The organism is Anoxybacillus sp. P3H1B, from assembly GCF_001560855.1.
Taxonomy (GTDB): Bacteria; Bacillota; Bacilli; order Bacillales; family Anoxybacillaceae; genus Anoxybacteroides; species Anoxybacteroides rupiense.
The window spans coordinates 173,015-632,238 of the sequence record NZ_LPUG01000011.1 but is presented as its reverse complement, the minus strand read 5'-3'; the positions used below and the strand labels follow the sequence as shown (position 1 = coordinate 632,238).

The window sequence follows — 459,224 nt, the reverse complement described above, 5'->3', positions numbered from 1 at the left end:
CATTTGCTTTTATAATCATGATAGATATCAAAAACGATTAAATGGCCTTAGCCCTATGGAATATAGAGCTAAAGCCGCTTAGATCATTTTTATTATTTCCACTGTCTACTTGACAGGGGGCAGTTCACCTGAGGAAAGGCTGTCTTTTTATCGCGATTATTTTGTTGACAAGGAAACAAAAAATGATATATTGTTGACAAGGAAACAAAATGACAACTTTAAAACTTTTAAGGAGAGAATCTCAATGTTGAAATTTAGAGCGCACAATGGACAGAACAGAGAACAAACCATAGATACAAAGGCTTTACTATTCGGTCTTATGTCCGTGTTTCTTTGCGGTGTAGGCTTCAGCATCATAGCGCCTGTCGTCCCATTCTTAGTGCAGCCTTATATAAATAATCCGGGAGAACAGGCTATCGTTGTGACGCTGTTGACCTCTGTTTATGCGGTCTGCGTGTTTTTGGCGGCCCCCGCACTTGGGGCTTTGAGCGACAAATACGGTCGTCGCCCATTGCTCTTAGTATGCCTTTTGGGTTCGGCCATAGGGTACTTCGTTTTTGGTATAGGAGGAGCTCTATGGGTGCTATTTGTCGGGCGCATCATAGAGGGAATCACAGGCGGGAGCATAGGCACGATCTTCGCATATTTCGCAGACATCATTCCTCCGGAACAGAGAACTAAATATTTTGGATGGATGAGTGCAGTTGTAGGCGCAGGCACTGTCATTGGCCCGACTCTGGGCGGATTGCTTGCCAAGTTGGGGTATTCTGCACCCATGTATTTTGGAGCGATCATCACTTTATTGAATGTTGTTTATGGATTCTTTTTTATGCCTGAGAGCCTTGACAAGAATAAAAGACTGAAAGAGATTACCATAGTAAGACTGAACCCATTTACGCAGCTTACAAACATACTTTCCATAAAAAACTTAAATAGGCTGCTTGTCTCCGCGTTCTTGCTTTGGATACCGAACGGATCTTTGCAAGCGGTGTTTTCACAATTTACAATGGATACTTTTAGTTGGAAACCTGCGCTAATCGGACTTATGTTTTCCATTATTGGCATCCAAGACATCCTTTCACAAGGTTTCATCATGCCAAAGCTTTTGAAAAAACGCAGCGATAAACAGATAGCCATTCTTGGAATGGTTTCAGAGATGATAGGCTACATTCTTATCGCGTTATCTGCTTTATTTTCATTCTCTCCTCTATGTATCGCCGGAATGTTTATATTCGGTTTTGGCGATTCGATCTTCGGTCCTTCCTTCAATGGGATGCTCTCGAAGTCTGTCGATTTTAGTCAACAAGGAAGGATCCAAGGTGGCAGCCAATCTATTCAGGCTTTAGCAAAAATAATTGGACCTATTATTGGAGGGCAAATCTATGTATCACTTGGGCATGCCGCACCCGCTTTTATGGGCATGATCCTTATAGCAGCGGCAATACCCGTTTTGTATAAGGGTACGCATATAAATATGTAAACGACCACCTGCTTTATGGAGGCAATGCCCTACCTTCATTTTTGATGATAGAAAGGAACGCAAATGCGTCATATACATCTTCACGTCGAGACAAAGTCGTCTGAAACGCGAAGCTTTTGGTATCAAATGGTTTTCGAACCATTATACTCTTTTTTCATTGCACACGATAAAGGGAAAATTGTGTTGATGGAACTATACTCAATCTAACTCTTCCACGTTAATACTCCTTGAGTAAGTTCCTTTTATTTTTTCCATAACTGACAACATACTGTTTACTCCAACTAGAATTAGTGAAATTTCCCGTATAATTAAACGTAATATTGCTCCCATTCGACCAACTTCTCCAGAAGTTTTATATATTGATTAAGCGATAATTTCCCATGGTTAAAAAAGTTTTTCAAAATCTTTAATTCATAATAGAAAGGCTCCATTAGCTCACCATTCCTATCTTGAGGGAAAAGTTGTATGTTTTAAAATAGCGTTCAGAGCGTTTATTGCAAACTCACGAAAACGATCTTCATAACCCCATTTGTCATTGCTAATGTTATAAGCTTCTTCACCTTCATCCATTTCTTCGCGACAATTTTCACAATAACGAATAATAACTTCGTCGTCACAAGGGTTATCGAGTTTCCAACTTTAGTCAGATTCGATTAATTTGGTGTTCAAACATTTCCCAAGCACAGTTCTAATATTTGACCTAATGGTTTCATCAATAGTACCATAATGTTAGTTAGTGATAACTAACATATTTGGGAGAGGAATGAGGAATGTGCAAAAAGAGATGAAACAATATATAATTTTAATTATTGGATTGCTAGTAATGGGCATAGGGATTGCAATGGTTACGCAAGCTGAACTCGGTACGACACCAATTGCTAGTATACGGTATGTATTAAGTCTTATTTTTCCTTTAACGATAGGACAATTTACGATCTTCCTAACTGTTTTATTTGTATTAATCCAAGTAATTATTTTAAGGGAAGATTTTCCTAAATTTCAATATCTTCAGTTGTTGATTGGTTTTATATTGGGTTACTTTATCGATTTGGGTATGTTGATTTTTTCTTATTATCACCCTTCCTTATATATTGAAAAGCTAATTTTATTAGTTGTAGGGTGTGTCATGATCGCATTAGGAGTGATCCTTCAATTAGCAGCAAATACGATTCTTAACCCTGCAGATGGGATCATAAAAGTTATTTCCATGAAGTACGAACGGAACTTTGGGAGATTGAAAATAGCGTTTGACTCATTACAAGTAATCATTGCTGCGCTTATTTCGTTTTGGACATTTGGGGAAATACAAGGGATTAGAGAAGGAACGATTATGTCAGCTTTTCTTGTCGGTTTTTTTATTAATAGAATTAGAAGGATACAACAGTTATATCTAAAAAAAAGACAACATTTAAAATAGCATTATACCAACTTTCTTTTATATTTTTTGGGTTTATAACGATTGCGAAACGGGTGATGATATGGAAACAAACGAAAAAATTTTAGATTCAGCTATTTCATTAATGGCTTCAAAGGGATATAAAGCTGTAACGATTAAAGAAATAGCAAGACATGCTTCTGTCAGTGAAATGACAGTATACCGCCAATTTGGGAACAAACAAAATATTTTAGACGCCATTATCGCTAAATTTCAATATGCTTCTTTCATAAAAGAACAATTGGAAAAAGAGCTAACATACGAATTAGAACATGATTTATTACTATACTCGACGATTTATCAAAATTATATGATGAAAAACAAACAAATTTACATGATATCTGTTCTCGAGCGAAACACCATGCCTGATCTTCACCTGACTCTTCACAAAAACGTTGAAGAAATTCAGCAGTTTTTATTAGATTACTTTAAGGAAATGCAAAATCGGGGCAAATTGATTAAAGGCAACATCGATTCATTTGTAGCCTTATTTATGCGGTTCAATTATGGTCACTTTGTTTCAGAAACGTTGCTAGGATTTTCAAATATTCCTATTTCAAACGAAGAATTTCTTAAGGATGCTGTCTCTGTTATAGTAACAGGATTAACTCCTAAAGCTTCTAAATAAAATCAAGACGTGGGGCATAGAAGCCCCCAGCCCCCATATACCTCCAAAGGAATTTTTCGTGAGCTTTAATTCGAAAAATTTTCTCGCCGACAAAAGAAAGCAGCAAATAAAAAGTTTTTTCTTTCTACGGAGGATGGGAAAGAAACCAGATGCAGGCGATGCTTGTTTATGCGGCCATGAATTTGATAACTGCCTATGGAGAAAGGGCCCCTCCCTTCTTTTGCATTCGAGTATGCATTTATGTTTGTCGTTTCACCAAGAAAAACAACTACGAAAAATGAAACAAAATAGGTGTAAGACAAAAGTCTTACACCTATTTTGTCAACAGTCTGAAAGAGGGGGTTCCAAGCTGCTTTTGGGACACCCTCTTGCTTATTTTCGAAACTTCTTTAACTGTTCATTGATTTCTTTTGTCTGTGCATAAATTTGCCGATACACATGGAATAGCTCTTGATAGCGCTGAGCTGCGTCCTCTTGAGGCTCAACCAGCTGTTCGACTTGCTTAAACGTAGCTGCACACTCTTCCAGAGACTCAAACCAGCCGCAGCCGCATGCCGCAATCATTGCTGCCCCTAAACCTGGGCCTTGTTCATTTTTCAGTTTTTCAATCGGTGTATGAAAAATATTAGCTTGAATTTGTAGCCACTCATGACTTTTGGCTCCCCCGCCGATGGAAACGATCGACTTCATTTTTTTGCCGCTCCGCTTTATGATCTCCACCGACTCATTTAAAGAAAAAATAATGCCTTCCATCACGGCACGCGCAAAATCCCACTTTGTATGCGATGCATCAATTCCGATAAAAGAGGCGCGAATATGCGCATCGGCATGCGGTGTTCGTTCCCCGACTAAATATGGCGTAAATAACAGTCCATTGGCTCCGATTGGCGATTCTGCTGCTTGGTGAATCACTTCTGAAAACGAGATTTCCGGCATAAATGTTCGTTTTAACCAATCAAAACTATATCCGGCAGCCAAGGTAACGCCCATAATATAATACGAGTTTGGCTTCGCATGGTTAAAATAGTGCACCTTTCCAGCAAAATCTTTGGTCGCCGTTTGCTCATATGCTAAAACAACACCCGATGTGCCGATGCTGCACATCGTTGTTCCTTCTGATAAAATGCCAGCTCCGATCGCTCCACACGCATTATCCGCTCCACCGGCAAACACCTTGACATTCGCGGAAAGCCCGATCTGTTCGGCAATATCGGAAAGCAGTGTGCCTACATAGCTAGTCGATTCCACAAGAGGTGGACACAATCGCTCATCAATGTCCAGAAGCTCGCAAATTTCTCGGCTCCATGCTTTCTTTCGTATATCCAGTAATAACGTGCCAGCAGCATCGGAATACTCCATTGCCATCTGCCCGGTCAGCCGAAAACGAACATAATCCTTTGGCAACAAAAATGTGTAGGCTTGTTGGTATAACTGAGGCTCATGCTTTTTCACCCACAATATTTTCGGTAAGGTAAATCCTTCTAACGCGCGATTTTGCGTAATAGATAGCAATCGATCCACTCCGACCCGTTCTTCAATTTCACGGCATTCATTTGCCGTTCTTGTATCATTCCAAAGAACGGCCTTTCGCAGCGCCTCGCCTTTCTCATTTAAGAGCACCAATCCGTGCATCTGTCCGGAAAAGCTTAATCCGCATACGGAGCGCGGATCGATATTGGCTGTTTGTACTACTTGTCTTAACGCAACCATCGTTTTTTCAACCCAATCCTCCGGGTTTTGCTCACTATATCCAGATTGCGGCTGATAGAGAGGGTAAGGCTCCGTCCACTCCCCTCTCACCTGCCCGTTTCGGTCAACAAGCAACACTTTTACCGCACTTGTCCCTAAATCAATTCCGATAACGTATTCCATATGGACCTCTCTCTTTCATTAACGGGATACGCTCAACACGCTGACTTCAAGCAAATATTGGTTGAGCAACGTCTTAAGACGCTCGAGACGGCCGGATGTATTGCGAATCTCACCAAGTTGCAGCGCATATTTTTCTAATTTTTTAAAATCAGCAGTTTCTTCGACAATCTCGCGACCAATGCCTTCCGTATAGCTCTTGTACCGCTCTTCGATCAATTGTTCAAATACGCGGTCTTCAAGCAAACGATGGGCCACTTTCAAGCCGATCGCAAAGCTGTCCATGCCGGCGATATGGGCATAGAACAAATCTTCCGGTTCAAATGATCCTCTTCTCACCTTAGCGTCAAAGTTCAAACCGCCTTTGCCAAGACCATTGTTTTTCAAAATTTCGTACATGGCTAGAGTAGTAGAATACAAATCCGTCGGAAACTCGTCCGTATCCCAGCCTAATAGCGTATCTCCTTGATTCGCATCGACCGAACCAAGCATGCCGTGAATGCGGGCGACTTGTAATTCGTGCTCAAACGTATGGCCAGCCAACGTTGCATGATTGGCTTCAATGTTGAATTTAAAGTAGTCTTTCAGTCCATATGTTTGCAAAAATGCAAGAGCAGTTGCCACATCGAAGTCGTATTGGTGCTTCGTCGGCTCTTTTGGCTTCGGCTCAATCAAAAATTGTCCATCGAAACCAATTTCTTTCGCATAGTCCACCGCCATACGCAAGAAACGGGCCAAGTTGTCAAGTTCCAGCTTCATATCGGTGTTCAGCAGCGTCTCATAGCCTTCCCGTCCTCCCCAGAAGACGTAGTTTTCCGCTCCGAGCCGTTTGGCAATCTCGAGTCCTTTTTTCACCTTCGCTGCTGCATAAGCGAACACATCGGCGTTGCACGACGTCGCCGCTCCGTGGACAAAGCGCGGATGGCTGAACAAATTCGCCGTATTCCAAAGCAGCCTCGTTTTGCTCGTTTTCATGTACTCTTCGATCATGTCGACAATCTCATCGAGGTTTTTGTACGTTTCAGCAAGCGTATCTCCTTCTGGAGCGATATCGACATCATGGAAGCAGAAAAACGGAACGTTCAACTTTTCAAATAGCTCAAACGCCGCCTCGACGCGTGCTTTCGCCAAATCCATGCCGCTATAATGGTCCCACGGGCGAATCATATTGCCAGCGCCAAACGGATCCGACCCATTTCCGGTAAACGTATGCCAATATGCAACTGAAAACCGCAAATGCTCCGCCATCGTCTTGTCGCCGACCTTTTCTTCCGGATTGTAAAACTTAAACGCTAATGGATTGCGTGACTGTGGACCTTCATACGCAATCGAGCCAATATTCGGAAAATAAACCATATTCAAATCCCCCTTAACGGTTAATTAATATCAACACGCAAGAATCATATTGCTTCAGCTCCATTATAGCGCTTTCATATTTGTTTGTCTATCGGATAAACAAAGTATTCTATCACTCTTTCTTAAAAAGTATGAGTCGACTTCCGCACAGAAAAAGACGGATCGGGATGAAGGCCGCTTCAAATGATGTTTTGATGTTGAGTATTTTTGTTTTACTAAATGGCTCATCGCGGGGACGCCTAATTCTGCAGTAGCTTTTCCTCCCCGCTGTTCATTTGCGTCAATCACAGCGGTATCCATGCCTCAAAAGTTATTTTTACGGTCTTTATTACCCTAAAACTTTTAACTAAGGCATTTGCACACCATTATGCAACGTCATCGTGCTTTGCGGATTTTCCAACATGAATTTCCTCAATTCTACCCATGATTTTGTCAGCAACACAACCATACTCTTTTAATTGGGAGGTTTATAAATGGGAAACGGATGGATTCGTGTACTTCGTTAATATCTTCAATAGGCCGTGGTTAATTTGGCAATTTTTAAATGCGAACGACTGCATAATATCATCTATTTTTTCCTCCGATAATCCTTTAAACAGTTTTGCATACGTCGGCTGAATTAATGCTCCTGCATAGACGGTTAAAATGGTTTGGGAAAGGCAAGCAATATTATGACTATGAATAATATCAGGATCCCCAATGACTTCTTCCAAATGATCCGCCAATTGTTCCACCATCTTTCTTGCCTTAAAGCCTGGAAGCCAAATCATCCAATCATCCGTATTTAATGTATGCTTTAGCTTAATAATCGAAGCGATCCGCTGCATATACTCCGATTCAGGATCCAGCGTGACAAGTCCCATTACCCCGACATCTTTATAGGTCCATGTCGTCCAATGTGCTCCAAACTCTTCGAAAATACTAATTTGGTCGTCCATGGCCCGCAAACGATCGGGAATTTCATTAGCCGGTCCGTTATACACGGAACCAAATTCCCCTATCCAGAGCGGAACATGATATCTTTCGGCAAACTGGGTGCCTTGATGGTTTTTAAATTCCTGTCTTTGTACGTCTTTATCCCAATATTTCCCCCCCGCAACACGGGCATTTTTAGCATCCGCCACCCCTGGATATGATCCTGGTCCAAATCCTGCCGCCGTATAGTTATGACTGCTGTAAACAAGATTGTCTGCAAACGGTGCTTCTAAGCCATCAAACAAAACAGAATAACGATCACCTTCAAGAAAAATGATATGATCCGGATCGATATGGCGCACAGCCTCGACCGCTCGCCGGTAAATGCGATTGATCCTTTCCCAATCCGGCTTGTAGTTGTTGAAAAACGTATGTGGATAATCTCCGTGCGGTGTATTTACGCAAGGTTCATTCATCAAATTATAACCGGCGATAACGGCTCTTCCCCGATAACGCCGTGCGAACTCTTCCCACAATGCGACAAATCGATCTTGATATGTCCGGTCATGCCAAAACAAGCTGTGTCTAATATCATTGTCCGAATGCCAGTGGGTATTTTGGTACCCTTGAACAGCGTGGAGATCTAAAATAACATATAACTCATGCTTCTCACACAAATGGATGATTTTGTCCAATCGTTCAAAACCGCTTTCCTTGTAAGTAAACGGCTGCTCGTCATCCTCAAAATGCCGATAATTCAAAGGCAGACGTATTACATTGGCCCCCCAGCTTTTAATAAATCGAATGTCGTCTTCTCCAAAGAAATAATGTTGCATTCTCTCAAACAAGAACTCTGCCTTCCCTTTCCCAATGACTTCAGCAACCGTATGGCGCAATGCATGCTCCGAACCGGTATAGCCGTTAATAAAATCTTCCATGTTCATCCAACCACCGATACAAGTGCCTCTTAACTGTACAGGATTTCCGTTTTGATCGGTAATCTTGTTTTTAGTAACCTTAAGCATTTCCATATTTGCCCTCATCCTTTCTTTAATTTTGATTTACTTTTTCATCAGGCTGGTTTTCCTCCAGCCCTCATTTCATCAATTATTCGATTTGTCCCAAGCAAAACCAACGGCTTTTAAGAACCTCTTGCCAAAATCATATGGCCTGCGGTGAATGGATGAACGCGATTCTAAGCTAAAGCGGCAGGATAAAGGGCCGTTAATACATCATTAAAGGCTGACTGGGTATCGACGAATACACCGTTCGCTTCTTTCGCTATTTTTTTTTGACAACCAGGCCGTATTGATCCATTGTCCGGCGCATCGCATCCTGTTCATTTCCTTCTATATAAAATGGCGTCATAAGGATCATTCCTTTTACGAAAGGCCTTGTCTCGATCACAAGGCTACGGAGCGTTTCCTCGTATTCATCTAAGTACACATGTTTTTCTTTTATGAATGGCAAATCGTATTGCCGCCAAACATCGTTAATTCCAATCATAATCGATATCCAGTCCGGTTTTTGAGCAATGACATCCTCCTGCCACCTTTCCTTTAAATCGCGCACCGTATGGCCGCTTATCCCTTTGTTGACAACCCGGATGCCAAATTCCGGATAAACCGCTTGCAGGAGGCCATTGATATAAGATACATATCCTGTGCCTAACGCTCCGAATCATCCTTCTCCCTTTGGCTTGGAGCGGTCACAATCTGTTATAGAATCGCCAATAAATAACAACTTTTCTCCCTTTCTGATCTTCATTTGCTTCTCCCCTTTGAAAATTAAACAAACTTGCTCGACTTAAGCTTCAACTAAACCACCTGAAATATCGGTTTTTCAGAAATAAAGCAAATGGGTATATTTGAAAATATTACTTTCAACCATTCAGCCAGATACTTCATGCCTGGCTCTTCACTTTCTGCGTGCCCAAGTACAATCAAAGCCTTTTGTCTCCCTAGGTGCACAGCATCCCGAACGTATTCTGGAGTTTCCCATTCTGGACCTTCTCCATAAATAATTAAGTCAAGACCCTCTTTTTCAAACAGCGGGATAGATAAAGCCCCTCCACCTCGATACCCGGCCAATAGCCCGATGCGGGTGCATGGGGCTGATAAATCCCCAGAGACACGTACAAATGGAATACCTAGCCTTCTTTTCACGTACTCGGCAATTTCTTTTACAGTCATTTTCGGAATGATCAAAATGGTGGCGGCTGGTTGATGCTCAGAAACATACGCTTCCCATTCCAAAGCGCGGACTAACCCAACCATAATACCATCCGGCTGATATCGGTGCCAGTAATCATGAAATCGATAGATCGCAACACGAGATTCATGGATCAGGAGACGTTTTTCATCATATACAGGGTCATTTTTCAATATTTCTGTATTGTGTGTGTGGCTATAAAATAGCCCTTCATGAGTAATGAGAAGATTTGCCCCCATTTTAACCACCTGTTGAATGACATGACAAGTAGGCATAAAACTCGTCGCGATCCCCTTGATTTTCATGTTTGGATCGCCATGCACAAGGGTATCCACCGCATTTGGAATTTCCCCTATCGGTTCCATCAGTTTATCCAACACATTCTGGACAGTTAGCGTCATGGCTCTATTCCTTTCCTAGCAGTCTATTTACAATCATTTATTGATTCAAACCTACAATTTCTGTAAATTTTTTCCTAACCCTCAAACATAAGCATCTCACCGACAACTACTAACACAAGTATAGATTGAAGAAAATCTTAGTTCGTTTATCATCTAAACTAACATCGTGCTGAATCTAGGTCCCAAGTGTCATGATCTAAATCCGCCCCTTGAACCGTTATCGACCATACTCAACAGCTTAAAGGCTGCAAAGCAATCTTTTGCGACAGCCTTCTTTGCTGATCTATTTATTTTTCCTGTTGCCACGCCGCTTGTTTTTCCTCCATTTTGCGGAATGTCCACAAAGCGCTGCCCATCACAATAAGTGAAAATAGACTAATGCTGAAAAACGGAATAAGCCCTGGGATCGACATAAAAACGATGAGCAATAGCCCTAGGCTGATCAGCATGACAAGAGTCATAAACGGATTAGTCATTCCAATCAGAAAGGAGTACTTAATATACTGCCAAAAGCGCAGCTCATAATGCACATAAATCGGGAACACATATAACAATGTCACGACGTAAAAGATAGAAACAATCAACAAAGCGACGGAAAAAGGCAACTGCCACGCTGCTGAAACCTGGGCGATATATAACATGTCGATATAGATCATATACGCTACAACCATAAGTAAAAGCCCCATTCGATTCGCCCGCAAAAACTCCTTTTTGTATGTTTGAATAAACGTTTTAAACACAGGAACAGAATCATCATGAAATAAAAGCCACTTCCGCACAATCGTAAACAATGCCACCGTCGCCGGGGCGATACCGAACACGATGGCTCCGAGTGCCGTAAAAAGCAGCCACAAAATATTGATATACGCAAGTCTTGTAATCCACTCGCAAATACGGTACAGCTTCCCATCTAAAAGACCGGAACGCATGACGACTCCTCCACCTTTGTTCTTGCTTTCTGTTGAAACTAGTATACCACACTCCAAAAAGAGAAAGGAGGAGCTTCCTGACTCTCCCTTTCTATTATCCTATTTACCAATCAAATTTCGCTCCTAGTGCAGGATAGGCAAAAGCAGATTCATACTCCTGAATAGGCCAAAAAGCCGCCATCGACCGGGACGGTAATTCCAGTGACAAAACCGCTCGTGCGTTCATCGACCAACCAAAGCAGCGTTCCCAACAAATCTTCCGGGTTTCCTAGCCGTCGCATCGGGGTATGGGATAAAATTTTCTCCGTGCGTTCGGTATAGGACCCGTCCGGATGTTTCAAAAGACGCTCGTTTTGCTTCGTCAAAAAGAATCCGGGGGCAATGGCATTGACGCGAATTCCAGCTTCAGCAACATGCACTGCCAGCCATTTCGTAAAATTTTCAATTCCGGCTTTCGCCGCGCTGTATGCCGGCACCTTCGTCATCGGCCGCGGTGCGCTCATAGAAGAGATATTAATAATTGTGCCTCCTTTTCCGACCATTTGCTTCAGAAATATTTGCGTCGGAATCACCGTGCCAAGAATATTTAAATCGAACACATACTTAAATCCATCGGCCGTTAAATCAAAAAATGTTAGGATGTTCTGGTTCTCGATGTCTTGCCGTTCCAACATCTCTTTTGTTGTGATGCCTTGTGGATGATTGCCGCCCGCTCCATTAATGAGAACATCGCACGGTCCATAGACAGACAATATCGTTTCCGCCGCCTGTTTGACACTATCAATATCCAATACATTGCATGAAACAGCCAGCGCCTCTCCACCTTGCTCGGCAATGTCCTGCTGCACCTTTTCCGCCTTTTCCATCGTCCGATTTAAAATTGCGACTTTCATTCCTTGACGGGCCAGCTCTTTTGCCATGCAGCTGCACAGCACTCCGCCGCCTCCTGTTACAACTGCCACTTTTCCTTTTAAATTTGGATGGATGGGGAGCATACGCTTTCTCCTTCCTGTTTTCTCTTTTCATTCTCCAGACTGTCCCAAACGCCCCAAAGATACATAATGCCAAGTGCCCGATCATACATTCCATAGCCGGGCCGCGCTTTTTCATTCCAAATCATCCGTCCGTGATCCGGCCGGATATACCCTTGGAAATTCGCCTCGTGCAGCGCCTTGACAATTTCACAGATATTCAGTGAACCGTCGCAGCTGCGATGAGATGTTTCTTCAAAATTACCATTCTCGTAAACTTGAACATTGCGGACATGGGCAAATGGAACCCTCCCCATGGCCAGAAAATGCCGGAAGATTTGCGGAATGTCATTGTTTGGGTTGGCCCCCAGCGAACCGGAACATAACGTCAGTCCATTGGCTGGACTTTCAACCATGTTGACGATTTTCTCTAAATTTTCTTGATTCGTTACAATCCGCGGCAGCCCGAATACCGACCAAGGCGGGTCATCAGGGTGCAACGCCATTTGAATGCCGCATTCCTCAGCGACTGGAATAATTTGTTCTAAAAAATAGTGCAAATGGTCAAACAAATCGTCTTCTGTCACCCCTTTGTACAACTCAAAAAGACGTTTGATCGTCTTCAACCGTTCCGGTTCCCAGCCGGGCAGCAAAAAGCCGTTTGCTTCGTTTTCAACGCTCCGTACCATTTCTTCCGGGTCAATTTGTTCAATTTTTTCTTTTTCATAGGCAAGGACGGTAGAGCCATCTGGCCTCCTTTTAGCCAGATCAGAACGCGTCCAGTCGAAAATCGGCATGAAGTTGTAACAAATCACTTTTACGTTTGCCTTGGCTAAATGACGAATCGTTTGTTTGTAATTTTCAATGTACCGCTCTCGTGTCGGCAAGCCTAGCTTAATATCTTCATGGACGTTGACACTCTCAATGACTTCAAGATGAAATCCTTTTTCATGGACGTGCCGCTTTAATTCCAATATATCATCAAGAGGCCAAACCTCTCCCACCGGAATGTGGTAGAGCGCCCCAACGATTCCTTCAACCCCTGGGATTTGTCTAATATCATCCAACGAAACCGTATCATGGTCTTTTCCAAACCAGCGAAAGACCATCTTCATTCTCATCTGTCCTCCTTTCATGGTAAAGGAAAGTATTGCTTAGCATTGAAATAGCATATATCTTGAATGATTTTCCCTAATAATGCGTAATCTTGGGGAATCTCCCCTCTTTCGACCCATGAACCGATCAAGTTGCAGACAATTCTTCGAAAATATTCGTGGCGCACATAAGATAAAAAGCTTCTAGAATCGGTCAACATGCCAACAAATGTGCTTAACACCCCCACATTGGCGAGATCCTTTAAATGCGTCACAATGCCATCTTGATGATCGTTAAACCACCAAGCCGCCCCAAATTGCACTTTTCCTTTTATCCCTTCTTGCTGAAAGTTGCCGATCGTTGAAGCAACGACATAGTTATAAATTGGGTTTAACGTATACACAATCGTTCTCGGCAATTGCCCTTCTTTGTCTAATGCATTTAAAAAGGCGTTCAACGGCTTCGCAAAGAGAAAATCGTTAATCGAGTCATAGCCGGTGTTGGGCCCGAGTTGTCGAAACATTTTCTCGTTTGTATTTCTAATCGAGCCGATGTGAAGCTGCATCACCCAGCCGAGTGATTGGTAGAGGCGAGCCAGAAAACATAAAGTGAATGTTTTATATTTTTCTTCTTCCTCCCCGCTGACGGCAAATCCTTCTTTTCGTTTTTGAAAAATGGCACTTGCTTCATTCCAATCGCACCAAGCATACGGCAGATACTCCAATCCGTGATCAGCCATCCGGCATCCAGCCTCGTGGAAATAGCGAACGCGGTTTTCGATAGCTTGCAACAGCTGCTCATAATGCGTGATCGAAACGCCTGCCGTTTTTCCTAATTCATCAACATAATCTAAAAAAGAGGACCGATTCAGTTCCAAAAGAGCGTCTGGCCGAAACGAAGGCACTACTTTAACAGGAAACGATAGATCTTCGGCGATTTGTTTATGGTATGATAAATCATCAAGCGGATCATCGGTTGTGCCGATCCATTCAACATTGGACTTCAGAATAAAGCCACGGGCTGAAAATCCCTCTTGTTGCAGCAACGTATTGCAATGATTCCATATTTCCCACCATGTCTGTTCGTTCAAAAGGGCATCGACCTGAAAATACCGTTTCAATTCCAAGTGTGTCCAATGATAGAGCGGATTCCCGATACAATAAGGGACCGTTCGGGCCCAAGCGCGAAATTTTTCCTCAGCCGAAGCTTTTCCAGTAATATACGGTTCCTCAACTCCTAACATCCGCATCGCTCGCCATTTGTAATGGTCCCCTTCAAGCCAAAGCTCGGTCATATCGTGAAACCGTCGGTCTTCGGCAATCTCCCTTGCGCTTAAATGGCAGTGATAATCGATGATGGGCAACGTTTTCGCATATTCATGATACAGCGCTTGTGCATGTTTGTTTTGCAGCAAAAAATGATCATGAATGAACGGCTGCACGGTTTCTCCCCTCTCTTTTCTTTGCCAGTTAAACAAAGTAGTGCGGATATTGTTTTTTCAACTGATCCTTTTCAATATCCACAAGCCGCAAATGTTCCTCCATTACTTTCCGGACTTTCTCTGCTTCTTTATCCGCAATCAATTGATAAATTTGCTTGTGATGAGAAATGATAATATCCCAGTCTAAGTCGGAAGACAATCGCAGTACGCGTAAACGATTGAAATGACTGTTTAAGCTTTGCACCATCTTCCATGAGCGCGACATGCGGCAACCATCAAAAATAAGTTGATGAAACATCTCATCAAGCTCAAAAAGTTCCAAAAAATTCCCTTTTTCCACGCACAGTTCCTGCATCATAATGTTCTTCTCAAGTTGAAACAAATGATCTTGGCGAAATCTCGTGCAAGCTAACGCCGCGACTTCTTTTTCAACCACCTCACGAATGAAACGCCCTTCTTCAACATGTTCCAGATTAATACGCGAAACGATCGTCCCACTCTGTGGAATGATATCGAGCAGTTCTTCCTGCGCCAATTTTAAAAACGCTTCGCGTACCGGGGTGCGGCTAATATGAAGCTGCTCAGCAATTTCTTTTTCTGAAATTTTCGTTCCTGGTTCAAGCTTCAGACGCAAAATTTTTTCTTTCAGCATGTCATACAACTGATCTCGCGCTGAGCCTCTAATGGAACTTTTGATTTGCTGGCTTTGCTGGGAAGTAAACATCGTCATTGAGTTCTCCCTTTCTTCTATACTAGTATGGTAGAAACCAAACAAATGGTTTTCCTTCATTTTACTCCAATCTGTTCCACCTATCCACCTTTACCCTCCGAATGATCTGTTCTTTTTTCACTCTCCCCTCACGATCAAGACAAGTTCGTCTATTGATTCTAATCCCCGCTGAGTCGTCTCGTACATGTAACAGCTTGCCTCGTTCATCCTCCGCTTGCCGGTGTAAAGGATGCAATCGATTCTCCAATGGCGACAATGTCCATACCATCCCTCCTTTTGTTAACTGTTTTTCCCCAAAACCTCATAATCTTTACGTGCATTTAAAGATCATACGCTACGATTTTTAAACCCATAAACTTACGAATACGATGTCATTTGATTGTCATCGAGACCGGAATACGTATACGTGGCATCTTTAATTGGTTCGATTTCGATGAGCGTCACTTCATTTTTCGTCAACAGAAGAGACAAACGAGCCGCACCGTTTTCCGCCCTCAGCCGTTCAGTCGTTACTTTCGGCCGTGCCACTTGACGCAACGTCTCAATTGCTTTCCGGCTCGGAAAGCGGGGCCGGCCCATCTGCTTCCATACTCTCCACGGGTTTCCGTACTCTTCATTAACGGTTTGCCGTTTCATAAATCCATCAGTAAATGGAATGGGAATATCCAGCCGTATTTCTTTGGTCCATCCCTCGCCTTTTTCCATAACTAAATTCCAGAGCACTACCGCGACCGATCCATCTTTCCGCCTAGTCACCATCATCTCTGAGTCACGATACAGCAGTTCCTCGCCCAATGTATTAAAAAACGTAAATACATGAAACGTCGGTTTCGGAATCGCATGGAGTGCCACCAAACCGAATCCGCCGTGAAACACCGCTTTTGGTACGTCCATTTCCTCAAACACATCGCTAAACGTCCAATACGAAAACGAATCGACATAATCGCCGCCTTCACTCAAAATACGGGCGATATAGGCAGCATTGAGAGCCGTATCATGAATCGGGTTGACCGGGCTATACGACGTGTTATATTCCGTAATATGAAACGGTAAATTTGGGAACGGGGATTGGTTAATCAATTCGCGCACCGTTTTGAACTGCTCAAGCATATCTTCGGGCGGCTCAAGCTCCTGGTAGTAATATTCAAACGTTTTCTTATGCGGCGCCTTCGACGTATAGGCATGCCGACTTACAAAATCAACAGGTATATGTTTTTCGGCACAAAAATTCAAGAAATCGACAATCCATTCGTCGCTTCCCCCGCAAATAGCGGGACCTCCGACTTGCAATTGAGGATGCACACTTTTTACCGCTTGTGCCGTCACTTCATATAGCTTAAAATATTCTTGTTTGTCTGCATCCTTCCAAAAATTCACTAAATTCGGCTCATTCCATACTTCAAACGGCCATGTTCGCACTTCCTCCATCCCGTAGCGTTCAACAAAATGGGAAACGACTGCCACAATTAAATCGCGCCATTTGCCATAATCTTTCGGCGGGGTAACGTTTCCTTTCCAATAAAAAACGGTTTGCTCTCCTGAAGCGAGCGCGCTCGGCATGAACCCGAGTTCAATAAACGGGCGAATGTTCAAATCCAAATATGAATCAAGAATCCGGTCGATGTACGTAAAGTTGTAGAACGGCCTCATTTCTCCGTCTATTTCTACTTCTCGATAAATTCCGACATCATCGGAAAGCAAGCCATGGCCGCGAATATATTGAAATCCAATTTTCTCTTGGACGAGCTTCAGATGATCTAAATATTCCTTTTGTAAAGCAAGGCCGAGCCGGCCGGTGCCAACACAAAATTTCCAATTCTTCCTGAAGTTCATTCGCCGACCATCGGGCACTTTAACGACTTTCATCCTCTACGCCTCCCCTATTCATTATCGATAAATTTTCCGTCCATATTGGTCATCGATGCCTGATTTGCGATAAAAATACGTATTGATGACATCACGCCATTCCTTTGCATGTTCAATCTGAATCGCAAGCCGTTCCAATACATCCATATACCGTTTTTCGTCCATTTTCCCTTTCAGTTGCTCCCACCGTTTTTTGAGCTGTTGGGTCTGCTCTACTCCAGCAAAATGAGTGTTGTAAATATGCTGCATCACTGTTTCACCCGATTTTAAACGATAGGTATACGGAACATGGTGAAAAAACAGTAACAGCTCATCAGGACAAGTATCCAATAATTCATACATCGTCGCATTTTCCGGAAAATACTGTGCGGTATAGCCGGTTCCGGTTGCGACCGTCCGATCGACTCCGATTCCTTTGCAGTCAGCATAGTGGTACGTTCCCCAATGGGAATATTCATATCCATCCACGTTCGGTCCATAGTGGTGGCCTGGGTTCACCATCCAGCCGACGCCAAGCGGAGCGGTATAGTTTTCGTAAATGCGCCATGATTCCAAAAGCATTCCGCTAATTTGCTCAACGAGTTGCGGATCATTCCCAAATGTTTGCACAATCCATTCTTTCGCTATTTCCTCCGCAGACAAATCCGGATTCCAAGCAAGACGCCCAAATCCATATAAATTGGCTTGTGCGAGCGTATGCCCAGTCCAGTTGGGGTCATCGCCAATATTGGATACACCGACCATGCCACTATACCGATAACCGAATAAAGAGCCATCGATCACTTTTTTCACTTCTGATCCTTTCCCTTTGGCATATGTATCAAATTCAAGCACCTCTTTCCATTGAGGAACAAGAAAACATAAATGCTTTTGCTGTCCTGTATACTCTTGGGTGATTTGAACTTCTAGCATTTGGTTCGTTTTCGGCATGGCGCCGAATAAAGGGGAAACGGGTTCCCGCACTTGAAAATCCATCGGGCCGTTTTTAATTTGTAAAATAACGTTCGAATGAAACTGCCCATCCAATGGCTTAAAATGCTCATAAGCGGCTTTTGCTCGATCTGTTGTTCTGTCTCGCCAGTCCTGCTGACAGTTATAGACAAAACATCTCCAAATCACGACACCTCCGAACGGTTCCAGCGCTTCGGCCAACATATTTGCTCCATCCACATGATTGCGTCCATAGGTGAACGGACCGGGTCGGAACTCGGAGTCCGCCTTGACGACAAAACCGCCAAAATCAGGGATATAGCGATAAATTTGTTCAACAGTTTCCTTCCACCATTGCTTTACACTTGGATGAAGCGGATCGGCGGTCGAAAGCCCACCGATTTCAATCGGACTCGCATAGTTAATGCTTAAGAACGTTTGAATGCCGTATATCCGGAAGATATCCGCCACTTCCGCCACTTCAGGTAAAAACTCTTCCGTGATCAAATTCGTTTCTGTTTGATGAACGTTTACATTATTGATCGAAAGCGCATTAATGCCTATGGAAGCAAGCAGCCGCGCATAATCTTTAATCCGCTGCTTTTGTTTGACAAACTGGCCGTCAGCAAAGAAAATCGATCGTCCCGCATACCCGCGCTCAATACTTCCATCCATATTATCCCAGTGATTGATCATGCGCAATTGATTTCTCGGCTGTTCTACGATTGACAAATGGTAAACATCTTCCTTCATCTCAAGCAAGCGAAGGAAGTGAAACACACCGTATAGCGTTCCTTTCTCTGTCTTCCCGGCAATGTAGATGTACGGTTGCCCATCGTGAACATAAGAATAAATAACATAGCCGTCCGGATCATAAACTGCCGTAGCGTCACGATCCGGCCATTGCTCCTTTATCTCATCATCATCAAGCGTTCCGAGCCAAATAAAACTCGTTTGTCCAGCTTCCGCCGTTACTTGCGGCTCGATGCCAAACATCGATGCCATTCCGACCTTTAGCTCTTCCACTGCCGCGCGGAAAACCGAGGACTCCCCTTTGGCTACAATCGTTTTAACCAATAATGGACTGTCTTGATATTTATCATTTTTCTCATATCGCAGCCAGCAAGATTCATATTCTTTCGTCATGTCCGCCTATCTCCTCTCATTCTTTTTCTGCCCCTAATACAATCCCCTTAACGAAAAACCTTTGCACAAATGGATAGACGACCAGCATCGGCAACGCCGCAATAAAAATTTGCGCTGCTTTCACCGTCCGTTCAGACAAATTTTTCATTGTTTCGGCATCGACACTCATTTTCGTAAAGTCTTGTTGAACAATGATTGTTTGCAAGAAAGTGGATAACGGATAATGTTTAACATCAGACATGTAAATCATCCCATCAAACCATGAATTCCAATGAAACACCATTGTAAAAAGCGAAATCGTCGCAATAGCTGGAATAGAGATCGGCAAATAAATTTTCCAAAAAATCGTAAAATGATTAGCCCCATCCATCAAAGCGGCTTCTTCAAGCGATTTCGGCACCGATGTCCGGAAAAAGTTAACAAGCAAAATTAAGTTGAATGAACTGACCGCCGATGGCAAAATCAACGCCCAAATGGTATCCATCAATCCAAGTTTCGTCACGACCATATAAGTTGGCACAAGGCCGCCGTGAAACAGCATAGTAAAAACGAAAAACCACATATAAATTTTCCGACCATGAAATGCTTTGTCACTTTTGGATAATGGATAAGCCGCACACAACATGACTGCCATAGAAATGACAGTTCCTAATATAACCCGCAAAAACGAATTCCAGAGCGAGCGCAAAAAGTTTTCATTTCCAATCGTTTTTTCGTACGCATCAATTGTAAAATCGACCGGCCACAGCCCGACAAGATTGGCGGTCGCCGCCGCGCTTCCGCTAAAAGAAACGGCTAAAATATGAATCAACGGCAAAATACAAAGCAACGCAATGACGGTTAAAAGAACATAGTTAAAAATGGCAAATATTTTATAGGACAAACTTTTTTGATAATGATGATGCATATCCTCCCCTCCCTTAAAAGATTTTATAATTGGCATATTTATAAGCGAGTCGATATCCCGTTACCACTAACATAAAGCTGATAATAGATTTAAATAACCCAACAGCGGTCGCATAACTGAAGTCTCCATTTAAAAGACCAACGCGATAAACGTACGTATCAATAATATCGCCCGTTTTATAAACAAGCGGATTGTACAAGTTTAAAATTTGGTCAAACCCGGCATTTAAAATATTTCCTAACGATAATGTTCCGACAACGATGATAATCGGCAGCATGGAAGGCAGCGTAATGTAAATGGTTTGCTGCCAGCGATTCGCACCATCAACGATCGCGGCTTCATACAACGATGGATTGATTGAAGTAAGGGCGGCTAAAAACACGATCGTGTTAAATCCGCATTCTTTCCATACATCCGTCACAACAACGACCGTACGAAACCAATCGTTGTCACCGAGAAAAAAAATAGAATCCATTCCAAATAAAGATAACACGCGATTGACCATTCCTCCTTCAGGAGAAAGCATGTCAATCAAAATCCCGCCTAAAATTACCCAGGATAAAAAGTGCGGCAAATACACGATCGTCTGGACAGTCCGTTTAAACTTCACCACGTATATTTCGTTAAGGAGCAAAGCAAACGCAAGCGGCACTCCGAGATTAAAAATGATTTTCAATGTGGAAATAACAAATGTATTCCATATAACTTGACGCGCATCTTCATATTCAAACATCGTTTTAAAATGTTCAAGACCGACCCATGGCGAGTGCAAAAAGCCAAGCCACGGCTCATAATCCTGAAACGCCATAACGAGTCCGACCATTGGAATGTATTGAAAAATAAACACAATGACAATGGCGGGAAGCAGCATCGCATGCAGCTGCCATGTCCCCCTCCATTTTCGTTGTTTCCTTACTTCAACTGCCGCTGTTTGTCCTTTTAAATCCACTGCCGGTTGCATGGTTTCCTCCTCCTTTCATCTGATCAAAAACATTTTTGCAGAATCGGTTCATACTAAAAAACAGGTGCAGACATTGATTGTGATTTCAAACATTCCAACCATGTCCGCACCGTCACATCCATTCCGCTTTACTTTTCCCCTTTCACCGATTGATACCACTCATTTACTTCTTTTGTCATTTCTTTACCGCCAGACTCTTCCCACTTTTTCACAAACTCGTCAAATGCACTGAGCGGCGCTCGACCATAAATGATGTTGGCGAACGTTTCCCGCTCCATTTTCGTCAAGAATTCCGAACGTTTTTGCATCGTTTTTGTTGGCGGTCCAGTAAACTCATTTTCAATACGGTATTGGTTTTGCTCATTGACGATGGTAGCCGCTTTCATAAAGGAATCGCCTAGGGAGACAATCCGTGTATACTCATAAGCGTTTTTCGGCTGGCGTTTGGTTGTATACATTTCTTCGACTAAATCGTAAAGCATATATGGGACGGTCGGAATGGCTTCAGTAATAAAATAGGTTCCTGGATCCAATCTTCCACCTGGAATTTCTTTGTCATCATAAACAGTCTTGCCGTCTTTCATGACATAGTCATAGCCTTCAGCCAATCCATATTTAAAATACTTCGAATCGTTATATACATAAGCGAAGGCTTCATCTAAGTACTCAAAAAACTTATCCATATGTTTAAAATCTTTGCTAAATAAGAACATCCCTGTAACGAGCCCTTCACCGCGGCGTCCAATTTTTCCGTCTGGCCCACTCGGCAGCGGATATGGCTCAACCACCGCCCCTGGGTTGTTTTTTAACGCGTCTGTAATCGGCCATCCAGATGCCCATGGAGGCGCAGAGATGATACCGGATTTTCCAGCTACAAAACTTTTAATCGCTGTCTGTTCGTCTAAAATCCCAACTTCTTGATCTAAGTATCCTTTTTCATACCATTCATGTAATTTCTCTAATCCCTTTTTGATCGACGGCTGGACAGAACCATAGACTAAAGAGCCATCTTCATCTTTTGACCATGAACCAGGTTCATAATTGCCGTACGCACCAAAAATAAAACTTCCGTCAGCAAGCCATGTCGCCAAACCATTTTTACTGGCCAACGTCAAACCAATGGTATCCTTTTTGCCATTTCCGTCAGGGTCTTTATTCACAAAGGCGTCCATAATTTTTTCAAGATCTTCAATCGTTTTTGGCGGCTGCAATTCTAATTTGTCGAGCCAATCTTTGCGGATCCAAAGCAATGAATCTGAGCCGTTACCGCCAGAAAAACGCGGAATGCCGTAACGTTTTCCATCAACCGTAGCCGGGTAAAACGCTTCTGGGAACTGATTAAAAATTTCCTTCAACCTCGGAGATGCGTATTTTTCAATGGCCTCATCAATAGGCATTACTTTTCCAGAACGAATCAAATCGTTGATTAATTGTCCGTCCGACACTTTGAATACGTCGGGCAACTTCTGGCCGGACGATAGAGCGAGGCGAATCTTATTATGATATTGCTCATCGTTCGGAGCCGTCCATAGAGTTTTCCATTTAATCCCCAATTCCTTCTCTGACCATCGTGTGATCGGATTGTTATTCAAATCTTCCCCATTTCGAAATTTTGTGTCATCTTTTAGGGTACGCACAGTTGTAATGGTGACTTTTCCATCTTTCGATTCACTGGAGCCGCCTGATGAAGCTGATTCATTGTCCGTGCACCCCGCAAGCATTCCAACAGCCAATGCTGTTGCTGCTAAAGTGGCCAAAAACTTTTTTAGCATTTTTCTCCCTCCAATCCTACTTTTCTAGATCCCCCTTAACCGGAAACTACTATAAAGAAAAACGGTACCCCTCTAATTCAATCCCCCCCTTCACGACTAAAAGTAAGCGATTTCAAAATAAACTTTAACAAGCGATATTCTCTCCCTGCAGAATGTAATCATTAAAAAATTAACATTCTAGTATGTTAGTTTGGCAACAATCTTCCTTAATTACTTCCAAAAGATATAACAGCCAAACGCATAATTTCGCACTGAATGATTATTAGTAATACTAGTATACTAGTTTAATTCCGATTATAAAAGAAAGTCAATCTATATTCAATACCTACATGTCAAAATTTTTTGATTATTTTTCGTAAGAACTTTTCCTATTTTTGGTTAAATGACTGAGCACATCAAACAAAAGTCCGAAATTCCGACATTTACGACCCACCAAAAAGCCGGCTTCGGCTCGTGTCGTTCATCGAACAAAAACGGCCCATTTTTTCTTCCTTTTATCGGGAAGTTATCAAGCCATGTATCGTCGTCGGCTATTCCCCAAAACGTTACACTTTGAACCACCTCACGACATTCTTTAAATAGGGAGAAAATTTGTCCGTATCGTTCTGCCTGTTGCGCTATCGTTTCCTTGGTCGGTCTTGTCAAATCGTTCCGATGATCATGAAACTCAAACATGGAAATATCGAGTTCAATAATGTGAAAGACAACACCGAGGGACGCATATCGCAATGGCCGCGCGAATCTCATCCAGCGATGGGCGAGCCAAGCTCCAATGAGCCTGCATACCGATGCCATGAACTGGAATTCCTCTGGCGCGCAATGACTTGACAAGCGCAAAAATTTTCTCTCGTTTTTCCAGAAAACATTCATTGTAGTCATTGTAAAAAAGCCGGGCATCTGGATCGGCCTTATGTACATAAAGAAACGTTTGTTCCATAAAATCGGCCTCGATGATTTGTCGCCATTTGGATGAGCGCAACAACTCATCCCCTTCGTCGGTGACTGCTTCATTGACGACATCCCAGCCATATACTTTTCCTTTGCAACGCTGGACAACGGTTAAAATATGGGATTTCATCCGCTCAAGCAGCACATCCCGACTAACAAAACGGCCTTGGCTGTCCTGACGCACCCAATCTGGAGTTTGATCGTGCCATATAAGTGTATGCCCCCGATCCATCATCTGATAGGAATACGCAAAATCAACAATTTGATCGGCTTGTTCAAACCTTCCTTTGGCTGAAGGCGTTCACACTTCATATGATTTTCCGCTGTCATGCTGTTTACATGGGCAACCAACAGCTGTTTTTGCATTTGAATAGTCACTGGGGTTAACTGCGGCGCCGATGCGAAAATCATTCGCAAACACCTTGTGGAGGGGGGAGCAAGCAGTTCATGTTCGCTCCCCCTCCTCAAGCCATAAAATACTCGTCACGCCGCGCGGGTAATATTTGCTGCCGCTAATTTCACCGGCAATTATTTGGTCGCTCCAGCTCCAAATCGATAGCTCGGGATGTGTGAGCCATGCTACATGCGCCGCATCGGCTTTCTTTCCTAATTCATCCCATTTCCATCCTAAAAGATGCCGCGCAATAAATTGGCACAAATAGATTTTGCTGAGCCATGAATTGTTACTTGTTGATGAAATTTTCCATCCGCCATCCGGGAAGAGGCAAATTCCTTCTCGTAACACATAACGCAAATGTTTGCGCAGCGCTTGAATATATCCCCCAAAGCGGCCGTCGTCTTTTAAAGCCTCATGGCAATTCGTGAAATAAGGGAATACAAGCCCCTCAATGGCCGGAATGATTTTCGAATCATTTCCTTCTCCCATTACGGCCGGAATATACCCGTCATCGGTCACATAGCTGACGATCGTCGCCGCGCATTTTTCCGCCTGCTCCCCAGCCAGTGCGGCTCCTTCTTCCTTGCCGACATCACGGAACAATTTCTCAAGCGCTACATAGGCCGCCCAACATTTGCCCGCCAAATATAAGTTGTTGCGTGCTTGGCCAAGAGAAACGTCTAAACTATCATATGTCGTGATTTCCGCTCCCCCCATCGTACGGCTGCTATCAAGTCCCATTATTCCATTCCGCTTTTGCGGCTGGGGATGATCGCGGCGAATCATGCTTTCCAAGCATTGTTCTAAGATGGGGAGCCGCTGTTGGCGCCATGCCCAATCTTTTGTTTGCTCGATGTATACCGCGGCGCAAAGCACCCAGTTGACGAGTTGTTCGTGCGTCATATGCGAAAAGCAGCCGCTGATTCCATATAGCTCATAAGAAGAATACTGGGGACGGGAAAACGTATTGGCCACTCCCATATCATGAGTGAAGCTGATGCCTCCCGGATATTCTGTTTCCTCTCCCGGAAAGCGGACACGATCCTCATAGCTATACCGTTCAACATATAAATCAAGCACATTTTTAACTGTCCACGGATTCATTTTCAACTCAAAAAACAGCTGATCAACGGTTAAATCAAAGGTATTCATCATGCGATATTCGCCTTCATTGACAACCCAAATCGGCTTCCCTTCATGCTCAAGCAGCTGGGTGTTGCCGTAATAACTTCGAATGGCATGAGCCATCATAAATTTTTGATCGTCGGAGAGCCATGCTTTTTCAATGAGCTCGTTCGAACGGAACGACTGTTCTTTCAACACCTCCACCTGCTCTAACGCATAAAGGCCCACTTCTTCGATATTGTTGAAAAAACGGGTATAGAAATAAGAAGCATCCATTCCCGCCGTTGCATAACCGCCACGGTAGAAACAAACGGCAAATTGATATGTTTTCTTCTCCCCAGCTGGCACATCCGCAATTAATGCGCCGATTTTCCCAAGTCCGAACGTCCAGTTTTCTTCGAGCGGAGTCGTCAAAATATCCTCCATACTAAAATGCAAAGCAGAGCGGACGCCTTCATCTTTTGATACAATCCCAACAATCCGGCCTTGGCCAATCCCGCACAGCTCTTGGCGCGTTTCATCGATTCGTCTCATCGACGTATACGGATCGGTGCCTTCAAATCCGAAAAATGCCCGTCGCGCTTTTGTTCCGTTTGTATTGTCAATCGTCATCTCGACGATAACGGCTGGGACTAACGCCAGCTTCAGCTCTTCAGCGGTCGCCGTTTTTGGATCCGGCACCGCTTTCACCGGAGAATAAATCGTAAACGTTAAATCTTCCGCTTTCCATGTATCGGTCGCAACACGAAATTCCCGTTCGATGGCCTCTTTGGCAAACGGAAGGAGAATGTTCGGCTTTTGCGGATTCGGATCCGGATTTTCAATATCATATCGTTTGCTTTCATCTTCTCCTGACATTTCTAAAAAGGGAAGGACATGATACAAGCCCGGTTTACTTAACGATTCTATCCCAATCCATACGTTTTGCCGCGGCGGTCGGCCGAGTTCAAGATCCAAGCCCCCGTTCTTTCCTGGAAATCCCAACGTAAAGCTGGCAAACGCTCCAACGGGCGAATGATGGGCGTTAAAAAATATATTTTTAGGCATTGAGCATTATCTCCTTTCTCCCCTAAATGACCTTAAAGCTCGAATGTGAATCATCGACAATCGAGAGCAAATCTATAAAACTGGTTTTGTCGAACAACCAAGATTCAGAAAACAGTGATCCATAGCTCCATCAACGAATATGTGAAGCGCTTCGTTGGCCAATCACTTCTCGATCGCCGAAAAACCACACACTCCCTTTTAAGCGGAAAAGGCTAAAAAGCTTCGTTTGCTTGCTCAATCGTTTTCAATCTATTCGTTCTCTTATGCCATCAAACTCTCTTTATCCCTTAATGGCACCGGCCGTAATCCCTTCCACAATTTTGTCACTGAGAAAAAAGAAAGCGATTAAAATCGGCAAAACACTAATCATCAGCGTGGCACCAATGGCCCCCCAATCGGTCGTATATTGCCCAATAAAGTTTTGAATTCCTACAGTCAAGGTTTTATATTGCTCAGAGCTAATAAATGTATTAACAAACACAAACTCATTCCAGTTGTAAATCATATTAATAATGGTAGTCGTGACAATGACAGGGGATGTCATCGGCAAAATCACTTGGAAAAACATCCGATGGACAGAGCATCCGTCAATAATAGCCGATTCCTCCAATTCGCGCGGCAAGGAATGGTAAAATCCAAGTAAAATCATGATCGTAATCGGCAAATTAAACCCGATATTCGTTAAAATGATCGACATTGGATGATCAATTAATTGAAGTTTAGTAAAAAAGCCGAATAATGGAATTAGTGTGGAATGCACGGGTATCATCAACCCAACGATAAACATCCCTAGCACCACGTGTTTCAGTCTCCAATTCATGCGCGTCAGCGCGAATGTAGCAAAACTCGCCAACAAGACCGTAAAAATGACTGATACGGCAGTAATCCAAACACTGTTGAAAAAATAACGGCCAATGTCTCCCTCCACCCATACTTTCACATAATTTTCCCAGCGAGGTGGAGACGGAAGCGCCAATAACGGCGTATTAAAAACCTCTTGATTATTTTTAAGCGAAAAGAATAACAGCCAAACAAGAGGAAGGATTTGAAAAATAGCTAAAATGATTAAGATGGCATAAAAAATGGCCATCCCTATTCTTTTCCCTAGGGCTCGAAAGGATGATAACGAAGCTTCCGTTTTTCCTGACACTAGTGCTTCCCCCTTTTGTGCTAATACTGGATTTCTTCATTTGAACGGGTAAGTTTTCTAATCAACCATGTCACTAAAACGCAAATCAGCAGCAATGAAAAAGCGACGGTGCTTCCATATCCGAAATTAAAACTGCGGAATGCCTTTTGGTACATATAAGAAGCGATGACTTCACTCGCGCCGTTTGGCCCCCCGCCCGTCATCACATAGATTAAATCAAAGTATTTTAACGAACCGACAACAGCTAGCACAATCGTGACTTTAACGACTCCCGCAATTAACGGAAGCTTGATTTTATAGGCGAGCTGCCACGGATTAGCACCGTCGATTATTGCCGCCTCCATAATCGATGCGGGAATGCTTTTTAAAGCAGCATAATAAATCAAAATATAAAATCCGGCATATTGCCATATAATCGGAACAAAAATGGAATATAGGGCAATCGAAGGATCAGCCAGCCAGTTTGGCGGATCATCTATTCCTAGAAACAGGAGAAAATGATTTAACATCCCGTTCGATGGGTGATAAATCCGTAACCATAGCTGAGCAATGGCAACTGAAGACAACAGCATCGGAATTAAATAAATTTTTCTTAATAAATGGGCTCCCTTGATTTTTCCTGACAGTACGAGAGAAACCGCCAAATAACCGGCGAGGCTGATCACGGAAAACACCGCCAGCAAAAAGGAGTGGTATACGCTTTTCCAAAACATCTTATCTTTTAGCAGCTCTTTATAATTATCGAGCGCGATAAACTCCATACGGCCGATGCCGTCCCATTTCATGAAACTGTAATAGCCCGTCATCACGATCGGAATGTACACCAATGTCAAAAGCAGCAGCAAAGACGGCAAAATATAGAGCGCAATGACTTTTTTATCGGACATCATTTTATTCATGCTGTCTCCTCCTTTCTCATTGGACAAAAAGGACATATATGGCATATGTCCTTTTTGTCGTCCTTCTTTTCTCTCATCATTGCGTCTTAGACAGCACTTCTTGATGCTGTTTAGCGAAGTCTTTCGGTGTCACTTCTTCACCAAATAACGATTGGATTAAATTTAAATGTGTTTGCGCTGCTTCCGGGTTCATTTGCACATCGGCAAATAATGTAATATTGCTAGCTTTATTTAATTCATTGAGCACATCGATATACATTTGCGGCAGATCGACATTAGCCGTGTTCACTTTTGTTGCTGGAATGACACCCGCTTTTGTGACTGACTGCTCGCCCCATTTTTCAACGAAAAATCTTACAAACTTTTTCGCTTCCTCCTTCGCTTTCGAATTTTGCGCTACAAACAATCCGACTCCCGGTCCTCCGACCCAGCTATCCACATTTCCTTTTCCGCCTTCAACAACAGGGAATTTAAAGAATCCGACTTTGTCGCGAAACTCCTTTGGAATATCTTCATTTGTTGTAAACTGCGGCAAATCCCATGTTCCCATTAAATACATAGCTGCTTTTTCATTGGTAAACTCCGCTTTTGCTTCATCGTTCGATAAACCGTTAAATCCCTTGATAAACGCTTTCATTTTGACGAGGTTTTGGACTTCTTCCGCCGCTTTGATTAATCCTGGATCTGCAAATGTACCGCTTCCGTTTATCGCGTTTTTTAACGTGTCAGCGCCGCCGATTCGGTCGGCTAAATACATATACCACATCGATCCTGTCCAGCGATCCTTATTGCCTAACGCGATTGGGGCTACGCCATTTTTCACAAGCGTTTGCACCACATGCTTGAACTCTTCATATGTTTTAGGGACTTCTAAATGATATTTCGCAAAAATTTCTTTATTATAGTACACAGGAGTGATGTTAAGCTCCAATGGAAGGGCATACGTTTTGTTGTCAACCGCATATGCTTCTGTTGTCCCGGAAACAAACTGATCTTTAAGACCACCGTCTAAAACATCATCTAAAGGTGCAAATAAATTCCCTTTCACGTATGGCTCTAAAAATCCTGCTGCCCAAGTCATCCCAACATCAGGAAGCTCATTGGAAGCTGCTAATACTTTTAGCTTGTTTTTATATTGTTCGTTTTCGAGAATTTCCGTTTTGACTGTTACATTCGGATTTTCTTTTTCAAACTCTTTAATAATGTCATTAACAATCATATAGTGCTGCTTTGAGCTTCCGGCAGGCCAAAGATGCATAAATGTAAGCGTCACTTTTTTCCCGTCTTCGGGTGAAGCTCCATTTTCATTGCTTGAGCTGGAGCTAGAGCAGCCTGTGACGGCTAGCGCCAATACGAACATCATGCCGATCAGCCATGAATGCGCTTTCTTTTTCAACAAAGCCATTTCCCCCTTTGAATCTTTTTGGTTTGCTAAGATTATATCATTGGCTGATGGGGAAATAAGGCCACACTCATTGCCTAAAATTCTACTTTTTTTAGATGTTGCTTTCTGAAGCGATAGGGAGTCATTCCTTCAAATTCTTTAAATACTTTAATAAAATATTTCGCTGTTTGATAACCGACAGATTCGGCAATTTCTTCAACAGATAAATCGGTTGCCACCAGCAAGCTCTTGGCTTTCTGTATCCTGCATCTTGTCACATATTCACTAAAGGTCATATCTGTTTCTTCTTTAAAAAGGACACTAAAATAGCTTGCATTCAAATGTACATGCCTAGACACATCGCGCAGGCTCAATGGCTGATGCAAATTTTTATGAATGAACTGTATGGCTTCCCTTACGGAAGAAGAGCGGATATGTTCTTGAATTTGAATGACTTGATGATCGATCATCTGTGCCAGCATTTCTGATTTTTTTCGCTCTTCCAATATCGCCAGCGCCTGTTCCACCGCCTCAATGAGTTTATGTTTGCTGACCGGTTTGAGAAGATAATTGACCACTCCTAATTTGATTGCTTTTTGGGCATAGGCAAATTCAGAGTAAGCGGAAATAATAATCACAACTGGCTTATGCTTGTGCTCCGCAAAGGCCTCGATCAGCTGAAGCCCAGACATTTGCGGCATGCGGATATCTGTTAAGATTAAATGAACGGGGCGCTGTCTCAGAAGCTCGATTGCTTCATCCCCGCTGGCCGCACAAAGAATCTCGCATGTTCCCATCGCCCAAGCATCCAGCGTTTTTTTCAGTCCGATTCGCGCTCTCGGTTCATCATCGACGACTAAAATCGTCTTTACATCCATCATCTTTGTTCACCACGCTTAGGGATTTTCATAGAAACGTGCGTTCCTTTTCCTAATTCACTATGAATGAACAGCCTTCTATCTTCTCCATAATAAAGCTGCAAGCGCCGATTGACATTGATGATCGCCATGCCGCTCCCTTTCAAAAGGGAAAACTCTTTATCATAGAGACGCTTACGGATCTCTTGAACGGTTTGTTCCTCCATTCCATGTCCATTGTCCGTAACTTTAATGATTAAATCAGAGGAATCGCTGTCTTCCTCGATGGTGACCCAAACAGAACCCGGCTCCGCCTTATTGCCGATGCCATGCAAAACAGCATTTTCTACTAGAGGTTGAATCAGTAGCTTAGGAATAGGAATCTCTAAATATTGAAAAGGAACAACCATATTCCATAAAAGGCGGTCTCCCCACCTTAATTTCATGATCTCAAGATAGCGGCGAATATGTTCAATTTCCTCGCGAAGCGTTACCCATTCATCGTTCTTTGAATGGCTAATCGTATAGCGAAACAACTCGGACATATTTAGCACAAATTGCGATAATTCCTCTTCTTCTTTATCGACAAGTGACCAATATAGAGCATCGAGCGTGTTAAAAAGGAAATGAGGGTTAATTTGCGCTTGCAGCGCCTTTAGTTCAGTGCGGTTACGTACCAATTCTTTTTCATAAACAACTTGAATCAAATGATTGATGTTGTCTACTAATGAATTGTACGTATTGTTTAATTCATTAATCTCAATAGTAGAAAAAATAGGCGGACTCGGCTTTAATGTCCCGTTTTTTCCTCGCTTCATGATTTTGGTTAGCCTTAAGATCGGCTTGGTGACTATGGTCGAGAGAATAAAGGAGAAGATGAGAAAAATGAGAAAGCCGATAGCTCCTGAAAGTAGGATCGCATTTTTTAAGATCGAGAGGCCACTTGTCAGCACCTCTACTGGTGTCATCATAACAAGCAACCACCCGGTCAGGGGGGATCGCTGTTTGACCACAATATACTCCTTTCCATCCTGCTTGATCATCCGCTGTTGGGTATGCAAAATAGGAGCAGGATCTCCTTGAAAATTAGAAAAAATAGATTGGAAATCATGATCGACAAGCAGCATATAGCCTTTTTCCTCTGTTTCATTGCTATAAACGTCCGTTAGTTGAAAATAGTCGCGATTCACACGTACTAATAAATACCCTCCTGGAGAAAACCAGCGGTCCATTAAGCGAATTTGCCGAATCGCTAAAAAATCTGAAGAGGCTGGATCTCGTCCAATCCAAACAATCCTCCCCTTCGCATCATTCGCTCTTTGAATCGATAAAGCTCCTATGCGATTGACCAAATCCATTTCATTCAGCGGGAACACTCGTTTGTAATGATTCGTATAAAGTTCAAAGGAATGAATACCTTGGGAATACGTTTGGTACGAATTGACGATTTGCATTAAATATTGCCGTTCGCTAAACCCAAGCAAATGGCCTCCAGCCTCTTTTAAAAGCAATTTTTGTACATACGCGTCTGTCGCCACTTGATTGGTCAATGCATCCAGTTGTCCATAAAGCGCTTCCAATCTGCCGTTTGCCTGAATGGCTGTTTGGCGAATTTGCTCCTCGGCATTTTGTTTTAATAACACCGATACGAAATGAAATGTCATCATTCCTACGAAGAGCAAGACAAATGTCATGACGAATATAAAAACGATTAGAATTTGGTTGCGAAGAGTATTAAAGCGATTCAATTTTTCTCTTATCTTCATATTCAGCAAGACACCTACCATTTATGACGCACATATTACATAGATGAAAGATCGCTCGCAGGATCAGAGCAAATTATAGATGTTTGCGACGGTAGGAGACAAATCACAGACTTGTCTCCTACCGTCATACCTGCATATTGGCGTAGGAAATCGTAACACGGGATGATGCCGCTAACAGAAAGATTCACTCCGTTCTATATCGATGCAGCCCATGGATTCACTCCCCCCGTCGACAGCTTCGTTTTTACAAGCTCACCTATTCTTTCATCCAGCATTTTGAGCAAAAAAATCGTTATTGCTGAACAAGTCTAAATGTTGCAAAATTTAATTTTATTATACCTTTTGTTTGTTTATGTGACAAACAAAGTTTGCCAACCATCTAGAATTGCCGTATAAATTATGATACAGTGGTACATAGGGTGATTCATTTGACAAAAGTAACGGGAAATCCACATCTAATTAAAAAAATTAATAAGTCGCTAGTGCTTGAGATGATAAGAACACAGGGTCCTTTGTCGCGAGCTGATATAGCACAGCGTTCCGGACTGAATAAAGGGACGGTTTCTTCCTTAGTCAAAGAATTAATCGAGGAAGAGCTCGTATATGAAATAGGCCAAGGAGAATCAAGCGGCGGACGGCGGCCTGTTCTGCTGCTGTTTAATGAAAAAGCCGGCTTCTCGATCGGCATCGATTTAGGGGTTCACTACATTTTGGGAGTGTTAACAGACCTCCAAGGAAACGTCATAGCCCAAAAGCGAGTGTCTTTTCAAAATAAAGGGTATCAAGCGGTATTGGTTCTTATCAAAGAAACCGTTCTCTCTCTGCTTGAACATATGCCAAAGAGCCGCTACGGATTGGTCGGTATCGGAATGGGCGTACCAGGAATTGTTGATAAAACAGGGACGGTGCTGTTTGCTCCGAATTTATCGTGGAAGGATATCCCTTTAAAACAGGAAATGGAGGCTGTCTTTCATGTTCCTGTCGTCATTGATAATGAAGCCAATGCGGGAGCATATGGAGAAAAACGCCTCGGCGCCGGACAAGAATTCGACCACATTCTTTATGTGAGCGCTGGCATTGGCATCGGTGTCGGTTTGGTGCTTAACGGTGAGCTTTATCGAGGAACGAACGGCTTCGCAGGCGAAAGCGGCCATATGACGATTGACATCGACGGACCCGTTTGCCGCTGCGGAAATAAAGGATGCTGGGAGCTGTACGCCTCAGAACAAGCCATTTTGGAAAAAGCCAAACAGCAGAATGTTGTTTCTGAAACAAAAGAAGTTTCTTTGGAGACTTTATTAAGCTTGGCCAAGCAAAATGATCAAAAAGCCATTCAGTTATTTGCTGAAATTGGCCGCTATTTAGCGATTGGAATCAATAACCTTCTCAACACCTTTAATCCACAGCAAATCATCATCGGCAACCGCCTTTCGATGGCAAAACAGTGGATTAAGCCGGCGATTCAGCAAGCGCTCTCTTCTCGCACTTTGCCGTTTCAGCCAACCCATTTAAGCCTTCATTTTTCTAAGCTATCCATTGATTCAACGGCACTAGGAATGGCTTTGTTTGTCATTGAAGATTTTTTGAAAAAAGGAGAAAAAATACAAGTGTTTCTATAACCAGCTCTCATCGACCGTTGAGAAGCAAGTGACGAGCTGATAACAAACAAGGGGATCCCAGCATGTTTTATGGGATCCCCTTTCTTTTAGTTAATACGCCCCTCGAATAAACGGATGCACTTCGTTTTGATAAAACTCGGCTAATTTTTCCTTTTCCTCCGGGCTAAAGGAAGGAACCATGGCAGCTTGCAAATTGTCCTCCACCTGTTTAATCGTCTTAAATCCTGGAATGATGCATGTAATTGAGTCATGATCTAAAATCCAGCGAAGGGCTGCTCTTGTCATATTTCCTCGGCCATTGGCAATCCACTCTAGCTGTTCGCTGAGCTCTACCCCTTTATGGAACTCAAGGCCGGCAAATGTTTCTCCGACATTGAAATGCTCGCCATTTCGATTAAAGTGGCGATGGTCACCTTCTGCAAACGTTGTCGTTTTTGTAAATTTTCCTGTCAGCAATCCGCTGGCCAGCGGCAGCCGCGCCAATATGCCTACTCCCTGCTCTTTCGCCTGTGGAAGCAGCTTTTCTAAAGGCTTTTGCCGGAAAATATTAAAAATGACTTGCAGCGCTTTGACGTTCGGATTGGCCAAACAAACGAGCCCTTCCTCCACCGTCTCAACACTGACGCCGTAATAACGGATCTTCCCTTCTTGCTGCAATTGATCAAGCACTTCAAACACACGCCCATCCTTCAACACTTCCAGCGGCGGGCAATGAATTTGATAGAGATCAATCCGCTCACGCTGCAGGCGCTTTAAGCTTCCTTCACAATACTTGCGCACCTGTTCCGCAGAATATGTGCGGAAATCATGAATATCGCCCGCCCGGCAAAATTTTGTGGCGATGTAGATGTCGTCTGCTTTTCCTTTTGTCGCTTTCGCTAGAAGTTCTTCACTGCGTCCATCTCCATATACATCGGCTGTATCGAAGAAATTTACACCAGCTGCAATCGCCCGCTGCAACCCTTTTAGTGCTTCTTCTTCATCCGTCTGTCCCCATGATCCGCCAATCGCCCATGTCCCAAAGCTAATTTCACTTACCTCAAGCTCGGTATTTCCTAAACGGCGATACTTCATGACTTTCTCCCTCCATATGTAAGCATCTATTTTTTAATCAGCTACGCCAATCTTATACTTCGTTACAGAAGAATAGGTGTCACCTGCACGCAAGATCGGGCTAGGAAAATGCGGATGATGAACAGCGTCCGGCAGTCCTTGTGTTTCTAGGCAAATGCCAAGATATTTCCTTGACGGCACGCCGCCCAAATCCACCCCTTCCGGCAACTGGTTCGACGTGTACACAACGACGCCGACTTCATCCGTCTCAACCGTCAATATCCGGCCGCTCTCTCTGTCATAAAGCACAATCTCGTTGTCATGATGCCGATCCAACCAAAACGGGTGGTCATACCCCCCACCAACCAACTCGATTTGCGGATGTCCGGATGCGACAGCCTCTCGTATGCTCTTTCCTTGCCGCAAGTCAAACGGCGTGCCAGTGACATCTAAGACGCGGCCCGTGGGAATCAGCTCCTCATTCAACTCCAGTACGCGCGAGCTTTGGATCATCAACATGTGATCCAAAATATCACGTTTGCCGTTGCCGCTTAAGTTAAAATACGTATGATTGGTCAAACTCAACGGGGTATCCTGATCGGCGACAGCCCGATACGCAATGCTCCATTCGTTCGCATGATTCAGCGTATAAATGACTTGGACATGCACTTGGCCCGGATATCCTTCTTCACCATCAGGACTCGTATAAGAAAATTGCACTCCAGCCTCATGATCAGCTTCAATGACTTTCGCATCCCAAATCACGCGATGAAACCCATTGATCCCCCCATGTAAATGGTTCCCATTCTCATTTTTATGAAGCGCATAGGTTGTTCCATTCAACTCAAAAGACGCTTGATGGACTCTGCCTGCTACCCGCCCGATGACAGCGCCGAAATACGGTTCATTTTTTATATAAGGAGTAAAGTCATCAAAGCTAAGTACGATATTTTCATAGTTTCCATGACGATCCGGAGCGATTATTTTCGTAATAATACATCCATAATTAAGGCACGTCACCTCTACGCCGTTGTCATTGATTATCGTAAAAGCGACAATAGGGCGCTCTGACAGCTCTGCCCATTTTTTCTCAATGATTTTCATCGCCGCAGCCCTCCTCCTTTATTAATAAAAAACGCTCGACACTCATCATGCTAGCGGTACTTTTCGTCCCGTCTCTGCCGATATCCGGCATGCCTCCAGCACTCTAGCCTGCTGAAGCATCGCCTGATGGGAGTAGCTTGGCTGCTTTCCTGTCAAAATACATTCAGAAATGTGTTCAACCTCAAGCACATATTGATCGCCCGCCACTATTTCCTCGCGCACTTCGCCAGAAGCGGTTTGCACGACAATCAATCCCTTGCCATCGTGCAAATCGGGCCGATATGCCCGCGGCACGGTCAGCTTTCCCTTTGTTCCAATGATTTCATATTCATTGCGCCAAACGGCTTCAAAACTACAGTCAAATAAAGCATGAACACCATTGTCCATTTTCATCCATCCGCTTGTCGTTACATCAACCGAATACTGGTTGTCATAGCTGGAATGAACGGCTAATTCAACCGGCTCCGCATTTAATAGATAACGAATGGAATGGACGCAGTAGCAGCCAATATCGAACAGGCTTCCGCCGCCTAATTGTGCATTCATCCGGATATTATTTTTGCGTTCCTGAAGATCAAACGAGAAGCCCACTCGAATGGTCTTTATCTCTCCTATTTCACCTGAAGCAAGAATATCTTTCACTCTTTGATGCTGCGGATGAAACTGATACATAAATGCTTCCATCAAAATGATTTGATTCTTTTCACAAGCCGCTACCATATTGCTGACATCTTTCTCACATAAAGCGGCCGGTTTTTCGCACAGCACATGTTTTTTATGTTCTGCTGCTTGAATGGTCCATTCGGCATGCAGACTATTAGGAAGTGGAATATACACAGCATCAATATCAGGATCGTGAAGCAAAGCTTCATAGCGATCATAAGCCTTTGCAATTCCCAGCTGACGCGCCACTTCATGCGCTTTTCCGCTCTCGCTTGCAATCGCTACCACTTCAGCATTTTGCGAACGCTGAATCGCAGGAATCAACGTTTCTCTTGCAATCGCAGCGGTGCTTAAAATCCCCCAGCGGACTTTGGAACTCATCTTCCTTCACCCCTTTTACTAATCAAGACCTATGGTTAGCAGTCGCCTAGCCAACAATATCGCGTTGTTTGAAATTTCTAAAAACGAATCGTAATACTTCCATCATAGCAAGGTTTAGTTAGTTTGTACAGGAAACAAACTAATATATTTATCGACAGGTTCTTTCAACAAACAAAACTAAAAGATCTGCAAATAAACGACCCTTCCCCTTGCTTTATCTGTCTTATTTTTCTAATTCCGTTCAAAATATCAATCTTTATTAATCTCCACCTATTCTCTTCTAATCATCAATTCCCCAATCAATGAGCCCTGGACTGATGAATAAAAAAGACATGAGAAGCAATTTCCTCCCCCATGTCTTTTGATTGCGTTCACTTCAACATCTTAGCGATACCGCCATACTCCTTCATTCCACATGAGCTCATTTTTGATCGTTTGCGGTGAAGTGCGCTCATCGATAACTACACATTCAATGCCGCCCATTTCCGCAAAATCTTGCAATTGCTCCGTTGTGACGGCAAACGAGAAGCATGTATGGTGAGCGCCTCCGGCTAAAATCCATGCTTCTGCGGAATCGCGAAGTGACGGGCGTGGTTTCCATAAAACTCTTGCAACTGGGAGATTAGGTATTTCCTTTTCTATTTTAACCGCATCCACCTCGTTCACAATCAATCGGAAACGATGTCCAAGATCAATTAGGCAAGCATTCACCGCTGATCCCGCATCACCATCAAAAACAAGACGGGCCGGATCCTCTTTTCCTCCGATCGACAGAGGATGAACTTCAATTCTCGGTTTTGTTGCGGCAATCGTCGGGCACACTTCAAGCATATGGGCGCCGAGAATCATTTCGTTGCCCGGCTCAAAGTGGTACGTGTAATCTTCCATAAATGACGTTCCTTTGCCATTGGCCATCACTTTCATAAGCCGAACAAGCGCAGCCGTTTTCCAGTCTCCCTCGCCGCCGAAGCCGTATCCTTCCGCCATAAGCCGCTGAACTGCGAGCCCTGGAAGCTGCTTCATGCCATGCAAATCCTCGAACGTCGTCGTAAAGGCAGTAAAGTTCCCATCTTGTAAAAAGGCTTTTAGTCCAAGTTCAATCCGCGCCTGTTCACGGATCGACTCGCGAACAGGCCCTTCTTGGCGGCCGGCTGGTACAATGTTATACAGCTCCTCGTATTCATCAAGCAGCTCGTTCACTTTTTGTTCGGAAATATCGCGGATGTATTGGACTAAATCCCCAACGCCATAGCCGTTGACCGACCAACCGAATTGGATTTGCGCTCCAACTTTGTTCCCTTCAGTAACTGCTACTTCGCGCATGTTGTCGCCAAAACGGGCCACTTTTAGATTTCGGCTTTCCGCAAAAGCGACAGCCGTCCACATCCATCCTGCCATTTGCTTACGAACATCCTTCTCCTCCCAATGACCAACGATCACTTTCCGGGCGATCCCCATTCTCGCGCCGATAAATCCGTATTCCCGATCACCGTGGGCTGATTGATTTAAGTTCATAAAGTCCATATCAATGCGATCCCATGGAATGTCACGGTTAAATTGAGTGTGGAGATGCAATAGCGGTTTTCTTAGCTGCGACAGACCGCCAATCCACATTTTCGCTGGAGAAAATGTATGCATCCATGTGATCATCCCCGCACAAGCGTCATCGGCATTCGCTTCTATACAAAGCCTACGAATGCCATCTGCCGTTGTAGCAATTGGTTTCAACACTATTTTAAATGGAAGAGCGCTATCCTGATTGAGCCCTTCCGTTATTCTGTTGGCATGAACCTCCACTTGGGATAATGCCTCTTCCCCGTATAAATGTTGGCTTCCTATGACAAACCAAAATTCATATGGACGTAACTGTAGCATCCAATCTCTCCCCTCATTGATTAAACATTGGATTCTTCTAATCTTGCGTTTTCTTTCAATGCTTTTAATCGCTTCATCACATGATTTCCGCCGCGCCCAAAATAGTCATGAAGCTTTACATACTCTTGATAAAGCTGCTCATAAATAGCCACATTTTCCCGTATCGGCTGAAATACTTCATCGCGGACCCTTCCCATTTTTTGCGCCGCCTCTACAATCGATTCATATCCGCTGTTTTCTTTGCCGGCAGCGACGGCTGCAAACATCGCTGCTCCAACAGCCGGGGTATGCTTAGAAGCTGCCACTTTAATAGGACGATTCGTTACATCGGCATAAATTTGCATAAGCAATTTATTTTTTTGCGGCAGTCCACCGCACGCATAAAGCTCCTCCACTTTGACACCGCTTTCAACAAAAGCATCGATGATTCTCCGTGTGCCAAATGCCGTCGCTTCAAGCAAAGCTCGATAAATTTCTTCAGGTTTTGTCAGCAATGTATAGCCAACGATGAGCCCCGTTAAATCGGCATCGACCAGCACCGAACGGTTGCCGTTCCACCAGTCCAAGGCAAGCAGCCCGGTTTCTCCCGGCCGATAGGCAGCAGCCCGCTTTTCGAGCCATTCGTGGACGTTGCCCCCTTCTTTTTCCGCCGCTTCTTTGACATATGCCGGAACGCCTTGTTCGACATACCAAGCAAAAATATCACCGACCGCTGATTGTCCTGCTTCATAACCGAGATAGCCAGGGATGATTCCGTCTTCAACGACACCGCACATTCCTTCCACATGTTTCTCTTCTGTTCCGAGCAGCATATGGCAAATAGAGGTTCCCATCGCCATGACAAGCTTTCCGGGTTCTACCACACCAACTCCAGGTACAGCGGCATGGGCATCGACATTTCCTACGGCGACCGCTGTTCCTGGAAGCAATCCCATCATTGCCGCCATTTCATTGCTCAGTCCGCCCGCTTTAGTTCCGAGAGGAATGATTTCGCCGCGCAACTTCGTTTCTGTTAAGTGTTCCAGCCGCGGATCAAGCGCTTGGAAAAACTCCTTGCTTGGATAGCCGTCTTGTTTATGCCAAATCGATTTGTAGCCTGCCGTGCAACTGTTCCGCACGATTTGTCCCGTCATCTTGAAAACAACCCAGTCAGTCGCCTCTAAAAAGAGGTCGGTTTGCTCGTAGATGTCCGGCGCCTCATTTAAAATCTGCCAGATTTTCGCAATCATCCATTCGGATGAAATTTTCCCACCGTATCTCGGCAAAAATGCTTCTCCTCTTTTGGCAGCGATCTCATTTAACTTGTTCGCTTCACCTTGAGCCGCATGATGCTTCCATAATTTGACCCAACTGTGCGGCCGATGCTTAAAGTTCGGTTGGAAACAAAGCGGCTCGCCGAAAGCATCAACCGGTAACATTGTACATGATGTAAAATCAATGCCAACACCAATCACATCCTCAGGACGAACACCCGACTTTTGCAAAACGGCAGGAACCGCCGTAGCTAATACTTCGATATAGTCTCCGGGATGCTGGAGCGCCCAGTCTGGCTCCAGCTTTATATTCGATTCTGGCAGTGCTTCATCGATCACTCCATGAGCATATAAAGTAACATGATCGGCGATTTCGTTTCCCTCTAAATCGACAAGAACCGCTCGCCCAGACTCCGTTCCATAATCAATGCCAATCACATATTTCATCATGATATCCCCTCCGTCATTGCCCATAGTAAGCGTTTACTCCATGCTTCCGAAGATAATGCTGATCTAATAAAGATTGATCTATTGTCTGGACATTTGGATTCAGCTGATATGTTCTCGCTGCCATTTTTGCTACTTCTTCAAGAACGACGGCATGATAAACGGCCTGATTAGGATCTTTCCCCCAAGTAAAGGGACCATGGCCATGAACGAGCACTCCAGGTACTTGCATCGGATCAAGAGAATGGAACGTCTCCACAATGAGGTTTCCCGTCTCTAGTTCATACGCTCCTTTAATTTCCGCTTGCGTCATTTTTCTCGTGCAAGGAATTTCTCCGTAAAAATAGTCGGCATGTGTCGTTCCTAACGCCGGAATCCCTTTTCCAGCCTGTGCCCAGATCGTCGCCCAAGGAGAGTGCGTATGGACAATGCCGCCAACCTGAGGAAACGCTTTGTATAAGACTAAATGCGTAGGAGTATCAGATGAAGGCTTTAAGTTCCCTTCGACAACCTTTCCTTCTAAATCAACAACAACCATATCCTCTTTTGTCATTTTTTCATAAGCGATACCGCTTGGCTTAATGACCACAAGACCTTGCTCACGGTCAATGCCGCTGACATTTCCCCATGTAAACGTGACCAATTTCTGTTTGGGAAGCTGTAAATTCGCTTCCCAAACAAGCTGTTTTAACTCGTCAATCATCTCCCCCACTCCCTAATAAAAATGATGTCACCTCCATTATAATTTTGTACGTACAATTTTTCTATAGTTTTTTGAAAATTTTATTCAAATATTTTAAACTCTTTTCGTCGAATCACGAATAATCAGTTCAGGCTGGTATACAATATCCTCTACTTCTTCATGTTGCTTTTCAATCATTTTCACGAGCATTTCAGCTGCCCTCACCCCCATGTCCACTTTTGGATGGCGAATGGTGGTCAACTTCACTTCTGTTGCTGTAGCAAATATCGAATCATCAAAACCAACGATGGAAATGTCGTTAGGGACACTGAGCCCTTGCTGCCGAATGACATCTAATAGTTTGACCGCCAGTTCATCATTGTAGCACACAAACGCAGTTGGCCTTGCTTCTTTAGGCTGCTGCAAAAAAAGGCGTGCTGCTTCTAATGGCTTCGTGTCTCTTTCCTCTGTCATATAAGAGATAAGATGGCCTGTCGTCAGCGGCATGCCATGCTCTTGATGTGCTTGAATAAAGCCTTTGAGTCGATTGACACCTTGCAAATCATCCGTTTTGAAAAACCCCGCAATCCGTCGATGCCCAAGCTGGATTAAGTGATCGGTAAGCAAATAACCACCACGCGCATCATCCATTTTTATGTACGGACAATTCATTTCCAAATATCGCTCGTTAATCATCACGTAAGGAATGTGCAGATTGTTAAGCACTAAATAATAGTTTAAATTAGGGTTCCCTTGGGCGCTTTTTGTCGGTTCGATGATGAGGCCACTTAGCGGCTGCTGAATCATCGCCTCTAAATGTTCCCGTTCCTTATCCTTATTATTGCCTGTGCTGGCTAAAAGCAGCCGATAGCCTTTTTCATAAAGGGCTTCCTCCGCTCCTCGAACAATGTGGGGGAAAATATAATCAGAAATATACGTCGTTAAGATCGCTACCGTTTTGGTGGTTTCTTGTTTTCCTATTGATTTGGGCTTAGAAACAAACGTTCCGCTTCCTTGGATTTTATATAGCCATCCTTCATGCTCAAGTTCCCCCAACGCCTGGCGAACGGTATGGCGGCTTAACTGAAATTGGGTTACAATTTCATATTCTGTCGGTATTTTTTCATCCGGTTTTAATTTCCCTGACTTTATCCAAGATAAAATTTCATTTTTTAACTGCAAATACTTTGGTATATTTTTATCCTTCATATGTTCACCGCCTTATGACCAAATATCGATTTGCAAATGGGCTCATTCACTATCCAGATTGTCTTGCTTAGTTTCAGCATTCCGTTTCATTTTGCAACGGTCGAAGCATCGACACCATCTATCATTCATTATAACAGTTTTTATTTGTACGTATATATAACATGGCATTTTTTTCATAATAAAAGAGGGGGCTCCCCCTCTCTTTCACACACTTGTCCCTAAGCTGATTTGTTTTTATTATAAATATCGAAAGCGACAGCCGCGAGCAGCACAAGTCCTTTAATCGCTTGCTGCCAATCAATTCCTAAGCCAAGCAGCGACATCCCATTGTTCATGACGCCCATTACCAAACCACCGATAATCGCTCCGCTTACACTTCCGATTCCCCCGTATGCCGATGCTCCGCCAATAAAACAAGCAGCAATGGCATCTAGTTCAAATAAATTCCCAGCTTTCGGAGTGGCTGCGTTTAAACGGGCAGCAAAAATTAATCCGGATAATGCGGCTAAAACTCCCATATTGACAAATACCCAAAAAGTGACTCTTTTCGTCTTTACACCTGACAGCTGTGCCGCCTTCTCATTGCCGCCGATGGCATATATATGACGGCCAGCAATGGTCTTGTTCGCACCGAAGGAATAGACAGTAATCAAAACGGCTAAAATTAGCAAAATATTAGGAATTCCCTCATAGGTGGCTAGCACGTAAGCAAAAAGATTAATAACCGCCAGCACCCCAATTAACTTCGCGATAAACACAGCTTGATGTCCTACTTCAAATCCGTATTTCTTCTGCTCGTTTCTTTTTCTTATTTCAAGCCATAAAAATAGCAGGGACAATAGAGCGGCCAGCACCATTGTGAAAATATGAAGGCTGTCTCCATGAAATACGTCTGGAATAAAGCCAGAGCTTATATTCTGAAACGATTTTGGAAACGGGGCAATGGACTGTCCTTCTAAAATAACCATCGTCAATCCCCTAAATAATAGCATGCCCGCAAGCGTAACAATAAAAGCAGGAATTCTCACATAGGCGATCCAAAAGCCTTGCCACGCTCCAATCAATGCTCCCAGCAGCAAACAAACCAGCACCGTCGCCGTCATGGAAACATGATGTTCAACCATTAAAATGCCAGCTAAAGCCCCTACAAAAGCTGCTACCGAGCCAACGGATAAATCAATGTGTCCGGTAATAATGACAAGCATCATGCCGATGGCTAAGATGAGAATATAGCTATTTTGGAGAATTAAGTTGGTTACGTTTAAAGGACGCAATAAAATACCGTCTGTTAAAATTTGAAATAAACCGATAATAAGTACAAGTGCTACGACCATGCTGTAGCTGCGAATATGATTTTTGATTGTTTGTGCAAACAGCCTTGTTTTGCTTTCATTTGCGGCTGAATGATGTGAAGACATTTTTTGTGTTGGTACTTGCATGCTGTCTACCCCCTCACCCTTGTTTTGGTCATGAGTTTCATCAAGCCTTCCTGTGTCGCCTCATATCGATCTACTTCCCCGGTTATTCTTCCTTCACTCATCGCATAGATTCGATCACACATGCCAAGAAGCTCTGGCAGCTCCGATGAGATCATTAAGATCCCCTTTCCTTCTTGAGCCAGCTGGTTCATGATCGTATAAATCTCATATTTCGCTCCAATATCAATCCCGCGTGTCGGCTCATCTAAAATCAAAATGTCCGGTTCCGCAAACATCCATTTTCCTAATACAATCTTTTGTTGATTTCCGCCGCTTAGCTTTTCCGCTTTTTGAAAAACACTCGGTGTTTTAATTTTCAATCTGTTTCGGAACTTTTCAGATTCGATGATTTCCAGATTCTCATTGACAATAAACCACTTCGCGATTTTATTTAGACGAGACAAGGTCATATTTTTACGAATATCCTCCATTAAAATCAGACCGTTTCCTTTCCGATCCTCTGTTACATAAGCAATGCCCTGCTCAATGGCCTTGCTAACATTCCGAACATCAATTTCCACGCCATTTTTAAAAATTTGTCCGCTAATTTTTTTTCCATAAGATCGCCCAAAAAGGCTCATTGCGAGTTCGGTTCTCCCTGATCCCATCAAACCAGCAATGCCGACAATTTCTCCTTTACGGATATATAAATGAACATCATCAATTACTTTTCGTTCATGCTGAAAAGGATGATAAACGTTCCAATTTTTCACTTCAAATATGACTTCGCCAATTTTTGATTCCCGTTTGGGATAACGGGCTGTTAAGTCCCTTCCAACCATTCCTTTAATAATCCGATCTTCTGTCACATGATCTTTCTTCATATCTAGCGTTTCGATCGTTTTTCCATCCCGCAAAATCGTAATGGAGTCAGCAACACGTGCGACTTCGTTTAGCTTATGAGAAATAATAATCGCGGATACTCCTTGCTTTTTCAATTCTAATAAGAGATTTAACAAGTTCTCGCTATCAGCCTCATTTAAGGCAGCAGTTGGTTCGTCTAAAATGAGCAATTTCACTTTCTTTGCTAACGCCTTAGCAATTTCCACAAGCTGCTGCTTCCCCACTCCGAGAGTCCCCACTAACGTATGAGGCGATTCATCTAATCCGACTTTACTGAGCAATTCTTTCGTTTTAGCAACCGTTTCATTCCAGTTGATGATCCCTCTTTTTGCCTGCTCATTTCCTAAAAAAATATTCTCTGCAATTGATAAGTACGGAATTAAGGCCAATTCCTGATGAATAATCACAATTCCTAGCTGCTCACTCTGCTTAATATCTTTAAACTTGCATACCTCTCCCTTAAATAAAATCTCTCCATCATACGTTCCGTACGAGTAGACGCCGCTTAACACTTTCATCAACGTTGATTTTCCTGCCCCATTCTCCCCGCAAAGCGCGTGAATTTCACCTTCCCGTACTTTTAAATTCACATTATCAAGCGCTTTCACCCCAGGGAATTCCTTTATAATCCCCCTCATTTCTAAAATAAACTCGGACATATGTCTTCCTCCTTGCGAGAGAGTACGGATATAAGGGGGATCAATGCCCTTGTATCCGCCTTTCTCTTCGATCTATTTCTCTAAGTCTTCTTTTTTGTAATAGCCGCTGTCCACCAATACTTTTTCGTAGTTAGATTGATCCACCGAAACAGGCTCAAGCAAATAGGATGGTACTATCTTTACCCCATTGTTATATGTTTTTGTATCGTTAACCTCTGGTTTTTTTCCTTTTAATACAGCATCCGCCATTTCAACAGCTTTTTTCGCTAGTTCACGTGTATCTTTAAATACTGTTTGCGTTTGCTCACCAGCGATGATCGATTTCACCGACGCTAATTCGGCATCTTGTCCAGTTATAACAGGCATCGGCTTGCTGGTTGTGCCATAGCCAACTCCTTTCAGCGATGAAATGATACCGATGCTAATGCCATCATAAGGTGACAAAACAGCATCCACTTTTTCATTCGTATAATGGGCACTTAGCAAATTGTCCATTCTTGCTTGCGCAGTTGCTCCATCCCATCGTAACGTGGCTGCTTGATCAAATTTTGTTTGACCGCTGCGAACCACCAATTTTCCGGAATCAATATAAGGCTTTAATACAGACATCGCCCCATCAAAAAAGAAATAGGCATTATTATCGTCAGGCGAGCCCGCAAACAGTTCAATGTTAAATGGACCTTTCCCTTCCTTCAATCCTAGTTTTTGTTCGATGTATGTCCCTTGCAATACTCCAACTTTAAAGTTGTCAAATGTCGCATAGTAATCGACATATTTGCTGTTTTTAATCAGACGATCGTAAGAGATGACTTTAATTCCTTGTTTATGCGCCTTTTCAAGAACATCCGTCAATGCCTCGCCGTCAATCGGAGCAATAACTAAAACATTGACTCCTTTTGTAATCATGTTTTCAATTTGCGATACTTGATTTTCAACGACATCTTCGGCGTATTGCAAATCGGTTTTATAACCAAGCTTTCGAAATTCCTTTTCCATATTTTTTCCGTCACTAATCCATCTTTCCGATGATTTCGTCGGCATTGAGATGCCTACAAATCCCGCTTTGCCATCGCCTGCTCCATTTCCACTACATGCAGTCAACGCAAAGGCAAACATAAATAAAATCATGAATGACAACCATTTTTTCATAGCTTTTTTCTCCCCCTTTTATAAAGTGATTGAATAATTACCTAAAATATAGCACCAAGATAATTTTCAGTCTTTTCAATAAAATAACTATTTTTATAAAAATTTGACTTACTTAAAGCGCTTTCAAAAAAAGAAGAGCTATTAATAGCTCTCACTTAACCAATGGAAACTTACGCGGATCCCTTTATAGTAAATTTTCATGAATTTCTTTAAAAAGGAAGGCCCCCTTACGATATTGATTTGGAGGGATTCCAACTGTTTTCTTGAAAGCTGTGCTAAAATAATGCTGTGTTTCATATCCTACTTGTTCGGAAATTTCATAAATAGGGAGTTCGGTAGAAGTCAATAACTGAATAGCCTTTTTCATTCGGGCTTCTGTTACTAAATTAACAAATGATACTCCAAGCTCTTGTTTCATCATGCGGCTTAAATAAACAGGAGACACGTTTAAAAATTGAGCAACAGATTCCAATGTTAGCTTTGGATTCGAAAAATGCTCTTGAATATATTGTTTGGCGCGGCGCACAATCGGAGAAATATTCGTTTCTTTATAAATTAGTTCTTTACAATGCTGATAAGCCTCAGCTACCTTTCTCATCCCTCCCTCGATGCTTTGTATGTAAACGTTAGTCTGTACATTCAAATATTGTTTCAGTGTTTTTTCAATGGTTCGGATCATCCCTTCATCAATTTGCCCCCAAATACAAGCGACGATAAATCCAGCAGTATCTCGAAACATTACATGACAATCAGTAGACAGCAATTCAGACGCAATGTTTTCGATTGCAAAAAAGAGCAGCTGCTTATCCCGGTCATTGAGCAATGGCTGATGATTAAAAAAATCTTGCCAATAAATCATTGCTAATTGATTCGGGGCAGATGAAGGAAGCTGGAAAAAGGAAAGTTGCGCCATAATTTCTTTCTCTGTCAGCTCGCCATGGATCCATTTTAAACAAAATTGTTGCCGGATGAGCGAAAAGTTTTTTTGAACCTGCTCCGACAGCATCCTGATGTATTCGTTTTGCTTGAACCCTTGTTCCAGCGCTTGTTTTATTTTCATTACGACCTCTCGCAAATGCTGAGGATGAGTCGGCTTCAATATATAATCGTCAACCTGCAAACGAATCGCTTCTTGTGCATAAGTAAATTCATCGTATCCGGTAATAACCACCATTCTGCATGCAGGCAGTTTTTCACGAATCTGCCTCATTAATGTAATGCCATCCATCATTGGCATATTCAAATCAACAAAAAGAACGTGAATCTCATGATATACAGCCAGTTCTAACGCTTCTTCTCCATCCTCAGCTTCCGCGATTATCTCCATGTCAAATTCTCTCCAATTGATTGCCTCTCGTATTCCTTCGCGAATAATCGGTTCATCATCAGCAATTAACACCTTCCACATCTCTCTTTCCTCCTACATCGCTTGTCTAACAATTGGATGGATCATCGTCACGGTCGTTCCTTTTCCTTCTTCACTGTCGATCCATAAACCGTAAGTACTCCCAAAGGTTAATTGCATTCGCGCTTGCACATTCAACATTCCATATCCCTGCACCTTTCCTATCTCCTTTTCTTTGTCACGAGCCGTAAAATCAACCGTTAAGTCTTCACGCAAAGATGACAATAATTCTTTTGACATTCCGACACCATCATCATGAATGCGAATGATCAGCTTTCCATCCTGTTCCTCAGCTTGAATCAAAATATGGCCAGGTCCTCTCCGCTGCTTGATACCGTGATAAATCGCATTTTCTACTATCGGCTGCAAGACAAGCTTTAAAATATATAAATCTTGAACGTTAGAAGCGATGTCAAATGTATAGTTCAACTTGTCTCGATATCTCGTTTTTTGAATGCTTAAATAGCTTTGAATATGTTCCATTTCTTCCGCAAATGAAATGATATCCCTTCCTTTGCTTAATCCGATGCGAAATAGCTTTGACAACGCTTCCACTACTTGGGCTACATCCTCCGCTCCTCTTTTTCTAGCCAGCCAATGAATCGTATCTAACGTATTGTAAAGAAAATGAGGTTTAATATGCGCCTGCAAGCTCCGAAGCTCCGCTTCCCATCTTTGTCGTTCCTGCCACTCTACAAGAGAAATGAATTTTTGGATTTGATCGAGCATCCGGTTAAAGCTTCTTCCTAACATACCGATTTCATCTGCGCGAACACTGTGATAGCGGCTCGTTAAATCACCTGCCTCTACTTTTTTCATAAATGAGATCAATTGTCTGATCGGTCGCGATAGCGAATGAGCCAAGTAGTAAGAGGCACCGATACCAATAAGACAGACCAAAAATACAAAACAAGTGACATAAAAACGGATTTCCATGATTTCTAACGCTGATTCTTGATTGGAGAACACCCCAATCGTTGTCCAGCTTGTAAACGGTGAACGCTGATAAATAAATTGCAAATATTGTCCATCTACCTTCTTAGCAAACGTTCCAGAATCTCGATTGCCAAGCCATTGAGCCGGGATATTCGCGATAAGCGGATGAGCAGGTGAATAAATATTTTCACCGCGATGATCGATAACCATTAAGTATCCTGATTTTCCTAAACGAACACTTTTCACGGCTTCCGCAATGACACGCAGCTTTAGGTCGATTAAAACCACTCCTTCTACCTGCTGAGTTTCTGGATTTAAAACGGCTCTAACAACCGACACCACTTCCTCTCGTTTATAATTCGTGTGTGTTGTTACATTACGTTTCTCCGGGTGGCCAATAATTTTAAAAATGCCCTTATTTTGTACGGCTTCTTGATACCATCCTTCCTCTGTGAGCTGCTTAGCTGAACGTGTATACATTTCGTTGCTGATATACTCTCCTTTATGATTAGCAACAAGAATACCCGCAACTTCAGGATACAATGTTGTTAATCCGCGCAGAAATTGACGAATTCGATATTCATCGCTCGTTTCACCAATTCCTTGCATCCTCTCGTTTCCTTCTAAAAACTTTTTTATTTCTGGATTAAATGCTGTTAAATAGGTAATATTTTGCATATTATTCAAGTAAAACTCGAGCGTTCGATTTACTTGGTTAATCACTTGAAGTGTATTTTGATTAATTTGCCGATCAATAATCCGATCAACTGTCCAACCTGTTACGCTCCCAAGTCCGATGGAGGGAAAAATGATAATGAATAAAAAAAGGAAAATCAGCTTATAGCGAATAGGTACATTATTAATCTGAAAATATTTCATTTGCTTCAATCCTGATCCCTCATTTCTAGCATCCGCATTCTTTCCCTTATTTCGCATAAAAGCTATCCACGTTTTCTTTCGTTACAACTGTAATTCCAGTGTCCATATACGCAGGCAATAAAGGATAGCCAGATGGCAAAGAAGGAGTTAAGCGATGGTGAAGGTGAAATAAAAATTGCAATGACCAATATCCCATATTCCATGTTCCTTGAGCCAATGTGGCTTCTATCATTCCTTGTTTCACCATATCCAATGTTCGTTTATCGGTATCAAAGCTAATAATTTTTACTTTCTTCGCTGTTGCAAACGATGCAACGGCTTCACCCACTCCGACTCCTCCATTGGCCTCGGTAACAAAAATACCTGATAGCTCTGGATATTGTTTTAACAGCTCTAGAGCGGCTTGCTTCGAGGCAAGGGCATCTCCTTTCCCATCCTTTACTATTACGACTTCCATTTCCGGATATTCTTTATCAATCGTTTCAATAAACCCTTTTGTCCTTTGTTGGTGATTTAACTGATTGGGAAGCGTAATAACCGCTACTTTCCCTTTTTTTCCTAACAGCTCTGCCATTTTATGCGCCGCTGTCACTCCGGCATTATAATTATTCGTTCCTAGGAATGAAAACGCTTTACTAGAAAGAGCATCGGAATCGAATAATACAACTGGAATTCCCTGTTCCACAGCTTTATTAATCGTTCCAGTCAGTTTATTTGGATCTATTGCAGAAATCGCAATGCCAGCTGGTTTTTTAGCAATTACTTGCTCAAGCACCGTCACCTGTTCATTTACGTCATATTGTGTCGCCCCCCGATACTCTACTGAAACATTGAGTGCTTGAGCCGCATCCTCAAATCCCTTTAAACAATTTTTCCAATAGTCAATTCCAGATAAAAAAGTGACCATTACATATGTCTCCTCGATTTTCCCTTGTAAAGTTTGCTCTTCTTGATTAACAGCACGAATACGGGAAGCTTGCAAATGATAGTTATATACATAAATAAGAAAGACACCGATTAAAAAAACATAAACCAATAACAATTTTTTCATGGCAATCCCCCTGTCTATTGTCACTATAAGATGTTAAAACATGATACAACTTGATTCGTTCCCACCCTTTTTCTAAAATTGAATCAGGGTCTAAAAATCCGCTTTGAAAATCCAACAGTCGAAAAAAAGATTCTGCCGATTCGAATCGGCTAGAAGTCTAATCTTCTCATTACCCGTGGTGCTAGTTGAGCATCAAATGCAACTATACAGATCTAGATTGATGCATGAACACTTGTCCCTCGCCGTGAGCAAGCTCCCCCTCCTTTCATCGTGAGCTTTTAATCTGATCTCCGGAATTCCTCCTCATATCGTTCAGATTGAAAAATCCAGATAAGTAAGGCGTTTCAATAAGGCAAAAGAGCCGTTGAAACGCTTTATAGTTGAAATTCCAAAAATATATGTATAGATAGGAAACTTTCGGTATATTTATATGGTCACAGGCTTTTATAAATGTAGCGATCAGGCGCTAAATAAACCCAAAGCAAAAATATGGTTTCGCATTCGCTTTAATTTGTACGTATCAATAAACAAAATAGAAAATTCGTCCCTTTCCGTCTCCTTATAAAACATAAAATCCACATATTTTTTGTTCGTACAATTTTATTGTACCATGAATAGAGAATAGTTAACTATTGAATTTCAAATCGTTTACGATGTAGCTTTAGGAAGAAACGTGAAGAATCCTTTTGATTTGGAGTGGCCATCTCTCAAGCAAACATATTCCGAATCAAAAAAATGAGCTGTTTAGGACAGCTCATTTTTTACATACAACTTACCGATAGGCCCAGGCGACGAAATGAAGAGAAGTTTGCGGGTTTTCCTTCATCATGCGAGTGGTAAAGGTTCGAATGCGCTGCTTTTCCACCGTATTGATGAGGCCGTTGTTTCGGCAGACGCCTGATTAAACTCCCAACGTTAACCTCAAAGCTCTGGAAATACTTTCGCTCATCAATAAAGAAAGCTGACACATTCAACGGTGATAAATTTTTCCTCATGAAAGTTTATATCGCTTATTCCCCCACTTCAATTATATGGATTTTTTTGAGATGGGAATCCATATTTCGCTCTTGAAAGTGGGCGAGTGGATATTTTTATTCTCATTCCACAAAATTTCCGGACCCTCAGCCGCTTCATAATGGGTTGAAGGAAACCATTCAGAATAAATACGTCCCCATCCTTCTTGCAATGCTTGGGGAAAAGGTCCCACTACTTCAAATACAGCCCATGTCGAGGCAGAAACCTCAAGCTTCGTTAGATGATCTGGGCATTCTTTCGTTGTCGCCACGCCAATATAATGGTCCAATTCTCCCTTCTCTTCCATTCTTCCCTCAGAAAAGTTCACAGAGGCGCTAAGCAGCCCTAAAGGTTCCACATTTGAAAGCCGCTTCAACTCATTGATTGTGTCATCATCTAAGCTTTTCCACATGGAGGCAATCTCCGGATTGACTCCATGAAAAATCAGCGGAACTCGTCTCATGATGCCAACGATGCGAAACGGTCCTTTTTCTTCAATGCGATAGTTCATTTCATTTCCTCCTCTTACAGATAACTGGAAGGTCATGGACGGATAAGCTTTCAATGAACAGCCGCCATTCCTAGCTTCCGATGGTGTGATCCCATGCAGCCCTTGAAATGCTCGGGCAAATGAATCCGGGGAGCTGTATCCATATTTCAGGGCTATATCAATAATCTTTGCCTTGCTCTCCTTGAGCTCCAAAGCGGCAAGCGTCAGACGTCGGCGCCGGATATATTCGGATAACGGAATCCCCGAAAGAAAAGAAAACATCCTTTTGAAATGGTATTCTGAGCAAAGTGCCAGCTTTGCTGCTTCTTTAAAATCAATTTCTGCCGTCAAATTGGCTTCAATGTACTTCATCGCTTCGTTCATATTCTTAAGCAAATCCATCTTGATGACCTCCTTGCCCATAGAATAACAGGAAGGAAGGAACGCCGCCCGACATTTCGTGCCCAATCATGCAGGGAGCTTCCCGGATGGATCCATTGTCCCCTTTTCGCCGCAGACACGGCTGATCATGTTCAGAGCCGCCAAAATCGATCGAGCTTCGCTGCTTTTTTCCCATGTTTATAATATGGGAGCCAATACAAGCATTCATTCAAACCTGCTATCAAGCAAGCTGTCCTACCGCTTTTTAAGCAAAAAAACTGTGCCGTCTAAAAGAAACGGCACGGTTGCTCCTTACTGATTGCGATTGAAAATCACAAGTTTTAACTCTGTCATTTCTTCGATTGCATAGCGGATGCCTTCACGGCCAAATCCGCTTTCCTTGACGCCTCCATATGGCATATGATCCACCCGGAACGTCGGAATATCATTGACAAGCACTCCGCCGACATGCAGCTTTTCTGCTGCTTTCCACGCGACATGGACATTATCTGTATAGATGCCGGCTTGCAAACCGTAACGTGAATCATTGACCAATTCAATCGCTTCATCAATAGATGAAACTTTATTAATCAAAACAATCGGCGCAAACACTTCATAGCACGATACTTTCAACGTAGGCGCTGCATTTAAAATGACCGTCGGCAGCAAAATATTTCCTTGCCGCTCGCCGCCGATTGCTACTGTCGCACCGCTTTGTTTCGCTTCTTCAATCCACTGCAATGACCGCTCGACATCTTGAGGTGTAATCAATGCTGAGACATCTGTACTAGCATCAAGCGGATCGCCGATTTTTAACTGCTGAGCAGCTGCAATAAATTTTTCTACAAATTCGTCATATCGTTTTTCATGAACATAGATGCGCTGAAGGGAAATACACACTTGTCCTTGGAAAGAGAAAGCCCCAAAGACACAGCGCGGGATCATCCGGTCGATGTCTGTTTGTTCATCGACAATGACGGCCGAATTCGATCCAAGCTCCAGCGTCACACGCTTAAGCCCGGCTTTATTACGAATGCCAATCCCTACCTCTGGGCTTCCCGTAAATGTCACCATACTGACGCGCGGATCCGTGACGATCTGATCGCCTACAGTTCGGCCGCTTCCCGTTACTACATTGAGCGCTCCTTTTGGCAGTCCCGCAGCTTCAAACAGCTCAGCAATCAAATAGGACGAAAGCGGAGTTTGGCTTGCCGGCTTTAATACGACCGTATTTCCGGAGGCAAAGGCCGGTCCGAGCTTGTGCGCAACAAGATTCATTGGGAAGTTAAAAGGAGTGATCGCCCCGATGACTCCAATCGGCTCTCTCGTCGTAAATGCGATTCGGTTTTCCCCACCCGGCGCCGCATCTAACGGAATGGTTTCACCATGAATACGCTTCGCTTCCTCCGCAGCAAATTTATAGGTTTGAATGGTGCGAGCCACTTCCGCTTTTGCTGTTGTCAGCGGCTTCGCAGCTTCTGTTGCGATGATTCGCGCTGCCACCTCTGAACGCTCCTGCAAAAGTGACGCCACCTTTTCTAAAATAGCCGCTCGTTGGTAGGCTGGCATTTGCTTCATCTTTCCCCGCGCTTCATATGCAGCCGCAATCGCTAAACGAACCTCTTCCTCCGTCGCAGCTGGAATTTCGGCAAGCGCCTCGCCAGAATAAGGAGACCGCAATGTCGTATACGCTCTTGCTTCCACCCACTCCCCATCAATATATAGCTTCTTTTTTTCAAAAGTCGTTTTCATCGTACTCCCACCCTTTCCTTTTGATTGCACAAACGACAGGTTGCCTCTAACACCCTTTCCGTTCTCCTCAATAGCCATAACATGCTAACACAACCACCATTATCTTTATTCGTCTTTTTGACGGAAAAGTCCTGCTGTTGATGATTCTCCACTTCTAAGGATATAGGCAATTTTTAACCTCACATTTTCTCTTTCATCTTTTTATTCACTATTTTCAATAGGTGTTGTACAATTACAATCGAAATAAGTAAACGTTTACTTCTCAAACATCCATTCACCAATCATTGAATTCACCGTCAGGAAGCCCCGTTTGCTTATTCCTTTTGGATCATGTTTTATAGCATATTTATACTATTTTTACATTTATTATAGTTGCAAAGGGAGCGAGCACACATGAGTTTTTCAATTTTTATGAGAAAAAAGGCGCAGCCCGCCAGCACAAGCCATATCGATCCAAACGTTCCAACTAGGCTGGTCCGTCTTCAGAATCCTTCCATTAACAAGCAAATCGAAATGATTGAGCTAACCGAACGGGATCTGGCCATACTTCAAACGTTAAAGCCGTTTATTGAAGAAAAAATCGATACCATTGTCACCCGCTTCTATGATGTGCTTCAAACAGAGCCTTCACTGCTCGCTATTATTCAACAGCACAGCTCTGTTGAACAATTAAAACAAACGTTAAAGGTCCATGTCATTGAAATGTTCAGCGGAAGAATTGATGATGAGTTCATCGCGAAACGCACGCGCATTGCGATCGCCCATTTGCGCATCCAACTTCTCCCAAAATGGTATATGTGCGCCTTTCAGCAATTGCTGTTGGCTCTATTAGACGTCATTTCTCCTCATATTTCTGAGCCGCATGCGCTAATGGAGGCCACTAAATCGATGACCAAAGTACTAAGCCTTGAACAGCAAATTGTGTTAGAGGAATATGAAAAAGCAAACGAAAGAAACCGCATGCAAATGGAGCAAATAAAAAATGAAATGAAAGAACAGCTTAAAGCGATGGTTCAAGAGCTTTCCACTGTATCAAGCGAAGTCAGCTCCTCGGCTGATGGATTAACAACTCAAGCCAAGGATATTTTGCAATTTGCTAAAGAAGCCGTTCAAATTGCGGATACGAGCGAACAACAATCGGTCAAAGGCCAAGAAAAACTACAGCGCCAGCAATCAACGATTCATAATTTTCAACAGATGATGAAAAAAATTCAGACGGAAGTACATAGCCTCCAACAATCAGCTGCGAAGATCGAAAATATCAACAGCCTTGTCACGGCCATCGCCGATCAAACCAATATGCTCTCGCTTAACGCTTCGATCGAGGCTGCCCGGGCTGGAGAGCACGGAAAAGGGTTTGCGGTCGTTGCCAACGAAGTTCGCAACCTCGCCTCGCAAACAAAACAGTCGGTTTCGAGTGTAGCGGACATTTTAAACGAGCTCAACTCAAAGGTTCATACGATCTCGCAATCATTGGATGCAATGGCTTCATTAATTGCGGAAGGTACAGATGATATGGAGAAAATCAATCAATTTTTCAATGAGTTCGGCTTGTCCTTAAAGCAAATTCGCGAACAAAATCAACGTATTGATCACGAAATGAAGCAATACGTTCATGTTGTGTCAGAAATGAGCCAAGCCATCGCCGATGTCGCTGCATCTGCTGAACAGGTGGAGAAAGTGGCCTATGATCTGTAGGGAAGCCAAATCGGTGCTACCGAAAGATATCGGTGCGCTCCGCCATCCGGCAGCCAAAGCCCCGATTACCCGAACCCTCGCTTCGAATAACGGGGCTTTTTCCTATATGACCGACACTGATAAATCCACACCTACTACACCGACAATTTGCTGCTGATGCAAAATAGGCGCAGAAATCGTCAGGCACGGCTTCTTCGTTAACGCTGAAATATAAACGTCTGAAATAAACGTGTTTCCTTTGCTTGCCTCGATAAACCAAGGACGTGCCTTCGCGTTGACAAGTCCCGCGGGAGGATTGGAATAAACGAAGGTCCCGTCTAAACGATTCGACCAGACCGCTTCAATATTAGAATGAGAGCGCAAAAATTCGTTCAAATATTTTTGGTGCTGCCGCTCGTCCAGTTTATATAATGGGCACGTCTGCAAAAACGTAAACAGCCGTTTTTTCGCTTCTTCGATCATTTGTTCATCAAGAGAAGCAATCGTTATCGCATGATCTTTTTTCATCATGCCTTGTAATTCATTGGAGGTTTGCTCTAAAGCTTCATTGATTCGCATGATTTGCTGGACATTTTGGTGCTGATGATCCATATCCTTTGCTACTGTCTGAGCATATTCTTTATTTTCTACCGACATGCTGGAAATTTCATCGAGCAATAACGCGATTTCTTGAATGTTTTCCGTTTGTGCCTCTACCGCTTGTGCCGAATCCGATACCATGCCTGCAATTCCGCTTAGTTTCCCCTTAAATGTATCAAGAATGTAAAGCACATCCGTCATTTCTTTTGTGCCATGTTCAATTTGTTCCGTCTCCTTCTTCACCATGTCTGTCGACAAGGCAATTTCTTTTTGGACCAATGATAAAATTTCCCGCGTTTGTTCAACCGCTTTTGATGTTTGTCCAGCTAAAATTCCGACTTCATTGGCTACTACCGAAAACCCTTTCCCATGCTCTCCTGCTCGCGCCGACTCAATGTTGGCGTTTAATGCCAAAATGCTCGTTCTTTGTGAAATAGCACCAATCGTCGCAAGAATTTGATTGATTTCCTGCGATCGAGTGACAAGGCTATCCATTTGCCGCAGCAGCATTTGGTGACTGCTCCGAAGTTCCGCCATTTCTTCCTGTAATTTTTTGAGCGACTCCCATGAATGAGCCAGCTCTTCATAAAACAATTGGCTGCTGGAATGAATTTCTTGGAAAACAGCAGAAATTTGCACAGCCGCCGTTTCGATTTTTTTTATTTTTCCCGCCACACTTAACACATCATTCACTGTTTTTTCAAGGTGCGCCGTTAATCCAACCGTGCTTTCCTTGCTTGACGAAGATGTTTCATCGAGAGAATGGGCAGCCAGCTTCATTTGTTCAATAATTCCTTTTAACTGATCAGCTGCTACTTGGATCTGTCCCATGACATGTCGATCATCCATTTCACTGGAATTATGTAACAAATCGTTTTCTTTCAAACGCCGCTTTAGCAAAAACATACAATCTCCCCTTCAATGTTATATTTTATAACAAAATTATAACATTGATTTTAAAAATAACCGAATATTTTTTTGAATATTCTTTACTTTTTGTTTGGTATCCATTTTCCATCACTCGATGAGCCTTTCTGTCTCACTGATGATCCACTATTCTTTTCCATACATGATTTCTCTTGATTCGTACACATTAATAACTGTTTAAACCGATTCATTGAACCGTTTGTATATATTGACGAAAGAGGAGTGTAAACAAAATGAACCTGTTACGTCTATTTAATTTCGGACGTAATCGCATGATGTGGAAGCAAGCATTACGTCTAATGGGGCGGCGAAACAATAACCGCACAGCGACTTGGAGCATTCTGAGCTTCGGTTTAGGAATGGCGTTAACGGCTGTTTTGAATAGGAGAAAAGCTCGAATCTCTGCATTTTCCCTCAAACAGCCACTTCAACAAGCCATGAATAAAATGAACAGCTTAATGAACCGAAATCGAGGAATGAAACAGCCGAGTTTAGCAACGGTGGAGCTTTCACAGGAGCTTACGCAAAACCAAACGAGCACGACGCCGACAAATAACCAACCGTCTTAGCAATCCCTCTTATTCCGCGCAAAATCTCTCCTGCCTTTTATGAAAGAGGCGGGAGATTTTTCTATACGTTATTTGATTAACCATTTGCTTCTTAACCGTTGTGATACATGTCAAAATAACCGCTTGATGACGGGAATATACTAAAAACAAATCCCCCGTCTTTGCATGGTCTAAACTCCTTCTACCCCCAGGTTTGCTGACGTTTTTCTAACTGAATTCACATGATTTTATTAAATAAACCGTTCACAGGAATCCTTTTCGTTAATGGGTTCGCAAAATCCAATAAAAAGGCTTTTCCTCCCCACGGAACTCGTTAGCCACGACACGCAAGGTGCTGATAGATAAAACTTGTAATTCATCGATATTTGAAGCAAGGGCATGCCCCATTTTCTCCGGTCGAAAGGCACATGTACAGACTTGTGTTATGACCATGAGTTTTTATACCTTTCTCCTATCGATTATCGCCTAAGGATAATCGATGGATCGATTGCATCGCCCACCAAGTCCAATCATAAAAAAAGAACCAATACATTGGTCCTGGTTTCCATCAGCGATTCATCCTCGATACAACGCCATATAAATATGACGCTTTTTCCATCCTTTCTCTCTACCCTTTTTATCGCGCCACTGCCGTCAGCTTTTAAATGAAATAGCCAATCGATCATTGCGCGGATTTTGCACGAATTTTCCGCCAATCTTGAATCAGGCGCTGCTGAACTTCGCCGTACAATTCATCCACCGTGCTGCATCTTACCATTTCTTTATCAATTAATGCAAACGGACAGCGTTTGCATGTCTTGCATTTTCCTAAACAGTCTTTGCGCTTAATTTTAATGTTTTTATAGGTATCTTTTAAAAACACATAAAGCTGTTTTGATTCAAACTTATTTTTCTTACAAAAACAGATCTTCTTCATTTCTGCCTTCCAAACCTCCACAATGATAAAAATTATCATTTTCATCTACTCTAATAATACCAAAAAATTTTCATCGCGAAACAACAAAATTATTTTTTCTCGTTGTTTTTTGTAGATTTCAGTAGATTGTTCTTTATAGTTTATTCAGAAAAAAATAAATTTTTCAAAATCGTTTTAAAGGGGGGAAATCATTGATTCATTTTCGTCAAGTGAACAAACATTACGGCAGCTTCCACGTTCTAAAAGATATCAATCTTTCCATTGAACAAGGAGAAGTTGTCGTCATTATCGGTCCATCTGGCTCAGGAAAAAGCACCTTAGTCCGCTGCATTAATCGTCTTGAAACGATCACAAGCGGCGAATTAATCGTCGACGGTGTGAAGGTGAATGACAAGAATGTCGACATTAATAAGCTTCGCCGCAATATCGGCATGGTCTTCCAACATTTTAACTTATACCCGCATAAAACTGTATTGCAAAATATTACGCTCGCACCTATTAAAGTTTTAGGCGTTTCAGAAAAAGAAGCAAAAGAAACAGCTATGTATTATCTCGAAAAAGTGGGGATTCCAGATAAAGCAAACGCTTATCCCGCTGAATTATCCGGCGGTCAGCAGCAGCGGGTCGCCATTGCCAGGGGCCTCGCCATGAAGCCGAAAATTATGCTGTTTGACGAACCGACATCAGCGCTGGATCCCGAAACCATTGGCGAAGTGCTAGATGTAATGAAAACATTGGCTACAGAAGGAATGACCATGGTCGTTGTTACGCACGAGATGGGGTTTGCTCGTGAAGTGGCAGACCGAATTGTCTTTATGGACAAAGGACAAATTCTCGAAGAGGCCTCGCCGGGAGAATTCTTTGCCCACCCGCGCGAGGAGCGAGCCCGCTTGTTTCTGAGCCGTATTCTTAGTCATTAGATAACAAATAGGGGGAATTTTTATGAAAGCCAAAAGAATGTGGAAAAAAGGAATCGGACTTGTATTGGCAGCCATACTCTGTTTATTCGCTTTAGCCGGCTGCAACAGCAGTGAAACAGCATCCACAGACAGCAAAGGAGACGGATCGAAGCAAACAGAATCAGCTCAAAGCACCCTAGACAAGATTAAAGAAAGAGGAAAGCTCGTCGTCGGAGTAAAATATGATTTGAATCTTTTTGGGTTAAAAAATCCAGAAACTGGTGAAGTAGAAGGTTTTGATATTGATATCGCCAAGGGTCTCGCCAAAAAAATTCTCGGTGATGAAAATAAAATTGAATTAAAAGAAGTAACATCGAAAACGCGAATTCCGATGTTAAATAATGGAGAAATTGATGCCATCATCGCTACGATGACGATTACAGAAGACCGGAAAAAGGAAGTCGATTTTTCTGATGTTTATTTTATGGCTGGACAATCCTTGCTTGTCAAAAAGAACAGTAAGATTAATGGAATAAAAGATATCAAAAAAGGAGTTACCGTTTTAACCGCAAAAGGGTCCACTTCTGCGCAAAATATTCGCGCCAAGGCTCCAGAAGCAACCGTCTTGGAGTTTGAAAATTATGCGGAAGCCTTTACAGCATTAAAAGCTGGACAAGGCGATGCCCTCACAACCGATAATGCATTGCTTTTTGGCATGGCGAAACAGGATCCGAATTTCCGGGTTGTGGATGAGACATTTTCTGAAGAGCCTTACGGAATTGCTGTGCGCAAAGGAGACAAAGAGTTTGTCGATCTCATTAACGAATATTTGCGCGAAATTAAGGAGAATGGCGAATACGATAAAATCTATGAAAAATGGATTGGAGAAAAGCCAAAGCAATAATAGCCATTTGAACGGATGAGCGGGCATATTCCGCTCATCTGCTATTCTATAGAAAGACCATTGGGAAACGGAGCGAATGAAGACAACAACCAGAGGTAAGCCACAAACTCTCCTTCTGCCACGCGAATTGTGCGACAAAAGCCTAGCTTGCCATCTATTCGCATATCAAAAACAACCTTGTATCAAGCATAACGAGGAGGTGCAATCATGCCTGATTATTCAATTTTAATCGAACATTGGGATCTGTATATGCAAGGGTTTCTTCATACGATAAAATCCAGTGTTCTTGCCCTAATCGGCAGTTTACTTATTGGAACGGTGATGGCCATCTTTCGCATTGCGCCGGTGCGTCCATTGAATTGGATTGGAGCGGCATATGTTGAATTTATTCGCAATATCCCGCTCATTTTAATTGTATTTGTATTTTTCGTCGGGTTGCCGGCTCTTGGCATTCGTTTGGACTCCTTCACCGCCGGAACATTGGGATTAACCGTTTACACAGCTGCCTTTATCGCCGAAGTCATCCGTGCCGGGATTCTTTCTGTGCCAAAAGGACAGATGGAAGCCGCACGATCATCGGGATTAACTTATTTGCAAGCCATGTGGCATGTGATTTTGCCTCAAGCTATTAAAATTGTCATACCGCCTATGGGCAACCAATTTATCAATCTCGTTAAAAACTCTTCTGTTCTAGGCGTTATTGCAGGGTTAGATCTGATGTATTTTGGTGATTTAATTTCCTCCGAAACGTTTGTCACTTTTGACGTCTATATTTTTGTTGCCATGTTTTATCTAGTGTTAACCATTCCGCTTAGCTTAGGCGTTGGCGCGCTCGAACGCCGCTTAGCAAGAAGTCGATAAGATGATAGAAAAAGGTGGGGTGAGAAATGGACTTTATCGGCGCCTATTCTCCAGTTCATTTTAAATTTTTACTTGAAGGATTTGCCGTCACGCTTGAAGTAGCTTTTATTTCTATTGCGCTTAGCTTTGCGATCGGCATTATCGTTGGGATATTGCGTTATGGGCAGATTCCTGTCGTTTCCCACATTCTCGCAATCCTAGTTGAGGTCATCCGCAACTTGCCGTTATTATTGATTATTTTCTTTACTTATTTCGCTCTTCCTGAGATCGGCTTTAAGCTCGATAAGCTTTATGCCGCGATTTTGGCGCTTGTTATCTTCGAATCAGCTATGCTATCAGAAATTGTGAGAAGCGGATTAAATTCCATTGAAAAAGGGCAAATTGAGGCAGCGAGATCATCAGGGCTGACGTATTTGCAAACGCTATGGCATATTGTCCTTCCCCAAGCGTTAAGACGCATGGTGCCGCCCATTGTCGGACAATTTATTTCTTTATTGAAGGATACATCGCTAGCTGTTGTGATTGCCCTTCCTGAATTAATGAATCATGCTCAAATCATTAACGGAAGAAATGTCAATTATGTCATTCCGATCTTCTTGCTCGTCGCCATCATGTATTTTGTCGTGAATTATTCATTATCACTGCTTTCGCGAAAGCTTGAATATAAGCACCGATAAATAAAAGAAAGGATGAAGAATCAGGAGTGCTGATCATCCAGTAAAACTCAATGAACAGTACTGGATTCCTTGCTTTTTTGCTGAAGTAAACAAGCGGGTTTGCTTGCCTACCGGGCATGCTATAGGCATGCCCTTCAACCATAGATTCACAGACATCGTTCGTTCAATCTTTAAATTTATACGGCCGACTTCTCCACTCTTCTCCCATCGGAAACGTTTTCTATCACTCGAAATGCTGAGCATAAAAAAGACGATTCTTCATCCTATGAAACAGATTGGAAAATCCATTTAGTTTTATATAAAATATAATGATAAGAAATCCATACATTTTCTTAATACCCTTTTATTGTATAATAATATGATAGAATGGGAGAAGATTTCCTGATAGACAGAGGGGAACACGATGCGTGAACGAATTTTAACCTTATTGCTTCTCATCTCTGCTACAGCTTTTCTTGGAGAGATGAAAGTAAATCCATTTTCCAGTTCTTTCCGATTTTCTTTAGGAAGTGTCGCTTTTTTCTTTGGACTTGTTTGGCTTCGTACGATTCCTCTATGTCTGACTGGCTTTTGTGTTGGGGTGTTTGTCACCGCCTTTCGCGTAATGATTGATTGGTTAACCAAACAGCAGCCATTGGCTGATAGTTTATTGATTCATTTGCCTGCAGGCATTTATTACATTTTCTTTGCTTGGCTTGTATATATGACAAAATTCCGCCAGCATCTGGACCACCCTATCCACGTCGGAGTGCTTGGGGCAGCGATTGATTTTACAGCTAATATCGTAGAACTGTTCATTCGTCAGCTGCTTGGTGAATCTTTCACCATCGCACACGAAACCGTTTTTATGCTGCTTTTGTTTGCAATTTTGCGAAGCTTCTGCGTAATAGGACTATATAACATTTTAACCATTCAGCATATGCGGGCTTTAGGGGAAGCGCGAAGACAAGAGCTGGAACGCCTTGTCATGATTAATACAAGCCTTTATGAAGAAGCATTCTATTTGCGAAAATCGATGAGCCATTTAGAGGAGATTACGCACAAAAGTTATGAGCTGTATACACAGTTGATGGAGTCTAAACAGGCCGAGCCAGGCACCGCCCTGTATATCGCTGAACATATTCACGAAGTTAAAAAGGACTCGCAGCGAATTTTGGCCGGATTGTCTGATCTGATTAGCCAAGAACAAGCAGAATTGAATTTGCCGATCAAGGAGCTTTGCCGCATGGTCATTCGCACTAACCAAAAATACGCAGAACTTCTCGGCAAATCGATTCATTTTCATGAAGCATGTGACATCGATTTACCGACCTATCATGTATACGCCCTTCTTTCTGTCCTAAACAATTTAGTCGCCAATGCCGTCGAGGCGGTGCCAGATTCCGGATGGGTCTCTCTTCATGTGCAATTTGAGCACAATGAACTGGTGTTTCGCGTAACTGACTCAGGTCCTGGAATTCCCGATGAGGATCGGGATTGGATTTTTCAGCCGGGATTTACGACAAAATATGATGAAAATGGCAACCCTTCCAACGGGATTGGATTGACCCACGCGCAAGAAATTGTTCATAGCTTTAAGGGGCACATACAACTGACATTTGACGAGCACAACCGAACACAATTTCAAGTCAGAATTCCAGGCAGTCAGCTGCTGCGAAAGGAGGAAGCCGTGTGATGTCCCTTCGTTTTTTTCTTATTGAAGATGATGCTGTTGTCCGAAAAATGCTAGAAAAAATAATTGTAGAAAGCGGACTTGGCGAAGTGGTAGGTCAAGCGGAGGATGGCTTGCATGTATCAATCGATCAGCTCTATGCCGTCGATGTTATTTTGATTGATCTTTTGATGCCGGGCTTAGATGGGATACAAACCATCAAAAAATTAAAAGCGCAAGGATTTACCGGTCCTTTTATTATGATTTCACAAGTAGAACATAAAGAAATGATCGGACAGGCTTATCTTTGCGGAATTGATACGTACATCCACAAGCCGATTAATCGATATGAGGTCATTTCGGTTCTCAGACGCGTAGCCGACTATATGGCGGCTGTTTCTTCCCTGAATTCGATCCGCCGTTTATTGCACACTTTGGATCAAAGCAAAAAACATGACATGTATCCTTCTCCGCCGCAGCATACGGCTCATTATGAAAAAGTGAGCTTGGAGCAAAAAATTGAACAACTCCTTTTAACATTAGGAATTGCTGGCGAATCGGGCGCAGCCGATTTGCTGCACATTATGCAATGGTTTGCTGAAGCGGAACATAAAGGAGCGACTATGCATGATTTGCCACCGTTAAAAGAGCTATATCGGCAAATTATCAAGCGGCTGCACGGCTCAGAAGAGGAGCCATCCCTTCAAAAAGAAATTAAAGCGATGGAGCAACGGGTTCGCCGAATGATTTTTCAAGCTTTTACCCATTTATCCTCACTCGGATTAACCGACTATACAAACCCTACCTTCGAGCATTTTGCGCCGCGTTTATTTGATTTCAAGCAAATTCGCCTTCGCATGAAGGAGCTGGAAGCCGGTAAAAAAACAACGAAATGCCGGATTAACGTAAAGAAATTTTTATCCGCTTTTTATATCGAAGTAAAAGGAGCATAGGCGTCTATGCTCCTAAGCAGATAGCCAAAACCCATTTTGACTTTAGCTATCATCCGAAGTTTCAAAAACGCTTGGCGGATAAGAAACGCAACTGAATGCAGGCACAAATGAAATGAAACCAAGACGTTCATAAACGATCGAGCGAGTTCAGTGACACAGGAAAAAGCAGTGATCCCCCCTTCCTCTAAAACTCTAAAGCAAATACCATTTTAATAGTTAACATAATATTAATTATGTTTGCTAAATGCGATTTGTATTCCAATAGCCCCCAATAATACCGCCTTGACCCGATTGATTCGCTTGGCGATCGATGAATGGGCAAGCAACACATGCCGCAGTTTTTCAGCCGCCGCACTGACAGCGACAAAAATAACAAGAGCTTGGATCAGAAAGATCAGCCCCAAGATGAACATTTGCAGCGCTGCATGCCCTATCGATTTATTGACGAACTGTGGCAACAGCGCTAAAAAGAATAGCGAGACCTTCGGGTTTAATAAATTCATCAAAATGCCCTTTTTGTATAGAGCTTTGTATTCTAAAGATTGCTGGTTATCTAAATGAAAGCCTTCTTGCTTTTCGCGCCACGCCTGCCACGCCAAATAGAGCAAATAAGCAGCACCGGCATATTTTACAACAGCGAATGCTAGAGCCGATTGATAAATCAATGCCGAAACGCCAAGCGTAGCGGCTGTTATATGGACAATGAGTCCCGAGCATAGACCAAACGCTGTGGCTATTCCCGCTTTCTTATTTTGTGAAAGGCTTTGAGCGATCACAAATAAAATATCCGGTCCCGGCATAAGCGTCAATAAAACGGCGAATCCTAAAAAAGATAGGATCAACGTCAAATCCACATTCCCCACTCCTTTTCTAATCGCTCCCCCTGCTTATAATTTTGTGCGAATATTCCATAATTCAGGGAAGAAGCGATGATCAAGCACTTTCTTTAAATACGTGACACCCGATGAACCTCCTGTCCCTATTTTGTGCCCGATAATGCGTTCCACTGTTTTCATATGCCGGAACCGCCATTGCTGAAGCCAATCTTCAATATCAACGAGCTTTTCAGCCAGCTGATATAATTCCCAATATTGGTCCACCTTTTTATATACATCTAACCAAGCGGCTTCCACCGTCGAATCTTCTTGATACGGCTCTGAATAATCCCGGTCCAAAAGGGATGGATTAATCGCAAATCCAGCGCGGGCCAGCGCCTTTAAGGCGACATCGTAGATGCTTGGAGCATATAGCGCTTCTTTTAGCTCCTCATACAAAACTGGATCCTTCTCGTAAATTTTTAAAATATAGTCCGTTTTGTAACCAAGAGCGAACTCAATCATGCGATATTGGTAAGACTGAAAGCCGGACGCCTGTCCTAATTGATCGCGAAACTCCATATATTCGGATGGAGTCAATGTCGCCAGTACGTCCCAGGCATGAATGATTTGCGACTGAATTTTCGACACTCTCGCCAGCATTTTAAAGGCTGGATCCATTTCATTCCGTTCAATGGCTTGAATCGCTGCTTTTAGTTCGTGAAGAATCAGTTTCATCCATAATTCACTCACTTGGTGAATGATAATAAATAACATTTCATCATGGTGATCGGACAGACGCTTTTGGCTTGATAGAAGCGCATTCAACTGCAAATAATCACCATAGGTCATTTTATTTAAAAAATCCGTATGAATGCCTTTTTCCGCCGCTAGCTTTTGATTTCTTTCTGATGAACTGTGCATGATAGAACCCCCTTCTTATCTATGTTGCCATCGGCTTAATAACTGCGCGCACCGGGCTTCCGTCAGCATCCTTTAACGGAAGCGGCAGTGCGATAAGCTCATAGTCGCCGCATTCGACATGGTCAAGCATTACATTTTCTAAAATATGCACACCTTTTTTGGCAAATGAATGGTGCGTCTTAAGATCTTTGCTGTCAAGCGGATCGACTGACGGAACATCCACTCCAAGCAACACAATCCCTTTCTCTTTGAAAAACGGGCCTAAATCTGGATCAAGCAGCGGAATCGACTCAGGAAACCGCTCTGGCTGGTTCGGAACATTCGTTTTTAATAATAGACGCTGAACGCCGGAAAGATCGAAGGATTGCAGCACAGCGCTATTAATAATGGAGAATGGTGATACATCAATCACACGCGCCGGTCCAATAAAAACATCGATCGCCAAATCGATTATTTTTTGACCATAATCGTCAAAATGAAACGGTGCATCGACATGTGTGCCAATATGGACGCTTGTTGTCATTTTTCCGATATTGACTGAACCCGTTTGTTCTTTTGTAAAAGATACCTCATACGCAAATGGTGTGTCCCCCGGCCAATGAGCAATCGAATGAGAAAGCGGCTGTGAAATATCGATCCATGAAGAGGAGGTTTTTTTTGTCATGCCACCACTCCCCGTTCGTTCGGAAATTTTTTATGCTTTTCTTTCTCCATAATCTCCTTTAAAATATGAACTGCTTGCCAAACATCTTCATACGTGTTGTATAATGCGACCGGAGCCAAACGAATCCCATTCGGCTTACGAAAATCAGGAATGACCCCTTCTGCCTTCAACGCTTGGCAAATTCTCGCCGCTTCTGGATGCTCTAAATAAACATGTCCTCCTCTGCGCTTATCTTCTCTTGGATTCCCTATCATAAATTCGTAGTTTGCCAATTCACGCTCGATCAGCGCCATCATATACTCGGTGAGACGCAATGATTTTTGGCGAATATTCTCCATCCCGACCTCGCAAAATAGAGAAAGAGAGCCAATCAGAGGAGCAGTGCTTAAAATATGCGGTGTGCCGATTTGAAAAGCGCCAGCATGCTCTTCAGGAGTCAGATCCGGCTCCATATCAAACTGCTTGTTTTTCTTTGAGCTAAACCAGCCGCTTAATCCAGGCTCTCTCCCAAAATGCCTTTCGTGAACATACAGAGCCGCCACACATCCTGGGCCGCCGTTCAAATATTTGTAATTGCACCAAAAAGCAAAGTCAACTCCCCAGTCATGGAGCTGATGCGGAATGGCGCCGACGGAATGACATAAATCAAATCCGATCATAATTCCACGTTTATGCGCTTCTTCTGTGAGCGTTTTCATGTCAAAAAGCTGGCCGCTGCGATAAAGAACACTTGGCAGCACAATGAGAGCAATCTCCTCTGTCATCGCTTCAATCAAATCGGCCTCCTCGATGGTTTTTCCATCCCTGCTTTTGACGAGCACGAGATGCTCCTTCGGGTCGTATCCTTTTAGCTTAAGTTGGCTCTTTAATGCATAAATATCCGATGGAAACGTCAGTTCATCGGCTAAAATTTTCGTTCTTGCAGCTGTCGGTTGATAAAATGTAGCCACAAGCTGATGAAGGTTAACCGTCGTGGAACCTGTAACCACCACTTCCTCCGGTTTGCAGCCAACAAGATAAGCCATGCGCTCTCCCAATGCTTCTGATAAATAAAACCATGGATGGTGTCCGTTTGTCCACCCGTCAATGCCGTATGATTTCCATGAATCTAGAATTTCCAGCAATGACCGTTCCGCGCGTTGTGAAAGCAAGCCAAGTGAATTGCCATCCAAATAGATCGTGCCTTCCTGAAGATAAAATTCCTTTCGATACGATGCCAACTTATCTAGTCGATCAAGCTGGCGTGCTTCCTCTCGTGAATACATTTTCCCACCGCCTTGTTTGTTGTGTTTGAATTTTCTATATTTTTAGTTAAAATATATAGGTAAGTTGACACAATGTCAATGACAGATTATCACCAACATACAGAAAGGAAGATAAGCGATGAAAAAGCTTTCTTCAAGACAGCTTCAAGCAATGGAAACAAGACAAAAAATTATCGCTGCATCCTACGACGTATTTTTAGAAAACGGATTTCAGAAAACCACCATTTCGCAAATTATCCAAAAAGCAAATGTGGGCTATGGAACAGCGTATGTGTATTTTAAAAACAAGGATGACATTTTTGTTGAAATGATGGAAAAAACGATGAGAAAATTTTACGAAGTAGCGGAAATCCCGTTTGCTCCCCGAACAAAAGAAGAAGCCCGCCATCTCATTGAGCATCAAGTCCGCCTTTTTTTACAATTGGCCATCCAGGAGCAGCGGCTGCTTCAGCTAATGAAAGAAGCGATCGGCATTTCCGATTTAGTCGCGAAAAAATGGAAAGCAATCCGCGAACAATTTATCACCCGCATCGCACAGGATGTTGCCTATTCGCAGGCAAACGGACTAGCAAAATCACATTTGCAGCCAAGTTTGGTCGCACGAGGTTGGTTTTACGCTAACGAAATGTATATGTGGGAATTAACCGAACAAGAGGTTCCTTTTTCATTGGAAGATGCCGTTTATCATTTAACAGAAATGTACACAAACGGCATATACGAATAATACGTTTTCACAAGAAGGTGAAATAGATGCTTTTAGCAAAGCTAATGCTTGATTCAAAGCATACAGTCATATTGACCGGGGCAGGAATGTCAACAGAAAGCGGATTGCCCGATTTCCGCTCCGTACAGACAGGATTATGGCAACAAAAGGATCCACAGCGCTTAGCAAGTACGCATGCGCTTCAATATCACCGAGAGGACTTTATCTCCTTTTATCAATACCGCATTCGCACACTCCGGCAATGTCAACCCCATGCTGGTCATCGTATTCTCGCTGACTGGGAAGCACGTGGGCTTATTCAAACTGTCATCACCCAAAATGTCGACGGATTTCATCAGCAGGCCGGCAGCCGAAAGGTCATCGAACTTCACGGTTCACTTCGGACGGTCCGTTGTGCGCGCTGTAATCAGTCTGATGAAAGCGAGGCTTATCTTGATGATACCTTTTCCTGCACATGCGGCGGCTTTTTGCGCCCCTCCGTCGTTCTGTTTGGCGAAGCGCTGCCGGCGGAAGCGGTAGAACAAGCATGGCGCGCCGCCGAGCAAGCCAAACTGTTCATCGTGCTCGGTTCTTCCTTGCAAGTATCGCCCGCTAATCAGTTGCCGCTCATCGCCAAACGAAACGGCGCCCAACTCGTCATCGTCAACCTAGAGCCGACCGAACTGGACGAATGGGCCGATCTTGTCATCCAAAATCGAAAAATCGGCGATGTATTGGCAGAGACGGATCGGGAGTTGGAACGAAGAATATAAACAACAGAGCGCGGCCTCTATTCTATAAAGAGGACACGTTCATCCTTTTCCTTTTGGCGATCGATGCCTAACTCCACTTTTCTCGTTCGAACTGCTAAGCAATCGTTTTGCCATTTCAATATATCAAAGCGATTAGTCATCGCGATCACTATTTTTCCTTCATGATAACACTCCATAATATTCATAGCATGAACCTATCCAAACCAATAACGGTATCGTCACCTTATAGCAATGTCTTTCAATCCATAGTTTTCTATACCAGTCTAAATCATCTGTCTCTTTGCAATATCACATGTTAATTAATCGAGTATCATCATGATCCACATTCATCCACTACCCGGCTCACGGTAACCATATCGGTGATCAACCAAAAACACAGGGCCCGTTCATATGAATGAGCCCTGTGTGGATACACAATGAATCATATAGATAGACTACTTTATTTCTTCAAGCGCTCCCGTCAATGTTTGCACTAAAAAGGCAGCATCCTCGCTTTCAATCGTCAAAGGAGGCGACAATGTTAACACATTATTAAAGCCAGCTACCGTCACACCGTTTTTGCCAATCAACAAGCCGTTGTTTTTGCAAATATTGATGGCTTGATTGACAAGCGACACATCCAGCGGCTCTTTTGTAGCTTTATCTTTCACCAGTTCGATCCCAATCAGCAAGCCCCTGCCGCGAACGTCGCCGACATAAGGATGGTTTTGCAGTTTATGCTTCAACTCATTCAACAGCTGTTCGCCAACTTCGCGGGACCGGTCAAACAAACGCTCTTTTTCCATAATTTCTAAATTTTTTAAGGCAAGGGCGCATGCGGCCGGATTTCCGCCAAACGTATTTATATGACGGAAATAATCATATTCCTCTTCCCCTTTGAATGCCTCATAAATTTCTTTGCGGACTGCAGTGGCCGATAGCGGCAAGTAAGCGCTTGTAATTCCTTTCGCCATGGTGATGATATCCGGTTTCACTCCATCATGCATAAAGCCAAACGGTTTGCCTGTTCGGCCGAACCCGCATATCACTTCATCGACAATCAGCAAAGCTCCGTGCTTTTCACACACTTCCTTCACCGCTTTCATATAGCCATCCGGCGGAATGAGCACTCCCCCGCCTGTGATCATCGGTTCCATGATGACCGCGGCGATGGTTTCACTTAATTCCCATGTCATCACTTGATCAATCGCTTGAACGGATTTTAAATTGCGCGGATTTTCCGCTGTCTCGTTATCGCGGTAGCAATCGGGAGGAGCGACATGAATAAAGCCCGGTGCCAAAGGTTCGTATTTATATTTGCGCTGCGCCTGTCCAGTAGCCGCGAGTGCTCCCATCGAGTTTCCATGATACGCCCGATAACGGGAAATAATTTTATAGCGGCTATGCTCTCCTTTTTGCTGATGATATTGCCGGGCCATTTTAAAGGCGGTTTCATTAGCCTCGGAGCCGCTGTTAGAGAAGAAAATGACATATTCGTCTCCTAGCAGCTCGTTCAATTTCTCTCCCAGTTCAACTGCCGGTGCATGGCTTTGCGTCAGCGGAAAATAAGCAAGCTTCTTTAGCTGCTCATAAGCGGCCTCTGCTAACTCCTCGCGACCGTAACCGACATTGACGCACCAAAGCCCAGCCATGGCATCTAAATATTTTTTTCCGGTATGATCGGTTACCCAGCATCCCTTTGCTTCCTCGACAATCAATGTTGATTTAGGATTGTACGGCTTCATGGCATGCCATATATATCGACCATCTTTTTCCAATAAATGTTGACTTTGATCTGTTTGAACCATTCTGTTCCCTTCCTTCTGTGAAAATTAAAAATCAAATCGGGAGGTTATCATTTTTTTTCGTGTATAGAAATTTACACCATCTTTTCCGTTGACATGAAGATCGCCATAAAATGAATCCTTCCATCCTGAAAATGGGAAAAAGGCCATCGTCGCTGGCACACCGACATTAATTCCTAACATTCCGGCATCTGCTTCTTCGCGAAATTGACGGACGGCTTTTGCATCCTTTGTATAAATGGTCGCTCCATTTCCATAGCGGGATTGGCGGATATATTCAAGCGCTTTATCTAAATCAGCCGCGCGCAGCAAGCTAAGGACAGGGGCAAAAATTTCTTCTTTGGCAATTGTCATTGTTGGCGTTACATGATCAAAAATCGTTGGCCCGAGGAAATTCCCTTCCGAAAGCTCCGCCATTTCTTTTCGTCCGTCGCGAATCAGCACAGCACCTTCTTCCACTCCTTTTTCGATGTAACCAAGCACTTTCTCCCGATGTGATTGGCGAATGACCGGGGTCAGCAACACGTCCTCATCCATTCCATTGCCGATCACCAGTTCATCCGCTTGCTTTTTTAACGTTTGGACAAACCGTTCATTCTCTCCTACCACCACGACGGCACTGCACGCCATGCAGCGCTGGCCTGCACTTCCGAAAGCGGAGTTGATGATGTGCTGCGCAGCAAGCTCAACATTGGCATCGGGCATCACAATATGGTGGTTTTTCGCCCCGGAAAGAGCCTGTACGCGTTTGCCTCTTGCAGCCGCTTGCTCATACACATATTTGGCTACAGGCTGGGAACCGACAAAGGAAATAGCCCGAATATCTTCATGGGCAATCAGCGCGTTGACCACATCGTGGGCGCCGTGCACAATATTTAAAACCCCTTCCGGCGCACCGGCTTGCGTAAATAACTCGGCTAATTTATTCGCTAAAATGGGAGTGCGCTCGGAAGGCTTTAGCACAAATGTATTTCCGCAGGCAATCGCCAATGGAAACATCCAAAGCGGTACCATCATCGGAAAATTGAACGGTGTAATTCCCCCGACAACTCCTAACGGATAGCGAAGCATTTCCGAATCAATGTCTTCCGCAATTTCTGCAAGCGTCTCGCCCATCATTAAAGTCGGAGCCCCTGCGGCAAACTCGACGCATTCAATTCCGCGTTGAACCTCGCCATACGCTTCTTTATATGCCTTTCCGTTCTCTTGTACGATCAGCCTTGCCAATTCTTCATGATGCTCCGTCAACAAATGGTGGAACTTAAACATGATGCGCGCCCGTTTCGGAACAGGGGTGTTCTTCCATGAAACAAACGCCTTTTTCGCCGCTTGTACGGCACGCTCCACATCTTCTTTTGTAGAAATCGGAACTCTAGCCAGCACTTCCCCTGTCGCCGGATTCGGTACTTCCAGCGTTTCCGCTCCGCTCGAATCTACCCACTTTCCATTAATGAAATTTTTTAAAACAGTGGTTTCGTTTCTAACCAAAGCCATGGCGTTCCCTCCTATTGATTGATGGTGCGAAATATTCATTGATCGCCGCGTTGATGAACCAAAAGATTCGTTGCGGTCGCTTAGCGGCTGGACTTCCTGCTTCCTTAAATAAAAGAGCGGATCATCAACACTCGTCATTCATTTCCATTATCGCTTAGTTCGTTGACGCATTCATTAGACATAATGTAAAAAGTGCGTTCGTTCCCATTCCACAATATGACAACTACTTAGACTTTATGACGCAAAATGAAAAACTCTCCTGCTGTTTCAGGAGAGTTTTTCATTCATTGCCGGCTGCCAAATATTCATAGGCCTGAATCATAAACTCGATAGCAAGCCGCTTCTCAGGATTCATAAAATCAGCTCCTAGTAGCGATTCTAGCTTTTGAATGCGATGATAAAGCGTTTGTCTGACGACATATAAACGTTTGGCCGTTTCTTTTTTCGAACCATTGCAGGCCAAATAAACTTTTAATGTTTCCATCAGCTTGCCATTATACTTTTTGTCATATTGAATCACCGGCTCCAGATATTCCATCATCATTTCATGCAGATCACCGTCCTTGTGGATAAGAGAAATAATTCTAGCTAAATGTAAATCTTCATAAAAACAGCTTTTTGTTTTTTGAGAAAGCTGCTGCTGGATTTTGCTTGTTTCAAGAGCGGTTTGATAGCTTTTATGAATAAGCGCAAGACTTTCCGTGAATTTTCCGACACTAAAAAAAAAGCACGGCATGTTTTTCATATTGGCAAATTCGGAGTCCATCAAGCGCTGAATTCCCGTTTGCATCCGCTGCTTCCATGTTTTCACGCTTCGTTTATCCACTAAAATAAACACGATGCTGCCGCGCATCTCAATCGGGAAGGATTGGAACCCCTGCTGTTCCAGCATCGTGCGAAAGAGCAGCTTGAAATAAGTCATATCAAAAGCGGAAGGCTGCTTTAATGATTTAAATTTGCAAATACAGACACAGCCGCCTTTTGGCTTTAGCTCAACATCATGGTCAGCTAAATAATCCAAAATCGTTTGTACGCTATGTTCGCCCTCCAGCCACCCTTTTAGCCATTCTTGCTCCCTTGCTCTTTTCTTCTCTTCAACATATAAATCGCGCAACAAATACTGGGCGAGCGCCGTCGCCGTTCGATCTAAAATCAGCAAGTCAAACTCGCTAATATCCCGGTCTGTAGAAATCATCGACAGCTCCGCATATTCATGGCTAAAAAGCTGGATCGACTGGGAAGCCGCTTTTTTCGTTGGTTGAGCCACTTGTTTGAGCCATAGCTGTTGTTTTTCTTCACAGCACTCCGGAACAAATTCAACTTCCTTGCCATGCATGCGAAAAAGAATTTGATGACCTAAATACCGATGCAAATATTTTAAAATTTCATTGTAATGCTCAATCGACAAGAGCTTTTGATTTAACTGCTGGGAATAAGCTTCTAAATTGGAGATCATTTGATAGTGCTGATTAATCAAATAGGCGTGGATATCTTGAGTAATTTCAACGAATGGAACTTCTTTTAGAAAAAGGATGATTGGAAAGTGGTGCTCGTTCGCTAGCTGAATCACTTCTGGCGGGATGGATGACGTGTAGGTTCCGATTTCGATGCATAACCCGGAGGCGTCGCTTTCAATCAATTGCTCCACAAAGGAAAGGAATAACTCTCCATTTTCTTTCCATCCTACACCCGTAGATAAAATGAGTTCTTTTCCATTTAATAGTTTATGAATCTTCGTCACTTCCACCACATGTACCCATTTGACCGTCCGGTGCAATCCTTGATGTCCTGCAATGACTTGAGTATGCTCAAAGTGCTTTCTGTTTAATACGTCCAAAACAGTAAATTGAAAATGCTCGTGCACTCCTTCCCCTCCTCTATCAACGGAGATTGTCCCATCACACTAAATAATTATTCACCGCAAATAAATCGATTCCTCCTTTTTATTCATGCAAATCTCAGATATGTACATCGTGTAATGGCTGTCTTTGAACTACTCCCACTTTTGCTTTGATTCCTGCGCTGTCACTTCTTACGAAAGGAGAATTAGCAGGCGATCCCCATAGTTCCTACGGTTTCATTGTCCAAACAAGACAACAATCGAAATCCTTCTTTTAGAATGTTTTTGCTTGCGTTTAAATCTCTATCCTGATGTGTTCCGTAAGATGGGCCTATCTATTCACGAAGGTTGAGATTCTTAACATCTTTGCTTTGGTATCCACAGCACGAACATAGAATAGTGGATCTCGACATCTTTTCCCTCTCCTTAAAAATCCATTTTTTTATCATTCGCCTTTCCATCGGACGATTTGAGTAAGAAGAAACAGCACAAGAAAACATGATATCCCTTCCAGTAAGAAAAACTAAATAACTAGATGCAAAAATAAAGGTAGACAAAGCCAAGATGGCGTTATCTACCTTTCTCCTTTTCGCTGATTGTCATAAAGATTCGAAAAGATGGCTCCTCTCCTTGGCTGTCAAAAGTCATTAGGACGATCGCTTCATTTGCTGAATCAGCAAAGAAGCAACATATTTTCTGGCATCAGCTGTTTGAATGTGCAATGTTTGCAAAGGCTGTTTTAGCTCAGAAGCAACCGGAGTTGGCAGCGCAAATTCTATAAACGCGCCGCTTAAATTTTCATGAACACGCTTGATCACATACCCTCGACGAAGCAATGCATCCATTCGCTCGCGTTCCACCAGAAACTCTTGATAAGACACCGTATCTCCTCCTTTATATCTACCATCTAGCCAAATAGCAAGACCGTAAGTCCTCTCTCTTTGTAGTCCATTCTATTAAATAGTTAATTTCTCATTTTCGTTTAGAACGGCATATTTTCCATATTTCTCCCGTTTTAAATATTGGCCATAGCCCGGCTTCCCGACAAAGACTTTGTCACGTACGACAAACTCACCTCTCGAAAGCACCGATATTGGTTCTCCCGCCACTTTCATTCCTTCAAACGGGTTATAGTCAACGGCCATATGATGGGTTTCAGCGGAAATCACCCGTTCCACATTCGGATCAAAAATGACCAAGTCGGCGTCAGAACCAACAGCGATCGTTCCTTTTTTCGGAAATAATCCAAACAGCTTCGCGATTCTCGTCGATGTAATGTCGACAAACTGGTTGAGGGTGATTCGTCCTTTCTTTACACCTTCACTAAATAAAATGCTGAGTCGATCTTCAATGATGGGGCCCCCGTTTGGTATTTTCGTAAAGTCGGCTCTTCCCAGCTCTTTCTGTCCTTTAAAATCAAATGAGCATTGATCGGATCCCAATGTTTGCAGTTGTCCATTTTTTAAGGCATTCCATAACACTTCTTGGTGCCATTTTTCACGAAGCGGCGGTGACCATACATATTTAGCCCCCTCAAAGTTCGGTTTTTCTAAGTATGACTGATCTAGCACCAAATATTGCGGACATGTTTCCCCCCACACATTTAATCCTTTATTGCGCGCTTCGGCGATTTTTTCGACCGCTTGTGCACAAGACACATGGACGACATAAAGCTGGGAGTCGGCCAGCTGCGTCAGCTGACAAGCGCGGCCTGTCGCTTCTCCTTCCAATTCCGGGGGCCGAGTAAGCGCATGATAAATAGGCTCTGTGTGACCTTCAGCGAGCGCTTGCTTTGTTAAATAATCAATCACATCTCCATTTTCGGCATGAACCATGACGAGGGCGCCAAGCTGTTTGGCGGCAGAAAGCGTTCTGTACAAAGTGCCGTCGTCTGCTTGGAACACATTTTTGTAGGCCATAAATACTTTAAAGGATGTAATCCCTTCTTCTTCGATCACCTTTGGCAATTCGCTTAATACATCATCATTGATTTCGCTAATCATCAAATGGAAGCCATAATCAATAACGGCTTTGCCTTTCGCTTTGTTGTGCCAGGTTTCAATGGCCTTTGCCAGCGGCTCCCCTTTATTCGTTAAACAAAAGTCAATCACCGTCGTTGTTCCGCCAAATGCCGCGGCGATCGTTCCCGATTGAAAATCATCCTTTGTCACGGTACCGCCAAACGGCATGTCTAAATGGGTATGCGGATCAATCCCTCCTGGAAAAACATAGCATCCTTTTGCATCAATGATTTCAGCATCATGCGGACTGACATGTTCGCCAATCGCCGCAATTTTTCCATCTTCAATTAGCACATCTGCATGATAAACATCCGCTGCCGTTACAATCGTTCCATTTTTTATCAGTCTTTTCATAAAAATAGCTCCTCCTTGTTCTTTACTTAGCTTCCGCATTAGAAACTGTCAGCGCACCAATCGCCGCTTGGCGTTCGTTCCATGTCATCGGCGGGCACTCGCTCGGAAGTTCAACCATATCAATCGCGCCGTCCACAGGACAGACAAGCGAACATAAATTGCATCCTACACAATCTTCCTCCCGCACTTTTAAATACTCACGGCCAGTTGCGTCAGCAAGGCGATCGATGCATTGGTGAGATGCATCTTCACAAGCGATATAGCATTTATTACAATTAATGCACACATCTGTGTTAATACGGGCAGCTACTTTATAGTTCAAATCAAGATTGCCCCAATCCGAATATCGATGGACAGCTTTGCCGACAAGATCCATCACCGAAGCAATCCCTTTGCTGTCAAGATAATGCTGGAGCCCTTCCACCATGTCCTCGATAATGCGGAAGCCATGATGCATCACCGCCGTGCACACTTGCACTCCCGTTGCTCCCATCAGCATAAATTCTACGGCTTCCTTCCAGCTTGATACCCCGCCCATGCCGGAAATTGGCACATTAATTCGCGGGTGGCGAGCGCACTCAGCTACCATATTTAGGGCGATCGGCTTCACCGCTGGACCGCAATAACCGCCATGCGCGCCTTTTCCTGCGACATGCGGAATGGTATGCCACGTATCCAAATCGACCCCCATTAAGCTGTTGATTGTATTGATCATGCTGATGGCATCAGCTCCTCCTTGAACAGCGGCCTCCGCTGTTGCTGTAATATCCGTAATATTAGGGGTTAATTTGACAATAACCGGTTTTTCCGCGACTTCTTTGACCCAATATGTCTGCTTTTCTACTAACTCTGGTACCTGCCCCGATGCCGATCCCATTCCACGTTCCGCCATTCCGTGCGGACAGCCGAAGTTTAATTCAAATCCATCCACTCCCACATCCTGTACTCTTTTTACAATTTCATGCCATTTTTCCCTTTTTGGCTCGACCATAAGAGAAGCGATAATGGCATGATTAGGAAATCGTTTTTTTGTTTCATAAATTTCCTTTAAGTTCACCTCAAGCGGACGATCCGTAATCAATTCAATGTTATTAAATCCCGCGATCCGTTGACCGTTGAAGCTGATGGCCGCAAACCGCGACGATACATTTAAAATCGGTTCGCCAAGTGTTTTCCAAACGGCTCCGCCCCATCCGGCTTCAAATGCTCGTTGCACCTGGTATCCCGAGTTCGTCGGCGGCGCAGACGCCAACCAGAACGGATTAGGAGACTTGATTCCCGCTAAATTCACGCTTAAGTCGGCCATTGTTGTATTCCCCCTTCATTTAAGCCGTCTCGCTTATGTGTTTTTCTAAATATTGATGAATCGCATAAGCAGCCTCTTTTCCTTGCTGCGCAGCTGTGACTACCATCGCTTCACCTTGTCCTTTGCCGAAAACGATATCGCCGCAAGCAAATATTTTTGGATGAGAGGTTTGATAGCTTCCCTGACGAATCCGAACAACTCCAGCATCGTGCTCTAATCCAAACTCCGTGATTAAATCCAAGTGCCGCATCTGGCCAATCGCCTTAATCACGGCATCTACCTGCATGACAAATTCCGATCCTTCAATCGGAACCGGACGCCGTCGCCCATCTTGATCCGGCTCCCCTAATTGCATGCGGACGCATTCGATATGAGTGACTCTTCCTTTCTCATCGCCGATGATTCGTTTAGGAGCCGTCAACCAACGAAACTCGACTCCTTCCTGTTTGGCAAATTCGTATTCAAAATCATAAGCTGTCATCTCTTCCTTTGTACGGCGATATAAAATCTTTACGTTTTCCGCCCCTAGCCGTACCGAACATGTCGCCCCGTCAATCGCTGTATTTCCGGCACCAATGACAACAACCTTTTTCCCTACCAACCGATCCGTTAACGGCTTGGTTTTCGTTTCTTTAATGAGTTCAATCGCGTCATACACCCCTTCTAAATCCTCTCCTTCAATCCCCAGCATCGGAACTGTCCCCATCCCCGCAGCCAAAACAACCGCATCATAGCTTTCTAAAATCTCGTTTGCAGTTATATCTCTTCCTACCTTTGTGTTCGTCCGAATCTCCACACCTAAACGCTTGACTTGGTGAATTTCCCACAATGGCACGCTCCGCGGAAGACGGAATGAAACAATCCCATACGCATTTAACCCACCGGCTTCCTTTTCTGCTTCAAAGATTGTCACGCTGTACCCCATAAGCGCCAGTTCCCTAGCTGCTGACAATCCTGCCGGTCCGCCGCCAACGACCGCTACCGCCCTATCGTTTGTTCTTTCTGCTTGAAATAGTGATTCATCATTTTTTATGGCCCAATCTGTCGCATACCGCTGCAAGTTTCCGATCATAATCGGTTTTGTCGAATGGTTCAGAACACAGGCTCCTTCGCATAGCTCCTCTGTCGGACATACTCTCGCGCAGCTTGCCCCTACAGGATTTGACAGCATAATAGTTTTTGCTGCCCCTTTCAGATTCCCTGATGCAATCTTTTTGATGAAGGTGGGAATATCAATTCCTGTCGGACAAGCCTGAATACAGGGGGCATCATAGCAATATAAGCAGCGATTCGCTTCCTCAATCGCCTCTCGATTGGTCAATCCAGATGCGGCTTCTTGAAAGTTTTTCGATAAATCGAATGAGGATTGATTCATGGCACACAGCCTCCTTCTCATTTTTTATTTTAAAAAAGGGAATAGAGCTAAAACCCTAATCCCTTCAAAAAACAATGTCTGCCTATCTAGGAGCGCTGCTAGATCTCCACTGTTTATTATTTGCCTTTGCTAAGGCTACATACAAGATTCCTAGATATAGAAATCTATTGAGCGACTTCGCCCTTCTTTCAGTAAAACAACTGGATTTGTGTTCACTCCTTTGCTACGGCAAACGAGGCTATGGCTGTCTTCATGCTCAAGTTTCCAAATTAGCCTAGCGAAAAAAGAAACGCTTTTCTAACCATGGCGTCAATCGTACATGTCCATCTGTACTTTTTAGCATGAGAAAAGCGGTGGATGAGCTCTGCCTTATAATCTATGAGACATACCTATATTTCATTCCTTATGATTGGGTTAAACCCAGAATCTTTTTGTTATTAACAGAAAAATTAAAATATTTAAACATATTTTACTTGGTAGCGTTAAGCTTTTCATTATACATTTTGTTAAATAAAGAAGTTTGTTCATTATTCAACATGTCCATTTGATTCCTTTTACGATGCTGCATTGCCGCGATAAATAAAAAAGAGAGCGGCTAGCATAAACAATAGCCCAAAAAGCCGATTCATATTCATCGGAATTTTAGGTACGCCAAATAAACCAAAATGATCAATGACCATACTAATAACAAGTTGTCCAACGATAGCAGCCAAAATAGCAGCTGCTGCCCCTACTTTTGGAACTGAAATAATCGTAATCGTCACAAAAACGGCCCCTAATAAACCTCCTAATAAATTCCATTTGGGAACTTGAAGCAACTGCACCAACTGTCCTTTGCCAAAAAATAAAGCGACAAACGTTAAAAATAAGGTACCGACAAAAAAGGAAGTAAAGGCTCCTTCCAGACTCCCTATTTTCTTTCCAAGGCTTCCGTTGATCGGCGCTTGAAGCCCTGCTAGCATTCCACCTACTAAAGATAATAAAATATACAACCATTTCATACTTCTTTCTCCCTTTCATTCACGTTTGTACAAACGATATCAAATGTTGTATGGCTATAACGGTTTTAAGCATTATTTCACAGCAAGCTGACATCAACCTCTCCCACCTACACTTCGCTTAGAGGTGGGAGACTTCTCGGTGAATGTGTTAAAAATGCTTGCCAGACAAGGAGCACAAATCAAATAAAAAAGTGCATGCGCAGACGAGCTAGACTAGTGCCTATGATTGAAAGCATTTGTCGGCAATCTGAATTCGATCGTTTAACATTTGTTTGGATATGAAGTTGAGAACGTTTTTCCGCGGTCGGGCGAACCAAACAATACGGCTCACAGACGCCCTTATTGGTCTGCTGTCCGGCACTCTGTCACGCTTTGGTATAACGAAAACCAGCATGTTTTCCTCCCGATTGCAGCTCTCCAAAATGATGTGTTCCATCCTTCCGATGTCGTTAAATCCGCATAGAGGGTACGATAAACTCTTTCCTCCTTTCTCCTCATTACATCGTCAAATAAGTGGTAAGAAAAAAACATTCGGGGTTTCCCGAACGCTTTTAACGGTCACTAACACTCTCTAGCAAAGCATCGCCCGCTTGACTTACTCGGACATAGGCGTAACGAGCTCGCTGCTGCAGTTCTATTCCTGTTTTTTCTGGAACAAAAAAGGATTCAATTCCATAAATGATCGTATCTCCTTGCCACTTCCCATTGATGATGACTTCGCCCTTTTTCCGGATATACGACAAATCCTTTTTCCCGTTCATAACATATACGCGTGCAAAGCGGTAAACTCCTGCCTCATCTTTTTGCAAAATGAGTTGAACCTTTCCGTTCCCGCTCATTCCTTGAATCTGCGAAATTTCATAGCGCAGGCGAACATAATCACCCTGGAGTAAAGAGCGCGGATCCATCGGCATGAGCTCCAGCTTTACCACTTCTCCATTTCGCAAAAGCCTTTCTTTATCAAATACGGTATAGCCGATAAAAACGATTTGCAGCGCGATGATCATAAGCAAAGGAATCCATTTGCTGCGAACCCAACTTACTTGTTCGTTTGGCAGAAGATGTTTCTTTTTTTCTAAAAATATTGTACCTGCCAGCACGAGAATTCCAAAAATCAACAGACTTATGGCTTTGTCGAGAAGGCTCCATGCAAATTCGTAATATTTTAAAACAAGAAATAGCCACAAATAAAACCAAGCAATCCCTAATCCAATGGGCTCCTGTTGCTTCGATTGAAAAGCGATCCATCCTGCTGTGATGAATATCAATAAAAGATTCGCCAATACCACCCAAAGATCAAGAGCAAAAAAATCCATACTTGTTAATAATAAAAGAGACCCCATGCCTATAAAGAGAGACAAACGCTGAGTATGCTTCCGCTGGTGGGATGCCATATATAAAAACGCATTCAACAGGACAACGAATAAAAGAGCAAGGCGCAGCTTGTCGCTCCATTCTTCGACAATGAGCATTCCGAAAGCAGATAATGCTACATGAGTAAGGAGCTTAATCCCCGTTTTTTCTGATTTAAAGTATCCAACAAGCAGGACCAGAAAATAGGTTGTGACAATCCAAATGGAAATATCCATGGATGCAATCACACCAACTCCATAACCGATCGCAAGCAGCGTGCAGCGAACTACATCATTCCAGCTTTGCATAAGCATCCCTGGCAAAACAAACGCTCCGACGGATAAAGCAAATAATAGATTTGACGAGAAATGATGGGTCCAAAGCGAAAAAAGGCCCATAATACTTGAAATGGCAATAATGGAAGCAACGGCTGTGACAATAGCCTGAAACACAGCTAAAAAAGTGGTTCCAGCGTTTTCTTCCATTGCCCAATTTCTTAACCTCTTCAGCAAAAACAGACTTCCATAAACAATCCCCGCCGCCAACAGCAGACCTGCAAGCAAAACACCTTCTTGAAAATGCCGGGCCACAAATCGGAAATATTGGACAATCAAAAATCCTCCTGCAAATAAACTTGTGATAAGGACATAGGAGCGATGCTTAACAATCGCGAAAAAATAATAAAGAAACACGAGCAAAAGCAATGAATACACATAAGGCCACCACGTAAAGCTGCCTTCAGTCAAACCGGATCCGACAATCAAGAACAACCATCCTTGCATGGCCACATACAAAAGATAGGAAACAAAAGAAGAACGGTGGAGAAAAAAAACAGCTCCATTCACAGCTGCAAACACAAGCAGAAATAAAAAGGATACCCACTGATCTCTTTCAGTCTGATAAGAGGACGGAAAATAATAAAACCAAAAGGTTAGTTGCAGCAGCACAGCACTTAAGACGCGAAAGGGCTCATAACGAGTGATGAGCGCAAATACAGCACTTGGTATAAACCAAATGAAGAAAAGCCAAAAGCTATCCGCATGTGAATTATAAATTTGTCCTATCAGCGCAACAGAAACCCCAAATCCAATGGCTCCTGCCACAAACAGCCATTGGCTCAAAAAATCGTGGCGATTCATGACATAAGCCAACAAAATACTGATGCCATACAATAAACACATAACCCCTATACTTACTACTATCTTTTCCAATCGATCAAATCCTTGCCAATTAGCAGCAAAAAAATAAATAACAGAAGCCATCATCAGCCCGATTCCCATAAAATACCCGGCCTTTACAAGACGAAGGTTCATTGTCTCGCCTCTCTTTCTTCATTTATCATGGCTACATACCTTTCTTGACTCAGGTGTGTTGATGCTCCAATAAAAACCAATTGACATTGTTTGAGGGAAGAGGCAGAAATCTTGTATCTAGCTAGATCATTTCATATTTTCAGTAAAATAATGGAGCATCAACACTTGTGTTCTTGATTTTATTATACCATAATGACACATATAAACCTTGTCCATTTATTGGGGTGCGACCTTCTTTTCCGCATAACCATACATTCGTTCCAATCATTTACAAGCAATCCTCAATACGTTATAATAAATTAACAGCATTTTAATTTTTTTCCTATCATAAACAATTATTAGAACAATGATTCTTCTCTAATCAGTCAAGGGAGTGAAACAATGAAAACGGCCGTTGTGTTTGGCGCTACTGGGGGAATGGGAAGCGCATTAGTCGAAGCCCTTATCAAACGTAAAATATATGTGATAGCGGTAGCCCGTTCAAAACCAACATTATTAGATAAACAGCAAAACTGGGGAAACCTCACAAGCATCCTGCACGGCGATGCTATGAATCTCGAGGATGTCGAAGCCGCCGTAGCAAAAGGAGACATGGTCTTTCATGCTATCAATCTTCCCTATCAACATTGGGATCCTAATCTAGCGATTATTCTTTCAAACATTTTAGAAGCGTGCCGAATCTACAATAAACCGTTTGTTTACGTAGATAATATTTATTCATATGGTTTGCAATCTCAAAAAACAACCGAAGCGTCTCCTAAAAAACCGCATACAAAAAAAGGCAAACTGCGGTTAAAGCTGTTGGAGCAAATTGAACAATCTAGCATTCCATACCTAATCGCCCATTTTCCTGATTTTTACGGCCCCAACGCAGGAAACACCCTTCTTCATTTTACATTTCAGCAAATGCTAAAAAGGAAAATGGCTTTTTATGTTGGCGATCCTTCCATTCAAAGAGAATTTATTTACATTAAAGATGGAGCAGAAGCATTAGTAGAATTATCGCTGCGTCATGATTGTTTTTATCAATCATGGAATATACCAGGAGCCGGAACGATTTCCGGAAAAGAAATCGCTGAAATTGCCGGAGGCTATTTAAACGCTAACATCCGCATCAAACCCATCTACAAATGGATGATTCAACTTGTCGGGATGTTTAATCCCTTTATGAGAGAATATGCAGAAATGATGTATTTAAACGAAAAGCCGGTCATATTAGACGGCGGCAAATATGAAAAAACCGTCGGTCCGATTCCGCAAACTCCTTATGCAGTCGGCATTAAAGAAACGTTAAAGCATATGCAATCGTAGTTTTCTTCTATAACCAAACTCTTTATGAACCTCTCCCGCCTCCCCTTCGTTTCAAAACGGGAGATTTCTCGATAGATAAGTTCAAGGGAAGATGGGGCGGATGAACTAGAAACGAACACCGCCATCTGCTTGTTCGTTCGAACATTATCGTTTTTAGATTGGATTTATAGACTTGTGATTTAGGCACTCGACTATAAAAAACGGAAGGGACCTTGAAGATCTCTTCCGCTTTTTTAACATCATCTATACAATTACGGTAAATAGGTCACTCCCATTAAGAAACGGTCCACTTCTCTTGCTGCTTCCCGACCTTCATGAATGGCCCATACGACTAAGCTTTGACCGCGTCTCGCATCACCTGCAGCAAACACTCCCTCTACATTGGTTGTATATTGACCATAAGGAGCCTTCACTTTTTGATTGACGGTTTCGACGCCAAATTGCTGTAAAAGAGGCTGTTCAGTGCCTTCAAAGCCAATAGCAATAAACACTAAATCACACGGCCACACTTGTTCAGTCCCAGGAATTTCTTTAAATACCGCTCTTCCGCTTTCATCTGTGATTTTTTCCATTTGAATCGTATGCAGCTCTTTGACTTTGCCCTGTTCATCCCCAACAATTTTTTTCGTTTGAATGCAGTACTGCCGAGGATCTGCACCAAATTTCACTTTTGCTTCTTCATAGGCGTAGTCTAATGTAAACACAAGAGGAAACTGCGGCCAAGGATTATTTTCAGCGCGCTGTTGCGGTAAGGCCGGATGCTTGCCAAACTGAACGACGCTTTTACATTTCTGTCTTAGCGCCGTAGCCACACAGTCCGCCCCCGTATCTCCGCCGCCAATGACAATCACATGCTTATCGCGCGCATCAATCAAACCGTCATCGGTAAAGTTGGAATCAAGCAGGCTTTTGGTCGTTAATGTTAGATAGTCCATAGCAAAATGGATGCCTTCAAGCTCTCGGCCTTCAATGACCAGATCGCGTTGCTTTTGAGCGCCTGTACATAAAACGACCGCATCGTATTGTGAACGCAGTTCATCAGCTGTGATGTCTCTTCCTATCTCCGTATTCGTGATAAATGAAATTCCCTCTTCTTCTAAAAGGTGGACTCTTCGTTCCACGACTTCTTTTTCAAGCTTCATGTTTGGAATGCCATACATCAATAAACCACCGATGCGATCTGCTCGCTCATAAACCGTAACGGAATGCCCGGCTTGGTTTAACTGATCGGCGCAGGCTAGACCCGCCGGCCCCGATCCGACAATCGCCACCTTTTTCCCTGTCCGTTTTTTCGGAATCCTTGGCTGAATCCATCCTTCGGCAAACCCTTTATCAATAATAGCGCGTTCAATGCCTTTAATTGCCACAGCTGGATCTGAAATCGCCACCGTACAGGACCCTTCACACGGCGCAGGACATACCCTTCCTGTAAACTCTGGGAAATTATTTGTTTTTAAAAGGCGGTCTAATGCCTCCTTCCATCGGCCGCGGTAAACAAGATCATTCCATTCCGGAATCAAGTTATGAATCGGACATCCAGAGGTTAATCCGTTCCATTCCATGCCCATATGGCAGAAAGGGGTCCCGCAATCCATACAGCGGGCACCTTGTCTTGCCAACGTTTCATCAGAAAACGGAAATGTATATTCCTTCCAATCATCTAAGCGGGAAAGTGGCTGACGCTTCACTTCTTCTTCGCGCGCATACTCCATAAAGCCTGTTGCTTTGCCCATTGTCATTCCCCCTCCTTTTCCGCTGTGCAGAGCCTATCGCCTATTTTGCGATCGCCTCTAAATTTGCATGCTGAATGTCAATCGACTTTTTTTGCTTTGCCACCACTTCGAATGCCGTCAAAAGTGCTTTTTCCTTCGAGAGACCTGAACGTTCCATTTCTTCAATTGTTTCTATCATTAATTTGTAGTTTTTCGGGATGACTTTGATAAATTTCGCGACAAATTCCTCCCAATGAGCCAATACATGAGCGGCTCTTGGACTGCCGGTATATTGATAATGCTTCGTCATCATTTCTCGTACCCGCTTGATTTCTTCTTCATTTTCCAGCTTCTCAAACAATACCATTTCCTTGTTCGCTGTACGCATAAATTGTTCCGCGTAATCGGCCAATACATAGGCGATACCGCCAGACATTCCCGCCGCAAAATTTTTACCGACGGCCCCCAGTATGACAACACGCCCTCCTGTCATATATTCACAGCCATGATCGCCGATTCCTTCGACAACCGCATTCACGCCGCTATTTCTTACGCAGAATCGCTCTCCTGCCCGTCCGCGAATATAGGCTTCGCCGCTAGTGGCCCCATAAAACGCGACATTCCCGACTATAACGTTATCACCCGAAGAGAAAGCGGCTTCCTCTGGCGGAAGAACAATCACTTTTCCTCCAGAAAGCCCTTTTCCAATATAGTCATTGGCGTCACCGGTCAAGGTCATTGTCATTCCTGTTGGCACAAATGCCGCAAAGCTTTGACCAGCAGATCCATAAAAATGGAAGCGTATAGTATCTTCAGGAAGCCCTTCTTCGCCATAGCGCTTCGATATTTCGCTGCCGACAATCGCTCCAACTGTGCGATGGATATTTCGGATAGAAAGATGCTTCTCTGCTGGCTCCCCATTCTCTAGCGCTGAAGCAGCAACCGGCAACAGCTCATGACAATCAAGCGACTCTTCGATTTTATGGTATTGCGGTCGTGCAAAAGTACGCGGTCCATCCACTTGATAGAGCAATCGAGATAGATCAAGATGCTTGGCTTTCCAATGCTGCTTCATACGATCGCTCACTTTTAATACATCGACGCGTCCAACCATTTCATCGATGGTCCGAAAACCGAGCTCTGCCATCATTTCTCTTACTTCTTGAGCGATGAAATACATAAAATTCACAACATGCTCTGGTTTTCCCATAAATTTTTCGCGCAGTTCCGGATTTTGCGTAGCCACCCCAACCGGACATGTATCTAAATGACAGACTCTCATCATGATACAGCCGAGAACCACCAGCGGCGCTGTAGCAAATCCAAATTCTTCAGCACCGAAAAGAGCAGCCATCACCACATCGCGACCTGTCATCAGCTTGCCGTCTGTTTCCAAAACAACGCGGTCGCGCAGACCATTTAACATGAGCGTTTGATGCGTTTCAGCAAGCCCCAGCTCCCACGGAAGGCCTGCATGCTTAATACTTGTTTTCGGCGACGCTCCTGTACCGCCATCATAGCCGCTAATAACAATGACATCGGCCGCCCCTTTAGCCACACCTGCCGCAATCGTTCCCACTCCAGCCTTCGAAACAAGTTTGACGCTAATACGCGCTTTTCGATTCGCGTTTTTTAAGTCATAAATAAGCTGAGCTAAGTCTTCGATTGAATAAATATCATGATGTGGAGGTGGAGAGATTAGCTCAACTCCCGGCGTAGAACCGCGAACCTTGCCGATCCAAGGATACACTTTGTTTCCTGGCAGTTGTCCTCCTTCGCCAGGCTTTGCTCCTTGTGCCATTTTGATTTGCAGCTCATCCGCATGAACCAAATAATGGCTTTTCACCCCAAAACGGCCTGAAGCGATTTGTTTAATGGCGCTTTTACGAAGATCGCCATTTTCATCAGGAACGTATCGGCTTGGGTCCTCTCCGCCTTCGCCGCTATTGCTTTTCCCGCCAATGCGGTTCATCGCGATCGCCAGCGCTTCATGAGCTTCCTGGCTCAATGAGCCATAGGACATCGCTCCTGTTTTAAAGCGGCGCACGATCGACTCTACCGGCTCTACTTCTTCGATTGGAACCGGTTTTCTCGTTTTATCAAATTCGAACAAATTTCGCAAAAATGTCATGCGTTCTTCATTTGCCATTTTGCTATATTCCTTAAAGAGCTGATAGTCGTTTTTTCGGCAAGCCCATTGAAGCGTATGAATCGTCTTTGGATTAAACGCATGATGCTCACCGTTTCTTCGCCACTGGAACTCGCTGCCCGAATCCAGTGTCGCTTCCCGTTCCGTTGACTGGAATGCTCGCTCATGGCGCAATTTCGTTTCTAATGCAATCTCATTTAGCCCGATTCCACCGATTTGTGAGGCGGTTCCAGTAAAATACTGATTTATCACTTCTTCGCCGATGCCGACCGCTTCAAAAATTTGTGCTCCCCGATAACTTTGCACAGTCGAAATCCCCATTTTCGACATAACCTTGACCACACCATCTGTCGCTGCTTTTTTATATTTGCTCACCGCATCCTTGTAAGAATAAGCAAGCACTTCTTTTTGGATCGCGTCGCGAATCGTTTCTAAAGCCAAATAAGGATTCACTGCATCAGCCCCATATCCGATCAAGGCCGCAAAATGATGAACCTCTCGCGCTTCCCCGCATTCGATGATAATGCTTGCATTCGTGCGCGTTCCTTTGCGAATTAAATGCTGATGAAGTGCACTCACCGCCAAAAGCGGCGGAATAGCGATATGCTGCTCATCCATGCCGCGATCAGAGAGAATAAGAAGCGTTTTTCCTTCTCTTATGGCAGCATCCGCTGCTTCACAAAGCTGATCGAGTGCCTGTTTTAAATGATCTGTGAATAATGACGGCAGCACAGCACAGCGAAACTCTGGGTACGGATTCGCTTTAAGCGCAGCAAGCTCTTCATTCAAAAGAATCGGAGAGTCTAAGCGGATGCGGCGGGCCGCTGATGCATCCGGATGAAGAATATTTCCTTCTTTTCCGAGGAGTGTCATCGTGGAGGTGACGATGTATTCACGAAGCGAATCGATCGGCGGATTCGTCACTTGCGCAAACAACTGCTTAAAGTAGTTAAACAAGCTTTGCGGCTGATCTGATAACACCGCAAGCGGCGTGTCATTCCCCATAGCTCCGACAGGATCCTTCCCATCTTTGATCATTGTGAAAATCGTCTTTTCCACATCTTCGTGTGTATAGCCAAACGCCTTCTGCTTGACAACCAGCTCCTCCACCTGCTCCATTTGCTCTGGAATTGGCAAGTCTTCCAACGATATCAACTGTTCTTGAAGCCATTGCCGATACGGCTGCTCTTTGGCAATTTCTGCTTTGACCTCCTCATCGGAAATAATTCTTCCCTCTTCCAAATCGATTAACAGCATTTTTCCTGGGCTCAGACGATCTTTATACAAAATGTTTTCCGGTTCTAATTCAATCACTCCTACTTCTGACGAAAGAACGATGTAATCATCTTTTGTGACATAATAACGGGCTGGTCTCAACCCATTGCGATCTAAAATCGCCCCGATCTGTTTCCCGTCTGTAAACACAATGGCGGTAGGTCCATCCCACGGCTCCATTAAACAGCTATAATATTCATAAAATGCTTTTTTCTCGTCATCCATCTCATGATCCCAAAACCACGGCTCTGGAATCAGCATCATCGCCGCATGTGCCGGCTTTTTGCCCGCTAGAACAAAAAATTCAAATGCGTTATCTAAAATGGATGAGTCGCTGCCATTCATATCTAAAATCGGAGTGATTTTCGCTAAATCATCGCCAAAAAGCTCGGAGACAAATTGTTTTTCTCGCGCTGCCATCCAATTGATATTCCCGCGCAACGTGTTAATCTCACCATTATGAATCAAATAACGGTTTGGATGGGCTCTTTCCCAGCTTGGGAACGTATTGGTGCTGAAGCGAGAATGCACAAGGGCAAAGGCCGATTGAAACCGTTCGTCTTGAAGATCAACATAGAACTCATCAAGCTGATCCGGAGTTAACAAGCCTTTATAAACAATGGTGCGGCTCGATAAGCTAGCAAAATAAAATTCGCTGTCAGAAATCAGCTTTTCCGCTTGCTTGCGTATGATATACAGCTTTCTTTCAAAAGCAAGCTGATCGACAAGATCACGGCTCGCTTCAATAAATACTTGGCGGATGTACGGCTTTGTCTGCTCAGCCTGTTTTCCGAGTTTTCTGATATCCACAGGTACCGTCCGCCATCCTAATAATGTTTGTCCTTCATTTTGAATGATCTCATTAATTTTATGTTCATAATCGATCCGCTCCTGCTCGTTTTCCGGCAAAAATACCATCCCAACACCATATCTCCCTTTTTCAGGAAGGTGCATTTTCCCACAAACCTGTCGAAAATAATCGTGCGGAATTTGTACCATAATGCCGGCGCCGTCTCCTGTTTCTGGATCGCTTCCTTGCCCGCCGCGATGCTCAAGCTGGCGCAGCATATGAAGTCCTTTTTTTACAATATCATGGGATGGCTTTCCTTTAAGATGGGCATATAAGCCGATGCCACATGCGTCATGTTCAAATTCAGGACGGTAGAGACCTTGTGCTTGCGGTAATCCGTAATGTTTCATTTGTCTTCTCCCCCATTCCTTTTACCGATAAAGTCTGTTATTGTAATTTTAGTTTCCAAAAATGATATAAACAATATATAATTCAGATTAAATCAATCTCATTTTGAGATAAATGAGAAGGAGAGAACAAAAATGGAGCTAAGGCAGCTAAAATACTTTGTTGAAGTCGCCAAGCGCGAACACGTATCAGAAACCGCTGAAGTGCTTCATGTCGCCCAATCCGCCATCAGCCGCCAAATCGCTAATTTAGAGGCTGAGCTCGGCGTCCAACTGTTTGAACGGGACGGGAGAAATGTGAGGCTTACTCCGGTTGGCCGTTACTTTCTTCCGCATGCCGAAACGGTGCTGCGAGCAGTCGACCATGCCAAGCAGCAAATCGATGAATATTTAGATCCAGAGCAAGGAACAATTAAAATTGGCTTCCCTTCTAGCTTGGCAAGTCACACCATGCCAATGGTGATCTCCGCCTTCAAAGAGCGGCATCCAAACGTAAAATTTCATTTGCGTCAAGGATCTTATCGATTTTTAATTGAAGCCGTGAAAAAAAGAGAGATCGATCTTGCCTTCCTCGGACCTGTCCCGACCGAGGAAAAAGGAATCAAAAAAGAGATTCTATTTATTGAATCTTTTGCCGTGCTGCTGCCGCAAAATCACCGGTTTGCCAAAAAAGAAAGCCTGCTGCTGAATGAACTGCGCCACGAGCCGTTTGTTACTTTTCCAGCCGGTTACATTTTGCATAAAATTGTGCTTGATGCTTGTAAGCAGGCTGGATTTTCGCCAATCATCTCATCTGAGGGAGAAGATTTAGATGCCATTAAAGGGCTTGTGTCTGCCGGCATTGGCGTCACCCTGCTTCCTGAGAATACATTTTATGATACAATGCCGCGCTTTACCGTGAAAATTCCGATTTCCATGCCTGACGTCAAACGAAATGTCGGCATTATTCTTTCTGATTATCACGAGCCGGCGCCATCTGTGAAAGTATTTTATGAGTTTGTGAAGCAATTTTTCTCCGTTTTAGAGCGATATAAATAATGATAGAAAATTACAAAAAATGCTATAATAAACATAAGGAGGTGTTGAGAATGGAACTTTTTGTCGGAGCAGTTCTTTTGTTGTCTGGAGCGGTTGTCATCATGAACTTTTTAGGAAGCTCTCCTAGCCTAAAAAAACGTGATGAACACAATCAAAGCAAACCAATGGATGATTCGATCTATCCATCCCATCCATCAGGCCTGTAAACGAACCTAACCACACCTATAAGAAGACCCATTCCAAAGCAGAATCCCCATTTTTTCAACGGTCGGAAGAAAGCCTCCGACCGTTGAAAAGGCGCAAACTTCATATCAAATGTTTCATCTATACCATGTTTCTCACTATTTTCATGACGGTGCCCGCCATACACTTGGAAAGGGAGCGAACGGACTCTAAAAAAATCGATACAACCTCCAAGCTCCTGACCTGAAAAGTTCTATTTCTCCACAAAGATAAAAGATTCTTTCCATCCCCCCGTAATCATGACATTTTTTCAACATGTAAGATCTAAGCATAAATATAATATAGAAGCTAACTATATAAAGATTGAACGAATCCCATCTGTAAAAAACGCGATTGTAAGGCCAGTCAGCCACTTGCCTTTTCGTTGCACCTGCACATGACGAAAACAACCGTCGCACTCCATATCCATGCCACCGCTACTATATATAAAACCAATCACCTTCCCGTTTTTTAAATGCTTGCTTTTATCGTATTTTATTTTTATATAGATGTCCGTTCATTCTCAGGATCCACACACGATTTTCTGTGATGCTTTTGGTTCATTGTCGCTTTTCATTTATGTCCATTTTTTAATGCCGATTTATATGGTTGCATGTGACGCTCAACTAGCACCATTGGTATCTCTATCCTTCTATTGACAAAGCAAAGCAAACTATTATATTCTAGTAACATATTTTTTACTTAAACGCATAAAAGCATAAAAGCGTTTAAGTATTAAAGTTATAGAAAAATTTCTTGAAACTATCGCTTATTTTTTCAGCAAAAGAGAAGAAAGGAAGGAACAGCATGGAAAATCGTCAGCAAGACTTAAAGCGGGGACTGCTGCCTAGGCATGTCCAATTTATTGCTTTAGCTGGAATGATTGGCACCGGCATCTTTAAAGGCAGTTCAGACACGCTATCAATCGCGGGACCTGGGGTTGTTTTTGCTTATTTATTAGGGGGCTTGCTTTTATTTATCGTCATGTCGGCATTAGCGGAAATGGCCATCGCCCATCCAAACTCAAATGTTCAGCACCTGATAGATAAGGCGTTTGGCTTTCATGTCTCTTTTATTGCGGGCTGGCTCTACTGGATCAACTGGACGATTGTTATCATCGTTGAAATTTTAGCAGCAGGTAGCTTTCTGCAATATTGGTTTCCAGCCATTCCGCTATGGCTTTTAAGCTTGCTTTGCGCCAGCTTCATTTTCGCCATTAACTTTGTTCAAGTGAAATATTATGGAGAAATTGAGTTTTGGTTTGCCGCCATTAAAATTTTGGCGTTAACCGCCTTTATTGTTTTGGGCTGTTTGCTGTTAACAAACATCATCCCAGGACAAACAATCGATGCGCTCTCTCATTACACGGATCACGGCGGCTTTTTCCCTCACGGAATAACAGGGGTGCTAAGTGCCCTCTTAGTGGTGATGTTCTCATATGGCGGTGCGGAGTTAATCGGCGTCGCCGTGACAGAAACAAAAAATGCGGAACAAGTGCTGCCAAAAGTAGTGAAAGGAACGATGTGGCGAGTGATTTTGTTTTATATGCTCCCTATGCTTATTATTTGCGGTTTAATGCCGTGGGATAAAGTGACAGGCGAAAACAGTCCATTTGTCCAAGTATTAGATATGACCGGGTTGCCAGGAGCGGCCCATATTATGAACTTTGTTTTAGTGACAGCTGTTCTATCAGCGGCGAACTCGGGAGTATATGCCACTTCGAGAATGTTATATTCAATGGCACAAAACGGCGAAGCGCCAAAAGCTTTATTAAAAGTAAATAAGCAAGGGGTACCCATTATTGGGCTCACGATTGCAGCCATCTGTATTATCATCGGTTTATTTTTGGCTTATATCGCTCCCGGACAAATTATCAGTTATTTAATGAGCATTCCTGGATTTACTGTTCTTTTATTGTGGATCGGTATTTGCTTGGCCCAGTTAAAGCTGCGGTTTCGTTATCAACAAATCCCGGCATTTCATGTCAAGGGATTCCCGTACTTAACTAGTTTTGCCGCATTGTCTTTATCTTCCATTTTCATTTCTTTTCTGTTTAATCAAAACAATTGGATCGGTTCAGCGGTTTGCCTTGTAACGCTTTGTCTGCTTATTTTATTCTCTTTTATAGTCAAAGCAAAGACGAAACAGCCCAACAAACCAAACAACCGCTCGGCCGCCAATCTTTAAAAAATGAACCACTTGAACAGCAAGAGGCCAGTCAATGACTGGCCTCTTCATTATGCCATTCCCTTTAGAGTCCGGCTTGTTTCTTGTTTATAGGTAAGTTAAACAATCAGATTTAATAATGCGAGCAATCCTAATGCTACCACCGAAATGATGGTCTCAAGAGCGGTCCACGTCATCAGCGTCTCTTTGACGGTCATGCCAAAATATTCCTTAATCATCCAGAATCCCGAGTCATTAACATGTGACAAAATGAGGGAGCCAGCGCCTGTCGCCAGCACAAGAAGCTCCATATTAGTTCCTGGAATACTGGAAGCAATCGGCGCCACAATGCCGGCAGCAGTCATCATGGAAACTGTAGCCGATCCTGTGGCAATGCGAATAAGCGCCGCAATCCCCCAGCCTAGCAATAGCGGCGAAATATGCGAATGCTGAGCCGCTTCCGCAATTTGTGTGCCGATTCCCGAATCAAGCAACACCTTGTTAAATGCTCCGCCAGCGCCAATGACAAGCAAAATATTGGCCACGGGACCAAGGCAGTCGTTCGCTAGCTTTAACACTTTATCACGCTTCCATCCGCGTGCATATCCAAGGCTAAAGAAAGAGTAAACGGTTGCAATCAATAAAGCAACGATCGGGTCGCCAATAAAGCGGATCACCTTCGCGGCTTCTGTCTCCTGGTCGAAGGCAACATTGGCGATCGAGGCCATCAACATTAAAAGAACTGGCAGCAAAATCGTAAACAGTGTGTTTGCGAAGCTTGGAAGTTCCTTCGCTTCATGATGCAGCACCAACTGCTCAGCCATTTCATCCGGCACTTTCTTATGCAGGCGCGCACCGATCCATTTTCCAAACAACGGCCCTGCAATAATGGCTGTTGGTAATCCAACAATGAATGAATACAAAATGGTTAAGCCAACATCTGCTTGAAAGATGCCAACCGCAGCCATCGCAGCCGGGTGCGGCGGAACGAGCCCATGTACAACCGATAATCCCGCAACAAGCGGAACACCAACGGTAATAAGCGAGATGCCCGTTTCCATGGCAATCGTAAATACAAGCGGAACTAATAGCACAAATCCCACTTGGAAAAATACCGGAATCCCCACTAAAAAAGCGACAACCATCATAGCCCAATGCACTCTTTTTTGTCCAAAGCGCTGAATGAGCGTCTTGGCAATTCGTTCTGCCCCTCCTGACTCTGCCATCATTTTTCCGAGCATCGTTCCAAGCGCTAACACAATCGCCAAAAATCCAAGAGTGTTGCCAAGCCCTGCTTTAATCGAATCGATAATACCAGGCACTTCATCGGAAGGAGCAATGAGGGGCATCCCCATCGCTAGACCAACACCAACTGCGGTCAATATTAACGCAACAAACGGATGAAGCTTTGCAACAGTAATTAAAAGAAGCAAAATGACAATCGCCGCAATCACAATAACTATTCCCATCCCCTTATCCTCCTGTTCAACTAAATCGGTTTAGTTTTCATGAATCATAAAGAATGCACCTATTCGGCTTGGGTTTGATCATCCGATCGTTGTCAAATCCTATTTTTATGAATATTTTGCTTGAAATGCGCTAAGAGCGTCAAATTCATCTTTCAATCGCTGGTACAACCGCTCATATAAATCAAATAGTTCCAAATAAACCGCTGTGTTTTTCTCGTTCGGCACATGGGTCGCTTGAATATGAATCCACTTCTTAACCTCTTCCAATGACGAAAGGTCGCCAAGCGCATAAAGCGCCATAACCGCCGCTCCCAGCGCTGACGCTTCGTGCGTTTCCGGAACAAGCAGCTCTTTCCCCAGCATATCGGAGAGCATTTGCCGCCAAAATGCCGATTTTGCAAACCCGCCTGATACGCGTATCTCCGACAGCGAACCGGTCACATCGCGGATGGCTAGAACGACAGAAAGAATGCTCAGACACACGCCCTCCATCACCGCACGAATAAAATGCTCACGCTTATGATGAAGACCAATTCCAAAGAAGGTTCCTCGCGCCTTCGCATTCCAATATGGCGCCCGTTCTCCCGAGAGAAACGGAAGAAATATTAACCCTTCTGAGCCTGCCGGGACGGTTTCGGCATGCTGTGTCAAAAGATCATATGGATCCATTCCCAGCTTTTTAGCCACCTCTCGTTCCTGATCGCCAAACTCATCGCGCAGCCATCTTAACAAAATTCCTCCATTATTAGTTGGCCCGCCGACGATCCAATGATGATCGGTCAGCGCATAACAAAATGTCCGCCCTCTTAAATCTGTTTTTGGCGCAGAGGAAATCGTACGTACAGCACCGCTTGTCCCGATCGTAATCGCGGCTTCTCCAGGAGAAACGGCCCCTACTCCAACGTTGGCAAGTACCCCGTCACTCGCCCCGATCACGGTAGGGATTCCTTGATCTACTCCCATTTGTTCTGCCCATTCTTTTTTCATTCCTTGCAAAATATAAGTTACTGGAACAGGGCGGGATAAATGCTGTTTCGTCACTCCGAGCAAATGTAGAACACCGTCGTCCCAGTCCAATGTGTCAAGACGAAAAAGCCCGGTTGCGGAGGCAATCGAATAATCTACAACGTATTGTTCATATAGCCGATAAATAACATATTCCTTAATCGATACAAATTTATGGGCCTGCCGAAATAATGGCGGCTGCTCTTCTTTCATCCAAAGCAATTTGGGCAAAGGAGACATCGGATGGACAGGCGTTCCTGTCCGTTGGTAAATCTCTAATCCTTTCATTTCATCCAACAGCCGCTCCGACTGTGCAGTGCTTCGATTATCTGCCCAGATTAAACAGCGCGTCAAAGGGATCCCTTGTTCATCTAGGGCAATCAGCGAATGCATCGCCGCGCTAAATCCTAAAGCTTTAACTTGAGCAGGCCGAATACCCGCTTTTTTTATGGCAGCGTTTACACCTCGGACAACGGCAGAAAAAATGAGGTCAGGATCCTGCTCTGCCCAGCCAGGATGCGGTTGTATAATAGGATAATCAAATGAAGCGGATGAAACGACTTGGCCAAATTCGCCAAACACCACCGCTTTTGTACTTGTTGTGCCAATATCGACTCCGATGACGACATTTCTGCTGTTGTTCACGGTCACCCGCTCCTTTTTCTTGTCTGTTCTCTATCTCTATAAGATGGATTGATTTAAAAGTATCTATACGCAGCCGTATAAGGAAAACAACCGCAAAAAACGGTTGAAGCTCCGTGATGCAAATGTTCACATGTGAAGTTACATCCACATAGCAATGATAGAATGACAGATTTTTTTTCACTGCTTCGTAGGATCGCAAGTTGATAATCATACACTAAGATCAAAATGCCTGATCAGCCCCACACATACTCGATTGCTTCCATTTTTCCGAAGGTTGTCATGGGTTTAAACGCCTTGACACAGACTGGCGTTTTTTTAGCACGGGCTCCAACCGTAAAATTTGCGGCTCTTTTTCTTCATTGTTGCGCTCTATCTTTTGAAACAACCGTTCCGCTGCTTTCCTTCCCATTTCAAACGCTGGTTGGGCAATTGTCGTTAAAGTTGGGGTATAAATGGAAGCAAACGGTACATCGTCAATGCTAATAAGAGCGATGTCATGCGGAATACGGAGCTGATTTTCTTGGACAAAATGAAGTACCTCCATCAATGTTAAATCATTAATCGCAAACAACGCTTGTGGCGGACAGCCAGACCGAAAAAGCTTCGTCAGCCCTTCCTTGATGCAAGGGATCTCCAGATTCACGATGTACTCATCCATCACCTGTAGTCCTCTCGCCTTTACAGCTAGCTTAAAGCCTTCCACCCTCTCCGTTCTTGGAATGTTATACGATACAAGCGGAGGGGTTACGATTCCAATCCGTTCGTATCCTACATCAGCCAAATGATCCACCGCAAGTTTAGCTGCTTTATAGTTATCCAAGAGAACCGCATCCACAGGCAGATCTGGAACCATGCGATCGACAAATACAAGCGGAAACGATTCATTGACCATCTTTTCATACCATTCATAGTTTCTTCCTGTCGGAAAAATAATTAATCCATCAACCTGCTTGGCTCTTAGCATTTCAATATACTTTTTTTCTTTCTCCGGATCATCATCGGTGTTGCATACAATGACATGAAAATCCCGTTCTTGGCATACATCTTCAATCGCCCGAAGCACCTGTGTTGTTAGCATATGTAAAATATTAAAAACAATGACACCGATCGTAGAAGTGGATTTTTGCTTTAGGCTCCGTGCGACAAAGTTCGGTTGATAGCCAAGTTCTTCAATCGCTCGCGCAATACGTTTTTTCGTCTCTTCACTCATATATTCATAACGCTTATTTAAATACTGGGAAACTGTACTTTTGGAAACATTCGCTGCTTTGGCCACGTCGGCCATTGTAATTTTTTGCAAGGATATCCCTACTTTCCTACTACTAAATCGATTTAGTAAACAAGCAAAATAAACAAATTATTTTATAAACCGGTTTAGTTAAATTATATATCATTTGAAAGCGCTTTTACAACTACTTTTTTCGCAAACTTAAGATACAGAGTATAGAAACTCATACAGACAAAGCGCATTAGACAAACCTTTGTCAGGCGAATACGTGATTTTGCTTTTTTTCAATCAATCGAATGATCCCCTATTACCGAAAAAACGATTTTTTATAGAACACCATCCGGCGATGAACCGAAACAATCACACGTCTCCTAAGTCGAATACGATAAAAAACCATTTAAGTCTAATCTATTTTATTTGATGAACCTATCTCACTAAATGATTGGATAGATCAGGCTTTTGCCTCAAACAGAACATAGACTGGCCGTTTTTTAGATATATAATTGACTAAAGCAATATAATCAAATAAAATATTTGACAAAATCAAATAAATTAGGAGGCACTCGTATGATTTTTGAGGAACGAATCAATGCTGTCCGTCATTTTAATCGGTTTATCACAAGACAAATTGGTGCATTACAAGAAGGATTATTACATAGCCCCTATTCCCTTACAGAATCTAGAATATTATTTGAAATTGCTAATCATAGCCAAATCACCGCCTCAGATTTGACTAGGCAGTTAGGATTAGATCCAGGCTATTTAAGCCGGATTTTAACACGATTAGAAGAACAGGGAGTTATTTATAAAGAGCGATCAGAAACCGATGGAAGGCAACGAATTTTAAAGCTTACTTCAGAAGGAAAAGCGGTTTTTTCCTTGCTCAACCAACGTTCATATGATGAAGTATCTGAATTCCTAAGTGAATTATCAGATATTGAACAGCAACAGCTCATTCACGCTATGCAAACGATTGAAGGAATACTTACTAAAAATCGCAGGTTTAAATTCTCTGGACCGTACTTTTTACGACAACACGAGCCAGGCGATATGGGGTGGATCGTTCATAAGCACGGGGCACTCTACGCGAAGGAGTATGGATGGAATGAGCAGTTTGAAGCGCTGGTTGCTCAAATTGTTGCCGATTTTATTAACCATTATAATCCTGATAAAGAACGGTGCTGGATCGCCGAGATGAACGGCGACATTGTCGGTTCTGTAATGGTGGTACACGAAAGTGACGCCATTGCCAAATTGCGTTTGCTCTTAGTTGATCCGCAGGCGCGCGGATTGGGGCTTGGTACACATCTTGTTCAAGAATGCATTCGCTTTGCTAAACGAAAAGAGTACCAAAAGCTTGTCCTTTGGACCAACAGCGTTCTTATAGCCGCAAGACATATTTATCAAAAACTTGGATTTACGCTTGTAGCCGAAGAAAAGCATCACAGCTTTGGCCATGAGCTGATCGGGGAGACTTGGGAATTAGAGCTTTAACACATGGACGAAGAGATCTCCTACGTCTCAGCAACATAGCGATGAAAGAGGGATTTTTCATCAAACAGACGTTCTATGTTGTTTCTCCTCCTGCTTCCGTTTTCTTTTTTATCATCTAAATCAGAAACAAAGCGTTCCCTGAAAGAAGATAGGGAACGCTTTGTTTAGCGGAAAAACGCATGAAAAGGATCTTCCTCTTCTTGTTTGGGTGCTTCTCGTAAGGCTAAGTGCGCGCCGGCTAGCTCTACAGCACATAAAACGATATAAAACAAAAATCCTAGCAACATGATTTCCTCCTTTATGCTATGGTTAAAATGACAATAATTTATGAAATGCGTTTCAATGCAATAGTTTTTTTGAGGGAAGGGAAGACAATGGCAAACATTCGAGAAATCGCTAAACTAGCAGGAGTTTCTGTCGCTACGGTATCGCGTGTATTAAATCATTATCCTTATGTAAAGGAAGAAAAACGGCAAGCGGTCTGGAAAGCGGTCGAGAAGTTAAACTATACAAAAAATATCAATGCTGTTCATTTAGCCAAAGGAAAAACATCGATTATCGGCGTGATTCTGCCGTATGTCAACCACCCATACTTCAGTTCAATTGTGGACGGTATTTCACAAGAGGCGCTCCGCCACGGTTATCATCTTCTTCTATTTCAGACGAATTATGACGTGCAAAAGGAACTGGAAGCACTTGAGATGCTGCGAGTGAAACAAGTCGATGGACTGATTATTTGTTCCCGCACAATTAGTTGGGAGATGCTTAAGCTGTATCAAGAAGACGGTCCGATCATCTTATGCGAAGATACCACGGGCTGCGAAATGTCGTCCGTGTCCATCGATCATTATGAGGCATTTATGTTGGGGATGAACTATTTGATTGCAAAGGGGCATCGAAAAATTGGCTATTGTATCGGCCGGACGTCAGGCACAAATAGTGAACGGCGAGACGCTGCTTATCGGGATGCCTTACAAAATATCGATACAGTTCCAAGAGAAGAATGGATTTTTGATCGTTGTCTCGAAATCGCGGACGGGGCGCGCGTTGTCAAGGCACTTCTTTCGATGGAAGACAAGCCGACTGCGCTGCTTGTCGCAAGCGATCAAGTGGCAGCTGGAATCGTGTTATGGGGGCAAAAAAATGGTTTGCAGGTACCAGAAAACTTGGCGATTGTCAGTTTTGACAATCATCCGATCGCTGAAGCGCTCGGCATCACCACAGTGGACTTGCCGTTGTTATCGATGGGGCAAAAAGCGTTCCAACTCATACATGACTGTTTCATCGGCAAAACAACGACCAACCAAAATGAGCAATTGCCTGTCCGCCTTATCGAACGGTTCTCGGTGTAGAATAGCGTTCAGCAGCGCCTCCTTATAAACGTAACCATCTGGAATCCGCTTTGGGTGGTCTTGGGCTTGCTTATTCTCTCTTGATTCTTTTACGTTATGGTTCAACGAGCATAGCGGATTATGGATGATATGAAAGGGAGTATCACAATGAGCTCTTTGCTTCAACTTACACTTTCGGCTTTAAAAAAACGGCTTGCCGATCGGCCGTCTATCCAAATCCAGCAGGAATCAGGGTATGTTACAGAAGTCCGCTTTTTATTTAATGCCCCTGCGCTAGAATGGGAACTTGTAAAATTTGAAGAAACCAACCAATTGTTTTTGCCGAAGGACTATAAGGAATTTTTATTAATGCATAATGGAGCAAAATTATTTATAGATGAAAAAAGCGGTGCTTCTTTTGAAGTACTAAGTATAAGTGAGATACAAGAGGACCATCAATCTTTAGATTATCCAGAAGGTTGGTATCCTATAGCGTATGGTTTGGAGAGTAGTGTCCTAGTGATGAATCTTAACGAAATCAACCCTCATAAAAGAAGTAATGAATATTTGTTTTGGCTAGAACCGGGAGAAAGCATTGAACATGCGACTCCTCTTTCTATGAATTTTGAGATCTTTTTAGAGAGATTCATTATCTCACAAGGAGTGGAGTATTGGAATTGGCCCGCTTATAAAGCAAGACATTTCTATAAGGCGAATGATTTAGAAGATTAGAATTTGTTTAGCCCCCATACTATGAAGCCACCCACCTTTAAGGAGACAGTAAGCAGGAGGTTTATTTCTTTACATATGGGAAGAACTAAAAATGGTTTATAGGTGATTTTTCATTCTCTTTTCCATCCGTTCGGCGATTTGTTTCGAATTTGGATCTTTTTCATTTTTTTAAGTGATTGATGATGTTCCTATAATCTGTTTCGTTCCGGTTTTGGCTTAATTTATAGGCAGCTTGGATTTCTTCCACTTTAATTTTAAATCCAACGATACCTTTTAGTTCGCCTTCTAAGAGCTCAGGAGAAAGCTTGGCCCACAAAATTGTATAATAAACAAGAGGTTTAGTATACCAAATTTATAGGAGTGTATAAAATGAGATTTAAATTCATTGTTTTATTGATACTTTCGTTAAGCTTTTTATCAGCCTGTAAAGATGATTATGAAACAAAACAAGCCATTCTAAAGGAAAAATACAATTCTGTTATTAACCAAGTCATTAAATTAGAAAATGAGAGGTTGAAACGAGAGAATAAACCTGAAATAACCAGAGAAGAAACAGGTATTGTAGTTTATAATAAGGGAACATTAATTTGGCTTCTATATTATGTGGATTCAAAAGAAGTAACAGCGACCTATCAAAAAGAAAATAATAAGTATGTCTTACTTCCTGTCAATGAAGCTTCTAATAAGATTGAGAAATCAAATAAAGATTATGTAGAAAACCTAGGTGCAAAATAAAGAGATATAGATTATCAACAAAGAGTCGATTCTTTGAGGAACCGACTCTTTGTTTTTTTATGCATATTTATCTCGATTAGCTTTGATGTCAAAAATTCCTCCCTCTGCAAATGTTGATATATCAAGATTTCTCGGTCTCTCAGCGGTATACCCCAAACATTCCATGGTACGCTTCGCGGATCGAAACATTGATATCGCCCGCTTCATCGATTGGCAAATCGCATACGGGGTGAACGGCTTATGGCAGTAGCACAATTCGTGATCACCATCCACCCGAGTTTCACCCCTTCTTTTCACTGTTTATTCTGCTCTGGCCGTCAGCTTATATCCTTCTGGAATGCGGTGAAGCGCTGTCACCAGCTATAGAAGTAAAATCGGAACCGCCAAAGCAAAACCGCACAAAAATAAACAAGCCGATCATCCCTCCTAGCACGCCGAGCGGCATGAGCCCGTGGGGAATAAAGCGGTTGCTCGAATTGACCCGCCCTAATAAATGGTTCAGCGTAATCGATTGCCGCAAACTCACTTGCGCAATGAAATACACAATGCGGCCGACGCTCGATAAAAATGAGCCGGCAAATATAAACGGAAAAGACCAACGCCTCGAGAACGGCTGTCGTCTCGCTCTGTCCATCCAAACGCGAAAAATAAGTTGAACAAGAAAAATGGCAATGTGCCTAACGCTTGCAATATTCCCATCTCCATTGAATTAGCTTGCAAAAAAGAAACGGGGCCGTAATTGGAATAGCCAGCAGCGAAATTTGCAAGCCAAAAAGCCCAACGGCTTGGCTGAACCAACATTAATGAATTTTCCTATTCATCGAAGGTGTTTCTTCCCTGATTATTATTGAAATATGAATAACAAACGTGGCACCACACATTCTCCTTCAATGGAAATTTTGTTGCCAAAAAAATAAATTTAAGCATGAGAATTTCAACAATTCCCCCGTATAGATGCGGCAGTTCCGAGCATACTAACCGATAACAATATAAATGAATAAGGTGAATGGGATGCTAGAGAATTGGAAACATTGGATTAAGCAAGCGGCCAACGCTATTGAAGATTGGTTCGAACAAGAAGAGCGGTCGTTTGCGGATATTGCGCATTTTATACGCTGTCATCCTGACACGTCTGTCACGGAACAAACATGGCTCGGTCTGACGTACCGCTTTTATTCGCTTCATCTCAAGCACGTCTCGTTCTCGATGGAAGCGAGAAAAAAGGGGACAAACGAAGAACACATTTTATTTCTTTCCGTGTGCCGCCCCTTAAAGGCGCCGATCGTGTATCGTTCTTATGACGAACAAGGCGACCTGTACCGAGTCATCCACGTTCCGCCGCTCACGCAACAAGCCGCATCCCGGCCATAACGTGATGCGGCTTGTTTCAACCTTTAATGCCTTGCAGCCATTCTTGATAACATTCGGCACACAACGCTTTTTCTTGTTCTTCATCCGCTGTATAGAAGGATACATAATGAACTTGGTCAGCGCATTCGCTTTGGCAGTAAAAACACGTTTCGTCCATCTCCAAATCCCCCTTTGCCCATTATTAGCGTGAGCACACGGGAATTTTTTTGCGTGTAAACTGCTCCCCATTCTCTTGGTGAAAGCGCCTTTTATTTTTGAAAAAATTACGCTAATATACATGTTCACCATGCACACAATAGGTTTCGGAAGGTGGTGAAAGAGATGAGAGCAACAGGTGTTCATGAAATTTTGGAGCTTCATGAGCTTCTTATGTTGAAAAACGTCTGTCTTGCAAAAAGTAAGGTGATGCAGACGATGGCCACAGATCCTGAGCTTCAATCATTAATTCGCCAAGATATTGAAACAACCCAACAACAAATCGTTGATTTACAATCTCTTCTATCCTAACGCCAAAAGAGGTGATGTAGATGATGCAACAACCAACTGGTGGCTCTCAGCCTTTAAATGATCAATTAATCGCCATCGATCTTCTTATTAGCATAAAGAATGGAATTAAAAGCTACGCAGTAGCCATTACAGAATCCGATACTCCTGAGGTGCGCAACATCCTTAAACAACATTTAAATGATGCCATTCAATTTCACGAAAAAGTGAGTCAATATACGATTAATAAAGGCTATTACCATCCAATAAATGTTCAAGAACAGTTGCGTGTTGACATGCAAGTGACCCAGCAAATCACACAAGCGAATCAACTGCAATAAACTCATCAGGATTCAGCGTTTAACTGAATCCTGATGAGTTTAGTTGTTCTATCTTGTCATTCCCATGCCTCTCTGTTCATAAATCCCCAGACAAATCCATTCGTCGCCAACGGAAGAATGGAAAAATACTGCTTTAATGAACCTCCCCCACCTAAACTCGATTAAAAGGTGAGAGACTTTTTGATAGATGATGTTAAAATTCCATTCATTCATCTTCATTGATGGATGCCTGTTTTTTATGGATCTATTTTCATGCCTGCTAAAAACCATCATCCCAACCACTCAAACGAACTTCTCAAATCTCCTTGCCCCGGAAAGAATCGAAAAAATAATACGATCCTCTTCTCCCTTATCATCTGTCACAGACTATCCTCTGCTTCTTTACTGAATATATTTACCATAATCAGGGACCGCTATATGATCGAAATCTCTGACTAACTGGATCAATCCTGCACGGAGCTGCTCTCCAGTTACTGGTTTTCCGTGTCCTGTAACAGCTACTTCTGGATGCAGAGTTGCCAATTTACGAACAGACTCTTTTGCCTTCTCCCAATCATTTGTAAAATAACGCGGCGGTCCACTAAACTCTAGCTTCTGCGTCAGCACTTTAAACAGTTGATCCTGACGAACAGTAACAAATGCATCTCCAGCAATGAGCGCGCGGTCTTTTTCACGAAACAATGATATATGTCCAGGGGTATGACCAGGGGTATGAATCCAGCGAAATTCAGGCATATGAGGAACCATTCCTCCACTTGGAAGTGGTTGAACACTGCTTCCTAAATCGATAGGTTCATTCGGAAAAAGGGCGGATACCTTTGCGATCATCCCTCCCTCTACTGACGAATCAGGCGCAGGATAGCTTTTTTTCCCTGTTAAATAAGGCAGTTCAGCTGGATGAGCATAAACAGGGATGCGCCAATATCGGATCAGTTCAATCACAGCTCCGACGTGATCAAAATGTCCATGAGTCAAAATGATCGCCTTAGGGCGGCTATTCGAACCAAAACGCTTTTCGGCTGCAGCGATAATCTCATCAGCTGAACGAGGCATTCCCGCATCTACAAGTATAAAATCAGCGGCATTGGGAAGACCGATCAAGCAAATATTCACAATCTGAACGGTATAGCAATATAAATCTGGCAATATTTCCGTTCCTGTTCCATGAGCAACCGATATAGCCGGAATAAAGGTATAGTCGCTTCCGTAGTGATTTTCTTCTATCTTCATATCCATTCCCTCCTTCAATGATACTATCCCACTTTTTTTGCCGCCTATTCTGATATAAGAAAATATTCCTAAAACACCGATTATCCTTTATAATGTGCAGAAGGGGGATATTCATATTAGGAGGGATGTATATGATGAAAGTCTCATTCCATAAGCTACTCCAAAACGAAGACGGAGCAATCCAGCTGTTTCGCAAAAAAGAGAAAAAGGACGCGAACACGGCTCCCATGCAAACATCTTCGCTTAACTTGCCCGATTCGGCCGTTGCCTATTATCGACAGCTTTCCGCATCCAATTATCATCAACAAGTCGTTCTTATTGGATTGACAGCGGAGGATTTTCAGCGTCTCGCCTCCCTGCGCCCGATTTTTGCCAAACATGTTCAAGCCATTGTTGATGCTTTTTATGAGCACCTTGGCCAAATAGCAGATTTGGTCCATATTATTGAAAGCCACTCGACGATTGAGCGCCTCAAGAAAACACTGCAATCGTATTTAATGGACATGGTATCTGGTGAAATAGGTGAACAGTATATTATTAGAAGAAAAGTAATCGGCAATGTTCATCATCGTATCGGCTTGTTTCCAGAGTGGTATTTAGGCGCTTATTCTCTTATCCAAAATGAGGTGCTGAAAATATTGATGGAAGAGCTTCCGCCGAGTGAAGCCGTTCTGGCCTATTCTTCTTTTTCCAAGCTTTGTTCGTTCGACATGCAAATTGCCATTGCGACGTATATTGAATCCTATACGTCATCCATGATGAAGCTAAACGAAATCGAAGAGCTGCAGCACCGTCTCACGGAATCAGCTGCTATTCTTGCTTCTAGCGCTGAGGAAACGAGCGCCTCCATCACAGAAAACGAAAAAAATGTACAGGACATCCTAAACGAAATCTATACGATTCAGCAGCAATCAGCCGAAATCGCAGAGCGGGTCGAAAACGGAAAGCACGATGTTATGGACACATTAACAAAGCTTGATACGATCGCCGAGTTAATTCATGGAACGAAAGCATTAACAGCGGAGCTGACTAACAGTTCTTCTCAAATTGGCGAAATTGTGAACACGATTCGCAACATTTCTAATCAGACGAACATTCTCTCTCTCAACGCCAATATCGAGGCCGCCCGTGCTGGTGAACATGGAAAAGGATTTGCCGTTGTAGCAAATGAAGTGCGAAAGCTCGCTTATCAAACGGCTCAATCACTCGATTACATTCAAAATCATATTGATATCGTGCAACAAACGATTCAGCAATTTGAATCCTCGTTTCAACGCATTGTCGATGAAACAGGAGCTTTTCGCGCAGTAAACGAGAGCGTGATTCATATTTTTGATCAATCCATTTCCGATGTTAGGTCGAACAGTGATAAAATTAGTGCATTCACAGAGTTTATGAAAGACTTCCAGCACACATTTAATGAAATCTCGAAGGCTGCTTATCAAATTGCCGAAATGGCAGAACAGCTGAACTATCTGAATCATGAACTCACAGATAAATTCAAAAAGTAGCTCCTTACAACTTTAGGGAGGAAATACGATGAACCAACCTCAATTTAAATATGAACAGCGCACATTTAAACATTTATTTGAAATGTCAGAAACGCTTCTCCACGAAGCTAACGAACAACTGATCCGCATTGACATTGGACAATTGCCAAACGACGTAGACGCACGAAATTATGTTAAATTTCGTCTGATGCATTTGCAGCGCTCGTTTGGCGAAAGCGTTCCGATCGAGTTTCGCTCCACCTATAATTCCTTATGGAGCCAATTGTATCGTCTCGAGCATCAAGCCGACTATCGTCATCCGTATATCCAACAACTTCTTACTCACATCATGAGCGATGATCAAGATCACAGGAAAAATTACCGAAAATAACTATAGCAAAAATATTGCGGCAATGCTCGAACGATTAAATCAATACATTGTACTGACAGAGATGGAACAATACGCGCTGCAGCTTGTCTTGTGGGAGCTCATTTCCAACGTCATTCGCCATTCTACAATAAAAAAAGCGGATGTTCTTATTCATTTATCGACAGAGGACATCACGATTGAGCTCATCGATCACGGAAATGGTTTTGACTGGCGCAGTCAAATCACAAAAGCTCCTCCTTCCCTGCTTGCGCCACATGAAGGATGCGGATTATTTCTCATTCAACAGCTTGCAACACACGTAACCTTTGACGATGCTGGCAAAAAAGCGCGTGTCATCATTCAGCGCGCAAAAATTGAGGAGGAATTTCGATGATTCAAATAACAACCAACAACGATGTGATGATTGCCGTATTTCAGCAAGATATTAACTTTGAAACAACGCGCATCATGGAAGAAATACTGCGTCATCATACATACAGCAACATTTCGCGGTTGCAAATCGACCTTTCTGCCGTCCGATTCATTGATAGCTCTGGAGTGCGCCTATTTATTAGCTGGCTATATCCTCTAAAAGACCGTATACACATTGAAATTATAGGAGCGTCTGCTCCGATTAAAAACGTATTGTCCATTTGTCAAATTGATCAGTTTGTCGATGTCAAATAAAAAATAGCGCCTAAAAGTTTTTATGACGAATCATCAGCTTAAGCTGCCTTTCCTTGACACTCGAGAAAAAGCGGACGATAAGCGGCTTTTGTATAGTAAGAGATCACAACATATTAGACAATGATGCTACATCGCGTCAACATCGCTTTATGCTCCATTCTTATTTATGAATCACTGCCTTGGCCATCGGCAGCCAAAAGCTAGCCGATGGCGCCAGAAAAACAAAAAGCCAGCTGGCGGATCAACATGCTGTGATCCGAAACACTGGCTTGTTCTGTAAACCGGTTATATACTTTTCACAAAAACCGCTGGCCAAATAAACGTTTCCTCGATTAAGAGCGGCTGTTTTTATCCTATCCCGCCAGAACGACTCCCACCTTCAGGAATATGAAGGGCGTTGCCCGATAAACAAGGGGGAGAGGAATGTCGGTTGGCACTAGCCAAAGTAGAATGGAATTACTAGGACATATGGGCTTTTTTATACTTGTAAGTGGTTCTTAGAAAAACGAAAAGATAGGTCGTTTGTCATGTACAATCTTCAACGTGCCCTTGTCTCTGCACGGCTCGAAGCAGCGAAAAACAAGCCCAGAACAAACTTACAAGATTCGTTGTCATTTCACCGTTGGAACGGCGGGGAGAGCCTGCTAAAAAACCGAAAGATGCTTCTATGCTTGCAGGAATCTTCCATTTCGAAGCGAATGCGGAAGTAGCCTAAAAAATATGCATGCCCACAAATGTCATATCATCATCGCCAAAGCGCTGATGATTCATTTTACCTTCAAGTTGCTGCACAAATTCTTGAAACGATCGACAGTTTGGCAAAATGCGCTCCACATAGCTCTCCCATTCCCCTCCGGTCGCTTCGATCATTCCATCTGTATAAATCGCCAAATAAACCGGCCCGCTGAACTGAAGCTTCTCTTTTTTATAAGAAAATTGGGGCACGATCCCGATCGGTATTCCTCCTTCTTTCAATCTCTTCATCTCTCTTCCTTCTAAAAGCAGCGCAGGCGGATGTCCGGCATTCACATACTCGAGCGTTTTTCGTTTCGTATTGACAACACCATAAAAGGCGGTCAAATAGGACCGATTCTCAAAAAGACGCAAGGTATGCCTGTTTAATTCGTAAACCACGCGCAGCGGATCAGTTACACGCATCATAAGCCCTGGCAGCAATGAACGAATCGACATCGCCACAAGCGCAGCGGCAACGCCATGCCCCATCACATCAATAACAATAAACGCATATTCGTGAGGACTCACTTGATTCCAATAATATAAATCTCCTGACAGCTGAGAAGAAGGAATATATTTTCCGTATACACAAATTTCTTCATTGTAGATCGAAGATGGGAGCATTCCTTCTTGGATACAACGGGCAAGCTGCAAATCCTTTTCCATTTTTCTTTTCAGTTCCAACAGCTGCCTGTCTTTCTCGATATGGACGATCCTCATTCTTTTTGACTCATCCGTCCTTTGTTTTTGACGATACGCCAAGCGAATGCGGGAGATTAGCTCCGTCGTTGTAAATGGTTTACGAATATAATCAAACGCTTCGGCCTCCAAAACGTATTCAATCTCGTCATCACATTCAATCATCGCCACAACTAGAATATCTTTTTGAAAAAAAATGGACGGCTTTCGCTCTGTTTGCGCCGCTAATAGCGCCTGAACGTTGGCTAACACAGCATCAACCTGCTTTTCTTGCAACATATACGCGTGGGCCTTATCCATTTGATCAAACACCTGTATCGATATTCCCTTGATCTTCTTTAACATTTCTTTCATTTTCATGACGGCTGCTTGATTCTCTTCAATTACGACGATGTTCATCGTTTAACACCCTTTTTTCATCCCCTGTCTCTTTTATCCGGGCATCATTATTTTCGATAAGCCTTCCATATCAATTGAGTACAATCTAACAAATGCATGGCGGATCGTCAATATGACTTTCTCCTAATGAACCAAAGAGGCGGCCGCACGGTGTCAATAATCGTGTTGCCTTATTGAATAAATAGCTTCATCATCAACGGTAGCCCATAAGATGATGGCTTGCAATCGATTCCGTATTTTTGAATCTGCGTGGCTACATATGAATCGAATTTGTTATCATCATATTTCAGTCAAAAGGCACCCCGAAGGATGCCTTTAATCAAATGACTATCACATTGTCGTCTCGATTTTTCCAAACACTCCATAAATATACCCGCATAGCACGCAGTATACGATATGAAACCTTGTATCCCCATCTTTGCTTTTTCTGACACTGTTACCTGACACAATATTTTCGATCCCACTTGTACCACAATTAGGACATTGCAGATTGACCATTCCTATCCTCTCCTCTCCCTTTATAATCATTCGATAAAAAAAGACAGATTCCTACATGATTTGATCATTTGTTGTCGACAAAAAATAGCGAGACTTAGGATGAATGGTCTTTGCCATTAGAAAATGATACGACGCTTTTAACTCCCTTTGACTCAGATGGTCCCCTCCATCAAAGGGCTTTTTATTGAATGAAGGATTATGAGAGGCCGCTTCTTCAGCAATTGGCAATCCCTGTCCGCAAAACCTCTTCACCGTATGGAAAGCAGAGAAATCGGTATCATTCCTCCTATTCCCGAAACATCAAGCGTCTTTTCTCTCGAACAAGAAATGTTACTGCTTTCTTCTGGATTGCTCATCTGTCTGTTTCACTGCTTATTCTTCCTTCTTGAGTTCCGGGTTCTATTTTACGATATTCAATACTGGATGGATTCAGCCCATTTCCTAAAGATCCGTAAACGTTCCCTTGGCGCGGTTCGACCAATTCGTTTTGCTGATAGTAAAGTCTCGGTGTCTTCCAGAGTGCCCATAATGCTTTGAGCATTGGCATTTCATGATATCGATCTGGCCACATCCTTTTAATATGTTCTTTTACTAACGGATAGTATTTGGAACTCATGCTTGGAAACAGATGATGCTCTGTATGATAGGAAAAATTAAAATGGAGGAAATCCACCCATTTTGGAACGGTAACGGAAAGACTGTTAGCAAGCGGGTCGTTGACAGGAACTAAAGGATTGAGGCGATGATTGGTTGAAATGTAGCTCATCACAATAAAATTAGCGATCAACAGCGGTAATAAAAAGCTAAAAAACCAATTCGCGAATCCAACAATAAACAGCAAACCAATCCATGATATCCAAGGCAACATAAACTGCAAAAAGACGATAGCGCGATTTTTGGGCTGAAACTGTTTGCGAAAATAACCAAGCATTCTGATCGAATGAAACGTAAACATAATCGTTAACGAACTAAAGGCGAAAAACGCCCGTATCGTAAATGGAATTTTATAGATCCAGCGCAACAGACGGCTTTGTGCCAATTTGCTCATGCTCGGCCATGCATCAGGATCTTTTTCTTCATTTTGTGTATGGACATGGTGTGTGGCATTATGCCATTTTCTCCATAGCTTCGGGCCGGTGCATAACGGCCAAAAGGCAACAGCTCCAAGAAAATCCCGTAGCCATGGTGTCCGCACAACCGTACCATGCAAAATTTCATGTCCTAAAAACCCAAGCGCCGCAAAACTAAAACCTAATACAACAGAAATCAAGGTATTCCATATCACATGAAGATCGAACAAAGAAATAACGAGGATACCACTAAGTACTGTCAATAGATACACCAATCCAAGGAAAAGACGGGATGGGGTAGGTTGAAATGCTTTTTTCGGCAAATACGGGGAGATTTGCGCCGCATACCAACCGAATGAATGAAACTTTTTCATATCATAACTCCTTTCAACTTTAACCTTTTGCCTGTAATCGAATGTAGCAAAAGGGGCCAACCTAACAAAAATTACAATTTTATAAAAAAAATCACATAACTGTTGATACGTTTGATTTATCTTAACATTCCCCTATTTGTCCTGTCAATGGATTTATGACCTAGTATTATTAACAGTTGCTATTCTTTCTATCAGCACGATCCCTAAAGCTGAATATACCAATCGATGGAATTGGGGATAATTTTCCAAATAAAAAAGACATCCTTAAAGATGTCGCTCCCAATCAACGAAATTCTCTATTCTCTTTATCAATGCTTTTCTGCTCACCTTCATTATTTTCAGGCGAGGAGGCTCCCGCTTTAATGAAGAACAGGCGGACACGGGGAAGAGTTGACATGATGGCGATGCAGCAATCCTCCCTTAAAAGAAATCAGCAAAAAACGTCGGTTTTGGCGAAATCATCGCCTCCAGCTGTTTGACTTCGGCTTCTGTTCCCTTCAGCTTGCCCATCTGATATAATGACCAAGGTCGCACATACCCCAGCAGCAGGGCAGCCGCCGTATTCATATCGAGCAAAAGCCCCCGTTTGGGTGGATGCAGACAAGCGGATTCTTCTTTTGTTGTCTTGCGAAATACCTTCACTCCCTTCTCATCCAGTTGGTAAATAGCTGAATTCCACGGCGCCACTTCATCATGCACATGCCAAAACAGCGGATTCTCTTGTTTCACAAAAGGATACGCTTGCAAAAAGCGTTCTAGATCAACGATTCGCGCCATAAAGTACGGATGAATTTCTTGGACGATTCTCGGCTCTTTCAACAAATAAGGAAGCGGATCGTCAACAGTGGTCACAATCGTCACCTGGTCTGCCATGGAATCATGCTGGCAAATAAAGTTCCATAGTCCTCTTTTTGCTTCTTCATGAAGAGCCACCATTTCTTTCACATGCATTTGCCGGTTTTGCATGTCATACAACAAATACCCTGCTGCTTGATGCTCCTTATCTATGTACAATACCGCATGCTCCGCTTTGGCGAACACAAAATGCTCCCACCAAAAATGATCGCGCTTTAATCCGCCGTTATATGAACGAATATAGCCTTCATACACGCTGTTTAACAGATCCACATTCTGAAGGGAGGCCCTCTCCATTCGTCCTGCTGCTTCTGGTAATGGGACGAGCTGCTTATTCTCAATGATTAATTTCTTATAAGAAGCAAAAAGCTCCCAGCCAAATCTTCTGTAAAAATTCACTTGAAACGGATGGAGGAATGATATACTTTTCCCGCTCTCCCTCATTCGTTCCAACGATTTTGTTAACAGCTTGGCCACCTTTCGCTTCCGGCGATGCTCAGGCCATGTCGCTACGCCGGCTACCCCTCCCATTTCCCATTCTTGTTCGTGAATAAAAACCGTAAATGGCAGCAAATGCACTTTTGCAGCAAGTTGGCCATTCTCAAAATCTCCCAAAATCTCTTGTTTATCCATCCATTGTTTGCGAACCATCTTTTGCTGCTCTGTAAGCTTATATTGAAAGGCATATTCTGATAGACGAAAAACCTCTTCATAATCAGCTTCCGTCAATAAACGGACAGATTCCATAATAGCTTCCTCCCTCTTCTCGATATCCTTTTCCCTTATTTCGCTTTTTTTCCTATAAAATCCTTTGTCCAGCAAAAATAAAAACCTTATAACGATAGATGCATTTTCTGGTTTGCTCGTTTTTTGGTCGACTTTCATCTCCTGTTGATGCCAGCTTTCTCATCAGAAGATTCAACTCACAGCAGATTTCCATTTTTTATAATCGAGGGCCAGTAATCGACTGTCGAAATCGGTTATCACCTGTTCATTTGGAGATCACTAGCAAGAAAGCCCTCTTAATCTCAATTGAATAGAGAGCCCAGCCAAACCTAGTTTTTTAATATCATTCACCGAGAAATCTCCCACCTCTAAGCGAAGTGGAGGTGGAGGAGGTTCATCGCGGAGAGCTTCTTAGGACGAAACTGCCCAGCATATAAAGGGAGTGTTACGAAAATCGTCTGATTTATGCTATTCTAATAGTGCGAAAAAATAAACAGAAAAGGTGTTTTTCATGAAATCATACATCGTTGTAGGAGCCGGCATTTTAGGAGCATCAACCGCCTACCATTTAGCAAGAGAGGGAGCAGCCGTCACCATCATCGATCGCGGCGACAAAGGCCAAGCCACCGCCGCAGCCGCCGGCATTGTCTGTCCATGGGTATCCCAGCGCCGCAACCAAGTTTGGTACCGCTTAGCCAGAGGCGGAGCCAAATTTTATCCTTCGTTAATTCAAGAACTTCAATCGCATGGAGAAACAGAAACAGGCTATGAACGAGTAGGGGCCCTTTGTTTGCATACAGATAAAGAAAAACTTGAAAAGATGATGGATCGTACACTGCAGCGCCGCCAAGAAGCGCCGGAAATCGGAGAAGTGACAAAGCTATCCTTTGCACAAGCAAAACAGCTAGTTCCAGCGCTGGCTGAAGGCTACGAGGCTGTTTACGTCAGCGGAGCAGCGCGCGTCAATGGCAAAGCATTGCGCGATGCGTTAGTGAGAGCCGCCCAAAAGCTGGGGGCCATCTATATAAAAGGAGACGCCAAGATTGTTCAGCAACATTCGCATGTGAACGGTGTGGAAGTCGCTGGCACTTATTATCAGGCTGACGCGGTCGTCATCGCAGCCGGCGCATGGGCAAAAGAATTGCTGCTGCCGCTCGGCATCGAATTTTTAGTCACGCCGCAACGGGCGCAAATCATTCATCTCGAAAAGCCAGAACAAGATACCGATCACTGGCCTGTCGTGATGCCGCCTAACAATCAATACTTGCTTACTTTTCCAATGGGGCGGGTCGTTGTCGGAGCGACCCATGAAGACGGTGTCGGTTTCGACTGCCGAGCAACCGCAGGAGGAGTGTATGAAATATTACATAAAGCGTTAGCAATCGCACCCGGATTATCAGATTGCACACATAGCGAAACAAAAGTTGGTTTTCGCCCTTATACCCCTGGGTTTCTTCCTGTCTTTGGAGCGCTTCCCGGCTTTACCGGCATTTATGTGGCCAACGGCTTAGGGGCATCCGGGCTAACAGCAGGGCCTTACTTGGGCGCTGAGCTTGCCAAGCTCATTGTCGGAAAGCCGACCGAGCTGAATCCACTCGACTACCATATCGCCGGCGCGGTAAAATGAGAGAATACACCTAACAAAAAAGAACCCTCGCCATAGCTGATATTCAGTTGAAAAAGCTCCCCAATTCATTTCGGCTACTGGATGCTTATTTCACACGCCAATCATAAGCCAAACCGCAATTATCCGTATGACGGTTTGGCTTAGATACCTGGGAATAAGCGAAAATGTTGTGCCCTTCCCGTTTTTTTTGGATAGAATAATAATATACTTACCGTTCGCAAGAAGGGAGCGAGAGGATGAAAATTACGCAAACGACAGACTACAAAACTATTGCCGCATTGAATAAACACGTTCACGATCTGCATGTTGCGTTATATCCCCGGCATTTCAAAAAATATGATGCGGAAGCCATGAAGCGGTTTTTTCAAAGTGTGATCCACCAGCCGCATTTCATTTTTCTATTATTGGAAGAAAACGAACAAGCATGTGGATATGCTTGGCTGGAGATACGAACACATCCGGAAAATATATTTTTTCAGTCCTATCAATCTATATACGTCCACCAAATTAGCATTAGCGAATCCGTCCGAAACAAAGGCTATGGCACGCAACTGATGGAGTACATTTACCAGCTGGCACAAGACAAAGGCATCTATTTAGTAGAGCTCGATTATTGGAGCAAAAATGAAGTCGCAAAAAATTTCTACGCAAAGCAAGGATTTCAAGTATACCGAGAGCTTGTTTATAAAGAGCTTGCGCCCCGTCATCTATCAGAGGATCATGCTTAAGATCAGATAACGGAATAGTCAAAAAAGCTAGTTTTTAAGTTACGGCGTGCTTTTTCTCCGGTTCGGAATAGAGCAGAGGGTGAGCAGACGAACGAGGCCCGTAACGCAAGATAAAGGCATTTGTCAACATTCTAAGCGGAAGATTTTTTACGCATCTTCCGCCGTTTCTTTTTATCTTGTGATCATTTCCTGTCCCTCTATATATTGTTCCACTTCACGAATGGAAGGAAGACCTTCCCAGTCTCCTTTAAATTGTGTAGCTAGGGCGCCTAATAAATTCGCTCGCTTTAATGCTTTAGGTAAACAAATGTTTAAAACATCCTCATCGAGCGGCTGATCTTCATCTAACAGCACAGACAGCAAGCCCGCGGCAAACGCATCTCCGGCCCCTACCGGATCAACAACCTTATCCATACGAAAAGCGGGGGATTGGACCGCTTCATTTTGATAAAAGCCAATAGATCCCTCTTGTCCAAGCTTCATAACAACCAGCTTGGGGCCCATTTGCAAAAACTGCTTTCCATACTCTGCGACCGGCTGCTCACCAATTAAAAATTTTGCTTCTTCTAATCCAGGTAAAAAAATATCGCACAACGGCATTAATGACAATAAAACGCGCCTGCTCCTCGCTCCATAGCTTTCGGCGTAAGTTCGGGTCAAATGAGACAGTTAATCCTCTTGCTTTCGCTTGCTCCATCACTTTTTTAATAAAATCTTCCGTCCGTTCGCCTAGTGCGGGCGTAATTCCGGTTACATGCAGATGACGGGCGTTGGCCAACCACTCAGGTTGGATATCTGCTTCGGAAAATTTACTTGCTGCTGAATATTTTCTATATTAATATATCATTGGGTCGCCGTAACCTTTAAATTCTTTAAAATAAATGGCGGTCGGCGCCTTCTTATCACGAATAACGCAGGAGACATCGACTCCCTCCCCGGCAAGCGTGCTCACAATCAAATCGCCGAATGGATCGCAGCCAAGCCGGCTGATCCATCTTACTTTTTTGCCGAGCCGCGTAAGCCCGATGGCCACATTGGATTCAGCGCCTGCTATCGATTTGGTAAATAAAGGAGAGTACCTTAAGGAGCCGTCTGTCATTGGTTGAAAGAGAATCATGCTTTCCCCGACTGTCACCACATCAACATCATTATTTTGCTGCATCGCTGCCAACCCCTTTAGCAAGCTCAACAAACATACGCGCCCGCTTTGTGAGTTCATCGTAGTTTTTTTGTTGCACAAGCTGTTTGTCGACTAAATTTCCTCCTAATCCAACGGCAATGGCCCCATTATTTAATATTGTCATCATATTTTTTGTATTGACTCCTCCTGTTGCAATCATTTCAATAAAAGGAAGAGGAGCTTTTACCTCTTTAATATAGTTCGCTCCTAAAGTTCCGACCGGAAACACTTTCACAGCGCTCGCCCCTAGCTGATAGGCCCTGTACATCTCGGAAGGTGTCATCGTACCAGGCCATACGTCGATCCCTTGTTCGACACAATAAGCAATCACTTGTTCATTTAGATGAGGAGAAATAATATATTGCGCTCCCGCCTGTATGGCTTCTTTAGCCATCTCTAGATTTAACACCGTCCCCGCACCAATATAAAGGCGGTTTTCATATGTTTCTCTTAGCTTCGCAATAGCGGCTAAAGCTCCATCGGTATTCATTGTGATTTCCAAAAATTTCATTCCCCCTGACTGTAAAGCCTCGGCAATTGGTTGTATGGAATCTTGTGAAACTCCTCTAATGATCGCGATGATTTTTTCCTCTTTCAATAATGGGAGCAAACGAGACGTCATCAGTATCATGCCTCCATTCTTATCGTTTTATAGTGTAACCCCTGTTTTCCAAATGGCCATGTCGTGAACATGATGATTTCTTATGATTGACTGCTTTGCCACTTGCTATTTCGATAATATACGATATAAAATCACATAATACCTCTTTCCACGAATTTCCTTCTAGTAAACGTCCAACAATGAACCTCTCCCGCCTCTTAACGGAGTAGAGGTAGGAGAGGTTCATGAATTAGAAAATATTTGCTGCTCATTAAAGTATGCGCCATCCATTATTTTGCAAAAGCCTTCATAAAAGAGGTCCACCCTCCCCCATTACCCCCACCACATATTGGTCGGTTGGTCTTCGATTAAGACTTGTTTTAAGTTGCTGACAGCGCGTTTAAATCCCTCTTCAATCGACATGAGTGGATCTTCGTGTTCGATGCTGACGACGTAATCATATCCGTATGTGCGAAGGGCACTCATCATATCTGACCATTCTTGAAGGCTATGACCGCATCCAACAGACCGGAATGTCCAGGACCTTGTTTGAACATTACCGTATGGCTGCATGTCCGTTAAACCATACATATTGACATTGTCTGGATCAATATAGGTGTCTTTTGCATGAAAATAGTGAATAGCCTTTTCTTTTCCTAAAATTTTAATCGCAGCTACCGGGTCAATCCCTTGCCACCAAAGGTGACTTGGGTCAAGGTTTGCGCCTACAGCTTCACATGTTTCCTCACGAAGCTTTAACATCGTATATGGTGAATGAACTAAAAAGCCACCGTGCAATTCTAGACCAATTTTAACGTTATGATCTTGAGCAAATTTCCCCCACTCTTTCCAATATGGAATAAGCTTTTCTTCCCATTGCCACTTTAAAATATCATTGTATTCATTGGGCCAAGGGGCAACCGGCCAGTTTGGATATTTCGCCTTTTCATGGTCACCACTAACGCCAGAGAAACAGTTCACAACAGGAACCTCCATCATCTCCGCAAGCTGAATGGTTTTAACAAACGTTTCATGGGATTGCTTCGCAAATTTTTGGTCGGGAGAAAGGGGATTTCCATGACAGCTAAATGCACTGATCATGAGCCCACGAGATGCTACTTCCTTAAGGTAGCGCTCGCGCTTTTCTTTGCTTTCTAATAATTCATCAAGGTTGCAGTGAGCAGAACCTGGATAGTTTCCTGTTCCAATTTCGACTGCGTGTAATCCTGCTTCTTTCACGTAATCGAGCATGTCTGTAAACGATTTATTAGAAAAAAGCACTGTAAATACGCCTAGTTTCATGACAAACTTCCTCCCATCTCCGTTCGTAATATGCTTTTACTTTTTTCACTGCTTTCATAAATCACATCGATTATATGTGAAACTTGTATCGCTTCTTCTGGTTTCACTAAAGGTTCTTTTAATCCAAGACACGCCTCCACAAATGCTTTTGCCTGTAAAAACCCTTCCTCTTTTTCCTCGGGAATATAGGCAGCCACACTATTAAACAGCATCCCATGTTTCGCATAGTTTAAGGTAAAAGGAAAAACGTCTAAGCCGCCTTTTTCGCCAGAAATGGAAAGAGTATCTTCATCTTTCGAAATGTTAGCAGACCATGATGTTTCAAAAAGGAGGCTTGTTCCATTTTGAAAACGAAGGTAGGCTGTCGCATGATCTTCAACATTGAATGTTTCATGATTAAAGCTGCCCCATTCATTTACTTGATTTAGTATTTTACTAAGTACGTTATAGGTGGCACCTGTGACTTCTTTCACTTTTGGATTTCCCATCAACCAAAGAGCAAGGTCTAATAGATGACATCCGTAATCGATGAGGCACCCTCCACCCTGCAAGTCCTTATTGGTAAAAACGCCCATTCCGGAACCTTTCTTCGCCGTAATGCTTTGACACGGACAACGAGCGGATGACCAATTTCACCTTCATCGATCACTTTTTTTGCTGCTTGTGCTTCTTTCATAAAGCGATAGTGGTAGGCGATCCATAATATTTTCCCGGACTTTTCTTTCGCTTTTATCATTTCCGCACATTCACTCGCATTCATCGCCATTGGCTTTTCACAAAGAACATGAACGCCGGCTTCCAGTGCCGCAATAGTCATTTCCTTATGAAATTTATTCAGGGTACAAATGACAACAGCATCGACATGTGGCAGCATATCTTTATAATTCTCGTAAACTTGTGGAATATGAAATTGGTTTTGTACTTGTTTTGCTTTATCGATGTTTACATCGCAAACAGCCGTGACGGCTGCTTCATTTAATTGCTGAAATGCTGGAATATGGCAAAATGTAGCGATTCCCCCTGCTCCAATCATACCGACTCTTAATTTTTTCATGGTGACACCTCTTCGCCGTTGGTCTCGTTTCATGAATTTGTTCGGTTAAGCTCGACAACTAAGCAAACAAACCTGTTCTCAAATAAAAAGGACGGCACTCATGTTTTATATGTTGGTGCTTTATTTCTAGGTTCATATCTTTTACGGGCTAGTTTGTATGAGGTTGAAGCGCTGCTATTCGGCTTCGAATTGACATTTTTTGATAATGAAGCTCATTGACTACGGGTCTGGGCTTTCCTTTCAGCTTTGCGGCTTTGATCGCGGTTTAGCACTAGTTTTCGTGTTTTCAGCACCCTTTTTCACGATTTTCGAATAATGCCTATCCGCCACGTTGAATGCTTTATCACTTTTATTCGAGGGTGAGGTTCTTTTTTCCGTAGCTTCATGCCTTGATCCTGCTGCTCTGCGATTTCCCTCCTGAAATAAGCCCAACACATGGATTTTTCCCGCCCTGAGATTTGATCCCCACATCTTTTATTGTTTGACTCTTTCCCATGTTAGCGGTACGACTTTTTTTGCTTGGGCTGCTTCGAACGCAGCAAGAATGACTAGCAAAGATTTCATTCCTTCCTCTCCCGATATCGGAGGTTCTTGGTCGTTTAGAATGCTTTCAACAAATTGGTCAATGACGTGAGAGGTTGTTTGCCCGCCTTCTTCATTGGATTGAATGGCACTAAGCTTGTAATTGACCACTTCTCCATTTTTGTATTGGACTACTAAAGAATAGTCTGGATCGTCTTCTAAACGTAAAATTCCTTTTTCACCATAAATGATGGTTGAGTTGTCTTCTTTTCCGTTGTATGACCAGCTAGCAGCTAGGGTTCCGATAATGCCGCTCTCTGTTTTTAAGAGGCAAACGGCGTTGTCATCGACATCTGTTTGTTCCTTTGCTATTGTTTCGACAAATGCGGCTACTTCGATGATTTCTTCACCAAGTAAAAAGCGAATTAAGTCCGCTTTATGGACACCTAAATCGCCCATTGTTCCCATTGCCGCCTGCTCCTTTTTAAAGAACCAGCTGTCTCTTCCATCAGCGCTCCATCCTTCAGGTCCGGGGTGCCCGAAAGCTGTGCGGAAACTGTAGATTTTTCCGATTTCTCCTTTTTCAATTAACTCTTTGGCTTTCACATGGGAGCTTACAAAGCGTTGATTATGGGCAATCATTAATTTCTTTCCAGTTTGTTTGGAAGCTTCAATCATTTCCTCAGCTTCTTCTTTTGTTGTCGCCATTGGCTTTTCACATAGGACATGTTTCCCTGCTTTTAGGGCAGCAATGGAGATAGGGGCGTGTAAATAATTGGGCGTACAGACACTAACGGCATCAATTTCTTCATTTGACAAAAGGTCCTCATAATTTGTATAAGGTGTTACATGATATTTTTTAGCTATTTCGACTGCGCGTTCTTTATTACTATCACATACAGCGACAATGTTTAGGTGTTAATTTTTTGAAAATTCCGTAAAATAACGGTGTTTAGCAATACTTCCACACCCAATTACTCCGACTTTCAATTTTTTCATCACAAATATTCCTCCTTAAAACATCGGTGTTGTTTAGGACCTCTTCCGTTAAGATTGGATTGTGCTTTATAAGAGTATAATCCAGCTCCCCAAGCAGCTGATGAGAGCAAGTGCCGCCAATAGTAGTCATAATGGCATGAATACGCGGATTGGCAAACATATCATGTAAATCTTCTAGACGCTCTTCCACTGTACCTGCCATATATTCATTTTGTTTTTGAGCATGCTTGCCAACGGCAACGTTAAATCCTAGTCTCTCTAATTCGGCGATCCCTCTTTGCAACCGTCTTGGACATAAAGCCGCAACCCCCGATGAAGGGGGAATAATGCCAATGGTATCTCCAGGACGCAATCGGTTAGGAAGCAACGCCATTTTTTTCTCCCTATTTGTAAAAATACACATACAAACAGATAAACTCCAATCCATTTTATCCAGCCTCATCTTGAGTGCTATGGGCAAAACCACTGGCTCTATCGAGATATTCTCCGTCTATGTTAATAGCACATTACCAAATGGCTTTGATTCTTGTTCTATTTCTATCATTTGTAAAAAATAACTAAATTGATAATAACACATAAAGCAGCGGATCTTTGAAGCTATGCCTTTCACAAAGTAAGTTCGGCAAACAAAAACCGAGTGATGTCAGCAAAAAATGGTCACTGTCTTGGTGCCCATAACATGACAGCTACGCCAGCTAAACAAAGAAGCATGCCCATCCGGTCATAGGAATCAGGCACTTTTCGATCCATTCCCCATCCCCAGAGAACAGCAAGTACAACAAAAATGCCCCCATAAGCCGCATAAACTCTACCGAAATTCGGAAATTGCTGTAAAGTTGGAATAATCCCATAAAGAACAAGAAGTAGGCCTCCCAGCATTCCATATATCATTGGCTTGTCTTCACGAAGCCACAGCCAAACTAAATATCCTCCGCCAATTTCCGCTAATCCCGCCAGAACAAATAGAACGATCGCTACAAACATATGTATTCCTTCCTTTTCCATCCCTAAAATTCAAAAAGCACAGCGATATCTTCTCTCGCAAAGACAGCAAGATGCCCTGTTCTCTATTTTCTTTTTATAGACAATGTCTTCATTTCTCATTTATATCATTATAAACGATCAAACGTTTATTTTATATGATCGCTTGATAAAATACAGAGAATCGACAATCGTCGATTTCCTTAACACTTCCACTTTCTTTTGCCGATGATCAATATGGACAATAAAATAAAAAGATGCTAAATCTCAGCATCTTTTTTCAAACAGAGAGCCGGGCACATAGCTTCCATAAAAGCCGGCTTGTTTTATACGGTTTGCCTTCTCATAGCACTTTTTGCTCGTCTTCCCATTCTTCGATGACCACTTGATGATCGGGCTGAAGATGAGAAGCCGGACGCCAATAGGAAAATAGAATCATCGATACGATGCTGGCTACGATGCCATACATAATCGGTTTCGTCGAGCTGAGGCCTTCCAACGCTAAACCAGCAAATACGACAAGTGAGCTAATAACCATCGAATACAGCCCTGCTTTCGCTGTTGCCTTTTTCCAAAAGAAACCAAGAATAACAGGGACGAAAATGGCACCTGATAAAATCGCATAAGCCACGTCAAGAGCAACGAGCACATCTTGAATCCAAATGGCAAAGATTATGGCGATCACACCGACCACAAGGGTAATGATCCGCGATAATCGTACAACATGCTGGTCGCTCATATTTTTTAGCCAATATTGCTTCAAAATATCGTGTGAGATCAGTGTCGAGGAAGCGAGCAGCGTTCCTGAGGCGGTAGACATGAGCGCAGAACACACGCTTGCTAAAATGAGACCTAATAACCCATGTGGAAGAATAGCGAGCGACATGCTGGCAAATACATTTTGCGGATCACTGATGGTTGGAAAGACAATCACTGCACACATGCCAATGATACTTAAAGCTAACGCATACGCAATGCTGTACACCCCGGCATACACCGCTCCGCCTCGAGCGATTTTCGTGGTTCGTGCTGTAAATACTCGCTGCCAAATATCTTGAGAAACGATCATTCCTAATGTATATAATAGAAAGTATTGAAAAATGCTGGACCATCCGATGGAGGTAAAATCAAAATGAGAAGCCGAAAGCTGTTGAGAGAGCGCCTCCCATCCGCCGACGCGAGATAAGCTCATCGGCAGCATAATGAAAAAGATGCCGATGGTCATCACAAGAAACTGAATAATATCTGTCATCGTTACACTCCACATTCCGCCGAGGATCGTATAAAATAGGACGATGCCACCTCCCACAAGCATGGAGGTCGTCATAGGCCAACCGAGCACCGCGTGTATAATGCTGCCCATTCCGATCACCTGCGTAACAGAAACCATTAAGGTATAAATCGCCGCCACAATCGCGCTGATTAAACGAGCTTCTTGATTGTAGCGCCTTCCTAGCAATTCACTTATCGTCGTAACGTTCGCTCCGTAAATCTGCCTAATAAAAAACAAGCCTAATAGTGTGATGCCCAGACCAATCATAAAGACAAACCACATGCCTGAAAGCCCAAATTGATACCCCAATTTGGCCGTGCCAATCGTTGAAGCGCCGCCAAGAATGACGGCGGATAAACAACCAAGGTAAATAAACAAACCAAGATTTCTGCCTGCAAGCGCGTAATCTTCCGCCGTTTTCGCTTTTTTCGCTCCTAAAATCCCCACGACGATTAAAAGAAGAAAATAAGCCAAAATAACACCTGTATCAAGGACGCTCATCCCGATTCCCCCATTCTTGTTTTCATCAAGAAACCCGCCGCTATCTGCCTGTCATTTTAGCTTCAAATGAACGGAAGCCCATTTCGTTTTCATACTCCGTTAACGCCTCGGCCAGCAAGCGCAAGCCATCATCAATCTGCTCCTTCGTCACAGTCAGCGGTGGAATCATGCGAATAACTTCTCCTTGATTTCCGCATAAATAGAAAAGAACCCCTTTTTGCAGACAGCGATTTAAAATATTCATCACCCCCTCTCCATTTGGTTCCCCTGTCATTGGATCAACGATTTCAATGCCAATCATCAATCCGATCGAGCGCACCTCGCCAATCACAGCGTGTTTTTCTTTGAGCTCATCCAACCGTTCACGAGCATATTGTCCAACAATCCGGCAATTTTCCAGCACGTTTTCTTCCTTGAATACTTCTAATGTCGCCAGCGCTGCCTCGCAGGCAATCGGATTGCCGCCAAATGTTGTTCCGTGACTTCCTAGCGGCCATTGCTGCATCAGCTCTTTAGAAGCCACCGTTGCACTTAGCGGAAGACCTGAAGCGATTCCTTTCGCAATAGCCATAATATCTGGAACAACGTCAAATGTTTGTGCGGCAAACCATTCCCCCGTGCGTCCAAATCCTGTTTGCACTTCGTCAAAAATAAGCAAAATTCCATGTCGGTCACAAATTTCTCTTACTTTATGAAGCCATCCTTTTGGGGGAACAATATATCCTCCCTCTCCCAATACCGGTTCTAAAATCATGCACGCTACTTCTTCCGGGGTCACTTGATGAGCAAATAAAGCTGCAGCTTCTTTCTCTAGTTGACGAGCCAAATAAACATCCGGATCTTCACCGTCTGGACACGTTTTCGGATTCGCGTATGGCAGCTGATACGTCAATCCGTTTGGCTGCAAATATTGGCGATATTTGCTTTTGGAGGTACTGACGCTAAGCGATCCTAAGGAACGCCCGTGGAAACAGCCTGTAAACGATATCACATACGGACGTCTCGTAACATGCTTGGCCAGCTTCATCGCTCCTTCAATCGCTTCCGTTCCGCTATTAGCAAAAAAGAAACAGTTTAATCCTTCAGGCATAATCGGTGTGAGCTCTTCGGCCAAACGAAGAATAGACTCATACATGATGACCCCGCTCGGTCCATGCAGCAGACGGTCTGCCGCATCTTTAATCGCCTGTACTACTTTCGGGTGACGGTGGCCAATGTTTGTTACGGCGATCCCGGAAGTAAAATCAAGATATTTTTTTCCATCCACCCCGTAATAATAGCAGCCTTCCTCCTTTACAACTGGCAAATTCGGATGATCTTTTGCCATCGTTGGCGCAAGCAAATCCGGCATTTGTTGAAATAGATGAATCCAATTGCTTTCTCTCATCTTTTTTCTCCCCTTGTGCGAATGAAATTTGTTTATTCATAACCCGCTATGATGATACCAGTACACAGCGCGGAAGGAATGTTCTCAACCACATTTGCAGGATGCTGATCCATCCTGTTGCTTTCAAGCGAAAGGGCCGATGATCCGCCATCCCTTCAACCGCTCGTTCATGATTGCATCAACTGGGCTTTAGATGCTGGCTGAATACACGCTTTTCCTAGGTTTCAAGTTCATTCTTGCCGACCACTCAAAATCAGGCCCCCCAGCTAAAGGGCCTTTTATCCTTCTGTTCCGCATCCCTTTCATTGTCTAGCAACGCCAGATCGTCTCTCTTGATGCGATCGCCTTTTCTTTAAAGCGATGAGTGTGATCATTTCATAAATAATGGCGGAGGCCAGCACAGCCGTAATTTCACCCTGATCGTATGAAGGCAATACTTCAACTAGATCAAAACCAACGATGTTTAAACCATCAAGTCCTCTCACATATTCGAGCGCTTCATAACTTGTAGGCCCTCCTACTTCCGGTGTACCGGTTCCAGGAGCAAATGCCGGATCAACAAAATCAATGTCATAAGAAACAAAAACAGGCCGATCTCCCACTCGTTGATGAATGCGATCCATCACTTCAGAAAAGCCTGTTTTTCGAACTTCCTTCATCGGAATCACTTCAAAGCCGAGGCGGCGTGCATCCTCGATATCATCTGCGCTATAGAGCGGTCCGCGCATACCGACTTGAATGGAGTGATCCACATCGAGCAATCCCTCTTCTACAGCCCGGCGAAACGGCGTACCATGCATATACTTCTCTCCATAGTAATGGTCCCATGTATCTCCATGCGAATCAAAATGAACAAGCGCGATCGGCCCAAAACGTTCATAAAATGCCCGCAAATGTCCTAATGTGATGGAATGATCTCCGCCCATCATAATGGGAATAATATTTTTTTGCAAAAGAGGACGCAATTCCTTGACAATCCGACCATATGTCCGCAGCGCATTTCCAGGAACAACATCTATATCACCATAATCGATTCCAGAGCAGTATTGAAAAATATCAATCTCCATATCTGGATTATACGGACGAAGCAGTACTGAGAAATTTCGAATGTGTTGCGGACCGTATCGCTGTCCCGTTCGATTAGAAGCAGCCGTATCAAACGGAACACCAAGCACCGCAAAATCAACGTTATCCGTTGTGCGAACATGCTCTAGCCGCATAAATGTGCGAACGCCACAAAAGCGTGGCGATTGCGATGAATCTTTTGGTTGATACACACAAACCCCTCCCTTTATAAAAATATATAAATGCAGCTTGAAAATAGAACGAACGAGCTGTGGAAAATGGACGGTCGCGGCAAGGCTAATGGAAATATTTTGACTAGCTACCCTCATTTTGTTATCGTTATAGACAAACGTTACAAAATCAAGCGGGGGGATAATCGATGCCGCTTGATATGTAAGTATTTGCATCCATATGGAGCTTGGCCTTTTTCAACGTCCTTTGTCACACCCATGCCCAGTCTTTTTGTTGTAGACATGATTCGTTCCGTCTTGCCATGACGTTTAGATACCATGGGCATTCGATCTAGATTTGTGAATAATATAGCGAAAATCAGCCATACTGGATTTGCGCCGCTAAAATGGAAAGAGCGAAAGATGGCATGAAACGAGCAACAAACAGCAAAAGGCGGCTCGCAAGCAGAAGCTTACGAACCGCCTTTATTGTCTAGGATTCTTCCTCACCCTTCAGCTTTTTCACAACTTTCCTGCTCTTAATGCCCCAAAGCTGCCGACCGGCCTTTATCTTTCGGCAGCCAATAAGTCAACACTCCGAGCAGTGGTAAAAAGCTGCACATCCACATCAACGATTTAAGCGTGTATGTATCGGCAATTTTACCAAGTACGACCGCGCCTAACGCTCCCATTCCAAACGCAAGACCAACAATTAATCCAGAGGCCATTCCGACATTTCCCGGAAGCAACTCTTGTGCATACACGACAAAAGTTGAGAAGCTAAGTGATAAAATAAAGCCAGCTAAAAAGAGCGCAGGCAGCGCCCATCCGAGCGGAAGATGCGGAAGCAGCAAGGCGAACGGAGCGGTACCGACTGTAGAAAACAGCATTAAATTCTTCTTTCCAAATCGATCGGCAAGCGGGCCGCCAACAAATGTGCCAATCGCTCCAGCGATCATAAAAATAAATAAGTACAGCTGCGCTTCTCGTATCGAAATATGGTAATATTGAGTCAAATAAAACTGATAATAGTTGGAAATACCGGCCGAATACCAAGAGCGAGTAAACACTAAAAAGATTAATAGAATTAAAGCAAAGAGAACGCGTCGCCGCTCTTGCCCTTCCAATTTTACCACTGTTTTTTGGGCACGGTCTTTCTCTCGCTGTTCTAGTTTATGAGAATACCACCGTGATACGCGAGATAATATCATAATGCCCAGCAGTGCCACCATTGTAAACCATCCGGCCCCTTTTTGGCCAAACGGTACAAAAATAAGAGCCGTAAACAATGGAGCAAGAGCATTTCCTGTATTTCCTCCTACCTGATAAATCGATTGGGCAAACCCTCGTCTCTCTCCTGCTGCAAAATAGACCACCCTTGCTCCCTCCGGATGGAACACGGCAGAACCAAGCCCTACTAATAATACCGATAATAAAACAAAGAGAAAGCTAGGCGACAGCGCCAAACCGACCATTCCCAACAGGCTCGCAGCCATTCCAAGCGGCAGAAAGTATGAGGAATGACGCCGGTCCGTAAATAAGCCAACAACAGGCTGAAGAACCGAAGAGGTCATATTCAAGGTAAACGCAATCCAACCAATTTGCATATACGATAAATTCATCGATGATTCCAAAATCGGAAACAGCGCAGGGACAACGGCCTGCATGGCATCATTAAGCAAATGGCCCATGCTGATGGCAATCAAAATAGGATAGACTGTCATCCGAACAGGAGCAGCCTGCTGAGCACTTGTATACATCTTTTCTCTCCCTTTCTATTAATTTAAGCATTTCCCTAAGAAGTCTCCCTGACCAATGACAGAGAGGCATCAGCTACCATTATACTCCTTTTAACAAATGTTTCAATTATTTAGCATTTCCTTTCCAAATTAACATCTAGGCATGAAGCTTTAGAAACCTTCTATGATGTTCCTCTCGTCATTATCGTGATGATATACATATACAAAAATGCTTATGTATACGAAATGATAGCTGGCACTACTTCTTGAAGAAGCATACCATGCTTAAGTGCCGCCGCTGCACTTAGCTTGTTTGGTGAAGGGATCGCTTTTTTGTCATTCCCTGAGAAATGACAGGCGAAATGGTGTGAACAGCGATCGAACACATGCAACAGCCAGTGTGAGAAAAAGCAAGGATGCTCTAGCTGAGTCTCATGAAGCCCATGTTAACTAAATACATACACAAAAAACGGCTGCTGCACCATGCCTAGTCATGGCGCAGCAGCCGTTTTTTTTTGCGTTCTTTCTGTTCCGAAAAGCAACTATTCACGATTTATTTGCCAAAAAACCCTTTTAACGCAAACGCGACATTTTGTGGTCGTTCCGCTAGGCGGCGCATAAAGTAGCCGAACCAGTCGTTGCCAAACGGAATATATACACGCATTTTATATCCTTCAGCCACAAGCTGTTGCTGCATGTCGGTGCGGAATCCGTACAACATTTGAAATTCAAATTGGTCGCGCGGAATATTGTTCTCTTTAGCAAATTGCTTCACTTTCGCAATAATGTTATGGTCATGTGAAGCAATGGCCGTGTAGCTTCCGCTTAATAAATGCTGTTGAATAATGTTCATGTAATTGGCATCTACTTCCTGTTTATCCTGATAAGCCACCTCAGGTGGTTCTTTGTAAGCACCTTTTACTAAGCGAAGAGAGACTCCTTTTAAATCTTTGACATCTTGCTCCGCGCGATATAAATAGGCCTGAATGACTGTTCCTACATTGTCATACGTTTTGCGCAATTCATGCAAAATATCTAATGTCGCCTGACAATGAGCGGAATCTTCCATGTCAATGCGCACAAAGTTATTGCACCGCTTAGCGGTTTCCATAATTCTTTTCATATTGTCAAGGCAAAAATGCCAATCAATATCAAGCCCCAGTTGTGTCAGTTTAACAGAGAGATTGCTGTTGACCCCCGCTTTATGAATGGCCTCTAGCGTTCTCACATTATATTCTGTCGCCTCAATCGCCTCTTCTCGGCTCGAAACAAACTCGCCTAAATGGTCAAGCGTACAAACAAGCCCTTTTTCATTCAGCTCTTTCACTTTAGCAATAGCGCTTTCAATCGTCTCACCAGCGACAACTTGGGAAGCTCCAAACCGGAGCCCCCATTTTTTAGCTGCTTTATTTAATGCTTTGCTTTGCGAAGCATATAGAAAAATATTTTTTGAGATTTGTGCTAACATCGTCTTTCCTCCTAAAACGCCTCACTTACGGTTTTTGCTTGCATATGAAGAATTAAATAATCAGGGCCCCCTGCTTTTGAATCGGTTCCTGACATATTAAAGCCGCCAAACGGCTGATAACCGACAATCGCACCTGTACAGCCGCGATTAAAGTAAAGATTGCCAACATGGAACTCCTCACGAGCTTTTTCAAGATGGGCACGATTTTTCGAGATGACAGCTCCTGTTAATCCATATTCCGTATGATTTGCTATTTCAAGCGCATGGTCAAAGTCCTTTGCCTTCGTAAAAGCGACAACTGGACCAAAAATTTCTTCCTGCATAATCCGTGCGCTTGGGTGGACATCAGCAAAAATCGTTGGCTGGATAAAAAATCCTGTTGAATCGTCTCCTTCTCCTCCAGCCATCAGTCTGCCTTCTTGCTTGCCAATCTCGATATATCCCATAATTTTGTCAAATGACGCTTGATCGATAACCGGTCCCATAAATATGCTCTGCTCTTCTGGATTCCCCACCTTTAGCTGTTTTGTCAGCTCGACCACGCGGTTTAACACTTGTTCGTACACATCTTCAACGATAATCGCCCGTGAACAGGCTGAACATTTTTGTCCGGAAAAGCCAAAAGCCGATGCAACAATAGACTGTGCCGCTAATTCAAGATCGGCTTCTCGATCCACAATGATCGCATCTTTTCCACCCATCTCGGCAATCACTCGCTTAAGCCATTTCTGTCCAGGCTGAACGATCGCTGCTCGTTCGTAAATGCGGCAACCAACAGCTCGTGAACCAGTAAACGAAATAAAACGCATCTTTGGATGCTCGACTAAATATTCGCCAACCTCCGCTTCGCCGCCTGGCAAATAGTTTAGTACCCCAGCTGGCAGCCCTGCTTCCTCCATCATTTCGACAAATTTCGCAGCCACGACAGGCGCACGGTCCGACGGGCGCAAAATAACCGTATTTCCTGTTACGATAGCCGCTACAGTCGTGCCAGCCATAATCGCCAACGGGAAATTAAATGGAGAGATAATAAGCCCGACCCCTAGCGGAATATAATGAAACGTATTGTGCTCACCAGGACGACTCTCCACAGGGATGCCGCGCTGTAAATTCATCATTTGGCGCGCGTAATACTCCAGAAAATCAATCGCTTCTGCCGTATCAGCATCCGCCTCTTTCCAAGGCTTTCCGACTTCTTTTACTAAAAGCGCGGAAAACTCATGCTTTCTTCTGCGTAAAATAGCCGCTGCTCGAAATAAAATGTGCGCACGTGCTTCAACAGGTTCATTTCGCCATGTTTCAAACGCTTGGAGCGCTGCTTCCATCGCTTTATCCGCCCATTGCTTCGTCGCCTTTGAAACCATGCCGACAATCTCTGCCTTGTTCGCCGGATTGCGCGAAATTATTTTTTCTTCTGTAGTTACGCGTTGCGTCCCAATCACAAGCGGATATTCTTGTCCAAGCTTCGATTGAACATCGGTTAATGCTGCTTGAAATACTTGCCGATTTTGCTCAACAGAAAAATCGGTAAACGGCTCATGCTTATACGGTACAGCCATTCTCATCGTCCCCTTCTTGATCAGCTTATATGATTCATTATAATGGATACATTCAGAAGATTCTTTGTTTCTCCGGTATAATGATCAAGCCTTATATTTGTGTGTCGAACACAATATCATCCTTATATTGGAGAAGGAGGAGATCAATGTATAACATCATTCGTTGTTCAAAATCAGCAAAATCAATGCCAGTAATCGCTTGAATGCGCTTGATTCGATAATGCAATGTGTTAGGATGTATGTATAAGTCCTCTGCTGTTTCTTTAATTTTTCCATCATTTTTAAGATACTGCTTCAATGTTTGGATAAGCGTCGTTTGATTTTCCATATCATATCTTTTCAATTTCTGCAATTGTTCGTTTTGATAGCGCTGCCGCTTATGCTGCGCATATATGGCCGGAAGCAGCCGATAAATCCCTAACTCCTCATAAAAATGGCCAAGCGGTTCATGAAGTCGCGTTTTAATATGTATCACCTCAGTTGCTTCTGTATAGCTTTGTCTCAGATCCTTTAATCTGCGATACTCTTTGCCGATTCCCACAAGGACATCCCGCTGTAAATCACAGTGAAACTCCTTCTCTAATTTTTCAAGCAGCAGCCGAGCTTGGTCCAAAGCTGTATGAGAGGAAACAGAGGGATTTCCAATGATGCAAATCAACTGCTCATGATTTTCGATCAAAAAGGTGGAGCCACTTAACGCATTCATGCTAAAAATAATATAATGGCGAATGATTTCCTTCCTATCGGACCGCAAAACCCGAAACAGAACGACAACAAACTCCTTTGGCAGTTTGATTCCTCTCAGTTCTGCTTCAATCTTTACAGCTTGGTCACTTGGGGCTCCTTCTCGAATGAAGCTCATCAATATCCGTTCCATTTCCTTCTGCCGCTTACGAGTCACACTCATTTGTTGTTCAAACCATTCCGCCGCTTTCTTCGCCGCCTCCACCAAAAAAGACTGATGTTCCTCCGCAAATGCGTCACTGGCTTCCTGAACCCATAAATATCCATAAATTTTTTTCCCGCTTTTGATGCAGGCGACCGTGCGAGGGCCAAGTCCAATTTCTGTCAATGTTGGGATTTTAACGACTCCACTCGCCTCTTCAATGCGCTGAAGCCAACCACTTTCATGCAAATAATGGACAACATGGGCCGCGGCCCGTTTGCTTAAAATGGTATTCATGCGCACCGCATCCGGTTCGTTGTGGTTTCCGCTATAAGCCATCAGTTCCAAATCACGTGATTCAATGGTCACTGGACATTGAACATGGGCGGAGACAAAATCAGCTAATTCATGAAGAGAAGCAAACTCTTTTTCATTCCATTGTGACTCTTGTTTGGATCCATCCATACAGACGATTCTCCCTTCATTAAAACCCCTTTTGATAGTATGTACACTTTCATTGATTTACAATATACGCTTGCATGCTTGCGACATTTGTGTTAGCAGTAAAAAACGCCTGTTCTAGTGAAACAGCAGGCGTTTTTGCATTCGTTGGCATCACGAAGACGGCAAAAATGTCTTTGGCATGACGACCGCAATCACTTCTCCTTGCGCGCAAAGAACATCATTTGCATAAACTTCTGTCTGCACTCTCCATTTTTTCGGATGTATTTCCTCCACCGTACCAATCGCTTTGAGCGGTACCCCCTGTGGAGTGGGCTTCAGAAATTGCACATTTAAAGAAGCGGTTACAAACCGCGGCGGGGCTGTGCCATCTCCGGGCTCATAGCCATTTTTACGATGCAGGGCCAATGCTGCTGAACCGGTTCCGTGGCAATCAATTAAGGACGCGAGCAGCCCGCCATATACAAATCCCGGAATTGCTGTATGCTCTGGACGCGGTGTATAAATAGTCACTGTTTGCTCCCCTTGCCATCCCGTCCGAAAATGATGGCCTTTTTCATTAAGACGACCGCAGCCATAACACCAAGCAAAATCATCCGGATATTCATCTTGAATCACGTTTACAACCTTTTCTTCCATCTTCTCTCCCCCTTTCCATTAAGTATAGCCGAGCGGCTATAGACAGAGCAATCTCCATTCATCTTTAGACGTACATTTTTCGTTTGTCAGCTGCTCCTATGGGAAGTCATCTTCTTTGTTTCCAAAAATGGGCCCCTTCTGCTCACGTTGAATGAAATCTGCTACACACATTTTTTATCAAAGTTCACAAAGTTGTAAGTCTTGCAGAGCAAACGGCTAATAAAAGGGCTGGCTTACGTTGATACACAACGTAAGCCAGCCCTTTAACCGATTGATATTTTTTACGAAAACCATTTAATCAAATAGCTCAATAAAATACCAACAATACCAAAGTCTGAATCACCAAATGTCGTGTTTTCAAACCCTAGCGACCCAAGAACTGGCAAAAGAAGCGCCGGCAAGAACGAAATGAGAAGTCCGTTGACAAAAGCCCCCAAAATAGCTCCGCGTCTGCCTCCTGTAGCATTTCCAAAGACACCTGCTGCTGCTCCTGTGAAAAAGTGGGGAATCAGTCCAGGCACGATTACCTTTAAACCGACAGCCGGCAAAATAAGCATGGAAATCATTCCAGCAACAAAGCTTGATAAAAAGCCAATAATGACGGCATTTGGTGCATAAGGAAATACAGTCGGACAATCGAGAGCAGGCTTGGCATTGTTTACGACTTTATCGGCAATCCCTTTAAAAGCGGGAACAATCTCGGCAATTAACATCCGCACTCCAGCAAGCACCACATATACGCCAGCAGCAAATGTAATTCCTTGCATTAACGAGAAAACAAGAAAATTGACGCCGCCGCTTAACTGTGTTTCAACGAACTCTTTGCCCGCCAATGGTACAACAATCAGAAATAAGATCGTCATCGTCAGCGACATCGCTACGGACGTATCACGCAAAAAGCTCAACGATCTTGGTACGTGCAAATCCTCAGTAGAGCGCGCTTTATTGCCAAAGCGCTTGCCGATCCATGCAGACGCAAAATATCCGACAGATCCAAAATGCCCTAAAGCAACTTGATCTGTCCCGGTCACTTGACGCATATATGGCTGAAGCAGAGCCGGCATGAATACCATCAAGGCGCCGAGAATAATCGAACCGATCACGACAAGAAGAGCTCCAGCAACACCGCTTGTTGCCAACACTGCTGAAATTAAGCAAGCCATAAATAACGTATGATGTCCAGTTAAAAAAATGTATTTAAAACGGGTAAACCGAGCAAGAAGCAGGTTGACAATCATCCCAAACAGCATAATGAGCGCCGTTTCTTTGCCAAATGTTTGCTGGGCAATTGCGACAATCGCTTCATTATTCGGAATGACCCCTTGAATCGCAAAAGCTTTTTCAAATAATTTGCCAAACGCATCAAGTGATTGGATCAGAATCGCGGCACCGCCGTTGAGAAGAATAAATCCCATAATGGTTTTTAACGTTCCTGAAATAATGTCAGAAACACGCTTTTTTTGCAGCACAAGCCCCAAAAACGCGAACAACCCCACTAAAATGGCTGGTGATCCCAAAATATCCTTCATTAATAAATCTAACATCCGCCTCTCCCCCTTGTTGTTTATACATACTGCTGTAAGACGGATTTCAACTCTTGCATGTCGAAAATATTGGCTAGTTTAGCGACTGCCCTTGTTCCGTCGTCAAGGACATCCATTAAATCCTTCGCACCGACGTACAGATCCGCTTTTTCGGTTTTGCTTGCAGCTAAATCTGTATGGGACACATCGGCCTCAATTCCCAGATCCTGTAAAGAGTTTTTCGCATTTAACTCGATCATAAAGCTGCTGCCAAGCCTGTTGCCGCAGACCACCAAAATTTTTTTTCATCCTTTTCACCTCCTTTCGTCTGCTAAAGACGCAACGGGACTTCGCCTTTTCACATTCGAAACTGAAACTCGATGGTTAGGGTTAAGCGTTTCATTGATCGATTGCTAGAAGCGGCGGTTGTTCAGACCTGGCCGCATAAACGGGTCATAAAGCAAGCTGCAAACTGCTGACCTTCCCAAAATTATTCTTGTATTTTATCTACCATACATTTCAAAAGTCACATACCTAGTGCGCGTGATCCACTGCAAATAAACGGATAAGATCGCCTTTATTTCCTAACAGCGCCGCCTATTATGAAAGCGCTTTTAAATAGAGACGGGAGGTTACTGCTGCTCAAATGATGACCTTACGTACGTGATGTTTTCACCTTGTTAGATCCCCCGGCCGATTGCTTTTTTTGATGATGGTTTGTCATGTAACCGTTATGCAATTACATGCAGCCATATCCATCGTCGCTTTTCAATATGCAACACAATCCATAAAATGAATGTGGGTTAAAGAAAGCGAGTCAGTCAGCAGAGAACGCTCTTCTCCTCTTGCCTAAGAAAACAGAAAGAGGGACATGCCATAAAAATCGGCTTGAGCTATTTTCTTATTTTCATATGTATGACATGATGGTGAAAATATTAATCTTAATAGAAATCCCCTTCGTATCCACAGCATTTTATACCCATACAGAAGTCGAAAACTCAAACAGAAAAAGGGCGTTCCCACAAAATTATGGGCCCCCCTTTTCCTTCAGCGGTTCTATTTTATTCAGTTTCTGGTTTTTCCGCTGTTACTCCTACTTCTTTCCATTTCCAGTTGAATGGATCGATATCAGCCGTAAAGTTTTTCACGCGATTATTCACAGCAAATATTTGTGAACGATATAAGGTTGGAATCACCGGCACTTCTTCATTCATTAATTCTTGCCATTGGTTATAAATACCTTTCCGGTATTGTTTATCGAAGGCTTGTTCAGAATGGCCTTTTTCAAGCAATTCATCATTTTTTTCGTTCACCCACCGAGAATAGTTGAACATAACATTGCGGCCGTATAGCCCGTACGGGTCGACATCGGTCCCTGTTCCCCATGCCGCTGCAAAGATATCCACTTTTGGATCGTCTTTTTCAACCATATCGTAAAATGAATTAAACTCTGCTAAACGGCCATCCACAAGCTGCACATTCAAACCGACTTCCTTCCAGCATTGGATATAAAACTTAGCAAGCGGTTCCGCAATATCTCCTCCACTCATTGAAAGGAAATTGATTGTAAATTTCTTTCCATCTGGATCTTCGCGAAGACCATCCCCATCTTTATCTTTATAGCCCGCTTCATCTAACAGTTTTTTCGCTTTCTCAGGATTATATGAATATCCTTTTGCATTTTCGTCATGATAGCCTGGAAATGATGGCGGAATGAGTGTAGTGGCCGGGAAGCGGAGCCCATGATATAGTTTGTCGGCAACCGCCTGATTGTCAATGGCGTACGCCATTGCTTGGCGCAGCTTTTTATTTTGGAATTTCGGATTATCCATGACATTTTCTTGTTTTTCTGCATCCCAATGCCCCAGCTTAAATCCAATATAATTATAGGCTAACTCAATGTTGCCAACGAATTGAATATTTTTTGTTCCTTTTGCGCTGACATATTGATCAGTTGGAAATTGTGCAACATCGATTTCTCCTTTTTTTAATGCCTGCAACACAACTTTTGGATTGACAACTTTAACGATAACGCCTTTTAAGTTCGGCTTTCCGCCGTAATAATCATCATTGCGTACAAGTTCAACCGACTCACCCGGAACGATCTTTTTCACTTTGAATGGCCCGAAACCGATCGGGTTTTTGCGGATTTTATCGGATTGCGCCATTTGTTTGATTGGAATATCTTTTAAATAATGCTTGGGCAATGGATATGCCCAAATGCCTGTTAAGATGGACGGGTTTGCATGCTTATATGTGATGGATAATGTTTTGTTATCGATCACTTTAATTCCAGAAATATTCGCTGCTTTTCCCGCATGATATTCATCCATGCCAACAATGTCCTGAATGAGTGCGTCTCCGTAGCGGACACCTGTATAATCCTTATGGCCAATGACTAAATAGGCATACTCTAAATCTTCTGCTTTAACAGGTTCTCCATCATGCCAGTTGACATTGTCTTTAATTTTAATCGTGATCGTTTTTTTATCATCAGAAAGCTCATACGTTGCGGCACCGTCATTCGTAATTTCATAATCCCCGTTTACATGGAACAGTGACTCATCAAAAAAATGTAAAATTTCCACATCTGGCTGGCCTTGATAAAATGCATAATTCAGCGTTCCTTCAAAAGGCGTATCGTAAACAAGCCCATACGTCAACACCCCGTCAACAATCTTGCCATCGTTTTTGACCGCCATCGGGAAGTTTCCGATCGTTTCTTTTTGCGTTGTCTGCGTGTTTTTGCTATTCTTTCCATCGCTGCTTGTTGTGCTGTTTGTGCAAGCCGCTAGCAAAATCGAAAAACCGACTAACAAGCTTAAAAGCTTCCCATACCTTTTTTTCAATGTCCATTTCCCCCTTTATCCTAGCCGCTGTCTCGCGTCAGCTGCTCTTTTTAATGCTTGACCAATAAAATTTATGCACAGCATGATCACTAAGATTAGCAATGATGCCGGAAGCCATACCCACCATTTATTTTGTAAAACATCCGGATTTGTCGCATAGCTTACTAGTGTGCCAAGGCTCGGTGTGCTTTCGGGCAGCCCAAATCCTAAGTAGCTCAATCCGGATTCGATGCCAATATTCCCAGCGAGATTTAGCGTTAAATTCACAATGATGATCGAACTTAAATTGGGCAAGATTTCGCGTATCATAATTTTCCAATCCGGAGTGCCGAGTGTTTTTGAAGCACTGACATAATCCAGCTCCCTTTCAGCCAATGTTTTAGCTCTAATCAACCGCGCTTTCCCAGTCCACAAAAAAGCGCTCATGATTAAAATAAATGTAAAGACATTATACTTTGGTACAATCGCTACAAAAACGATGACAAGCATTAAAAAAGGCAAAACCAAAATAAAATCAATGATACGCATAATCACATTGTCAATGATCCCGCCATAGTATCCAGCAATTAACCCTATGGCAAGGCCAATGAAGCCGGTCAAAAGTGTAATGAGCAAACCAATTGTAAAGGAATTTCGGGCGCCAATAATCAATTGACCCAAAATATCTCGTCCTCCATAATCGGTGCCTAACCAATGTTCCGCAGAAGGCGGCGCGTAGATAGACAGTAAATCCACTTTCACAATTTTGTCTTGATCTAAAAAAAGCGCAGATCCATAGACGATAAGAAGAATGCACGAAAGAACAACGAGAGAAATAAGCGCTAGCTTATCTTTTATCATTTCACGCCATAATATGAAGAGGCTTGACGGACTTTGACTAACATCCTTCGCTATTTGCTGAGAATCATTCAAATTTGCCCTCATAATCGTTCCTCCATTTGTACTATTCAATTCTAATGCGCGGATCTACAGCACTTAAAATGATGTCGGATAACAAAGTTCCTATTAATGTCGCCAAACCTGAAATCATGACAAGTGCTGTGACTACGCTATAATCGCGCTGCATAATGGATTGAAGGAACAGCTGTCCTAGCCCCGGATAGCTATAAATAGATTCTAAAAATATGGAACCGCCAATAAGCCCCGTAATTTCATACCCTAAAAAAGCGGCAATCGGTAAAAATGAATTGCGTAAAATATGATGAGAGTAAATTTTCGATTCCGGTATCCCCTTGGCTCGCGCTGTTTTCACAAAATCTTTAACCTTCGTATCGATAATCTCACTTCGCAAATATTGAATAATACCAACCGTGCCAATAAGAGCACCAGACAAAGCCGGCAGAAGGAGATGATAAAATTTATTGATATAATAGTCCAATGTCCCCTTCTCTACTTGAATATCGACACTTCCTCCCGTTGGAAACCACCCTAGCTTAAATCCAAATACAAACAGCATAACTAAGGCAAAAATAAATAATGGTGTAGCAAAACTAACATAGCTATAACCAACAATGAGTTTGTCCGCCCAAGAATCTTGCCAACGCCCGGAAACCAATCCTAATGGTATGGCAATAAGATAGGTAAGCAATAGAACGCACGCGGATAATAAAAGAGTATTGGCCAATCTGCCGGATAGAAGATCTGTTACGGGCTGTTGATGAATATACGAAAGACCAAGATCTCCATGCAAAAGATTTTTCACCCATCTTACGTATTGAATATGGACAGGATCATTTAATCCGAGCTTTTCCCGCATTTCCATTAACGTATTGGCGTCCATCTTTGGAGATTGGGCCAACTGTCCAGTAAGCGCGTCACCCGGCATTGCTTTAGCTAATGCAAAAACGAGAATACTCAAAATCAATAATTGAGGAATCATCATCATGATTCGTCGCAATATAAACTTCAGCATGTTTCGACTTCCTCTCTCACAAAATAGCAACAGAATGTGTGTCTGAGATGCGCTTTAACGGATAAGCCTTCCCTTCCGCATTAAAATAACGCTGCCAAGAAAGCTTATATTCTTTTTCAACGTGCTGGCGAAGCTTTATTTGTTCTTGTTTTTTTCGAGGATCGACATTAGGAATCGCCGAAATCAGCCGTTTGGTGTAAATATGCTGCGGATTGTTGAATATCTCCTGGCTTGCGCCTTCTTCAACAAATTGTCCTCTATACATAATCCCGATACGGTCACACATGTGACGGATAATCCCTAAATCATGACTAATAAACAAATATGTTAGCTGAAATTCTGTTTGAATGTCTTTCATAAAATTTAACACTTGAGCTTGTACAGATACATCTAAAGCTGACACAGGTTCATCTGCAATAATCAGTTTGGGATGAAGCGTTAAAGCGCGCGCAATGCCAATGCGTTGCCGCTGTCCTCCAGAAAACTCATGCGGATATTTATAGATAGAATCCGGATGAAGGCCTACTCTCTCGATTAGATACTGGACTTTTCGTTTTTCTTCTTGAGGAGATAGCTTTTCAAAATTGCGTATCGGTTCGGCAATAATATCAAGAACTCGTTTTTTAGGGTTAAGCGATGAATATGGATCCTGAAAAATCATTTGAATGTCTTTGCGATGATATGACCGTTCACGGCGATTCAGTTTTGCAAGATCCTTGCCCTCTAGTAAAATCTCCCCCGCTGTTGCTTTGATTAAGCCAATTAACGTTCGCCCTGTTGTCGTTTTGCCACATCCCGATTCGCCGACCAATCCGTATGTCTCTCCTCGGTTCAATTGAAAGCTTATATCATCGACCGCTTTTACATGGCCGACTACTCTGCGAAAAAAACCACTACGAATCGGATAATATACTTTTAAATGATTGACTTTAAGAAATTCCATATTTCATGTCCCCTATATGGTCATGTGGAAAGTGAAAGTTTTTATAGCAAATGCAACGTACAAAATGCCCCGGTTCCACTTCTCGCAAAATCGGCTGCTCTTCATGTTCTGATTCATCGATCCATCCAATTCTTGAGCGAAATCGGCATCCCGTTCTTGGCAATTTTTGAAGCGGCGGAACGATGCCTTGGATGACATGAAGCCTTTCTTTTGGATGTTGGGCAGATGGGATGGACTGGAGCAATGAACGTGTATACGGGTGCAAAGGGCGATCAAATAGCGTATAAACATCCGCCATTTCAACAATTTCACCTGCATACATCACCGCTACACGATCCGCCATTTCCGCTACCACTCCTAAATCATGCGTAATTAAAACAATGCCTGTATTCATCTGCTGCTGGAGTTCTCTTAATAGATCCATAATCTGTGACTGAATCGTGACATCTAATGCTGTTGTCGGCTCATCCGCAATGATTAATGAAGGGTGACAAGCAATCGCCATCGCAATGACAATTCTCTGTCTCATTCCCCCCGACAGCTCATGCGGGTACCGATGATATACTTGATTTGGATTAGGAATGCCAACACGTTCTAACAACTCTATCGTACGGCCTCTTTTTTCTAGCGAAGAAAGAGACAGATGAAAATCCATTCCTTCTTCAATTTGTCTTCCTACCGTCATGAGCGGATTGAGAGCGGTAAGCGGATCTTGAAAAATCATCCCTATATCCTTTCCGCGAATTTTATTTAGTTCATGGACAGATAATGATAACAAATCGGTTCCATGAAACAGAATCTTTCCTTCTAATTTCGTTTTTGCAGGCGGATGCAACCCCATAATGGATAGAGCCAAGGCACTTTTGCCGCAGCCTGACTCGCCCACAACAGCAAGCACCTCATTTTTGTGAACATTGAGCGATACCCCATCAACTGCAGCATAATAGGCATCATGAACCCGAAAGGAAACTCGTAAGTTTTCGATTTGTAAAACTGGCTGGTTAGACAAATCATCACCTCCATATCAGAGATTAAAAAGTCTTTTTTTTCTGAATATTTTTATTGATATATTATTACATTAATATAAAAAATCAAATATTTTTTAGTAAATATTCCTTAATTTCTCAATATATCTAAATATAATCTATTTCATTGCACCTAAATCCCTGTTTATTTCTCAACATGTTAAAAGATGACGTCCTCCATAAAAGCGAACTTCGATATAGATACAAGCGGCTCTCCAAGCATCTGTAAATGTTTTTCGTCGTTCTTTCCGTTCATAAGCCGGATGACTAAACCACACCTCTTCACAAAACAAAATCAGAAATAGAGCTGAAAGTGGCGTTGCTCCAACCTTGTTCACGCAGCTGCATCCCCAAAAAAGATCAGTCACTAAGATTCTTCTGAACGTGGAATTCGTTTCATTTTTAATGATGTAAATAAAGCAAAAATCCCCCTTTCGTGATCGAAAGGGGGAACAGGTTATAAATGAAACCGCTCAATGGTTTCAAATAAGTCTTGTGCTTTGCTATTCAGCGACTGGACCGATGAGGAGATTTCCTGCATGGAAGCGAGAAGCTGTTCGGCCGCGGCTGCCACCATTTGTGTTTGCTGTCCGGATTCTTTAGAAATATGCTCCGTCTCGTGAATCGTTTCTGAGAGCTGCTGCAGTGATGACTCCATCATGGAAAGCTTGGCAGACACCCCGTTAATTTGTTCAGTCACAGCATCGGTTGAGGATAAAATCTTTTCAAAAATGGTTCCTGTGCGATTGGCTACTTCTACTCCTTTTTCCGCTTCTCGCAGCACATGTTCCATAGCTTTCATCGATTGGGACGTATCATCCTGAATCTCACTCAGCAGTTCATGAATTTGCTTAGCCGATTGCGAGGACTGTTCAGCGAGCTTGCGAACTTCCTCGGCCACGACAGCAAAGCCTCTTCCCTGCTCTCCAGCACGCGCCGCTTCAATCGCTGCATTGAGGGCCAGCAAATTCGTTTGCTCAGCAATAGCTGTGATCATTTGTGTCATCTGTCCAATATTATTTGAACGCTCATAAAGTGTTTGAATGAACCGCGAAGATTGCGAGACTAGTTCGTTGACGCTGGACATTTGCTGCATCATTTGCCGAACGGATTCACTTCCGCTCTTTGCCTCGTTTGTCATTTCAAATGAAGAAGTTGCTACTTGCTTTGCCCGATCCGCGATAAAGTGCGTATCGCGTAAAAGCTCATGAATCGAGTGCGTATTTTGTTCCGCATATTTCAATTGCTGTTCAGCACCCACAGCAACATTTTCAATTGTTGTCGCCACTTGTCCTGCCGCTTGTGCCGTCTCCTCGGTAATGGCTGTCAATTCTTCTGATGCAGCAGATACCTCTTCCGTCATTTGCTGGTTGACAGAAATGATCGAACGAAATGAATCGACTAATTCATTAAACGAATGGGCGATATGAGAAAACTCATCATTTGTTCGAATATTCATTCGTCCTGTCAAATCTCCAGTAGCCGCCTGTTTAATCGCCATCTCTGTTGCTGAAATATGATAACGAACAGAAAAATAAAAAGCGATAAACAGATAAATCATAATAATCGATGCAGCTAACATGACGGAAATAGTCAGCCATTTATTCATATTTACCGATTGAGAGCGTTCATGAATTCGATCTTCCAAGAGTTTGACGCTGAATGTGGATAACTCATATAGCCGCTCGTTCGCCTGGCTTGTCTTTTCATATATTTCCTTCGGTTGAATAGACACTTGTCCAACCATTAAAAAATCCTTATCCATCATTCCTGACATGCTGATGACTTCGGTCATAGCCATGTCTTTATGTTGGTCAAACTGATTCTGCAACGCTTTATGATTAGCAAACATCAGCGAAGCAGATCGGTTCAGCGCATTTAACGAATTATCAATGGCATTTAAAAAATAAGTCATTTTCGATTGATCGATCTCATATATTTGCGTGCTGAGCGACATTTTCACCCCAAGTGCCTGCGCCGAGCTAATGAGCTCCGTTAAAGTAGGAATTTTTTCAACGATGACATCGGCAAGATAGTTATTATCAATATCATCATCCAACGCTAAATTAGAACGGTCTGTCACATTCATCATCATATCTATAAAATTATTAATCATAATGTTATGGCGTGAAACCGTTTCGTCCATTGTATAGGATGTCCACCCTTTTTTCATTTGTTCCCAGGATTCATAAATTTCCTTCCATTGCTTGTCTACTTTGAATACATCCTCATATGTTTTTTGCATAGCCTGTATTCTCTTAAAAACTTGATCCAGCTTGTTTTCATCGGCTTGAATGCTTTGTTCGCTTGATTGATCCCCAGATAGGTAAAGGGTGGTATGCTCGCGGTGGTCTTGGAGCGCTCTTAGCCCGGTTAAAAAGTCTTGGACATACAACAAGCCCATTTTTTCTTTTTCTATAAAATTCGATTTCGTTTCTAGTTCACGAATGTAAAATATTCCAATCGTTGCAAGCGAAAAAATAAAAACAATAAATAAGAGCATAAATTTTTTTCCAAATTTTAATTGGTTTAACAATTGCGCTCCTGGCTGAAATAGTTGCATCTTCGTCCGTCACTCCTTGCTTGAAAAAATATTATTTAGAAAATTATGATTAATTTTTATTTTATCAAAAAAGCAACAAAATGAAAAAGATTATTTGAACGGAATCTAGGGCTTTTTTCTCACTGACCGCATAGCTTTATCACATTTTTTATTTCCAAATTCATAGATGCCATTTCACCGGTCGAGCGACCGAACAACTCCCATACTAACAAATGAATTTGTCTGTAAGCGTCGATTGTCCCATGCTCTCTCTGCCATCTTTCCATATGTATAGAGGAAAATGATCAGGACGTGCTTAAGGGAGTCTATCGTTCCCTTCGCTCTGTTTTCAAACCGTTATATTTAAGAAATTTGCCAAAGAAGGAAAAGAGGAATCTCATACTTATAAGAATGTTAAGTGTGAGAGACTTCTCGGTAGGTAGGTTAAATAAAAATCACAGGGAACCCTCAAAGGGTTTCCCTGTTTTGTTAAATTAAAAACCGTTAATCATCATATGATTCTACGTTATGGTTGTATCGTTTATTTTGCAAAACCTCTTTGTTTTTGGATATTACTTCAATTTCATACGTTTCATCGTTTTTAAGAAGAGAAGGTAGATTTTGAGAAACAATAACGTTATTCGTTAACTCCATCCAATCTTTTATTTCTTTCTCAGCAAAATCGGACTCAGAATAAGAGGATTTTAGAATGTATGTAATGGATTGGGGATTAAAGCCAATGGCAATGCCTATATATTTGTTACTTTCTCTTTTTAATTTCTTATCAATTTTCGATACGACGGACATCCATTTTCTTTCCCTTTCTGCTTGTTCAACATCGATTATTTTCACTTGAATGGATACATTGTGATCTTCCAACTCATTTTGGATGTAATTTTTTATAGCTTCTTTTGTATGGGACAGATTAGGCTCTTTGTTTGATAATTGTACGATTATTTCTTTATTTTTGGGGCTATACGAAATCACTCCAATATGATAGCCTTTCCTATCTAATTCTTGTGAGAGCTTAGCTAGATCAATATCTTCCTGCTCATTTTGATGTAAGCGAGATAAAAGATAGATTATTCCGACAATAAATAATAGGGATAATGCAGTAAAGCCAAATAATTGCTTTTTATTCATCTTATGTCTCTCCGTTTCTCATCACAAGTGTTGATGATCCATTTTTTACTAAAAATACGGAATGATATCGCTAGGCATCAAGCAATATCCATTAGTTTTTATTGGATTATCAACACACCTGTTTTCTCCTAATAAAAATTCTCGTAGCGCTAGAAAAAATAGATTCACTGATGACCCTCGTAATGAATGGTATCTGTCAAAACTCACGGTTAGAAGCGGATCATTGCTCACATGAAGACCAATATTGGGGGATCGAATTTTCGATCATGATGGCAAGCGCCACCGGTTAAAAATTCCCTCGCCCCATTGCCAAAGCCAATCAATCGTTACCTGCACAACTAATGAGAAGAAGGAAAAGCTGCATGGCTTTATTTACATTTCATTTTTGTTTTTTCTTACAACAAAGATCGCTACAGCCTTGCCCCCATCCAAATCCAAGAAAGCACTGCACAGATTCGTACCGCTTCATATAGGTTTTATTTTAACGATATTTCCATGCATCAACATTGTACCCTAACAGAACTATTCTAACAAGAGAGATTTATAAATTTACACATATATGGAATAAAAATCCTTTTCCATTGTTGTATAGCCGAGCAAAACCACTTTACGAACCATGAAGGGGCTCAATTGCGTTTCGACCGTGAGTTTTTACAGACATCGTTCGTTCCATCTTTATAAACATACTATAATCCCCTCGGCTATTGGGCACGAGAACCGCTTTGATCGCCGAGGGGAAGCTAAAAACGTGATATTTATCATTCCATTCTACCAAAAGGTTTGTTTTTCCCAAGTGTTGAAGATTGATGATCTGGCTCATTTTATGAACGAGCCTGTTTTTTTCGGCTAGCAATATCAATCCATACCGCGAGAACAAGAATGCTTCCTTTCACTATATACTGCCAAAATGTTTCCATTCCTAATAACGACATGCCATTATCAAGCGAGGTCATGACCATCGCCCCAATAATTGCTCCAATGATCGTACCTGATCCACCAACAAGCGAGGTTCCACCGATGACACACGCAGCAATGGCGTCAAGCTCATACATTTGCCCTGCTGAAATGGTGGCTGATGAAAGACGAGCAGTGAGTACGATAGCAGCAATGGCTGACAGTAAACCCGTAAAAACAAATAGAATCATCGTATGACGTTGAATATGAATTCCGGATAAACGCGCCGCCTCCGCATTGCCGCCAATCGCGTACACATGGCGGCCAAACGTTGTTTTATTCGCAATAAACGAAAAAATAAGCGCCAAGCCAATAACAAAGATAATCGGAAACGGAATACCTTTATAGCTGTTCATTGTGAATACAAATGCTACAATAAGGGCACTGATCGCCATTACTTTTGCCATTTCAAGAGAGAGGGGAGCTACAGAAAAACCGTAACGCTGCCGCGACCGCCGTTTTTGTATCGTTGAAATCACAAGAGCTGCAATCGCCACCACTGCTAAAACGACTCCAAAGCCATTGGTGAAATAAGCGCTCCCTAACGCAATAAAATTAGCGTCTGAAATAGGAACAGTCGTCGATTTCGTAATTCCCATGAGCACACCACGAAACACCATCATTCCACCCAGTGTTACAATAAAGGCTGGAATCGCTCGGTAGGCAACGAGCCATCCTTGCAGCATTCCAATCAACGCACCGGCTACGAGTGTACCTAAAATGACGACACTTGTGGGCATGCCCATCCAGTTGCTCAAAATAGCGGCAAGTCCTCCTGTTAAACCGACAATGGAACCAACGGAAAGATCAATATGTCCCGCCACAATGACAAATACCATACCAATCGCTAAAATGGCAGTAACAGACATTTGCGTAAATAAGTTAGAAAGATTTCGCGCACTTAAAAACGTATCATTTAAAAAGCCAAAAAAAATCCAAATCACCACTAACGCGCCAATCATCGTATAGGCGCGAATGTCTATTTTCCCCCATATCGGATCCCGTTTCTTTTCCACTGTATGTTCGTTATGGATGACCGTTTTTGCTTCCATACTATTTCCCTCCTGTCGCTGCCATCATAATATTTTCTTGCGTTGCTTCCTCGTGAGTAAACTGCTTAACGATCCGGCCTTCGCGCATAACGAGAATACGATCGCTCATTCCCAGGATTTCCGGGAGCTCTGATGAAATCATGATAATGGCTACACCTTCCTCAGCAAGCTTGTTCATTAAATGATAAATTTCATATTTAGCTCCAACATCAATCCCCCGCGTCGGTTCATCCAAAATCAAGATCTTCGGTTTAGCCATCAGCCATTTCGCCAAAACGACCTTTTGCTGGTTTCCTCCTGACAGCGTTCCGACTGGTGTTTCCAATGAAGCGGTTTTTGTTCTAAGCTCCTGGACATAATTTTGGCTCCACTTTAATTCTTCATTTTGATTAATGACGCCGAATTTACTCATATTTTTTAAGCTTGCAAGAGTTGTATTAGCTTTGACATCCATCCCGAGCACAAGTCCGAGACGTTTTCGATCCTCGGTAACAAGCGCGATCCCTTCACGAATCGCATCCTGCACAGTACGGATGCGCACTTTCTTTCCTTCAATCCATACTTCTCCTTCTACTTTTCCTTCATAAGCGCCAAATAAACTCATTGCCAGTTCTGTACGACCGGCTCCCATCAGCCCTGCAATACCGACAATTTCCCCTTTCCTTACGGATAAATCAATATCGTGATTGACTTTCATTGGCTTGTCTTTATGCCAAACTGAATAATGTTTAACTTCTAATACCACTTCTTGGGGATTCCGTTTCATATATGGATAACGCTCCGTCAATTCACGGCCAACCATTAATGAAACGATTTGATCCTCATTCGTTTTTGTTCTAGATAATGTGGCGATGGATTTGCCATCGCGCAAAACGGTAATCGAATCGGCTAAGCGAAACACTTCCGGCATTTTATGAGAAATATAAATGCAAGCGACCCCTTGACTCCGCAACTGTTCCAAAATGCCTAACAAAATTTCGACTTCGCTTTCTGTAAGCGCCGCTGTCGGCTCATCTAAAATCAAAATTTTCGCTTGCTTGGCCAGCGCTTTGGCAATTTCGACCAACTGTTGCTGGCCAATCCCTAATGACTGCATTTTGGTTTGCGGCGCAATGTCTAAACCTACCTTTTTCAGCCATTTTTCCGCTTCATAATACAGTTCATCCCATTGGACTATGCCAAATTTTTTAGGTTCACGTCCAAGAAACAGATTTTCACCGACGGTCATTTCTTTGACAAGGGCAAGCTCTTGATGGATAATAGCAATTCCTGCGTTCTCAGCATCAACAATATGGCGAAACATAACTTCCTGGCCATCAATGCGGATGGTTCCGGAATATGTTCCAACTGGATAAAGCCCGCTCAATACTTTCATTAAGGTGGATTTACCCGCACCATTTTCACCACAAAGAGCATGAATCTCTCCTTTTTTCACTTTAAAGCTGACACGATCAAGCGCTTTTACGCCGGGAAATTCTTTGGTAATGTCCATCATTTCTAACGCATACATATGCCTCACTCCCGTGCTATCAATCTCCTTTAAAAAGAAGGGGCTGGCCCTATAAGCCAATTCCCCTCCTCTGCGGCTTTATTGCTTCGGCCATTGATCCTTTGGAACATTTTTAAATACATCTTCAAGCTTTTGATATCCATCTTTAATGACCGTCTCCACAATATTATCTTTTGTGACTGCAATTGGATCTAACAGCACAGATGGAACATCAATTTTACCATTAGAAACGGTTTGGTTCGTGTCAATTTTTTCCCCTTTTGCAACCGCTACTGCCATTTCCGCCGCTTTTGTCGCAATTTCTTTAATTGGTTTGTATACCGTCATGGTTTGTGTTCCTTCTACGATACGCTGAAGCGCTGCCAGTTCTGCATCCTGACCGGAAACTGGTACTTTTCCTGCCAGCCCTTGAGCAGCGAGAGCTTGAATCGCACCACCGGCTGTTCCATCGTTCGCCGCAATAACGGCTTGAATATTATTGTTGTTTGCTGTCAACGCATTTTCCATATTTTTGAGAGCTTCTTCAGGCTTCCAATCTTTAGAGAACTGATCGTAGACAATCTTGATATCTCCTTTTTCCGCCAGTGGTTTTAATACATTCATCGCCCCTTCGCGGAATAAATGAGCATTGTTGTCTGTATCTGCACCGCCGATGTATACATAATTTCCTTTTGGCGCTTTTTCCACAATCGCTTTTGCTTGCATTTCGCCAACACGCACATTATCAAAAGAGATATAGTAGTCGACATCCGAATTTTTAATTAACCGGTCATACGAAATCACTTTAATTCCTTCTTTATGCGCTTTTTCTACAATCGCAGCGGATGCTTCTGCGTTATGCGGCACTACCACAAGAACATCGACGCCTTCGGAAATCAGCTGTTCAGCTTGGCTTAGCTGGGCTGCATCGTCGCTGTTGGCCGCAAGCGTTTTTACCTCTGCACCAAGCTCTTTCGCTTTTGCTTCAAACATTTCTTTATCGTGCTGCCACCGTTCTTCTTTCAGTGTATCGAGCGAAAAGCCGATCACAATCTTATCATCTTTTTTCTTTGCATTGTCAGCGGTTTCATTTCCCGATGAAACGACGCCGCATGCCGTGAGCGCGGATGCCAGCACAAACACCGCTGCCCCTTTTGCCGCCTGTTTCCACCATTTCACTCTGTATTCCCCCTTTAAAAGTTTCCCTAATTTTCAAATTAATCATAGCATGATCAAAGAAAGCGTTTTCTTCTAGCATTCTTCATTTCTTTGTCCGATCATCGCACAAATACCATACTTTACTTCCGTGATTTGCGAAATGGATAGCATTTTTTTGTCATGGGACAAAAAAATACAGACAATCTATGATGATCGTCTGTCAATGTGCTCCCGATATTGCTTTGGAGTCATATTCGTTATTTTTTTAAAGACGCGGCTAAAATAGTTTGGATCTTTATAGCCGACATCATAACATATTTCTTTTATATTCAAGCTTGCGTCACGCAAAAGCTGCTTCGCTTTTTCAATCCGCAATCCTGTCACATAGTCGCTAAAGGTTTGGCCGGTTTGTTTTTTAAACAGCTTGCTGAAATAATGCGGAGTCAAATGGACTGATTGTGCCACCTCTTCAAGCGAAAGGTCCCGATCGTAATTTTCCTGCAAAAATTCTTCTACCTGTTCGATTACCGATTGCTGTTTGTCTACTGCCAGCGGCTTCCATTCCTCTGAGCTTGCAGTCAACGGTACATCAGCAATATGCTGAACCCGTCCAAACACCGGCAAATAATAAAGAGCGGCGGCGGCTTCTTGATACGATTGCTTCAAACCTATGATCCCTTTTTGAATGGTGCCAATTCCTATTTTGATTCTTATTTGCAGTATTTTTTCAAGCTGTTTCATGAGTTTTTGCGCAAACGAAACGGTTTTTCCCTCCCAATGATCATCAGATTTGAAAAAAATAGAAAATTGACGGTCTATAAGCGGGCTGCATAAGCAATGCCCCACCCCTTGAACATGGTGTTTCATGGCTTCCAGCGCTTCAGGGCGTTCAGGCATCGATTCTAATTGAACAGCTAAAGCAAAACCAGACTCTATTTCCATTGGAATCATTTGTTTTTCATCAAAATCGGCAATATGCCCCATCAAAAAAAGAGTAAAGGTGGACTCGCTGAGAGCATATAGCTTTGCCAGCTTTTCTTTTGTATCAAGCTCCGCTTCGCGCGCTTTTCTTTCAGCGTCAATTTCCGCTGTCAATTTTTTGAGCACCGAAACAATTTGCTCTTTTTTGACCGGCTTCAGTAAATATTCGCTAACCCCCAGCGAAATTGCTTCTTTTGCGTATGCAAAATAATCATAGGCGGTGACGATCACGATTTTCATCATCGCGTGTGTTTTGCGAATTTCGGCAATGGCCTCCAGTCCATGAATTCCCGGCATTTTAATATCCATAAATACAATATCAGGCTTGTGCTGTTCCACTTGTTGAATGGCACTGCGCCCATGCTCAGCATGAAAAATAACAAATTGATGGGGCAGCAGCCGTTCAATCATTAATTGCAGTCCCTCCCTTTCAAGTGGCTCATCATCAGCGATTAGCAGCTTGTACATCCTTCTCTCCCCCTTCTCGTTTTGGCAACATCAAAATAATGGATGTGCCTTTATTGGGCGCGCTACAAATATCGACAATGTCTTCTGTGCCATAAAATAATCGAAGTCTGCGCAAAACGTTAGCCATTCCAAGCCCCGTCGAATGTCCCTTTTTAGAAAATGAATAAGATGACGATTGCAAAATCGCTTGGCGAACTTCTTCTTCCATCCCGGTTCCATTGTCACTTATGACAACATGGATGCGATCTCGCTTCTGACGAACAGATAAGCGAATCACTGCACCAGCCTCCATTCCTTCAATGCCATGAACAAAGGCATTTTCCAAAAGCGGCTGCAGCGTCAAGCAAGGGATGACTTGTCCAAGACATTCTTCAGCAATGTCGAGCTGAAACATAATTCGGTCGCGAAATCTCGCTTTTTGAATCGCAAAATATTCTTTAGCATGAGCCACCTCGTCTCGCAATGTAACAGGCTCATCAAGCTTGCGCAGATTGTAACGCAATAAATTCGAAGTGGAGATGGTTAGTTCGCTCGTTTGCTCTGCCCCTTCGATATAAGCGAGCTTGGAAATCACATTCAATGTATTGAATAAGAAATGCGGATTAATTTGGCTTTGCAGAGCCTTCAGTTCTAATTCTCGGACCAGCTTTTCTTTTTCTAATATTTCCATATTTTTCGAGATTAACGTACGCAAATTTTCCATCATTTGCTGGAAGGTTTGCCCTAGAAGTCCGATTTCGTCGTTCCCATCCATTTGCGGAATATGCGCATCCAGCTTTCCAGCCGAAATTTGCTTGGCGGCAAAGACGAGCCGATAAATTGGAATCACGATTGTTCGCGATAACCAGATGGCAAAAACGATGCTTAAAAGCGTTGTTAAAACAAATAATATTCTGCCAAGCTCATTCATTTTGCCAATATTGATTAACATCTGCTTATAAACAGGCTGATAGGCGCTTAATTCTAAATCAACAAGCGCCTGGCTATCCTCGCGAATAAACGTTGACACCTTTTCAATTTCATTATAGGGTTCTGCATAATCTGACAGCTGTTTGTTTACCATCATCTGCACAATGGATGCCTCTAACTCGATAAACACTCCTATCATGTGTTTATAGTTTTCTAGAGTTAAAGCATCATTTCCCTGCAGTTTGCGATGGCTAAGCTGCTGATGCAAATCTTCGAGCCGCTGCCGATGCTTCACAAGCAGGCGATAGTTTTTTTCGTCCTGATGAATCATATAACCACTTAAAAAACGCAAATTTTCTTGCATTTCAGACGAAACCTGTTTATATAAAAAAATGCGCTGCATCATAACATCATAGCTTTCCTGCACTTTTTTGCCGCTTTGAAAAATAAAGAAGGCGATCACATTTAAAAGCAGTACAAGCAGAGGGATAAAAATAAACAGTTTCATGCGTATTTTCATTCCGTTCCCTCCTGCTGAACATTTGTTTTGTCCACGATTTTTATCGCTGTAAAATGCTCTTTTTCAATGTGCTGGCCTGATAAATGCTTGACCATTAACTCAACAGCAGAATATCCCATATCATATGGCTGCTGGATAATCGTGGCCACAATTTGTCCTTGGCGGATCGCTTGCAGCGTTTCTGTGACATTATCAAATCCAAAAATCTGAACATCTTTGCGGTTTAAATTTTTCGTCGCCATTAGAATTCCAATAGCATCTAAGGCACTCGTTCCAACCATTACCGAGATATCAGGGTGCGCTCGCAGCATTTTTTCTGTTTGAATCGAGGCTTGGATTCGAGAAATATTGGAGGAAGCGATCGCTGCAATCGACAATAATGGATTTTGGGCAATGACTGAGCGAAAGCCTTCCAGACGAAGGTTCTGATTAGCTGACATATCACTTCCAATAATGACCCCAATTTTCTTTTTACCATTCACTCTAGAAATCACTGCTTGACCAAGCAACTTTCCCGCTTCAAGATTGTTTGTGCCGACATAAGAAAGGCGGCGACTGAGAGGGGCATCTGTATCAATTGTAATAACTGGGATTCCTTGTGCCATCGCTTTGTTAATTAACGGGGTAAACCGCACATCGTTTAAGCTTTGGACAATAATGCCGTCAACGCGGGACGCAATCGCTTTTTCTAACAGTTTCATTTGTTCATCCATGTTGGTCCTCAATGGACCAATATATTCCACATTGACATGATAATGTTTGGCTGCTTCTTTTGCCCCGCGTTCAATCTCTCGCCAATATAAATTATCAAGTTCTTGGGAAATCAAAACGAAATGAGGAAGGGCCGGTGAAGAATGAACCGTTTGCCGCAATTGCTCAACCGTTTTTTCGATTTTTTGCGTCGAAACCACAAATTGAATCAAAACATAGAGAAATAGAAAAAACAAAACGGCTAAGCTAATCGTCCATTTTTTATTTGTCATACTATTCACCCAATTTTACTATAATCCGTTTCGAAAGCGGTTACAAGCAAAAAAATAGGATTTGATTCACTTTTGTTGACATGGATGGAAGTTATAAATTGATTATTTAGAACATAGTTTGATTTGATATTGTTAGTTGTTATATGAGGTTTGTGTTCCTTTCTTTTTCGGAGCTAACTCGTTTCATCTTAAATTTTTATTCATATAACTGAATTTTTTGATTTTAAGCGTTTTCCTTCTTTATTTTTCGACAAAACCGAAAAAAAACATGGTAATATGTAATTAGATGCGATTTGAAATAGGCTAAACGGCATGATGTCTAGCCTTTTTTCCAATCTAGCAAATTGTTTTTTCGGCATTTACGACATGGAATTGGCTCAATTGCTATCGCTCAAAAGCAAAAGGCTCTCCATTCTTCTCGATGAAAACGGTCTGGTCCTCGCTTCTCTGTTCGCTGTTGAAGCATTGACACGTGCAGTATAGCAGAGTCCTTCCTTTCACTTCCGCATACTCATATGCATGGACATATCCTCAAGCCATCATTTGTTCTGCTTGGGGATTGAAGGGATGGAGGCTTATTCATTTTAGTTATCCATTTTCCGAATCGCTGAACGTTTTGCAGACAAAAGAATGAGTCTAAAAGCAGCTTATATGAAGGACTTAATATAAAGGGTATATTGTTTTCCGGCCATTATACAATCGGGGAACGAATCGATTCACAGCCTGTTAATAGGTCTTAAGGCGGTATTGTTCAGCTGCGACCTTTATCTCATTCGCGTACCGAAGGCAAGTCCACACCAACTTGCCCTCAGATCGTCGATTTTCCAGTGACTATTCCATCTTTCAGTTGCATTTCTATCATTTTGTCTTATGTCACGTCATCTCTAGGCTCGCTGAAAAATCGACCTCTCAGGTGTACATAAACTAACGGGGACTGGGGAAACTCTCGTTTTTATCATTCTCTAAATCAACGGCTGCTCAGCTAAGAATCGCTTGCTTTCATCTTTTCGTTATTTACGCAATGACACCATTTCGATTCATTGCTTGGCAGTCTATGAAAACGAAGTGCACAAATACACATACACTTACACAGATTGGGGTTGCTTTGTTTATGGAGATCCACTCATACGATTCGTCCTATATGCGATTCTATTTTTTTATGCCTGCCATGCAATTCATTTTAGATGAAAACGGGGATATCGTAGATGTCAACGAATTTGCTGCGCGCTACTTAGGGTATATGCGCACGGAGTTGATTGGAACATCGCCGTTTGCGCTCGTTCATCCGGAAGACCGGAAAAGGGTAAGGCACCGTTCTAAATGGCTGTTCCTTCATCAGCCAAATAACATTCATTCCCTTGAATTTAGAGCATTAAAAAAGAATGGCGAAATCATATTGATTCAACAAAATATGTCTCAGATGACCAGCGAAGACGGAAAAACGCTTTTTCTTATTTCGTGCCATCACATCCCGTCAGAAAAAAAAGCAAGGCAGCTGCTTACCGGACAAAAGAAGGTGCTGGAATGGATTGCGAAAGAGCTTCCTTTGTCCGATATATTAACTGAAATCTCCCGTACCGTCGAAGAAATCCGTCCCAACATTCTTTGTTCTATCCTATTAATGAATGATGAAACGAAAAAGCTTTATCATGCGGCTGCGCCAAGCCTGCCTGCTGACTATGTTGAAACGATCAATGGAATGGAGGTAAAAATGAACGCCGGTTCTTGCGGCACAGCAGCATACCAGCGCGATCTTGTGATCGTTTCTGATGTTCAAACAAGCCCGCTCTGGCAACGTTATCAAGCGTTAGCTCGATCGCATGGATTGCGAGCTTGCTGGTCCATTCCCATTTTTTCATCAACAAAAAAAGTTCTTGGAACTTTCGCTATGTACCATCGCGAGCCTTGTGAGCCCGATACTGAAGATATGGATCTCATCTATACGTTTTCATCCTTAGCTGGCCTAGCTATTGAACAAGCTCGAATGCGGGAGGAGCTTCAAGAAAGCCGACAGCATTATCAATCATTATTTGAATACAATCAAGATGCTGTATTTTCACTCCATTTAGACGGAACATTTTTTGCGGCTAATGGCGCGGCTGCGCAAATTACCGGATACTCTCGCCATGAATTGCTCAGCATGACATTGCATGATTTAGTCATAGGAGAGGATTGGCCGAAAACCATTGAAGCATTTGCCAACACAGCAGAAGGCTACTCCCGCCATGTCGATTTTCGTATTCAGCATAAAACAGGAACGATTTTATATTTAAACGCCACCTCGATTCCGATTTTTATCAATAAAAAAATTATCGGCGTTTCTGTGATTGCAAAAGATGTGACAGAGCGTGAGGAACGGGAAGAACGCATCCAGCAAATGGCTTATTACGATCCGTTAACTGGTTTGCCCAATCGGCGATTGTTCCCTGAACTCGTTCTCGCTGCCGTTAAGAAAGCCAGGGAAAACGGAAAAATGGCGGCCGTTTTATATATGGATATCGATCGCTTTAAATATGTCAACGACTCTCTTGGCCATAGCTTTGGCGATCAAGTATTGCAAAAAACAGCGGATTTAATTAAAAAATGTGTGGCTAATAGCGGCACAGTAGCAAGAATGGGCGGCGATGAATTTACCGTTATTTTGCCCAACCTCGATCATCAAGAGCAGGCAATCGACATAGCACAGCGTATTTTGCGAATGTTTCAAGATCCTGTCCAAATTGACGATTTAGAATTATTTTTGACGCTTAGCATCGGCATTTCCCTTTATCCGCAACATAGTGAAAACGTAGATGCATTAATTCAATATGCCGATATTGCGATGTATGAAGTAAAACAAAAGGGCAAAAACGATTACTATGTTTTCCAAGATGATCACTTAAAGAAAAAATTGCCGGACCTCATTTTGCTAGGAGATTTGCATAAATCCATTCGAAATCGCGAGTTATTTATTGTGTATCAGCCCATTATTGATGTAAAAACGACAAAAATTCGCGCAATGGAAACACTTGTCCGTTGGTATCATCCCGTTCACGGTACGGTTCCTCCAAGTGAATTTATCCCTTTAGCAGAAGAAACCGGCTTTATTGTCTCCATTGGCGAATGGGTCATTCGCCAGGCGTGTGAACAGCATGAAAAATGGAAAAAGATTGGATTGCCGCCCGTTCGAATTGCCGTCAATATTTCTGTGAAAGAACTGCAAGACCAGCATTTTGCCAAAAGAGTGGAAGCCATTCTCTCACAAAAGCAGATATCGCCAGAATATTTAGAGCTTGAGATTACCGAAAGCCTTATGATTTATAATGAACCGATCATCTTAAATAACTTAATGCGGATGAAAGAGATTGGCGTGCGGCTTTCCATTGATGATTTTGGGACAGGCTACTCATCGCTGGCATACTTAAAGCGGCTGGATGTGGATACGGTTAAAATCGACCAATCTTTTATCGCCGATTGTCCCCGCTCTTACTACGGAAGCGTGATTACAACGACCATTATTTCGCTGGCACACCACCTTGGAATGAACGTGATCGCTGAAGGGGTCGAGCATCTCGATCAATTTCGTTACTTAGAAGAAAAAGGTTGCCAAGAAGCGCAAGGGTACTTGTTCAGCAGACCGCTGCATCCAAAAGAAGCGACTAAGCTATTATTTCAAGGAATTCGCCATCTTTATTAGCAACCGATCAACGGATGATCGCCATTCCTGTATATATTAAACGTTTTCCTGTCTATCTGTCGTTGTTTTCGACGGCTATCTCCCTAAACACCAAACCGATTCTTGGGACTGATGTGTGGATCTTGGAAAAGACAAAGAGTCACCCATTTTATGACCAAGTCAGCCAGAGTCGTTTTGCTCATCATTTTTGACAATGGAGTGTGTGCTGGAGTCAAAAAGACGTTTGCGCACAATGCTGGCTAGATCGTGATTACAAAGGGATGAAGGATGGCAATCCATTTGCCCTATCTCTTACTCTATGCTTCTTTGCATAATTGATAAACCAAAAAACAAAAACCCACACATTCCTCGATCCATTCGAGATGTATGTGTGGGTTTCCGAATTGATATAAGGCAGCAAATCATGTAAGCGTTGTCAACACTTTTATTTTTTCACAATTTGAATGTAATCAAAATCTAATGTATCAATCGCGTCTTCGATGTGCAAACGTGTGATAAAGCGATATGAAACCCCCAGCTGCGAAGGAAGAATATCTTCAGGGATTTGATAGGAAAAAGGCAAAAATTTTTTTTGTTCCTCTTTAATGATAAACTCCCCAGCAATTGGAATGGTCGCAATGACCGTATCTTCTTCCTTTCCATCTCGCAGCATTTTGCAAACAAAATCGACATCAAGCTTCTTAATTTTCTGCTCCACTGTGCCGCCGCGAATATACAGCTGCCCTTCAATCACATCTCCGGGATGAAGTATATTTTTATTTAAAAGCAGATCCACATATGCTGAACCAACACCTAGTTTGGACATCATTTTCCGCAATAGCATCCTCTTGTCACCTCTTACATTATCTTTTATACTCTTTCTTTATTAATGTGAACGATATAACATACGTTTGTCACTCCGATCTTGTTTCATTTTCTTGTCTATATAGCAAAAAAAAGATAAAAGACCCATGCCATTTAAGCAAAGGTCTGAGCGCTTATCGAGAAAATGACAGCGCTTCCATCACTTTCTATTTTCTAATTTATTCCACAAAAACCATTTTGTCAATATAAAATTTATCCGCCAACATGCAATTGGCAGATAGTGAGAATCATCTTCAGAAAATCGACGATCAAAGACAAACCACGGCGTCCCTCTATGAGGTAAATGCATGACAAAACTCCAAACAAATCCCGCTCGTTTCATCCCGTCCATCGGTCTAAGAAACGAGCGGATGGTCGAGCCACGCCGCTTCACAGAACCATTGATGGGGACTGTTCTAGCCTTTATCAAGCCGATTCATAACGAAAAGGCAAGTGGTTGTACTTGCCTTCCGATCGTGTGTTTGATGGATATCGCCCGTTTCATCTTTCCATTACATGATTGATCTAGCGCAAAGGCAACATGGAGCGAGACAAAACCCCGCATCCCCACCCCGTTATGAGCTGAGAGACCTCTCGGTGGATGATGTTAAATAAACATGCTAAACGACAGCCAATATTCACCTTCGTTCACAGCTTTTTCTTCCATTGCTCCCACATATGATGTTCGCCATCCTTTGGCGCGTCCGATTAGAAAGATTGTATACACTTTGGAATTACTCGTAAACATTTTGGTTTTCAATAACATAATCCACCCGAATAACAGGAACATCATGCTGCTCCAGTTCAGCGACGATCATCCCTACATGATCATTGTAAATACAAAACGTCTGCTGTCCTTTTTGAAAAGCTGTTTCGCCATATGAAAGAACGGTATGATAAAGCTTACGCACATCAACATTCTGTGTCTTCACTCGTCTTCCTAAATGGATAATCACTTCTTTTCCAGCGATTTTTCCACGATACATACGCAATATCCCCCTTTGCACTTGTATTCTCAATATATGATAAGTGCTATATATTCATACGCGCTTCTTTTTATGTCTTAATCAAGTAATTCGCCAGTCACACGGCATTCCCCTTTTGGATTAGAATATTACCAAAAAATTTGCAAATTTTTTCTGAATTTCACTCTCTTTTCCTTGACGATGACGTTGCATTAGTGTATAGTAAAAACATCATTTAACAGAATATATTTCAACCCAAGCAGCACGCACGTTCACCTTAGACCGCTGTGGAGTATATTCCGTTATTTGATAAAATTTTTTAATTAGCCATAGGTGCTAAAGGTATTAGGAGGAATTAAGTATTATGCAAAACGGTAAAGTAAAATGGTTCAACAATGAAAAGGGTTATGGGTTCATTGAAGTGGAAGGTGGAGCTGATGTATTCGTTCACTTCACAGCAATCCAAGGTGACGGCTACAAAACATTAGAAGAAGGCCAAGAAGTTTCCTTTGAAATCGTACAAGGAAACCGCGGACCTCAAGCAGCTAACGTTGTAAAATTATAATCAAGCGCTCGTTGACATAGAAGTAAGACGAAAGCGAAAGCCAAGGGCTGACCTAACAGCGGTAGGTTAGCCCTTTTTTGCTGCTACCAACGCAGACAACAGGTGATTCGTTCATATGAACAGATCAAGCTGAAAAAGAATGTCCGATCCTGCGCTGCCCATGATTCAAACAAATGTTCGCTCTGTCATCATCAAGCTGCAGTGCATGATATCTTGTTATCTCGGCCATTTCCTTTTTCATTGCTTTCTTTCCAGCGAATTCACCCTTTAAATACAAGCATCGAACTAAGATAATCTCTAAAAGGGTAACGCCTATCTCTCCTGATAAGAGCTTGAGGAAACCGTGAGCAGCATCTCCCCATATTGCTTAATTTGCTCTCCCACCGTACAACAGGTAATACAAAAAGACTGCGCTGATCTTTTTCCTTCTTCCTTACGCAGTGTGTTTTTTATAAAACAGCCATCACAATATGTAGAATGAAGATCGTTTAGTTTCGCCAGTATCTCTTTTCGTTTCGCTAATTTTTTCTCCCTATTCATCTGCATTAGTTCCTTTCTTTGTAAGTTCAATTGTGCTTTCAATTATTTTTCCTTCAAGCGCCTGACACGCCAGCTGATCCGCTTCCTTATTTTGCTTTCGAGAAATTGGTTCATAAATCGGATGAATACCGAGCTCCTTCAGTTTGGCTTCAATTCGGTCAAGCCACGCACTATAGTCCTTTTCAAAGCAAGGCCATGCACCAGACAGCTGATTCAGCACAACATGAGAATCGCCGCGGAAGACAACCGGCAAATGATGGACTCCCATTTCTTCAAGAGTTTGTACAACCGACCAAAAAGCAGCGTATTCCGCCTCGTTATTTGATTTTAATTCATAAAGACGGCGATTCATGCGAAATCGATATGGCTGATGATTTTGATGGTAATAGATCACCGCTCCGATTCCCGCTTCTGATGTTTCGTTATCAAAGCCCCCATCAAAATAAGCAATAATATCATGAGGTTCGCTTTCCACTTCTTGCAATAGCTTAACGAGCTCTTTTTTCGTCCATGACGTATTTTGCCGATCAATAAACACTAAGTCCTTCACACGTCCCGTTTTCTCAAAATCCTCCGCCATCCATAACGCCTTCTCCGCTTCAAGAAGCTCCGAAGTTAATATAATTTCTTGTTTTTTAGGAGTTATATATGTCCATTGAATGATTACATCCATTTTTGTCATCCTTCCGCCATTGTTCTTCTTTTATTATATATCAAACAAACGTACGAAATAACTGCTTATGGTTAACAAAAAAATATAGAAATTTCCTAAAAATGATGATAAAGTAGCAATAGTTCTTCATATGCGCTTCACTCGTAACCGATATAAGTTCAGGTTAAGAAATCGATATTTTGGTGAATACAGAAGAAAAGGCTGCCTCTATTTAGCTAGATGGCTATTTTTCGGCTTCGGTAAGCTAAAAACCAGCTTGCGGCATATGCGACTTCTCATGGATGATGCCGCGCACCGACCTGTATTTAGCGAGGCTATTCACACGACGGAGGGATGAACACTTGATTGAAGTATATATTGATGGAGCAAGCGCCGGCAATCCTGGGCCTTCAGGTGCCGGAATTTTCATTAAAGGAAATGGAACAGTAGAACAATATTCGATTCCGCTCGGTATCATGTCAAATCACGAGGCAGAGCTCTATTCTTTGATTAAAGCACTTGAAATTTGTGTGGAAAAAGGTTATCGCGTCGTTTCCTTTCGCACAGACTCTCAGCTCATTGATGATGCAGTCGAGAAGGAATATATAAAAAATCGGCAATACGCCCCGCTTTTACAGCAAGCCCTCCTATTAACGAAAAAATTGGATTTATTTTTTTTAAAATGGATTCCGAGCAAGGACAATCATGTCGCTGATGAACTGGCTCGACAAGCAATTCATAAAAATAAATCCTAGTTAAGGGGGAGAAACATTGAAAAAGCAATGGATCGCCGATGCTAGCCTACTGGCTGTTACGTTTATATGGGGAGCGACATTTGTTGTTGTTCAAAATGCGATCTCCTTTCTTGAACCGCTTTCCTTTAACGCTGTACGCTTTTGGATCGCAGGCATTTGTTTGCTCATTTGGCTGCTTCTATTTCAACGATCTTCGTTACAACATTTTAATCGCTCGCTTTTATATGCCGGATTTTGGATGGGGCTGTGGCTGTTTAGCGGTTATGCGTTGCAGACAATAGGGCTCTTATATACAACATCTTCAAAGGCCGGTTTTATTACCGGTCTTAGCGTTGTATTAGTGCCGCTATTCTCTTTCTTTTTTTTAAAACAAAAGCCAACCGCTAATGCCGTATTTGGCTCGATTATCGCTGCATTCGGCTTATATTTTTTAACGATGGAACGAGCCGAATTATCGATTAATCAGGGCGATGTGTTCGTTTTCTTTTGCGCTGTTTCATTCGCCATGCATATTATTATCACGGGAAAATACTCCGCACATTATCCAACGCTTTTGCTGACGATTATGCAAATTTTTACTGTCGCTGTCATGTGCTCCATTGGCGCCTTTTTGTTTGAAGATGCCCCCAATATGTGGAATGGCGCTATTTTAGCGAAGCGGCAAGTATGGACAGCTCTGCTGATTACATCGCTGTTCGCCACAGCTGCTGCTTTCCTTATTCAGACAAACTTTCAAAAATACACAACAGCTGCCCGTGTAGCGCTTATCTTTGCAATGGAGCCCGTATTCGCCGCTGTAACCGCCTATATTGGGGCAGGAGAACGGCTTTCCGTTTCTTCTATCATCGGATGCATTGGCATTTTGTGCGGTATGATCGTGTCAGAAATTCCGATTTTTTCATGGTTCTCCAAACGAACGCTTACACAAGGAAATCCTCGAACCTAACCTTCGAGGATTTTTTTAGTCAATCAATCCTTTTTCTTTCATGAATAACTGTACCTGCTGGCGCGTTTCCAGCCTCTGTTGGCAAAACTCTTCAAGCAGCGAAAGAAAAAAGCTGCCGTCAAACTGCTTTTGAATTTTTAGCGTCCACTCCAGAGCCATAATGGTTAGTTCATCACTTGCTTGCACATATTGCTTTCCGAACTGAACAAAACGAAAAACATCTTCATGGAAACGGAAGCCCTTGCTCTCTAAAAAAAGAAAATATTGTTCGATTGTTTGCTTTCTCATACACGGATCTCCCTATGGTAGATTCGCTTTCATCTTAACTCATTTTGCTCATTATGGCTAGCTTATTTTTTATTTGTTCGTTGATATGAAAAACAGCCTGTGGCTATTCCAAGCAAAGCGCCAGCCATCACTTCGATTGGCTGATGCCCAAGACGCTCGCGGATCCATTCTTTTTTCTGCTCATACCATTTTTGCTTTGGGCTTTGTTCAAGTCGCATGACTTCCTCGGCCAAATCATTCAACCGAATCGCTAGCTCCCCCGCCTGCCGCCGCACGCCCTGAGCATCATACATGACAATAAGACCGAACAACGCAGCCAAAGCAAAATCAATGGTTCGCATTCCTTTTTTTAATCCAATAAATGTAGCAAGCGAAGTAACACCGGCAGAATGAGAGCTGGGCATTCCCCCTGTCTCAAAAAAATACTTCCAATCCCACTGTCCAGTCTCTCTTTTTTTTAACGGGATTTTTAGGAATTGTGCAAAAGCGATTGCTGACAAAGCTGTCTTTAATGCTTGATTCATCTTTTTTTCCCCTTTCATGTGTCCTAAACATATTTTTTTCATAACTAGGCAACACTATCCGCGGAGGTGAACGGAAAATGGCGAAAAACGGAGGAACAAACCGCGGGACAAAGGCCCCTGGCGTAAATCCCCAAGGATACGGGCAAGATGCAACATTTTCTCCAGATCCAAAGAGTGAACTTGAAAGCGCAGCAAAACGAAGCAATACGAAATAGCACAATTAAAAGCTTGAGGTGGAAGGGATGCGTAAAATGGCTGTAGACAAAGTCCAATGGACTTTGTCTACAGCCATTCTCTTATTATTTATGCAATTTTTCACGCAAGACCATTTGCAAGATTCCGCCATGGCGATAGTAGTCGATTTCCACTTCGCTGTCAAAGCGCACAAGCACTTCGAATTCCTTCTTGTTTCCAGCTTCATCTGTCGCGGTTACTTTTACATAATCACGCGGTTTCACATTTTCATCAATGTGAATTTCAAATGTTTCTTTTCCGGTAAGCCCCAATGTTTCAGCATTTTCTCCCTCTTTAAATTGAAGCGGCAATACTCCCATGAGGACGAGGTTGGAGCGGTGAATGCGCTCAAAGCTTTCAGCAATCACCGTTTTAATTCCTAACAAGAATGTACCTTTCGCCGCCCAGTCACGAGAGCTTCCCATTCCGTAATCTTTACCAGCAATAACAACAAGACCCGTGCCGTCTTGTTTATATTTCATGCAGGCATCGTAAATCGACATGACTTCACCAGTTGGCCAATATGTTGTGTAGCCCCCTTCTGTACCAGGAGCAATCTGGTTGCGGATGCGAATATTCGCAAACGTACCGCGCATCATCACCTCATGGTTACCGCGCCGTGAACCGTAAGAGTTGAAATCTTTCGGCTCGACGCCTTTAGAAATCAGATACTGGCCTGCTGGAGTGTTTTTGCCGATCGATCCGGCCGGAGAAATATGGTCAGTTGTGACAGAATCGCCAAACTTGCCTACTACGCGCAAGCCTGCGAGCGGTTGTACTTGGCGAACGTCTGGAGACAACCCTTCAAAGAACGGAGGATTTTGAATATATGTGGAATCCTCGTCCCATTGATAGAGCGGTTCATCCGTTGTCTCGATTTCATTCCAGCGTTGATTATCATCGAACACACGCTCATACTCCTTGCGGAACAATTCTGGTGTTACGGTTTGCTTCACTACTTCTTTTATTTCTTCCGTTGTTGGCCAAATATCGCTAAAGTACACATCGTTTCCGTCTTTATCCTTGCCAATTGGATCGTTAAGAAGATCGATATCAACCGTACCTGCTAGCGCATAAGCTACTACAAGCGGAGGAGATGCTAGGTAATTCCCTTTAACAAGCGGATGAATCCGGCCTTCAAAGTTACGGTTTCCGGAAAGAACGCTTGTCACTAACAAATCATTTTCCGCAATTGCTTTCTCAAGCTCTGGAGCTAGCGGACCGGAGTTACCGATACACGTTGTACAACCGTATCCAACAATATTAAAGCCAATTTGCTCAAGGTATGGAAGCAAACCAGAATCTTTTAAGTATCCAGTAACAACCTTAGAACCAGGAGCTAACGATGTTTTGACATATTTTGGAACATTCATTCCTTTTTCAACTGCTTTTTTCGCTACTAATCCGGCACCTACTAACACATACGGGTTTGACGTATTCGTACAGCTTGTTATCGCAGCGATGGCGATCGCACCTGTTTTCATTTTAACTTCTTCGCCATTTAATGCGACCGTTATTTCTTTCTCAAGATCTGCCTCTGTTAATCCAAAGCCTTGGTTTCCTTGCGGAGCTTTTATTGCTTCACGGAACGAGCTTTGCATTTTAGAAAGCGGAATCAAATCTTGTGGACGCTTTGGTCCGGAAAGATTGGCTTCAATTTCAGATAGGTTGAGTTCAACCACATCTGTGAATGTCGGTTCTTCTGCATCTGGTGTATAGAAGAGACCGTTTGCTTTACAATACGCTTCCACCACTTGAATATGATGCTCATCTCGTCCTGTTAACCGCAAATAATCAAGCGCTTCAGCATCTACAGGGAAAAAGCCGCATGTCGCTCCATATTCTGGCGCCATATTCGCGATGGTCGCACGGTCAGCGAGAGGCAGAGTAGCCACACCAGGGCCGAAAAATTCCACAAATTTGCCGACTACGCCTTTTTTACGAAGCACTTGTGTTACTTTTAAAGCAAGATCCGTAGCTGTTGTCCCATTTGGTAATTTTCCCGTCAAACGAACGCCGATAACCTCAGGAACAGGGAAATAAGAAGGCTGTCCAAGCATTCCCGCTTCCGCTTCAATTCCGCCGACGCCCCATCCAAGGACACCGATACCGTTAATCATCGTTGTATGGGAGTCAGTTCCAACAAGCGTATCAGGAAATGCTTCATATTCGCCGTTTTCTCCTTCTACTGCATGAACGACGTTCGCCAAATATTCTAGGTTCACTTGGTGAACGATTCCTGTTGCTGGTGGCACCGCACGATAGTTATTAAACGCCTTTTGAGCCCATTTTAAAAATTTATAGCGCTCAGCGTTTCGTTCAAATTCTAGATTCATATTGTATTGAAGAGCATCATCACTGCCTGCTCTGTCCACTTGAACAGAGTGGTCGATCACAAGATCCACTGGAATTTCAGGATTGATTTCATATGGATCTCCGCCGATATCCGCCATCGCTTTGCGCATAGATGCCAAATCAACAACAGCAGGAACACCAGTAAAGTCTTGCAAAATAACACGAGACGGCTTAAACGGAACATCGATCTCCTTTAATTCGTCCGTTCCCCATTTTGCTAAATTTTCCACATGCTCTTTTGTAATGACACGCCCGTCTACTTGCCGAAGCACTGATTCTAATAAAACTTTGACGGAATAAGGTAAACGGGAGATGTTACCGATTCCCGCTTCTTCAAGCGCTTGTAAACGATAGTAGTTATATTTTTTACCGTTTACCTCAAATGAAGTGCGGGCTTGAAATACATCTTGTTTTGCCATATGTATTACCCCCTCAATCAATACTATACTATTTTTTCACATAAATGTCGAAAAAATAGTACGAATTCTCCCAAAACCCGTAAAATTGGTACGCTTTTATCTTATTATAAGCACTATGAATTGTAAATAATTATTCCCTCGTTTCTCCTTTTCAGAGAATAAATTTCCCTCTCCTTCGCAAACTATAGTAGGGAGGTGAAAGGAGAATGGGAAAGCGGAAGGCCCATCATGTCATTCCGGGTATGAACGCAGCAAAGGCGCAAGGAATGGGAGCTGGCTACGAAGAGGAATTTGCCAATGAACCATTAACGGAAGCAGAACGCCAAAACAATAAAAAGAGAAAAAAGAATCAATAACCCTTCTTCGCTGCTGCGAAGTGAGCAGCAGAATAAAAGGGAATGCTGCGGTGCACATTCCCTTTTATTGAATCTCGTTTACCTCGTCTACAATCGTTTGCAAATCCGTACGAAATTGTTCAAGACGCAGTCGCTGCGTTTCTGAAGCGACTTCCATTGCGTTATTGATTTGTTCAAAAGCTTCATTGACTTCCTGCTTTAAATGCTTTAACTGGCTTCCGTAATCGGCCTGATCGCGAACTAAATGGTCATACCATTCCTTCGCTTCCATCGTCCCTTGTTCAGCGGCTTGAAACGCTTGTTGCTTATCTTTATGATACGGCATGTTCTTCCTCCTTCCACTGCATTGCACATTTATATCGTGTCAAATATTCAAAAATTTATACGATGAATAAATAAAAAAAACCCTGCTATCCTAATCAATAAAAGGAGGTTATTTTTATGAGCAAAGACACAGCAAAAAACGGCCGCAATAACGAACAGTCGGGACAACCCAAACCGCTGGACGGCTCCAAAAAAGTCAAAAACCGCAATCATACGCGGCAAAAGCATAACGCTGGACATGATATGTAATGCAACAAAATAGACAGAAGAAAGGGGCAACTGCCCAAGGCTTCCCCTCCCAAAAATCTAAAAGCTATCATTTTTAATAGCTTTTAGATTTTTTTATTTATTTGGTTTACAAATAATAATCGCCATTCACTTTGTTAAAATGTGTGTGAACATATAAAAGAAAATATGATTGTTAGTCAGTTCTACTTCTGGGAATCTATCTTTTTGGAACGCATTGCGGATAGATTTAAAAAAGCCCCTAACGTATCGCACAAGTTCATATGTCGAAAGTTGAAATGGGATTTATATAGGTTCATTTATTACTTTAGATCGATAAAGCTGAAAGCATGATTGCATCATGAACAAAAGCCTCTTTTCAGCCTGTTAACAAACTCAACCAGCGGAAAGAGGCCTTCTTCTATCAATATTTTTGGCTTATCTTGCAAATGCGTGATGACCGATCCGGATGGTAACAGGTCTTGAAAGCATCCAGCGGTCTTTTGTAATAGCCGGATTATAAAAATACAACGAATGGCGCCGATCGCTTGGGAATAATGCTACCGCGCGATCAACCGCATCGTAGTCTTGCTTTGTTGGACGGATTTTTGTCAGCTTTCCTGTTTTGACAGGAACAAACGCATAGCCTGTTTTCGTTTTTTGATAAATCACGCCCTTTATCGTGTTAGGAAACGCCGGATCTTTGACCCGGTTCAGAATCACAAGCGCAACCTCTACTTTTCCTGCGAACGGTTCACTAGATCCTGTTTCCGCTTGAACAAGTTGCGCTAAAAGCGTTCTTTCCTCTGCGGTAATTTTCCATTTCGCTGCTGACGAAGCGGTTGTCGTTTTTTTCGCTGTTGCTATGACAGGCACTTTCAATGTTTCTCCGACCAAAATGCGGTCTGTTGTTTTTTTATTTAGCGTTTTTAACGTTGAAACACTCGTTTTGTATTTTTGAGCGATTTTATAAAACGAATCTCCTTTTTGCACTTTATAGTATGTATATGTGGTTGCTGCACTACTTTTATGTGGCGTAAACGCTACAACCATACAGCCAACTACTGCGAGTATTGCTAAAATCCTTTTGATCATGATGGCCTCCTCATAGTCGCTTTTTGGTTTTCCCGTTCGCATTTACTAGATTAGCATGTTTCAAGTGTGCTGACACTGGGCGACGTTTCCATTCCAGCTCATGAAATGTTCTCCATCTGTTGATATATAAAGGACGAGCTTATTTTTTTACAGTTGTATTACAGTTTCGTAACAGCGCTTATAACAGCGTTCTTGCCAAATATTCTTCTTTTAGAGATAATGTTTGATAGATCATGAAGGCTGTATTGAGGTGAAAACATGCTAACAGGCTGGTTTCTTTGGTTTATTTTATTCTGGGTGGTCTTTTTGCTTACGATGATGTCGATTGGCGGCTTTTTTATGTTCCGTAAATTTTTAAAGCGCCTGCCAAAAGCAGACGGAAAATCAGAGCTCGATTGGCAGGAATACTACATTGAGCAGACCCGGCATTTGTGGGGAGAGGAAGAAAAAGCGCTGCTTGAGGACTTAGTGAAGCCCGTTCCCGAGTTATTTCGCGATGTCGCTCGCCAGAAAATCGCAGGTAAAATCGGCGAATTAGCACTTCAAGAGCAAGCTTCACGCATTACAAAAGATCTTGTTATCCGCGGTTACATTATCGCTACACCAAAACGTGATCATAAATTTTTAGTCAAAGCTTTAAACGAAAAGCAAATCGATTTGGCGCCATATGCTCATTTACTTGAGTAAATCCGATATAACAAAAAAGATAGGGAGTTGGTATTATCCCCTACAGGTAGACAGTAAAAAAAGAGGACATTTGATATGATGTTCTTAGGAGTCTACCTGGGAGGGGATTTTTTATGGCTAAAAAAGGACAAACCTTTAACTCATATTCAGAAGATCTGAAACGTGAAGTCGTTCGTTTGAAATGAGAGGAGGGCTGGTCTTATCGACAACTCCGTGAACACTTTAGAATCAAGAGCGATGCGCAAATAGCAGAATGGGTGAAGAAATTTCAAAATGGAGAGTCTTTTGAAGATCAACGAGGAGTGTGGACTCGCCAACATTTTTCGAGTTTAGAAGAGGAAAAGGCTTATTTGAAAGCACAGGTGGAATACCTAAAAAAGCGCCATCCAAATCTACACGGGAAGGAATGATCTTAAAAGCGGAAAGGTTTCTCATGATTGAGGAGCTACTGAAAAAGCCCCCACTGGCATGGTTGCTTCAAATTGGCGAAGTTTCCAGAGCTGGATACTACAAATGGCGCAAAAGTAGATCCAAAAGAGCATTACGTCTGGAAGAAGATCTTCTGTTGAAAGAACATTTACTCGCCATTCATAAGATTCATCCGTACTTCGGATATAAACGAATGACAAGGGCATGATCCAGAGAAGGGATCATGGTCAATCATAAACGTGTACGACGTTTAATGAGGGGGCTAGGTATCAAATCGGTGATTCGGAAGAAACGACCTTTCTACGGCATTAGAGGATCTGTGGTATTTCCAAATGTATTAAACCGTGAATTCTATGCGGAGATTCCGTTCCAAAAACTCGTAACGGATATTACCTATGTGCGTGTTGGAGATACGTTTGTTTACTTGTCAGCGGTTTTAGATTTATAAACCATGAAATCGTCGCATGAGAACGATCTGAATTCATTTGGTATTAAACACCCTGAAACAATGAGAGGGGAAGCCGTTTGGCAAGAATGCTCTCCTTCATTCCGATCAAGAATTTCAGTACACGACCCAATCATATGAGAACCAGCTCAAAGAACTCAAGATTCAAGGAAGCCATTCGCGAAGAGGAAAGTGTCATGATAATGCATGTATCGAAAGTTTCTTCTCACATTTAAAGACAGAGAAGTTGTATTTAGTGCGCCCCCAAACGATCGAACAGGTTGATCAGGCTATTCAAGAATATATTCATTTTTACAACCACAATCGTTTTCAAGAAAAATTTAACGGTCTTTCCCCGATTGAATATCGAGAAAAGACCGCAGCTTAATATACTCTTTTTTTCATTGTCTACTTGACAGGGTTATGTGCAAGTCAAGTCCCCATCTTTTTTATTGTGTCGACCAAAGAGTCGGATTATTGTTTAATTGCTTCTCTAGACGTTTATAAGAAACATACATTGCCGCTCGCCACGGAACGATCATCGCAAATGCCAATAAATAAAACATGCCGCTCAGCTGATGATAATCAATCGTTCTGCCTAAATAGACCTTTAAACCAAGACGAATGATAATAAGACCAACTAAAATCCAAACAAATGACTTGGACCGCTTTAAGTAAATATGGTGATCGCGAATTTCGAACTTGGATGTTTTAATTAAAAAAACCGAGAAACAGGCACCTAAAACAATGGCTTCCATCAGTTCCCCTTTTGTCACGCGAAACAGTGGATCTAAAAACATGAGCGAGCCGGTGCTCATAAAAAGCGGCGGCAGAATAATTTTTTTGGCATTTGTCGGTTTTTTCGATGCCTTCATACGAACAAACAAAATGAGTAGCGCCATTATAATCGCGATAATTGTGCTTAAAATTGCCAAGCAAATCATCCTTTGCTATAAGATTTTACTGCTTTCCTTTATTTCATTATAGACTTCTATAAGCAAGAAGATTCAGCAGCAACAAAAACACGCAAATAGAGCATGCCCAGAAGCCGCTCTAAAATTAGTGTCACCGTCATCACTACTGAACACGCAGCAATATGCTTTAAATCAACACACAGCCTACGTTCCATTATTTAGGTGTCTATTTACACACTTTAAATTTCCAAAATCCACCTATTTTACATTAAAGCACGGGCAATCGCTTCCATCACACGGCTTTCATCAAACGGCTTCACAATAAAATCGATCGCTCCTGCCTCGATTGCTTCAACCACCATTTTTTGCTGTCCCATCGCCGAACACATAATAACTTTCGCTTTCGGGTCTATTTGTTTGATCGTTTTGATCGCTTCAATGCCATTCATTACAGGCATTGTAATATCTAACGTTACGATGTCTGGCTTTAATGCTTGATACAGCTCGATCGCTTCTTTTCCGTTTTCTCCTTCTCCTACTACTTCACAATTCGCTTTTTTTAAAATATTTGACAATGTCATTCTCATAAATTTCGCATCATCGACAATCAACACTTTTGCCATAATAATCCCCCTATTAGCCAGAAAAATAATATGCGCGATCATGGGTCGACAATAATCCTATGCAACAATGTAACGAATTTGCGGAAGAATTTCAACTTAAATATAGTGACAATCTATGATTCCTTTTGACAGAAAACATCCCATCACCTACGCTTTGTTTAGAAATGGGAGACTCCTTTTCGATAGCGCTAAAATCCCGTAAAACCTCCAAAAATACTGGTCGTGTAGATAATGATTTTCGTCATCCAGTCAAAAAACAGCAAAATCCCCATTATAATCATCACATATCCGCCTGCTTTCATAATTTTCATATGATAGCGGCGAATCCATTGCATTTTCCCAATAAAAAACGATAAAAGAAAAAACGGAACGGCAAAGCCTAGAGAATAAGCTGTCATATAAACCATTCCTGATCCTGGATTTGTCGCTGCTAAAGCAATCACTGACATTAAAATCGGGCCTGTGCACGGCGACCACCCTGCTGCGAAAGCCATGCCAATCAATATCGATCCCGCATACCCTGACGGACGATTGCGAAAGGAAATGCGATGATCTCTCATCAAAAAGCCTGGCTTAAATACACCGATGATCACAAATCCAAAGAAAATAATTAAAATGGCGCCGACTTGCCGAATAAAATCTTGATATTGTTTAAACAGTTCGCCAATTAGTGAAGTGCCAAATCCAATGGAAACAAAAATAAGAGAAAAACCAAGCAAAAAAAACAGCGTATGCAACAAGCTCCTCTTTTGCAACATCGCATTCTCCGCTTGCAGTTCCGCGACCGAAATGCCGGTAATATAAGATAAAAATGCCGGATATAACGGCAGACAGCATGGAGAAATGAACGATAAAAATCCTGCTCCAAATGCTAAAAAAAGATTTACGTCTGTCATCAATTTCAACCCCACAAGTTCTATTTTTTCTTTAATTTTACCAAAAAATAAATCTTAATGGTGATGTATGAATTTAAAAAAAACCGACTTTTTTCTTTTGAATTAATTGCCAGAATAGTATACAATACCTATATAACTTTGTACAACAGAAAGGACTTGTTCTCCCGTGTCAAAACAAGAGATGCTTCGGCTCATTGAAAAGAAAAGAAACGAACTGATTGAAATGGTTGCCAAAAGTGGATTAAACGCAGCGATTACCATTCAAATCAGCCAAGAATTGGACTTGCTTTTGAACCAATATAATGAATACGTATACAAGAAACAGAAACGCCTCTCTTCTCAGTAAAAAAAACGATGAGGCGTTTTCTCACTATGAAACATTCCGTTTGTTGCAGAGTAACGGACCACTTGTATAGACAAGCTTTCGTTCGCTGCGCTACTAACGACGTTCAGGCGTCCCCCCTCTTAAAAGCTCATTCGATCTAACTCCTGCTTTGTTAGCTTTTACACCGTTTAGCGCAAATAAAAAGACACTCCGCGGAGTGCCTGTCCCATGTTTATTTAAGCTGGTTGTTCATCGCTTTCATCATTTGGTTGATTTTCTTTTGCGACGGTGTCATTCCCATCTGCATCATCATCATTCGAATCATTTGCTCATTAATTGGCGGGTTTTTCTTTAAATAGTTCATCATCGTTTTACGGGCAATGAAAAATCCTAGCGCTGTTCCAGCGATAAGCGCTAGAATGCCAACGAGAATCGTTGTCCACATACTGCTTTTTCCTCCTTCATGTTGTCTATCTAACAGTGTACTAAACAATGAGCTATTATACAATATTTTCCCTTAAAAATCTTTTATTTACGCACAATTCCGTCGATCAGAAAGAACAATAAATACAGTTTGCTACAGAAGAGCAGATCAAGAAGATGATCTTGATTGAACTGAGTGAATCTTCCAATTTTTTCACGCTGGAGCGTGATCGATATAAGTCGCCAACTTATCTCCTACCGTCGAAAAAATGGGAATCTGCTTTTGACTATATATGTTCCATCTTTTCACTGAATCTCTATCATTGGTAAATGGATCGAAGGCTAAATGAATCACTGCTGGTGCATCAACATTGGTCCACAAGTGGACGACGGTCGATCACGCGAATACGAACGAAAAGCAAGTCCAAAGACTTGCCTTTCTATTGCCAGTCCATGTGATTTTTTCTCCCAAGATCCAACGCCCTTTTTTCACATAGACACGCTATCCCAAATCATTATTTTTATTTCCATCTTTTAGGCAAATTTTCTGTTTTCTAATTCTGCTTTGAGCCATTGATAGTGGCTAAACTCGCTGTCAATCGCTAGAAAAGCGGATGATATCATAGCTAATGACTGGAAAATACGATTGGTTAAATCATAGCAATCGCTAATGAGGAGTAAGCGGCGCTTTTGGACAATGACAAGTGCCTCTTCATTCGTTTGATCATGTTTAAACATTAGCATATTTCGTTCCAAGTTTCTCTCAACTTGTCCAGAAAAATGCTCTTTTATTCCTAACTCTACACGTGAAAACGAAATGCGTTCTGTAATAAATTCAACTTGTTTATGGCAAACACTTTTAAAAGGGGCCTTTTGATATTCCCTAAGCAGCTCGACGATTTTTTCTGGACGATGATAGTAATCTTTCACTACATCGTCTCGAAACAAATAAATCCAATAGCGCGTCACATTTCGTCCTCCATTCTTTTCTTCTTTTTACCTATTATAGAAAAACAGAAGAGAGAAACGTGTCTATTGGCGCAAAAATTCTTCACTATTTTTGTCGAAACAAAAGAAAAAGCTACCTTTCGCTAATAAAAGGCAGCTTTTTCACCTTATTTCATTATGGATGCAAAAGCTTCTTTACACGCTCGATTACATCCTCCACTGTGAACCCATACTCTTTCATAATCTGTTCGCCTGGAGCAGAAGCGCCGAAGCGATCGATTGCTAAAATGTCTCCTTCATCTCCCGTATAGCGCTCCCACCCGAATGAAGCCGCCATTTCAATCGCTAGACGCTTTTTCAAAGCAGACGGCAAAACTTGCTCTTTATATTCTTCCGGCTGCTGTTCAAAACGATCCCAAGATGGCATGCTAATAACCGAAACATAAATGCCCTCAGAAGCCAACGTTTTTTGCGCTTCAACAGCTAAACTCACTTCTGAACCGGAAGCAAGCAACAAGGCCTGCGGTTCTCCATTCGTTGCTTCTGATACGACATATGCACCTTTTTTCACACCTTCATATGCGCGCTCTGCCGTGGTTGCAAGCGTCGGGAGGTTTTGTCTTGTCAACACAAGCGCTGTTGGGCGATCCGTTGATTCCAGTGCTAAGCGCCATGCGGCCGCGGTTTCGTTCGCATCTGCTGGGCGAATTAACGATAAATTCGGCATTGCCCGCAATGAAGGAAGCTGCTCAATCGGCTCATGAGTCGGTCCGTCTTCACCGACCGCAATACTGTCGTGCGTAAACACATAGGTGACTGGTAAGCCCATTAATGCAGCAAGACGGATAGCTGGACGCAAATAATCAGAAAACACAAAGAATGTACCGCCAAATACTTTTACTCCCCCATGAAGCGCCATTCCATTCAATGCCGCTCCCATGGCAAATTCACGAACCCCGAACCAAATGTTTCGCCCTTCATAGCTTTCCGGCATAAAGTTGCCTGTTCCTTTAATCAGCGTTTTATTCGATCCCGCAAGATCCGCGGAACCGCCAATAAACTGTGGAACAGCTTTCGCAATCGCATTTAACACCTCTCCTGAGGATGCGCGTGTAGCTATGTTCTTGCCTTCTGGGTAAACAGGCAGCTGCTCTTCCCATCCTTCAGGGAGCTGCTCATCGATCGCCAGCTTCAATTGGTTCGCTAAATCTGGATAAGCTTTTTGGTAAGCGGCAAGCAATTCATTCCACTCCGCTTCTTTTTGTGCTCCCACTTCTTGAACAACTTGACGGAAATGGCCATATACTTCTTCCGGTACATAAAAATCTTCGGCAAACGTCCATTTATAAGCCTCTTTTGTTAGTTTTAGCTCATCTGCGCCAAGCGGAGCGCCGTGAACATCAGAAGTTCCTGCCTTATTTGGCGATCCATAGCCAATTGTTGTTTTCACTTCAATGAGCGTTGGGCGATTGACATCTGCTCTTGCTGTTTCAAGTGCTTTCGCAACTTCCTCGATATCGTTTCCATCCTCAACGCGCAAATATTGCCATCCATATGCCTCAAAGCGCTGTGCGACATTTTCCGAGAAGGAAAGCTGCAGCTCTCCATCGAGCGAAATGTCATTCGAATCATAAAGAACGATGAGACGGCCAAGTTTCAAATGACCAGCTAATGAAGCTGCTTCAGAGGCAACCCCTTCCATCAAGTCTCCATCGCCGCAAATGGCATATGTGTAATGGTTAATAATCTCAAAATGATCTCGATTGTATGTAGTCGCTAAATGACGTTCTGCCATTGCCATACCGACAGCCATCGCAATCCCTTGACCAAGCGGACCTGTTGTTGCTTCTACTCCAGGTGTATGACCGTACTCCGGATGTCCGGGTGTTTTGCTCCCCCATTGGCGAAACTGTTTGATATCTTCCATTGATACGTCATAGCCACTTAAATGAAGCAAGCTATATAAAAGCATAGAGCCATGACCCGCAGATAGCACAAAACGGTCGCGGTTAAACCATTTTGGATTGCTTGGATTATGATTCATGAATTTGGTCCAAAGCGTATAGGCCATCGGCGCAGCGCCCATCGGCATGCCTGGATGCCCGGAATTCGCTTTTTCAATTGCATCAATCGACAACGTTCGGATTGTCGTGATGGCCAATTGATCAATCGTTTGTGCCATTTTTTGCTCATCCTTTCGTTTCGTAGCGTTTTATCCATTTCTATCATATAGAAAGTAAGAAAAAATGTACAACGTTTCTTCAAAAAATCAAGAATCTTTGACTGATGAGAATGCTTGCTTCTCTTAATGCAACCGATTTTTTTGACTTTCCTTCAATTTTTTGGGCGTCACATCTTTTCCATTTGGATCAATAATTTTTACAGAATGCAGAGTATCCGTTACCGCTTGGCGAAATGCTTGAAGATACTCCTTGCGAAGCTGCTCTTGCTCTTTTTTCTCCGCTTCTGTCAACCGGCTTGTCTTTGCCTTTTTCGCTAATTCATTAATGCGAGCGATTTTTTGTTTTGAGACCATCGTTTCATTCCACCTATTTCGAAAAATATTATGCCCCCATCTTACTAGAGAAATGGATCCTTGACAACTATGTTGACTGACTTTTCCGCTCATATTCCTGATAGCGGCGATGGACAGTCGCTTTCGACACATCATATCCAAATCCGCGCAAAGTCGCCGCAATTTCAGCAAAGGTCAGTCCGTTCCTGCGCAGACGGATAATTTCTTCAATTGGTAGCTCAAGGCGATCTCTTCCGGCATGTTCACCTATATTTTTCAAATTTCGTTCTGGCCGATATCCACGTTCAACGGCTTTTTGCATCCCGCGCTTGATTTTTAAGTTATGTATTTTGCGCTGATACTCCTCTACGATGCTGAGGATACTTAGTACCATGGAATCAGCTTCTGATAGCTGTAGTTCTCCATGATGGCACACCGTATACAGCTTGGCTCCTTCTTTTTGAATACAATGCAATAAGGCAATTCTTGCATTTCCTCGTCCAAGCCTCGTTTCATCTTGGATGAGAACGGCTTCGATTTTATCCTCTTTCAGCGCTTCTAAAAGCTCCAGTATCCCGTCTCGCTCAATCTCATAACCGCTTGCCCGCTCTTCAATGACCTTAACGACTTGAAAACGATATGTTTCGGCGAGCTGCTCAAGCTCCTCCTTCTGCCGTTGCAGTGATGTTTCTTGTTCCTCTTTGTTTGTGCTCACCCGACAATAAATAATCGCTTTCATTCCATCATCTCCATTATTATTTACTGACGACTAGCTTCTTTTCTGCCTTTGATTTTAACACGGGAATCACTAGCTTTTCACCCGCAGCAATTTTTTCATTTGGCAAATGGTTTACATTCATTACCCATTCAATAAATTCTTTCGTTGAAAGCTGATGTGAAGATCTGTATTCATTGGCTATTCCCCAAAGCGTATCTCCGGATTCTACCGTAATTTTTAAATATTTCTCCTTTTGAATCGGATGGCTCGCATACACGAAACCCGATAGTAGCATAAACACCAAGCATGAAAACACGAGATAATGAGTAACTTTCATCTTCTCCCACCTCTTAGAATGTTTGTTCGCTTTTTTACCCATTATATTAAGAACATTCGTTTGCGTCAACCATTTTTTCGAACTTATGTTTGTTTTTTTGTTCTCCTCGTGTTATAATAAAAAAAACGATGGGTAAGAGGTGTGAAACATGACCAAACTGTCGAAACGCCAACAGCAAATTCTCGATTTCATCAAAAAAGAAGTAAAAACTAAAGGGTATCCTCCTTCCGTTCGTGAGATTGGCGAAGCGGTTGGACTTGCCTCTAGCTCAACGGTGCATGGACATTTAGCTCGGCTTGAAAGCAAAGGATACATCCGCCGTGATCCAACTAAACCTCGCGCGATTGAAATATTAGATCCGGATTTTGCCTCATTCATGCGGCCGAGCAATGTGATCAATGTTCCGGTCATCGGAAAGGTAACGGCAGGGCAACCAATAACCGCTATCGAAAATGTGGAGGACTATTTTCCGCTCCCAGAACGCTTCGTTTCTGCAGAGGACCATGTTTTTATGCTTGAAATAATGGGCGATAGTATGATTGAGGCAGGCATTTTAGACGGAGATTTTGTCATTGTTCGTCAGCAGCAGTCAGCTAATAACGGAGATATTGTCGTTGCTATGACGGAAGAAAACGAAGCAACCGTCAAGCGCTTTTTTAAAGAACAAGGCCACATTCGCCTACAGCCAGAAAACCCTCATATGGAGCCTATTATCGTCAACGATGTTACGATTCTCGGGAAAGTGATCGGCGTATATCGCATGATTCAATAACAAACAAGGGTAGATAAAGTGAAATTCACCTTATCTACCCTTGTTTTAAGTAGCGATGATTATTCGATTATTGTTAAAATCCGCTAGGTTCTCTTATTTGTCTATATGGATGGAAGCGGCATCATTTTGTGCAATTCATTTGAGCGGTACATTTTTGCCCATTTTAAGACGGATGCTGCATAAAGACAGGAACGAACAGCAAATCATTTCTCTACATCATAATCCGTATCGTTCTTGACAGATAAAATGATAGTGACTAACGTTGTAACTGTAGAGACTACAGCTGCTATGACCGAGGCAAGTCACGGACTTGTCTCGAACCGGCGAAAAACAAATTCTGCTTTTGAATGGGGCGTCTATTCCATCTTTTCGTTGGATTTCGATCATTCGCAAATGGACCCAATGCCGAAACCATTCAGCACTTATATACAGGATGAATCGTAATTCCTTTAAACCTCATCGAACTTCTTTCCTAGTCTTTCTCTTTAAATGAGACTATTCCCTTAGGGTATATGGCTAATAATCTAAATTCAAGGAAAGCATTTCTTTTTCTTGTTTTTTTGATTCCTCATCACCATAATCATGCGAATCCATATCTCTGCATATCATTTACATAACATCAAAAAAGGAGGGCATCAGGCCATGTTATCTATTGAATTTTTCGCATGGACACTATCTGCTATCTTAGGAATCGGATTTATTATTTCTCTTATAGCTGTATCCAGAAAACCGAAAAACATGACTGAGATGGAGCGACAAAGGCCTGAACCCAAGAACACAGAACCATAAAATAGAGTTTGTTCAGACCTTCATCGCGCGGATACATGACGAGAAGGCAAGCCTGTGGACTTGCCTTCCAACCGTGGTACAGATACTATTGGTTCAATCGTTAAGTTTTATTTATATCGTGCTTTGCCGACAGGATGAAAACTACAGACCAAAATCAAGTCTATGAATCATCATCGCTTTTTTTCGGTAGAATGTCCTATTATTATTCTATTGTTTTGTTTCATTTCTTATTTTACCATCATTGATTTTTAAGTAATTGATCAATGTAGTTTTTTATCTCTTCTATCTTCTGATCGGTAACTTTTTTAATTTCTTCTGTTTTTTGATTTAAAGACTGTTGATAATCTTGATTGAGCTTTTCATTTAAGTATTTTTTAGTTTCATCTTGCAATCGCTGGATTTCAGACTGTGTTACATTGGATAGATCATTTTTTATTTTCATGTCTTTTTCTGACAAGTATTGATTGATTTCTTGCTGGTACTCTTTTTTCGCTGCTTCCGCTGCATCGCTCATATGATAGACTACCGCACCACTAAGTCCACCACTAACAAAAAACAAAACGATTGTTATAAACAAAACTCTAAGAGGTATCTTTTTCATATAAATCAACCTCCTTTTTTTTATTATCTCATATTCCGCGCTCATTTTTTAGTGTTTTATCCGAATATTCATTATTTTTTATGATCGTACTATCTGTGTGATTTTCTTCCTATGATGTTTTGCTGTGCATTAAGAAAAGCACCTTCTTCTCCAAAGCTGAATCTCATGGAGTATCTTTGGAAATGGTGAAAAGCACCGTCAGCCGTTGCCAATCATTTTCACAATGACGTACACAAAGCTATTGATTAGCCAGTCGATAGCTTCATTCTTAAAGTATATTGAATGTCGCAATGACGATGTTTTACAGCTGTATCGCTTGAGAAATCGCATGATAAGTTCATTTGATTTCGTAAACAATCATCAAACTTCATAGTCATCACTCCAATGAATACAATAAAAAGCATCCAATTATTTGGATGCCTAACATCTAAAATTACAACGAAAAAATCTTATTCATTAATGTTAAGATGTATTTCCTCAGATTCCTCCTGGATTTGTCCAATAAGGGATAGAACAGAACCTGTGGCTTGTATCCAACTTCCTGCAACTCCAACTAGGTCTGACTCTGAGTTATTTTCATTCAATGACTGAATGCCACTTATGGCCTGCAAGGAATTCCCGATGCCTTGCAACAGACTTCCAGAGATATTCTCTAATCTCCCGTCTTCTGTACGATCAAAAAACTCATCAGAAAGACCTACGAAACTCCCTAATGCTTGCATCCACAGCCCAGTAATCATAAGCTTTTGTTCGATTTTTTCACCCCAAGCGTCACCCACCAGCATTCCTGTAATAACGGTTGAGTTCCCTGTGGCTTGGATTTCATCCCCTATTTTTTCAAACGAATCCATACCTTGTCCGTCAGCAGATAATGCACTTCCTAAAGCCTGTAACACATTACCTACTAGCCGCAATTGATAACCTAGATTTTTGTTCAAATGAAATTGAGGAGTATTGCCGATGGCTGCTTGCATAGTCCCGATTGCCGAAAGAGAATATCCGACTATTTCCTTCCACTGATTATTCATTTGTTATCCAATCCAACTCCTATTGATACAATTATTGTATTCTGATTCTGCTATTTGGTTCATTTAGTAAAAGAAAAAACGCCCCCCAAACGGGTGACGCAATTCAGACAACCTACTCACTGATTAGGTAGCATTTACACGACAAAAAACAATGAAAAAGCATTTATATGTATCATCAATTTTTGTGGGCGCTCTTTATCAATGATTAAATTGATTGCTTTTATCCACAATATAAAAACCCCTCAACGCGTAGAGGATCGAGGGATTGGAGGGATTAATAAAGGATCATGTATTGATCGCGTTCCCACGGATGGGCCTCTGTCAATAGATTAGACACATAAAATCGAGAGAATTACGCAGTCAAATAAAACATATGTTCGTATTGGTTTGGAGTGAAATACCCTATAGAGGAATGGATTCTTGTTCCATATATAGAAGCATGTGATGTACTCAAAAATCTTCTCCCTGGCTTCTTTCCTCGTTTTGAATTTATTTAAATAGACGAGCTCTTTTTTCAGCACACTATGAAACGACTCCATACAAGCGTTGTCGTAGCAATTCCCCTTACGGCTCATGCTGCCGGTCATGCCATATTGTTTCAAGCGTTGCTGATCGTCTGAAGATGCGTACTGGCTGCCGCGATCAGAATGATGCAGCACCGTTCCCTTTGGGCTTTTAAAGGCGATACACCTGATCCAGGGCCTTCAAACAAAGCTCCTTCGTCATTCGTTCGTCCATATGGAAGCCGACGATTTTGCGTGTGCAGAGGTCCTCCAAGCTGGAGAGATAAAGCCAACCTTCATCTGTTGGAATATACGTGATATCGGCCATCCAGACCTGATTCGGTTTCTCCGCTGCAAACGCCTGATTCAAGACGTTTTCCGAAACCGGCATGTTATGTTTCGAATTTGTCGTGGCCTTGTACTTCTTGATGGTACGGGATTTCAACCCAAGTTCCTTCATGATGCGGGCAACGGTTTTCGGCGACACATGAACACCCTGATGTTTCAAAGCATTCCAAACCTTCGGGCTGCCGTATAACGGCCTGGAATCAAAGAAGATTTTGCGAATCCATTTCTCAAGTTGCTTACGACGGTTGGGTTGCTTTCCTTGCGTTTCGTCCATTCGTAATAACCGCTTTTGGAAACGCCGAACAGGGAGCACATCTTCGCGACACGGAACGGCAAGCGGTGTCTGTCGATGAATGGATAAATCAGCGCCGGTCTTTTGCGAAGTCGTGCATGGCCTTTTTTAGGATCTCGTTCTCCTCTTCCAGATCGCGAATTCGCTTCTGAAGGTCACGTAGCGCTTTATCGTCCGGCTTAAGCTGTCCGCTTCCGGGGAAGGCTTGAGTTCCGCTACTCTTGAATTCGGCGATCCAAAGGTGAGAGGTAGGTAATTACCTACCCCTTTATCAAATTAACCTGCTACAGTTTTTGATTTATCTTTTCGTAAAATTCCCATCAAACCAGAAATTCCAAAAAACAACAAAGGAACGATACCAAACAAGCTAATAGAAATAAGAATTGCGACTCCGCTAATAAGCATGATCCAACCACCAAGCTTTGCTTTGAATTTCACGACAACGGCACCAATCAAACCAGTCGCTGAAAAAAGAAACGCGCTCGCACCTAATCCATTCAACTCGCTAGATCCATTAAACGCTGAATCAACTGATCCGATAAACAAGGCAAAAAATGCTCCAATAAAACCAATCAATGCCCCAATAATTCCAAGAACCATTTCCATCGTTCGTGTCATTTTTTTCACTCCTAATATTTCAGTTTTTTATTTAGAAAACCTTATTTACCTACTCAAAAAGAGTGAGTTTCATTACTTCAGTTTTAATTCAATCTCGTATTCTTTTGTTTCACCTTCAAAATTATCTTCTCCTCCAACATGTGCAGACCATTTTAATTTAATCCATTGAATTTTTTCTGCGTTTCCGCGCTTTAGATACCAAATAACGTCTCCTTCTTTTATAACACCTTTATCAATTTCTCCACCTAGATGATCGGAAACAAACATGTCTGGCGTTTCAATTTGTTCACCTGTGCTTGTGACTAAAACAGCTTGGTCTGGATAAGTAGTAAATTTTCCTTCAGTAGTATTCTCTATTTGAAATTTAACACCAACAGCCGATGTTGTTATTTCATTCCCTTCTTCATCAAGTCCAGGAGCTTTATCACTTGCCACAACTTTTTGTATGGTTGTTTTCAACCCTTTGAAATCATCAGACCAAGTCGCATTTTCGTAATAGGTCCAAATATCCTCTTTTTTCTCTTTTGTACCCTTGTCCGTATCTTCATTCTTTGCACTTTCTTCTACCTTTGCTTTAGCTTTTTCATCCTCACTTTGCTTAATCGTATCCACATCATTGCAGGCAGACAACAAAAATGCAGCCAAAGGAATCATTAGTATTTTTCTCATTGTTTATCCCCCTCTTTTATACCTTTTTTCTTACAAAATATCACATAAAGACCAAAAATATTGTCGAACAATGTCGTAAAAATAAAAAAGTCCCCCGCCCGAAGGCAGGAGGCGCAATCAAATGATAATCGCTTGGTATCCTTTTTTCTTCAATTCTTCTACGAGACGTTCCGCGTTTTCTCTGTCAGTGAAGGCACCCACTTGCACACGGTAGAGCTTTTCTTTGGTATTTGTATCTGTTTTGGTTTGGGAAGCTGCTGCTTTCTTCTTCAAACCAAATGCTTTCACAAGCCCTTCGACATGGCCATGCGCGACTTGCAAAAGAAATTGTTCTGACTTCAACTTGGCCGCATCGTTTACATTGTCAATGAATAGGTTTTCTGTGAGCAATGCCGGCATATTCGTTTCGCGCAGTACCGCGTAGTTGGCTCGTTTTTTGCCTCGGTCAGTCATGTTGCCGATTGCTTTCAAGATCTCTGCATGAATTACATTTTGATATGCGATAGTGGCTGAGCTGACGTTGCCATTGTAAATGTATGACTCAAATCCTGTTCCGCCACCAGCATTAATGTGGACAGATAGGAAGAAATCCGCATCCGCCCTGTTTGCGATAGCCGCACGCTCTGACAATTCGATGAAACGATCATCCGTCCGTGTGTAGATGATATCTACACCTTCATATTCGGCAAGCAAATTCCCGATTTTTTTGATGATGTTCAAAGTCAGATTTTTTTCAAGCAAACCATTTCCTACAGCTCCGCTATCTGTTCCGCCATGTCCCGCATCAAGCACAATTTTCACCATTATTTATCCACTCCTTTTTCAAGTGCATATTTAATCGATGTCATTAGTAATACTGGATTCTCCCATTAATAAATCTGCATTAAAAATTTCCGCTTCAAAAGCAGCATATGCAGCACCTAGGACGAGGGGCACGGCGAGTATATGCCTATTCAATAAACTGATTGCTTGCCGGATGCTATATAAAACAGCATCTAACGTTACATAAAGCGTAAACCCAATTGAAAGAATTGCTTCCATTTCTTTTATCCTATCAAATAGTTTATAACGAAAAAATAAAAATGACCGCCAATGCACTGACGATCATCAAAATAGAAGGATTATCTTGTTAATTTTTCTTGCTTGTCCAATTTTGTTTCAATTTGTCCAAATCTTAAACCTGCTTCGCTACGTGTTAAAAATTTGCACTATGCACATCTAATTTGCTCCTGATATGTTCGAGGCCTTTTGACAATGGAGCCCGTTTGACCTCTAATGCGGCAATTCGTTCATAATCTTTTGTTACAAAGAGGACCCCCTTACAACATAAAAAAGCCCGTTTATTGATTTTCTCTTAATTGTTTTGCTTCTTGGATTAACCAAGGAATTTTCAATACACAACCCATACATTTCAGCATAGGCAATAGAATTCTTATCTTTTATCTTTCTAAATTCCCCGATATTCTCCTCAAGCACTTCATCATTTCCAAATTTTTCTTCATCAGACACTATTGAAATCAAGCTTTCATTAGAACTATACTAACAAAACTCACATATATTCCCTCTTTCGTCTATACAATACAGTAAAAGATTTTTTACATCATTTTTTCGTCATCTCTAATAAAAGCACCCCCCTAAAAGTCTTTACACCTGGAAAATAATGTGTTATTTATATGTTGAATAATCTCTTCTCATCGTCCTTTGGCCTGAACTTCCCCTTCGCCAAAGGGCTTTTTTGTGCAGAAATGAAAAACGCCGTCTAATTTAGTGGCGTCGGCTCCAATCAAATATCTATCATACAATCGTACTATATCTCAGAACAAAATAATCTGTCGTGACCTTTGATATCGGTCTATATAGACTTATACTAAAATTAACATACATTTGTTATCATTTACTTGTCACTATATGACAGATTGCAAGGAGAATATCATCGTCTTCCAAATCGTATCTGGCTTAAAGAATGATGGGCTCTGAAGATAAAAGTAAGCAAACTTGCCTGCAATTGAATTAGTGGAACTGTTATTCAGATTAGCGGTAGGATCAATCCAATAAAAGAGCAGGTTTTCTTTTTTCTAAATAAAAAAGCACCTCGAAAGGTGCCATAAAATTATTATTGTTCTAATTTAACTTCTTCTACATTAATGTATGAAACCCAACCATAATTATTTTTTAATAAATTCTGAGCATTTTCCGCTGCACTTCTCGTTGCAAATACTCCAGTTTTTAGTCTCAAACCATTATCACTAATTTTGTAAACTACCCAGCCAGTATCTTGTACTAATCTATCATATGCTCGTTGTTGATCTGCCTCTGTAGCAAAAATTCCTGTTACTAACCGAAAATACTCTTGTTTAATATACGAAACCCATCCAAATTTATTTTTGATTAAATTTTGACCATTTATAGCTGCCTCTTTAGTTGAGAACGTACCTGTTTTAAGTCTAAGACCGTTTTCATTAACTGTATAAACCACCCAACCTGTTTCTTGTCTTAAACGATCTGCAGCTGCTTTTTGATCAGCTTCTGTGGCAAAGACACCGGTTAAAAGTCGATAAGATCCTTCTTCTACTGTTCCACCATCACTGGTATATAAATATTCTAAAGGATTGACCGCGTTACTTTTGCTGTCGTTCCACAAACCTTTATGTACCTCAAAATGTAAGTGTTGCCCTGTTGAATTCCCCGTATTGCCCATATATCCTATGAACTGGCCTTTTGATACTGTGGCTCCTACTGACACAGCTCTACTGCTTAAATGTGCATAAACAGTTTCCCACGTTTGTCCATTAATATTATGTTGGATAAAAACAACGTTGCCATAACCATTAGATGAATAATAAGAACGAGAAACAACACCATTTGCTGCAGCATTGACTTTAACATTTGCTGCGCTATTTGCAATATCAATTCCAAAATGTTCTCCTGCTTTAAATCCTTGTGTAATAGTTCCAGAGGTAGGCATCAAAAAAATTTTGTTTGTAGCAGCCGAAACTTTTCCTAGAGTTATAGTTGGGAAAATTAAAAAAACTGTGAGTAATAAAATTGTGAGTCTTTTTAGTTTTGACAAATTAATATACCCCCTTAAAATAAATTAGTCTGTTAACATATAAATACATTAATCTGTTAACATATAAAAATATTTCCAAAAATAAGTCTAACCCATTTTTTTAATATTTTCAATAAAAAAACCAATTTTCTCTTATTTTCCAACTAAAGACCTAATCTCCTCACACACTGAGTAAAAAAGCATTCCACGATCTTCTTCTATTGTCATAAGGCCCATATACATTCTTTACACTTGTACTGTTCATATGCTTATCTTATGTTTCTTTTCTTTGTTATTTTGGTATCGTTCCATGCCTTTCACCTAGCTTGTAATCAAAAAAGAGCCACCTGCCAATTGCAGGCGGTCCCACTATTAACCGTAAATCGTTAGCCCTTTTTCCATGCAGCCTGTTAATCCCAGCAATACCCGATGGAAGCACGGCTCATTTTGATATCCCCATTTAGCTGTTTGTCTATTAGAATGAACATACCAATCTTTCAGGATCGTACCATCACCCCGAAAATCGATTTTACCTACGTAAACAGTAGCCGGATCATCAAATGCTCCATGATCATGTGCAGCCATTTCCATAAATCCTTCTCTTTTAAAGCATTGGTCCACTAACCCTTGATAGTTTTTACCTAAGAAAGCCACACCTAAATACCAAGACGGCACTTCTGTATCGCTAGTATGGAAATCCCAACAGTCAGACTGACCCGCTCGATACAATGCGTTTACATCGACAATGTTGTGTGTTCCATAGTTATTCCCATCCGTATATACAGGGAACTTGTTCGTTCTTTGTACTAGCGTCGCATAAAAATTACCGCCTAACTCAGCTGCATCCACAAAGATGGATGATGGTCTTTGATACTGTGGTGTATAAGTGGTGCCGTGACCAGCCCATTCTAATCCAATAATGTCATACATGTTGTAATGGACAGGGGCTAAACATGTCGCTCCGATTACAAATTCTTGTTGATTATTGGCTGTGCTGCAACGCCAGTATGATCCTTCATCCGCTCCACTCAGACTTCCTGTTTTCCAACCGCCATTAGAAAGCTGACAGTTTTTGATATATTGAGCTAAACGCACTAATGATGCACGATAAGGATAATTCGCTGGATCCGGATAGCCATTAATACGTGCGACATGATATGCATGACGTCCTAACGCTCCTGCGTTAGTGGCAATAGCGTTATGACGACGGGCAGGAGATTTGGCATACCCACTTCCATCTGCACAATATCGTCCGCAATCATATACAGCTAATCCCTTCGTATACCATTCTGGACCGTCATAAGGCCCTGTTCCATTGTAGAAATATTGGGTTTCTTGAGTAGCAATGGCCTGTGCTCCTAAATCGGCGATTTCTTTGTATTTGGCTAGACGTGTGGCATCTACAGGCAAGTGGTTATAGGCTTGTGACATAACATTGACCACAAATCCAGTAGAAGGACCACTGAATGGGGCTGTGTACCAACTTCCAGAGTCATTTTGTACACTTTTTAATCCTCCATAGAAAAAATCAAGCCAAACTGTCAAACGATTCAATAGATCGCTTTGACGTGAATCACTGCGCGCTCGAAGTTGCCGATACAACTCGATTAAAAACATAAGATCAATAGACATTCTCATAGGGCTAGCACCCTTGAAATCATGCCCATGTTCAGCCTTACCCGCATGGGTGTTCCAATGGTTTTGTCGAATGAAATACTCTTGATACAAATAATATGACGCTTCTACCGGATCATACTTTCGATTAACGGCCGGATCATGTGGATAATAAGTAAATGCCATATGATCTAACAACTCCTTTTCATTTTTTAGTACAATAAACAATATGTTATTTATTTGATTCTTATGTTTTCCTCATTGATATCACCGCCTCACTTATTAATGGCATTTACACGACAAAAAGCCTCATCAGCATAAGTAGAAGAGACTTTCGTGGATACGTTCTTTATTTTTCTCGCTTCTTTCAATCATGGTCTAAATACCACTCGAAGAAATAAATAATTTCCAATTTTACTATATGTCAGACAACACACACGCGACATTAAATACACTGATTGTTCCCGATCTATCAACACAGATAAAACATCTCCAATTCGTTTCCGGACCCCAACTTGTAATGACATCTTCTTTTTGATGATCGTCCTACTCATATAGTGTTAGGTGACCGTTTAAATAGTTAAGACAAGAAAAGAAACCCACTCAGGAAGAATTAAGCAAAAAATCAATATTAATTTATACCCGTGGTGCTAGTTGAACCTTAACGCTCAACTAGCCCAAGAATGACGAGTGAATAAGCGAGTAAAATGCCATCCAAAGCTGATTCAAATCCATAAACAGAGTTGGCTCGAATCTCTGTGATTCGGTACTGATCAATGAGAACGGAAAACACGGTTTCCATGACTTTGCGCTTTCGTTTCATCCATCGTTTCCATGCTTTCGATTGATGGATTTTCTGGTTTTTCCGAACGGGCGTCCAAAAAGTAATCTTGTATTCATCATACAGCTTCTTTTGCAAGTCTTGGCTCACCTATCCTTTGTCGCCAAGTGTATACGGATGAGGAAGTTGGACCATCACGGTTTTCGCAGCTGTCCGGTCGTGACAGGATGCTATCTAGCACCATGGGTTAATTTATATATTTGGATATAAAACAGTAACCAGACACCTGATACGGAAACGTTTGAAAGGTTGGCTGACTGATAACGATAAAGAATTAGCAAGAATCAATCAGTTCACTAAAGAGTACAGCATCGAACAAATGAACTTTTTTGATATAAGAAAAAAAAGAAATCAAGGAAGTTATTTAACATTTTAAATGGGTTGTGCATAAAGCGGAGGAGAAGAATAAAAAAGAATCCTTATAATCCTTCGCGAATGTCTTTTTTCAGATCGTATCGAAACGATATGAACAAGGCTCTATGATTCTCACATCGAATAAATCCTATCTCGAATGGGGGAAAGTATTCGGTGATGATGTACGAGCGACAGCGATTTTAGATCGCCTATTACATCACGCCATTACCTTTAATATCAAAGGCGATTCTTATCGTCTACGAGAAAAGAAAAAAGCAGGAGTTTATCCTGCCCAATTGCCTAATTAAACATTCATAATGGGGAATTTCATTTCGTTAAAATTGGGGAATTTTAAGGTTCTTACGTTCTTTTGGTGAATGATTACCTATCATCCTGTTGGAGATTTTTATTGTTTTATTAAAATAATGATTACAGCCTATAGAGAACACGTTTTTCTAACAGAGCGAATCCAGCTCGGCCATCCATCATTCGTTTTAATCGTTTTCAATCGGTTGATTGGCCCTTCCAGCACACCATGGCTGTATGGGAGAAGAAAAGCGTGTTTTACGGCCTGCCAATCGCTGCGCAAACGCCGAGCATATGGATAAAACCGCTGTTTTGAATCCAAAAGCTGATGACGCAGCCAAACAAGAAAACGGTCATAATCTCTTTGATCCACGACCTCCCGATATTCTTGCACCACTTCATAGACAGGACGGACAGCTGGATCCTTTAGGCATTGTTCCAGATCGGTTTTCTCTTTTTCTGAAAGTCGATGATACGGCGACCATATCCAATAAGCCAGCTGTTTTCTTGAGATACGCTGTTCCAACGTCGATGGATCATTCCTCTTCCGATTCCGTCGAATCGTTTCTACCGTGGTTCGTACCGACGAAAACGTGCCGGAATATCCTTCTTTGCGAAGAAGAGAATCGATAGATGGAATGGTTTGTCCTTGGGCTTCTAACTCGATGACACGGTTCAAAAAAGGGGAAATCGGTGTTTTTCTTTTTCGTCGATGAATTGGTGGCGGAGTTGTCGTCTGGAGATATTTTTTCACCGTTTTCCGATCCAGCTTCTATTCCTTCGCAAGCCTAGAAATGTTCTTCCCTGATGGATGAGCCGTTTGGATTTCTTGAATGAGTGCCCATTTTTGTTCCTGGCGCTCCTTTTTCCTCTTTTCTGCCTTTGTCCTTTCGATTTCACGAACAAATGTGTTCGATTCACTCCATGTCATCACAGAAGGAACGAGGGATAAAAGAAGAAAATCCAGTCTCTTCTTCGCGTTCCCGATCAAATGCCATTGATCGTAAACATGAAGGATGGAAGGATTGGCATTGGCCATCCCTTGACGGAATGCTGTCAATCCATCCCGGCTCATCACTTGTACATGGGAATCGATTTTCAGCCATTCGGTAAGTGTTTGCGGAAGCCGATTTGGCAAGAGAGCAACAGGATGATGACGGCAAAGATCACAAATGATCGCTCCATACGTATGGCCTTTTCGAAAAGCAACATCATCGACTCCGAGGAAAGGGAGACACCTCTCCAGGAATAGGAGTTTTGTGAATCATCGTTAACAATGAATCATGGCTGATAGGCAGATGAATCGCCTGTGCCATCTTTTCCGCAGCTAAACAACTCGTGGAAAAGGCCATTTGTCGCAAAGGGTGTTCTGCCCAAAGCGTACGGCGGCCATGCGGCGCCAGCCAGTCATAACGCTCTGTAAACACTTGAACGGAACAGGAAGAATCATCACAAAACCATTTTCGAGAAATAAGCAGGAGTCGAACAGGCTGATCAGCGATAGGAAGATCTTGAATCACACGTGTATACCGACGATGCGGGCGGGAGGAAACATGATGACAGGCAGGACAGGGAGAAGACTCTCGGTTGCTTTTTACCGTTAAACGTAAATGATCACCGGCATCAGACACATCTAGTCACTCGATAGTGGAATCAAGAGGAGACCAAGAAAGGGGAATCATCGTTACGAACCCCTTTATTTTGATTATACCCATGTAGTTAATAGAAAGTCATCTCCCCAAATTAGCGTAAGAACCAATTTTAAATCGTTATTGACAGTACTCTATTACTCAGCAACAAATTATCATTTTTATTCCAAAAAAGGAATTCAATAAAGAGGATTTTTATCTAATAATATCTCCTATTTTCTTATTTTCGGTCTATATATTGACTACTAGACATTATAGGCAGAAGAGAGACTCTTTTTATGTAATAGTTCAATGTAAATTACATCGGATATTTGTTCCAATGTTAGCCAAAAGATCGATCAAGATTCAATGAATAAATATGAAGATTATCTCTCCTCAATTATGGAGTAATTTTTTTATCAATTTTTGTGGGTGCCCTTTATCAATGATTAGATTGATTGCTTTTACCCACAATATAAAACCCCCTCAACACCTAGAGGGTCAAGGGGTTTTACGATTAATAAAGGGCCATGTATTGATCGCGTTCCCACGGATGGACTTGTGTGCGGAACATATCCCATTCAATTTCCTTCGCTTCGACGAAATGTTCAAATAAATGCTTTCCTAGCGCATGAATCATCACTTCATCGGATTTTAAATTTTGCAGTGCTTCAGCTAATGTTGACGGCAAATCAACGATTCCTTCTTCAAGGCGCTCCTCTTTTGTCATGACGTAAATATTGCGATCAACTGGATCTGGAGGAGTTAATTTGTTTTTAATTCCGTCTAAGCCAGCCGCAAGCAGCACAGCCATTGCTAAATATGGGTTAGCTGCAGGGTCGACACTGCGAACCTCAATCCGTGTGCTCATGCCGCGGGAAGCAGGGATGCGGATCAGCGGGCTGCGATTGCGCGCAGACCAAGCCACATAGCATGGCGCTTCATATCCAGGCACAAGACGTTTATAAGAATTCACCGTCGGATTTGTCACAGCTGTAAAATTCGGTGCATGCTTTAATACACCAGCGATAAACTGACGGGCAACCTCACTCAATTGTAAATCGCCATTTGGGTCAAAAAACGCATTCTCATTGTGTTTGAACAATGACAAGTTGCAATGCATTCCTGATCCGTTCACGCCAAAGAGCGGTTTTGGCATAAATGTCGCATGCAAGCCATGCTTGCGAGCCACTGTTTTCACCACAAGTTTAAATGTTTGAATATCGTCGCACGCCTTTACCGCGTTAGCATATTTAAAATCAATTTCATGTTGACCAGGTGCTACTTCATGGTGGGAGGCTTCGATTTCAAATCCCATTTCTTCAAGCTCAAGCACAATATCGCGGCGACAATTCTCCCCTAAGTCTGTCGGCGCCAAGTCAAAGTAGCCACCATTATCGTTTAATTCAAGTGTCGGATTTCCTTTGTCATCAAGCTTAAATAGGAAGAATTCTGGCTCGGGACCAAGGTTAAAAGCCGTAAAGCCTAACGCTTCCATTTCCTTTAACATGCGTTTTAAATTATAACGAGGGCATCCTTCAAACGGAGTACCATCTGGATTGTAAATATCACAAATGAAACGAGCCACTTTCCCTTTTTCTGCTGTCCATGGGAAAATCACAAATGTATCCAAGTCCGGATACAAATACATATCAGATTCCTCAATGCGAACAAATCCTTCAATGGACGAACCATCAAACATAATCTTGTTATCTAGCGCTTTTTGTAGCTGGCTAATTGGAATTTCTACGTTTTTGATGGTTCCTAATATATCCGTAAATTGCAAACGGATATACTTGACATTTTCCTCTTGGACAATGCGGATGATATCTTCTTTTGTATATTTCGCCATGCCAAATCCTCCCTATTATTCTTTATATAAAGCATAAAATAAACTAACTTAATGAAAAAAGCGGGCAATGTCGCCTTGGCGAAGCGATGCGCGATTAAAGCGTCCAGCTTGCATAAGCTCTGCTCTCAACATTTTTCGCAGTTCTTCATCTGACAATTGTTGCTTAACAACCTTTTCCACTTTCTCTCCCGCCGGCTCACGGTTCGCTTCAGACTGACGCGCTGCAAAAATCTGCTTGATTCCAGCCAGATTTACCCCTTGGTCAATCAAATCTTTTATTTCAAGAAGTCGGTCGATGTCATTAAAAGAAAAAAGACGCCGATTTCCTTCCGTTCTTGCAGGAGAAACAAGTCCATGTTCCTCATAATAGCGGATTTGACGAGCAGACAACTCTGTTAATTGCATGACAATGCCGATTGGAAACAACGGCATAGAACGTCGAATGTTGCTACTCATGTCAAACGCCTCCTTTAATCATATATTTTTATTTTATTACAATGTCAGGTAATATGTCAATACAATGTTATATTTTCTCACAAAGAAATCAAACCTTTTTCTATCAGGTGATCAAGTGCTGTACAAATCGCAATTTTTACGTGGGAGTACGTTAATCCTCCTTGTACATAGGCTACATATGGAGGACGAAGCGGACCATCTGCTGTCAGTTCAATACTTGCTCCTTGAACAAATGTTCCAGCTGCCATAATCACATCATCCTCATACCCAGGCATATAATTTGGATATGGCATAAAATGAGAATTGATCGGTGAGGCAAATTGAATAGCTTGGCAAAATGCAACCATTTTCTTTGGGTCATCAAACTGCACCGATTGAATAAGATCTGTACGCTTTGCATCCCATGCTGGATATGTATTCATGCCGACACGCTCAAGCATCGCAGCCGTAAATATCGCTCCCTTCAGTGCTTGCCCGACAATATGCGGCGCCAAGAAAAAGCCCTGATACATTTCCTGCAGGCTATAAAGAGAAGCGCCCGCTTCTGCACCAATACCAGGAGAGGTCATTCGGTAAGAGCACATTTCTATATATTCTTTTTTGCCGACAAGATATCCTCCCGTTTTCGCCAGCCCCCCTCCTGGATTTTTTATAAGAGAACCAGCAATAAGATCGGCGCCCACGTGGCAAGGCTCCCTTTCTTCGACGAATTCTCCGTAGCAATTATCAACAAATACAACTACATCTCGTTTTATCGATCTGACAAGACGGATCATTTCTTCAATCTCAGCAATCGTAAAGGAAGGACGAGGATCATACCCTTTTGAGCGCTGTATCCCAATCATCTTCGTACGCTCATGAATAGCGTTTTTCACAGCCTCAACATCTATTTTCCCCTCTGCGGTCAAAGGAACGCTTCGATAACGGATATGGAATTCTTTTAGCGATCCGCTGCCGTCTCCACGAATGCCGACAATTTCCTCAAGCGTATCATATGGCTTTCCCGTAATGTAGAGCAGCTCATCTCCAGGGCGAAGGATCCCAAATAACGCAATCGAGATAGCATGTGTTCCAGAAATAATGTGCGGCCGAACAAGCCCCGCTTCTCCGCCAAACACATCTGCATACACCTTTTCAAGTGTGTCGCGCCCGATATCATCGTATCCATATCCCGTTGTAGGAATAAAATGAGCGTCGCTGACTTGATGGCGCCGAAAGCTTTCGAGAACACGATACTGGTTATAATCGATTCGCTGCTCGATTTCTTTATGCATTGGAGCTATGCGCTCCTCTACTTCTTGAACAAGTACTGCAATTTCTTTGCCGTATTTTAAATGCTGAAACATAAAACAAACCCTTTCTATGCTGAATTTCTCAATGGTCTATGATATTCTTATCGCTTTTCCTATTTTGCGCCAAGGTCTGCGGAAAGCCCTTTGACCCGTGCCATTCGCCCATTGAAAGCCCCATTTGAAGCCAGTCGGCAAAGAGCACGAAAGCCATGCTTTTCCACCTAATTTCCCAATAAGAACGTTCGGAGACATTGCGGAAAAAGCGCACTGGGGCCAACCTGTCCGAAACTAGCCCCATTGCTCAATTCCGTATACATGCTAGAGTTGCGCAGTTTTAAGCTGTGGATACAGCGGGTGTTCTGGCAAAATAAACCCTTGGCATTCGTACATTTCTTTCTCCTCATGGTAATGCAATGTTTGTAAAATGGTTTCTGTCTTTAATTGGGCAAGCAATTTTCCATCACACGCCGACACTGACACATCATAAGGCTCCATTGCTTCAATCATTGCTGTTTCAATAAATTGACGAAGCTGTTGCAGATCGGTTTCATTTAAAGCACTAATAAAAATCGAATCTGTTCTCGAGCTTGGGATAAAATTCTTATCAGCAAGATCTCTCTTATTGTAAATCGTGACAATTGGAATAGCTGACACCTCAAGATCTTGTAGCAAATCGTAAACCGTCTGTTCATGCTGAACATAATCCAAATTTGAAGAATCAACGACATGCAAAATCAAATCAGCCTCTTTCACTTCTTCCAACGTCGATCGAAAAGCAGCCACAAGAGTTGTCGGCAAGTCTTGAATAAAACCGACCGTATCGGTCAATAACGCTGTATAGCCGCTTGGTAAGATGAATTTTCGTGTCAGAGGATCTAACGTAGCAAACAGTAAATTTTCTTCAAATGAATCAGCGTTGGTCAAACGGTTAAATAGCGTTGATTTTCCTGCATTAGTGTAGCCAACAAGCGCGATTTGAAATGTCCTGTTTTTCTTACGGCGTTCACGATAACGCACGCGATGTTCCACTACCCATTTTAGCTGATTTTTAATCTCATCAACGCGGCGACGGATATGACGACGGTCGGTTTCTAGCTTCGTTTCTCCCGGTCCCCTTGTGCCAATTCCGCCGCCTAGACGAGAAAGCTGTACACCCTGCCCGCTTAAACGCGGCAATAAATATTGCAACTGGGCAAGTTCGACTTGCAGCTTTCCTTCCTTCGAGCGAGCTCGCTGCGCGAATATGTCTAAAATCAACTGGGTACGGTCAATTACTCTTGCTTCCAACAGCTTAGAAAGATTCCGGGCTTGGCTTGGCGATAGCTCATCATTGAAAATAATTACATCTGGCTCAAGCTTCTCCACAAGTCGAGCAAGCTCCTCAACTTTTCCTTTTCCGATATATGTCGCTGGATGGACCGCTTCCCGCTTTTGTGAAAGCTGCAAGATCACCTCTCCGTGCGCTGTATGAACAAGCGAAGCAAGCTCCTCCATCGAATATGAAAACCGATCATCATCTTCATCGGCAAGCTGGCAACCAACAATGATGACTCTTTCTCGATCGCTTTTTTGAATCTCCTGCAATATGCTCCCCTCTTTCTGAGCAACGGCTGGTCATTACTTTTTCTTAGATCTTTTATGACGAACCATGCCGTCGCTTTTTTTAACTTATAAACTTGATCATGTTGTCTTTGGCTTTGCTGATTTTTCAGCCTTAAAACACTCTCATTATATTGTTTATATCCGTTCAAGCCAACTTTCACACAGCCCTTAGGCGATTTCGGCTGCTTATATTTCTACTATAATGTTTTGTCCCCCATCTACTCAAGAAATGACATGATGGCACCTTAAAGATGGAACGACGAATCCAGAAAAGAAAAGGCTCCATTGTTTTGGGCAACCAGAGGTACACTTTGACTTCCCCTTTGCTCCTCACGCGTGACAGAATCCTGATCATCCAAAAATGACGGAACTTCATATCCATACAAATATTAACACGTTAGGTTACATTTATATAGTCCTTTATCACTTGTTCATAAAAACGATGGAAACAGACTGGGAAAATCGGGACGTCAAATGGACATAGGGTGATTAGAAGCCGTTTATGGATATTGCTTCATTAGATATGACGAAGGATACAAATTCTCAGCGATAGAAATTTATCTTATGGTAGAATACCATATACAAGCTTTTTTCTTATGTTTTTGTCATGAAATCATATCTCATTCTCAAAATCCCCTTATAGGAAACGGCCAAAAAATGATGATTGATTTTCTTATCTATTCCGCCTAAAATGTTTACCGTAATACGATGAAGAAAGGGATTTGCCGTATGACCTGGGAAATATTGAGTATTATCGGTACGGTTGCTTTTGCCATTAGTGGCGCTATTGTCGCTATGGAAGAGGAGTATGACATTTTGGGCGTCTATATTCTCGGAATTGTGACTGCCTTTGGCGGTGGAGCGATTCGCAATTTGCTGATCGGTGTTCCTGTATCAGCACTATGGGATCAAGGCATGCTGTTTCATATAGCCCTCTTTGCTATGACCGTTATTTATCTGTTCCCGCAAAAAATGCTGCCCCACTGGCAAAGATGGGGGAATTTTTTTGATGCGCTCGGATTATCTGCATTTGCCATTCAAGGAGCTTTATATGCAGCCAAAATGGGGCATCCGCTGAGCGCTGTCATTGTAGCCGCTGTTTTAACAGGCAGTGGAGGCGGGATCATTAGGGATTTGCTAGCCGGGCGAAAACCGCTCGTGCTTCGTGCCGAAATTTATGCTGTTTGGGCTATTTTAGCGGGATTAGCCGTTGGAATTGGGGCAGCTCACTCTCCTATTCGATTATATATTCTCTTTATGATCGTTGCCGCCCTTCGTATTCTATCATATACATATAATTGGAAGCTGCCGAATAAATCATTAAAAGCAAAAGCATCATAAAAAGGGGATGGCCCAAAACACTAACGCGTTTTGGGCCATCCCCTTTATGCATTCCATCGCTCAATAATCGAAGCAGTGGCCATCCCATGTCCAATACAAATCGTCAACAAACCATATCTCTTCTGTCTGCGTTCAAGCTCATGAACAAGAGAGGTCATCAGTTTAACTCCAGTTGCGCCAAGCGGATGACCGAGGGCAATCGCTCCTCCATTGACATTTACCTTCGAAAGCGGGATGCCGATTTCCTTTTGCCATGCTAGCACAACAGGTGCAAACGCTTCATTAATCTCGACCAGATCCATATCATCAATGGTAAGACCCGCTTTTTGCAAGACTTTTTTCGTTGCTGGAATCACCCCATCCAGCATATATGTGGGATCAGAGCCAACAACGGTTTGCGCGATGATTCTTGCCTTCGGCACAATTCCGAGGCGGCAGGCGGTCCCTGCGTCCATTAATAGCGCAGCAGCTGCTCCATCACTCATTTGACTTGCATTTCCGGCTGTAATTTTTCCTTTTTGCTTGAATACCGGTTTCAATAAAGCCAGCGCCTCCAGCGATGTATCTTGCCGCGGCCCTTCATCTTTTATAACAACGATCTCGTTTCCTTCTTGGTCCCGCCCGTGCACAGGTACAATTTCTTGGGCAAATACCCCCTTTTCTTGTGCCTGAAGCGCCCGACGATGGCTCTCATATGCATAGGCATCAAGCTCCTCGCGTGTAAGCCCATATTTTTCAGCGATGAGCTCTGCAGAAATGCCTTGATGCACAAATTCATATTTTCCATGCAAGGATGGTGGAATGGTCTGGTCGTTTCCGTCGCTTAAAATCGGAACTTTTGTCATACTTTCCACTCCTGCAGCAATCGTAATCTCCATATCCCCTGAACGAATTTCTTGAGCAGCGAAATGAATGGCCTGCTGGCCCGATCCGCACATCCGGTTAATTTGTACAGCGGGCACTTCGACAGGAAAGCCTGCTTCCAGTGCAGCCAGCCGCCCGATATTATACCCCTGCTCACCAATAGGAGTCACACATCCCATAACAATATCCTCAACGAGAGGCTTGTCAATTCCCGCACGATCGACTACTTCAGCAAGCACCGCGGCGGCAAGATGAACAGGATGAACCTCACGAAATACTCCATTACGCTTGCCGACAGGCGTGCGCACTGCTTCGACAATTACCACTTCTCGCACAACATTTTCCCTTCTTTCATTCGTGATATGTGTAAAATCCCTTTCCTGTTTTTCTACCTAAATGACCTGCTTCAACAAGCTTTCGAAGTATTTGCGGCGGGCGAAAGCGATCTCCATATGCCTCTGTCATGTTTTCACTGACAAATAGCATGGTATCCAAGCCGACTAAGTCAGCAAGCTCGAGTGGTCCCATCGGATAATTTAGGCCGAGACAAATCGCTTTATCAATATGTTCTGCGGAAGCGACTCCCTCCTCATACATCCGGATGCATTCAATCATATGAGCAGCAATGGCTCGTGTAGTGACAAACCCCTGCCTGTCTTCCACTACTACCGTTTCTTTTCCAATCTCTTGAGACAATTGCTCAATGATTCGAATCGTTTTCTCAGATGTAGGGACTCCTTTCACGATTTCAATCAGCTTCATCACCGGCGCAGGATTGAACCAATGCATGCCGATTACCTGGCTCGGCCGTTGCGTGGCTGAAGCAATCGCCGTCACACTTAACTCAGAGGTATTCGTGGCCAACACGGCTTCCTGCTTCGCATAGCGATCCAGTTGTTTAAACACCTCTTTTTTTAGTGCTAGCTGCTCTGGAACCGCTTCGATCACCACATCCACATCCTTTATAGCCGTTTGTAGATTCGTGCCTGTCTGAATTCGATTCAGCACATCCTCCACCTGCTGCTCACTCCATTTACCAGACTTCACAAATCGCGCTAGACTTTTGCGAATCGAATCTCTTCCTTTCTCAAGAGCGGAGTCGGAAATATCGTATAAATATACAGTTTTCCCACCCATGGCCAGCGACTGAGCAATTCCGCTTCCCATTAAACCGGAGCCGATAACCGCAACGGATTGCAACATGCCCTTCCCTCCTAATTTGTATTGGTAAAATAACTACGCAGCTGCTCGCGCAATTTCGTTTTCAAAAATTTCCCGACACTTGTTTTGGGAATTTCATCGACAAACACGATTTCATCTGGAAGCCACCATTTAGCAAACTGCGGACGCAAAAAATCGTACAGTTCATCTTTTGTGACTGTTTTCCCTTCTTTGACAACCACGCAGGCAACCGGACGTTCCTGCCATTCTGGATGAGGCACGGCGACCACGGCTGCTTCAAATACGGCCTCATGGGCCATTAAGGCATTCTCTAAATCTACCGAAGAAATCCATTCCCCACCGCTTTTGATGACATCTTTCGTACGGTCGACAATCTTAATAAAGCCTTCTTCATCAACCGTTACGACATCTCCTGTATAAAGCCAGCCATCGCGAAACGATTCCTTGCTTCGTTCTTCATGATAATACTCGCTAGCAATCCACGGTCCACGCAAACATAGCTCCCCCATTTCTGTTCCGTTCCATGATACATCACCGTCCTTGCCAATCACCTTCATTTCGACTCCAGGAACGAGAAAGCCTTGCTTAGCCCGAATATCCAGTTTCTCATTTTTAGATAAATGCTGCTGATAGCTTTTGAGACGAGAAAGCACGACAAGCGGGCTTGTTTCTGTCATACCATATGCATGGACAAACGGAATCCCTCTTTCTTCAAAAGCGCGAATCAGACCTTTTGGAGCTGCCGCCCCTCCGCATAAAATACGCTTCACACTACTTAAATCATAGTCTTCTTTCTCCAACTCCTTTAGCAAGCCAAGCCACACCGTCGGCACTCCGGCAGCAAGAGTCACTTTTTCCACTTCCATCAGTTCCGCTAAAATTTTCGGAGTAAAGGCTGCACCAGGCATCACAAGCGTTGTTCCAAACCACACGGCAGCAAATGGAAGTCCCCACGCATTCACATGAAACATCGGCACCACCGGCATGGCTACATCGGTTTCGGATAAACCAGCGCTATCGGCAAGCCCCAGCGCCATACTATGCAGCACTGTCGCGCGATGCGAGTAAACAACCCCCTTCGGCCATCCCGTCGTTGCCGAGGTGTAACATATGCCCGAAGGACTATTTTCATCCATATTTTTAAGAAAGGCAAAATGAGCCTCTCCTTTTTGCAGCAGATTTTCATAATGATAGACAGGGGACAAAGACGTCTCTGGCACGCTGTCCTCTTCTGTCATCACAATAAAGGCTTGAACATTAGGAATCTCGTTTTTTATGTTTTCAATGACCGGAAGAAAATCTTCATCAATCAGCAGCACACGGTCATTTGCATGATTAATAATATAGGCAATATGCTCTGGAGACAGCCGAATGTTAATCGTATGCAGCACAGCTCCAATTCCCGGAATAGCGAAATACGCCTCCAAATGCCGATGATGATTCCAAGCAAGCGTACCGACGCGATCCCCTATTTCCACGCCTAGCTGTTTTAGAGCGCTTGCAAGCCTTCGCGTCCTTTCACCGATTTCTCTATAGGTATGGCGAACAATACCAGATTTCATCCGGGAAATAACCTGCTTTTTTGGAAAAAGTGCTTCCGCTCTCTCCAGCATCGTCGCGATATTTAATGGCACATTCATCATCGTTCATCACTCTCCTATTGAATAAATGAAATCCTGCTTGTGCTCATTGATTTTTGGTGCATGTGACCGCTTTTTGAGCAACTCGCGATCATAGCAAGTCGCCACTTCTATTCGATCCTCCTCTATATGAATCATTTTTCGATACCGTTCGCTCGAAAATAAGATTTTTGCTTCATCTGTTTCGAAAACAGGAGTAAGGCAACAATCAATCTGCATACTAAACTCCGCCCATTGCTCTAGTGTTTTCGATTGGAACAGCTGCTTGATCTCCCGAAAGATGACGTTATCATCATTCGCCGGAGAGATATGGTGCTCGCACCATTCAGGGTGACCTACAGCCGAACAGAAATTTTTCCAAAAGTTCGGTTCAAGGGCGGCTAACGACACGTATCTCCCATCTTTTGTTTCGTACAAATAATACGAAACAATGATACCTGCAAGCAGCTGAATGCCATTTTTGCTTTTCGTTTTGTGTTCCTGCACAAAATGGTTAGTCATCAATGAAAGTAGTCCGTCCACTAGCGAAAGATCGAGATATCTCCCTTTTCCTGTCCGCTCACGTGCATATAAAGCAGCTATCATTTGCTCAACAGCATGAAGGCTGCCAATGAAATCCGCCATCGTAATCGTCGGATGGACAGGGCGTCCTTGAGAATCCTTTAGCTGAGCTAATACACCGGTAAGCGCCATATAGTTCAAATCATGGCTTCCTAATAAAGAAGCAGGGCTATTCTGCCCATAGCCACTAATGGAGCAATAAATAATGGCAGGATTTATTTGGCTGATCTCATCGTAGCCCAAACCGAGTCTTTTCATAACGCCAGGGCGAAAGCTTTCAATGATCACGTCAGCCTCTTTTATTAACGATTTTGCAATCCGCACATCCTCCTCCAGCTTTAAATTGAGAGAAATGCTTTGCTTGCCGGCATTATTGGCTGCAAATATACATTCATCAGCCAGCTCGCGCATCTTATCGCCCGTTGGCGGTTCGATCTTCACTACTTCTGCTCCTAAATCGGCCAAGCGAAGGCTGGCAAATGGACCAGGAAGATAATGGGAAAAATCAATAACTTTTACTCCTTCTAGCAAATGATGTTCCTCCTTTTTCTATGAAAGGGTCAGATTTTTAGCAATGATCCTTTTCATCATTTCATTTGTTCCCGCGTAAATCGCACTGACTGGAATGTCACGATATCGCCGCGCAATCTCGTATTCTTCCATATAGCCATAGCCTCCATGCAGCTGCATTCCTTCTGCCGCTATTCGCTTGGCCATATCAGTAATCCACCATTTCGCCATCGAGACAGATGTGACCACATCCCTTCCGTCGATATGCTGTTCGATGACATGATCAAGAAAGGTCCGACCCAAAGCAATTTCGGTTGCCATCTCAGCCAGTCGAAACTGGATTGTTTGAAATTGACTGATCGCTCGTCCAAATGCCTTTCTGTTTTTAACATATTCTTTGGTCAGCTCAAACATTCTTTCCGCTGCCGTTTGCGCAGCAATCGCCACAATCAAGCGTTCCTGCTGCAGCTTTTCCATTAAGTAATAAAAACCGTGTCCTTCTTTGCCGAGCAAATTGGCTGCTGGAACTTTTGCATCGCTAAAAAAGAGCTCCGCTGTATCCTGTGCATGCAGTCCCACTTTCTCCAGTTTTCTGCCCCGGGTAAATCCAGGCGTACCTCGTTCCACAGCCAATAAGCTTATTCCTTTATAAGGCGGCACGGCTTGCGGATCGGTTTTGCAAACAACGATGACTAAGTCGGCATGAATGCCATTCGTGATAAACGTCTTCTGTCCATTGACAACATAGTAATCGCCATGTTTGATCGCCGTTGTTGAAATATCCGCTAAATCAGATCCTGCCCCCGGTTCGGTCATCGCAATGGCCGTAATCATTTCTCCTGTTAAGCACTTTGGCAACCATTTTTTCTTTTGTTCCTCTGTTCCATAAGATTCAATATATGGAATGACAATGTCATTATGCAGGCCAATCCCAATCAGACTTGATCCTATTTTTTCTAATTCTTCATTAATGACCACAGAATAACCGAAATCAGCGGATAAGCCGCCGTACTTCTCATCAATCCACGGACAAAGAAAACCGTTATCACCCATTTTCTCCCAAAAACCACGCGGAATGAGACCTTGTTTTTCCCAATCTAAGTAATAGGGCGCCGCTTCTTTTTCCAAAAATTTTCTAAAGGAGCTGCGAAAAATGCGATGCTCTTCACGCAAATAGCTTGCTGCCATCTTCTCATCTCCCTATGATTTTGCTGATTGGTTCATTTGTTCGCGAAGTAAAAATTTTTGGATTTTGCCGCTTGCATTTCTCGGCAGCGCATCAACAAAATAGTAGGCGCGCGGTCGTTTGTATGGAGCTAGCTGGTCGCTGTTTTTGCAAAATCGCTCAAGCTCCTCTGCTGTTAAATTGGGATCTTTTTTAACAATAAAAGCCACAACCTTTTCTCCCCACTTTTCATCCGGCTCCCCAAGCACAGCAACATCCAGCACCCCTTTATGCTCATAGAGCACATCCTCGACTTCGCGCGGGTAAACGTTTTCACCGCCGCTGATCACCATATCATCTACGCGATCTGCCACATATAAATATCCATCCTCATCCATATACCCTAAATCCCCCGAATGGTACCAGCCTTTATACATCGCTTTTTCTGTTGCTTCTTCGCGGTTGTAATAGCCCATCATCATGCACGGGCCTTTCACGATGATCTCGCCAACCTGCCTTGGAGACAGCACGTGATCGGGGTCGGACGGACCATCTTCTTTCGGCTGCACAATGCGAATTTCATGGTTTAAGCAAGCACGGCCAGCTGATCCAGCCCTCGTTAGTTGCTCATCCTCTAGCAAAAACGTTACGGCCGGTCCCATTTCTGTCATTCCATACGCTTGAATCAGATCAATTCCCAATCTTTCTTTGCACTCCTTCACAAGCACAGGAGCCATTGGGGCGGCACCATATAAGCCAATGCGAAAAGTGGATAAATGATAGGCGCTTATATTCTCCTGAAGAATCATGTTCCACATGGTCGGTGCAGCAAATAGAGAAGTAATCCGCTCTTTTTCAATGACCTCAAGCACTTGCTTTGGATCAAAATGATGAATAATGACATTCGTGGCTCCCGCATGCACGCGCGGCAAAAAGCAGCAATGTAATTCAGCGCAATGAAACATGGGAGCAGCAACAAGTCCCCGGTCGGTTTCACGAATGCGCATAATCGAGTTACAAATCAAGCTCTGCTCAACCATCTCGCGATGCCGGTGCATAACGCCTTTTGGTCTTCCCGTCGTTCCACTCGTATACATAATGGCGTAAAGATCATTTTCTGATACATCGCTGCGAGGAGGTTGTGATGAAGCAATATTCACTTGTTCCCAGTAATTCATCGCATAGGGTGGTGTATCGTTATCAATATAAAAGAAGGAAATATGAGGAAATTCATGGTGAATATGTGATATTTGCGGTTCTACGGCCTTTTCAAACAAAACAATTTTCGGAGCTGCATCCGCTAAAATGTAAGCGATTTCTTTCGGGCTCAAACGAAAATTGACCGGATTGAAGACGGCCCCAATTTGGGCGCATGCAAAAAATGCCGTTGCTAATTCGCTAGTGTTTAACAATATGGTGGAAACACGATCACCTTTTTTTACTCCCATACCTATGAAGGCATTAGCAAGACGGCTGACTTCGTCTGCCCATTGTTTGTACGTATAGCGAATTCCTCTTCTTATATCGACAAGCGCTTCTTTTTTTGGAAATTTCCTTACCGTTTGTAAAAATACTTCGCCAATCGTAATAGACATTCTTCTCCTCCTCTTTTATTAAAATATTAAGACAATTAATAATCTTATGTATTCTTTTTGTGCAATAAAACTCCTGCCTCTCTGCAAAAAAATAAGGAAGCTGCTGCTTCCGCTTGATTAAGAACCGATGATTAAATCACGATCACGAATCAACGTTAATTCTTTTTTGTCATAACGCCCTTCATATAATAAACGAACAGCTTGTTTGCGAATCGCCTTCTCAATTAAATTACGAATGTAGCGGCCATTGCTGAATTTTCGTTCCTTCTTTGTGTGAAGAAGCTCTTCAATATGATGATACAGCTTTCGTTCTGCTTCGAACGTAAATTCGTATTCTCTCTCTCGCAGCATTTGTTTGGCAATATGGATTAATTCGTCTACCGTGTAATCAGGAAACTCAATCATAAGTGGAAAGCGGGAAGGGAGACCGGGGTTCAAGGATAGAAAATAATCCATCTCCGCCGGATAACCAGCCAAAATGACGACTAAATCTTCACAATAATCCTCCATGCCTTTTACAAGCGTATCAATCGCTTCTTTTCCAAAATCCTTTTCTCCCCCGCGTGCCAACGAATACGCCTCATCAATAAATAAAATACCGCCTCGCGCCTTTTTAATTAAATCACGTGTTTTATTGGCTGTGTGCCCAATATACTCGCCGACTAAATCCGCTCGTTCTGCTTCGATAAAATGCCCTTTTGACAACACGTTCATTTCAAAAAATAATTTTCCTAACAGGCGAGCGACTGTTGTTTTTCCCGTTCCCGGATTGCCTTTAAAAATCATGTGAAGTGCCTGCTTATTCGATTTCAGTCCCTGATCTTTGCGCCTTTTGTTAATATATAGCCACGCATAAATTTCTTTGACAATTTTTTTGACATTTTCCAAGCCGATCAGTTGGTCAAGCTCTGTTTGGATGCTTCTTAATATCGCATGTTGCTCGTAATCAATTCCTTCGATGCGTTCCTCTTTCACTAAATGATTCGTATTTTTAGAGTTTAATACAATGTTAATTTGTCCTTTCGCCTTATTCATCGTTACTTCTGACAACGGTTGTCACCTCGCTTTATCCCTTTCGCTTGATGAATAGTAGTATTGTTTTTTCCAGTATACGTTTAGCGACATTTATTTGTGACAAATGCCTATCATCCGATGCACTTCTCCCTTTACCCCTCTATTTGCTCCATGATGCGGTCCCATTTCATTCGAATTTAACGTTTGCTCTCTTCATCGTTTATGTGGAATTCGTCTCTTTAGACAGCCAGGATGTCTAAACAAACCGTTTTCAGATTTACTCATAAGTCTCGTAAAACCGATCGTTGTTTATCCCCTGTCAAACATTCGCGCAATAAAGGAAAAATTCTGTTTCTCTGGCCGTTCAAAAATGCGTCACCTACCTTTCCAGAAGCTAACTGGTTCAATCTTTCATTTGTATTTATATTGTTTTCGTAAAAAATCAAATAAATGCTCACCAGCAGGCAAGCTTTCACTGCTCTAAAGGTGCAGAAGCATCGCCTTTTATCATGTGTAAACGAGCACTGCATTCCCATAGCTATTATAGTATATTCATCTCCCCGCCTTTTTACGAAACAAAATCGCCCGCATGTGTCGTGCGGGCGATTTTTTGTTGCTTGTTTATTGGATATCAAGCTGAACATTTTTTTCAGGTGCAAATGTAGAAATCGCATGCTTGTAAATGAGTTGCTGCTTCCCCTGCACCTCTAAAAGCACAGTGAAGTTGTCAAAGCCTCTCACCAAGCCGCGAAGTTGAAATCCATTCAATAAAAATACGGTTACCTGTGTGCCATCTTTGCGCAATTGATTTAAAAATTGGTCTTGAATGTTAATCGATGTTTTCATGAACTGGCCTCCTCTTTTTCTCTCTACCTATTTTTATATATTCGTCTTTTGTTGAAGCTTTCCTTCTATGTATCGCAAAATTTCATCGCGTTTCTCGGTAAATCGAGATAAATCTGTCATATCAAACCAGCGTACAGGCATCTTATTACGAAACCATGTGAGCTGACGCTTAGCATAGCGACGTGAATTTTGTTTGAGCTGTTCAACGGCTTCAGCAAATGAAAGCTCGCCATCTAAATATGCATAAATTTCTTTATAGCCAATAGCCTGAATCGATTGGCAGTTGCGCAAGCCGCGCTCATACAAGGCTTTAACCTCATCGAGCAGCCCTTGGGCCACCATTTGATCGACGCGTTCGTTAATGCGACGATATAATTGCTCCCTTTCCATTGTTAAACCAATAATCGCCGCTTGATAAAGAAGCTCATGGGTTTGCGTTTGCTGCCATTCCGCCATTGTTTTTCCGGTGCATCGATAAATTTCAAGCGCACGAATGACACGGCGCAGATTATGAGGGTGAATGCGTTCAGCGCTTTCTGGATCAATCCTCTTTAATTCTTCATATAACGCCTCCGCTCCTTTTTCCTTCGCCATACGCCGCAGATCCTCTCGATATGCTGGATCGGAAGGAGCGTCAGAAAAACGATAATCATAGATAACCGATTGAATATAAAGCCCGGTCCCGCCAACAATCATCGGCAATTTGCCTCTGTCAGTAATTTCTTGAATCAACGGTCGAACGAGCTGTTGAAATTCGGCGACAGAAAATGGCTCGGCTGGGTCTTTAATGTCTATTAAATGGTGCGGGATTCCGTCCATTTCTTGCTTAGTAATTTTAGCTGTGCCAATATCCATTCCTTTATAAATTTGCATCGAGTCACCGCTAATAATTTCTGCATTGAGCCGTTTAGCCAGTTCAATGCTCATTTTTGTTTTCCCCACAGCGGTTGGCCCGATTAACACAACAAGCTTCTCTCCCACGGACATCACTACCTTCTGTGTCATTATGCCACATTGTTTTATTATATCCAAGCGAAGGAAATTTTATCACGTTTTGCAGGAAGAAAAAAGAGTTTCATTGCTTCTTTTCACAAGACAAACGAAAATGAAAGGATGTGAGCTTCCTCTCCCGCCTTCACTCCGTTTAGAGATGGGAGACTTCTCGGTGGATGTGTTAACAATAGGGTCCTTATATAAACACTAAGCGTCGTTATTTCAAGATGAACAAAGGGATCTCGCCGCCATGCAAGATCCCATGCTGTACGCTATGATATTCTAAACTTTCGAATCATTTCCTGTAAATCTTCGGCCATCGTTGATAATGCTGTAGCAGAAGCAGAGATTTCCTGCATAGAAGCAAGCTGCTCCTCAGCGGCTGCAGACACTTCCTGTGTTCCCGAAGCCGATGTTTCGGCTAGCTTATTCATTTGCTGTATCGATTGGACAATTTGCTCCGCACCAGCAGACATTTGCTGAACAGATGCAGACACCTCTTGAATATTGCCCGCTACCTCCTGCACGGCATCTTTGATTTGTTTGAACGATAGCCCAGCGGCCCGAATCACATCGATTCCATTGCCCGTTTCTGCTGTTGCTTTTTCCATTGACTGGACAGCAGCATTTGTTTCTTGTTGAATTCCCGCAATCAATGCTGAAATCTGCTGGGCAGATTGTGCCGATTGTTCTGCAAGCTTTCGAACCTCGTCAGCCACTACAGCAAAACCGCGCCCTTGTTCTCCTGCTCTTGCTGCTTCAATCGCTGCATTGAGCGCTAACAAATTCGTTTGTTCAGCAATTCCGGTAATCACTTCAATAATTTGGCCGATCTGCGTTGAACGTTCCCCTAATCCTTTAATGACATTAGCTAAACTCGTTACCGTTTCATTTATCGAATTCATTTGCTCAACAGCCGTTCGAACTGTGTCACTGCCTTCCAATGCCCGCTGAGAGGCATCTCCGGCAATTTCGGCTACATTTTGCGCGCGCTGTGCTACATGATGAATGCCATTGGACATTTCTTGAACGGTTTCAAGTGTTTCTTCAACACCTTGCACTTGTTTTTCCGCACCTAATGCCACCTCTTGCATCGTTGCCGTAATTTGCTCAGTCGCTTTGCTCGTTTGCTCCGCGCTTGCTGTTAGTTGTTCCGATGATGCGGCTACCTGTTCAGCATTGCTCGCTACTTGCTGAATCACCTCTCGTAGATTTCCCGCCATTTCGTTAAAAGAGGCGGCTAATTCACCAATTTCATCTTTATTTTTCACGAGAATTTTATCCCCTGCAAGATCTCCCGAAGCGATTCGCTTTGCCGCCTGCGATAGCGCAGTAACAGGGCGTGAAATCATCTGGCTAATAGAAAAGGCTACCCCAACACTAACAAGCACAGCAATCGCTCCATAAATCATCATCCACATTTGCGCAGAATCCGATTTTGCAGAAGTGGAACGGCTAGCTTGATCTAATAAGCGCCGCTCGAATTGAACCAATTTTTCCGCCGCTTCATCAAACTGCTGGGAAAGCTCTCTGCCTTTTGTGGCAACTAACTCTGTATACTGCTCGACATCATTTTGTTGCTTGAGCTGTATTAGCTGTTTGCCGAATTGATAGTAGTCTTCCTCCAGTTGATTTAGCTGTGACAGCAGCTCCTTCGCTTCCGCTTGAGTGATCAGTTTAGCTACGTCGCTGCTTAGTTCGCCATACTCTTCATGCGCTTTTTCAAAATTTGTGGAAGATGTGCTATCTCCGGTAATTAAATAGCCGCGTGCGCTCGTTTGCTCTTTCTTTGCCGCGATCTCCATTTGCTGAACGAGCGATAAAGCTTGCACTTTTTCATTCAATAGATTCGTATACGTTTGATCAATGCCTCTCAATTCATAATAGGCAATTCCAACAATGATGGCTAAAATGGCCAACACGGCTGTAAAGCCAGCAAACAATTTTTTTCTAACGGTCATTTTCAATGATAAAAGCCCCCTTTTTCTCCATCCGCTTTACCACTATAACAAATGATGGAAAAACGATGGTTCCTCTGTCATACTCACTTTTTCTATCGGATTCTATGAGCAGAAGTTTTATATGAATCTACACCATTTTTCCTTCTTTTATTTCATTGAACGGCTCATGCTGCACTTCTTCCCGTATGAAAAAGGAGGTAAGAAGGGCAACAATACTACCGGCAAAACCGAATAAAAACAGATCATGAATCCCTGTCATAAAATGAGCAGCTTTCGTTAATAGCGCTCCCATCACCGTTACCCCAATAGCTGTTCCGATATTACGGCAAAACATAAAAAATGAAGTCGCAATTCCTTTTTCATGCGCATCCGCCAGCTGTTGGGAACCAATCACCCCGACTGTTGTCATAAGACCAAAGGACAGTCCTTGAATAAACATAGCGAAAAATACATAAAAAAAGCCATGCTGTTCATTCAACAGCGCAAGTAGTCCTCCGCTTGCCACAAGCAAAATATTGCCAATAATAAGCAGACGACGATAACCATATCGTAAAATCCATTTTCCTGCCGGAACAGCTGCCAGCATCCAGCCAATGGATGTCCCGAGCAATGCTACACCGCTCATAAAAACGGTTTGATGAGCTATTTGCTGCAAAAATAATGGAATATAGCTTGATGTTCCAAATAGAGCGACACAGCTGATAAAGCCATTAATATTCATCCATTTTAATGTTTGATGGCGAACTAATGTTAATGGAACGAGCGGTGAAGTTTGCTTCTTCTCATACCAATAAAAAACAATAAGCAATAATACCCCTCCAGCAGCATACAAAAACTGCCCGCTGTTCACAACTGTCACAAGTAAAAGGGAGCTGATCGCCAGCGCAAATAAAACCGCACCGATATAATCGACAGCCGCTTTCTTCGGTTCATATACTTCTTTATATGGGATCAACGTCAATAATGAAAGCAAAGAAACAGGAATATTGACATAAAAGATCCAACGCCATGACAAATACTCCACAAATAAGGAGCCAAGCAGCGGTGCAAGTACAGCGGAAATTCCCCACATGGCTGTAAAAAACGCTTGAATTTTCCCTCGTTTTTCGACTGGAAACAAATCTCCGGCAATAATGGCTGGAAACGGCATCATAAATCCTGCGCCAATTCCTTGAATAGCACGAAATAGAACAAGCTGAATCATATTCTGCGACATTCCGCACAAAAGTGATCCGGCAAGAAAAAGAACAATTCCAAAGCTAAACACTTTCTTTCTACCAAAAATATCTGACAGCCTTCCTGCTATAGGAGAAAGAACCGTCGTTGTAATCATATAAGAGGCAAATGACCACGCATAAAGTGAAAAGCCGCCAAGTTCTTTAGAAATAATCGGCATCGTTGTATTCATAATCGTCGTGTCCATAGATGCTACTAGCATAGCTAAAACGATGCTAATCATTACAGATGTCCTACTACTCATGTATATCCCCCTTTTTTAAATACTCATGCCATCTATCTATATACAAGAAGATTGAACGTATAGCTGATTAGCAAGAATCAGCGATCTTTTTCGACTGTCGAAATCAAACAGCCCCTTCATTGAAGACACGAAATTGTGGACACGCCAAGTTGCCTCTATATCCTGCCATTCCCTGAATCTAGCATGTCATCGCCCCTCCTCTTTTTGAATGAGAAGCGAATGCGCTCGTATACTGACGCTCCCCCCCCTTTTTCTTCTTAAAAATTCATCATTCCTCTGTTCACTACGCACTTTTTCGCTGCAGCCGCTTCAGCATTTTGTGCACACATAATTTTTGAAGAATACTTTTTATTTTACATGATTCCATTGTTTTTCTAAAAAAAAATGCTTTATTCCTTTGTAAAAAGCAAATTGGTTGCTTTTTATGCAATCCCCTTGTTACGATAGATTTGTCTTTGCTTCCTCTAACAACCGAAAACACTAACACGATCCTCATCGGCATCAATTGATGAAGAAGGAGGAGTCTGATGAACAAAGCAACAAAGGTTTTCTATTGTTCTGTATTGATTTCGTTATTTTTTATCATTTGGGGAATGATTCCCAAAAGTATGCTTCCGCATTATAACTTAAATGCGGTTAGCGTGTCCGTTCATTCATTTCTCATTAATAAATTTGGGTGGTTTTATTTGTTAGCTGCCACCACTTTTCTTGGGTTTTGTTTGTTTTTAATTTTTTCAAAGTACGGAAGTATCCGGCTTGGGCAAGACCACGAAAAGCCCGAATACAGCTATCGCGCATGGTTCGCTATGCTATTTAGTGCTGGAATGGGAATCGGGTTAGTGTTTTGGGGAGTAGCGGAGCCAGTCTCTCATTATTACAATCCGCCTGTTGGAGAAGGCAAGACAACGGAAGCTGCGCGCGTAGCGATGCGCTATTCTTTTTTTCATTGGGGATTGCATCCATGGGCTATTTATGGAGTTGTAGCATTGGCGTTGGCGTATTTCCAATTCCGCAAAAAAGAGCCTGGAGTAATTAGCCGCGTACTGCGTCCTTTGTTTGGAAACAAAGTAGACGGAGCGGTGGGAATTGCAGTGGATACATTGTCTGTCTATGCGACCATATTTGGTGTTGCTACTTCTTTAGGCTTAGGGGCCATTCAAATTAGCGGCGGTTTATCCCATTTATTCCCATACGTAAAAAATAATATAGCCACCCAACTAATTATTATCGGCGCAGTCACGATTTTATTTATGCTATCAGCGCAATCCGGTTTAAATAAAGGAATTAAAATATTAAGTAACATTAATATTGTTTTGGCACTTCTATTGATGCTGTTTTTGCTGTTTGTTGGCCCAACTAATTTTATTATGGATGTATTTACTACAACAATTGGAACGTATGTGCAAAATTTGCCTTCTATGAGCCTGCGGTTGAGCCCTTTTGAACAAAGCGATTGGCCTCGAGCTTGGACGATCTTTTATTGGGCATGGTGGATCGCTTGGGCCCCATTTGTTGGAACATTCATTGCCCGAATTTCAAGAGGAAGAACCATTCGTGAATTTGTCATTGGCGTGCTTGTTGTCCCAACCGTATTTAGCGCTCTATGGTTTTCTGTGTTCGGCGGCTCATCACTATATTTAGAACAATTCAATCATGTTCGAATTATGGAAGTCATGGAGGCAGACGGCATGGAAACAGGACTGTTTTTTGTACTGCAGCACTTCCCGTTCGGGATGATTTTGTCAGGGCTTGCTATTTTACTTATTTGCACTTTTTTTGTTACATCGGCAGATTCAGCAACATTTGTCCTTGGTATGCAAACAACAAATGGAAGCTTATTCCCTCCTAACTCCATTAAGTTTATTTGGGGAATCATTCAATCTGCTTCTACTGCTATACTACTTTGGACTGGAGGATTACAAGCACTGCAAACCGCATCCATTATCGCAGCGTTTTCGTTCACCATCATTATAATTTTAATGGTAAGTTCATTGATTCGTTCTTTTAAGGAAGAAATGCCGTCACTAAAATAAACGCAAGCTCTCATATCTATCACTAGACTTGCCTACCTCTTTTTTCTTAGAATCTTTTGGGATGCATATAGCCGCGGAGCATGATCGTATATCATGCTCCGCGGCTTTTTATTGTTGATATCATCGTTATGCTAAACCTTTTGTGTCGGCTGCGTTTTTTTCGGATAAGCGAGCAGCAACCGTTCCTTTGTCATCAAAAAAACAAACAATAAGGTAAGAGCCGCCGGAATCAAGCTCCACATAAACGTATGAGCAATGGAAGAAGCCAATATTGTTGTCATTTGATCAAGCAGATCTTCTGGAATATGTGCTCGCGCTTCCGGTGAAAGAATCGCACGCGGATCATGAATGTTCGCTGTTGCCGCTCCATATGCAGTGCCTTTAAACAGCGGCGTTAGCTGTTCTTTAAAAACATTTCGTTGAATAATCCCGAATATCGTGATCCCTATTGTCATTCCCAACGAACGTACAAAAGAGTTAGTAGAGCTTGCCGCACCTCGTTCGGCTTCCGAAAAATGGTGAATCGCGGCCATTCCTAGGACTGAAAAAGAAGCCCCAACCCCTAATCCTACAATAATCATATACCATGTCACTGTAAGCCGGGATGTATCAGAGGTAATGGTCGTTAATAAAAGCATGCCGATAACAAATACCGTAGTAAACAAAATCATCACATTGCGGTAGCTTGTTTTGCTTGCCAAAAATCCTCCTAATTGGGCTGACACTGTCGTCGCCAGCATCATCGGCAATAAGATCAACCCTGAATTAGTCGCTGATCCCCCTGTAACACCTTGTATAAAAATCGGAATATAAACGGTGGCAACAATAAAGGTAGCGCCTGAGAAAAGACCGACAAGATTCGCTGTCGCGAACAAACGGCGGCGAAACATGTGATAAGAAACAATCGGGTCCTTCGCTTTTGTTTCGACATATAGAAATAACAAAAATAACACAAAAAATCCGGCAAATAACCCAATAATTTCGACTGAATTCCAGTCATACTGATTGCCGCCTAGCTCTAACGCAAACATTAAGCAGACGATGGCCGGTACAAGCGTCATCACACCAAGCCAATCAATCGTTTGCTTTGCATGCTTCGGAGATTCATGATAAAACAAGACGATGAATAAAAACGCTAAAAGACCTAAAGGAATGTTGATATAGAACACCCAGCGCCAATTTAAATAATCCGTAATATACGCTCCAAAGAGCGGCCCGAATATGCTTGATAAACCGAATACAGCTCCAAAAAGCCCACCCATTTTCCCGCGTTTTTCCGGCGGAAAAATATCAAACATAATCGTAAAAGCAATCGGAACTAAAGCTCCTCCCCCAATTCCTTGAATCGCACGAAAAATACTAAGCTGGACAATATCTTGCGCCACTCCGCATAGCATAGAGCCAAGTAAAAAGACAACGATACCGAAAATAAAAAACCGCTTCCTTCCATACATATCCGAGAGCTTTCCGAAAATCGGCATACCTGCCATTTCTGTCACCATATAAGCAGATGTCACCCATACAAATTGTTCAATTCCGCCTAAATCAGCCACGATTGTTGCCATAGCGGTGGCAACAATCGTGTTATCCATGGATGCAACAAAAATCCCGAGCAGTAATCCTGCTACTACCCAACCGATTCTCGCATCGTTTCTTCCCATACCGATTCTCCTTTTTATATTTTTCTTTTCTCTTTTACAACGGCTCGTTCGCTTTTCTGCAAGCTTGTTTGATATTCGATCAGTTCAATATCGCAGCCCGGGCCGATGATAATACGGTCTCCTCTGACAATTTGGGCACTTGTATGCTCTAAATAAATCTCATCTCCCTCGACGATTTCGGTCATGAGCCTTGCTGACGTGTTCGCCATCCCTTTAAAAAGGTTCATCACGTTCCATTTGCTTCGTTTCACGCGGATCGTTTTTCCACCGATTTCCGAAATGCGGCTATCCGCAAAATAAAGGGAGAGGTCGACTCGCTCTGCATTTAATGTATTAGCAATTTGTACAACCCCTTTAACCGAAAACGATTCCGTTTCACAATCACCGGAAACATTCATCTCTCCATACCCGTGAATCGCTCCGCCTGTAATATTCCCTTGAATATGCGCAGCCCCGCGAAGACGCATGTCATCAACATTGGTATTTCCGCGAATGTCCGCCTGCCCAAATAGCTTGATCGTTTTCACATGGACGTTTCCTCTTATATTCGCCTGTCCAAAAATGTTTAGCCATTCGGCTGTCATATTTCCACTCACATCCGCGTTCCCAAATACTTTCCATTTCGCACATTGTACATCGCCGCTAATTGTCGCATCACCACGAATGGTCACATTACGAAAGGTTCCTCCTGATGTCAAAGCAGAACCATTGACTGTCAAGTTTCTCATGACTTTCCTCCTCATACTTTTTGATATGTTCCTACTTTCGCTCCTTTATCACATTCAAAGCTACTTTGATATTCCACCCGTTCAATCTCACACCCAGGGCCGACGGTTACTTTGTTTCCTCTCACAACTTTGGCATTGGTATGTTCTAAATAAATTTCATCGCCTTCAATCATTTCAGCTGTTAAGCCGACATGAAAAAATAGTTTTTTCAAAAATGGAACTCCTGGTTGCCGAACCTCAATCGTTTCCCCACCAATTTCCTTCACTTGACAATGACCATACAGCTTCACTTGAATGTTTCCCGCGTTCAATAATCCACCAATGGTAAAGCTGCCCCGTGCATCAAATGTTTCGGCAGCGCAATCCCCTGCGACATCTGTTTCTCCATGGATATACACCTCTTCGGCATTCAACGTTCCTTTTACGCTCCCGTTTCCATGAAAGCGAATCACTTTACACTCTATGTTCCCGCCAACACTAGCATTTCCGCTAATTTTTACCTGTTCAGCATGCAGCGCCCCCGTCATATGAACCCTTCCGGATACATGAGCCATTTCCGCTTTCACATTTCCTTCGATGGTGGCATTTCCTTGAATGCTCAAATCGTTGCAATCTACATCACCAAAAAGCTTTCCACTTCCTGAAACCTTGACCATATTGTATATTCCACCCGAAGCATGGCCGACGCCAGCAATCACTAAATCTTTTCGCTCCATTTATCCATCCCCTCCGTCACCTTTATTTTTAACTCCTCTATACAGCTAGGCACATGTAAACGGGCCACCACCTTGGCTCCGTCCTCAAAATATAGCTCGTTTCCATTTGTAGAGAGCAGGCATGTTGAAATGCCCATTTTTCGCACGATGAGCAGTTCACAGCTTTTTCCTTGAATTTTTTTGTAATGGCGCTCAAATACATCAAATACGCTTTTTCCTTCTCCCAAACTCATTTCGCCTGTCTGCAACAGCCGATCAAATACGTACAATTGAAGGAGTTGGTCAAACAAAAATACATGCTGCTCGCCCTTTTGTTCAATATAAAAATGAAGCGCTAATTCCGAAACAATGTTACGTTCTATAATATCATTTTTATGAAGGGCAATTGTAGTCGGATTCGGTGAAAACATACTTGCCAATTCATCAAGTGATAAATCATCTTTCATTTGTTTAATTTTTTCAATTCTCGCCAATATCTTTTCTTTTGGGAAAAATGTTTCCTGTCCCGTAAATGTTGACTTTCGAATAAACCATTCTTCAGGAATTAATTTTTTGCGCTTCCATCTATATAACTGTCCGTATGAAATATTTGTGAGTTCCAGCAATTCCTTTTTCGAAATTAACTCTTGCTCCACACTCAAGCACCTCCTTCGTTATCATATCATTAATGTAACATAACAATGTTACGTTGTAAATAAAAATCATTTTTATGATCATGATTGGAGCAATAGACAGTCCATTAAACCGATGAAACGTCATCTTCCCCCTTCATCTCGGGATATTTTTAACGGTTGAGTGAGCGAACGGCCATTTGCTTCAAAGACTGACAAGTGAAGCCGAAAGCGATGTTTCCCTTTGCCTCACATGAAGACGTAGCCTCTCCCTCAGAAATCCATTTATTTCTCTTGGACTGCCTTGTACACAAAAGAAGCATTCATTTCTTTGATCTCGGCATATACATGAAATGTAGCTTGTATTAATAAGTGCGGACTGATAAAATGTCCAAGAACAAGCCATTTGACTAATTAAATAAAAGAGGATGACAATCAATGGTCAAAAAACGGATGATTACATATGGAATCATTTGTCTCATCTCAATATGCCTTTTATTAGCTGGTCTATATAAGCTAATGAATTCAAGAACATATCAGCTGTTTGGAGATCTCATCAGCCATGTCGATACGACAAAAAAGGTAGTGGCACTTACCTTCGATGATGGACCTACGGAAAATGTGGAAAAGATATTGCCCCTTTTAGAGCAATATCACGCAAAAGCCACTTTTTTCGTCATCGGAAACGAATTAAAGAAACACTTAGAGCTTGGCAAAAAAATGGTGGCGGCGGGACATCAGCTTGGAAATCATACTTATTCTCATCAACGTATGGTTTTTAAGTCTTCTTCTTTTATTCAAAAAGAAATTGAACAAACAAACGATTGGATTCGCAAAACCGGATACAAAGGAGAAATCGATTTTCGTCCTCCAAACGGGAAAAAACTCATCGGGCTGCCCTATTATTTAAAAGAGCAGCATATCCAAACGGTGATGTGGAATCTTGAGCCTGACACATACTACTCTTCGGTTTCCGATAAAGTAAATTATGTCAACCAGCACGTAAAGCCGGGATCCATTATTTTACTGCATCCAATGTACGATGATACAGATCATGAGCTGCAAACCATTAAAGGTATATTAGCCTCTTTATCCAAGCAAGGCTATCAGTTTGTCACGGTAAATGAGCTGCAAAACTTGGAAAATCAATAATGCGCGTTAGTCTCCATTAACGCCTCAGGTATGAAATACGATTGGCAAAGCATTGATTGCGCACGAAAAAAGAGCCGACCATTCCTGATCGGCTCTTTTTAATTAAAATGTTTGAGCTAAATCTTTTGCCCGCGCAATGGCATTTTCTTTAATCTCTTGTGCTTTATCAGGCATCGCAGCGTGTCCTTCGACAAACAACCCTTCAAAGGATGGAATGCCAAAAAATTGCATGATGACGCTTAAATAACGATGCCCCATTTCCAATTGAGCAGCTGGGCCTTCTGAATAAATACCACCGCTCGCCTGAATATGTAGCGCTTTTTTATCTGTTAATAACCCAACCGGGCCTTGCTCTGTGTATTTAAAGGTTTTGCCTGCCATCGCAACAGCATCAATATATGCTTTCATCACCGGAGGGAATGAGAAATTCCAGAACGGTGTGACAAACACATATTTATCAGCGGAAATAAATTGCTCGCATAGCTCTGAAAGACGCCCTACTTTCGTTTTTTCTTCTGCAGAAAGCTCGCTAAAATCTGTTCCTGTTCTTAATTTATCCCAACCGTTCAATACATCTCCATCAATTTGCGGAATGTATTCTTTATAAAGGTCAATATGAACGACTTCATGATCAGGATTAGCTTCCTTGTAAGCCTCAACAAACGCCTTTCCAGCTGCCATGCTGTAAGATTGTGTGTGGTCATAAGGATGGGCTGTAATGTACAAGACTTTTGCCATATTCATTCTTTCCTTTCTTGTTGTAAATTTTGTTTGGTTATAAATTTCGAATCAATACATTTTTGATTCGAAGTAATCTTATTAAATTTTAAATAGGATTTCAAATGATTTGCTCACAATATTTTAGTATAACGAAAAATTCATTTTTCACTCGATGAACGATCATTTTTTTCAGGAGCTCGAGAAAAACCTTGTTGATGACCCTTTCTCGCTTCCCTTCCACGCCAACAAAATAACACCCTATCAATCGCGATAAAAAAGCACCTTGGATAAAGGTGCTTTTTGACTGGATGTTATCCTATTTTCTCTTTTTCAAAAACGCAGCAACGGAAAGAATGAGAGCAAGAATTGAGACAATCAGGGTAGCTGTTTGCACACCGTTTGCTTCCGTTTTTTTGTTCTCTGTCTCTTCTTTGTCACTTTCTTTTTTTGTCTCTGTAACAGCTTGCTGACCATGATGAGAGCTGTGGCTGTCTGAAGCTGCGGCTGATTGACTGATTTCAGTTACAGAATGAGGGGTTTGTGAGCTTTCATCGCCCGTCCATTCGACAACAGAGCCATCTTTATAGTATTGATAAGCATCCCAAGCTAATGTTCCTTCCTGTTCTGGGTTTTTAGCCATAAAATAAAATTGCTGAAACTCTCCTGGCAAAAGGCCCTCTCCTGTTGCTTCCCACGTAACTGTTCTCACTTTTCCAGATGCGTCTTTCTCCGTGATTACCTTCCATCCACTAGCAGGCTGATAGGATACAAACTCTGCTCCTTCTGGAACTTTTAACGTGACTTTTGTTGTCGGTATCTCTTTTTCGACAGGAATTTTTATGGTATACGTTTCCCAAGAGCCCGGTGCAGAAATATTGGGCTTCACTGTCACATGTGCACTTGCTATTCCTGAAAATAATAAAAATGCGGTCATAGCAAAAATAGTCAGTCTTGATACTCTGAGAACGGCTTTTTTCATAAATCCATTTCCTCCTTTTATTGACTACCCACAAAACATTCGAAATCTGCATCAATGCTTTGTAAAGATGTGGTTAATGCATGAATATGAATGTTCCAGCGGCCAGCCATACTGATCATTCCTTGGATTTGATAAGTGCCGGATTGATTTCCGCGAACTTGTAAAACATTTTCTCCCATATCCATTTCCTTAGATGCAAGTGTGACTGTCACTTGCTCAATATCCTGGACCGGCTGCCCTTTTTGATTTTTAATATGGATCGTAAAATGATTGGTTCCTAATATATTGGGAGTCACTTTTAAGACAATCGTATACCCGTGAACCTCTTTTGTTTGCTGAAAAGGGCCCGGAGCCGCTGTCGCGGGAGGGAGATTCGTCAAAACGGCAGCAAGAAGCAGCACGATGATTCCGATCCCCCATTCTCCCCATATTGAAAGCCCTAATTTTCTTCCTTTCTTTCTCGCCCATATATGGATGGAAGCTAGCAGCAGCATCATCATCAATAACATGACTTTACCCATCAAGAACTTCCCGTACATGGTCGAAAGAAGAGCAGAAAAGGTCGGAACTTGTTGAAGGCTCATGTATGCACCCGTCATCATGACCCCACAAGCAAAAATCGCCCCCCAGTAAGAAAATCTTTTAATCGCGGCCCAATACCGATGCCAATCTTTTTCCTTCTTCGCCAATAGCTCTAGCGGCAAAATAATGGCTATCATGCATAAGCTCCCCAGCCAAAGGCTGGCAGCAAGAAGATGCAGAAAATCTATCAATACAGAAATCATGCGATGAGGAGACGCTGCTGTATGTCCAAGTAACGATTTCGTAAACAAAAGCCCCATTCCGATAATGAATGACAAAGACACCCAACGTTTAAGCCGCTTCTCTTGGCGCTGATGGAAATATGTAATGGCAGAGCCCGTTATCAGCAATAATCCAAGGCATGCGATCTGAATGAGCCAGACAGAGCCAAATGAACTATCCGTAATCATTTTTTTTATGAAGGATACGCTCCATGCTTTAGACCATGGTACATCTGCTTCGACTGTAATTTGTAAAGGCAGACTCAGTAAAATTGAAAGACTCATTCCAATGTAAGCGAGCCAATACAAAGCATTATATCTGAATGAAAAAGAAAAAGTCTCCTGCTTCGGCTCTACTATTTGTTTAAAAAAAAGCATTCCGACAAACAAAGATGAGCTTACGTAAAACAGCCAGCGAATCCATACCATATCCAGCTGTGGCAAATAGTTTTTGGTTTTAGGCAAAATCGATGTTTCCGTTTTGCCTCCTTGTCCAATTTGAAACGGAATCGTTCCCTTGACCGGATGGCCATCGCTGGAAACGACCCTCCATTGGATCATATACGTTCCCTGCGACAGAGCGTTTGGCAAATTCGCTTCAAGTATTTTTGGATGATTCTTATCAATCCGTACCTGGTTTAATGTAATCGATTGCCCTGCTTCATTGATTAGCTTCAAAGAGTAAAAATGGTCTTGAATTTCTTCATTAAACTCGATGCGAATCATACTCGGAGCGCGAGCCAATGTTTCATTTTCTGACGGCGTGGAGCGAACAATATAAGCATGGGCAAATGAGTGGCCAGGGAATAGGTTGAGCAGGAATATACCCACCAATCCCCATAGCAGTACTTTGTGCAAACGAAGCAACGATTTCCCTCCTTGTGACTGTACTTTCCGTTTTTCTGATCGATCACGTTTGGCTATGTCTAGCTGTATCCGCTTTAATCAAAGCCCCCATGTCGGACAAACTCTCCTTTTTCGCCCGGAAAAGTTCGATATGTATTTATATTAGATAAACACTGTGAAAAAAGTGTGAAGGATGTATGACACTTTTTTCACATGATATCCGCTATGAGAGCAAAAAAATAAACCCGTGTATACGGGTTAAACTAGCCCTTGATTCGCCTTTCATCCTCTCGCCTAAACGTTGAATAACAAGCATATCCGCTTCAGCAGCCGTCTTTATCAACGGCTGCTGAACTAGCTACAAACAAGTATGGATTAATGAATGTCCCGTTTCTTAAAACGTCCGCCGCGCACTTCAGCAATATCGGCAATCGCCAAGAAAGCATTGGGATCATTTTCTTCTACAATTTCTTTCAGCTTTGCCTCCTCAAGGCGTGTAATCACACAAAACACTACTTTTTTATCATCTCCGGAAAATGCGCCTTCCCCGCTCAAATAGGTAACGCCGCGCCCAAGTCGATTCATGATGGCGCTGCCGATCATTTCCGAATTATCACTAATAATCCAGGCTGATTTCGACTCATCTAATCCTTTAATCACGACATCAATGGTTTTAAAGGCAATAACATAGGCTAAAATCGAGTACATCGCGCGATCCCAAGTATATACGAATCCAGCCGTACCAAGGATAAAAATATTAAAAAACATAATAATTTCGCCAACGGAAAAAGGAATCTTTTTATTGATCAGTATCGCCAATATTTCCGTGCCATCTAACGCACCGCCACAGCGAATAACAAGTCCTACTCCCATGCCTAAAATCATGCCGCCGAAAATCGTGGCCAACAAAATATCTTCTGTAAAAGCAGGAACAGGGTGAAACAAAGAGGTAAAAACAGATAAAACAGCAATTCCAAATAATGTGGAAATAGCAAAGGTTTTACCGATTTGCTTATATCCCATAAAAAAGAATGGAAGGTTTAAAAAGAAAATGAAAATACCGAGGCGATAACCTGTAATGTGGGAAAGCATAATGGAAATGCCTGTTATGCCTCCATCGATGACTTTATTGGGAACTAAAAAGATCTCAAGTCCCACAGCCATTGCAACAGCGCCAATAAAAATGCCGATTGCCCTTTTAAGGATTTTTGTTTTAGATAATTGCTGATGTTGAACTGATACTTTAGCTGATTGTGATAAGATTTCTGACAAAATTACTCCCCCTTATTCTTGATAAACAGCGCTCATGATCCAATGCCTCCTAAATAAAATTGTTTGGTTTTGCTAAATGATAGCATACATATAGATAAAATGGGATTGCTTCATTATATAAGTGAAAATATAGCCTACGCTAAGAGAAGGGGCAAATCGGCAAGCTGGCCATCTCTTTCTCACATTAGATCACTCGCACGTTAGTTCTTCTTCGTTTTTATTATATCAAAAAACGATGAATATGACGCATATCATGCACTGTGATATTCTCTCCCTATGCTGACGTCAAGAGTTGGGGGCTCGGGTTATCCCTTCTGTTAGATACAACTTGATTCATCCACATTTATTCCTTGTATGGCAGGTGATGCCCCTCTTTCGGTGATTAGGTGGTGAAAAACTTTCTCCACAGAACCATAAACGCGCTATGCAGGTATTTGTCCCACGAATACGTGACGAAAGACTTTTTTGAGCATAGAAATTTTTCTACATACTTCTTTCGTTCCATTTTTCAGTTGGATTTATGATAGTTTTTATTCATCAAATTTCAATAAAATCCATGTTTGTCCAAAACATGATACAAACTTTTTCATACACTAATAGTATCCTTCGGATGAAAGGGGGAAATTCCATGTCTCAATACGGCGGATCTTATAATAATGGCTTTGTGTTAATCGTAGTATTGTTTATCTTATTAATTATCGTTGGTGCATCGTTAATTAACTATTAACAGCCCGTTTTCACCCTCTTCTTCATTGCCGCTGGGAGTTCCGTCCAAACGGAACTCCCTTTCTTTTCATATCCCCCTCTTCTCTCCATTAGAATAATGGGAAGAAAATTTTCTTTCACATCATCTTAACAATAAAAGTCCAAAAAATGGATAGCTAATTTTAACATGTTTTTACAGGTGTGTTGATTATCCAATAAAAACTAATGGTCATTGCTTGGTTCCTAGCTAGATCACTCCATGTTTTTAGTAAAATAATGGATCATCAACACTTGTGATGTTTTGATCCTGTCATTTTGCCTGAGCCTCTCCAAAAACAAAAAAGAAGACAAACCACATAAAATAAAACAATCCGAAACATCTCTGTGTTTTTTGCTTTATCAGCGTTATATAGCAAAGCAGGCTTCTCACTTATGAATATGGACAGGTGTTCCGATTGGCACAAGTGCAGCTAACTCCACCACATCTTGATTATGCATACGAATGCAGCCATGGGATACATTTTTTCCTATAGAGGAAGGGTTATTCGTTCCGTGTATTCCATAGTGTGGCTTAGAGAGTCCCATCCACATAGCCCCGAAAGCGCCTCCAGGATGACGCTGTTTATTAATGATCGTATACGTTCCTGAAGGGGTTGGTGTCAACATTTTACCAACAGCAATGGGATACACCTTAATGAGCCGCTGTCCATCGTAAAGCTTTAATTGATGTTTACTTGTCGAGACATCGATCCAACGCGCCATCCAACCATCTCCAGATAAAAATTTGAATTTTGTATCAGTGTATGAGTTTTTTTATTTTTTGACATTCATGAACCTCGCCCATCTCCCCTCCGTTAAGAGAGAGGAGTTTTTTACCACTCAATCCAAGAAGCTTCAGCGCAAAAGAAAGTGGCTTCTCCTGCTTGATAGGAGGATCGGAAAAGCCTTCTGGGCCGATTCGGTAAGCGAAAAGGGGAACGTTTTTTGGTGATCAAGCAATCGAACAATCCGAAATCACTTTTTGAAGACCTAAAAGTTTGTTATGAAGAATAACCTGTGGCGCTTGTCCAATCCATTCACTTATGTATGATCCCCGCGCCGTATACAGACAATGAAAGAAATGGTATCTATCAAAACTCACGGTCAAAAGTGGATTATTACCTAGTCAAAGGCAACGAATATTGAGGAGGCGAGCCATATTCGTCATCCTTGCATACCATGTCCAATGAGCGCTTCGGGTAACGAATCATAAAAAATTTCCTTGTCGTGAAAGCGATCGCAATAGACAAACAGGCTCTTCAACACGTTCATTCATTGCTTTTGAATCTCTCTATCGTTCCATAGTTTTTCTCCTACATCAACACAGAAGTATGCTGACTGAATACTGCACTTGATCCATGAATCCATACTTGTCAGAACCGTCTCATTCGAATAGAATAAAGACAAAGTAATTTTGGAAAGGAGTGAAAAAATGGAACAAAAGCTTGACCTCATTTTAGAAAAAATGACGTCGATTGACAATGAGCTAAAAAATGTCCATGATCGATTAGATGATATCGGAACACAATTAAAACAGATAGATGACCGATTGAACCGAGTTGAAAAGCGGCTGGATCAAGTGGAAACACGGTTAGATCAAGTTGAAGCAAGATTAAGTCATGTTGAAGAGCGATTAGATCAAGTCGAAACAAGATTAAGTCATGTTGAAGAGCGATTAGATCAAGTTGAGACACGCTTAAGCCGTGTTGAAGAGCGATTAGATCGGGTTGAACAGGAACAAAAATTAATGAAGCAAGCTGTAATGGAAACAAACGAAGAAGTGAAAAACCTCCAAGAAAGCTTTAAATCTGTCTACGAAATCATCGGCGAACATGACGTTTCCATCCGTACGTTAAGAAAAAAAATCATGTAATTTACATCTCCTTCAAAAGTAAGGACCTCACCTCTTTTTTCATACTTCAACATGATGTTATATTTTCTGGTATTCCTACATAGTATTTAATTTATTACATGCAATTGGATATGGTAACATTTGTATGATGGAGCTTTTGCCGTTTGTCCATGGTCAGTTAGTTGAAAGCAGCGGCTTCCTAAAGAAAGCAGCGTTGTTCCAATGTTCACCACGCGGATGCATGGCGAAAAGGCAAGCCTGTAGACTTGCCTTCCGACCATATTTTTATTTCACCTTTCAGTTATGTTTCACATACATTTCGATAAATTATAAACCTCCCTCCACCTCCACTTCGCTTAGAGGTGAGGAACTTCTCGGTGGATGGTGTGAAATTAGTAAATAACATGCTCTTTAGTGAATAAAGGCCATTATTTCATCATAGCTGCTGTTCTTTTCTATAGCCATGTAACAAGCCCTAATCTTTTTTATGGAAAGAGATCCTCGACAGTCGATCCAGAGATGTTATCTACACGCTGAAAATCGCGCTCGGAGCAACGAAAACCAGTGGAAAAAGTGTAAGGTTTATCCTGGTTTATAAATTCCATATTTTATAATTTCGAGATATTCATTCAGTTCTTTGATGGAGGAATCCATGATATGAGCGATGTCGATTGGTTTATTTTTATATAGAGTTAAGTATTTCGTAGCTAGCTGTTCACTAATAAGCATCGTTATTTTTACTACGGTATCGACGGAAATATCCTCTCGCAGTTTTTCCGTTTGGATCAAGTCTTTCATATAAACACGCTCCAACATAAAGCCTTCCTGATACGTTTCGTAGTGTTCCTTTATGATCTCTTCCATTTCCTTTTTTACAGCAACAGGCGGATGAGTGAGCGCGTTCATAGCAAAATACGCTTCTTGAAGATACTTCTCTATCACTTTACGTTTCAATAGGACTATTTCTTTCACTCGTTCAAAAAAATCATCAGCCTGAACTTGTTTGAAGGCTTCTGTTACTTCTTTCGTAAGCAGATCCTTTACATAATGGACTAAATAAAGGTATAAGTTTTTCTTGCTTTTAAAATAATGAAACAGAAGTCCTTTGGAAATTCCCGCCCGTCTCGTAATAACATCTGTGGAAGCTTTTTCATAGCCATTCTTCACAAATTCCTCAATAGCCACCTTGATAATCAAAGCTCTTTTTTCCTGTGGCTGCTTTTCAAATGCTGAATACAATTTAAACACCTCAATGTTTTATCAAACTGCCATATCCTTCTTTCTATATACCATAAAGGAAACGAATAAACTAATGAAAATAACAGCGGCCATGATAAACATATAAAGAGGCTCCAGTTGATGATCACGAATAATTTGGGCAGCGTCTACATATTTAAACGGACTGAAATATTTTAAAATCTCTAAGTCCTCCGAAATCCCTGCCATCACATTCATAAAATAAGCCGCTAGGACAATTCCTAGTGAAATGGAAAGAATGCTCCTTGTTTTTTTCAACATGGATGACAACATAAACGCGACAGCAGCAAATGTCAAATGAAGCAAAATGGTGGCAACGATTAGTAGACTAAAGATGCCTGCCGGAACTTCCGGATCATCTGCAAATTGAAACCCGATCATACTTATGATTGTTATGACTCCGTTAAAGATCAAAATATTGACGAAAACAGCCAAAAGTTTTTCGGTCACAATTCGGTTTCTTGTAACCGGCTTTGACAGCAAAAATTCGATCGTCTTTTCATTTTCTTCCTTCGCTAGGATATTAGAGGCAAGAATAGCCACATATATGCTTCCTAAAAGAGTCGTCATCATATAAATTTCGATCCCGTAAAACCCCATCAGATCTCCTAGGCTTAATTCATTCATTCCCAACGCTTTTTTCATAGGCTCCGGATAAGCCTCTAGCAGCTTGTTCATTTCATTTTGCTGTTCAGCAAATTGCGGATAAATGCTTAACGTCAATAAAATGAGGCCACTAAGGACGACGCTCCAAATCATCAACGACTTGAAATTTCGTTTCAGTTCCCTTTTAAAAATCATATCGATCCCTCCCTTACTTCTCATAGTAATGGATAAATACTTCTTCAAGAGACGGCTCTTCAATCAGCAAGTTTTGAATCGGCATCGTATTCAGCTGATGGAGAAGCGCCTTTATATCCCCGCTGTAAAGCAGCTTCATTTCACTGCCGTTGATTTCTTTTTTCGCGATTCCTTCGAGATTGAAGTCCATCGCATTCGCTTGTTCAAATGTAATGGTAATCTTTTTTAAATTGTTTTTCGTAAGATGTTCAATCGTTTCGACTTTCACAAGCTGCCCTTCCTTAATAATAGCGACCCGGTCACACATCTTTTGCACTTCAGAAAGAATATGAGAGGAAAAAATAATGGTTGCTTCCTTTTCTCTTTCCTCTTTAAGAAGTTCAAAAAAGGTGTTTTGCATAAGCGGATCGAGTCCGCCTGTCGGTTCATCCAAGATCAAAAGTTTTGGCTCATGCAAAAGTGCTTGGACAATCCCTACTTTTTTTCGATTACCAAAGGAAAGATCCTCCATTTTTTTATGGAGATCAAGATCGAGTCTTTCTGCCAGTTCTTTCATTCTTTTTGGGTTGAATGTTTTGTAAAAGCCTGCGGAGTATTTTAATAAATCAACCACTTTCATATCATCGTAAAAATGAACTTCGGATGGCAGGTAACCCACCTTTTGTCTAATTTCTTTTGATTGTTTCACAATATCTTTCCCGAAAATTGTCGCACTCCCGCTGGTCGGATAGAGGAAATTTAAAAGCGTTCGAATAGTTGTGCTCTTACCTGCTCCATTCGGTCCAATAAATCCAAAAATTTCCCCTTTTTCAATGGAAAAGGTTAAGTTGGTAATTCCCCTGTTCTTCTTATACATTTTAGTCAAATGTTTGACATCTACAATGTTCATTCTTCCGCCTCCTTTAGGTGGCTTTGCACAGATTGACTGGTTAGTCAATACCATTATATAGAAAATTGACTGGTGAGTCCATTTGTTTTTTAAATTTTAAAAACGAATGGGTTGAAAACCGTTCGATATCAAAAACTGCACATCATTCATCTTTATTAAAAATATCATTGTTTTTATCTCACTCTAATCCAAGTAAATTCCATAAAATTGTCTTCTTCCACATAGAAGATAAACGCCTAATGTTCGTTGCTTCCTATCCAATTTCTCTCAGTAAAAAATACATAATCTACCCTGTTGTCCCTCATTCAGCTCACTGCCACTTTTCTTAGTTTAGAAAATTGCACACACAAAAATACCCAGTGCCTCGAATAGGCACTGGGTGCAATGAATATATGACTTGCCGGCTACGTACGGCAAAGAAATGAAGAATCATACTGCTCTTTATTAAGGACGTATCCACACACCTTATTTTTTGATAAATTGCTGTGTCCAGATATATCCATTTTCTTCAAAGCCGACACCGATATGAGTGTAATTTTTATTTAAAATATTGGCACGATGCCCTTCACTGTTCATCCAAGCTGTTACAACTTCCTGAGGGGTACGCTGACCTTTCGCAATATTTTCCCCAGCTGCTGTATAAGAGATACCGAATTTTTTCATCATATCAAATGGAGAACCATATGTTGGGCTAGTATGTGAAAAATAATTATTGACTGCCATATCTCTTGATTTTTCACGTGCCACTTTGCTTAGTGCTAAATCCACTTGTAAAGGCGGTAGCCCATATTTTGCTCGCTCTTTATTGGTTAAATCGACTACTTGTTGTTCATATGCCTTTAATCCCGTTTCCGTCGTTTTAGTATTTTGATTTTGTGTCGACTTGGTATTTTGATTTTGTGTCGACGGAGTTGCAGAAGTATTTTGCCCAGAAGCGGCTGGTTTTTTAACAGTTGTCTGCTGTGGTGCATTCACTTTTGTCTTCTCTGTTTTATATAAGGTGAATGGAATTTTCCCTTGAAGCCATTTTTCAATTTCTTGAAAGTTGGATACTTGAACAGTATATTTAACTTCTTTCCCGTTAGCTGCTGGACATGGAGTCATCCCAGCCGCCTCCGTCTTCGCCGTAAACGTTACTCCTGCAATCGCTAAAGATGCAGCAAGTGAAAGTACGATTTTTTTATTCATCGTTTCTCCTCCTTCAATCTCATCTCTTGCGTGCATCTTCATGATAACATGGACTTTTTGTAATATTTATGGATAAATAAGGTAACTAAAAATCTCCAGCTTTATTTTCCAAAAAAAACCTATGTTTTCATTAAAAAAATCTTGGATCGTTCATGAAACAACAGAAGTTTCAAAAAAATATCTTTCATTCCTATAAAAACCTTCTATACCTAATTCATAATCACTTTTTATTATTTTCCGTAAAAATAAGTCTTGACAATATTTTTGAAGAAGATGTTCGTTAACATTTTTTACACGCTTATTACAACGATCCCTTTTATTTTACAATTTTCTTACTGGTAAAATATAGGGGTTCATTGAGCATGATAGGCAGCGGCGACCGATATCACTCGATCCTCACATTCGTATGTAATCAGATAAAGCTTCACTTCTACCCGTGAATTTTTACAGATACCATTCATCTGTATATAGCATGGACAATCAGTTAACGGATTGGATCTCGCACACGAGTATCTTACTTGAGATATTCCTTTTCATTTTTCATGATCTAAGAGCGAGCTTCTTGTGTTTATTCCACCAACTTTTCAAAAACGAGCAGCCATCAAAGCACACCAAACAAGCTACGGCTGCATAACATGCCTATACAGTCTGAACACCAAATCAAAGAGGAGAATCACTATTATGACTTCATCAGTTGATTATACGTCTCCATCTGCTCAATACGCCTTTGATGTCAACCAAAGTCCATTGTTTAAATTGGACCAAAACAATTATATTAATGTGCTAGGCATCAAGCAATTAAATACATTAGAAAATATTTCGCTTCTTGATATTTTTCTCAGCACCGATCATGTAGTAGAACCGCACTATCATCAAAACGCAGCCGAATTAGTTTATTGCATTTCTGGCGCTGTCACCATTTCCATGCTGAATCCATTTACAAAAAAAGTTCTTAGCTACTCGATTACTCCCGGACAGGTGGTCAACATTCCTCAAGGATGGTGGCATTATGAAATCGCTACAGTAGACCGCACTCATCTTCTCGCTATTTTTAATGCATCCACTCCAGAAGTGATTCTCGGTTCCGACATTCTAAAACTTACTCCTTCCTATATGATGGCCCATACCTATTGTATGGACGAAAATCAATGGAAACAGACCATTGCACCTGTTCAACCATCCACCTATATCGGCCCATATAAAAATTGCCATCGTGGGACAGCAAACCAATCTCATCCCTATCCTTACCAGCAGCCGTACCAGCATCAGCCAATCTCTTATATTCCCCAATATCCGTCGTACTTAAGAGAAAATGGCTCTTCTCGACAATAGGAGGAATCGTTTATGAGAAAATCCGGATTTGTTCCCAACAACACAAATATCAAAAAAACAAGTGGCACTCCCAATCTTTTTTTCGACTCAAGAGATAACATCTTTTTTCAACGAGATGATGAAAATATTGCCTATGAGGTCACCTCGACACAAATACCAGCAATGGTAGGAGGAGCTTTTGTCGATCTCTATCTCACAAAGGGACATATTCGCGAACCGCATTGGCATCCGAATGCGTGGGAACTGGATGTAGTTGTTTCCGGCGAAGCACTGATTTCGATTGTCGATCCTGATACAAATAAGCTCCATCATTATAAAGCGAAGGCGGGTCAAATTGTCTTTATTCCAATGGCTTGGTGGCATTGGATCAGGCCAGCGTCAGAAAAAGTACATCTTCATCTCTTTTTTAACAATGATCAATTCGAAACAGCAGAAGGCTCCGATACGCTACGTCTCACGCCACCTGAAGTTTTCAAGCTGGCTTACGGGCTTGATGTCAATCAAATCGCCGATGCTCTTTCACCAATTAAAGAATCCGTCGTTATCGGTCCTCCTTCGGAAAGCCATTCGTTAAACAAAGATAGTCTTTCTTCCAGTCGAGACCGCTTCGTTCCAAGGAAGGCGAAACAAAAACAATGGAGCGAGCAAGAAATATCCATCCAGATCAATGACAAGGAAATTCGCTTCTAAAATAACAACGTATCAGAAGTCTTTTCATCCTATTGAATAAATCATCATTTTAAATGGATCATACAGAAACGTATCTTTTTCATATTTGCGTTTTTGATATAGCAAGCGGTCCGAATTCTTGCCGTCCACTCCTAAAAAGCAAGCCGACTCCTGCTCCAATGAGTGAAACATCCTTGACGTTTCTTTCAAAGCCTCATTCGTTTCATTTTTAATAAAAAACTCCCGCCTTTCTATCGGCAGGAGAGAGTAATGATACGATCAGCGTTTTCATTTCAGCTGCGATTGAATCGCGCTGCGCAAATGACCGTTATGACGGCGAAGCACATGAAATACTTCTTCACCCGTCAAACCGGTCATCAGCGCTAAAATCGCCGCTTTGGCAGATTGATACGTTTTGAGTGCTTGCTCTGCCTCTTCTTCGCTTACATCGGCGATTTCGATAATCATATTCTTAGCCCGCATCAACAGCTTTTCATTCGTTGGAACGACATCGACCATGAGGTTGCTGTATACTTTACCGCTGCGAATCATGGCAGCGGTCGTAATCATATTTAAAACAAGCTTTTGTGCGGTACCCGCTTTCAGTCTTGTCGATCCTGCTACTACCTCTGGACCTGTTAAAACGACAATTGGATAATCCGCTATCTTCTCCATTTCCGAATTTTTCGTGCAAGTGATAGCCGCCACCGTAGCTTCGACAGATTTGGCATATTTCATCGCTGCCAATGTATAAGGAGTTCTTCCGCTGGCGGCAATTCCAATGACGACATCCTTTTGATTGACATGAATTTGCTTCATATCTTCTATAGCCTGCTCAATGTTATCTTCTGCTCCTTCCAAAGCAGACTGCAAAGCTTTTTCGCCTCCAGCAATCACACCGATTACCTGCTCCTTTGGAACACCATAAGTCGGTGGACATTCTGATGCATCCAGCACTCCTAAACGCCCGCTTGTACCGGCCCCGACATAGATAAGGCGTCCGCCGCTACCGAATGCTGCGACGACCCGATCGATCACTTCCGCAATGACAGGCAAAACCCGCTCCACAGCTTTTGGAACAGATTGGTCTTCTTTATTCATTTGTCTTATAATCTCTAGACTAGATAACGTATCGATATCCAGCGTATGGACGTTTCTTTTTTCTGTGTCAATTTGCCGAAGGTTCATGATGCCATCTTCCTTTCTGATCCAACCCTTTCATCATGTTAAATAAACACATCCATATTCATGAAACTGATGACTGTACGATTATGCGAAACTTTTGACCTGGACCAATGCATTCTAGAAGCGGAATATCTTCATCTACCACCTTTGCTACTACATTGACTCTCGCATCCTTCGGCAAGCTTCGTTTCGTAATTTGCAGCTCGCCTGCATATCTGTTGTATAAATCATTGTCAATCGTAACAGAGCCTTTTGTGCGACTGATCACAGATGACGGCATAATCTTCATGCCATTCTTTTGTGCATAAAGTCTAGACTCTTGCGATCGAATCACATCCCTGGCCAGATCTAACCGATTCGTATGAGTGCCTTCAACAAGTAAACGCAGGTTTTCATCGTCTTGATTCTTCATCACACATCTAAGTGGAACGATTTTTTCGGCTAACGATGCCAGTAACGATAATGTGCAGTCTTTAGCCGAAATATCACCAATCAATACGTGATCGACATGATATTGAAATAACAGTTCGGCACACGCAAGATGTGGTGCTTGCTTCCGGTGCTTCTCCAATGTCGGCAGTCCTGCATATAGGGGGCCTCTCAGCTTATGATCGCCAGGAATAAATGCTGTTGTCGCAATACCGTATTGCTGAAACATTTGATTGCGCGCAACGAAAAAACGAACATCAAGGCCCGTTTCCGGCCTTGGATAAAAATTGTGCCAAGCCTCAACATTTTGAATGTTTAACCCTAAGCCGATCCATCTCTTCAGCATGTCTTCATTGACCGTGCTAGCATTTAAGCCAATTTTCATTTGCTTTGACCATTCTACGATTTCTTGATCATTGTAACCATCATCTAAGCGAAGCCCTGTCACGCCCCATGCAACAAGCTCTGTTGGCTGATCCATGTTCAAATATGCCAACGATTGAGAAGATACATCAACAAATAATAACATATTATATTGTTTGGCGAGCATCCCTAGTCGCTTTAACCGCTCTCTATACACAGCTGGATCATCTTCAGGAATATGAAGCGAAGTAAAAATGGATTGGAGTTGATAGGATTGGGCCTTCGCCACAAGCGGTTCCATATGACGTGGATCATTGCCTAAATATACAGAAATCCCAAGCATGCTTCCACCTCTTCTAAACGATACAAGCGGTCTCAAAATGGGCGAATTTCCTGATCGCACTGCTTCAGCATTGGAGACCGCTTTGAATCTGCTTCGTTAAAATTTCTATTGGCTAAACGGAATAAAGGAGAGGTTCCTTCATCAGCGGAACTTATGATTAGTTAAGTGTTGCATTCGTCTGTCCGTTTTTTCCAAGATCCCTTGTCATGGCCTCATTAAATCCAAATAAATAAGTAAAAATAAAGCCGAATAAATAAGCAATCAACAAACCGATGAGATAATAGACGATTTGCTGGGCATGAACTAAAAAGGCCAATGGCAAACCAGATACGCCGATAGCAATCGTTGCTACATGAAAATAAGCTTGAAAAGCGCCTCCTACCGCTGCACCTAAACAAGCGGTAACAAACGGTCTTCCTAAAGGTAATGTAACGCCAAAAATAAGCGGTTCGCCAATTCCTAAAATGCCGACAGGAAGTCCCCCTTTAATAATTTTGCGAAGCTGAGCATTCTTTGTTTTAAAATAAATCGCAAATGCAGCTCCTACCTGACCGGCACCCCCCATGGCCAATATCGGCAACAAAGGATCGTCGCCGATGGATTGAATCAGCTCCATATGCACAGGCGTCAGCCCTTGATGAAGACCGGTAACGACTAAAGGAAGGAATGTTCCAGCCAGAATGATTCCTGATAAAATGCCACCAGCGTCAATTAAACTGACTAATCCTTTCGTAATCAAATCGGAAATCCAACCTCCAACAGGCTGAAGAACGATGAGAGTAGCGATCCCCGTGATGAGGACAGAAATAGTCGGTGTTACAATCATATCGATAGAGGTAGGGACAAAGCGACGAATTTTCTTTTCTATCCAAGCCATGAAAACAGCTGCAAGCATCACCCCGATTAATCCTCCGCGTCCAGGCACCAGCTTTTCGCCAAAAAGCGTGAGATCCGCAAGCGCCGGATTAATAATTAAAATGCCGGCAATACCGCCAAGAGCAGGAGTTCCGCCAAACTCTCTCGCCGTATTTATACCGACAAAAATGCCAAGATAGCTAAAGAGCCCCCAGCCGATAAAATTTAAAATCGAGATGATGGCTGAATCTGGATCGGCTCCTACGCGAATAAAAACATTCGTGATTCCAGCGATTAAACCTGAAGCAACAATTGCTGGAATCAGCGGAATGAAAATGCTTGAGATTTTTCGCAAAAACAGCTTAAATGGCGTTGTGTTTTTTAGCTTTAAGTCGGCTTTTGTCTGTTCGGCAAGATGAGCCCATTCATTGGCATTCAATGATTGAATATCTGTTCCACTTTGTTTGGCGATTTCCTCGGCCACCTTTGTCACAATTCCTGGTCCTAAAATGATTTGTAGTGTTTCTTGCTCAACTACACCAAGTACACCATCAATGTTTTTCAATCCATCGATATCCACTTGACTGTGATCCACAAGCGTGATTCTTAATCGTGTCATGCAATGAGATAGACGATCAATGTTTTGATAGCCGCTAAGCTTTTCGACAATTTCCTTTGCCAGCCGTTCATATTTCTCCATTATTTTTCCTCCTTGTTCTTCATGCCTAAACCAAGAACAACCCATCAAAAAGAGAAATTGGCGTTTGTGAATGCGCAGTTATTGATCGCTTCGCTTCCATCGTTTGACCGCTTCCCGCGTTCGGTCTAGCGCGGCAATGCTTTCTTCATAAGCTCGGCTGACAATGCCAACATAGAGAATATCAACCACGTTAAGCTGAGAAATTCTTGAACTCATAGCTCCGCTGCGAATACTTTTTTCTAATGAGCTTATATATAGCGAAATATCAGCCAGCTCAGACACTGGATTCACTCCAAATTTTGTTAAAGAAATAACAGTGGCTCCGTTTGCTTTCGCTAATGCTAATGCTTCAATAATCCCTTCCGTTTGTCCAGAATAAGAAATGCCAAAGGCAACGTCCGCTTCGGTCAAATTAGCGCTCATCATTCCTTGTGTATCATAGTCAAATGCAGCTTCACACCAGCGATTGATCCTTGTTAGCTTTTGCTTTAAATCTTGAACGATCACCGCTGAAGCCCCTATGCCATATACAGCAATTTTACGCGCTCTGCTTAAAGCATGAACGGCTTTTTCTACAGCATCTATCGATAAAACTGACAATGTATCTTGAATGGATTGAATATTGTTGTTCGACACAGAAGCGATGATAGAGGCCATTGAACCATCAATCGGGATTTCTTGGTAAGATGATCCGCTTGGCTCATTTTGTTTGGCCAAATCGACAGCAATTTTTAGCTTTAGTTCACGAAAGCCCTTACAATTCAACGTTCGTGCCAAACGAATAATCGTAGCTTCACTCACATTCGCTTGCTCTGACAGCTTTTGGATTGAAAGATGAACCACCTCCTCAGCATGCGTTAAAATATACTCAGCTGCCTTTCGTTCTGCTGGCTTTAACGAATCAAGCGCCTCCTGAATACTAATGAAGCCTCCTTTCAATTTGTTTTCCTCCCTTCACACTATGTATACTCCGCATCTGAAACTTTATTGCAACATTCCATGGTTTCTCTGAATTTTTATTTCATTCCACCTATCTTCCACAAGGTCGCATGGAACATGCAATCAAAAGCCAAATAAAAAGCGCAGCTCCCATGATAAGGAAGCTGCGCGGATGGGGTTACATAACGCGCTTAAACATTTTTTCAAGTTCATAGGTAGAAAAATGAATCATGATGGGTCTTCCATGCGGACAAGTGAATGGATCCGTTGTTTTGCGCAACGCTTCCAGCAGCGCGAACATTTCGTCATCGCGCAAATGCTGGTTCGCTTTAATCGACTGTTTGCAGCTCATAAGGATGGCCGCTTCCTCGCGCAATTGTTTAAGATCCACTTTTTTCATGGCGAGCACTTGCTGAATCATCTCTTCAATAATTTCTGTTTCTTTTCCTTTCGGAAACCAAGCGGGATGCTCACGCACTATAAAGGTATGGTGGCCAAACGGCTCAAGAAAGATCCCGCAGCTTGCTAATTCTTCTCGATGTGCCTCGATTAACACATATTCATTGGCAGCATATTGCAGCGTGAGTGGCACAAGCAATGTTTGCACCTCATTCGTTACATGCGCCACCTTTTCACGAAAATATTCGTACTTAATTCGTTCTTGAGCAGCGTGCTGATCAATTAAATATAAACCATTCTCGTTTTGCGCTAAAATATAAGTTCCATGCAGCTGGCCGATCGGATAAAGAGGCGGAATTCTTTCAACAGACTGCTCTTTTACACTATCTTCCGCCGGCATGTCCGCTGCTGATTCCATAGGCTTCTCTATATCCCTTTGGTTCTCTTCTATCCATGCAGTCTTTGAATGTTCGATGGACGGCGCTTCCTCGCGAACGGTTGACCATTCACGGCGCGTCTCTTCTTGACCACTCGTTTCGGCAGGTGCTTCCGCCGTTTTGTCAACCGTATGCTGAAATACGAAAGAAGCTTGTTCATTTCTTGGTTTTTCCGGCCGCTTCACGATCACTTCTGGAATCAGCGTTCGCGATTGGAAGGCTTGGCGAATCGCGGATTCCACCAATTGATTTAATTCAGCCTCTTTACTAAAGCGCACCTCCAGTTTGGCAGGATGAACATTCACATCCACTAACATGGGGTCCATCTCAATCGAAAGCAACACAATGGGATAGCGGCCAATCGGCAACAATGTATGGTATCCTGACTCAATGGCTTTCATTAATGGAATATTGCGCACGTATCGTCCATTCACAATCAAAGAGATATAGTTTCGCGAAGCGCGCGTCACTTCCGGTAACGAAATGTAGCCTTTCACAGTAAAATCTAATGATTCCGCCTGAATGGAAATCATTTTTTTCGCTATATCCATCCCATAAATGGCGGCGAGCACATGACGGACATCACCGTTTCCGCTCGTATAAAGCAATTGCTTGTCATGATGGCGCAAGCGAAACGAAACATCAGGATGAGCCAAAGCCAGACGATTCACAATATCCGTGATATGTCCAAGCTCTGTATGAATGGTTTTCATATATTTTAATCGTGCCGGTGTATTGAAAAACAAATGAGATACGGTAATTTCCGTTCCTTTGCGGCTATTTGTGCGCTCATGTTTGACAAGCTGGCCCCCTTTAAGCATAATGAGAGTCCCTGGTCCATTGCCTGTGCTTGTTTTCATCTCCACCTCCGATACGGAAGCGATACTTGGAAGCGCCTCGCCGCGAAAACCGAGTGTGCGAATGCGAAATAAATCATGCTCATCTTTAATTTTGCTTGTCGCATGGCGTTCAAAAGCAAGCAAACAATCTTCCTCTTCCATGCCATCTCCGTTGTCAATGAGACGGATTTTCGCAAGCCCAGCTTCCTCTAAATCAATTTCAATCACTGTGCTGTTGGCATCCAACGCATTTTCAACAAGCTCCTTGACGACAGAAGCGGGGCGTTCTACCACTTCGCCGGCAGCAATTTTATTGGAAAGATGATCATCGAGCTTGCGAATTTTTCCCATGACTTATCCCTCGCTATCTAAGCATTTTTTGTATCTCATATAATTGATTAAGCGCTTGAAGCGGCGTCATATCTAGTAAATTCAACGATTCAAGCAAACGAATTACTTCTTTTTCTTTTTTAGACAACGATACATCCTTTGATTTCGCTGGCGCTTCTTCAGCAAATAAACTTAATTGCTCAAATGGTTTTGTTTTTTCTTGTCCCGGCTGCTCTAGCTCCGCTAAAATTTCTTTTGCACGCTGAATTAATTCGGCTGGAAGTTCTGCTAATTCCGCGACGTGAATGCCATAGCTTTGATCAGCTGGGCCGTCTTCGATTTTGTGAAGAAATACGACTTTTCCATCCTCTTCAATGGCTCTAACATGGACATTTTTTAATCGTGGAAGCGCTTGTTCTAATACCGTCAATTCGTGATAATGTGTACTAAACAGGGTTTTCGCCCCAATTTTATGATGAACATACTCGATAATCGCCTGTGCCAATGCCATGCCATCATAAGTGGAAGTGCCCCGCCCGATTTCGTCAAATAAAATTAAGCTGTTTTGCGTTGCATGGACAATCGCGTTACGTGCTTCTAACATTTCAACCATAAACGTACTTTGCCCAGATACAAGGTCATCAGCCGCTCCGATTCGGGTAAATACTTGATCAAAAATCGGCAACACCGCTTGATCCGCGGGTACAAAACAACCGATTTGCGCCATAATCGCTGTGAGCGCCACTTGACGCATGTAGGTGCTTTTCCCCGACATATTAGGCCCTGTAATAAGCAAAAGCTCACGCTCACGATTCATCATACAATCGTTTGGAACGTACGTTTGTGATCCTAGCACCTTTTCGACGACAGGATGGCGTCCAGCCTGAATCCATAGCTCACGCTCATGAGAAAAGCGCGGCCTTACATAATGACGCGCTTCACTTACTGTAGCAAACGACTGCAGCACATCAAGCTGGCTGATCATTTTGGCCAGCATTTGCAAGCGAGGAATAAACTGTTTAACCTGTTCCCGAATTTGTACAAATAGCTCATATTCTAACTCCATGCTTTTTTCTTCCGCTTCTAAAATGAGCGCTTCTTTCTCCTTTAATTCCTGAGTGACAAACCGCTCTGCATTGGCTAGCGTTTGCTTTCGTTCATAACGTCCTTCCGGCAGTAAATGAAGGTTGGCCTTCGTCACTTCGATATAGTATCCGAACACGCGATTATAGCCGATTTTCAGCGACTTAATGCCCGTGATCTCGCGCTCTTTGCTTTCCAGCTGGGCAATCCATGTCTTGCCATTGCGGCTGGCATCTCGAAAGCGATCCAATGTTTCGTTATAACCGTCTTTAATGATATTCCCTTCCTTAACCGATAGCGGCGGCTGCTCCTGAATCGCTCGCTCCAACAGCTCCACAAGCTCAAAGCAAGGGTCAAGACGTTCAGCCAGCTGCTCCGCCTCTTGATGGTTTAAACGTTGAACCACTTCCTTTAAAGCAGGAATTTGCTGCAATGATTTTTTGAGCTGAACAAAGTCACGAGCGTTGACATTGCCATAGGCGACACGTCCAGCAAGCCGCTCTAAGTCATAAACCTCGCGCAGCAGCGTGCGCAGTTCTTGGCGTTCAAAATATTGCTGAAGCAATGTTTCCACAATGCTAAATCGCCATTCAATCACTTCGCGATCCAACAAAGGACGATCAAGCCACTGCTTTAATAAACGGCCGCCCATGGCTGTCACTGTTTCGTCCAAAAGCCAGAGCAGTGAGCCTTTGCGCCCTTTTGACCGAATCGTTTCCGTCAGCTCTAGATTGCGCTTCGAATACACATCCATTTTCATGTATTGATCGACTTGATAGACTTGAGCCGGCTGCAAATGATCCAAACTCCGTTTTTGTGTCCGCACAATATAATGGACGAGCCGGGCAAACGTCATTTTTAGCTTGTCCTGCTCCAAAGCTGCCGCAACGGTAAAAAATGTTTCTGGGAGTACCGTGTTTTCTTCCTCAGACACGGTCATATCGTAACGCTCTTTCAATAACTGGCGCAACGTTTCTGGAAAATCTGGTGAAATAACGATTTCCTTCGCACCAATCGCATAGAGCTCATTCATCACCTCTTCCCACGAGTAAAGCAGTGTCACTCTGTTTTCTCCTGTCGATAAATCCATATAAGCCAATCCGTATGTTCCATCTTGAAAAGCCGATACAGTTGCCAAATAATTGTTCTCTTTCTCAAGCAGCCGCTTTCCTTCCATCACCGTTCCCGGCGTAATTAACTGAACGACCTCGCGGCGAACGACTCCTTTAGCTGTCTTCGGATCTTCCACTTGTTCGCAAATGGCAACTTTATAACCTTTTTCAATGAGTTGCTCGATATATCCTTGCGCCGAATGATAGGGGACACCGCACATTGGAATCCGTTCTTCTGCTCCACCGTCGCGGCTTGTCAGCGTGATCTCTAATTCTTGAGCCGCCTTCACCGCATCCTCAAAAAACATTTCATAAAAATCCCCTAAACGAAAAAATAAAAAGGCATCTGGATATTGTGCCTTGATCTGTAAGTATTGCTGTATCATCGGTGTGTATGTAGCCATTGCTCTCCTCCAACCGTTACGATTTCACGCTTTTTATTATAACAAGGGATAAAAGAAAAAACTAGGAAAATCGCTTTCCTAGCTTACTCGTCATCCCCAATTAGAACATCTGGGGTTAAGTCTTCTAATTCATCATCTACATCATAATCAAAATCTTCTTCACTGCCATAGCCATCTGGATGAATCGCCACCCATACTTTTGTTTCTCCGATCACCTCTGCCACAAATTCTCTTTCCGCCTGCACTACAATCTTGTTGCCATTGGCAGAAATCGTGCATTCTAAGCAATTCGGCTGCTGGACCACACGAACAATGATGTCGCTATCATCACTGATCACTTCATCGTCATTGCGATATTTTAATTTTACAATATCTGTATAAGAAACTGTTTCATTCACTACCTCTGTTTTTGTGTTGTTATGATACGAATACCACACATTAATGTCATAGCGTCCATGAATTTCAATGGTTCGGCCGTTTTTCTTTGCTTCATAGCGATGGTTAATAATCCAGCATCCTAAAATACTTGACGGATGATTTGGCGCAGCAAGCGTATGTGTCGACTGTGAAAATTTGCGCCCTTTTCCGACGACTGATTTTGTAATAATTTCTCTGTATTCAGACATACGAGCAAACCCTCCTCAAATAAATCTTCAATTCATCCTATGCATCTTTGCGCCTAATGTGCACATAAAGTTATCAATAAATCCGTATAGTTCATTGTATGCGGGGTTGCTCGAATATGTGCCTATTTTTTCAAATTACAATAACTTACTCATTTAATTACAAATATTCCAATATTTATATAAAAATGAACAGAGCGAGGAGCCGATTTCGACACATAGAGTACGATAAGCATGGTGTCTTTCTCTCACTATATAGAAAAAAGAGACTCTTTTTGAACTGAACCCCCCAAAGTTAGACAAAACGATTGGAGTTCGGTTCATTTTAGAGTCTCCTTTTTGCTTAATGGCAGCCGTAGCTACGATTTCTCATTTGCGCTCCTGTCTCTCCGCTGAGCAAATCGCCACCAGTGGAAGTAATAATTTCATCAGCCACTGTTTTAGAAATGGTAGAAGCGACTAGCTGAAGGAGATCATTCACTTCCAGTTGGGATTGCTGAAACTCATCAACAATCGGAATTTGAGAAAGCTGTTCGTAAATGTCATCAATCTCTGCCTCTACTTTTTTTAACGCTTCATGCTTGCCATAATGACGAAGGTTGACAGCCTGCTTTTGCAACGATTTCATTTGCTGAATCATCGTGCGCACTTTTTCGTTTTGGTTAATTTTTTCTTCCGCGCGCTTGAAAAAATCAACTTCTTCTGTCTCGGCGATCATTTTCGCTAACTCTTTCGCCTGAGCTAAAATGTCGTCTCTTGTATATTTCGCCATCCTATTTCACCTCAATCGCTTCTTCTACCATTTCACCATCTAATGTCCATGTTTTGGCCTTGGTAATCCGCACTTTGACAAGCTGGCCAATTGCTGATTTTGGACCTTTAAAGTTGACAAGCTTATTTTTGCGGGTATAACCTGCAAGGACATCAGGGTTATTTTTGCTTTCACCTTCTACTAATACTTCGACAACCTGCCCTTCATATTCCTTCAATTTCTTCGCAGAAATTTCATTGACGAGAGTATTCAAACGCTGCAAGCGCTCTTTTTTCACTTCCATCGGCACATTGTCCTGCATTTTAGCGGCCGGTGTACCTTCGCGAGGTGAATAAATAAACGTATAGGCGGAGTCAAATTCAACTTCACGATATAGAGATAACGTTTCCTCAAACTGTTCATCGGTTTCATTCGGGAAGCCAACGATAATATCTGTTGTCAACGCTACATCCGGAATGGCTGCTTTAATTTTGCGCACAAGCTCTAAATATTGCTCTCTTGTATATTTGCGGGCCATCATTTTTAGCACAGCCGAACTTCCAGATTGCACAGGCAAATGAATATGTTCCACTAAATTGCCGCCTTTCGCGAGCACCTCGATTAGATGGTCATCAAAATCGCGCGGATGGCTCGTCGTAAAGCGAATACGAGCGATATCGATTTTGCGAAGCTCATCCATTAAATCGCCAAGGCCGTACTTCATGTCCGTAAAGTCTTTCCCGTAAGCATTGACGTTTTGGCCAAGCAGTGTGATCTCTTTATACCCTTGCGCTGCCAGATGGCGCACTTCCTGAATAATATCGGCTGGACGGCGGCTGCGCTCTTTTCCGCGCGTATATGGGACGATGCAGTACGTACAAAACTTATCGCAGCCATACATAATATTGACCCATGCCTTAATATTTCCTTTGCGTACTTTCGGCAGGTTTTCAATTACGTCCCCTTCTTTGGACCATACTTCTACAACCATTTCTTTTGACATATACGCTTCATGCAAAATATGAGGCAAACGATGAATATTATGTGTGCCGAAAATCATATCAACATATTGGTATTGCTTTAAAATTTTATTAACGACCGACTCTTCCTGTGACATACAGCCACATACACCGAGAAGCAAATCAGGATTGTTTTGCTTTAACGGCTTTAAATGGCCGATTTCTCCAAACACCTTATTTTCAGCATTTTCGCGAATCGCACATGTATTTAATAAAATGACATTAGCATCTTCTGGACGGTCTGTCGCTTCGTATCCAAGCGCCATAAAAATACCGGCCATCACTTCTGTATCATGCTCATTCATTTGACAGCCGTATGTGCGAATGTAAAACTTACGACCATTCCCCATGCCGCGAAACTCTTCCGGAATCGCAAAATCTTCATGATACTTCACTTCTTCTTTTCCGCGTCTTTTGGCCTCTTTTAAGCTTGGCGGAATAAAAACAGTAGAAAAATATTTTTCATAATCCTTGCTTGTTTTTTTCTTCAATTCATCCAAAGCGGATTTTTTGTCCGTTGGATGATCTGCCGTTTGAATATGATTGGTTTGCTCAAGACGTTGTTTTTCGTTCATAACGATCTCCTTTCTACTCTATCTGTGCCATATTACACACTATCATAGTATATAATTTGTCGCAAAGTTAAACAATAGCGTGATGCAACCTTTCCTATTTTCTTGTCTGGCCACATGCCAGACTATTTATAGTAACAAAAAACTCCTAAACAGGCAACCGCCCGTCTAGGAGCTTATGATTCGTTACATAAACTCAGCCACTAATTCATCGAATTTTTCTCTGCTCAATTGAAGGTTTGCATGGACAAGCGGTGTTTCGCTATAACCATGAATTAAATCTTGATACGATTTTTGTTCTTTATTTTGATAAATAAGACCTGTTACCAAGCCTTTATGTTTCATTAATGTTTGCATAGCCATTGTACGGTCAGATGGGTCATATTCGTCAATTGTGCTTAAATTCGTTAAATGCTCTTTAAACCAGTCATATGTGTTGACTTTATTGTAGGTCACGCACGGGCTGAATACGTTAATTAAGGAGAAGCCTTTATGTTTAATCGCTTCCTCGATTAAGTGAGTCAATTCCTTCAAATCGCTGGAAAAGCTCTGGGCAACAAATGTAGCTCCTGCACTTAGCGCCATTTCCATGATGGATAAAGCAGGCTCAACTGAACCTTGCGGCGTGCTTTTTGTTTTAAAGCCTACATCGCTCCGCGGCGATGTTTGACCTTTCGTTAACCCATAAATTTGGTTATCCATCACAATGTACGTAATATCGATATTGCGCCGGATGGCATGAATCGTATGTCCCATACCGATCGCAAAGCCGTCACCATCTCCTCCAGCTGCAATTACGGTTAAATCGCGATTGGCCATTTTGACGCCTTGAGCGATTGGCAGCGCCCGTCCATGAATGCCATGGAAGCCATAGGAATGAATATAGCCAGAAATCCGTCCCGAACAGCCAATTCCGGAAATAACAGCCAATTGGTGCGGCTCTAGGCCAACGTTGGCTGCAGCACGCTGAATCGCCGCTTGCACAGAGAAATCGCCACATCCTGGACACCAGTTAGGTTTCACATCATTACGAAAGTCCTTAAATGTCGCCATGATTATAACAACTCCTTGCTTTTTGTGTAAACTTCATTTGGCAAGAACGGATTGCCATCATATTTTAAGATGCTTGAGATTTTTTCAGCATGTCCGACATTCATTTTTAACAGATTGGCAAGCTGGCCTGTTGCATTATGCTCAACGACAATCACTTTTTTCGCTTTTTGTACAAGCGGAAGCATTTCATCTGTCGGAAACGGATGAATGAGACGAACATGGGCATGGTTAACCTTCAAACCATCCCGCTCAAGCCGCTCCATCGCTTCTTCAATCGCTCCGCGCGTCGAGTTAAAGCCAACCAGCAAGACATCTGCTTCCTCATGTTTCGCATTTTTGTGAACTGGTGTTTGAAATTTGAGCTGCTTTAATTTCCGTAAGCGCTTGTCCATTTGTGCGTTACGGTTAGAAGCCACTTCAGACGGTTTTCCTGTTTCGGCGTGCTCCACCCCAGTTACGTGATGAATGCCGTTTATCATTCCAGGAAGTACGCGTGGGGAAATGCCATCGTCTGTGATTTCATAGCGTTTAAAATTCTCTTTATTTGCCAAAGGCGGGAGCTCGTCCGCTACAAGTTTACCGCGGCGAATTTGGATTTTTTCATACTCTAGCGGTTCCACCGTCTGTTTTCCTAAAGAAAGCTGCAAATCAGATAAGACAATGACAGGGCATTGATACTCTTCCGCTAAATTAAAGGCCTCAACCATATCATAAAAAGCTTCTTGAACAGTGCTTGGCGCCATAACGATTTTCGGAATTTCTCCGTGCGTTCCATAAATCATCGCCATTAAATCTGACTGCTCTTGTTTTGTCGGCAACCCCGTACTTGGACCTCCGCGCTGCGTATCGACAATGACTAATGGTGTTTCGGTAATGCCGGAAAGCCCAATGGCTTCCATCATTAATGAAAGACCAGGACCAGCTGAAGCTGTTAATGTTCTCACACCAGCATAGTTCGCACCAATGGCCATCGTACATGCTGCGATTTCGTCCTCTGTTTGAATGACTGTGCCGCCTAATGCTGGAAGCTTCTTAATTAAGTATTCCATAATTTCCGATGCCGGAGTAATTGGGTAAGCGGCCATAAAGCGAGCACCACCAGCAAGCGCACCGAGCGCAATAGCATCATTGCCAATCATATACATCCGCTTTTTGCCGTCTGCTTGGTCCAGCTTCATCAATTGGAGGTTTTCTCCAAGCTGTTCTTTCATAAATTGAGCTCCTGCCCGGATTGCCTCCATATTTTTTTCAACTACTTGCTGTCCTTTGCGACCAAAAATTCCCTCTACTACTTCTTGGAATACATTTATATCAAGACCGAGAACCGCGCTGGAAGCGCCGACGGCCACCATGTTTTTCATGAGAGAGGTCCCTAGGTTAGTCGCTATGTCTGTAAATGGCACAGCATACAGCGTGACATGAGATCCTTCTGGAATGACTGGATTAAACTTCGCATCTGCAATCACAACGCCGCCATCGCGAAGTTCGTGGAAATTAAAATCAATACTCTCCTGATCAAAAGCTACCAATATATCAAGATCGTCAGCAACGGAACGAACTTGGGTCGTGCTTACTCTAATCTTATTATTAGTATGTCCCCCTTTAATCCGCGAAGAAAAATGGCGATAACCGTATAAGTAATAACCTAAACGGTTCAATGCAATAGAAAATATTTCGCCTGTACTCTCGATCCCTTCCCCTTGTTGTCCTCCAACTTTCCACGAAAGCTGACTAACCATTTCTTACACCCCTTTAGCTTCCATCGATTATAGCATATACATTGCTATCCATAAGTGTAGCACTTTTCAAATGAAATCACTACCATTTCAGCTTGTGATTTTTTCAAAAAATTTAGCATACATCTTATACTAAACGATTACATTCTAGACCCATCGAAAAAAAAATGCAACCCTTTCTCTGAAAATTTGTCCCCTTCTTCCCATGATGCAATCGATTCACAAAAAAGCTTGATGAGGCAGTCTATTCGGCTTATCAACGAGAACAAGCCTCTTATGTAGAATCTAAGTGTTTTAAGCGATCCAACAGATAGGAATGAATCGACCGCTCCTCTTTATAAACCTCATCCGATATAGAGGTAACTTGATATGTTAACATTTGCGACAACATGGAACATCGTTGCATCTTTCTTTTAACGGTGTAATCTAGCGTAAGGATATCAATCCAATTTAGTGTGTTAGCATTTCACGTTTTATTTTATAGGGCTCTCGGTCATAGAGAGATGCCATCCAATCATTCACGAACGAAGGGCAAGGCGCCGAGGCGAAACGTTTGATTCCCCGCGCCCGCTAAGTGTGAAACAACCGTTTTTTCATTTATTATGACAGCTATTGCGGCAAATGCTCATAAAAATTGCGGAAAAGAAATTGTTCCACATCTGTTTCAGAATAGCGCTTTTGCAGCTCGTTAATTAAATTTTCATAACCTCTTGCATTCTCCAATCCCGCCGCTGTTGTTTCGATGCCGTCGAAATCAGAACCAAAGCCGACATGGCGCGAACCGCCAAGCGAGCAAACGTGCTCAAGATGGCGGAGAACATCCAAAACAGCAGCCTGCTCTGCGTTTTCAGATAAAAAATATGGAACAAAGCTGAGACCGATCATACCATTTTTGCGAATGATCGCTTGAATTTGTTCATCACGCAAGTTTCGCGGATGTGGGCACAAAAGGTAAGCATTCGAATGAGAAGCAATTGGAAATTGGGCGATCTCCATCACATCCCAAAACGCTTTTTCCGATAAATGAGAAACATCTGTCCATCGTTTCATTTCATTTAATTGTTGAATGACTTCTTTTCCAAACTGAGTTAAACCAGCTCCCCGTTTTTCCCATGCCCCATCGGCAACAGCATTAGCCCAGTTCCATGTTAATCCAACTGACATCACACCAAGTCGCAAAAGGGTTTTCAGTTTGATAAGGTTTGTTCCAATCGCCTCGCAGCCTTCAAGCGTAAGCATCGCTCCGATCTCATCATCTGCCAACGCCGAGATGTCCGCCTTGGACTGAACAAATTTCACATTTGGAAAACGGGCAACAATCTTTTCAAAAAACAAGTCCACCATTTCCAGCGCAGCAGTAAAACGAATTTCTTCTGGCACACGCTCAGGAACATAGATCGCAAAGCATTGCACCTTGCTGTTTATATTCATTAACGATTGCAGTGTTACATGGAGTTCTTTGCTATCATAAAATGATAAAGTCCGGTTGAGCCACAGCTTCATCAGAACATCACAATGTGCATCAAAAATCATCTGTAACCCTCCCAGAAGCAAAATAAAAATAACCTGTTTGAGAGCAAACAGGTTATGATATGATTGGACCCATCAGCGAGGTTCGACGATCAATTTAATCGCTGTGCGCTCTTCGCCATCAATGATTATGTCTGTGAATGCAGGAATACAAATAAGGTCTACTCCACTCGGTGCCACAAATCCTCGTGCGATCGCTACGGCCTTAACGGCTTGGTTTAATGCACCTGCGCCAATCGCTTGGATTTCGGCAGCTCCGCGTTCACGCAATACTCCAGCAAGTGCACCAGCTACAGAGTTAGGGTTCGATTTTGCTGAAACTTTTAATATTTCCATTCCTGGTTCCTCCTTAATTTCCACATAAGTTCATTCGTTATAAATTTCGTTCCATTTTTACTATATTCACTGTTTTCTCAAGTATTCCTGCTAGAATCAAAAATATTTTTTTAAAATTCTCAAAACAACCATTATTCAAAATAAGGGTGATCGTCGTTGATCATAACCCGTTCAATCGCTTTGGCTTTTCCCGTTTTCGGTTCGATATGAATCAATACAGCATTCAGCTGACTTCTTCCTTCAGGCACTTCAAATCGGACAGGAAGAGAGGTCAAAAACTTCCGCAACACAGCTTCACGATCTACTCCTAAAATACCGTCGTATAAGCCCGTCATGCCAACATCTGTCATATATGCTGTTCCTCGCGGAAGAATACGGGCATCAGCTGTTTGAACATGTGTGTGCGTACCTACTACTGCTGAAACACGGCCATCTAAATACCAGCCCATCGCTTGTTTTTCGCTTGTAGCCTCAGCATGAAAGTCTACGAAAATCATTGGCGTTCGCTGCAACGCTTCTGCAATTAATTCATCCGCCTTTTTAAAAGGACAATCAATGGCCGGTAAAAACGTTCGTCCTTGCAAGTTAATGATAGCCACCTCTCCATGCTCTGTCTGTACGTATACAAGTCCCTTTCCTGGGGTCCCTTCCGGAAAATTAGCAGGACGAACAAGCGATTTCGCCTCATCTATAAACTCAAAAATATCGCGGTTATCCCATGCATGATTTCCAAGTGTAATCACATGAGCCCCCTGATCAAGAAAACTGCGATATATTTTTCCGGTAATTCCTTTTCCTCCTGCTGCATTTTCTCCGTTGACAATAATGGCACTCGGCTTATGCTTTGCTTTTAATTTCGGAAGATATTGTTCGACCATTTTTCTTCCTGGCGATCCCACGACGTCTCCAATAAACAACAGTTTCATCTTATAACCCTTTCTAATATTAGAAGTCTCACTAGTTCAAGTTTGTCATAAAACCAAAAAAAAATAAAGTGGCAATACCGCCACTTTATTTTGCATATTCCACCGCTCTTGTCTCACGAATAACGGTAATTTTTATATGTCCTGGATAATCAAGCTCTTCTTCAATCTGTTTGCGAATGTCGCGAGCTAAACGATGCGCCTCAAGATCATCAATGGCATCTGGTTTCACCATAATCCGCACTTCGCGTCCTGCCTGAATCGCATAGGATTTTTCAACTCCTTCATGCGATTCAGCAATTTCCTCAAGCTTTTCGAGACGGCGTATATAATTTTCCAACGTCTCACTTCTCGCTCCAGGCCTTGCTGCAGACAATGCATCTGCTGCCGCCACTAAAACGGCGATAATGGAAGTTGGTTCCGTATCGCCATGGTGGGAAGCGATACTATTAATTACCACCGGATGTTCTTTATATTTCGTTGCCAGTTCAACACCAATTTCAACATGGCTTCCTTCCACTTCATGATCGATAGCTTTTCCAATATCATGGAGCAAACCGGCTCTTCTTGCAAGCATCTCATCCTCGCCCAGTTCAGCAGCCATCAGCCCAGCTAAAAAAGCCACCTCCATCGAGTGTTTCAACACGTTTTGTCCGTAGCTTGTCCGGAACTTAAGACGACCTAAAATTTTGATTAAGTCTGGATGCAGCCCATGAACACCCACTTCGAATGTCGTTTGTTCCCCGACTTCACGAATGTGTTCATCCACTTCACGTCTCGCCTTTTCCACCATTTCTTCAATTCGCGCCGGATGAATGCGGCCATCTTGAACAAGCTTATCCAAAGCAAGTCTGGCCGTTTCTCGGCGAATCGGATCAAACCCTGATAAAATGACCGCTTCTGGCGTATCATCAATAATTAAATCAATTCCTGTCAATGTTTCGAGCGTGCGAATATTGCGCCCTTCACGGCCAATAATCCGACCTTTCATCTCGTCGTTTGGCAGGTTTACAACAGATACAGTCGTTTCTGCCACATGGTCAGCTGCACAGCGCTGAATTGCAAGCGATAAAATTTCTTTAGCCTTCTTATCTGCTTCTTCTTTCGCGCGCATCTCGGCCTCTTTAATCATGACAGCAATTTCATGGGATAGCTCTTTCTCAACACGCTCTAAAATAATCTGGCGTGCTTCTTCGCGCGTTAGGCTAGAAATACGCTCCAATTCGGCCTGTTCCTTGTTCACGAGTTCTTCCACTTTGCTTTCCATCTCTTCAATATGCTGTTGTCTTTGGTTAAGAGTGTCTTCTTTTTTCTCTAAAAGCGTCTCGCGTTTGTTCAGCATTTCATCCTTGCGGTCGAGATTCTCTTCCTTTTGCAGCAAGCGGTTTTCCTGTCTTTGTAATTCACTGCGACGATCACGAATCTCGCGCTCAGCCTCTGTTCGAAGTTTATGAATCTCATCCTTCGCCTCAAGAAGCGCTTCTTTTTTCAACGCATCCGCTTCACGTTTTGCTTCTTCAAGAATTTGGTTCGCAGCTACTTGTGCGCCGCCAATTTTCGCCTCAGCAATCGATTTACGAACAAAAAAGCCAACAACTGCACCAACGATTAGACCAAGCAAAGCGGAGATGATTGTACTGACCCCCATCCTTTTCACCTCCTCTTGCTATAAACTGGTTTGCTGTTTCATGAATGTCGGCGTGTACATTGTTACAAATTCAACATACAGCGCAAAGGCTTTTTCAGCTTGTCTGATCAAATGCATTTCCGACAAAAGGCCTTCAGCTATAAATTTTCATGATCCACTCATGCTTTGTCCGCCTTATTCAGCATGTCCCCCTCTTGGAGAGAAAGTGCGGACTTCTACATTTTTCTTGTAAAATATACATGTTAATTTTAAAGGTGGTAACATTTGTTGTCAAGATAATAAGCATCGCAATATGACAGAATGTTTCAAAAACTAATTGGAATACGATGAAATGGAAATAAATTTCCTGTCATCTAGATATTCCATCCGCACAAGATCATTTTTCGTTTGAATATAATGTGTGACATTCGTGCAATAGGGTAACTTGCTCTTACTTCAAACATTTTGCGCATGGACTGTGGGGAAATGTGTAATAATCATCATGTTATGTTGACATGTCAACATTTGTATCGATATCAAGTTTGAACGGTTGTTCAGCAATTGAGTGAAGTGATTGAGCAACACGGCTTCACAGAATCATGGACGGACTATAAAGGCAGCACTGTTCGGCTCTTCGTCATGCAAATGGCGCCATCAACAGGCAAGTTACAGAACTCTTCCGATCGCAGGTGTTTATAAACCCTCATTGGTTCCATCTTTAATAAAGATTCGACTGTTATCAGAGAATAATGCTTAATAGAGGCTGCTTGAATAAGACATTTTGGCTCTCGTATCGTACGTTATGTGCTTGGCATCATTGTACTAAAAAATGAAAAAGCCGTGGCTATCACACCACGGCCCTTTTTGGCTATTCGTCCAAAAAGCCTAGTTCTTCTTGCTGATCCACCGAAGCGCTACCGTTGCCGCCAAGCTCGTCCACACCGTAATGCTGGCGAATTTCTTGAGCGATCTCCTCCATGATGTGCGGATTTTCTTTCAAAAATTGTTTCGCATTTTCTCGACCTTGGCCAAGACGCTCGTCCTTGTAAGAATACCAAGAACCGCTTTTTTGGATAATATCAAGTTCTGAGGCCATGTCGATAATTTCTCCCTCACGCGAAATCCCTTCTCCATACATAATATCCACATCTGCTGTCTTGAATGGAGGAGCCACTTTGTTTTTTACCACTTTAATTTTTGTCTTATTACCGACCATATCATTTCCTTGTTTAATCTGCTCAGCACGGCGCACTTCTAGACGCACAGACGCATAGAATTTCAACGCGCGACCACCAGGGGTTGTTTCTGGCAATACCTATAGATTTACCATTTCTATAGCTTGGACTATCTCTTCATCTCCGCATAGGAGAGCCTTGCGCTTCCAGCAGTAGCCTATCCTCTGCTGTACCCTACTTCGAACCGTTGTTCTTTTCGGTAGTCTCTACACCTTCCTTACGAATGGTAAGGCTTGGCACGGTATTACCCCATTAAAAATTGGAGGGCTCCACCGTTAGCACGAGAAGCTTTCTCGCACACCCCTAGGCAATCGGGTTCACAAGGTTTTTTTCTTGCTATCGCTAGCAAGGGAAACCCAGAATAGCAGCAGCTTAATCTCTAGATGATGCATAAAAAGGCAAAGATTAAGCAGCGATCGTTTGTTGATTTCCGAACATAACCCCTACTTTTTCACGGATTTGGTTAATAAAAATGGCGATCGTTTTAGATTTATTGATCGCTCCCGATAGCTTACGAAGCGCTTGAGACATAAGGCGCGCCTGCAATCCGACATGGGCGTCCCCCATATCTCCTTCAATCTCTGCTTTTGGCACAAGCGCCGCAACCGAGTCAATGACAACAATATCTACTGCACCACTTCTGACAAGAGCTTCCGCAATTTCAAGCGCTTGCTCCCCTGTATCTGGCTGAGAAAGTAACAGTTCATCAATGTTGACTCCTAGCTTCTGTGCATAAACAGGATCAAGAGCGTGCTCCGCGTCGATGAAGGCTGCCTGACCGCCCAGTTTTTGCACTTCCGCGATGGCATGAAGGGCTACTGTTGTTTTACCTGAAGATTCCGGCCCATAAATTTCAATGATCCGGCCGCGCGGATACCCTCCAACACCTAACGCGATGTCCAATGCTAAAGACCCGCTTGAGACGGTGGAAATTTGCCGATCCGTCTGTTCTCCTAGCTTCATAATCGATCCTTTACCAAACTGCTTTTCAATTTGCTTTAGCGCCTGTTCTAAGGCTGCTTGACGATCTTGGTTCACTCGCCATTCCTCCTTATGCATTACCTATCTAATAATATAACGTTTTTTTGCTGCTTTGCCAAGAAAAAAATCGAACGTTCATTCGTTTTCTTTTTATTTTTGCTGGTAAACAGGGAAAGTAAAGGAGAAGAATAAATGAATTTCCGCTGTAAGAAATAAGTGGGGACATTATCAAAAAATTTAAAGGAAAACGGAAGCCACAAAAACTGACAGCTGTGTCATAAGGAAGCTGTCAGTTTTTTTAAAATAGCGAAACAACCATATTTGATGGTACGCGTGCGAATCGTTTCACGGTCTCCGCTTAACAATAATGCATGCACTTCCGTTTCTTGTCCGCTGATCGATATTCCTACGTACACCGTTCCGACCGGCTTTCCTTCTAGAGGATCAGGCCCTGCCACTCCTGTAAAACTAATGCCAATATCCGCTTTGCAAAAGGAACGGACATGCTCCGCTAGCAACTTCGCGCATGGTTCACTCACCGCTCCGTCTGTTGCCAGCACAGAAGCAGGGACAGAAAGAACTTGCTCCTTTATTTCGTTTGTATAGCAAACAACCCCGCCTTTTACTATTTGAGAAGCTCCAGAAATAGCCGTCAGCTCGGCAGTAAACCGACCGCCTGTTAAGCTCTCAGCAGCCGCCACTGTTTTATTTTGCTCCTTTAGCCGCTCGACTAGCTTTGAAAACAACGTATCGTTGTCATATCCATACACATATTGACCGACGCGGCGGGCAATGGCGGCTTCCGTCTCATCAAGCAGTTTTTTTGCTTCCAAAGATGATTCATGTTTGGCTGTCAAACGTAATGTGACCTCTCCATCACCTGCAAGTGGCGCAATCGTCGGATTGGATTGATGGTCAATTAAATCGGCAATTTCTGTTTCCAACTGAGATTCGCCAATGCCAAAAAAACGCAATACTCTTGATTCAATGCGCTCATGACGCTCCAGCTTGCTCATAAGAAAGGGGCGGCCATATTGAATAAACATAGGCCTCATTTCTTTTGGAGGGCCAGGCAAAAGCATGTAGGTAATCGACGCAATCGTCAGAGCCATGCCTGGAGCCATTCCGTAGTCATTTTTCAACACTTCTGCTCCTTGTAATACAAGCGCCTGCTTTTTATTATTTTCCGTCATCGTTCGCTTGGTTCGTTTGAAATACTCCTCAATTGATCGAAGCGCTTCCTGATCCATCACAAGCTCCCGCTGCAAGAGATGAGCGATCGTTTCCTTCGTCAGATCATCTTTTGTCGGTCCAAGCCCACCTGTAAAAATAATCAGATTGGCCCTTTTTTGGGCTGCTTTGACCGCCGCTTCGAGCCTCGTTGCATTGTCGCCGACAACGGTATGAAAATAAACATTAATCCCTAATTCAGCAAGCTGCTGCGATAAAAACTGAGCGTTTGTATTCGCAATTTGCCCCAATAGCAGCTCTGAGCCGACCGCAATAATTTCAGCATTCAATGGCCGCTTCCCCTTTCTTCTTGGTTATTTGGAATGTAAAAAAGCATGCTTGTTTTTCAAAAAATAGTCCCAGCCAGACCAAATCGTAAAGATGACCGCTACCCAAAGAGCTAAATCGGCAAACGGAAAAGAAATAAACGCAAATGGCCAATTATGGAGGAGAAGTGCGGCGATCGCGACAATTTGTGTCCATGTTTTAATTTTTCCAAGCATGTTGGCCGCCACCACTTCTCCTTCTCCTGCCAACACAAGACGAAGTCCTGTAACCGCGAACTCTCGACTAATAATGACGATCACCATCCAAGATGGCGCATAATTCAAATCCACTAACACAATCAAAGCTGCGGAAACAAGTAGTTTATCCGCAAGAGGGTCTAAAAATTTTCCCAAATTCGTTACAAGCTGATATTTACGGGCATAGTAGCCATCAATCCAGTCCGTAGCTGATGCGATAATGAAAATGACCGCACCGACCAAATGGGTTACAGGCAGCGAATAGGCTCCTGCTTCAATGTTCCCCCATCGAAAAGGAACGAGCATCACAATCAAAAAGAGAGGAATGAGCATAATGCGTGCTATCGTAATTTTATTCGGTAAATTCACAATCCATACCTCCGCTGCTGAACATGCAAAAGCCATCTACGACATAGATGACTCAGGCTTTTTCAATATCAGTTTAATTTTTTGGTATACCTCTTCTTTCGGATCAATCGGATAAGTCACCGGTTGTCCGTTCACCTTCATGTCTACATCTAATGTCCGACCGATTTTTACTAAAACCTCCGATTCCGACGTTAGATCAAACGTTTGGGTTTGTCCATTTGTCAAGTTCCCTTGGAAAAAGCTGTGGCCCTTTCCGTTGAATACTCCGATCCAAGAAGCTCCCTTCGATGTGAGCTCAAGCTTTAGCTCGTTGGCGGTCACCTCGATGGTAGACGTATTCCCCGTCTTTTCTATCACATGGAAAATAGGAGCAGAAGTGGATTCGTTCGAATCATCCTTATCTGCTTCTTTCTGTGTCTTTTCTTTTGCAGCTTTGCTGCTTTTCTTTTCTTTTTCCACTGCTTTTTCCAGCGGTGAATTTTTAGGACGTTCGACTTCTGTCGCTTCGCTGGTCATTGGTTGCTGCTGTTCTGCTTTTTGACCGCCGCGCTGCAAGAAAATCCACAGCACGACTGCCAATGCCACAATAACAGCCGCGATAAGCAGTTTTGGAAGCATGGACAGCCACTTGTCATGCTTCATCGAAACCTGCTGCCTGCTTTTTACGCGAGAAAGCTGCTCTGAAAATTCTTCCTGCTGCGACGAAGGGATTTCATGCTCGTATTCATGAAAAAGCTCCTCGGGATCCAGCCCTACTGCCTCAGCATATTGCTTAATAAATGCCCGAACATAAAAATTGCCTGGCATAATCGCATAGTTTCCTTCTTCAATGCCAAGTAAGTAACGTTTTTGGATTTTCGTGATGTCCTGTAATTCGTCTAAACTAATTTTTTTCGCTTCTCTCGCCTCTTTTAATCGTTTACCTAATTCCGTCAACGATAACACCTTCCACCTTTTTCTTAAAAATCAAATTCAGAAAAACCGTCGTGGGAAAACAGCGTCTGCTGATCCACAACATCGTATGTAATCTCCTCGGATGGATCATTCCGCAATTCAATAATATAGTCAAAATCATCCAGCGAATACTCCGTATGGCGAACAAAAATATCTGGATGCTCAACAACCTTTGTCGCTTCCAGCCGCATCAGCTCGCGTATAAGCTGCCAATGCCGCTCATTAGCTCGGCGGGTCGATACGATGCCATCCATGATAAAAATGTTGTTTTCACTGTATTCATCTTCAATAAGCTGGCTGCGAACCGTTTGCTTAATCAATGTTGATGACACGAACAGCCACCGCTTATTGGCGCACACGCTCGCCGCAACAATCGACTCGGTTTTTCCAACGCGCGGCATGCCGCGAATACCAATCAGCTTATGGCCTTTTTCCTTAAAAATTTCAGCCATAAAATCAACAAGCAAGCCAAGCTCATTACGCACAAACCGAAACGTCTTTTTGTCATCTACATCGCGTTGGATATAGCGCCCATGCCTTACCGCTAGACGATCAAGCAGCCTTGGCTGCCGCAGCTTGATAATCGTGATATTGTCCATCGTCCGCAAAATAGAGGAAAGCCGCTCAATTTGCTCGTTATTCCGACAGCGAAGAAGCATGCCGCGCCGTGAATCATCAACACCATTAATTGTAACGATATTAATGGACAGCATTCCTAAAAGAGATGCGATGTCTCCTAGCAGCCCCGGACGATTAATATGAATTTCATATTCTAAATACCATTCTTGTTTTTCCATCGCATTTCCTCCCCTCGCGCTTAAGGAGACACATGTATGAGGTGATAAATTCATACTACTATAATATCAATATGAAACGCAATAGAAAAGGAAAGCAAACACAACCATTTCATTTATTCATGAAAAAAGAGAGGAAAGCCCTCTCTTAGTGTCTCTGTACTAATTTCACCATCATATTAGCAATCGCATGCTGTTCTTGCTCATCAGCTACGCTCCATAAATCGGAAAGAAGGCGCTCTTCAGGATTTTTCGGATCGATTTGCTTCGCTAAATAATCGCCAATCTGATAAGCAACATCCGAAATCACTTCTTGACCAAGTCCTTGATGCTTTGCTTGCTCAAGGCGTTCGCCTAAGAAATCTTTCCATTGTTCGAAGTTATCGAGTACAGACATGTTTGTTTCCTCCTCCTATTCAGTTTCACCAATAGTTTATCTATTTGACGTAAAAATATACTTACGTGTTAGCAATACCATCCTCCATTTACACTAATCACTTGCCCTGTAATATAGGAGGCGTCTTCCGAGAGTAAAAAAGAAACGGTTTTCGCTACTTCACTTGGCATTCCAATTCTTCCAAGCGGAATTTCCTCTTCTAATTCCTTTATCTCTGTTTCACTAAATGGCTCAAGCATGTCTGTACGAATCGCCCCTGGAGCAACAGCATTTACGCGAATGCCGCTTGGCGCCAATTCTTTTGCCAGCGCTTTAACAAACGCGTTCTGTCCCCCTTTAACCATTGAATAAACCACTTCACACGAAGCACCTGTCAATCCCCATATGGATGAAATGATAATAATATTTCCATGTTTTTTCTTAATCATCGGCGAAAGCAATTTTTTCGTTAATAGAACAGGGCTTGTCACATGAAGCTGTACCATTCTTTGTACAAGCTCATCACTCATATCCGTTATTAGCCCGTAGTAGCTGATACCGCAATTATGAATCATAACATCGAGCGGGCGGTCAATTTGAGCAAGTAGCGTCTGCACGCCATCCTGCCGAGAAAGATCTGCTTGCACCGCAGCAGTATAAACGTTAGACAACTGCTGTTGCAGGGCTTGAACGTTTTCATAATGTCGGTGATAATGCAAAAAAAGCCCGTACCCTTTAGCAGCTAATTCTTGAGCAATACTCGCGCCAATGCCACCGCTCGCTCCCGTAATAAGTGCATATTTCATCAAGATCCCCCTAAAAAAGCATCCTTTTGTGCAAAAGGATGCTTTTTTGCTTTATTCTTTCGGAACAACCTGGCAAACCGCCAACTGCTTCTGATGAAAGCATTCGTTAGCGACTTTCATTATATCATGAATCGTCAATGACTCCAGTACCGGCACGACTTCAAATAGACTCATCTCATGAAAGGCATATCGCGTAAATTGGTTGGCGATATATTCTGGAGAGTTCAAAGAGCGTAGAAACGCGCCGATCTTTTTCTTTTTCACCCGTTCTAAATCCTCTTGCGCTAACGGCGAGTCCTGAAATGTTAAAATCACCTGCTTAATTTCCGTAGCTAATTTCTCAGGATCATTTGTATCACCGCCAATAACGGCAAAACCGAACTGTTCTTCCTCCGTATAGTCGTAAGCAAACGTTTCATCAATTAATCCTTGCTGGTATAATCGCTCATAATGCTGTGAGCTTTTTCCGAATAAATAATCAAGCAGGACATTCATCGCTAGCTCATGTTTTAATTTTTCCTTCCCTTTTTGCTTGACGGCTTTTGCCTTAATGCCGACCAAACATTTACTCGTTTGAACATGCATTGGAAGCACATGCTTTTCCTTGGCCACTTTCTCTGGTTCTTGATAGTGAAATCGTTGAATTTCAGATGCTTTTGGAAATGATTTTTTTGCTTGATTGCGGCGAATTTGCTCCATCATCGCTTTCTCATCGACTGGTCCGGCAATAAACAGCAGCATGTTGCTTGGATGGTAAAATGTTTCATAGCACTCATATAACAAGTCTTTTGTGATATCAGCAATTGATTCCACTGTTCCAGCAATATCGATTTTGACCGGATGCTGCTGATACATGCTTTCAATCAATCCAAAATAGACACGCCAATCCGGATTATCGTCATACATGCGAATTTCTTGGCCGATAATTCCTTTTTCTTTTTCGACCGTTTGCTCAGAAAAATAAGGAGTTTGAACGAAATCCATCAGCGTTTCTAAATTTTTCTCAACATTTGCCGTGCTTGAAAATAAATAAGCGGTTCTGGTAAACGATGTAAACGCATTGGCTGAAGCCCCTTGTTTACTGAATTGCTGAAACACATCGCCGTCTTCCTTCTCAAACAGCTTATGCTCAAGAAAGTGGGCGATCCCGTCCGGCACGCGCTTCATCTCTGTTGTGCCAAGCGGGACGAATTGATTATCCACTGATCCATATTTAGTCGTAAATGTTGCGTATGTTTTATTGAAGGATTTTTTTGGTAAAATGTATACATCTAAGCCATTGGGCATTTTTTCATAATAAAGCTGCTCCTGTAGCTGTTCATACACAATCTTTTCCATTACTTTTCCCCCTCCATTCCGGTAAGGAAGTAAATCGTATCAAGCTCAATCTGATTAGCAACACGAACAATATCTTCGCGCTGTACCTTTTCGGTTCCAGAAAGCCACTCGTCAATAGGCCGTTTTCGTTCTGAAACCACGTTATGGTAGAGCACTTCTACCATCCCTCTTGGCGTATCAAGCGTCTCAAGCAGCTGGTTGCGAATGACCGCCTTTGTTTGCTCGATTTCGTTGTCGCTAAATTCCCCTTGCTTCATCGCGTTCATTTGCTCATGAATGATTTGCATCGCTTTTTCGTAATTGGCTGGCTCAATTCCTGACATCACCATCAAAAGCCCTTTATGACTCTCCAACCGAGAAGCAGCATAATAAGCAAGACTCGCTTTTTCGCGAACATTAATAAAGAGCTTGGAGTGCGAAAATCCCCCGAATATGCCGTTGAATACCTGTAAGGCATAATAGTCATCATCGTCATACGTAATCTGGGTCCGATAGCCGATGTTCAGTTTTCCTTGCTTGATATCCTGCTTTTCTACAACTTCATGGACATTTGCCACTTTTTTCGGCTGGACATGCGGTTTCTCAGCTGTTCTCGGAAGCTGTCCAGGAAGCTGAAGATGCTGTTGAACCGCTTCAAGCGCACTGGTTTCCTCAATGTCCCCGATAATGTATAGATCCACCTCATCTTCTTGTAACGCCTTTTTGTAATAAGTAAATAATGTGTCTGGCGTAATGGCCTCCACATCTTCGAGTTGGCCATGAGACGGCAACGCATACGGTTCATTTTTGCACATTTCCTCCACTAGCCGCAAATTGGCATAGCGCATTTTATCATCATATGCAGATTGAATCCGCTGCTTTAACGCCCGTTTCTCTTGTTCAACAATCTGCGAAACAAAGCGCCCGTTTTCTAACGCTGGGTGCAGGATGATTTCACTTAAAAGTTGAATCGCCTTATTCAAGAGAGGAGAGGCGTCTTTTAAAAATTTTTCATTCGCCACATCGAGCCGGATCGTGATAATATGAAATTCTCCTTTTTTTGTCAAATCGACATTGAGCATGGCTCCATATAGCTCATCTAAATAAGTTCTAAGCGTTTTCATGCTTGGATGCGTCTTTGTGCCGCTTTGCAGCACATATGGCAAAAGAGCGCGCAATGTTACCGTTTCTTTAGATAAAGGGGCTTTCATCTTCCAAACGAGCGTGCTTGTTTTATATTTATCCGTTTGAACGAAATGCGTGCGGAAGCCTTGAGTAGTGATCGTATTTTCACGGATCAAAAAAACTCCTCCTCTTCATTTGTATTTTTTGCGAATCATTCTAGCTTATTTTTCCTTATCACCAATATACATTTTTGCCAAAATAAAATGCAAATAACAAACAAAAAAAGAACTCGATCGAATCAATCGAGTTCTTCTAAATAGGATTATCGCTTCCCTTTTACATACGGTGTGCCGAGCGCTTTTGGAGCATCGGCGCGGCCGATAAATCCCGTTAAAGCTAAAATAGTTAATACATATGGGGCAATGAGCAAATAAACCGTTGGCACGTTCTTTAAGAACGGGATGGTTTGTCCCACAATACTTAAGCTTTGGGCCAAGCCGAAAAACAACGCAGCCCCCATCGCACCAAGCGGATGCCACTTACCAAAAATCATCGCGGCAAGCGCCATAAAACCGTGTCCAGAAATAGTGGCATGGCTAAAATCACGGGAAATAATTGTCGCATAGACGGCACCGCCAAGTCCGCCGAGCGCACCGCTGATCATGACGGCAATATAACGCATTTTCGCGACGTTGATTCCCATTGTATCTGCTGCCATTGGGTGTTCGCCGACAGAGCGAAGGCGAAGGCCAAACGGTGTTTTAAATAAAATATACCAGACAACAAAAGCGAGGACGATTGCGATATAGGACGGAATATATCCGTTTGAGAAAAATAACGGGCCAATAATCGGAATATGGCTTAACACGGGAATATCAATTTTATCAAATCCCACTTGAATTTGGTCGGTTTGACCTTTCCCGTATATTTTTTTTACTAAAAACAGAGATAAGCCCACTGCCAAAAAGTTAATCGCCACACCGCTCACGACTTGGTCAGCACGAAACGTAATGGATGCGACAGCGTGAAGCAACGAAAAGATGGCACCCACAATCATCGCTACAATAAGCGCCAGCCAAGGAGTAAGCTCGCCGAACGAATCGGCAAAGGTCAAGTTGAAGACAATCCCCGTAAATGCTCCAATTACCATCAAGCCTTCCAATCCGATATTAACAACACCGGAACGTTCGCTGAATACACCGCCAAGCGCAGTGAAAATAAGTGGAGCGGCAAAGAAAAGCGCCGAAGGAATAATAATTTGTAACATTTCGTAAACGCCCACTTATTTTCCCTCCTTTTTAAAACGAGATAATAATAGACGAATAAGATAGCTAGATGCTACGAAGAAAATAATTAACGCGATGACAATATCGACAAGCTCTGTAGGTACATCCGCACTTGATGGCATTTCGAGCGCTCCTACCTTCAGTGCCCCAAATAAAAGCGCAGATAAAATAATTCCGAACGCGTTATTGCTTCCAATTAACGCAACCGCGATCCCATCGAAACCGATGCCAGTAAAGCCTGCTTTTACAGAGATATTTCCGAACGTGCCGAGCCCTTCCATCGCTCCAGCAACTCCGGCAAACGCACCGGAAATGACCATTGATAAAATAATGTTGCGCGGAACATTCATTCCTGCGTATTGAGAAGCATGCTGGTTAAAGCCGACAGCACGCAATTCATATCCTTTTGCTGTTTTTTCAAGCAAAAACCACATGATAATTGCACCGATTAAGGAAATAATAATTCCATAGTGCAACGTTGAATAATCAGTAATGGATTGAAGAAATTCTGATTGCAATGATGCCGATGGATGAACGGTCTCTGATTTAAATCCTTTATCAGAAAGCACAGAACGAATAATGGCATTCGTTACATGCAAAGCGATATAGTTCATCATAATCGTGATAATGACTTCATGCACTTTAAAACGTGCCTTTAAAAACCCGGGGATGAACGCCCATAGCGCTCCCGCCGCTGCCGCTGCCAAAATTGCCAGCGGTAAATGAATCACTTTTGGCAAATCGAGCGAAACCCCTACCCATACTGAAGCAAGCCAGCCAACAATCAGTTGTCCCTCTACTCCAATATTAAAAAGTCCTGTGCGGAAAGCAAAGGCTACCGCTAAACCTGCAAGGATATAAGGGGTGGTTTGACGAATCGTTTCCCCAATATAATAGCTGTCGCCAAACGATCCATATAAAAGGGCTGAATATCCCGCAATAGGATTATACCCGCTTACAAGCATGACAATGGATCCGGCGATCACTCCAAGCAATACAGCAAATACTGGAATAAGAAATTTCGTTAGACGACTTGAATTCATGAAGAAACACCTGCTTCCTTCTGTTTACTGCCTGCCATTAGCAAACCGAGCTCTTGCTCTGTCGTTTCCTTCGGATCGACAATGGCAACGATTTTTCCTTCGTAAATCACAGCAATGCGATCACTGACATTCATGACTTCATCTAATTCAAAAGAAACAAGCAGCACCGCTTTCCCTTGATCCCGTTGCTCAATCAAGCGTTTATGAATAAACTCAATCGCTCCGACATCCAGTCCGCGTGTTGGTTGTGCAGCAATCAACAGCTCCGGATTGCGATCCACTTCGCGGCCGATGATAGCCTTTTGCTGGTTACCGCCAGATAAAGCGCGAGCTGGCGTATATTCGTCTGGTGTACGCACATCGAACTCGGCAATCAATTGGCGTGCTTTGTCATAAATCGCCTTAAAGTTTAAGACACCATTCTTGGAATACGGCTTTTTGTAATAGGTTTGCAATACCATATTTTCGCCAATCGGAAAATCAAGAACGAGCCCATGCTTATGCCGGTCTTGTGGAATATGTCCTACCCCAGCTTCTGTAATTTTACGCGGGGAAAGATTGAAGATATCTTGTCCATTTAAAAGAATGGATCCGGATTCCGCTTTCAGAAGACCTGTAATGGCTTCGATGAGCTCGGTTTGTCCATTGCCATCCACTCCGGCAATGCCGACAATTTCCCCCGCACGAACAGTTAAATTCAAATGGTCAACGACGGTGACTCCCCGAGCATCTTTTACGACTAGATCCTTGATTTCTAGCACTTCTTTGCTAGGCTGTGCCGGTTTTTTATCGGTTTTAAACTGCACTTCACGGCCTACCATCAGTGCGGCGAGTTCATTTGGATTCGTATCGGCAACATTGAGTGTATCAATGCCTTTTCCGCGGCGAATGACCGTCACGCGATCGCATACTTCCATAATTTCTTTTAATTTGTGCGTGATTAAAATAATCGATTTCCCTTCGCGGACGAGTGCTTTCATAATTTGAATGAGCTCTTGAATTTCCTGCGGTGTTAAAACAGCAGTCGGTTCGTCAAAAATAAGAATTTCCGCACCGCGATATAACGTTTTTAAAATTTCTACGCGCTGCTGCATTCCGACAGAAATATCAGCGATTTTCGCCGTTGGATCAACCGCTAATCCATAGCGCTCCGACAGCTCGCGCACTTGCTGCTCCGCATGCTTGATATCAATTTTTCCACCCTTTGTCGGTTCGCTTCCTAGAATAATATTTTCTGTTACCGTAAATGTATCGACAAGCATAAAATGCTGATGCACCATTCCGATGCCAAGATCGTTAGCGACATTTGGATTCGCGATTTTAACAGATTGCCCCTTTACTCGGATTTCTCCGCCGTCTGGCTGATACAGCCCAAACAGCACGTTCATCAGCGTCGATTTTCCAGCGCCGTTTTCTCCAAGCAAAGCATGGATTTCGCCTTTTTTTAATTGGAGAGTAATATTGTCGTTAGCGACGAAGTTTCCAAATACCTTTCGGATATTTAACATTTCAATTACGTATTCCAAACAAATTCACTCCTCTTAAATGAGCATGTTAAAATCATTAAATAAAAAGCTACAAATTTGTGTTTGTAACTTTTTATTTAATGATTTTGGGCGAATAAAAAGGCTAGTAAGCACTAGCCTTTTTATTCAATTTAACCCCTTATTTTAAGCTTGCTTCAAATTTTTTGTATTCGTCGCGAGTAGACGGCACTTTAACTTCGCCATTAATGATTTTTTGCTTCCATTCATCAACGGCCTTTAACACTTCCGGCTTGATGTTATCTTGAGTTGGCGCGATTCCTACTCCATTTTCAGGCAAACCATACTCAAGCGTTTTGCCGCCTGGGAATTGGCCTTCTTTCGCTTTTTTCGCTACATCGTATACCGCAACATCAACGCGCTTAACCATCGATGTCAATGTCACATTGTACGTTTTTCCGCCTACTGTGACTTCACCTTCTGGAGCCTGGTCTTTGTCAACCCCGATGACCCAAAGCTCACGGTTTGGATCTTTTGTTTTTAAGTCTTTTGCTTCAGAGAAGACACCATTACCTGTTGCGCCTGCTGCGTGGTAAACGACGTCAATGCCAGAAGCATACATGCTAGATGCGATCGCTTTTCCTTTATCCGCTTGGTCAAATGCTCCAGCGTATTGCACTTCTACCTTCGCATTTGGGTTTACAGACTTGACGCCTGCAAGGAATCCGCTTTCAAACTTCTCAATTAATGGGATTTCCATACCACCAACAAAACCGATTTTATTGGTTTTTGTTGTCAATCCAGCGACAACTCCTACAAGGAACGATCCTTCATGCTCTTTGAAGGTAATGCTCGCTACATTTGGCTTGTCCACTGTGCTGTCTACGATCGCAAAATGATTTTTTGGCTTTTGCTCAGCGATTTTCGTAATCGCATCTGTCATTAAATAACCAATTCCATAGATTAAATCGTAGTCACTTCTAACAAGCTTGTTTAAATTTGTGGCATAGTCGGTATCGCTTTGCGATTGCAAATAATCGTAACCATCCTTGCCTTTTTTCATGCCATTTTCTTCACCAAATTTTTGCAATCCTTCCCAAGCAGATTGGTTAAACGATTTGTCGTCAATTCCGCCGACATCCGTTACCATTGCTACTGTAAAGCTGTCTTTCTTTTCTCCTGCGTTCTCATCGTTTCCACAGCCGCTAAGCAGCGTGCCGGCCGCAAGGACAAGAGAAAGAGCAAGACCCATGCGTTTTTTCTTCATCACTTTTACCCCCTAGTAAAAATAGTAACTAAAACCCCTTTATATTATCCAATAGATGCCGATGTTCTATGTATGAAATGTCACCCCCTTAAAAATGAACCCGTTTTCGCAGCACATGAAAGCTGAATTTATCAGATTTGAAATAGTTAATGGAATACAAAATGGGTTCATCGTTTTTATCAAAATGCATTTGCTTTAAAACAAGCAAAGCTGTTTCCGGATCGCATTGCAACGTTGGCGACACCTTTTCATGATAACCGACCGGTTCAATATGCGCTACAGCATAGGCAATATCATGATTCGTTTGACTTTGTAAATTTTCAAACAATGATTCGTGTTCGTAAGAAATTCCCTTCGGCAAGTATTTACAAGGAATTTTGTCAACACAGTACACGACTGGCTCACCGTCAGCTGTCCGTACCCGTTCCACAAGCAAAATTTCTTCAGAAGGCGAACATTGAAACCGACGTACATCTTCCTCTGTCGGACTTTGAACAGAAGAGGAAAGAAAAATCGTGCCCGGTTTTCGGCCGGCTTGTTTAATCATATCCGTTACACTGCTTAGCTGTTCAATGCCGGAGGTGAACATCGGCTTTGCATTCACAAATGTGCCGACTCCGTGTCTGCGGATAATGACGTTTTCTTCCTCTAAAATTCGAAGCGCTTCACGCAATGTAGCTCGGCTAACTCCGAGCTGCTTCGACAGCTCAAACTCTGATGGGAGCTTTTGTTTTTCCTTGTAAACGCCTGTTTCAATATCTTGTTTGATACGATCAATGACTTGCAAATATAGATGGCGATTATCAGATTTAATCGACATTCGAAAAGCCTCCACTCAATAGTTTGCAGATATCAGACCTCTGACGTAAGACAAATTAACCTAATCGACATTACTATAACACTTTTTCGCTCATAAATAAATAGGGAATAAAAATTTTGTCGAAAAAAGCAAATATCATTAACGTAAGCGCTTTCAATATGACATGATAATTCAAGCAAATCATTTAAGATTTGCTTGAATTATCCATTATGCTACGATGTTTTCGCGTTTTCTTTTGCCACGAGAACAGCGCGCGGTTTACTTCCTTCGTAAGGGCCGACAACTCCTCTTGCTTCCATCGCATCAATCAATCTAGCAGCACGGTTGTATCCGATGCGGAAGCGGCGCTGCAGCATGGAAACAGAAGCGCTTTGCATTTCCACAACAAGCTGGACCGCTTCCTCGTAAAGCTCGTCGTCAAAATCGGCTTCTTCCTCTACCGTGTCATCCGGAATCATTTCCTCTTGATATTGCGCTTTTTGCTGTGAAATGACAAACTGCACAATCGCCTCGACTTCTTCATCTGATACAAAAGCGCCTTGTACGCGAATCGGCTTAGCGGCTCCCATTGGCAAAAACAGCATGTCACCTCGGCCTAGCAGCTTCTCCGCTCCTCCCATATCTAAAATCGTGCGCGAATCCGTTTGCGAAGAAACACTAAAGGCAATTCGCGATGGGATGTTCGCCTTAATGACTCCTGTAATGACATCTACAGAAGGACGCTGGGTAGCGATAATTAAATGGATGCCAGCCGCCCGGGCCATTTGCGCAAGCCGTGTAATCGAGTCTTCCACATCGGATGAAGCGACCATCATTAAATCGGCGAGCTCATCAACAATCACCACGATATATGGAAGCAGCGGTTGCTTGGCACTCGATTGTTGATTATACCGCTGAATATACTCGTTATATCCCTCAATATTTCTCATTCCCGTATGCGAAAACAGCTCGTATCGTCGCTCCATTTCGCTCACCACTTTTTTTAATGCTTGTGACGCTTTTTTCGGATCTGTCACAACGGGAGCTAATAAATGCGGGATGCCGTTATATACACTAAGCTCCACCATTTTCGGGTCAATCATCATCATTTTGACTTCATGCGGCTTAGCACGCATCAACAGACTGGTAATCATTCCGTTAATACAGACGCTTTTTCCGCTTCCTGTTGCCCCAGCGACTAACAGATGAGGCATTTTGTTAAGCTCTGCCACGATGGCTTCCCCTGAGATATCTCTTCCCAAGCCAATGACAAGCTTAGCATCAGGCTTGTAATTCTCGGTGGCTTCCAATACTTCCCGCAATGAAACAGTGGCTATTTCTTCATTGGGCACCTCGATGCCGATCGCTGATTTTCCGGGAATCGGCGCTTCAATGCGAATGTCCTTTGCAGCGAGGGCAAGAGCCAAGTCGTCGCTTAAGTTGACAATTTTGCTCACTTTCACACCGACATCAGGATATACTTCATACTTTGTAACAGCAGGACCAAGATGAACCTGCGTGACTTTCGCTTTGACTCCAAAGCTCTGAAAAGTCTTTTCAAGCTTCCGAGCATTTGCATAAATATTGTCATGATCTTTTGCTTGATTTGCCGGCTTCGGAAGCCGAAGAAGCTCAAGCGGCGGCAATTGATAATCGACATTTTCCATTTCCGTAAACGACATAGGAGGATTCTGTCCTTCCTCGTCATCCTCTTCTTGCTCAATCGGATCTGCAGTCTGTTCATTTGCTCTTACTGCACTAAAATCAGAAATAATGGGGGGCAATGATATTTCCTCTTCCTCATCAGCCGCTTGTTCCCTCTCTTCTTCCTTTGTTTGATATGTATCTGAACTGGCCGTATCCGATCTCCGTCTCGTTTTTGTTCTTTTTTTCCAGCTGCCTTTGATATCGATGATAAACTCGTTCCATTGCTCGCGCACAAAGGAAACGATCCAAGCAATGACTTTTCCGACCGTTTCATTCAGCGATTTTCCGCTAATTAAAAGCGCACCAGCCACGAAAAGAATCAGGCATATCCATTTTGTGCCGAGCTCATCAAACAATTGGTAGCTTGCAGCGAACAAAAGCGCACCTACCATCCCGCCCCCTAAATCTGGATAGGAGGATGCCCCCTTCATTTCCTGCCAAAAAAGCTCCCATGTCGTGCGGATAATGCTAGGATCTTGAAACTTTCCTTGCCGAGACAATAAATGAAACATCGTTTGATGGCTTAGCAATAAAAGAGCAGCAGCCATCGTATAAACGCCGAGCAGCCAGCGGTTAACAAGCGGAGGCCACATACGCTTCCAAATGACATAGATAGAAGCTAAAAGCAAGCCGAGCAATAGGAGGATATGCCACTCACCAAGAAAAAAGCGGGCAAACGATACAAGCGTCTGACCTACTAATCCAAGCCGCGCCATTCCAATAACGGATAGAGCAAGCATAAGCAATCCTGTCAGTTCAAAACGAAAAGTTGTTTTCCATGTTTGGTTTTTTGCTTGTTTTTTTGTTTGTTTTTTTTGCTGACGCTTACGTTTTGCCATATTTACTCACTCCGATACAAAACTGGAAATGTCGAAAAAAGCAGCCAAGACTGGCTGCTTTTTTTCGCTTGTATTTATTATATCATGCTTAGATCTAGAATTCATTAAGTTTCGAACGACGAAGGAAATCTCTCACCAGGTGCATATTTTTGCTGCAAAAAATCAGCAGGATTTGTGCTTAAATTGCGGACAATCTGCCATTCCTTTGTTTCTGTTTCCTCCACAAGAAATGGAATGCCGTCATAATAAATCACTTTTTGCTTCGTGTACTCGCTGCTGTCTGTTTGAAAAATGAGATGCTCCGGCATCATCGTATATAAGATCATTGCAGCATCGTCCCCTCTGATTTTTTCGCATCAATCATTTCGCGCAGCTTTTTCATTGCTTGAGCTACGCCGCCTACCTCATCAATTAATCCATATTGTACGGCGTCCGGTCCCACCACATTTGTACCGATGTCACGTGTTAAGTTTCCTTTGGAAAACATAAGCTCTTTAAATTTTTCTTCGGTAATTTTTGAATGCTTTGTCACAAAACGAACCACTCGTTCCTGCATTTTATCTAAGTATTCAAATGTTTGTGGTACACCAATGACAAGCCCTGTTAAGCGAATCGGATGAATCGTCATTGTTGCCGTCTCGGTGATGAATGAATAATGACACGAAACAGCGATCGGCACCCCGATGGAGTGTCCTCCTCCTAAAACAATCGAAACAGTCGGCTTAGACAGTGATGCAAGCATTTCAGCAATGGCTAACCCCGCTTCTACATCGCCACCAACCGTATTCAACACCACAAGCAGGCCTTCGATATTTGGATTTTGCTCAATGGCTACAATTTGTGGTATGACATGCTCATATTTTGTTGCTTTATTTTGCGGAGGAAGCTGGATATGCCCCTCAATCTGCCCAACAATCGTTAAACAATGTATATTGGTATCCTGAGTCATTTGCGGTACATTCGTTTGGCCAAGCTGTTGAATATTTTCCGCAACCTGTTCATTTTTTTCACGATTTGGATCGGATTCTGACTCAAATGCTATGTATCGCTCCTTCTCCATCAGCATGCTCCTTTCTTATCATCATACCATTAGTATGTTCTATCTATTAAATAAAAATGCCGATGGAAGGATTCTCCTCCCATCGGCAGCAACATTCGACTTTGAGCATGATTGCATTAAATTTCCATAATAATGGGTAAAATCATTGGCTTGCGTTTTGTTTTTTCGAATAAATATTGGCTGAGCGCCTCGCGCATGCCCATTTTTAATGAAGACCACTCAATCACATAATCTTGCAGGCATTTATTTACAATATTTGTTACCATTTTCGTCGCTTCATCCAGCAGCGTTTCTGATTCCCTCACATATACGAAGCCGCGAGAGATAATTTCAGGTCCAGCCACAATTTTTTTCGCTTCTTTGCTTAATGTTACGACGACAATTAAAATGCCGTCTTGGGAAAGAAGACGGCGATCGCGCAAGACAATGTTGCCAACATCCCCAATTCCTAAGCCGTCGATTAAGATGTTTCCGCACGGAACTTTGCCGCCAAAGCGCGCTTGACCATTACGGAATTCAACGACCTCACCTTTATCAATTAAGAATGTTCGTTCTTCGGAAATACCGACAGCTTTAGCTAGATTAGCGTGAGCTTTCTGCATGCGATATTCTCCGTGAACAGGAATAAAATAGCTTGGTTTCATTAAATTGAGCATCAGTTTGAGCTCTTCCTGGCACCCATGGCCGGATACATGTACATTTTTATAGACCACATGCGCTCCTGCACGATATAAGGCATCCATTGTCTTTAAGTGCAGCAGCTCATGCCCCGGCATTGGCGAAGCAGCAACAATAACCGTATCTCCTTCCTTGATGCTTACATGCTTATGTGTTTGCTTCGCCATTCGCACAAGAGCTCCCATGTGCTCTCCTCGCCCGCCTGTCGTCAAAATGACAAGCTCACGATCTTCGTATTGTTGGAGATCATGAATAGAAATGATCGTTTTTTCTGGAAGCTGCAGGTAGCCTAAGCGGACTGCCACATCCATCACTTTATGTATGTTCTTTCCAACAATCGCTACCTTTCTTCCGTGTTTTTTAGCCGCGTTCAGCACCTGCTGTATTCTTGTAATGTTGGACACATAGCAGGCAGCAATCACTCTTCCCCTTGCATTATAAACAACATCTGATATCGCTTCAGCAACACTCATATCAGATCCGGTATATCCCGGCTTTTCCGCATTCGTGCTGTCCGATAAAAGACACAAAACTCCTTTCTCGCCTATTTGCGCCATTTTCCCTAAATCAGCGTAGTTGGCCCCATACGGAGTTTGATCAAATTTGAAATCTCCGGTATATACGATCGCTCCTTGCGACGTATGGAAGCTAATTCCAACAGAATCTGGAATGCTATGAATCGTCCGAAAGAATGTGACGGTCGTTTTGTCAAAAGCAATTTCGGAATCAGAACGAATTTCGATTAATGGAGCGCTAGCGCTTATTCCTTGCTCTTTTAGCTTCTCCTCAACTAATCCAAGCGTCAATTTCGTTCCATATACAGGAGCTGTAATTTTTTTCAACACGTAGGCAATAGCGCCAATGTGCTCTTCATGACCATGTGTTAAAAAGATCCCCTTAATCTGTTCTTTTCGCTCAACAAGATAGGAAATATCGGGAATGACCTTGTCAATCCCAAGCATTTCATCCTCTGGAAACATTAAGCCTGCATCAACCATAAAAATATCTTCATCCAATTCGATAATATACATATTTTTCCCGATTTCTCCTACTCCTCCAAGGGAAAATATGCGTATCTTTTCTACTTTTGTCCTCAATGGCACGTCCTCCTAATGTCAAACTAACCCGCTCAAAGTCACTTGACATTATTATAACTGATGGCAGATTTTAAATACAAGCTAATTTGTTCGTCACCATTCATGGGAATAAAAACGGCCAATCCGCCCATACAGCGAATTGGCCACTTTACTCTGAATACATCTTCCCCACCTACACTCTGTTTAAAGACGGGAAGTTTCTTAAGTAGATATAGTGAACTACCCGCCACCTGCGCTTCGCTTAGAGGAGGGGGCTTTAAGCGACTTGTGCATGTTCGCTGAACGGTAAGCCACACACAAGAACCCTTTACGCTTCCCTTCGTTCCGAAGGGGTCCGTTCGAACAATAGAGTATCCTATCCAGTGGCGATTGCCAACCGAAATTCATCTCCCCCCTACTCACTGGGCTGTCGCCTTCACGTTCCTTGAGGATGGGAGACTTCTTTTGGAAAGCTGTTAAATATTCTGGAGCAAGCCCATCAGTTCGTTCCGCTCTTGCTCTGTTAATGGAACAAGCGGCAGGCGGACAGAACCGACATCCAGACCTTTCAGCTGCAGCGCCGTTTTAACTGGAACAGGGCTTGGCGCCGCGAATAGCCCTTTCATAATTGGAAGCAACGTTTGATGCAGCTTGGCTGCCTTGCTATGGTCACCAGCTTCGAATGACGAAATCATTTGCTGCATCTCATGACCAATAACATGAGAGGCAACAGACACGACACCAGCACCTCCAATGGCCATCACCGGAAGCGTCAGTCCATCATCACCGCTATACAGCAAAAACTCTTCCTTTGTACGTGCCATAACCTCAGCCATCGCATCAAGGTTGCCACTTGCATCCTTAAGAGCCACAACATTTGGAATCTCTGCTAACCGAACAAGCGTATCAACCGAAATATTAACAACGGAACGACCTGGAATGTTATATACCATGATAGGTAGGCTCGTGCTTTCCGCGATCGCTTTAAAATGCTGGTAAAGTCCCTCTTGATTCGGCTTATTATAATATGGAGCCACAATCATAATGGCGTCGACACCAACCGCTTCAGCTTTTCTTGTCAGCTCAATGGATGCGCGCGTATTATTGCTTCCCGTTCCTGCAATGACGGGAACACGGCCATTAACCACAGAAACAACATGGCGGAACAGGGCGACTTTCTCCTCAGTTGTCAGCGTCGGAGATTCTCCCGTCGTCCCTGCCACAACAAGAGAATCGGTGCCATTTTCAAGCAAGTATTGAATCAACTGAGTCGTTTTATCAAAGTCAATGTTTCCTTTGCGATCAAATGGTGTCACCATCGCTGTGACAACTTTTCCAAATGAAACCAATATTTTCACTCCTCATCATCATATTTCATCGGTTCGGCTTCCGAAAGATGAAAAGCGTCATGAAGCGCATTAACGGCTTTCTTTAAATCTTCTTCCTTAACCAACACCCAAATCGTTGTATGGCTGTCAGCCGATTGCAAAATTTGAATTCCTTTTTCAGAAAGGGCGGTCACAATCTTCGCTGTAACCCCTGGCACCCCAGCGATTCCTGCACCAACGGTCGACACCTTTGCGCACCCTCTTGTTACAGAAGGTTCATAGCCAATCTTCCGCAATTCTGAAATCGCGCGATCGGTCATGTCACCAGCTACTGTGTATACCACGCCATTCGGTGATATATTAATAAAATCGACGCTAATTCCTTCGTTTGCCATTGCACTAAACACATCAGACTGGAGCTCGTAATGCCCTTCTTTTGCTTGCACCTTGATTTGTGTCACGTTCGCAACATGAGCGATTCCCGTTACAAGACGCTCTCTAACATCGCTTCCTTTATTCGGCTTTACGCTGGATGTAACAAGCGTTCCTAAAGAATCTGAATAGGTTGAGCGCACCCGCAGCGGAACTTTCGCCTGCATGGCAATCTCCACGGCGCGAGGGTGAATGACTTTCGCCCCTTGATAGGCCATATTGCAAATTTCTGTATATGTGACAATATCAAGCGGACGAGCGTTTTCCACGATGCGTGGATCAGCTGTCATCACTCCTTCGACATCGGTAAAAATATCAACCCATTCAGCATTAAGGGCCGCTCCTAAGGCCGCAGCTGATGTATCGCTGCCGCCGCGGCCAAGCGTTGTTATGTCGCCGTCTTTGGTAGCTCCTTGAAAGCCGGCAACAACGGCGACATCATATTCTTCTAAAGCCTTCAACAGGCGGTCGCAACGCATTTCAATAATTTTGGCATTTGTATAATCATGATTTGTACAAAACCCTGCCTGAGCCCCTGTAAAAGCAGTGGCTTTGATGTCGTGCTTGTTAAGCAGGTTGGTAAAGACGACGCTAGAAATGATCTCTCCGCAAGCCATCAGCAAATCCTGCTCTCGCTTATTGACATGTGTATGGCTGCCATCGATTAAGCTTAGCAGCGTATCGGTTGCATATGGCTCTCCTTTTCGCCCCATCGCCGACACGACAACCACTACCTTGTATCCTTCGTCAAGGGCTCTTGCAATATGCTTGCGCGCCCAGTCACGCCCATGTTCATCGCGAACCGATGTGCCACCAAACTTTTGTACAATAATTTTCATGCTAACACCTCGATGCTTCTCCGCTCTTTATTTAACAAGTCCTAGCTTTAAGAGGCTTTCTGCAATTTGGACGGAATTCCACGCCGCCCCCTTTAATAAATTATCAGATACGATCCATAAATGGAAGCCATGATCGCGGTCTAAGTCTTTGCGAATGCGTCCGACAAATACTTCGCTTTTGCCTTCGCAATCCACCGGCATCGGATACAACTGCTCGCTTGGATCATCCTGCAAAACGATACCCGGAGCCTCTTTAAGCACATGCTTGATCTCTTCAGCGCTGACGGCGTCTTTTTCCACTTCGATATAAACAGACTCAGAGTGTCCTGTTATCACTGGAATACGCACGCATGTTGCAGCTACCTCCAGTTCAGGCATATGCATGATTTTTTTCGTTTCATTTATCATTTTTATTTCCTCAAACGTAAAGCCGTTGTCTTGAAATTTATCAATCTGCGGAATCGCGTTAAATGCCATTTGATAATGCTTGCGATCTGATTTTACAGGCAGAATTTCCGGTGTAAATGAGGCCCCCTCAAGAATCGCTTTCGCCTGTGACTTTAATTCCGTGATCGCTTGTGCTCCTGCACCAGAAACAGCTTGATAGGTAGAGACGATGACTTTTTTAAGCCCAAACGCTTGACGGATTGGCTCAAGCGCCACCACCATTTGAATCGTCGAGCAATTTGGATTGGCGATAATGCCATTATGCCATTTTAGATCTTCTTCATTTACTTCCGGCACAACAAGCGGCACATTCTCATCCATGCGGAATGCGCTTGTATTATCGACGACAATAGCACCGCGCTTCACAGCTTCTGGAGCGAGGGCCTTTGACACCGCACCACCAGCGCTGAACAGTGCGATATCAACTGTTTCAAAGCTTTCCGGTTTTGCCGCTTGCACTTCAATTTCCTGACCTTTAAACATGACTTTTTTTCCTGCCGAACGTTCCGATGATAACAGCGTTAATGTACCAATCGGGAAATTTCGTTTTTCTAATGTTTGAATCATTTGTTGGCCCACTGCGCCAGTAGCTCCGACCACTGCTACATGCAAATTTTTTTGTTCCATTCATTCATTCTCCTTCCAACTAGTCAATAAGCTGCATCCATTTCGATAGTTTTTATTTTAACATATTCATCTTTAAAGGAGAGAAACTTTTTATTTATATGCATAAATTTTCTTTTTATTGATTATTTATTAATCTGCATCACGATATTTTTCAATGATCACTGGCTGTAGCTGTTTTCCTTCAAGTGCAGCAACCACTGTATCACGCAACAGCGACATTTTAGCCACCATCGAATTCGGCTTCGTATATGGTGCATCTTGGCCAAATGGAATAAAATAGATGTTTTTGGCTGCCATAAGTCGCATTAAATTGACTCCATTTAATCCTAGGGCATCATTCGTTGAAATCCCCACTACAACCGGACGATGATTCCTCATTGTTGCCTTGGCGGCCATCAACACGGGAGAATCCGTCAATGCATTAGCGAGCTTGCTCATAGAGTTGCCTGTTAACGGGGCAATGACCATACAATCAAGAGGAATTTTGGGGCCGAGTGGCTCCGCTTTAACAATGGTATCAATCACTTTGTTCCCTGTTATCTCTTCTAGCTTTTTTACCCACTCCTCCCCTTCTCCGAATCTTGTATCTGTTGTTTTCACCGTGTAAGTAATAATTGGCAACACTTCTGCCCCTTCTTTTACAAGTTTTTCAATTTCCGGTATGACAGCATCATATGTGCAATGAGAGCCCGTTAAACCAAAGCCGATGCGCTTTCCTTTTACACTCATTTATTTTTTCTCCTTTCGTTTCGTTAAATCATTTAATAATAGCTGTGATAAAACATTTGCCAGAATTTGTCCTGCCGTTTTCGGGGCGACTACACCTGGCAATCCCGGTGCCAATAACGCCTTAATTCCTCGTTTTTCAGCATAACGAAAATCCGTTCCCCCAGGCTTTGAGGCTAAATCGACAATGAGTGTATGGGCGGGCATTTTCGATATGACACTGGCGGTCACAATCATCGTCGGAATCGTGTTAATGCATATATCGATATCCTGCACTGCCTTTTCAATATCTTGCAACTGGAACGGTTCAAACCCCATTTCACTTATTCGTGCAAGATGCTCGCTTCGTCGTGCGCCTACTTTCACTTTCGCTCCTAATGCAGCGAATGTGCGGGCAACGGTCATGCCAACTCTCCCCAATCCTAAAACGGCGACGCGTGAACCGTGAATCGTAAAATCTGTATGCTGAATCACAATCATAATCGTCCCTTCAGCGGTGGGAATGGAATTGTAAATCGCCACATCATCTCGCTCAAACAACTGCACATACTTTCGCTGAGTTGCTTCCATAAGTTCATCTAAGTAGCTATTACTGATCCCGGTATAAACGGTACAATGTTTCGGGGTTTGTAAGAGAAGCTCCTCTGTAATAAAAATCGGTTCATTGGAAAAAATGGTATTGACTTTTCCATCTAAACCTGTGCCATGAACAGGCAAAATGATTGCATCTAAATCAGAAACATCGATTTCATCAATCGACGTTTTCGTAGCACCAGTAAAGCTATGGGCAAGCTGATCAAAGCCAATAAGGGATAATTTTGCATCCAATTCTGTTAATTTGCGAATCACTTCTAGCTGCCTCGCATCTCCGCCAATGACAGCTACGTGCATCCCTGTCAGCATCATGCATTTTCACCTTCTTTATAAAAACTCATATTGATTGACAATGCCTCTTTCACATCTTATGTAAAAGATAAAAATAGGTGAATAGAGCAAATAATAAAGGAGCATGGCGAGAATTCGCCCTGCTCCTTTTCGTCATTTTCCATTTAACAGCGTAATCCAGTGTAGCTTATAATCAATTCCATTGGTTGTGTCAACAATTCCTCGCAAATGAGCAGGTAAAGAGTCCGCGATGACGGCCAGTGCACGATCATGATGTAACATGACTAATACAAGTTACGGACTTGTTTTCAGCCGTCAAAAAGGGCCCTTGCTCTTGAGGCTAGTGGATTTCTATCATTGGCAAATAAATCTTATGCCTAAATCATGAATCATTTATATATAGTGGTGTTTCTTCTCATTGATTGAACTATTTTCGTTTTTTATTGATGCCGATTTTTTATCCGAACCTCTATAAATCGTCATGCACATCATGATTCATCGGGAAAATCAATGATAATCATGTCTGTGCCAATTTTTCTAATATAGTTCCAAGGAACCCGAATCTCATTGCCTTCTTTTCGAAATCCAAACCACTTTCCTGTTGGAATTAATAACGCTTGAATGTGCCCTGTTTGCTCATTAATTTCAAGATCTGTCTGCCCAAGCACCCCTAATCGTTCCGCCCTTCTGACATCAACAATTTCCTTTCCGCTTAGCTCGCTTAGCCTCATTGCCTATGCACTCCTTTTTCATGCCTTTTTATCATTGTAAGTTGTCATTCATAAAAAAATGCCTGCAATTGATTTTTGCAGGCATTTTTATTAGCTTTGCAGCGCCGCTGGCAGTTGTCCACTTGGGCTGATTAACGCCACTGCATAATCTTCGCTGAAAATTTTCTGTGCCATCTCATTAACATCATCTGCGCTGACTTGATTAATCTCCTCAATAATTTCATCAAGCGAGCGATGGCGGCCAAGGAGAAGTTCGTTTTTACCATTGCGGCTCATTCGGCTGTTTGTGCTTTCCAAGCTAAGCATTAAGCTTCCTTTCATTTGCTCTTTGCTATTTTGCAACTCCTTTGCCGTAATTCCATCTTCTTTCAGCTTCCGAACCGTCTCTTGAATCGTTTCAAAAAGAACATCTAATTGGCTGCTTCCCGTTCCGCCATAAATCGCTAAAAGCCCGCCGTCTTCGTAGGAAGAGTGGTAGGAGAAAACAGAATAGGCCAAGCCGCGCTGTTCACGCACTTCTTGGAAGAGGCGGCTGCTCATGCTCCCCCCTAAAATATTATTAAGAATAATTAAGCTATAAATATCAGAATGGCCAATTGGCAAGCCATTAAACCCGATGCATAAGTGAGCCTGCTCCGTCTCCTTTTGGCGAGCTAATTTCTGCGGATGGAACGTCGGCACAAGTGGACGTTCAGTGCGCTGCTTCGCTGTAAACGTACCGAAATATGCTTCGATTTCTTGGATAAAGCTCTCTTTCACATTTCCTGCTACAGAAATAACGATTCTGTCAGGAGTATAGTAATCGGCCATGTACTTGCGCAAGGAATCGCCTGTAAATGTGCGCAAGGCTTGTTCCGTTCCTAAAATCGGATAGCCAAGCGGATGAGAAGCATAGCATGCTTTGCTTAATAAATCATGTACTATATCATCTGGCGTGTCTTCATACATTTTAATTTCCTCAAGCACGACATTCCGCTCTTTTTGCAGCTCTTCGTCGACAAAAGTGGAATGGAAAAACATATCAGCAAGCATATCAAGGGCAAACTGAGCATGCTCATCTAAGACCTTTGCGTAATAGCACGTATACTCTTTTGAAGTAAATGCGTTGACCTGTCCCCCAATGCTGTCAAACGCTTCAGCAATTTCCCGCGCTGTGTGCGTTTTGGTCCCTTTAAAAAACATATGTTCTAAAAAATGGGAAATCCCATTGCTTTGTTCACATTCATTGCGAGAGCCCGTTCCAATCCATATGCCAATCGCAACTGAACGCACTGTTGGAATTTGTTCTAGTACAATACGTACCCCATTTTGGCATGTGTACTTGTTAATCAAATCAGCGTTCCTCCTATTTTTGTACAATTCTTTTTTCATCTAGCAGCATTGATACGTTACCAATTTCATATTTTTGTTTAATGGCTTTAATGAGCGGTTCTAAGGCCTCTGCTGTTGATAATGTTGGATGCATTAAAATGATGGCGCCAGGATGAAGTTTAGATGTTACCCGTTCCACTATAACAGATGGCGATGGTTTTTGCCAATCAATTGTATCAACACTCCACATAATGGTTCCCATCTTTAAATCGTGGGCAATTTTTACGACATCATCTCGATAACTTCCGCTTGGAGGAGCAAACCATTTGCATTTTACCCCTGTCGTTGCTTCTATAACCTCGTTTGTTTTTTTCAGCTCTCGGCGAATCGCCTCATTGCTCATAGTTTTTAAATCAGGATGGCTATACGAATGATTGCCGATCTCCTGACCCGCATCTGCAATCATTTTTGCCATATCCGGATAATTTTTTACCCAACGCCCTTCAAGAAAAAAGGTCGCCTGAACGTTATATTTTTTCAAAACCTCCAGCATTTTAGGGATATATTCATTTCCCCATGCGACATTCACCAAGAAGGTAACCATCGGTTTTTCTGGATAGCCGCGATAAATAGCTTCAGGCGGTAAATCCTTTAAGTGTACCTTCGGAGAAATTTGTTCGTATACAAGCTTGCGTTTGTCGAAAGTACCATCCTTTTTCATGTTCTGATAAGAAGCTTCCACATTCACTTTTAACCCATTATACCCAGGAATCGCCTTCCAGACTCGATCAATTACAGCATCTTGCGGAGGGATTTCATACCGCTTTGCCTTCGTTTGAATTTCCATATAAAGCTTATCCCGCATTTTTGCTACTTCTGTGCTACCTGCTTTTAACGAATTCATATATTGATTGACAGACGGCTGGCTGGCAATGCCCCACGCAAATAAAAAAGCAGCTATCAGCCAAACTACGTAGCGCTTATAAATCGCTCATCCCCCCCCTCTTTTTTTATTACAAATATGTCGAGAGAGGACAAGATAGAACTGATTATAAACAACAAAGAAGCCTGAGGCTGGTCCTGAGGCTCCCTTATTGATTCTGCTTCTCCTTTTGTTCACGTAATACCGCTTTTCTCGACAAGTTGACCCTGCCTTGCTTATCGATTTCTGTAACCTTCACTAAAACTTCATCGCCGATGGAGACGACATCTTCTACTTTGCCAACGCGTTCCTCAGCCAGCTCAGAAATATGGACAAGACCGTCTTTGCCGCTAAATAATTCGACGAATGCACCAAATTTTTCAATGCGTTTCACTTTTCCTAAATAAATTTGTCCCACTTCTACTTCGCGCACGATATCCTCAATAATTTTCTTCGCTTTCTGATTCATTTCTTCGTTCACTGAAGAAATAAAGATGGTTCCGTCTTGTTCAATATCGATCTTAACTCCTGTTTCTTCGATAATTTTATTAATTTGCTTGCCGCTTGGTCCAATGACATCGCGGATTTTATCAGGATTGATCTGCATGGTTAAAATTTTTGGTGCATATTTAGAAAGCTCTTTTCTTGGCTCGCTGATGGTTTGCATCATATGTTTTAAAATGTCCATGCGGCCTTTTTTCGCCTGTTGTAAGGCTTCTTCTAAAATTTCACGCGATAATCCTTTAATTTTAATATCCATTTGCAGAGCGGTTACACCTTTTTCCGTTCCCGCCACTTTGAAGTCCATATCGCCAAGATGGTCTTCCATACCTTGGATATCTGTTAAAATGGTATAATGATCGCCGCTTTTGACAAGTCCCATCGCAATACCTGCCACTGGCGCTTTAATCGGTACCCCTGCATCCATCATTGCCAATGTGCTAGCACAAATACTGGCTTGAGAGGTAGAACCGTTCGATTCCAAGACCTCTGAAACAAGGCGAATCGTATATGGAAACTCTTTTTCAGACGGGATCACTGGCTCTAACGCCCGTTCTCCTAAAGCTCCATGTCCGATTTCACGGCGCCCCGGACTGCGTATCGCTCCCGTTTCCCCGACAGAAAATGGCGGAAAATTATAGTGATGCATAAATCGTTTGGTCTCTTCAATGCCGAGCCCGTCTAAAATTTGCACATCGCCAAGCGCGCCTAAAGTGCAAACACTTAACGCCTGTGTTTGTCCACGCGTAAACAGTCCCGAACCATGCGTGCGAGGCAAGAGCCCTACTGCTGAAGAAAGCGGGCGAATTTCATCAATTTTCCGGCCATCCGGACGAATTTTTTCTTCTGTAATGAGACGGCGTACTTCTTCTTTAACAAGCTTATGTAAAATTTCATTGGCTTGTTTTAATGTTTCTTCATCGGCCTCTTGCTCTTCATATTTGGCAATTACTCCCGCCTTTACTTCATCAATTGCTGCTTCGCGGGCAAGTTTTTCCGGAACCTGAACAGCCCGTTTAATTTCCGCCTCGGCAAGCGCGCGGATATCGGCCTCCAGCTGGGAATCTAGCTCATATAATGCAACTTCCATTTTTTCTTTGCCGATTTGTGCCGTAATCTCTTCTTGAAAAGCAATCAGCCGTTTAATTTCTTCATGGCCGAACATGATCGCTTCCAGCATCACTTCTTCCGGAACCTCGTCAGCTCCCGCTTCAACCATGTTAATCGCATCTTTTGTTCCAGCCACAACAAGGTGAATGTCACTTTTTTCTGTTTGTTCAACAGACGGATTAATTACAAAGTTTCCATCGACACGACCAACCGTGACGCCGGCAATCGGTCCTTCAAACGGAATATCCGAAACCATCAACGCCAGCGAAGATCCAAACATGGCAGCCATTTCTGGAGAGCAGTCTTGATCAACGCTCATCACCATTGAGACAATTTGCACTTCGTTACGAAACCCTTCCGCAAATAACGGACGAATCGGACGATCGATCAGCCTGCTTGCCAAAATCGCTTTTTCGCTTGGGCGACCTTCACGCTTAATAAATCCTCCCGGAATTTTTCCGACTGCGTAGAGGCGTTCTTCATAATTCACGGTTAACGGAAAGAAGTCTACACTTTTTGCTTCTTTCGATGCGGTCGCTGTGCTTAATACGACGGTATCACCGTAACGAACAAGCACAGCACCGTTTGCTTGTTTTGCTAATTGACCTATTTCCACGACAAGCGGCCGCCCCGCCCAATCTATGGAAAATACTTGTTTTTCTTGCTCCATACAGATGAGTACTCCTCTCTATGTACAAATCAAAATAAATGATTCCTCTTTAATAGTATGAACGAATAACTATCCCGTTATCAACAACCTTTATATAACTAGCAAAAAAGCGGGAATGCTCCCGCTTTTTCCTTATCGACGTAATCCAAGTTTGTTAATTAGTTCACGATAACGCGTAACATCTTTATTACGTAAATACGTAAGCAGGTTACGGCGCTTACCGACCATTTTCAACAGTCCGCGACGTGAATGATGGTCTTTTTTATGAACGCGTAAATGTTCATTCAAGTTGTTGATTTGCTCAGTAAGGATAGCAATTTGTACCTCTGGAGAACCAGTGTCTGTTTCATGAATTTTGTACTGGGTAATAATTTCATTTTTGCGCTCTTGCGTTAATGCCATCCTTGTTCACCTCCTCATTATGAAACCCCAATTACCTAGCAAGCGCCGGTGATACGCTCTGCCAAGCAATGGTTATTTTACATACCTTTATTAGAATACATCTTTTCGCGGTAAAATGCAAGTATTTTCCTTGATTTTTCGAAAATAATCTTCCGCTCTTTCCTTATCTCGTTCGATTTGTTCTACTAATTGTTCCACACTTGCAAATTTTTGCTCACTCCGCAGCCGCTTATGCCACTCAATTGTGACTGTTTCTCCATAAATCTCTCTGGAAAAATGAAAAATGTGGACTTCGATGCTAGGCCTTCCTTGGCGGTCACGATGGAATGTTGGTTTGTATCCTACATTGCAAACCCCTGCAAATGTTTCGTTTCCTATCCTCACTTTCACCGCATAAACCCCTAGCGCCGGCAAAAGATAATCATCTTCCGGTTCAATGTTTGCGGTTGGAAAACCAATCGTTCTTCCCCGCTTTTCGCCATCAATCACCGTTCCTTCGATCGTATAAAAACGGCCAAGCAGTTCAGGAAGCTGCTGAACTTCTCCGTCTTTTAAAAGGCGGCGAATATAGGTGGAGCTAATCTTTTCCCCGTTTCGGGTTAGCTTTGGAATCACTGTATGGGCAAATTGCTCCCGAGAATGAAAAGGGATCGTCTCCATCGTCCCTTTTCCCAGCCGTCCATACGTAAAATCGAAGCCTGCTACGACATGTTTCACGTGAAAATCAATAATGTACTCGTCAACAAATTGCTGTGGAAGCAGTTCAGCAAATGAAGGTGTAAATTCTACGATGTATAAATAATCTACACCTAGACGAGCCATTTGCCGTTCTTTTTCCTTCAAGGGAGTAATCAGCTGTACGTGCTGCTCTTTTTTTCCTAGCACGATGGAGGGATGCGGATGGAACGTCATCACAGCACTTTTATATCCGTTTTCCGCCGCTAAATGAACAGCTGTTCGAATGACCTCTTGATGCCCAAGATGAACACCATCAAAATAACCTAAAGCCATCACCGTTGGCGGAAAATCTTCTCTTTTTTGATAATGGGGATATGTGATGAATCGTGTTTCCATGCTTGTTCTTCACCTTCTGCCTTTCGCTCTCTTGCTCAGTGAAACACTTTGAGCGGTTTAATCATTTGCGGTTTAGCCGGATGCTTGCAGTAAAGGGCGAGCGCTTGATTTTGCTCGTCTACCATAAGCACTGGCTCATCTACCGATTGCAGCCTGTCGGGAAGCGGTAAAACCGCACCGTTTTTTACTTTCTCTGCTACTTTATCATTAATTTGATATTTCGGCAAATGAAAAAGCGCTTTTTCGATAGGCAACAGCAGTTTATCGATACGTCCAGCGGCTAGTTGCTTTTCAATTTCCGCAAATGTCACACATTGTTCTAATAAAAATGGTCCGGAAGCAACCCGCACTAAATGGGACATGTGAGCCGGATATCCGAGCCGTTCCCCGATCATTACGGCCAGCGTACGGACATACGTTCCTTTGCTGCATGTGACACGGAAACGAAACGAAACCGCATCTCCGGAAAATGTATCTTTTTCGTCCAATAAGACAAGTTCGTGAATGGTGATAATGCGCGTCGGCCGCTCCACTTCCATTCCCGCCCGCGCATATTCGTACAATTTTTTTCCGTTTACCTTCACAGCGGAATACATGGGCGGCGTTTGCTTAATCGTTCCTGTCAGCTGTTGAAAAACATCTTCAATTTCCGGACGACGAATCAGACGATCCACTTTTTTGACAGCTATGATTTCACCAGAAGCATCCTCTGTTGTCGTCGCTGTCCCTAACGTAACTTCTCCCTCATATGTTTTTTGATCCGCAGTCAAAAATTCGGCAATTCTTGTTGCTTTGCCGATGCAAATAGGCAGCACGCCAGACACATCCGGATCTAGCGTACCTGTATGTCCTACCTTTTTGACCTGCAAAAGTCGGCGAATCCGAAAAACACAATCGTGTGATGTCATTCCCGCTGGTTTATGTAATAAAAGCACCCCGTCCATTTTTGCCACCTCTTTTTTGCACATAATGAAAATGGATAGACCGCGCGTCTATCCATTATTTCTCATCGTTATTTTCTTGAGAAATTTCCCGAATTAACGATTCAATGCGGTTGCCATAATCGATTGATTCGTCAATTTCAAAATAAATTTCCGGTGTTTTCCGCAAACGAATGCGCTGGCCGATTTCCGAGCGAATAAAGCCCTTTGCTTTCGCTAGCCCTTTTAGCGTATTTTGGCGCTGCTCTTCATCGCCAAGCACGCTAATATATACCTTGGCCTGCTGTAAATCGCCCGTCACGCGCACATCTGTTACGGTTACAAAACCGATGCGCGGATCTTTAAGTTTGCGACCGATAATATCGCTCAACTCTTTTTTCATTTGTTCACCAATACGCGTAGCCCGCAAACTCATTTTTATCACCTCGACTAAAGCCAATCAAATGTTGTAACCGTCCGTTCAATTTCTGGAAATGAATCGATCAATTGCAGCGCGAAACGAAGCTCTCTTTCAGTTGCGGATCGGTCAGCTGTAATCGCTACAATCCCAAGCTTCGTTCGCTGCCATAAATCTTGGTAATCGATTTCGGCTACTGATATATTATATTTTTGCTTGAGCCGTGTGATTATTCGTTGCAACACGGCTCTTTTTTCTTTTAGTGATTGGGCATCGTAAATGACGCACTCGCATTGGAGGTAACCAATCATTTCCGTTCGACTTCCTGCATCACATAGGCTTCGATAACATCGCCTTCTTTTATGTCGTTGAAGTTTTTAATCGTAACCCCGCACTCATATCCTTGTGCAACTTCTTTCACATCATCTTTGAAGCGCTTAAGCGTATCAATTTGCCCTTCGTATACGACAACGCCTTGACGAATGAGACGAACGCTGCTATCGCGCGTGATTTTGCCGTCCGTGACATAACATCCTGCAATCGTCCCCACTTTTGATACTTTGAACGTTTGACGAACTTCCGCTTGACCGATGACTTTTTCTTCATATTCCGGATCAAGCATTCCTTTCATCGCTGCTTCAATCTCTTCAATTACTTTGTAAATAATGCGGTGCAAGCGAATATCCACTTTTTCCGATTCCGCTACCCGTTTTGCATTTGCATCAGGACGAACGTTAAAGCCAATCACGATAGCATTGGACGCCGAAGCAAGCATAATATCATATTCCGTAACGGCCCCAACGCCTGAATGAATGATTTTCACGCGAACGCCTTCGATATCAATTTTTTGCAACGCAGCCACTAACGCTTCAACAGATCCTTGAACATCTGCTTTTACAATGATATTGAGCTCTTTCATTTCCCCTTGCTTGATTTTCTCAAACAAATCATCTAAGCTGACGCGGGTTTTAGAGCTTCGCTGTTCAAGTAATTGTTTTTGCGCCCTTGCTTCTCCCACTTGTCGCGCTTTTTTCTCATCTTCAAATACCATAAAGCGATCGCCCGCTTGCGGCACTTCATTTAAGCCTGTAATCTCCACTGGAGTGGAAGGACCTGCCTCCTTTACACGGCGGCCGACATCATTGGTCATCGCCCGTACACGTCCATATGTGTTTCCGACCACAATCGGATCGCCGATATGCAGCGTACCTGTTTGCACGAGCAACGTGGCAACAGGACCTCTTCCTTTATCAAGCTTAGCCTCAACTACTGTTCCGATCGCCCGGCGTTTTGGATTTGCTTTTAGCTCCTCCATTTCGCTAACAAGCAAAATCATTTCCAATAAATTATCGATTCCTTCGCCAGTTAAAGCAGACAGCTTACAATAAATTGTATCGCCGCCCCATTCTTCCGGCACAAGATTGTATTCCACCAGCTCCTGCATGACGCGATCTGGATTAGCCGTCGGCTTGTCGACTTTATTAACCGCTACGATGATTGGCACGTTTGCCGCTTTCGCGTGGTTAATCGCTTCGACCGTTTGCGGCATCACGCCATCGTCTGCAGCCACGACAAGAATAACGATGTCTGTCACTTGCGCTCCCCGTGCGCGCATCGTGGTAAAGGCTTCGTGGCCAGGAGTATCTAGAAACGTAATCTTTTTATTATTGACGAGCACTTGGTATGCTCCGATATGCTGCGTAATGCCGCCCGCTTCCTGCTCTGTTACTTTTGAGTTGCGAATCGAATCAAGAAGCGTCGTTTTTCCGTGGTCAACGTGCCCCATAATCGTCACGACCGGCGGACGCTCTACTAGATCAGCTGGATCGTCGACAATTTCCAATGATTCAAAATCCGTTTCGTCAATCACAATTTTCTCTTCAACTTCTACACCGTAATCGGAACAAATTAATTCGATCGCATCTTTATCTAGGTCTTGGTTAATAGTTGCCATAATTCCAAGCATAAACAGCTTTTTAATGATTTCTGACGGCTCTCTTCCTAACTTTTTCGCTAATTCAGCAACGGTTAAAGAACCTTCAAATGTAATTTTTTGCGGAAGCTCTTTTTCTTTTTTCTTTTGCACCTCTTGTTGAGGAGCTTCATAGCTTTTTTGTTTTTTATTTTTTTTATGTGTAAACACCTTTTTCTCCTGTTGCTGGCTTTGTAAATCATGCTTTTTGCTTTCTTTGTTTTTCACGACTGCCTTTTTAATTGGCACTTTCTTTGCCACGGCTTCTTCGTCATCAAAATCGCGAATGGTCCCTTTTGGCTTCACCGCTACATTTTGCGTTTCTTTTGCCGCGTTTTTTTGTTTTTCTTCATTTTTCTTATACGTATGGTTCAATTTTTCAACCACTTCTGGCTCCAGTGTAGCCATATGATTTGAAACTTCAATATTCATTTCTTTCAATTTATGAATGATGTCTTTGCTAGAAACGTTATTTTGTTTTGCGTACTCATATACACGCATTTTAGACATAGATTCACCCCCACAATGATACGTCGAACATCGTCATTAACTTTTTTGCAAACCCTTCGTCGATGACGGCGACGACTACACGAGCGTCCTTGCCAATCGCCCTTCCAAGCTCATAGCGATCAGTCGCTTGGCATAAAGGAACCTCATATGATGTGCATTTGTCTTGAATTTTTTTTCTTGTATTAGCGGCAGCATCTTCTGATAAAATGACAAGTTTCGCTCTTCCGCTACGAATCTCTTTGACAACCAGCTCTTCGCCAGAAACAATTTTACGAGCTCGGTTTGCTAATCCAAGCAATGATGTCCATTGTTTATTGCCCATTCTTTGCTTCATTCTCCCTTTCTGCTAGTTCAAGCAGCTCATCATACAAAGACTCCGCAATTTCTGCTTTCAAATGATGGGCTAAAACATTTTTCTTTTTCGCAAGTAAAATGCATTCCTTTTCCAACGTGATATAGGCTCCCCGTCCCGCTTTTTTGCCGGTCGGGTCAATGGAAACGTCCCCTTCCTTTGAGCGGACAATGCGGATCATTTGTTTTTTTGGCTTCATTTCTCCAGTCACAATACATTTGCGCATCGGAATTTTTTTTTGAACCGCCATATTTGCTCACCTCTCACTCGATTTCTTCTTTTGGTAAATCGAATGTTTGGTCATGCTCATCTTCATTATTTAACGGTGTGTCAAAAGAATCAAGCGAACGGTTCGGAACGTATGCGATCCCTAACTGCTCTGCTTCTGATTCGCTTTTAATGTCGATTTTCCAATTCGTCAATTTAGCGGCTAAACGAGCGTTTTGCCCACGCTTGCCGATTGCCAAAGACAGCTGATAATCAGGGACAATAACAGTTGTTGCCCGTTCTTCTTCATTGACGATGACACTAAGCACTTTCGCTGGGCTTAACGCATTAGCCACAAATTCTACTGGATCTTCAGACCAGCGGACAATATCAATTTTTTCACCTTTAAGCTCGTCGACCACCGCTTGGACACGCTGTCCTTTTGGTCCCACGCATGCTCCAACAGGATCGACTTCTGGCTGATCAGAATGCACGGAAATTTTAGAACGGTCCCCCGCTTCTCTAGCGATTGATTTGATCTCAACCGTTCCGTCATAAATTTCTGGCACTTCAAGCTCAAACAAGCGCTTAAGAAGGCCTGGATGTGTGCGAGATACAAAAATTTGCGGCCCTTTTGTTGTTTTTTCAACTTTTGTAATATATACCTTTAAACGGTCGTGAGGACGGTAAGTTTCATTTGGCATTTGCTCGCTTGCCGGAAGCAATGCTTCAACCTTCCCTAAGCTCACATAAGCAAAGCGAGGATCCACACGCTGAACAATTCCAGTCATAATATCTTCTTCACGATCCATAAACTCGGAATAGATCACTCCGCGCTCTGCTTCGCGTACCCGCTGGGTTACGACTTGCTTCGCTGTTTGGGCAGCGATGCGGCCAAAATCCTTTGGCGTCACTTCTATTTCGACAATATCCCCGACTTGGTAGTTCGGGTTGATGCTTCGCGCTTCATCGATGGAAATTTCTAAACGAGAATCATATACTTCCTCTACGACCTCTTTGCGTGCAAACACTCGAATAGATCCTGTATCCATATTAAAATCGACGCGCACATTTTGCGCCTGTCCGAAGTTGCGCTTATATGCGGAAATAATCGCCGCTTCAATCGCTTCGACTAACACTTCTTGGCTAATGCCTTTTTCTTTTACAAGAGCCGCCAAAGCATCCAATAGTTGCGTATTCATGAAACGAAAATCCCCCTTTACATTTAGCTGCACATTAGAAAAAGATGACGGCAAGCCTTGCGTTGGCAATTTTTTCATACGGGATATCGATCGTTTTTGTCCGCGTCTTTTGTTTCACCGTTATGGTGGCTGTCTCGCCATCAAAAGCAGTAAGTTCGCCTTCGAATTCCTTTTCTCCTTCAATCGGTTCATATGTTTTTATATAGACATTTTTTCCGACAGCCTTCGCAAAATCAGCGGCTTTTTTTAACGGACGTTCCGCTCCCGGAGATGACACTTCCAGGAAATAATTGTATGGAATCGGGTCAACCTCGTCTAGTTTTTCGCTCAGTTTCTCACTAACGATCCCGCATTGTTCAATATCAATTCCCTGTTCTGAATCAATAAACACACGCAAAAACCAATTTTTCCCCTCTTTTACGTACTCAATATCCACTAATTCGAGGTTCATGTCGTTAAGAATTGGTGTTACTAATTCTCCCACCACTTCTGTAACTTTTTTGCTCATTTTGTCCCTCCTAAACCGAAAAATCCTTCACTTGCCGTCCTAAGAACGCCATTCGCTTTATCGACAGGAAGCTATAATCAATACGAAAGAGTGGGTTTCCCCACTCTTTTCTTACCTCTTATCTTTGCCATTTCCCCTAAAACTATAACATATTGGAAAATGTTTTGCAACCGATGACTAGAATAAGGAAAGTTGGTTATGGTCAGGCAAAGAGTCGAGACAACCGCGGCTCTCTAAATATTCAAGAATCGTTTTCGATACTTTTCCGCGTTGCTGTAAATCTTCTTTTGAGAGAAATTCGCCCTCTTCTCGAGCTCGCACAATACTCAAGGCCACGTTAGTCCCAAGACCTGGGATCGTATTAAATGGCGGGACTAGCGAGTTTCCATCAATGACAAATTCAGCTGCTTGCGAACGATACAGATCAATGTTTTGAAATGAAAAACCGCGCTCACACATTTCCAAAGCAATTTCTAGTACAGTCAGCAAGCTTTTTTCTTTAGCAGATGCATCGAGACCTTTCGCATTAATTTCCTCAATACGCTTGCGAATGGCAGCAGAACCTTTGACCATGACATCAAGATCGAAATCCTCTGCGCGGACTGTAAAATACGATGCATAATAGAGCAGCGGATGATGGACTTTAAAATAGGCAATCCTTACCGCCATTAGCACGTATGCAGCAGCATGCGCCTTCGGAAACATGTATTTGATTTTTTTGCACGATTCGATATACCATTCTGGCACATCGTGTTTACGCATTTCTTCTTCAAATTCTGGCGTTAATCCTTTTCCTTTGCGGACGGATTCCATAATTTTGAACGCTAGCGACGGCTCCAGCCCTCGATAAATCAAATAAACCATAATGTCATCACGGCAGCCAATCACTTCTGATAACGTACAGATGCCATTATGAATCAATTCTTGCGCATTACCAAGCCAAACATCTGTCCCATGAGACAGCCCCGATATTTGAACGAGCTCAGAGAATGTTTTTGGTTTCGTCTCCTCAAGCATTTGCCGCACAAAACGGGTGCCGAATTCCGGAATGCCTAATGTTCCGACATTGCACATAATTTGCTCCGGTGTCACTCCAAGCGATTCTGTTCCGCTAAAAATTTTCATGACTTCCGGATCGTCCGTTGGAATCGTTTTGGGATCAATGCCGCTTAAATCTTGAAGCATCCGAATCACGGTCGGATCATCGTGCCCGAGAATATCGAGTTTTAATAAGTTATCATGGATAGAGTGAAAGTCAAAATGTGTAGTCCGCCACTCCGAGCTTGTATCATCAGCCGGATACTGTATCGGAGTAAAGTCATAAATATCCATATAGTCAGGAACAACGATAATTCCGCCCGGATGCTGTCCTGTTGTACGCTTCACCCCTGTGCATCCCGCAGCAAGCCGATCCACCTCAGCGCCCCTTAGCGTTAAATTACGATCGCTTGCATATCCTTTGACAAATCCGTAGGCTGTTTTATCTGCCACCGTACCAATCGTTCCCGCGCGATATACATTATCCTCTCCAAACAGCACTTTTGTATAGTTGTGGGCGCGCGGCTGATACTCACCGGAAAAATTCAAATCGATGTCCGGAACTTTATCCCCTTTAAATCCAAGGAATGTTTCAAACGGGATGTCATGTCCGTCCTTTTTGTACTTCGCTCCACATTTCGGACAGTCTTTATCCGGCAAATCAAATCCGGATCCAACGGAACCGTCATTAAAAAACTCTGAGTGCTTGCAGCTTGGACAAACATAATGAGGCGGGAGCGGATTCACTTCCGTAATTTCCGTCATCGTCGCTACAAACGATGAGCCGACTGACCCGCGTGAGCCAACAAGGTAGCCGTCATCTAGAGATTTTTTTACAAGCTTATGAGAAATTAAATAAATAACCGCAAAGCCATGGCCAATAATACTTTTTAATTCTTTTTCCAGCCGCTGCTCAACAATCTCCGGCAGTGGATCTCCATATATGTCTTTCGCCCGGCGATAGCTCATTTCACGAATTTCTTCCTCTGCTCCCTCAATCCGCGGCGTATAAAGCTGGTCCTTAATCGGCTTTACTTCTTCAACAGAGTCGGCGATTTTTTGTGTATTGGTTACGACGATTTCTTTGGCTTTCTCTTCTCCTAAAAACGAAAAGCACTCGAGCATTTCGTTCGTCGTTCGAAAATATACGTCCGGCAATTCGTGACGATTAAGCGGATTCGCCCCAGCTTGCGAGTGAATTAATATTTTGCGGTAAATTTTATCTTCCGGATTCAAGTAATGGACATTTCCTGTAGCCACAACCGGTATGTTCAGCTTCTCCCCTAACGCGACCACTTTGCTAATGACCTCTCGAAGCATCGCTTCATCTTTGACATAATCCATTTCGATCAAAGGTTTATAGACCTCTGGCGGGTGAACCTCAAGAAAATCATAGAATTTTGCGATTTCCTCGACTTCCTCTGGAGCTTTTTGGATCATATTGTCAAACACTTCGCCTTTGTCGCAGCCAGATCCTACTAAAATACCTTCGCGATACTTCTGCAAAACCGAACGCGGAATGCGAGGAACACGATAAAAATACTGGATATGCGCCAGCGAAACAAGCTTAAATAAGTTTTTTAACCCCACATCATTTTGCGCCAAGAGCGTAACATGAAATGGGCGCGGCCGCTGATAAGAAGTTTCCTGTTTTGAATGCAAGTTCAGCTCATCATGATAAACAATGCCTTTGTTATGGGCATCCTTCAGCATTTTCATCAGCAAATGACCCGTCGCTTCAGCGTCGTAAATGGCACGGTGATGCTGTGTCAATTCGATATCGAATTTTTTACAAAGTGTGTTTAAACGGTGATTTTTTAGCTCCGGATATAAAAAGCGGGCCAGCTCCAGTGTGTCAATAACCGGATTGGTTACCTTTTGCAATCCAATTTTGTTCAATCCAACATTTAAAAAACCAATATCAAAACTCGCGTTGTGCGCAACAAGGACGCTGTCTCCCATCCATTCATGAAACTGGCGCAGCACCTCTCCCGCATCAGGAGCGCCCTTTACCATATCATCTGTAATGCCGGTCAGTTCAATCGTTGTTACAGATAGTGGATGGTGAGGGTTCGCAAATGAAGTAAAACGGTCAATAATTTCTCCATCTCTCACCTTTACAGCTGCCAGCTCAATAATGGTATTATAAACGGCCGACAGTCCTGTCGTTTCGACGTCAAATACAACAAACGTATCCTCCAATAGCGGCCGATGCGCTTCATTATAGGCAATCGGCACTCCATCATCGACAATGTTGGCCTCCACCCCGTACAGCACTTTCATTCCGTGCTTTTTCGCAGCGCTATAAGCTTCTGGAAACGACTGAACAACCGCATGATCAGTGACGGCAATCGCAGGATGTCCCCACTTTTTCGCTTGCTCAATCAGTTTCGATACAGATGTGACGGCATCCATTTGGCTCATCGGTGTATGAAGATGGAGTTCAACCCGCTTTTCTCCCTCGTTGGCTGTGTCTTTCCGTTCATTTGGCTTTATCTCATTGATATCATTGGCCAATAATACGAGATCGCGTACAAACGTATCGTTTTGTACACTGCCCCTTACTTTGACCCACATTCCTTTTTTCACTTTTCCCATTACACTAGCATCTTCTTTATCTCGCGAAAACATTTTCACAAGAATAGAGTTGGTATAGTCCGTCATTTTAAATGTCAGCAAGGAACGGCCGCTTTTTAGCTCCTTTACTTCAGCATCAAATATATATCCCTGCACCACAACACGACGTTCTTCTTCCGTAATGCTGTCAAGGGTGCGTACCTCTTCCTCCTTGATGGAGTAGCCGAGCACAAGCGGTCCAGAGCTTTCAGGAGCCGTCTCAGCCGGTGCTTCTTTCTTAGCTGTCATTTCTGTTAATGCCGCTAAGGCTCTTGCCTCATCTTCCTGCTGCTTTTGCTCCAAAAATTGCTCATACTCGCTTTCCGATTGCTTGATGTCCGTCTCGAGCTGCAAAAACGGAAAACCAAACGATTGATATACTTCCGCGATTTTAGCAGCAAACCGGCGCTTCAATGCAATCGCTTCTGCATCATTGCGAGCTGTAACATATAATTTGTTTCCAGTCACAGACGGAAGCTGCTCGTGCAGTAAAGCAAGAAGCGGCGAAGAGATTCCTTGCAGCTGCTCTAAGCAAGTGGACCAATATCCTTGAACATCTTCAGGAGCAAACTGAGAGTCTAGCGTTTGAATCGTATGTTTAACATGGGCAATATGTTGAAATGTCTGAACGAGCTTTGTGCTGAACAGCTGATAAACTTGGTGGGGCAAAATTTTCGGCAGCAAGAAATAAAAATGCCAGCACTTGTTTCCTTTTTCTACAACAAGCTTTTGAATCTCTGCCCCCGAAAAATAGGGAACCATCTCGTCAGCCGTCAAGTCAAGTTGCTGCAATAATACTTGAAACCGTTCTTTTTGTTCGTTCGTTAACATGACGCCGATCGTTTCTCCTCTCTTGTTTAATGAAAGTGAATAGCAGAAGGGCTGCCCTACCGACAGGAATCAGCCCCAACATTCTACAATTCTTATTGTAAAAGACGTTTCATTGTTTCAATTAATTCCGTAACAGGCACTTCCATTGATTCTCCTGTTTGGCGGACCTTCACTTCCACGACTCCTTCACCTGCACGCTTACCGACAGTCACACGAACAGGAATGCCGATCAAATCACTATCGGCAAATTTCACGCCTGGTCGCTCTTGGCGATCATCATAAAGCACCTCAAAACCGGCCTGTCCCAATTTTTCGTACCACTCATCTGCAAGCTGACGCTGCTCCTCGTTTTTCAAGTTGACCGGGATTAAATGAATGTGGAACGGAGCAACAGAGGCTGGCCAAACAAGACCGTTTTCATCGCCAAATTGCTCAGCAATAGCTGAAAGCAAGCGGGAAACACCAATGCCATAGCAGCCCATGATCATCGTTTGCGTACGTCCATTCTCATCAAGATAAGTAGCGTTCATTGCTTCACTATAACGAGTCCCTAATTTAAAAACATGGCCAACTTCAATTCCCCGGGCAAATCGGATCGTTCCTTTTCCATCTGGGGAAGGATCTCCTTCTTGAATAAAGCGCAAGTCGGCGTATTGTGAAACAGTAAAATCGCGGCCAGGATTCACTCCTGTATAATGATAGCCGTCTTCATTTGCGCCGCATATACCGTTGACAATCGCCTCAACCGCATAATCGGCAATGACTGTGACTGATGCATCTACAGCAATCGGTCCGAGCGATCCGATTGGACAATTCATTACCGCCTTTGTTTCCTCAGGAGAGGCGAGCTCTACTACAGAGGCTTCCAGCAGATTTTTCACTTTGACATCATTGGCCTCATGGTCGCCTCGAACAAGCACAAGCACATATTTTTCATCGACTTTGAAAAGCAAGGATTTAATGCATTTTTCCGGAGCTACCTGCAAAAATGCTGCTACTTCTTCAATTGTTTTCTGCTCTGGAGTATGCGCTTTTTTCAATTCTTTCAGCGGTTCTGTGCTTTTTTCGTACGTAGCAACAACTGGTGCCATTTCAATATTGGCAGCAAAATCCGAAGCATCTGAATAAGCTATTGTGTCTTCCCCAATATCAGACAACACCATAAACTCATGCGTATCTTTTCCGCCAATCGCTCCTGAATCAGCAATTACCGCGCGGAAATTTAAGCCGCAGCGCCGGAAAATATTCGAATAAGCTTCATACATTTTGTTGTATACTTCATCCAAGCTTTCTTTAGAAGTGTGGAAAGAATAAGCATCCTTCATAATGAACTCGCGACCGCGCAGCAAACCAAATCGTGGGCGCTTCTCATCGCGGAATTTTGTTTGAATTTGATAGAGTGTTAAAGGAAGTTTCTTATATGTTTTTACTTCATCACGCACCAGCGCTGTAATCACTTCCTCATGAGTTGGTCCAAGCGCAAAATCCCGTTCATGTCGATCTTTTAGCCGCATCAGCTCCGGCCCATAAGAATACCAGCGGCCTGACTCCTGCCAAAGCTCAGCCTGTTGAAGAGCAGGCATCAATAATTCAATTGCCCCCGCCCGGTTCATTTCCTCGCGAATAATCGCTTCTACCTTTTGCAGCACGCGCCGGCCAAGCGGCAAAAAGGTATATACTCCGCTTGAGCTTTGGCGTATAAACCCCGCCCGCAGTAAAAGCTGGTGGCTTTTCACTTCTGCATCTGCTGGAACTTCGCGTAGCGTTGGAATAAACGATTGACTTTGTTTCATCTCATTGCACCTCTTCATTTGATATTACAGGAAAAATTTTTGAATATCATTCCATGTGACAACTAGCATTAAAAGCATTAAAAGCGCAAAACCGATAAAGTGTACCATTCCTTCTTTTTGTCGATCAATCGGTTTGCCGCGCAATCCTTCAATTGCAAAAAATAGAAGTCGGCCGCCATCAAGGGCCGGAAGCGGCAATAAATTAACAATCCCAAGGTTAATACTTAAAATGGCGCCCCATTTCATCAAGTAATAAATCCCTGATTGTGCCACTTTATTGGTCGATACAGCAATGCCAACCGGTCCAGATAGCATATCAAGAGAAAATTCTCCTGTTATAAGATGTCCTAAACCAACCACAATTTGCTTTGTCCAATAATAGGTTTCTAATGCTCCTTGCTTGAAAGAGCCGATCATCGATTTTTCCATTGGACTGTAAACACCTATCAACCCAATGGTCTGTCCTTCGACCGTCTGTGCCTTCGGTGTGACAGGCACATCAAGCACTTGATCGCCGCGTTTAATTTTAAATACAAGCTTCTCCTGTGGATGAGCGCGAATCGTTTCCACTACTTGCGTCCAAGTTGTCACAGGCGTGTCGTCGATCGAAAGCACGACATCTCCTTGCTTCAGCCCTGCTTGACGGGCTGCCCCATCTTTTGTCAATTCCCCCATAATCGGTTTATCAATGGGGTATCCTTGCAAAAGACCGATCAGTACAAACACAATAAACGCCAATACAAAGTTCGCCAAAGGTCCCGCCACAATCGCTAAGGCTCGCTGTCCTAGTGTTTTGGAAGCAAATTGGCGATGATATGGGGCAATTTGAATTTCTTGATGGTCCATAACAAAAAAGGCTGGTTCAGCTACAGGAAAACGAACGAGCCGTTCCCCGGTCTCATCCTCATAGCCGGCAATATACATCTCGCGTTCCAGATCCGCTTGCTCGACCTCAATGATTTTAGCGTTTGGATATTCATCTTTATGGTTGACAATAATTTTCTGCACATGTCCTTCATGATTGAATTCAAGACCGACAAGCTGTCCCGGCTTGACCTCTACCATTTCCGGATCTTCCCCGGCCATGCGCACGAATCCTCCAAGCGGAAGTAAACGAATGGTGTATACGGTTTCCTTTCGTTTAAACGAAAATACTTTAGGACCAAATCCAATGGCAAATTCACGGCACAAGATTCCTGCACGCTTCGCAAAAATCAAATGTCCAAGCTCATGGAAAAAAACAAGCGCACCAAAGATGACAACAAATGCAACCACTGTTTGTAATGTATTCAAATTTTCAACCACCCTTTAAGTTAATAGTGACTGGATATAGCGCCGCGTTTCGCGGTCTACCTCGCGGATCTCGTCAAGTGACGGATTCTTAATCACCTCATGTTTCTCAAGCGCCTTTTCCACCATATCTTCTATCATTAAAAAGCGGATGCGCCCGCTCAAAAAAGCAGCAACTGCTTCTTCGTTGGCGGCGTTTAATACGGTCGGCAAGGAGCCTCCTGCTCGTCCTGCCTCGTAAGCAAATTGTAAACAACGATAGCGCTCGAAATCGATCTGTTGAAAATGCAGTGTTCCGATGTCCGCCAAATTTAGCTTCCTAGCGTCTGGCAGCCTGAAGCGATCTGGATACGTAAGCGCATATTGAATCGGTACGCGCATATCCGGTGTGCCAAGCTGCGCGATGACGCTGCTATCATGGAACTGGACGAGGGAATGGACGATGCTTTCTCTATGTAACAAAACATCAATTTGTTCATACGGCAATCCGAATAACCAATGGGCTTCAATCACTTCAAGTCCTTTATTCATCATCGTTGCCGAATCAATCGTAATTTTGGCCCCCATCGACCAATTTGGATGGCGTAGCGCATCCTCCACTGTCACATGGTGGAGCTGTTCGCGCGTACAGTCCCGGAAGCTTCCTCCTGAAGCTGTTAAAATAAGTTTTTCGACATTTTTGTGCTTTTCTCCTTGCAAGCATTGAAAAATCGCAGAATGCTCGCTATCAACCGGAAGCAATGCAACATTGTGGTTTTGCGCAGCTTTGGTTACAATGTGCCCCGCCGTGACCAATGTCTCTTTATTCGCCAAAGCAATGGTTTTACGCGCTTCAATTGCTTTTAATGTCGGAATCAGCCCGATGCTTCCCATCAATGCATTGACGACGATCGTAGCTTTCGAGTAGGTTGCTGCCTCAACGAGTCCTTCATCTCCAAAAATGATTTTAACGGATCCATGAAATTCACGATAAAGGGCATCGTAGACAGCAGAGTCGGCAACCGCCACAAGCTCAGGATGAAACTCTTCAATAATGGCCCGGGCTGCTTCGTGATTTTTCCCTATGGACATCGCCACAAGGCAAAACTGATCCGGATGGGAACGAATCACATCAAGCGTTTGCATACCGATGGATCCGCTTGCTCCTAATAAGCTAATATACTTCAACATCTTCACTCCTAACCTTTTACAACACCATACTCATAAACAAATGCAAAATTGGCAACATAAACAATAAACTATCAAATCGGTCTAAAATACCGCCATGTCCCGGCAAAATATTACCGGAATCCTTCACGTTATAATGCCGCTTAAATGCTGACTCTACTAAATCGCCCAGTTGTCCAACAATCGACAGAACCACCGTCATCACAAGGAGCCATGGGATACTTGCAAAAAAATGAGTGCACAGCTGGTAGACGATGGCCACAACAAGCGCACAAATCGTGCCGCCAATGGAGCCTTCTATCGTTTTATTCGGGCTGATTTCCGGCCAAAGCTTCCGTTTTCCAAACGCCCGGCCAGTAAAATAGGCGCCGGTATCCGTTGCCCAAATGATGAATAAGGCATAAAACATATAATGCAATCCGGCTAAGCGAGTCTCCATAAAATAATAAAAACCAAAGCCGACGTATAATGTAGCAAGCAGCGAAAAAGCTGCATCATCAAACGTGAAACGATTTTTTGTCGTGACTGTGTAGATGAGCACGAAAAGAACCGCAAGCAGCAACAGCTCCATTTTTTCGAGATGAACATTGTCAAGCCATGAGCTGCGCAAAAGCAGTCCCCATAATAAAAGAAAGCTCACAACAGACTCAGGCGAAAGCAGCTGCACACGCTTCATGCGCAAAAGCTCAAACAGCCCAATCGTTGCTAATACATATGTTACTATTATAAACGGAATTCCGCCAAAAATAACGATTGGCAAAAAAAGAGCGGCGGCTATAACTCCTGTAATCACTCTCTGCTTCATCTTGTTTAAATTCCTCCAAACCGGCGACCACGCTTTTGAAATTCCGCAATCGCTTCTAATAAATGCTGTTCTGTAAAATCTGGCCAAAGTACATCAGTAAACCAAAACTCGGTATAAGCAAGCTGCCAAAGCATAAAGTTGCTTAACCGAATTTCTCCGCTTGTACGAATCAGCAAATCAGGATCTTTTAAATTTCTAGTCATTAAATAAGAAGCCACTACTTCTTCATCGATTTGCTCCGCAGATAAATGCCCTTGCTGCACCTGCTTTGCGATTTCTTTTACTGCGTGCGTAATTTCAGCGCGGCTGCCGTAATTTAATGCAAAATTTAAAATAAGACCTGTATTATGCTTCGTGTCTTCCACCGCTTTTTTAACAGCGGTCTGCGTATGCTCCGGAAGCTGATTGCAGTCCCCGATAACACGAACGGTTACGTTCTCTTCAATTAATTCTGGCAAAAAGGTGGTTAGAAACTGCTCGGGAAGCTTCATTAAATAGTCAACCTCGCTTTTGGGTCGCTTCCAGTTTTCAGTGGAGAACGCATAAAGTGTTAATACCTTAATTCCCAGTTCATTGGCAAAGCGAGTAATTTTGCGAACAACCTGCATCCCTTCATAATGTCCCGCCGCCCGCGGTAATGCCCGTTTTTTCGCCCAGCGGCCATTGCCATCCATAATGATAGCAACATGCTCAGGAACAGGCTGCTGCAAAATATTTTCTTTTGTATACTCAATCGAAAAATTCGATTGCTCTTTATGTTTCCAAATCTTATTAAACATCCTAGTCCTCCGCTTTTTCGATATTTTCAACATACTATGAGGCTAGTGTAATCAAGAAACAAAACATTCGTCAAACATGTACCTCATTTCGCTTTTTCATTATAGCAAAAAAACCCTCTTTGCACATAGAGGGTTTTTTGCATCAGCCAGCAAGAAGATTATACTTCCATTACTTCTTTTTCTTTTTCCTTTGTCAGAGCTTCGATTTTAGCGATATGCTCGTCGGTTATTTTTTGAATATCGTCTGTATAGCCACGCAATTCGTCTTCCGTAATGTCGCCGTTTTTCTCTAGCTTTTTCAAGTCATCGTTTGCATCGCGGCGAATATTACGAACGGCTACTTTCGCATCTTCTGAATATTTCTTGACAACCTTGACAAGCTCGCGGCGGCGCTCTTCTGTTAACGGCGGAATCGTAATGCGGATGACCGAGCCGTCATTGGATGGAGTTAATCCTAAATCAGAAGCCAAAATAGATTTTTCAATATCTTTTAAGATCGATTTGTCGTATGGTTGAATAACAAGCAAACGCGCTTCTGGGACCGTGATGCCCGCCAATTGATTGATCGGCGTCGATACCCCGTAGTAATCGACTGTAATTTTTTCAAGCAGCCCTGGATTCGCTCTTCCTGCGCGAATTCCGGCTAATTCGCGGCTAAAAGCCTGGACGGCTTTATCCATTTTTTCTTTTGTTGTTGTTAATACTTGCTTTGCCATGTTTATTTCCCCCTTACAATTGTTCCTATATTTTCGCCAAGAACAACGCGTTTTATATTGCCTTCCTCCATAATCGAAAATACAATTAACGGAATATCGTTATCCATACATAAAGAGGAAGCTGTTGAATCCATGACGCCTAGTCCTTGTTTAATGACATCAAGATATGAAAGCTGGTCATATTTCACTGCATTTTGATCGATTTTGGGATCAGCGTTGTAAACGCCGTCTACATTATTTTTCGCCATTAAAATAACGTCTGCTTCAATTTCTGCGGCACGAAGCGCAGCCGTTGTATCAGTGGAAAAATAAGGATTGCCGGTGCCAGCAGCAAAAATGACGACACGTTTTTTCTCAAGGTGGCGAATCGCTCTTCTTCTTATGTATGGTTCTGCGACTTGACGCATTTCGATGGATGTCTGTACGCGCGTTTCCACCCCGAGATGCTCAAGGCTATCCTGAAGCGCCAGCGAATTCATGACGGTTGCAAGCATGCCCATATAATCAGCAGTAGCCCGGTCCATCCCCATTTCGCTGCCAATTTTTCCGCGCCAAATATTTCCTCCCCCAACTACAACAGCCACTTCCACACCTAGCTCTGCGATTTCTTTCACTTGCTTGGCAATGGATTTAATAATCGCGGGATTGATTCCAAATCCTTGATCCCCCGCTAAAGCTTCGCCGCTTAACTTCAGCACAACACGTTTATACTTTGGATTGCTCATGTTACTCCTCCGTGTAAGCTAATCTTTAAAAATAGGGAACACCCGTTGTGTTCCCTATTCCGCTTCGCTCATTACTTTCTAACTTGGTTCATTACTTCTTCAGCGAAGTTATCCTGGCGTTTTTCGATTCCTTCGCCCACTTCATAACGAACGAAGCTTTTTACTGTCGCACCATTTGTTTCAACAAATTGACGAACTTTCATATCTGGATTTTTTACAAACGATTGCTCTAGCAAGCAAATGTCTTCATAAAATTTATTTAAACGGCCCTCTACCATTTTTTCTACAATATTTTCTGGTTTTCCTTCGTTAAGAGCTTGTTGCTTTAATACTTCGCGCTCACGGTTAATTTCTTCCTGAGACACTTGATCGCGAGATACATATTTTGGATTAAGCGCTGCAATATGCATAGCTACATCTTTTGCAATCGCCTCATCTGTTGTTCCTTCTAGCACCGTCAATACGCCGATGCGTCCACCCATGTGAAGGTAAGCTCCAAACGCTGCATTGTCTCCTTTTTCAACAATTTCAAAGCGGCGAAGCGTTAGTTTTTCACCGATTTTGGCAATAGCGGCATTAATATGCTCTTCTACAGTTGTACCGTTATCCATTGTTTGCTGAAGCGCTGCTTCTACTGTTGCTGGCTTGTGCGTTAATAGATGAGCAGCAAGCTCTTTTACAAGCACTTTGAACCCTTCGTTTTTCGCTACGAAGTCAGTTTCAGAGTTTACTTCCAAAATAACAGCTGTATTGCCTTGCACTTCAATAAGTGTTGTTCCTTCCGCAGCAATTCGGTCCGCTTTTTTAGCTGCTTTCGCAATTCCTTTTTCGCGAAGCCAGTCAATTGCTTTCTCCATATCTCCGTTTGTTTCTGTGAGCGCTTTTTTACAATCCATCATGCCTGCGCCCGTTTTTTCACGTAACTCTTTTACCATTTGAGCTGTAATTGCCATAAGAATCATGTCCTCCTTCTAGTGTATACGCATATATGTAAACAAAATTCGCAGCGCAAATTTTGTTTGCTCCCGCCCTTTTTAGTATAGCCAAACAAGGGAGAATTTCTGTCTCAAAAAAAGGTGATAAAAGGCACTTCCCCTCTTATCACCTTTCCAAACTTTTTTGAAGCCTGTTTATTCAGCGGCTACAACAGCTTCTTCGCCTTGTTTTGCTTCTAAAATAGCATCTGCAATTTTTGCTGTGAGAAGTTTTACGGCACGGATCGCATCGTCGTTTGCCGGAATGACATAGTCAATTTCATCTGGATCGCAGTTTGTATCAACAATACCAACGATCGGGATATTTAATTTGCGCGCTTCTGCAACCGCGATGCGCTCTTTGCGAGGATCGATAACAAATAACGCATCTGGAAGCTGCTTCATTTCTTTAATACCGCCTAAAAATTTCTCTAAACGCTCTAGCTCTTTTTTCAAGCCAATCACTTCTTTTTTAGGCAATACATCAAATGTTCCGTCTTCTGCCATTTTTTCAATCTCTTTCAAGCGTTTAATCCGTTTTTGAATGGTTTCAAAGTTCGTTAATGTACCGCCTAACCAGCGCTGATTTACATAGAACATACCAGAACGTTCTGCTTCTTCTTTAACAGAGTCCTGTGCTTGCTTCTTTGTACCTACAAAAAGAACTTTTCCGCCATTTGCTGCTAATTCTCTAACAAAGTTGTAAGCTTCCTCAACTTTTTTTACTGTTTTTTGCAAATCGATAATATAAATGCCGTTGCGCTCAGTGAAGATATATTTTTTCATTTTAGGGTTCCAACGGCGCGTTTGATGTCCAAAATGAACACCTGCTTCAAGCAATTGTTTCATTGAAATCACTGACATTGATCTTTTCCTCCTGTAAATGGTTTCTTTCCTCCGCCTATTTCATCCTTAAGCAAGACTGAGACATCAGCACCATTGCTTAAATCCATAAGCGTGTGTATTCACACCATGTAAAAATATATCACAATTAAAAACGACAATCAAGCTGTATTTCGCTACATTTGCCGAAATTTGAGCAGCAGTTCAATTTCTGTTTTTCCTTTATTTAACAATTTCGCGATTTCTTCAATCGTTTTTCCTTCTTTTTGCAGCTGTTCTGCCTGTTCTGCAATAGAGGAAGGAGGGGATGGAACTTCCTTTTGCTGCTGGTTCGTTTCGCTGATTTCTATTCTGTCTTTGATAGTGTCAACCTGCTCCATCGGCGGCAGCCACTCATCATCCTTTACTGGAGCAGAATGCTGTTTAGGAACAGGCGATGGCTTCGTTTGCACACTGTCGCGGCTTCTCATCCTTTGCGACAACGCTTGCAAAAAGCGTTCATTTTCCTCTTTCCATTCCAACAAATAAGCTGAAATCGTCTCTTCCATCTCTTGAATAAGCTGTGATTGCTTTTTTTCAACCTCTTTTACCTTTGACAGCTGCAAATACAATAAAATGATGATAAAAAGAGAGAGAGCATGCAAGGCAAAGCTTACAGTCAATAAAAATGCGATCATTGAATTCTTCTACCCCATTAAATCGATATTTTTTCCTTTATATGGATGAACTTGTTTATGCTGTATCCCATGCTTTTCCTTTTCCCAACAGGCGCTTTGGGTGGTCTGTTTGCTTGTCACCTGCCGTTTCGCGCGTTCTTGCCGCTTCTGCATAGCTGCTGCTAATTGCGCTTGAGCAAGCCCAGATTGCTGCTGAAGCTGTTCTTGGATCTTTCCGATTTCGTTCATTCTCGGAAGTGCTACTTGCAATTCTACTAATTTCAAACTCATGCTTTCACTTCCTTTGCACAGACCGATTTTCTGGCATCATTAGCAATGAACCTTGTCTGTTTTTGAAGACGTTTGTCAGTCTGGGGAAACTCAGACGAAAGAAAGAGCGATCATATAAAGAGGAAACCGCTATCGAAAGGCTCGTCTCTGCTATGATCTAACCAAATCGTCCTGTATTCCCTCCACACATCCTTATGGCAAACTGCTTTCATTCCTTATTTTTGTCACCGCCGACAAACAGACAGCTTGTCGGTTTGACCTTATCTATATTGGTTCAAGCACGCTAAATTGCCCGAAAACCCATCTGCATGTTTTAGATGATGAAAACAGCTTTCACCAACGGCGCTCAACTGGCTGATGAGTTCATTATAACACTTGTGTTAATATTTTTCGCAGTTTAAAAATCGCTTTTGAATGTATTTGTGAAATCCGCGATGTCGATAATCCCATAATTTGTCCAATTTCGGTCAAGGTTAACTCCTCTTTATAAAACAAGCTGATCACAAGCTGTTCTTTTTCGTTTAGCTGCTTAATAACAGCAGCAAGCTGCTCATACATTTCTTGTCTTAGAACCGCCTCTTCGGGCGACGACGTTTTTTCATCACGCAGCGTTAGCGGGCTGTTTTCTTCTTCTTCGTTTTCCTTCGACCAATCATCAAGAGATAAAATATTAGCAAAAAACCCCTCATTCATGACTGAACATACTTCTTCTTCAGTCATGCCTAGTTCATCTGCGACTTCTTTGGCAGTCACTGTCCGCATATGCCGCTGCTCCATTTTCGCAATGGCGGCTTCAATTTTTTTCGCCTTTTCTCTTGTGCTGCGAGGGAGCCAGTCTTCCTTCCGCAATCCGTCTAAAATGGCGCCGCGAATTCGAAACGAAGCATACGTATCAAATTTTAAGTCGCGAGAAGGATCAAATCTTTCAAGCGCGTCGTAAAGCCCCATTAATCCAAAGCTGATTAAATCTTGTTTGTTTACAGTTTTGGGCAATGATACAGCAATTCGTTGTACTTGATAATACACAAGCGGCATGTATCTTTGTACAAGCTCATCTCCCGCTTGTGGATCACGCTTATCAATCCAATTGTCCCAATAATTTTGCTCCTTGCGCGCTGAGGCGTTTGTCATGATACTCCTCCCCGTTCATCCTGAAACTGCTTGATGGCATATGTTCATTAACCGTCTTTTTCGTCATGGAGCATATGCCGAATGTAAGCGGCAACCTGCTGTGCTTCTTCTTTTGTAAGTCCTTCCGTTAATGGTTGCAGCTCGTTGGCATCCAGCGAATGTGAAGGCTTTTTCTTTGCTTGGACCGATTCTCTACTAATATAGGCAAACATCCATTGAAACACATAGCCGCTCACAAAGAAGGCGATAAAAGAGACCGCGCTGCGTAAAAGCGTCGTAGCTATTGTATGGGCAGGAAACGATAAGAAAAACACCAACATAAATCCAGCTGTTCCGAATAATACCCGACCCGTCAATGCACGAACCATCTATATTTCTTTTACTCCTTGGTTAACTGTGCGAATAAATAAAAGACCTGTTTGCGGATTAAATTCAATCGTTCTTCCGCTGTTTCCTCCCACATCTTCGGCCACGATCGGAATATGGAAGCGTTGCAGCTGCTGCTTGACCGCTTCAACATTTCTTGGTCCAATCCTCATCATGTCCGTATTGGCTGAATGAAACTGAAACATTTGTGCTCCGCCAGCCATTTTCGCTTTAAGGGCGCTTTTTCTGCCGCCCGCTTTTACAACAAGCGATATAAGCGCTTCTATTGCCGTATCTGCGTATTTGGCTACATTTAGGCTTTCCGACCTTGCCAGCGATGAACTAGGCAGCATCACATGCGCCAATCCAGCAACTCCTTTCATCAAATCAAAAACGACAACACCAACGCAAGACCCTAATCCAGATGTACGAATAAGATAAGGCACCTGAACGACATTCATATCAGCAATCCCTACTTTTATGACGTTCACAATTTCATTCATGACAGTTCGACACCTAGCGAACGAAAAATAGGGGTAAATGAATCAGGATCAGGAAGAAGAAAGAAATGGCCATTCACGCTATCTTGCGGCTGGTGTTCTTCATGAACGGCTGTATCAATCACGATTGCATAATCGCCAACCCGTGACAGCTCCAGCAGCCCGTATTGCAAAATCGCTCCGATCATATCAATGGTCAGTGCCGGCACTGACGGATACAGCTTTAAATGGGTGAAATCAGCTAAAGCAGAAAGATACGACCCTGCTAATATATTTCCTAATTCTTGCAAAGCAGATAGGCCAAGATCGGACTGTGGCGAGGCAAACGAAAATTGGTGATCACCCGTCATTTGCTTTATAAATTGTTCCGCTTGCGGCAACGATAAAACAAAAAACATATTTCCCGGCGCTTCGCCTTCAATTCTTAGAAAAACAGCAGCTACAACCTGTTCCGCTCCCCCGACTAAGTCCATCATTTCATCAAATGAGACAACCTGAACATTCGGCACCTTCATTTCAATTTTTTTATTTAACAGCTTGGAGAGTGCCGTAGCTGCATTTCCAGCGCCAATATTGCCTATTTCTCGCAAAATATCCATATGATCCGCATTCAAGCGATTGACATTTGACATGGTTAAACGTCCCCTCTATCTATTTACGCTAAAACTGATTTTTCGGCATCCAGTACTTTTTCTAAGTTTAATAAAATTAATAATCTCTTGCCAACCTTCGCCACTCCGTTAATATAATCAGCTTCTATGGCTTCAATTACTTCTGGAGGGGGCTCGATGCTCTTGACTGGTATATCCAACACATCGTTTGCAGCATCCACGATCAGACCGACCTCAATTTCGCCAAGCGCAACGATAATCACTCGGGTCTGCTCATTAAACGATTGTGATTCAATACCAAACCGCTCTCGCAAATCAATAATCGGAGTCACAACCCCACGTAAATTAATCACTCCTTTTACAAACTTAGGAGTTCTTGGAACGCGAGTAATATGCTGAACTTTTTCAATCGAACGAACCTGCTGTACAGGAATTGCGTATTCTTCATCCTTCAATTGAAAAACAATCACTTTTAATTCCGTTTCCCGAACTTCCACCATTTTCTCCATTCCTCCTTAGGACCATGCGGCATCTCTATAACAGGTCTATTTGATCAATGCATTGCAATCAATAATTAATGCAACCTGTCCATCTCCCAAGATGGTAGCGCCTGAAATGGCAAACACGGATGTTAAATAATTGCCAAGCGACTTTAAAACGACCTCTTGCTGACCGATAAATGAATCCACCACAAGACCTGCCATTTTTTCTCCTTTGCGCACAATAACGACGGAAAGAAAATCCTCTTCTTCTTTCACAGCAGGCACTTCAAACACATCTTTTAAGAATAAGAGCGGGACAACTTTTCCGCGGAAATCAATCACCTTTTGATGATGCGCATGCAAAACATCTTCTTTTTTAATAATCGCTGTTTCAATAATCGAAGAAAGCGGAATCGCATATTTTTCATGCTGAATTTCTACCAGCATGACAGAAATAATCGATAATGTTAAAGGCAGTTGAATGGAGAAAATCGAGCCGCTGCCTTCTTCGGAATCAATGGTTACAGATCCGCCAAGCGATTCGATTGTGTTTTTAACAACATCAAGACCGACGCCGCGTCCTGAAATATCGGAAATTTTATCCGCCGTGGAAAAGCCAGATGCAAAGATAAGCTCACATATTTGTTTATCTGTTAAATTGGCGACATTTTGCTTAGAAATAACTCCCTTATTGATCGCCTTTTGCAATACTTTTTCGCGATTGATGCCAGCTCCATCATCCTCAATTTCAATAAACACATGATTTCCGCTATGATACGCTTTCAGCTTCACGGTGCCTTCCTCCGGCTTGCCTTTGGCACGGCGCACCTCTGGCATTTCGATGCCATGATCAATCGCATTGCGCAGCAAATGGACAAGCGGATCGCCAATTTCATCAATAACGGTGCGGTCTAATTCTGTTTCCGCTCCGATAATCTCCAAGTTGATTTTTTTACCTAAATCGCGCGCCAATTGCCGAACCATGCGCGGGAAACGATTGAAGACCGTTTCGACCGGAACCATGCGCATATTCAAAATAATATTTTGTAAATCGCTTGAAATGCGCGACATTCTTTCTACTGTTTCGTGGAGCTCTGGGTGGTTCAGTTCACGAGAAATTTGCTCCAATCTCCCTCTGTCAATGACTAGCTCTTCGAATAAATTCATGAGAATATCCAAGCGCTCAATGTTGACTCGGATCGTTTTATTGGCCGCCGCCTGCTTATGCGCTGTTTCCTTTTCTTTTTGCTCCGTTTTTTCAACAGTCACAGCCACCTCTTCTGATTCCTGTGCGGCTACCACTTCTGTCTCTTTAGGAACCGCCTCCTGAGCCGACTTGAATTGATCGACATCAATCGCATGAACAACTACTTCTTCTATCTCAGACACTTTCATAATCCGCTCATAGATTTGCTCTGTCGGTTCCTTCGTAACAACCGTAACGATAAATTCTTGGTCAAACTGCTCTTCCTCTAGCTGCTCGACAGGAGGATTCGATTTGATAACTTCTCCCGCTTGATTGAGCACTTCAAATACCATGAACACGCGCGCCGCCTTTAGCAAACAATCCGCGCGCAACTTGACGCGAATTTCATATGCATAAAATCCTTGTTCTTTCGATTGCTGAAGAATGTTGTATTCAAATTCTCCATAGGTTTGAACGAGAGCTGGAGCGGTATTCACAGCTTCCTGTTTTGTTTCAGAAGCAAAGGATGGCACTTCCCCTTTTTCAATTTGTTTGAGCTGCTGTACAACTTCATGGACATCCCGCTTTCCATCCCCTCCTTCCGCAATGGAATTCACCATTGCCTCTAAATCATCAACAGCTGAAAAAACAACATCAAGCAAATCCGCTGTCACGACAATCTTATGGTTGCGAATTCCATCAAGCACATTTTCCATTTGGTGGGTTAAATTCGCTAAATCTTCAAACCCCATTGTTGCCGACATTCCCTTAAGAGTATGGGCAGAACGGAAAATTTCATTGACAATTGAAAGATCTTCCGGATTTTTTTCCAGCTCTAATAGTTGTTCATTAATCGTTTGCAAATGCTCTTTGCTTTCATCGATAAAAATCTCTAAATATTGACTCATATCCATGGCTCTACACCCCTTGCCTGCCTACATATTTCATAATGGTTTCGGCAATTTCTTCTAACGGAACAACATCGTCGACTAAACGGGTGGAAATAGCAGATTTAGGCATCCCAAACACCACTGCTGTATCCTCTGATTCAGCAATCGCTTTTGTATGTCCAACGGCTTTCAATTGCTTTAATCCTGCCGTTCCGTCAGACCCCATTCCTGTCATGATCACAGCAATTTTTTCATACTCACTTAACATGCTAACGGATTCAAATAACACATCAACCGAAGGACGGTGCCCATTTCTCGGTGGAGAATCATCAATATGAGCGACAAGTCCTTTGCCTGATGACACGACTGAAAAATGCGCGCCACCTGGAGCAATATAGGCCACTCCTTGCTTGAGCACTTCCTGATGCTCCGCTTCTTTGACAGAGATGGCGCAAAGCGAGTTAAGCCGCTGAGCAAGCGATTTTGTAAATCCTTTTGGCATATGCTGAACAATGACAATCGGTGCCTCAATATGAGCTGGAAGTTGTGTCAGCACCTGCTGTAAGGCTCGCGGTCCCCCTGTCGATGTACCGATACAAATGATTTTTTTCCTATGATTTTGCGATGATGTCTTTATATCCATTTTACTATACGAACTTTGTTGGAAACTAGCGATTATTGGAATAATCTCTTGATTTTTCATTCCGTGCAAATTAGCACGGCTGGCGAGGATCACTTTTTCAATTATTTGCTCTTTTACTTTATAAAGATCGAGAGAGATATGGCCAGACGGCTTTGTAACAAAATCAACAGCACCGTAGTGCATAGCAGCAATCGTGCTTTCAGCTCCTTCTTTTGTCGTACTTGACAGCATGACAACAGGAAGTGGGTGATGTTTCATGATTTGCTGTAACGCCTCAAGTCCATTCATGATTGGCATTTCAACATCTAAAGTCACAACATCTGGTTTTAATGATTGAATTTTTTGAAGCGCATCTTGACCATTTCTCGCCACACCAACGACCTCTATTTGTGAATGTTCCGACAAAAAGTCCGCAATGACCTTTCTCATAAAGGCGGAGTCATCGACAACTAGTACCTTGATTTTCTCCATAAACTCTCTACCTTTCTAAAAAAAGTTGTCTAAGCTTGGCAAAAAAGCTTGCTGGGCGAGAAACGCTCGATTCGTCAGCCGTCTGGTCAGATAAATAACGATCTGTAAGCTCCACCATTGCACGGCTTATTTTGGTGGAAGGATCCAATAACAAAAAAGGGGTTTGTCTTGCTACCGCTTTAGAAACGATACGGTCTTCCGGCAACACTCCCAAGCCCGTCACCTCTCTCCTGAGAAAACGCTTCATCGCATTTTTTAGGCGTTGCAGTGTTTCTCGGCCTTCCTGGTCTGTCTGGGCACGATTAACAACTAAGTAAAACGGAATTTCTTTTTCTTGTAAATGAATATATTTCATGGCTGCATAAGCGTCAGTAATGGAAGTCGGCTCAGGTGTTGTAATGACAAAAATCTCATGAACCGCCATCAGCAGCTGTAAGCGATCCTCCGAAATCCCCGCCCCCATGTCAAAAATGAAATAATCGTACTGCTCGGAAACCAGCTGGAGCTGTTCTATAAAATAAGCCGTTTTCTCTTGATCCATTGTAAAAATTTTGGTTAAACCCGTTCCTCCAGCAATAAATGATAGATTGCCTGGTCCTTTTTTAATAAGCTCTTCAATCGAAACATGGCGTTCAAATAAATCAATAATCGTTGTGGAAGTGGATTGTCCAAGTAAAATATCAATATTCCCCATACCGATGTCCATATCGAACAACAGCACATGAAATCCACGCTTCGATAGAGTAAGAGCAAAATTTAATGAAAAGTTTGATTTTCCAACGCCGCCTTTTCCGCTCACTACAGCAATTGCTTTCATCGCTTTTTTTTGATTCATATGATTCAACAATCGGCGTAAGCTTTCTGCCTGATCTCTCATGATGACTCGACCCCAAGCAACATATTGACAATTTTTTCAGGCGATGCTTCAATAATGTCGTCTGGGACGTTTTGACCATTTGTCAAGTAGGCAGCCCCAATTTGATAATCTGTCATTAAATTATACATCGCCCCGTAGTGACTTGTTTCGTCCAGTTTTGTAAAAATAAAACGATGGATTTTAATAAGCGAAAATTGCTCGCAAATTTCTTTCATGTCCGTCCATTTTCCTGTTAGCGAGAGGACAAGATATGTTTCCATTTCTTCATCAAAATCCATCACCTCTTGCAAATCCTGGACGTATTGGCGATTTCTAAAATTACGCCCCGCTGTATCGATCAATACGAGATCATATGAAGCAAATTTATTTTTCGCCTTCCGAAAATCTTCCATGTTATAACAAACCTCAAGCGGCACGTTTAAAATTTTGGCATATGTTTTTAATTGATCGATCGCCGCAATACGATAGGTATCAGTCGTAATAAAGGCTACTTTCTTATGGTGCTTCAACACGCCATTGGCAGCGATCTTCGCTAATGTCGTTGTTTTCCCGACACCAGTCGGCCCCACTACATTTACATATTTCCGCTGAAAAGAGAGACCCCCGAATGATAGATGCTCAAGTTTGTTCTGTAGAATTTCCTTCACCCATATCATCGCTTGCTTTTTTGTAGCTGTTTCACGATGCAAATACCATTTTTCAACGGCTTCAGCCATGATCTCTTGCCGAAGCGCACTGGATAACTCCTGCTGAGCTAGCCTTTCATTTACTTCATTTAACGGCTGCGGATACACCGCGAAATGAGTGGTGACATTTGTTGATAACTGCCTCAGCATTTCCTTCATTTCATTTAGCTCATGCAGCAACGCGCCATCCTGAGTTTTTGTTTCCATCGATTTAAACGCTCCAGAGTTCAGTTGAACGTGCTTGTGCTTTTTTTCATTTCCAGCCAATCGGACTGGTTTCGGATCAACGGCTGCGATCACCTCGATGTTTTTTTTGGTAAACAGCCCGAAAAATCCTCCCTTATGAACTACCTTCGAATTTAAAATGACGGCATCCTTCCCTAACTCTGCCCGAATCATTTTCATCGCTTCCGGCATTGATGGAGCAATAAATTTTTTGACCTTCATTCAATATCCACCACCCCAACACTTTGGACTTCTACATTTGCCTCTAATTCATTATAGGACAACACTGGAATATGGGGAAAATATCGCTCAGTCAATTGACGTACATACATTCGGACAGCAGGGGAACAAAGTAAGATTGGCGTCTGACTCGTAAAAGCATGCTGTTCGAATTGAACCCCTATCGCTTCTATAATGGCTTGTGACAAAGATGGATCAAGCGATAAGTAATTTCCGTGCTCCGTTTGATGCACTCCTTCAGCAATGGCCTTTTCTACTTTTCCTGACACCGTAATGACTTTTAAAGGTTCTCCTTGTACGACATACTGGCTCGTAATTTGTCGTGCCAGCGCTTGACGCACATATTCCGTTAATAAATCGGCATCGCTTGTCATTCTCCCAAAATCAGCCAATGTTTCAAAAATCACAGGCAAATTGCGAATCGACACCTTTTCCCGCAGCAGCTTTGCTAATACTTTTTGTACATCTCCAACGGAAAGAGGAGTCGGTGTTACTTCCTCGACTAAAATAGGATACGATTCCTTTAGATGATCGATAAGCTGTTTCGTTTCCTGTCTTCCAAGCAGCTCATGCGCATGTGCTTTCAACACCTCTGTTATATGAGTGGAAACAACAGACGGCGGATCAACAACCGTATAGCCAAACATCTCCGCTTGTTCTTTCATTTCCTCGGAAATCCATTTTGCTGGCAAACCAAATGCAGGTTCAATTGTATCAATCCCTTGCACAGAATCATCCTCGACCCCAGGGCTCATAGCCAAATAATGATCGAGCAACAGTTCGCCTTTAGCGACTTCATCGCCTTTTATTTTTAGACGATATTCATTCGGCTGCAGCTGGATATTATCACGAATCCGCACAACAGGGATGACAAGGCCTAGCTCTAATGCCAGTTGTCGCCGAATCATGACAATGCGGTCAAGCAAATCCCCGCCCTGGCTCGCATCGGCTAACGGAATGAGCGCATAGCCAAATTCGAATTCAATGGGATCAACACTTAATAAATTGACCACGCTTTCCGGACTCTTCATTTGATCGATTTCCACTTCTTCCGCTTGCTCTCCCATCGCCGCTTCTTGCTCCTTTTCCACTTTTGTGGAGAAGCGATAGCCGCCAAGAGCGAGCAGGCCAGCAATAGGAATGGTTAACACATCGTTAATCGGAGTAAACAAGCCGAGTAAAAAAATCGTTCCAGCAGTCACATACAGCATTTTTGGAAAGGCAAATAGCTGCTTCATAACATCCGCGCCAAGATTGCTATCTGATGCTGCTCTTGTTACAACAATGCCGGTCGCAGTAGAAATAAGAAGGGCGGGAATCTGACTGACAATACCGTCTCCAACTGTTAGTAATGTATAGCGATGTGCTGCTTCTGATACATCTAACCCTTGCTGTACAACACCAACAACCATACCAAATAACATATTAATAATAACAATGATAATACCAGCGATCGCATCGCCCTTGACAAACTTACTCGCTCCATCCATTGCTCCATAAAAATCGGCTTCTTGTGCTACCTTTTCGCGACGTTGACGCGCTTCCTGTTCAGAAATCATTCCGGCATTAAGATCGGCATCAATGCTCATTTGCTTTCCGGGCATGGCATCCAGAGTAAAGCGGGCTGCTACCTCTGAAACACGCTCTGCCCCCTTCGTAATCACGATGAACTGAATAATAATTAAAATTAAAAATACAACAAAGCCAACAACAACGTTTCCGCCAACGACAAACGTTCCGAATGTTTCAACAACACCGCCGGCCTCGCCTTTACTTAGAATCGAACGGGTCGTCGATACGTTTAATCCTAAACGAAATAGCGTAAGCAGCAAGAGCAACGACGGAAAAATAGAAAACTGCAGCGGCTCGCGCATATTCATTGAAGTAAGGAGGACGAGCAAAGCAAGAGAAATATTAATCATAATTAACAGGCTCAGAAGCCACGTTGGCAGCGGAATAATGAGCATAGCTACAATCAGGACAACCATTAATAATACAGACAAGTCTCTTGCTGGCATAATCTTTCGCTCCTTGGATACTTAAATAACAATCTCTTAAATCTTCCGTTTTAAACGATATACATATGCTAATATTTCGGCAACAGCCTTAAAAAACGGTTCAGGAATCACATCGCCAATCTCCGTCTGACTATACAGCGCTCGAGCTAACGGCCGATTCTCTATGGTTACGACATCATGCTCTTTCGCTAGTTGTTTGATTTTCAGCGCAAGATGATCGACGCCCTTGGCAACGACAACGGGAGCATCCATTTTCCCATCCTCATATTTTAAGGCAACAGCATAATGGGTAGGATTGGTAATGACTACGTCCGCTTTTGGCACTTCTTGCATCATTCGCTTCATCGCCATTTCCCGTTGTTTTTGCTTTATTTTAGATTTAATAAGGGGGTCCCCTTCGGTCTTCTTAAACTCATCTTTCACTTCTTGCTTTGACATCCGGATGTTTTTTTCAAAATCAAACCGCTGGTACAAATAATCCAAAAAGGCAAGAAACAAAAGAGCAGCCGATGCGTAAAGCCCCATGCGCACAGCCAAACTAGCTAACGAGCTTAATGTCGTTTCCAGCGATTTAGTAGTCAGCAGCAAAATTTGGTCAAGCTTCAACCATAAAACAAAAAAGGTCACAAAACCGACAATGGCGATTTTTAAAATGGATTTTAACAGCTCTACAATTGAGCGCAATGACAGCATTCGCTTAAAGCCTTGAATGGGGTCTAGCTTGCTCAGCTTCATTTGCAGCGGCTCTGCGGTAAATAAAAAGCCCACCTGCAAAAAATTCCCTAAAAATGCTCCAGCCAACGCTACTAAAAAAATCGGCGCCATAATCCCGGCCAAATTTTTTAATATCGAAAAAAACAGCGCTTGAATGGAGCTTACCGTCACATCTTCCAACATATAGTGCTGAAGCGAATTACGAAAAAGACGCAAAAACGCTTCTTTGTACAGTTCCCCTGAGAATAGCAGAATAACGAACACAAGCAACAGCACAATGGCCGTATTCACATCTGCACTTTTGGCTACTTGGCCTTTTTGCCGAACTTCTTGACGCTTGCGAGGCGTCGCTTTCTCTGTTTTTTCCTCAGCAAAAAACTGCAAATCTAAGCGCAAGCTGCTCATTTACCTGCCCCCTACTAGCTTCATTAAGTCACGCATGGCAACAAACATGGCGTCAAACAAATGCTGGGCAGCGACAAACAAAGCGGTCATCGTGACCATTAACAGAAGAAAGCTCACAATGATCTTCACAGGCAATCCAACGACAAAAATATTAAGCTGAGGTACAGCTCTTGCCACAATTCCTAACGCAATATCCACTAAAAACAAGCAGCCAACGATAGGAGCCGACATTTGAAAAGCAATAATAAACATTTCACTGAATATTTTCAAAATGTACTCCGCGACGTTTCCTTGATCGAATGCAAATGTGTATTGAATCGGAATCCACTGGTAGCTATAAAACACACCATCTAGCAAAACATGATGGCCATTTAATGCTAGCAGCAACAACAGCGCAAAGGTGTACAAATATTGCCCGGTTAATGGGCTTTGCGCTCCTGTTTGCGGGTCAATAACGTTGGCAATGGCAAATCCCATTTGAAAATCGATCAAGCCACCTACAATTTGAATCGCCGACATCATCATATAAGCGGCCAAACCGATAAAAAGGCCAACGGCTACTTCCTTTAAAACAAGCAGTACATACATTTCATCTAGCGCAATCGGCTCTTTTTTCATTCCTAAGAACATTAGCCAGCTGATAAAGAAGGATAAGCCGATTTTATGCACATTAGGAATCGTTCGGTACGAAAATAGCGGCAATGTCGTAAAAAAAGCAGCCACACGGGCAAATATCAGTAAAAATAATGGAAAATAAGACAATACCTGATCCATATTTATCAGCCTATAAATCTTGTTAAATTATTAAAGATGTCATACGCATAGGAAACTAAACGTGACAGCATCCATGGTCCGAAAAAAACAAGACCGAGCAGCACCGCGACAATTTTGGGGACAAATGCAAGAGTCTGCTCTTGAATTTGCGTTGTTGCTTGGAAAATGCTGATGAAAAGTCCAACGGCAAGCGCAAGCAGCAAAAGCGGGCCGCAAACCACTAAAATCATGTATACTCCTCGTTCAGCAAGTTGAATGACGACATTTGCATTCATATTCGCTCACCTACTTTATTTTTAGAAGCTTTCCAATAATGACTTCACCACTAAATACCAGCCATCAACAAGAACAAACAATAAAATTTTAAACGGCAGTGAAATCATCACCGGTGGAAGCATCATCATCCCCATCGACATCAGCACGCTTGCCACGACCATATCAATCACTAAAAATGGAATAAAAATCATAAATCCCATCTGGAAGGCCGTTTTTATTTCACTGATCGCAAACGCAGGCACAAGAGTTGTTAATGGAATATCTTGAACATTTTTCGGTTTGGATGCACCGCTATATGATAAAAATAATGCCAAATCCTTTTGCCGCGTATGCTCGCTCATAAACTCTTTAATCGGCACAGAAGCCCGTTCATATGCTTGCTCTAAATTGATTTTTTGCGCAAACAGCGGCTGAAGCGCTTGATCGTTTACTTGCTTAAACGTCGGCGCCATAATAAAAAAGGTCAAAAAGAGCGCCAATCCAAGCAACACCTGATTGGGCGGCATCTGTTGCGTCCCCAGCGAAGTGCGGACAAACGATAAAACAATGATAATGCGGGTAAAGCATGTCATCATGATTAAAATGCCCGGGGCAATCGACAGCACCGTCAGCAATAACAAAAGTTTGACAGACATTGAGACGTTTTCAGGAGCAACTTGATTAAAAAACTGCATAAATTCATTCATCGGACGTTGTTCCCTTCTGTTCAATCTGCTTTAACAGCTTTTGGCGTTCACGAGCCACTTCTTGCATTTGTTTAGCAAATAACTCACGAAACGATGATTCCCCGGAAGGAGAAGATTCTTTTTTTCTTATCAGACGATTCCACAGCTGAAAAATCTTCGCGTTTGGCTCCAGCAATTGCTGCAATGATTGATTGTGTAGAGATAATAGCTCCTTGATTTCTTTTTCATCCTCAATCTCCTGCAATAGCTGAACAGATTCTCCAACCCCGACCACTAAAATGCGTTTGCCAATTTTTATCACTTGCACTGAACGATTGGTGCCAACGCTTGTTCCGCCAAGATTCTCAATTAAACCGCCACGGCTGGATAGTAAACGCCCGCGCTGATTCATAAATCGCAATAGCCCATAAATAAGCAAAAGAACAAATAGTGTAGCAAAAATGAGCTTAAACACATCCCATACCGTAATAGGGGATGCTGCCGCTGCTTGCGATGATGGTTTGCCTGCGCCGCTCGATTCGGCAGGCTGCTTGTCCTCTTGACATTTTTCCGGATGCTCCAAGCATTGCTTCACAGTCGGAGATTGCTCCGCAAATACAGGCGCTCCTGTTTGCGAAGCAATCATAGCAGTAAACCATACAAACAATAACATGACTCGAACTCGAAACAAATTCGTTCCACCTCTTGCGCTTAGCCCAGCGTTTTATTAATGGCTTCAATGACGCGATCCGCTTGGAACGGCTTGACGATAAAGTCTTTAGCACCAGCTTGAATGGCATCAATGACCATCGCTTGTTGTCCCATAGCCGAGCACATAATCACTTTCGCATTGCCGTCAATTTTTTTAATTTCCTTCAATGCTGTAATTCCGTCCATTTCTGGCATCGTGATATCCATTGTCACAAGATCTGGGCGCGTTTCTTTGTACTTTTCTACCGCTTGAAGTCCGTCTGCCGCTTCCGCTACCACCTCGTGTCCATTTTTCGTTAAAATATCTTTAATCATCATTCTCATAAATGCTGCATCATCTACAATTAATATTTTGGCCATTTCCAACTACCTCCTACATTATCTTAAATTTTTTAAGCGGTCACTTTGACTAATGATATCTGTCACGCGTACGCCAAAATTCTCATCAATAACAACGACCTCACCCTTGGCGATGAGTTTGTTATTGACTAGTATATCTACCGGCTCGCCTGCCAGCTTATCCAGCTCAATAATGGATCCGGAGGAAAGATTTAAAATATCTTGTACCGACCGCTTCGTCCGGCCTAGCTCGACGGTGACTTGCAGCGGGATATCAAGAAGCATGTTTAAATTCCGCGCTTCGGCTTCTGCCAACGGCGCTGGCTCAAAGCTTGCGAAATCAGCAGGCTGAACCTGACGCTGTCCAGCCGATGCATATGTGCCAAAATGGTTGGGCGCATACGCTGCCGGCTGTGCCGCATGCGGATAAGGCTGAGCGATCTCTGGTTGAGCCGATGCAGCCGGCTGATCATATGCAGATCCTGGCAGTTGAGAAGATCCCGCAGCTGATGGTGACACAACGCTGCTGGCCGGAGCTGTTTTCGTCTCGATTTTATCGGATACCGACTCACTGGAGCTAGACATTTGCAATAAATTTTGCACTAACTCCTTAGCAAAATCAATCGGTAATAGCTGCATAATATTTGAATCAATTAACGTTCCTATTTTCAAACGGAACGATACCTTCACTAGAACGCTTTCTGGCGGTAAATACTCAAGCCCCTCTCCCTCTTTAATATCTAGCAAATGAAGGCTTGGTGGAGAAATATCTACTTTTTTCCCAAAAATCGTGGACATAGAGGTGGCCGCTGACCCCATCATTTGATTCATCGCTTCCTGCACAGCACTTAATTGGATTTCTCCTAATAAATCCATCGGGTTTTGCCCGTTTCCGCCTAGCATAAGATCCGCAATAATCGCCGCATCTGATTGCTTAATGACAAGCAAATTCGTTCCTAAAAAACCCTCTGTATAATTGACTTGAATCGCCACGTACGGATGCGGAAATTCATTTTCGACATCCTCGCGATGAATGATGGACACGTTGGGTGTCGTAATTTCCACCTTTTGATTTAATAAAACGGAAAGAGCCGTTGCAGAGCTGCCAAACGAGATATTCCCAATTTCCCCCAAAGCGTCTTGTTCCATTGTTGAGAGTACCTCATCAATCGTTGGAGAGTCATTGGCTCCATCCGCTCCGCGCAACAAGGCATCAATTTCATCTTGGGATAACATATCATCACTCATCATTGTTGTCTTCTCCCCCTTTCAATGTATCTAACACTTGCACTGCCAATCGCTTGTTGACTTTTCCTGGCTGACCGATAAATTTCGGAACATCCCCTATTTTAATGATTAAAGGCTGCTGGATCATTTGATCTAATTGAATCACATCCCCAACATCAAGCTGCAAAAATTCCTGGATTGTAATCATCGCCTTCCCTAGCTCAGCAATGACCGGGATTTTGGCGATTTTAATTCCTTGCTCAAGCGATGTTACCTCTTCAGGCACTCTGTCTTTTTTTTGCGTCTGCATCCAATAATGCACAGACAGGCGAGGAATAATGGGCTCAAGCACAACATGTGGAATACAAATATTGATCATTCCGCTCGTTTCAGCAATTTGCGTATTAAGTGAAATCACCACCACTGTTTCATTCGGCGAAACCATTTGCAAAAATTGAGGATTCACCTCAAACTCCGCTAAAATCGGATCGATCTCGATAATGGATTCCCATGCATCCCGCAAATGACTGAACGCTTTTTCGAACAAATTAGACATAATCCGCATTTCAATCTCTGTCAAATTGTCCACTTTATTAATACTTGTCCCGCGTCCCCCCATGACACGATCAAGCATGGCGTAAGCAACATTTGGATTGACTTCCATGACGATATGCCCGTCTAGCGGCGGCACCTCAAAAACGTTTAAAATCGTCATTTTAGGAATGGAACGAATAAATTCTTCATATGGAATTTGATCGGCTGATGCCACCGAAATTTGTACATATGTCCGCAGCTGAGCGGAAAAAAAGGTGGTTAATAATCTTGCAAAATTTTCATGAATGCGCGTAAGGCTACGTATTTGATCTTTGGAGAAGCGAAGGGCGCGTTTAAAGTCGTATACTTTTACCCGTTTGTCCTCTTCTTCTTTTTTTAGCTCCTCCGCATCCATTTCTCCCGTTGATAGCGCCGCCAAAAGGGCATCGATTTCACTTTGTGATAGTACTTCGCCAGACACTGTTTTCACCTCCTAGCCCAAGTTATTGGAGGATGAAGGAAGTAATATAAACTTGCTCCACTTTTCCATCTTGCATAATTTGATTGATTTTCTCTTTTAATCGAGCCTTCAAATGGGTTTTTCCTTGCTCTCCGTTAAAATCCGCCGGTTTCATTTGCGATAGCTGTTCAATAATGATATCTTTCATTTGGAAATCCCGCTTCTCCGCCTCTGCTTTTGCGTCTTCATTGTTCATTTGAATTTTAAAGGAGATTTTAATAAAGCTTCCATCTGCTAGATTGGTTGTAATTTCCGGTACGTCGACAGAGCTTTCTAAAATTTCATCTGCTGTCGGCGCCGTTTGTTGTTTATCGCCTGTAAATTTAAAGATGATGACTAAAGCCACAGCGGCGACTAACGTAATCGTCACCAATATCATCAATGTCACTTTCCATAGCTTACTCATGGTCCTGCCCCTCCACATTTTTAGAAACCCCTAAAATCGAAATTTGCTGATAAAATTCTTTTACCAGCTCTACTACCTCTTTTTCCGACTCACGGACAACAAATTTTTTACCATTCGTCAGCGTAATCGTTGTATCCGGAAAAGCTTCGATTTGTTCTATGTATATCGCATTTAAGGTAAACGATTTTCCATTCAGCCGCGTTAATGTGATCATATGTATTGGGGCACTAGACAGAGCCTAGTGCCCTCCCCCCTTAATTATTTCTTTAGATTGACAAGCTCTTGCAAAATCTCATCCGATGTTGTAATAATGCGTGTATTCGCTTGAAATCCGCGCTGCGCGACAATCATTTCCGTAAACTCTTCCGATAGATCGACATTGGACATTTCAAGCGCACCAGGAACAATTTTGCCTGCTCCGCCTACTCCCGGAGAAGTTAACGTCTCCGCACCAGAGTTCGTTGTTGAGCGGAAAAGATTGTCTCCAACCTTCTCTAATCCATCGTTATTTGCAAATTTCGCTAATTCAATTCGACCAGCAACCTGCAAAGTTCCTGTGTTATCGACGTAGTTTACTGTGCCATCTGAACCAATACTAAGACTTTGCGCTGTTGTTGGGATTTGAATGCGAGTGTTACCATTGCCGAGCAAGTAACGTCCATCAGCGCTAACAATATAGCCTTGAGAATCAAGATAAAAATTTCCTGCTCTTGTGTATAGTCTGTTATTTCCAGAGTTATCACCTAAAACAAAGAATCCATCTCCTGAAATGGCCAAATCAAGCACACGAGCAGTAGTTTGCAAACTTCCTTGCGTCTGAACAGTATCAATTGCCGCAAGCTGCGCCCCTAATCCGACTTGTTTTGGATTCACCCCGCCGTTGTTCGCTGTTGGAGCACTTGCACCCGCGATTTGTTGACTAACTAAATCTTTAAAAATGGTACGGCCCTTCTTAAACCCATACGTATTCACATTCGCAATATTGTTTCCGATCACATCTAATTTCACTTGGAAGTTTTTCATTCCGCTAATTCCAGAATACATTGAACGAAGCATATAATCCCTCTCCCTTGTTCAGATTTATCCATTATGGAGTTTCTACTTTGATAATTTGCTTGTTGGAAATCTCCTGACCATTATCAAGCTCTAAAAAGATTTCATTGTTTCTTTGGGAAACTGATTTCACCATACCGCTCGCTGGATTTTCCGACGTATCGGCCTCATCGCTGGTATCCATCCAATACACTTTTTTGCCTATCATTTCACTATAAAGCAAAATCGCGTTATCGCTTTGCATTTGCATAAATCCTTGCATGGCAGCTGCCAGATTCGTGATTTGCTCCAGCGTGGAGAAATTGGCCATTTGCGCAATAAACTCTTTATCCTCCATTGGATTTAATGGATCTTGATTTTGCAGCTGAACCAGCAAAATTTTTAAAAAATCGTCTTTGCCAAGAACACTGTCTCCCGTCTGCCGCTCCGGAGGCGTATAATTGCTTAACAATAAGTTGGGATCAATGGTATTTGCCATCTTTGACCGCTCCTATGCTTCAATATTTAACAATTCATGAAGAAAAGACTCCTGAAATGGAAGCTCCTTGTCTTGCTCAAACGGCTGGCGCTGTTCTTGATCAGGTTGTCCCTCTCTGTTTCGCTCGTGCTGACTGAATGATTGTTCATAAGAAGGCAACGGTGAGTGTGCGCGCACATCAAATTGCTCGATTGTAACGTGCTGAGCTGGTATCACATGAGCCATTTGCTGGATGTTTGCTTCCATTAGTTCTTTTGCCGAACGGCTTGAGGCGATGATTTTCGCCATCATCTGTCCGTTTTCCTGAACAAGCTTTACTGTCAACGTTCCTAAATGTTCTGGATGAAGGCGAATCACAAGCTGTGATTGTCCATTTCCTAAATTGGTGAATTTACTCGATTTTATAATACTTGTAAATTGCCGGATTAGTTGCTCGCTGCTACCATTAGCCGAGGTGTTCTCAGACAGTGAAATGACCGGCTCTGTATTTTGCGAAAACAGCGTTGGTTGAGCCTGATTGAAAAACGGCTGAGCCATTGTTTGAACATCCCCCTGCTTGTGATTCGCGGCTTTCGTTAACCGAGCCAGCGAATCCGGGTGATATCCGGCAGTCGAGCTGAAGGCTGAAGAAAAGCTGCTAGGTGGAAAGGTCAGCTGATGTGGATAGCTCCCGTTTCGATAGGTGTTGACAGCTGCGGCTGCTCCTCCATTGAAAAGCGCCGAAAAACGGCCATTCCGAGGATCACTGCTCGCTTGCTGAGCCTTTTTGTTTTGCAAGAAATTTACCAATGTTTCTACATTGATCATTGGTCCCAACTCATCGCGATTTGGCTGCAATGACAGCCATTCCTCCAATAACGATATTGGCTCTGCGCCCTGCGCGCTATTGTTCTGCATCCATGTCATTTGTTCTGAGAGCATTTGTTTTATCCATGCAGCCGTTTGCGGAACGCTGGATGGCTGAAGAGAAGCTGGGTTTGTTTCAAACTGCTCATGCAACGTCTGCTGCATATCAGCCGGCAGCAGCAGCAAGAGCAAATCCACCCATTTGGTCAACAGATCGTCTTGGTGTTCATTTCGTTCTATATGGTCTTTTGTTGCCATCTCATTTGCTTTCATGCTGGAATCTGCAGAATCAAACGTCGCCGATTGAAGCAGCTGCTGAAATAAACTTCCTTCTTGTGTTTGTCCTTTTGCGTTCAACGTTTGTGCCTTATCCCCAGAAACCGAAGAAGACGGAAAAAGCGATTGAGTATAAGTGCCAATTCTCATGATCTCCCCTCCTTTCCTAATTATTAGCCGCTTGGGCTGCTTTCGTTAGTAGCGCCGTATATTTAGCTGCTTCTTCCGGAGACATTTTTTCCAGAATAGCAGCGGCCTTCTCGCTGCCTAATATCGCAAGAATGTTAAGCGCCTCCTGATCCGACATTTTCGGAATGATGGCGGCGGCATTTTTCGGTGACATTTCTCCATACATTTGAGCAACATCTTGAACAGTGAGTTTTTTTGCTTCGGTTGTTGGTGATGTGTCGGTCTGCTGCTGGGATTCCAGTTGGGCATTTAACCGTTCAATTTCTTTCTTTAGTGCTTCAATTTCACTCTGTTTATTTTTGACTTCGGTTTCAAGCTTTTTCACTTGTGCCGTTTTTTCTTCGAGCGTAGCTTGCTTCTCCAACATATTCTCCTTTAAAGCCTGCTCAGATGATGGCTGCTTGCTACCGACTAACTGTGAAATCCCTGGAAGATCAGCACCGTACTTTTTGGCGATGTCAAACACATTCACTCCTGCAATCGTGGTAATAATCAGTGCCAATGTGATTGTAAACAATAATGGGATGATGATGACAAACAAGAACCATTGCAGCTTGCTTACTTTTTCTTCTTTTTCCATTTCTTGCTCCTTCATCGTCTCACCTAATTTCTGCGATTCACAAATTGTTGAATTGAGATTTCATCCATCCAGTGATTTTCCATAGTTTGAATAGCTTGAAGCACAGCTGCTATATGCTTGTCTTTCATTTTTTCATATTTTTTTACTTCAATATTCGCTTCAGCTACCTTTGTTTGCTTGAGAAACATTTGCTCACGCGTTTCGATCACAAGCTGCTGATAATGAGAAATGGTGCGCTCCAAATTCATGACAAATTGCCGAAAATGACGAATGTCTTGAATGGGCAATCCATTTTTTAATTTTTGCTTGTACATTTCCTCGTAATCTTCTTTTTGCTTCAGAAAATGGTACAGCTTTTCCGCTGCTTCTTCAAAGCGCTTCACCGCTTCGTTATATTCTCCTAGCGCTCTCTCTTTTTCTTTTTCTCTAATGGTCAATATTTTTTCAAATTTAAACACATGCTCCATGTTTTATTCACCCCGAATGTACAAGCTGAAGCAGTTCTTGAATGCTCTCTTCTTTTGTCAATTTTTCGTGAGTATCTTGTTTTAAAAATGCAAGCAGCTTTGGATAGTAGCGAATGGCTTCGTCAATGTCTTTAGAAGAACCTCTTTTATACGCACCGATATTAATTAAATCTTCCGCGTTTATATAGGTTGAAAGAAGATGACGGAATCGTTCAGCTGCCGCTTTATGCTCTGGCCCAATAATATAATTCATGACACGGCTGATGCTTTTCAAAACATTAATAGCTGGATACTGGCCTTTATTCGCCAAGCTTCTCTCAAGAACAAAATGCCCATCTAAAATTCCTCGGACCGTATCAGCAATCGGTTCATTCATATCGTCACCATCTACTAAAACCGTATAAAAAGCCGTAATGGTTCCGTGTTCATTTGTTCCTGTCCGTTCCAGCAATTTGGGCAAAATGGCAAAAACAGAAGGAGTATAGCCCTTGGTTGTCGGCGGCTCACCGATCGCTAGTCCCACTTCCCGCTGCGCCATGGCCACACGTGTCACGGAATCCATCATCAGCATGACATTCATTCCCCTATTGCGAAAATATTCGGCAATAGCCGTTGCGGTATAGGCGCCTTTAATTCTCATAAGCGCAGGCTGATCTGATGTCGCAACCACCACAACGGAACGAGCCAAGCCTTCAGGGCCGAGATCTCGTTCGATAAACTCCCGCACTTCACGTCCCCGTTCGCCAATAAGCGCAATCACATTTAGGTCTGCGTTTGTGTTGCGGGCAATCATCCCAAGAAGTGTACTCTTGCCTACTCCTGAACCAGCAAATATGCCCACACGCTGTCCTTTTCCTACTGTCAGCAAGCTATCGATCAATCTGACTCCTACTTCCACCGGTTCATCAATCGGCGGTCTTGACAGCGGATTAGGCGGCTCTTGCTCAATCGAAATGGAGCGCAGCCCTTTAGGGAGAAGGCTACCATCAAGAGGCTGGCCAAGCGAATCAAGAACCTTGCCGATTAGATCCATTCCCGCTTTTATTTGCAGCGGCTGGCCTGTCGCTTCCACTATGCATCCCGGCGAAATATCTTGAACGGTTGAAAAAGGCATTAAAAGCACATGCTGTTCGCGAAATCCTACCACCTCAGCAGCAATCTTCTGCTTCTTTCTTCCTCCGCCCACATGAATAAAGCAAACATCGCCAATGGAGCTTTCAGGACCTTTTGATTCAATCATTAATCCAATCACGCGCGTTACTTTACCAAATCGCTTATACGAATCAATGGTTTCGATCTCTTGAAAAAGAGCTGGCCAATTCAAAAAATTACTCCTCCTCAAGCCACTTAAGCAGCTTTTGTTTGATTTGTTGGAATTGAGTGTCAACACTTGCATCAATGCGGCCAAAAGGCGTTTCAATCATGCAGCCGCCCTCTGCTAACCGTTCGTCAGGATAAATAAAAATGTCTACTGGCTGACTAAAAATCGCCCTTAATTCATCCTTTTGCTGAACAAGTGTTTGATAATGCAATGGATGAACATATAGCTTCACTTCTGATTGTTCCCTAACCTCCTTGATCGCTCTTTGCACAAGATGAAGGAAGGAATCGTGATTTTCCGCCAGCTTTTCCCCCAATATTCGCTCCGCTACCTTTAAGCCGATCAACAGGATGGTTTCTTTTGATGATTCAATTTGTTCATAAAACTGTTGGTTGGTTGTTTGCACGATGTTTCTTGCTTCATTCATTAATTCTTGAAAAGCATGAAGCGCTTCATTTTTTCCTTGACTATATCCGGCTTCATATCCTTCTTGTTGCGCTGCCGCCATAAGCCGCTGTTTTTCGGCCAACCAATTTTCCTTCTCTTGCCATATGTTTTCTTTCAAAGACTGGCAATATTGTTCTGCTTCTTGCTTCATCAGCTTCGCTTCTTCCTTTGCTTGCTCAATGATGAACTGAGCGTGAGCATGTCCATCTATTTCTTGCGAAACGGCTGAGGCTGCTGGCTGCGGAAAATAATGCTTCACTTCAATTACTTTTTTGCTGCCATGGGACGTTGTTGTAAAAGGAGCTTTGATCACATTAGACAATAATATCATCTCCTCCGCCGCGCGCTACAACGATTTCTCCAGCTTCTTCAAGACGGCGAATGACCGCAACAATACGCGATTGTGCTTCCTCCACATCGCGGAGGCGAACCGGTCCCATAAACTCCATCTCCTCTTTGAAGGTTTCCGCCATACGCGTCGACATATTGCGAAAGACGATTTCTTTCACTTCATCACTTGAAACTTTCAGTGCCAGCATTAAATCATTGTTATCAACTTCACGAATGACACGCTGAATCGCACGGTTATCAAGGGTAACAATATCTTCGAAGACAAACATTCGTTTCTTGATTTCTTCTGCAAGCTCTGGATCTTGAATTTCAAGCGCATCTAAAATCGTTCTTTCCGTGCTTCGGTCTACACCGTTTAAAACTTCCACCACCGCTTCGATGCCACCTGTTTGCGTGTAATCTTGGACAACGGTCGTTGAAAGCTTCCGTTCTAAAATTTGCTCAACTTCGTTGATCACCTCAGGCGACGTACTGTCCATCAGCGCAATTCGGCGCGCGATATCCGCCTGCATTTCCTGCGGCAGCGACGACAGAATCTGGCCAGCTTGCGCCGGATCTAAATAGGAAAGCACAAGAGCGATCGTCTGTGGATGTTCATTTTGAATAAAGTTCAACAGCTGAGCCGGATCGGCTTTGCGAGCAAAGTCAAACGGCCGCACCATTAAAGCGGATGTTAAACGGTTAATAATGTTCAGCGCTTTTTCCGAGCCAAGCGCTTTTTCAAGTACTTCTTTCGCGTAAGCAATGCCGCCTTGAGCAATATAATCCTGCGCTAAAGCAATTTGATGAAACTCCTCCAGCACTTCCTCTTTTTCTTGCGTCGCTACTTGGCGAACATTAGAAATCTCAAGTGTGAGCTTTTCAATTTCTTCCTCCGATAAATGCTTATAGACAGATGCTGATACATCTGGTCCAAGAGAAATGAGGAGTATGGCAGCTTTCTGTTTGCCTGTTAATTCTCCTTTTCTCTCTTTTTTGGCCATCTTCATTCCTCCTAGTCCTCAGCCAACCACGTTCTTAGCAATTGAGCAAATTCATCCGGCTTCTCTCGTGCCAATTTTTCAAGCTGCTTGCGTCGAATTGTCACTTCTGTTTCCCGTTCCTCCGTCACATCAGGAAGATCGGATAAAGGAGGCTGTTCAATAAAGTCTTCCTCTTCTTCCTCCACCCTTTTCCGTCTGCGCAGCAAGAAGTAAATCAGTAAGCCGATAATAGCAGCAGCACCAATTCCCCCTGCAATATACGCCCATGTCGGAATGGTTGGCTGCGGCTGTGCAAAATCGGTTTTCCCATTAAATTTTTGCACAGATACGACGATGCGGTTTTGGATATCTTGATCGCTTAACGTTTGACCATCCTGCTTATCAATCGAAGTTCGAACGATCGTACCTAAAATCTTCTGAATATCATCAATGGTTTGCTGCGATAAAGAGTTAGGATTTTGGGGATTTGGTGGTTCAACCATCACTTGGATCCCTAAATCTCTTACTTTGTATGGACTTTCAACAATATTCTTTTTAATTCTGTTTACTTCATTATTGATCGTTTCTTCTGTTTTTTCATAATCGCCATTTGAGCCGTCAGTTGCTGCTTGATAGCCTGGAATGTCATTTTCACCGGTCCCGGCCACTCCTCCTGGTTGGGCACCTTGTCCAGAATAAGTTTCTCTAATCCGCTGCACACTGACAGCAATTCCTTCATTGTTTTGCTCATCAACCGGAGTCACTAAATTTTCCTCACGGTTCTCCTGCGTAAAATCAACATCCGCTGTAACCGATACAACCACTTTGTCTTGTCCCATCATCGTGCCTAACATTTGTTGGACTTGTCGCTGGATATCGCGTTCAATTTGCTTTTTGATTTCGTTTTGCTGCGTAAACGCCGTAGCTGTCGAATTTTCTTCATTATTTTTTAGATCAAAATACTGAAAATATTGATTCATCATGACGATATTATCAGTAGGAAGATTCGGAACACTTTTTGACACGAGATGATAGAGCGCTCTAACTTGCTCATCCGTAAATTTGTATCCTGGCTTTGTTTTAAGAACGACTGAAGCGGACGCCTCTCCTTGATCCTCTGACGCAAATACGGACTGCTGGGGAAGATTAATCATGACTTTGGCATCCTCGACCCCGTCAATATTTTTAATCAGATTGGCCAATTCTGTTTGCATCGCTTTGAGTTTTACTACATTAAATTCGTTATCTGTCATCCCAAAGCTTGCATTTTTTCCAAAAAAGGAGTAGTCGATGCTTCCGCTGTTCGGAATCCCTTCGGCCGCTAATTCCACCTTCAGTGTATTCGCCATTTTCTCCGGCACTTCAATCGTGGTTCCGTTATCGGTCACTTGGGAATCGATTCCCTTTTGATCGAGCGTCGCTTTAATTTGTCCAGCTTCCTGCGGCGAAAGGTTGCTATATAATGGTACAAAGCTCGTTCTTGTGGCAAAAAATGACGCAACCCCAACAATGACAAGAAAAAGAAGAAGAGCACCTAGCGCCATGGCTTTTTGAGCCTTCGTTCTCCCCCTCCAAAACGATGTGGATCGGTTGAGCCATTCTTTCACTCTTTCATTCATACATAATATTCCCCCGATTATTGCGATAATAGATTGCCAGTTCGTTAGCGCGTTGATTATACTTGCATTCTCATCATTTCTTGGTATGCCTCAACAGCTTTATTTCGGACTTCCACTGCTAACTGCAAAGAAATGCCGGCTTTTTGAGCAGCGATCATGACTTGATGCAGATCAACGTTTTCTCCTTTAACTAGCTTATCGGTTAGTTGGTCGGCTGCAACCTGCTGGTCGTTTACCTGCTGAATCGCATCTTTCAAAAAGTTAGCAAACGATTTTTGCACATCCGCTGCCTTTATAGACGAAGAGGGCGCTGCAGTCGAAAAAAAGCTGTTCTGTATCCCGTTAATCATTTTTTACTCTCCTTTATTTTCCGATTTCTAAAGCCTTGACTAACATGCCTTTTGTTGCATTGAACACTGTCACATTGGCTTCATAAGAACGGGTTGCGCTCATTAAATCTACCATTTCTTTTAGAGGATCGACATTTGGGAGCTGTACATATCCATCTTGGTTAGCATCCGGATTGGTCGGGTCGTAAACAAGCTTAAAAGGCGTTTCATCTTCGACGATTTTGGCGACCCTTACTCCCCCTCCAACCGACGCCTGTCCATCTATTGCCTTTTGAAGATAAGAAGAAAAACCGCCTTCATTCGGCTCCAATACGACCATCTTGCGTCGATATGGCTGCCATTGTCCGTCGACAAATTGGGCACGCGTTGTATCCACATTCGCCATATTGGAGGAAATGACATCCATCCGCAAACGCTGCGCCGTTAATGCAGAAGCCGTGGTATTTAGGCTTTGAAAAATGGACATACATTACTTCCCTCCTTTAATAACCGTTTTTAAAGAATTGAACTTCCCATTTAATCTCTCGATCAATGCGTTGTAATAAATTTGATTTTCCGCTAATTCCGACATTTCTCTATCTACATCGACACTGTTTCCATTATGATTGTATACCATATCACTTCTTGTCGTCACTAAAAAATTGCCAGTATTTTTACTAGCAAATGCAAAATGCTTCGGATTCGTTCGATAAGCTTCAAACGAAGACATAGCCTGATCTAGTTCGGTTTTAAAACGAACCTCCTTTGCTTTGTAATTTGGCGTATCGGCATTCGCAATGTTATTGGCAATCACCTTTTGCTTTAGCGACGCATAGTCCAATCCTTGCTCTAAGCGCGCAAATGTTGGTGAAAAGATTTCCAAGCGTAATCCCCTCTTTTTTTCTTTTTTCGACAATATTTGATATTCTATATTTTAAAATAACGCCTAAATGATGTATAGCCGGAATATTGTACTATTTTTTCATAGGAATTGATATTAGCTTGTATCGTTATTAAACATACGCACAATAGCGTAAATGCCTCTTTCCTTTCTTTTCATCTCTATAGATTCGGATTGAAAAATCGACATAAGCTAAACATGAATGTTGACTAAAAAACATGGAAGCGATGTTGTTCAATCGTCCGTCTGATCCTTACCTGCTTATTTGAAGAAGAAATATAGTTGCATTGGATTGCACTTCCGAAGCAAAATGGTTAGCTTCGTTCGAGATAGATAAAAAAGAGCTGCCAAAAAAGCAGCTCTTGCATTAGTTTGTTTTTAATTTTTCAAGCTCTGTTAAAAACTTATCGTTTAATACTTTAATATACGTTCCTTTCATACCAAGAGAACGAGATTCAATGACGCCTGCACTCTCAAGCTTGCGAAGCGCGTTGACAATGACCGAACGCGTAATGCCCACTCGGTCAGCGATTTTGCTGGCAACAAGCAGCCCCTCTGTTCCTTCTAACTCTTCAAAAATGTGCTCGATTGCCTCAAGCTCGCTGTAGGATAACGAGCTGATCGCCATTTGTACAACCGCTTTGCTTCTTGCTTCTTCTTCAATTTCTTCTGCTTTTTCACGCAAGATTTCCATACCAACGACAGTAGCTCCATATTCAGCCAAGATGAGATCATCATCCTCAAATTGGCGGTCAAGTCTGGACAAAATCAGCGTGCCCAGGCGTTCTCCCCCCCCATTAATCGGCACAATCGTCGTTAACCCGGTTTTAAATAAATCTCGGTTTTCTACTGGAAATGCCGTATATTCGCTGTTAATATCCAAATTAGGAGAGGTCTCCGTAATATTGAACAGACTATTGGTATATTCTTCTGGGAATTGGCGATCCTCAAGCATTTTTTTCATCCGCTCATTTTCAATCGATTGCTTAATCGCAAAGCCTAATAGCTTCCCACGGCGGCTGACGACAAAAATATTAGCTTCAATCACTTCGCAAAGAGTTTCTGCCATCTCTTTAAAGTTTACAGGCTTTCCGGCTGCTTTCTGTAACATCGCATTAATCGTTCGTGTTTTCTGTAACAAATTCATGATCTATATCCTCCTATTCAAATTCATTTACAAAATAAATTCGCTTAAGTCTTTATTTTTTACAATATTACCTAATTTTTGTTCAACATATTGCGGTGTAATTACCACTTTTTCTAGTGCAATATCAGGCGCTTCAAATGATAGATCCTCAAGCAGCTTCTCCAGAATTGTATGAAGCCGTCTTGCCCCGATATTGTCTGTTGTTTGATTGACTTCAAACGCCACTTCAGCAATCTTACGAATAGCATCGTCAGAAAATTCAAGTTGTATACCTTCTGTAGCAAGAAGAGCCATATATTGTTTAATCAGAGCATTGTCAGGCTCAATAAGAATCTTCACAAAATCATCTACCGTCAACTTGGATAGTTCTACCCGAATCGGGAAGCGCCCTTGCAACTCAGGAATCAAATCGGACGGCTTCGACATATGAAACGCTCCAGCAGCAATGAACAAAACATAGTCTGTTTTGACAGGACCATATTTTGTCATCACCGTTGAGCCTTCTACGATCGGTAAAATGTCGCGCTGCACCCCTTCACGTGATACATCGGCTGAAGAAGCGCTCTGGCCCTTTCTGGCAATTTTGTCGATTTCATCAATAAAAATAATACCAGACTGTTCTGCCAGCTGCACCGCCTCTTGTGTCACTTCATCCATATCGATCAGCTTTTGCGCTTCTTCATTGGTTAACACTTTTCGTGCTTCACTTACCTTCAATTTTCGTTTTTTGAGCCGTTTTGGCATCAAACTGCTTAAAGCATCCTGCATATTCATGCCCATCTGCTCAATGCCGGCCCCTTGCAAAAAATCAAAAACAGTCGTTTGCTGCTCTTCGATTTCCACCGTCACCAATTCGTCCTCAAGCTCACCATTGGCAAGCTGGGCAGCTACCTGTTTCCGTTTTTGCTCGATATGTTGGTCATCTTGGCCGTAAGTCGTCGAATCCTGCTGTGATGTTTGGCCGCCAAATAGCATCTCAAGCGGATTTTTGATCGTCTGCTTCGGTTTTCCAGGAACTAAAAGCTCGATGAGACGTTTATTGGCTTGCTGCTCAGCGCGATCTTTCACTTCATACATTTTCCGCTCTTTCACTAAACGAACAGATGTTTCAACAAGATCTCTCACCATAGACTCAACATCGCGTCCAACATAGCCAACCTCTGTAAACTTCGTTGCTTCCACTTTGACAAACGGCGCCCCGACAAGCTTAGCGATTCTTCTCGCAATCTCGGTTTTCCCTACTCCTGTGGGACCGATCATCAATATATTTTTAGGTACGATCTCGTCGCGCAGCTTTTCATCAAGCAAACTGCGCCGATAGCGATTTCTTAGCGCAACCGCGACTGCTTTTTTGGCTTCTTTTTGACCGACAATAAATTGATCCAGCTTTTCTACAATTTGTCGAGGTGTTAGGTTCATCATTTCTCCCCCTCGCTACAGTTCTTCCACAATAATGTGGCTATTGGTATACACGCAAATATCAGAAGCAATTTCTAAAGCGGCTTTGGCAATTTCCTTAGCCGTCATTTGTCCGCCCGCGTATTGCTTTAAGGCCCGACCAGCAGCAAGCGCGTAGTTTCCTCCTGAACCAATCGCTAAAACGCCATCATCCGGTTCGATCACTTCACCTGTTCCTGATACTAGAAGCAAATGGCGTTCGTCCATCACAATCAGCATCGCTTCCAGTCTTCTCAATATTTTATCGCTGCGCCATTCCTTCGCCAGTTCAACCGCCGCACGTTGCAAGTTCCCATTAAACTCTTCTAATTTCCCTTCGAACATTTCAAACAATGTGAACGCATCCGCAACGGAACCAGCAAATCCCGCTAATACTTTTCCGTTAAAAAGCTTCCGAACTTTTTTAGCTGTATGTTTCATGACCACCGCATTCCCAAAAGTCACTTGGCCATCTCCAGCCATGGCGCAGGCGCCGTTATGTTGAATCGCAAAAATTGTTGTAGCATGGAATTGCTCCATATAAACCCTCCTTTATGGAAGTCTAAGCACGCGGATGCGTGTGCAAATAAACGTGGCGGAGACGATCTTTCGTCACGTGCGTGTATACCTGCGTCGATGAAAGATGCGCATGTCCCAATAGCTCTTGAACGGTGCGCATATCCGCCCCTTCGTTAAGCAAATGGGTGGCAAATGTATGTCTGAATACGTGCGGGCTTACCTTTTGCGTTAATGCAGCCTTCTCCACAACTTCGTTCAAAATATAACGCACCCCTCGAGGTGTTAAAGGACTTCCCCGAAAGTTTAAAAACAAAGAATGATTCGCTGTTTTGCTTTTGGCTAAAAGCTCATTCCGCCCTTTTTGTACATACCGTTCCAGCGCTTGCTTCGCAAAACTACCGAATGGCACATAGCGCTGTTTGTTCCCTTTCCCGTAAATCAAAATGGTTGCAAGGGAAAAATCAATATCAGACAAGTGAATGTGACAACATTCACTAATACGGATGCCCGTCGCATAAAGCAGTTCAATTAACGCTTGATTTCGCTGACCAATCGCTGTATTTAAATCATTGACATGAAATAAGGCTTCTAATTCCTGTTCATATAAAAAACGGGGGATTTTTTGCTCTTTTTTCGGCAATGATGCGAGAGCAAACGGATTTTCCGTTACTTTCTTTTCCCTCATTAAAAATTTATAAAAACTTCGTAAGCTCGAAATCTTTCGGGAAATTGAACGGCTCAGCAGTTGTTCGGCATGCAGCTTCGTCAAATATAATCGAACATCGCTGTACGTTACCTCATCTAAACGTTCCAGCGCCTGTTCATGCATAAACTCGAAAAACTGCTCAATATCGCGTGTATAGCACGCAATAGTATATTGTGAATAGTTTTTTTCGATTTGTAAATATTCTACGAATAATTGTAACGAAATTTTCAAATTTTCCATTCTTAACACCTCACAAGGGCTACTAAATATTAACATAGATTTAGCAGCCCTTGCAATTATTTTTTTATAAAATTCTGAATAGTGTCCAATGCTCGCTTAGCATACTCTTCATTACGGCGCTTTTTATCTTTAATCATTTCTTCAAGAGGGGCAAACAGGCCGAAATTCGCGTTCATTGGCTGAAAATGCTTCGGATTTGTCGACGTAATATAGTGAGCCATGCTGCCAATCGCTGTTTCGGGCGGGAAAACGATCAGCTCCTGGCCGAGCACAAGGCGCGCCGCGTTGATGCCTGCTACCAATCCGGAGGCGGCCGACTCTACATATCCTTCGACTCCCGTCATTTGTCCAGCAAAAAATAAATCCTCTCTCTCCTTCAATTGATAAGTCGGACGGAGAAGTTTTGGCGAGTTAATAAACGTATTGCGATGCATCACTCCATAGCGAACAATTTCCGCATTTTCAAGCCCTGGAATTAAACGGAATACTTCCTTTTGTGCTCCCCATTTCAAATGAGTTTGAAAACCAACGATATTGTATAACGTTCCTGCTGCATCGTCTTGGCGAAGCTGAACTACCGCAAACGGTCTTTTTCCTGTGCGCGGATCTTCGAGGCCGACCGGTTTCATCGGACCAAATAGCAACGTTTTCTTTCCGCGTTTCGCCATGACTTCAATCGGCATGCATCCTTCAAAATAAATTTCTTTTTCAAATTCCTTTAACGGCGCTGTTTCTGCTGAAATAAGCGCTTCATAAAAGCGGTCAAATTCTTCCTCCGTCATCGGGCAATTCAAATAGGCGGCTTCCCCTTTATCATAGCGAGATTTTCTATACACCTTTTCCATATCGATGCTTTCTTTTTCAACAATAGGGGCGGCTGCATCATAAAAATACAAATACTCTTCTCCCGTCAGCTCTTTTAATTTTTCAGATAATGTAGGAGACGTAAGAGGTCCTGTGGCAATAATCGTTGGCCCAGTCGGGATGTCTGTCACTTCCTCACGGATGACCGTTACATTTGGATGGTTTTGAACGAAATCGGTGACACGGGCCGCAAATTCATGCCGATCCACCGCCAGTGCTCCTCCAGCAGGCACAGAGCACTCATCTGCCGCTTTGATGATGACCGAATTGAGCATTCTCATCTCTTCTTTGAGCACGCCAACGGCATTCGTTAACGAATTGGCGCGCAGTGAATTGCTGCAAACCAGCTCAGCGAATTTATCCGTATGATGGGCTGGCGTTTGTTTCACAGGACGCATTTCGTATAAACGGACATGAATGTTGCGGGTAGCAAGCTGCCACGCGGCTTCGCTTCCTGCTAATCCTGCACCAATAACATTGACAATCATGCTTCATTTCCTCCTTCGTTACGCATAAAAACGGTGAGGACTGACGGTCGCCCACCGATCATGCTTGCGGTTTCTCTTGGTAGTCACATTGATTACATTGAACTTGTATGCCTTTTTTTAATTTTTTCTCTACTAGTAATCCTTCACATTTTGGACAAGGGCGCGCAAGCGGTTTATCCCACGACATAAAATCACAGGCTGGAAACTGATCGCATCCATAAAATATTCGCCTTTTCTTGCTGTTTCGTTCAACAAGATTTCCTTCGCCGCATTGCGGACATTTTACACCGATTTCTTTCACGATCGGCTTTGTATGACGACAATCCGGAAAATTGGAGCAGGCAATAAACTTGCCGAATCTTCCCATCTTATAAACCATCGGGCTTCCGCATTCTTCACAATCAATCCCAGCCGGTTCATCCTTGATTTCGACTTCCTTCATCTCTTTTTCCGCAATTTGCAAGCTTTTTTCGAATCCGCTGTAAAATTCATCAATCACTTGAATCCATTGAATTTTCCCCTCTTCAATTTCATCTAAGCTTTTTTCCATTTTCGCTGTAAATTCGACGTCTAAAATCTCTGGGAAAAACTCTAAAATTAATTCCAAGACAATTTCCCCAAGCTCCGTTGGCACAAATCGTTTATTTTCCAGCACAACATAATTGCGCTTTTGAATCGTGTCCAAGGTTGGAGCATAAGTCGACGGGCGACCGATTCCAAGCTCCTCCAGCGTTTTGACTAATCTAGCTTCCGTATAGCGCGGAGGCGGCTGTGTAAAATGTTGCTTCGGTTCTATGTCCTTTCCAATCACTTTTTCTCCTTCTTGAAGGTCAGGAAGTAAACGATCTTGCTCATCCGTCTGGTCATCTGTCCCCTCCACGTATACTTTCATAAATCCAGCAAATTTTACTTTGGAGCCGCTAGCGCGGAAAATCACTCCCCCGTTTTCTAAATCGACACTCATCGTGTCCAAAAGCGCAGGAGCCATTTGACTGGCGACAAATCGTTCCCAAATCAGTTTATAAAGCCGAAATTGATCGCGGCTCAAATATGGCTTTACCGAGCTAGGATCGCGAAATACAGATGTAGGGCGAATCGCTTCGTGAGCATCTTGAGCTGCTGTATTTTTCTTTTCTTTTCGCTTTTCTTGTGCTACGTACTCTGCTCCAAATGCTTTTTCAATATACGAAAGCGCTTCATTTTGCGCTGACTCAGAGACACGTGTTGAGTCCGTGCGCATGTATGTAATTAAACCGACCGTTCCTTCGCTTCCAAGATCAATCCCTTCATAGAGCTGCTGAGCGAGCATCATCGTCTTTTTGGTGCGGAAATTCAGCTTACGCGCCGCTTCTTGTTGCAGAGATGAGGTCGTAAATGGCGGCACCGGGTTTCGCTTCCGCTCCTTTTTCGTTACCGATTTCACCGTAAAATATTGGCCTTTGAGGCGTTCTAAAACGAGCTTGACATCCTTTTCCTGTTTTAAATCGAGTTTTTGTCCATCCAATCCATAAAAAAACGCCGTAAACACTTCATTTTGCTTCACAAATTCCGCTTGAATGGACCAATATTCCTCAGGCTGAAATTCTTTAATTTCTTTTTCGCGATCAATGATCAACCGCAAAGCAACGGATTGCACTCTTCCCGCGCTTAGCCCCTTTTTTACTTTTTTCCAAAGCAACGGGCTAATATTATAGCCTACAAGTCTGTCAAGAACACGTCGAGCTTGCTGGGCATCCACCAAATGCATATTGATCGCCCGAGGATGCTGGAAGGATTCACGGATCGCATCCTTTGTAATCTCATTAAAGACCACACGGCAATCGGAATGAATATCAAGATCAAGCATATGGGCTAGATGCCAAGCGATCGCTTCTCCTTCACGGTCCGGGTCAGCCGCTAAAAAGACTTTTTTCGCTTTTTTAGCCGCTGTTTTCAAATCTTTAATGACTGGCCCCTTGCCGCGAATGGTAATATATTTTGGTTCATAATTATTTTTTATGTCAACGCCCATTTGGCTTTTCGGCAAATCGCGAATATGTCCCATCGAGGCTTTTACTTTATACTTTTTTCCTAAATATCGTTCAATCGTCTTTGCTTTTGCTGGTGATTCAACAATGACGAGATAATCTGACATACCGTTTCCTCCCTTAAGAGGTTATATTTAAAATCTTCATTATTATTAATGATTCTTATGACATTTGTCAAACAAGATGTAAAAAAATTTTTTATTTTAATGGAAAAATAGCGGAGAATTCCTCCATAATATCCCACGAAGAACGGACAAGCTTTGCGCCCATCTGAATCAATTGATTGGTTCCATCTGCCTGCTCAAGAAAAATGGAGCCCGGCACCGCAAACACCTCTCTTCCCGCTTCCAAGGCAAGGGAAGCAGTAATGAGTGAACCGCTTTTCTCTTTTGCTTGAACGACAACCGTTCCAAGCGACAAGCCGCTAATAATCCGATTTCGCAGCGGAAATTGCCATTTTTGCGGCTTTGTGTGCGGCGGATATTCTGAAACCACTAAATGTTCATTCATTAGCTTTTCTGCCAGTGAGCGATTTTGTTTGGGATAAATATGCTCGACTCCTCCGGCAATGACGGCAATCGTTTTTCCCCCGGATTGGACAGCCGTTTGATGCGCAGCTGCATCAATTCCTAAAGCAAGGCCGCTGACAATCGTCCAGTCATGCTGAATCAACGGCGGCACTAAAAGGCGCAGAGCACGAATCCCTTCCTCGGTCGGCTTTCTCGTTCCAACCATACTGATCATTTTACAAGATGAAAGCCATTCAATATTCCCTTTGGCATATAACACCCAAGGCGGGGCAAAGATGTGTTTGAGCCACTTCGGATAAATGTCATCAAAAACAGTAACGATATGAATATTTTTGTCCCTATATGTTTTTATCATACTTTGAATATCAATGGAATGTAAATCTTGGAAAAACAAAGAATATTGTTCGGGAGAAATCGACATGGAGGAAGCAAGAGTTGAATAAGAGAGTGAAAAAATCGAAGAAAGCGATGGATCTTGTTGCAAGAGGCGATGAATCGTTTTCCAGCCTGCACCGCGACAATGATGAAGATGAATCAGACGTTCACGAAGCGAGGTATACATTTCGTCTCTCCTCTCTTAAAATCCTTTCAAACACAGCTGCATCAGACACATATACGGAAACACATGACCACAAATTTTCTTCTTCTGGAACAAGAACACCGCTTGACCAGCGATTTATATAGAGCTGAGCTCACCTGTCAGCCTTTCTTTTTAGCGGCGCCATCCAGTCTAGCTGATTTGAATTCTATCAATCCAATCGGAGGTGTCCGTCAGTATCTATGACGGTCAAAGACCGTCGAAAAAAATAGGATTCTACCTCTGAATAGACTCATGGTTCCGTCTTTTTATTCGATCTCTATCCAAGTGTGTTGATGGGCTAATGCCTCATAAAACTAGCAATATCATGATCGGGGAAACGCATGCGAATCGTAAATGGTGACAGGAGAAAAGCAAACGATCTTGATGGAGACACCTACCTAGTTTGATCCATGATGTAGGAGAGAGGCAATCATGGAGGTGATTTCTTCATTGGCACAAATAACATAGCGATTTTTCAAGTTATCTATTTGAGCTGCAACTTGGCATATCAACCGCTTCACTTTTTCGCTGAAACAACGGCTTGATTTCGACTGTCGAATGACTGAGAACAATCACACATGTTGAATTTTCGTTTACCCATTTATGCCCCTTGTCAAAAAACCGCTCTCACACAATAAAGGACGTCAGTTATCCTTTGTATGCAAAAAACCATCCCGCACTGAGCGGACGGGCTCTTGCATGCGGGACGGTTGCTCCTTATTGATTAATGTGTTTTACATTTTTCATAAAGCCCTTGCTCTTTTAACACGGCAATTAATGTTTCGCCGATCACAGCAGGAGTATCCGCTACTTTAATGCCGCATTCATTCATTTTCTTAATTTTTTCTGCTGCTGTCCCTTTGCCGCCGGAAATGATCGCACCAGCATGGCCCATACGTTTTCCAGGAGGCGCTGTTTGACCGCCAATGAAGCCGACTACCGGCTTTTTCATGTTCGCTTTGACCCACTCAGCCGCTTCTTCTTCTGCTGTACCGCCGATTTCACCAATCATAATGACTGCATATGTTTCTTCATCTTCATTAAATGCTTTTAAAACATCGATAAAGTTTGTACCGTTGACAGGGTCGCCACCGATACCAACTGCTGTAGATTGCCCAATTCCTGCTTGCGTCAACTGATGTACCGCTTCGTATGTCAATGTGCCAGAGCGAGATACGATACCGACATGGCCCTTTTTATGGATGTAGCCAGGCATAATGCCGATTTTGCATTCTTCTGGTGTGATCACGCCAGGGCAGTTCGGTCCGATCAAACGCGTTTTCTTTCCTTCCATGTAGCGTTTCACTTTGACCATATCAAGCACAGGAATGCCTTCTGTAATGCAGACAACAAGGTCTAATTCCGCATCAACTGCTTCCATAATCGCTTCCGCAGCAAATGCAGGCGGAACATAAACAACAGAGGCATTTGCTCCTGTTTTTGCAACCGCTTCAGAAACCGTATTAAATACCGGAACTCCTTCGACTTCTGTACCGCCTTTTCCTGGCGTTACACCGCCAACAATTTTCGTTCCGTATTCAAGCATTTGCTTCGTATGGAATAATCCTTGCGATCCTGTAATCCCTTGAACAATGACTTTTGTATCTTTGTTAACAAAAACGCTCATTCTTCTCCCTCGCCTTCTTAACGTACTAATTCCACGATTTTTTGTGCGCCGTCTGCCATCGATTCAGCAGCTGTAATGTTTAAGCCAGACTCCTCTAAAATTTTCTTCCCTAGTTCAACGTTGGTGCCTTCTAAACGAACAACAAGCGGAAGCTCCAAGCCGACTTGTTTCGTTGCTTCAACAATTCCAGTTGCAATGACATCACATTTCATAATACCGCCGAAAATGTTAACAAAAATGCCTTTTACTTTCGGGTCAGACAAGATGATTTTGAACGCTTCTGTTACTTTTTCCGTTGTCGCGCCGCCGCCGACATCTAAGAAGTTCGCCGGTTCGCCGCCGTAGTATTTAATGATATCCATTGTTGCCATCGCAAGGCCAGCACCGTTTACCATGCAGCCGATGTTGCCATCAAGCGCAATGTAGTTCAAATCAAATTTAGATGCTTCCACTTCTTTTGGATCTTCTTCGTCCAAGTCGCGGTATTCAAGCACATCTTTATGGCGATAGAGCGCGTTGGAATCAAAATTTAACTTCGCGTCAAGCGCCATGACTTTGCCGTCGCCCGTGACGACAAGCGGGTTGATTTCGGCGATCGAGCAATCTTTTTCCACAAATACTTGGTATAAGCCCATCATAAATTTGACTGCTTGATTGATCAGCTCTTTCGGAATGTTGATGTTAAATGCCAAGCGGCGCGCTTGAAACGCTTGCAAACCTACCGCAGGATCAACATACTCTTTAAAAATTTTCTCCGGTGTTTTTGCGGCTACTTCTTCAATCTCTGTACCGCCTTCTTCAGAGCCCATCAGCACAACGCGAGAAGTTGCACGATCAACAACAAGGCCGATATAATACTCTTTCTTGATATCGCATCCTTCCTCAATTAAAAGGCGCTTGACCTCTTTTCCTTCAGGTCCGGTTTGATGAGTAACAAGCACTTTTCCTAGCAGTTCGCTTGCATATGTACGAACTTCCTCTAAGCTTTTCGCTACTTTTACCCCTCCGGCTTTTCCGCGGCCGCCAGCGTGGATTTGCGCTTTTACGACACAAACAGAGGTTCCTAATTCTTTAGCCGCTTCGACTGCTTCTTCAACAGAGAATGCTACGCGCCCGTTTGGCACGGCAACTCCGTAGCTTCTGAGGATCTCTTTGCCTTGATACTCATGAATATTCATATCCCATCCTCCTATGTATAAAAATAAAAGTACTAGCGCTTTCATTGTATAATGTTACTTTCCATATTGTCTACCATTTCGACACAAAATCAGAAAAATCCTCTCTGACAAAAGGCTGCTTTGCTGTTGAGCAAAGCAGCCTTTAATCATGTGCATCTAATTGGCGATCCATTTGATAGACAAAAGCAAACAGCTCTGCAACGACTTGATATAGCTGTTCAGGAATGGCTTCATTAATCTCTAGTTCGCTTAACAACTCGACAAGCGATGGATCTTTTTGAATCGGAATGCTATGCTCTTTGGCCGTCGCAATTAAATTTTCTGCTACCTTTCCTTTTCCTTTAGCAATAACGGTAGGAGCTGATTGCTCATGAGGACGATACGTCAATGCAACCGCTTGTTTCATTTTTTCTTCTTTCATATTCGATAATCCACCCCTGAATGGCTCATCAAAATACGCGAGAACAGCCAATCATTTTTCTGCTGCTGCTCGGCTGCTGCTACCTTTATTCCTGACAACACATATCCGCATGCCTCTAATCGTTCCTTTAATAACGGCTGCATTCGAGACACCAGCTGCTCGATTTGCGGTGTATGATTCCATAAGGTTACATGAAGAATACTGTTTTGAATGCGAACATCTACTATGGTTTCCTTCAGCTGCTCTAATTGCAAATAAAACAAGATATGACAATAGTGCGGATCAATTTCTCCACTTCTCTTCTTTCTTCCCTGCCAGCGCACGATTACATCCGTTACGTGATCTGCGAAGCGGAGCGGAAACTGCCAAAACAACTGCTGAATCGGTCCTTGTGATTGAGAAAGGAGCTGCTGCCCTGTCAAGCGATGAATCAGCGCTTCAAGCTGTTCCTTTAAAGCAGGGAGCTGTACTTCGTCGTACACGCGCAGCAGAAGCGGTTTTAGCTCGTCAAAATGGACGGGAGAATCAGCTTTCATCCATTTTTTTAATTCCGCTTCATAATTCAGCCCGAGCCATTGCCCGATCTTTTTCATATGGTGAGCAATCACCACAGAAGCCGCTTCATCGTCCAAAGATAACAACGGCTGGTCCGGTAGCTCCCCTTTTAAATAAGCTTCATAAAAATCCGAAAGCCGAGAAGGTAGCTCTCCACCGTTGAGAGCGGTCATAAAAGCGAGCACCTGCTCGTTTGCTTTGCTTCGATTTGTTTGCCAATCGTGCTGCAGTTGTGCAATCCAATCAGAAAGCTGCTTCTTTGCATCATGCTCCTCAAGAACGGCAGACGACAGCGGAAGGGAAAATGTCTTGCCGTGAATTTGAATTTGCTTGGCAAACCAACTCCATGAATTTTCTGTTACTTCCTGCGGCCATCCTCCTACTTTTTGTAAAGTTCGATATGCCTCCCGGTCTCCCTGCTGAATCCAATCTTTTAGCAAAAAAAAGAGGGTTTGATCGATGTCGTCCATCCGGCTTGTTATGCGCTGCAGCGTTGTTAATAGCGTACGAATGGCGTCCGGTTTTTGGTCATCTGGCATGGAGGCGAGCAAATCTTGCAGTTTTAGCAGCTGATTTGATAATAAATCGGGCTGTTGAACCGCCTTTATCGCTTGAAAGACGTCTTCGGTGAGCGGAAGCTGGTTTGTGTACATCCATTGAATTGCCCGTAAATTCATTTCTGTCTCTTTTGTTGCTATAAGCCATTTGGTTGCTTGAAGCACCTCTTCTTTCACAACAGGGAGCTGCTTTTGCAACAAAAAACGGAGAAGCGGTTGAGCCTCACGCGGAAGCCCCCAGCTTTTTGTCAAATGTAATACGGCGTGATTGATTCCTGCTTCATCGCCTGCTGTCTCTGATTTTGCAATGAGCTGTAAGCGAACGGTTTCATGTTCAGCTAAGAGCTGAAACCAGTAACGTCCTCCTTCTGATAATGGCGTCTGCATCTCCGCCAGAACCGTTTCCTGTCCGATTTTTACGAGCGCGCGATGCTGATCATTGATTTTTTCCACACTCCCATATATGACCTGGCCACTGCGAAACGGCAGCGATTTTGCTGATTCCATGCGATGAAATTTTCCCCATCCATCCGTCTGCCGAATCGATGTCATTTTGCTCCTCCCCCTTGCTTGATGTGCCTGTGGGACATCAGTTCTGCTTAAGCGCCTCTTTTACTGGCGCGAAGGAACGTCGATGCTCGTTCATAATTCCGTATGTGCGAATGGCTTGCAAATGCTGCTCCGTTCCATACCCCATATGCTTTTCAAATCCATATTGCGGGTATTTAGCGCCAAGCTCTTTCATGATGCGATCGCGCGTCACTTTGGCCATTACGGAGCCTGCAGCAATTGAAATGCTGGCAGCATCTCCTTTAATGAGGCTTCGCTGCGGAATAGCCAATGGTAGTTCCATTGCATCAATCAGCAAATATTGCGGTTCTGGATCAAGCATCTTGACCGCCTGTATCATCGCTTTTTTCGTTGCCTGATAAATATTCAGCTCATCGATTTCCGCTGCGGAAACAATCCCAATTCCGACAGAAATAGCATGGCGCTGAATATGGACAAACAAGTGTTCGCGCTTTGCTTCTGACAGCTTTTTAGAGTCATTTAATCCCGGCAAATAAAAATCCTTTGGCAAAATAACAGCTGCAGCTACAACCGGACCCGCTAATGGACCGCGCCCCACCTCATCAATGCCAGCGATATACGAAATTCCTTGGCGATAGAGCTGTTGCTCATGCTGTGACATCTTTTCCCAAAGACGACGTTCTTTTTCCGCTGCTTGTTTTCGTTTGTGCCAGCGAGCAATAAGCTTTTGGACACTAACCCGCTCGTCGTTCATAAATTCCTGAAACAACGGATGCTGGGCGTCGTCAATCGTTTGCAATAGCTGTTCGATCTCTTTTGCTGTACGCTTCATGTCATGATTCGTTCCTTTCTCTTATATCTTTTATATCGGCGCGCTTTCTAAAAAATAAAGCCTGTTTTTGGGGCTTTCAAACTGTTGATTCGCTCTTTCATCCTGCGTAACTTGCTTCGTTCATCCGCGCTGCTCCTTGTTTGACAAGGGGATTCAAAACAGTTCGAGGTAAAGAAGGGGGGGCCTAAAATGATTGTAGACAAAGTCCATTTTGACTTTGTCTACAATCTGACCTCCTGTTTTTCGAACGTTATGGTTTTTCAAAGCTGAGACGTCCTAACTTTTCTGTACGGACATCACGCAGAACAAGCTCTGCTACTTTATCGTAATCGATGGCCCCACCGGCCATTAAACAACCGCGGCGTTTGCCAATTTCATCAAATAGCTCAACGATATCTTCGGGAATTTCTTGAAGAGAATAGCGCTCTTTTAAACGATCTGGATAATGTTGGTTTAAAAAGCGAAGGGCATAAACCGCCACGTCCTGCAAATTTAAAATCGCATCTTTAATCGCTCCTGTGGCAGCGAGCTTTAGCCCTACCTCCTCCTCTTCAAACTTCGGCCACAAAATTCCCGGAGTATCTAACAGCTCCATTTCTTTTCCAACCTTAATCCATTGTTGTGCTTTGGTCACGCCTGGCTTGTCCCCTGTTTTGGCGATATGTTTGCCAGCTAGTCGATTGATGAGGGTTGATTTTCCGACATTGGGAATGCCGACAATGAGCGCGCGCATCGGTCGCGGGTTTTTAATTCCCTTGGCTGCCATTTTAGCAAATTTATCTTTCAGCATATTTTTAGCTGCAGCCACAATTTGTTTGGTTCCTTTTCCGCCTTGAGAGTCTATGGCTAACGCATGCAAGGCTTGCTGTTCAAAATAGGAAATCCACTGTGCAGTAATGGCTTCATCCGCCATATCTGCCTTGTTTAACAAAACGATGCGCGGTTTATTCGCTAAAATCTCATCAATCATCGGATTTCTTGAAGATAAAGGGATTCTCGCATCCACTAATTCAAAAACGATGTCAATTAATTTTAGTTTTTCCTGCACTTCGCGTTTCGCTTTTGCCATATGGCCCGGAAACCACTGGATTGTCATTGCTTCCACCTACTTACTTAATAATACGGGCATCAGAAAGCGGCCAATATACAATATTGGTTTTTCCCACTACCTTTTCCATCGGAATAAAGCCGATGTGACGGCTATCTTTGCTGAAGCGGCGGTTATCGCCCATCACAAACAAATAACCTTTTGGCACGGTTGCTTGCCCTCCTGGAATGTCCTCCAACGTAAACGGCTCTGTTAATGGCCCATCAATCACTTGTTTTTTATATTGGTCTAAGTACGGTTCTTTATAAGGCTTTCCGTTTACATACAATGTATCATCTTTATATTCGATGCGATCACCAGGCAAGCCGATGACCCGCTTAATATAATCTTTCCCCTCTTCAGCATGAAAAACGATAATGTCAAAACGGTGCGGCTCACCAATTTTATAAGACAGCTTATTAACAATCATGCGATCACGATCGTGAAGAGTCGGCATCATGGATTGGCCGTCAACGACAATCGGGGCAAAAATGAAATAGCGAATGCCTCCGGCCAACAACACCGCAATCACGATCGCTTTTAACCATTCCCATGTCTCACTTTTTTGTTTTGCCATTTCTTTCTCCCACCTACGTCTAATTTGATTAGAAAAAAGGAGCTTGAACACCAAGCTCCTTGTTTCATCATTGACATGTCCATGTTGTACGCTTCGACCCGCTGCCGTTCGGTCGGCGAATACAGCGGACCAACTAGCGGATTTCCTTGATGCGTGCAGCTTTACCGCGAAGTTGACGCAAGTAGTAAAGTTTTGCACGACGCACTTTACCGCGGCGAACAACTTCAAGCTTCGCAATTTTTGGCGTATGAACTGGGAACGTGCGCTCTACACCTACACCGTAAGAAACTTTACGAACAGTGAATGTTTCGCTCACGCCAGCACCGCGACGCTTGATCACAACGCCTTCAAACACCTGAATACGCTCACGGTTTCCTTCGACAACCTTTACGTGAACGCGCACTGTGTCACCAGGGCGAAACTCAGGCATGTCTGTACGTAATTGTTCTTTTGTGATTTCTTGAATTAAATGATGCATCATCTTCAACTCCTTCCAACAGATGCTCATACCAATGCTTTTCCATCATTGCAGCGGAACATCGTTCTAAACGACTTAAGCAGGCTTAAGTCACAAAGATTATACTAGCATAAAGGGGTATTGTATGCAATAGTTACCGTTCGTTTTTTTGAAATTCCTCCAACCACTTTTTTTGTTGTTCCGTTAATTCGTATGTTTCAAGCAAATCCGGACGGCGCAAAAAAGTACGGCGCAGTGATTCTTTTTGCCTCCATTCCTCAATTAAGCGGTGATTTCCTGATAACAGGACCTCTGGCACCTTGAAGCCGCGAAAATCGGCGGGGCGTGTATAATGAGGATGCTCTAGCAAACCCGAGCTATATGAATCGTGTACAGAGGAAGCTTCGTTTCCTAAGACTCCCGGCAACAGGCGGACCACACTGTCGACGATGACCATTGCCCCTAGTTCTCCTCCTGTTAGGACGAAGTCGCCAATCGAAATTTCATCGGTTACTAAATGCTCACGAATCCGTTCGTCATATCCTTCATAATGCCCACAAACGAAAATTAAGTGAGATTCCTTAGCCAGCTCTTCCGCTTTTCGTTGCGTGTACCGTTCGCCTTGCGGACAGAGCAAAATAATGCGCGCGTTTGGCGAATGCTGCGTTAAATGAGCAACGGCATCGAAAATCGGCTGCGGCTTTAATACCATTCCTGCACCGCCTCCATATGGATAATCATCCACCGTCTGGTGCTTGTTATCAGCAAATTCGCGGAAATTCACCACATTAATAGCTACTGCTCGCTTTTCCTGCGCTTTTTTTAAAATCGATTCATTAAACACGCCTGCAAACATATTTGGGAACAATGTTAAAATATCAATTTTCATTATTCAAGCAATCCTTCCATCGGACGAATCGTAATTTTCTTTTCTTCAGGATTGACGCGGATGACGACATCATCAATGTACGGAATCAGCGCATCTTTCTCATGTTTCCGCTTGACTACCCATACATCATTGGCGCCAGGAGTCAATATTTCCTTGACGATGCCAATCGTTTCACCTTCTTCTGTGATCACGGTGCAGCCAATAATTTCATGGAAATAATACTCTCCCTCTCCCAACTGGCCAAGCTGGCTCTCAGGGACTTTCAAAGCCGCTCCCTTAAATTTTTCTACAAGATTGATGTTATCATATCCCTCAAAAGACAATAAATCAAACGATTTATGGACGCGATGGCTTTTCACCTTCACTTCGATCGGTTCCGATGAGTGGTCCATAAAAACGTAGAGAAGGTTGCCAATTTTATAGCGTTCTTCGGCAAAATCCGTTTTGGAAACGACTCGCACCTCGCCGCGAATACCATGTGTATTGACAATTGTCCCTACATGAAACCATTTTGTCATGTTTGATCCTCACCTCTTTTCAACGAATTTCTTTTACAAATCCATCTTCGATCACGATCGTTCGTTTCACGGCCACATCTTCCCAGCGGTCTCCTACGTTCACTTCAATTAACGCTTGCACTTCCCGCTCTTTCAATTCGCTCCCTAACGGAAGAATTTGCAATTGTTCGATTTGGAAATCAAGAAGCTTAATTTTTTCTAATCTCTCATTTAGTTCTTTGATAAAATATTGCTTTAATGCATGAGACGGTTGCTTTGTGCTCTTTTCAAGCCGCTTTTGCTCAAAACGCAGCTGATCACACTCCTGCTGGAGCTGCCGCTTTCTTTTCAGGAATCGATCATACAGCTCTTTTTTGCTTTTATTCGTTAAAATTTGCTTGATTTCGACGGTCTGAATAATTTTCATAGCCCCACCCCTAAAGCGGTAATCAAACAAGGGAGCACTCCTGTCTCTTAGGACAGAGCGCACCAGCTTTGAAAAAGAGGCTTCCTCTCGAGGCGATGAAAGCCTAGGTCATCCAAACATTGATGCTTCCTTATTATATAAAAAAAGGGGAGGATTTGTCCTCACCCTTTATCTTTAATTTGCACGATCACGCGCTTTGGCTGATCGGACGCAGCAGCGTACACGACCGTCCGAATGGCATGAATCGTGCGGCCCTGCTTTCCAATCACCTTTCCGATGTCTTCTTCGTGCACCGATAAAACATAGGTAACCGTATTTTCATGCGAAGACTTCGTTACTACTACATCTTCAGGATAATCGACAAGCGCCCGTACAATCGTCTCAATTAACGCTTTCATCTACGATCACGGCCATTACTTGCCGTATTTTAAATGATGGAATTTCTCTAAAATTCCTTGCTTAGAAAAAAGATTGCGAACTGTGTCAGATGGTTTCGCGCCGTTTTGTAGCCATTTTAACGCCAACTCTTCATTGATTTTTACTTCAGCTGGCTCTGCAACCGGGTTGTATGTGCCGATTGTTTCAATAAAACGGCCGTCGCGCGGTGAGCGAGAGTCCGCTACTACAATACGATAAAAAGGTGATTTTTTCGCACCCATGCGTTTTAAACGAATTTTTACTGCCATTTTTCTAGCACCTCCGTAAATAGTTCACACAAGATAGTATATTAGCAATAATCATCTAGTTTGTAAAGTTTTTTTTCTTAACACATTATCCCCTACATAAAAGGGAATTTAAACCCTTTTTTCTTTCCTTTTGGCATGGTTGTCATCATTTTCATCATTTTTTTCATTTCATCAAACTGCTTAAGCAAGCGGTTAACTTCCTGAACGGATGTACCGCTTCCTTTTGCAATCCGCTTTTTGCGGCTTGCATTAATGATTTCAGGATTGATTTTTTCTTCTTTTGTCATCGAACGAATAATCGCTTCCACGCGGCCAATTTGCTTGTCGTCAATTTGAATATTGTTTAATCCTTTAATTTTATTAGCTCCTGGAAGCATTTTTAAAATTTCGTCAAGCGGCCCCATTTTACGCACTTGACCAAGCTGTTCAAGAAAATCATCGAATGTGAAGGACATTGTGCGCATTTTTTGCTCAAGCTCTTTCGCTTTCTCTTCATCAACAGCGGCCTGGGCTTTTTCAATGAGCGTCAGCACATCGCCCATTCCTAAAATACGCGAAGCCATTCTTTCAGGATGAAACGGTTCCAGCGCATCCATTTTCTCGCCCATCCCGACAAATTTAATCGGCGTGTCTGTTACAGCTTTAATGGACAATGCGGCACCGCCGCGCGTATCGCCATCAAGCTTCGTTAAAATAACCCCTGTTAAGCCGAGCTGTTCATTGAAGCTTTGCGCAACATTCACCGCATCCTGTCCCGTCATCGCATCAACGACTAGAAAAATCTCATCCGGATTTGTCCATTCTTTAATTTGCTTTAATTCATCCATGAGCGTCTCGTCAATGTGAAGCCGGCCGGCTGTGTCGATTAGAACATAGTCATGATGTTCTTCCTTCGCTTTGGCAATTGCCTGTTTGGCGATTTCGATCGGGCTTACTTGATCACCGAGCGCAAATACTGGCATATTCAGCTGCTTACCGAGTGTTTCAAGCTGCTTAATCGCTGCAGGGCGATAAATATCAGCCGCAACTAAAAGCGGCTTGCGGTTGTACTTCTTGCGCAACAGATTTGCAAGCTTGCCCGTTGTTGTCGTCTTTCCGGCTCCCTGTAAGCCAACCATCATAATCACCGTCGGCGGGCGGCTGGCGACCGCAATTTTACTTTGCTCTCCTCCCATTAGCGCGGTTAATTCTTCTTTCACCACTTTAATAACCTGCTGGCCCGGAGTTAAGCTTTTTAAGACTTCCTGTCCAACAGCTCGCTCGCTGACACGCTTGACAAAATCCTTGACAACTTTAAAGTTGACATCCGCTTCTAACAAAGCAAGCCGAACTTCTCGCATCATCTCTTTAACATCGGCTTCTGTTACCTTTCCTTTGCTGCGGATTTTGTTCATGACACTTTGCAGACGGTCGGCTAATCCTTCAAATGCCATCCATTACCGCCTCCTACTCTAATTTCTCTAACGCTTCGATCATCTGAAGCAGCTCTCGGTCATCGGCATACTGCTGCAAGGTCCGCTGCTTTAGCTGCTTAATCAGCTTTTGCCGGTCCTGAAATTTTTGAAACAGCAGCAGTTTTTCCTCGTATTCCTCGAGCATCGCTTCCGTTCGTTTAATGTTATCATAAACCGCTTGACGGCTTACTTCATACTCTTCTGCAATTTCGCCGAGGGAGTAATCATCTAAATAATAAAGTGACATGTAGCTCCGCTGTTTCGGAGTTAACAACGATTGATAAAAATCGTATAGATAATTCATTCTCGTTGTTTTTTCAAGCACGAGACTCCCTCCTCGCTTGTTAAGTAAAATACCTTTACAAATGATTAGTTTAGCGTCTTTTCACAGCGGTGTCAAGTGTTGAGCTTTCAGCTTGTTTCATTTCTTTGCTTGAGTAATAAAACAGGCTCAAAATCGCTTTTTGTAAAAATCCAACAGTCCGTTGTAAAAGTTCGCCGGTCCCAACGATTGTTGTTGTCTAGTATAAACAGAGCTTTGTATTTGCAAAGATAGCGCCTTTCTTGTTTTTGTATATAGGGGCCACTTGACATACTAAGTGTTTGTCGCAGACACTGTGGGTTCCTTCTTGATAAAAAAAGATGTCTCAAAGTCTTGTTGAGACATCCTTTTGCTCTTTTACTCTTCTACCAAGTTGGCAAACAAACCGTATACGTATTGTTCCGGATCAAATTCCTGTAAGTCATCCATCTTTTCGCCAAGGCCGACAAGCTTGACCGGGATGTCCAACTCGTTGCGGATTGCTAAGACAATCCCTCCCTTCGCTGTTCCATCCAATTTCGTCAGCACAATGCCTGTCACGTTTGTTGCTTCTTTAAAAATTTTCGCTTGGCTCATTGCGTTTTGTCCGGTTGTCGCATCTAAAACAAGCAATACTTCATGCGGCGCCCCCGGGATTTCTCGTTCAATGACACGTTTTACTTTTTCAAGCTCTTTCATTAAGTTCACTTTATTTTGCAAGCGTCCTGCTGTATCACATAGCAAAACATTGACTTTGCGCGCTTTAGCTGCTTGAATGGCATCATACATGACAGCGGCTGGATCGGAGCCAGCGGATTGCTTGATTACTTCAACCCCGACTCGTTCTCCCCATACTTCTAGCTGCTCAATCGCCCCAGCGCGGAACGTATCCCCCGCTGCCAGCATGACGGTTTTCCCTTCTGATTTTAACTTATACGCCAATTTGCCAATCGTCGTCGTTTTTCCGACACCGTTGACGCCGACAAACAAAATGACCGTTAAGCCATCTGGCTGCATATTCAGTGTGGCCAATTCATCATGGCTCCCGCGATAAATATCGACAAGCTTTTCCGAAATAACAGCTTGCATTTCTTTCGTCTCTTGAATGTTCCGCCGCTTTACCTCCATTTTTAACTCATCAATTAACTCCATGACGGTTGTAACGCCAACATCAGCGGAAATTAAAATTTCCTCTAATTCTTCAAAAAACTCTTCATCCACTTTTCGATAACGGGCAATTAAATCATTGACCCGTCCCGTGAAGGAATCGCGTGTTTTTGAAAGACCTTGTTTAAACTTCTCTGTGACTGCATCTGTTTGTTGGGTAATTTTTTCTTTTAGCTTCTTGAAAAAATTCATCGTTTTAATCACCTTTCCTGCCTTACGATTTCACAAGTTGTTTAGAATCTTCCAAGCGGACAGATACGAGCCTTGACACCCCTGATTCTTGCATCGTGACGCCATAAAGCACGTCCGCCTCCTCCATCGTTCCTTTGCGATGGGTGATAACGATAAATTGGGTTTGACTGCTAAATCGTTTCAAATACAGAGCATAACGATGGACATTGGCTTCGTCAAGAGCGGCTTCCACCTCATCCAGAACGCAAAACGGCACCGGCCGTACTTTTAAGATGGAAAACAATAGCGCAATCGCCGTTAGCGCTCGCTCGCCGCCAGACAATAGGCTTAAATTTTGCAATTTTTTCCCTGGTGGTTGTGCGACGATTTCCACCCCTGTATTTAATAGATCATTCGAATCTGTAAGTTGCAGATCCGCGCGCCCTCCGCCGAACAGCTGCTGGAATACATCACCAAAATGCGAGCGAATCTGTTGGAATGTCGTCAAGAAGCGCTTTTTCATCTCTTGATCCATCTCGTCAATCACTTGATGCAGCGTTTCCTTTGCATGCTGCAAGTCACTTTTTTGTTCTGTTAAAAATTGATAGCGCTCCGATACGCGGTCATACTCATCAATAGCGCCTAAATTTACCGTTCCAAGTTCATCAATCGCCCGCTTAATGAGCTTCACTTTTTTCCGAGCAGCCTCCGCTTCCATTTGCAGTGGATATTTTTCTTTCGCCGCTTCAAACGTAAGCATATATTCTTCACGCAAGCGGCTAAGCAAGTTTTCAAGCTCCACATCAAGACGATTTAATTTGACTTCTTCATCTTTAATAATCTCTGTTAATTGTTTATATTGTCGTTTTTTCTCTTTTAGCTCGCGCTCACTATTTTCGAGCATTTCTTGATATTGAAGTCTTTGTTCACGTCGGCTAGCTATGAGCTCAAGCGTTTCTTGTTTGTCTTGCACTTTTTGTTGACGCAACTGATCCAGCTGCTCCTCTCCAGAAACATTGGAATTCATTTCGTCTGTAAGTGTCAGTAAATCTTTTTTTGCCGCTTGAAGCTGCTTCTCTGTTTCCTCTTGCTCAAGGGTCAGCTGCGCGATCTTCTCCTGAATATGCTTCAACAGCTGCTGCTTTTCAGCAACCGCTACTTTCTGCTCCGTAATCGCAGCTTGCAACGCTTCTTTCGAGCTTTGCTCATCCTGCTTTTGCAGCGTAAGATGCTGCATTTGCTCGTCAATTTCAGCAAGCTTGGCTTCCATTTGGTAGAGCTTTTGTTCCACCGTTGTGATTTTTTCGCGCAGCTGCCTCATTTCCTGCTCGTCATGCGCTTTTTCTTCATCATATAAAGCCAAGCGTTCGCTCGTATTCTTTTCCTGCCACTCTACTTCGCGCCAAGCACTTTTTATTTCCTGCAAAGCAAAGCGTCTTTCCTCTATTTGCTTCCGCAGCTCCGCCATTTCTGCCTCGCGCTGGGCCGCTTCCTTTTTTTTCGACTGTACAAATAATTCAAGCTGCTCTGTTTTTGCTTCCATGTCTCGGAACTTATCAGTGATCGTTTCTAGCTCTCGGTTTCTGCTAAGTAAAGAATTTGTTTTCTTAGCTACGCCCCCTCCAGTCATCGCTCCCCCAGGGCTAACAACATCTCCTTCAAGGGTGACAAGACGATAACGATAATGAAGAAGCCGAGCTAGCTCATTCGCTCCCTTTAAATTTGTCGTCACAATCACATTGCCAAGCAGATGGGCCAGTACTGTTTGATAGATGGAATCATAGGAAACCAGTTCGTTTGCTACGCCAACAAAAGCTGGATGATTTTTAACAATGGCCAGCTGTTCAGATGGAAGTTGTTTAGGCTGGAGGACGTTCATCGGCAAAAAAGTCGCTCGTCCATATGAATGCTTTTTTAAATAGTGAATGGCTGCGCGTGCCGCTTCTTCGTCAGCAACCACAATATGCTGCATCGCTCCTCCGAGCGCAATCTCTATCGCCGTTTCATATTTGCTGGATACATGAATAAGCTCGACAACGGCTCCGTGAATTCCTGAAAGCTGTTCACGCGCCTTTAAAATTTCCTTAACTCCTTGAAAAAATCCAGCATAATCATGCTGCATTTCCTCCAGCATTTCTTTTCTTGATTTGGTTTGCTGTAAATATTGATAAGCTTGATAAAGCATTGATTCCTTCTGCTCAATTTCTTGTTTCAGCTCGGCAAGCTGAGCGCTTTTTTGCTGAAGCTGTGTTTCCTGCTCCTTCAGCTTTCGCTCCGTTTGCTGATATTTGCTTTCCAAAGCGATATATTGTTCTTTTATACGATTTCGCTCTGTTAAATGTTTTTCGTTCTCTTTCGTTAGCACACTCTGCTTTTTTTCCAATTTTTCAAGCAAAGCCTGCAAATGAGTGCGCTCATTTTTTAACGAAGCTTGTTCATGAACAAGCTCAATATAATCGCTTTTTAACCTTTCCATTTGCTCTTCAACACTGATATCATAGGAGGCAAAAGCACGCTGCTTTTCCTTCAGCTCCGTTTGAAGCGCATGAAGCTCTTCGCGTATGCGGGTTAGCTGCTCCCTCTCCTTTTCCAAAGTTGAGCATAGCTTTCCGCTTTTTTCAGAAAGGGAGGAGATCGTCTCTTCAAGCTGCTTCTGATACTGTGCCGCATTTTTTTTTCGTTCTTTTAATACTTCCTTTCGCCCTTCAAGCTTTTCCAGTTCTTCACTTACAACAAGCAACACTTGCTGAAGACCGTCAATCGATTCATCAAGTGCGGTCATTTGGTCACGCAACTGCTCCACTGTTGCTTCTTCTTTTTGCAACGCCGCTGATAAGGCCATTTCCTTTTGCTGGTGGTCTGTCAGCTGATCGCGTAAATGATTCCATTGGCGATGCAGCTCTTCAATTTCATGGGCAATCAGCGCCACTTCAAACGTTTCCAGCTCGTTTCGTTTTTCAAGATAGTCCTGGGCAATAGAAGCTTGGATTTTCAACGGTTCCAGCTGGCTTTCTAGCTCATGTAAAATATCATTGACGCGATGTAAATTTTCTTGTGTCTCATTCAGCTTATGCTCCGCTTTCTTCTTACGAATTTTATATTTGAGCACCCCTGCCGCTTCTTCAAAAATCGTCCGTCTTTCCTCCGGTTTGCTGCTTAAAATTTCTTCGATTCGCCCCTGTCCAATAATTGAAAAGGCTTCTTTTCCCAATCCTGAATCCATAAATAGATCAATAATATCTTTTAAACGGCATGGCTGCTGATTAATAAGAAATTCACTTTCTCCTGAGCGATAGACGCGTCTCGTGACACTTACTTCCTGATAATCAAGCGCCAAAAACCCATCTTCATTATCGAGTGTCAAAGTAACCTCAGCAATATTTAGCGGCCTGCGTGAGTCGCTTCCCGCAAAAATAATATCTTCCATTTTCGCACCGCGAAGCGATTTGGCTGACTGTTCGCCTAATACCCAGCGAATGGCATCCGTAATATTGCTCTTTCCGCTGCCATTCGGGCCGACAACAGCCGTCACACCCGGCACAAATTCGATCGAGACCCGATCGGCAAATGATTTAAATCCAACAATATCTAATCGTTTGAGGAACATCCGTACCCCGCCTCGCTATCTTTCATCTAAATCTTCATTATTGTATCATAACTACTTGCTCAAACCTATATAGAACTTTTTCTTCAATTTTGCAAATGCAAAGCAGAAAAAGCTTAAAAACACGAAGCTGCTATCTAAATGGAACGGGCGATGTTTGTATTTCCACTTTCCTATCTAGACTAAAGCATCGCTTGTCTGTATGTCATTAGAGAAGAAAAAGGGCCGACTATTTTCGAATGAGCCAACCCTTTTTTCACAGCACTGTTTTTCTTATTCCTGTTTCGGCGTTTTTAGCTTTTGCAGCGCCATTTGTGCAGCTTTTTGCTCCGCTTCCTTTTTCGATCTTCCAGCACCAACTCCAAGCTCTTCACCATTTAAAGAAACGCGAGAAACAAACTCTTTGTTATGCGCAGGTCCTTTTTCTTGCAAAATGGCATATTCGATAACGCCACTACCATCCCGCTGAACAAGTTCCTGCAGCTGGCTTTTATAATCCATCACATGAGAAAAAGCACCTTCATTGATCTTCGGAAAAATGGTTTGCTCCAAAAACCGAATGACCGCATCAATTCCTTGATCTAAGTAAAGAGCACCGATAAACGCCTCAAATACATCTGCTAGAAGCGATGGCCGCATTCGCCCGCCGGTGATCTCCTCTCCTTTGCCGAGCAAAACAAGCTGGCCGAATGAAAGGTCATTTGCAAATTTTACAAGAGATGGCTCACATACAATCGCTGCACGCAATTTCGTTAATTCACCTTCCGTCATATTTGGAAAATGACGAAAGAGATATTGAGAAACGGTCAGTTCCAGTACAGCATCTCCTAAAAACTCAAGACGCTCATTATCCTCATGCGGTCGTTTGCGATGCTCATTCACATACGATGAATGGGTAAAAGCCTGAATTAGCAGCTTTTCATCCAGAAAAAATATGCCGATTTTCTCCTGCAACTGTTTAAATTTTACTCGTTTTTTTTCGCTCATGCGCTGCTCTTTGTCTTTCTGCTTCGACATAAATAAGGACCTCCGGGACTTCATTCAATCAAAGTATTCGGCAATTCATCAAAAGCATAGAAAGCCCCGTTAGAGCAACGGGACTTTTCTGCATTATATCGTTTACTTACATGCGGCTTTTTATGTAGTTCACAGCATCTCCTACTGTGACAATTTTTTCTGCTTCCTCATCGGAAATTTCCATATCAAACTCGTCTTCTAGTTCCATGACAAGTTCAACCACATCTAATGAATCAGCACCTAAATCATCTTTGAAAGAAGCTTCAAGTGTTACTTGAGACTCCTCCACGCCTAAGCGGTCAACGATGATTTTCGTTACGCGCTCTAGTACATCTGCCACGACAATTCACCTCCTCTCATGATTATAGTAAATTTATCGGCAAAATACTAGCGGATAATCCAGATTCGTTACATGACCATTCCGCCATCGACATGAATCGTCTGTCCGGTAATATAGCTCGCTGCATCAGATGCCAAAAATGCGACCATATTGGCAATGTCCTCTGGATTGCCGAAACGGGCAAGTGGAATTTGCTTTAACATTTCTGTCCGAATCTCTTCATTCAAACGATCTGTCATATCCGTCGCAATAAATCCCGGAGCAATAGCGTTTACCGTGATGCTACGGCTTGCCAATTCCTTAGCGGCTGTCTTCGTTAAGCCGATCACACCTGCCTTAGCAGCTACGTAATTGGCTTGCCCTGGATTCCCCATTACACCAACCACTGAAGCGATATTAATAATGCGGCCGTAACGCTGCTTGAGCATTGGACGTGTAACCGCCTTTGTACAGTTAAACACGCCTTTTAAGTTAATATTGATGACATCATCCCACTCTTCTTCTTTCATGCGCATGAGCAAATTGTCACGGGTAATTCCGGCGTTATTGACTAAAATATCCACGCGGCCATAGCGATCGATCACCTCTTTCACCATTTGCTCAACCGCTTCTGTATTCGACACATCCGCTTGAATTGCCAGTGCTTCGCCGCCAAGACGGTAAATCTCATCCACTACTTCCTTTGCTTTCGCTTCGCTTCCGGCATAATTGACAGCTACCTTCGCTCCTTGACGGGCAAATTCTAAAGCAATCGCTCTTCCAATTCCGCGCGATGCCCCGGTTATAAGCGCTACTTTTCCTTGCAACATGTTTATTCTCCTTTCAACGCTGCGATTGTCGCTTCAAAAGAAGCCGTATCGTTTATCGCATAAACGCGCACATCGCGATGAATTTTCTTCACAAGACCTGATAATACTTTTCCTGGCCCAATTTCTACAAACGTATCGACACCGAACTCAATCATCGTTCTTACGGACTCCTCCCAACGAACAGGAGAATAAAGCTGCTCAATTAAAAGCGTTTGAATCATTTCTTTTTCTGTCATTGGCTTCGCTGTTACGTTCGCGATGACAGGCACATTCGCATCATGAATTGCTACTTCGTTTAGCACTTTTGCCAATTTTTCAGCCGCTGGCTTCATAAGCGATGAATGAAAAGGACCGCTTACTTCAAGAGGGATAACACGTTTGGCACCTTTTTCTTTCGCAAGCTGTGCTGCTCGCTCTACTCCTTCTTTCGATCCAGAAATAACAATCTGCCCTGGACAATTCAAGTTAGCAAGCTGAACAGGCTGGCCTTCTTCAGTAATCTGCTTCGTAATGGCTGCAAGTTCATTCGCTTCCATCCCAAGAACAGCAGCCATCGTTCCTTCACCGGCAGGTACCGCTTCCTCCATAAACTCTCCTCTTTTTCGGACAGCATACACTGCGTCTGTAAATGACATCGCTCCTGCTGCCACAAGCGCCGTGTACTCTCCTAAACTATGTCCAGCAACGTAGTCAGGCGTTAGACCGGCCTCTTTTACTTTTTCAAACAGCGCAATGCTCGTTGTTAATAAAGCGGGCTGCGCATTATATGTAAGCGTCAATGTTTGCTGCGGTCCTTCAAAAATAATCGTAGAAAGGGAAAGACCCAGACGTTCATCAGCCTGTTGAAAAATGGAGGCTGCTTTTGCATCCGTTTCTGCTAATTCTTTTCCCATCCCTACTGTTTGCGAGCCTTGACCCGGGAAAATCAAAGCTAGTTTTCCCATCTATCATTCCCTCCTTTATGAGTGAATATGTTCCATTTCCTGCTTAATCGTGCCAATCATATCCGTAATCACCATTTCGCGCGTCTGACGAATGGCGTGGAAAATCGCTGTCGCATCAGAGGAACCATGCGCTTTCACGACAGGAGCGTTCAATCCAAACAAAGCAGCACCGCCATACTCAGAATAATCCATCTTGCGCTTCATTTCTAAAAGCTTCGGCTTCAGCACAGCGGCTGCCAGTTTGCTAGAAAAACTGCTCGTCAACCCCTCTTTTAGCATCGAAAATACGGAAAGAGCCGTACCTTCAATCGTTTTTAGCGCGACATTTCCGGTAAAACCATCCGTTACCACCACATCAGCCACTCCTTGAAGCAAATCCCTCGCTTCAACATTTCCGATGAAATTCACATTCGCCTCTTGCAGCAGAAGAAAAGCGCGTTTAGTCAAATCATTTCCTTTTTGGTCTTCCGTTCCTACATTTAATAGACCGATGCGCGGTTTCGCAATTCCCCTTGCCTTTTTAGCGTAAACAGAGCCCATTAGCGCGTATTGCACCAGATGTTCAGGACGTGCATCGACGTTTGCGCCGACATCTAAAAATACAAAGCCTTCGCCTCCTAGGGTTGGCAGCGTTGGTGCTAATGCTGGACGCTCAATCCCTTCGATTCTTCCGACAATAAATAGGCCAGCAGCCATCAATGCTCCTGTATTTCCCGCTGAAACGCAGGCATCGGCACGACCTTGTTTCACTTCTTCTGCCATTAATACCAAGGATGATTGTTTTTTTCGTCTGACGGCTCGAACCGGCTCATCCGTTGCTTCAATTACTTCATCGGTATGTACAATGTCAATGCGGTCAGCAGCGGGAAGATAGGAGCGAATTTGCTGTTCGTTGCCAAAGAGAATGATTTCTATGTCCTGAAAATGCTGAACTGCTTTCGCAGCCCCAAGCACAATTTCTTTTGGGGCATGATCTCCCCCCATGGCATCAATCGCTATTCTCATCATCTACTCCATCCTTTTTTGCGATGTTTGATCGATACATTTCAAATTCTCCTGAAAACACAAGCTCTTGTCCAACATAACTATTCACTTCGACCATCGTTCTTCCATTTTCATTGATTCCTTTTACTTTTGCCTTTGCCACGACCCGTTCATTTTCTTTCACTTGACGCGTAAATCGAATATTCGCTTTAGCAGTCAAGGCTAGTTCATCATTAATCACGGCAACCGCCAGCGAATTGGCCTGCGCAAACAAATGGTGTCCGCGCGCAATGCGATTCCGTCTAAACACATGCTCAGCCTTGACATCAAAAATAGAGATCGCACTTTTATCTAGAGCAATATCAATAATTTCGCCGACGACTTCTTCAATCGGCAGTGATTTTACCTTATCGGCAAATGATTTCTCGGCAACATGCTTAATTCGTTCGCGCAATTCAGGGATGGATAGCTCTAGTCGGTCTAAACGAATTGTTTGAATGCTGACAGAAAATTGTTCGGCCAATTCTTCGTCTGTAATAAATGGATTTTTTTCAATCGTTTCTTTCAGCATCCGCTGCCGCTCCCGCTTTGTTTTTCGCATGATGCATACACCGTCCAATTTTATGACTAGGTACTAATAGTAGTATATAATTAAAAAAAACAGATTGCAAGACTAAGTTTGCAATCTGTTTTTTAATCTAGTTTTTCACCGCTTAATGCACCGGATTCTTCTAAATAAAGGCGTAGCCAATGATACGCCTCGTCGTGCCAAAATGCATGAGATTCAATTAATTTAGCCGCATCACTTCGCGCTACTTCAAGTACTCGATAATCATGCACGACATCGCCAAGCTTAAAATCTGGCAGTCCGCTCTGCTTTGTTCCAAAAAAATCACCGGGACCTCGCAGCTGCAAATCTTTTTCTGACAACACAAAGCCGTCATTCGTTTCTGTCATAATCCGCATTCGCTCTTTTCCGGTTTCTGATTTAGGATCGGCTAACAAAATGCAGTACGATTGTTCATTGCCACGGCCTACACGTCCTCTTAGCTGATGAAGCTGCGCCAGACCAAACCGGTCGGCATCGTAAATCAGCATGACCGTCGCGTTTGGAACATTGACTCCGACCTCCACAACCGTTGTCGAAACTAAAATATGCACCTCGTTTTGGCTAAAGGCTTTCATGACTTCATCTTTCTCTTCCGAAGAGAGGCGGCCATGCATGAGGCCGATTCGATATTTTCCCCGATAATAATGGACAAGCATGCTATGGACGTCAATCGCATTTTGCACATCAAGCTTCTCCGATTCCTCAATGAGCGGACAGATGACATAGGCTTGCCTGCCTTTTTGCACTTCTTTCTCTATAAAATCAAGAACGCGCTCAAGCATGTTATGTTTTACCCAATATGTTTCAATTTTTTTGCGTCCCGCGGGCATTTCATCAATAATCGAAACATCCATTTCACCGAAAGCTGTAATCGCCAACGTCCGCGGAATGGGAGTCGCGGTCATAAACAAAACATCCGGAGATTCTCCTTTTTCACGCAAAATCCGGCGTTGCTCCACGCCGAAGCGATGCTGCTCATCGGTAATAACGAGCCCTAGTTTATGAAAATTGACTTCATCCTGAATGAGTGCATGTGTGCCAATGACGATATCAATTTGGCCTGCAGCAAGATTGGTAAGCAGTTCTTTTCTCCTCTTTCCTTTTACCGAGCTTGTCAGCAGCTCAACCGACACCTCAGCAGACGCCAGCAGCTGCTTCAGTGAGTGTGCGTGCTGCTCTGCCAAAATTTCGGTTGGCACCATCAGCGCCCCCTGATATCCCGATAAAACGGTGGCATATAAAGCAATCGCAGCGACGACTGTTTTTCCCGAACCTACATCTCCTTGCAACAGTCGATTCATTCGATGCGGGGATCTCATATCTTTCATAATCTCTTGGATGACCCGCTTTTGTGCATGGGTCAATGAGAATGGAAGCTGCTGAATGAATTGCTCCAGCTTTTCCATCGAAAAACGATGGGAAATGCCACTCGAATGTTCACGCTGAATTTTGCGCAAAACATGAATTTTTAATTGAAATAATAAAAATTCTTCGTATACAAGCCGGCGACGTGCTTGCTTCAGCTCTTCATGAGAGCGAGGAAAATGAATGGCTGAAATCGCCGTATGTTTTGAGATCAAGCGATAGGTTTGACGAATAGAAGCGGGTAGCGGATCATGTATCGCTCCCCCATATTGCTCAAGAGCCAGTTTGATAAATCTGCGGATTCCTTTAACCGTCAAGGCTCCTCGCGCAGAATACACCGGTTCTAGCTCACATGCCTCCGATTGCGTTCCTATCTTTATTTCAACAGCGGTAATCGTTTGGCGATGCTGATCCCATTTTCCAATGACAGTGACTGTTTCATTGATGCTGAGCCTGTTTTTCAGATAGGGACGATTAAAGCACACGACGTTAATCAGATAGCGATCAACAAGCAATCGGAATGTCAGACGAGATTTTTTGCGGGAATAATGCATAAGAGAAGGCTCACTATGAACCTTCCCTTGTACGGTTACCTTCTCATCATGCTTGACATCTGCAAGGTCGCGTATTTCATAATCCTCGTAGCGAAACGGAAAATACATCAACAAATCTTCAATCGTCTCAATTCCCATATCCCGCAGCGCTTCGCTTGTTTCTTCTCCAATTCCTTTAATTTGTGTGACTGGTTGTTGCAATTCTTTATTCACGGTGATTGGTAGGAACGCCGAAAATTTTCGCCGCTAGTGCGCGGCCTGTCGGCGTCGCCGCTAACCCCCCTTGTGCAGTTTCTTTGAGTGCCGTTGGCATCGTTTCCCCGATGCGATACATCGCATCAATGACCTCGTCGCAAGGAATGCGGCTTTTAATGCCGGCCAGCGCCATATCCGCTGCTACCATCGCGTTTGCCGCTCCCATGGCATTTCGTTTAACGCAAGGCACCTCGACTAATCCAGCTACTGGATCACATACTAATCCTAACATATTTTTTAACGCAATGGCCATTGCTTCTGCTGCTTGGCTTGGCGTACCGCCCGCCATTTCTACGAGAGCTGCCGCCGCCATTCCTGTTGCGGATCCCACCTCAGCTTGGCAGCCCCCTGCGGCTCCGGAAATCGAAGCGTTGTTGGCGACCACAAAACCAAATGCTCCTGCCGTAAATAAATATTCAATCATTTCTTCACGGGTTGGATGCAGTTTTTCCTTCACTGCAAATAGTGTTCCTGGAACCACCCCTGCCGATCCAGCTGTTGGAGTAGCACAGATGGTTCCCATGGCAGCATTCACTTCATTCGTTGCCACTGCTTTGCTAACAGCATCTAGAATCGTTTCTCCTGACAAAAAACGGCCCTGCTTAATATAATTTTGCAACAGTACGGCATCGCCGCCTGTCAATCCAGAATAGGAAGAAACACCGGCTAGACCTTTCATGACCGCCTGCTCCATTACCTGCAAATTGCGGTCCATTTGGCTGAAAATTTCTTCTCTACTTTTTCCTGTTATTTCAATTTCTTGCCGGATCATAACTTCAGCAATTTTAATGTTCTGACTCTCGGCTAGCTGTACTAATTCTGCAACATTCCGAAACATCTAAGATGCCTCCTTTATATACGAAAACGCTTTCTTTGTTATTCGACAATTTTGGTTACTTGAATAATATGGGGAAGCTGTGAAAGTTCCTCAATTACTGCAGGATCAATCGGCTGGTCGACTTCAATGGTCATTAACGCTTCCTTCCCTTTTTCTTTTCGAGAAACTTCCATATGTCCAATATTAATAGCATATTTCGCCAACACATTTGCCACAGAAGCAATTGTTCCATAACGGTCGTTATGAACAACAAGAATGGCAGGGTGATGGCCTGACAATTTTAGCTCGAATCCGTTCAATTCTGTAATTTCGATTTTTCCGCCGCCAATGGAAATGCCGACAAGCTCTAGTTCCCCTTGTTCATCACCGATTCGAACTCTAGCCGTATTCGGATGAGTTGGGACGGCATCTTCCTCATAAAACACAATTTCCATTCCTTCTTGTCTTGCGATGTCAAGCGATGATTTAATTCGCTCATCAAATGTATCAAAATCTAACAGTCCGCCAACAATGGCTACATCTGTCCCATGGCCTTTGTATGTTTGCGCAAATGAGCCATAGAATGAAATATGGGCCCACTTTGGCTGTCTTCCGAATAAGCTTCGTGCTACTCTTCCGATTCTTGCCGCTCCTGCCGTATGAGAGCTTGACGGCCCAATCATAATTGGCCCAATAATATCAAATACGCTTTTATACTTCATGCTGCCTCTCTCCCTTGAATACCCAATAAAATAGAAGGGGATCCCCCCTTCTGTTATTCTAACATATTATTCGACCGAAAAGATAAATGGATACAATGGTTGTTTTCCATTATGCGCTTCTACCTCAATATCTGTATATGTGGCTTCAATGTAATCAACCAGTTCTTGAACCTCTTCTTCTGTTGCTTCTTCACCGTACAAAATGGTTAAAATTTCTGCATCCTCACTTAAAAGCTCATCTAACAGCTTTTTAGCCGCTTGTAGCTTATCCTTTTCTGACACAGCAATTTTTCCGTCAGCAATCCCCATATAATCTCCTTTAGCAATCTCAATACCATCAATCGCTGTATCGCGCACCGCGAACGTTACTTGTCCTGTTCTTACTTGAGATAGCGCTGCCGCCATCGCTTTCTCATTTTGTTCTGGAGACGCGGATGGATTGAACGCTAAAAGCGCCGATAGACCTTGGGGGATTGTTTTAGTTGGAACCACAATGACACGATTGCCCACTACAGAAGCCGCCTGCTCTGCAGCCATAATAATATTTTTATTATTTGGCAACACAAACACCGTTTCAGCATAAACGCTTTCAATAGCAGTGACGATATCCTCCGTGCTCGGATTCATCGTTTGTCCACCTTCAATGACAGCATGCGCTCCGATGCTTTTGAATAAATCGGCAATGCCGTCTCCCATTGAAATCACAATGATTCCGTATGGTTGCTTTTGCCTTGCAGTCTTAGGAACTGCTGATGCTGCTTCATTCACAATATGAGCGTGCTGTTCACGCATATTTTCAATTTTTATATTTAACAGGCTCCCATAACGCTGTCCGTAAGTGAGCACTTCTCCAGGATGTTCGGCATGGATGTGGACTTTTACAAGTTCATCGTCAGCAACAACTAATAACGAATCACCAAACTGGCTTAATTCTTTTCGGAATGTCTCCTCGGAAAATGGAGATTGGCGAAGCTTTTCCTCTTCAAATCGAACCATAAATTCCGTACAATAACCAAACTCAATTTCATCTGTGTGAATGTGGCTTTGTGCGCTTTTATGATGTTCTGTATTGATAAGTTCCTGCATCGAGAGGCTCGCTGCTTTTAATCCCTCGACATTTTCTCCCTTTAAACCGGCCAAAAATCCTTCATACACATAGACAAGACCTTGCCCGCCGCTATCAACGACGCCAACCTCTTTTAAAACTGGAAGAAGATCAGGAGTACGCTGCAGCGATGCTTTTGCTTCTTTCACTGCTTCTTCCATCACTATCACAATGTCCGTCTGTTTTTTTGCTACAGCAACAGCACGTTTAGCCGCGTCTTTTGCCACCGTTAAAATGGTACCTTCAACCGGCTTCATCACCGCTTTATAGGCTGTCGTCACTCCTGCCTCCAGCGCAGCCGCAAATTCCATGCTGTTAATGGTTAAGGCCCCTTCAATGGCCTTTGCAAAACCGCGGAATAGCTGCGATAAAATCACACCCGAGTTTCCGCGCGCGCCCATTAATAACCCTTTGGCAAGAGCGCCTGCCACATTTCCAATATGATCAGAAATGTGATTTTTCACTTCTTTAGCCCCAGATGTCATCGATAGATTCATGTTAGTACCTGTATCGCCATCTGGGACAGGAAAGACGTTCAGCGCATCCACAGACTTCGCATTGTTGGATAAATGCTGCGCTCCTTGTAACACCATGTCCGCAAAACGTCTTCCATCTAACGTCCGGATTGCCACCGATAAATTCCTCCTTACAGTCCTATAAGTTCGTAACGCGAACTCCTTGAATATAAATATTAATTGATTTCACAGCAAGTCCTAGTGTCTTGTCTAACGTGTACTTCACTTTCGTTTGCACATTATGAGCCACTTCTGAAATCTTGATTCCATAGCTGACGATGATGTACATATCAATATGTACTTCTCCATCCTCTTCACGTACAATGACACCTTTTGAAAAATTCTCCTTGCGCAAAATTTCTGAAAGCCCGTCTTTAATTTGATTTTTTGACGCCATTCCGACAATTCCATAGCAATCTACAGCTGCTCCACCCGCGATCGTAGCAATGACATCATTTGAAATTTCAATGCGTCCATACGTTGTTTGCATTTCAATGGACATATCGGTTCCCCCTTCGGAAATGTTCGCATAGCTACAGCCATTTTACTACAACAGCCTTCATTTTAAAAGTCCATCGTCCACTAGTATTATTTAGCCTAAAATCAAAATAGATGTCAAGGAGATTTTCTTGAAAGGCAGTGGATGGACTATTGCAATCTGCTATTTTGTATGATAAATTATAGTAGTATTTTGGGTATACGCAGTCCATGACTGAATTTGTTTGGCAAGTAAGGAGGGAAAAAAATGGCGAAATGCTTTGCAACTGGAAAGAAAAAATCTTTCGGAAACTCTCGTTCACATGCGATGAATGCGAATAAACGTACATGGAAAGCGAATCTACAAAAAGTGCGCATTTTAGTAGACGGCAAGCCAAAGCGTGTATGGGTTTCTGCGCGTGCGCTTAAATCAGGTAAAATCGAACGCGCATAATCCGGCATGCGTCTGGCGTCTTAAAAGAAAAACGGAGTTTTTTCCAAAAAAAAAAGCACCAGTACTGGTGCTTTTTTTATCCTTTTTTAAACGAATTCAACATCGCCCGGACAATTCCGCCAAGAAACTTTGGCAGCTTAATTGTATAAAACTTCATTCCGATCCCTCCCAAACTATCGTGACGAGCTTTGCCTCATTTCCTTATTAAGTATATTCGACTCATGAAAAATAGTACCTAAAAGGCCTCTTCTAAATCTTTGCTTCTTACCATCATTAATATGCCTTCCGAAAAAGAAAAAGTACCAAAAGATTGGATGAGTTCATTACTAATACATAGTGTAGAGCCAAGCTGAATATGACAATTTTCTAACGGATATTTAAAGCCTTTTAAAGTAATGCCTTTTACTTCATAGGAAATCGGAATGAATGAAATATAATGGTGCCCATCTTTTTCAACAGAATAAGTCCCAGGCAAATGAATGGTCACAACATTTTGCTTATCGACGATTTCGATGGGTTGAGCGATATATTTTGCTAAAAGCTGAATATTTCCAAGCAAATGATCAATTCTTCCTCCGGTCGCTCCAAAAATTCGAATCCGATCGGCTTGTTGCTCTGCCACCCAATCTAAAGCAATTTCCATATCTGTTTTATCTTTCTCCGATGGCCATATATCCAAATCTTTCAGCATCGTCTGTATATACTCTAGCTCCTGCTTGCTGATGGAATCAAAATCACCGAATGCCTTAGTAGGACGAATACCTGCTTGCAATAATGTCAATACTCCTCTGTCTACGCCAATCCATTGAATTTCCTGCTGCTTGTATGGCTGAAATGACGGGAGAAATTCTTTAGGACCTCCCCCTACAATATGAATCAACACCTGTTCCTCTTCCTTTCTATACGCTTTTAACAAAAACGGAAGGTATGCAACCTTCCGTTTTATTAGTGGCCTCGAATCGCTTGAATAGCCGCTTTTCGGTCGATTTCACCGTAAATCGCCGATCCAGCGACAAGTACGTTCGCCCCCGCTTCCACGCAAAGCTGAGCAGTCTTGCGATTCACCCCGCCATCCACTTCAATCTCAAGCTGTAATCCCCGTTCTTTTGCCATTTGCGCAACCTGACGAATTTTAGGCAATACAGAAGAAATAAATTTTTGTCCTCCAAACCCTGGATTGACCGTCATGAGCAGTACTAAATCGATATCATCTAAAATAGACTCAATCATTGCTACTGGAGTGTGGGGATTTAAAACCACTCCTGCTTTTACCCCCAATTCTTTAATCATATGAATGGTACGGTGCAAATGCGGACAAGCTTCTACATGCACAGATAAAATGTCAGCTCCCGCCTTTGCAAAAGCCGGAATATAACGATCCGGGTGTTCAATCATCAAATGGACATCCAAAGGCAATGTGGTAATGGGCCGAATCGCCTCCACAATCAGTGGACCAATCGTGATATTTGGCACAAAATGGCCATCCATGACATCAACATGAATATAATCGGCCCCACCTTGCTCAACATCTCGAATGTCGTCTCCGAGCTTTGCGAAATCTGCCGATAAAATGGAAGGCGCAATTTTAATCATCAGTAGTACCTCGTCTTTCTTTCCTTAATTTCCTCCATGAAATGGCGATAGTGATTATAGCGATAGACCGGAATATCTCCTGCTTCCAATGCGCTTTTTACCGCGCATTTTGGTTCTGTCATATGGGTGCAGCCGCGGAATTTGCATTCATGACTGCGTTGGCGAAACTCCGGAAAACAAAGCGGTAACTGTTCCTCTTCAATATCCTGAAACTCTAATGCACTAAAGCCAGGTGTATCCGCCACAAGCCCATCGCCAATTTCGATCAATTCAACATGTCTTGTCGTATGTTTTCCGCGACCTAAATGAAATGAAATATCATTCGTTTTCAGCTGTAAATCTGGACGAAGCGCATTTAAAAGTGATGACTTTCCCACACCAGACTGGCCCGCAAAGACAGAAATCTTTCCTTCTAAATAAGGAAGCAGTTGCTCAAGACCAGCTTTTGTGACGATCGATGTTTCGATGACATCGTACCCGATGCGGCGATAATCGCTGATGTACCCTTGCACAATCGGCTTTGTCTTCTCATTAAGCAAATCCATTTTATTAACGACAATAATCGGACGAATGTCCTTCGCCTCAATGAGCACAAGAAAACGATCCAGAAGCATCGTACTAAAATCTGGCTCCACCGCAGAAAATACAAGAATCGCTTGATCGACGTTAGCAATTGGGGGACGGATCAGTTCGTTTTTTCGTTCACATACTTCCATAATATATCCATCTGTTTTGCTTTCAGCTTGAAAAATGACATAATCACCGACAAGAGGAGTAATCTTTTGCTTACGAAATACCCCTCTTCCTCGACATTGAATGATTTCTCCATCGCTTAACACATAATAAAATCCGCTTAATGCTTTCATAATTTTTCCTTCTGCCATAGCTTCACCCCTTTGGATAAGGAATGGTTCCTTCCTGTTTTACAATATTATTAACAATGACACGATAGTATCCTTGACCATTATAAGGAATAACAAATTCAACCGTTTCTTTAACTGGTGCTGTAAGGCGATATGTTTTATACGGTTTCGTCATGTCATGGTTGGCATCTTGAATATAGAGCTGAGCCTCTACCGTTTGTCCCGGCTCCTCCGCATCATATGGAATTTCAATTTCCTTTACAACTGTCTTGTTCGGTAACGGTTCTTTTCCCTGCGAAATCACAACAGTAACGGTATCACCTTTTTGCAGTTCTGTATTAGCGCCCGGTGTTTGCGAAATCACGATTCCTTGCGGGACTTGATCAGAATATTCATGCTTCACTACAACATTAAGCTGCTGCTCTTGCGCATAATCACGCACGCTTTTTTCTGTATATCCCGTCAAATCTTTTAGCACAATTTTGGGCACCCCTACACTAATGGTAAATTCCACTTCTGTTTCCTCTGGAACGACCTGTTCACCTGGAGAAGGAAATTGTTCAAGAATGGTGCCAACCGGTTTATCGCTATAACGTTCAATGCGCTTCACCGCTAAATAATGTTCATCCTTCAATTGCTGCTCTACTGTCTCAATATCTTCGCCAACGTAATCTCCAAACTCTATTCTCTTTTTCCCGATGCTTTTATAAATCGTGATCTCTGTTCCTTCTTTGACGACTCGTCCTGCTTCTGGCTTTGTCCGAATGACATTTCCTTCGGCAATATCATTGCTTTCCATGTCAATCGTATCTTTAATTTCAAAGCCTAAGGAAGAAAGTTTTTCTACTGCTTCATCATAATTTTTGTTCGTTACATCCGGAACCGTCACATCCTTTGGAAAGAAGAGCGTCGGTCCCCATATGGCGGCACTGACTCCAGCCGCAATTAGGAATAAAAAAAGAGCAATCATCCAGCCAAGCCATTTTCTTTTCCGCTTTTTCTTCGTTTCAGCATCAGGCAGCTGCTTGTCTTCTTCCTTTTTCTCTTTCGCTTCCTCCCGTATAATGGTTTGCTTGGTTAACTCATGATCCTTCACAATAGGAATCGCCTTTGTCGGTTCATCATCAGCCGGAAGCGTAAACTTTTTTTCGTTCACCCGTTCTGGATCAAGGGCTGTGCGAATATCTTCATTCATCTCCTGTACCGATTGATAACGATAAAACGGATCTTTTGCTGTTGCTTTTAAAATAATATTTTCTACACTTTGTGGGATAGAAGGATTCCAAGCTTTTGGCGAAGGAGTTTCTGTCTGCAAATGTTTCAATATAATGGATACTGCTGACTCCCCTGAAAAAGGCAAATGGCCTGTAAGCAATTCAAACATGACAATTCCGAGCGAATAAATATCAGATTTCTCGGTCGCAATCCCTCCTCGTGCCTGTTCCGGAGATAAATAATGAATCGAACCGAGCACGGAATTCGTTTGGGTAATCGTCGTCGAGCTTAATGCAACAGCAATACCGAAATCAGTAATTTTTACGTTTCCTTCTTCGTCAATCAAAATATTTTGCGGCTTAATATCACGATGAATAATGCCATTGGCATGGGCGTGTGAGATCGCTGACGTGAGTTGCTCCATAATATCCAATGCCTTGGCAACGTGCAATGGAGCATGCTGCTGGATATATTGCTTAAGTGTAAAACCGCGCACATATTCCATCACAATGTAATAAATTCCTTCGTCCTCACCCACATCATAAATGCTAACAATATTTTCATGATTTAAACTTGTCGCTGCCTGGGCCTCACGGCGAAATCGTTTAATAAACTGTTCATCATTTGAAAAATCAAAACGCAAAATTTTAATGGCTACTTCGCGCTCCAGAATCATATCTCTCGCGACATAAACATTCGCCATTCCTCCGCCGCCAAGCAAACTTATGATCTTATAGCGCCCATTTAACCGTTTACCAATGAGCATGTGTGATCACCTACTTTCACATTCCGATGAAAATTCAACAATTACTAACGTAATATTGTCCTCTCCACCATGCTCATTCGCTAAATGAACTAGCGCTTGCGCTTTCTCTTCAAGCGATTGTTCCGATGTTAAAATGTCCATCATCGACTGTTCAGACACCTTGTTAGACAAACCGTCTGAGCATAAAAGCAGTCGATCGCGCTCCTCCACTTCAATCGTCTTAATATCTAATTTGACGCTCTTTTCGGTCCCAAGCGCGCGCAATAACACATTTTTGCGCGGATGATGCTCTGCATCCTCTTTAGAAATCTGCCCTGTTTTCACCAATTCATTAACAAGAGAATGATCTTCTGTGATTTGCTGGAATCCATGTTGGTTGAACAAATAACAGCGGCTATCGCCGATATGGCCGATTGTCACAAACTGATCCGTGCAAATCGCACTGACAATCGTAGTCCCCATTCCTTGGCATTCTATATGGCGCAGTGAATGGTCAAACAGCAAGCGGTTGATGCTTGCAATCTGTTCTTTTAACCACCGCTCGGCGATTTCTGGTGATGTAATGTTTTCGGTTTCTTCCCACTGCTTTTTTAAATAGGAAATCGTCATTTCGCTTGCTACATCACCAGCACGATGACCTCCCATTCCATCTGCGACCATCGCTAAGTAGTGGCCATCTTTATTTTTAAAAATACCGCCGCAGTCTTCGTTATGAGGACGAATTTTGCCAACGTCGGTTTGAAAAACGACTTTCATGGTTTCACCTCGTTTCCTCTTTTCGCTCCTTCGCGCGAAGCTGTCCGCATGCGGCATCGATGTCATGTCCTTGTTCGCGGCGAATCGTGACATTAATTCCATGTTGCTTTAGCGTGCGCTCAAAGGCAAAAATTTGCTCGCGTGGTGTTCGCACATAATTTCGTTCTGGCACATAATTGACTGGAATTAAGTTCACATGGCATTTAAGACCTTTGAGCAGCTCTGCCAATTGTTCGGCATGCTCTATTTGATCGTTCACTCCACCAAACAGTCCATATTCGAATGTTACTCTCCTTCCTGTTTTTTCAACGTAATAGCGAACGGCTTCCATTAGTTTAGGAAGCGGATAGGCTTTATTAATCGGCATGAGTTTTGTACGCAATTCGGTCGTTGGTGCATGCAAAGAGATCGCAAAATTAATTTGCGTCCCCTCGTCGGCAAATTGATAGATTTTCGGAATAATGCCGCTTGTTGATACGGTAATGTGGCGTGCGCCGATGTGCAATCCTTTCGCATGATTCACAATGTGTAAAAACTTAATCAATGCATCGTAATTATCAAATGGCTCACCTATTCCCATTACGACAATGCTGCTCACTCGCTCCGCATATTCATCAAGCGCTTTTTGAACTTTTACGACTTGCGCCACAATTTCTCCTGCTTCTAAATGACGCTTTAGACCACCGAGTGTAGAGGCACAAAAGGTACAGCCAATACGGCAGCCTACCTGTGTTGTGACACAAATGGAGTTGCCATAATCATGGCGCATTAATACCGTTTCAATTGAAAAGCCGTCGTGAAGCTCAAATAAAAACTTGATCGTTCCATCCTTTGAGGTTTGCTGAACAAGCGTTTTTAAGGTTGTCATCGTAAAATGGGCTGCGAGCTTTTCCCGCAACACTTTTGGCAGGTTAGTCATATCCTCAAAGGAGGTGACTCGCTTTTGATAAAGCCATTCATAAACTTGCGTCGCGCGAAATGGCTTTTCTCCCTGCTCTACCATCCATTCTCGCAGTTCCTCCAATGTGAAAGAATAGATGGATGGCTGAGACGCATCGGTTGCTCGTTGATGGCTCGTTTGAATTTTTGCTTTTCTCAATGAAGTTACACCTTCTTTCGTAATGATGCGATAAAAAATCCATCTGAATCAAAATAGTGAGGCAGCAAGCGCAATTGCCCATTTGCTACATAGGGACGCACCTTTTCTGGCAATCTTTCCGAAAGCGTATCATCGACGGTAAACTCGGGATGAAGACGCAAAAACTCAGCCACTACCTCCTCATTCTCATCGTGGTCAATCGTACATGTGCTATAAACGATCGTTCCACCTCGTTTTAACAGCGGAGCCACTTCCCTTAAAATAGCCAATTGCAAACGAGCAAGCTCCCGAAGATCCTTCTCATTTTTGGCATATTTAATATCCGGCTTGCGCCGTATCACTCCAAATCCCGAACAAGGGGCATCTACTAAAATTTTATCAAACGATTCACGAGCAAAATACTGCGAAGCTTGCCGGCTGTCTAATACATATGCAGCAATGTTGGGCAGATGAAGACGCTCAGCTTGCTGCTTAATCAATTTTACTTTGTGCTCATGAACATCTAGCGAAATAACTTGTCCCGTCCGTTTCATAAGCTCTGCGATGTGTGTCGACTTTCCTCCTGGAGCCGCACAACTATCCAGCACTCGTTCATGTTCGCTAGGATGGAGCGCTCTGGCCACAAGCATCGAGCTTTCATCCTGAATGGTCATATACCCGTTTCGGAAAGCTTTCGTATCCACCAAGTTTCCTTTTTTCGCTCGAATCGCTTCTTCTGCCAATTCTCCCCGTTCGACTTCCGTTCCTTCTTCTTCCAACATGGCAATCACTTCATCAACGGTCGCCAATACTGTGTTGACTCGCGCTGTTTGTTTTGGTGCGGTTAAATTAGCCATGCATATTTTTTCGGTTTCTTGAAGGCCATATTGTGATGCCCAGCGTTTGACAAGCCAATACGGATGGCTCGTTTTCACGGCTAGTCGTTCAACATCACCTTGAATTTCATCGACAGAAGGAACGCCATCCCGCTGAACGGCACGCAAAACGCCATTGACCATCGACGAAATGCCACGGTGGCCGCGTTTTTTAGCAATTTCAACCGCTTCGAAAATAACGGCGCGATCAGGAATACGATCTAAATATAGCATTTGATAGAGCGATAAGCGAAGCAGCATCCGCACCCATTTTTGCAGCTTATGTGATTTTTTAATAAATGGCTGCAAATAGTAATCGAGCGTATCACGTCTTTGAACCGTTCCATATACAAGTTCTGTCAATAAACCGGTATCTCTTTCTGGCAACCTTGTGGAACGGATCGTTTGATTGAGCAATAGGTTGCTATAGGCTTCCTTTTCATCAATAGCTAAAAGTACATCTAAGGCAACTTCTCTTACATTTTTATGTTTCATTTTCATCTCCTAGCTTCGTTCCGATTGCTATCGCTGCCCCGGCGCCGCGCAAAAATTGTTCAGCGCTCATCCGCTTTTTCCCAGCCGGCTGCAATTCGGTAATTTTAATGGCGACATCATTGCCAGTGGCTACGACAATGCCGTCGTTCACCACTTCCATAATCGTCCCTGGCTGTGTTTGTGAAGAAGCGCGAATTTTTTCTGAACGCCAGATTTTCCAAACTTGCCCTTGATACATGGTATAAGCCACGGGCCAAGGATTTAAACCGCGGATATGATTATAAATTTCTTCTCCTGTACGGGTCCAGTCAATTTTTTCTTGTTCACGCTTAATATTATAAGCAAATGTCGCCTTTTCTTCATCCTGGCGGATTGGTGTAATTTTTCCTTGAAGTAAAAGCGGAATAGTATCGGATAGCAGCTTGGCTCCGGCCATACTTAATTTGTCGTGGAGGGTGCCAACGGTATCGTCTTCCGTAATCGGGACTTCTACCTGTGTTAAAATATCGCCTGCATCAAGCTTTTCTGCCATGTACATAATGGTTATTCCCGTCTTTGTTTTTCCCTGTAAAATCGCATAATGAATTGGCGCACCTCCGCGCAATTCCGGCAACAAAGACGCATGAACGTTGATGCAGCCATATGGAGGCGCCTCCAGCAGCTCCTTCGGCAAAATCTGACCAAAGGCTGCAGTGACAATTAAATCCGGCTTAAATGCTAGCACCCTTTCATATTGTTCCTTCTCACGAATTTTGGTCGGTTGCCAAATTGGAATCCCATGCTTTTCTGCTTCAACTTTGACTGGCGGCGGCGTCAGCTCCCTTTTCCGTCCCTTTGGTTTGTCCGGCTGTGTAACAACCCCAACAACATCGTATCCATCATGGATTAACTGCCGCAATACTGGAACAGAAAAATCCGGAGTTCCCATAAAAACGATTCTTACCATATGATCCATCATCTACCCTTCTAATTCTTCCTCTTCATAATAACGAATGACCTTGGACGTAAATAAAACACCGTTTAAATGGTCAATCTCATGCTGTAAAGCGCGGGCTAAAAAACCGGTCGCTTCAAGCGTATATGCGCGCCCGCGGCGATCTTGCGCCCGAACTTTCACGTAATCCGCTCGTTTCACTTCTCCGAATAGCCCAGGAAAGCTTAAGCAGCCCTCAGGTCCGATTTGCTCGCCTCTCTGCTCAAGAATCACAGGATTTATGAGCTCAATTCTTCCATGCTCATCTCCGACATCTACAACGGCGATTTGCTGGGCGATGCCTACCTGCGGAGCCGCTAATCCGACACCGTCTGCTTCCAGCATCGTTTCATACATATCATTCAGTAATTTTACAAGTTTGCGGTCAAACTCTATGACTTTTTCACAAACGGTTTCTAACACTTCTGCTGGATATGTGACAATATTTAACTTAGCCAATGCAATTTCCTCCATTTTACATCATCATATACGGGTTTGTGTCGATCGTAATCAACAGTTCTCCTTGTGACATTTCCTGCTGATAGCGGTCGACCACATTCTTTAGTATTTTAGTAAAATTAGCCTCTCGCTTGTATTTTATCATGCATTGATAGCGATATCTATCATGGAGACGAGCAATAGGGGAAGCAACCGGGCCAAGAATGATGGCCTCTTTCGATAACTGCGCACGTAAATAACCCGCAATTTTCTCTGTAACCGAAACCGCTTTTATTAATTCGGGATGAGAAACGGTAATAAGCGTTAAATAATAAAACGGCGGATAACCGTGAAACCTGCGGAGTGCCATTTCTTTCTGATAAAAAGCTTCATAATCGTGACGAGCAGCTAGTTCAATGCTATAATGCTCCGGCGTATACGTTTGAATGACGACCTCTCCCGGCAATTCGTGCCGCCCTGCTCGCCCGCTGACCTGCGTCAGCAACTGAAATGTTTTTTCGCAAGCTCGAAAATCTGGAAGGTGGAGCATCGTATCAGCACTCAACACTCCCACAAGCGTCACCTTTGGAAAATCGAGCCCTTTAGCAATCATTTGTGTTCCAAGCAAAATATCTGCCTTTCCTGCGCCAAACTCCGACAATATCCGCTCATGAGCCCCTTTGCGGCTCGTCGTATCAACATCCATGCGAATGACTCGGGCTTGTGGAAGCAGTTTAGTCAGTTCTTCCTCCACTTTTTGCGTGCCTGTGCCAAAGAAACGGATATGCTCGCTGCCGCATGACGGACAGCTGTAAGCAAGCGGTTCCTCATGCCCACAATAATGGCATTTCAATCGCTGCTGCACACGATGATAAGTAAGCGAAATATCACAGTGCGCACAGCGGATGACATGACCGCAGTCCCGACACATCACAAAGGTTGAGTATCCGCGACGATTTAAAAACAACACAGATTGCTCACCTTTATCAAGACGTTCTCGCAATTTTTCAAATAACGTCCGCGAAAACATCGAGCGGTTTCCACTCCGCAACTCCTCACGCATATCAATGATGGACACAGCAGGCAGACCATTTTCGCTCATTCTTTTGGTTAAAGTAAGAAGCTGATAAACTCCTTTTTTGGCGCGAGCAAATGATTCAAGAGACGGAGTAGCGCTGCCCAGCACAACGGGACATTGATGAAAGCGCGCCCGGTAAATAGCCACATCACGTGCATGATAGCGCGGTGTTTCTTCCTGTTTATAACTCGATTCATGTTCCTCGTCAATGATAATCATACCTAAATTTTCAAATGGGGCAAAAATAGCAGAACGCGCTCCAACCACAAGCTTGACTTCTTTGCGATGAATTTTGCGCCATTCATCATACTTTTCACCAATCGATAATCCGCTATGAAGCACGGCCACCTGCGAGCCAAATCTCCCTTTAAATCGCTCAACCATTTGTGGCGTGAGCGAAATTTCTGGAACGAGTACAATGGCTTCCTTCCCTTGCTTTAATACGGCCTCAATCGCTTGCATGTATACTTCTGTTTTTCCGCTCCCTGTCACACCATAAAGCAAAAAGACTTGATGCTCATTCTCCTTGATGCTGTTAACGATCGGCTCGAGCGCTTGCTGCTGCTCCTCCGTTAACATAAGCGGTTGAGTGGCTGCAAAATGGTGCTGTCCATAGGGATCGCGATAAGCTTCAACCTCATATTCGCAAATGATTCCTTTTTGAATTAATGTTTTTACTGAGGCGTGCGAGGCACCGCTTCGCTCGAGCACCTCCTTTAATGGCAAGTGCTCATTGAAAAGCAGCAGCTCTAACAATTGCTTTTGCTTAACAGCATTGGCCGGAAGTGATTCAATCGCCTTCTTTCGCTGCTCTTCTGGCACGGAAAAAGCAACGTATTTGATCGTTTTCTTCGCTGCTTTGTCCTTAAGATGATAAATAACCTCCAAATAGCCGTTTTGAACGTCCTTTTGTAAGCGAGATAACACATTGGTATTCTCAAGCTCTTTCCACGAAACCGCAGAGCGGTTAGAAAAGAAAGGCTGGACATTTGGATGCAAACGATCGCGATATTTTTCATCTACAAGGCGTATCTCTTTTTCATACTTCGCTTTCATCGCAGCCGGAAGCATCGCTTGGTAAGCGGAAATTGCAAAGCAGAGCGTCGTTTCGGTTAAGTATTGGCCCAAACGCAACAGTTCTTCATTCAATACGGGAGCCACATCTAAAATGGCTTCAATCGCTTTTAATGACTTGACATCAGAATAAGTCTTAATATCTACTACAAATCCTTGTAGCCGTCGCGTTCCAAACGGAACAACGACTCGCATGCCAATTTGCAGGACATCCTCCCATTTCTCCGGTATTTTATAGTCAAACGGCCGGTCTGTTTGCCGTGAAGGCACATCAACGATAACTGCTGCAATTTTCATCCAATCGCCTCGGCAATCTCTTTTAAAATTTCTTCAGCTACTTTCTTTTTCGTTAGCAACGGAAGCTTCGTAATGGATCCATCCCGTTTAAAAATTGTGACAATATTCGTGTCGCTGGCGAATCCCGCTCCCTTTTGGGCAACATTGTTAGCGACAATCATATCCAAATTTTTCCTTTGTAGTTTTTGAAGAGCGTACTCTTCCACTTGCTCTGTTTCCGCAGCAAATCCGACTAAAAACTGCTCTGTCTTTTGCTCTCCAAGCGCTTTTAAAATATCAATCGTTCTTTCCAGTTCAACCACAAGATCCCCAGGCTTTTTTTTCATTTTTTCGTTAAATACATATTTGGGGCGGTAGTCGGCGACAGCAGCTGATTTAATAACAATATGAGCAGAAGAAAATCTTTTGATCACTTCTTCGTACATTTCTTGCGCAGACTCAATTCGGATTGTTTCTACATTGCGAGGTGATGGCAGATTGGTAGGCCCGGAAATGAGCGTCACCTCTGCCCCTAGCTCTGCCGCTGTTTCCGCAATGGCATATCCCATTTTCCCTGTCGACCGATTGCTGAAAAATCGGACAGGATCTATTTTTTCACGCGTCGGCCCTGCCGTCACAAGCACTTTCTTGCCCTTCAATAATAGAGATGAAGGAGAGGAAGAAAAATATTGTTCAATCAATGTGACAATATTTTCTGGTTCTTCTAGTCTTCCTTTTCCAACGTAACCGCAAGCCAAATGGCCTTCGGATGGTTCGATAAACTGGTAGCCAAAACGGGCAAGCCTTTCCATATTCTCACAGACAGTCGGATGTTCATACATATGGACATTCATAGCAGGGGCAAGCCACACAGGCGCCCTTGTGGCCAAAAGCGTCGTCGTGATCATATTATCCGCTATTCCATTCGCTAGCTTCCCAATGGTATTGGCTGTCGCCGGAGCTACTAATACAAGATCAGCCCAATCTGCTAAATCGATATGCGCTATTACTTCAGCGTGTTTCTCTTCAAATGTATCGACATAAACATCATGGCGTGACAATGCTTGAAACGTTAACGGCGTTACAAATTTGCACGCTGCCTCGCTCATCATCACTTTCACATTGGCTCCACGCTGTGTTAATCGGCTCGTTAATGCGGCTGCCTTATACACAGCAATTCCACCCGTCACACATAATAAAATATTTTTTTGTTCAATCATTTTTTGGAGCTCCCCTCTCACTTTTGTAAAAAAATAACAACCTAAAACCTAGGTTGTTATTTTTACTCTTCTTTTACAAGTTCAATATGGCCTGCCGCAATTTCTTCTAACGCTTTTCCAACGAATTTTTTTGATACAGGCCTTTCAATTGTAAGATCGTCTTTTTCCTGCAGTTGGCGCGCCCGTTTTGCAGCAACGCTCACAAGCGTGTATTTGGAATCAAGTTTTTCCATTAAAAGATCAATGGAAGGATAAAGCATCGTTTATTCAACCTCCAACATTTTTTTATACCGTTGTGCCACGCGCTCGCGCTTGCAATGTTCAGCTGTGACAATGGCTTTAATGCGCTCGCACGCTAATTCGACCCGGTCATTTTCTACGACATAGTCATAGGCATCCATCATTTCTAATTCTTCTCTTGCCGCTTTCATGCGGTCGTTAATCAGCTCTTCTGTTTCAGTTCCTCTAGTAACAATTCGATTTTTTAGCTCACTTAAGCTTGGCGGGGCAAGAAAAATAAACAATCCTTCCGGAAATGCCTTGCGTACTTGCAGCGCTCCCTGCACCTCGATTTCAAGAAAGACATCCTTGCCTTCCTGCAGCGTCTTCTCAACGTAATCAATCGGCGTACCATAATAGTTGCCGACATATTCAGCCCACTCAAGCAGCTTATGGTCGCGAATCATTTGCTCGAACTCTTCGCGTGTTGTAAAAAAGTAGTCAATCCCGTCTACTTCTCCCTCACGCGGCTTTCGCGTCGTCACTGAAATCGAATAATGCAAATTAATATCGGCTTGCGAGAATAACGCCTTGCGCACCGTCCCTTTTCCAACACCGGATGGTCCTGATAATACGATTAATAACCCTCTTTCGCTCATAAAAATATAGAAACCTACCCTTCCTCTGATAAATCTTCACGCTCATATAATCGATGTGCCACGGTTTCTGGCTGCACCGATGATAAAACAACATGATCGCTATCCATGATAATGACCGCTCGGGTTCTTCTGCCATGAGTGGCATCCACAAGTTTGCCGCACTCTCTCGCATCTTGAACAATCCGCTTAATCGGAGCGGAATCGGGATTAACAATCGATATGATTCGAGAGGCTGAAACCATATTTCCGTAGCCGATATTGACAAGTTTAACTCCCACTGAACTCCACCTACCATAAAAATTATTGTTGCCGCAACCTAGCCATTATAAACGATTACTCTATATTTTGTACCTGCTCTTTTACTTTTTCAAGTGCGCTCTTCATTTCAACAACTTGTACAGCAATGCGGCTATCATTAGCTTTTGAACCAATCGTATTTACTTCACGATTGAGCTCTTGAATTAAAAAATCCAGCTTTCGCCCGATCGGTTCTTGATGATGCAATGTTTGGACAAACTGCTCAATATGGCTACGAATTCGTTTGAGCTCTTCATTAATATCCGTTTTTTCCGCGAAAATGGCGACTTCCGTTAAAAGGCGAGCCTCATCTACGTCTCCCTGCACCAATTCCTTCATGCGTTTCGTCAATCGCTCCCGATATTGCTCAATAGCTTCAGGAGCAAGATGCTGCACATTTTGTACACATTGTTTAAGCGTCGCCAATTGCTCCTGTACATCGGAAAGCAATGCCTTCCCCTCTTTTTCACGCATCGTCTTCAGCTGCTGAGCCGCTTCATTGACAGCCGATATGAGCAGGTGTTCAATCTCTTCATTGCCTGCTCCTTCTTCAATGATCTCAGCTACTCCTTCAAGCTGGAATAAATGCGATAAAGTAATAGAATCATGAAGTGAGAAACGATGATTTGCTTCTTTTAGTTGTTCGTAATAATCGCTCATCAGCTGCCAATCGACTTGGAGCTTGCGATTTGTCCATCCTTCTCCTTCAATGGCGATAAAAACTTCTACTCTTCCTCTGTGTACATACTGCGAAATCACTTTTTTTATTTTATCTTCAAAGATAAATAGTTGTCTAGGCATGCGAACAGAAATTTCACAAAAGCGATGATTCACAGATTTTACTTCGACTGTTACTCCCATTGAACCATTTGTTGTTTTGCTTCTTCCAAAGCCTGTCATGCTGTATACCATACTATCACACCCATTATGTTAACATACAAAAAGAAAAGGTCATAGAGAAACTTCTCTATCACCTTGCATATTATAACATATTTGTTCGTGATTTTCTTGTTAAAAACGACCCAGCAAACAAAAATGTCGGCAGCGCCGCGAGCCCAACGATTAAAATCCAATCAAGCAGCTCAACTGAAACCGTATGGAACACACGTTGCAGCGGAGGATAATAAATCACCACAAGCACCAGCAATAGGGAGAGCAATACAGCCCAAACCAGATACATATTTCCGAGAGGATTGCGGTCAAAAATGGATCGTTCACAACGGCAATCAAACACGTGAATAAGTTGAGCCATCACCAATGTCGCAAACGCCACTGTTTGCGCATACGCCAAATTATTCCCACTTCGTTCATAAACCGTCATAAAAGCGGCTAGTGTTACAATCCCAATAATCACCCCGCGGCTAACGATTTTCCAGCCAAGCCCTCTAGAAAACACTCCTTCTTTTGGATGCCTTGGTCTCCGTCTCATGACATTTTCTTCAGCACGATCCAGCCCTAAGGCCATAGCTGGCAGCCCATCTGTCACTAAATTTACCCATAAAATTTGAATCGGTACAAGCGGAAGTGGCAGTGCTAACAGCATGGCAAACAGCATCACTAAAATTTCGCCAACATTTGATGCAAGCAAGTAGCGAATGAATTTGCGAATGTTCTCATAAATGTTTCTTCCCTCATGAATGGCCGATTGAATGGTCGCGAAGTTGTCATCTAATAATACAAGAGATGCCGCTTCCTTCGCTACATCCGTACCGGATTTCCCCATCGCTACCCCGATATCTGCTGCCTTAATCGCAGGAGCGTCATTCACTCCATCTCCGGTCATAGCAACCACATGTCCTCTTCTCTGTAAAGCTTTCACGATTTTTAGTTTATGCTCCGGAGACACGCGCGCAAACACATAAATGTCATCGACGACTTCTTCAAGCTCATCAACCGAAAGCCGGGATAATGTTGGACCATCCATGATCTTTCCATTTGGTGGCAAAATACCGAGCTGTTTCGCAATCGCTTTTGCTGTCAACAAATGATCTCCCGTAATCATCACCGTTTTAATGCCCGCCTCTTTACACTGCTGTACGGCTTTCTTTACTTCCGGACGCGGTGGATCAATCATTCCTTGAATCCCCATCAACGTCAAGCCTTTTTCTGCTTCTTTTTCCGATGGAATCTGTTCCTTTGCAGTTAGCGGACGGTAGGCTACAGCAATCGTACGCAACGCCTTACCGGCCATTGCATGGATGACATGATGCACCGTTTTTCGCCAGTCCGCTGTCATCGGTTGTGTGCGTCCGTTCCACCATATATGTCCGCTAATTTCAAGAAGTACATCGGGAGCCCCTTTCGTAATAATCCATCTTCTCCCTGATTTATCTTTCACAATGACTGTCATCATTTTTCGTTCCGAATCGAACGGAAATTCCTGCTCAACCGTAAACTCTGATTCTAGCTGTGCTTTTGTTAATCCTGCCTTTGCCGCTGCCACAAGCAGCGCGCCCTCCGTCGGATCCCCGTCGATATACCGTCGATGTTCCTTTTCCTTAATTTGCGAGCTATTGCAAAGGACGCTAAATGTCAGCAACTGCTGCAGTACCGCTTCTTTTTTGATATTGATAGGCCGTTCATTTTCATAAAATTCTCCTTTCAGTTCAAGCCCCGTTCCGCTGACTGTCCACATCCTTCCGCTCGCCCATATGTTTGTTACTGTCATCATGTTTTCCGTCATTGTTCCTGTTTTATCAGAGCAAATGACAGATGCACAACCTAACGTTTCTACAGCAGGGAGCTTCCGAACGATCGCGTTTTTCTTAATCATCCGCTGTACACCAAGCGCCAAGGCAATGGTCACAATAGCAGGAAGCCCTTCCGGAATAGCGGCAACCGCCAGTGACACTCCCGCTAAAAACATTTCATACAGTTCATGACCTTGAATAACGCCGACAACGACAACTAAAACGGTAAGCAGCAGAGCAACAATAATCAAAATCTTACCGAGCTGCTCTAATTTTCGCTGCAATGGAGTCGTGACCGTCTCCGCCTCTTGTAGCAGGTTCGCAATTTGCCCCATCGCGGTTTTCATTCCTGTGGCAATCACAACTCCCACTCCACTTCCTCGCGTTACAAGAGTACCCATGAAAGCCATATTATGCAAATCACCAATTGCAGTGTTTTCATTTGCAAGCGGTGTTGCCAATTTTGCAGTCGGCACCGACTCCCCTGTCAATGCCGATTCTTCAATTTCTAAGCCCTTTGCATCAATTAACCTTACATCGGCACCGATACGATCACCACTGGTAAATTTAATGACATCGCCAACAACAAGCTCTTGAGAATGGATTTTCATCCATTCTCCGTCGCGTAATACGGTCGCTTGCGGAGCAGATAGCTGCTTGAGAGCTTCCAATGATTTTTCAGCGCGTCGTTCTTGAAAAAAGCCCAAAAAGGCATTCATAATCACAATTACAATAATCGCGATCGCATCAACATACTCTCCGAGAAAACCGGAAATAATCGTGGCTGCAAGTAGAACAAGAACCATAAAATCGCGAAATTGATTCAAAAATACAATGAGAGCCGATTGCTTTTTAGCCTCTTTTAGTTCATTATAGCCAAACCGCTTAAGCCGTTTTGTTGCTTCTTCCGTTGTTAAACCTTTAGCAAGATCAGTATGTGCCTCCTTTGCTACATCATTTGGCGCGAGCGTATGCCATTGCATCCTTACTCCTCCTCCCTTGTCGCTTTTCTATGAAAGCTTATTCAGACATGTCCAAAAAAATGATATGATAATTGCAGAAATAAAAAATGAGAAAGGTGTTTCATATGGCTTTTGACGGAATATTTACATATGCTATGACGAACGAATTAAAGAAAATGCTTGAAGGAGGACGAATCACAAAAATTTACCAACCTTTTCATCACGAGCTGTTGCTTTACATCCGCTCCCATGGGCGAAATTACAAATTGCTGCTATCGGCACATCCTAGCTATGCACGTGTTCACCTTACAAATGAAGGATATGACAACCCTGCTGAACCGCCGATGTTTTGCATGCTTTTACGCAAGCATTTAGAAGGGAGCGTCATTGAATCGATTCGGCAAATGGATTTTGATCGGGTGATCATGATTGAAGTAAAGGGACGGAATGAAATTGGCGATCTCTCCATTAAGCAGCTAATGATAGAGATTATGGGACGGCATAGTAACATCATCTTGATCGATAAAGAAACAAATAGGATCATTGACAGCATTAAGCATCTATCGCCGGCTATCAACCGCTATCGCACGGTGCTTCCCGGCCAGCCATACGTAGCGCCACCGTCACACGGTAAACTCAATCCGCTGAAAGCCACTGAAGAAATGATCATGAAAACACTTGATTTTCACGCTGGAAAGCTGCCAGAGCAGCTTGTCGCTTCCTTTTCCGGCCTCTCGCCTCTGTTTGCCAATGAGGTGGCTTTCCGCGCAGGGCTCGCCAATCGCTCCACTTTGCCAAAAAGCTTTATATCGCTTATGGAAGAAGTAAAGAGCGGGCATTTTTCTCCTTGTATATATACAAATGGACAAAAGGAATGGTTTTACGTTCTGCCACTTATGCATTTACAGGCGGAAGCAAAGCCGTTCGTCACGCTCGGAGAAATGCTTGACCGCTTCTATTTTGGCAAGGCTGAGCGCGACCGCGTCAAACAGCAGGCACACGATTTAGAACGGTTTGTCGCCAATGAAAAGGCGAAAAATGAGAAAAAGCTTTTGAAATTGGAACAAACATTAGAAGAAGCAAAACAAGCCGAGCAATATCGGCTTTACGGGGAGCTGTTAACCGCCTATCTGTACGCAGTCAAACGAGGGATGAAAGAAATCGGAGTCATCAACTATTACGATGCAAACGGGGAAACCGTCATGATTCCGCTTGATGCACAAAAGTCACCGTCAGAAAATGCACAAAGCTATTTTCAAAAATATCAAAAGGCGAAAAATGCTATTCACATCGTTCAAGAGCAAATCGAACAGACAAACAAAGAAATCGTTTATTTTGATACGCTATTGCAGCAGCTCGACACCGCTGCACCGAAAGATATCGAAGAAATTCGTGATGAGCTGATCGAGCAAGGCTATTTACGAGCAAAAGCTACGAAACAAAAAAAACAAAAGCCGCGCACGATTGAACTCGAACGTTACGTAGCAAGCGATGGCACGGAAATTCTCGTTGGTAAAAACAATAAACAAAACGACTACTTGACAAACAAACTCGCACAAAAAGATGAAATTTGGTTGCATACAAAAGACATTCCCGGCTCCCATGTCGTCATTCGCAGCAAAAATCCGTCCCAACAAACAATTGCGGAAGCCGCTAACCTTGCTGCCTATTTCAGCAAAGCGCGGCAATCAAGCTCCGTGCCTGTCGACTTCACGCGGATCCGCTATGTCAAAAAACCAAATGGAGCAAAGCCTGGCTTTGTGATCTATGAAAACCAACAAACCATATACGTCACGCCGGATGAGGAATTGGTAATTCAAATGAAAAAAACCGTCTGATGAACAGACGGTTTGAACTCAAATTACAGGGAATTTTTGCTTTATTGGAATCTTGGCATGAAAAAGGAATGGCTTGCATAAAGCAGACTTGTGAACGAATCGCCACTTTGCTAGCGCTTCGAAGTGGGAGCTTCTCAGTTCCGCAACGAAAGCTACCTTTCGTCTCCCTGAGCGTTACTTGGGGTCGTCCCCACCCTAGATGTCCGACGATTCGGAGTTCTTTTGTACCTTGGATATTTTACGCATGGAAGGCTCGGTTTTCGCATTTGATTTCTCCATGCACCCCCCTAATATCCCATTCACAAAGAACCTGATATACACGTATTCTATCATGCGTTTTGGCTAACGCCAACCGACATTCATCTCCCGTCTACTCACGGGGCTGTGCCCTTCACGTTCCTTGAGGCGGGAGACTTCTTTCGGAAATTACGTTAAACAGGCAAAAGCCTGTCCTTGCCCGAAGTCAATTCGTCTCCCACTTTCATCAAGTTGCACAAGACTTAGAAATGGGAGACTTCTCAACTGGATAAAGTTAAACAAGTTTCATGTTTTTTTATCTACTGAGAAGTCTTCTAAAATTGATAGAGAACATCAATAAAAGGATGCTATAATAATCTCGTAATCAAAAAAGGAGGTGAAAAAATGAAATGGATCAGATATTGAGTAGGATTTTTGACGAGCTGTCATTTTTGCGTCATCATATGGCGACGAAAGAGGACATGGCTGCAATGGACAAGCGGATCCAGCAAATTGAGGAAACAATGGCCACCAAAGACGATCTCAACAACATCGAGCAGCGCATGGCCACCAAAGACGATCTCAACAGCATCGAACGGCGCATGGCCACCAAAGACGATCTCAACAACATCGAGCAGCGCATGGCCACCAAAGACGATCTCAACAGCATCGAGCAGCGCATGGCCACTAAAGACGATCTCAACAGCATCGAGCAGCGCATGGCCACTAAAGACGATCTCAACAGCATCGAGCAGCGCATGGCTACTAAAGACGATCTTACTAGCATTGAACGGCGCATGGCCACCAAAGAAGATATAAAAGATATTCCGTTTATCAAACAAGCCGTGCTGGAGATGCAGGAAACGGTTAAAGAAATTCCAACGATAAAGCAAACGCTCGCCGAAGCGTTGCAAAAGCTGGATGATGTTATCGCTTCACAAGCACGCCAAGAGCTTGTTCTCCAATCGCTTGCCTTTCGCTCGCTTGAGCACGAAAATGCCATTCGCGCATTAAAAGCAAAGTAACTCCTCTCGTAAATACAACGATTATTCCTCTTTTGACAAGATATCATTTCCCTCAAATAAACAGCAACCGCCAATTGGCGGTTGTTTCTTTGTAAATCGATGCGCAAGTCAGGAAAACACGCAGACTGCACCGTTCCTGTCTGCACTTGAATATCCGCTTGCTCATATAGCTCTTCTTCATTCAAAGCATAGACCGTCACAGCCTCTTTCATCGGATTGACAATTCAATACTCTTTCACACCATAAGCCATAATAAAAAAAGAGCGCGAATGATCGTATCATTCGCACTCCACATATATGTTTATTTCCCCCATGCCTCCGGCTGTTTTCGCCAATCGCGCAGCGTCGCGAGGTCTTGTTCGCCCACAACGCCGAGCTCCACCGCCGTTTCAATGAGGCTGTCATAATCCGTCAACGTATGCACTTGTACATCGCTTTCGGCAAACGCTTGCTTTCCTTTTTCCAAGCCGTATGTAAAAATAGCAATAACGCCTAATACATCACATCCGGCTTCTTTTAAGGCACCAACAGCAGTTAACGAACTGCCGCCCGTAGAAATTAAATCTTCAACAACAACGACTTTTTGTCCCCTCTCTACTTTCCCCTCAATTTGTTTTCCTCTTCCATGTGCTTTTGCTTGGCTACGCACATAACACATCGGTAACCCAAGACGCTCGCTCGTCCATGACGCATGCGGAATGCCGGCAGTCGCTGTTCCCGCAATAATCTCCACATCTGGAAAATGCGCGCGAATGAGCTGGGCCAATCCATCTGCGATTATGCTTCTCACATGTGGATAAGCAAGTGTCAGGCGGTTGTCGCAATAAATCGGTGATTTCAACCCGGATGACCATATAAACGGTTCGTTTGGCTGTAACGAAACTGCGCCAATTTGCAGCAAATGTGTGGCAATTTCTTTGTTCATGATGATTCCTCCTGATTCCATTCTTGTTTAAGGCGCTCATACGCCGCATGCGGATCAGCAGCTCGGGTGATGCTGCGGCCAACAACAACGAAGCTTGAACCGAACTTTCGAGCTTCTTTTGGTGTGACAACACGCGCTTGATCGTTCGCTTCCTCATCAGCAAAGCGGATGCCAGGAGTCACTGTTAAAAATGAGGCTCCACAGTGTTCACGGATCAGCGGTACCTCCTTTGCGGAACAAACAACGCCGTCCAAGCCACTTTCTTGGGCAAGCAAAGCGTAGTGAAGCACTGTTTCCGCCATCGTCCGTGAAATCCAAAGCTCGCGTTGCATCATTTGTTCACTCGTACTCGTCAGTTGTGTGACCGCTATACAAGCTGGACGAGTCGCTCCGCTTGGCGTCCCCGCTTCCAATCCTTCTAATGCTGCTTTCATCATGCTGGTCCCACCAGCAGCATGAACATTCACTAAGTCTATCCCAAGGCGGGCGAGCCCCTTCATCGCTTGCTTCACCGTATTTGGGATATCGTGAAGCTTTAAATCTAAAAAAATGCGGTGTCCTTGTTTTTTTAAAGCGGTGATGATGTCAGGCCCTTCTTGATAATACAGTTCCATCCCAACTTTTACAAAAAGCGGCTCACGGACAAATGGACGCAAAAACGCTTCGACTTCTTCGCGCGATTGAAAATCAAGTGCCACAATAAACGGTTGGTCCACCTTTGTTCCAGCTCCTTCCGATACATTGAGAAATATGGTCAAATCCGAGCTCGTCAAGTAATACCGGCAGCTCAGCCACAATAGTTGGACAAACAAACGGATCGACAAAATTTGCCGTTCCGATCGCAACAGCGCTGGCGCCGGCGTAGAAAAATTCCAGAGCATCTTCAGCCGTTGCAATTCCGCCCATGCCGATAATCGGAATGGATACCGCTTGGCTTACTTCATAAATCATGCGGATCGCAATCGGCTTAATCGCAGGACCAGAAAGTCCCCCTGTACGGTTAGCCAAAATCGGTTCAGCTGTTTTTATATCGATTCGCATGCCAAGGAGCGTATTAATCATGGTCAGACCATCTGCTCCCGCCGCTTCAATCGCCTTGGCCATTTCCACAATGTTCGTCACATTCGGCGACAGCTTTACATAGACAGGGACGGCGGATACTTGCTTAACGAGGCGAGTGAGCTCAGCGGCTACTTCTGGTACGGTTCCAAACGCAATGCCACCTTTTTTTACATTTGGACATGAGATATTGAGCTCAAGAGCATGAACATTCGGCGCTTGCGAAATCCGCTTGGCGACTTCCACATAATCCTCCATCGTCGAGCCGGCGATATTGGCAATAATCGGTACATCGTATTGCGCGAGCCATGAAAGTTCTTCCTCGATCACTTTTTCTAATCCTGGATTTTGCAGTCCAATCGCATTGAGCATGCCGCTTGGCGTTTCCGCAACCCTTGGGGTTGGATTGCCAAAACGCGGTTCACGTGTTGTTGCTTTGATCATAATAGCCCCTAATTGGCTTAAATCATAAAGCTTAGCGTATTCCCGCCCGAATCCAAAACATCCAGAAGCCGGCATAACCGGATTCTTTAAGGAAAGCCCCGGCAATTCCACCGCTAAACGGCTCATAGCACCACCTCCCCGACTTTAAATACAGGACCATCGCTACAAACTTTTTTGTAGGCTGTTTCATTGTTAGGAACGCGGCAAACGCAGGCAAAACAAGCGCCGATGCCGCAGCCCATCCGCTCTTCCAATGAAAGATACACCTCTTTATCCGGAAACTTCTGCTCAAGCGCTTTTAACATCGGCTTTGGACCGCACGCATACAGCACGTCGAACGAAAGCCCGCGTCCGCCGATCACATCGGTCACAAATCCTTTCGTTCCGTATGAACCGTCAGCAGTAGCAATGTAGATTTCACCGAGCGAAGCAAACTCTCGCTCATAAAAAATAACATCTTGTGTTTGAAAGCCAAGTATACTCGTCACAGTTACCCCTTTTTTTACAAGCTGCTTAGCCAGTTCATAGAGAGGAGGAACACCAATACCGCCCCCAACAAGAAGCGCGCGCTGTCCCGCTTGAACGGCTTCAAGCGGAAAGCCGTTTCCAAGCGGACCGAGCACATCAATGACCTCTCCTTTTTTCTTTTCCGAAAGGAGCGCAGTACCCGCTCCTTCTTTTCGATAAATAATGGTACACTCACTTGCTTCTTTGTTAATGTCGCAAAGGCTAAGCGGACGGCGCAATAGCGGATCTGTACGCTCTCCTACTTTGACATGGACAAATTGCCCTGCTTCATTCATCTCTTGAACAAGTGTTCCACCTAGGATTAACTGATAAATGTTTCGGGCAATCGGTTCATGATAAACAATGGTCATTTTTTCCACTTTCATGCATGCACCTTCTTTTCCGACATCGCAGTCATCGCAAACGTCATCGACTCCATCACCTGCAGCATGGCTTTTGCCGTATCAAGCGACGTTAAGCATGGAATTCCGTTTTCCACCGCTTCACGGCGAATTCGAAATCCGTCACTTTCCGGCTGCTTCCCTTTCGTTAACGTATTAATGACCACTTGGGCTTTTCCTTGACGGATAATATCTAAAATATTGGGTGATTCCGAATGAATTTTGTTCACGATGGTTACCGGAATATGGGCGGCCCGCAACGCTTCAGCTGTACCATTTGTGGCAAGAAGCTGGTAGCCAATATGATGAAAGCGGCGAGCTACTTCAATCGCTTCAGCTTTATCTTTATCAGCCACTGTAAGCAACACCGCGCCATATGGACGAATATGAATGCCAGAGGCTAAAAGTCCTTTATATAACGCTTTTTCAAATGTTACATCCTTTCCGATGACTTCACCTGTTGATTTCATTTCCGGGCCAAGCGAAATATCAACATTTCGCAGTTTAGCAAATGAGAAGACGGGTGCTTTAACATATACCCCTTCACTTGCTTGTTTCAATCCTGTTTGATACCCAAGCTCAACAAGCGTTTCTCCTAAAATGACTTTAGTGGCGATGTTGGCCATCGGCACATTTGTAATTTTGCTTAAAAACGGAACCGTTCGACTGGAACGTGGATTGACTTCTAGCACATATATTTCATTTTGGTACATGACAAACTGGATGTTGAGCAGTCCGACAATGCGCAATCCCTTCGCCAGTTTAATTGTATAATCCACGATTTTTTGTTGAATCTCATCTGTCAATGTTTGCGGTGGATAGACCGCAATCGAATCGCCGGAATGGACACCCGCTCGCTCGATATGCTCCATAATGCCTGGAATGAATACCGTTTCTCCATCGGAAATGGCATCGACTTCAATTTCTTTTCCGATTAAATACCGATCTATTAGCACGGGATGCTGCGGATTGACTTTGACTGCATGTTCCATATAGTATAAAAGCTCGGCCTCTTTATAGACGATCTCCATCGCTCGGCCACCGAGCACATACGATGGGCGAACAAGCACCGGATAGCCGATTTCAGCTGCGATCCGCACCGATTCTTCAACCGAATAAGCGGTTTTTCCTTTCGGCTGCGGAATTCCTAAGTGCGACAGCGTTTGTTCAAATTTATCGCGATTTTCTGCGCGGTCCAAATCCTCCAATGAGGTGCCAAGAATACGGACACCGCGCGCTGCTAATTCGGCAGCTAAATTGATGGCGGTTTGCCCGCCGAATTGCACAATGACACCAATCGGCTGTTCCAGATCAATGACATGCATCACATCTTCGATCGTTAGTGGTTCAAAATAGAGCTTGTCTGAAACACTAAAATCTGTCGATACGGTCTCCGGATTATTGTTAATAATAATCGCCTCATACCCTGCTTCTTTAATAGCCCAGACAGAATGAACGGTCGCATAATCGAATTCGATGCCTTGTCCAATGCGGATCGGGCCCGATCCCAACACAACGACGCTTTCCTTCTGCGTCACCACCGATTCATTTTCTTCTTCATAGGTTCCATAATAATACGGAGTTTCTGACATAAATTCAGCGGCACACGTATCAACCATTTTGTAAATAGGGACAATCCCCGCTTGTTTTCTTAATTGGTATACATCTCGTTCATTCATGTTCCAAAATTCTGAGATGGCTGCATCAGCAAACCCCATTTGCTTTGCCTTTCGCAGCACATCCAAATCTCCAACATGCTCGCGTACCATCGTTTCATAATGAACAATGCGGGCAATCTTGTGTAAAAAAAAGCGGTCAATTCGGCTCCATTCATGAATTTGCTCGATATCTATACCGCGGCGAATAGCCTCCGCTATATAGAAAAGGCGCTCGTCCCCCGCTTTGCGGATGCGTTTTTCAATCAATTCATCGTCAGCATGGCGAGCCTCTTTAATTTCTAAATGATGGACGTTTGTCTCAAGTGAGCGCACAGCTTTCAGCAGCGATTCTTCAAATGTTCGGCCGATTGCCATGACCTCTCCCGTCGCTTTCATTTGCGTGCCAAGGTGACGGTTCGCGGATTCAAACTTATCAAATGGAAAACGCGGAATTTTCGTCACCACATAATCGAGCGCCGGTTCAAAGCAGGCGTATGTTTGACCTGTTACTGGATTCATGATCTCATCTAACGTTAAACCGACAGCAATTTTGGCTGCTAGCTTTGCAATCGGATAACCGGTTGCCTTAGACGCCAGCGCAGATGAGCGACTTACGCGCGGATTTACTTCGATGACATAGTAATGGAAACTGTGAGGATCAAGTGCCAATTGAACATTGCAGCCTCCTTCAATGCCCAGAGCGCGAATAATGCGCAAGGAAGCGTTGCGCAACAATTGATACTCTCGGTCGCTTAACGTTTGGCTTGGAGCAACGACAAGTGAGTCCCCTGTATGAATGCCTACTGGATCGATATTTTCCATATTGCATACGACAATCGCGTGATCTTGAGCATCGCGCATCACTTCATATTCAATTTCTTTATAGCCGGCAATGCTTTTTTCTAACAAGCATTGATGAACCGGACTCATTTTTAAACCGCTGGAAACAATGTCAATCAGCTCTGCTTCGTTTGTACAAATGCCTCCTCCTGTCCCGCCAAGCGTAAAAGCGGGGCGGACGATAACCGGATAGCCGATTTTTTCAACAAATGCATAAGCTTCGTCTAAACTATGGATAATGTCGCTTTCTGGAACTGGCTCTCCTAACTCCTTCATTAACGCTCGGAACAATTCCCGGTCTTCAGCTTTCTGAATGGCCTCCAGCTTTGTTCCAAGAATTTCGACCCCACATTCTTCTAAAACGCCTGCTTCCGCAAGCTCCACAGCTAAATTCAAGCCTGTCTGTCCCCCAAGCGTCGGCAAGATCGCATCTGGACGCTCTTTGCGGATGATGCGGGAAACAAACTCCAGCGTCAATGGTTCCATATACACTTTGTCAGCAATCTCTGTATCCGTCATAATCGTGGCAGGGTTGGAGTTGACTAAAATGACTTTATATCCTTCTTCTTTTAGGGCTAAACACGCCTGTGTTCCAGCATAGTCAAACTCCGCTGCCTGTCCGATGACAATTGGGCCAGAGCCGATCACTAAAATCGTTTCGATATCTTGACGTTTAGGCATGAACGATCTCCCTCTCTTTTTTAAACTGTTCAATCATGGCAATAAATTCATCAAACAAATGATTGGCATCCTCTGGGCCTGGAGAGGCTTCTGGATGATATTGCACAGTAAATGCCGGATAATCCAAATGGCGCAGCCCCTCAATCGTTCCGTCATTTAATGCCACGTGCGTCACTTCTAAACGTGTTTGCTTTAATGATGATGCCATGACCGTATAGCCATGATTTTGCGAGGTAATAGCCACCTTTCCTGTTGCAAGATGCTTCACAGGATGGTTCGAGCCGCGGTGACCGAATTTCATTTTTTCAGTATCGGCCCCGCAGGCAAGCGCGAACAGCTGATGGCCAAGACAAATACCAAAAAGTGGAACGCGACCGAGAATGCCACGAATCATCTCAATAGCTTCTGGAACGTTTTTTGGATCGCCAGGACCATTTGAAAGCATCACTCCGTCGGGATGAAGGTTTAGCACATCCTGAGAGGTTGCATGATAAGGAAGAACAATGACATCACAGTTCCGCTTATTTAATTCCCGTAAAATTCCATGTTTCATTCCAAAGTCAAGCAAAACAACACGATGTCCCCGTCCAGGGCTCGGATATGCGCTTTTCGTAGAAACCCGCTTCACTTGATCGGTCGGCAGCTTTGTTTTCTTCAAATCGCTTACGATCTCGGCAACACTGACATCTAAATCACAAATCATTCCTTTTAATGTTCCGTGCTGGCGAATCATGCGAGTGAGCTTTCTTGTATCGATTCCAGCAAGACCAGGAATATTTTTTTCTTTCAAATATTCATCAATCGTGATCTCACTTCGCCAATTAGAAGGAGTGCGGCATACTTCCTTGACAATCAGCCCATGAATATGCGGTTCAATCGCTTCAAAATCATCACGATTAATGCCATAATTACCGATCAAAGGGTAGGTCATCGTGACAAACTGACCACAATAGGAAGGGTCTGATAAAATCTCTTGATAGCCTGTCATTCCTGTATTAAACACGACCTCCCCCATTTTTTGTGCTGTACTTCCAAACACTTCTCCAATAAAAAATGTACCGTCTTCTAAAATAAGCTGTCGTTTCATTCCTCTCTCCCTTTCTGCCATACAAGTTTTCCGTTCACAAACGTCATCGTTGGCCAACCTTTACATATCCAACCAGCAAATGGGGTATTTTTACCTTTTGACACAAACGTATCTGGATCAATTGGATGCTCTGTTTGCAAATCAATAACCGTCAAATCCGCTTTTGCGCCGACCGCTAATTTTCCTTGCCGGAGTCCAAACGCTTCTGCTGGCTTTTTGGTCAGCCAATCAATCAATTGCTTTAACGTACAAATGTGGGGTTCAACTAAATTTGTATAGAGCAGTGGAAAAGCTGTCTCAAGTCCAACAATTCCAAATGGAGCCAGCTCCATGCCTTCTCGCTTTTCTTCCTCCGTATGCGGCGCATGGTCAGTCGCGATAAAATCGATCGTCCCATCAAGCAGTCCCTCGATCAATGCAGCGCGATCTTCTTTGCTTCTTAACGGAGGATTCATTTTAAAATTGGCATCCAGCTCCGGAATATCTTCATCGCAAAGCAGGAGATGATGCGGCGTCACTTCGGCCGTCACGCGAATACCAGCACGTTTGGCTTCACGCACCACACGTACAGATTCCTTTGTGCTGATGTGGCAAACATGATAATGGCATCCAGCCGCTTCAGCCAATAAAACATCGCGAGCAATATGAACGGATTCGGCAATCGATGGGATGCCCAAGAGTTCGTATTTTCGTGCGAACTCCCCATCATGAACACAGCCCTTATATGTAAGTGTTTCCTCTTCGCAATGGGCAACAATAGCCATATCTAAGGCAGCTGCTTCCTTCATGGCTTCATACATCATGCGCGCATTCTGCACACCTACTCCATCATCCGTAAAAGCGAAAGCCCCAGATGCCTTTAACGCTGCAAAATCAGTCCGTTCCTTCCCAAGCTGGCGAATCGTGATCGAAGCATATGGAAGGACGTTCACATAGGCTGTTTGGCGAATGCGTTCTTGAAGCCATTCCATTTGTTCCTTTGTATCAGGAACCGGACGAGTATTCGGCATGGCCGCAATCGTTGTAAATCCTCCTTTCGCCGCTGCTAATGAACCTGATGCGATCGTTTCCTTATGCTCACCGCCCGGCTCACGCAAATGGACATGCAAATCGATCAAACCTGGAGCGAGCAGCTGGCCGCCGACATCTACCTGTTCATCCTCTTCTCCTGCATCAATGCGAGATGCGATCTCTGTAATGACATCCCCAACCATTTTCACCTCTGTCGCCACAAGCTCTCCTTCTTCATTAAGCAAACGAGCATTTTTTAAAATAACCGCCATGCTTGATTCCTCCTTCACAAGTTTCCACAGCTCTTTTTAATACCGCCATGCGCACATAAACGCCGTTTTCCATTTGCTTAAAAATACGCGACCGTTCGCACTCGACAAGCTCGCTAGCAATTTCAACGCCGCGATTGACAGGAGCGGGATGCAAAATGATGCTGCGCGTTTTCATTTTTTGCGACCGTTCCACCGTTAATCCGTATTGTTGATGGTACTGTTCTTTCGTCAGTCCCATCTTCCCTCCATGACGTTCGTGCTGAATCCGAAGCAGCATGATGACATCCGCCTCTTTTACAGACACATCCAAATCAACATAAGTGCCATAACCATTTCGTTCATCCTTCCATTCCTCCGGACTTGAAAAAAGGACAGTCGCACCCAGTCTTGTCAATATTTCAGCATTCGAGCGAGCGACTCGGCTATGGCGAATATCCCCGACAATCGCAACGGTGATCCCTTGAAACGTTCCAAATTCTTGCTGGATGGTCATCAAATCTAACAATGATTGGGTCGGGTGATGGCCACATCCATCCCCTGCATTGATGATTGGAATGTGAATCGAATGGCGGAGTGTTTCAAAATAGCGGTCCTCTGGATGGCGAATGACGACCGTCTGCACGCCAATCGACTCCAGCGTATGGATCGTGTCATATAATGTCTCTCCTTTTTGAACGCTTGACATTTCTGCATCGAATGGTACGACATGGAGTCCTAGTCTTCTTTCTGCTACTTCAAAGCTACATTTTGTTCTTGTGCTCGGTTCAAAAAACAAGTTCGCCACAAAAAACGGTTTTGAACTGGCAAAACTGGCTCCCTGTCGAAACCTTTCTGCTTCATGAAGCAGATTTTGTATATCATCGAGCGACAATTCCGATAAGGTAAGCAAATGGCTCATTTTATTCCCTCCTGTTTTATAAAAAAGCACCCTGCCTTACTCGACAGGGTGCTACAGTTTTGGGCGCAAAAAGGTGTGCAGAAAGAAAGCCATATGATGACTTTCATTTCTTTTTTGCGCGAACAGCAACACCCTTTTAAGTCTCACAGGACTTAATTAAAAGGCGGCACTACGCGACATGATCTTTATTTTCTTCAAGTTCAAACATATTTTCATTTATTTCTGGGCGTCCAGGCAAAAGCAAGTTCAAAATAACACCGCTGATAGCCGCTAATGCCATTCCTTGAATCTGGAAATTCTCAGACACTTTTAAGATGGCTCCGCCAATGCCAATCACCAAGATGACAGAGGAAATCACTAAGTTTCGTTTATCTCCAAAGTCAATTTTGCTATCGACGAGCATGCGCAACCCGGACGATGCGATAATTCCAAACAGCAGGATCGAAACTCCGCCCATAACCGGGGTTGGGATCGTACTGATTAAAGCGGTCACCTTTCCGATAAATCCAAAGATAATAGCGAACGCCGCTGCGCCAGCCAGCACATACACGCTATACACTCGTGTGATGGCAAGCACACCAATATTTTCTCCATATGTCGTTTTTGGCGGTCCGCCAATTAAGGCAGAAATCATCGTCGCTGTTCCATCGCCCAAAATCGAGCGATGCAATCCAGGCTTTTTAATGTAATCTTGTCCAACAACTTTACTTAATACAAGTTGATGGCCAATATGTTCAGACAATGTGACAAGCGCTACCGGAACCATCAGCAAAATAATCTTTCCCGTTACATGCACAGGATAATCAACAAAAGGAATCAAGAAATCTGGCATTTCAAGCCATTTAGCTTTAGCAATCGGAGACAAATCCACCACTCCTACTGCTAGAGAATACACATATCCAACCACAATCCCGATAAGAATTGGCACTAAACTAAGCAAACCGCGCAAATAGACGGAACAGATAATGGTTGCCGCAAGCGTCACAAGCGCTACAGAAAAATAAGTGAGATTATATTTTCCATCTGGACCGTTCATTGCCATGCCAACGGCTGTATTCGCAAGGCCGAGGCCGATGACAATAATCACAGGACCGACAACAATCGGAGGCAATAATTTCATAATCCAACGATAGCCGGCTCTTTTAATGACTAAAGCGACAATTCCATAGACAGCACCGGCTAAGAAGCTGCCAACCATGGCTGCTCCAGGACCTCCTGCCGCTTTTGCTGCAATAATCGGTGAGATAAAGGCAAAGGAGGAACCGAGATAGGCCGGAACTTGCCATTTTGTAATCATTAAAAACGCGAGTGTTCCGAGACCGCTGGAAATGAGAGCCATTGAAGGGCTTAAACCGACAAGATAAGGCACTAAAATGGTCGCGCCAAACATGGCAAACAGATGTTGAAGACTAAGCGTCAACCATTGAACTGGCGAAGGTCTATCTTTAATTCCCAATACAGGCTTATTCATTGTTTTTTCAATCTCCTTCCGACTATGATTGAGTCATAAAAAAACCCCTCTTTGCCCAGATGATGCAAAGAGGGTGCAATCGTTGCCTAAAAAATCGGCAGACCAATTTGACCCCCTTTGTCAGTCTCTCAGGACTGCCTTTAAAAGGGCGGTTACACGTTCTCATGAATGGTGACTTGATCCACTTGATCCACTTCTTTTAATTCTACTACAATAATTTCTGAACTCGAGGTCGGTACATTTTTGCCAACAAAATCCGCGCGGATCGGCAGTTCACGGTGACCGCGGTCAATCAGCACAGCCAGCTGGATTTGCGCCGGACGCCCAAAATCAATGATGGCATCCATGGCCGCACGCACCGTCCGCCCCGTAAATAAGACGTCATCTACAAGTACAACCTTTTGGTTTGTCACATCAAACGAAATATTAGATCCTTTTACAAGCGGTTCCTTATCGCCTGTTTTTACCGTTAAATCATCGCGATATAGCGTAATATCAAGCTCTCCGACAGGCATCGCCGCGCCTTCGATCTGTTCAATTCGCTCCGCCAGCCGCTTGGCTAAGTAAATGCCGCGCGTTTTAATGCCGACAAGCACACAGTTTTCAATTCCTTTATTTCGCTCAATAATCTCGTGAGCAATGCGCGTCAGGGCCCGGCGAATCGCCTGTTCATCCATCACTACTGCCTTTTGCATTTTTTTCACCTCCGCAAAAAACCCTCCCACCGATCGGTGAGAGGGCAGAAAACAACCACATTTGCTGTATTTAGATCCGGCTCCTTCTCAGCCTCACGGGACTGATTTTAAAGGACTACTATTCACTTAGCTTTATTGTAAAAGCGGATAAAGCTTTTGTCAACGATTATTTCTAAGCATGTCCAAAACCTCGACAAATTCATGCGGAAGCGGTGCTTCGAATTCTAAATACTCTCCTGTCCGTGGATGAGTAAATCCAAGTACACCTGCATGCAGTGCCTGTCCATTGATCGGTAGTGTTTTTTTAGGTCCATATTTTGGATCTCCGGCAAGCGGATAACCAATATATTTCATATGAACGCGAATCTGATGCGTTCTTCCCGTTTCTAGTTGACATTCAATAAACGTAAAATTAGAAAATCTCTCTAGAACACGAAAATGCGTCACAGCTTCCTTTCCATTCTCCACAACAGCCATGCTTTGACGATCATGTTGATCGCGGCCAATCGGAGCATCGACCGTACCGTAATCATGAGGAATGACTCCGTGAACGATAGCTTTATATTTACGCGTGACGGTTTTATGAACAAGCTGATTGACCAGCGCTTCATGCGCCATATCATTTTTTGCTACCATAAGCAAACCAGATGTGTCTTTATCAATCCGATGAACAATTCCAGGACGAAGTATGCCGTTAATGCCTGATAAATCCTTGCAATGGGCAAGCAAACCGTTAACCAGCGTCCCCCTCATATGACCTGGTGCTGGATGGACAACCATTCCTCTCGGTTTGTTTACAACCAAAACATCGGCATCCTCATAATAAATGTCTAATGACATCTCTTCCGGCTCTACATCCAGTGGTTCTGGCTCTGGAAGTTCCACCGCTACTTCATCCCCGACAGAACATTTATAATTCGCTTTTATTTCCGTTCCGTTGACGGTCACAAGTCCATCTTTGATCCATTGCTGAACCTGTGAGCGAGACCATTCGCCATTTAAAGCAGCAATGACTTTATCAATTCGTTCGCGGTCATACGCTTCCTCAATCTGAAACTGTATTACATCCATTACTGATTCTCCTTTTTCTTCGCTCCGCCAATAAAGGTTTGTAAAAAGACAAGGGCTACCCCGATGCATAAGGCGGAATCCGCAATGTTAAAAATCGGGAAATTATAAGTAAAAATATATGTATGAATAAAATCCACAACCTCCTTGCGAACTAATCGGTCAATAAAATTGCCGATCGCTCCGCCGAGCATAAAGCCAAGAGCGACACCAAACAGACGCTCTTCGCGCGGCAGACGCCGAATATAGAACACTAACCCGATCACAACAATGATCGTAATTAAATAAAATAGCCAAAATTGACCTTGTAAAATTCCCCACGCCGCGCCACGATTTCGATGGGACGTAATATAAAGCACATTCGGAATCACTGAAATGCTTTCTCCTATTTGCATGCGTGTAGCCACGAGCCACTTTGTAAACTGGTCAATGATAATGACAATCAGGGCGATCAAATAATAAAACACGCAACTCCCTCCACAACTTGACATATGTACTTTATGAATTGTAGCATAACCGACGAATAATAGACAATGCATGTTTAGACGCTTTTGCATATGTCCAAAACCTGCCGGGCCTCGCACACATTGCTCTTCTCTTATATACAATTGAGCGAACCTTTCGCTCTTTCCATTTTCGCAATGTAATCCCGGGTAACCATATCAATAAATATATCAAAACCCCCGATCCAATGAACCAATATGACAGGCGGACAACCGTCATAAAATCGAATCGGCTTTTGAATAGGCGACATGTTTCATCTTTTCGTTTAATCTCGATCATTCGCAAATGGAGTCAATGCCGGAATTATGAATCCCTTATATATACGTCGTTCAACAGCGAAAGGCTTCGCGAACGGCGCATCAGCTAAAAAAGGCTGCCTGTGACGGCAGCCTTTTTGCTGTAACGTGACCTCTTATGCTTGGCTATATTCTTTAACAATTTGCGCGCAGCGTGGGCATAAAGTCGGATGCTCTTTATCTTGGCCGACTTCTGGTGTGACAACCCAGCAGCGCTCGCAAGTGTCTCCTTTTGCCTGTTGGACGACAATCGCCATGCTCGCAAATTTTTGTGCTTCTGCTGGCGCTTCGGCATAATCTCCTGCCACCGTAAATCCAGAAACGATAAATAACTGCTTCAAGCTTTCCGCGATGGAATCAAGCAGCTGCTTTGTTTCCGGAGTTGGATAAACCATTAAGCTAGCTGTCAATGACTTACCAATCACTTTTTCATTTCGTGCGATCTCTAATGCTTTTAGAACATCATCGCGCACACTCATAAACTCATCCCATTTTTTTAGCAGCTGATCGGCTCCTTCCAGCTCTTGCACTTCCGGCATATCAACAAGCTGGACGCTCTCTTCCTTTTCTTTTCGATTCGGAATATGCCCCCATACCTCATCGGCTGTATGCGGTAAAATTGGAGCCATAAGCTTCGTTAAGGCGACGAGCGTCTCATACAGAACCGTTTGAATAGAGCGGCGTTCTTGATGATCAGCTGTTTCAATATAAAGAACATCTTTTGAAAAATCGAGATAGAACGCACTCAAATCTACTGTACAGAAATTATTGATATCGTGATAAATGGTAGCAAATTCATATCTTTCATATGAATGCTTTACCTTTTGGATTAATTGATTTAATTTCACCAGCATATAGCGGTCCACTTCGCGCAGCTTTGCCAATGGGACCGCATGAATTTGCGGATCAAAATCAAATAAGTTGCCAAGCAAGAAACGGAATGTATTGCGAATTTTTCGATATACTTCCGCTACTTGTTTTAAAATGTTATCAGAAATACGCACATCTGCCTGATAATCAACCGAAGCAACCCAAAGCCGTAGGATATCGGCTCCTAATTGTTCCATGACCTTCGCTGGAACGACGACATTTCCAAGTGACTTACTCATCTTGCGTCCTTCCCCGTCAAGCACAAAGCCATGGCTTAATACGGCTTTATATGGTGCTTTTCCCGTCACAGCAACAGCTGTGGAAAGCGAAGAGTTAAACCAGCCGCGATATTGGTCAGATCCTTCCAGATAAAGGTCCGCTGGGCGCTGCAGATCATCACGTTCCTCTAAAACAGCTTGATGTGATGAGCCTGAATCAAACCACACATCCATAATGTCTGTCTCTTTTGTAAAAATGCCATTCGGGCTTGATGGATGAGTAAAGCCTTCTGGAAGCAAATCTTTTGCTTCTCTCTCAAACCAGATGTTTGAACCATATTGTCTAAATAGGTTGGATACGTGTTCAATCGTTTCATCCGTGATGATTGGCTCACCGTCCTCTGCATAAAAGACCGGGATCGGTACTCCCCATGCGCGTTGTCGCGAGATACACCAGTCGCCTCGGTCACGAACCATGTTATATAAACGCGTTTCTCCCCAAGCAGGGATCCATTTAGTCTCTTGAACAGCTTTTAGTAATTCATCGCGAATTTGATCAATGGAAGCAAACCATTGTGCTGTTGCCCGGAAAATGGTCGGTTGCTTTGTTCTCCAATCGTGTGGGTATGAGTGCGTAATAAACTGCAGTTTTAATAATGCACCCGCTTCTTTTAACTTTTCTGTCACAGCTTTGTTGGCATCATCGTAGAACAATCCTGCAAATCCCGGGGCTTCCTCTGTCATATAGCCTCGTTCATCAACCGGACAAAGCACGCCGAGATGATATTTTTGTCCGATGAGGAAATCATCCTCCCCATGTCCCGGCGCTGTATGGACGCATCCTGTTCCTGCATCGGTTGTAACATGTTCACCGCAAACGACGAGTGAATTACGTTCATAAAACGGATGCTTCGCTACGACGTACTCAAGCTCGTTTCCTTTCAGTGTTTTGATCACCTCCGCTTCCTCCCAGCCAATTTCTTTTTTGACCGAAGGGAGGAGAGCAGAAGCAACTACATATTTTTCATCATTGACTCGAACAACGCTATATTCTAAGTTCGGATGGACGGCAATTCCTAAGTTAGCAGGAATCGTCCAAGGGGTCGTTGTCCAAATGATAATTTTCTCGTCACCTTCAAGAACGCCTTTTCCATCTTTAACAGGGAAAGCCACATAAATAGATGGAGAGCGTTTATCTTTATATTCAATCTCTGCTTCAGCTAATGCTGATTCGCTGGATGGAGACCAGTATACAGGCTTTAGGCCTTTATAAATGAGCCCTTTTTTCGCCATCTCGCCAAATACTTTGATTTGCTGAGCTTCATATTCCGGCTTTAATGTGACATATGGATTGTTCCAATCACCGCGAACCCCGAGACGCTTAAATTGCTGACGCTGACTGTCAATTTGTTCATAAGCATACTCTTCACAAAGTTTACGGAAGTCCGCAACACTCATTGTCTTGCGGTTGACACCTTTATTTTTTGTCAAGGCTGTTTCAATTGGCAACCCATGTGTATCCCAACCAGGAACATATGGAGCACAGTAACCGCTCATTGATTTATAGCGAACGATAAAATCTTTGAGAATTTTATTGAGCGCATGCCCCATATGGATATCACCATTTGCATATGGAGGGCCATCATGCAGCACAAATAGCGGACGTCCTTTCGTGCGCTCCTGAACTTTTCGATAGATATCCATCTCTTCCCATTTTGTTTGCATTTGCGGTTCGCGCCGCGGGAGATTTCCACGCATTGGAAAATTTGTTTGCGGCATCAATAATGTATCTTTATAGTCCATCTCCACATTCCTCCATCTTCATCATCATCAAATATAAAAAGCCGCTCTCTCCCAAAAGGGACGAGAACGGCCTCGCGGTACCACCCTTATTGGCTATGTATGATAGCCCTCTTTACATTCGTAACGGGAATGACGCGCCATCGCTTACTCACCAATTCAGCGTGGGAACTCCAGGGTGATCTTCACTCTTTCGCTTATGCCGGGCTTCCACCGTCCCCAGCTCGCTACAATAAGCATATGAAAGAGCTACTGTCCCTTTCATCGTTGATCACAATATTGTATCTTATACTTGAATGGTCATCCATTCATACGCCTTCATTCAGCTGCACAGCTGGTAAACTACTCACCACTTAGCTAACGCTTGAAGTGGGAGCTTCTCAGTTCTACGACAAAAGAACCTTTCGTCTTCCTGAGCGTTACTTCGGGTCGTTCCAACCCTAGTCGGGGTTCTTTCGTGCCTTGGATATTTTACGCATGGAAGGCTTTGCTTGGTTTTCGTATGCGATTTTCTCCATGCCCCCTCATATCCCGTTCACAAAGAACATGATATACATTTATTCTATCATGCGTTTTGGCTGACGCCCACCAAAATTCATCTCCCGCCTACTCAAGGGGCTATGTCCTTCACGTTCCTTGAGGAGGGAGACTTCTTTCGGAAATCCGTTAAAAAGCACATTTGATCCTCTTTATAGATACACATGATCAATAGTTATTTTGATTATATGCGAAAAGGACAAAATCCGTCAAGATTGGCTCAATTTTTCATGTTCTTCCACTTCAATTTCCTTGACCTCATACTCCATTAAATGGTCCCAATCTCCGTTGTTCAACATTTCAAGCTGGGCTTCCACGAGCATGCGAAAGCGCGTACGGAACACTTTGGATTGACGTTTAAGCTCTTCGATCTCCTGTGCAATCTTCCGCGATTTTGCAAGCGCTTCGCTAATGATGCGATCAGCGTTTTTTTCGGCTTCTTTGATGATAAGCTTAGCCTCTTTTTGCGCATTTCGCTTCACTTCTTCCGCCGTTTCCTGGGCAATCAAAATAGATTTATTAAGCGTTTCTTCAATATTTGTAAAGTAATTAAGCTTTTCCGTTAATTCAGATACCTTTTCCTCGAGCTGTTTTTTTTCGCGAATAATCATTTCATAGTCTTTAATGACTTGATCTAAAAACTCGTTTACTTCGTTTTCATCATACCCGCGGAATCCTTTGCTGAATTCTTTATTATGAATATCTAATGGCGTTAAAGGCACGAATGCCACCTCCGTCTGCATAATTCCTTATATTTACTCGCAGTGCTAGATCAAATCGATTCACTTATGATGTGATGTATACTAGATGAACGAACGGTACCTATTAAATCTCACGACCAGAAGGCAAGTTGGTTCCTTGCCTCGGTTGCGCTTGGCGTGATCGCGCCGACCGTCGAAAGCGGATCATCGCCTGCTCACACAGGAACAAATGTTGAGCGATCGAGTGATATCGATCATCGTTGCATGTAATGTCCAACTAGCACCACAGGTTATATTTCATTTTCGACACATTTCGGCGATTTCCTGCAATTGCTTCATTATTTTTGCATTCCCACTTGAATGCGCCATCGTTCTTTTTTTGTTTTTCCATCGATTGCAATCATTTTAAGACGTCCGAATCCACGGGCAGACAAAACATCGCCTTCCCTGCATTCCCAATGCGCTTGATCCACTGTTTTCCAATTCACCTTTACAAGACCGTTTTCAATGAGCGATTGAATTTTTTGTCTGGATACACCAAAGGCCTGCGCTAATACAGCATCGAGCCGCAGCGATGAAGCCGTTATAGATGCTTCCTTCCACTGTTCTTCTAAAGCAATGATTTGGGTGAATGGTTTTTCCTTAAGAGAAATTTTCGTGCCCCCGATCATATGCAAATGAAGGAGAACATAGTCAGCGATTTCCGATGCGGCAATAAATTGAAGATCGCCGTTTTTCATTAAAATATCGCCGAATTTCCCTCGCTTTAATCCAAGAGACATCAGGGATCCAAGCACTTGCCGATGCTCCAGCGATACAAACTTGCTCGGATAGCCTATAGAAAATAGAGTAAGCGCAAAATCCTCCTCCCCCGGCTGAAAGTATGGGGGATATAAAAGGCCTCTTTTTCTTTCAGTAAATGGCGCTCCTCCAAAAAAAGACAGCTTCACATCTTCATCGCTTCCAATCACCATCCGAACGATTTCTTGTTCGCGCGGATCAAGAAAATCGGTTAGCTTTGGACAATAGTGATTTTTGACAAACTCTTTCCATTCCAGCACTTGATCGATAAAATGATGCTCTTCTTTGCGGAAATGCTGATATAAATTCATCATCCTGACACCTTCTCATAAAGAAGGGAACCCTTATGATGGATTCCCTACACTAAATGTAGCATATTAAACAGAGCATGCAAGCCTCTCGTTGCAAAATTTAACACTAAAAACGCAGCAATAGGCGAGATATCAATCATTCCAATAGGTGGAATAATGCGGCGAAACGGTTCTAAATATGGCTCGCAAATCGTCGCTAAAAGCCGGCCGATCTTTGTATCGCGAGCATTTGGAAACCACGACATTAAAATGTACACAATTAATGCGTACGAATAGATATCGATGAGCGTTGTTAAAAACCAAAGCAAGCTATACATAAACTACCACCTTTTCATCGATGTTTCATCTTCAGAAACAGCAGAGATTGAGCCGGTTACATCTACATTGTCAGGGGTGCATAAAAAAATTCTCGTTCCCACCTGCTGAATGTCTCCGCCGATCGCATAAACGGTACCACTTAAAAAATCAACAATTCGCTTCGCTTGGTCATGCTGAATTCGCTGCAAATTAACCACAACAGCGCGACGGTTTTTTAAATGATCAGCAATTTCCTGCGCCTCAGCATAAGCTCTTGGTTCAATCAACACAACCTTGGATGATTTTTGCACGCTTTGTAGGCTGACGATATTTTGCTTCGCCGTTCCTTTCCCGGCAGGTTGAGGATTTAGCTCCTCCTCTTCCTCATATTCTTCTTCATATTCCTCATAATCTTCTTCTAAAAAATAGTCTTTAAATTTCTTTAGTAAACCCATCTCTCTGCACCTCCTTATTGTTCCTTTCCAACAAGCGATGTTCCCAAACGAATAAATGTCGCTCCTTCTTCAATTGCAATCATGTAATCATTGGACATTCCCATTGACAGTTCTGTGCACGGAGCGTTTGGAATCCCCAATGCTTGTACACGCTGTTGCAACAGCTTCAATTGCCGAAAGCATTGACGCAAAAACGGCTCATCATCCGTGTACGGAGCCATTGTCATCAATCCAACAACCTCGATGTTCGAAAAGCTGCGCAATTGTTCGATAAACGGAAGCACTTCGTCCTTAGACAGCCCATGCTTTGTTGCTTCTCCCGAAACATTCACCTGCACAAAGCATCTGACCGGCTGAAGGGCCCGCTTCTCAATTTCACGGGCAAGAGAAAGGCGATCCAGTGAATGAATATAGTCTACTTTATCGATAATAGCTTTTACTTTGCGAGATTGCAATGTTCCAATAAAATGCCAAGTCGCTTTTTGCCCAATGGCTTCATACTTTTGCAGCAGACCATCATCACGGTTTTCTCCTAAATCGGTTATGCCAGCTGTCAGCGCTTCTTTCGCTCGTTCAATGCTCACATACTTTGTTACCGCGATGATTCGGATGGAGGCGGGATCACGATTCACTCGTTTGCATGCTGTTTCAATGTTAGCGCGGATTATGGCTGCGTTGTTGCGAACAGATTCCATGCACTATTCCTCCTTCCTGACGATAAATGCCATCATTCTTCCAGTTTGTCCATTGTCACGTCGATGGGAAAAAAATAAATCCTCGGCACAGCTTGTGCAATAATCGGACACTTGAATATTGGAAGCAAGTACTCCCTCTTTTATAAGCAATAGCCGATTTAGCTCTTTTAAATCAAGAGCATATTGTCCTAGACTGACTTCTCGATAAGGAAGATCTCTTTTTTCCCCTAATGCATTTTGTGCAGCATTCAACACGCGGTCATCTACAATGTAACAGCAGGAACCGATGGCTGGTCCAATCGCTACCATGATTTCCTGAAGCGGAATATGCTCACGCTCGCACCAAAGACGAACCATTTTGCCGGCGATATTTTTTACGGTTCCTTTCCATCCCGCATGGGCAACGCCGACCAGCCCATAGTTCGGTGCGGCAAAATAAAGTGGAACACAGTCAGCAAAGCAGAGAGCCAATAATAACTCCGCTTCGTTCGTATACAACCCGTCCGTCTGAGCAAGCGCTGTTTCCATATCCACTGCTCCTTTTCCGGCATCCTGCTTTGTTATTTTGGCAATATGTGAGTCATGCGTTTGCTCGCAGCATATCCATCTTGCTAGCGGAATTTGCAAAAGCTCTGACAGCTTTTGTCGATTGCGTACAACAGCAGGCTGAACATCTCCGACATGCAAACCAAGATTGAAGGTCGTAAACGGCTGCTGGCTGAATCCTCCTTGTTTGGTCGTAAAACCCGCCAGCACGTTCTGCCATTCTGTCAACATCAGCAATTCTTCGCCATCTTGATGAAAAATTTCTGGCATGAGTGTCATCCTCTTTGTAGATTTTTATCACTTTTTTTCCTATTTTATCATAGTTTGCTTATAGATGATAACCTTATTTATTCACTTTCGTTTAAACGGACTAAAATAACGTCGGCTCCGATCTTCACAATATTTTGCCACGGAATGACTGTTTCCGCCTCGCGGCCGAATAACCCGAGCACTTTGCCTGATCCCAAAATAATCAATGCATTAATTTGTCCTGTCTGTAAGTTGATATCAATATCACCGATATTCCCTAACTTTTTTCCGTTTGCGACATTCACAACATCTTTTGTTTGAAACTCAGAAATTTTGATCATATGAGTCCCCCGCTTTCATCATCTCTATAGATTGCCAACTCGGTAAAAACAGGCTGATCCGAACCATCCATATTTTTGATCGTGAAAAAACGGTCATGCTGCTCCTGCCCATCAGCGAAAATTCCTTGTGGTTTTTCCACAAACTTCCTAACATCAAAAAGACGAACCCTGAAAAAACAAACTTCATCATATATAAATACAACTTAACCCCCATGTAACCAGTGAATCATGATGCAAAAATAGATGTCTCAACAGCTTGAGCAAGTGATCATCGGATTTCACGAACAATCGGGCGACTGGCTTTTACACATCCGTTCGCATTTATGCACCGTAAGGACAATAACGGAATCTGCCACGAGTAATTGAAAGATTGGAACTGTTCAATCAAGAAAAGAGAATGGGCAATGTTTCGCAGGTCGGGAGTAAATATAATATTTTGTCTTTGCCGTACGAACGTATAAATCCATGCCCTCACATGAACTCCCCATCCATATAAATGATGAAGCCACATCATACACTAATATATATGATATGATGGCTCCTAGCTTTCCGAAAAAAAGAGCTGTTCTAAAATGAACAGCCCTTATACTTGAATATTTTTATTCATTTGACGAATCGCAGCTTTTTCCAATCTCGATACTTGTGCTTGTGAAATACCGATCTCTTCGGCCACTTCCATTTGCGTTTTTCCTTGGAAAAACCGTTTGCGAATAATCATTTTTTCCCGTTCATTTAAACGGCGCAGCCCTTCTTTTAATGCAATTTCCTCAATCCATTGGCTGTCGCGATTTTTTTCATCGCTTAGTTGATCCATGACATAGATAGGGTCGCCCCCATCATTATAAATCGGTTCAAATAAGGAAACAGGATCTTGAATCGCATCTAAAGCAAATACAACCTCTTCATGAGAAACCCCAAGGACATTGGCGATTTCCTCAGCTGTCGGTTCCTTTAGCGTCTCCCCTATTAATTTTTCACGCACTTGAAGCGCTTTATACGCAATGTCGCGCAACGAACGAGATACGCGAATCGGATTATTGTCGCGTAAATAGCGACGAATTTCCCCAATAATCATCGGAACCGCATACGTTGAAAATCTCACATTTTGACTTAAATCAAAATTATCAATCGATTTCATAAGACCGATGCAACCGACTTGAAACAAATCGTCCACAAACTCTCCACGGTTATTAAAACGCTGAATAACGCTGAGGACAAGACGCAAATTGCCATTCACAAGCTTCTCTCTTGCCTCTAAGTCCCCTTCATGCATCTTTTTAAACAGTTCTCTCATTTCCTCGTTTTTTAGTACCGGAAGCTTTGATGTATCTACACCACAAATTTCTACTTTGTTTCTTGTCAAGTCTTTCCCTCCTATCAGGAGATGCTGTCATTGTTCAGTATCTCCTTAGGAAGAAAAAATATGCACATGTCCCATTAAGGAAAAATGGGACATGTGCAATTTTTTACATCATCTTATTGAATTCCTTGCGCAATCGCTTAATAATTCGCTTTTCGAGACGTGATATGTAAGACTGTGAGATGCCAAGTAAATCGGCTACATCTTTTTGTGTTTTTTCTTCTCCGCCAGAAAGACCAAAGCGAAGCTCCATAATTTGTTTTTCACGATCACTTAACTGACGGAGTGCATTTAATAAAAGATGGCGATCCACATCTGCTTCTAAATCTTTTGTAATCACATCTTCTTCTGTTCCAAGTACGTCAGACAATAACAGCTCGTTTCCATCCCAATCAATGTTTAGCGGCTCGTCAAACGATACCTCTGATCTCACCTTATTATTGCGTCGCAAATACATGAGGATTTCATTTTCAATGCATCGCGAAGCATAAGTGGCTAACTTAATCTTTTTTTCAGGATTAAATGTATTGACCGCTTTAATGAGTCCAATAGTCCCAATGCTAATTAAATCTTCAATATTGATTCCTGTATTTTCAAATTTTCGCGCAATATAAACGACTAAGCGCAGATTTCTTTCAATCAGCAGCGATCGAGCCGTTTCATCCCCTAAGGAAAGCTTTTGCAGCAATTCCTCTTCCTCTTCTTTCGTGAGTGGTGGCGGTAGCGCTTCACTTCCTCCAATATAATAAATTTCATCGGTCTTGATTCCGAGTTTGATCAGCAACTTATACCATAAATGCAGAATTCGAAGTTTCCATCGTTTCATAAAAAATCCCCCTTCTAATTTAGATAAAGATGCGTATGATATAGTAACAACCCTATGAAGCGGTTAACCGTTTGCCCGCTTGAATCATTTTCGGATGCACAATGCATTGATATTCCCCGTCCGTCGATAAGCTTGCTTCATTTAAACCAACCAGTCCCTTCGACACTCGAATCCATTGTGCTTCATAGCGAATCATGATTTCATCTGGCTTAATAGCTAATAAAAATCTCTGCTCTTTTCCAATTACACGATAAGGAATGATTCGCAAGCGATTGGACCATTTTTCAAACATGGGATCATTTAACCATTGAAAATCGTCTTGTCGTTTAAATTGCTCAAGGATAAGCGGCGGCAATACATCTTTCATTTCATGGATACAGGTAATCATCACAGGCGTTTTTGTGATGGGATCATACAATTGATTTCCACTATCAATAAGCCCCTTCAGTGAAAGTGAAACATCATCAAAGATAAGCACAACATCCACAATGCTATCAAAACGTATTTTTTTCTCACGAATTCCGGCAATCCTCAAATGGGAAAACAACCATAAAAGCGGAAAGCCAACCAATACAAATAACCAGCTAACAGGATCTCCCGTTCCAAGCGAGTAGGTGGAGAGCATCCCTGTGGTCACTTGGATCTCATGCTGCAGAAAATAGTGAACAGCAATCATCCCTCCCCCAACCATAAAAGTAGCGAAGTAAAACGTAAATAAATTCTCGAAAAAATATCGAAACCGTTTAAAGCCAAATGATATCCAAACGATGATCAATGAGAACAATAACTTGCCAAGCGGTGTTTGTACATATGAAGAAAGCGGTGTAAACATCAAAATCACAAGAAGTGAGCCGATGAAAGCTCCTGCAACTATCCTCCACCATACGGCATTTCTTTTCAGGATAATCGCTGTTAACCAGAGCAGCAATCCGTCAAAACAAAAATTTAATAACCAAATAACATCTAAATAAACGGTCAATCAACTAGCCTCCTTTTACAAGGAACACGACAATCAATCTGAAAATAGTATATAGTACATCTTACTGGAAAGTCTGTCAATTTATGATGGTGAAAAAGTGAATTTTTTGTCAAAGGAAAACGAATAGCAGATCGAGAAAGTGCCGTAGGATTAAACTTCATATAGGCATGAACACCTGTCTAAGCCTTATTTACTTTGTCATAAAAAATTAAGATCTTCCACCTAATGCCCAAGTCATATTCATATGTTCACAGAAAAGCAAAAAGAGCATGAAACAGTGTTCATGCTCTTTTGTGAAGCTACATTTTGGCTTATTTTCTTTTTGCTTCAATTGAATGGGCAAGAATGAAAAAGAACGTTCCTACCCTTTTGCATTTTTAGCGGCGACGGTTGCGATTGCGCAGAAAAGCAGGGATATCAAGCGGATCTTCCACCTGTGAAGAGCGAAGCGAACCATAGTCTTGCACGGGCTCTTCACGTTTTTCACGCTTAACGGTCGTTGTCGCTTTTGGAGCGGTGCCAAAACCAGCGCGAACCGGACGAGAAGATGATGGTGTTTCGCTTTCATTGAACCCAGTGGCAATGACCGTCACGACAATTTCATCCTTTAAGTTTTCATTAATAACAGAACCGAAGATCATGTTTACTTCCTGATCGGAAGCCGAAGCCACAATATCCGCTGCTTCTTGCACTTCATATAGACTTAAGTTCGTACCGCCAGTAATATTCATAAGCACTCCTTGCGCTCCGTCAATCGACGTTTCAAGAAGCGGACTTGAGATCGCTTTTTTGGCGGCTTCAGCCGCACGATTTTCACCGCTAGCGATACCGATTCCCATCAAGGCGGAACCTTTATTGGACATAATGGTTTTAACATCGGCAAAGTCAAGGTTAATTAAACCAGGAACGGCAATTAAGTCGGAAATGCCTTGCACCCCTTGCCGGAGTACGTTGTCTGCTTCACGGAACGCTTCAAGCATCGGCGTATTCTTATCCACGATTTCAAGCAGGCGGTCATTTGGAATCACGATAAGGGTATCGACTGCTTCCTTCATGGCTGCAATTCCATTAGCAGCTTGCATAGCCCGCTTTCTTCCTTCAAATGTGAAAGGACGTGTAACAACGCCAACTGTCAACGCTCCTAGCTCCTTAGCAATTTGGGCGATGACTGGGGCAGCCCCTGTTCCTGTACCGCCCCCCATTCCTGCGGTCACAAATACCATATCGGCTCCTTTTAGAGCTTCTTCAATTTGTTCTTTGCTTTCCTCTGCTGCTTTTTTTCCCACTTCTGGGTTTGCCCCCGCACCTAATCCGCGCGTCAGTTTTGCACCGATTTGCAGCTTAGTAGGAGCTTTCGATAAATTGAGCGCTTGTGCATCGGTGTTGACTGCGATAAACTCCACACCTTGTACGCCATGTTCAATCATCCGATTTACAGCGTTGTTTCCGCCGCCGCCAACACCGATGACCTTAATAGTTGCTAACTGATCAACAGTAGTATCAAACTCCAACATGACAAATCCTCCTAATAATTCGATCTCTACTCAAAGAAATAACCGAAAAATTTTTTCATTTTTTGTCCTAAATTTTCATCTTTACTTTTTTGTTTTGCTTTAGAAGGCTGTTGTTTAGGAAGCCGTTTTTCTGGCGTTTCCACCGTTGCAGCCACCGGAACTCCTCGTCCCTGCAGCTTGGCATGCCGATAAGCAAATTTAATCAATCCTACTCCCGTTGTATACTGCGGATCGCGCACGCCGATATAATCAGGAATCGCGATGCGTACACTATTCCCCAGCATGTCCTGGGCCAGTTCTAAAATTCCCGGCATGTTGGCGACTCCACCTGTCAAAACATAGCCGCCTGGCAAATCACGAAAGCCTAGCTTACGAGTTTCTTGGAATATAAGCTGAAAAATTTCTTCAAGCCTCGCTTCAATAATATCAGCAACATCAAGCTGAGTAAACTGCTGATGCTGATCCGTGCCGATGATTGGGACACTGAAAATCTCTTCTTCTGAGGCGAGATCATAAAAAGCATGTCCATGTTTAAGCTTAATTTTTTCGGCATCTTCTGTCGAAGTTCTAAGACCGATCGAAATATCTTTTGTAATATGGTCGCCTCCAACAGGAAGAACAGCGGTTGCCCGTAAAAACCCTTGCTCAAAAATAGCGACGGTTGTGGAGCCGCCACCGATGTCTACTAAAGCGACACCCAAATTTTTCTCATCCTTTGATAAGGCAAGCGAACCAGCCGCCAACGGCTGCAAACAAATATCACTTATTTCCAAGCCTGCTCTCTCCACACAACGAAGCAGGTTATGTAATACTGTTTTGGCTCCCGTAATCATCGTTCCTTCCATTTCAAGACGTACCCCGATCATCCCACGAGGATCGCTAATCCCATCAAGACCATCGACTATAAACTGCTTCGGGATGACACCGATGATTTCTCGATCTGGAGGAATCGAGACAACTTGGGCAGAGTCAATGACACGAGCTACATCTTCATCCGTAATTTCCCGGTTTTCACTGGAAACAGCGACAATGCCATGACAATCTTGCAGCTGCACATGGTTGCCGTTGACCCCGACAACGACCCTGTTGATTGTTAACCCAATCATTCGTTCTGCTTGATCAATTGCCCGCTTAATTGAATGTACGGTTTCATCTATATCAACAATGGAACCTTTTTTGAGCCCTTCAGATTTCACATTTCCAACGCCAATGATATTCAATGATTCATTTAGCATTTCTCCAATAATAACCTTAACACTGGATGTACCGATGTCAAGACTAACAACGATTTCATTGCTGTTCATTCTTTGGCACCTCCTTTAACAACTAACATATCGACGAATTGAACAGCTGGCAACAAGTTTTGTTTCATATATTCAACATATCAAGAAGCATTCCCTTTCATTAAAATGAACTTTTTAGGATTTTTCTCGTTTTTCCATCCATTTTGCGAGCCAAATCCGGCGAATGACAGCGATGTTTTGAAACAATCGAACCCCAAAAGCAAACACAGCTGCTAAATACAAGTCTACACCAAGATAAACACCGAGAAAAGCTAAACTTGCGGCTAAAATAATATTAAAAAAGAAACCTGTAAAAAAAACATTTTCATCATATACATTTTGCAAATGAGCGCGAATGCCGCCAATGAGTGTATCAAAGGCTGCGAGAATGGCAATCGATAAATAATTTGCGTATTCAGCAGGAATGCGCCAATCGGTTGAAAATCCTAACACAATCCCAATAATGAAGCCGATGACCGGAAGCCACATGCTATTTTTCCTCCTTTTCGGCTTTTACTGTTTGCATATAGCGAACGCGCCATTGTCCGTTATATTTAGGAATAGAGACTGCTGGCATCGGCTCTGAAACAGTAATTTGCAAATTTTCTGTAACAAAATCATCATAAATGGTGGATACTTTTAGATGATTGTATAGCGTCGTCACATCATCGGAAATAACCTTCACCTGTATTGGCAATGAAGAAATGGATTTCTTTCCAATCTTCGTTACACCGTTTACTTCACGAATTGCCGTTGTATTGGCAAGACGTTCATCAGCAACAGCAATCTCCTTGGCGCCGTACATATTCAACTCATTGATCAACCTCTTTAACAGCTCTGGAGAAATCGTGTATGTAATAGGCCCCACATAATCTTCCGGATAAAACGGTTCGATTGTCAAAACGACTCCTGGCCCCGTCGTCTCCGTCAATCCCGCCTCTTTCCTCAGTTCCTCCACCGTTTCTTGAAGCGTAGCTGCTTGGTTTCCGGCGGGATTTTGCAGGTAATTTTGAATTTTTTCATCATTGCGGCGAATTTCTAGTAAAAGCTGTTGCTCCAGCTGCTGCTCCTTTTTTAAATCTTGACGCAGCTGCCAAATATCCCGCGTATCGCGCACAGCAGGTTGCTTAGTTGTTTGCACCTGAATCGCAAGCATAAACCCGATAATCGCCATAATCACTGTAAAATGAACCAGCTTTTTTCGTACCAACGCGCTTCACCAAACTTTCTATTTTTACTCACGGTTTGTATGAAAAATCGGATCTAGTGTGATATCATCCTTTTGCTGAATATCAACAACAACATGGTCCCCTGTTAATTGATCCTTCACACCTCCGGCAATAGTAAGCGCTGAGGCAAGCACGTTGGAGTCGCCAATCGCAGAAATGGTAAAGGGAGCTGAATGCTGTGTCCCATCCACTTCAATAACAGGACCGTTGCAAACAATATAGGAGCGGTGTGAAATCCGTTGCCCGTTGATGGCAATCGCCTCTGCCCCAGAGATGAGCAGTTCATGCACTACTTTTAATACATGTTGCTCATGAACGATGTAGTTGGTCGCGCTTTGTTCGCTTGGAATATAAGAAGCATCTGAAAGCGTGACTTCAACCCCAGCTCCTCTGACCTTCACTTTTCCGATGTACATCCGCAATTGTTCTGCTTCTGTTGCTAAATCGCTATATGCCTTTTTTTTATCGGCAAGTGAAGCCTCCATTTTCCGCACTTTTTCCTGCTTGCTCATCAGTTCTGCTTTCAGCTTTTGGTTTTCTTTTTGCGATTGAATCAGCAATTGTCTGTATTCATATTCCTTATTCCATTGCTTATCAGTGATCGTCCGTTTTTCAACACGACTTTTTGTATATTCGTAGGAAAAGGAAAGCATAAACCCTAAAACAAGACAGACCAAGGAAAGGATGACATAATTACCGCGCACTACTTTCATTGTCATCGTCATCCTCCTTTTTTGGTTGATCATAAGCTTTAAAGTAGTTGCTGACCTCTAAATGAATTACACCTTTTACATTCGGATCAAGCTTCTTAACAATCTCAGGATAAAGAAGCATTTTTTCCGCAAAATTTTTGACACTCGCACTTACCTCGAATCCGTCATTCATATAAACGGTAATGTGATAGCGATCTTCATCGCTCGGCGCATAGTGGATTTCAGAAATAGCGCTTAATATGTATGGAGGCAGTTTGGCTAGCTGACCTGCCATGTCTTGAATGTCTTCTCCTCTTTTCCAATCCACTAAAATTGGGGCATCGCTTAATACCGTTTTTGGAGCATTTTTCATTAAAATTTGACCGTTCTCAAGAAGGGGAAAGAACGTCTGTTTATGTTCAATGTAAGCAACCCGTCTGCGTTCTTTTATGTAAAGTACAATTGTATTGGGGAATTTTTTTTGCATTTCTACTTGTTTGATTTCCGGATGCTCTTCAATCGCCTGTTTAATTTTCTCTTCTTTTACTTTCCAAAAGCTTGTCCCATTCGCTAAACCGCTCAGTTGAATAATTTTTTCACTTGAAATATGTTGATTTCCTTTTATTTCAATATGCTTGACATAGCTTAAGGGTGATTGAAAATAAACAATACATAAAATAAGCATAAAAAAGAAGACAATGTAAATGGTTAATCGGCGATTGACTTTTTGCCTGCGCCGCTTCTTTAGTTTAGGAACACGTTCTTCGAGAACGACGACTTTACCTTTTTCCAATTTGCTCACCGCTTTCTGACACTTACAAAACAATAAAACAAACGGCATTTGTCTATGCCGTTAGTTTTTGAAGCAAATCTGTTTTTATTATAGCACAATATTGGAAAATAAGGTGATCTAATTTTCTAGGACTTACGACCAATAATCTCCACTTCTGTCTTCATTTCGATGCCGTATAGCTGCTGAATCGTCTTTTTCACATGAGCAATCAAATCCAATACGTCTTGAGCTTTCGCGTTCCCGGCATTTACAATAAAGTTTCCATGCTGCTCAGAAATTTTGGCGCCACCGATCGCATATCCTTTTAATCCCGCTTTTTCAATCAACTGGCCCGCATAATGTGGGAGAGGATTCCGAAAAACGCTTCCAGCACACGGATAATCCCACGGTTGCGTCTCGCGGCGGTAGTCTTTATTTTTTTGCATTTTCGCTACAATGCTTTCCCTTTCTCCCTTTTTCAATTCTAATACCGCTGCAATACAAATTCCAGGGCGCTTCTTTTGCAAAACGGAGGTTCGATAAGAGAACTCCATTTCTTCTTTACTTAACCATTCAATCGTTCCATCAGGAAACAAAACCTGTGCCTTTTGCAAAATATGCGACATATCCGAGCCGTGCGCCCCCGCATTCATATAAACAGCACCGCCGACTGAACCAGGAATTCCCCCAGCAAACTCTAAGCCTGATAACCCTTGCCTGCTGACGGTCGTTGCCAATTTAATTAAAGAATATCCTCCACCAACGGTTACTTCCTCTTCATGAATGGTCAGCTCAGCAATCCCGTCTCCTAATTTAATGACAACACCTTCAATCCCTTCATCCGCTACAAGCAAGTTAGAGCCACGTCCAATCACTCGCCAATTTACATGATGCTTTCGAATAATTTCCATTACTTTTTTTAGGCTTTCGATGCTGTCTGGCTCTACAAACACATCAGCTGGTCCGCCGATTCGAATCGTTGTGTGGCGGGCAAGCGGCTCCTTTTCTCTCACTTTTCCAATATTCGCTTGAGTGAATTCTTTGATGAGCTGTTCCACGGATTTCCTCCCCTTTCCTGTATTTCTTGTTGTCCTGATGATGGATCATCATGATCTTTTTTCCTGTCCACTACTGTCCACAAACAAAACGAGAGGGGCCGCCTCCCTAAGAAATTAGCTTAGAGAACCTCCCCTTTTCTCGTTCATTAATATCGGGCATGTTTACTGATATTCAACAAAACTCCAATCGCCATCAGCATCAAAGTCAGCGACGAGCCGCCGTAGCTTAAAAATGGCAAGGTAATTCCCGTTACTGGCATCAGTCCTGTTACTACCCCGATATTAATCATCACTTGAATTGCGATCATCGAAATAATTCCGATCGCTAAAAATGTTCCATATAAATCAGGAGCTCCAAAAGCGATGCGCACTCCTCTCCAAAGGAGCAAGCTAAACAATAACAGCACGAGTGAACCGCCAATAAATCCCAGTTCCTCCGCCAAAATCGCAAAAATAAAATCGGTTTGCGGTTCAGGTAAGTAAAAAAACTTTTGCCTGCTTTGTCCTAGTCCTAACCCTAGCAGTCCACCCGGCCCAATCGCATAGAGCGACTGAATCATTTGAAAGCCGCTGCCAAGCGGATCTTCCCAAGGATTTAAAAAGGAGGTGATTCGTTTGATTCGATAAGGAGCCGATAAAACAAGACCAGCAAAGCCAGCCAAGCCTATCATTCCAAGGCCGACAAAATGGCTGATGCGAGCTCCAGCAACGAAAATCATCGTAATACAAGTACCCACCATCACCGTTCCTGTTCCTAAATCGGGCTGCAACATAATCATGCCAAATGCTGAAAAGACAAGGGCTAAAGCAGGGAGTAATCCTTTTTTAAATAATGTAATCTTTTTTTGATTTTCGGACAAATACTTGGCCAAGAAGGCTGCCATCGCCAGTTTCATAAATTCAGATGGCTGAATGGAAAATGCCCCTACACCAATCCAGCTGCGCGAGCCATTGCGCACTACTCCAACTCCTGGAATCAGCACAAGCACAAGCAGCACAAAACATATAATCAGCAAAACTTTTGACCAGTCGCGCCAGACCCAATAATCGACATTCATAATAAAAAACATCGCTGCAATTCCTACACAAGCAAATAACAGCTGGCGCTTAGCAAAGAAAAAAGAATCGTGAAACTTATATTCTGCCCATACAGCGCTGGCACTATAAACCATGATTAGCCCGATTGCTAGCAGCAGAAACGTCAGCAATAGAAGTAAAAAATCAGGCGCAGACTTTTTTTGAGACACTGCCCAACACCTCAGCTTTTATGAACGGTATGTCCTTTCTATTCAAGCTTATGCACTGCGCTTATAAAAATGTCTCCTCTTTGTTCAAAAGTTTTATATTGATCCCAGCTTGCACATGCTGGTGACAACAAAATAATATCGCCAGGCTTCGATATCTCATAAGCAACAGGTACAGCTTTTTCCACATTATCGACATGATAAACCGTTTCTATTCCTGCCTGTTTCGCTACCCGCTCTAACTTTTGTGCCGTTTGTCCAAATAAAATAACGGCTTGAACCTGTTTAAGATAAGGGATCAAGTCATCGAATTCATTGCCGCGATCCAATCCTCCCGCAAGAAGAATGACTCGCTGATCACTAAAAGCAGATAACGCTTTTTGCGTTGCCAATATATTGGTTGCTTTGGAGTCATTAAAAAATTTTCTACCGTTCACAGTGCCTACGTATTGGAGGCGGTGTTTCACTCCAGTAAAGGTTGTTAGTACGCGGGCAATGGCCGCGTTATCTGCGCCTACTAGCTTCGCTGCTGCTACAGCCGCTAATATATTTTCTAGATTATGTTTGCCAGGCAACACAATATCTGATAGGGCGATCACTTTTTCGCTGTTCCAGTAGACTGCCTGATCTTTCACATAAGCGCCGCTATTTAATGGTTTGGTAGTGGAAAAAAATATTTTCGTTGCGCTCGATGCCTCAGCGAGCTTCATGACCCATTCGTCATCTGCATTCACGACAGCATAATCGCTTTCTGTTTGATTTTTTAGCAAATTTCCTTTCGCTTGTGCGTATGCTTCCTTCGTTCCATGATAATCCAAATGCGCATCAAAAATGTTAAGAAGCACAGCAATGCGGGGACGAAACGCTTCAATCCCCATCAGTTGGAATGAAGACAGCTCAGTGACAACCCAATTGTCTTCATGAGCCGTTTTGGCTACTTCACACGCCACCATTCCGATATTACCCGCAATCAACGGTTTTTTGCAAGCTTCTTTTAGCATTTCGTAAATCAGTGTAGTGGTGGTCGTTTTGCCATTCGAGCCCGTAATGCCGATAAACGGAGCTTCACAAATGGCATAGGCAAGCTCGACTTCTGTTATGATCGGCAGTCCTTTCTCAAGTGCTTTGGCTACCATTGGATTGGTATATGGAATTCCAGGATTTTTCACCACCAAATCAAATGGTTCATCAAGGAGACCAAGCGGATGCCCTCCGCAAATCACACGAATTCCCTTCTCATGTAACTGCTTTGCTGTTTCGTTTTCATCCAGCGGCTTTTGATCATTAACGGTCACGCTTGCTCCAAGCTCATGAAGCAGCATAGCCGCTGCGAGACCGCTTTTCGCCAAACCAATCACTAACACTCGTTTCCCCTGATACATCGTTACTTGTTTCAATTACATCCACACCTCGATATAGATTCCGAGTATTGCTAACAATAAGCCAATCGCCCAGAATGTGACAACAACGCGCCACTCAGACCATCCAATGAGCTCGTAATGGTGATGCAACGGACTCATGCGAAATACTCGTTTTCCTGTTGTTTTAAATGAAATAACTTGAATAATCACTGATAATGTTTCAATCACAAACACGCCGCCGATAATCGCAAGCAATAGCTCTAATTTCGTTAATATCGCAACAGTGGCAATCGCTCCTCCTAACGCAAGAGAGCCGGTATCGCCCATAAACACTTTAGCTGGATGGGCATTAAACACAAGAAATCCAAGAACAGCCCCAACGACAGCAACGCTAAAAATAGCTACATCATATTGTTGCTGGTTCCATGCAAGAACAGCATAGGCGCCAAAGGCAATCGCTGCCGTTCCCGACAACAAACCGTCGAGCCCATCCGTTAAATTGACGGCATTTGAGCCAGCCACAAGCATAAAAACAAGAAATACGATATATCCCCATCCTAAATCAAATGATAGATGGGTTCCTGGAATATGTAGCGCTGTGGAAAAATTTTGCTGGTGATAAACCATATAAAACACAAAGGCGATCAGGAGCTGCCCTGTTAATTTTTGCTTGCTTGTTAACCCCAGATTCCGCTTCATGACAACTTTAATAAAGTCATCAATAAAGCCAAGCAGTCCATATCCTATGGTAACAAATAAAAGCAAATAGGTCTCGATCGTGATATGGGAAAATTTTTTCGTCATGAAAAACGTTGTAATCACAATCGAGAGCAAAATCATCATTCCGCCCATCGTCGGCGTGCCAGATTTTTTGTGGTGCGTTTTTGGTCCTTCTTCACGTATGCTCTGCCCAAACTTTAATCTTCGTAAAAACGGAATAAAAAAAGGAGATAGCAGCACCGTAATGAAAAAAGCTGTTACAATTGAAAATATCATCACTTGTTCTAACATGACGGCTCACATCCTTCTTTCTCTTGAGCACCGAACCATTTTTGTTTCAGTTGCTGTAATTCATTTATTACCGCTATATCATATGAATGATTTTGTTCAATATGATGCTGCGGAGCGTCAATGGTCAATAAAAATTGCGTTTCTTTATTGTCCGCTTTTTTTAACGGCAAATACATTTCTAATATGGAAGCTAACGCCTTCAGCTCAGAAGGGACGAAAAAAATTGGAAACTGATTTGGAATGTAAGACGGCAATGTTCCGCCATTTTTCCAAAGAGAAGCAATCGCCCCTTGCTCAATAGCCACTTTTAGCTCCCATTCTGTTCCTGCTAGCGGAACAAATAGTCCTTTTTCTGCCTTGCAATAAGGATTCGTAAAAACGGTGCGAAATTCAAGCGCATTGTCGACAATCCCTCTTGTTAAAGGAAATAATTGCTTGACCATTTGATAAGTTAGCATTCTCCATTTCGCTCCTTAATGGCTTCGCGGGCAACGATGCGGTCATCAAAGTGCAGCACTTGATTTCCAATGATCTGATAGGTCTCATGGCCCTTTCCAGCAATTAAAATGACATCATCCTTTTGTGCGTGTTCTACTGCATAACGAATCGCTGCTTTGCGATCTGCGATTGAGATATATCGCTTGCCCGCAACTCCTTTTTCCATGTCATGTAAAATATCTTCCGGTCGCTCGGAACGGGGATTATCAGATGTAAAAATCGCTGTATCCGCATATTTTACGGCAATTTGAGCCATTAACGGACGCTTGGCACGATCTCGATCCCCGCCGCAGCCGACAACCACATAAATATTCCGTTTAGCGAATTGCCGAATGGTTTTTAACACATTTTCTAAGCTGTCTGGAGTATGTGCATAATCAACAATAACAGTAAAATCTTGCCCTTCATTCACTGTTTCAAAACGCCCCGAAACGCCTGATATTTCTTCTAGCGCCTCAGCAATCGTAGACAACGAGAGTCCCGAAGCAAGGCAGGCAGAAGCAGCGGCTAATATATTATACACATTAAAACGGCCGATCAGCTTCGTGCAAATTCGCACCGTTTCATCTGGTGTCACTAAATCAAATTTCATTCCGTTTGGCGACATTTCAATCTGCTTCGCCATAATATCGCTGTCTTGATCAATCCCATACGTAATAACCGTAGCGGCTGTCATATGTTTATAGTATTCAGACGACGGATCATCTTGGTTAAGAATCGCAAATTTCGGCCGTTGATGATCAAAACGATTACCGAGTTGAGCAAATAACAAACCTTTTGCCAAGCGATATTCTTCCATTGTACGATGGTAATCTAAATGATCCTGTGTTAAATTTGTAAACACCGCGATATCATAATCGCATCCGTGAACACGCCCCATATGCAACGCATGCGAAGACACTTCCATGATCGCCGTATCAATCTCTTCCTCCACCATTTGCTTAAACGTTCTTTGTAATACAAGAGCGTCAGGAGTCGTGTTTTTCACATCATAAGTTTTATCGCCAATTTTTATATGCATGGTTCCAATCAAACCTGTTTTCTTTCTCGCCTTTCGAAACACATAATCGATAAGGTGAGTCGTCGTCGTTTTTCCATTTGTGCCTGTCACTCCGATCAGATGTAGCTTATGCGTCGGTTGACCATAAAAAGCATCTGCCAGCACTGCTAACGCTCGTTTGCTGTCGCGGACAAGAATCACAGGTACGGAAACATCAACTTCACGCTCTGCTATAATCGCCACTGCCCCGTTTTCTACAGCTTGCTGGGCAAAATCGTGACCATCAACCGTAAATCCTTTAATACAAATAAACAGAGCACCTTTTGTTACCTTTCGGGAATCCATCTCAATCGATGTTACAGTCGGATTTTCGCCGACATATGTACCTAAATGATGCAAATAAGAAAACAATGTTCGCAGTTCCATCTTGTTCATTCCTCTCGTTTAAATTCCCTCATAAAGAGAATTGTCAGTCGATTTGGCCAAAAAACGGAAAAGAAGGGAGCACCGATGTCCCTCCCTTGTCCTGTATGCCATCATCATGCTGATATCCAGTTAATCAATGGCAGGCAAAATCGTCATTACGTACGGATCAAAGAATGCAAGCAGCCAGCAAAAACAAATGAATGTTTCGCTGACTCCCTCGCGCAAAAATACCAATCACAAACGATACGCTTATTCACCGGCTCAACGAAGGCTAGATTTCGTGCCCAAATATACGCGAATCGTTGAGCCTTCCTTCACCTTAACCCCCGGCTTCGGTGCTTGATCAATGACGACATCGCCTTCTCCACTAACATCTAATTTTAAATCAAATAGCTGTTGTTGCAAGTCATTTTTTGTCAAACCTGACAAATCTGGAACTTCCACCATTTTTGTATCATTCCAAGCAAGCTCTTTTTCAATTTGTCCTTTCCGTGGTTTTACACCGATTGTACGCAAACTATCTTCCATAATTTTCCCTACAATTGGCGCAGCAACCACTCCACCGAATTGAACCGTTCCCTTTGGATGGTCAACCGCTACATATACAACCAGCTTTGGATCATCGGCCGGAGCAAAGCCAATAAAAGACACAATATAGTTATCTTTCAAATAGTGACCATCTTTCGCCTTTTGCGCTGTTCCCGTTTTGCCGCCTACACGATAGCCTTCCACAAACGCACCTTTTCCCGTTCCTTGAGCAACCACACTTTCCAGTGCATAACGAACTTGTTTCGATGTTTCCTCGGAAATAACCCTTCTTTTTTCCTTCGGGGTATTACGGCTGATCACCTTTCCGGTTTCCGGGTCCACCCATTCTTTAGCAATGTAAGGAGTATATAAAATACCGCCATTCACAGCAGCCGAAACAGCAGCCACTTGTTGGATCGGCGTAACTGAAACCCCTTGGCCAAAAGCTGTTGTCGCCTGTTCAACAGGTCCTACATTTTTTAAATCAAATAAAATGCCGGTCCCTTCTCCTTGTAAGTCAATACCTGTCTTTTCTCCAAAGCCGAACGCTTTAATATACTCAAACAACTTCTCTTTTCCTAGTCGCTCACCAAGCTCGACAAAACCCGGATTGCATGAGTTTTGCACGACCTCTAAAAAGGTTTCAGAGCCGTGTCCCCCTTTTTTCCAGCAGCGCAATGTGGCCCCGGCGACTTTGACATAACCTGGATCATAAAAGTGATCTTTTAACAGATTCACTTTTTTCTCTTCAAGAGCTGCTGCCAGTGTAATAATCTTGAATGTAGACCCCGGTTCATATGTGCTCCAGACCGGCAAATTGCGATTATAAATTTCCGATGGCACATTGCGATAGTTCGCTGGATCAAACGTAGGACGGCTCGACATCGCTAGCACTTCGCCTGTATTAGGATCCATAACAATCGCAATAATGCCATCTGGATTATATTTCGTTTCAGCGATATCTAATTCTCGTTCTACAATCGTTTGAATACGCGAATCAATCGTTAGCTTTAAATTTAATCCATCCGTTGGCGGCGTGTAGTGATCGGCCATATTCGGCATTCTCTTTCCTTTTGCATCCGAATAAAACTCAACAGAGCCCTCCTGGCCTTTTAGTTCTTTATCATAATACAGCTCAAGGCCGGTTAAACCTTGATTATCAATTCCCGTAAAGCCAAGCACATGTGATAAGTAGCTGCCGAACGGATAATACCGCTTCGTATCCTCTGCAATATAAACGCCTTTTAAATTCAATTCTCTAATTTCTTTTGCTTTCTCATTGGAAATTTTTCTTCCTTCAGGAATCCGTTCGATCAATGTTTGTTTTGTCACATGCTTATACGCTTCCTCAACTGGCATATTTAGGGCTTTGGCCAGCTTTTGAGCTGTATCTGATGGATTTTCAACCTGTCTTGGTATCACATAAACAGTTGGAGCGCTCATATTAGTTGCTAGCGGAACGCCATTGCGATCTAAAATCTCTCCACGCTTCGGTTCAAATGGAATATTTCGGCTCCATGAATTTTTGGCTTTTTGCGCCAATGCATCTCCAATGAATAATTGGACATACCCTAAGCGAGTATCAATAATCGCAAAAACCAGCACCCCGACCAGCAACACAATGGCAAGCCGTTTGCGAACCGTAACATTTGAAACACGCATACGATGGGAACCTCCCTTATAATAGGCTCGTTCCACTATATGCTTGTACGTTTATTTATAGAACGCTTGAAAATGGATGATATGACACCTTTACTGCACAGGCTGAAAGAGAAGCTATTTGAGTTTCGACTGTCTTGAGCATCATCATTTTTAATCAACCGGCTGCTTTTTCTTTTCGTCCTTCTTCTCTTTTTGCTGGTTGATCCGATCCTTCCATTTGTCCGGTTCAGCTAGCTCAACAATTAAATAGTCATTCGCTTTGACAACCGTTTTTGGTCGAATGCTTTGTGTAATGACATAACCGCTCCCTTTTATGCTCGGATTGAGCTGCAGCAGCTCGGCTGCTTTCATGACATCACGCAATGACCAGCCATTTAAATCTGGCATCGTAGCTGTTCCATCCGTTTTTAAAACGACACGTTCATGAATGATCGTTTCGTCTCCTGCTGAAGGAAGCTGGGCTGCTATTTTTTCTCCATTTCCAATCACGACAGGCTGCAGCCCCTTGGCTTTCAAATCTTGCACGGCTTCATTCACCGGCCAGCCATGATACGACGAAAGTTCTATTCCTTTTTTACTAGAAGTCGTTTTCTCTGTTTCCTCCGAAGCAGGACGGATATTTAAATATTGCAGACTATTTTTCATCACACTGTTAAAAATCATCGAAACAGGTGCGGCTCCTGTTTCTGTATAGGAAAGCTTTGGCTGTTGAACCGCTACATACATTAATAGCTTTGGATCTTCCTTCGGCGCCATTCCTAAGAAAGAGAAAATGTAATTTTCATAGCCTGTCAAATAACCACCTTTTGGAGATGGAATTTGTGCCGTCCCCGTTTTTCCGGCTACATGGTACCCTTCAATTTGATAAGGACGGCCTGTTCCTTTTTCTGATGTCACAACCGTCTCCAGTATATCCAACACCTTCTCTGAAGTTTCCTTCGTAATCGGCTCTCCGACGACCTCTGGCTTATTTTGCATCACCACTTTTTTCGTATCCGGATCGATAATGCGGTCAACAATATACGGCTTCATCATTTTTCCGTCGTTCGCAATCGCTGTAGCCGCCTGAATTTGCTGGATCGGAGTGATGGATGTTCCCTGTCCAAACGCGGTTGTCAGCTTTTCAATGGGATATCGATACAGAATATTTCCTATTCCTTCTCCCGGTAGGTCAATTCCCGTCTTTTCATGAAAGTGGAAGCGATGCAAATATTGCAAAAAGCGATCCTCTCCCAACTTTTCCTTAACGAGTTTTGCAAAGGCTACGTTTGAAGAGCGCTGAACGCCTTCATTAAACGTAATAACACCCCATCCTACTTTATTATGGTCACGAATCTCATTTTTTCCCACTCGATAAGATCCAGAGCGATAGAGCTCATTCCCGTTATAAACGCCTTCATTAATAGCGGCCGCCAAAGTAAACACCTTCATCGTCGATCCCGGTTCATAAGGATAAGAAATCGCATCGTTTAAGTAGTTGGTAATGTTGCGCTTATTCGGATCAAAGCTTGGTCTTGTTCCCATTGCCAAAACCTCTCCTGTTTTCGGATTAACGACAATGGCAATGATTTTTTTCGGCTTGTATTGCTTTTCGACTTGATTCATGGCGTCTTCTAAAAACGTTTGGATTTTTTGGTCGATTGTTAAATATACCTCATCTCCATTATCCGGAGGAACAATCTTTTCTTTTGTATCCGGCAGCCGAAATCCTTCCTTATCACTTTGATAAAAAACATAACCATCTTTTTCATGCAAATAGCGGTTTAAGCTTTTTTCAATTCCCATTGCTCCTGCTGTTTTGCCCGTATCCTCTTCTTTTTGAGCATAACCGATTACATAAGAGGCGAATGTGCCGTTTGGATAAAATCTTTTCGTGTCACGAATGAAGCCGATTCCCGGCAGTTTGAGCGCTTCAATCTTTTTCTTGAGCTCATAACTGATGTTGCGCCCTTGTGCCCCAAACTCTACCTGCTTTGCCTTTTTAGTTAAGATGCTTTTAACTTCGCTGACCTCCATATGTAACAGCGGGGCTAATTTTTGCGCTGTCCTATCAGGATCCACTACATGTTTTGGATCTTTAGGATCGGTCGTCATCTTTGGATCAAGCACCGCTACAAGAGTATATGAAGGGGTATCTTCCGCCAGCACTTCTCCATTCCGATCCAAAATGGTGCCACGCTTAGCCTCGATGGTCCGCTTCTGCTCATATTTTTGCTCCGCCTTTACTGCCAAGACCTGTCCGTCTGCCTTGCCTGTTGTCTGCAACTGAACGAACCGAAAAAGTAACACAAAAAAGAGCAGGCTAAATATTCCAAACAATAATGCCGCTCCTTTATGCGTATTCTTATGCTTTTTGTAAGCCATCGTCCATCATTCCTGTACAACCTTTACGTTATTTTCGTTTAATGTGAGGCCTAGCTCCTTGGCTTTCTCCAAAATCCGTTCATACGTGCTAAGCTGCTGGACTTCTACATACAAATCATTGTTGCGCTTTTTCTGCTCATCCATTGTCCCTTCAAGTTGCTGAATATGCTTATTGACTTGATAAATCGTGACTTGATTGGAAATGATTTTGACAGACGAATAAAAGGCAAATAGCAAGAACGAGAATAAAACGATTTTCTCGCCAAGCGTGAGGCGAAGCTTCAACTTTCGTTTTGGTTTCGCCTGCGGACGGACCGATGAATGCTGTTGTTGCTTCTCTTGAACTTTGACAGCTGTATTACTCACATTTTCTCCTCCTTAAAAATTCTGTCCTTTTATAGCTTCTCTGCAATGCGCAGCTTGGCAGAACGTGCTCGATTGTTTTCCCCTATTTCCTTTTCTGAAGGAATAATAGGCTTTTTGGTAATGATCTTTAATTTTGGACGATATTCTTCTGGAATCAATGGCAATCCGGGAGGGAGCTTGGGCCCTTCACTCGCTTCCTTAAACGCCGTTTTGCAAATGCGGTCTTCTAACGAATGAAAGGTGATCACGCTCACTCGTCCTCCAGGTTTCAACAGATCAATCGCTTGAGTAATCGCTTCTTTAAATGCTTGCAATTCATCATTGACCGCAATACGTATAGCCTGAAAAATTCGTTTGGCCGGGTGTCCTCCGATTCTTCGGGCTGGCGCAGGAATCGCTTCTTTTATGAGTTCCACCAGCTCCCCGGTCGTCTCAATGGGCTTCTGCTGCCGGAATGCTTCAATTTTTCTGGCGACTTGTTTTGAAAATTTCTCCTCACCATATTGGAAAAAAATATGTACAAGCCGTTCATATGGCCAGTGATTCACAATTTCATATGCAGTGAGCGACTCCTCTCGATTCATCCTCATATCGAGCGGTGCATCATAATGATAGCTAAAGCCGCGTTCTGGCGTATCTAATTGCGGGGAAGATACTCCCAAATCAAATAAAATTCCATCCACTTCGTAAATGCTGTGTTCAGCTAGTTTTTCCGCTAAAAAGCGAAAATTGCTTTTAATAAATACGACCTGCTTCTCATACTGCGCTAATTTTCTTTTGGCATGCTCAATCGCCGTTGTATCTTGGTCAAACGCGAACAGCCTTCCTTGCGTCGAAAGCTGCGAAAGCAAGTATTCGCTATGTCCGCCGCCGCCAAGCGTACAATCGACGTAAATGCCGTCCGGATTGATTCGCAGGCCATCTACTGTTTCTTTTAATAAGACTGTTGTATGCTTAAACACAGCCTCACCACCTTTTTCATGATGTATGCTCTATGTAAGTAGCCGTTTATTTATTATACAACAAAACAAAACAATTTTTTAGGCTTTTTCTGTAAAAACACGTCTATTTCCGCATCTTTTTGTCGCATTCCGTCTAACCCCCCTCCAATCAAAACAATCGTTCGCTTTTCCACCTGATTTTCTTGAATTGTTTTTCTCTGTACTATTCTTGTCCCCAAAAAAAAATCCTGTACAAAACAGGATTTTTCGTTCGACTCTTTCTGTTATAGATATACAATTTTATGCAAACCATTCCATTTATATTTGACATTCATCAGACGTTCGACAAAATCAAATCCGTATTTATTAATGTAATAAAAAATGTTCCAGACTCGCTCTTGTGGCGCTTGATTCGGGAACAGCGACATTTCAATGCGGGCAAATTTGCGCAGTTCCACCTCATATTTTCTCTCAATCGAGCGATGCAATGTTTGGTGAAGAAAATCGATCTGTGATTGAATAAAAGCGGCATTTTTCACCAATACATCCGTTAAACCGCGATCAATCTCCACCCCTATCTCCCTCAGCGGCCGATGAATTTCTTCAATTTCTTCTTTAGCACGGGCAATCATCTCATCAAGCGGGTATTGGACTTGACGCGCGTACCATTCTGATTTAGCTTGCTCGATCTGTCCTTGCAACACATCAAACACGGTCATTCCAACTTCACGCAAATCGGTGTCAATCGAACGCTCGACAAGTGTAATATTGAATCTTGGAACAACAGGCGGCATCGCATAACCAAATAACGAAAACGCTTCCTTTAATTCTGCCCAATACGCAATTTCCCCTGGACCAGCGATAAAGGCGAGGGTTGGAAACAAGAATTCCTGCATAAGCGGTCTCGTCACCACATTATTGCTTAGCTGATGCGGTGAGCGTTTCGCCATTTGCAATAGCTCTTCCTTCTTCCATACGATCTCATTTTTTTTGCTTCGGAAATATTCTCCATTCTCCTCTGCTTCCAGCAACAATCTTTCCTTTCCGTCATAGTAAAAGAGATTGGCTGATCGCGGATGAATATCGAGCGTCTTGCGATATCCCAGTTCTTCCAATCGTTTTTGCTGGTATATGACTGCTTCTGTTACCTCACTGTAGCGTTCAATCAGCGATGCAAAAAATTCACTTTCAACGACTCTTAGCGATTCATCAGCTGCATTTACGACTACAAGTCCTTCTGAAGCAAATAACCGGAGAACAATCTGGGCAAAGAAGTCCACAAAAGTATTGGCTTGCCCTACACAATTCTCTAAAAAATGGAGCAGTTTATCTGTCGTTTCTGTCTCTCCATACGTTTCTATCACTTGCTGAATCCATTCGATACAGATTTGCCGATCAATCGGCAATTGAGCAACCATTCGCTTTTCCCGCACTGCATGCGGATATGTATGCTTTTTGATTTTTCCTTGATCAACTACATAAACATGATCCACTTCTGCAATATCGTGGTCTTCTCCAGCCATCCAAAACACCGGCACAACCGGAACTCCCAATTGCTCCTCCTGTTCTTTCGCTAGTTGAATAATGGACATCATTTTATAAATGGTATAAAGCGGACCGGTTAGCAACCCCGTTTGCTGTCCTCCGATGACAACTACGCTAGATGGATTCAACAGTTTTTGAATATTGGCCATCGTCCGTTCACTCGCCTGGAGCGCTTGATGATAAGAAAGCAAATGATCCACCAATCTTTGGCGCGGGTACGTTCGCCTGCTTAGATCGCTCAAGCGCTTTGCAAATACGTCCTCCGCGCGAACGTCGTATGCAAATCCAGCATCCATTGGAAACGTTCCCGCTATGTAATCCGATGCTAGCGACGTCGTCGCTTGTAAAGGAAATTCATATATCTCCATACTTGAAAACTTCCTTTCTTATTTCTTGGTTTTATCAGCACTAAAAATCAAGATATTTCGCTATATCAGGAGATTTGTTTCGTTCTTTTAAGAAGCGAACACTCATGAGTATAGCATTCTTTTCTCCAAATGAAAAAATATGCGCTCACAGCTATTTTATATGTTGTTGACGATTCTTACCAAAATTCCATATCCAAGCAATCCAAAGTAAGCAAAGAAAAATAATAAAAAGCTAAATCGCCAAAATAAACGAAAAACAGTGGCAATATGTAAGTCCCCTTTTTTCTGCCAATATCCTACTGCAAACAATATATTAATTATAATGAGCAAAATGACCATAGGCCACCAATATGATTTTCCCCAAATGGCTTGAATCAAGAAATGAACCGCAATGATAAAAAAGATCGTTGAGATATTGATCGCTGTATAAAATGACTTTTTCTTTTTTTTCGTTAATTTTCTCGTTACCATATAAACGACAAAAAAAGCAAGCAGTGGCATTGTGACAAAAGCTGCTGCTATATGAGCAACCAAATTACCCATTAAATCCCCTTCCTTCCATCCCTTTTACGGCGTTCATTAAAAATTGGCAAATGGGCGTTTGCACACCTTTTTCTTTACCTTTGGCAATCACATATCCCAAAATCGCTTCAATTTCTGTCATCCGCCCATTTTCGAGATCGCACAGCATCGAGGAACGGTTATTAGCTGTTCGTTCGCATATCCGGACAATCCGCTCCCGCGCTTCGTTCTCATCAGGCAATGACAACGCTAAACATATTTCCGAAAATAGCAATTCCATCATTTTTTTATATTCTTTCGTTTTTACCAATTCTCCATTTGGAACACGTAACATCGCTGTTAGCGGGTTAATGACAGCATTGACAACGAGCTTATTCGTCAGCAACTGCTGCCAATTATGTTCAAATTCGATCGGAAAATCGGAACTAGAAACATCCAACAGTTGCTTTAACGGCCCGGTATCCCCCTGAAATAAAGCAATGGAAATCTTTCCAATTCCCGTATGTTCAACAGTCCGGTCATCCTTTTTAAACGCTCCGTGTTCAACGGTGCCCACGGCAATACACTGTGCTTTAAGCTGAGATAAAAGAGAGACATGCCCCATGCCGTTTTGCAAAAAAACAAAGGCCCCCCCATCTGTCCACTGATTGCACAGCTCGATTGCATGAACCATATCATATTGCTTAACGGTAACAAAGAAAACATCCGCTTGCAGCTTTTCATATCCAGCTGCCCATGCACGGATCGGCACGATTCGTTCATCGCCATTCTTTATCATTCGCAAGCCTCGTTCATTAAGAAGATCCGCTTGCGTTTTCCGACGCGTATAAATCGTTACCTCGCATGTGCTCGATAAATAAGCTGCAATTAATAGCCCAATCGCTCCGCCGCCGATAATCCCTATTTTCATCTCGATTTTCCTCGCTTTCCATTCATACACTCCTGCGACTATTTTATCAAATTACGAATCGACCCGTTAATAGAAAAAGCTGATCTCAAAGGATCAGCTTTTTCTATTACTTTTCAATTTTTTCGAGATTGCCATTTCGGTCCATTTGGAACTTTACTTTCGATGTTTGCTCTTCTTCAAGTATCACCATTTTTCTCGCTCTTTCCATAATTCCAATAAACGTTTTGTAATCTTCTTGGACCGCTTTTAATTCTTTTTGCAGACGCTCTTTTTCTAGCTGCAATTTGGTAATCATTTGCTGCAGTTGTTCCATATCTCTTTTTAACGCGCGATTTTCATCCATCACATGCTGATATTGTGCGGAAGATTGTTGATATCTTTGCAAAAAGGCAATGATATCCTGCCATGTCAATTTCGCTGTTTTATCCTCTCCTTGCCCCGCTTCCTTTTGAACGAGCTGCGTACGTTCCTTTTTTACTTCTTTTCTCTGTTTTTTCGCTAGCTCAATGGCTTCTTTATATTGTTTTCTCACATAGGAATTCCAACGAAAACCGCAAGCAGCAGCTGTTCTCGAAAGACGCCTGCCTACTTCCTCAAACGCTTGCAGCTGCGTCCCTCCTTCACGAATATAGCGCAATACTATTTCTGCCAATAATAAATCCTCATCCTGCGTCCATGCATCTTGTCTTACACTCGTCATGGTTCCTTCCCCCTAGTCGCTTTTTTCAATATATGTATGCGACTAGTAGAAAAGATAGAAGAAGAATATTACGATCGATTCAAAAAAGTTCGCACTGCTTCTTCATGCTCATCAGATTCCCAAAGCACGGCACATTGTTCAATTTCCGCAAAAAAACGACCTCGAAACTCTTCTGTTTTCCATTTTTGAACAGCAGCTTGCTTATAGGCGCGAAGAACAGGGGCAGACTGCGCCAAATACGGCTCAAGCAACTTCCGACACTCTTCTTTTATTTCTTTATTTTCCGAAATTAATGAATGAATCCATCCATATTCATGCAATTGCTCAGAAGGCATACGTCTCGCTTTTAATAAAAGATCGAGGGCGTGCGTATAAGGAAGCTTTTCGAAGAGCATCGTCGCTCCTCCCCATCCCGTCGTAATTCCTAACGTTCCTTGAATAAAGCCTGCTTTGATTCCTGTCTTTGCATAGCGAAAATCACAGGCCGTTGCAAGTTCACACCCGCCGCCGACAGCTGATCCATTAAGCAAAGCAACTGTCGGTTTAGAAATCGTTAACAAGGAATACAAAATCGCGCCCATTTTTGAAAGCATTTGATACGCTTCTTCCTTTGTATGTAAACGATGGAATTCACTTAAATCCCCGCCCGAACAAAAAGCTTGCTGGCCGGCACCTGTCAGCACCAACACCTTTGCTTTATCATTTTCTTCCACAAGGCGAATCGTTTCTTGTAAAGCATCCATCACTTCATAATTAATGGCATTTCGTTTTTCTTGCCGATTAATAGTAAACCAAACGATGCCATCATCATCTCGTTCTAGCAAAACCGCACTCACTTTTCTTCCTCCTTTACTCTCATATTTATGTTAGCCACTTTTTCTTATTTTCCTTCTGCTCTGCACAATAAACCTCTGCCACCTACACTCTGTTTAGGGGTGAGAGAATATAAAAAAGAGGCTCTTGTCACACCATTCCTATGTAACCGCTTAACTTTACGTTTTTCTACAACACCGGCAAAGCAAGCATTTCACAATAGCCACGTGCCCCATGCTCTTCCATGAAAAAACAGGCATAAGGATACCCTTATGCCTGTTTTTCATGATTATTTGTTCACAACTTCTTTTCCTTTGTAAGTTCCGCAAGACTTGCAGACGCGATGAGCTAATTTCATTTCACCGCAGTTTGGGCATGCAACCATGCCTGGAACTTGCAATTTGAAATGTGTACGGCGCATTCTTTTTTTCGTTTTCGATGTTCTTCTAAAAGGTACAGCCATTCTTTCCACCTCCTTAAACAGGATTTAGAAGTTATGATGAAGGCCGGATCAAGCCGGTTCTTCGCTTATTCTTCCTTTTTATCAAAAAATTTCGCCAATCCAGCTAGACGAGGATCAATTTTGTTTTTAGCCTGCTCCTCAGTAATAACCTCCCAACCAGCTCCGGATTGTGGTGCTCCATCTTGAATGTTTTCCTGCTCTGAAAATATTTGCATGGGAATTTCAAGCAAAATGAGCTCTTTCACAATCGGCAGCAGGTCAACTGCATCTCCTTGAACAAGGTGCGTTTCTTCATCCGGATGAACATCATAGTCGTTTAAAAAAAACGTTTCAGTCGTATGGATCGCAAACGGATAAGAAACATCAACCAACGTCCGGGAGCAAGGCAATACCATTGTCCCTTCAATCGTTAAATGAAAAGTAAACTTAGTAGCACCGATATCTGCCCGTCCTTTCACACGGACAGGGGAAATATCGCGGATCGATGGCTCCATCTGTTTTAAATCGGAAACATCGACCATTTCATCCATGACAAGCCCTTTTGCTTGCAGCTGATGAAGCTGATGAATAGACCATTTCATTAAAATCACCTCAAGGCAACAAAGAAAATTATACGTTTCGTTTCCCTGTTTGTCAATATTTTTTCTTTACAGTATAATGATTGTCAGTTTACATTCAATGTATCACGTTTTGATCAAAAAAACAAAATTTCAAGCGGGGAGGCAAAAATGAAGGCAGTTGGAATCGTCGTTGAATATAATCCGTTTCATAACGGACACTTGTATCATCTCCAAGAAACGAAAAAAAAGACAGGCGCTGATTGTGTCATTGCCGTTATGAGTGGCAACTTTCTGCAAAGAGGAGAACCAGCGCTCGTTTCCAAATGGGCTCGCACATCTATGGCCATCTCAGCTGGTGTCGACCTCGTCATCGAGCTTCCTTATACATTTGCCGTCCAATCAGCAGAACGGTTCGCCACTGGAGCTGTCGCACTGCTTGATGCATTGTATTGCGCCGAGCTTTGTTTTGGGAGCGAAAATGGCGAAATTGAGCCGTTTCTTCAAGCGGTCCAAACGATCAAATGGCAGCAATCACGGTACAACCAATCCATTCAGCAAGCTCTCAAAGACGGTATGAGCTATCCACAAGCAGTCACATATGCTTGTAGACAGCTTGAGATGAAGGAAATCGATTTAGCTCAACCAAATAATATTCTCGGTTTTTCCTATGTGAAAGCGATTATCGAGCAAAAGAGCGCGATGGTTCCCCAAACGATTCAACGGATCGCTTCCGGATATCACGATGAAGTTTTTTCTCATCCGTGGATCGCCAGTGCAACGAGCTTAAGAAAAGCACTAAATGGAGCGATTGAAGCGCTTGAACACATTTCGCCCTATATTCCCTTCTCTACCAAAAAGGCTCTTGAGAAATATTATGCAGTATATGGCACATTCCATCGTTGGGAGCCATATTTTCCGTTTTTGAAGTACCGCATCATGACAAGTGAAGAAAGCGATTTACAAAGCATTGTCGGCGTAGATGAAGGCATTGAGTATCGACTCAAACAGGCCATTACAGAAGCCGAAACATTTGAGCAATTTCTCCATTCTGTCAAAACCAAACGATATACATGGACTCGTTTACAAAGAATGTGTGTCCATATTCTAACCCATTTTAAAAAAGAGCAAATGAATGGGATCAAAAGCCCCTCTTATATTCGTCTGCTTGGCATGAGTGACAACGGACGCCTCTATTTGCAAATGATAAAAAAACGGCTTTCGCTGCCGCTTGTAACAACCGTATCACGCCTGCAAAAGGATGTGATATACCAGCAAGAAAAAAAAGCGGTAGCTGCTTATACCGCTATTTTTTCCGAGACTACTCGCATTCAAGCACTTAAAGAGGAATATGCGACATCTCCTGTTCATTTCAACTCTTGCAAATAACGAAGGGCATCAGAAAACGTGTCGACCGGAACAATTTTCATCTTTGTTCCGATTTTTTTTGCCGTTTTGACAGCTTCGCGATAATTCGAGTTTTTCGCTCCCTTCTCGTTTGGAGCAAAGAAAATATCGGCACCAGCTTGATCAGCAGCCACAATTTTTTGCGATATTCCCCCAATAGGGCCAACCTCACCATTCATGTTGATGGTGCCGGTTCCAGCAATCTTATATCCCTTTGTAATATCTTCATCAACAAGCTGATTATAAATTTCTAAAGAAAACATCAGTCCTGCAGACGGCCCGCCAATTTTTTCTGAATCAACGCGAACGGAGGGCTGCGTCGTAATATGATAATCAGTCATTGGCGAGATACCAAGTCCGATTTGCTTTGGTTCTTGCGGAAATGGTGCCAACGCAATCGAGGCTGTCTTTTCTTTTCCATTTCTTTCCCATGTAATCGAAACGGAATCTCCTTTTTTCTTTTGCCGCACATATTGGATTAATTGTTCTGCTGTCCCAATTTCTTTTCCATCTACACGAACAATGCGGTCTCCCACATGCAAAATATGCGCTGCTGGCATTCCATCGACAAGGCTCATGACATAAACACCATTCGGACGATAAGAAACAGGTTTATGGGCATGTTTATAGGCGACAACAATCGCAGATTCTTTTGACTCCTTCATTAAATGGAGCTGTCGAAGGGTATACTCTTCATCCGTTTCCCCTTCTTGCTTGATTTCCTGCAATGGATAAAGCTCGTAATACGAACGGATATGAGCAAGCAAGTAATAGGCGATATTCGCTCGCCCCATTCGCACAGTTGTCAGCATAAAGCTCCCTTGATCCTCATCTCCTTGATCAACGTGAACGAGCGGTTCTAATTTTTGGGCTGTACCCGGCATCGTCACATAATACGGAAGCTGCACAAAAATAAAAAGCAGGCTAGCTGCTACCCCAATTAACAGTGAAATAATATAGGCTCTTGCTCTTTTTTTCATTTATGATGTTGCTCCTTCCATTTCGCAATTGCTTGACGGATTCTAGGAATTTGCTTTCGCGCCTCTTCTTCCCCGATTTCAATAATTTCTTCAATATGAGTAAATGCTCGAGAGCTATATTGCTCTACACGCGGACGGATCATAACATCTGAAGCAAATTCACGATGACGGACAAGTTCATCCTGGAGAATATCAATGCTTTGCAAAATGACATCAAAAATCGAGGAGATGGCATCGGTTACCTTTACATGAGAGACATCGACGCCAATCACGACATCCGCTCCCATCGTGCGCGCTACCGAAACTGGAATGCGGTCAATGACGCCCCCATCGACAAGCATCCGACCATCGATGGTTTCAGGAACAAAAATTCCCGGAATCGAAATGCTGGCACGAACAGCATCCGCTACCACGCCGCTTCGAAACACCACTTTTTCGCAGCGCTGAAGATCTGTTGCTACAATGGCAATCGGAATCTGCAACTCCTCAATTTTTTTCCCTTTTGTTACCAACCAAATAAATTCCTTTATTCTCTTTCCTGCAATAAGCCCCATTTTCGGAATCGTCACATCAATGTAGTCGTTTCTGCGGAAGGCCTTTGCTAATTTGTATAGGCGCTCGACCCCTAATCCGCTCGCATATAACGCCGCGACAAGCGCCCCCATGCTGCTTCCTGCTATGTAATGAATCGGAATCCGCTCTTCCTCCAACACTTTAATAATACCAAGGTGCGCAAAGCCTCTTGCTCCTCCGGAACCTAGAGCTAAGCCAATTCTCGGTTCCATCCCCTTTCCTCCTTTTGACTCTTCCATCTCTTTCAGCCTCAGCTTCCCCTTGCATATTTAATTTATGTCGATCATACGTAAAAATGCTTTTTATCGCTCATGTGTCGAGACCACTTGCTCTCCATCGCCATATGCCTCGCTTTACTTCCTGTGGACAGCAGCAAATCCCGTATGCCAAGCGAACCGCTCTCTGAACGTCGTTACGCCATACGAAAACTACATCGAGCAACTTGACATGTGAAGGGAATTGGCGTTGCTCCAAGCTTCGCCGCGCATCCGTGTGACAAAAAAGCGAGTCACGGGATTCTTCCAACTATGGATTTTTACAGCTACCGCTCGTTTCATTTTTAAGGTGTTTATATCGTTTCTATCCATCAAGAATTCTCTATTATTTTACTATGATAAGCGAACAAGAGAAAAGCTATGAGCATTTATATAGAGAAAGTCGCCTCCCTTGTGCCGCTTTCTCAATCGGAACTTATCTATTTCGTCTACTAGCTAAAGCGATTGCATTCGATCATGATCCGTTTTCGGTTTATATCGATATAGCTGTTAAGCATAACAGGCAACTATGTATAAAGATGAAACGTACCGTCCATTCAAAGGCTGCCACTCATTTTTTCGACAACTGGAGGCAAGTTATACCGAAATAGGGCCTTTGTCCCTTTATAACTAAGCTAGCCCCAGACGACCGATCTCCCATCCGTCTTCAAGATTGTATGGACATAGCAGCTTTTTACGGCCATAATAAAGAGGCTGACTGAAGCAAGGACAATTCCTTTTCAGTCAGCTTTCTTTTTACAAGACTATTGCTGCGATAAAAAAGAATGAAATTTTTGGCGAAGCGCTTCTTCGACAATTGGCGGTACCAGTTCAGAAATGTTGCCGTTATATTTTGCCACTTCCTTAACAATGCTTGAGCTTAAAAAAGCATACTGGCTATTCGTCATCATAAAAAAGGTTTCAATATTCTCATCAAGTACGCGGTTCATCGACGTAATTTGCATCTCATACTCAAAATCGGAGACTGCCCGCAACCCTCTTAAAATAGCGTTAGCCTTTTTCGTACGAGCATAATCAATGAGAAGACCGTTAAAAGATTCGACCATAACATTTTTAAAAGGCTTGACCACTTCTTTCAACAGCTCTATTCTTTCTTCAACTGAAAACAGCGGCTTTTTTGACGAGTTATTCAAAACCGCAACATATACTTGATCAAATACCTTCGCTCCGCGGCGAATAATATCTAAATGTCCATATGTAACCGGATCAAAGCTGCCCGGACAAACAGCAATGCTCGCCATGAAACCTATTCCCCCTTCTGTGTATAAGCGTAAATAGAAACAGCGGTAATGCCGTAAACTTCGTGCTTTATTCTCACTAAGTTTCCGATTCTGTCAGGAAGCTCAATATCATGCGCATGCTCCGCAACAATAAACCCATTTTTTTTCAAAAGAGAATGCTCATCAATAAAGGAAATGAGCGCCTGCAATTTTTGCTTCTTATAAGGTGGATCAAGAAAAATTAAATGAAATCGCAGCTGACGTTTTATAATCGCTTTTAATGCTCGCTCTGCGTCATTGCGATAAATTTCTGACTGTTCTTTCAACCCGCACGCTTCTACATTTTTGCGAATCGTCTGGACCGCTTTTGCGTCATGATCGACAAAAATCATCGAATGCAAGCCGCGGCTTAGCGCTTCTATTCCCAATCCGCCGCTTCCTCCGAATAAATCGAGCCCGATTCCTCCTGAAAAATAAGGGCCAACCATATTAAAAATCGCTTCTTTTACTTTATCTGTCGTCGGTCTTGTCGACATGCCTGGAACCGCTTGCAATACTCTCCCCTTACACTTTCCAGAAATTACTCTCATGATGCCTCACCATACTTCAAACATTTCTTTCCCTATCCTATCACAAACGTGCTGACCGTTTCCAGTCGTTTTTATCCCCGCGTTTTTGCAAAAAATAAAATAGGATGTATACAAATTCATTCATTGGTCATACTGATTAATGGCAACGTCCATATGGGTGTTGTTGCCAATCACGGAGAAGACTTACGTTTCCCCATAAGTTCTTCCTCCGGTTTCTCCTCTCCCTTTTCCTTTAGCTTATGCGTTCCTTTTCGATGCGCAGGAACAAATAAGCATAAAAGGCCCTGCAGGAAAACTGCAGGGATTTTTTTATGATATGAGAATTGATATATGACTCTTTTTTAAAGAAAACAAGCGCCATCGGTGAGCGCTTTTCTTATGAGCCATGCACATAAATATTTTGAGAGCTTGTCCAAACCTCGATGGAAAACCAGTGCTGAATCATATCTGCACTCATGTATAAAGTACCATTTAAATCATGGATGATGATGGAGGGCATCCCAAATTGATCGTTTTCTTTCATGTAAACAGGTGAATTGACAAAAAAACGCCAACGGTTGCTGCCCTTTTCAATAAATACAGCATCGCCGGACTGAGTAACGTGATAGCCAAGTTTCTCCATCACTTCTTTAAACGGCAATAGCAACTCACCGCCTCGCAAAACGGCTTTTCCTTCTTTCAAAACCTTGTCATTTACATATAGATTTCCTTCATTAGTAAACACGAGATCAAGATTTTTTTTGGCTGTTAATAAATCAGCAAAATAAGTCGTCTTCCCTAAATGAGCTTTTGTTAACGCCTTATCCAGCAAAGCCGGAGTCAGTTTTTCTCCTTTATGCTGCAAAATAGTGGAAAGAAACTCTTGTCTCTCTTCTTCCGTTAGATTTTGCTGAAACTGCTGCAGCACCGCTTTTGCCCGAGAGGTGGTCGCTGGCTTCTGAAAGGTGAGGGCTGTCAATAAATCTGCGAGCCACTCGTTCATCAAAGCATTTGGTGCAAAATAAGAAGCATAATAGGCCCGCATATATTGTTCACGAACAGCAGAAAGTGATCCCGATTCCGGTATGACAACTAACACGGGGGATATGTGCTGATCGTTCTGTGGCGATTGTACAATCGTCAAGGATGGGACGTCTGCCCATTTTTGCAGCTTTCCATTCCCCATTGAACGCTTTCCATATACTTCAATGTCACCATCTACTTGCCTTGGCAGCTCAGAAGGATAAAAATAAAGCGGAAATGATAGCAAATTCGCTTGCGACCAAGAGTAAAGGGTGAACGCTTGCTTCTTGATCTTCGCTTCGAGCGGAGCCCCGGCTATCCACATTCCATCTTTCGTCGCATAATCGACAAACTGCACATGAAATTTCTGTGTTTGCTTTGTCACAAACATAACAGACCAATGTTCAAGCCAAATCGTTTTCGATATCGGCAGCGGAATCATGTATTGCATAATCAGCCGTTCATGTTCTTTTCCTTCAATAGACGACGCTCCAGCATTCAAGCCGTTCTGCATGTTTTCTTTATCTCCGAATCGATATCGAAATTGCTGCGCTTCCTTTGGTACAACAATTTCATACGATTGATTCTTTAGCCCATCAACCGTTTGCGTAATTTCTAGACTCCCCTCTTCATGTCGAATATCAATGGAATGAACCAGCGGTGCGTGATCGTTGACCTGATTACTTTTTTCATAATCTCGCCATTGCATATAAGCAGTGCCACCGCTTATCCCTAAAAAGATCATCATCATTAAAATGGCCGTTCGTACCATGCTGCGATCCCTCATTCGGTTAGTTTCTTACAATATTTACTACACATTAAAGATATCAAAAAAACGCTAGAATTTGTATAAAAATGTCGAAATTTGTTTATCTTTTTTGGAAACAATGGTAAAGTAATAAATTGGAGAAAAACAGGGAAGGGGGGAATTCTACATGATTCAGCGATTTATTGAACTTGGAGAAGGGTATTCAGATATTTATGAGCTCATTGAATTAGCCAAAGTCAACCAGCACCGCCTATCGGGACTTTTTGCCTTTCACACCGTTAAGCATGGACAGCCGGTTACATCCTTAGTCGTTGTGCTTCATCCAACAGATCCAGGCGATTTTCAGCCTTTGTACATTTGCCGCGAAGGCATTCCAAATCCGTCAGTCAAACCAAATAAGCGATACGATCTGTTTGCCGAGTTAGCAAAAGAGCTCAACCTTGAGATTATCCATCTTGAAGTAAAACCATCCACTTTTTTCGCGGAGGTAGAGCTCTATTATCAGCATTTGATTGGCATTATGCGAATGAATCGTTTCATTCCGCCTCTGCAGTAATTACAACGTCAATCAATAAAAAGCGGCTGACTTCAAGTACAAAGTCAGCCGTTATTCGACCGTATAGCCCAGCTTGTAGCTTTGTTCTTTTTCCTTCTCACCGTCTCCTTTTGACTCAAACTCCATCTTCAAAAACGGACGATAGGAAGGTTCCACTTTTTTTACAAATGGCAAAGAAGCGATCTTCTTCATAAGAACATCCGCCTCTTCCATATTGCAGTACAGCACTGCATATTTCAAGCGCTTCGATACATAATGAATGTTGCCAAATTTGCGTAAATGCTTACTATGCTTCAATGAGTATAGCCAAACAATGATTCCTTGACGTTTCCGAAACATACTCTTAATTCCCCTTTGACAGATTACGATCGGCAGCCGCAGCTTCCTCCTGTGCCACATCCGCCTGAACAGCCGGATAAAGCAGTAAAATACGGATTCCCTGTCGGTACTTTCACTTGTTCCGATACAGCTCTTCCAATAAGCACACTCACTTCATCTAACAATTCTTGCAGCTCATTTTCCGCTTTTTTGAATGCGGCAATGCTATCATGAAAGTCTAATTTTCGCTTAATTTCGCGTATTTCCTTCATCACTGTTTGGTAATCTGGATGGTACTTTCCAAAACGCTGTACTTCTTCATAACGCTCTTTTATGGCTATAAACTGCTTAATCAGCTGCTGTGCCACACGGTCATTTTTTAAACGCTGCCAACAGCTGCGGTAATATTCCGCCGCCGCCGACTGAACAATCATTTTTCCTAACGATTCGGCTTTATTTAAAATCTCGAGCCGTTCGAGCGTTGCAATCATCACTTTGTATAAGCACCTCCATGTTATCATCATATCATGAGAACAGTCTAGAAGAAAAGCAAAGCGCAGAACAAAAAAATAGTCTGACTTACCCGCCAGACCTTCCATTATGGAATATTCACTTCAAATTCGCTTGATACACCATATTTACTTTCATCATCACGAACAAGCTCAAGACGGATCTGATGCTTTCCTGATGGCAGCCCTCTTAAAACAAAAGCAGCTGTAAATACTTCATTTATTTTCTGTCCATTTAAATATACATTAATGTGTCCATTGCCATGAGCTTTGTCACCTTTAGTAAAGGAAAAATGATCGACAACGCATTCAACCAATACATCTTTTCCTCGCATTTCATGCTTAACATGCATCGTCTGAGCTGCTGGGGCTTGCATGGAAACAGCAGCCGAGACCTGCTGCATCGTTTCAGGCTGCGGCTTATGATTAACGCATGCGGTCAAAGCCGCTATCGCCAACACCATCGCTAGTTGTTTTAGTTGCAAAGACATCACTCCTTTAGGAGTAGTCTTTGCATTTTTTTTTAAATTACTCTTGCATCCCTTGGAACATATTGAACATAAGTGCCGCCATTTCCAGAGAATTAGCTATTTTCTCCACTTTTTGCGGCAATGTTTGTTCATAATATTCTTTCGCTGCTGCTTCGAATGCTGCCACTTGGTTTGGATCACGCGATAATGTTCGGTACCATCGCGGTTGCTCGCGAATAAATGCCTGAAGCATTTTTTTAGAATGAATGTATTGAACAAGTTCTTTTCTCATCAATCGCAACCTCTAATCTTTGCGGAATGAAAACGGATGATGCTCGCGCGAAACCGTTGACGACGGCTGTCTCATTCCTTGTAACTGTCCGATCATACTTTGAATAGCAGAAATGGCTTGTTGAGCACTTGAAATATGCTTCTGCACCTCATTCGGATCCATATTTTTTAACGTAGCTAAAAGTTTATTGATAAATGGATGATGCTCCCCGTCTTCCTCTGCTTGCTTTACTTGCTCCGCTTTGTATTCATTCCAGATCTCATCTTCTTCGCCAAACAAATACCAATCTTCATAAAACTGCTTCCACGTTTTTTTTCCGTTTCTTACTTCTTGAATGATTTTAGGATGCTTTTTTACAAACTGTTTAAACTGTTCCACAGAAGGATGTAGATTCTTTTCCATATCCCTTCTACCTCCCCTTTACTTACCTAACATATACTATTCGACTAAGCGAATATGGCGTGCGCCCATTTTTATCTAATGGAACAGATGGATCTCTCACACCTATCCCCCGTTAAAAGGAGAGCTTCTCGGTGGAGTATGTTCAACATGCGGGTTACGCCATGCTTTTTCTTTTTTGAATTGTTTTGGTTCAAGCGGAAAGGTACTTAGCCTTTTCCTATTGGAGCTTTCTATAAATTTAGATTGAAAAATCGACAGAATGAAAAACGTTTCTAATGAACGGAAAAGAACCACTGAAAATGGTTTTCGAAGGTTGAAAAAGAAACTGGCCTTTATTAAAATACAACTTTAATTCGCCAACATTTGTCCTCAAATGAGCGAGCCGTGATTTGATTTTGCCGATCGGGCAACCGAATAACGCCGCTTCCTGACCAATAAATTGGTCAGGAAGCGGCTAGTTGTTCGCTCATCAATCATCCGGGACAAGTCGATGACTGGACTCCGACCGTCGCTTCCCTTATAAAAATTAGGGTGAAAAAGAAAAAAAGTGAACAGCCATCACTTGCATTATAAAGTCATTGCCTAATTCGTCGAGACTTCCCATGGTTTCAGAAAATCTTGGGTATAATATTGTCCTGACACGCCAACACCAAGATGAGTAAATTGCGGGCTAAGCAGCGTGTCTCGATGGCTTTTGCTGTTGAGCCATCCTTTAACAGCCGCAATTCCATCTATATATTGGGCCGCAATATTCTCACCAGCGATTTGAAACGGGATATGAGCCGCTAACAAGCGTTTTTTTAGATCACCATAAATCGGAGACTGATGAGAAAAATAATGGTTTTCGTTCATATCCTGGCTATGCGCATAAGCAGCCTCCGCTGCTTTATCGTGCCAACGCAATGGTGCAACCTTATAGCGGCTCCTAATTACATTGGTAATCTCAAAAATTTGCCTTGCATTCGCCGTCTCTACTTGCTTTTGCTCCACTAAAGATAAAGGGCGTGCTGTCGGCAGCTCTCCTCGGTACACTAGTTCATACGGTCGCAGTTTTACCAGTGTTTCCCCATCCATAATTCGAATGCCTGAAATCGTTTCATTAAAATGATCAAGATAAAATTGCACATAGACATCATTTAAACGAACGATGGGCTGGATCGTCATATCTTGTTCCGATAGTTCAAAACGGTATGTTCCCGTACGGAGGGATACTTCCAGCGTTGAAGATACGGGAATCCGCTTAAATAACTGCTGCACAGGCTGACCAATTCGAAAAGGAGAGACATCTACCTGATCACCGCATATAAAGACAGTGACAACGCGGCCATTCAGCACGCCAATTTGTAAATACGTACTCGCTTGCTGGTTGTAAATCCACCATTTGTAGTCATAAGCTGAGGCGTCCACTCGCGTTGGTTGTCCAAACTGCTTTTTTATTTGCTCTTCTGTCTTGCCAATCAAAGACAATGCTCCTGTCATGATGACCGGTTGCTTTTCAAGCTGCTGCTGACTTTCTTTTTGTGATGATGAAGAATTTAACGGAGGGATATGGGTAGGGAAAAAATACAAAAAGCTAATTAATAAGATAAAAAACAGAAAAAACCATTTCACTAGGCAGCCCACCTTCATACAATCTCTTATTGACATTATATCCTGTTTTGTCTGCAAAAAAAACGAAACCCCTTATGAAAAAGGGATTTCGTTTTTAATCGACAATATGTTGCTCTGAAATAGAGGTCAATGCCTGACCAGCACTTTCATCCGAAGCTTCGTTTGTCGCCAAGTCTCCAAGAGAGATAATGCCGATCAGCTTATTATGTTCAACAACCGGCAAGCGACGAATTTGCTGCTTAGCCATTTGCTGTGCTGCCTCTTGAACAGATAGGTCCGGCGATATTGCCATGACATTTCGCGTCATCACTTCGGTTACTTGGCTAGATCCTGGTCGTTTTTCTGCGATCCCGCGAACAACAAGGTCACGGTCGGTCACCATTCCAACAACCTCACCGTTTTCTACTATCGGTATCGCTCCAACATTCAGATCCCGCATTTTTACCGCTGCTTCAAACACGTTATCAAGAGGCGTGCAATAATCCACCTGTGTTGTCATCACTTCACGTACCGTTTTCATGGTTTTCGTCTCCTCCTATTTTCTATTTTCCAATCAACATTTGCATCCAATAATAGCCATACGGGCCGCCCTTTGCATCCCCCACTCCAATCGGTGTATACTCCTTGTTGGAAAGATTAGTCCTAAGACTATCTATCTAAGCGCTGACCTCTTACCGAGTCGAGTATCACCACTGCAGCATTTTCTCCTGCTGATCGATCGCTAATTCCAAAATGATGGATCATCGTAAATGATGATTTACACACATATGAAAAATAATTTTTATCTCTCATGTCCACCGATTTATATCGTGCGACACCAGCCAATTCCCAATCAGTCTGCAGTGGACGCAAACAGCATTTTGCCCTCTGCTCGTTTGTTAAACGGATCACTTCACTTTCCGTTTGTTTGGCACAATCTAAAACGCAAATATCTCTGGGATCCATAAGCGTCGGGTGAAAAAATGGCGGATTGACAGCCATCTTCTCTGACAATCCAACTTTGTAACGAACGGCTATTTTCCACAAACTATCCTCCGGTTGGACCACATAGGTCGTCGTTCCTTGCTCATGAACGCTAAGTGGTATACTGATAGTAAAAATCAACATACTCATCAGTAAAGATATCCCGATTTTTCCGTGTTTATCTCCCTCCTTTGCTTTTTAGTTTCACCAAAAAAAATAAAAAACGACGAATATCATAAAATTTTTCACACTGTTTCGTCAAAAATAAACTATTGATTGAAAGTTGAACGCTTTCATACTATTATAAATGGAGAAGGATTTTTCCTTTACCGGGAATTGGTGCATAGGAGGGAATATAGAATGAAATTTGAAAATACAGGAATTGAAAACCAAACAGCTGAATTATCTGATTTAGACGAATTGATGGAAAATCTAGGATTTGTACGTGCAGGACAATGGGATTATGAACGTGTTACATACGATCGCAAATTCGAAATTAAAAACGATGTATACTATCTTCGAGTACAAGGCTATGCAGTTGAAGGAGAAGTTGATTCGCGTTATGCGCTCATCAAATTAATCACTCCGATTCTTGGCAAGCACTATTATCCGCACGGCGTTGAGTATGGGGAAGGAGAAAATTTTCCAACTTCGTTGATTAATCAATGTCAAACCCTTTTAGAAAAACTTAAAAGTGAATTAACAAAAATCAATGCATGAGATCACGATCTCATGCATTTTTTTCTTGATGATCTATTAGACGTTTTACAAAAATATGGACATGCTTGACCTTGAACGGAGTCATTGTTTCGATTTCACGAGCAATTCGCTCCTGCATTTCCTCACACACAGAAATAATGGACGAACTGGTCCGCATCACAGCAGTGATTATAATCGTACAGGCAAAACCTTCATTTAGCAAAATATCAACCGTTGTTTCATCTATGACGATTTCTTGCCGTTCGTGCAAACACATCATCGCAACGGTCATCAATGTCGAATAAGCTGCATTCGGTCGACGCAAGCGAATGGCCCCTTTCATTTTTCATCACCCGAACCTATATGAAGAAATTCATACCTTTTCTAACATCCAAACATGCGACCGATATACCATCGCTGAACACCTCAACATTTGTATGAATAAAAGCCCCGCATGTCTTTCAACTGATTAGACTTTGATCAATTCCTTCGCGTCGCACAACTTGTCTTCGAGCGCCAAAAACAGCTGCCACCTTCTCACTTTCCGGATCTGATTCATGCCCTCTCAAGTTTTATTTATATATTATAACCATGATGCTAGAGGAATGTTACGCGCAACGATATAGACATAACTTGACATGCCTCCATTTGCATGGAGACGGGGCTCAATAGTCAGGTGAGCGAACCGCGCTGATTCACAAAACCAGCCATGAGCCTGAACACGTTGTCGTTTCATCCTTTGCTACACAATTATCCTTCCATTCCGACCGTAAATTTTGCAGATACCGTTCGTTTCATCTTTTCCGTTGTCTTTATACAGCATGAGAACACTAAAGTGAATCGATTCTACCTGACGCCATGCTTCTATAATGATCAGGAGTGTTAATTAGCCAATCCCCGAAGTTGGCGAGCAAATCGGCTTCATGCTTAAGTAAAATAACGGATCTTCAACACTAGTGCTATATGATATTTATATGCTGCCTGCCCTCTCTTGTTTCTTCATAAAAGAAAACCCCCGGCATTTGCCGCGGGGAGCGCTAATACCCTAAAATCGCTTTAATCATGGAGGTAGTTTCCCCACCATGATAGACGACATAGAGAAGGCAGTAAACGACAACTCCTGTCACTGCCGTAAAAAACCAAATAACACTTGTAATCGGTCCTAATTTTTTATGTTTAATCAAATTGTTTTTCCATCCCGTTAAAAGTGTAACAACGCCAAAAACAGCGCCGACAGTCGCTAGTACGATATGGAAGAAGAGAAAAATAGTATAATAAACTTTTACTGAAGCAGGGCCACCAAAGCTTGTGTTCCCGATAAATACAGTTCTTGACAAATAAATCAGAAAAAAGGCAAGTGCAAAAATCGCTGCCCAAAGCATGGTTTTCTTATGCGCTTCGATCCTTTTTTTTCGAATGAGATACCAGCCATACGCTACCAGCGCAGCACTAATAACAATGCAGCTTGTACTGATAGTGGGCAAAATTGGCAATGAATGTGTCATATCCTCTCCTCGCTTCGTCTTTAATTATGATTCGGAAGGGTGTGGTGGTACAACTGTTTCTATCGATTCCTTCTCGCGTTCTTTTTGATACCATTCAATAAACACAAAAAACAGCATAGCTCCATACACAATTTCTTGAATAATTTTCATTAAAACACCGCCTAGCTGTTGGTCATGAAGAAGAGGCATCGATAGAAACATTTCTGGTCCCGTTAAATGCAAAGATGCCAACGTTGCTTTAGGCACACACAGCTGCAAAGCGTTGAGCCATGCCTGCGGATCGGAAAATGTTCGATAAAGCGGTTCATCCGCAAAAATAATTAGAGCACATGCAGGCGTCAGCAGCACACCATTAGCGAAAATATACCCAACCTTTTTAATTCCTGAAAGAGTTTGCCATTCGGTCAGCTTGTTCAGCATCGGCCACCACATAAAAAACGCTGCTATAAAAATGAGGGTAGTCACAGCTGCATGATACAGCACATTCGTTTTAATAGCATCAAAAATCAATGGCACATGATAAAAAGAAAATAAGCCATTAAACAATAACAAAGAAATAAGCGGTTTTGTAAAAAAGGAAAACAGCTTTTTGATGATGGCCATACTGAACAATTTTTCATACATCCAATTAGGAATACCTAAAATAAAGCATGGTGGAATAATTAAATATAAAACTGCCATTTGCGTCATATGGGCACTAAACATTAAATGACCAAGTAAATCAATTGGCGATCCTTTTATTATATAAAGCAGAGCCATTCCGATTAAAAAATACGTTTTTTGCTTTGCCGATGTGGGGCCCTCTGTCGTCCATTTTTTTTGCCACGGCCCAACTGCCAATATATAAAATAAACTGATCAATAATAGCGCGATGAGAAAAAACGGGCTCCACAAAGCCATAAACCCAAACATTTGCAATGATGATAGCATACTTCCCCCTCCTTCACTATTATACTACACGACTGTCGTTTGTCCACGAACTTTCACCTATGACACGAAAAAGGAAATCAGCTTGGGCTGATTTCCTTTTTCTATTACCACCAAACAATTGTCATAAAAGCCCAGATCGTAACAAAAGCTACCAATACACCACCATAAAGAAACAAAGCTGGAATTTCATGGCCTTTATGACTCATATGCATAAAGTAATACAATTGGAACGCTACTTGCACAGCGGCAAGGAGCAAAATAAACGGAACGGAAAACCAGTGTGAAAATTCATCATAACCAACTGCAAAAAACGCCACAAGTGTCAAAGCAATCATTAAAGCAAACGAAATGACCTGATGCTTCATTTCAGCAGCATTTTTTTTGCGACGATACGCTAAGTCTACCTTTGGGTTGCCTGCATTTGTAGGATTTGCCATAAAATCACCCCACCATTCCCATTAAGTATACAACGGTAAAAATAAACACCCAGACAACGTCAATGAAGTGCCAATATAAACTTGCTACATAAAATTTTGGCGCATTGTACAAGTTTAAGCCTCTTTTCGCATTACGGATCATCAATGTTGAAATCCACAATAATCCGAATGCAACGTGGCCACCGTGTGTACCGACTAGCGTGTAGAATGCAGAAGCAAAAGCGCTTTTCGTAAACACATGTCCTTCATGAACATATTCATTAAATTCGTAAATTTCAAGCCCTAGGAAGCCGGCACCTAAGAGCAATGTAATTCCAAACCAAAGCTGCATTTTTTTAAAATCGAAATTTTTCATATGGTAGATCGCGTACACGCTCGTTAAGCTGCTTGTTAATAAAAGCATGGTAGCAACGAATACAAGCGGCATTTTAAACAATTCATCAGCAGATGGACCGCCAGCTGTTTTATCTCTTAGCGCCAAATAAGTGGCAAAGAGGGAGGCGAAGAGAACAGTCTCCCCCCCTAAGAATAGCCAAAAACCTAAAAATTTATTTTTCCCTTCAAGGGTGGCTTTTTCAGGCGATGCAGGAAACGTTTCTGCAGTCAATTTTTCTTCAACATGCATTATGCCTTAACCCCCTTTTCCGTTTCAAGGACTTCTTCCTTATGAATATGGAAGCCATGATCATCGACAACTGAACGTAAGAACATACAAATAAAGGTAATTAACAAGCCGCCTATTCCAACAAATAGGCTCCATGAATATTTTGCATGGTACATAAAACCAAATGCCGCAATAAATAAGCCAAGCGAGATCACAAATGGCAAAATTGAAGAATTCGGCATATGAATATCGCCTAAAGGTTCTGCTGGCGTTAAGCCTTTTTTGCCTTCCATTTTTTCAATCCATAACGCATCTAAACCACGCACAAGCGGCGTTTGAGCAAAGTTATACTCTGGAGGCGGAGAAGCAACAGCCCATTCAAGGGTACGTCCGTCTCCCCATGGATCTGCAGACACTTTTTCACCTTTCACAGATGTAATGACCACATTGATCAAAAGAATGATCGTTGCTGCGGCCATGAAAAAGGCTCCAACAGTACTAATAAAGTTCCCTGTTTCTAAGCCCTGCCCCGGTAAATATGTAAAGATACGTCGAGGCATCCCCATCAGTCCTAAGAAGTGCTGGATAAAGAATGTTAAATGGAAACCGATAAAGAATAACCAGAATGTAATTTTTCCAAGCGTTTCATTTAACATTTTTCCAAACATTTTTGGCCACCAATAATGAGCACCAGCCAACAAGGCAAAGACAACCCCGCCGACAATGACATAATGGAAGTGGGCAACAACGAAATAGCTATCATGGTATTGATAGTCTGCCGCAGCTGCCGCGTTCATAACCCCTGTTACTCCTCCCATGACGAAAGACGGGATGAAGGCTACAGCGTACATCATCGGTGTCGTAAACTTGATGCTTCCGCCCCACATTGTAAATAGCCAGTTGAAAATTTTAATACCTGTTGGAACGGCAATGGCCATCGTTGCCACAGCAAAAATAGCATTAGCAATTGGTCCTAAACCGGTTGTAAACATATGGTGTGCCCATACCATGAAGCCTAAAAACCCGATGAGCACCGTTGCAAATACCATTGAAGAATATCCGAATAAGCGTTTGCGTGAAAATGTCGCAAAAATTTCCGAGAAAATACCGAATGCTGGAAGCACGAGAATATATACTTCTGGGTGACCGAAAATCCAGAATAAATGCTCCCAAATAATCGTATTTCCTCCAGCCGCCGCATTGAAGAAATTACCCCCAAACAAGCGATCCATCATCATTAAAACAAGACCAACTGTTAGTGGAGGAAATGCAAATAAGATGAGTGCAGATGTTACAAATGTCGCCCATGTAAACATCGGCATACGCATATATGTCATTCCAGGCGCTCTCATATTGATAATGGTAACAAGGAAGTTAATACCGCCTATCAAAGTTCCAATACCGGAAATCTGTAATCCAAGCACATAAAAATCAATACCGTGCCCTGGTGATTCAAGTGATAAGGATGCATATGAAGTCCATCCAGCATCAGGCGCTCCGCCTAAAAACCACGAACAGTTGAGGAACACGCCTCCAAAAAAGAACAACCAAAAGCCTAATGCATTTAAAAATGGGAATGCCACGTCACGAGCGCCAATTTGAATCGGCACAACCGCATTCATCATAGCGAACACAAGCGGCATGGCTGCCAAGAAAATCATCGTTGTACCATGCATCGTTAACACTTCGTTATACAAACCGCCAACTAAAAAGTCATTGTTCGGCTTAGCAAGCTGAATCCGAATAAATAATGCTTCAAGACCACCTACAAGAAAGAAAAGACCACCGGCAATTAAATAAAGGATGGCGATTTTCTTATGGTCGACCGTTGTAAGGTAGTCCCATATCAGGCTCTTTTTGCGAGCTACTGTACTCACGATTTAACCTCCCTTATCGATATAGATCCCCTTTATGTTACTCCACTTTTAAGCTCATTAAATATTTGGTTAGAGCATCAATCTGTGCGTCTGTTAATTTTCCATATGTACCCGTCATTTTGTTGCCAGGCTTCACACTGTCCGGGTCTTTTAACCATTTCTTTAAGTTCTCTTCATCATGCTTTAAGATACCAGCAATGCGTTCGCGATCGCCGAAATTGGCCAAGTTTGGCGCTGTACGTGCCTGTTCTGGACGCTTGTCAGCAGGAGTAACAGCATGACAGCCAATACAGCTCTTATTAAAGATTTCTTCGCCTTCTTTTGCGACTGCGTCTGTTGCAGCTGGTTTGGCATTTTTCATTTTTTCTACCCATTGGTCAAACTCTTTTCGAGGAAGTGGTTTCACCTTAAAATCCATTAAAGCATGTGATGGACCGCAAAGCTCGGCACACTTTCCATAGAAAACCCCTTTAGCCTTGTCTGCAGCTTTCTGATCAAACTCCAACCAAAATTGGTTGTTGTTCTCCACGTTTGTATCCAATTTTCCGCCCACGGCAGGAATCCAGAACGAGTGCTTCACATCAGAAGACTTGAGATTAAAGTATACACGTTCATCAGTCGGAACGACTAAATCTTGGCTTGTGATAATCCCATAATCAGGATATTCGAATTCCCACCAATAAAGATTGGCGCGCACATTGACGACGACAGTATTCTTATCGCGTTTTTCTTTGTTCATCGGCTTTACATCAGAAAGCTTAAATGTCGCCGAAACTGTCGGTACCGCCAAAATAATTAACAAGAGAATCGGAATAACAGTCCAAATAATTTCAAGCTTATGACTTCCTTCTACTTGCTTAGGAATCTTATTCTCTTCACCTTTACGTCGTCTGAAGCGAATCACAACGTAGATGAAGATAATCGTTACAACAACAATAACAAGCACCATAATGGCTGTGCTAAGCAGCATGAGCGAATACTGCATGTCTGCTACTTCGCCGGCTGGCTGAAGCGCTGATAAAAACGGCTTGCCGCAGCCGGCTAACAGAAGCGCCATTACACTAAAAAGAGAAAATAAGCGCCAATTGAGTAGCCATTTCTTCATAGCCTAATCAAACCCCTCTTTCAATATTAGATAAAGTATATGAATTCTTTCTCTAAATAAAAGTAGAAAGAATTATAAACTTGTGTTAGTCGATTGCGCAAATAACCATCGCTACAAATAAGATAGTTAAATAGTTCAAAGAATAAACAAACATCCATTTTGCCCATTTCAAATCATCTTTCATTTTAAATCCATAAAGTCCTAACGCTAGCCATCCTACATTTAGCAATGTAGCAATGATAAGAAA

The 459,224-nt window shown here is 42.9% G+C and carries 424 protein-coding genes, 11 pseudogenes and 1 other annotated feature (1 of these 436 cut by a window edge); of the genes and pseudogenes, 57 read left to right on the top strand and 378 right to left on the bottom strand.

Going from position 1 to position 459,224, the window contains the following annotated elements; genetic code table 11:
• The 4 genes from AT864_RS18665 to AT864_RS07115 all read left to right on the top strand — a co-directional run.
• The coding region (locus AT864_RS18665; protein WP_156450494.1) for an IS3 family transposase at nucleotides 1–82 on the top strand (82 nt) is incomplete at its 5' end.
• Between the two features lie 162 nt (nucleotides 83–244).
• Nucleotides 245–1,480, top strand: coding sequence for an MFS transporter (locus AT864_RS07125; RefSeq protein ID WP_066147659.1), 1,236 nt, complete (start codon nucleotides 245–247; stop codon nucleotides 1,478–1,480).
• 772 nt (nucleotides 1,481–2,252) lie between these two features.
• A complete protein-coding gene (locus tag AT864_RS07120; protein ID WP_231734602.1) occupies nucleotides 2,253–2,897 on the top strand; it encodes a YitT family protein in 645 nt (214 codons plus the stop codon).
• A 61-nt stretch (nucleotides 2,898–2,958) separates the two neighbouring features.
• The gene (locus tag AT864_RS07115) at nucleotides 2,959–3,543 is read left to right on the top strand and encodes a TetR/AcrR family transcriptional regulator (RefSeq protein ID WP_044745387.1); all 585 of its coding nucleotides are present in this window, start codon (nucleotides 2,959–2,961) and stop codon (nucleotides 3,541–3,543) included.
• A 372-nt stretch (nucleotides 3,544–3,915) separates the two neighbouring features.
• Here AT864_RS07115 and xylB read toward each other — a convergent pair whose 3' ends face one another.
• The 22 genes and pseudogenes from xylB to AT864_RS07000 form a co-directional block, all read right to left on the bottom strand.
• Nucleotides 3,916–5,415 carry a xylulokinase gene (gene xylB / locus AT864_RS07110; RefSeq protein WP_066147654.1) on the bottom strand — a complete coding sequence of 500 codons (1,500 nt, stop codon included), beginning with the start codon at nucleotides 5,413–5,415 and terminating at the stop codon, nucleotides 3,916–3,918.
• Nucleotides 5,416–5,433: 18 nt separating this feature from the next.
• Nucleotides 5,434–6,768, bottom strand: coding sequence for a xylose isomerase (gene xylA, locus AT864_RS07105; protein ID WP_066147652.1), 1,335 nt, complete (start codon nucleotides 6,766–6,768; stop codon nucleotides 5,434–5,436).
• 467 nt (nucleotides 6,769–7,235) lie between these two features.
• Nucleotides 7,236–8,714 carry a glycoside hydrolase family 5 protein gene (locus AT864_RS07100; protein ID WP_066147649.1) on the bottom strand — a complete coding sequence of 493 codons (1,479 nt, stop codon included), beginning with the start codon at nucleotides 8,712–8,714 and terminating at the stop codon, nucleotides 7,236–7,238.
• Between the two features lie 72 nt (nucleotides 8,715–8,786).
• Nucleotides 8,787–9,450, bottom strand: a pseudogene (locus AT864_RS07095) (SGNH/GDSL hydrolase family protein).
• Nucleotides 9,451–9,500: 50 nt separating this feature from the next.
• Nucleotides 9,501–10,295: a Nif3-like dinuclear metal center hexameric protein gene (locus AT864_RS07090; protein WP_066147648.1), complete on the bottom strand. Its 795-nt coding sequence runs from the start codon at nucleotides 10,293–10,295 to the stop codon at nucleotides 9,501–9,503.
• 287 nt (nucleotides 10,296–10,582) lie between these two features.
• Nucleotides 10,583–11,224, bottom strand: coding sequence for a YesL family protein (locus tag AT864_RS07085; RefSeq protein ID WP_066147642.1), 642 nt, complete (start codon nucleotides 11,222–11,224; stop codon nucleotides 10,583–10,585).
• A 149-nt stretch (nucleotides 11,225–11,373) separates the two neighbouring features.
• Nucleotides 11,374–12,219 (bottom strand): SDR family oxidoreductase, encoded by an 846-nt coding sequence (locus AT864_RS07080; protein WP_066147639.1) that lies wholly within the window; start codon nucleotides 12,217–12,219, stop codon nucleotides 11,374–11,376.
• Entirely contained in the window at nucleotides 12,195–13,310 is a 1,116-nt protein-coding gene (gene uxuA / locus AT864_RS07075; RefSeq protein WP_066147638.1) for a mannonate dehydratase, read from the bottom strand. Before uxuA ends, AT864_RS07080 begins: the two co-directional genes overlap by 25 nt.
• A 17-nt stretch (nucleotides 13,311–13,327) precedes the next feature.
• A complete protein-coding gene (gene uxaC / locus AT864_RS07070) occupies nucleotides 13,328–14,731 on the bottom strand; it encodes a glucuronate isomerase (protein ID WP_066147634.1) in 1,404 nt (467 codons plus the stop codon).
• A gap of 28 nt (nucleotides 14,732–14,759) precedes the next feature.
• Nucleotides 14,760–15,461 carry a GntR family transcriptional regulator gene (locus AT864_RS07065; RefSeq protein ID WP_369815498.1) on the bottom strand — a complete coding sequence of 234 codons (702 nt, stop codon included), beginning with the start codon at nucleotides 15,459–15,461 and terminating at the stop codon, nucleotides 14,760–14,762.
• A gap of 357 nt (nucleotides 15,462–15,818) precedes the next feature.
• Nucleotides 15,819–17,327: a xylan 1,4-beta-xylosidase gene (locus tag AT864_RS07055; RefSeq protein WP_066147630.1), complete on the bottom strand. Its 1,509-nt coding sequence runs from the start codon at nucleotides 17,325–17,327 to the stop codon at nucleotides 15,819–15,821.
• Between the two features lie 21 nt (nucleotides 17,328–17,348).
• Nucleotides 17,349–19,403, bottom strand: coding sequence for an alpha-glucuronidase family glycosyl hydrolase (locus tag AT864_RS07050; protein WP_066147627.1), 2,055 nt, complete (start codon nucleotides 19,401–19,403; stop codon nucleotides 17,349–17,351).
• Nucleotides 19,404–19,419: 16 nt separating this feature from the next.
• Nucleotides 19,420–20,310: a carbohydrate ABC transporter permease gene (locus AT864_RS07045; protein WP_066147626.1), complete on the bottom strand. Its 891-nt coding sequence runs from the start codon at nucleotides 20,308–20,310 to the stop codon at nucleotides 19,420–19,422.
• A gap of 13 nt (nucleotides 20,311–20,323) precedes the next feature.
• Nucleotides 20,324–21,271, bottom strand: a complete 948-nt coding sequence (locus AT864_RS07040; RefSeq protein ID WP_066147624.1) for a sugar ABC transporter permease — start codon at nucleotides 21,269–21,271, stop codon at nucleotides 20,324–20,326.
• Between the two features lie 128 nt (nucleotides 21,272–21,399).
• The gene (locus AT864_RS07035) at nucleotides 21,400–23,043 is read right to left on the bottom strand and encodes an extracellular solute-binding protein (protein ID WP_066147622.1); all 1,644 of its coding nucleotides are present in this window, start codon (nucleotides 23,041–23,043) and stop codon (nucleotides 21,400–21,402) included.
• Nucleotides 23,044–23,421: 378 nt separating this feature from the next.
• Nucleotides 23,422–24,440 (bottom strand): annotated as a pseudogene (locus AT864_RS07030) (endo-1,4-beta-xylanase).
• On the bottom strand, nucleotides 24,437–26,560 hold the full coding sequence (locus tag AT864_RS07025) for a glycoside hydrolase family 52 protein (protein ID WP_066147620.1): 2,124 nt from the start codon (nucleotides 26,558–26,560) through the stop codon (nucleotides 24,437–24,439). Before AT864_RS07025 ends, AT864_RS07030 begins: the two are co-directional and overlap by 4 nt.
• 280 nt (nucleotides 26,561–26,840) lie before the next feature.
• On the bottom strand, nucleotides 26,841–27,650 hold the full coding sequence (locus AT864_RS07020) for a carbohydrate ABC transporter permease (protein WP_066147745.1): 810 nt from the start codon (nucleotides 27,648–27,650) through the stop codon (nucleotides 26,841–26,843).
• A gap of 80 nt (nucleotides 27,651–27,730) precedes the next feature.
• On the bottom strand, nucleotides 27,731–28,609 hold the full coding sequence (locus tag AT864_RS07015) for a carbohydrate ABC transporter permease (protein ID WP_066147617.1): 879 nt from the start codon (nucleotides 28,607–28,609) through the stop codon (nucleotides 27,731–27,733).
• A 76-nt stretch (nucleotides 28,610–28,685) separates the two neighbouring features.
• Nucleotides 28,686–30,005, bottom strand: coding sequence for an extracellular solute-binding protein (locus tag AT864_RS07010; RefSeq protein WP_066147741.1), 1,320 nt, complete (start codon nucleotides 30,003–30,005; stop codon nucleotides 28,686–28,688).
• A gap of 83 nt (nucleotides 30,006–30,088) precedes the next feature.
• Nucleotides 30,089–30,874, bottom strand: a complete 786-nt coding sequence (locus AT864_RS07005) for a response regulator (RefSeq protein WP_066147613.1) — start codon at nucleotides 30,872–30,874, stop codon at nucleotides 30,089–30,091.
• Complete coding sequence (locus AT864_RS07000; RefSeq protein WP_066147612.1) at nucleotides 30,871–32,616, bottom strand: sensor histidine kinase; 1,746 nt, start codon at nucleotides 32,614–32,616, stop codon at nucleotides 30,871–30,873. The genes AT864_RS07005 and AT864_RS07000 overlap by 4 nt, the downstream gene beginning before the upstream one ends.
• A gap of 428 nt (nucleotides 32,617–33,044) precedes the next feature.
• On the opposite strand from AT864_RS07000, the gene AT864_RS06995 reads away from it, so the two are divergent.
• Complete coding sequence (locus tag AT864_RS06995) at nucleotides 33,045–34,235, top strand: ROK family transcriptional regulator (protein WP_066147607.1); 1,191 nt, start codon at nucleotides 33,045–33,047, stop codon at nucleotides 34,233–34,235.
• A gap of 90 nt (nucleotides 34,236–34,325) precedes the next feature.
• Here the strand turns inward: AT864_RS06995 and AT864_RS06990 are convergent, their stop codons facing one another.
• The 15 genes from AT864_RS06990 to AT864_RS06915 all read right to left on the bottom strand — a co-directional run bounded on the left by AT864_RS06990 (nucleotide 34,326) and on the right by AT864_RS06915 (nucleotide 54,939).
• The gene (locus tag AT864_RS06990; protein ID WP_066147605.1) at nucleotides 34,326–35,309 is read right to left on the bottom strand and encodes an aldo/keto reductase; all 984 of its coding nucleotides are present in this window, start codon (nucleotides 35,307–35,309) and stop codon (nucleotides 34,326–34,328) included.
• A gap of 33 nt (nucleotides 35,310–35,342) precedes the next feature.
• Nucleotides 35,343–36,392 carry an aldose epimerase family protein gene (locus AT864_RS06985; RefSeq protein WP_066147603.1) on the bottom strand — a complete coding sequence of 350 codons (1,050 nt, stop codon included), beginning with the start codon at nucleotides 36,390–36,392 and terminating at the stop codon, nucleotides 35,343–35,345.
• Nucleotides 36,393–36,437: 45 nt separating this feature from the next.
• The gene (locus AT864_RS06980; RefSeq protein ID WP_066147601.1) at nucleotides 36,438–37,436 is read right to left on the bottom strand and encodes a Gfo/Idh/MocA family protein; all 999 of its coding nucleotides are present in this window, start codon (nucleotides 37,434–37,436) and stop codon (nucleotides 36,438–36,440) included.
• A 384-nt stretch (nucleotides 37,437–37,820) separates the two neighbouring features.
• Nucleotides 37,821–39,311: an L-arabinose isomerase gene (araA, locus tag AT864_RS06975; RefSeq protein ID WP_066147599.1), complete on the bottom strand. Its 1,491-nt coding sequence runs from the start codon at nucleotides 39,309–39,311 to the stop codon at nucleotides 37,821–37,823.
• Nucleotides 39,312–39,331: 20 nt separating this feature from the next.
• The gene (locus AT864_RS06970; protein WP_156450506.1) at nucleotides 39,332–41,017 is read right to left on the bottom strand and encodes a ribulokinase; all 1,686 of its coding nucleotides are present in this window, start codon (nucleotides 41,015–41,017) and stop codon (nucleotides 39,332–39,334) included.
• A 10-nt stretch (nucleotides 41,018–41,027) separates the two neighbouring features.
• On the bottom strand, nucleotides 41,028–41,714 hold the full coding sequence (araD, locus tag AT864_RS06965) for an L-ribulose-5-phosphate 4-epimerase (protein ID WP_066147597.1): 687 nt from the start codon (nucleotides 41,712–41,714) through the stop codon (nucleotides 41,028–41,030).
• Between the two features lie 93 nt (nucleotides 41,715–41,807).
• The gene (locus tag AT864_RS06960; RefSeq protein WP_066147595.1) at nucleotides 41,808–42,902 is read right to left on the bottom strand and encodes a GntR family transcriptional regulator; all 1,095 of its coding nucleotides are present in this window, start codon (nucleotides 42,900–42,902) and stop codon (nucleotides 41,808–41,810) included.
• A 218-nt stretch (nucleotides 42,903–43,120) separates the two neighbouring features.
• Nucleotides 43,121–44,341 (bottom strand): multiple monosaccharide ABC transporter permease, encoded by a 1,221-nt coding sequence (gene mmsB / locus AT864_RS06955; RefSeq protein WP_066147593.1) that lies wholly within the window; start codon nucleotides 44,339–44,341, stop codon nucleotides 43,121–43,123.
• A 5-nt stretch (nucleotides 44,342–44,346) separates the two neighbouring features.
• Nucleotides 44,347–45,882: a multiple monosaccharide ABC transporter ATP-binding protein gene (gene mmsA, locus AT864_RS06950; RefSeq protein ID WP_066147590.1), complete on the bottom strand. Its 1,536-nt coding sequence runs from the start codon at nucleotides 45,880–45,882 to the stop codon at nucleotides 44,347–44,349.
• A 72-nt stretch (nucleotides 45,883–45,954) separates the two neighbouring features.
• Complete coding sequence (chvE, locus tag AT864_RS06945; RefSeq protein ID WP_044745419.1) at nucleotides 45,955–47,031, bottom strand: multiple monosaccharide ABC transporter substrate-binding protein; 1,077 nt, start codon at nucleotides 47,029–47,031, stop codon at nucleotides 45,955–45,957.
• A gap of 184 nt (nucleotides 47,032–47,215) precedes the next feature.
• Nucleotides 47,216–48,439: a response regulator gene (locus AT864_RS06940; RefSeq protein WP_044745420.1), complete on the bottom strand. Its 1,224-nt coding sequence runs from the start codon at nucleotides 48,437–48,439 to the stop codon at nucleotides 47,216–47,218.
• A gap of 12 nt (nucleotides 48,440–48,451) precedes the next feature.
• Complete coding sequence (locus AT864_RS06935; protein WP_066147736.1) at nucleotides 48,452–50,251, bottom strand: sensor histidine kinase; 1,800 nt, start codon at nucleotides 50,249–50,251, stop codon at nucleotides 48,452–48,454.
• 46 nt (nucleotides 50,252–50,297) lie between these two features.
• The gene (locus AT864_RS06930) at nucleotides 50,298–51,302 is read right to left on the bottom strand and encodes a substrate-binding domain-containing protein (protein ID WP_066147588.1); all 1,005 of its coding nucleotides are present in this window, start codon (nucleotides 51,300–51,302) and stop codon (nucleotides 50,298–50,300) included.
• Nucleotides 51,303–52,329: 1,027 nt separating this feature from the next.
• Nucleotides 52,330–53,208 carry an AraC family transcriptional regulator gene (locus AT864_RS06925; RefSeq protein ID WP_044745422.1) on the bottom strand — a complete coding sequence of 293 codons (879 nt, stop codon included), beginning with the start codon at nucleotides 53,206–53,208 and terminating at the stop codon, nucleotides 52,330–52,332.
• Nucleotides 53,209–53,499: 291 nt separating this feature from the next.
• Nucleotides 53,500–54,939 carry an aldehyde dehydrogenase family protein gene (locus AT864_RS06915; protein WP_066147584.1) on the bottom strand — a complete coding sequence of 480 codons (1,440 nt, stop codon included), beginning with the start codon at nucleotides 54,937–54,939 and terminating at the stop codon, nucleotides 53,500–53,502.
• Between the two features lie 393 nt (nucleotides 54,940–55,332).
• Here AT864_RS06915 and AT864_RS06910 point away from each other — a divergent pair, with 393 nt between their 5' ends.
• Nucleotides 55,333–56,637, top strand: coding sequence for a globin-coupled sensor protein (locus tag AT864_RS06910; protein WP_066147580.1), 1,305 nt, complete (start codon nucleotides 55,333–55,335; stop codon nucleotides 56,635–56,637).
• A 102-nt stretch (nucleotides 56,638–56,739) separates the two neighbouring features.
• Here AT864_RS06910 and AT864_RS06905 read toward each other — a convergent pair whose 3' ends face one another.
• The gene (locus AT864_RS06905; RefSeq protein WP_066147578.1) at nucleotides 56,740–58,122 is read right to left on the bottom strand and encodes a methyl-accepting chemotaxis protein; all 1,383 of its coding nucleotides are present in this window, start codon (nucleotides 58,120–58,122) and stop codon (nucleotides 56,740–56,742) included.
• 254 nt (nucleotides 58,123–58,376) lie between these two features.
• Here AT864_RS06905 and AT864_RS06900 point away from each other — a divergent pair, with 254 nt between their 5' ends.
• Complete coding sequence (locus AT864_RS06900) at nucleotides 58,377–58,712, top strand: hypothetical protein (RefSeq protein ID WP_066147577.1); 336 nt, start codon at nucleotides 58,377–58,379, stop codon at nucleotides 58,710–58,712.
• A 661-nt stretch (nucleotides 58,713–59,373) separates the two neighbouring features.
• Here AT864_RS06900 and AT864_RS06895 read toward each other — a convergent pair.
• Nucleotides 59,374–59,628 carry a DUF1450 domain-containing protein gene (locus tag AT864_RS06895; protein WP_080862000.1) on the bottom strand — a complete coding sequence of 85 codons (255 nt, stop codon included), beginning with the start codon at nucleotides 59,626–59,628 and terminating at the stop codon, nucleotides 59,374–59,376.
• Between the two features lie 191 nt (nucleotides 59,629–59,819).
• Here AT864_RS06895 and AT864_RS06890 point away from each other — a divergent pair, with 191 nt between their 5' ends.
• The 6 genes from AT864_RS06890 (at nucleotide 59,820) to AT864_RS06865 (ending at nucleotide 65,573) form a co-directional block, all read left to right on the top strand.
• Nucleotides 59,820–60,548: an amino acid ABC transporter ATP-binding protein gene (locus AT864_RS06890; protein WP_044745428.1), complete on the top strand. Its 729-nt coding sequence runs from the start codon at nucleotides 59,820–59,822 to the stop codon at nucleotides 60,546–60,548.
• 22 nt (nucleotides 60,549–60,570) lie between these two features.
• The gene (locus AT864_RS06885; RefSeq protein ID WP_066147575.1) at nucleotides 60,571–61,431 is read left to right on the top strand and encodes a glutamate ABC transporter substrate-binding protein; all 861 of its coding nucleotides are present in this window, start codon (nucleotides 60,571–60,573) and stop codon (nucleotides 61,429–61,431) included.
• A 207-nt stretch (nucleotides 61,432–61,638) separates the two neighbouring features.
• Nucleotides 61,639–62,292: an amino acid ABC transporter permease gene (locus AT864_RS06880; protein ID WP_066147573.1), complete on the top strand. Its 654-nt coding sequence runs from the start codon at nucleotides 61,639–61,641 to the stop codon at nucleotides 62,290–62,292.
• Between the two features lie 26 nt (nucleotides 62,293–62,318).
• Complete coding sequence (locus AT864_RS06875; RefSeq protein WP_066147571.1) at nucleotides 62,319–62,969, top strand: amino acid ABC transporter permease; 651 nt, start codon at nucleotides 62,319–62,321, stop codon at nucleotides 62,967–62,969.
• 403 nt (nucleotides 62,970–63,372) lie between these two features.
• Nucleotides 63,373–64,644, top strand: a complete 1,272-nt coding sequence (locus AT864_RS06870; RefSeq protein ID WP_066147569.1) for a HAMP domain-containing sensor histidine kinase — start codon at nucleotides 63,373–63,375, stop codon at nucleotides 64,642–64,644.
• Entirely contained in the window at nucleotides 64,644–65,573 is a 930-nt protein-coding gene (locus AT864_RS06865; RefSeq protein WP_066147567.1) for a response regulator, read from the top strand. Before AT864_RS06870 ends, AT864_RS06865 begins: the two co-directional genes overlap by 1 nt.
• A 227-nt stretch (nucleotides 65,574–65,800) precedes the next feature.
• Here the strand turns inward: AT864_RS06865 and AT864_RS06860 are convergent, their stop codons facing one another.
• Genes AT864_RS06860 through kynU form a run of 4 tightly spaced genes read right to left on the bottom strand, consistent with a single transcriptional unit; the run spans nucleotide 65,801 to nucleotide 69,241 of the window.
• Entirely contained in the window at nucleotides 65,801–66,427 is a 627-nt protein-coding gene (locus tag AT864_RS06860; protein WP_066147564.1) for a LysE family translocator, read from the bottom strand.
• A gap of 33 nt (nucleotides 66,428–66,460) precedes the next feature.
• Entirely contained in the window at nucleotides 66,461–67,312 is an 852-nt protein-coding gene (gene kynA / locus AT864_RS06855) for a tryptophan 2,3-dioxygenase (RefSeq protein ID WP_066147562.1), read from the bottom strand.
• 19 nt (nucleotides 67,313–67,331) lie between these two features.
• Complete coding sequence (gene kynB, locus AT864_RS06850) at nucleotides 67,332–67,976, bottom strand: arylformamidase (protein WP_066147560.1); 645 nt, start codon at nucleotides 67,974–67,976, stop codon at nucleotides 67,332–67,334.
• Complete coding sequence (gene kynU, locus AT864_RS06845; protein ID WP_066147558.1) at nucleotides 67,973–69,241, bottom strand: kynureninase; 1,269 nt, start codon at nucleotides 69,239–69,241, stop codon at nucleotides 67,973–67,975. Before kynU ends, kynB begins: the two co-directional genes overlap by 4 nt.
• A gap of 118 nt (nucleotides 69,242–69,359) precedes the next feature.
• Between kynU and AT864_RS06840 the strand changes: the two genes are divergently transcribed.
• Both AT864_RS06840 and AT864_RS06835 read left to right on the top strand, forming a co-directional pair.
• A complete protein-coding gene (locus AT864_RS06840) occupies nucleotides 69,360–69,965 on the top strand; it encodes a TetR/AcrR family transcriptional regulator (protein WP_066147556.1) in 606 nt (201 codons plus the stop codon).
• A gap of 26 nt (nucleotides 69,966–69,991) precedes the next feature.
• On the top strand, nucleotides 69,992–70,717 hold the full coding sequence (locus tag AT864_RS06835) for an NAD-dependent deacylase (protein WP_066147554.1): 726 nt from the start codon (nucleotides 69,992–69,994) through the stop codon (nucleotides 70,715–70,717).
• A 434-nt stretch (nucleotides 70,718–71,151) separates the two neighbouring features.
• On the opposite strand, the gene AT864_RS06830 is transcribed toward AT864_RS06835, so the two are convergent.
• The 10 genes and pseudogenes from AT864_RS06830 to AT864_RS06790 all read right to left on the bottom strand — a co-directional run bounded on the left by AT864_RS06830 (nucleotide 71,152) and on the right by AT864_RS06790 (nucleotide 84,558).
• On the bottom strand, nucleotides 71,152–72,504 hold the full coding sequence (locus tag AT864_RS06830) for an aspartate aminotransferase family protein (RefSeq protein WP_066147552.1): 1,353 nt from the start codon (nucleotides 72,502–72,504) through the stop codon (nucleotides 71,152–71,154).
• A gap of 24 nt (nucleotides 72,505–72,528) precedes the next feature.
• Nucleotides 72,529–73,995, bottom strand: coding sequence for a CoA-acylating methylmalonate-semialdehyde dehydrogenase (locus tag AT864_RS06825; protein ID WP_066147550.1), 1,467 nt, complete (start codon nucleotides 73,993–73,995; stop codon nucleotides 72,529–72,531).
• Between the two features lie 280 nt (nucleotides 73,996–74,275).
• Entirely contained in the window at nucleotides 74,276–75,859 is a 1,584-nt protein-coding gene (locus tag AT864_RS06820) for a PucR family transcriptional regulator (protein ID WP_066147547.1), read from the bottom strand.
• 182 nt (nucleotides 75,860–76,041) lie between these two features.
• Nucleotides 76,042–76,275 (bottom strand): annotated as a pseudogene (locus AT864_RS18300) (zinc ribbon domain-containing protein); the annotation flags it as partial.
• A 207-nt stretch (nucleotides 76,276–76,482) separates the two neighbouring features.
• A complete protein-coding gene (locus AT864_RS06815) occupies nucleotides 76,483–76,716 on the bottom strand; it encodes a hypothetical protein (protein WP_066147546.1) in 234 nt (77 codons plus the stop codon).
• Nucleotides 76,717–76,791: 75 nt separating this feature from the next.
• Nucleotides 76,792–78,210 (bottom strand): dihydropyrimidinase, encoded by a 1,419-nt coding sequence (gene hydA / locus AT864_RS06810; protein WP_066147544.1) that lies wholly within the window; start codon nucleotides 78,208–78,210, stop codon nucleotides 76,792–76,794.
• A 22-nt stretch (nucleotides 78,211–78,232) separates the two neighbouring features.
• Nucleotides 78,233–79,516 (bottom strand): NAD-dependent dihydropyrimidine dehydrogenase subunit PreA, encoded by a 1,284-nt coding sequence (preA, locus tag AT864_RS06805; protein ID WP_066147542.1) that lies wholly within the window; start codon nucleotides 79,514–79,516, stop codon nucleotides 78,233–78,235.
• Between the two features lie 19 nt (nucleotides 79,517–79,535).
• Nucleotides 79,536–80,891, bottom strand: a complete 1,356-nt coding sequence (locus tag AT864_RS06800; protein WP_066147540.1) for an NAD(P)-dependent oxidoreductase — start codon at nucleotides 80,889–80,891, stop codon at nucleotides 79,536–79,538.
• Nucleotides 80,892–81,445: 554 nt separating this feature from the next.
• On the bottom strand, nucleotides 81,446–81,892 hold the full coding sequence (locus AT864_RS06795) for a DMT family transporter (RefSeq protein WP_066147538.1): 447 nt from the start codon (nucleotides 81,890–81,892) through the stop codon (nucleotides 81,446–81,448).
• A gap of 551 nt (nucleotides 81,893–82,443) precedes the next feature.
• On the bottom strand, nucleotides 82,444–84,558 hold the full coding sequence (locus tag AT864_RS06790; protein WP_066147536.1) for a GDYXXLXY domain-containing protein: 2,115 nt from the start codon (nucleotides 84,556–84,558) through the stop codon (nucleotides 82,444–82,446).
• 381 nt (nucleotides 84,559–84,939) lie between these two features.
• On the opposite strand from AT864_RS06790, the gene AT864_RS06785 reads away from it, so the two are divergent.
• The gene (locus AT864_RS06785; protein WP_066147534.1) at nucleotides 84,940–85,869 is read left to right on the top strand and encodes an NAD-dependent epimerase/dehydratase family protein; all 930 of its coding nucleotides are present in this window, start codon (nucleotides 84,940–84,942) and stop codon (nucleotides 85,867–85,869) included.
• Nucleotides 85,870–86,120: 251 nt separating this feature from the next.
• Here AT864_RS06785 and AT864_RS06780 read toward each other — a convergent pair whose 3' ends face one another.
• Nucleotides 86,121–87,602, bottom strand: coding sequence for a glutamate synthase subunit beta (locus AT864_RS06780; RefSeq protein WP_066147531.1), 1,482 nt, complete (start codon nucleotides 87,600–87,602; stop codon nucleotides 86,121–86,123).
• Between the two features lie 40 nt (nucleotides 87,603–87,642).
• On the bottom strand, nucleotides 87,643–92,205 hold the full coding sequence (gltB, locus tag AT864_RS06775) for a glutamate synthase large subunit (RefSeq protein ID WP_066147530.1): 4,563 nt from the start codon (nucleotides 92,203–92,205) through the stop codon (nucleotides 87,643–87,645).
• A 132-nt stretch (nucleotides 92,206–92,337) separates the two neighbouring features.
• On the opposite strand from gltB, the gene AT864_RS06770 reads away from it, so the two are divergent.
• The 3 genes from AT864_RS06770 to AT864_RS06765 all read left to right on the top strand — a co-directional run bounded on the left by AT864_RS06770 (nucleotide 92,338) and on the right by AT864_RS06765 (nucleotide 95,649).
• A complete protein-coding gene (locus tag AT864_RS06770) occupies nucleotides 92,338–93,240 on the top strand; it encodes a LysR family transcriptional regulator (protein ID WP_066147528.1) in 903 nt (300 codons plus the stop codon).
• Between the two features lie 50 nt (nucleotides 93,241–93,290).
• The gene (locus AT864_RS17870) at nucleotides 93,291–93,446 is read left to right on the top strand and encodes a hypothetical protein (protein ID WP_156450500.1); all 156 of its coding nucleotides are present in this window, start codon (nucleotides 93,291–93,293) and stop codon (nucleotides 93,444–93,446) included.
• Nucleotides 93,447–94,269: 823 nt separating this feature from the next.
• Nucleotides 94,270–95,649 carry an amino acid permease gene (locus AT864_RS06765; protein WP_066147526.1) on the top strand — a complete coding sequence of 460 codons (1,380 nt, stop codon included), beginning with the start codon at nucleotides 94,270–94,272 and terminating at the stop codon, nucleotides 95,647–95,649.
• A 98-nt stretch (nucleotides 95,650–95,747) separates the two neighbouring features.
• On the opposite strand, the gene AT864_RS06760 is transcribed toward AT864_RS06765, so the two are convergent.
• The 3 genes from AT864_RS06760 to AT864_RS06750 form a co-directional block, all read right to left on the bottom strand.
• On the bottom strand, nucleotides 95,748–97,097 hold the full coding sequence (locus tag AT864_RS06760) for a GntP family permease (protein ID WP_066147524.1): 1,350 nt from the start codon (nucleotides 97,095–97,097) through the stop codon (nucleotides 95,748–95,750).
• A gap of 105 nt (nucleotides 97,098–97,202) precedes the next feature.
• Nucleotides 97,203–98,747, bottom strand: a complete 1,545-nt coding sequence (locus AT864_RS06755) for a gluconokinase (protein WP_066147522.1) — start codon at nucleotides 98,745–98,747, stop codon at nucleotides 97,203–97,205.
• Between the two features lie 277 nt (nucleotides 98,748–99,024).
• On the bottom strand, nucleotides 99,025–100,047 hold the full coding sequence (locus AT864_RS06750) for a LacI family DNA-binding transcriptional regulator (RefSeq protein ID WP_066147520.1): 1,023 nt from the start codon (nucleotides 100,045–100,047) through the stop codon (nucleotides 99,025–99,027).
• Nucleotides 100,048–100,542: 495 nt separating this feature from the next.
• Between AT864_RS06750 and AT864_RS06745 the strand changes: the two genes are divergently transcribed.
• Complete coding sequence (locus tag AT864_RS06745; protein ID WP_044745457.1) at nucleotides 100,543–101,469, top strand: bifunctional helix-turn-helix transcriptional regulator/GNAT family N-acetyltransferase; 927 nt, start codon at nucleotides 100,543–100,545, stop codon at nucleotides 101,467–101,469.
• Between the two features lie 164 nt (nucleotides 101,470–101,633).
• On the opposite strand, the gene AT864_RS18495 is transcribed toward AT864_RS06745, so the two are convergent.
• Complete coding sequence (locus AT864_RS18495; RefSeq protein WP_255357496.1) at nucleotides 101,634–101,756, bottom strand: hypothetical protein; 123 nt, start codon at nucleotides 101,754–101,756, stop codon at nucleotides 101,634–101,636.
• An 87-nt stretch (nucleotides 101,757–101,843) separates the two neighbouring features.
• Between AT864_RS18495 and AT864_RS06740 the strand changes: the two genes are divergently transcribed.
• Together AT864_RS06740 and AT864_RS06735 are read left to right on the top strand one after the other, a co-directional pair.
• Entirely contained in the window at nucleotides 101,844–102,821 is a 978-nt protein-coding gene (locus AT864_RS06740; protein WP_044745458.1) for a LacI family DNA-binding transcriptional regulator, read from the top strand.
• 147 nt (nucleotides 102,822–102,968) lie between these two features.
• Nucleotides 102,969–103,532 (top strand): SMI1/KNR4 family protein, encoded by a 564-nt coding sequence (locus tag AT864_RS06735; protein ID WP_066147518.1) that lies wholly within the window; start codon nucleotides 102,969–102,971, stop codon nucleotides 103,530–103,532.
• 96 nt (nucleotides 103,533–103,628) lie between these two features.
• On the opposite strand, the pseudogene AT864_RS06730 reads toward AT864_RS06735, so the two are convergent.
• Nucleotides 103,629–103,851, bottom strand: a pseudogene (locus tag AT864_RS06730) (FMN-binding negative transcriptional regulator); the annotation flags it as partial.
• Between the two features lie 50 nt (nucleotides 103,852–103,901).
• Between AT864_RS06730 and AT864_RS06725 the strand changes: the two are divergent.
• Nucleotides 103,902–104,267, top strand: a complete 366-nt coding sequence (locus AT864_RS06725; RefSeq protein WP_066147516.1) for a hypothetical protein — start codon at nucleotides 103,902–103,904, stop codon at nucleotides 104,265–104,267.
• Between the two features lie 322 nt (nucleotides 104,268–104,589).
• On the opposite strand, the gene AT864_RS17865 is transcribed toward AT864_RS06725, so the two are convergent.
• Both AT864_RS17865 and AT864_RS06720 read right to left on the bottom strand, forming a co-directional pair.
• The gene (locus AT864_RS17865; RefSeq protein ID WP_156450499.1) at nucleotides 104,590–104,811 is read right to left on the bottom strand and encodes a hypothetical protein; all 222 of its coding nucleotides are present in this window, start codon (nucleotides 104,809–104,811) and stop codon (nucleotides 104,590–104,592) included.
• Nucleotides 104,790–105,068, bottom strand: coding sequence for a hypothetical protein (locus AT864_RS06720; RefSeq protein ID WP_066147515.1), 279 nt, complete (start codon nucleotides 105,066–105,068; stop codon nucleotides 104,790–104,792). Before AT864_RS06720 ends, AT864_RS17865 begins: the two co-directional genes overlap by 22 nt.
• Before the next feature lie 210 nt (nucleotides 105,069–105,278).
• On the opposite strand from AT864_RS06720, the gene AT864_RS06715 reads away from it, so the two are divergent.
• Nucleotides 105,279–105,638: a hypothetical protein gene (locus AT864_RS06715; RefSeq protein WP_044745462.1), complete on the top strand. Its 360-nt coding sequence runs from the start codon at nucleotides 105,279–105,281 to the stop codon at nucleotides 105,636–105,638.
• A 16-nt stretch (nucleotides 105,639–105,654) separates the two neighbouring features.
• Here AT864_RS06715 and AT864_RS18110 read toward each other — a convergent pair whose 3' ends face one another.
• The gene (locus AT864_RS18110; RefSeq protein ID WP_172798639.1) at nucleotides 105,655–105,795 is read right to left on the bottom strand and encodes a hypothetical protein; all 141 of its coding nucleotides are present in this window, start codon (nucleotides 105,793–105,795) and stop codon (nucleotides 105,655–105,657) included.
• Between the two features lie 164 nt (nucleotides 105,796–105,959).
• On the opposite strand from AT864_RS18110, the gene AT864_RS06710 reads away from it, so the two are divergent.
• Nucleotides 105,960–106,145, top strand: a complete 186-nt coding sequence (locus AT864_RS06710; protein ID WP_044745463.1) for a spore coat protein — start codon at nucleotides 105,960–105,962, stop codon at nucleotides 106,143–106,145.
• A gap of 23 nt (nucleotides 106,146–106,168) precedes the next feature.
• Complete coding sequence (locus AT864_RS06705) at nucleotides 106,169–106,462, top strand: spore coat protein (RefSeq protein WP_044745491.1); 294 nt, start codon at nucleotides 106,169–106,171, stop codon at nucleotides 106,460–106,462.
• A 381-nt stretch (nucleotides 106,463–106,843) separates the two neighbouring features.
• Here AT864_RS06705 and AT864_RS06695 read toward each other — a convergent pair whose 3' ends face one another.
• Nucleotides 106,844–107,692, bottom strand: a complete 849-nt coding sequence (locus AT864_RS06695) for an MBL fold metallo-hydrolase (protein ID WP_066147511.1) — start codon at nucleotides 107,690–107,692, stop codon at nucleotides 106,844–106,846.
• A 131-nt stretch (nucleotides 107,693–107,823) separates the two neighbouring features.
• On the opposite strand from AT864_RS06695, the gene AT864_RS18590 reads away from it, so the two are divergent.
• The 4 genes from AT864_RS18590 to AT864_RS06675 are packed head-to-tail and all read left to right on the top strand — an operon-like array spanning nucleotide 107,824 to nucleotide 110,239.
• Nucleotides 107,824–109,203 (top strand): globin-coupled sensor protein, encoded by a 1,380-nt coding sequence (locus tag AT864_RS18590; RefSeq protein WP_066147505.1) that lies wholly within the window; start codon nucleotides 107,824–107,826, stop codon nucleotides 109,201–109,203.
• A 28-nt stretch (nucleotides 109,204–109,231) separates the two neighbouring features.
• A complete protein-coding gene (locus AT864_RS06685; RefSeq protein WP_044745467.1) occupies nucleotides 109,232–109,573 on the top strand; it encodes a hypothetical protein in 342 nt (113 codons plus the stop codon).
• Nucleotides 109,539–109,946: an ATP-binding protein gene (locus AT864_RS06680; protein ID WP_066147504.1), complete on the top strand. Its 408-nt coding sequence runs from the start codon at nucleotides 109,539–109,541 to the stop codon at nucleotides 109,944–109,946. The genes AT864_RS06685 and AT864_RS06680 overlap by 35 nt, the downstream gene beginning before the upstream one ends.
• Nucleotides 109,943–110,239 carry an STAS domain-containing protein gene (locus AT864_RS06675; RefSeq protein WP_066147502.1) on the top strand — a complete coding sequence of 99 codons (297 nt, stop codon included), beginning with the start codon at nucleotides 109,943–109,945 and terminating at the stop codon, nucleotides 110,237–110,239. The genes AT864_RS06680 and AT864_RS06675 overlap by 4 nt, the downstream gene beginning before the upstream one ends.
• 711 nt (nucleotides 110,240–110,950) lie before the next feature.
• Here AT864_RS06675 and AT864_RS06670 read toward each other — a convergent pair.
• From AT864_RS06670 to eis, 3 genes are all read right to left on the bottom strand, one after another.
• The gene (locus AT864_RS06670; RefSeq protein ID WP_066147501.1) at nucleotides 110,951–112,072 is read right to left on the bottom strand and encodes a PP2C family protein-serine/threonine phosphatase; all 1,122 of its coding nucleotides are present in this window, start codon (nucleotides 112,070–112,072) and stop codon (nucleotides 110,951–110,953) included.
• An 850-nt stretch (nucleotides 112,073–112,922) separates the two neighbouring features.
• Nucleotides 112,923–114,014, bottom strand: coding sequence for an acyl-CoA desaturase (locus tag AT864_RS06660; RefSeq protein ID WP_066147497.1), 1,092 nt, complete (start codon nucleotides 114,012–114,014; stop codon nucleotides 112,923–112,925).
• A gap of 420 nt (nucleotides 114,015–114,434) precedes the next feature.
• Nucleotides 114,435–115,616, bottom strand: coding sequence for an enhanced intracellular survival protein Eis (gene eis, locus AT864_RS06655; protein WP_066147495.1), 1,182 nt, complete (start codon nucleotides 115,614–115,616; stop codon nucleotides 114,435–114,437).
• A gap of 490 nt (nucleotides 115,617–116,106) precedes the next feature.
• Here eis and AT864_RS06650 point away from each other — a divergent pair, with 490 nt between their 5' ends.
• Nucleotides 116,107–117,222: an FAD-binding oxidoreductase gene (locus AT864_RS06650; RefSeq protein ID WP_066147493.1), complete on the top strand. Its 1,116-nt coding sequence runs from the start codon at nucleotides 116,107–116,109 to the stop codon at nucleotides 117,220–117,222.
• Between the two features lie 236 nt (nucleotides 117,223–117,458).
• On the top strand, nucleotides 117,459–117,950 hold the full coding sequence (locus AT864_RS06645) for a GNAT family N-acetyltransferase (RefSeq protein WP_066147491.1): 492 nt from the start codon (nucleotides 117,459–117,461) through the stop codon (nucleotides 117,948–117,950).
• A gap of 171 nt (nucleotides 117,951–118,121) precedes the next feature.
• Here the strand turns inward: AT864_RS06645 and AT864_RS18660 are convergent, their stop codons facing one another.
• The 31 genes and pseudogenes from AT864_RS18660 to AT864_RS06480 all read right to left on the bottom strand — a co-directional run bounded on the left by AT864_RS18660 (nucleotide 118,122) and on the right by AT864_RS06480 (nucleotide 156,189).
• The gene (locus tag AT864_RS18660; RefSeq protein WP_275192202.1) at nucleotides 118,122–118,550 is read right to left on the bottom strand and encodes a carbohydrate kinase family protein; all 429 of its coding nucleotides are present in this window, start codon (nucleotides 118,548–118,550) and stop codon (nucleotides 118,122–118,124) included.
• A gap of 235 nt (nucleotides 118,551–118,785) precedes the next feature.
• On the bottom strand, nucleotides 118,786–119,112 hold the full coding sequence (locus tag AT864_RS18655; protein ID WP_275192196.1) for a PfkB family carbohydrate kinase: 327 nt from the start codon (nucleotides 119,110–119,112) through the stop codon (nucleotides 118,786–118,788).
• Nucleotides 119,099–119,752, bottom strand: coding sequence for a bifunctional 4-hydroxy-2-oxoglutarate aldolase/2-dehydro-3-deoxy-phosphogluconate aldolase (locus AT864_RS06635; protein WP_066147489.1), 654 nt, complete (start codon nucleotides 119,750–119,752; stop codon nucleotides 119,099–119,101). Before AT864_RS06635 ends, AT864_RS18655 begins: the two co-directional genes overlap by 14 nt.
• A 312-nt stretch (nucleotides 119,753–120,064) precedes the next feature.
• A complete protein-coding gene (locus tag AT864_RS06630; RefSeq protein WP_066147487.1) occupies nucleotides 120,065–121,033 on the bottom strand; it encodes a sugar phosphate isomerase/epimerase in 969 nt (322 codons plus the stop codon).
• Nucleotides 121,030–122,087 (bottom strand): annotated as a pseudogene (locus tag AT864_RS06625) (Gfo/Idh/MocA family protein). The gene AT864_RS06630 and the pseudogene AT864_RS06625 overlap by 4 nt, the downstream one beginning before the upstream one ends.
• A gap of 474 nt (nucleotides 122,088–122,561) precedes the next feature.
• Nucleotides 122,562–123,608: pseudogene (locus tag AT864_RS06610) on the bottom strand (Gfo/Idh/MocA family protein).
• A complete protein-coding gene (locus tag AT864_RS06605; RefSeq protein ID WP_066147481.1) occupies nucleotides 123,562–123,981 on the bottom strand; it encodes an LD-carboxypeptidase in 420 nt (139 codons plus the stop codon). The pseudogene AT864_RS06610 and the gene AT864_RS06605 overlap by 47 nt, the downstream one beginning before the upstream one ends.
• Nucleotides 123,982–124,265: 284 nt before the next feature.
• Complete coding sequence (locus tag AT864_RS06600; RefSeq protein WP_066147479.1) at nucleotides 124,266–124,592, bottom strand: YnfA family protein; 327 nt, start codon at nucleotides 124,590–124,592, stop codon at nucleotides 124,266–124,268.
• Nucleotides 124,593–124,932: 340 nt separating this feature from the next.
• Complete coding sequence (locus tag AT864_RS06595; RefSeq protein ID WP_066147477.1) at nucleotides 124,933–126,363, bottom strand: sodium:solute symporter; 1,431 nt, start codon at nucleotides 126,361–126,363, stop codon at nucleotides 124,933–124,935.
• A gap of 40 nt (nucleotides 126,364–126,403) precedes the next feature.
• Complete coding sequence (locus AT864_RS06590; protein WP_066147475.1) at nucleotides 126,404–127,750, bottom strand: aspartate aminotransferase family protein; 1,347 nt, start codon at nucleotides 127,748–127,750, stop codon at nucleotides 126,404–126,406.
• Between the two features lie 302 nt (nucleotides 127,751–128,052).
• Complete coding sequence (gene speB / locus AT864_RS06585; protein WP_066147733.1) at nucleotides 128,053–129,027, bottom strand: agmatinase; 975 nt, start codon at nucleotides 129,025–129,027, stop codon at nucleotides 128,053–128,055.
• A gap of 497 nt (nucleotides 129,028–129,524) precedes the next feature.
• A complete protein-coding gene (locus AT864_RS06580; RefSeq protein WP_066147473.1) occupies nucleotides 129,525–130,745 on the bottom strand; it encodes an MFS transporter in 1,221 nt (406 codons plus the stop codon).
• A gap of 532 nt (nucleotides 130,746–131,277) precedes the next feature.
• The gene (locus AT864_RS06575) at nucleotides 131,278–132,192 is read right to left on the bottom strand and encodes a proline dehydrogenase family protein (protein WP_066147471.1); all 915 of its coding nucleotides are present in this window, start codon (nucleotides 132,190–132,192) and stop codon (nucleotides 131,278–131,280) included.
• An 11-nt stretch (nucleotides 132,193–132,203) separates the two neighbouring features.
• Nucleotides 132,204–133,751, bottom strand: a complete 1,548-nt coding sequence (gene pruA, locus AT864_RS06570; protein ID WP_066147468.1) for an L-glutamate gamma-semialdehyde dehydrogenase — start codon at nucleotides 133,749–133,751, stop codon at nucleotides 132,204–132,206.
• Nucleotides 133,752–133,842: 91 nt separating this feature from the next.
• Complete coding sequence (locus AT864_RS06565; protein WP_066147466.1) at nucleotides 133,843–135,102, bottom strand: CdaR family transcriptional regulator; 1,260 nt, start codon at nucleotides 135,100–135,102, stop codon at nucleotides 133,843–133,845.
• A 150-nt stretch (nucleotides 135,103–135,252) separates the two neighbouring features.
• Nucleotides 135,253–135,738, bottom strand: a complete 486-nt coding sequence (locus AT864_RS06560; RefSeq protein WP_066147464.1) for a PaaI family thioesterase — start codon at nucleotides 135,736–135,738, stop codon at nucleotides 135,253–135,255.
• A gap of 281 nt (nucleotides 135,739–136,019) precedes the next feature.
• Nucleotides 136,020–137,282 (bottom strand): PTS ascorbate transporter subunit IIC, encoded by a 1,263-nt coding sequence (locus tag AT864_RS06555; RefSeq protein ID WP_066147462.1) that lies wholly within the window; start codon nucleotides 137,280–137,282, stop codon nucleotides 136,020–136,022.
• A 20-nt stretch (nucleotides 137,283–137,302) separates the two neighbouring features.
• A complete protein-coding gene (locus tag AT864_RS06550) occupies nucleotides 137,303–137,560 on the bottom strand; it encodes a PTS sugar transporter subunit IIB (protein WP_255357498.1) in 258 nt (85 codons plus the stop codon).
• Between the two features lie 762 nt (nucleotides 137,561–138,322).
• Nucleotides 138,323–140,110, bottom strand: a complete 1,788-nt coding sequence (gene opp4A, locus AT864_RS06545) for an oligopeptide ABC transporter substrate-binding protein (protein WP_066147460.1) — start codon at nucleotides 140,108–140,110, stop codon at nucleotides 138,323–138,325.
• Between the two features lie 15 nt (nucleotides 140,111–140,125).
• A complete protein-coding gene (locus tag AT864_RS06540) occupies nucleotides 140,126–141,034 on the bottom strand; it encodes an ABC transporter permease (RefSeq protein ID WP_066147458.1) in 909 nt (302 codons plus the stop codon).
• Between the two features lie 19 nt (nucleotides 141,035–141,053).
• Nucleotides 141,054–142,022, bottom strand: coding sequence for an oligopeptide ABC transporter permease (gene opp4B / locus AT864_RS06535; protein ID WP_044745241.1), 969 nt, complete (start codon nucleotides 142,020–142,022; stop codon nucleotides 141,054–141,056).
• Nucleotides 142,023–142,038: 16 nt separating this feature from the next.
• A complete protein-coding gene (locus tag AT864_RS06530) occupies nucleotides 142,039–142,965 on the bottom strand; it encodes an ABC transporter ATP-binding protein (RefSeq protein WP_066147457.1) in 927 nt (308 codons plus the stop codon).
• On the bottom strand, nucleotides 142,952–143,974 hold the full coding sequence (locus AT864_RS06525; protein ID WP_066147455.1) for an ABC transporter ATP-binding protein: 1,023 nt from the start codon (nucleotides 143,972–143,974) through the stop codon (nucleotides 142,952–142,954). The genes AT864_RS06530 and AT864_RS06525 overlap by 14 nt, the downstream gene beginning before the upstream one ends.
• Nucleotides 143,975–144,447: 473 nt before the next feature.
• Nucleotides 144,448–146,553, bottom strand: a complete 2,106-nt coding sequence (locus tag AT864_RS06515) for a methyl-accepting chemotaxis protein (RefSeq protein WP_066147451.1) — start codon at nucleotides 146,551–146,553, stop codon at nucleotides 144,448–144,450.
• Between the two features lie 483 nt (nucleotides 146,554–147,036).
• Nucleotides 147,037–147,675: a hypothetical protein gene (locus AT864_RS06510; RefSeq protein WP_066147450.1), complete on the bottom strand. Its 639-nt coding sequence runs from the start codon at nucleotides 147,673–147,675 to the stop codon at nucleotides 147,037–147,039.
• Nucleotides 147,676–148,496: 821 nt separating this feature from the next.
• Nucleotides 148,497–149,681, bottom strand: a complete 1,185-nt coding sequence (locus tag AT864_RS06505; protein ID WP_044745246.1) for a sugar ABC transporter permease — start codon at nucleotides 149,679–149,681, stop codon at nucleotides 148,497–148,499.
• A gap of 1 nt (nucleotide 149,682) precedes the next feature.
• Nucleotides 149,683–151,191: a xylose ABC transporter ATP-binding protein gene (locus tag AT864_RS06500; protein ID WP_066147448.1), complete on the bottom strand. Its 1,509-nt coding sequence runs from the start codon at nucleotides 151,189–151,191 to the stop codon at nucleotides 149,683–149,685.
• Nucleotides 151,192–151,269: 78 nt separating this feature from the next.
• Nucleotides 151,270–152,349 carry a D-xylose ABC transporter substrate-binding protein gene (gene xylF / locus AT864_RS06495; RefSeq protein ID WP_066147446.1) on the bottom strand — a complete coding sequence of 360 codons (1,080 nt, stop codon included), beginning with the start codon at nucleotides 152,347–152,349 and terminating at the stop codon, nucleotides 151,270–151,272.
• A gap of 183 nt (nucleotides 152,350–152,532) precedes the next feature.
• Nucleotides 152,533–153,777, bottom strand: a complete 1,245-nt coding sequence (locus AT864_RS06490) for an AraC family transcriptional regulator (RefSeq protein WP_066147444.1) — start codon at nucleotides 153,775–153,777, stop codon at nucleotides 152,533–152,535.
• Nucleotides 153,755–155,206 (bottom strand): sensor histidine kinase, encoded by a 1,452-nt coding sequence (locus tag AT864_RS06485; protein ID WP_066147442.1) that lies wholly within the window; start codon nucleotides 155,204–155,206, stop codon nucleotides 153,755–153,757. Before AT864_RS06485 ends, AT864_RS06490 begins: the two co-directional genes overlap by 23 nt.
• On the bottom strand, nucleotides 155,203–156,189 hold the full coding sequence (locus tag AT864_RS06480; protein ID WP_066147441.1) for a sugar-binding protein: 987 nt from the start codon (nucleotides 156,187–156,189) through the stop codon (nucleotides 155,203–155,205). The genes AT864_RS06485 and AT864_RS06480 overlap by 4 nt, the downstream gene beginning before the upstream one ends.
• A 1,111-nt stretch (nucleotides 156,190–157,300) precedes the next feature.
• Here AT864_RS06480 and AT864_RS06475 point away from each other — a divergent pair.
• Nucleotides 157,301–159,865 (top strand): EAL domain-containing protein, encoded by a 2,565-nt coding sequence (locus AT864_RS06475; protein WP_066147440.1) that lies wholly within the window; start codon nucleotides 157,301–157,303, stop codon nucleotides 159,863–159,865.
• A 424-nt stretch (nucleotides 159,866–160,289) separates the two neighbouring features.
• Here AT864_RS06475 and AT864_RS06470 read toward each other — a convergent pair whose 3' ends face one another.
• The gene (locus AT864_RS06470) at nucleotides 160,290–160,688 is read right to left on the bottom strand and encodes a sporulation protein (RefSeq protein WP_066147437.1); all 399 of its coding nucleotides are present in this window, start codon (nucleotides 160,686–160,688) and stop codon (nucleotides 160,290–160,292) included.
• Between the two features lie 754 nt (nucleotides 160,689–161,442).
• The gene (locus tag AT864_RS06465; protein ID WP_044745255.1) at nucleotides 161,443–161,694 is read right to left on the bottom strand and encodes a hypothetical protein; all 252 of its coding nucleotides are present in this window, start codon (nucleotides 161,692–161,694) and stop codon (nucleotides 161,443–161,445) included.
• A 343-nt stretch (nucleotides 161,695–162,037) separates the two neighbouring features.
• Between AT864_RS06465 and cspD the strand changes: the two genes are divergently transcribed.
• On the top strand, nucleotides 162,038–162,238 hold the full coding sequence (gene cspD, locus AT864_RS06460; protein ID WP_044745256.1) for a cold-shock protein CspD: 201 nt from the start codon (nucleotides 162,038–162,040) through the stop codon (nucleotides 162,236–162,238).
• 312 nt (nucleotides 162,239–162,550) lie between these two features.
• Here cspD and AT864_RS06455 read toward each other — a convergent pair whose 3' ends face one another.
• Nucleotides 162,551–162,778 carry a zinc-finger domain-containing protein gene (locus AT864_RS06455; protein WP_044745257.1) on the bottom strand — a complete coding sequence of 76 codons (228 nt, stop codon included), beginning with the start codon at nucleotides 162,776–162,778 and terminating at the stop codon, nucleotides 162,551–162,553.
• Complete coding sequence (locus tag AT864_RS06450) at nucleotides 162,771–163,451, bottom strand: ribonuclease H family protein (RefSeq protein WP_066147435.1); 681 nt, start codon at nucleotides 163,449–163,451, stop codon at nucleotides 162,771–162,773. The genes AT864_RS06455 and AT864_RS06450 overlap by 8 nt, the downstream gene beginning before the upstream one ends.
• Before the next feature lie 341 nt (nucleotides 163,452–163,792).
• On the opposite strand from AT864_RS06450, the gene AT864_RS06445 reads away from it, so the two are divergent.
• Complete coding sequence (locus AT864_RS06445; RefSeq protein WP_066147433.1) at nucleotides 163,793–164,185, top strand: reverse transcriptase-like protein; 393 nt, start codon at nucleotides 163,793–163,795, stop codon at nucleotides 164,183–164,185.
• 16 nt (nucleotides 164,186–164,201) lie between these two features.
• Nucleotides 164,202–165,131: a DMT family transporter gene (locus tag AT864_RS06440; protein WP_044745260.1), complete on the top strand. Its 930-nt coding sequence runs from the start codon at nucleotides 164,202–164,204 to the stop codon at nucleotides 165,129–165,131.
• A gap of 15 nt (nucleotides 165,132–165,146) precedes the next feature.
• Here the strand turns inward: AT864_RS06440 and AT864_RS06435 are convergent, their stop codons facing one another.
• On the bottom strand, nucleotides 165,147–165,419 hold the full coding sequence (locus AT864_RS06435; protein WP_044745261.1) for a DUF6123 family protein: 273 nt from the start codon (nucleotides 165,417–165,419) through the stop codon (nucleotides 165,147–165,149).
• A gap of 62 nt (nucleotides 165,420–165,481) precedes the next feature.
• Nucleotides 165,482–165,943 carry a divergent PAP2 family protein gene (locus AT864_RS06430; RefSeq protein WP_066147431.1) on the bottom strand — a complete coding sequence of 154 codons (462 nt, stop codon included), beginning with the start codon at nucleotides 165,941–165,943 and terminating at the stop codon, nucleotides 165,482–165,484.
• Nucleotides 165,944–166,020: 77 nt separating this feature from the next.
• On the opposite strand from AT864_RS06430, the gene sspL reads away from it, so the two are divergent.
• On the top strand, nucleotides 166,021–166,158 hold the full coding sequence (sspL, locus tag AT864_RS06425; protein WP_066147428.1) for a small, acid-soluble spore protein L: 138 nt from the start codon (nucleotides 166,021–166,023) through the stop codon (nucleotides 166,156–166,158).
• A gap of 84 nt (nucleotides 166,159–166,242) precedes the next feature.
• Here the strand turns inward: sspL and acnA are convergent, their stop codons facing one another.
• The gene (gene acnA, locus AT864_RS06420) at nucleotides 166,243–168,951 is read right to left on the bottom strand and encodes an aconitate hydratase AcnA (RefSeq protein WP_066147426.1); all 2,709 of its coding nucleotides are present in this window, start codon (nucleotides 168,949–168,951) and stop codon (nucleotides 166,243–166,245) included.
• A gap of 206 nt (nucleotides 168,952–169,157) precedes the next feature.
• Here acnA and sspO point away from each other — a divergent pair, with 206 nt between their 5' ends.
• Entirely contained in the window at nucleotides 169,158–169,307 is a 150-nt protein-coding gene (gene sspO / locus AT864_RS06415; protein ID WP_066147424.1) for a small acid-soluble spore protein O, read from the top strand.
• A 64-nt stretch (nucleotides 169,308–169,371) separates the two neighbouring features.
• On the opposite strand, the gene AT864_RS06410 is transcribed toward sspO, so the two are convergent.
• Complete coding sequence (locus AT864_RS06410; protein ID WP_066147422.1) at nucleotides 169,372–169,632, bottom strand: hypothetical protein; 261 nt, start codon at nucleotides 169,630–169,632, stop codon at nucleotides 169,372–169,374.
• Nucleotides 169,633–169,748: 116 nt separating this feature from the next.
• On the opposite strand from AT864_RS06410, the gene AT864_RS06405 reads away from it, so the two are divergent.
• On the top strand, nucleotides 169,749–169,880 hold the full coding sequence (locus AT864_RS06405) for a small acid-soluble spore protein P (protein WP_063504932.1): 132 nt from the start codon (nucleotides 169,749–169,751) through the stop codon (nucleotides 169,878–169,880).
• 414 nt (nucleotides 169,881–170,294) lie between these two features.
• Here AT864_RS06405 and AT864_RS06400 read toward each other — a convergent pair whose 3' ends face one another.
• Nucleotides 170,295–170,951: a cell wall hydrolase gene (locus tag AT864_RS06400; protein ID WP_066147419.1), complete on the bottom strand. Its 657-nt coding sequence runs from the start codon at nucleotides 170,949–170,951 to the stop codon at nucleotides 170,295–170,297.
• A 258-nt stretch (nucleotides 170,952–171,209) separates the two neighbouring features.
• Here AT864_RS06400 and AT864_RS06395 point away from each other — a divergent pair, with 258 nt between their 5' ends.
• Both AT864_RS06395 and AT864_RS06390 read left to right on the top strand, forming a co-directional pair.
• The gene (locus AT864_RS06395) at nucleotides 171,210–171,638 is read left to right on the top strand and encodes a DUF2621 domain-containing protein (RefSeq protein ID WP_044745268.1); all 429 of its coding nucleotides are present in this window, start codon (nucleotides 171,210–171,212) and stop codon (nucleotides 171,636–171,638) included.
• 113 nt (nucleotides 171,639–171,751) lie between these two features.
• Nucleotides 171,752–172,900 (top strand): annotated as a pseudogene (locus AT864_RS06390) (IS3 family transposase).
• A 61-nt stretch (nucleotides 172,901–172,961) separates the two neighbouring features.
• Here the strand turns inward: AT864_RS06390 and AT864_RS06385 are convergent.
• From AT864_RS06385 to AT864_RS06375, 3 genes are all read right to left on the bottom strand, one after another.
• Nucleotides 172,962–173,456, bottom strand: a complete 495-nt coding sequence (locus tag AT864_RS06385) for a CcdC family protein (protein ID WP_369815497.1) — start codon at nucleotides 173,454–173,456, stop codon at nucleotides 172,962–172,964.
• Nucleotides 173,457–173,689: 233 nt separating this feature from the next.
• Entirely contained in the window at nucleotides 173,690–174,049 is a 360-nt protein-coding gene (locus tag AT864_RS06380; RefSeq protein ID WP_044745270.1) for a response regulator, read from the bottom strand.
• 188 nt (nucleotides 174,050–174,237) lie between these two features.
• Nucleotides 174,238–174,945 (bottom strand): cytochrome c biogenesis CcdA family protein, encoded by a 708-nt coding sequence (locus AT864_RS06375; RefSeq protein WP_066147414.1) that lies wholly within the window; start codon nucleotides 174,943–174,945, stop codon nucleotides 174,238–174,240.
• 166 nt (nucleotides 174,946–175,111) lie between these two features.
• Between AT864_RS06375 and AT864_RS06370 the strand changes: the two genes are divergently transcribed.
• Nucleotides 175,112–175,291 (top strand): aspartyl-phosphate phosphatase Spo0E family protein, encoded by a 180-nt coding sequence (locus tag AT864_RS06370; RefSeq protein WP_044745272.1) that lies wholly within the window; start codon nucleotides 175,112–175,114, stop codon nucleotides 175,289–175,291.
• A gap of 211 nt (nucleotides 175,292–175,502) precedes the next feature.
• On the opposite strand, the gene AT864_RS06365 is transcribed toward AT864_RS06370, so the two are convergent.
• From AT864_RS06365 to yneA, 6 genes are all read right to left on the bottom strand, one after another.
• A complete protein-coding gene (locus AT864_RS06365) occupies nucleotides 175,503–175,715 on the bottom strand; it encodes a YneF family protein (RefSeq protein ID WP_044745273.1) in 213 nt (70 codons plus the stop codon).
• A 512-nt stretch (nucleotides 175,716–176,227) separates the two neighbouring features.
• Entirely contained in the window at nucleotides 176,228–176,662 is a 435-nt protein-coding gene (gene sirA, locus AT864_RS06360) for a sporulation inhibitor of replication protein SirA (RefSeq protein WP_044745274.1), read from the bottom strand.
• Between the two features lie 154 nt (nucleotides 176,663–176,816).
• A complete protein-coding gene (tkt, locus tag AT864_RS06355; RefSeq protein WP_066147413.1) occupies nucleotides 176,817–178,823 on the bottom strand; it encodes a transketolase in 2,007 nt (668 codons plus the stop codon).
• 123 nt (nucleotides 178,824–178,946) lie between these two features.
• Nucleotides 178,947–179,177: a DUF896 domain-containing protein gene (locus tag AT864_RS06350; protein ID WP_066147411.1), complete on the bottom strand. Its 231-nt coding sequence runs from the start codon at nucleotides 179,175–179,177 to the stop codon at nucleotides 178,947–178,949.
• A gap of 67 nt (nucleotides 179,178–179,244) precedes the next feature.
• Nucleotides 179,245–179,895, bottom strand: coding sequence for a recombinase family protein (locus AT864_RS06345; RefSeq protein WP_044745277.1), 651 nt, complete (start codon nucleotides 179,893–179,895; stop codon nucleotides 179,245–179,247).
• A gap of 16 nt (nucleotides 179,896–179,911) precedes the next feature.
• A complete protein-coding gene (yneA, locus tag AT864_RS06340; RefSeq protein WP_044745278.1) occupies nucleotides 179,912–180,211 on the bottom strand; it encodes a cell division suppressor protein YneA in 300 nt (99 codons plus the stop codon).
• Between the two features lie 148 nt (nucleotides 180,212–180,359).
• Between yneA and lexA the strand changes: the two genes are divergently transcribed.
• The gene (gene lexA, locus AT864_RS06335) at nucleotides 180,360–180,983 is read left to right on the top strand and encodes a transcriptional repressor LexA (RefSeq protein ID WP_044745279.1); all 624 of its coding nucleotides are present in this window, start codon (nucleotides 180,360–180,362) and stop codon (nucleotides 180,981–180,983) included.
• Between the two features lie 1,027 nt (nucleotides 180,984–182,010).
• On the opposite strand, the gene AT864_RS06330 is transcribed toward lexA, so the two are convergent.
• The 12 genes and pseudogenes from AT864_RS06330 to AT864_RS06285 form a co-directional block, all read right to left on the bottom strand.
• Entirely contained in the window at nucleotides 182,011–182,373 is a 363-nt protein-coding gene (locus tag AT864_RS06330; protein WP_044745280.1) for an NAD(P)/FAD-dependent oxidoreductase, read from the bottom strand.
• A 449-nt stretch (nucleotides 182,374–182,822) separates the two neighbouring features.
• Nucleotides 182,823–183,401, bottom strand: a complete 579-nt coding sequence (locus AT864_RS06325) for a hypothetical protein (protein WP_066147409.1) — start codon at nucleotides 183,399–183,401, stop codon at nucleotides 182,823–182,825.
• A gap of 329 nt (nucleotides 183,402–183,730) precedes the next feature.
• On the bottom strand, nucleotides 183,731–183,988 hold the full coding sequence (locus AT864_RS18650; RefSeq protein ID WP_369815500.1) for an IS3 family transposase: 258 nt from the start codon (nucleotides 183,986–183,988) through the stop codon (nucleotides 183,731–183,733).
• A gap of 88 nt (nucleotides 183,989–184,076) precedes the next feature.
• Entirely contained in the window at nucleotides 184,077–184,526 is a 450-nt protein-coding gene (locus AT864_RS17505) for an IS3 family transposase (protein ID WP_082741643.1), read from the bottom strand.
• A gap of 294 nt (nucleotides 184,527–184,820) precedes the next feature.
• Nucleotides 184,821–185,162, bottom strand: coding sequence for a DUF4064 domain-containing protein (locus AT864_RS06315; RefSeq protein WP_066147407.1), 342 nt, complete (start codon nucleotides 185,160–185,162; stop codon nucleotides 184,821–184,823).
• 72 nt (nucleotides 185,163–185,234) lie between these two features.
• Nucleotides 185,235–185,831: a hypothetical protein gene (locus tag AT864_RS06310; RefSeq protein WP_066147405.1), complete on the bottom strand. Its 597-nt coding sequence runs from the start codon at nucleotides 185,829–185,831 to the stop codon at nucleotides 185,235–185,237.
• A 117-nt stretch (nucleotides 185,832–185,948) separates the two neighbouring features.
• On the bottom strand, nucleotides 185,949–186,635 hold the full coding sequence (locus AT864_RS06305; RefSeq protein WP_066147404.1) for an N-acetylmuramoyl-L-alanine amidase: 687 nt from the start codon (nucleotides 186,633–186,635) through the stop codon (nucleotides 185,949–185,951).
• A 30-nt stretch (nucleotides 186,636–186,665) separates the two neighbouring features.
• On the bottom strand, nucleotides 186,666–186,872 hold the full coding sequence (locus AT864_RS06300; protein ID WP_066147403.1) for a hypothetical protein: 207 nt from the start codon (nucleotides 186,870–186,872) through the stop codon (nucleotides 186,666–186,668).
• 261 nt (nucleotides 186,873–187,133) lie between these two features.
• A complete protein-coding gene (locus AT864_RS18280) occupies nucleotides 187,134–187,340 on the bottom strand; it encodes a hypothetical protein (protein WP_231734601.1) in 207 nt (68 codons plus the stop codon).
• A gap of 604 nt (nucleotides 187,341–187,944) precedes the next feature.
• The gene (locus AT864_RS06295; protein WP_066147398.1) at nucleotides 187,945–188,901 is read right to left on the bottom strand and encodes a peptidoglycan DD-metalloendopeptidase family protein; all 957 of its coding nucleotides are present in this window, start codon (nucleotides 188,899–188,901) and stop codon (nucleotides 187,945–187,947) included.
• A gap of 351 nt (nucleotides 188,902–189,252) precedes the next feature.
• Nucleotides 189,253–190,680: a hypothetical protein gene (locus AT864_RS06290; protein WP_066147397.1), complete on the bottom strand. Its 1,428-nt coding sequence runs from the start codon at nucleotides 190,678–190,680 to the stop codon at nucleotides 189,253–189,255.
• Nucleotides 190,681–191,155: 475 nt separating this feature from the next.
• Nucleotides 191,156–191,506, bottom strand: a pseudogene (locus AT864_RS06285) (transposase); the annotation flags it as partial.
• A gap of 260 nt (nucleotides 191,507–191,766) precedes the next feature.
• On the opposite strand from AT864_RS06285, the pseudogene AT864_RS17495 reads away from it, so the two are divergent.
• Nucleotides 191,767–191,997, top strand: a pseudogene (locus AT864_RS17495) (ATP-binding protein); the annotation flags it as partial.
• 128 nt (nucleotides 191,998–192,125) lie between these two features.
• Here the strand turns inward: AT864_RS17495 and AT864_RS06280 are convergent.
• The 8 genes from AT864_RS06280 to hflX form a co-directional block, all read right to left on the bottom strand.
• Nucleotides 192,126–192,749, bottom strand: coding sequence for a transposase (locus tag AT864_RS06280; RefSeq protein WP_231734600.1), 624 nt, complete (start codon nucleotides 192,747–192,749; stop codon nucleotides 192,126–192,128).
• Nucleotides 192,750–192,767: 18 nt separating this feature from the next.
• Complete coding sequence (locus tag AT864_RS18275; protein ID WP_231734606.1) at nucleotides 192,768–193,169, bottom strand: transposase; 402 nt, start codon at nucleotides 193,167–193,169, stop codon at nucleotides 192,768–192,770.
• A gap of 37 nt (nucleotides 193,170–193,206) precedes the next feature.
• The gene (locus AT864_RS06275; RefSeq protein WP_231734599.1) at nucleotides 193,207–193,626 is read right to left on the bottom strand and encodes a transposase family protein; all 420 of its coding nucleotides are present in this window, start codon (nucleotides 193,624–193,626) and stop codon (nucleotides 193,207–193,209) included.
• A gap of 514 nt (nucleotides 193,627–194,140) precedes the next feature.
• Nucleotides 194,141–195,475 carry a type I glutamate--ammonia ligase gene (gene glnA, locus AT864_RS06270; RefSeq protein WP_066147395.1) on the bottom strand — a complete coding sequence of 445 codons (1,335 nt, stop codon included), beginning with the start codon at nucleotides 195,473–195,475 and terminating at the stop codon, nucleotides 194,141–194,143.
• A 48-nt stretch (nucleotides 195,476–195,523) separates the two neighbouring features.
• Nucleotides 195,524–195,931: a MerR family transcriptional regulator gene (locus AT864_RS06265; protein WP_044745291.1), complete on the bottom strand. Its 408-nt coding sequence runs from the start codon at nucleotides 195,929–195,931 to the stop codon at nucleotides 195,524–195,526.
• A 77-nt stretch (nucleotides 195,932–196,008) separates the two neighbouring features.
• Nucleotides 196,009–197,277 (bottom strand): methionine gamma-lyase family protein, encoded by a 1,269-nt coding sequence (locus tag AT864_RS06260; protein ID WP_044745292.1) that lies wholly within the window; start codon nucleotides 197,275–197,277, stop codon nucleotides 196,009–196,011.
• A 28-nt stretch (nucleotides 197,278–197,305) separates the two neighbouring features.
• On the bottom strand, nucleotides 197,306–197,434 hold the full coding sequence (locus AT864_RS18490; RefSeq protein WP_255357495.1) for a hypothetical protein: 129 nt from the start codon (nucleotides 197,432–197,434) through the stop codon (nucleotides 197,306–197,308).
• Nucleotides 197,435–197,541: 107 nt separating this feature from the next.
• Nucleotides 197,542–198,807, bottom strand: a complete 1,266-nt coding sequence (hflX, locus tag AT864_RS06255) for a GTPase HflX (protein WP_369815496.1) — start codon at nucleotides 198,805–198,807, stop codon at nucleotides 197,542–197,544.
• Nucleotides 198,808–199,554: 747 nt separating this feature from the next.
• On the opposite strand from hflX, the gene AT864_RS06250 reads away from it, so the two are divergent.
• Nucleotides 199,555–200,166 (top strand): trimeric intracellular cation channel family protein, encoded by a 612-nt coding sequence (locus tag AT864_RS06250; RefSeq protein ID WP_044745293.1) that lies wholly within the window; start codon nucleotides 199,555–199,557, stop codon nucleotides 200,164–200,166.
• Between the two features lie 44 nt (nucleotides 200,167–200,210).
• On the opposite strand, the gene AT864_RS06245 is transcribed toward AT864_RS06250, so the two are convergent.
• From AT864_RS06245 to AT864_RS06195, 11 genes are all read right to left on the bottom strand, one after another.
• Nucleotides 200,211–201,365 carry a thiolase family protein gene (locus AT864_RS06245; RefSeq protein WP_044745294.1) on the bottom strand — a complete coding sequence of 385 codons (1,155 nt, stop codon included), beginning with the start codon at nucleotides 201,363–201,365 and terminating at the stop codon, nucleotides 200,211–200,213.
• A gap of 16 nt (nucleotides 201,366–201,381) precedes the next feature.
• A complete protein-coding gene (locus tag AT864_RS06240) occupies nucleotides 201,382–202,233 on the bottom strand; it encodes a 3-hydroxyacyl-CoA dehydrogenase family protein (protein WP_066147394.1) in 852 nt (283 codons plus the stop codon).
• 11 nt (nucleotides 202,234–202,244) lie between these two features.
• A complete protein-coding gene (locus AT864_RS06235; RefSeq protein ID WP_066147392.1) occupies nucleotides 202,245–203,855 on the bottom strand; it encodes a long-chain fatty acid--CoA ligase in 1,611 nt (536 codons plus the stop codon).
• Nucleotides 203,856–203,861: 6 nt separating this feature from the next.
• Nucleotides 203,862–204,944: a CaiB/BaiF CoA-transferase family protein gene (locus AT864_RS06230; RefSeq protein ID WP_044745297.1), complete on the bottom strand. Its 1,083-nt coding sequence runs from the start codon at nucleotides 204,942–204,944 to the stop codon at nucleotides 203,862–203,864.
• Nucleotides 204,945–204,962: 18 nt separating this feature from the next.
• Nucleotides 204,963–206,111, bottom strand: coding sequence for an acyl-CoA dehydrogenase family protein (locus AT864_RS06225; protein WP_066147390.1), 1,149 nt, complete (start codon nucleotides 206,109–206,111; stop codon nucleotides 204,963–204,965).
• Nucleotides 206,112–206,123: 12 nt separating this feature from the next.
• Nucleotides 206,124–207,683: a fatty acid--CoA ligase gene (locus AT864_RS06220; protein ID WP_066147389.1), complete on the bottom strand. Its 1,560-nt coding sequence runs from the start codon at nucleotides 207,681–207,683 to the stop codon at nucleotides 206,124–206,126.
• A 117-nt stretch (nucleotides 207,684–207,800) separates the two neighbouring features.
• Nucleotides 207,801–208,733, bottom strand: a complete 933-nt coding sequence (gene spoVK, locus AT864_RS06215; protein WP_066147386.1) for a stage V sporulation protein K — start codon at nucleotides 208,731–208,733, stop codon at nucleotides 207,801–207,803.
• 585 nt (nucleotides 208,734–209,318) lie between these two features.
• Nucleotides 209,319–209,543 carry an RNA chaperone Hfq gene (gene hfq, locus AT864_RS06210; RefSeq protein ID WP_044745301.1) on the bottom strand — a complete coding sequence of 75 codons (225 nt, stop codon included), beginning with the start codon at nucleotides 209,541–209,543 and terminating at the stop codon, nucleotides 209,319–209,321.
• A 33-nt stretch (nucleotides 209,544–209,576) separates the two neighbouring features.
• A complete protein-coding gene (gene miaA / locus AT864_RS06205; RefSeq protein WP_066147724.1) occupies nucleotides 209,577–210,524 on the bottom strand; it encodes a tRNA (adenosine(37)-N6)-dimethylallyltransferase MiaA in 948 nt (315 codons plus the stop codon).
• A gap of 284 nt (nucleotides 210,525–210,808) precedes the next feature.
• Complete coding sequence (locus AT864_RS06200) at nucleotides 210,809–212,497, bottom strand: methyl-accepting chemotaxis protein (protein WP_197431002.1); 1,689 nt, start codon at nucleotides 212,495–212,497, stop codon at nucleotides 210,809–210,811.
• Between the two features lie 127 nt (nucleotides 212,498–212,624).
• Nucleotides 212,625–213,977 (bottom strand): MDR family MFS transporter, encoded by a 1,353-nt coding sequence (locus AT864_RS06195; protein ID WP_066147381.1) that lies wholly within the window; start codon nucleotides 213,975–213,977, stop codon nucleotides 212,625–212,627.
• A gap of 527 nt (nucleotides 213,978–214,504) precedes the next feature.
• On the opposite strand from AT864_RS06195, the gene AT864_RS06185 reads away from it, so the two are divergent.
• A complete protein-coding gene (locus AT864_RS06185; RefSeq protein ID WP_066147377.1) occupies nucleotides 214,505–216,010 on the top strand; it encodes a BCCT family transporter in 1,506 nt (501 codons plus the stop codon).
• 131 nt (nucleotides 216,011–216,141) lie between these two features.
• On the opposite strand, the gene AT864_RS06180 is transcribed toward AT864_RS06185, so the two are convergent.
• The 4 genes from AT864_RS06180 to AT864_RS06165 are packed head-to-tail and all read right to left on the bottom strand — an operon-like array spanning nucleotide 216,142 to nucleotide 219,750.
• Nucleotides 216,142–217,671: an MDR family MFS transporter gene (locus AT864_RS06180; protein WP_066147375.1), complete on the bottom strand. Its 1,530-nt coding sequence runs from the start codon at nucleotides 217,669–217,671 to the stop codon at nucleotides 216,142–216,144.
• Nucleotides 217,672–217,685: 14 nt separating this feature from the next.
• Nucleotides 217,686–218,399, bottom strand: coding sequence for a polymer-forming cytoskeletal protein (locus AT864_RS06175; RefSeq protein WP_231734598.1), 714 nt, complete (start codon nucleotides 218,397–218,399; stop codon nucleotides 217,686–217,688).
• Nucleotides 218,400–218,410: 11 nt separating this feature from the next.
• Complete coding sequence (locus AT864_RS06170; RefSeq protein ID WP_066147371.1) at nucleotides 218,411–219,115, bottom strand: polymer-forming cytoskeletal protein; 705 nt, start codon at nucleotides 219,113–219,115, stop codon at nucleotides 218,411–218,413.
• Nucleotides 219,097–219,750, bottom strand: coding sequence for a YhbD family protein (locus AT864_RS06165; RefSeq protein ID WP_066147369.1), 654 nt, complete (start codon nucleotides 219,748–219,750; stop codon nucleotides 219,097–219,099). The genes AT864_RS06170 and AT864_RS06165 overlap by 19 nt, the downstream gene beginning before the upstream one ends.
• A gap of 414 nt (nucleotides 219,751–220,164) precedes the next feature.
• On the opposite strand from AT864_RS06165, the gene AT864_RS06160 reads away from it, so the two are divergent.
• On the top strand, nucleotides 220,165–220,878 hold the full coding sequence (locus AT864_RS06160) for a polysaccharide deacetylase family protein (protein ID WP_044745308.1): 714 nt from the start codon (nucleotides 220,165–220,167) through the stop codon (nucleotides 220,876–220,878).
• Nucleotides 220,879–220,980: 102 nt separating this feature from the next.
• On the opposite strand, the gene AT864_RS06155 is transcribed toward AT864_RS06160, so the two are convergent.
• The 4 genes from AT864_RS06155 to AT864_RS06140 all read right to left on the bottom strand — a co-directional run bounded on the left by AT864_RS06155 (nucleotide 220,981) and on the right by AT864_RS06140 (nucleotide 225,498).
• Nucleotides 220,981–221,616 carry an FMN-dependent NADH-azoreductase gene (locus tag AT864_RS06155; protein WP_066147366.1) on the bottom strand — a complete coding sequence of 212 codons (636 nt, stop codon included), beginning with the start codon at nucleotides 221,614–221,616 and terminating at the stop codon, nucleotides 220,981–220,983.
• A 298-nt stretch (nucleotides 221,617–221,914) separates the two neighbouring features.
• Entirely contained in the window at nucleotides 221,915–222,577 is a 663-nt protein-coding gene (locus AT864_RS06150; protein ID WP_066147365.1) for a YcnI family protein, read from the bottom strand.
• A 17-nt stretch (nucleotides 222,578–222,594) separates the two neighbouring features.
• A complete protein-coding gene (locus tag AT864_RS06145) occupies nucleotides 222,595–224,247 on the bottom strand; it encodes a copper resistance protein CopC (RefSeq protein WP_066147362.1) in 1,653 nt (550 codons plus the stop codon).
• 354 nt (nucleotides 224,248–224,601) lie between these two features.
• A complete protein-coding gene (locus tag AT864_RS06140; protein ID WP_221211955.1) occupies nucleotides 224,602–225,498 on the bottom strand; it encodes a YitT family protein in 897 nt (298 codons plus the stop codon).
• A 520-nt stretch (nucleotides 225,499–226,018) separates the two neighbouring features.
• Between AT864_RS06140 and AT864_RS18645 the strand changes: the two genes are divergently transcribed.
• Nucleotides 226,019–226,225, top strand: a complete 207-nt coding sequence (locus AT864_RS18645; RefSeq protein WP_080862658.1) for a YjcZ family sporulation protein — start codon at nucleotides 226,019–226,021, stop codon at nucleotides 226,223–226,225.
• 404 nt (nucleotides 226,226–226,629) lie between these two features.
• Here the strand turns inward: AT864_RS18645 and AT864_RS06135 are convergent, their stop codons facing one another.
• Nucleotides 226,630–226,965, bottom strand: coding sequence for a L,D-transpeptidase (locus tag AT864_RS06135; RefSeq protein ID WP_044745311.1), 336 nt, complete (start codon nucleotides 226,963–226,965; stop codon nucleotides 226,630–226,632).
• A 709-nt stretch (nucleotides 226,966–227,674) separates the two neighbouring features.
• Between AT864_RS06135 and AT864_RS06130 the strand changes: the two genes are divergently transcribed.
• Nucleotides 227,675–228,115, top strand: a complete 441-nt coding sequence (locus AT864_RS06130) for a hypothetical protein (RefSeq protein ID WP_066147360.1) — start codon at nucleotides 227,675–227,677, stop codon at nucleotides 228,113–228,115.
• Between the two features lie 561 nt (nucleotides 228,116–228,676).
• On the opposite strand, the gene AT864_RS06125 is transcribed toward AT864_RS06130, so the two are convergent.
• The 4 genes from AT864_RS06125 to AT864_RS06110 form a co-directional block, all read right to left on the bottom strand.
• A complete protein-coding gene (locus tag AT864_RS06125; RefSeq protein WP_066147358.1) occupies nucleotides 228,677–229,333 on the bottom strand; it encodes a TetR/AcrR family transcriptional regulator in 657 nt (218 codons plus the stop codon).
• 21 nt (nucleotides 229,334–229,354) lie between these two features.
• Complete coding sequence (locus AT864_RS06120) at nucleotides 229,355–230,152, bottom strand: ABC transporter permease subunit (RefSeq protein WP_066147356.1); 798 nt, start codon at nucleotides 230,150–230,152, stop codon at nucleotides 229,355–229,357.
• Nucleotides 230,153–230,165: 13 nt separating this feature from the next.
• Nucleotides 230,166–231,041, bottom strand: a complete 876-nt coding sequence (locus AT864_RS06115) for an ABC transporter ATP-binding protein (RefSeq protein ID WP_066147354.1) — start codon at nucleotides 231,039–231,041, stop codon at nucleotides 230,166–230,168.
• 465 nt (nucleotides 231,042–231,506) lie between these two features.
• Nucleotides 231,507–232,229, bottom strand: a complete 723-nt coding sequence (locus AT864_RS06110) for a CAP domain-containing protein (protein ID WP_066147352.1) — start codon at nucleotides 232,227–232,229, stop codon at nucleotides 231,507–231,509.
• A 681-nt stretch (nucleotides 232,230–232,910) separates the two neighbouring features.
• On the opposite strand from AT864_RS06110, the gene AT864_RS06105 reads away from it, so the two are divergent.
• Both AT864_RS06105 and AT864_RS06100 read left to right on the top strand, forming a co-directional pair.
• Nucleotides 232,911–233,561: a cupin domain-containing protein gene (locus AT864_RS06105; RefSeq protein WP_066147350.1), complete on the top strand. Its 651-nt coding sequence runs from the start codon at nucleotides 232,911–232,913 to the stop codon at nucleotides 233,559–233,561.
• Between the two features lie 12 nt (nucleotides 233,562–233,573).
• Nucleotides 233,574–234,251, top strand: coding sequence for a cupin domain-containing protein (locus AT864_RS06100; RefSeq protein ID WP_066147347.1), 678 nt, complete (start codon nucleotides 233,574–233,576; stop codon nucleotides 234,249–234,251).
• Nucleotides 234,252–234,275: 24 nt separating this feature from the next.
• Here AT864_RS06100 and AT864_RS18485 read toward each other — a convergent pair whose 3' ends face one another.
• The 133 genes and pseudogenes from AT864_RS18485 to AT864_RS05435 form a co-directional block, all read right to left on the bottom strand.
• Nucleotides 234,276–234,410 (bottom strand): hypothetical protein, encoded by a 135-nt coding sequence (locus AT864_RS18485; protein WP_255357494.1) that lies wholly within the window; start codon nucleotides 234,408–234,410, stop codon nucleotides 234,276–234,278.
• Nucleotides 234,411–234,518: 108 nt separating this feature from the next.
• Nucleotides 234,519–235,418, bottom strand: coding sequence for an N-acetylmuramic acid 6-phosphate etherase (murQ, locus tag AT864_RS06095; protein WP_066147345.1), 900 nt, complete (start codon nucleotides 235,416–235,418; stop codon nucleotides 234,519–234,521).
• A 58-nt stretch (nucleotides 235,419–235,476) separates the two neighbouring features.
• Nucleotides 235,477–236,550 carry a DUF871 domain-containing protein gene (locus tag AT864_RS06090; protein WP_066147343.1) on the bottom strand — a complete coding sequence of 358 codons (1,074 nt, stop codon included), beginning with the start codon at nucleotides 236,548–236,550 and terminating at the stop codon, nucleotides 235,477–235,479.
• A 157-nt stretch (nucleotides 236,551–236,707) separates the two neighbouring features.
• Nucleotides 236,708–238,105: a PTS transporter subunit EIIC gene (locus AT864_RS06085; RefSeq protein WP_066147340.1), complete on the bottom strand. Its 1,398-nt coding sequence runs from the start codon at nucleotides 238,103–238,105 to the stop codon at nucleotides 236,708–236,710.
• 78 nt (nucleotides 238,106–238,183) lie between these two features.
• On the bottom strand, nucleotides 238,184–239,044 hold the full coding sequence (locus AT864_RS06080) for a MurR/RpiR family transcriptional regulator (RefSeq protein ID WP_066147338.1): 861 nt from the start codon (nucleotides 239,042–239,044) through the stop codon (nucleotides 238,184–238,186).
• 178 nt (nucleotides 239,045–239,222) lie between these two features.
• On the bottom strand, nucleotides 239,223–241,070 hold the full coding sequence (gene mutL, locus AT864_RS06075) for a DNA mismatch repair endonuclease MutL (RefSeq protein WP_066147336.1): 1,848 nt from the start codon (nucleotides 241,068–241,070) through the stop codon (nucleotides 239,223–239,225).
• 13 nt (nucleotides 241,071–241,083) lie between these two features.
• On the bottom strand, nucleotides 241,084–243,648 hold the full coding sequence (gene mutS, locus AT864_RS06070) for a DNA mismatch repair protein MutS (RefSeq protein WP_066147334.1): 2,565 nt from the start codon (nucleotides 243,646–243,648) through the stop codon (nucleotides 241,084–241,086).
• Between the two features lie 83 nt (nucleotides 243,649–243,731).
• Nucleotides 243,732–244,274 carry an outer spore coat protein CotE gene (locus AT864_RS06065; RefSeq protein ID WP_044746063.1) on the bottom strand — a complete coding sequence of 181 codons (543 nt, stop codon included), beginning with the start codon at nucleotides 244,272–244,274 and terminating at the stop codon, nucleotides 243,732–243,734.
• Nucleotides 244,275–244,614: 340 nt separating this feature from the next.
• Nucleotides 244,615–245,043, bottom strand: a complete 429-nt coding sequence (locus tag AT864_RS06060) for a RicAFT regulatory complex protein RicA family protein (RefSeq protein WP_066147332.1) — start codon at nucleotides 245,041–245,043, stop codon at nucleotides 244,615–244,617.
• Nucleotide 245,044: 1 nt separating this feature from the next.
• Nucleotides 245,045–246,616 (bottom strand): tRNA (N6-isopentenyl adenosine(37)-C2)-methylthiotransferase MiaB, encoded by a 1,572-nt coding sequence (gene miaB, locus AT864_RS06055; RefSeq protein ID WP_066147330.1) that lies wholly within the window; start codon nucleotides 246,614–246,616, stop codon nucleotides 245,045–245,047.
• A gap of 183 nt (nucleotides 246,617–246,799) precedes the next feature.
• Entirely contained in the window at nucleotides 246,800–247,666 is an 867-nt protein-coding gene (locus AT864_RS06050; RefSeq protein WP_066147329.1) for a 2-oxoacid:ferredoxin oxidoreductase subunit beta, read from the bottom strand.
• Between the two features lie 2 nt (nucleotides 247,667–247,668).
• The gene (locus tag AT864_RS06045; RefSeq protein WP_044746067.1) at nucleotides 247,669–249,405 is read right to left on the bottom strand and encodes a 2-oxoacid:acceptor oxidoreductase subunit alpha; all 1,737 of its coding nucleotides are present in this window, start codon (nucleotides 249,403–249,405) and stop codon (nucleotides 247,669–247,671) included.
• Between the two features lie 606 nt (nucleotides 249,406–250,011).
• Entirely contained in the window at nucleotides 250,012–250,935 is a 924-nt protein-coding gene (locus tag AT864_RS06040) for a dipeptidase (RefSeq protein ID WP_066147326.1), read from the bottom strand.
• A 72-nt stretch (nucleotides 250,936–251,007) separates the two neighbouring features.
• Entirely contained in the window at nucleotides 251,008–251,268 is a 261-nt protein-coding gene (spoVS, locus tag AT864_RS06035) for a stage V sporulation protein SpoVS (RefSeq protein WP_027408762.1), read from the bottom strand.
• Between the two features lie 131 nt (nucleotides 251,269–251,399).
• On the bottom strand, nucleotides 251,400–252,194 hold the full coding sequence (locus tag AT864_RS06030) for a TIGR00282 family metallophosphoesterase (protein WP_044746069.1): 795 nt from the start codon (nucleotides 252,192–252,194) through the stop codon (nucleotides 251,400–251,402).
• Nucleotides 252,195–252,279: 85 nt separating this feature from the next.
• Nucleotides 252,280–253,839: a ribonuclease Y gene (gene rny / locus AT864_RS06025; protein ID WP_066147324.1), complete on the bottom strand. Its 1,560-nt coding sequence runs from the start codon at nucleotides 253,837–253,839 to the stop codon at nucleotides 252,280–252,282.
• Nucleotides 253,840–254,686: 847 nt separating this feature from the next.
• Nucleotides 254,687–255,130, bottom strand: coding sequence for a hypothetical protein (locus AT864_RS06020; protein ID WP_369815494.1), 444 nt, complete (start codon nucleotides 255,128–255,130; stop codon nucleotides 254,687–254,689).
• A 340-nt stretch (nucleotides 255,131–255,470) separates the two neighbouring features.
• Nucleotides 255,471–256,112: pseudogene (gene recA / locus AT864_RS06015) on the bottom strand (recombinase RecA); the annotation flags it as partial.
• Between the two features lie 197 nt (nucleotides 256,113–256,309).
• Nucleotides 256,310–257,554 carry a competence/damage-inducible protein A gene (locus AT864_RS06010; RefSeq protein ID WP_066147322.1) on the bottom strand — a complete coding sequence of 415 codons (1,245 nt, stop codon included), beginning with the start codon at nucleotides 257,552–257,554 and terminating at the stop codon, nucleotides 256,310–256,312.
• 24 nt (nucleotides 257,555–257,578) lie between these two features.
• A complete protein-coding gene (pgsA, locus tag AT864_RS06005; protein ID WP_044746072.1) occupies nucleotides 257,579–258,157 on the bottom strand; it encodes a CDP-diacylglycerol--glycerol-3-phosphate 3-phosphatidyltransferase in 579 nt (192 codons plus the stop codon).
• 36 nt (nucleotides 258,158–258,193) lie between these two features.
• Nucleotides 258,194–259,093, bottom strand: coding sequence for a helix-turn-helix domain-containing protein (locus AT864_RS06000; protein ID WP_066147320.1), 900 nt, complete (start codon nucleotides 259,091–259,093; stop codon nucleotides 258,194–258,196).
• Nucleotides 259,094–259,116: 23 nt separating this feature from the next.
• On the bottom strand, nucleotides 259,117–259,908 hold the full coding sequence (locus tag AT864_RS05995) for a DUF3388 domain-containing protein (RefSeq protein WP_044746073.1): 792 nt from the start codon (nucleotides 259,906–259,908) through the stop codon (nucleotides 259,117–259,119).
• Between the two features lie 145 nt (nucleotides 259,909–260,053).
• Nucleotides 260,054–260,302: a DUF3243 domain-containing protein gene (locus AT864_RS05990; RefSeq protein ID WP_044746074.1), complete on the bottom strand. Its 249-nt coding sequence runs from the start codon at nucleotides 260,300–260,302 to the stop codon at nucleotides 260,054–260,056.
• Nucleotides 260,303–260,370: 68 nt separating this feature from the next.
• Nucleotides 260,371–261,087 (bottom strand): elongation factor P 5-aminopentanone reductase, encoded by a 717-nt coding sequence (ymfI, locus tag AT864_RS05985; RefSeq protein ID WP_066147318.1) that lies wholly within the window; start codon nucleotides 261,085–261,087, stop codon nucleotides 260,371–260,373.
• Nucleotides 261,088–261,138: 51 nt separating this feature from the next.
• Nucleotides 261,139–262,425, bottom strand: a complete 1,287-nt coding sequence (gene yfmH, locus AT864_RS05980) for an EF-P 5-aminopentanol modification-associated protein YfmH (protein WP_066147316.1) — start codon at nucleotides 262,423–262,425, stop codon at nucleotides 261,139–261,141.
• Nucleotides 262,425–263,705, bottom strand: coding sequence for an EF-P 5-aminopentanol modification-associated protein YfmF (gene yfmF / locus AT864_RS05975; protein ID WP_066147314.1), 1,281 nt, complete (start codon nucleotides 263,703–263,705; stop codon nucleotides 262,425–262,427). Before yfmF ends, yfmH begins: the two co-directional genes overlap by 1 nt.
• A 146-nt stretch (nucleotides 263,706–263,851) precedes the next feature.
• Nucleotides 263,852–264,811: an ABC transporter permease gene (locus AT864_RS05970; RefSeq protein ID WP_044746078.1), complete on the bottom strand. Its 960-nt coding sequence runs from the start codon at nucleotides 264,809–264,811 to the stop codon at nucleotides 263,852–263,854.
• Nucleotides 264,812–265,858, bottom strand: coding sequence for an ABC transporter permease (locus AT864_RS05965; protein WP_044746079.1), 1,047 nt, complete (start codon nucleotides 265,856–265,858; stop codon nucleotides 264,812–264,814).
• A complete protein-coding gene (locus AT864_RS05960; RefSeq protein ID WP_044746080.1) occupies nucleotides 265,855–267,384 on the bottom strand; it encodes an ABC transporter ATP-binding protein in 1,530 nt (509 codons plus the stop codon). Before AT864_RS05960 ends, AT864_RS05965 begins: the two co-directional genes overlap by 4 nt.
• 139 nt (nucleotides 267,385–267,523) lie before the next feature.
• Nucleotides 267,524–268,609 (bottom strand): BMP family protein, encoded by a 1,086-nt coding sequence (locus AT864_RS05955; protein WP_066147312.1) that lies wholly within the window; start codon nucleotides 268,607–268,609, stop codon nucleotides 267,524–267,526.
• Between the two features lie 88 nt (nucleotides 268,610–268,697).
• Nucleotides 268,698–269,429 carry a GntR family transcriptional regulator gene (locus AT864_RS05950; protein WP_044746082.1) on the bottom strand — a complete coding sequence of 244 codons (732 nt, stop codon included), beginning with the start codon at nucleotides 269,427–269,429 and terminating at the stop codon, nucleotides 268,698–268,700.
• Between the two features lie 212 nt (nucleotides 269,430–269,641).
• Nucleotides 269,642–271,954, bottom strand: coding sequence for a DNA translocase FtsK (locus AT864_RS05945; protein WP_066147310.1), 2,313 nt, complete (start codon nucleotides 271,952–271,954; stop codon nucleotides 269,642–269,644).
• A 104-nt stretch (nucleotides 271,955–272,058) separates the two neighbouring features.
• The gene (locus AT864_RS05940; RefSeq protein WP_066147308.1) at nucleotides 272,059–272,280 is read right to left on the bottom strand and encodes a YlzJ-like family protein; all 222 of its coding nucleotides are present in this window, start codon (nucleotides 272,278–272,280) and stop codon (nucleotides 272,059–272,061) included.
• Entirely contained in the window at nucleotides 272,277–273,014 is a 738-nt protein-coding gene (locus AT864_RS05935) for a ClpP family protease (RefSeq protein ID WP_066147306.1), read from the bottom strand. The genes AT864_RS05940 and AT864_RS05935 overlap by 4 nt, the downstream gene beginning before the upstream one ends.
• 116 nt (nucleotides 273,015–273,130) lie before the next feature.
• Nucleotides 273,131–274,795: a ribonuclease J gene (locus AT864_RS05930; RefSeq protein WP_369815493.1), complete on the bottom strand. Its 1,665-nt coding sequence runs from the start codon at nucleotides 274,793–274,795 to the stop codon at nucleotides 273,131–273,133.
• Between the two features lie 449 nt (nucleotides 274,796–275,244).
• Complete coding sequence (gene dapA, locus AT864_RS05920; protein WP_066147301.1) at nucleotides 275,245–276,117, bottom strand: 4-hydroxy-tetrahydrodipicolinate synthase; 873 nt, start codon at nucleotides 276,115–276,117, stop codon at nucleotides 275,245–275,247.
• Nucleotides 276,118–276,122: 5 nt separating this feature from the next.
• Nucleotides 276,123–277,367, bottom strand: coding sequence for an aspartate kinase (gene dapG, locus AT864_RS05915; protein WP_066147299.1), 1,245 nt, complete (start codon nucleotides 277,365–277,367; stop codon nucleotides 276,123–276,125).
• A gap of 27 nt (nucleotides 277,368–277,394) precedes the next feature.
• Nucleotides 277,395–278,441 (bottom strand): aspartate-semialdehyde dehydrogenase, encoded by a 1,047-nt coding sequence (gene asd, locus AT864_RS05910; protein WP_066147297.1) that lies wholly within the window; start codon nucleotides 278,439–278,441, stop codon nucleotides 277,395–277,397.
• Between the two features lie 129 nt (nucleotides 278,442–278,570).
• Nucleotides 278,571–279,170 carry a dipicolinate synthase subunit B gene (locus AT864_RS05905; RefSeq protein WP_044746090.1) on the bottom strand — a complete coding sequence of 200 codons (600 nt, stop codon included), beginning with the start codon at nucleotides 279,168–279,170 and terminating at the stop codon, nucleotides 278,571–278,573.
• Nucleotides 279,171–280,073 (bottom strand): dipicolinic acid synthetase subunit A, encoded by a 903-nt coding sequence (dpaA, locus tag AT864_RS05900; RefSeq protein WP_044746091.1) that lies wholly within the window; start codon nucleotides 280,071–280,073, stop codon nucleotides 279,171–279,173.
• 467 nt (nucleotides 280,074–280,540) lie between these two features.
• Complete coding sequence (locus AT864_RS05895) at nucleotides 280,541–280,783, bottom strand: YlmC/YmxH family sporulation protein (RefSeq protein WP_044746092.1); 243 nt, start codon at nucleotides 280,781–280,783, stop codon at nucleotides 280,541–280,543.
• Between the two features lie 90 nt (nucleotides 280,784–280,873).
• Nucleotides 280,874–282,115, bottom strand: coding sequence for a pitrilysin family protein (locus AT864_RS05890; protein ID WP_066147294.1), 1,242 nt, complete (start codon nucleotides 282,113–282,115; stop codon nucleotides 280,874–280,876).
• Nucleotides 282,116–282,128: 13 nt separating this feature from the next.
• Nucleotides 282,129–282,998 carry a polysaccharide deacetylase family protein gene (locus tag AT864_RS05885; RefSeq protein ID WP_156450498.1) on the bottom strand — a complete coding sequence of 290 codons (870 nt, stop codon included), beginning with the start codon at nucleotides 282,996–282,998 and terminating at the stop codon, nucleotides 282,129–282,131.
• Nucleotides 282,999–283,185: 187 nt separating this feature from the next.
• Nucleotides 283,186–285,297 (bottom strand): polyribonucleotide nucleotidyltransferase, encoded by a 2,112-nt coding sequence (gene pnp / locus AT864_RS05880; RefSeq protein WP_066147290.1) that lies wholly within the window; start codon nucleotides 285,295–285,297, stop codon nucleotides 283,186–283,188.
• Nucleotides 285,298–285,429: 132 nt separating this feature from the next.
• Entirely contained in the window at nucleotides 285,430–285,699 is a 270-nt protein-coding gene (rpsO, locus tag AT864_RS05875; protein ID WP_044746096.1) for a 30S ribosomal protein S15, read from the bottom strand.
• A gap of 90 nt (nucleotides 285,700–285,789) precedes the next feature.
• Nucleotides 285,790–286,773, bottom strand: a complete 984-nt coding sequence (gene ribF, locus AT864_RS05870) for a bifunctional riboflavin kinase/FAD synthetase (protein ID WP_044746097.1) — start codon at nucleotides 286,771–286,773, stop codon at nucleotides 285,790–285,792.
• A gap of 35 nt (nucleotides 286,774–286,808) precedes the next feature.
• Entirely contained in the window at nucleotides 286,809–287,717 is a 909-nt protein-coding gene (gene truB, locus AT864_RS05865) for a tRNA pseudouridine(55) synthase TruB (RefSeq protein WP_066147288.1), read from the bottom strand.
• Nucleotides 287,718–287,772: 55 nt separating this feature from the next.
• Entirely contained in the window at nucleotides 287,773–288,129 is a 357-nt protein-coding gene (rbfA, locus tag AT864_RS05860) for a 30S ribosome-binding factor RbfA (protein WP_044746099.1), read from the bottom strand.
• A 14-nt stretch (nucleotides 288,130–288,143) separates the two neighbouring features.
• Nucleotides 288,144–288,422 carry a DUF503 domain-containing protein gene (locus AT864_RS05855; RefSeq protein WP_044746100.1) on the bottom strand — a complete coding sequence of 93 codons (279 nt, stop codon included), beginning with the start codon at nucleotides 288,420–288,422 and terminating at the stop codon, nucleotides 288,144–288,146.
• The gene (gene infB / locus AT864_RS05850) at nucleotides 288,419–290,593 is read right to left on the bottom strand and encodes a translation initiation factor IF-2 (protein WP_066147286.1); all 2,175 of its coding nucleotides are present in this window, start codon (nucleotides 290,591–290,593) and stop codon (nucleotides 288,419–288,421) included. Before infB ends, AT864_RS05855 begins: the two co-directional genes overlap by 4 nt.
• A gap of 4 nt (nucleotides 290,594–290,597) precedes the next feature.
• The gene (locus AT864_RS05845; RefSeq protein WP_044746102.1) at nucleotides 290,598–290,915 is read right to left on the bottom strand and encodes a YlxQ family RNA-binding protein; all 318 of its coding nucleotides are present in this window, start codon (nucleotides 290,913–290,915) and stop codon (nucleotides 290,598–290,600) included.
• The gene (rnpM, locus tag AT864_RS05840) at nucleotides 290,905–291,195 is read right to left on the bottom strand and encodes an RNase P modulator RnpM (RefSeq protein ID WP_044746103.1); all 291 of its coding nucleotides are present in this window, start codon (nucleotides 291,193–291,195) and stop codon (nucleotides 290,905–290,907) included. The genes AT864_RS05845 and rnpM overlap by 11 nt, the downstream gene beginning before the upstream one ends.
• A gap of 13 nt (nucleotides 291,196–291,208) precedes the next feature.
• Nucleotides 291,209–292,354: a transcription termination factor NusA gene (gene nusA, locus AT864_RS05835; protein WP_044746104.1), complete on the bottom strand. Its 1,146-nt coding sequence runs from the start codon at nucleotides 292,352–292,354 to the stop codon at nucleotides 291,209–291,211.
• 34 nt (nucleotides 292,355–292,388) lie between these two features.
• Nucleotides 292,389–292,862, bottom strand: coding sequence for a ribosome maturation factor RimP (rimP, locus tag AT864_RS05830; RefSeq protein WP_066147283.1), 474 nt, complete (start codon nucleotides 292,860–292,862; stop codon nucleotides 292,389–292,391).
• 177 nt (nucleotides 292,863–293,039) lie between these two features.
• Nucleotides 293,040–297,347 carry a PolC-type DNA polymerase III gene (locus AT864_RS05825; RefSeq protein ID WP_066147281.1) on the bottom strand — a complete coding sequence of 1,436 codons (4,308 nt, stop codon included), beginning with the start codon at nucleotides 297,345–297,347 and terminating at the stop codon, nucleotides 293,040–293,042.
• Between the two features lie 92 nt (nucleotides 297,348–297,439).
• Nucleotides 297,440–299,140, bottom strand: a complete 1,701-nt coding sequence (locus AT864_RS05820) for a proline--tRNA ligase (RefSeq protein WP_066147278.1) — start codon at nucleotides 299,138–299,140, stop codon at nucleotides 297,440–297,442.
• A 24-nt stretch (nucleotides 299,141–299,164) separates the two neighbouring features.
• Entirely contained in the window at nucleotides 299,165–300,433 is a 1,269-nt protein-coding gene (gene rseP, locus AT864_RS05815) for an RIP metalloprotease RseP (protein WP_066147276.1), read from the bottom strand.
• A 15-nt stretch (nucleotides 300,434–300,448) separates the two neighbouring features.
• Nucleotides 300,449–301,597 (bottom strand): 1-deoxy-D-xylulose-5-phosphate reductoisomerase, encoded by a 1,149-nt coding sequence (gene dxr / locus AT864_RS05810; RefSeq protein WP_066147722.1) that lies wholly within the window; start codon nucleotides 301,595–301,597, stop codon nucleotides 300,449–300,451.
• A 19-nt stretch (nucleotides 301,598–301,616) separates the two neighbouring features.
• On the bottom strand, nucleotides 301,617–302,402 hold the full coding sequence (locus AT864_RS05805; protein WP_066147274.1) for a phosphatidate cytidylyltransferase: 786 nt from the start codon (nucleotides 302,400–302,402) through the stop codon (nucleotides 301,617–301,619).
• 5 nt (nucleotides 302,403–302,407) lie between these two features.
• Nucleotides 302,408–303,181 (bottom strand): isoprenyl transferase, encoded by a 774-nt coding sequence (locus AT864_RS05800; protein WP_044746110.1) that lies wholly within the window; start codon nucleotides 303,179–303,181, stop codon nucleotides 302,408–302,410.
• A 158-nt stretch (nucleotides 303,182–303,339) separates the two neighbouring features.
• Nucleotides 303,340–303,897, bottom strand: a complete 558-nt coding sequence (gene frr, locus AT864_RS05795; RefSeq protein WP_044746111.1) for a ribosome recycling factor — start codon at nucleotides 303,895–303,897, stop codon at nucleotides 303,340–303,342.
• Between the two features lie 2 nt (nucleotides 303,898–303,899).
• The gene (pyrH, locus tag AT864_RS05790; protein WP_044746112.1) at nucleotides 303,900–304,622 is read right to left on the bottom strand and encodes a UMP kinase; all 723 of its coding nucleotides are present in this window, start codon (nucleotides 304,620–304,622) and stop codon (nucleotides 303,900–303,902) included.
• A gap of 71 nt (nucleotides 304,623–304,693) precedes the next feature.
• On the bottom strand, nucleotides 304,694–305,575 hold the full coding sequence (tsf, locus tag AT864_RS05785; protein WP_066147271.1) for a translation elongation factor Ts: 882 nt from the start codon (nucleotides 305,573–305,575) through the stop codon (nucleotides 304,694–304,696).
• Between the two features lie 177 nt (nucleotides 305,576–305,752).
• The gene (gene rpsB / locus AT864_RS05780) at nucleotides 305,753–306,460 is read right to left on the bottom strand and encodes a 30S ribosomal protein S2 (RefSeq protein WP_044746114.1); all 708 of its coding nucleotides are present in this window, start codon (nucleotides 306,458–306,460) and stop codon (nucleotides 305,753–305,755) included.
• 155 nt (nucleotides 306,461–306,615) lie between these two features.
• The gene (locus AT864_RS05775) at nucleotides 306,616–307,116 is read right to left on the bottom strand and encodes a hypothetical protein (protein WP_066147269.1); all 501 of its coding nucleotides are present in this window, start codon (nucleotides 307,114–307,116) and stop codon (nucleotides 306,616–306,618) included.
• A 9-nt stretch (nucleotides 307,117–307,125) separates the two neighbouring features.
• Entirely contained in the window at nucleotides 307,126–307,386 is a 261-nt protein-coding gene (locus tag AT864_RS05770; RefSeq protein WP_066147267.1) for a hypothetical protein, read from the bottom strand.
• A 366-nt stretch (nucleotides 307,387–307,752) separates the two neighbouring features.
• Nucleotides 307,753–308,517, bottom strand: coding sequence for a FliA/WhiG family RNA polymerase sigma factor (locus AT864_RS05765; protein ID WP_044746117.1), 765 nt, complete (start codon nucleotides 308,515–308,517; stop codon nucleotides 307,753–307,755).
• Nucleotides 308,518–308,564: 47 nt separating this feature from the next.
• Nucleotides 308,565–308,885, bottom strand: a complete 321-nt coding sequence (locus AT864_RS05760) for a hypothetical protein (RefSeq protein ID WP_044746118.1) — start codon at nucleotides 308,883–308,885, stop codon at nucleotides 308,565–308,567.
• Entirely contained in the window at nucleotides 308,886–309,386 is a 501-nt protein-coding gene (locus tag AT864_RS05755; protein WP_044746119.1) for a chemotaxis protein CheD, read from the bottom strand. It lies immediately after the preceding gene.
• Nucleotides 309,383–310,015 (bottom strand): chemotaxis protein CheC, encoded by a 633-nt coding sequence (locus AT864_RS05750; protein WP_044746120.1) that lies wholly within the window; start codon nucleotides 310,013–310,015, stop codon nucleotides 309,383–309,385. Before AT864_RS05750 ends, AT864_RS05755 begins: the two co-directional genes overlap by 4 nt.
• A gap of 23 nt (nucleotides 310,016–310,038) precedes the next feature.
• Nucleotides 310,039–310,494 (bottom strand): chemotaxis protein CheW, encoded by a 456-nt coding sequence (locus AT864_RS05745; RefSeq protein ID WP_044746121.1) that lies wholly within the window; start codon nucleotides 310,492–310,494, stop codon nucleotides 310,039–310,041.
• Between the two features lie 45 nt (nucleotides 310,495–310,539).
• Nucleotides 310,540–312,576 (bottom strand): chemotaxis protein CheA, encoded by a 2,037-nt coding sequence (locus tag AT864_RS05740; RefSeq protein ID WP_066147265.1) that lies wholly within the window; start codon nucleotides 312,574–312,576, stop codon nucleotides 310,540–310,542.
• 4 nt (nucleotides 312,577–312,580) lie between these two features.
• A complete protein-coding gene (locus AT864_RS05735; protein ID WP_044746123.1) occupies nucleotides 312,581–313,666 on the bottom strand; it encodes a chemotaxis response regulator protein-glutamate methylesterase in 1,086 nt (361 codons plus the stop codon).
• A gap of 7 nt (nucleotides 313,667–313,673) precedes the next feature.
• Complete coding sequence (locus AT864_RS05730; protein WP_044746124.1) at nucleotides 313,674–314,543, bottom strand: MinD/ParA family protein; 870 nt, start codon at nucleotides 314,541–314,543, stop codon at nucleotides 313,674–313,676.
• Nucleotides 314,540–315,676: a flagellar biosynthesis protein FlhF gene (gene flhF, locus AT864_RS05725; RefSeq protein WP_044746125.1), complete on the bottom strand. Its 1,137-nt coding sequence runs from the start codon at nucleotides 315,674–315,676 to the stop codon at nucleotides 314,540–314,542. Before flhF ends, AT864_RS05730 begins: the two co-directional genes overlap by 4 nt.
• Nucleotides 315,673–317,712, bottom strand: coding sequence for a flagellar biosynthesis protein FlhA (gene flhA, locus AT864_RS05720; RefSeq protein WP_066147263.1), 2,040 nt, complete (start codon nucleotides 317,710–317,712; stop codon nucleotides 315,673–315,675). The genes flhF and flhA overlap by 4 nt, the downstream gene beginning before the upstream one ends.
• A 36-nt stretch (nucleotides 317,713–317,748) precedes the next feature.
• Nucleotides 317,749–318,831: a flagellar biosynthesis protein FlhB gene (flhB, locus tag AT864_RS05715; protein ID WP_066147262.1), complete on the bottom strand. Its 1,083-nt coding sequence runs from the start codon at nucleotides 318,829–318,831 to the stop codon at nucleotides 317,749–317,751.
• The gene (fliR, locus tag AT864_RS05710; RefSeq protein ID WP_044746128.1) at nucleotides 318,832–319,605 is read right to left on the bottom strand and encodes a flagellar biosynthetic protein FliR; all 774 of its coding nucleotides are present in this window, start codon (nucleotides 319,603–319,605) and stop codon (nucleotides 318,832–318,834) included. It lies immediately after the preceding gene.
• 5 nt (nucleotides 319,606–319,610) lie between these two features.
• The gene (gene fliQ / locus AT864_RS05705; RefSeq protein WP_044746129.1) at nucleotides 319,611–319,880 is read right to left on the bottom strand and encodes a flagellar biosynthesis protein FliQ; all 270 of its coding nucleotides are present in this window, start codon (nucleotides 319,878–319,880) and stop codon (nucleotides 319,611–319,613) included.
• Nucleotides 319,881–319,901: 21 nt separating this feature from the next.
• Nucleotides 319,902–320,567 carry a flagellar type III secretion system pore protein FliP gene (gene fliP, locus AT864_RS05700; protein ID WP_044746130.1) on the bottom strand — a complete coding sequence of 222 codons (666 nt, stop codon included), beginning with the start codon at nucleotides 320,565–320,567 and terminating at the stop codon, nucleotides 319,902–319,904.
• Nucleotides 320,560–321,237 (bottom strand): flagella biosynthesis regulatory protein FliZ, encoded by a 678-nt coding sequence (gene fliZ / locus AT864_RS05695; RefSeq protein WP_044746131.1) that lies wholly within the window; start codon nucleotides 321,235–321,237, stop codon nucleotides 320,560–320,562. The genes fliP and fliZ overlap by 8 nt, the downstream gene beginning before the upstream one ends.
• A gap of 20 nt (nucleotides 321,238–321,257) precedes the next feature.
• Entirely contained in the window at nucleotides 321,258–321,617 is a 360-nt protein-coding gene (locus tag AT864_RS05690; RefSeq protein ID WP_044746132.1) for a response regulator, read from the bottom strand.
• An 18-nt stretch (nucleotides 321,618–321,635) separates the two neighbouring features.
• Complete coding sequence (gene fliY / locus AT864_RS05685; RefSeq protein ID WP_044746133.1) at nucleotides 321,636–322,847, bottom strand: flagellar motor switch phosphatase FliY; 1,212 nt, start codon at nucleotides 322,845–322,847, stop codon at nucleotides 321,636–321,638.
• Nucleotides 322,837–323,838, bottom strand: a complete 1,002-nt coding sequence (fliM, locus tag AT864_RS05680) for a flagellar motor switch protein FliM (RefSeq protein ID WP_044746134.1) — start codon at nucleotides 323,836–323,838, stop codon at nucleotides 322,837–322,839. Before fliM ends, fliY begins: the two co-directional genes overlap by 11 nt.
• A 22-nt stretch (nucleotides 323,839–323,860) precedes the next feature.
• Nucleotides 323,861–324,283: a flagellar basal body-associated protein FliL gene (gene fliL, locus AT864_RS05675; RefSeq protein ID WP_044746135.1), complete on the bottom strand. Its 423-nt coding sequence runs from the start codon at nucleotides 324,281–324,283 to the stop codon at nucleotides 323,861–323,863.
• Nucleotides 324,276–324,497: a flagellar FlbD family protein gene (locus AT864_RS05670; protein WP_044746136.1), complete on the bottom strand. Its 222-nt coding sequence runs from the start codon at nucleotides 324,495–324,497 to the stop codon at nucleotides 324,276–324,278. The genes fliL and AT864_RS05670 overlap by 8 nt, the downstream gene beginning before the upstream one ends.
• Before the next feature lie 44 nt (nucleotides 324,498–324,541).
• Nucleotides 324,542–325,339 (bottom strand): flagellar basal body rod protein FlgG, encoded by a 798-nt coding sequence (gene flgG / locus AT864_RS05665; RefSeq protein WP_066147260.1) that lies wholly within the window; start codon nucleotides 325,337–325,339, stop codon nucleotides 324,542–324,544.
• A gap of 31 nt (nucleotides 325,340–325,370) precedes the next feature.
• Nucleotides 325,371–325,814, bottom strand: a complete 444-nt coding sequence (gene flgD, locus AT864_RS05660) for a flagellar hook assembly protein FlgD (RefSeq protein WP_066147258.1) — start codon at nucleotides 325,812–325,814, stop codon at nucleotides 325,371–325,373.
• 12 nt (nucleotides 325,815–325,826) lie between these two features.
• Complete coding sequence (locus AT864_RS05655) at nucleotides 325,827–327,086, bottom strand: flagellar hook-length control protein FliK (protein WP_066147256.1); 1,260 nt, start codon at nucleotides 327,084–327,086, stop codon at nucleotides 325,827–325,829.
• Between the two features lie 16 nt (nucleotides 327,087–327,102).
• Complete coding sequence (locus AT864_RS05650) at nucleotides 327,103–327,720, bottom strand: MotE family protein (protein WP_066147254.1); 618 nt, start codon at nucleotides 327,718–327,720, stop codon at nucleotides 327,103–327,105.
• An 8-nt stretch (nucleotides 327,721–327,728) separates the two neighbouring features.
• Nucleotides 327,729–328,172, bottom strand: a complete 444-nt coding sequence (gene fliJ, locus AT864_RS05645; RefSeq protein ID WP_066147252.1) for a flagellar export protein FliJ — start codon at nucleotides 328,170–328,172, stop codon at nucleotides 327,729–327,731.
• 7 nt (nucleotides 328,173–328,179) lie between these two features.
• On the bottom strand, nucleotides 328,180–329,496 hold the full coding sequence (fliI, locus tag AT864_RS05640; protein WP_044746142.1) for a flagellar protein export ATPase FliI: 1,317 nt from the start codon (nucleotides 329,494–329,496) through the stop codon (nucleotides 328,180–328,182).
• 4 nt (nucleotides 329,497–329,500) lie between these two features.
• Nucleotides 329,501–330,271 carry a flagellar assembly protein FliH gene (gene fliH, locus AT864_RS05635; protein ID WP_066147251.1) on the bottom strand — a complete coding sequence of 257 codons (771 nt, stop codon included), beginning with the start codon at nucleotides 330,269–330,271 and terminating at the stop codon, nucleotides 329,501–329,503.
• A complete protein-coding gene (gene fliG / locus AT864_RS05630) occupies nucleotides 330,255–331,274 on the bottom strand; it encodes a flagellar motor switch protein FliG (protein ID WP_044746144.1) in 1,020 nt (339 codons plus the stop codon). The genes fliH and fliG overlap by 17 nt, the downstream gene beginning before the upstream one ends.
• 11 nt (nucleotides 331,275–331,285) lie before the next feature.
• Nucleotides 331,286–332,872, bottom strand: coding sequence for a flagellar basal-body MS-ring/collar protein FliF (gene fliF, locus AT864_RS05625; RefSeq protein WP_066147249.1), 1,587 nt, complete (start codon nucleotides 332,870–332,872; stop codon nucleotides 331,286–331,288).
• Nucleotides 332,873–332,928: 56 nt separating this feature from the next.
• Nucleotides 332,929–333,222 (bottom strand): flagellar hook-basal body complex protein FliE, encoded by a 294-nt coding sequence (gene fliE / locus AT864_RS05620; RefSeq protein WP_044746146.1) that lies wholly within the window; start codon nucleotides 333,220–333,222, stop codon nucleotides 332,929–332,931.
• 13 nt (nucleotides 333,223–333,235) lie between these two features.
• Nucleotides 333,236–333,688: a flagellar basal body rod protein FlgC gene (gene flgC, locus AT864_RS05615; protein WP_044746147.1), complete on the bottom strand. Its 453-nt coding sequence runs from the start codon at nucleotides 333,686–333,688 to the stop codon at nucleotides 333,236–333,238.
• 3 nt (nucleotides 333,689–333,691) lie between these two features.
• Nucleotides 333,692–334,084, bottom strand: a complete 393-nt coding sequence (gene flgB, locus AT864_RS05610) for a flagellar basal body rod protein FlgB (RefSeq protein WP_066147247.1) — start codon at nucleotides 334,082–334,084, stop codon at nucleotides 333,692–333,694.
• Nucleotides 334,085–334,469: 385 nt separating this feature from the next.
• A complete protein-coding gene (gene codY, locus AT864_RS05605; RefSeq protein WP_044746149.1) occupies nucleotides 334,470–335,249 on the bottom strand; it encodes a GTP-sensing pleiotropic transcriptional regulator CodY in 780 nt (259 codons plus the stop codon).
• A 27-nt stretch (nucleotides 335,250–335,276) separates the two neighbouring features.
• The gene (hslU, locus tag AT864_RS05600; protein ID WP_369815491.1) at nucleotides 335,277–336,668 is read right to left on the bottom strand and encodes an HslU--HslV peptidase ATPase subunit; all 1,392 of its coding nucleotides are present in this window, start codon (nucleotides 336,666–336,668) and stop codon (nucleotides 335,277–335,279) included.
• Nucleotides 336,669–336,683: 15 nt separating this feature from the next.
• A complete protein-coding gene (gene hslV, locus AT864_RS05595; protein ID WP_066147245.1) occupies nucleotides 336,684–337,226 on the bottom strand; it encodes an ATP-dependent protease subunit HslV in 543 nt (180 codons plus the stop codon).
• A gap of 22 nt (nucleotides 337,227–337,248) precedes the next feature.
• Nucleotides 337,249–338,151, bottom strand: coding sequence for a tyrosine recombinase XerC (gene xerC / locus AT864_RS05590; RefSeq protein WP_066147243.1), 903 nt, complete (start codon nucleotides 338,149–338,151; stop codon nucleotides 337,249–337,251).
• A 56-nt stretch (nucleotides 338,152–338,207) separates the two neighbouring features.
• Complete coding sequence (trmFO, locus tag AT864_RS05585; protein WP_044746153.1) at nucleotides 338,208–339,503, bottom strand: FADH(2)-oxidizing methylenetetrahydrofolate--tRNA-(uracil(54)-C(5))-methyltransferase TrmFO; 1,296 nt, start codon at nucleotides 339,501–339,503, stop codon at nucleotides 338,208–338,210.
• Between the two features lie 58 nt (nucleotides 339,504–339,561).
• Nucleotides 339,562–341,637, bottom strand: coding sequence for a type I DNA topoisomerase (topA, locus tag AT864_RS05580; RefSeq protein ID WP_044746154.1), 2,076 nt, complete (start codon nucleotides 341,635–341,637; stop codon nucleotides 339,562–339,564).
• Nucleotides 341,638–341,728: 91 nt separating this feature from the next.
• Complete coding sequence (gene dprA, locus AT864_RS05575) at nucleotides 341,729–342,622, bottom strand: DNA-processing protein DprA (protein ID WP_066147241.1); 894 nt, start codon at nucleotides 342,620–342,622, stop codon at nucleotides 341,729–341,731.
• A 742-nt stretch (nucleotides 342,623–343,364) separates the two neighbouring features.
• Nucleotides 343,365–344,267: a succinate--CoA ligase subunit alpha gene (sucD, locus tag AT864_RS05570; protein ID WP_044746156.1), complete on the bottom strand. Its 903-nt coding sequence runs from the start codon at nucleotides 344,265–344,267 to the stop codon at nucleotides 343,365–343,367.
• 17 nt (nucleotides 344,268–344,284) lie between these two features.
• A complete protein-coding gene (gene sucC / locus AT864_RS05565; RefSeq protein WP_044746157.1) occupies nucleotides 344,285–345,445 on the bottom strand; it encodes an ADP-forming succinate--CoA ligase subunit beta in 1,161 nt (386 codons plus the stop codon).
• A gap of 142 nt (nucleotides 345,446–345,587) precedes the next feature.
• Nucleotides 345,588–345,866: an EscU/YscU/HrcU family type III secretion system export apparatus switch protein gene (locus AT864_RS05560; RefSeq protein WP_044746158.1), complete on the bottom strand. Its 279-nt coding sequence runs from the start codon at nucleotides 345,864–345,866 to the stop codon at nucleotides 345,588–345,590.
• Nucleotides 345,863–347,530, bottom strand: coding sequence for a flagellar hook-length control protein FliK (locus AT864_RS05555; RefSeq protein ID WP_066147239.1), 1,668 nt, complete (start codon nucleotides 347,528–347,530; stop codon nucleotides 345,863–345,865). The genes AT864_RS05560 and AT864_RS05555 overlap by 4 nt, the downstream gene beginning before the upstream one ends.
• 37 nt (nucleotides 347,531–347,567) lie before the next feature.
• Nucleotides 347,568–348,341, bottom strand: coding sequence for a ribonuclease HII (locus AT864_RS05550; protein ID WP_066147237.1), 774 nt, complete (start codon nucleotides 348,339–348,341; stop codon nucleotides 347,568–347,570).
• Nucleotides 348,342–348,591: 250 nt separating this feature from the next.
• Nucleotides 348,592–349,446 carry a ribosome biogenesis GTPase YlqF gene (ylqF, locus tag AT864_RS05545; protein ID WP_183186279.1) on the bottom strand — a complete coding sequence of 285 codons (855 nt, stop codon included), beginning with the start codon at nucleotides 349,444–349,446 and terminating at the stop codon, nucleotides 348,592–348,594.
• Nucleotides 349,447–349,450: 4 nt separating this feature from the next.
• The gene (lepB, locus tag AT864_RS05540) at nucleotides 349,451–350,005 is read right to left on the bottom strand and encodes a signal peptidase I (RefSeq protein ID WP_066147233.1); all 555 of its coding nucleotides are present in this window, start codon (nucleotides 350,003–350,005) and stop codon (nucleotides 349,451–349,453) included.
• A gap of 133 nt (nucleotides 350,006–350,138) precedes the next feature.
• Entirely contained in the window at nucleotides 350,139–350,483 is a 345-nt protein-coding gene (gene rplS, locus AT864_RS05535) for a 50S ribosomal protein L19 (protein ID WP_066147231.1), read from the bottom strand.
• 133 nt (nucleotides 350,484–350,616) lie between these two features.
• The gene (gene trmD, locus AT864_RS05530) at nucleotides 350,617–351,351 is read right to left on the bottom strand and encodes a tRNA (guanosine(37)-N1)-methyltransferase TrmD (protein ID WP_066147229.1); all 735 of its coding nucleotides are present in this window, start codon (nucleotides 351,349–351,351) and stop codon (nucleotides 350,617–350,619) included.
• A complete protein-coding gene (gene rimM, locus AT864_RS05525; RefSeq protein ID WP_066147227.1) occupies nucleotides 351,351–351,869 on the bottom strand; it encodes a ribosome maturation factor RimM in 519 nt (172 codons plus the stop codon). Before rimM ends, trmD begins: the two co-directional genes overlap by 1 nt.
• Before the next feature lie 19 nt (nucleotides 351,870–351,888).
• Nucleotides 351,889–352,275, bottom strand: coding sequence for a YlqD family protein (locus tag AT864_RS05520; protein ID WP_066147225.1), 387 nt, complete (start codon nucleotides 352,273–352,275; stop codon nucleotides 351,889–351,891).
• Between the two features lie 161 nt (nucleotides 352,276–352,436).
• The gene (locus tag AT864_RS05515) at nucleotides 352,437–352,673 is read right to left on the bottom strand and encodes a KH domain-containing protein (RefSeq protein WP_066147223.1); all 237 of its coding nucleotides are present in this window, start codon (nucleotides 352,671–352,673) and stop codon (nucleotides 352,437–352,439) included.
• 15 nt (nucleotides 352,674–352,688) lie between these two features.
• Nucleotides 352,689–352,961: a 30S ribosomal protein S16 gene (gene rpsP, locus AT864_RS05510; protein WP_044746168.1), complete on the bottom strand. Its 273-nt coding sequence runs from the start codon at nucleotides 352,959–352,961 to the stop codon at nucleotides 352,689–352,691.
• 92 nt (nucleotides 352,962–353,053) lie between these two features.
• Nucleotides 353,054–354,394, bottom strand: coding sequence for a signal recognition particle protein (gene ffh, locus AT864_RS05505; protein WP_066147221.1), 1,341 nt, complete (start codon nucleotides 354,392–354,394; stop codon nucleotides 353,054–353,056).
• A gap of 13 nt (nucleotides 354,395–354,407) precedes the next feature.
• Nucleotides 354,408–354,740: a putative DNA-binding protein gene (locus tag AT864_RS05500; RefSeq protein WP_044746170.1), complete on the bottom strand. Its 333-nt coding sequence runs from the start codon at nucleotides 354,738–354,740 to the stop codon at nucleotides 354,408–354,410.
• A gap of 354 nt (nucleotides 354,741–355,094) precedes the next feature.
• Nucleotides 355,095–356,075: a signal recognition particle-docking protein FtsY gene (ftsY, locus tag AT864_RS05495; RefSeq protein ID WP_066147219.1), complete on the bottom strand. Its 981-nt coding sequence runs from the start codon at nucleotides 356,073–356,075 to the stop codon at nucleotides 355,095–355,097.
• Nucleotides 356,076–356,097: 22 nt separating this feature from the next.
• Nucleotides 356,098–359,661, bottom strand: a complete 3,564-nt coding sequence (smc, locus tag AT864_RS05490; RefSeq protein WP_066147217.1) for a chromosome segregation protein SMC — start codon at nucleotides 359,659–359,661, stop codon at nucleotides 356,098–356,100.
• A 270-nt stretch (nucleotides 359,662–359,931) separates the two neighbouring features.
• Nucleotides 359,932–360,675, bottom strand: coding sequence for a ribonuclease III (gene rnc, locus AT864_RS05485; RefSeq protein ID WP_066147215.1), 744 nt, complete (start codon nucleotides 360,673–360,675; stop codon nucleotides 359,932–359,934).
• Between the two features lie 106 nt (nucleotides 360,676–360,781).
• Nucleotides 360,782–361,015: an acyl carrier protein gene (gene acpP / locus AT864_RS05480; RefSeq protein WP_027408166.1), complete on the bottom strand. Its 234-nt coding sequence runs from the start codon at nucleotides 361,013–361,015 to the stop codon at nucleotides 360,782–360,784.
• A gap of 68 nt (nucleotides 361,016–361,083) precedes the next feature.
• Nucleotides 361,084–361,824 (bottom strand): 3-oxoacyl-[acyl-carrier-protein] reductase, encoded by a 741-nt coding sequence (gene fabG / locus AT864_RS05475; RefSeq protein WP_066147213.1) that lies wholly within the window; start codon nucleotides 361,822–361,824, stop codon nucleotides 361,084–361,086.
• Nucleotides 361,825–361,826: 2 nt separating this feature from the next.
• A complete protein-coding gene (gene fabD, locus AT864_RS05470) occupies nucleotides 361,827–362,768 on the bottom strand; it encodes an ACP S-malonyltransferase (protein WP_066147211.1) in 942 nt (313 codons plus the stop codon).
• A gap of 15 nt (nucleotides 362,769–362,783) precedes the next feature.
• A complete protein-coding gene (gene plsX, locus AT864_RS05465) occupies nucleotides 362,784–363,773 on the bottom strand; it encodes a phosphate acyltransferase PlsX (protein WP_066147720.1) in 990 nt (329 codons plus the stop codon).
• Nucleotides 363,757–364,353: a transcription factor FapR gene (fapR, locus tag AT864_RS05460; protein ID WP_044746177.1), complete on the bottom strand. Its 597-nt coding sequence runs from the start codon at nucleotides 364,351–364,353 to the stop codon at nucleotides 363,757–363,759. Before fapR ends, plsX begins: the two co-directional genes overlap by 17 nt.
• Nucleotides 364,354–364,445: 92 nt before the next feature.
• Nucleotides 364,446–366,494, bottom strand: coding sequence for an ATP-dependent DNA helicase RecG (gene recG / locus AT864_RS05455; protein WP_066147209.1), 2,049 nt, complete (start codon nucleotides 366,492–366,494; stop codon nucleotides 364,446–364,448).
• Nucleotides 366,487–367,374, bottom strand: coding sequence for an L-serine ammonia-lyase, iron-sulfur-dependent, subunit alpha (gene sdaAA, locus AT864_RS05450; RefSeq protein ID WP_044746179.1), 888 nt, complete (start codon nucleotides 367,372–367,374; stop codon nucleotides 366,487–366,489). Before sdaAA ends, recG begins: the two co-directional genes overlap by 8 nt.
• 38 nt (nucleotides 367,375–367,412) lie before the next feature.
• Entirely contained in the window at nucleotides 367,413–368,075 is a 663-nt protein-coding gene (gene sdaAB / locus AT864_RS05445) for an L-serine ammonia-lyase, iron-sulfur-dependent subunit beta (RefSeq protein WP_044746180.1), read from the bottom strand.
• Nucleotides 368,076–368,141: 66 nt separating this feature from the next.
• Complete coding sequence (locus AT864_RS05440) at nucleotides 368,142–369,812, bottom strand: DAK2 domain-containing protein (protein WP_066147207.1); 1,671 nt, start codon at nucleotides 369,810–369,812, stop codon at nucleotides 368,142–368,144.
• Between the two features lie 22 nt (nucleotides 369,813–369,834).
• Nucleotides 369,835–370,197, bottom strand: a complete 363-nt coding sequence (locus AT864_RS05435; RefSeq protein ID WP_044746182.1) for an Asp23/Gls24 family envelope stress response protein — start codon at nucleotides 370,195–370,197, stop codon at nucleotides 369,835–369,837.
• A gap of 243 nt (nucleotides 370,198–370,440) precedes the next feature.
• Here AT864_RS05435 and rpmB point away from each other — a divergent pair, with 243 nt between their 5' ends.
• The gene (rpmB, locus tag AT864_RS05430) at nucleotides 370,441–370,626 is read left to right on the top strand and encodes a 50S ribosomal protein L28 (protein WP_044746183.1); all 186 of its coding nucleotides are present in this window, start codon (nucleotides 370,441–370,443) and stop codon (nucleotides 370,624–370,626) included.
• Nucleotides 370,627–370,702: 76 nt separating this feature from the next.
• On the opposite strand, the gene spoVM is transcribed toward rpmB, so the two are convergent.
• The 17 genes from spoVM to AT864_RS05345 all read right to left on the bottom strand — a co-directional run bounded on the left by spoVM (nucleotide 370,703) and on the right by AT864_RS05345 (nucleotide 388,174).
• Nucleotides 370,703–370,783, bottom strand: coding sequence for a stage V sporulation protein SpoVM (gene spoVM / locus AT864_RS05425; RefSeq protein ID WP_003394991.1), 81 nt, complete (start codon nucleotides 370,781–370,783; stop codon nucleotides 370,703–370,705).
• Between the two features lie 78 nt (nucleotides 370,784–370,861).
• Nucleotides 370,862–371,509, bottom strand: coding sequence for a thiamine diphosphokinase (locus AT864_RS05420; protein ID WP_066147205.1), 648 nt, complete (start codon nucleotides 371,507–371,509; stop codon nucleotides 370,862–370,864).
• Between the two features lie 62 nt (nucleotides 371,510–371,571).
• Nucleotides 371,572–372,219, bottom strand: coding sequence for a ribulose-phosphate 3-epimerase (gene rpe / locus AT864_RS05415; protein ID WP_044746185.1), 648 nt, complete (start codon nucleotides 372,217–372,219; stop codon nucleotides 371,572–371,574).
• Nucleotides 372,219–373,103 carry a ribosome small subunit-dependent GTPase A gene (gene rsgA / locus AT864_RS05410; RefSeq protein WP_044746186.1) on the bottom strand — a complete coding sequence of 295 codons (885 nt, stop codon included), beginning with the start codon at nucleotides 373,101–373,103 and terminating at the stop codon, nucleotides 372,219–372,221. Before rsgA ends, rpe begins: the two co-directional genes overlap by 1 nt.
• A gap of 4 nt (nucleotides 373,104–373,107) precedes the next feature.
• Entirely contained in the window at nucleotides 373,108–375,063 is a 1,956-nt protein-coding gene (gene pknB / locus AT864_RS05405; protein ID WP_066147203.1) for a Stk1 family PASTA domain-containing Ser/Thr kinase, read from the bottom strand.
• A 6-nt stretch (nucleotides 375,064–375,069) separates the two neighbouring features.
• The gene (locus tag AT864_RS05400; RefSeq protein WP_066147201.1) at nucleotides 375,070–375,819 is read right to left on the bottom strand and encodes a Stp1/IreP family PP2C-type Ser/Thr phosphatase; all 750 of its coding nucleotides are present in this window, start codon (nucleotides 375,817–375,819) and stop codon (nucleotides 375,070–375,072) included.
• Nucleotides 375,820–375,823: 4 nt separating this feature from the next.
• Nucleotides 375,824–376,918: a 23S rRNA (adenine(2503)-C(2))-methyltransferase RlmN gene (gene rlmN / locus AT864_RS05395; RefSeq protein WP_066147200.1), complete on the bottom strand. Its 1,095-nt coding sequence runs from the start codon at nucleotides 376,916–376,918 to the stop codon at nucleotides 375,824–375,826.
• A gap of 5 nt (nucleotides 376,919–376,923) precedes the next feature.
• Nucleotides 376,924–378,267, bottom strand: coding sequence for a 16S rRNA (cytosine(967)-C(5))-methyltransferase RsmB (gene rsmB / locus AT864_RS05390; protein WP_066147198.1), 1,344 nt, complete (start codon nucleotides 378,265–378,267; stop codon nucleotides 376,924–376,926).
• On the bottom strand, nucleotides 378,257–379,213 hold the full coding sequence (gene fmt / locus AT864_RS05385) for a methionyl-tRNA formyltransferase (RefSeq protein WP_066147716.1): 957 nt from the start codon (nucleotides 379,211–379,213) through the stop codon (nucleotides 378,257–378,259). Before fmt ends, rsmB begins: the two co-directional genes overlap by 11 nt.
• Before the next feature lie 12 nt (nucleotides 379,214–379,225).
• Nucleotides 379,226–379,699, bottom strand: a complete 474-nt coding sequence (def, locus tag AT864_RS05380; RefSeq protein WP_044746203.1) for a peptide deformylase — start codon at nucleotides 379,697–379,699, stop codon at nucleotides 379,226–379,228.
• Nucleotides 379,700–379,715: 16 nt separating this feature from the next.
• Nucleotides 379,716–382,127, bottom strand: a complete 2,412-nt coding sequence (gene priA, locus AT864_RS05375; protein WP_066147196.1) for a primosomal protein N' — start codon at nucleotides 382,125–382,127, stop codon at nucleotides 379,716–379,718.
• Nucleotides 382,124–383,326, bottom strand: a complete 1,203-nt coding sequence (coaBC, locus tag AT864_RS05370; RefSeq protein WP_066147194.1) for a bifunctional phosphopantothenoylcysteine decarboxylase/phosphopantothenate--cysteine ligase CoaBC — start codon at nucleotides 383,324–383,326, stop codon at nucleotides 382,124–382,126. Before coaBC ends, priA begins: the two co-directional genes overlap by 4 nt.
• 62 nt (nucleotides 383,327–383,388) lie before the next feature.
• A complete protein-coding gene (rpoZ, locus tag AT864_RS05365; RefSeq protein ID WP_066147192.1) occupies nucleotides 383,389–383,586 on the bottom strand; it encodes a DNA-directed RNA polymerase subunit omega in 198 nt (65 codons plus the stop codon).
• 3 nt (nucleotides 383,587–383,589) lie between these two features.
• Nucleotides 383,590–384,204 carry a guanylate kinase gene (gene gmk / locus AT864_RS05360; protein WP_044746194.1) on the bottom strand — a complete coding sequence of 205 codons (615 nt, stop codon included), beginning with the start codon at nucleotides 384,202–384,204 and terminating at the stop codon, nucleotides 383,590–383,592.
• Nucleotides 384,205–384,218: 14 nt separating this feature from the next.
• Entirely contained in the window at nucleotides 384,219–384,482 is a 264-nt protein-coding gene (gene remA / locus AT864_RS05355; protein ID WP_044746195.1) for an extracellular matrix/biofilm regulator RemA, read from the bottom strand.
• A gap of 55 nt (nucleotides 384,483–384,537) precedes the next feature.
• Nucleotides 384,538–385,413 (bottom strand): YicC/YloC family endoribonuclease, encoded by an 876-nt coding sequence (locus tag AT864_RS05350; protein WP_066147189.1) that lies wholly within the window; start codon nucleotides 385,411–385,413, stop codon nucleotides 384,538–384,540.
• Between the two features lie 70 nt (nucleotides 385,414–385,483).
• Nucleotides 385,484–388,174, bottom strand: a complete 2,691-nt coding sequence (locus AT864_RS05345; RefSeq protein ID WP_066147187.1) for a calcium-translocating P-type ATPase, SERCA-type — start codon at nucleotides 388,172–388,174, stop codon at nucleotides 385,484–385,486.
• A gap of 104 nt (nucleotides 388,175–388,278) precedes the next feature.
• On the opposite strand from AT864_RS05345, the gene AT864_RS05340 reads away from it, so the two are divergent.
• A complete protein-coding gene (locus tag AT864_RS05340; protein WP_066147185.1) occupies nucleotides 388,279–389,991 on the top strand; it encodes an NFACT family protein in 1,713 nt (570 codons plus the stop codon).
• Nucleotides 389,992–390,638: 647 nt separating this feature from the next.
• Nucleotides 390,639–391,253 carry a hypothetical protein gene (locus AT864_RS05335; protein ID WP_066147183.1) on the top strand — a complete coding sequence of 205 codons (615 nt, stop codon included), beginning with the start codon at nucleotides 390,639–390,641 and terminating at the stop codon, nucleotides 391,251–391,253.
• Between the two features lie 89 nt (nucleotides 391,254–391,342).
• On the opposite strand, the pseudogene AT864_RS18270 reads toward AT864_RS05335, so the two are convergent.
• The 47 genes and pseudogenes from AT864_RS18270 to AT864_RS05105 form a co-directional block, all read right to left on the bottom strand.
• Nucleotides 391,343–391,504 (bottom strand): annotated as a pseudogene (locus tag AT864_RS18270) (Uma2 family endonuclease); the annotation flags it as partial.
• Between the two features lie 50 nt (nucleotides 391,505–391,554).
• Nucleotides 391,555–392,178: an orotate phosphoribosyltransferase gene (gene pyrE / locus AT864_RS05330; RefSeq protein ID WP_066147182.1), complete on the bottom strand. Its 624-nt coding sequence runs from the start codon at nucleotides 392,176–392,178 to the stop codon at nucleotides 391,555–391,557.
• On the bottom strand, nucleotides 392,175–392,894 hold the full coding sequence (pyrF, locus tag AT864_RS05325; protein ID WP_066147180.1) for an orotidine-5'-phosphate decarboxylase: 720 nt from the start codon (nucleotides 392,892–392,894) through the stop codon (nucleotides 392,175–392,177). Before pyrF ends, pyrE begins: the two co-directional genes overlap by 4 nt.
• The gene (locus tag AT864_RS05320) at nucleotides 392,866–393,807 is read right to left on the bottom strand and encodes a dihydroorotate dehydrogenase (RefSeq protein ID WP_066147178.1); all 942 of its coding nucleotides are present in this window, start codon (nucleotides 393,805–393,807) and stop codon (nucleotides 392,866–392,868) included. The genes pyrF and AT864_RS05320 overlap by 29 nt, the downstream gene beginning before the upstream one ends.
• Nucleotides 393,804–394,574, bottom strand: coding sequence for a dihydroorotate dehydrogenase electron transfer subunit (locus tag AT864_RS05315; protein ID WP_066147175.1), 771 nt, complete (start codon nucleotides 394,572–394,574; stop codon nucleotides 393,804–393,806). The genes AT864_RS05320 and AT864_RS05315 overlap by 4 nt, the downstream gene beginning before the upstream one ends.
• A complete protein-coding gene (gene carB / locus AT864_RS05310) occupies nucleotides 394,571–397,768 on the bottom strand; it encodes a carbamoyl-phosphate synthase large subunit (protein WP_066147173.1) in 3,198 nt (1,065 codons plus the stop codon). Before carB ends, AT864_RS05315 begins: the two co-directional genes overlap by 4 nt.
• On the bottom strand, nucleotides 397,761–398,855 hold the full coding sequence (locus AT864_RS05305; protein WP_066147171.1) for a carbamoyl phosphate synthase small subunit: 1,095 nt from the start codon (nucleotides 398,853–398,855) through the stop codon (nucleotides 397,761–397,763). The genes carB and AT864_RS05305 overlap by 8 nt, the downstream gene beginning before the upstream one ends.
• Entirely contained in the window at nucleotides 398,852–400,138 is a 1,287-nt protein-coding gene (locus tag AT864_RS05300; protein WP_066147169.1) for a dihydroorotase, read from the bottom strand. Before AT864_RS05300 ends, AT864_RS05305 begins: the two co-directional genes overlap by 4 nt.
• The gene (locus AT864_RS05295; RefSeq protein WP_066147167.1) at nucleotides 400,104–401,036 is read right to left on the bottom strand and encodes an aspartate carbamoyltransferase catalytic subunit; all 933 of its coding nucleotides are present in this window, start codon (nucleotides 401,034–401,036) and stop codon (nucleotides 400,104–400,106) included. Before AT864_RS05295 ends, AT864_RS05300 begins: the two co-directional genes overlap by 35 nt.
• Before the next feature lie 169 nt (nucleotides 401,037–401,205).
• Nucleotides 401,206–402,507 (bottom strand): solute carrier family 23 protein, encoded by a 1,302-nt coding sequence (locus AT864_RS05290; RefSeq protein ID WP_066147165.1) that lies wholly within the window; start codon nucleotides 402,505–402,507, stop codon nucleotides 401,206–401,208.
• Between the two features lie 152 nt (nucleotides 402,508–402,659).
• Entirely contained in the window at nucleotides 402,660–403,202 is a 543-nt protein-coding gene (pyrR, locus tag AT864_RS05285; protein ID WP_066147163.1) for a bifunctional pyr operon transcriptional regulator/uracil phosphoribosyltransferase PyrR, read from the bottom strand.
• Nucleotides 403,203–403,361: 159 nt separating this feature from the next.
• Complete coding sequence (locus tag AT864_RS05280; protein ID WP_066147161.1) at nucleotides 403,362–404,273, bottom strand: RluA family pseudouridine synthase; 912 nt, start codon at nucleotides 404,271–404,273, stop codon at nucleotides 403,362–403,364.
• Nucleotides 404,273–404,737, bottom strand: coding sequence for a signal peptidase II (gene lspA, locus AT864_RS05275; protein WP_066147158.1), 465 nt, complete (start codon nucleotides 404,735–404,737; stop codon nucleotides 404,273–404,275). The genes AT864_RS05280 and lspA overlap by 1 nt, the downstream gene beginning before the upstream one ends.
• A gap of 449 nt (nucleotides 404,738–405,186) precedes the next feature.
• On the bottom strand, nucleotides 405,187–407,961 hold the full coding sequence (gene ileS / locus AT864_RS05270; RefSeq protein WP_066147156.1) for an isoleucine--tRNA ligase: 2,775 nt from the start codon (nucleotides 407,959–407,961) through the stop codon (nucleotides 405,187–405,189).
• Nucleotides 407,962–408,014: 53 nt separating this feature from the next.
• Nucleotides 408,015–408,232 (bottom strand) — a binding site (T-box leader).
• A 472-nt stretch (nucleotides 408,233–408,704) separates the two neighbouring features.
• Nucleotides 408,705–409,217, bottom strand: a complete 513-nt coding sequence (locus tag AT864_RS05265; RefSeq protein ID WP_139788078.1) for a DivIVA domain-containing protein — start codon at nucleotides 409,215–409,217, stop codon at nucleotides 408,705–408,707.
• 317 nt (nucleotides 409,218–409,534) lie between these two features.
• Nucleotides 409,535–410,308, bottom strand: a complete 774-nt coding sequence (locus tag AT864_RS05260; protein ID WP_066147714.1) for an RNA-binding protein — start codon at nucleotides 410,306–410,308, stop codon at nucleotides 409,535–409,537.
• Nucleotides 410,309–410,355: 47 nt separating this feature from the next.
• Nucleotides 410,356–410,625 carry a YggT family protein gene (locus AT864_RS05255; RefSeq protein ID WP_044746577.1) on the bottom strand — a complete coding sequence of 90 codons (270 nt, stop codon included), beginning with the start codon at nucleotides 410,623–410,625 and terminating at the stop codon, nucleotides 410,356–410,358.
• Nucleotides 410,626–410,628: 3 nt separating this feature from the next.
• Nucleotides 410,629–411,060: a cell division protein SepF gene (locus AT864_RS05250; protein ID WP_044746578.1), complete on the bottom strand. Its 432-nt coding sequence runs from the start codon at nucleotides 411,058–411,060 to the stop codon at nucleotides 410,629–410,631.
• Between the two features lie 14 nt (nucleotides 411,061–411,074).
• On the bottom strand, nucleotides 411,075–411,755 hold the full coding sequence (locus AT864_RS05245; protein WP_066147153.1) for a YggS family pyridoxal phosphate-dependent enzyme: 681 nt from the start codon (nucleotides 411,753–411,755) through the stop codon (nucleotides 411,075–411,077).
• Between the two features lie 3 nt (nucleotides 411,756–411,758).
• Nucleotides 411,759–412,571 (bottom strand): peptidoglycan editing factor PgeF, encoded by an 813-nt coding sequence (pgeF, locus tag AT864_RS05240; RefSeq protein ID WP_066147151.1) that lies wholly within the window; start codon nucleotides 412,569–412,571, stop codon nucleotides 411,759–411,761.
• A gap of 77 nt (nucleotides 412,572–412,648) precedes the next feature.
• Entirely contained in the window at nucleotides 412,649–412,891 is a 243-nt protein-coding gene (locus AT864_RS05235; RefSeq protein ID WP_044746581.1) for a YlmC/YmxH family sporulation protein, read from the bottom strand.
• Between the two features lie 583 nt (nucleotides 412,892–413,474).
• Nucleotides 413,475–414,254 carry an RNA polymerase sporulation sigma factor SigG gene (gene sigG, locus AT864_RS05230; RefSeq protein ID WP_044746582.1) on the bottom strand — a complete coding sequence of 260 codons (780 nt, stop codon included), beginning with the start codon at nucleotides 414,252–414,254 and terminating at the stop codon, nucleotides 413,475–413,477.
• 103 nt (nucleotides 414,255–414,357) lie between these two features.
• Nucleotides 414,358–415,077 (bottom strand): RNA polymerase sporulation sigma factor SigE, encoded by a 720-nt coding sequence (gene sigE / locus AT864_RS05225; protein ID WP_044746583.1) that lies wholly within the window; start codon nucleotides 415,075–415,077, stop codon nucleotides 414,358–414,360.
• A 52-nt stretch (nucleotides 415,078–415,129) separates the two neighbouring features.
• Entirely contained in the window at nucleotides 415,130–416,056 is a 927-nt protein-coding gene (spoIIGA, locus tag AT864_RS05220) for a sigma-E processing peptidase SpoIIGA (protein ID WP_066147149.1), read from the bottom strand.
• Between the two features lie 377 nt (nucleotides 416,057–416,433).
• Nucleotides 416,434–417,570: a cell division protein FtsZ gene (ftsZ, locus tag AT864_RS05215; protein WP_044746585.1), complete on the bottom strand. Its 1,137-nt coding sequence runs from the start codon at nucleotides 417,568–417,570 to the stop codon at nucleotides 416,434–416,436.
• A 26-nt stretch (nucleotides 417,571–417,596) separates the two neighbouring features.
• Nucleotides 417,597–418,874, bottom strand: coding sequence for a cell division protein FtsA (gene ftsA / locus AT864_RS05210; RefSeq protein ID WP_044746586.1), 1,278 nt, complete (start codon nucleotides 418,872–418,874; stop codon nucleotides 417,597–417,599).
• Between the two features lie 114 nt (nucleotides 418,875–418,988).
• Nucleotides 418,989–419,342 carry a small basic family protein gene (locus tag AT864_RS05205; RefSeq protein WP_066147147.1) on the bottom strand — a complete coding sequence of 118 codons (354 nt, stop codon included), beginning with the start codon at nucleotides 419,340–419,342 and terminating at the stop codon, nucleotides 418,989–418,991.
• 1 nt (nucleotide 419,343) lies between these two features.
• Nucleotides 419,344–420,063, bottom strand: a complete 720-nt coding sequence (locus AT864_RS05200; protein ID WP_044746588.1) for a DUF881 domain-containing protein — start codon at nucleotides 420,061–420,063, stop codon at nucleotides 419,344–419,346.
• 24 nt (nucleotides 420,064–420,087) lie between these two features.
• On the bottom strand, nucleotides 420,088–420,795 hold the full coding sequence (locus tag AT864_RS05195) for a DUF881 domain-containing protein (RefSeq protein ID WP_066147709.1): 708 nt from the start codon (nucleotides 420,793–420,795) through the stop codon (nucleotides 420,088–420,090).
• Nucleotides 420,776–421,615 (bottom strand): cell division protein FtsQ/DivIB, encoded by an 840-nt coding sequence (locus tag AT864_RS05190; protein ID WP_066147145.1) that lies wholly within the window; start codon nucleotides 421,613–421,615, stop codon nucleotides 420,776–420,778. The genes AT864_RS05195 and AT864_RS05190 overlap by 20 nt, the downstream gene beginning before the upstream one ends.
• A gap of 77 nt (nucleotides 421,616–421,692) precedes the next feature.
• Nucleotides 421,693–422,604, bottom strand: coding sequence for a UDP-N-acetylmuramate dehydrogenase (gene murB, locus AT864_RS05185; protein ID WP_066147143.1), 912 nt, complete (start codon nucleotides 422,602–422,604; stop codon nucleotides 421,693–421,695).
• A 146-nt stretch (nucleotides 422,605–422,750) separates the two neighbouring features.
• Nucleotides 422,751–423,851: a stage V sporulation protein E gene (spoVE, locus tag AT864_RS05180; RefSeq protein WP_066147141.1), complete on the bottom strand. Its 1,101-nt coding sequence runs from the start codon at nucleotides 423,849–423,851 to the stop codon at nucleotides 422,751–422,753.
• A gap of 38 nt (nucleotides 423,852–423,889) precedes the next feature.
• Nucleotides 423,890–425,245, bottom strand: coding sequence for a UDP-N-acetylmuramoyl-L-alanine--D-glutamate ligase (gene murD, locus AT864_RS05175; protein WP_066147139.1), 1,356 nt, complete (start codon nucleotides 425,243–425,245; stop codon nucleotides 423,890–423,892).
• Entirely contained in the window at nucleotides 425,246–426,220 is a 975-nt protein-coding gene (gene mraY, locus AT864_RS05170; protein ID WP_066147137.1) for a phospho-N-acetylmuramoyl-pentapeptide-transferase, read from the bottom strand.
• On the bottom strand, nucleotides 426,214–426,678 hold the full coding sequence (locus AT864_RS05165) for a hypothetical protein (RefSeq protein WP_066147135.1): 465 nt from the start codon (nucleotides 426,676–426,678) through the stop codon (nucleotides 426,214–426,216). Before AT864_RS05165 ends, mraY begins: the two co-directional genes overlap by 7 nt.
• The gene (locus AT864_RS05160; RefSeq protein ID WP_066147134.1) at nucleotides 426,672–428,144 is read right to left on the bottom strand and encodes a UDP-N-acetylmuramoyl-L-alanyl-D-glutamate--2,6-diaminopimelate ligase; all 1,473 of its coding nucleotides are present in this window, start codon (nucleotides 428,142–428,144) and stop codon (nucleotides 426,672–426,674) included. The genes AT864_RS05165 and AT864_RS05160 overlap by 7 nt, the downstream gene beginning before the upstream one ends.
• Before the next feature lie 261 nt (nucleotides 428,145–428,405).
• Nucleotides 428,406–430,334, bottom strand: coding sequence for a stage V sporulation protein D (locus tag AT864_RS05155; protein ID WP_066147132.1), 1,929 nt, complete (start codon nucleotides 430,332–430,334; stop codon nucleotides 428,406–428,408).
• A gap of 150 nt (nucleotides 430,335–430,484) precedes the next feature.
• Nucleotides 430,485–432,698 carry a penicillin-binding protein gene (locus tag AT864_RS05150; protein ID WP_066147129.1) on the bottom strand — a complete coding sequence of 738 codons (2,214 nt, stop codon included), beginning with the start codon at nucleotides 432,696–432,698 and terminating at the stop codon, nucleotides 430,485–430,487.
• Between the two features lie 6 nt (nucleotides 432,699–432,704).
• The gene (gene ftsL / locus AT864_RS05145; protein WP_066147127.1) at nucleotides 432,705–433,064 is read right to left on the bottom strand and encodes a cell division protein FtsL; all 360 of its coding nucleotides are present in this window, start codon (nucleotides 433,062–433,064) and stop codon (nucleotides 432,705–432,707) included.
• A gap of 29 nt (nucleotides 433,065–433,093) precedes the next feature.
• Nucleotides 433,094–434,026 (bottom strand): 16S rRNA (cytosine(1402)-N(4))-methyltransferase RsmH, encoded by a 933-nt coding sequence (gene rsmH, locus AT864_RS05140; protein WP_066147125.1) that lies wholly within the window; start codon nucleotides 434,024–434,026, stop codon nucleotides 433,094–433,096.
• A 263-nt stretch (nucleotides 434,027–434,289) separates the two neighbouring features.
• A complete protein-coding gene (gene bshC, locus AT864_RS05135) occupies nucleotides 434,290–435,918 on the bottom strand; it encodes a bacillithiol biosynthesis cysteine-adding enzyme BshC (protein WP_066147123.1) in 1,629 nt (542 codons plus the stop codon).
• Nucleotides 435,919–436,074: 156 nt separating this feature from the next.
• Complete coding sequence (locus AT864_RS05130) at nucleotides 436,075–436,461, bottom strand: DUF3397 domain-containing protein (RefSeq protein ID WP_044746601.1); 387 nt, start codon at nucleotides 436,459–436,461, stop codon at nucleotides 436,075–436,077.
• On the bottom strand, nucleotides 436,454–437,350 hold the full coding sequence (locus AT864_RS05125) for a 2-dehydropantoate 2-reductase (protein WP_066147121.1): 897 nt from the start codon (nucleotides 437,348–437,350) through the stop codon (nucleotides 436,454–436,456). The genes AT864_RS05130 and AT864_RS05125 overlap by 8 nt, the downstream gene beginning before the upstream one ends.
• A gap of 106 nt (nucleotides 437,351–437,456) precedes the next feature.
• Entirely contained in the window at nucleotides 437,457–438,050 is a 594-nt protein-coding gene (locus AT864_RS05120; RefSeq protein ID WP_044746603.1) for an RsfA family transcriptional regulator, read from the bottom strand.
• Between the two features lie 68 nt (nucleotides 438,051–438,118).
• Complete coding sequence (locus AT864_RS05115; protein ID WP_156450497.1) at nucleotides 438,119–438,886, bottom strand: enoyl-CoA hydratase/isomerase family protein; 768 nt, start codon at nucleotides 438,884–438,886, stop codon at nucleotides 438,119–438,121.
• Between the two features lie 266 nt (nucleotides 438,887–439,152).
• On the bottom strand, nucleotides 439,153–439,326 hold the full coding sequence (rpmF, locus tag AT864_RS05110) for a 50S ribosomal protein L32 (RefSeq protein ID WP_044746604.1): 174 nt from the start codon (nucleotides 439,324–439,326) through the stop codon (nucleotides 439,153–439,155).
• A gap of 65 nt (nucleotides 439,327–439,391) precedes the next feature.
• Entirely contained in the window at nucleotides 439,392–439,907 is a 516-nt protein-coding gene (locus AT864_RS05105; RefSeq protein ID WP_044746605.1) for a DUF177 domain-containing protein, read from the bottom strand.
• Between the two features lie 147 nt (nucleotides 439,908–440,054).
• Between AT864_RS05105 and AT864_RS05100 the strand changes: the two genes are divergently transcribed.
• The gene (locus AT864_RS05100; protein ID WP_066147119.1) at nucleotides 440,055–441,272 is read left to right on the top strand and encodes a nucleotidyltransferase; all 1,218 of its coding nucleotides are present in this window, start codon (nucleotides 440,055–440,057) and stop codon (nucleotides 441,270–441,272) included.
• Here the strand turns inward: AT864_RS05100 and AT864_RS05095 are convergent.
• From AT864_RS05095 to AT864_RS05075, 5 genes are all read right to left on the bottom strand, one after another.
• Nucleotides 441,251–442,270 carry a SepM family pheromone-processing serine protease gene (locus AT864_RS05095; protein ID WP_066147117.1) on the bottom strand — a complete coding sequence of 340 codons (1,020 nt, stop codon included), beginning with the start codon at nucleotides 442,268–442,270 and terminating at the stop codon, nucleotides 441,251–441,253. The genes AT864_RS05100 and AT864_RS05095 overlap by 22 nt on opposite strands.
• On the bottom strand, nucleotides 442,267–443,055 hold the full coding sequence (locus AT864_RS05090; protein WP_066147115.1) for a patatin-like phospholipase family protein: 789 nt from the start codon (nucleotides 443,053–443,055) through the stop codon (nucleotides 442,267–442,269). The genes AT864_RS05095 and AT864_RS05090 overlap by 4 nt, the downstream gene beginning before the upstream one ends.
• A gap of 806 nt (nucleotides 443,056–443,861) precedes the next feature.
• The gene (gene coaD, locus AT864_RS05085; protein WP_066147113.1) at nucleotides 443,862–444,359 is read right to left on the bottom strand and encodes a pantetheine-phosphate adenylyltransferase; all 498 of its coding nucleotides are present in this window, start codon (nucleotides 444,357–444,359) and stop codon (nucleotides 443,862–443,864) included.
• Between the two features lie 5 nt (nucleotides 444,360–444,364).
• Complete coding sequence (gene rsmD / locus AT864_RS05080; RefSeq protein WP_066147111.1) at nucleotides 444,365–444,928, bottom strand: 16S rRNA (guanine(966)-N(2))-methyltransferase RsmD; 564 nt, start codon at nucleotides 444,926–444,928, stop codon at nucleotides 444,365–444,367.
• Nucleotides 444,929–445,304: 376 nt separating this feature from the next.
• The gene (locus AT864_RS05075; protein WP_066147109.1) at nucleotides 445,305–446,702 is read right to left on the bottom strand and encodes a stalk domain-containing protein; all 1,398 of its coding nucleotides are present in this window, start codon (nucleotides 446,700–446,702) and stop codon (nucleotides 445,305–445,307) included.
• 163 nt (nucleotides 446,703–446,865) lie between these two features.
• Between AT864_RS05075 and AT864_RS05070 the strand changes: the two genes are divergently transcribed.
• Nucleotides 446,866–447,255, top strand: coding sequence for a hypothetical protein (locus AT864_RS05070; RefSeq protein ID WP_044746612.1), 390 nt, complete (start codon nucleotides 446,866–446,868; stop codon nucleotides 447,253–447,255).
• A gap of 51 nt (nucleotides 447,256–447,306) precedes the next feature.
• Here AT864_RS05070 and AT864_RS05065 read toward each other — a convergent pair whose 3' ends face one another.
• The 8 genes from AT864_RS05065 to AT864_RS05030 form a co-directional block, all read right to left on the bottom strand.
• Nucleotides 447,307–447,594, bottom strand: coding sequence for a YlbG family protein (locus tag AT864_RS05065; protein WP_044746613.1), 288 nt, complete (start codon nucleotides 447,592–447,594; stop codon nucleotides 447,307–447,309).
• 23 nt (nucleotides 447,595–447,617) lie between these two features.
• Complete coding sequence (locus AT864_RS05060; protein WP_066147107.1) at nucleotides 447,618–448,067, bottom strand: YlbF family regulator; 450 nt, start codon at nucleotides 448,065–448,067, stop codon at nucleotides 447,618–447,620.
• A 104-nt stretch (nucleotides 448,068–448,171) separates the two neighbouring features.
• The gene (locus AT864_RS05055) at nucleotides 448,172–448,573 is read right to left on the bottom strand and encodes a hypothetical protein (protein WP_066147105.1); all 402 of its coding nucleotides are present in this window, start codon (nucleotides 448,571–448,573) and stop codon (nucleotides 448,172–448,174) included.
• Nucleotides 448,574–448,610: 37 nt separating this feature from the next.
• Nucleotides 448,611–448,844, bottom strand: coding sequence for a YlbE-like family protein (locus tag AT864_RS05050; protein WP_044746615.1), 234 nt, complete (start codon nucleotides 448,842–448,844; stop codon nucleotides 448,611–448,613).
• Nucleotides 448,845–448,856: 12 nt separating this feature from the next.
• Nucleotides 448,857–449,246, bottom strand: coding sequence for a YlbD family protein (locus AT864_RS05045; protein WP_066147103.1), 390 nt, complete (start codon nucleotides 449,244–449,246; stop codon nucleotides 448,857–448,859).
• Nucleotides 449,247–449,828: 582 nt separating this feature from the next.
• The gene (locus AT864_RS05040; RefSeq protein ID WP_066147101.1) at nucleotides 449,829–450,857 is read right to left on the bottom strand and encodes a CAP domain-containing protein; all 1,029 of its coding nucleotides are present in this window, start codon (nucleotides 450,855–450,857) and stop codon (nucleotides 449,829–449,831) included.
• 94 nt (nucleotides 450,858–450,951) lie between these two features.
• The gene (locus tag AT864_RS05035) at nucleotides 450,952–451,377 is read right to left on the bottom strand and encodes a CBS domain-containing protein (RefSeq protein WP_066147099.1); all 426 of its coding nucleotides are present in this window, start codon (nucleotides 451,375–451,377) and stop codon (nucleotides 450,952–450,954) included.
• 128 nt (nucleotides 451,378–451,505) lie between these two features.
• A complete protein-coding gene (locus AT864_RS05030; protein WP_066147097.1) occupies nucleotides 451,506–451,970 on the bottom strand; it encodes a LysM peptidoglycan-binding domain-containing protein in 465 nt (154 codons plus the stop codon).
• Nucleotides 451,971–452,180: 210 nt separating this feature from the next.
• Between AT864_RS05030 and AT864_RS05025 the strand changes: the two genes are divergently transcribed.
• The gene (locus AT864_RS05025; RefSeq protein ID WP_044746619.1) at nucleotides 452,181–452,540 is read left to right on the top strand and encodes a YugN family protein; all 360 of its coding nucleotides are present in this window, start codon (nucleotides 452,181–452,183) and stop codon (nucleotides 452,538–452,540) included.
• 10 nt (nucleotides 452,541–452,550) lie between these two features.
• Here AT864_RS05025 and AT864_RS05020 read toward each other — a convergent pair whose 3' ends face one another.
• From AT864_RS05020 to cyoE, 8 genes are all read right to left on the bottom strand, one after another.
• Complete coding sequence (locus tag AT864_RS05020; RefSeq protein ID WP_066147095.1) at nucleotides 452,551–452,862, bottom strand: Asp23/Gls24 family envelope stress response protein; 312 nt, start codon at nucleotides 452,860–452,862, stop codon at nucleotides 452,551–452,553.
• A gap of 694 nt (nucleotides 452,863–453,556) precedes the next feature.
• On the bottom strand, nucleotides 453,557–454,024 hold the full coding sequence (locus tag AT864_RS05015; RefSeq protein ID WP_066147093.1) for a DUF420 domain-containing protein: 468 nt from the start codon (nucleotides 454,022–454,024) through the stop codon (nucleotides 453,557–453,559).
• Nucleotides 454,025–454,048: 24 nt separating this feature from the next.
• Nucleotides 454,049–454,954: a cytochrome c oxidase assembly factor CtaG gene (gene ctaG, locus AT864_RS05010; RefSeq protein ID WP_066147091.1), complete on the bottom strand. Its 906-nt coding sequence runs from the start codon at nucleotides 454,952–454,954 to the stop codon at nucleotides 454,049–454,051.
• Nucleotides 454,955–455,058: 104 nt separating this feature from the next.
• A complete protein-coding gene (ctaF, locus tag AT864_RS05005) occupies nucleotides 455,059–455,391 on the bottom strand; it encodes a cytochrome c oxidase subunit IVB (protein ID WP_066147089.1) in 333 nt (110 codons plus the stop codon).
• Nucleotides 455,392–455,395: 4 nt separating this feature from the next.
• Entirely contained in the window at nucleotides 455,396–456,016 is a 621-nt protein-coding gene (gene ctaE / locus AT864_RS05000) for a cytochrome c oxidase subunit III (protein ID WP_066147087.1), read from the bottom strand.
• Nucleotides 456,016–457,872 carry a cytochrome c oxidase subunit I gene (gene ctaD, locus AT864_RS04995; RefSeq protein ID WP_066147085.1) on the bottom strand — a complete coding sequence of 619 codons (1,857 nt, stop codon included), beginning with the start codon at nucleotides 457,870–457,872 and terminating at the stop codon, nucleotides 456,016–456,018. Before ctaD ends, ctaE begins: the two co-directional genes overlap by 1 nt.
• 37 nt (nucleotides 457,873–457,909) lie before the next feature.
• Nucleotides 457,910–458,977, bottom strand: coding sequence for a cytochrome c oxidase subunit II (gene coxB / locus AT864_RS04990; RefSeq protein ID WP_066147082.1), 1,068 nt, complete (start codon nucleotides 458,975–458,977; stop codon nucleotides 457,910–457,912).
• 85 nt (nucleotides 458,978–459,062) lie between these two features.
• A protein-coding gene (cyoE, locus tag AT864_RS04985; protein WP_066147080.1) for a heme o synthase crosses the window boundary here: on the bottom strand, nucleotides 459,063–459,224 show its final stretch. It continues 756 nt past the right edge of the window; 162 of the gene's 918 nt are visible here — the last part of the coding sequence; its start codon lies beyond the right edge, outside the window — the gene reads right to left on this strand; it ends in the stop codon at nucleotides 459,063–459,065.

Excerpts from the sequence above, each read along its gene's own strand:
- AT864_RS07125 (WP_066147659.1), top strand. The coding sequence starts at position 245 with ATGTTGAAATTTAGAGCGCACAATGGACAGAACAGAGAACAAACCATA.
- AT864_RS07115 (WP_044745387.1), top strand. The coding sequence starts at position 2,959 with ATGGAAACAAACGAAAAAATTTTAGATTCAGCTATTTCATTAATGGCT.
- xylB (WP_066147654.1), bottom strand. The coding sequence starts at position 5,415 with ATGGAATACGTTATCGGAATTGATTTAGGGACAAGTGCGGTAAAAGTG.
- xylA (WP_066147652.1), bottom strand. The coding sequence starts at position 6,768 with ATGGTTTATTTTCCGAATATTGGCTCGATTGCGTATGAAGGTCCACAG.
- AT864_RS07100 (WP_066147649.1), bottom strand. The coding sequence starts at position 8,714 with ATGGAAATGCTTAAGGTTACTAAAAACAAGATTACCGATCAAAACGGA.
- AT864_RS07090 (WP_066147648.1), bottom strand. The coding sequence starts at position 10,295 with ATGACGCTAACTGTCCAGAATGTGTTGGATAAACTGATGGAACCGATA.
- AT864_RS07085 (WP_066147642.1), bottom strand. The coding sequence starts at position 11,224 with ATGCGTTCCGGTCTTTTAGATGGGAAGCTGTACCGTATTTGCGAGTGG.
- AT864_RS07080 (WP_066147639.1), bottom strand. The coding sequence starts at position 12,219 with ATGCTCCCCATCCATCCAAATTTAAAAGGAAAAGTGGCAGTTGTAACA.
- uxuA (WP_066147638.1), bottom strand. The coding sequence starts at position 13,310 with ATGAAGATGGTCTTTCGCTGGTTTGGAAAAGACCATGATACGGTTTCG.
- AT864_RS07065 (WP_369815498.1), bottom strand. The coding sequence starts at position 15,461 with ATGACGATGTTTACTTCCCAGCAAAGCCAGCAAATCAAAAGTTCCATT.
- AT864_RS07055 (WP_066147630.1), bottom strand. The coding sequence starts at position 17,327 with ATGAAAGTCGTTAAAGTGCCCGATGGTCGGCGAATGAACTTCAGGAAG.
- AT864_RS07050 (WP_066147627.1), bottom strand. The coding sequence starts at position 19,403 with ATGACGAAAGAATATGAATCTTGCTGGCTGCGATATGAGAAAAATGAT.
- AT864_RS07045 (WP_066147626.1), bottom strand. The coding sequence starts at position 20,310 with ATGCATCATCATTATCAAAAAAGTTTGTCCTATAAAATATTTGCCATT.
- AT864_RS07040 (WP_066147624.1), bottom strand. The coding sequence starts at position 21,271 with ATGCAACCGGCAGTGGATTTAAAAGGACAAACAGCGGCAGTTGAAGTA.
- AT864_RS07035 (WP_066147622.1), bottom strand. The coding sequence starts at position 23,043 with ATGCTAAAAAAGTTTTTGGCCACTTTAGCAGCAACAGCATTGGCTGTT.
- AT864_RS07025 (WP_066147620.1), bottom strand. The coding sequence starts at position 26,560 with ATGCCTAAAAATATATTTTTTAACGCCCATCATTCGCCCGTTGGAGCG.
- AT864_RS07020 (WP_066147745.1), bottom strand. The coding sequence starts at position 27,650 with ATGGCCATTTTTTATGCCATCTTAATCATTTTAGCTATTTTTCAAATC.
- AT864_RS07015 (WP_066147617.1), bottom strand. The coding sequence starts at position 28,609 with ATGAATAAAATGATGTCCGATAAAAAAGTCATTGCGCTCTATATTTTG.
- AT864_RS07005 (WP_066147613.1), bottom strand. The coding sequence starts at position 30,874 with ATGATGGATGTAAAGACGATTTTAGTCGTCGATGATGAACCGAGAGCG.
- AT864_RS07000 (WP_066147612.1), bottom strand. The coding sequence starts at position 32,616 with ATGAAGATAAGAGAAAAATTGAATCGCTTTAATACTCTTCGCAACCAA.
- AT864_RS06990 (WP_066147605.1), bottom strand. The coding sequence starts at position 35,309 with ATGAAGTATCGCCGTTTAGGAAATACCGAGCTTGAGGTAAGTGAAATT.
- AT864_RS06985 (WP_066147603.1), bottom strand. The coding sequence starts at position 36,392 with ATGAAAATCATTGAGAAAAAATGGGCAGAGCTGTCAGAGCGCCCTATT.
- AT864_RS06980 (WP_066147601.1), bottom strand. The coding sequence starts at position 37,436 with ATGAGTTCCAAAGTCCGCTGGGGGATTTTAAGCACCGCTGCGATTGCA.
- araA (WP_066147599.1), bottom strand. The coding sequence starts at position 39,311 with ATGCTACAGTTACGTCCATATGAATTTTGGTTTGTCATAGGAAGCCAA.
- araD (WP_066147597.1), bottom strand. The coding sequence starts at position 41,714 with ATGATTGACGAGTTAAAACAGCTTGTTTGGGAAGCGAATTTACAGCTT.
- AT864_RS06960 (WP_066147595.1), bottom strand. The coding sequence starts at position 42,902 with ATGAAGGATAAAAATATACCAAAGTATTTGCAGTTAAAAAATGAAATT.
- mmsB (WP_066147593.1), bottom strand. The coding sequence starts at position 44,341 with ATGCAAGTACCAACACAAAAAATGTCTTCACATCATTCAGCCGCAAAT.
- mmsA (WP_066147590.1), bottom strand. The coding sequence starts at position 45,882 with ATGTCCGAGTTTATTTTAGAAATGAGGGGGATTATAAAGGAATTCCCT.
- chvE (WP_044745419.1), bottom strand. The coding sequence starts at position 47,031 with ATGAAAAAATGGTTGTCATTCATGATTTTATTTATGTTTGCCTTTGCG.
- AT864_RS06940 (WP_044745420.1), bottom strand. The coding sequence starts at position 48,439 with ATGTGGAAGGTGTTAATTGCTGATGATGAACCGATTATTCGCGAAGGA.
- AT864_RS06935 (WP_066147736.1), bottom strand. The coding sequence starts at position 50,251 with ATGAAATATTTTCAGATTAATAATGTACCTATTCGCTATAAGCTGATT.
- AT864_RS06930 (WP_066147588.1), bottom strand. The coding sequence starts at position 51,302 with ATGAAAAAATTGTTATTGGTTTATGTTTTTTTAATCGGTGTCTTTCTT.
- AT864_RS06925 (WP_044745422.1), bottom strand. The coding sequence starts at position 53,208 with ATGGATTTGCTTAAGAATATGAACGAAGCGATGAAGTACATTGAAGCC.
- AT864_RS06915 (WP_066147584.1), bottom strand. The coding sequence starts at position 54,939 with ATGAAAACGACTTTTGAAAAAAAGAAGCTATATATTGATGGGGAGTGG.
- AT864_RS06910 (WP_066147580.1), top strand. The coding sequence starts at position 55,333 with ATGAGTTTTTCAATTTTTATGAGAAAAAAGGCGCAGCCCGCCAGCACA.
- AT864_RS06905 (WP_066147578.1), bottom strand. The coding sequence starts at position 58,122 with ATGTTTTTGCTAAAGCGGCGTTTGAAAGAAAACGATTTGTTACATAAT.
- AT864_RS06900 (WP_066147577.1), top strand. The coding sequence starts at position 58,377 with ATGAACCTGTTACGTCTATTTAATTTCGGACGTAATCGCATGATGTGG.
- AT864_RS06895 (WP_080862000.1), bottom strand. The coding sequence starts at position 59,628 with ATGAAGAAGATCTGTTTTTGTAAGAAAAATAAGTTTGAATCAAAACAG.
- AT864_RS06885 (WP_066147575.1), top strand. The coding sequence starts at position 60,571 with ATGAAAGCCAAAAGAATGTGGAAAAAAGGAATCGGACTTGTATTGGCA.
- AT864_RS06880 (WP_066147573.1), top strand. The coding sequence starts at position 61,639 with ATGCCTGATTATTCAATTTTAATCGAACATTGGGATCTGTATATGCAA.
- AT864_RS06875 (WP_066147571.1), top strand. The coding sequence starts at position 62,319 with ATGGACTTTATCGGCGCCTATTCTCCAGTTCATTTTAAATTTTTACTT.
- AT864_RS06870 (WP_066147569.1), top strand. The coding sequence starts at position 63,373 with ATGCGTGAACGAATTTTAACCTTATTGCTTCTCATCTCTGCTACAGCT.
- AT864_RS06865 (WP_066147567.1), top strand. The coding sequence starts at position 64,644 with ATGTCCCTTCGTTTTTTTCTTATTGAAGATGATGCTGTTGTCCGAAAA.
- kynA (WP_066147562.1), bottom strand. The coding sequence starts at position 67,312 with ATGCACAGTTCATCAGAAAGAAATCAAAAGCTAGCGGCGGAAAAAGGC.
- kynB (WP_066147560.1), bottom strand. The coding sequence starts at position 67,976 with ATGACAAAAAAAACCTCCTCTTCATGGATCGATATTTCACAGCCGCTT.
- kynU (WP_066147558.1), bottom strand. The coding sequence starts at position 69,241 with ATGTATTCACGAGAGGAAGCACGCCAGCTTGATCGACTAGATAAGTTG.
- AT864_RS06840 (WP_066147556.1), top strand. The coding sequence starts at position 69,360 with ATGAAAAAGCTTTCTTCAAGACAGCTTCAAGCAATGGAAACAAGACAA.
- AT864_RS06835 (WP_066147554.1), top strand. The coding sequence starts at position 69,992 with ATGCTTTTAGCAAAGCTAATGCTTGATTCAAAGCATACAGTCATATTG.
- AT864_RS06830 (WP_066147552.1), bottom strand. The coding sequence starts at position 72,504 with ATGGTTCAAACAGATCAAAGTCAACATTTATTGGAAAAAGATGGTCGA.
- AT864_RS06825 (WP_066147550.1), bottom strand. The coding sequence starts at position 73,995 with ATGGCTTTGGTTAGAAACGAAACCACTGTTTTAAAAAATTTCATTAAT.
- hydA (WP_066147544.1), bottom strand. The coding sequence starts at position 78,210 with ATGAAAAGACTGATAAAAAATGGAACGATTGTAACGGCAGCGGATGTT.
- preA (WP_066147542.1), bottom strand. The coding sequence starts at position 79,516 with ATGGCCGACTTAAGCGTGAATTTAGCGGGAATCAAGTCTCCTAATCCG.
- AT864_RS06800 (WP_066147540.1), bottom strand. The coding sequence starts at position 80,891 with ATGAATCAATCCTCATTCGATTTATCGAAAAACTTTCAAGAAGCCGCA.
- AT864_RS06795 (WP_066147538.1), bottom strand. The coding sequence starts at position 81,892 with ATGAAATGGTTGTATATTTTATTATCTTTAGTAGGTGGAATGCTAGCA.
- AT864_RS06790 (WP_066147536.1), bottom strand. The coding sequence starts at position 84,558 with ATGAACCTTCGTCTTGTAAAGGCCGGGTATTTTATGGGAATCGGGCTG.
- AT864_RS06785 (WP_066147534.1), top strand. The coding sequence starts at position 84,940 with ATGAAAACGGCCGTTGTGTTTGGCGCTACTGGGGGAATGGGAAGCGCA.
- AT864_RS06780 (WP_066147531.1), bottom strand. The coding sequence starts at position 87,602 with ATGGGCAAAGCAACAGGCTTTATGGAGTATGCGCGCGAAGAAGAAGTG.
- gltB (WP_066147530.1), bottom strand. The coding sequence starts at position 92,205 with ATGAAACATTACGGATTACCGCAAGCACAAGGTCTCTACCGTCCTGAA.
- AT864_RS06770 (WP_066147528.1), top strand. The coding sequence starts at position 92,338 with ATGGAGCTAAGGCAGCTAAAATACTTTGTTGAAGTCGCCAAGCGCGAA.
- AT864_RS17870 (WP_156450500.1), top strand. The coding sequence starts at position 93,291 with ATGGAACTTTTTGTCGGAGCAGTTCTTTTGTTGTCTGGAGCGGTTGTC.
- AT864_RS06765 (WP_066147526.1), top strand. The coding sequence starts at position 94,270 with ATGGAAAATCGTCAGCAAGACTTAAAGCGGGGACTGCTGCCTAGGCAT.
- AT864_RS06760 (WP_066147524.1), bottom strand. The coding sequence starts at position 97,097 with ATGGGAATAGTTATTGTGATTGCGGCGATTGTCATTTTGCTTCTTTTA.
- AT864_RS06745 (WP_044745457.1), top strand. The coding sequence starts at position 100,543 with ATGATTTTTGAGGAACGAATCAATGCTGTCCGTCATTTTAATCGGTTT.
- AT864_RS18495 (WP_255357496.1), bottom strand. The coding sequence starts at position 101,756 with ATGTTGCTAGGATTTTTGTTTTATATCGTTTTATGTGCTGTAGAGCTA.
- AT864_RS06740 (WP_044745458.1), top strand. The coding sequence starts at position 101,844 with ATGGCAAACATTCGAGAAATCGCTAAACTAGCAGGAGTTTCTGTCGCT.
- AT864_RS06735 (WP_066147518.1), top strand. The coding sequence starts at position 102,969 with ATGAGCTCTTTGCTTCAACTTACACTTTCGGCTTTAAAAAAACGGCTT.
- AT864_RS06725 (WP_066147516.1), top strand. The coding sequence starts at position 103,902 with ATGAGATTTAAATTCATTGTTTTATTGATACTTTCGTTAAGCTTTTTA.
- AT864_RS06720 (WP_066147515.1), bottom strand. The coding sequence starts at position 105,068 with ATGTTGGTTCAGCCAAGCCGTTGGGCTTTTTGGCTTGCAAATTTCGCT.
- AT864_RS06715 (WP_044745462.1), top strand. The coding sequence starts at position 105,279 with ATGCTAGAGAATTGGAAACATTGGATTAAGCAAGCGGCCAACGCTATT.
- AT864_RS18110 (WP_172798639.1), bottom strand. The coding sequence starts at position 105,795 with ATGGACGAAACGTGTTTTTACTGCCAAAGCGAATGCGCTGACCAAGTT.
- AT864_RS06710 (WP_044745463.1), top strand. The coding sequence starts at position 105,960 with ATGAGAGCAACAGGTGTTCATGAAATTTTGGAGCTTCATGAGCTTCTT.
- AT864_RS06705 (WP_044745491.1), top strand. The coding sequence starts at position 106,169 with ATGCAACAACCAACTGGTGGCTCTCAGCCTTTAAATGATCAATTAATC.
- AT864_RS06695 (WP_066147511.1), bottom strand. The coding sequence starts at position 107,692 with ATGAAGATAGAAGAAAATCACTACGGAAGCGACTATACCTTTATTCCG.
- AT864_RS18590 (WP_066147505.1), top strand. The coding sequence starts at position 107,824 with ATGATGAAAGTCTCATTCCATAAGCTACTCCAAAACGAAGACGGAGCA.
- AT864_RS06685 (WP_044745467.1), top strand. The coding sequence starts at position 109,232 with ATGAACCAACCTCAATTTAAATATGAACAGCGCACATTTAAACATTTA.
- AT864_RS06680 (WP_066147504.1), top strand. The coding sequence starts at position 109,539 with ATGATCAAGATCACAGGAAAAATTACCGAAAATAACTATAGCAAAAAT.
- AT864_RS06675 (WP_066147502.1), top strand. The coding sequence starts at position 109,943 with ATGATTCAAATAACAACCAACAACGATGTGATGATTGCCGTATTTCAG.
- AT864_RS06670 (WP_066147501.1), bottom strand. The coding sequence starts at position 112,072 with ATGAACATCGTCGTAATTGAAGAGAATCAAGCAGCCGTCATGAAAATG.
- AT864_RS06660 (WP_066147497.1), bottom strand. The coding sequence starts at position 114,014 with ATGAAAAAGTTTCATTCATTCGGTTGGTATGCGGCGCAAATCTCCCCG.
- eis (WP_066147495.1), bottom strand. The coding sequence starts at position 115,616 with ATGGAATCTGTCCGTTTATTGACGGAAGCTGATTATGAAGAGGTTTTT.
- AT864_RS06650 (WP_066147493.1), top strand. The coding sequence starts at position 116,107 with ATGAAATCATACATCGTTGTAGGAGCCGGCATTTTAGGAGCATCAACC.
- AT864_RS06645 (WP_066147491.1), top strand. The coding sequence starts at position 117,459 with ATGAAAATTACGCAAACGACAGACTACAAAACTATTGCCGCATTGAAT.
- AT864_RS18660 (WP_275192202.1), bottom strand. The coding sequence starts at position 118,550 with ATGCCGTTGTGCGATATTTTTTTACCTGGATTAGAAGAAGCAAAATTT.
- AT864_RS18655 (WP_275192196.1), bottom strand. The coding sequence starts at position 119,112 with ATGCAGCAAAATAATGATGTTGATGTGGTGACAGTCGGGGAAAGCATG.
- AT864_RS06635 (WP_066147489.1), bottom strand. The coding sequence starts at position 119,752 with ATGACGTCTCGTTTGCTCCCATTATTGAAAGAGGAAAAAATCATCGCG.
- AT864_RS06630 (WP_066147487.1), bottom strand. The coding sequence starts at position 121,033 with ATGAAACTAGGCGTATTTACAGTGCTTTTTTCTAATAAATCGTTTACA.
- AT864_RS06605 (WP_066147481.1), bottom strand. The coding sequence starts at position 123,981 with ATGGCGTTGCTTCCTAACCGATTGCGTCCTGGAGATACCATTGGCATT.
- AT864_RS06600 (WP_066147479.1), bottom strand. The coding sequence starts at position 124,592 with ATGTTTGTAGCGATCGTTCTATTTGTTCTGGCGGGATTAGCGGAAATT.
- AT864_RS06595 (WP_066147477.1), bottom strand. The coding sequence starts at position 126,363 with ATGAGCGTCCTTGATACAGGTGTTATTTTGGCTTATTTTCTTCTTTTA.
- AT864_RS06590 (WP_066147475.1), bottom strand. The coding sequence starts at position 127,750 with ATGAGAGAAAGCAATTGGATTCATCTATTTCAACAAATGCCGGATTTG.
- AT864_RS06580 (WP_066147473.1), bottom strand. The coding sequence starts at position 130,745 with ATGTATACAAGTGCTCAGCAGGCTGCTCCTGTTCGGATGACAGTCTAT.
- AT864_RS06575 (WP_066147471.1), bottom strand. The coding sequence starts at position 132,192 with ATGTTAGCACAAATCTCAAAAAATATTTTTCTATATGCTTCGCAAAGC.
- pruA (WP_066147468.1), bottom strand. The coding sequence starts at position 133,751 with ATGGCTGTACCGTATAAGCATGAGCCGTTTACCGATTTTTCTGTTGAG.
- AT864_RS06565 (WP_066147466.1), bottom strand. The coding sequence starts at position 135,102 with ATGGATGGATCCAAACAAGAGTCACAATGGAATGAAAAAGAGTTTGCT.
- AT864_RS06560 (WP_066147464.1), bottom strand. The coding sequence starts at position 135,738 with ATGGAAGAAAAGGTTGTAAACGTGATTCAAGATGAATATCCGGATGAT.
- AT864_RS06555 (WP_066147462.1), bottom strand. The coding sequence starts at position 137,282 with ATGTTAGATTTATTAATGAAGGATATTTTGGGATCACCAGCCATTTTA.
- AT864_RS06540 (WP_066147458.1), bottom strand. The coding sequence starts at position 141,034 with ATGAGGGCAAATTTGAATGATTCTCAGCAAATAGCGAAGGATGTTAGT.
- opp4B (WP_044745241.1), bottom strand. The coding sequence starts at position 142,022 with ATGCTGAAGTTTATATTGCGACGAATCATGATGATGATTCCTCAATTA.
- AT864_RS06530 (WP_066147457.1), bottom strand. The coding sequence starts at position 142,965 with ATGGAATTTCTTAAAGTCAATCATTTAAAAGTATATTATCCGATTCGT.
- AT864_RS06515 (WP_066147451.1), bottom strand. The coding sequence starts at position 146,553 with ATGCAACTATTTCAGCCAGGAGCGCAATTGTTAAACCAATTAAAATTT.
- AT864_RS06510 (WP_066147450.1), bottom strand. The coding sequence starts at position 147,675 with ATGAATAAAAAGCAATTATTTGGCTTTACTGCATTATCCCTATTATTT.
- AT864_RS06505 (WP_044745246.1), bottom strand. The coding sequence starts at position 149,681 with ATGGAAGCAAAAACGGTCATCCATAACGAACATACAGTGGAAAAGAAA.
- AT864_RS06500 (WP_066147448.1), bottom strand. The coding sequence starts at position 151,191 with ATGTATGCGTTAGAAATGATGGACATTACCAAAGAATTTCCCGGCGTA.
- AT864_RS06490 (WP_066147444.1), bottom strand. The coding sequence starts at position 153,777 with ATGTACAAGCTGCTAATCGCTGATGATGAGCCACTTGAAAGGGAGGGA.
- AT864_RS06485 (WP_066147442.1), bottom strand. The coding sequence starts at position 155,206 with ATGAAAATACGCATGAAACTGTTTATTTTTATCCCTCTGCTTGTACTG.
- AT864_RS06480 (WP_066147441.1), bottom strand. The coding sequence starts at position 156,189 with ATGACAAATAAAAAATGGACGATTAGCTTAGCCGTTTTGTTTTTTCTA.
- AT864_RS06475 (WP_066147440.1), top strand. The coding sequence starts at position 157,301 with ATGGAGATCCACTCATACGATTCGTCCTATATGCGATTCTATTTTTTT.
- AT864_RS06470 (WP_066147437.1), bottom strand. The coding sequence starts at position 160,688 with ATGCTATTGCGGAAAATGATGTCCAAACTAGGTGTTGGTTCAGCATAT.
- AT864_RS06465 (WP_044745255.1), bottom strand. The coding sequence starts at position 161,694 with ATGTATCGTGGAAAAATCGCTGGAAAAGAAGTGATTATCCATTTAGGA.
- cspD (WP_044745256.1), top strand. The coding sequence starts at position 162,038 with ATGCAAAACGGTAAAGTAAAATGGTTCAACAATGAAAAGGGTTATGGG.
- AT864_RS06455 (WP_044745257.1), bottom strand. The coding sequence starts at position 162,778 with ATGAATAGGGAGAAAAAATTAGCGAAACGAAAAGAGATACTGGCGAAA.
- AT864_RS06450 (WP_066147435.1), bottom strand. The coding sequence starts at position 163,451 with ATGGATGTAATCATTCAATGGACATATATAACTCCTAAAAAACAAGAA.
- AT864_RS06435 (WP_044745261.1), bottom strand. The coding sequence starts at position 165,419 with ATGAGAAAGCAAACAATCGAACAATATTTTCTTTTTTTAGAGAGCAAG.
- AT864_RS06430 (WP_066147431.1), bottom strand. The coding sequence starts at position 165,943 with ATGAATCAAGCATTAAAGACAGCTTTGTCAGCAATCGCTTTTGCACAA.
- sspL (WP_066147428.1), top strand. The coding sequence starts at position 166,021 with ATGGCGAAAAACGGAGGAACAAACCGCGGGACAAAGGCCCCTGGCGTA.
- acnA (WP_066147426.1), bottom strand. The coding sequence starts at position 168,951 with ATGGCAAAACAAGATGTATTTCAAGCCCGCACTTCATTTGAGGTAAAC.
- sspO (WP_066147424.1), top strand. The coding sequence starts at position 169,158 with ATGGGAAAGCGGAAGGCCCATCATGTCATTCCGGGTATGAACGCAGCA.
- AT864_RS06410 (WP_066147422.1), bottom strand. The coding sequence starts at position 169,632 with ATGCCGTATCATAAAGATAAGCAACAAGCGTTTCAAGCCGCTGAACAA.
- AT864_RS06405 (WP_063504932.1), top strand. The coding sequence starts at position 169,749 with ATGAGCAAAGACACAGCAAAAAACGGCCGCAATAACGAACAGTCGGGA.
- AT864_RS06400 (WP_066147419.1), bottom strand. The coding sequence starts at position 170,951 with ATGATCAAAAGGATTTTAGCAATACTCGCAGTAGTTGGCTGTATGGTT.
- AT864_RS06395 (WP_044745268.1), top strand. The coding sequence starts at position 171,210 with ATGCTAACAGGCTGGTTTCTTTGGTTTATTTTATTCTGGGTGGTCTTT.
- AT864_RS06385 (WP_369815497.1), bottom strand. The coding sequence starts at position 173,456 with ATGATTTGCTTGGCAATTTTAAGCACAATTATCGCGATTATAATGGCG.
- AT864_RS06380 (WP_044745270.1), bottom strand. The coding sequence starts at position 174,049 with ATGGCAAAAGTGTTGATTGTCGATGATGCGAAATTTATGAGAATGACA.
- AT864_RS06375 (WP_066147414.1), bottom strand. The coding sequence starts at position 174,945 with ATGACAGACGTAAATCTTTTTTTAGCATTTGGAGCAGGATTTTTATCG.
- AT864_RS06365 (WP_044745273.1), bottom strand. The coding sequence starts at position 175,715 with ATGTGGACAACGATTCTCGTTGGCATTCTAGCGCTTATCGCTGGAACA.
- tkt (WP_066147413.1), bottom strand. The coding sequence starts at position 178,823 with ATGGCACAAACGATTGATCAATTGGCCATCACGACAATCCGAACGTTG.
- AT864_RS06350 (WP_066147411.1), bottom strand. The coding sequence starts at position 179,177 with ATGGTCTCAAAACAAAAAATCGCTCGCATTAATGAATTAGCGAAAAAG.
- AT864_RS06345 (WP_044745277.1), bottom strand. The coding sequence starts at position 179,895 with ATGAAAGCGATTATTTATTGTCGGGTGAGCACAAACAAAGAGGAACAA.
- yneA (WP_044745278.1), bottom strand. The coding sequence starts at position 180,211 with ATGAAAGTTACTCATTATCTCGTGTTTTCATGCTTGGTGTTTATGCTA.
- lexA (WP_044745279.1), top strand. The coding sequence starts at position 180,360 with ATGACCAAACTGTCGAAACGCCAACAGCAAATTCTCGATTTCATCAAA.
- AT864_RS06330 (WP_044745280.1), bottom strand. The coding sequence starts at position 182,373 with ATGAAAAAGATACCTCTTAGAGTTTTGTTTATAACAATCGTTTTGTTT.
- AT864_RS06325 (WP_066147409.1), bottom strand. The coding sequence starts at position 183,401 with ATGAATAATCAGTGGAAGGAAATAGTCGGATATTCTCTTTCGGCAATC.
- AT864_RS18650 (WP_369815500.1), bottom strand. The coding sequence starts at position 183,988 with ATGACCGGCAGCATGAGCCGTAAGGGGAATTGCTACGACAACGCTTGT.
- AT864_RS17505 (WP_082741643.1), bottom strand. The coding sequence starts at position 184,526 with ATGGACGAAACGCAAGGAAAGCAACCCAACCGTCGTAAGCAACTTGAG.
- AT864_RS06315 (WP_066147407.1), bottom strand. The coding sequence starts at position 185,162 with ATGACACGAACGATGGAAATGGTTCTTGGAATTATTGGGGCATTGATT.
- AT864_RS06310 (WP_066147405.1), bottom strand. The coding sequence starts at position 185,831 with ATGAGAAAAATACTAATGATTCCTTTGGCTGCATTTTTGTTGTCTGCC.
- AT864_RS06305 (WP_066147404.1), bottom strand. The coding sequence starts at position 186,635 with ATGGTGAAAATTGTGCTTGATGCGGGACATGGCGGAACAGATAGCGGA.
- AT864_RS06300 (WP_066147403.1), bottom strand. The coding sequence starts at position 186,872 with ATGGAAGCAATTCTTTCAATTGGGTTTACGCTTTATGTAACGTTAGAT.
- AT864_RS06290 (WP_066147397.1), bottom strand. The coding sequence starts at position 190,680 with ATGGCATTTACTTATTATCCACATGATCCGGCCGTTAATCGAAAGTAT.
- glnA (WP_066147395.1), bottom strand. The coding sequence starts at position 195,475 with ATGGCGAAATATACAAAAGAAGATATCATCCGCATTGTCCAAGAGGAA.
- AT864_RS06265 (WP_044745291.1), bottom strand. The coding sequence starts at position 195,931 with ATGAGTAGCAACATTCGACGTTCTATGCCGTTGTTTCCAATCGGCATT.
- AT864_RS06260 (WP_044745292.1), bottom strand. The coding sequence starts at position 197,277 with ATGTTTCAGCATTTAAAATACGGCAAAGAAATTGCAGTACTTGTTCAA.
- AT864_RS18490 (WP_255357495.1), bottom strand. The coding sequence starts at position 197,434 with ATGGCTTTCGTGCTCTTTGCCGACTGGCTTCAAATGGGGCTTTCAATG.
- AT864_RS06250 (WP_044745293.1), top strand. The coding sequence starts at position 199,555 with ATGACCTGGGAAATATTGAGTATTATCGGTACGGTTGCTTTTGCCATT.
- AT864_RS06240 (WP_066147394.1), bottom strand. The coding sequence starts at position 202,233 with ATGTTGCAATCCGTTGCGGTTATCGGCTCCGGTTTAATGGGAAGCGGA.
- AT864_RS06235 (WP_066147392.1), bottom strand. The coding sequence starts at position 203,855 with ATGATGAATGTGCCATTAAATATCGCGACGATGCTGGAGAGAGCGGAA.
- AT864_RS06225 (WP_066147390.1), bottom strand. The coding sequence starts at position 206,111 with ATGGCAGCAAGCTATTTGCGTGAAGAGCATCGCATTTTTCGCAGCTCC.
- AT864_RS06220 (WP_066147389.1), bottom strand. The coding sequence starts at position 207,683 with ATGTCTATTACGATTGGCGAAGTATTTTTACAAACGGTAAGGAAATTT.
- hfq (WP_044745301.1), bottom strand. The coding sequence starts at position 209,543 with ATGAAAACATCGATTAACATTCAAGACCAATTTTTAAATCAATTGCGC.
- AT864_RS06200 (WP_197431002.1), bottom strand. The coding sequence starts at position 212,497 with ATGACCGTTAGAAAAAAATTGTTTGCTGGCTTTACAGCCGTGTTGGCC.
- AT864_RS06195 (WP_066147381.1), bottom strand. The coding sequence starts at position 213,977 with ATGAGTAGTAGGACATCTGTAATGATTAGCATCGTTTTAGCTATGCTA.
- AT864_RS06185 (WP_066147377.1), top strand. The coding sequence starts at position 214,505 with ATGAACAAAGCAACAAAGGTTTTCTATTGTTCTGTATTGATTTCGTTA.
- AT864_RS06180 (WP_066147375.1), bottom strand. The coding sequence starts at position 217,671 with ATGGGAAGAAACGATGCGAGAATCGGTTGGGTAGTAGCAGGATTACTG.
- AT864_RS06175 (WP_231734598.1), bottom strand. The coding sequence starts at position 218,399 with ATGAGAAACTTGACAGTCAATGGTTCTGCTTTGACATCAGGAGGAACC.
- AT864_RS06170 (WP_066147371.1), bottom strand. The coding sequence starts at position 219,115 with ATGGAGCGAAAAGATTTAGTGATTGCTGGCGTCGGCCATGCTTCGGGT.
- AT864_RS06160 (WP_044745308.1), top strand. The coding sequence starts at position 220,165 with ATGGTCAAAAAACGGATGATTACATATGGAATCATTTGTCTCATCTCA.
- AT864_RS06155 (WP_066147366.1), bottom strand. The coding sequence starts at position 221,616 with ATGGCAAAAGTCTTGTACATTACAGCCCATCCTTATGACCACACACAA.
- AT864_RS06150 (WP_066147365.1), bottom strand. The coding sequence starts at position 222,577 with ATGAAAAAAGCCGTTCTCAGAGTATCAAGACTGACTATTTTTGCTATG.
- AT864_RS18645 (WP_080862658.1), top strand. The coding sequence starts at position 226,019 with ATGATAGTTTTTATTCATCAAATTTCAATAAAATCCATGTTTGTCCAA.
- AT864_RS06135 (WP_044745311.1), bottom strand. The coding sequence starts at position 226,965 with ATGGCGCGTTGGATCGATGTCTCGACAAGTAAACATCAATTAAAGCTT.
- AT864_RS06130 (WP_066147360.1), top strand. The coding sequence starts at position 227,675 with ATGGAACAAAAGCTTGACCTCATTTTAGAAAAAATGACGTCGATTGAC.
- AT864_RS06120 (WP_066147356.1), bottom strand. The coding sequence starts at position 230,152 with ATGATTTTTAAAAGGGAACTGAAACGAAATTTCAAGTCGTTGATGATT.
- AT864_RS06115 (WP_066147354.1), bottom strand. The coding sequence starts at position 231,041 with ATGAACATTGTAGATGTCAAACATTTGACTAAAATGTATAAGAAGAAC.
- AT864_RS06110 (WP_066147352.1), bottom strand. The coding sequence starts at position 232,229 with ATGAATAAAAAAATCGTACTTTCACTTGCTGCATCTTTAGCGATTGCA.
- AT864_RS06105 (WP_066147350.1), top strand. The coding sequence starts at position 232,911 with ATGACTTCATCAGTTGATTATACGTCTCCATCTGCTCAATACGCCTTT.
- AT864_RS06100 (WP_066147347.1), top strand. The coding sequence starts at position 233,574 with ATGAGAAAATCCGGATTTGTTCCCAACAACACAAATATCAAAAAAACA.
- murQ (WP_066147345.1), bottom strand. The coding sequence starts at position 235,418 with ATGAACCTTCGGCAAATTGACACAGAAAAAAGAAACGTCCATACGCTG.
- AT864_RS06090 (WP_066147343.1), bottom strand. The coding sequence starts at position 236,550 with ATGCTTGGGATTTCTGTATATTTAGGCAATGATCCACGTCATATGGAA.
- AT864_RS06085 (WP_066147340.1), bottom strand. The coding sequence starts at position 238,105 with ATGGAGAAATATGAACGGCTGGCAAAGGAAATTGTCGAAAAGCTTAGC.
- mutL (WP_066147336.1), bottom strand. The coding sequence starts at position 241,070 with ATGGGAAAAATTCGCAAGCTCGATGATCATCTTTCCAATAAAATTGCT.
- mutS (WP_066147334.1), bottom strand. The coding sequence starts at position 243,648 with ATGGCTACATACACACCGATGATACAGCAATACTTACAGATCAAGGCA.
- AT864_RS06065 (WP_044746063.1), bottom strand. The coding sequence starts at position 244,274 with ATGTCTGAATACAGAGAAATTATTACAAAATCAGTCGTCGGAAAAGGG.
- AT864_RS06060 (WP_066147332.1), bottom strand. The coding sequence starts at position 245,043 with ATGGCGAAATATACAAGAGACGACATTTTAGCTCAGGCGAAAGAGTTA.
- miaB (WP_066147330.1), bottom strand. The coding sequence starts at position 246,616 with ATGAACGAAAAACAACGTCTTGAGCAAACCAATCATATTCAAACGGCA.
- AT864_RS06050 (WP_066147329.1), bottom strand. The coding sequence starts at position 247,666 with ATGGCGACATTTAAGGACTTTCGTAATGATGTGAAACCTAACTGGTGT.
- AT864_RS06045 (WP_044746067.1), bottom strand. The coding sequence starts at position 249,405 with ATGGTTAGTCAGCTTTCGTGGAAAGTTGGAGGACAACAAGGGGAAGGG.
- AT864_RS06040 (WP_066147326.1), bottom strand. The coding sequence starts at position 250,935 with ATGATTTTTGATGCACATTGTGATGTTCTGATGAAGCTGTGGCTCAAC.
- spoVS (WP_027408762.1), bottom strand. The coding sequence starts at position 251,268 with ATGGAAATATTAAAAGTTTCAGCAAAATCGAACCCTAACTCTGTAGCT.
- AT864_RS06030 (WP_044746069.1), bottom strand. The coding sequence starts at position 252,194 with ATGAAACTGTTGTTTATTGGAGACGTCGTGGGATCGCCAGGAAGAAAA.
- rny (WP_066147324.1), bottom strand. The coding sequence starts at position 253,839 with ATGGGGGTCAGTACAATCATCTCCGCTTTGCTTGGTCTAATCGTTGGT.
- AT864_RS05995 (WP_044746073.1), bottom strand. The coding sequence starts at position 259,908 with ATGGAAAAACAAGAATGGTATTTAGAATATGAAATTCATATTAATCGT.
- AT864_RS05990 (WP_044746074.1), bottom strand. The coding sequence starts at position 260,302 with ATGTCTGTACTCGATAACTTCGAACAATGGAAAGATTTCTTAGGCGAA.
- ymfI (WP_066147318.1), bottom strand. The coding sequence starts at position 261,087 with ATGAAATATGCACTTATTACGGGAGCGAGCGGTGGCATTGGCGCGAGT.
- yfmH (WP_066147316.1), bottom strand. The coding sequence starts at position 262,425 with ATGGAAAAGATTGTGTATGAACAGCTACAGGAGCAGCTTTATTATGAA.
- AT864_RS05965 (WP_044746079.1), bottom strand. The coding sequence starts at position 265,858 with ATGAATTCAAGTCGTCTAACGAAATTTCTTATTCCAGTATTTGCTGTA.
- AT864_RS05955 (WP_066147312.1), bottom strand. The coding sequence starts at position 268,609 with ATGAAGAAAAAACGCATGGGTCTTGCTCTTTCTCTTGTCCTTGCGGCC.
- AT864_RS05950 (WP_044746082.1), bottom strand. The coding sequence starts at position 269,429 with ATGTCGATTAAATCTGATAATCGCCATCTATATTTGCAAGTCATTGAT.
- AT864_RS05945 (WP_066147310.1), bottom strand. The coding sequence starts at position 271,954 with ATGGCAAAACGTAAGCGTCAGCAAAAAAAACAAACAAAAAAACAAGCA.
- AT864_RS05940 (WP_066147308.1), bottom strand. The coding sequence starts at position 272,280 with ATGATCTTATATACGATGATGCCGGAGCATCTCATTTTTCAAACAGAC.
- AT864_RS05935 (WP_066147306.1), bottom strand. The coding sequence starts at position 273,014 with ATGGAGAAGGAGCGATACATAGCATTTGAGTCAGAATCCGATCCAAAT.
- dapG (WP_066147299.1), bottom strand. The coding sequence starts at position 277,367 with ATGAAAATTATTGTACAAAAGTTTGGTGGCACATCGGTTCGCGATGAA.
- asd (WP_066147297.1), bottom strand. The coding sequence starts at position 278,441 with ATGGAACAAAAAAATTTGCATGTAGCAGTGGTCGGAGCTACTGGCGCA.
- AT864_RS05905 (WP_044746090.1), bottom strand. The coding sequence starts at position 279,170 with ATGAGTGTAAAAGGAAAGCGCATCGGCTTTGGTTTAACGGGCTCTCAT.
- dpaA (WP_044746091.1), bottom strand. The coding sequence starts at position 280,073 with ATGATGCTGACAGGGATGCACGTAGCTGTCATTGGCGGAGATGCGAGG.
- AT864_RS05895 (WP_044746092.1), bottom strand. The coding sequence starts at position 280,783 with ATGAGGCTAAGCGAGCTAAGCGGAAAGGAAATTGTTGATGTCAGAAGG.
- AT864_RS05885 (WP_156450498.1), bottom strand. The coding sequence starts at position 282,998 with ATGAATTCGTTAAAAGCAGGTAGCACAGAAGTAGCAAAAATGCGGGAT.
- pnp (WP_066147290.1), bottom strand. The coding sequence starts at position 285,297 with ATGGAGCAAGAAAAACAAGTATTTTCCATAGATTGGGCGGGGCGGCCG.
- rpsO (WP_044746096.1), bottom strand. The coding sequence starts at position 285,699 with ATGGCATTAACGCAAGAGCGCAAAAATGAAATTATTACCCAGTACAAA.
- ribF (WP_044746097.1), bottom strand. The coding sequence starts at position 286,773 with ATGGAAACACGATTCATCACATATCCCCATTATCAAAAAAGAGAAGAT.
- truB (WP_066147288.1), bottom strand. The coding sequence starts at position 287,717 with ATGGACGGGGTGCTTTTATTACATAAACCAGCGGGAATGACATCACAC.
- rbfA (WP_044746099.1), bottom strand. The coding sequence starts at position 288,129 with ATGAGTTTGCGGGCTACGCGTATTGGTGAACAAATGAAAAAAGAGTTG.
- AT864_RS05855 (WP_044746100.1), bottom strand. The coding sequence starts at position 288,422 with ATGATTGGTTACCTCCAATGCGAGTGCGTCATTTACGATGCCCAATCA.
- infB (WP_066147286.1), bottom strand. The coding sequence starts at position 290,593 with ATGTCTAAAATGCGTGTATATGAGTACGCAAAACAAAATAACGTTTCT.
- AT864_RS05845 (WP_044746102.1), bottom strand. The coding sequence starts at position 290,915 with ATGGGCAATAAACAATGGACATCATTGCTTGGATTAGCAAACCGAGCT.
- rnpM (WP_044746103.1), bottom strand. The coding sequence starts at position 291,195 with ATGGCGGTTCAAAAAAAAATTCCGATGCGCAAATGTATTGTGACTGGA.
- nusA (WP_044746104.1), bottom strand. The coding sequence starts at position 292,354 with ATGAATACGCAACTATTGGATGCTTTGGCGGCTCTTGTAAAAGAAAAA.
- rimP (WP_066147283.1), bottom strand. The coding sequence starts at position 292,862 with ATGAGCAAAAAAGTTACAGAAGTGGTGGGAGAATTAGTAACACCAATT.
- AT864_RS05825 (WP_066147281.1), bottom strand. The coding sequence starts at position 297,347 with ATGTTAACGAACGAACAAAAAGAACGGTTTCAAGTATTATTGCAGCAA.
- AT864_RS05820 (WP_066147278.1), bottom strand. The coding sequence starts at position 299,140 with ATGAAACAAAGTCAATCGTTTATTCCAACGCTACGCGAAGTTCCAGCA.
- AT864_RS05805 (WP_066147274.1), bottom strand. The coding sequence starts at position 302,402 with ATGAAGCAGAGAGTGATTACAGGAGTTATAGCCGCCGCTCTTTTTTTG.
- AT864_RS05800 (WP_044746110.1), bottom strand. The coding sequence starts at position 303,181 with ATGTTTAATAAGATTTGGAAACATAAAGAGCAATCGAATTTTTCGATT.
- frr (WP_044746111.1), bottom strand. The coding sequence starts at position 303,897 with ATGGCAAAGCAAGTATTAACAACAACAAAAGAAAAAATGGATAAAGCC.
- pyrH (WP_044746112.1), bottom strand. The coding sequence starts at position 304,622 with ATGAGCAATCCAAAGTATAAACGTGTTGTGCTGAAGTTAAGCGGCGAA.
- tsf (WP_066147271.1), bottom strand. The coding sequence starts at position 305,575 with ATGGCAATTACAGCTCAAATGGTAAAAGAGTTACGTGAAAAAACGGGC.
- rpsB (WP_044746114.1), bottom strand. The coding sequence starts at position 306,460 with ATGTCAGTGATTTCAATGAAACAATTGCTTGAAGCAGGTGTTCATTTT.
- AT864_RS05775 (WP_066147269.1), bottom strand. The coding sequence starts at position 307,116 with ATGATCGCATTTTTATTGACTGTAAGCTTTGCCTTGCATGCTCTCTCT.
- AT864_RS05770 (WP_066147267.1), bottom strand. The coding sequence starts at position 307,386 with ATGAGTTTGAAATTAGTAGAATTGCAAGTAGCACTTCCGAGAATGAAC.
- AT864_RS05765 (WP_044746117.1), bottom strand. The coding sequence starts at position 308,517 with ATGACAAACGCCTCAGCGCGCAAGGAGCAAAATTATTGGGACAATTGG.
- AT864_RS05760 (WP_044746118.1), bottom strand. The coding sequence starts at position 308,885 with ATGGTTCGTGCATTGACGGGTCGGGTATTATTCGGAACAGCTGGATTT.
- AT864_RS05755 (WP_044746119.1), bottom strand. The coding sequence starts at position 309,386 with ATGAATGAAATTGTGAACGTCATAAAAGTAGGGATTGCTGATATGAAT.
- AT864_RS05750 (WP_044746120.1), bottom strand. The coding sequence starts at position 310,015 with ATGTCAAATGTCAATCGCTTGAATGCGGATCATATGGATATTTTGCGA.
- AT864_RS05745 (WP_044746121.1), bottom strand. The coding sequence starts at position 310,494 with ATGGTGGAAGTTCGGGAAACGGAATTAAAAGTGATTGTTTTTCAATTG.
- AT864_RS05740 (WP_066147265.1), bottom strand. The coding sequence starts at position 312,576 with ATGGATATGAGTCAATATTTAGAGATTTTTATCGATGAAAGCAAAGAG.
- AT864_RS05735 (WP_044746123.1), bottom strand. The coding sequence starts at position 313,666 with ATGGAGAAAATCAAGGTACTAGTTGTCGATGACTCCGCCTTTATGAGA.
- AT864_RS05730 (WP_044746124.1), bottom strand. The coding sequence starts at position 314,543 with ATGAGAGATCAGGCAGAAAGCTTACGCCGATTGTTGAATCATATGAAT.
- flhF (WP_044746125.1), bottom strand. The coding sequence starts at position 315,676 with ATGAAGGTCAAAAAATTTATTGCTCCATCAATGCCGGAAGCGATGAAA.
- flhA (WP_066147263.1), bottom strand. The coding sequence starts at position 317,712 with ATGCCAGCAAGAGACTTGTCTGTATTATTAATGGTTGTCCTGATTGTA.
- flhB (WP_066147262.1), bottom strand. The coding sequence starts at position 318,831 with ATGAGCAGCTTGCGCTTAGATTTGCAGTTTTTTGCTGAGGAAAAAACA.
- fliR (WP_044746128.1), bottom strand. The coding sequence starts at position 319,605 with ATGGATCAGGTATTGTCTTATTTTCCATTATTTTTACTGATATTTGCC.
- fliQ (WP_044746129.1), bottom strand. The coding sequence starts at position 319,880 with ATGAATGCAAATGTCGTCATTCAACTTGCTGAACGAGGAGTATACATG.
- fliP (WP_044746130.1), bottom strand. The coding sequence starts at position 320,567 with ATGAATGAATTTATGCAGTTTTTTAATCAAGTTGCTCCTGAAAACGTC.
- AT864_RS05690 (WP_044746132.1), bottom strand. The coding sequence starts at position 321,617 with ATGGCCAAAATATTAATTGTAGATGATGCAGCATTTATGAGAATGATG.
- fliY (WP_044746133.1), bottom strand. The coding sequence starts at position 322,847 with ATGATGAGTGATGATATGTTATCCCAAGATGAAATTGATGCCTTGTTG.
- fliL (WP_044746135.1), bottom strand. The coding sequence starts at position 324,283 with ATGAGTAAGCTATGGAAAGTGACATTGATGATATTGGTGACGATTACG.
- AT864_RS05670 (WP_044746136.1), bottom strand. The coding sequence starts at position 324,497 with ATGATCACATTAACGCGGCTGAATGGAAAATCGTTTACCTTAAATGCG.
- flgG (WP_066147260.1), bottom strand. The coding sequence starts at position 325,339 with ATGCTTCGTTCAATGTATTCTGGAATTAGCGGAATGAAAAACTTCCAA.
- flgD (WP_066147258.1), bottom strand. The coding sequence starts at position 325,814 with ATGGCAAATACCATTGATCCCAACTTATTGTTAAGCAATTATACGCCT.
- AT864_RS05655 (WP_066147256.1), bottom strand. The coding sequence starts at position 327,086 with ATGAGAATTGGCACTTATACTCAATCGCTTTTTCCGTCTTCTTCGGTT.
- AT864_RS05650 (WP_066147254.1), bottom strand. The coding sequence starts at position 327,720 with ATGAAGGAGCAAGAAATGGAAAAAGAAGAAAAAGTAAGCAAGCTGCAA.
- fliJ (WP_066147252.1), bottom strand. The coding sequence starts at position 328,172 with ATGGAGCATGTGTTTAAATTTGAAAAAATATTGACCATTAGAGAAAAA.
- fliH (WP_066147251.1), bottom strand. The coding sequence starts at position 330,271 with ATGATATTATTGTCTAATGTGATCAAAGCTCCTTTTACAACAACGTCC.
- fliG (WP_044746144.1), bottom strand. The coding sequence starts at position 331,274 with ATGGCCAAAAAAGAGAGAAAAGGAGAATTAACAGGCAAACAGAAAGCT.
- fliF (WP_066147249.1), bottom strand. The coding sequence starts at position 332,872 with ATGAATGAAAGAGTGAAAGAATGGCTCAACCGATCCACATCGTTTTGG.
- fliE (WP_044746146.1), bottom strand. The coding sequence starts at position 333,222 with ATGATTAACGGGATACAGAACAGCTTTTTTTCGACTGCAGCGCCCTCT.
- flgC (WP_044746147.1), bottom strand. The coding sequence starts at position 333,688 with ATGTCCATTTTTCAAAGCCTAAATACCACGGCTTCTGCATTAACGGCG.
- codY (WP_044746149.1), bottom strand. The coding sequence starts at position 335,249 with ATGAATTTGTTACAGAAAACACGAACGATTAATGCGATGTTACAGAAA.
- hslU (WP_369815491.1), bottom strand. The coding sequence starts at position 336,668 with ATGAACCTAACACCTCGACAAATTGTAGAAAAGCTGGATCAATTTATT.
- hslV (WP_066147245.1), bottom strand. The coding sequence starts at position 337,226 with ATGGAGCAATTCCATGCTACAACAATTTTTGCGATTCAACATAACGGC.
- xerC (WP_066147243.1), bottom strand. The coding sequence starts at position 338,151 with ATGGAAAATTTGAAAATTTCGTTACAATTATTCGTAGAATATTTACAA.
- trmFO (WP_044746153.1), bottom strand. The coding sequence starts at position 339,503 with ATGATTGTCAATGTTATTGGTGCAGGATTAGCAGGAAGCGAAGCCGCG.
- topA (WP_044746154.1), bottom strand. The coding sequence starts at position 341,637 with ATGTCAGATTATCTCGTCATTGTTGAATCACCAGCAAAAGCAAAGACG.
- dprA (WP_066147241.1), bottom strand. The coding sequence starts at position 342,622 with ATGTATACCTCGCTTCGTGAACGTCTGATTCATCTTCATCATTGTCGC.
- sucD (WP_044746156.1), bottom strand. The coding sequence starts at position 344,267 with ATGAGCGTTTTTGTTAACAAAGATACAAAAGTCATTGTTCAAGGGATT.
- sucC (WP_044746157.1), bottom strand. The coding sequence starts at position 345,445 with ATGAATATTCATGAGTATCAAGGCAAAGAGATCCTCAGAAGCTACGGA.
- AT864_RS05560 (WP_044746158.1), bottom strand. The coding sequence starts at position 345,866 with ATGAAAGAAGAAAAAATGAAACAAGCGGTTGCATTGACGTATCGTCCT.
- AT864_RS05555 (WP_066147239.1), bottom strand. The coding sequence starts at position 347,530 with ATGACATCGATTCGGCAGACGGATGGATGGGGAAAATTTCATCGCATG.
- AT864_RS05550 (WP_066147237.1), bottom strand. The coding sequence starts at position 348,341 with ATGAAGCGTACAGCAAAAGAGATCGAACAGCTATTGCAAACGATTGAC.
- lepB (WP_066147233.1), bottom strand. The coding sequence starts at position 350,005 with ATGGCAAAACAAAAAAGTGAGACATGGGAATGGTTAAAAGCGATCGTG.
- rplS (WP_066147231.1), bottom strand. The coding sequence starts at position 350,483 with ATGCATCATTTAATTCAAGAAATCACAAAAGAACAATTACGTACAGAC.
- trmD (WP_066147229.1), bottom strand. The coding sequence starts at position 351,351 with ATGAAAATTGATATTTTAACATTGTTCCCAAATATGTTTGCAGGCGTG.
- rimM (WP_066147227.1), bottom strand. The coding sequence starts at position 351,869 with ATGACAAAATGGTTTCATGTAGGGACAATTGTCAATACACATGGTATT.
- AT864_RS05520 (WP_066147225.1), bottom strand. The coding sequence starts at position 352,275 with ATGAAAATTATTCAGACCGTCGAAATCAAGCAAATTTTAACGAATAAA.
- AT864_RS05515 (WP_066147223.1), bottom strand. The coding sequence starts at position 352,673 with ATGAAAGCGTTAATTGAGACGATTGTACGGGCGCTTGTCGATTATCCT.
- rpsP (WP_044746168.1), bottom strand. The coding sequence starts at position 352,961 with ATGGCAGTAAAAATTCGTTTAAAACGCATGGGTGCGAAAAAATCACCT.
- ffh (WP_066147221.1), bottom strand. The coding sequence starts at position 354,394 with ATGGCATTTGAAGGATTAGCCGACCGTCTGCAAAGTGTCATGAACAAA.
- ftsY (WP_066147219.1), bottom strand. The coding sequence starts at position 356,075 with ATGAATTTTTTCAAGAAGCTAAAAGAAAAAATTACCCAACAAACAGAT.
- smc (WP_066147217.1), bottom strand. The coding sequence starts at position 359,661 with ATGTTCCTCAAACGATTAGATATTGTTGGATTTAAATCATTTGCCGAT.
- rnc (WP_066147215.1), bottom strand. The coding sequence starts at position 360,675 with ATGTCGAAGCAGAAAGACAAAGAGCAGCGCATGAGCGAAAAAAAACGA.
- fabG (WP_066147213.1), bottom strand. The coding sequence starts at position 361,824 with ATGTTGCAAGGAAAAGTAGCGCTTATAACCGGGGCATCGCGCGGAATT.
- fabD (WP_066147211.1), bottom strand. The coding sequence starts at position 362,768 with ATGGGAAAACTAGCTTTGATTTTCCCGGGTCAAGGCTCGCAAACAGTA.
- plsX (WP_066147720.1), bottom strand. The coding sequence starts at position 363,773 with ATGAGAATAGCGATTGATGCCATGGGGGGAGATCATGCCCCAAAAGAA.
- fapR (WP_044746177.1), bottom strand. The coding sequence starts at position 364,353 with ATGCGAAAAACAAAGCGGGAGCGGCAGCGGATGCTGAAAGAAACGATT.
- sdaAA (WP_044746179.1), bottom strand. The coding sequence starts at position 367,374 with ATGTTTCGGAATGTTGCAGAATTAGTACAGCTAGCCGAGAGTCAGAAC.
- sdaAB (WP_044746180.1), bottom strand. The coding sequence starts at position 368,075 with ATGAAGTATAAAAGCGTATTTGATATTATTGGGCCAATTATGATTGGG.
- AT864_RS05435 (WP_044746182.1), bottom strand. The coding sequence starts at position 370,197 with ATGTCCATTGAAATGCAAACAACGTATGGACGCATTGAAATTTCAAAT.
- rpmB (WP_044746183.1), top strand. The coding sequence starts at position 370,441 with ATGGCGAAATGCTTTGCAACTGGAAAGAAAAAATCTTTCGGAAACTCT.
- spoVM (WP_003394991.1), bottom strand. The coding sequence starts at position 370,783 with ATGAAGTTTTATACAATTAAGCTGCCAAAGTTTCTTGGCGGAATTGTC.
- rpe (WP_044746185.1), bottom strand. The coding sequence starts at position 372,219 with ATGATTAAAATTGCGCCTTCCATTTTATCGGCAGATTTCGCAAAGCTC.
- rsgA (WP_044746186.1), bottom strand. The coding sequence starts at position 373,103 with ATGGCAGAAGGAAAAATTATGAAAGCATTAAGCGGATTTTATTATGTG.
- pknB (WP_066147203.1), bottom strand. The coding sequence starts at position 375,063 with ATGCTCATTGGTAAACGGTTAAATGGGCGCTATAAGATCATAAGTTTG.
- AT864_RS05400 (WP_066147201.1), bottom strand. The coding sequence starts at position 375,819 with ATGAAAGTCGTTTTTCAAACCGACGTTGGCAAAATTCGTCCTCATAAC.
- rsmB (WP_066147198.1), bottom strand. The coding sequence starts at position 378,267 with ATGAAACATAAAAATGTAAGAGAAGTTGCCTTAGATGTACTTTTAGCT.
- fmt (WP_066147716.1), bottom strand. The coding sequence starts at position 379,213 with ATGGTAAGAATCGTTTTTATGGGAACTCCGGATTTTTCTGTTCCAGTA.
- priA (WP_066147196.1), bottom strand. The coding sequence starts at position 382,127 with ATGAAAATTGCAGCAGTTATCGTTGATGTGCCTTCACGGCAAACAGAC.
- coaBC (WP_066147194.1), bottom strand. The coding sequence starts at position 383,326 with ATGATTGAACAAAAAAATATTTTATTATGTGTGACGGGTGGAATTGCT.
- rpoZ (WP_066147192.1), bottom strand. The coding sequence starts at position 383,586 with ATGCTTTATCCTTCCATTGATCTTTTAATGGAAAAACTTGATTCCAAA.
- gmk (WP_044746194.1), bottom strand. The coding sequence starts at position 384,204 with ATGAGCGAAAGAGGGTTATTAATCGTATTATCAGGACCATCCGGTGTT.
- AT864_RS05350 (WP_066147189.1), bottom strand. The coding sequence starts at position 385,413 with ATGGTATACAGCATGACAGGCTTTGGAAGAAGCAAAACAACAAATGGT.
- AT864_RS05345 (WP_066147187.1), bottom strand. The coding sequence starts at position 388,174 with ATGCAATGGCATACGCTCGCGCCAAATGATGTAGCAAAGGAGGCACAT.
- AT864_RS05340 (WP_066147185.1), top strand. The coding sequence starts at position 388,279 with ATGGCTTTTGACGGAATATTTACATATGCTATGACGAACGAATTAAAG.
- AT864_RS05335 (WP_066147183.1), top strand. The coding sequence starts at position 390,639 with ATGGATCAGATATTGAGTAGGATTTTTGACGAGCTGTCATTTTTGCGT.
- pyrE (WP_066147182.1), bottom strand. The coding sequence starts at position 392,178 with ATGAACAAAGAAATTGCCACACATTTGCTGCAAATTGGCGCAGTTTCG.
- AT864_RS05320 (WP_066147178.1), bottom strand. The coding sequence starts at position 393,807 with ATGAGCCGTTTAGCGGTGGAATTGCCGGGGCTTTCCTTAAAGAATCCG.
- AT864_RS05315 (WP_066147175.1), bottom strand. The coding sequence starts at position 394,574 with ATGAAAGTGGAAAAAATGACCATTGTTTATCATGAACCGATTGCCCGA.
- carB (WP_066147173.1), bottom strand. The coding sequence starts at position 397,768 with ATGCCTAAACGTCAAGATATCGAAACGATTTTAGTGATCGGCTCTGGC.
- AT864_RS05305 (WP_066147171.1), bottom strand. The coding sequence starts at position 398,855 with ATGAAACGACAGCTTATTTTAGAAGACGGTACATTTTTTATTGGAGAA.
- AT864_RS05300 (WP_066147169.1), bottom strand. The coding sequence starts at position 400,138 with ATGGCGGTTATTTTAAAAAATGCTCGTTTGCTTAATGAAGAAGGAGAG.
- AT864_RS05295 (WP_066147167.1), bottom strand. The coding sequence starts at position 401,036 with ATGAGCCATTTGCTTACCTTATCGGAATTGTCGCTCGATGATATACAA.
- AT864_RS05290 (WP_066147165.1), bottom strand. The coding sequence starts at position 402,507 with ATGAATAAGCCTGTATTGGGAATTAAAGATAGACCTTCGCCAGTTCAA.
- pyrR (WP_066147163.1), bottom strand. The coding sequence starts at position 403,202 with ATGCAAAAGGCAGTAGTGATGGATGAACAGGCGATTCGCCGGGCCCTG.
- AT864_RS05280 (WP_066147161.1), bottom strand. The coding sequence starts at position 404,273 with ATGGATGTAATACAGTTTCAGATTGAGGAAGCGTATGACCGCGAACGA.
- ileS (WP_066147156.1), bottom strand. The coding sequence starts at position 407,961 with ATGGACTATAAAGATACATTATTGATGCCGCAAACAAATTTTCCAATG.
- AT864_RS05260 (WP_066147714.1), bottom strand. The coding sequence starts at position 410,308 with ATGAATTTATATCAGCATTTCCGCAAAGAAGAGCATCATTTTATCGAT.
- AT864_RS05255 (WP_044746577.1), bottom strand. The coding sequence starts at position 410,625 with ATGTATAGCTTGCTTTGGTTTTTAACAACGCTCATCGATATCTATTCG.
- AT864_RS05250 (WP_044746578.1), bottom strand. The coding sequence starts at position 411,060 with ATGGGTTTACTAAAGAAATTTAAAGACTATTTTTTAGAAGAAGATTAT.
- AT864_RS05245 (WP_066147153.1), bottom strand. The coding sequence starts at position 411,755 with ATGGAATCTGTTCGCAACAACGCAGCCATAATCCGCGCTAACATTGAA.
- pgeF (WP_066147151.1), bottom strand. The coding sequence starts at position 412,571 with ATGCCAGAAATTTTTCATCAAGATGGCGAAGAATTGCTGATGTTGACA.
- AT864_RS05235 (WP_044746581.1), bottom strand. The coding sequence starts at position 412,891 with ATGATCAAAATTTCTGAGTTTCAAACAAAAGATGTTGTGAATGTCGCA.
- sigE (WP_044746583.1), bottom strand. The coding sequence starts at position 415,077 with ATGAAACGATGGAAACTTCGAATTCTGCATTTATGGTATAAGTTGCTG.
- ftsZ (WP_044746585.1), bottom strand. The coding sequence starts at position 417,570 with ATGTTGGAGTTTGATACTACTGTTGATCAGTTAGCAACTATTAAGGTC.
- ftsA (WP_044746586.1), bottom strand. The coding sequence starts at position 418,874 with ATGAACAGCAATGAAATCGTTGTTAGTCTTGACATCGGTACATCCAGT.
- AT864_RS05205 (WP_066147147.1), bottom strand. The coding sequence starts at position 419,342 with ATGTGGCTTCCGGTCATCGGCTTCATTATTGGGATTGTGTTAGGATTT.
- AT864_RS05195 (WP_066147709.1), bottom strand. The coding sequence starts at position 420,795 with ATGAAAGTAGTGCGCGGTAATTATGTCATCCTTTCCTTGGTCTGTCTT.
- AT864_RS05190 (WP_066147145.1), bottom strand. The coding sequence starts at position 421,615 with ATGCCGTTTGTTTTATTGTTTTGTAAGTGTCAGAAAGCGGTGAGCAAA.
- mraY (WP_066147137.1), bottom strand. The coding sequence starts at position 426,220 with ATGTTAGAACAAGTGATGATATTTTCAATTGTAACAGCTTTTTTCATT.
- AT864_RS05165 (WP_066147135.1), bottom strand. The coding sequence starts at position 426,678 with ATGCTAACTTATCAAATGGTCAAGCAATTATTTCCTTTAACAAGAGGG.
- AT864_RS05160 (WP_066147134.1), bottom strand. The coding sequence starts at position 428,144 with ATGGAACTGCGAACATTGTTTTCTTATTTGCATCATTTAGGTACATAT.
- AT864_RS05155 (WP_066147132.1), bottom strand. The coding sequence starts at position 430,334 with ATGCGTGTTTCAAATGTTACGGTTCGCAAACGGCTTGCCATTGTGTTG.
- AT864_RS05150 (WP_066147129.1), bottom strand. The coding sequence starts at position 432,698 with ATGGCTTACAAAAAGCATAAGAATACGCATAAAGGAGCGGCATTATTG.
- bshC (WP_066147123.1), bottom strand. The coding sequence starts at position 435,918 with ATGGAGATATATGAATTTCCTTTACAAGCGACGACGTCGCTAGCATCG.
- AT864_RS05130 (WP_044746601.1), bottom strand. The coding sequence starts at position 436,461 with ATGGGTAATTTGGTTGCTCATATAGCAGCAGCTTTTGTCACAATGCCA.
- AT864_RS05125 (WP_066147121.1), bottom strand. The coding sequence starts at position 437,350 with ATGAAAATAGGGATTATCGGCGGCGGAGCGATTGGGCTATTAATTGCA.
- AT864_RS05120 (WP_044746603.1), bottom strand. The coding sequence starts at position 438,050 with ATGACGAGTGTAAGACAAGATGCATGGACGCAGGATGAGGATTTATTA.
- rpmF (WP_044746604.1), bottom strand. The coding sequence starts at position 439,326 with ATGGCTGTACCTTTTAGAAGAACATCGAAAACGAAAAAAAGAATGCGC.
- AT864_RS05105 (WP_044746605.1), bottom strand. The coding sequence starts at position 439,907 with ATGAAATGGTCTATTCATCAGCTTCATCAGCTGCAAGCAAAAGGGCTT.
- AT864_RS05100 (WP_066147119.1), top strand. The coding sequence starts at position 440,055 with ATGAAGGCAGTTGGAATCGTCGTTGAATATAATCCGTTTCATAACGGA.
- AT864_RS05095 (WP_066147117.1), bottom strand. The coding sequence starts at position 442,270 with ATGAAAAAAAGAGCAAGAGCCTATATTATTTCACTGTTAATTGGGGTA.
- AT864_RS05090 (WP_066147115.1), bottom strand. The coding sequence starts at position 443,055 with ATGGAACCGAGAATTGGCTTAGCTCTAGGTTCCGGAGGAGCAAGAGGC.
- coaD (WP_066147113.1), bottom strand. The coding sequence starts at position 444,359 with ATGGCGAGCATTGCTGTTTGTCCGGGCAGCTTTGATCCGGTTACATAT.
- rsmD (WP_066147111.1), bottom strand. The coding sequence starts at position 444,928 with ATGAGAGTAATTTCTGGAAAGTGTAAGGGGAGAGTATTGCAAGCGGTT.
- AT864_RS05075 (WP_066147109.1), bottom strand. The coding sequence starts at position 446,702 with ATGGTACGAACGGCCATTTTAATGATGATGATCTTTTTAGGGATAAGC.
- AT864_RS05070 (WP_044746612.1), top strand. The coding sequence starts at position 446,866 with ATGATTCAGCGATTTATTGAACTTGGAGAAGGGTATTCAGATATTTAT.
- AT864_RS05065 (WP_044746613.1), bottom strand. The coding sequence starts at position 447,594 with ATGTTTCGGAAACGTCAAGGAATCATTGTTTGGCTATACTCATTGAAG.
- AT864_RS05055 (WP_066147105.1), bottom strand. The coding sequence starts at position 448,573 with ATGTCTTTGCAACTAAAACAACTAGCGATGGTGTTGGCGATAGCGGCT.
- AT864_RS05050 (WP_044746615.1), bottom strand. The coding sequence starts at position 448,844 with ATGAGAAAAGAACTTGTTCAATACATTCATTCTAAAAAAATGCTTCAG.
- AT864_RS05045 (WP_066147103.1), bottom strand. The coding sequence starts at position 449,246 with ATGGAAAAGAATCTACATCCTTCTGTGGAACAGTTTAAACAGTTTGTA.
- AT864_RS05035 (WP_066147099.1), bottom strand. The coding sequence starts at position 451,377 with ATGAAAACGGTACGTGAAGTGATGACAACACAGGTGGATTATTGCACG.
- AT864_RS05030 (WP_066147097.1), bottom strand. The coding sequence starts at position 451,970 with ATGAGTATGTTGATTTTTACTATCAGTATACCACTTAGCGTTCATGAG.
- AT864_RS05025 (WP_044746619.1), top strand. The coding sequence starts at position 452,181 with ATGAAATTTGAAAATACAGGAATTGAAAACCAAACAGCTGAATTATCT.
- AT864_RS05020 (WP_066147095.1), bottom strand. The coding sequence starts at position 452,862 with ATGAAAGGGGCCATTCGCTTGCGTCGACCGAATGCAGCTTATTCGACA.
- AT864_RS05015 (WP_066147093.1), bottom strand. The coding sequence starts at position 454,024 with ATGACACATTCATTGCCAATTTTGCCCACTATCAGTACAAGCTGCATT.
- ctaG (WP_066147091.1), bottom strand. The coding sequence starts at position 454,954 with ATGCTATCATCATTGCAAATGTTTGGGTTTATGGCTTTGTGGAGCCCG.
- ctaF (WP_066147089.1), bottom strand. The coding sequence starts at position 455,391 with ATGGCAAATCCTACAAATGCAGGCAACCCAAAGGTAGACTTAGCGTAT.
- ctaE (WP_066147087.1), bottom strand. The coding sequence starts at position 456,016 with ATGCATGTTGAAGAAAAATTGACTGCAGAAACGTTTCCTGCATCGCCT.
- coxB (WP_066147082.1), bottom strand. The coding sequence starts at position 458,977 with ATGAAGAAATGGCTACTCAATTGGCGCTTATTTTCTCTTTTTAGTGTA.